Annotated in this window: 424 protein-coding genes, 21 tRNA genes, 6 rRNA genes, 4 pseudogenes and 1 riboswitch (1 of these 456 cut by a window edge); of the genes and pseudogenes, 321 read left to right on the top strand and 134 right to left on the bottom strand. The window is 43.0% G+C overall.

The window, feature by feature from the left end; all coding sequences use genetic code 11:
• The first annotated feature begins 9 nt into the window (after window positions 1-9).
• The 35 genes from MAR181_RS02335 (at window position 10) to MAR181_RS02500 (ending at window position 33,062) form a co-directional block, all read left to right on the top strand.
• Window positions 10-330: a MarR family EPS-associated transcriptional regulator gene (locus MAR181_RS02335; RefSeq protein WP_013795011.1), complete on the top strand. Its 321-nt coding sequence runs from the start codon at window positions 10-12 to the stop codon at window positions 328-330.
• 154 nt (window positions 331-484) lie between these two features.
• The gene (gene gmd, locus MAR181_RS02340; RefSeq protein ID WP_013795012.1) at window positions 485-1,612 is read left to right on the top strand and encodes a GDP-mannose 4,6-dehydratase; all 1,128 of its coding nucleotides are present in this window, start codon (window positions 485-487) and stop codon (window positions 1,610-1,612) included.
• The gene (fcl, locus tag MAR181_RS02345) at window positions 1,612-2,577 is read left to right on the top strand and encodes a GDP-L-fucose synthase (protein ID WP_013795013.1); all 966 of its coding nucleotides are present in this window, start codon (window positions 1,612-1,614) and stop codon (window positions 2,575-2,577) included. The genes gmd and fcl overlap by 1 nt, the downstream gene beginning before the upstream one ends.
• A complete protein-coding gene (locus MAR181_RS02350) occupies window positions 2,577-3,041 on the top strand; it encodes a GDP-mannose mannosyl hydrolase (protein WP_013795014.1) in 465 nt (154 codons plus the stop codon). The genes fcl and MAR181_RS02350 overlap by 1 nt, the downstream gene beginning before the upstream one ends.
• A 32-nt stretch (window positions 3,042-3,073) precedes the next feature.
• Window positions 3,074-4,051, top strand: coding sequence for a 2Fe-2S iron-sulfur cluster-binding protein (locus MAR181_RS02355; protein WP_041651546.1), 978 nt, complete (start codon window positions 3,074-3,076; stop codon window positions 4,049-4,051).
• Between the two features lie 17 nt (window positions 4,052-4,068).
• Window positions 4,069-4,842 (top strand): glucose-1-phosphate cytidylyltransferase, encoded by a 774-nt coding sequence (gene rfbF, locus MAR181_RS02360; protein ID WP_013795016.1) that lies wholly within the window; start codon window positions 4,069-4,071, stop codon window positions 4,840-4,842.
• A 2-nt stretch (window positions 4,843-4,844) separates the two neighbouring features.
• Complete coding sequence (gene rfbG / locus MAR181_RS02365; protein WP_013795017.1) at window positions 4,845-5,915, top strand: CDP-glucose 4,6-dehydratase; 1,071 nt, start codon at window positions 4,845-4,847, stop codon at window positions 5,913-5,915.
• The gene (gene rfbH, locus MAR181_RS02370; protein WP_013795018.1) at window positions 5,902-7,218 is read left to right on the top strand and encodes a lipopolysaccharide biosynthesis protein RfbH; all 1,317 of its coding nucleotides are present in this window, start codon (window positions 5,902-5,904) and stop codon (window positions 7,216-7,218) included. Before rfbG ends, rfbH begins: the two co-directional genes overlap by 14 nt.
• Window positions 7,218-8,144, top strand: coding sequence for an NAD-dependent epimerase/dehydratase family protein (locus tag MAR181_RS02375; RefSeq protein ID WP_013795019.1), 927 nt, complete (start codon window positions 7,218-7,220; stop codon window positions 8,142-8,144). Before rfbH ends, MAR181_RS02375 begins: the two co-directional genes overlap by 1 nt.
• Window positions 8,141-8,677 (top strand): dTDP-4-dehydrorhamnose 3,5-epimerase, encoded by a 537-nt coding sequence (gene rfbC / locus MAR181_RS02380; protein WP_013795020.1) that lies wholly within the window; start codon window positions 8,141-8,143, stop codon window positions 8,675-8,677. Before MAR181_RS02375 ends, rfbC (MAR181_RS02380) begins: the two co-directional genes overlap by 4 nt.
• 1 nt (window position 8,678) lies before the next feature.
• Window positions 8,679-9,386 carry a DUF5672 family protein gene (locus MAR181_RS02385; protein ID WP_013795021.1) on the top strand — a complete coding sequence of 236 codons (708 nt, stop codon included), beginning with the start codon at window positions 8,679-8,681 and terminating at the stop codon, window positions 9,384-9,386.
• A gap of 14 nt (window positions 9,387-9,400) precedes the next feature.
• Window positions 9,401-10,408 (top strand): glycosyltransferase family 17 protein, encoded by a 1,008-nt coding sequence (locus MAR181_RS02390; protein ID WP_013795022.1) that lies wholly within the window; start codon window positions 9,401-9,403, stop codon window positions 10,406-10,408.
• Window positions 10,405-10,581: a hypothetical protein gene (locus MAR181_RS18530; protein WP_013795023.1), complete on the top strand. Its 177-nt coding sequence runs from the start codon at window positions 10,405-10,407 to the stop codon at window positions 10,579-10,581. Before MAR181_RS02390 ends, MAR181_RS18530 begins: the two co-directional genes overlap by 4 nt.
• A gap of 17 nt (window positions 10,582-10,598) precedes the next feature.
• Complete coding sequence (locus tag MAR181_RS02395; RefSeq protein WP_041651116.1) at window positions 10,599-10,778, top strand: GDP-L-fucose synthase; 180 nt, start codon at window positions 10,599-10,601, stop codon at window positions 10,776-10,778.
• A 155-nt stretch (window positions 10,779-10,933) separates the two neighbouring features.
• The gene (locus MAR181_RS02400; RefSeq protein ID WP_013795024.1) at window positions 10,934-11,620 is read left to right on the top strand and encodes a DUF3431 domain-containing protein; all 687 of its coding nucleotides are present in this window, start codon (window positions 10,934-10,936) and stop codon (window positions 11,618-11,620) included.
• Window positions 11,621-11,640: 20 nt separating this feature from the next.
• Window positions 11,641-12,576: a glycosyltransferase family 17 protein gene (locus MAR181_RS02405; protein WP_013795025.1), complete on the top strand. Its 936-nt coding sequence runs from the start codon at window positions 11,641-11,643 to the stop codon at window positions 12,574-12,576.
• On the top strand, window positions 12,569-13,543 hold the full coding sequence (locus tag MAR181_RS02410; RefSeq protein WP_013795026.1) for an O-fucosyltransferase family protein: 975 nt from the start codon (window positions 12,569-12,571) through the stop codon (window positions 13,541-13,543). The genes MAR181_RS02405 and MAR181_RS02410 overlap by 8 nt, the downstream gene beginning before the upstream one ends.
• A gap of 9 nt (window positions 13,544-13,552) precedes the next feature.
• A complete protein-coding gene (locus MAR181_RS02415; protein ID WP_013795027.1) occupies window positions 13,553-14,809 on the top strand; it encodes an oligosaccharide flippase family protein in 1,257 nt (418 codons plus the stop codon).
• Between the two features lie 574 nt (window positions 14,810-15,383).
• On the top strand, window positions 15,384-15,986 hold the full coding sequence (locus MAR181_RS18310) for a hypothetical protein (protein ID WP_144011195.1): 603 nt from the start codon (window positions 15,384-15,386) through the stop codon (window positions 15,984-15,986).
• 9 nt (window positions 15,987-15,995) lie between these two features.
• Window positions 15,996-16,895 carry a glycosyltransferase family 2 protein gene (locus tag MAR181_RS02425; protein ID WP_013795029.1) on the top strand — a complete coding sequence of 300 codons (900 nt, stop codon included), beginning with the start codon at window positions 15,996-15,998 and terminating at the stop codon, window positions 16,893-16,895.
• Window positions 16,882-17,772: an alpha-1,2-fucosyltransferase gene (locus MAR181_RS02430; protein ID WP_013795030.1), complete on the top strand. Its 891-nt coding sequence runs from the start codon at window positions 16,882-16,884 to the stop codon at window positions 17,770-17,772. The genes MAR181_RS02425 and MAR181_RS02430 overlap by 14 nt, the downstream gene beginning before the upstream one ends.
• Window positions 17,769-18,587, top strand: coding sequence for a glycosyltransferase (locus MAR181_RS02435; protein ID WP_013795031.1), 819 nt, complete (start codon window positions 17,769-17,771; stop codon window positions 18,585-18,587). The genes MAR181_RS02430 and MAR181_RS02435 overlap by 4 nt, the downstream gene beginning before the upstream one ends.
• A gap of 10 nt (window positions 18,588-18,597) precedes the next feature.
• On the top strand, window positions 18,598-19,995 hold the full coding sequence (locus MAR181_RS02440) for a mannose-1-phosphate guanylyltransferase/mannose-6-phosphate isomerase (protein WP_013795032.1): 1,398 nt from the start codon (window positions 18,598-18,600) through the stop codon (window positions 19,993-19,995).
• A 106-nt stretch (window positions 19,996-20,101) separates the two neighbouring features.
• Complete coding sequence (locus MAR181_RS02445; RefSeq protein WP_013795033.1) at window positions 20,102-21,553, top strand: phosphomannomutase; 1,452 nt, start codon at window positions 20,102-20,104, stop codon at window positions 21,551-21,553.
• A gap of 108 nt (window positions 21,554-21,661) precedes the next feature.
• Complete coding sequence (locus MAR181_RS02450) at window positions 21,662-22,984, top strand: sugar transferase (RefSeq protein WP_013795034.1); 1,323 nt, start codon at window positions 21,662-21,664, stop codon at window positions 22,982-22,984.
• Between the two features lie 145 nt (window positions 22,985-23,129).
• Window positions 23,130-24,143 carry a UDP-glucose 4-epimerase GalE gene (gene galE / locus MAR181_RS02455; protein WP_013795035.1) on the top strand — a complete coding sequence of 338 codons (1,014 nt, stop codon included), beginning with the start codon at window positions 23,130-23,132 and terminating at the stop codon, window positions 24,141-24,143.
• 509 nt (window positions 24,144-24,652) lie between these two features.
• Window positions 24,653-25,906: a flippase gene (locus MAR181_RS02460; RefSeq protein WP_013795037.1), complete on the top strand. Its 1,254-nt coding sequence runs from the start codon at window positions 24,653-24,655 to the stop codon at window positions 25,904-25,906.
• The gene (locus MAR181_RS02465; protein ID WP_013795038.1) at window positions 25,899-26,756 is read left to right on the top strand and encodes a glycosyltransferase family 2 protein; all 858 of its coding nucleotides are present in this window, start codon (window positions 25,899-25,901) and stop codon (window positions 26,754-26,756) included. Before MAR181_RS02460 ends, MAR181_RS02465 begins: the two co-directional genes overlap by 8 nt.
• A gap of 21 nt (window positions 26,757-26,777) precedes the next feature.
• Window positions 26,778-27,863: an EpsG family protein gene (locus MAR181_RS02470; protein ID WP_013795039.1), complete on the top strand. Its 1,086-nt coding sequence runs from the start codon at window positions 26,778-26,780 to the stop codon at window positions 27,861-27,863.
• Between the two features lie 22 nt (window positions 27,864-27,885).
• Complete coding sequence (locus MAR181_RS02475) at window positions 27,886-28,713, top strand: glycosyltransferase family 2 protein (RefSeq protein WP_013795040.1); 828 nt, start codon at window positions 27,886-27,888, stop codon at window positions 28,711-28,713.
• Between the two features lie 30 nt (window positions 28,714-28,743).
• Complete coding sequence (gene rfbB, locus MAR181_RS02480; protein ID WP_013795041.1) at window positions 28,744-29,826, top strand: dTDP-glucose 4,6-dehydratase; 1,083 nt, start codon at window positions 28,744-28,746, stop codon at window positions 29,824-29,826.
• 9 nt (window positions 29,827-29,835) lie between these two features.
• A complete protein-coding gene (gene rfbA, locus MAR181_RS02485) occupies window positions 29,836-30,717 on the top strand; it encodes a glucose-1-phosphate thymidylyltransferase RfbA (protein ID WP_013795042.1) in 882 nt (293 codons plus the stop codon).
• An 11-nt stretch (window positions 30,718-30,728) separates the two neighbouring features.
• The gene (rfbC, locus tag MAR181_RS02490) at window positions 30,729-31,262 is read left to right on the top strand and encodes a dTDP-4-dehydrorhamnose 3,5-epimerase (protein WP_013795043.1); all 534 of its coding nucleotides are present in this window, start codon (window positions 30,729-30,731) and stop codon (window positions 31,260-31,262) included.
• Window positions 31,263-31,266: 4 nt separating this feature from the next.
• A complete protein-coding gene (gene rfbD, locus MAR181_RS02495; RefSeq protein WP_013795044.1) occupies window positions 31,267-32,142 on the top strand; it encodes a dTDP-4-dehydrorhamnose reductase in 876 nt (291 codons plus the stop codon).
• Window positions 32,139-33,062, top strand: a complete 924-nt coding sequence (locus MAR181_RS02500) for a glycosyltransferase family 2 protein (RefSeq protein ID WP_013795045.1) — start codon at window positions 32,139-32,141, stop codon at window positions 33,060-33,062. The genes rfbD and MAR181_RS02500 overlap by 4 nt, the downstream gene beginning before the upstream one ends.
• Before the next feature lie 10 nt (window positions 33,063-33,072).
• Here the strand turns inward: MAR181_RS02500 and MAR181_RS02505 are convergent, their stop codons facing one another.
• On the bottom strand, window positions 33,073-34,473 hold the full coding sequence (locus MAR181_RS02505) for an undecaprenyl-phosphate glucose phosphotransferase (RefSeq protein WP_013795046.1): 1,401 nt from the start codon (window positions 34,471-34,473) through the stop codon (window positions 33,073-33,075).
• A gap of 149 nt (window positions 34,474-34,622) precedes the next feature.
• Here MAR181_RS02505 and MAR181_RS02510 point away from each other — a divergent pair, with 149 nt between their 5' ends.
• A complete protein-coding gene (locus MAR181_RS02510; protein WP_013795047.1) occupies window positions 34,623-35,873 on the top strand; it encodes an O-antigen ligase family protein in 1,251 nt (416 codons plus the stop codon).
• Window positions 35,874-35,973: 100 nt separating this feature from the next.
• Here the strand turns inward: MAR181_RS02510 and bamJ are convergent, their stop codons facing one another.
• Together bamJ and MAR181_RS02520 are read right to left on the bottom strand one after the other, a co-directional pair.
• Window positions 35,974-36,681: a BamJ family beta-barrel-assembly machinery protein gene (bamJ, locus tag MAR181_RS02515; RefSeq protein ID WP_013795048.1), complete on the bottom strand. Its 708-nt coding sequence runs from the start codon at window positions 36,679-36,681 to the stop codon at window positions 35,974-35,976.
• Between the two features lie 513 nt (window positions 36,682-37,194).
• Window positions 37,195-38,109, bottom strand: coding sequence for a LysO family transporter (locus MAR181_RS02520; RefSeq protein WP_013795049.1), 915 nt, complete (start codon window positions 38,107-38,109; stop codon window positions 37,195-37,197).
• Window positions 38,110-38,264: 155 nt separating this feature from the next.
• On the opposite strand from MAR181_RS02520, the gene MAR181_RS02525 reads away from it, so the two are divergent.
• Genes MAR181_RS02525 through galE (MAR181_RS02530) form a run of 3 tightly spaced genes read left to right on the top strand, consistent with a single transcriptional unit; the run spans window position 38,265 to window position 40,706 of the window.
• Window positions 38,265-39,635, top strand: a complete 1,371-nt coding sequence (locus MAR181_RS02525) for an MATE family efflux transporter (protein ID WP_013795050.1) — start codon at window positions 38,265-38,267, stop codon at window positions 39,633-39,635.
• A 44-nt stretch (window positions 39,636-39,679) separates the two neighbouring features.
• Window positions 39,680-39,850, top strand: coding sequence for an NAD-dependent epimerase/dehydratase family protein (locus MAR181_RS18720; RefSeq protein WP_425357349.1), 171 nt, complete (start codon window positions 39,680-39,682; stop codon window positions 39,848-39,850).
• The gene (gene galE, locus MAR181_RS02530; RefSeq protein WP_425357350.1) at window positions 39,786-40,706 is read left to right on the top strand and encodes a UDP-glucose 4-epimerase GalE; all 921 of its coding nucleotides are present in this window, start codon (window positions 39,786-39,788) and stop codon (window positions 40,704-40,706) included. Before MAR181_RS18720 ends, galE (MAR181_RS02530) begins: the two co-directional genes overlap by 65 nt.
• 21 nt (window positions 40,707-40,727) lie before the next feature.
• Here galE (MAR181_RS02530) and MAR181_RS02535 read toward each other — a convergent pair whose 3' ends face one another.
• Entirely contained in the window at window positions 40,728-42,221 is a 1,494-nt protein-coding gene (locus MAR181_RS02535) for a cobyric acid synthase (RefSeq protein ID WP_013795051.1), read from the bottom strand.
• 77 nt (window positions 42,222-42,298) lie between these two features.
• Between MAR181_RS02535 and cbiB the strand changes: the two genes are divergently transcribed.
• The 5 genes from cbiB to MAR181_RS02560 all read left to right on the top strand — a co-directional run bounded on the left by cbiB (window position 42,299) and on the right by MAR181_RS02560 (window position 46,069).
• Window positions 42,299-43,258, top strand: coding sequence for an adenosylcobinamide-phosphate synthase CbiB (gene cbiB / locus MAR181_RS02540; RefSeq protein ID WP_013795052.1), 960 nt, complete (start codon window positions 42,299-42,301; stop codon window positions 43,256-43,258).
• Complete coding sequence (locus MAR181_RS02545; protein WP_013795053.1) at window positions 43,243-44,349, top strand: aminotransferase class I/II-fold pyridoxal phosphate-dependent enzyme; 1,107 nt, start codon at window positions 43,243-43,245, stop codon at window positions 44,347-44,349. Before cbiB ends, MAR181_RS02545 begins: the two co-directional genes overlap by 16 nt.
• Window positions 44,346-44,855 carry a bifunctional adenosylcobinamide kinase/adenosylcobinamide-phosphate guanylyltransferase gene (gene cobU / locus MAR181_RS02550; RefSeq protein WP_013795054.1) on the top strand — a complete coding sequence of 170 codons (510 nt, stop codon included), beginning with the start codon at window positions 44,346-44,348 and terminating at the stop codon, window positions 44,853-44,855. The genes MAR181_RS02545 and cobU overlap by 4 nt, the downstream gene beginning before the upstream one ends.
• Window positions 44,856-44,986: 131 nt before the next feature.
• On the top strand, window positions 44,987-45,484 hold the full coding sequence (gpt, locus tag MAR181_RS02555; RefSeq protein WP_013795055.1) for a xanthine phosphoribosyltransferase: 498 nt from the start codon (window positions 44,987-44,989) through the stop codon (window positions 45,482-45,484).
• Window positions 45,485-45,661: 177 nt separating this feature from the next.
• Window positions 45,662-46,069 carry a DUF2914 domain-containing protein gene (locus MAR181_RS02560; RefSeq protein ID WP_013795056.1) on the top strand — a complete coding sequence of 136 codons (408 nt, stop codon included), beginning with the start codon at window positions 45,662-45,664 and terminating at the stop codon, window positions 46,067-46,069.
• Between the two features lie 121 nt (window positions 46,070-46,190).
• On the opposite strand, the gene astB is transcribed toward MAR181_RS02560, so the two are convergent.
• From astB to MAR181_RS02580, 4 genes are read right to left on the bottom strand one after another with little or no spacing between them, the layout of a single operon-like run.
• Window positions 46,191-47,540: an N-succinylarginine dihydrolase gene (astB, locus tag MAR181_RS02565; protein WP_013795057.1), complete on the bottom strand. Its 1,350-nt coding sequence runs from the start codon at window positions 47,538-47,540 to the stop codon at window positions 46,191-46,193.
• A 43-nt stretch (window positions 47,541-47,583) separates the two neighbouring features.
• Window positions 47,584-49,068, bottom strand: coding sequence for a succinylglutamate-semialdehyde dehydrogenase (gene astD, locus MAR181_RS02570; RefSeq protein WP_013795058.1), 1,485 nt, complete (start codon window positions 49,066-49,068; stop codon window positions 47,584-47,586).
• 10 nt (window positions 49,069-49,078) lie between these two features.
• A complete protein-coding gene (gene astA, locus MAR181_RS02575) occupies window positions 49,079-50,131 on the bottom strand; it encodes an arginine N-succinyltransferase (RefSeq protein ID WP_013795059.1) in 1,053 nt (350 codons plus the stop codon).
• A gap of 28 nt (window positions 50,132-50,159) precedes the next feature.
• Entirely contained in the window at window positions 50,160-51,191 is a 1,032-nt protein-coding gene (locus MAR181_RS02580) for an arginine N-succinyltransferase (protein WP_013795060.1), read from the bottom strand.
• A gap of 147 nt (window positions 51,192-51,338) precedes the next feature.
• Here MAR181_RS02580 and MAR181_RS02585 point away from each other — a divergent pair, with 147 nt between their 5' ends.
• Complete coding sequence (locus MAR181_RS02585; protein ID WP_013795061.1) at window positions 51,339-51,563, top strand: DUF1653 domain-containing protein; 225 nt, start codon at window positions 51,339-51,341, stop codon at window positions 51,561-51,563.
• 15 nt (window positions 51,564-51,578) lie between these two features.
• On the opposite strand, the gene MAR181_RS02590 is transcribed toward MAR181_RS02585, so the two are convergent.
• The 4 genes from MAR181_RS02590 to MAR181_RS02605 form a co-directional block, all read right to left on the bottom strand.
• On the bottom strand, window positions 51,579-52,559 hold the full coding sequence (locus MAR181_RS02590; RefSeq protein WP_013795062.1) for a LysR family transcriptional regulator: 981 nt from the start codon (window positions 52,557-52,559) through the stop codon (window positions 51,579-51,581).
• 75 nt (window positions 52,560-52,634) lie between these two features.
• Window positions 52,635-55,724 (bottom strand): efflux RND transporter permease subunit, encoded by a 3,090-nt coding sequence (locus tag MAR181_RS02595; RefSeq protein ID WP_013795063.1) that lies wholly within the window; start codon window positions 55,722-55,724, stop codon window positions 52,635-52,637.
• Window positions 55,724-56,839 carry an efflux RND transporter periplasmic adaptor subunit gene (locus tag MAR181_RS02600; protein WP_013795064.1) on the bottom strand — a complete coding sequence of 372 codons (1,116 nt, stop codon included), beginning with the start codon at window positions 56,837-56,839 and terminating at the stop codon, window positions 55,724-55,726. Before MAR181_RS02600 ends, MAR181_RS02595 begins: the two co-directional genes overlap by 1 nt.
• A 152-nt stretch (window positions 56,840-56,991) precedes the next feature.
• Complete coding sequence (locus MAR181_RS02605) at window positions 56,992-57,900, bottom strand: LysR family transcriptional regulator (protein WP_013795065.1); 909 nt, start codon at window positions 57,898-57,900, stop codon at window positions 56,992-56,994.
• 177 nt (window positions 57,901-58,077) lie between these two features.
• On the opposite strand from MAR181_RS02605, the gene MAR181_RS02610 reads away from it, so the two are divergent.
• The 3 genes from MAR181_RS02610 (at window position 58,078) to MAR181_RS02620 (ending at window position 60,665) form a co-directional block, all read left to right on the top strand.
• Window positions 58,078-59,568: a CoA-acylating methylmalonate-semialdehyde dehydrogenase gene (locus MAR181_RS02610; RefSeq protein WP_013795066.1), complete on the top strand. Its 1,491-nt coding sequence runs from the start codon at window positions 58,078-58,080 to the stop codon at window positions 59,566-59,568.
• Between the two features lie 143 nt (window positions 59,569-59,711).
• Window positions 59,712-60,359: a COG3904 family protein gene (locus tag MAR181_RS02615; RefSeq protein ID WP_013795067.1), complete on the top strand. Its 648-nt coding sequence runs from the start codon at window positions 59,712-59,714 to the stop codon at window positions 60,357-60,359.
• Window positions 60,360-60,383: 24 nt separating this feature from the next.
• Window positions 60,384-60,665 (top strand): DUF1289 domain-containing protein, encoded by a 282-nt coding sequence (locus tag MAR181_RS02620; protein WP_013795068.1) that lies wholly within the window; start codon window positions 60,384-60,386, stop codon window positions 60,663-60,665.
• Window positions 60,666-60,750: 85 nt separating this feature from the next.
• On the opposite strand, the gene radA is transcribed toward MAR181_RS02620, so the two are convergent.
• From radA to glnK, 4 genes are all read right to left on the bottom strand, one after another.
• Window positions 60,751-62,136, bottom strand: coding sequence for a DNA repair protein RadA (gene radA, locus MAR181_RS02625; protein ID WP_041651123.1), 1,386 nt, complete (start codon window positions 62,134-62,136; stop codon window positions 60,751-60,753).
• A gap of 81 nt (window positions 62,137-62,217) precedes the next feature.
• Window positions 62,218-63,747, bottom strand: a complete 1,530-nt coding sequence (locus tag MAR181_RS02630) for a carbon-nitrogen hydrolase family protein (protein ID WP_013795070.1) — start codon at window positions 63,745-63,747, stop codon at window positions 62,218-62,220.
• A 439-nt stretch (window positions 63,748-64,186) separates the two neighbouring features.
• Entirely contained in the window at window positions 64,187-65,449 is a 1,263-nt protein-coding gene (locus tag MAR181_RS02635) for an ammonium transporter (RefSeq protein ID WP_013795071.1), read from the bottom strand.
• A gap of 37 nt (window positions 65,450-65,486) precedes the next feature.
• Window positions 65,487-65,825, bottom strand: a complete 339-nt coding sequence (glnK, locus tag MAR181_RS02640; RefSeq protein ID WP_013795072.1) for a P-II family nitrogen regulator — start codon at window positions 65,823-65,825, stop codon at window positions 65,487-65,489.
• Between the two features lie 477 nt (window positions 65,826-66,302).
• Between glnK and MAR181_RS02645 the strand changes: the two genes are divergently transcribed.
• A complete protein-coding gene (locus MAR181_RS02645; protein ID WP_013795073.1) occupies window positions 66,303-66,542 on the top strand; it encodes an accessory factor UbiK family protein in 240 nt (79 codons plus the stop codon).
• 2 nt (window positions 66,543-66,544) lie between these two features.
• Here the strand turns inward: MAR181_RS02645 and MAR181_RS02650 are convergent, their stop codons facing one another.
• Entirely contained in the window at window positions 66,545-66,766 is a 222-nt protein-coding gene (locus tag MAR181_RS02650) for a TIGR02450 family Trp-rich protein (RefSeq protein WP_013795074.1), read from the bottom strand.
• Between the two features lie 128 nt (window positions 66,767-66,894).
• Here MAR181_RS02650 and MAR181_RS02655 point away from each other — a divergent pair, with 128 nt between their 5' ends.
• From MAR181_RS02655 to MAR181_RS02665, 3 genes are all read left to right on the top strand, one after another.
• Window positions 66,895-68,412, top strand: a complete 1,518-nt coding sequence (locus tag MAR181_RS02655) for a YifB family Mg chelatase-like AAA ATPase (RefSeq protein WP_013795075.1) — start codon at window positions 66,895-66,897, stop codon at window positions 68,410-68,412.
• 72 nt (window positions 68,413-68,484) lie between these two features.
• On the top strand, window positions 68,485-69,255 hold the full coding sequence (locus tag MAR181_RS02660) for a hypothetical protein (protein ID WP_013795076.1): 771 nt from the start codon (window positions 68,485-68,487) through the stop codon (window positions 69,253-69,255).
• A gap of 438 nt (window positions 69,256-69,693) precedes the next feature.
• The gene (locus tag MAR181_RS02665; protein WP_013795077.1) at window positions 69,694-70,608 is read left to right on the top strand and encodes a bile acid:sodium symporter family protein; all 915 of its coding nucleotides are present in this window, start codon (window positions 69,694-69,696) and stop codon (window positions 70,606-70,608) included.
• Between the two features lie 53 nt (window positions 70,609-70,661).
• Here the strand turns inward: MAR181_RS02665 and MAR181_RS02670 are convergent, their stop codons facing one another.
• Window positions 70,662-71,855 carry a TsoY family (seleno)protein gene (locus tag MAR181_RS02670; RefSeq protein WP_013795078.1) on the bottom strand — a complete coding sequence of 398 codons (1,194 nt, stop codon included), beginning with the start codon at window positions 71,853-71,855 and terminating at the stop codon, window positions 70,662-70,664.
• Window positions 71,856-72,056: 201 nt separating this feature from the next.
• On the opposite strand from MAR181_RS02670, the gene rep reads away from it, so the two are divergent.
• A complete protein-coding gene (rep, locus tag MAR181_RS02675) occupies window positions 72,057-74,105 on the top strand; it encodes a DNA helicase Rep (protein WP_013795079.1) in 2,049 nt (682 codons plus the stop codon).
• Here the strand turns inward: rep and MAR181_RS02680 are convergent.
• On the bottom strand, window positions 74,102-74,455 hold the full coding sequence (locus tag MAR181_RS02680) for a c-type cytochrome (protein ID WP_013795080.1): 354 nt from the start codon (window positions 74,453-74,455) through the stop codon (window positions 74,102-74,104). The two genes, rep and MAR181_RS02680, sit on opposite strands and share 4 nt — an antisense overlap.
• Before the next feature lie 200 nt (window positions 74,456-74,655).
• Here MAR181_RS02680 and MAR181_RS02685 point away from each other — a divergent pair.
• Window positions 74,656-74,732, top strand: a tRNA-Arg gene (locus MAR181_RS02685).
• A gap of 57 nt (window positions 74,733-74,789) precedes the next feature.
• Window positions 74,790-75,449 (top strand): 4'-phosphopantetheinyl transferase family protein, encoded by a 660-nt coding sequence (locus MAR181_RS18020; RefSeq protein WP_049782693.1) that lies wholly within the window; start codon window positions 74,790-74,792, stop codon window positions 75,447-75,449.
• 92 nt (window positions 75,450-75,541) lie between these two features.
• Here MAR181_RS18020 and MAR181_RS02695 read toward each other — a convergent pair whose 3' ends face one another.
• The 18 genes from MAR181_RS02695 to MAR181_RS02780 all read right to left on the bottom strand — a co-directional run bounded on the left by MAR181_RS02695 (window position 75,542) and on the right by MAR181_RS02780 (window position 91,101).
• Complete coding sequence (locus MAR181_RS02695) at window positions 75,542-76,765, bottom strand: beta-ketoacyl-ACP synthase (RefSeq protein ID WP_013795082.1); 1,224 nt, start codon at window positions 76,763-76,765, stop codon at window positions 75,542-75,544.
• Window positions 76,765-77,490, bottom strand: coding sequence for a 3-oxoacyl-ACP reductase FabG (fabG, locus tag MAR181_RS02700; RefSeq protein ID WP_013795083.1), 726 nt, complete (start codon window positions 77,488-77,490; stop codon window positions 76,765-76,767). The genes MAR181_RS02695 and fabG overlap by 1 nt, the downstream gene beginning before the upstream one ends.
• Window position 77,491: 1 nt before the next feature.
• Window positions 77,492-77,935: a hotdog family protein gene (locus MAR181_RS02705; protein WP_013795084.1), complete on the bottom strand. Its 444-nt coding sequence runs from the start codon at window positions 77,933-77,935 to the stop codon at window positions 77,492-77,494.
• Window positions 77,935-79,101, bottom strand: coding sequence for a beta-ketoacyl-ACP synthase (locus MAR181_RS02710; protein ID WP_013795085.1), 1,167 nt, complete (start codon window positions 79,099-79,101; stop codon window positions 77,935-77,937). The genes MAR181_RS02705 and MAR181_RS02710 overlap by 1 nt, the downstream gene beginning before the upstream one ends.
• Window positions 79,098-79,625, bottom strand: coding sequence for a DUF3261 domain-containing protein (locus MAR181_RS02715; protein WP_013795086.1), 528 nt, complete (start codon window positions 79,623-79,625; stop codon window positions 79,098-79,100). The genes MAR181_RS02710 and MAR181_RS02715 overlap by 4 nt, the downstream gene beginning before the upstream one ends.
• A 17-nt stretch (window positions 79,626-79,642) precedes the next feature.
• Window positions 79,643-80,881: an NAD(P)/FAD-dependent oxidoreductase gene (locus MAR181_RS02720; protein ID WP_013795087.1), complete on the bottom strand. Its 1,239-nt coding sequence runs from the start codon at window positions 80,879-80,881 to the stop codon at window positions 79,643-79,645.
• Window positions 80,874-83,168 carry an MMPL family transporter gene (locus MAR181_RS02725; protein WP_013795088.1) on the bottom strand — a complete coding sequence of 765 codons (2,295 nt, stop codon included), beginning with the start codon at window positions 83,166-83,168 and terminating at the stop codon, window positions 80,874-80,876. The genes MAR181_RS02720 and MAR181_RS02725 overlap by 8 nt, the downstream gene beginning before the upstream one ends.
• A 2-nt stretch (window positions 83,169-83,170) precedes the next feature.
• Window positions 83,171-83,737, bottom strand: coding sequence for a LolA family protein (locus MAR181_RS02730; RefSeq protein WP_013795089.1), 567 nt, complete (start codon window positions 83,735-83,737; stop codon window positions 83,171-83,173).
• Entirely contained in the window at window positions 83,734-84,141 is a 408-nt protein-coding gene (locus MAR181_RS02735; RefSeq protein ID WP_013795090.1) for an acyl-CoA thioesterase, read from the bottom strand. The genes MAR181_RS02730 and MAR181_RS02735 overlap by 4 nt, the downstream gene beginning before the upstream one ends.
• A 2-nt stretch (window positions 84,142-84,143) precedes the next feature.
• Window positions 84,144-85,106, bottom strand: coding sequence for a lysophospholipid acyltransferase family protein (locus MAR181_RS02740; protein WP_041651128.1), 963 nt, complete (start codon window positions 85,104-85,106; stop codon window positions 84,144-84,146).
• Window positions 85,099-85,869 carry a glycosyltransferase family 2 protein gene (locus tag MAR181_RS02745; RefSeq protein ID WP_041651130.1) on the bottom strand — a complete coding sequence of 257 codons (771 nt, stop codon included), beginning with the start codon at window positions 85,867-85,869 and terminating at the stop codon, window positions 85,099-85,101. The genes MAR181_RS02740 and MAR181_RS02745 overlap by 8 nt, the downstream gene beginning before the upstream one ends.
• Window positions 85,847-87,292, bottom strand: coding sequence for an ApeI family dehydratase (locus tag MAR181_RS02750; RefSeq protein ID WP_144011197.1), 1,446 nt, complete (start codon window positions 87,290-87,292; stop codon window positions 85,847-85,849). Before MAR181_RS02750 ends, MAR181_RS02745 begins: the two co-directional genes overlap by 23 nt.
• Before the next feature lie 243 nt (window positions 87,293-87,535).
• Complete coding sequence (locus MAR181_RS02755; RefSeq protein ID WP_013795092.1) at window positions 87,536-88,075, bottom strand: COG4648 family protein; 540 nt, start codon at window positions 88,073-88,075, stop codon at window positions 87,536-87,538.
• Entirely contained in the window at window positions 88,075-88,320 is a 246-nt protein-coding gene (locus tag MAR181_RS02760; protein WP_013795093.1) for an acyl carrier protein, read from the bottom strand. The genes MAR181_RS02755 and MAR181_RS02760 overlap by 1 nt, the downstream gene beginning before the upstream one ends.
• Window positions 88,321-88,325: 5 nt before the next feature.
• Window positions 88,326-88,592: a phosphopantetheine-binding protein gene (locus tag MAR181_RS02765; RefSeq protein ID WP_013795094.1), complete on the bottom strand. Its 267-nt coding sequence runs from the start codon at window positions 88,590-88,592 to the stop codon at window positions 88,326-88,328.
• Window positions 88,585-89,352 (bottom strand): lysophospholipid acyltransferase family protein, encoded by a 768-nt coding sequence (locus MAR181_RS02770; protein WP_013795095.1) that lies wholly within the window; start codon window positions 89,350-89,352, stop codon window positions 88,585-88,587. The genes MAR181_RS02765 and MAR181_RS02770 overlap by 8 nt, the downstream gene beginning before the upstream one ends.
• A gap of 12 nt (window positions 89,353-89,364) precedes the next feature.
• Window positions 89,365-90,090, bottom strand: a complete 726-nt coding sequence (locus MAR181_RS02775) for a beta-ketoacyl synthase chain length factor (RefSeq protein ID WP_013795096.1) — start codon at window positions 90,088-90,090, stop codon at window positions 89,365-89,367.
• Window positions 90,091-90,420: 330 nt separating this feature from the next.
• The gene (locus MAR181_RS02780; protein ID WP_049782695.1) at window positions 90,421-91,101 is read right to left on the bottom strand and encodes a serine hydrolase; all 681 of its coding nucleotides are present in this window, start codon (window positions 91,099-91,101) and stop codon (window positions 90,421-90,423) included.
• A 26-nt stretch (window positions 91,102-91,127) separates the two neighbouring features.
• On the opposite strand from MAR181_RS02780, the pseudogene MAR181_RS18725 reads away from it, so the two are divergent.
• Window positions 91,128-91,220 (top strand): annotated as a pseudogene (locus MAR181_RS18725) (helix-turn-helix transcriptional regulator); the annotation flags it as partial.
• Window positions 91,221-91,326: 106 nt separating this feature from the next.
• On the opposite strand, the gene MAR181_RS02785 reads toward MAR181_RS18725, so the two are convergent.
• From MAR181_RS02785 to MAR181_RS02800, 4 genes are all read right to left on the bottom strand, one after another.
• Window positions 91,327-93,393, bottom strand: coding sequence for a TonB-dependent siderophore receptor (locus MAR181_RS02785; protein ID WP_013795097.1), 2,067 nt, complete (start codon window positions 93,391-93,393; stop codon window positions 91,327-91,329).
• Window positions 93,394-93,594: 201 nt separating this feature from the next.
• Complete coding sequence (locus tag MAR181_RS02790; RefSeq protein WP_013795098.1) at window positions 93,595-94,338, bottom strand: DUF6597 domain-containing transcriptional factor; 744 nt, start codon at window positions 94,336-94,338, stop codon at window positions 93,595-93,597.
• A gap of 202 nt (window positions 94,339-94,540) precedes the next feature.
• Entirely contained in the window at window positions 94,541-95,455 is a 915-nt protein-coding gene (locus MAR181_RS02795) for a response regulator transcription factor (RefSeq protein WP_013795099.1), read from the bottom strand.
• Window positions 95,452-98,832, bottom strand: a complete 3,381-nt coding sequence (locus MAR181_RS02800) for a hybrid sensor histidine kinase/response regulator (protein ID WP_013795100.1) — start codon at window positions 98,830-98,832, stop codon at window positions 95,452-95,454. Before MAR181_RS02800 ends, MAR181_RS02795 begins: the two co-directional genes overlap by 4 nt.
• 644 nt (window positions 98,833-99,476) lie before the next feature.
• Between MAR181_RS02800 and urtA the strand changes: the two genes are divergently transcribed.
• From urtA to ppnN, 10 genes are all read left to right on the top strand, one after another.
• On the top strand, window positions 99,477-100,763 hold the full coding sequence (gene urtA, locus MAR181_RS02805) for an urea ABC transporter substrate-binding protein (protein WP_013795101.1): 1,287 nt from the start codon (window positions 99,477-99,479) through the stop codon (window positions 100,761-100,763).
• Window positions 100,764-100,895: 132 nt separating this feature from the next.
• Window positions 100,896-101,819, top strand: a complete 924-nt coding sequence (gene urtB, locus MAR181_RS02810) for an urea ABC transporter permease subunit UrtB (RefSeq protein ID WP_013795102.1) — start codon at window positions 100,896-100,898, stop codon at window positions 101,817-101,819.
• 80 nt (window positions 101,820-101,899) lie between these two features.
• Window positions 101,900-103,048: an urea ABC transporter permease subunit UrtC gene (gene urtC / locus MAR181_RS02815; protein WP_013795103.1), complete on the top strand. Its 1,149-nt coding sequence runs from the start codon at window positions 101,900-101,902 to the stop codon at window positions 103,046-103,048.
• 82 nt (window positions 103,049-103,130) lie between these two features.
• Window positions 103,131-103,874: an urea ABC transporter ATP-binding protein UrtD gene (gene urtD / locus MAR181_RS02820; RefSeq protein ID WP_013795104.1), complete on the top strand. Its 744-nt coding sequence runs from the start codon at window positions 103,131-103,133 to the stop codon at window positions 103,872-103,874.
• 53 nt (window positions 103,875-103,927) lie between these two features.
• Window positions 103,928-104,617, top strand: a complete 690-nt coding sequence (gene urtE / locus MAR181_RS02825; RefSeq protein WP_013795105.1) for an urea ABC transporter ATP-binding subunit UrtE — start codon at window positions 103,928-103,930, stop codon at window positions 104,615-104,617.
• An 85-nt stretch (window positions 104,618-104,702) separates the two neighbouring features.
• Window positions 104,703-105,932, top strand: coding sequence for a formamidase (gene fmdA / locus MAR181_RS02830; protein ID WP_013795106.1), 1,230 nt, complete (start codon window positions 104,703-104,705; stop codon window positions 105,930-105,932).
• Between the two features lie 13 nt (window positions 105,933-105,945).
• Window positions 105,946-106,350: an FmdB family zinc ribbon protein gene (locus tag MAR181_RS02835; protein ID WP_013795107.1), complete on the top strand. Its 405-nt coding sequence runs from the start codon at window positions 105,946-105,948 to the stop codon at window positions 106,348-106,350.
• 123 nt (window positions 106,351-106,473) lie between these two features.
• Window positions 106,474-107,139, top strand: a complete 666-nt coding sequence (locus tag MAR181_RS02840) for a glutathione S-transferase (protein ID WP_013795108.1) — start codon at window positions 106,474-106,476, stop codon at window positions 107,137-107,139.
• Window positions 107,140-107,280: 141 nt separating this feature from the next.
• Window positions 107,281-108,501 carry an MFS transporter gene (locus MAR181_RS02845; RefSeq protein ID WP_013795109.1) on the top strand — a complete coding sequence of 407 codons (1,221 nt, stop codon included), beginning with the start codon at window positions 107,281-107,283 and terminating at the stop codon, window positions 108,499-108,501.
• A gap of 129 nt (window positions 108,502-108,630) precedes the next feature.
• Window positions 108,631-110,004 carry a nucleotide 5'-monophosphate nucleosidase PpnN gene (gene ppnN / locus MAR181_RS02850; protein ID WP_013795110.1) on the top strand — a complete coding sequence of 458 codons (1,374 nt, stop codon included), beginning with the start codon at window positions 108,631-108,633 and terminating at the stop codon, window positions 110,002-110,004.
• 100 nt (window positions 110,005-110,104) lie between these two features.
• Here ppnN and glsB read toward each other — a convergent pair whose 3' ends face one another.
• From glsB to MAR181_RS02870, 4 genes are all read right to left on the bottom strand, one after another.
• Window positions 110,105-111,016 (bottom strand): glutaminase B, encoded by a 912-nt coding sequence (gene glsB / locus MAR181_RS02855; RefSeq protein WP_013795111.1) that lies wholly within the window; start codon window positions 111,014-111,016, stop codon window positions 110,105-110,107.
• A gap of 96 nt (window positions 111,017-111,112) precedes the next feature.
• A complete protein-coding gene (nudC, locus tag MAR181_RS02860) occupies window positions 111,113-111,916 on the bottom strand; it encodes an NAD(+) diphosphatase (RefSeq protein ID WP_013795112.1) in 804 nt (267 codons plus the stop codon).
• Between the two features lie 71 nt (window positions 111,917-111,987).
• Window positions 111,988-113,013: an L-threonine 3-dehydrogenase gene (tdh, locus tag MAR181_RS02865; protein WP_013795113.1), complete on the bottom strand. Its 1,026-nt coding sequence runs from the start codon at window positions 113,011-113,013 to the stop codon at window positions 111,988-111,990.
• Window positions 113,010-114,221, bottom strand: coding sequence for a glycine C-acetyltransferase (locus MAR181_RS02870; protein ID WP_013795114.1), 1,212 nt, complete (start codon window positions 114,219-114,221; stop codon window positions 113,010-113,012). The genes tdh and MAR181_RS02870 overlap by 4 nt, the downstream gene beginning before the upstream one ends.
• A gap of 195 nt (window positions 114,222-114,416) precedes the next feature.
• Between MAR181_RS02870 and MAR181_RS02875 the strand changes: the two genes are divergently transcribed.
• The 10 genes from MAR181_RS02875 (at window position 114,417) to MAR181_RS18445 (ending at window position 116,701) form a co-directional block, all read left to right on the top strand.
• On the top strand, window positions 114,417-115,496 hold the full coding sequence (locus MAR181_RS02875) for a polysaccharide deacetylase family protein (RefSeq protein WP_013795115.1): 1,080 nt from the start codon (window positions 114,417-114,419) through the stop codon (window positions 115,494-115,496).
• A gap of 62 nt (window positions 115,497-115,558) precedes the next feature.
• Window positions 115,559-115,649 (top strand) — tRNA-Ser (locus tag MAR181_RS02880).
• A gap of 40 nt (window positions 115,650-115,689) precedes the next feature.
• Window positions 115,690-115,765 (top strand) — tRNA-Asn (locus MAR181_RS02885).
• A gap of 1 nt (window position 115,766) precedes the next feature.
• Window positions 115,767-115,843, top strand: a tRNA-Pro gene (locus MAR181_RS02890).
• A 24-nt stretch (window positions 115,844-115,867) separates the two neighbouring features.
• A tRNA-His gene (locus tag MAR181_RS02895) sits at window positions 115,868-115,943 on the top strand.
• A gap of 14 nt (window positions 115,944-115,957) precedes the next feature.
• A tRNA-Lys gene (locus MAR181_RS02900) sits at window positions 115,958-116,033 on the top strand.
• 39 nt (window positions 116,034-116,072) lie between these two features.
• Window positions 116,073-116,148: transfer RNA gene (locus tag MAR181_RS02905), tRNA-Asn, on the top strand.
• A gap of 1 nt (window position 116,149) precedes the next feature.
• A tRNA-Pro gene (locus MAR181_RS02910) sits at window positions 116,150-116,226 on the top strand.
• A 26-nt stretch (window positions 116,227-116,252) separates the two neighbouring features.
• A tRNA-Lys gene (locus MAR181_RS02915) sits at window positions 116,253-116,328 on the top strand.
• A gap of 82 nt (window positions 116,329-116,410) precedes the next feature.
• Window positions 116,411-116,701 (top strand): hypothetical protein, encoded by a 291-nt coding sequence (locus tag MAR181_RS18445; RefSeq protein WP_171810303.1) that lies wholly within the window; start codon window positions 116,411-116,413, stop codon window positions 116,699-116,701.
• Window positions 116,702-116,962: 261 nt separating this feature from the next.
• Here MAR181_RS18445 and MAR181_RS02920 read toward each other — a convergent pair.
• From MAR181_RS02920 to MAR181_RS02945, 6 genes are all read right to left on the bottom strand, one after another.
• Window positions 116,963-117,046, bottom strand: a tRNA-Tyr gene (locus tag MAR181_RS02920).
• A 51-nt stretch (window positions 117,047-117,097) separates the two neighbouring features.
• Entirely contained in the window at window positions 117,098-118,033 is a 936-nt protein-coding gene (locus MAR181_RS02925) for a ProQ/FINO family protein (RefSeq protein ID WP_013795116.1), read from the bottom strand.
• 184 nt (window positions 118,034-118,217) lie between these two features.
• Window positions 118,218-118,703, bottom strand: a complete 486-nt coding sequence (locus MAR181_RS02930) for a hypothetical protein (RefSeq protein ID WP_013795117.1) — start codon at window positions 118,701-118,703, stop codon at window positions 118,218-118,220.
• Window positions 118,700-118,930 (bottom strand): cell division protein ZapB, encoded by a 231-nt coding sequence (locus MAR181_RS02935; protein ID WP_013795118.1) that lies wholly within the window; start codon window positions 118,928-118,930, stop codon window positions 118,700-118,702. The genes MAR181_RS02930 and MAR181_RS02935 overlap by 4 nt, the downstream gene beginning before the upstream one ends.
• Window positions 118,931-118,990: 60 nt before the next feature.
• Window positions 118,991-120,184, bottom strand: coding sequence for a flagellar assembly protein T N-terminal domain-containing protein (locus MAR181_RS02940; RefSeq protein ID WP_013795119.1), 1,194 nt, complete (start codon window positions 120,182-120,184; stop codon window positions 118,991-118,993).
• Window positions 120,184-120,834, bottom strand: a complete 651-nt coding sequence (locus MAR181_RS02945) for an LPP20 family lipoprotein (protein ID WP_013795120.1) — start codon at window positions 120,832-120,834, stop codon at window positions 120,184-120,186. Before MAR181_RS02945 ends, MAR181_RS02940 begins: the two co-directional genes overlap by 1 nt.
• A gap of 400 nt (window positions 120,835-121,234) precedes the next feature.
• Between MAR181_RS02945 and dinB the strand changes: the two genes are divergently transcribed.
• From dinB to MAR181_RS03000, 10 genes are all read left to right on the top strand, one after another.
• Entirely contained in the window at window positions 121,235-122,296 is a 1,062-nt protein-coding gene (gene dinB, locus MAR181_RS02950; RefSeq protein WP_013795121.1) for a DNA polymerase IV, read from the top strand.
• A gap of 72 nt (window positions 122,297-122,368) precedes the next feature.
• Window positions 122,369-123,349, top strand: a complete 981-nt coding sequence (locus tag MAR181_RS02955; RefSeq protein ID WP_013795122.1) for a hypothetical protein — start codon at window positions 122,369-122,371, stop codon at window positions 123,347-123,349.
• A 139-nt stretch (window positions 123,350-123,488) separates the two neighbouring features.
• A complete protein-coding gene (locus MAR181_RS02960; protein WP_013795123.1) occupies window positions 123,489-124,157 on the top strand; it encodes an alpha/beta hydrolase in 669 nt (222 codons plus the stop codon).
• Between the two features lie 9 nt (window positions 124,158-124,166).
• Entirely contained in the window at window positions 124,167-124,967 is an 801-nt protein-coding gene (locus tag MAR181_RS02965) for an inositol monophosphatase family protein (RefSeq protein WP_013795124.1), read from the top strand.
• Between the two features lie 98 nt (window positions 124,968-125,065).
• Window positions 125,066-125,527 carry a DUF2489 domain-containing protein gene (locus MAR181_RS02970; RefSeq protein WP_013795125.1) on the top strand — a complete coding sequence of 154 codons (462 nt, stop codon included), beginning with the start codon at window positions 125,066-125,068 and terminating at the stop codon, window positions 125,525-125,527.
• Entirely contained in the window at window positions 125,524-125,895 is a 372-nt protein-coding gene (locus MAR181_RS02975; protein ID WP_013795126.1) for a hypothetical protein, read from the top strand. Before MAR181_RS02970 ends, MAR181_RS02975 begins: the two co-directional genes overlap by 4 nt.
• 29 nt (window positions 125,896-125,924) lie before the next feature.
• Window positions 125,925-126,755 carry a mechanosensitive ion channel family protein gene (locus tag MAR181_RS02980; protein ID WP_013795127.1) on the top strand — a complete coding sequence of 277 codons (831 nt, stop codon included), beginning with the start codon at window positions 125,925-125,927 and terminating at the stop codon, window positions 126,753-126,755.
• A 355-nt stretch (window positions 126,756-127,110) separates the two neighbouring features.
• On the top strand, window positions 127,111-127,620 hold the full coding sequence (greB, locus tag MAR181_RS02990) for a transcription elongation factor GreB (RefSeq protein ID WP_013795128.1): 510 nt from the start codon (window positions 127,111-127,113) through the stop codon (window positions 127,618-127,620).
• Window positions 127,617-128,480, top strand: coding sequence for a DUF72 domain-containing protein (locus MAR181_RS02995; protein ID WP_013795129.1), 864 nt, complete (start codon window positions 127,617-127,619; stop codon window positions 128,478-128,480). Before greB ends, MAR181_RS02995 begins: the two co-directional genes overlap by 4 nt.
• Before the next feature lie 70 nt (window positions 128,481-128,550).
• Window positions 128,551-128,859, top strand: a complete 309-nt coding sequence (locus MAR181_RS03000) for a YqfO family protein (RefSeq protein ID WP_013795130.1) — start codon at window positions 128,551-128,553, stop codon at window positions 128,857-128,859.
• Between the two features lie 9 nt (window positions 128,860-128,868).
• Here MAR181_RS03000 and MAR181_RS03005 read toward each other — a convergent pair whose 3' ends face one another.
• The 3 genes from MAR181_RS03005 to MAR181_RS03015 form a co-directional block, all read right to left on the bottom strand.
• Window positions 128,869-129,414: an NUDIX hydrolase gene (locus MAR181_RS03005; RefSeq protein WP_013795131.1), complete on the bottom strand. Its 546-nt coding sequence runs from the start codon at window positions 129,412-129,414 to the stop codon at window positions 128,869-128,871.
• Between the two features lie 10 nt (window positions 129,415-129,424).
• Entirely contained in the window at window positions 129,425-130,681 is a 1,257-nt protein-coding gene (locus tag MAR181_RS03010; RefSeq protein WP_013795132.1) for an HlyC/CorC family transporter, read from the bottom strand.
• Between the two features lie 83 nt (window positions 130,682-130,764).
• Window positions 130,765-131,532, bottom strand: coding sequence for a cytochrome C assembly family protein (locus tag MAR181_RS03015; protein WP_013795133.1), 768 nt, complete (start codon window positions 131,530-131,532; stop codon window positions 130,765-130,767).
• A gap of 129 nt (window positions 131,533-131,661) precedes the next feature.
• Here MAR181_RS03015 and ffh point away from each other — a divergent pair, with 129 nt between their 5' ends.
• From ffh to MAR181_RS03110, 19 genes are all read left to right on the top strand, one after another.
• Window positions 131,662-133,041 (top strand): signal recognition particle protein, encoded by a 1,380-nt coding sequence (ffh, locus tag MAR181_RS03020; protein WP_013795134.1) that lies wholly within the window; start codon window positions 131,662-131,664, stop codon window positions 133,039-133,041.
• Window positions 133,042-133,218: 177 nt separating this feature from the next.
• Window positions 133,219-133,467, top strand: a complete 249-nt coding sequence (rpsP, locus tag MAR181_RS03025) for a 30S ribosomal protein S16 (protein WP_013795135.1) — start codon at window positions 133,219-133,221, stop codon at window positions 133,465-133,467.
• A gap of 15 nt (window positions 133,468-133,482) precedes the next feature.
• On the top strand, window positions 133,483-134,028 hold the full coding sequence (rimM, locus tag MAR181_RS03030) for a ribosome maturation factor RimM (protein WP_013795136.1): 546 nt from the start codon (window positions 133,483-133,485) through the stop codon (window positions 134,026-134,028).
• A gap of 21 nt (window positions 134,029-134,049) precedes the next feature.
• Window positions 134,050-134,802, top strand: a complete 753-nt coding sequence (gene trmD / locus MAR181_RS03035; protein WP_013795137.1) for a tRNA (guanosine(37)-N1)-methyltransferase TrmD — start codon at window positions 134,050-134,052, stop codon at window positions 134,800-134,802.
• 69 nt (window positions 134,803-134,871) lie between these two features.
• Complete coding sequence (rplS, locus tag MAR181_RS03040; protein WP_013795138.1) at window positions 134,872-135,234, top strand: 50S ribosomal protein L19; 363 nt, start codon at window positions 134,872-134,874, stop codon at window positions 135,232-135,234.
• Window positions 135,235-135,334: 100 nt separating this feature from the next.
• Window positions 135,335-136,051, top strand: coding sequence for a thioredoxin fold domain-containing protein (locus MAR181_RS03045; protein WP_013795139.1), 717 nt, complete (start codon window positions 135,335-135,337; stop codon window positions 136,049-136,051).
• Window positions 136,052-136,190: 139 nt separating this feature from the next.
• On the top strand, window positions 136,191-137,492 hold the full coding sequence (locus MAR181_RS03050) for a homoserine dehydrogenase (RefSeq protein WP_013795140.1): 1,302 nt from the start codon (window positions 136,191-136,193) through the stop codon (window positions 137,490-137,492).
• Window positions 137,493-137,503: 11 nt separating this feature from the next.
• Entirely contained in the window at window positions 137,504-138,889 is a 1,386-nt protein-coding gene (gene thrC, locus MAR181_RS03055; RefSeq protein ID WP_013795141.1) for a threonine synthase, read from the top strand.
• A gap of 88 nt (window positions 138,890-138,977) precedes the next feature.
• Entirely contained in the window at window positions 138,978-139,697 is a 720-nt protein-coding gene (locus tag MAR181_RS03060; protein ID WP_013795142.1) for a 16S rRNA (uracil(1498)-N(3))-methyltransferase, read from the top strand.
• 153 nt (window positions 139,698-139,850) lie between these two features.
• A complete protein-coding gene (locus MAR181_RS03065) occupies window positions 139,851-140,948 on the top strand; it encodes a GGDEF domain-containing protein (protein WP_013795143.1) in 1,098 nt (365 codons plus the stop codon).
• Between the two features lie 72 nt (window positions 140,949-141,020).
• Window positions 141,021-142,745 (top strand): single-stranded-DNA-specific exonuclease RecJ, encoded by a 1,725-nt coding sequence (gene recJ, locus MAR181_RS03070; protein ID WP_013795144.1) that lies wholly within the window; start codon window positions 141,021-141,023, stop codon window positions 142,743-142,745.
• Window positions 142,746-142,854: 109 nt separating this feature from the next.
• Window positions 142,855-143,697, top strand: a complete 843-nt coding sequence (gene folD / locus MAR181_RS03075) for a bifunctional methylenetetrahydrofolate dehydrogenase/methenyltetrahydrofolate cyclohydrolase FolD (protein WP_013795145.1) — start codon at window positions 142,855-142,857, stop codon at window positions 143,695-143,697.
• 84 nt (window positions 143,698-143,781) lie between these two features.
• Window positions 143,782-144,372: a UPF0149 family protein gene (locus MAR181_RS03080; RefSeq protein ID WP_013795146.1), complete on the top strand. Its 591-nt coding sequence runs from the start codon at window positions 143,782-143,784 to the stop codon at window positions 144,370-144,372.
• Window positions 144,373-144,416: 44 nt separating this feature from the next.
• A complete protein-coding gene (locus MAR181_RS03085; protein ID WP_013795147.1) occupies window positions 144,417-145,733 on the top strand; it encodes an aminopeptidase P N-terminal domain-containing protein in 1,317 nt (438 codons plus the stop codon).
• A 14-nt stretch (window positions 145,734-145,747) separates the two neighbouring features.
• Complete coding sequence (locus MAR181_RS03090) at window positions 145,748-146,953, top strand: UbiH/UbiF/VisC/COQ6 family ubiquinone biosynthesis hydroxylase (RefSeq protein WP_013795148.1); 1,206 nt, start codon at window positions 145,748-145,750, stop codon at window positions 146,951-146,953.
• 116 nt (window positions 146,954-147,069) lie between these two features.
• Window positions 147,070-147,897, top strand: coding sequence for an HDOD domain-containing protein (locus MAR181_RS03095; protein WP_013795149.1), 828 nt, complete (start codon window positions 147,070-147,072; stop codon window positions 147,895-147,897).
• Between the two features lie 184 nt (window positions 147,898-148,081).
• The gene (locus tag MAR181_RS03100) at window positions 148,082-149,155 is read left to right on the top strand and encodes a Fe(3+) ABC transporter substrate-binding protein (RefSeq protein ID WP_013795150.1); all 1,074 of its coding nucleotides are present in this window, start codon (window positions 148,082-148,084) and stop codon (window positions 149,153-149,155) included.
• Between the two features lie 42 nt (window positions 149,156-149,197).
• Entirely contained in the window at window positions 149,198-150,844 is a 1,647-nt protein-coding gene (locus MAR181_RS03105; RefSeq protein ID WP_013795151.1) for an ABC transporter permease, read from the top strand.
• An 8-nt stretch (window positions 150,845-150,852) separates the two neighbouring features.
• Window positions 150,853-151,920, top strand: a complete 1,068-nt coding sequence (locus MAR181_RS03110; protein ID WP_013795152.1) for an ABC transporter ATP-binding protein — start codon at window positions 150,853-150,855, stop codon at window positions 151,918-151,920.
• A gap of 12 nt (window positions 151,921-151,932) precedes the next feature.
• Here the strand turns inward: MAR181_RS03110 and MAR181_RS03115 are convergent, their stop codons facing one another.
• The gene (locus MAR181_RS03115) at window positions 151,933-152,799 is read right to left on the bottom strand and encodes an HDOD domain-containing protein (protein ID WP_013795153.1); all 867 of its coding nucleotides are present in this window, start codon (window positions 152,797-152,799) and stop codon (window positions 151,933-151,935) included.
• Window positions 152,800-152,929: 130 nt separating this feature from the next.
• Here MAR181_RS03115 and MAR181_RS03120 point away from each other — a divergent pair, with 130 nt between their 5' ends.
• Window positions 152,930-154,126 (top strand): class I SAM-dependent rRNA methyltransferase, encoded by a 1,197-nt coding sequence (locus MAR181_RS03120; RefSeq protein WP_013795154.1) that lies wholly within the window; start codon window positions 152,930-152,932, stop codon window positions 154,124-154,126.
• Window positions 154,127-154,189: 63 nt separating this feature from the next.
• Here the strand turns inward: MAR181_RS03120 and MAR181_RS03125 are convergent, their stop codons facing one another.
• Window positions 154,190-154,846, bottom strand: coding sequence for a histidinol-phosphatase (locus MAR181_RS03125; RefSeq protein WP_013795155.1), 657 nt, complete (start codon window positions 154,844-154,846; stop codon window positions 154,190-154,192).
• Window positions 154,847-154,981: 135 nt separating this feature from the next.
• Here MAR181_RS03125 and MAR181_RS03130 point away from each other — a divergent pair, with 135 nt between their 5' ends.
• From MAR181_RS03130 to MAR181_RS03145, 4 genes are read left to right on the top strand one after another with little or no spacing between them, the layout of a single operon-like run.
• Entirely contained in the window at window positions 154,982-155,467 is a 486-nt protein-coding gene (locus MAR181_RS03130; RefSeq protein ID WP_013795156.1) for an RNA pyrophosphohydrolase, read from the top strand.
• A 47-nt stretch (window positions 155,468-155,514) separates the two neighbouring features.
• On the top strand, window positions 155,515-157,803 hold the full coding sequence (gene ptsP, locus MAR181_RS03135) for a phosphoenolpyruvate--protein phosphotransferase (RefSeq protein ID WP_013795157.1): 2,289 nt from the start codon (window positions 155,515-155,517) through the stop codon (window positions 157,801-157,803).
• 26 nt (window positions 157,804-157,829) lie between these two features.
• Complete coding sequence (lgt, locus tag MAR181_RS03140) at window positions 157,830-158,627, top strand: prolipoprotein diacylglyceryl transferase (RefSeq protein WP_013795158.1); 798 nt, start codon at window positions 157,830-157,832, stop codon at window positions 158,625-158,627.
• A gap of 24 nt (window positions 158,628-158,651) precedes the next feature.
• Complete coding sequence (locus MAR181_RS03145) at window positions 158,652-158,888, top strand: DUF2164 domain-containing protein (RefSeq protein ID WP_013795159.1); 237 nt, start codon at window positions 158,652-158,654, stop codon at window positions 158,886-158,888.
• Between the two features lie 65 nt (window positions 158,889-158,953).
• Here the strand turns inward: MAR181_RS03145 and MAR181_RS03150 are convergent, their stop codons facing one another.
• Complete coding sequence (locus tag MAR181_RS03150; protein ID WP_013795160.1) at window positions 158,954-159,805, bottom strand: thymidylate synthase; 852 nt, start codon at window positions 159,803-159,805, stop codon at window positions 158,954-158,956.
• 145 nt (window positions 159,806-159,950) lie between these two features.
• Here MAR181_RS03150 and folA point away from each other — a divergent pair, with 145 nt between their 5' ends.
• Together folA and MAR181_RS03160 are read left to right on the top strand one after the other, a co-directional pair.
• Window positions 159,951-160,460: a type 3 dihydrofolate reductase gene (gene folA, locus MAR181_RS03155; protein ID WP_013795161.1), complete on the top strand. Its 510-nt coding sequence runs from the start codon at window positions 159,951-159,953 to the stop codon at window positions 160,458-160,460.
• Between the two features lie 6 nt (window positions 160,461-160,466).
• Entirely contained in the window at window positions 160,467-160,889 is a 423-nt protein-coding gene (locus MAR181_RS03160; protein ID WP_013795162.1) for a secondary thiamine-phosphate synthase enzyme YjbQ, read from the top strand.
• Window positions 160,890-160,953: 64 nt separating this feature from the next.
• Here the strand turns inward: MAR181_RS03160 and MAR181_RS03165 are convergent, their stop codons facing one another.
• The 3 genes from MAR181_RS03165 to ilvD form a co-directional block, all read right to left on the bottom strand.
• The gene (locus MAR181_RS03165; RefSeq protein WP_013795163.1) at window positions 160,954-162,177 is read right to left on the bottom strand and encodes a sensor domain-containing diguanylate cyclase; all 1,224 of its coding nucleotides are present in this window, start codon (window positions 162,175-162,177) and stop codon (window positions 160,954-160,956) included.
• A gap of 27 nt (window positions 162,178-162,204) precedes the next feature.
• Window positions 162,205-163,047, bottom strand: a complete 843-nt coding sequence (locus MAR181_RS03170; RefSeq protein WP_013795164.1) for a 23S rRNA (adenine(2030)-N(6))-methyltransferase RlmJ — start codon at window positions 163,045-163,047, stop codon at window positions 162,205-162,207.
• Window positions 163,048-163,121: 74 nt separating this feature from the next.
• Complete coding sequence (ilvD, locus tag MAR181_RS03175) at window positions 163,122-164,966, bottom strand: dihydroxy-acid dehydratase (RefSeq protein WP_013795165.1); 1,845 nt, start codon at window positions 164,964-164,966, stop codon at window positions 163,122-163,124.
• Window positions 164,967-165,103: 137 nt separating this feature from the next.
• On the opposite strand from ilvD, the gene MAR181_RS03180 reads away from it, so the two are divergent.
• Window positions 165,104-166,324 (top strand): EAL and HDOD domain-containing protein, encoded by a 1,221-nt coding sequence (locus tag MAR181_RS03180; protein ID WP_013795166.1) that lies wholly within the window; start codon window positions 165,104-165,106, stop codon window positions 166,322-166,324.
• 580 nt (window positions 166,325-166,904) lie between these two features.
• Here the strand turns inward: MAR181_RS03180 and fdxA are convergent.
• Together fdxA and mutS are read right to left on the bottom strand one after the other, a co-directional pair.
• Complete coding sequence (gene fdxA / locus MAR181_RS03185) at window positions 166,905-167,228, bottom strand: ferredoxin FdxA (protein WP_013795167.1); 324 nt, start codon at window positions 167,226-167,228, stop codon at window positions 166,905-166,907.
• Window positions 167,229-167,357: 129 nt separating this feature from the next.
• Window positions 167,358-169,991, bottom strand: a complete 2,634-nt coding sequence (gene mutS, locus MAR181_RS03190) for a DNA mismatch repair protein MutS (RefSeq protein WP_013795168.1) — start codon at window positions 169,989-169,991, stop codon at window positions 167,358-167,360.
• Window positions 169,992-170,069: 78 nt separating this feature from the next.
• Here mutS and MAR181_RS03195 point away from each other — a divergent pair, with 78 nt between their 5' ends.
• From MAR181_RS03195 to MAR181_RS03225, 7 genes are all read left to right on the top strand, one after another.
• Window positions 170,070-170,567, top strand: a complete 498-nt coding sequence (locus MAR181_RS03195; RefSeq protein ID WP_013795169.1) for a CinA family protein — start codon at window positions 170,070-170,072, stop codon at window positions 170,565-170,567.
• A 100-nt stretch (window positions 170,568-170,667) separates the two neighbouring features.
• Window positions 170,668-171,723: a recombinase RecA gene (gene recA, locus MAR181_RS03200; protein ID WP_013795170.1), complete on the top strand. Its 1,056-nt coding sequence runs from the start codon at window positions 170,668-170,670 to the stop codon at window positions 171,721-171,723.
• Between the two features lie 473 nt (window positions 171,724-172,196).
• Window positions 172,197-173,465, top strand: a complete 1,269-nt coding sequence (locus tag MAR181_RS03205; RefSeq protein ID WP_013795171.1) for a CaiB/BaiF CoA transferase family protein — start codon at window positions 172,197-172,199, stop codon at window positions 173,463-173,465.
• A gap of 31 nt (window positions 173,466-173,496) precedes the next feature.
• Window positions 173,497-174,381 (top strand): enoyl-CoA hydratase, encoded by an 885-nt coding sequence (locus MAR181_RS03210; RefSeq protein ID WP_013795172.1) that lies wholly within the window; start codon window positions 173,497-173,499, stop codon window positions 174,379-174,381.
• Window positions 174,382-174,466: 85 nt separating this feature from the next.
• Window positions 174,467-175,627 (top strand): iron-containing alcohol dehydrogenase, encoded by a 1,161-nt coding sequence (locus MAR181_RS03215; protein ID WP_013795173.1) that lies wholly within the window; start codon window positions 174,467-174,469, stop codon window positions 175,625-175,627.
• 40 nt (window positions 175,628-175,667) lie between these two features.
• Entirely contained in the window at window positions 175,668-177,164 is a 1,497-nt protein-coding gene (locus MAR181_RS03220; RefSeq protein WP_013795174.1) for a CoA-acylating methylmalonate-semialdehyde dehydrogenase, read from the top strand.
• A gap of 126 nt (window positions 177,165-177,290) precedes the next feature.
• Complete coding sequence (locus MAR181_RS03225) at window positions 177,291-178,082, top strand: IclR family transcriptional regulator (RefSeq protein WP_245546200.1); 792 nt, start codon at window positions 177,291-177,293, stop codon at window positions 178,080-178,082.
• A 125-nt stretch (window positions 178,083-178,207) separates the two neighbouring features.
• Here MAR181_RS03225 and MAR181_RS18730 read toward each other — a convergent pair whose 3' ends face one another.
• From MAR181_RS18730 to MAR181_RS18025, 3 genes are read right to left on the bottom strand one after another with little or no spacing between them, the layout of a single operon-like run.
• Complete coding sequence (locus MAR181_RS18730) at window positions 178,208-178,372, bottom strand: IS3 family transposase (protein WP_144011200.1); 165 nt, start codon at window positions 178,370-178,372, stop codon at window positions 178,208-178,210.
• Between the two features lie 6 nt (window positions 178,373-178,378).
• Window positions 178,379-179,413 carry an HD domain-containing phosphohydrolase gene (locus MAR181_RS03230; protein WP_013795176.1) on the bottom strand — a complete coding sequence of 345 codons (1,035 nt, stop codon included), beginning with the start codon at window positions 179,411-179,413 and terminating at the stop codon, window positions 178,379-178,381.
• Between the two features lie 55 nt (window positions 179,414-179,468).
• Window positions 179,469-183,137, bottom strand: a complete 3,669-nt coding sequence (locus tag MAR181_RS18025) for a response regulator (protein WP_013795177.1) — start codon at window positions 183,135-183,137, stop codon at window positions 179,469-179,471.
• Window positions 183,138-183,386: 249 nt separating this feature from the next.
• Here MAR181_RS18025 and MAR181_RS03240 point away from each other — a divergent pair, with 249 nt between their 5' ends.
• The 27 genes from MAR181_RS03240 (at window position 183,387) to MAR181_RS03370 (ending at window position 217,383) form a co-directional block, all read left to right on the top strand.
• A complete protein-coding gene (locus MAR181_RS03240; RefSeq protein ID WP_013795178.1) occupies window positions 183,387-184,985 on the top strand; it encodes an ATP-binding response regulator in 1,599 nt (532 codons plus the stop codon).
• A gap of 356 nt (window positions 184,986-185,341) precedes the next feature.
• Entirely contained in the window at window positions 185,342-186,103 is a 762-nt protein-coding gene (locus tag MAR181_RS03245) for a hypothetical protein (RefSeq protein WP_245546201.1), read from the top strand.
• Complete coding sequence (locus tag MAR181_RS03250) at window positions 186,096-188,228, top strand: MFS transporter (RefSeq protein WP_013795180.1); 2,133 nt, start codon at window positions 186,096-186,098, stop codon at window positions 188,226-188,228. Before MAR181_RS03245 ends, MAR181_RS03250 begins: the two co-directional genes overlap by 8 nt.
• Entirely contained in the window at window positions 188,225-189,235 is a 1,011-nt protein-coding gene (locus tag MAR181_RS03255; protein ID WP_013795181.1) for an ABC transporter substrate-binding protein, read from the top strand. Before MAR181_RS03250 ends, MAR181_RS03255 begins: the two co-directional genes overlap by 4 nt.
• Window positions 189,236-189,276: 41 nt before the next feature.
• A complete protein-coding gene (locus MAR181_RS03260) occupies window positions 189,277-191,340 on the top strand; it encodes a type VI secretion system Vgr family protein (RefSeq protein WP_013795182.1) in 2,064 nt (687 codons plus the stop codon).
• Window positions 191,341-191,928, top strand: coding sequence for a DUF6931 family protein (locus tag MAR181_RS03265; protein WP_013795183.1), 588 nt, complete (start codon window positions 191,341-191,343; stop codon window positions 191,926-191,928).
• Window positions 191,928-192,227, top strand: coding sequence for a PAAR domain-containing protein (locus MAR181_RS03270; RefSeq protein ID WP_013795184.1), 300 nt, complete (start codon window positions 191,928-191,930; stop codon window positions 192,225-192,227). Before MAR181_RS03265 ends, MAR181_RS03270 begins: the two co-directional genes overlap by 1 nt.
• A gap of 26 nt (window positions 192,228-192,253) precedes the next feature.
• Window positions 192,254-193,375, top strand: a complete 1,122-nt coding sequence (locus MAR181_RS03275; RefSeq protein WP_013795185.1) for a hypothetical protein — start codon at window positions 192,254-192,256, stop codon at window positions 193,373-193,375.
• Between the two features lie 23 nt (window positions 193,376-193,398).
• Window positions 193,399-194,682 carry a type VI secretion system protein TssA gene (locus tag MAR181_RS03280; RefSeq protein ID WP_013795186.1) on the top strand — a complete coding sequence of 428 codons (1,284 nt, stop codon included), beginning with the start codon at window positions 193,399-193,401 and terminating at the stop codon, window positions 194,680-194,682.
• A 56-nt stretch (window positions 194,683-194,738) separates the two neighbouring features.
• Window positions 194,739-195,263 (top strand): type VI secretion system tube protein Hcp, encoded by a 525-nt coding sequence (locus MAR181_RS03285; RefSeq protein ID WP_013795187.1) that lies wholly within the window; start codon window positions 194,739-194,741, stop codon window positions 195,261-195,263.
• 28 nt (window positions 195,264-195,291) lie between these two features.
• Complete coding sequence (tssB, locus tag MAR181_RS03290) at window positions 195,292-195,795, top strand: type VI secretion system contractile sheath small subunit (protein ID WP_013795188.1); 504 nt, start codon at window positions 195,292-195,294, stop codon at window positions 195,793-195,795.
• Entirely contained in the window at window positions 195,795-197,273 is a 1,479-nt protein-coding gene (tssC, locus tag MAR181_RS03295; protein ID WP_013795189.1) for a type VI secretion system contractile sheath large subunit, read from the top strand. The genes tssB and tssC overlap by 1 nt, the downstream gene beginning before the upstream one ends.
• A 55-nt stretch (window positions 197,274-197,328) precedes the next feature.
• Window positions 197,329-198,750, top strand: coding sequence for a type VI secretion system contractile sheath domain-containing protein (locus MAR181_RS03300; protein ID WP_041651586.1), 1,422 nt, complete (start codon window positions 197,329-197,331; stop codon window positions 198,748-198,750).
• Window positions 198,747-199,169, top strand: coding sequence for a type VI secretion system baseplate subunit TssE (gene tssE / locus MAR181_RS03305; protein WP_013795191.1), 423 nt, complete (start codon window positions 198,747-198,749; stop codon window positions 199,167-199,169). Before MAR181_RS03300 ends, tssE begins: the two co-directional genes overlap by 4 nt.
• Complete coding sequence (tssF, locus tag MAR181_RS03310; RefSeq protein WP_013795192.1) at window positions 199,162-200,940, top strand: type VI secretion system baseplate subunit TssF; 1,779 nt, start codon at window positions 199,162-199,164, stop codon at window positions 200,938-200,940. The genes tssE and tssF overlap by 8 nt, the downstream gene beginning before the upstream one ends.
• Window positions 200,931-201,911 carry a type VI secretion system baseplate subunit TssG gene (locus MAR181_RS03315; RefSeq protein ID WP_013795193.1) on the top strand — a complete coding sequence of 327 codons (981 nt, stop codon included), beginning with the start codon at window positions 200,931-200,933 and terminating at the stop codon, window positions 201,909-201,911. The genes tssF and MAR181_RS03315 overlap by 10 nt, the downstream gene beginning before the upstream one ends.
• Complete coding sequence (tssH, locus tag MAR181_RS03320) at window positions 201,899-204,508, top strand: type VI secretion system ATPase TssH (RefSeq protein WP_013795194.1); 2,610 nt, start codon at window positions 201,899-201,901, stop codon at window positions 204,506-204,508. Before MAR181_RS03315 ends, tssH begins: the two co-directional genes overlap by 13 nt.
• A 59-nt stretch (window positions 204,509-204,567) precedes the next feature.
• A complete protein-coding gene (locus MAR181_RS03325) occupies window positions 204,568-205,233 on the top strand; it encodes a substrate-binding periplasmic protein (RefSeq protein ID WP_144011280.1) in 666 nt (221 codons plus the stop codon).
• A gap of 22 nt (window positions 205,234-205,255) precedes the next feature.
• The gene (locus MAR181_RS03330) at window positions 205,256-206,239 is read left to right on the top strand and encodes a type VI secretion system-associated FHA domain protein (RefSeq protein WP_013795196.1); all 984 of its coding nucleotides are present in this window, start codon (window positions 205,256-205,258) and stop codon (window positions 206,237-206,239) included.
• Window positions 206,236-206,739 carry a type VI secretion system lipoprotein TssJ gene (tssJ, locus tag MAR181_RS03335; RefSeq protein WP_013795197.1) on the top strand — a complete coding sequence of 168 codons (504 nt, stop codon included), beginning with the start codon at window positions 206,236-206,238 and terminating at the stop codon, window positions 206,737-206,739. Before MAR181_RS03330 ends, tssJ begins: the two co-directional genes overlap by 4 nt.
• A gap of 19 nt (window positions 206,740-206,758) precedes the next feature.
• A complete protein-coding gene (gene tssK / locus MAR181_RS03340; RefSeq protein ID WP_041651588.1) occupies window positions 206,759-208,084 on the top strand; it encodes a type VI secretion system baseplate subunit TssK in 1,326 nt (441 codons plus the stop codon).
• 4 nt (window positions 208,085-208,088) lie between these two features.
• Entirely contained in the window at window positions 208,089-209,354 is a 1,266-nt protein-coding gene (gene icmH, locus MAR181_RS03345) for a type IVB secretion system protein IcmH/DotU (RefSeq protein ID WP_013795199.1), read from the top strand.
• A gap of 2 nt (window positions 209,355-209,356) precedes the next feature.
• The gene (tssM, locus tag MAR181_RS03350) at window positions 209,357-212,731 is read left to right on the top strand and encodes a type VI secretion system membrane subunit TssM (RefSeq protein ID WP_013795200.1); all 3,375 of its coding nucleotides are present in this window, start codon (window positions 209,357-209,359) and stop codon (window positions 212,729-212,731) included.
• Window positions 212,731-213,477 (top strand): protein kinase domain-containing protein, encoded by a 747-nt coding sequence (locus MAR181_RS03355; protein WP_013795201.1) that lies wholly within the window; start codon window positions 212,731-212,733, stop codon window positions 213,475-213,477. Before tssM ends, MAR181_RS03355 begins: the two co-directional genes overlap by 1 nt.
• A 29-nt stretch (window positions 213,478-213,506) precedes the next feature.
• On the top strand, window positions 213,507-214,970 hold the full coding sequence (locus tag MAR181_RS03360; protein WP_049782699.1) for an ATP-binding protein: 1,464 nt from the start codon (window positions 213,507-213,509) through the stop codon (window positions 214,968-214,970).
• Between the two features lie 3 nt (window positions 214,971-214,973).
• Complete coding sequence (locus tag MAR181_RS03365) at window positions 214,974-215,669, top strand: response regulator (protein WP_013795203.1); 696 nt, start codon at window positions 214,974-214,976, stop codon at window positions 215,667-215,669.
• Between the two features lie 142 nt (window positions 215,670-215,811).
• On the top strand, window positions 215,812-217,383 hold the full coding sequence (locus MAR181_RS03370; RefSeq protein WP_013795204.1) for a coiled-coil domain-containing protein: 1,572 nt from the start codon (window positions 215,812-215,814) through the stop codon (window positions 217,381-217,383).
• Between the two features lie 40 nt (window positions 217,384-217,423).
• On the opposite strand, the gene MAR181_RS03375 is transcribed toward MAR181_RS03370, so the two are convergent.
• The gene (locus MAR181_RS03375) at window positions 217,424-217,882 is read right to left on the bottom strand and encodes a regulatory protein RecX (protein ID WP_013795205.1); all 459 of its coding nucleotides are present in this window, start codon (window positions 217,880-217,882) and stop codon (window positions 217,424-217,426) included.
• Between the two features lie 191 nt (window positions 217,883-218,073).
• Between MAR181_RS03375 and MAR181_RS03380 the strand changes: the two genes are divergently transcribed.
• From MAR181_RS03380 to MAR181_RS03420, 9 genes are all read left to right on the top strand, one after another.
• Complete coding sequence (locus tag MAR181_RS03380) at window positions 218,074-219,324, top strand: D-amino acid dehydrogenase (protein WP_013795206.1); 1,251 nt, start codon at window positions 218,074-218,076, stop codon at window positions 219,322-219,324.
• A gap of 15 nt (window positions 219,325-219,339) precedes the next feature.
• Window positions 219,340-220,440, top strand: a complete 1,101-nt coding sequence (alr, locus tag MAR181_RS03385; RefSeq protein WP_013795207.1) for an alanine racemase — start codon at window positions 219,340-219,342, stop codon at window positions 220,438-220,440.
• Window positions 220,441-220,653: 213 nt separating this feature from the next.
• Entirely contained in the window at window positions 220,654-223,269 is a 2,616-nt protein-coding gene (gene alaS, locus MAR181_RS03390; RefSeq protein ID WP_013795208.1) for an alanine--tRNA ligase, read from the top strand.
• 47 nt (window positions 223,270-223,316) lie between these two features.
• Entirely contained in the window at window positions 223,317-224,558 is a 1,242-nt protein-coding gene (locus tag MAR181_RS03395; RefSeq protein WP_013795209.1) for an aspartate kinase, read from the top strand.
• Window positions 224,559-224,704: 146 nt separating this feature from the next.
• Window positions 224,705-224,893, top strand: coding sequence for a carbon storage regulator CsrA (gene csrA, locus MAR181_RS03400; RefSeq protein ID WP_013795210.1), 189 nt, complete (start codon window positions 224,705-224,707; stop codon window positions 224,891-224,893).
• Between the two features lie 70 nt (window positions 224,894-224,963).
• Window positions 224,964-225,053: transfer RNA gene (locus tag MAR181_RS03405), tRNA-Ser, on the top strand.
• Window positions 225,054-225,113: 60 nt separating this feature from the next.
• A tRNA-Arg gene (locus MAR181_RS03410) sits at window positions 225,114-225,190 on the top strand.
• A gap of 54 nt (window positions 225,191-225,244) precedes the next feature.
• Window positions 225,245-225,321 (top strand) — tRNA-Arg (locus MAR181_RS03415).
• 23 nt (window positions 225,322-225,344) lie between these two features.
• A tRNA-Arg gene (locus tag MAR181_RS03420) sits at window positions 225,345-225,421 on the top strand.
• Between the two features lie 81 nt (window positions 225,422-225,502).
• Here the strand turns inward: MAR181_RS03420 and MAR181_RS03425 are convergent.
• The gene (locus MAR181_RS03425; protein WP_245546202.1) at window positions 225,503-226,510 is read right to left on the bottom strand and encodes a tRNA dihydrouridine synthase; all 1,008 of its coding nucleotides are present in this window, start codon (window positions 226,508-226,510) and stop codon (window positions 225,503-225,505) included.
• Between the two features lie 157 nt (window positions 226,511-226,667).
• Here MAR181_RS03425 and MAR181_RS03430 point away from each other — a divergent pair, with 157 nt between their 5' ends.
• From MAR181_RS03430 to MAR181_RS03480, 11 genes are all read left to right on the top strand, one after another.
• Window positions 226,668-226,913 (top strand): OadG family protein, encoded by a 246-nt coding sequence (locus MAR181_RS03430; protein ID WP_013795212.1) that lies wholly within the window; start codon window positions 226,668-226,670, stop codon window positions 226,911-226,913.
• Between the two features lie 37 nt (window positions 226,914-226,950).
• Entirely contained in the window at window positions 226,951-228,735 is a 1,785-nt protein-coding gene (oadA, locus tag MAR181_RS03435) for a sodium-extruding oxaloacetate decarboxylase subunit alpha (RefSeq protein WP_013795213.1), read from the top strand.
• A gap of 32 nt (window positions 228,736-228,767) precedes the next feature.
• A complete protein-coding gene (locus tag MAR181_RS03440; RefSeq protein ID WP_013795214.1) occupies window positions 228,768-229,940 on the top strand; it encodes a sodium ion-translocating decarboxylase subunit beta in 1,173 nt (390 codons plus the stop codon).
• 358 nt (window positions 229,941-230,298) lie between these two features.
• Window positions 230,299-231,838: ribosomal RNA gene (locus tag MAR181_RS03445) — 16S ribosomal RNA — on the top strand.
• Window positions 231,839-232,172: 334 nt separating this feature from the next.
• Window positions 232,173-235,062, top strand: a 23S ribosomal RNA gene (locus tag MAR181_RS03450).
• Window positions 235,063-235,246: 184 nt separating this feature from the next.
• Window positions 235,247-235,361, top strand: a 5S ribosomal RNA gene (rrf, locus tag MAR181_RS03455).
• The 16S, 23S and 5S rRNA genes sit together here, the layout of an rRNA operon.
• An 865-nt stretch (window positions 235,362-236,226) precedes the next feature.
• Window positions 236,227-236,436 carry a cold-shock protein gene (locus tag MAR181_RS03460; RefSeq protein WP_013795215.1) on the top strand — a complete coding sequence of 70 codons (210 nt, stop codon included), beginning with the start codon at window positions 236,227-236,229 and terminating at the stop codon, window positions 236,434-236,436.
• A 145-nt stretch (window positions 236,437-236,581) separates the two neighbouring features.
• Window positions 236,582-237,127 carry a DUF2058 domain-containing protein gene (locus MAR181_RS03465; RefSeq protein ID WP_013795216.1) on the top strand — a complete coding sequence of 182 codons (546 nt, stop codon included), beginning with the start codon at window positions 236,582-236,584 and terminating at the stop codon, window positions 237,125-237,127.
• A 366-nt stretch (window positions 237,128-237,493) separates the two neighbouring features.
• Complete coding sequence (locus tag MAR181_RS03470; RefSeq protein ID WP_041651139.1) at window positions 237,494-238,438, top strand: porin; 945 nt, start codon at window positions 237,494-237,496, stop codon at window positions 238,436-238,438.
• A gap of 257 nt (window positions 238,439-238,695) precedes the next feature.
• A complete protein-coding gene (locus tag MAR181_RS03475; RefSeq protein ID WP_041651141.1) occupies window positions 238,696-239,331 on the top strand; it encodes a cupin domain-containing protein in 636 nt (211 codons plus the stop codon).
• A gap of 19 nt (window positions 239,332-239,350) precedes the next feature.
• Entirely contained in the window at window positions 239,351-240,058 is a 708-nt protein-coding gene (locus MAR181_RS03480; protein WP_041651593.1) for a fumarylacetoacetate hydrolase family protein, read from the top strand.
• On the opposite strand, the gene MAR181_RS03485 is transcribed toward MAR181_RS03480, so the two are convergent.
• Window positions 240,048-240,506 carry a tRNA-uridine aminocarboxypropyltransferase gene (locus tag MAR181_RS03485; protein ID WP_013795220.1) on the bottom strand — a complete coding sequence of 153 codons (459 nt, stop codon included), beginning with the start codon at window positions 240,504-240,506 and terminating at the stop codon, window positions 240,048-240,050. The two genes, MAR181_RS03480 and MAR181_RS03485, sit on opposite strands and share 11 nt — an antisense overlap.
• A 110-nt stretch (window positions 240,507-240,616) precedes the next feature.
• The gene (locus tag MAR181_RS03490) at window positions 240,617-241,828 is read right to left on the bottom strand and encodes an ammonium transporter (RefSeq protein ID WP_013795221.1); all 1,212 of its coding nucleotides are present in this window, start codon (window positions 241,826-241,828) and stop codon (window positions 240,617-240,619) included.
• A gap of 439 nt (window positions 241,829-242,267) precedes the next feature.
• Here MAR181_RS03490 and MAR181_RS03495 point away from each other — a divergent pair, with 439 nt between their 5' ends.
• Window positions 242,268-242,480 (top strand): cold-shock protein, encoded by a 213-nt coding sequence (locus MAR181_RS03495; protein WP_013795222.1) that lies wholly within the window; start codon window positions 242,268-242,270, stop codon window positions 242,478-242,480.
• Window positions 242,481-242,588: 108 nt separating this feature from the next.
• Entirely contained in the window at window positions 242,589-243,266 is a 678-nt protein-coding gene (locus tag MAR181_RS03500) for a glutathione S-transferase (protein ID WP_041651142.1), read from the top strand.
• Between the two features lie 6 nt (window positions 243,267-243,272).
• Here the strand turns inward: MAR181_RS03500 and MAR181_RS03505 are convergent, their stop codons facing one another.
• Window positions 243,273-244,115 (bottom strand): outer membrane protein assembly factor BamD, encoded by an 843-nt coding sequence (locus MAR181_RS03505; protein ID WP_013795224.1) that lies wholly within the window; start codon window positions 244,113-244,115, stop codon window positions 243,273-243,275.
• A 160-nt stretch (window positions 244,116-244,275) separates the two neighbouring features.
• On the opposite strand from MAR181_RS03505, the gene rluD reads away from it, so the two are divergent.
• The 3 genes from rluD to clpB all read left to right on the top strand — a co-directional run bounded on the left by rluD (window position 244,276) and on the right by clpB (window position 248,754).
• Entirely contained in the window at window positions 244,276-245,259 is a 984-nt protein-coding gene (gene rluD / locus MAR181_RS03510) for a 23S rRNA pseudouridine(1911/1915/1917) synthase RluD (protein ID WP_013795225.1), read from the top strand.
• Between the two features lie 56 nt (window positions 245,260-245,315).
• The gene (gene pgeF / locus MAR181_RS03515) at window positions 245,316-246,053 is read left to right on the top strand and encodes a peptidoglycan editing factor PgeF (protein ID WP_013795226.1); all 738 of its coding nucleotides are present in this window, start codon (window positions 245,316-245,318) and stop codon (window positions 246,051-246,053) included.
• 121 nt (window positions 246,054-246,174) lie between these two features.
• Entirely contained in the window at window positions 246,175-248,754 is a 2,580-nt protein-coding gene (gene clpB / locus MAR181_RS03520) for an ATP-dependent chaperone ClpB (protein WP_013795227.1), read from the top strand.
• Window positions 248,755-248,859: 105 nt separating this feature from the next.
• On the opposite strand, the gene MAR181_RS03525 is transcribed toward clpB, so the two are convergent.
• The 13 genes from MAR181_RS03525 to MAR181_RS03585 all read right to left on the bottom strand — a co-directional run bounded on the left by MAR181_RS03525 (window position 248,860) and on the right by MAR181_RS03585 (window position 256,706).
• Entirely contained in the window at window positions 248,860-249,459 is a 600-nt protein-coding gene (locus MAR181_RS03525; protein ID WP_013795228.1) for a TIGR04219 family outer membrane beta-barrel protein, read from the bottom strand.
• Between the two features lie 113 nt (window positions 249,460-249,572).
• Window positions 249,573-249,647 (bottom strand) — tRNA-Gln (locus MAR181_RS03530).
• A gap of 17 nt (window positions 249,648-249,664) precedes the next feature.
• Window positions 249,665-249,741: transfer RNA gene (locus tag MAR181_RS03535), tRNA-Met, on the bottom strand.
• A 13-nt stretch (window positions 249,742-249,754) separates the two neighbouring features.
• Window positions 249,755-249,829, bottom strand: a tRNA-Gln gene (locus tag MAR181_RS03540).
• 16 nt (window positions 249,830-249,845) lie between these two features.
• Window positions 249,846-249,922, bottom strand: a tRNA-Met gene (locus tag MAR181_RS03545).
• 10 nt (window positions 249,923-249,932) lie between these two features.
• Window positions 249,933-250,007, bottom strand: a tRNA-Gln gene (locus MAR181_RS03550).
• Window positions 250,008-250,118: 111 nt separating this feature from the next.
• Entirely contained in the window at window positions 250,119-251,210 is a 1,092-nt protein-coding gene (gene ychF, locus MAR181_RS03555) for a redox-regulated ATPase YchF (protein WP_013795229.1), read from the bottom strand.
• A gap of 25 nt (window positions 251,211-251,235) precedes the next feature.
• Window positions 251,236-251,820: an aminoacyl-tRNA hydrolase gene (pth, locus tag MAR181_RS03560; RefSeq protein ID WP_013795230.1), complete on the bottom strand. Its 585-nt coding sequence runs from the start codon at window positions 251,818-251,820 to the stop codon at window positions 251,236-251,238.
• 17 nt (window positions 251,821-251,837) lie between these two features.
• On the bottom strand, window positions 251,838-252,416 hold the full coding sequence (locus tag MAR181_RS03565; RefSeq protein ID WP_013795231.1) for a 50S ribosomal protein L25/general stress protein Ctc: 579 nt from the start codon (window positions 252,414-252,416) through the stop codon (window positions 251,838-251,840).
• Window positions 252,417-252,486: 70 nt separating this feature from the next.
• Entirely contained in the window at window positions 252,487-253,434 is a 948-nt protein-coding gene (locus tag MAR181_RS03570) for a ribose-phosphate pyrophosphokinase (RefSeq protein ID WP_013795232.1), read from the bottom strand.
• A 55-nt stretch (window positions 253,435-253,489) separates the two neighbouring features.
• Window positions 253,490-254,347: a 4-(cytidine 5'-diphospho)-2-C-methyl-D-erythritol kinase gene (gene ispE / locus MAR181_RS03575; protein ID WP_013795233.1), complete on the bottom strand. Its 858-nt coding sequence runs from the start codon at window positions 254,345-254,347 to the stop codon at window positions 253,490-253,492.
• Window positions 254,348-254,352: 5 nt separating this feature from the next.
• Window positions 254,353-254,928, bottom strand: a complete 576-nt coding sequence (gene lolB, locus MAR181_RS03580) for a lipoprotein insertase outer membrane protein LolB (RefSeq protein WP_013795234.1) — start codon at window positions 254,926-254,928, stop codon at window positions 254,353-254,355.
• Window positions 254,925-256,706 (bottom strand): tetratricopeptide repeat protein, encoded by a 1,782-nt coding sequence (locus tag MAR181_RS03585; RefSeq protein WP_013795235.1) that lies wholly within the window; start codon window positions 256,704-256,706, stop codon window positions 254,925-254,927. The genes lolB and MAR181_RS03585 overlap by 4 nt, the downstream gene beginning before the upstream one ends.
• 238 nt (window positions 256,707-256,944) lie before the next feature.
• Between MAR181_RS03585 and hemA the strand changes: the two genes are divergently transcribed.
• From hemA to prmC, 3 genes are read left to right on the top strand one after another with little or no spacing between them, the layout of a single operon-like run.
• Window positions 256,945-258,213 (top strand): glutamyl-tRNA reductase, encoded by a 1,269-nt coding sequence (hemA, locus tag MAR181_RS03590; RefSeq protein WP_013795236.1) that lies wholly within the window; start codon window positions 256,945-256,947, stop codon window positions 258,211-258,213.
• 2 nt (window positions 258,214-258,215) lie between these two features.
• Entirely contained in the window at window positions 258,216-259,304 is a 1,089-nt protein-coding gene (gene prfA / locus MAR181_RS03595) for a peptide chain release factor 1 (protein WP_013795237.1), read from the top strand.
• 8 nt (window positions 259,305-259,312) lie between these two features.
• On the top strand, window positions 259,313-260,167 hold the full coding sequence (prmC, locus tag MAR181_RS03600; RefSeq protein WP_013795238.1) for a peptide chain release factor N(5)-glutamine methyltransferase: 855 nt from the start codon (window positions 259,313-259,315) through the stop codon (window positions 260,165-260,167).
• A 70-nt stretch (window positions 260,168-260,237) separates the two neighbouring features.
• Here prmC and yaaA read toward each other — a convergent pair whose 3' ends face one another.
• Window positions 260,238-261,020: a peroxide stress protein YaaA gene (yaaA, locus tag MAR181_RS03605; protein ID WP_013795239.1), complete on the bottom strand. Its 783-nt coding sequence runs from the start codon at window positions 261,018-261,020 to the stop codon at window positions 260,238-260,240.
• A gap of 91 nt (window positions 261,021-261,111) precedes the next feature.
• Here yaaA and MAR181_RS03610 point away from each other — a divergent pair, with 91 nt between their 5' ends.
• The 3 genes from MAR181_RS03610 to MAR181_RS03620 all read left to right on the top strand — a co-directional run bounded on the left by MAR181_RS03610 (window position 261,112) and on the right by MAR181_RS03620 (window position 263,889).
• Entirely contained in the window at window positions 261,112-261,297 is a 186-nt protein-coding gene (locus MAR181_RS03610; RefSeq protein ID WP_013795240.1) for a hypothetical protein, read from the top strand.
• Window positions 261,298-261,347: 50 nt separating this feature from the next.
• Complete coding sequence (locus MAR181_RS03615; RefSeq protein WP_013795241.1) at window positions 261,348-262,259, top strand: hypothetical protein; 912 nt, start codon at window positions 261,348-261,350, stop codon at window positions 262,257-262,259.
• An 82-nt stretch (window positions 262,260-262,341) separates the two neighbouring features.
• Window positions 262,342-263,889 carry a methyl-accepting chemotaxis protein gene (locus MAR181_RS03620; RefSeq protein WP_013795242.1) on the top strand — a complete coding sequence of 516 codons (1,548 nt, stop codon included), beginning with the start codon at window positions 262,342-262,344 and terminating at the stop codon, window positions 263,887-263,889.
• 68 nt (window positions 263,890-263,957) lie between these two features.
• On the opposite strand, the gene MAR181_RS03625 is transcribed toward MAR181_RS03620, so the two are convergent.
• From MAR181_RS03625 to hemC, 4 genes are read right to left on the bottom strand one after another with little or no spacing between them, the layout of a single operon-like run.
• Window positions 263,958-265,193, bottom strand: coding sequence for a heme biosynthesis HemY N-terminal domain-containing protein (locus MAR181_RS03625; RefSeq protein WP_013795243.1), 1,236 nt, complete (start codon window positions 265,191-265,193; stop codon window positions 263,958-263,960).
• Complete coding sequence (locus MAR181_RS03630) at window positions 265,190-266,488, bottom strand: uroporphyrinogen-III C-methyltransferase (protein WP_013795244.1); 1,299 nt, start codon at window positions 266,486-266,488, stop codon at window positions 265,190-265,192. Before MAR181_RS03630 ends, MAR181_RS03625 begins: the two co-directional genes overlap by 4 nt.
• A gap of 1 nt (window position 266,489) precedes the next feature.
• Complete coding sequence (locus MAR181_RS03635; protein WP_013795245.1) at window positions 266,490-267,242, bottom strand: uroporphyrinogen-III synthase; 753 nt, start codon at window positions 267,240-267,242, stop codon at window positions 266,490-266,492.
• A 17-nt stretch (window positions 267,243-267,259) separates the two neighbouring features.
• Complete coding sequence (hemC, locus tag MAR181_RS03640) at window positions 267,260-268,183, bottom strand: hydroxymethylbilane synthase (protein ID WP_013795246.1); 924 nt, start codon at window positions 268,181-268,183, stop codon at window positions 267,260-267,262.
• A 156-nt stretch (window positions 268,184-268,339) separates the two neighbouring features.
• Between hemC and argH the strand changes: the two genes are divergently transcribed.
• Complete coding sequence (gene argH, locus MAR181_RS03645; protein WP_013795247.1) at window positions 268,340-269,740, top strand: argininosuccinate lyase; 1,401 nt, start codon at window positions 268,340-268,342, stop codon at window positions 269,738-269,740.
• Between the two features lie 87 nt (window positions 269,741-269,827).
• On the opposite strand, the gene MAR181_RS03650 is transcribed toward argH, so the two are convergent.
• The gene (locus MAR181_RS03650) at window positions 269,828-270,508 is read right to left on the bottom strand and encodes a hypothetical protein (protein ID WP_144011201.1); all 681 of its coding nucleotides are present in this window, start codon (window positions 270,506-270,508) and stop codon (window positions 269,828-269,830) included.
• A gap of 184 nt (window positions 270,509-270,692) precedes the next feature.
• Here MAR181_RS03650 and lptM point away from each other — a divergent pair, with 184 nt between their 5' ends.
• The 6 genes from lptM (at window position 270,693) to trxA (ending at window position 274,729) form a co-directional block, all read left to right on the top strand.
• A complete protein-coding gene (gene lptM / locus MAR181_RS18735; RefSeq protein ID WP_144011202.1) occupies window positions 270,693-270,812 on the top strand; it encodes an LPS translocon maturation chaperone LptM in 120 nt (39 codons plus the stop codon).
• Between the two features lie 10 nt (window positions 270,813-270,822).
• Window positions 270,823-272,076, top strand: coding sequence for a diaminopimelate decarboxylase (lysA, locus tag MAR181_RS03655; RefSeq protein ID WP_013795249.1), 1,254 nt, complete (start codon window positions 270,823-270,825; stop codon window positions 272,074-272,076).
• Window positions 272,077-272,086: 10 nt separating this feature from the next.
• The gene (dapF, locus tag MAR181_RS03660; protein WP_013795250.1) at window positions 272,087-272,917 is read left to right on the top strand and encodes a diaminopimelate epimerase; all 831 of its coding nucleotides are present in this window, start codon (window positions 272,087-272,089) and stop codon (window positions 272,915-272,917) included.
• A 7-nt stretch (window positions 272,918-272,924) separates the two neighbouring features.
• On the top strand, window positions 272,925-273,590 hold the full coding sequence (locus MAR181_RS03665; protein WP_041651146.1) for a DUF484 family protein: 666 nt from the start codon (window positions 272,925-272,927) through the stop codon (window positions 273,588-273,590).
• Window positions 273,587-274,300: an HAD family hydrolase gene (locus tag MAR181_RS03670; RefSeq protein ID WP_013795252.1), complete on the top strand. Its 714-nt coding sequence runs from the start codon at window positions 273,587-273,589 to the stop codon at window positions 274,298-274,300. The genes MAR181_RS03665 and MAR181_RS03670 overlap by 4 nt, the downstream gene beginning before the upstream one ends.
• A gap of 102 nt (window positions 274,301-274,402) precedes the next feature.
• Entirely contained in the window at window positions 274,403-274,729 is a 327-nt protein-coding gene (trxA, locus tag MAR181_RS03675) for a thioredoxin TrxA (protein ID WP_013795253.1), read from the top strand.
• Between the two features lie 64 nt (window positions 274,730-274,793).
• Here trxA and MAR181_RS03680 read toward each other — a convergent pair whose 3' ends face one another.
• Window positions 274,794-276,194 carry a peptidoglycan DD-metalloendopeptidase family protein gene (locus MAR181_RS03680; protein ID WP_041651148.1) on the bottom strand — a complete coding sequence of 467 codons (1,401 nt, stop codon included), beginning with the start codon at window positions 276,192-276,194 and terminating at the stop codon, window positions 274,794-274,796.
• A gap of 105 nt (window positions 276,195-276,299) precedes the next feature.
• Between MAR181_RS03680 and tyrS the strand changes: the two genes are divergently transcribed.
• From tyrS to rrf (MAR181_RS03720), 8 genes are all read left to right on the top strand, one after another.
• Window positions 276,300-277,604: a tyrosine--tRNA ligase gene (gene tyrS / locus MAR181_RS03685; protein WP_013795255.1), complete on the top strand. Its 1,305-nt coding sequence runs from the start codon at window positions 276,300-276,302 to the stop codon at window positions 277,602-277,604.
• A 118-nt stretch (window positions 277,605-277,722) separates the two neighbouring features.
• Complete coding sequence (locus tag MAR181_RS03690) at window positions 277,723-278,742, top strand: AraC family transcriptional regulator (RefSeq protein WP_013795256.1); 1,020 nt, start codon at window positions 277,723-277,725, stop codon at window positions 278,740-278,742.
• Between the two features lie 131 nt (window positions 278,743-278,873).
• Entirely contained in the window at window positions 278,874-280,889 is a 2,016-nt protein-coding gene (locus MAR181_RS03695; protein ID WP_013795257.1) for an acyl-CoA dehydrogenase family protein, read from the top strand.
• A gap of 291 nt (window positions 280,890-281,180) precedes the next feature.
• Window positions 281,181-282,720: ribosomal RNA gene (locus tag MAR181_RS03700) — 16S ribosomal RNA — on the top strand.
• A gap of 189 nt (window positions 282,721-282,909) precedes the next feature.
• Window positions 282,910-282,986, top strand: a tRNA-Ile gene (locus tag MAR181_RS03705).
• Window positions 282,987-283,117: 131 nt separating this feature from the next.
• Window positions 283,118-283,193: transfer RNA gene (locus tag MAR181_RS03710), tRNA-Ala, on the top strand.
• Window positions 283,194-283,484: 291 nt separating this feature from the next.
• Window positions 283,485-286,373: ribosomal RNA gene (locus MAR181_RS03715) — 23S ribosomal RNA — on the top strand.
• A gap of 184 nt (window positions 286,374-286,557) precedes the next feature.
• Window positions 286,558-286,672: ribosomal RNA gene (gene rrf / locus MAR181_RS03720) — 5S ribosomal RNA — on the top strand.
• Window positions 286,673-286,798: 126 nt separating this feature from the next.
• Here rrf (MAR181_RS03720) and MAR181_RS03725 read toward each other — a convergent pair.
• Window positions 286,799-287,452 carry a GntR family transcriptional regulator gene (locus MAR181_RS03725; protein WP_041651597.1) on the bottom strand — a complete coding sequence of 218 codons (654 nt, stop codon included), beginning with the start codon at window positions 287,450-287,452 and terminating at the stop codon, window positions 286,799-286,801.
• A gap of 196 nt (window positions 287,453-287,648) precedes the next feature.
• On the opposite strand from MAR181_RS03725, the gene dctP reads away from it, so the two are divergent.
• From dctP to MAR181_RS03750, 5 genes are read left to right on the top strand one after another with little or no spacing between them, the layout of a single operon-like run.
• Window positions 287,649-288,635: a TRAP transporter substrate-binding protein DctP gene (gene dctP, locus MAR181_RS03730; protein WP_013795259.1), complete on the top strand. Its 987-nt coding sequence runs from the start codon at window positions 287,649-287,651 to the stop codon at window positions 288,633-288,635.
• Between the two features lie 10 nt (window positions 288,636-288,645).
• Window positions 288,646-289,197, top strand: coding sequence for a TRAP transporter small permease (locus MAR181_RS03735; protein ID WP_013795260.1), 552 nt, complete (start codon window positions 288,646-288,648; stop codon window positions 289,195-289,197).
• Window positions 289,197-290,513, top strand: a complete 1,317-nt coding sequence (locus tag MAR181_RS03740; protein WP_013795261.1) for a TRAP transporter large permease — start codon at window positions 289,197-289,199, stop codon at window positions 290,511-290,513. The genes MAR181_RS03735 and MAR181_RS03740 overlap by 1 nt, the downstream gene beginning before the upstream one ends.
• Window positions 290,510-291,775, top strand: a complete 1,266-nt coding sequence (locus MAR181_RS03745) for a malonyl-CoA decarboxylase (protein WP_013795262.1) — start codon at window positions 290,510-290,512, stop codon at window positions 291,773-291,775. The genes MAR181_RS03740 and MAR181_RS03745 overlap by 4 nt, the downstream gene beginning before the upstream one ends.
• Window positions 291,768-293,285: a malonate--CoA ligase gene (locus MAR181_RS03750; RefSeq protein ID WP_013795263.1), complete on the top strand. Its 1,518-nt coding sequence runs from the start codon at window positions 291,768-291,770 to the stop codon at window positions 293,283-293,285. The genes MAR181_RS03745 and MAR181_RS03750 overlap by 8 nt, the downstream gene beginning before the upstream one ends.
• Before the next feature lie 293 nt (window positions 293,286-293,578).
• Here MAR181_RS03750 and MAR181_RS03755 read toward each other — a convergent pair whose 3' ends face one another.
• The 4 genes from MAR181_RS03755 to MAR181_RS03770 all read right to left on the bottom strand — a co-directional run bounded on the left by MAR181_RS03755 (window position 293,579) and on the right by MAR181_RS03770 (window position 298,515).
• On the bottom strand, window positions 293,579-295,726 hold the full coding sequence (locus tag MAR181_RS03755) for a GumC family protein (RefSeq protein WP_013795264.1): 2,148 nt from the start codon (window positions 295,724-295,726) through the stop codon (window positions 293,579-293,581).
• Window position 295,727: 1 nt separating this feature from the next.
• Window positions 295,728-296,237, bottom strand: a complete 510-nt coding sequence (locus MAR181_RS03760) for a polysaccharide biosynthesis/export family protein (RefSeq protein WP_013795265.1) — start codon at window positions 296,235-296,237, stop codon at window positions 295,728-295,730.
• On the bottom strand, window positions 296,234-297,397 hold the full coding sequence (locus MAR181_RS03765) for a hypothetical protein (RefSeq protein WP_013795266.1): 1,164 nt from the start codon (window positions 297,395-297,397) through the stop codon (window positions 296,234-296,236). The genes MAR181_RS03760 and MAR181_RS03765 overlap by 4 nt, the downstream gene beginning before the upstream one ends.
• Window positions 297,398-297,816: 419 nt before the next feature.
• The gene (locus tag MAR181_RS03770; RefSeq protein ID WP_013795267.1) at window positions 297,817-298,515 is read right to left on the bottom strand and encodes a pirin family protein; all 699 of its coding nucleotides are present in this window, start codon (window positions 298,513-298,515) and stop codon (window positions 297,817-297,819) included.
• A gap of 128 nt (window positions 298,516-298,643) precedes the next feature.
• Between MAR181_RS03770 and MAR181_RS03775 the strand changes: the two genes are divergently transcribed.
• Both MAR181_RS03775 and MAR181_RS03780 read left to right on the top strand, forming a co-directional pair.
• The gene (locus tag MAR181_RS03775; protein ID WP_013795268.1) at window positions 298,644-299,576 is read left to right on the top strand and encodes a LysR family transcriptional regulator; all 933 of its coding nucleotides are present in this window, start codon (window positions 298,644-298,646) and stop codon (window positions 299,574-299,576) included.
• 10 nt (window positions 299,577-299,586) lie between these two features.
• The gene (locus MAR181_RS03780) at window positions 299,587-300,525 is read left to right on the top strand and encodes an AEC family transporter (RefSeq protein ID WP_013795269.1); all 939 of its coding nucleotides are present in this window, start codon (window positions 299,587-299,589) and stop codon (window positions 300,523-300,525) included.
• A gap of 65 nt (window positions 300,526-300,590) precedes the next feature.
• On the opposite strand, the gene galU is transcribed toward MAR181_RS03780, so the two are convergent.
• Both galU and MAR181_RS03790 read right to left on the bottom strand, forming a co-directional pair.
• Entirely contained in the window at window positions 300,591-301,427 is an 837-nt protein-coding gene (galU, locus tag MAR181_RS03785; RefSeq protein WP_013795270.1) for a UTP--glucose-1-phosphate uridylyltransferase GalU, read from the bottom strand.
• Between the two features lie 73 nt (window positions 301,428-301,500).
• Window positions 301,501-302,382 (bottom strand): ArgP/LysG family DNA-binding transcriptional regulator, encoded by an 882-nt coding sequence (locus MAR181_RS03790; protein WP_013795271.1) that lies wholly within the window; start codon window positions 302,380-302,382, stop codon window positions 301,501-301,503.
• An 87-nt stretch (window positions 302,383-302,469) separates the two neighbouring features.
• On the opposite strand from MAR181_RS03790, the gene MAR181_RS03795 reads away from it, so the two are divergent.
• A complete protein-coding gene (locus MAR181_RS03795; protein WP_013795272.1) occupies window positions 302,470-303,075 on the top strand; it encodes a LysE/ArgO family amino acid transporter in 606 nt (201 codons plus the stop codon).
• Window positions 303,076-303,102: 27 nt separating this feature from the next.
• On the opposite strand, the gene MAR181_RS03800 is transcribed toward MAR181_RS03795, so the two are convergent.
• The 5 genes from MAR181_RS03800 to betI form a co-directional block, all read right to left on the bottom strand.
• On the bottom strand, window positions 303,103-304,386 hold the full coding sequence (locus tag MAR181_RS03800) for an MFS transporter (protein WP_013795273.1): 1,284 nt from the start codon (window positions 304,384-304,386) through the stop codon (window positions 303,103-303,105).
• Window positions 304,387-304,596: 210 nt separating this feature from the next.
• Complete coding sequence (gene choV / locus MAR181_RS03805) at window positions 304,597-305,784, bottom strand: choline ABC transporter ATP-binding protein (protein ID WP_013795274.1); 1,188 nt, start codon at window positions 305,782-305,784, stop codon at window positions 304,597-304,599.
• 3 nt (window positions 305,785-305,787) lie between these two features.
• The gene (gene choW / locus MAR181_RS03810; protein WP_013795275.1) at window positions 305,788-306,633 is read right to left on the bottom strand and encodes a choline ABC transporter permease subunit; all 846 of its coding nucleotides are present in this window, start codon (window positions 306,631-306,633) and stop codon (window positions 305,788-305,790) included.
• A gap of 83 nt (window positions 306,634-306,716) precedes the next feature.
• On the bottom strand, window positions 306,717-307,652 hold the full coding sequence (locus tag MAR181_RS03815; RefSeq protein WP_013795276.1) for a choline ABC transporter substrate-binding protein: 936 nt from the start codon (window positions 307,650-307,652) through the stop codon (window positions 306,717-306,719).
• A 114-nt stretch (window positions 307,653-307,766) separates the two neighbouring features.
• Complete coding sequence (gene betI / locus MAR181_RS03820; protein WP_013795277.1) at window positions 307,767-308,366, bottom strand: transcriptional regulator BetI; 600 nt, start codon at window positions 308,364-308,366, stop codon at window positions 307,767-307,769.
• A gap of 380 nt (window positions 308,367-308,746) precedes the next feature.
• Here betI and MAR181_RS03825 point away from each other — a divergent pair, with 380 nt between their 5' ends.
• The 4 genes and pseudogenes from MAR181_RS03825 to MAR181_RS03840 all read left to right on the top strand — a co-directional run bounded on the left by MAR181_RS03825 (window position 308,747) and on the right by MAR181_RS03840 (window position 312,680).
• On the top strand, window positions 308,747-309,895 hold the full coding sequence (locus tag MAR181_RS03825) for a MalY/PatB family protein (protein ID WP_013795278.1): 1,149 nt from the start codon (window positions 308,747-308,749) through the stop codon (window positions 309,893-309,895).
• A 197-nt stretch (window positions 309,896-310,092) separates the two neighbouring features.
• Complete coding sequence (locus MAR181_RS03830; RefSeq protein ID WP_013795279.1) at window positions 310,093-310,884, top strand: sterol desaturase family protein; 792 nt, start codon at window positions 310,093-310,095, stop codon at window positions 310,882-310,884.
• A gap of 38 nt (window positions 310,885-310,922) precedes the next feature.
• Window positions 310,923-311,551: pseudogene (locus tag MAR181_RS03835) on the top strand (YceH family protein).
• 88 nt (window positions 311,552-311,639) lie between these two features.
• Complete coding sequence (locus MAR181_RS03840; protein WP_013795280.1) at window positions 311,640-312,680, top strand: Gfo/Idh/MocA family protein; 1,041 nt, start codon at window positions 311,640-311,642, stop codon at window positions 312,678-312,680.
• Window positions 312,681-312,760: 80 nt separating this feature from the next.
• On the opposite strand, the gene MAR181_RS03845 is transcribed toward MAR181_RS03840, so the two are convergent.
• A complete protein-coding gene (locus MAR181_RS03845) occupies window positions 312,761-313,549 on the bottom strand; it encodes an inositol monophosphatase family protein (protein WP_013795281.1) in 789 nt (262 codons plus the stop codon).
• A gap of 257 nt (window positions 313,550-313,806) precedes the next feature.
• On the opposite strand from MAR181_RS03845, the gene trmJ reads away from it, so the two are divergent.
• Complete coding sequence (trmJ, locus tag MAR181_RS03850; RefSeq protein ID WP_013795282.1) at window positions 313,807-314,529, top strand: tRNA (cytosine(32)/uridine(32)-2'-O)-methyltransferase TrmJ; 723 nt, start codon at window positions 313,807-313,809, stop codon at window positions 314,527-314,529.
• 87 nt (window positions 314,530-314,616) lie between these two features.
• Here the strand turns inward: trmJ and gndA are convergent, their stop codons facing one another.
• Window positions 314,617-316,140, bottom strand: a complete 1,524-nt coding sequence (gene gndA, locus MAR181_RS03855; RefSeq protein ID WP_013795283.1) for an NADP-dependent phosphogluconate dehydrogenase — start codon at window positions 316,138-316,140, stop codon at window positions 314,617-314,619.
• Between the two features lie 506 nt (window positions 316,141-316,646).
• Here gndA and MAR181_RS03860 point away from each other — a divergent pair.
• From MAR181_RS03860 to MAR181_RS03875, 4 genes are all read left to right on the top strand, one after another.
• Window positions 316,647-318,203, top strand: a complete 1,557-nt coding sequence (locus MAR181_RS03860; protein ID WP_013795284.1) for a phosphoenolpyruvate carboxykinase — start codon at window positions 316,647-316,649, stop codon at window positions 318,201-318,203.
• A gap of 110 nt (window positions 318,204-318,313) precedes the next feature.
• Entirely contained in the window at window positions 318,314-319,090 is a 777-nt protein-coding gene (locus MAR181_RS03865; protein WP_013795285.1) for a TatD family hydrolase, read from the top strand.
• Window positions 319,087-319,962: an SDR family oxidoreductase gene (locus MAR181_RS03870; protein WP_013795286.1), complete on the top strand. Its 876-nt coding sequence runs from the start codon at window positions 319,087-319,089 to the stop codon at window positions 319,960-319,962. The genes MAR181_RS03865 and MAR181_RS03870 overlap by 4 nt, the downstream gene beginning before the upstream one ends.
• Window positions 319,963-320,074: 112 nt before the next feature.
• Window positions 320,075-320,482, top strand: coding sequence for a hypothetical protein (locus MAR181_RS03875; protein ID WP_245546234.1), 408 nt, complete (start codon window positions 320,075-320,077; stop codon window positions 320,480-320,482).
• On the opposite strand, the gene MAR181_RS03880 is transcribed toward MAR181_RS03875, so the two are convergent.
• Window positions 320,479-321,342: a hypothetical protein gene (locus MAR181_RS03880; protein ID WP_013795288.1), complete on the bottom strand. Its 864-nt coding sequence runs from the start codon at window positions 321,340-321,342 to the stop codon at window positions 320,479-320,481. The genes MAR181_RS03875 and MAR181_RS03880 overlap by 4 nt on opposite strands.
• A gap of 19 nt (window positions 321,343-321,361) precedes the next feature.
• Complete coding sequence (locus tag MAR181_RS03885; RefSeq protein ID WP_013795289.1) at window positions 321,362-321,901, bottom strand: YceI family protein; 540 nt, start codon at window positions 321,899-321,901, stop codon at window positions 321,362-321,364.
• 139 nt (window positions 321,902-322,040) lie between these two features.
• Here MAR181_RS03885 and MAR181_RS03890 point away from each other — a divergent pair, with 139 nt between their 5' ends.
• Window positions 322,041-322,922, top strand: a complete 882-nt coding sequence (locus MAR181_RS03890) for a LysR family transcriptional regulator (protein WP_013795290.1) — start codon at window positions 322,041-322,043, stop codon at window positions 322,920-322,922.
• A gap of 61 nt (window positions 322,923-322,983) precedes the next feature.
• On the opposite strand, the gene MAR181_RS03895 is transcribed toward MAR181_RS03890, so the two are convergent.
• From MAR181_RS03895 to MAR181_RS03905, 3 genes are all read right to left on the bottom strand, one after another.
• Entirely contained in the window at window positions 322,984-324,900 is a 1,917-nt protein-coding gene (locus MAR181_RS03895; protein WP_013795291.1) for a beta-ketoacyl synthase, read from the bottom strand.
• Window positions 324,901-325,057: 157 nt separating this feature from the next.
• Complete coding sequence (locus MAR181_RS03900; protein WP_013795292.1) at window positions 325,058-325,909, bottom strand: glucosaminidase domain-containing protein; 852 nt, start codon at window positions 325,907-325,909, stop codon at window positions 325,058-325,060.
• A gap of 183 nt (window positions 325,910-326,092) precedes the next feature.
• Entirely contained in the window at window positions 326,093-327,067 is a 975-nt protein-coding gene (locus MAR181_RS03905; protein ID WP_013795293.1) for a glutathione S-transferase family protein, read from the bottom strand.
• A gap of 111 nt (window positions 327,068-327,178) precedes the next feature.
• Here MAR181_RS03905 and MAR181_RS03910 point away from each other — a divergent pair, with 111 nt between their 5' ends.
• The 3 genes from MAR181_RS03910 to MAR181_RS03920 all read left to right on the top strand — a co-directional run bounded on the left by MAR181_RS03910 (window position 327,179) and on the right by MAR181_RS03920 (window position 330,044).
• Window positions 327,179-328,330 (top strand): GGDEF domain-containing protein, encoded by a 1,152-nt coding sequence (locus MAR181_RS03910; RefSeq protein ID WP_013795294.1) that lies wholly within the window; start codon window positions 327,179-327,181, stop codon window positions 328,328-328,330.
• A gap of 446 nt (window positions 328,331-328,776) precedes the next feature.
• Complete coding sequence (locus tag MAR181_RS03915; protein WP_013795295.1) at window positions 328,777-329,424, top strand: TetR/AcrR family transcriptional regulator; 648 nt, start codon at window positions 328,777-328,779, stop codon at window positions 329,422-329,424.
• Complete coding sequence (locus MAR181_RS03920; protein ID WP_013795296.1) at window positions 329,421-330,044, top strand: LysE family translocator; 624 nt, start codon at window positions 329,421-329,423, stop codon at window positions 330,042-330,044. Before MAR181_RS03915 ends, MAR181_RS03920 begins: the two co-directional genes overlap by 4 nt.
• A gap of 68 nt (window positions 330,045-330,112) precedes the next feature.
• Here the strand turns inward: MAR181_RS03920 and upp are convergent, their stop codons facing one another.
• A complete protein-coding gene (gene upp / locus MAR181_RS03925) occupies window positions 330,113-330,769 on the bottom strand; it encodes a uracil phosphoribosyltransferase (protein ID WP_013795297.1) in 657 nt (218 codons plus the stop codon).
• Between the two features lie 242 nt (window positions 330,770-331,011).
• Between upp and lon the strand changes: the two genes are divergently transcribed.
• Together lon and MAR181_RS03935 are read left to right on the top strand one after the other, a co-directional pair.
• Window positions 331,012-333,447, top strand: a complete 2,436-nt coding sequence (lon, locus tag MAR181_RS03930) for an endopeptidase La (protein ID WP_013795298.1) — start codon at window positions 331,012-331,014, stop codon at window positions 333,445-333,447.
• A gap of 121 nt (window positions 333,448-333,568) precedes the next feature.
• The gene (locus tag MAR181_RS03935) at window positions 333,569-334,951 is read left to right on the top strand and encodes an MATE family efflux transporter (RefSeq protein ID WP_013795299.1); all 1,383 of its coding nucleotides are present in this window, start codon (window positions 333,569-333,571) and stop codon (window positions 334,949-334,951) included.
• A 10-nt stretch (window positions 334,952-334,961) separates the two neighbouring features.
• Here the strand turns inward: MAR181_RS03935 and MAR181_RS03940 are convergent, their stop codons facing one another.
• Window positions 334,962-335,723, bottom strand: a complete 762-nt coding sequence (locus MAR181_RS03940; RefSeq protein ID WP_013795300.1) for a TlyA family RNA methyltransferase — start codon at window positions 335,721-335,723, stop codon at window positions 334,962-334,964.
• A gap of 109 nt (window positions 335,724-335,832) precedes the next feature.
• Here MAR181_RS03940 and MAR181_RS03945 point away from each other — a divergent pair, with 109 nt between their 5' ends.
• From MAR181_RS03945 to MAR181_RS03970, 6 genes are all read left to right on the top strand, one after another.
• Window positions 335,833-336,672, top strand: a complete 840-nt coding sequence (locus tag MAR181_RS03945) for a sulfurtransferase (protein ID WP_013795301.1) — start codon at window positions 335,833-335,835, stop codon at window positions 336,670-336,672.
• Between the two features lie 110 nt (window positions 336,673-336,782).
• Window positions 336,783-337,952, top strand: a complete 1,170-nt coding sequence (locus MAR181_RS03950; protein ID WP_013795302.1) for a nucleotide sugar dehydrogenase — start codon at window positions 336,783-336,785, stop codon at window positions 337,950-337,952.
• A 2-nt stretch (window positions 337,953-337,954) separates the two neighbouring features.
• Complete coding sequence (locus MAR181_RS03955) at window positions 337,955-338,884, top strand: glycosyl transferase family 90 (RefSeq protein WP_013795303.1); 930 nt, start codon at window positions 337,955-337,957, stop codon at window positions 338,882-338,884.
• 11 nt (window positions 338,885-338,895) lie between these two features.
• On the top strand, window positions 338,896-339,660 hold the full coding sequence (locus tag MAR181_RS03960; protein ID WP_013795304.1) for a glycosyltransferase family 2 protein: 765 nt from the start codon (window positions 338,896-338,898) through the stop codon (window positions 339,658-339,660).
• The gene (locus tag MAR181_RS03965; RefSeq protein WP_013795305.1) at window positions 339,641-340,435 is read left to right on the top strand and encodes a glycosyltransferase family 2 protein; all 795 of its coding nucleotides are present in this window, start codon (window positions 339,641-339,643) and stop codon (window positions 340,433-340,435) included. Before MAR181_RS03960 ends, MAR181_RS03965 begins: the two co-directional genes overlap by 20 nt.
• Entirely contained in the window at window positions 340,432-341,319 is an 888-nt protein-coding gene (locus MAR181_RS03970) for a WaaS/CpsH family glycosyltransferase (protein WP_013795306.1), read from the top strand. Before MAR181_RS03965 ends, MAR181_RS03970 begins: the two co-directional genes overlap by 4 nt.
• Window positions 341,320-341,321: 2 nt before the next feature.
• Here the strand turns inward: MAR181_RS03970 and waaF are convergent, their stop codons facing one another.
• The 3 genes from waaF to MAR181_RS03985 are packed head-to-tail and all read right to left on the bottom strand — an operon-like array spanning window position 341,322 to window position 344,420.
• Entirely contained in the window at window positions 341,322-342,317 is a 996-nt protein-coding gene (gene waaF / locus MAR181_RS03975) for a lipopolysaccharide heptosyltransferase II (protein WP_013795307.1), read from the bottom strand.
• A complete protein-coding gene (gene rfaD, locus MAR181_RS03980) occupies window positions 342,310-343,257 on the bottom strand; it encodes an ADP-glyceromanno-heptose 6-epimerase (protein WP_013795308.1) in 948 nt (315 codons plus the stop codon). Before rfaD ends, waaF begins: the two co-directional genes overlap by 8 nt.
• Before the next feature lie 2 nt (window positions 343,258-343,259).
• Window positions 343,260-344,420 carry an AGE family epimerase/isomerase gene (locus tag MAR181_RS03985; protein ID WP_013795309.1) on the bottom strand — a complete coding sequence of 387 codons (1,161 nt, stop codon included), beginning with the start codon at window positions 344,418-344,420 and terminating at the stop codon, window positions 343,260-343,262.
• A 97-nt stretch (window positions 344,421-344,517) separates the two neighbouring features.
• Between MAR181_RS03985 and hldE the strand changes: the two genes are divergently transcribed.
• The 7 genes from hldE to MAR181_RS04020 all read left to right on the top strand — a co-directional run bounded on the left by hldE (window position 344,518) and on the right by MAR181_RS04020 (window position 353,388).
• Window positions 344,518-345,945 carry a bifunctional D-glycero-beta-D-manno-heptose-7-phosphate kinase/D-glycero-beta-D-manno-heptose 1-phosphate adenylyltransferase HldE gene (gene hldE / locus MAR181_RS03990; protein ID WP_049782748.1) on the top strand — a complete coding sequence of 476 codons (1,428 nt, stop codon included), beginning with the start codon at window positions 344,518-344,520 and terminating at the stop codon, window positions 345,943-345,945.
• Window positions 345,946-347,730: a lipid A export permease/ATP-binding protein MsbA gene (gene msbA / locus MAR181_RS03995; RefSeq protein ID WP_013795311.1), complete on the top strand. Its 1,785-nt coding sequence runs from the start codon at window positions 345,946-345,948 to the stop codon at window positions 347,728-347,730.
• A 1-nt stretch (window position 347,731) separates the two neighbouring features.
• Window positions 347,732-348,958: a 3-deoxy-D-manno-octulosonic acid transferase gene (locus tag MAR181_RS04000; protein WP_013795312.1), complete on the top strand. Its 1,227-nt coding sequence runs from the start codon at window positions 347,732-347,734 to the stop codon at window positions 348,956-348,958.
• A 22-nt stretch (window positions 348,959-348,980) separates the two neighbouring features.
• Window positions 348,981-349,096, top strand: a riboswitch (TPP riboswitch).
• 57 nt (window positions 349,097-349,153) lie between these two features.
• Complete coding sequence (gene thiB / locus MAR181_RS04005) at window positions 349,154-350,167, top strand: thiamine ABC transporter substrate binding subunit (protein ID WP_013795313.1); 1,014 nt, start codon at window positions 349,154-349,156, stop codon at window positions 350,165-350,167.
• A gap of 11 nt (window positions 350,168-350,178) precedes the next feature.
• A complete protein-coding gene (thiP, locus tag MAR181_RS04010; protein ID WP_245546203.1) occupies window positions 350,179-351,771 on the top strand; it encodes a thiamine/thiamine pyrophosphate ABC transporter permease in 1,593 nt (530 codons plus the stop codon).
• Entirely contained in the window at window positions 351,758-352,465 is a 708-nt protein-coding gene (locus MAR181_RS04015) for a thiamine ABC transporter ATP-binding protein (protein ID WP_013795315.1), read from the top strand. Before thiP ends, MAR181_RS04015 begins: the two co-directional genes overlap by 14 nt.
• Window positions 352,466-352,524: 59 nt before the next feature.
• Window positions 352,525-353,388, top strand: coding sequence for a DMT family transporter (locus MAR181_RS04020; protein ID WP_013795316.1), 864 nt, complete (start codon window positions 352,525-352,527; stop codon window positions 353,386-353,388).
• Here the strand turns inward: MAR181_RS04020 and MAR181_RS04025 are convergent.
• Genes MAR181_RS04025 through MAR181_RS04035 form a run of 3 tightly spaced genes read right to left on the bottom strand, consistent with a single transcriptional unit; the run spans window position 353,385 to window position 355,963 of the window.
• The gene (locus tag MAR181_RS04025; protein ID WP_013795317.1) at window positions 353,385-354,281 is read right to left on the bottom strand and encodes a DMT family transporter; all 897 of its coding nucleotides are present in this window, start codon (window positions 354,279-354,281) and stop codon (window positions 353,385-353,387) included. The two genes, MAR181_RS04020 and MAR181_RS04025, sit on opposite strands and share 4 nt — an antisense overlap.
• Before the next feature lie 21 nt (window positions 354,282-354,302).
• Window positions 354,303-355,199 carry a DMT family transporter gene (locus MAR181_RS04030; RefSeq protein WP_013795318.1) on the bottom strand — a complete coding sequence of 299 codons (897 nt, stop codon included), beginning with the start codon at window positions 355,197-355,199 and terminating at the stop codon, window positions 354,303-354,305.
• A 14-nt stretch (window positions 355,200-355,213) separates the two neighbouring features.
• Window positions 355,214-355,963, bottom strand: coding sequence for a MipA/OmpV family protein (locus MAR181_RS04035; RefSeq protein WP_013795319.1), 750 nt, complete (start codon window positions 355,961-355,963; stop codon window positions 355,214-355,216).
• 230 nt (window positions 355,964-356,193) lie between these two features.
• Between MAR181_RS04035 and rpsF the strand changes: the two genes are divergently transcribed.
• From rpsF to MAR181_RS04065, 6 genes are all read left to right on the top strand, one after another.
• Window positions 356,194-356,598, top strand: coding sequence for a 30S ribosomal protein S6 (gene rpsF / locus MAR181_RS04040; RefSeq protein ID WP_013795320.1), 405 nt, complete (start codon window positions 356,194-356,196; stop codon window positions 356,596-356,598).
• A gap of 23 nt (window positions 356,599-356,621) precedes the next feature.
• Window positions 356,622-356,852 carry a 30S ribosomal protein S18 gene (gene rpsR / locus MAR181_RS04045; protein ID WP_013662377.1) on the top strand — a complete coding sequence of 77 codons (231 nt, stop codon included), beginning with the start codon at window positions 356,622-356,624 and terminating at the stop codon, window positions 356,850-356,852.
• A gap of 18 nt (window positions 356,853-356,870) precedes the next feature.
• The gene (locus MAR181_RS04050) at window positions 356,871-357,734 is read left to right on the top strand and encodes a hypothetical protein (RefSeq protein WP_013795321.1); all 864 of its coding nucleotides are present in this window, start codon (window positions 356,871-356,873) and stop codon (window positions 357,732-357,734) included.
• Between the two features lie 19 nt (window positions 357,735-357,753).
• The gene (rplI, locus tag MAR181_RS04055; RefSeq protein ID WP_013795322.1) at window positions 357,754-358,197 is read left to right on the top strand and encodes a 50S ribosomal protein L9; all 444 of its coding nucleotides are present in this window, start codon (window positions 357,754-357,756) and stop codon (window positions 358,195-358,197) included.
• Between the two features lie 121 nt (window positions 358,198-358,318).
• Complete coding sequence (gene dnaB, locus MAR181_RS04060; RefSeq protein ID WP_013795323.1) at window positions 358,319-359,695, top strand: replicative DNA helicase; 1,377 nt, start codon at window positions 358,319-358,321, stop codon at window positions 359,693-359,695.
• A gap of 72 nt (window positions 359,696-359,767) precedes the next feature.
• A complete protein-coding gene (locus tag MAR181_RS04065; RefSeq protein ID WP_013795324.1) occupies window positions 359,768-361,330 on the top strand; it encodes a methyl-accepting chemotaxis protein in 1,563 nt (520 codons plus the stop codon).
• Between the two features lie 74 nt (window positions 361,331-361,404).
• On the opposite strand, the gene bioA is transcribed toward MAR181_RS04065, so the two are convergent.
• Window positions 361,405-362,691, bottom strand: a complete 1,287-nt coding sequence (bioA, locus tag MAR181_RS04070; protein WP_013795325.1) for an adenosylmethionine--8-amino-7-oxononanoate transaminase — start codon at window positions 362,689-362,691, stop codon at window positions 361,405-361,407.
• A 67-nt stretch (window positions 362,692-362,758) separates the two neighbouring features.
• Window positions 362,759-363,505, bottom strand: a complete 747-nt coding sequence (locus MAR181_RS04075) for a ComF family protein (protein ID WP_013795326.1) — start codon at window positions 363,503-363,505, stop codon at window positions 362,759-362,761.
• A 35-nt stretch (window positions 363,506-363,540) separates the two neighbouring features.
• Between MAR181_RS04075 and bioB the strand changes: the two genes are divergently transcribed.
• The 40 genes from bioB to MAR181_RS04275 all read left to right on the top strand — a co-directional run bounded on the left by bioB (window position 363,541) and on the right by MAR181_RS04275 (window position 403,696).
• On the top strand, window positions 363,541-364,611 hold the full coding sequence (gene bioB, locus MAR181_RS04080; RefSeq protein WP_013795327.1) for a biotin synthase BioB: 1,071 nt from the start codon (window positions 363,541-363,543) through the stop codon (window positions 364,609-364,611).
• Window positions 364,595-365,776, top strand: coding sequence for an 8-amino-7-oxononanoate synthase (bioF, locus tag MAR181_RS04085; protein ID WP_013795328.1), 1,182 nt, complete (start codon window positions 364,595-364,597; stop codon window positions 365,774-365,776). The genes bioB and bioF overlap by 17 nt, the downstream gene beginning before the upstream one ends.
• A 12-nt stretch (window positions 365,777-365,788) precedes the next feature.
• The gene (locus MAR181_RS04090) at window positions 365,789-366,592 is read left to right on the top strand and encodes an alpha/beta fold hydrolase (RefSeq protein ID WP_013795329.1); all 804 of its coding nucleotides are present in this window, start codon (window positions 365,789-365,791) and stop codon (window positions 366,590-366,592) included.
• The gene (gene bioC, locus MAR181_RS04095; RefSeq protein ID WP_013795330.1) at window positions 366,576-367,388 is read left to right on the top strand and encodes a malonyl-ACP O-methyltransferase BioC; all 813 of its coding nucleotides are present in this window, start codon (window positions 366,576-366,578) and stop codon (window positions 367,386-367,388) included. Before MAR181_RS04090 ends, bioC begins: the two co-directional genes overlap by 17 nt.
• Window positions 367,389-367,400: 12 nt before the next feature.
• Window positions 367,401-368,081, top strand: coding sequence for a dethiobiotin synthase (gene bioD / locus MAR181_RS04100; RefSeq protein ID WP_013795331.1), 681 nt, complete (start codon window positions 367,401-367,403; stop codon window positions 368,079-368,081).
• A 90-nt stretch (window positions 368,082-368,171) separates the two neighbouring features.
• Window positions 368,172-368,642, top strand: a complete 471-nt coding sequence (locus tag MAR181_RS04105; protein WP_041651153.1) for a helix-turn-helix domain-containing protein — start codon at window positions 368,172-368,174, stop codon at window positions 368,640-368,642.
• Window positions 368,642-369,796, top strand: a complete 1,155-nt coding sequence (locus tag MAR181_RS04110; protein WP_013795332.1) for a sensor histidine kinase — start codon at window positions 368,642-368,644, stop codon at window positions 369,794-369,796. The genes MAR181_RS04105 and MAR181_RS04110 overlap by 1 nt, the downstream gene beginning before the upstream one ends.
• Window position 369,797: 1 nt before the next feature.
• Window positions 369,798-371,147 (top strand): sigma-54-dependent transcriptional regulator, encoded by a 1,350-nt coding sequence (locus tag MAR181_RS04115; protein ID WP_013795333.1) that lies wholly within the window; start codon window positions 369,798-369,800, stop codon window positions 371,145-371,147.
• A 66-nt stretch (window positions 371,148-371,213) separates the two neighbouring features.
• Complete coding sequence (fliE, locus tag MAR181_RS04120; protein WP_013795334.1) at window positions 371,214-371,576, top strand: flagellar hook-basal body complex protein FliE; 363 nt, start codon at window positions 371,214-371,216, stop codon at window positions 371,574-371,576.
• Window positions 371,577-371,603: 27 nt separating this feature from the next.
• Window positions 371,604-373,277 (top strand): flagellar basal-body MS-ring/collar protein FliF, encoded by a 1,674-nt coding sequence (fliF, locus tag MAR181_RS04125; RefSeq protein ID WP_013795335.1) that lies wholly within the window; start codon window positions 371,604-371,606, stop codon window positions 373,275-373,277.
• Window positions 373,277-374,290: a flagellar motor switch protein FliG gene (gene fliG / locus MAR181_RS04130; protein WP_013795336.1), complete on the top strand. Its 1,014-nt coding sequence runs from the start codon at window positions 373,277-373,279 to the stop codon at window positions 374,288-374,290. The genes fliF and fliG overlap by 1 nt, the downstream gene beginning before the upstream one ends.
• 7 nt (window positions 374,291-374,297) lie before the next feature.
• Window positions 374,298-375,101: a FliH/SctL family protein gene (locus MAR181_RS04135; RefSeq protein WP_013795337.1), complete on the top strand. Its 804-nt coding sequence runs from the start codon at window positions 374,298-374,300 to the stop codon at window positions 375,099-375,101.
• 2 nt (window positions 375,102-375,103) lie between these two features.
• Complete coding sequence (gene fliI, locus MAR181_RS04140; RefSeq protein ID WP_013795338.1) at window positions 375,104-376,435, top strand: flagellar protein export ATPase FliI; 1,332 nt, start codon at window positions 375,104-375,106, stop codon at window positions 376,433-376,435.
• Between the two features lie 53 nt (window positions 376,436-376,488).
• Window positions 376,489-376,923 carry a flagellar export protein FliJ gene (fliJ, locus tag MAR181_RS04145; RefSeq protein ID WP_013795339.1) on the top strand — a complete coding sequence of 145 codons (435 nt, stop codon included), beginning with the start codon at window positions 376,489-376,491 and terminating at the stop codon, window positions 376,921-376,923.
• A 45-nt stretch (window positions 376,924-376,968) separates the two neighbouring features.
• Complete coding sequence (locus tag MAR181_RS04150; RefSeq protein ID WP_013795340.1) at window positions 376,969-378,870, top strand: hypothetical protein; 1,902 nt, start codon at window positions 376,969-376,971, stop codon at window positions 378,868-378,870.
• Window positions 378,871-378,879: 9 nt separating this feature from the next.
• A complete protein-coding gene (locus tag MAR181_RS04155; RefSeq protein WP_013795341.1) occupies window positions 378,880-380,757 on the top strand; it encodes a hypothetical protein in 1,878 nt (625 codons plus the stop codon).
• Window positions 380,758-380,787: 30 nt separating this feature from the next.
• A complete protein-coding gene (locus MAR181_RS04160) occupies window positions 380,788-381,090 on the top strand; it encodes an STAS domain-containing protein (protein ID WP_013795342.1) in 303 nt (100 codons plus the stop codon).
• Window positions 381,091-381,095: 5 nt separating this feature from the next.
• Window positions 381,096-382,805: a fused response regulator/phosphatase gene (locus MAR181_RS04165; RefSeq protein WP_013795343.1), complete on the top strand. Its 1,710-nt coding sequence runs from the start codon at window positions 381,096-381,098 to the stop codon at window positions 382,803-382,805.
• A gap of 45 nt (window positions 382,806-382,850) precedes the next feature.
• Window positions 382,851-384,791 (top strand): flagellar hook-length control protein FliK, encoded by a 1,941-nt coding sequence (locus tag MAR181_RS04170; protein ID WP_013795344.1) that lies wholly within the window; start codon window positions 382,851-382,853, stop codon window positions 384,789-384,791.
• Between the two features lie 129 nt (window positions 384,792-384,920).
• Entirely contained in the window at window positions 384,921-385,430 is a 510-nt protein-coding gene (locus MAR181_RS04175; RefSeq protein ID WP_013795345.1) for a flagellar basal body-associated FliL family protein, read from the top strand.
• A 6-nt stretch (window positions 385,431-385,436) separates the two neighbouring features.
• Window positions 385,437-386,414 (top strand): flagellar motor switch protein FliM, encoded by a 978-nt coding sequence (fliM, locus tag MAR181_RS04180; RefSeq protein WP_013795346.1) that lies wholly within the window; start codon window positions 385,437-385,439, stop codon window positions 386,412-386,414.
• Window position 386,415: 1 nt separating this feature from the next.
• On the top strand, window positions 386,416-386,883 hold the full coding sequence (fliN, locus tag MAR181_RS04185; RefSeq protein ID WP_013795347.1) for a flagellar motor switch protein FliN: 468 nt from the start codon (window positions 386,416-386,418) through the stop codon (window positions 386,881-386,883).
• A 22-nt stretch (window positions 386,884-386,905) separates the two neighbouring features.
• Complete coding sequence (gene fliO, locus MAR181_RS04190; protein ID WP_245546204.1) at window positions 386,906-387,310, top strand: flagellar biosynthetic protein FliO; 405 nt, start codon at window positions 386,906-386,908, stop codon at window positions 387,308-387,310.
• Entirely contained in the window at window positions 387,307-388,044 is a 738-nt protein-coding gene (gene fliP / locus MAR181_RS04195; protein ID WP_013795349.1) for a flagellar type III secretion system pore protein FliP, read from the top strand. The genes fliO and fliP overlap by 4 nt, the downstream gene beginning before the upstream one ends.
• 2 nt (window positions 388,045-388,046) lie before the next feature.
• Window positions 388,047-388,316: a flagellar biosynthesis protein FliQ gene (fliQ, locus tag MAR181_RS04200; protein ID WP_013795350.1), complete on the top strand. Its 270-nt coding sequence runs from the start codon at window positions 388,047-388,049 to the stop codon at window positions 388,314-388,316.
• Complete coding sequence (gene fliR, locus MAR181_RS04205) at window positions 388,316-389,098, top strand: flagellar biosynthetic protein FliR (protein WP_013795351.1); 783 nt, start codon at window positions 388,316-388,318, stop codon at window positions 389,096-389,098. The genes fliQ and fliR overlap by 1 nt, the downstream gene beginning before the upstream one ends.
• Entirely contained in the window at window positions 389,091-390,227 is a 1,137-nt protein-coding gene (gene flhB, locus MAR181_RS04210) for a flagellar biosynthesis protein FlhB (RefSeq protein ID WP_013795352.1), read from the top strand. The genes fliR and flhB overlap by 8 nt, the downstream gene beginning before the upstream one ends.
• 34 nt (window positions 390,228-390,261) lie before the next feature.
• Window positions 390,262-392,379 (top strand): flagellar biosynthesis protein FlhA, encoded by a 2,118-nt coding sequence (flhA, locus tag MAR181_RS04215; protein WP_013795353.1) that lies wholly within the window; start codon window positions 390,262-390,264, stop codon window positions 392,377-392,379.
• A gap of 101 nt (window positions 392,380-392,480) precedes the next feature.
• On the top strand, window positions 392,481-393,887 hold the full coding sequence (flhF, locus tag MAR181_RS04220; protein WP_013795354.1) for a flagellar biosynthesis GTPase FlhF: 1,407 nt from the start codon (window positions 392,481-392,483) through the stop codon (window positions 393,885-393,887).
• A 96-nt stretch (window positions 393,888-393,983) separates the two neighbouring features.
• The gene (locus tag MAR181_RS04225) at window positions 393,984-394,721 is read left to right on the top strand and encodes an RNA polymerase sigma factor FliA (RefSeq protein ID WP_013795355.1); all 738 of its coding nucleotides are present in this window, start codon (window positions 393,984-393,986) and stop codon (window positions 394,719-394,721) included.
• Between the two features lie 55 nt (window positions 394,722-394,776).
• On the top strand, window positions 394,777-395,157 hold the full coding sequence (locus MAR181_RS04230) for a chemotaxis response regulator CheY (protein WP_013795356.1): 381 nt from the start codon (window positions 394,777-394,779) through the stop codon (window positions 395,155-395,157).
• Between the two features lie 10 nt (window positions 395,158-395,167).
• Window positions 395,168-395,953, top strand: coding sequence for a protein phosphatase CheZ (locus tag MAR181_RS04235; protein WP_013795357.1), 786 nt, complete (start codon window positions 395,168-395,170; stop codon window positions 395,951-395,953).
• Window positions 395,954-395,965: 12 nt separating this feature from the next.
• The gene (locus tag MAR181_RS04240) at window positions 395,966-398,269 is read left to right on the top strand and encodes a chemotaxis protein CheA (protein ID WP_013795358.1); all 2,304 of its coding nucleotides are present in this window, start codon (window positions 395,966-395,968) and stop codon (window positions 398,267-398,269) included.
• Window positions 398,270-398,299: 30 nt separating this feature from the next.
• The gene (locus tag MAR181_RS04245) at window positions 398,300-399,364 is read left to right on the top strand and encodes a protein-glutamate methylesterase/protein-glutamine glutaminase (protein ID WP_013795359.1); all 1,065 of its coding nucleotides are present in this window, start codon (window positions 398,300-398,302) and stop codon (window positions 399,362-399,364) included.
• Window positions 399,364-400,101, top strand: coding sequence for a flagellar motor protein (locus tag MAR181_RS04250; protein WP_013795360.1), 738 nt, complete (start codon window positions 399,364-399,366; stop codon window positions 400,099-400,101). The genes MAR181_RS04245 and MAR181_RS04250 overlap by 1 nt, the downstream gene beginning before the upstream one ends.
• Window positions 400,094-400,909 (top strand): OmpA family protein, encoded by an 816-nt coding sequence (locus tag MAR181_RS04255; protein ID WP_013795361.1) that lies wholly within the window; start codon window positions 400,094-400,096, stop codon window positions 400,907-400,909. The genes MAR181_RS04250 and MAR181_RS04255 overlap by 8 nt, the downstream gene beginning before the upstream one ends.
• A gap of 71 nt (window positions 400,910-400,980) precedes the next feature.
• Complete coding sequence (locus MAR181_RS04260) at window positions 400,981-401,754, top strand: ParA family protein (protein ID WP_013795362.1); 774 nt, start codon at window positions 400,981-400,983, stop codon at window positions 401,752-401,754.
• Between the two features lie 9 nt (window positions 401,755-401,763).
• On the top strand, window positions 401,764-402,744 hold the full coding sequence (locus tag MAR181_RS04265; RefSeq protein WP_013795363.1) for a chemotaxis protein CheW: 981 nt from the start codon (window positions 401,764-401,766) through the stop codon (window positions 402,742-402,744).
• Window positions 402,745-402,780: 36 nt separating this feature from the next.
• Window positions 402,781-403,272 (top strand): chemotaxis protein CheW, encoded by a 492-nt coding sequence (locus MAR181_RS04270; protein ID WP_013795364.1) that lies wholly within the window; start codon window positions 402,781-402,783, stop codon window positions 403,270-403,272.
• 19 nt (window positions 403,273-403,291) lie between these two features.
• A complete protein-coding gene (locus MAR181_RS04275; RefSeq protein ID WP_013795365.1) occupies window positions 403,292-403,696 on the top strand; it encodes a DUF2802 domain-containing protein in 405 nt (134 codons plus the stop codon).
• Here MAR181_RS04275 and MAR181_RS04280 read toward each other — a convergent pair.
• Both MAR181_RS04280 and MAR181_RS04285 read right to left on the bottom strand, forming a co-directional pair.
• Window positions 403,687-403,935, bottom strand: a complete 249-nt coding sequence (locus MAR181_RS04280; protein ID WP_013795366.1) for an EscU/YscU/HrcU family type III secretion system export apparatus switch protein — start codon at window positions 403,933-403,935, stop codon at window positions 403,687-403,689. The genes MAR181_RS04275 and MAR181_RS04280 overlap by 10 nt on opposite strands.
• Window positions 403,935-405,857: a flagellar hook-length control protein FliK gene (locus MAR181_RS04285; protein ID WP_013795367.1), complete on the bottom strand. Its 1,923-nt coding sequence runs from the start codon at window positions 405,855-405,857 to the stop codon at window positions 403,935-403,937. The genes MAR181_RS04280 and MAR181_RS04285 overlap by 1 nt, the downstream gene beginning before the upstream one ends.
• Before the next feature lie 109 nt (window positions 405,858-405,966).
• Here MAR181_RS04285 and ccmA point away from each other — a divergent pair, with 109 nt between their 5' ends.
• From ccmA to MAR181_RS04345, 12 genes are all read left to right on the top strand, one after another.
• On the top strand, window positions 405,967-406,581 hold the full coding sequence (ccmA, locus tag MAR181_RS04290) for a cytochrome c biogenesis heme-transporting ATPase CcmA (protein WP_013795368.1): 615 nt from the start codon (window positions 405,967-405,969) through the stop codon (window positions 406,579-406,581).
• The gene (ccmB, locus tag MAR181_RS04295) at window positions 406,578-407,240 is read left to right on the top strand and encodes a heme exporter protein CcmB (RefSeq protein WP_013795369.1); all 663 of its coding nucleotides are present in this window, start codon (window positions 406,578-406,580) and stop codon (window positions 407,238-407,240) included. The genes ccmA and ccmB overlap by 4 nt, the downstream gene beginning before the upstream one ends.
• Complete coding sequence (locus MAR181_RS04300; RefSeq protein ID WP_013795370.1) at window positions 407,240-407,986, top strand: heme ABC transporter permease; 747 nt, start codon at window positions 407,240-407,242, stop codon at window positions 407,984-407,986. Before ccmB ends, MAR181_RS04300 begins: the two co-directional genes overlap by 1 nt.
• Window positions 407,976-408,146: a heme exporter protein CcmD gene (ccmD, locus tag MAR181_RS04305; RefSeq protein ID WP_013795371.1), complete on the top strand. Its 171-nt coding sequence runs from the start codon at window positions 407,976-407,978 to the stop codon at window positions 408,144-408,146. Before MAR181_RS04300 ends, ccmD begins: the two co-directional genes overlap by 11 nt.
• A 3-nt stretch (window positions 408,147-408,149) precedes the next feature.
• Window positions 408,150-408,596 carry a cytochrome c maturation protein CcmE gene (gene ccmE, locus MAR181_RS04310; protein WP_013795372.1) on the top strand — a complete coding sequence of 149 codons (447 nt, stop codon included), beginning with the start codon at window positions 408,150-408,152 and terminating at the stop codon, window positions 408,594-408,596.
• A 19-nt stretch (window positions 408,597-408,615) separates the two neighbouring features.
• Complete coding sequence (locus MAR181_RS04315; protein ID WP_041651157.1) at window positions 408,616-410,559, top strand: heme lyase CcmF/NrfE family subunit; 1,944 nt, start codon at window positions 408,616-408,618, stop codon at window positions 410,557-410,559.
• Window positions 410,556-411,062, top strand: coding sequence for a DsbE family thiol:disulfide interchange protein (locus MAR181_RS04320; protein WP_013795374.1), 507 nt, complete (start codon window positions 410,556-410,558; stop codon window positions 411,060-411,062). The genes MAR181_RS04315 and MAR181_RS04320 overlap by 4 nt, the downstream gene beginning before the upstream one ends.
• On the top strand, window positions 411,062-411,463 hold the full coding sequence (locus MAR181_RS04325; protein ID WP_013795375.1) for a cytochrome c-type biogenesis protein: 402 nt from the start codon (window positions 411,062-411,064) through the stop codon (window positions 411,461-411,463). Before MAR181_RS04320 ends, MAR181_RS04325 begins: the two co-directional genes overlap by 1 nt.
• Complete coding sequence (locus MAR181_RS04330; RefSeq protein ID WP_013795376.1) at window positions 411,460-412,638, top strand: tetratricopeptide repeat protein; 1,179 nt, start codon at window positions 411,460-411,462, stop codon at window positions 412,636-412,638. The genes MAR181_RS04325 and MAR181_RS04330 overlap by 4 nt, the downstream gene beginning before the upstream one ends.
• Window positions 412,639-412,704: 66 nt before the next feature.
• Window positions 412,705-413,739 (top strand): cell division protein ZipA, encoded by a 1,035-nt coding sequence (zipA, locus tag MAR181_RS04335; protein ID WP_013795377.1) that lies wholly within the window; start codon window positions 412,705-412,707, stop codon window positions 413,737-413,739.
• Window positions 413,740-413,825: 86 nt separating this feature from the next.
• Entirely contained in the window at window positions 413,826-415,847 is a 2,022-nt protein-coding gene (gene ligA / locus MAR181_RS04340; RefSeq protein WP_144011204.1) for an NAD-dependent DNA ligase LigA, read from the top strand.
• Window positions 415,848-416,084 (top strand): YheU family protein, encoded by a 237-nt coding sequence (locus tag MAR181_RS04345; protein WP_013795379.1) that lies wholly within the window; start codon window positions 415,848-415,850, stop codon window positions 416,082-416,084.
• A 36-nt stretch (window positions 416,085-416,120) separates the two neighbouring features.
• Here the strand turns inward: MAR181_RS04345 and cysE are convergent, their stop codons facing one another.
• On the bottom strand, window positions 416,121-416,945 hold the full coding sequence (cysE, locus tag MAR181_RS04350) for a serine O-acetyltransferase (RefSeq protein ID WP_013795380.1): 825 nt from the start codon (window positions 416,943-416,945) through the stop codon (window positions 416,121-416,123).
• 117 nt (window positions 416,946-417,062) lie between these two features.
• Between cysE and MAR181_RS04355 the strand changes: the two genes are divergently transcribed.
• Window positions 417,063-417,392, top strand: coding sequence for a hypothetical protein (locus MAR181_RS04355; protein ID WP_013795381.1), 330 nt, complete (start codon window positions 417,063-417,065; stop codon window positions 417,390-417,392).
• 109 nt (window positions 417,393-417,501) lie between these two features.
• Here MAR181_RS04355 and mnmC read toward each other — a convergent pair whose 3' ends face one another.
• Window positions 417,502-419,505, bottom strand: a complete 2,004-nt coding sequence (gene mnmC / locus MAR181_RS04360; RefSeq protein WP_013795382.1) for a bifunctional tRNA (5-methylaminomethyl-2-thiouridine)(34)-methyltransferase MnmC2/FAD-dependent 5-carboxymethylaminomethyl-2-thiouridine(34) oxidoreductase MnmC1 — start codon at window positions 419,503-419,505, stop codon at window positions 417,502-417,504.
• Complete coding sequence (locus MAR181_RS04365; protein ID WP_013795383.1) at window positions 419,495-420,046, bottom strand: peptidylprolyl isomerase A; 552 nt, start codon at window positions 420,044-420,046, stop codon at window positions 419,495-419,497. The genes mnmC and MAR181_RS04365 overlap by 11 nt, the downstream gene beginning before the upstream one ends.
• A gap of 82 nt (window positions 420,047-420,128) precedes the next feature.
• Here MAR181_RS04365 and MAR181_RS04370 point away from each other — a divergent pair, with 82 nt between their 5' ends.
• Complete coding sequence (locus MAR181_RS04370) at window positions 420,129-420,422, top strand: Rdx family protein (RefSeq protein ID WP_013795384.1); 294 nt, start codon at window positions 420,129-420,131, stop codon at window positions 420,420-420,422.
• 116 nt (window positions 420,423-420,538) lie between these two features.
• On the opposite strand, the gene MAR181_RS04375 is transcribed toward MAR181_RS04370, so the two are convergent.
• Together MAR181_RS04375 and MAR181_RS04380 are read right to left on the bottom strand one after the other, a co-directional pair.
• Entirely contained in the window at window positions 420,539-420,841 is a 303-nt protein-coding gene (locus MAR181_RS04375; RefSeq protein WP_013795385.1) for a YciI family protein, read from the bottom strand.
• A 2-nt stretch (window positions 420,842-420,843) separates the two neighbouring features.
• Window positions 420,844-421,380, bottom strand: coding sequence for a septation protein A (locus MAR181_RS04380; RefSeq protein ID WP_013795386.1), 537 nt, complete (start codon window positions 421,378-421,380; stop codon window positions 420,844-420,846).
• A gap of 65 nt (window positions 421,381-421,445) precedes the next feature.
• Between MAR181_RS04380 and MAR181_RS04385 the strand changes: the two genes are divergently transcribed.
• The 6 genes from MAR181_RS04385 (at window position 421,446) to MAR181_RS04410 (ending at window position 426,761) form a co-directional block, all read left to right on the top strand.
• The gene (locus MAR181_RS04385) at window positions 421,446-422,297 is read left to right on the top strand and encodes a PHP domain-containing protein (RefSeq protein WP_013795387.1); all 852 of its coding nucleotides are present in this window, start codon (window positions 421,446-421,448) and stop codon (window positions 422,295-422,297) included.
• A gap of 46 nt (window positions 422,298-422,343) precedes the next feature.
• Window positions 422,344-422,964: an L-threonylcarbamoyladenylate synthase gene (locus MAR181_RS04390; protein WP_013795388.1), complete on the top strand. Its 621-nt coding sequence runs from the start codon at window positions 422,344-422,346 to the stop codon at window positions 422,962-422,964.
• 114 nt (window positions 422,965-423,078) lie between these two features.
• A complete protein-coding gene (rluB, locus tag MAR181_RS04395; RefSeq protein WP_013795389.1) occupies window positions 423,079-423,975 on the top strand; it encodes a 23S rRNA pseudouridine(2605) synthase RluB in 897 nt (298 codons plus the stop codon).
• Between the two features lie 42 nt (window positions 423,976-424,017).
• Window positions 424,018-424,458, top strand: a complete 441-nt coding sequence (locus tag MAR181_RS04400) for a DUF1499 domain-containing protein (protein ID WP_245546235.1) — start codon at window positions 424,018-424,020, stop codon at window positions 424,456-424,458.
• 61 nt (window positions 424,459-424,519) lie between these two features.
• On the top strand, window positions 424,520-425,239 hold the full coding sequence (locus MAR181_RS04405) for a response regulator (RefSeq protein WP_013795391.1): 720 nt from the start codon (window positions 424,520-424,522) through the stop codon (window positions 425,237-425,239).
• Between the two features lie 7 nt (window positions 425,240-425,246).
• Window positions 425,247-426,761, top strand: a complete 1,515-nt coding sequence (locus MAR181_RS04410; protein ID WP_013795392.1) for an ATP-binding protein — start codon at window positions 425,247-425,249, stop codon at window positions 426,759-426,761.
• A 29-nt stretch (window positions 426,762-426,790) separates the two neighbouring features.
• Here the strand turns inward: MAR181_RS04410 and MAR181_RS04415 are convergent, their stop codons facing one another.
• Both MAR181_RS04415 and argF read right to left on the bottom strand, forming a co-directional pair.
• A complete protein-coding gene (locus MAR181_RS04415; protein WP_144011205.1) occupies window positions 426,791-427,717 on the bottom strand; it encodes a LysR family transcriptional regulator in 927 nt (308 codons plus the stop codon).
• Between the two features lie 89 nt (window positions 427,718-427,806).
• Complete coding sequence (gene argF / locus MAR181_RS04420) at window positions 427,807-428,712, bottom strand: ornithine carbamoyltransferase (protein WP_013795394.1); 906 nt, start codon at window positions 428,710-428,712, stop codon at window positions 427,807-427,809.
• A gap of 243 nt (window positions 428,713-428,955) precedes the next feature.
• On the opposite strand from argF, the gene grxD reads away from it, so the two are divergent.
• Both grxD and MAR181_RS04430 read left to right on the top strand, forming a co-directional pair.
• Entirely contained in the window at window positions 428,956-429,285 is a 330-nt protein-coding gene (gene grxD / locus MAR181_RS04425; RefSeq protein WP_013795395.1) for a Grx4 family monothiol glutaredoxin, read from the top strand.
• Between the two features lie 63 nt (window positions 429,286-429,348).
• The gene (locus tag MAR181_RS04430) at window positions 429,349-429,972 is read left to right on the top strand and encodes a peroxiredoxin (protein WP_013795396.1); all 624 of its coding nucleotides are present in this window, start codon (window positions 429,349-429,351) and stop codon (window positions 429,970-429,972) included.
• Window positions 429,973-430,052: 80 nt separating this feature from the next.
• Here the strand turns inward: MAR181_RS04430 and gloA2 are convergent, their stop codons facing one another.
• The 3 genes from gloA2 to MAR181_RS04445 are packed head-to-tail and all read right to left on the bottom strand — an operon-like array spanning window position 430,053 to window position 432,353.
• Entirely contained in the window at window positions 430,053-430,445 is a 393-nt protein-coding gene (gene gloA2 / locus MAR181_RS04435; RefSeq protein WP_013795397.1) for an SMU1112c/YaeR family gloxylase I-like metalloprotein, read from the bottom strand.
• Window positions 430,446-430,474: 29 nt separating this feature from the next.
• The gene (locus tag MAR181_RS04440) at window positions 430,475-431,431 is read right to left on the bottom strand and encodes a LysR family transcriptional regulator (RefSeq protein ID WP_013795398.1); all 957 of its coding nucleotides are present in this window, start codon (window positions 431,429-431,431) and stop codon (window positions 430,475-430,477) included.
• 31 nt (window positions 431,432-431,462) lie between these two features.
• Window positions 431,463-432,353, bottom strand: a complete 891-nt coding sequence (locus tag MAR181_RS04445) for a LysR substrate-binding domain-containing protein (protein WP_013795399.1) — start codon at window positions 432,351-432,353, stop codon at window positions 431,463-431,465.
• Between the two features lie 321 nt (window positions 432,354-432,674).
• Here MAR181_RS04445 and MAR181_RS04450 point away from each other — a divergent pair, with 321 nt between their 5' ends.
• From MAR181_RS04450 to MAR181_RS04520, 15 genes and pseudogenes are all read left to right on the top strand, one after another.
• Window positions 432,675-434,462 (top strand): GGDEF domain-containing response regulator, encoded by a 1,788-nt coding sequence (locus tag MAR181_RS04450; RefSeq protein WP_013795400.1) that lies wholly within the window; start codon window positions 432,675-432,677, stop codon window positions 434,460-434,462.
• A 325-nt stretch (window positions 434,463-434,787) separates the two neighbouring features.
• Window positions 434,788-437,514, top strand: a complete 2,727-nt coding sequence (locus MAR181_RS04455; protein WP_013795401.1) for a PAS domain-containing hybrid sensor histidine kinase/response regulator — start codon at window positions 434,788-434,790, stop codon at window positions 437,512-437,514.
• A gap of 117 nt (window positions 437,515-437,631) precedes the next feature.
• Window positions 437,632-439,386 carry an AAA family ATPase gene (locus tag MAR181_RS04460; protein WP_013795402.1) on the top strand — a complete coding sequence of 585 codons (1,755 nt, stop codon included), beginning with the start codon at window positions 437,632-437,634 and terminating at the stop codon, window positions 439,384-439,386.
• Entirely contained in the window at window positions 439,383-440,738 is a 1,356-nt protein-coding gene (locus MAR181_RS04465) for a cobyrinic acid a,c-diamide synthase CobB (protein WP_013795403.1), read from the top strand. The genes MAR181_RS04460 and MAR181_RS04465 overlap by 4 nt, the downstream gene beginning before the upstream one ends.
• Before the next feature lies 1 nt (window position 440,739).
• Complete coding sequence (locus tag MAR181_RS04470) at window positions 440,740-441,858, top strand: cobalt-precorrin-5B (C(1))-methyltransferase (RefSeq protein WP_013795404.1); 1,119 nt, start codon at window positions 440,740-440,742, stop codon at window positions 441,856-441,858.
• The gene (locus tag MAR181_RS04475; RefSeq protein ID WP_013795405.1) at window positions 441,855-442,601 is read left to right on the top strand and encodes a precorrin-6A/cobalt-precorrin-6A reductase; all 747 of its coding nucleotides are present in this window, start codon (window positions 441,855-441,857) and stop codon (window positions 442,599-442,601) included. The genes MAR181_RS04470 and MAR181_RS04475 overlap by 4 nt, the downstream gene beginning before the upstream one ends.
• 37 nt (window positions 442,602-442,638) lie before the next feature.
• A complete protein-coding gene (locus tag MAR181_RS04480; RefSeq protein WP_013795406.1) occupies window positions 442,639-443,316 on the top strand; it encodes a precorrin-8X methylmutase in 678 nt (225 codons plus the stop codon).
• Window positions 443,316-444,593, top strand: coding sequence for a bifunctional cobalt-precorrin-7 (C(5))-methyltransferase/cobalt-precorrin-6B (C(15))-methyltransferase (locus tag MAR181_RS04485; protein ID WP_013795407.1), 1,278 nt, complete (start codon window positions 443,316-443,318; stop codon window positions 444,591-444,593). Before MAR181_RS04480 ends, MAR181_RS04485 begins: the two co-directional genes overlap by 1 nt.
• Window position 444,594: 1 nt before the next feature.
• A complete protein-coding gene (gene cobI, locus MAR181_RS04490; RefSeq protein ID WP_013795408.1) occupies window positions 444,595-445,365 on the top strand; it encodes a precorrin-2 C(20)-methyltransferase in 771 nt (256 codons plus the stop codon).
• Complete coding sequence (locus MAR181_RS04495; protein ID WP_013795409.1) at window positions 445,362-446,126, top strand: cobalt-precorrin 5A hydrolase; 765 nt, start codon at window positions 445,362-445,364, stop codon at window positions 446,124-446,126. The genes cobI and MAR181_RS04495 overlap by 4 nt, the downstream gene beginning before the upstream one ends.
• Before the next feature lie 148 nt (window positions 446,127-446,274).
• Window positions 446,275-446,970, top strand: coding sequence for a transposase (locus MAR181_RS04500; protein WP_013795410.1), 696 nt, complete (start codon window positions 446,275-446,277; stop codon window positions 446,968-446,970).
• A 117-nt stretch (window positions 446,971-447,087) separates the two neighbouring features.
• Window positions 447,088-447,297, top strand: coding sequence for a hypothetical protein (locus tag MAR181_RS04505; RefSeq protein WP_013795411.1), 210 nt, complete (start codon window positions 447,088-447,090; stop codon window positions 447,295-447,297).
• A 2-nt stretch (window positions 447,298-447,299) separates the two neighbouring features.
• The gene (locus tag MAR181_RS04510) at window positions 447,300-447,557 is read left to right on the top strand and encodes a hypothetical protein (protein ID WP_013795412.1); all 258 of its coding nucleotides are present in this window, start codon (window positions 447,300-447,302) and stop codon (window positions 447,555-447,557) included.
• A gap of 211 nt (window positions 447,558-447,768) precedes the next feature.
• A pseudogene (locus MAR181_RS04515) lies at window positions 447,769-448,758 on the top strand (transposase).
• Window positions 448,759-449,113: 355 nt separating this feature from the next.
• A complete protein-coding gene (locus MAR181_RS04520; RefSeq protein ID WP_013795413.1) occupies window positions 449,114-449,428 on the top strand; it encodes a hypothetical protein in 315 nt (104 codons plus the stop codon).
• A gap of 754 nt (window positions 449,429-450,182) precedes the next feature.
• Here MAR181_RS04520 and MAR181_RS04535 read toward each other — a convergent pair.
• Window positions 450,183-450,389, bottom strand: coding sequence for a hypothetical protein (locus MAR181_RS04535; protein WP_041651166.1), 207 nt, complete (start codon window positions 450,387-450,389; stop codon window positions 450,183-450,185).
• A 678-nt stretch (window positions 450,390-451,067) separates the two neighbouring features.
• Between MAR181_RS04535 and rhtB the strand changes: the two genes are divergently transcribed.
• The 6 genes and pseudogenes from rhtB to MAR181_RS18340 form a co-directional block, all read left to right on the top strand.
• A complete protein-coding gene (rhtB, locus tag MAR181_RS04540; protein ID WP_013795415.1) occupies window positions 451,068-451,691 on the top strand; it encodes a homoserine/homoserine lactone efflux protein in 624 nt (207 codons plus the stop codon).
• Window positions 451,692-451,778: 87 nt separating this feature from the next.
• Window positions 451,779-452,615: an inositol monophosphatase family protein gene (locus MAR181_RS04545; protein ID WP_013795416.1), complete on the top strand. Its 837-nt coding sequence runs from the start codon at window positions 451,779-451,781 to the stop codon at window positions 452,613-452,615.
• A gap of 327 nt (window positions 452,616-452,942) precedes the next feature.
• Entirely contained in the window at window positions 452,943-453,845 is a 903-nt protein-coding gene (locus MAR181_RS04550) for an acetaldehyde dehydrogenase (acetylating) (RefSeq protein ID WP_013795417.1), read from the top strand.
• Window positions 453,842-454,852 carry a 4-hydroxy-2-oxovalerate aldolase gene (gene dmpG, locus MAR181_RS04555; RefSeq protein WP_013795418.1) on the top strand — a complete coding sequence of 337 codons (1,011 nt, stop codon included), beginning with the start codon at window positions 453,842-453,844 and terminating at the stop codon, window positions 454,850-454,852. Before MAR181_RS04550 ends, dmpG begins: the two co-directional genes overlap by 4 nt.
• A gap of 77 nt (window positions 454,853-454,929) precedes the next feature.
• Window positions 454,930-456,120: an amino acid aminotransferase gene (locus tag MAR181_RS04560; RefSeq protein ID WP_013795419.1), complete on the top strand. Its 1,191-nt coding sequence runs from the start codon at window positions 454,930-454,932 to the stop codon at window positions 456,118-456,120.
• A gap of 150 nt (window positions 456,121-456,270) precedes the next feature.
• Window positions 456,271-456,402 (top strand): annotated as a pseudogene (locus MAR181_RS18340) (IS30 family transposase); the annotation flags it as partial.
• Window positions 456,403-456,795: 393 nt separating this feature from the next.
• Here the strand turns inward: MAR181_RS18340 and MAR181_RS04565 are convergent.
• Window positions 456,796-457,818 carry an IS110 family RNA-guided transposase gene (locus MAR181_RS04565; protein ID WP_013795420.1) on the bottom strand — a complete coding sequence of 341 codons (1,023 nt, stop codon included), beginning with the start codon at window positions 457,816-457,818 and terminating at the stop codon, window positions 456,796-456,798.
• Between the two features lie 109 nt (window positions 457,819-457,927).
• Between MAR181_RS04565 and MAR181_RS04570 the strand changes: the two genes are divergently transcribed.
• The 3 genes from MAR181_RS04570 (at window position 457,928) to MAR181_RS18660 (ending at window position 460,576) form a co-directional block, all read left to right on the top strand.
• Entirely contained in the window at window positions 457,928-459,688 is a 1,761-nt protein-coding gene (locus MAR181_RS04570; RefSeq protein WP_013795421.1) for a hypothetical protein, read from the top strand.
• On the top strand, window positions 459,689-460,126 hold the full coding sequence (locus tag MAR181_RS04575; protein ID WP_013795422.1) for a hypothetical protein: 438 nt from the start codon (window positions 459,689-459,691) through the stop codon (window positions 460,124-460,126).
• A gap of 324 nt (window positions 460,127-460,450) precedes the next feature.
• On the top strand, window positions 460,451-460,576 hold the full coding sequence (locus tag MAR181_RS18660) for a hypothetical protein (RefSeq protein WP_281002890.1): 126 nt from the start codon (window positions 460,451-460,453) through the stop codon (window positions 460,574-460,576).
• Between the two features lie 353 nt (window positions 460,577-460,929).
• On the opposite strand, the gene MAR181_RS04585 is transcribed toward MAR181_RS18660, so the two are convergent.
• Window positions 460,930-461,373, bottom strand: the final stretch of a protein-coding gene (locus MAR181_RS04585) for a TauD/TfdA family dioxygenase (RefSeq protein WP_013795423.1). The gene runs 537 nt beyond the window's last position; the window shows 444 of its 981 coding nt (coding positions 538-981); the start codon falls outside the window, past its right edge; the stop codon is at window positions 460,930-460,932.

A 461,373-nucleotide genomic window follows, 5' to 3' on the forward strand; every position in this document is an offset into this window, starting at 1 on the left:
GGGTGCTTTGTGTCAATAGATGAGTATCGCTTAAAAATTTTAAAAGAACTTGAGCAAGATCCAGATATCAGTCAACGAGAGCTTGCTAAGCGTTTAGGTATTAGCTTAGGTAAAACAAACTTTTGCTTAAAAGCCCTAATAGAAAAAGGCTCGATAAAAGTAGACAACTTTAAAAACAGCGCAAACAAAACCAGTTACCTATACCTACTTACCCCAAAAGGGCTAGAAGAAAAAATAATTTTAACGCAACGCTTTTTACAAAGAAAAATTGTCGAATACGAGGCCTTGGAACAAGAAATAGAACAATTGCGCAAAGAAGTAAAAACATAGCTCGTAGGCCCGATGAATCGAGGAATGAATATGTAATCCGGAGTTGAAGGATGAACACATAAACGACACATTATCTGACAATCAGAAAGTTGTAATGATTAAAATATAGTTTGCTAATTGAATTGAAATATTAAATTAAAATGGAAACAAAATAATGAAGAAAAAAGCGCTTATCACCGGCGTAACCGGTCAAGACGGTTCTTACCTAGCCGAATTCTTGTTAGCAAAAGGTTACGAAGTGCATGGTATTAAACGTCGTGCGTCTTCTTTTAACACTCAGCGTGTGGATCACATTTATCAAGATCCGCATGTAGATAATGCGAGCTTTATTCTTCATTACGGCGATTTGACGGACTCTTCTAATTTGACGCGTATTCTGCAAGAAGTGAAGCCTGATGAAGTGTACAACTTAGGTGCTCAGTCTCATGTGGCCGTTTCGTTTGAATCCCCTGAATACACAGCGGATGTGGATGCCATGGGCACACTGCGTTTGTTGGAGGCGATTCGTTTGCTAGGATTAGAAAAGACAACCAAGTTTTATCAAGCGTCGACGTCTGAGCTTTACGGCCTTGTGCAAGAAACCCCACAAAAAGAAACCACGCCATTTTATCCTCGCTCTCCATACGCTGTAGCGAAAATGTATGCTTACTGGATCGTGGTGAACTACCGTGAATCTTATGGCATGTACGCGTGCAACGGTATTTTGTTTAACCATGAATCGCCACGTCGTGGTGAGACCTTTGTGACTCGTAAGATTACTCGTGGTTTGGCGAACATTGCGCAAGGTTTAGAGAAGTGCTTGCACATGGGTAATATGGATGCGCTGCGTGACTGGGGTCATGCGAAAGATTATGTGCGTATGCAGTGGATGATGTTGCAACAAGATCAACCGGAAGACTTTGTTATCGCAACGGGCGTGCAATATTCCGTGCGCCAGTTTATTGAATGGTCTGCAAAAGAGTTGGGTGTGACGTTAACATTCGAAGGTCAAGGCGTGGATGAAAAAGGTATCGTAACGGCTATCGAAGGCGACAAAGCGCCAGCCTTGAAAGTCGGCGATATCGTGGTGCAGATCGACCCACGTTATTTCCGCCCTGCGGAAGTAGAAACCCTATTGGGTGATCCTAGTAAGGCGAAACAGAAGTTAGGTTGGACACCGGAAATCACAGTGCAAGAAATGTGTGCTGAAATGGTGATGGAAGATCTAAAAGTGGCACAACGCCATGCCTTCTTAAAACTGCATGGTCATGATGTCTCGGTGTCGGTAGAGGAAGCGCGTTAATGGCTAAGGTACGTATATTTGTTGCTGGTCACAAGGGGATGGTGGGCAGTGCACTGGTTCGCCAACTGGCTCAAGACCCTAACAATGACGTTATTACCGCCGACCGCACAGAATTGGATTTGACGAGCCAGCAGGTGGTGCAGCGTTTTTTTGCTGAACAATCGATTGATCAGGTGTATTTGGCAGCGGCTAAAGTAGGTGGCATACACGCTAATAACACTTATCCTGCGGATTTTATCTATGAAAATCTAATGATTGAAGCCAACATTATTCATGCAGCACATAAGAATGATGTTCAAAAGCTATTATTTTTGGGTTCATCTTGTATTTATCCAAAGTTAGCGGAGCAGCCGATGAGAGAGGATGCTTTGCTAACGGCGACCTTAGAGCCAACGAACGAGCCGTATGCAATCGCTAAAATAGCGGGTATCAAGCTGTGTGAAAGTTATAACCGTCAATACGGTCGTGATTACCGCAGCGTCATGCCAACAAACCTTTATGGTGAAAACGATAATTTTCATCCAGAAAACAGCCATGTTATTCCGGCACTAATCCGCCGCTTCCATGAAGCAAAAGAAGCCAATGCACCAGTGGTAAAAGCATGGGGAACAGGGATGCCCATGCGTGAGTTTTTGTATGTTGACGATATGGCCGCGGCGTCTATCTTTGTGATGAATTTAGACGATTTAACTTATCAGAAACAAACACAGCCTATGTTGTCACACATTAACGTGGGCAGTGGAGTGGATTGTACGATCAAAGCGCTGACAGAAACCGTCGCAAAAGTGGTAGGTTATCAAGGGCAAATCGAGTGGGACACCAGTAAGCCGGATGGTGCGCCAAGAAAATTAATGGACGTATCACGTTTAGAGAGACTAGGTTGGACAGCGACGATTGGCTTGGAACAAGGTTTAACTAAAAGCTATGCGTGGTTTTTAGAAAATCAAACAGGTTTTAGACACTGATGCTATCGTCTGAAGATTTTAAATTAGTCGTTCAATCAGCACCGTTATTTTCAATAGATTTAATTGTATTGAACCAAAAAAAACAAATTTTGCTGGGGAAGCGTAAAAATGCTCCAGCCAAAGACTATTGGTTTGTACCTGGTGGTCGAGTGTTTAAAAATGAATCTCTGTCTGATGCATTTACGCGTATATCTAATAGTGAGTTAGGGCAGCCCTTTAATTATCGATCCGCCACTTTGCTCGGGTTATACGATCACTTTTACAATGACAGTGTTTTTAGTGAAAACATATCAACACATTATATTAATGCGTCTCACTTGATCAGAATATATTTGGATTCACTTTTATCTTTGCCAAGTGATCAACATCAAGATTACCGCTGGGCAGATATTGATACACTTAATCAAGATGACACAGTTCATAGCTACAGCAAGGTGTTTCTTAATAGACTATCCATTGCTTAGCTCAAGCTTGATTCATAATGAATGGTAACGAAATGTTAGTTAACACAACAGAAAGTAAGCAATTTGACGTGCAAGATGATCAATCGATACTAGACGCGGCATTGAAATCCGGTTTGGTGCTTGAGTATAGTTGCAAAAATGGTCAATGTGGTGTGTGTAAAGCCACCTTACTAAAAGGTGATGTTGTCGAGTTGCAAGCTCAACTGGCGCTGTCGGATCGAGAGAGAAACGACAAGAAGATTTTAACCTGTTGTTGTGCTGCTGTGACAGACATTGAGATAGACGCAGTTGATTTGAGCGCTTTGCACGGTATTGAAATCAAAACTTTACCAGCGCGTGTGAGTCAAGTTGCTTATCTTAGTGATAACATCGTGGAGGTTAAACTTCGCCTGCCACCTACTGCGAATTTTCAATTTATCGAAGGTCAGTATTTGGATGTTATTTGGAACTCTATTCGTCGCAGCTACTCCATTGCGAGCATAAGCTCAGAAAAAGAAATTACCTTGCTGATTAAACGTTTTGAAAATGGTCAGATGAGTGACTATTGGTTTAATAAAATACTAGCCAATGACTTATTAAGAATAGAAGGGCCAAAAGGCACTTTCTTTTTACGTGATGCTGATACCCCCTTGATTTTTTTGGCGACAGGTACTGGTATTGCGCCGATCAAATCGATATTACATCGTCTTGAGCATGATCCTGATTATCAGCAGATGCACCCTATTGCTGTGTACTGGGGGAGTCGATACTCTGAAGAGTTTGTCTGGCAAGCAAATTTCCATAAGTTAAAAGTGGATTTTTATCATGTGTTGTCAAAGCCTGTGGCCGATTGGGCCGGTGAAACAGGCTATGTGCAAGACAACGCGATAACCAATCAAGCCGATTTTAGTGCATCTGCGGTATACGCTTGTGGTTCAAATGCTATGATTCAGTCAGCGAAGCAAAAGTTCTTAGCCTCTGGATTGCCTGAAAATAGGTTTCATTCTGATGCCTTTGTGCAAAGTTTTTAATTAATAGGATATTTACTATGAAAGTAGTGATTTTGGCTGGTGGGTTAGGCACACGTCTTAGCGAAGAAACCAGTGCTCGCCCAAAACCTATGGTTGAGGTTGGCGGTAAGCCTATTCTTTGGCATATTATGAAGATGTACTCTGCGCACGGCATTAATGATTTTGTTATATGTTGTGGTTACAAGGGTTATGTGATTAAAGAGTATTTTGCTAACTATTTTCTTCATATGTCGGATGTCACTTTTAATATGAAAGACAACCGTATGGAAGTGCACGAAAAACGCGCTGAGCCATGGACAGTAACGCTTGTGGATACGGGCGATGAGTCGATGACGGGGGGGCGTTTAGGGCGAGTGGCCGAGTATGTAAAAGACGAAGATGATTTTTGTTTTACTTATGGTGATGGGGTCGGGGATATCGATATATCAGCATCTATCGCTTTTCATAGACAGCATGGTAAACAGGCGACATTAACGGCGACTTACCCACCTGGTCGCTTTGGTGCGTTGGATATTAAACAGGGCCAAGTAAAAAACTTTAAAGAAAAACCCAAAGGTGATGGCGCTATGATTAATGGTGGTTTCTTTGTGTTGTCTCCTGCCGTATTGTCTCGGATTACGAGTGATGACTGTATTTGGGAGCAAGAGCCTTTGATTGGATTGGCTCAAGATGGTCAATTGATGGCGTTTGAACACAAAGGTTTTTGGCAACCAATGGATACGCTACGCGATAAAGTACATCTTGAAGAATTATGGCAGTCTGGTAAGGCGCCTTGGAAAAGTTGGGAATAGCCATGGTAAATTCAGCATTTTGGCAAGGTAAAAGAGTTTACCTTACTGGGCATACGGGATTTAAAGGTAGTTGGTTATCACTGTGGTTGGCCAATATGGGGGCGGTGGTAAAAGGTTACGCTTTGGCGCCGCCAACGCAGCCAAGCTTGTTTGAAGTGGCGAATGTAGCCGATAAGATTGAATCAGAAATCGGTGATATTCGAGATCTTGCGCAAATTTCTGCGAGCATGGAGAGTTTCAACCCTGACATTGTTATTCATATGGCTGCGCAGCCTCTTGTGAGATTATCTTATCATGAGCCGCTTGAGACTTATGACGTGAACGTCATGGGTACTGCTAAGGTATTGGAATCAGCAAGATCATGTCGCAATATAAAAGCCATTGTCAGTGTGACAACCGATAAATGCTATGAGAATAAAGAGTGGGTATGGGGTTATCGTGAAGACGAAGCCATGGGCGGTTATGATCCATACAGTAGTTCAAAAGGCTGTGCGGAGCTTGTTACATCGGCTTACCGACGTTCTTTTATGCAAGAAACAGGCGTTGGGTTAGCATCTGCTCGCGCGGGTAATGTGATTGGTGGTGGGGATTGGGCGGCCGATCGTCTCATTCCAGATATACTAAGAGCTTTTGAAGAAGAAACTCCCGTGACTGTGCGTAACCCTGCCGCTACTCGTCCTTGGCAGCATGTTTTAGAACCGCTGGCAGGTTATTTAGTGTTAGCAGAACATCTCTATAACCAGCCTGCCGCATACGCCGAAGGATGGAATTTTGGTCCAGTAGAAAATGATGCCAAACCTGTAGATTGGATCCTCAATCAGATGGTATCAAAATGGCCTAATGCTTCGTGGCAATTGGATAACAACGCACATCCCCATGAAGCAGGTTACCTTAAACTGGATATTTCCAAAGCCAAAGCCAGATTACATTGGCAGCCAACATGGCACTTGGAACAAACCTTAAGCAAAATTATCACATGGCATAAAGCTTGGTTGAATGATGAAGACATGCAGCAAGCTTGCTTGAACGAAATAAACGATTATGTGAGAGATATGCACAATGCAAACCACTGAAACATTACGTACTGAAATCGCCGTATTGGTTGAGCAATATGCCAAGTTACAATACCAAGAGAAAATGTTTGTCGCTGGCGAAACGGTGATACCGCCCTCTGGCAAGGTGATAGGAGCAACAGAATTACAGTACATGGTTGAAGCGTCTTTAGATGGCTGGCTCACTACAGGGCGTTTTAATGAACAGTTTGAAAGAGAGCTGGCTGAGTTTATTGGTATTAAGCATCTTATCACCGTCAATTCTGGTTCTTCTGCGAACCTTGTGGCCTTTAGTACATTGACGTCTCCTAAACTTGGTGAACGTGCTATCAAAAAAGGGGATGAAGTAATTGGTGTGGCGGCTGGTTTCCCAACCACAGTTAATCCAATTGTACAGTTTGGTGCTGTCCCAGTATTTGTTGATGTTGATCTAACGACTCACAATATCAATGCCGATTTGATCGAAGCTGCGATCACACCTAAAACAAAAGCCATCATGCTTGCCCATACACTAGGTAATCCTTTTAATCTTGGTAAAGTTAAAGCCTTGTGTGAAAAGTACAACCTTTGGTTAGTGGAAGATTGCTGTGATGCATTGGGTGCAACATTTGAAGGAAAAATGGTTGGGACATGGGGTGATATTGCCACACTGAGTTTCTATCCTGCTCATCATATGACTATGGGTGAAGGCGGTGCGGTTTTTACCAACAACAGCCAACTCATTTCCATTGCTGAGTCGTTCCGAGATTGGGGGCGCGACTGTTACTGTAAACCTGGTTGTGACAACACTTGTGGTACGCGTTTCAACATGCAGTTAGGCTCCTTGCCACAAGGTTATGATCACAAATATACATATTCTCACCTAGGCTACAACCTGAAAATCACGGACATGCAAGCCGCGTGTGGTTTGGCGCAGTTGAAACGTCTGCCTGAATTTATTGAGAAGCGTAATGCGAATTTTGATTACTTAAAAGGTCGTCTTGCAACCGTAACAGACTTTATCGAACTGACGGAGCCTACTGAAAACTCAACTCCTTCTTGGTTTGGTTTTCCGATTACCCTTAAAACGACAGCAGGTGTTAATAGAGTTGATCTCACCAAATATCTAGATCAATGCAAAATTGGAACACGATTGCTATTTGCAGGAAGCCTCGTTCGTCAGCCTTACTTTGAAGGTGTAGATTATAGAATCGAGGGGGAATTAACCAACACTGATATCACAATGAATCAAACACTTTGGCTAGGTATCTATCCGGGGCTTGGTAAAGAGCATCTGGATTATATCGCAGAAAAAATAGAAGAATTTTTTGGTGTGAATTTCTAATGGCGAAGCCGACCATTTTAATAACGGGGGCAAATGGCTTTTTAGGAAGCCATTTGCTTGAGGCATTGCTCGGTCAGAAATATAAAGTAGTTGTATTAAAAAGATCTACATCGGATCTATGGCGTATTACACATTTGATGGACCAAGTGGTTAGTTACGATGTGGATTTAGTTCCAGTTAAAAATGTATTTGAGGCTGTTAAAATTGATATTATTGTGCATTTAGCCACTTTATATAAAAAAGTTGATGATTCCTCAAGTATTGAAGATATGATTGACGTAAATGTATCTTTTCCGTCCCAGCTTCTAGAGATAGGGGTCGCCAACGGTGTAAAAGCATTTGTTAATACAGGGACCTTTTTTGAGTACGATTGCAGTTACCTGCCAGTAGATGAAAGTGCTAAGCTTAAAGCATTTAATTATTATGCAAAAACAAAAATTGCTTTTGAATCAGTTTTGAAAACATATTCAGAGCAGATTTTAATAAATACATTTAAGCTTTTTTCTCCATTTGGTGAAAAAGATAACCCAAAATTGATTCCTCTCATTATACAGAAGGGGTTAAATGCTGAGCCGTTTAGTCTTAGTGAGGGATTACAGAAAATTGATTTGATTTACGTAAAAGATATAGTTGATGCATATATGAAATCAATTGATAGAATGGTTGATTTATCTTTTAAACCTGAATTTGAAATATATAATTTAGGTTCCGGTCACCCTTTGAGTATTCGAGATATTGTGTCGATTATTGAGGAAGAACTGGGTAGGCGTATAAATGTTAATTGGGGTGCCCGTGCCGATAATGAAAATTTGGTTTCCTATGCAGATGTTTCAAAAGCAAAAAAGCTTTTAAGTTGGGATCTTAATTACGGTGTGAGAACTGGTATTAAAAAAACGATTGAGTATTTCAAGATTAAAAATATATGAATATTATTGAAACAGAGCTAGAAGGTGTCTTTGAAATTAAAAACAAAAAGTTTGAGGATCAAAGAGGCGTTTTTATTAAAACATTTCACGAAGGTGTATTTAAAGAATATGGTCTTGAAGCCGATTTTAAAGAAAGTTTTTTTTCAATATCAAAAAAAGATGTTCTAAGGGGGATGCATTTTCAAATGCCACCGCATGATCATGAAAAGCTAGTTTATGTTACTTGTGGTGAAATATTAGATGTTGCTGTAGATATTAGAGAAGATTCACTTACATACGGTCAATATTTCTCGACGATATTGTCACAAGAAAATGCAAAATCTTTGTATATAGGTAAAGGCTATGCGCATGGATTCTTAACATTATCCGAAAATGCGACTGTTGTGTATTTAACATCAACAGTACATTCCCCTGAAAATGATACGGGGATACATTGGGATAGTTTTGGATTTGATTGGCATGTAAAGAAGCCTATAGTTTCAGAGAGAGATGCATCTTTCCAGAAAATATCATATGCAAAAATAGGCAGTTAGAGTGAGAAAAATATCAAATGTAACCCTGGTTTCTGTTGCAACTACAGAAGTTGAGGCAACAGTGAAGGCCATTGAATATAGTATAAAAGAACTATGTTTCGAGCGCGTTTTATTATTATCACATTATGACCCAAACCCAGGAAGTAATGTTTATGAACATGTGAAAATAAAGCCTTTTAACAATGTTGCTGAATGGGGGCGCTTTGTTGTTTTTGATTTGTATAAATATATAGATACAGATTACATTATACTAATTCATGCTGACGGATTTATAGTAAATCCAAGTGCATGGTGTGATGATTTTCTTGAATATGATTATATTGGTGCTCCATGGCCGTTACCAAAAGATAAATTTTCCTATCGAGATTATTATGGCAATATCATTAGGTGTGGCAATTCTGTTTCTCTTAGGAGTAAAAAAATGTTAAGCCTTCCTAGCGAGCTAAAATTAGATTGGGAGAGTGCAGAAGATGTTTTGTTTCATGAGGATGGTTTCTTGTGTGTAAAGAATAGACATATATTACAGTCTAACGGAGTAGAATTTGCTCCATTATCATTGGCTGTCTACTTTTCTAGGGAAAAAACTCTACCTGAAAATAAAAACATTGAACCGTTTCTGTTTCATCAATGGTCTGGAAAAAATAGTAAGTATCCATGCTTTGGCGGGAAGAAGAGTATTTTCTATAAACTAAATCGTTATCTAAAATAGGATATATAGAGAATATGCCCAAAATCATAGATTCTTTCTTGTTTTTTCAAGAATTAGATTTGCTTGAAATAAGACTTTCATATCTTTATGAATATGTTGATGCATTTTTAATTGTTGAAGCCTGTCAAACATTTACAGGAAAGCCAAAAGAGTTTGTGTTTGAAAAAAATAAGAAACGTTTTGAAAAATATTCATCAAAAATAATTTACTACAAAATAGAGGACTCTCATGATAATTATGCATCTATTGTTGAGTTTTTAACTAATAAAAATACTGATTCATCTTTGAGGGTTCTTTCAATACTTGAATCTCATCAGCATTATTCAAAAGATCAGATTCATTGGGTTTTAGATAGCTATCATAGAGAATGCCTCCATATTCCAATGGCAGACTTTGATGATGATGACATAATATTGGTTTCTGACTTAGATGAAATACCATCTATTAGCACTTTTTCGGATAGTCAAAAAGAAAAAGAAAAAATAAAACCGTATGTATATCAACAACATGAGTTTCGTTATTTTCTTGACTATTATAAAGCCACCGACTGGCTTGGTACGATCAGTTCACGATATTCTTTGATCAAAAATACATCATTCAATTTACTCAGAATGGACTCAAAAATAATAAGAAATTTAGTGTCAAAAGATAGTGTAAAAAACGCTGGTTATCATTTCACTTCTTGTGGCGGGATCGAAATGATCAAGGAAAAAATACAAAGTTGGGGGCATCAGGAGTTTAATAACCCCTTGATTTTGTCTAACCTTGAAAAAAATATTAATGAAGGAAGAGATATTTTTATGAGGGATAGTGGGACAAACCTTACTAGAGTTGCCTTAAATGACAAACATTTTTTTGATAGTGAAATTTCCATCATATTAGAAAGATATCAAGACTTAATATCTGTTCGAGATATAAATATTCAAACTGACAGCTATTTAAAGAGAATAACCCAAAAAACCACGTTAAACCTTTTTAAACTTATTTATAAAATCAAAATTTTACTAAAGAAGATAGTATGACAGTCAAAAACTTACAAATATTTTGGGTAATAAGTAATTTTAAACAAGATCCAACTGATATTATTGATGTTATTAAGCCGACTGGCGAATATGTCATATTTGATCAAGGTGATGGTGTTTTGGTTCCAGAAAAAGTTATTGGTAGTGGTTTTTATTCTCAATCAAAGCGCTGACAGAAACCGTCGCAAAAGTGGTAGGTTATCAAGGGCAAATCGAGTGGGACACCAGTAAGCCGGAAGGTGCGCCAAGAAAATTAATGGATATTTCTCGTCTTAATCTTCTTGGATGGCATGCGAAAGTGCCTTTAGAAGAAGGCTTATTCATGGCGTATCAGTGGTTTTTAAAAAATCAAGATGATTTTAGAAAATGACTTTATGTAGTCGATTTTGGTTTGTAAGTTAACAATTTGCTACTCGACTTTTAAACTTAAAAGTTATTTTTGAGAAATTTATTAATAATAATCGGAATTTCAAATGAGTTTTTTTAAAGTAAAGTATATAGCAACTCTAATTAAAAGGTATTTTTATGAAACTCAATATAGATGATATATTCTGGGTGATTACCAACTACAATACTAATCCCGAAGAGTTGATAGAAAATATAGGTGAGTCATATTGCATATATGATAAAGGCATACGCGGAGTTCCTGATTATCTACAGGCTAAAGGGAAATATAAAAAGACTAATAATACGGGTCATAATATAAGTGATTATTTAGATTATATAATTGAAAATTATCATTCTCTCCCCAACAGAGTAGGGTTTGTAAAAGGCAATATATTTCCTAGACACATATCGAAAGAAAATTTTTTTATAAGAATTAAGGAAGAGGGGTTTGTTCCCTTGTATCATGAGGAAAAGACTTTCCGCCCACAATTTCACCGTTTTTTTCGTTGGATTTTTGTTTCTCAACATATTGCCCCAGGCTACTATATGGAGTTAGCAAATAACTGGTATTGCAGGAAGTATAAAAGAGGGAGTTTTTTTCCTAATCTTGAAGGATTTATGGAGTATTTTTTGGGGATGAGAAAACCAAAATATATTACTTTCGTTCCTGGAGCTTGTATGATTGTGACTAAAGAAAATATATTAAGATGGCCAATTGAATTTTATAAAGAATTATATAGAGTTGTTACCTATGATTTTTTTCCAGTTGAAGCGTATCATGCTGAACGATGTATGTTGTATATATTTAATTACCCAAAAGAATAATTTAAGCGATAGGCCTGAATATGAGTGAAAAAAAATTAATTGATGTTTTTTTGTTTTATAATGAATTAGATTTATTGGAGTTGAGATTAAAGTCCTTATATGAATTTGTTGATTTTTTTGTAATAACAGAATGTGAGGAGACTTTTTCAGGAAAGAAAAAGGAATTGCTTTTCTTAAAAAATAGAGAAAGATTTTTAAAGTTTGAAGATAAGATAATTTATAATAGAGTTTCTAATAAAGACTTGGCGTTTTTACAGAGTGAAAGTGGTAAATTTAAAAAATATATAACTAACTTTGATGTGCCTCATAAGCATAAGCATTCGAACAGACCTGCTAATATTTTACATTCATCTCTTAAAAGGGAAATAACGCACAGAGATTCTGCTATATTGGGCTTAGTTAAAATTGCTAAATATGGCGATATTGTTTTTATAAGTGATGTTGATGAAATACCAAATCCTAATGTGGTGAAATCATTTCGAAATAAAAAAATTGAGTCACCTTCTTATTTTGAAATGAAATGGTATATGTATTGGGTTAATAATCAGGTCAGTAAATGTAATTGGTATGGAACGGTTGCGTTTGAGTATTCAATGCTTGAAGGAAAATCTCTAGATCTGCTTCGGTATTCATCATCAGATCATAAAAATGTGCCAGGTTTGATTATTAAGAATGCTGGTTGGCATTTTAGTTATTTAGGTGGTGCCGATGCGATTTCAAATAAGCTAGATGCTCTTCCCTATCAAGGTTTAAAAGCAGAAATATCTAAATTCTTAAATAAAATATCATTTGGAGGCTGGGATTCAAAGCTTAAGAGTAATAAAGATATTCTACTTCAGAACCGAAAGTTTAATGTTGTAGAAATAGATGAAAGTTTTCCTGAAGAAATATTTTTAATGCCTCTTTTTGATGAAGTATACTTTAAAAAAATTAACAGAGATGAAAAAAATGATTAAAACAGTGTTTCTTGATGGGCAGGGATTAGGGAATCAGCTCTGGGTATACGCTGCTGCTCAAGCCATTGCCAAACACACAGGCAGAGTACATGTTATTGACAATTTGGATAAATTTAAAGGGAAAGATTTTCTAACGTTAGATTATGAATTAGATCCTCATCCTGAATTAGCTGTTGATAATTTTAATGAAAGACTTTTTTATGACCCTGAAATAAAATATTTTTCTTCTACTTATGATTCAAGGGTTGAAAATTTTCCAAGTAGAGTGGCACTCTTTGGTTTATTCCAAAGTGAGAAGTATTTCTATGGTCAAGAAGATAAGTTAAAAGAATGGATAAAAGTTAGTGAGCATATTTCTAATCTCGAGAGAAACTATTCAGATGTATTGGTGCTAAACATTAGGGGCGGGGAATATAAAAGGCATAAGAAGTTAATTCTTCCTAAAAGTTATTGGGAAAAAGCAATTCTTAAAATGCGAGAGTTGAAGGGTAAACAAGAAATACTAATAGTTACAGATGATAATGAGTATGCAAATTCATTATTTCCTCAATATGAAGTTCTCAAAGGAGGGGTTGCAGAATGTTATTCTGCATTGCGTGGGGCAGGATCTATTGTTGTTTCTAATTCAAGTTTTTCATATTTTCCAATAAAGACTAGACTAGATAAGCCGATTGTTATTGCCCCTGAACATTGGGCTAGGTTTGGTGATGAAAAAAGAAAGTGGGCTATGCCTTCAAATATTTATAAAGACTGGAATTGGATGACACATGCTGGAGAGCTTAAAACTTATGAGGATTGTATTGGAGATGCAGAGTTGATTGCTAGTTTTTATGAGAGAGAATATTCTTTAAGTGTTCCATTATCAATGGGAATTGGGCTTCCTTGGACGAGGCACATTCCATTAGACCTAAAAAAACCGGTTAAGTTTTTTCTATCTAAGGCCTTTCCACGAAAATTTGGTAGGTAGAGTGAAACTGTGGTCAAATTAAAATCGTTCTTAATTAGAAATAATATTGTTGGTAATATTTTTGGTCTTGGCATTGTTAAGATGTTGAATATTATTATTACTTTTGCAACATTACCTTATCTTTTGCGAGTTATGGGCGCTGAAAAATGGGGGGAGGTTGTATTTGTTCAGCTGCTTATTAATTATATGGTTTGGTTTGTCAACTGGGGATTTTATTATGGTGCTACAAGGCGGATATCTCAAAAAAGGGACTCTTTGAAAGAGCGAACATTGCTATTTTCTGAAGCTTGGTTTGCTCAGCTAATTTTGTCTATATTTGTTTTGTTTTTTTTCTTGATGACAATTTTTTTTATGCCTTTGGACTTTGATATAAAAATTTTGTATTTTAGTTCAATCGGTTTAATTGTCGGCAACTTCTTAACTCCTCTATGGTATCTAAATGGCCTTGAATTGGTTAAAGAGTCGGAGTTTATGTTGTTTTTAAACAAATTATTAGTTTTGCCATTTATATATTTGTTTGTTTTAAGTGATCGAGATGCTTATCTATATTTATTGTTGAATAGTCTTTCATCTGTTATTGTTGGTATATATTGCATATATTGGCTAAAGAAAAGAGATTTATTTTCAATTGTGAATCCGAAATTGCAGCGAATTTATGGTGTTGTTTCTTCTGACTTTATTTTTTTTGCTAATGGTTTTTTGTATACATTAAATTCTTCTATAGTGCCTTTTTTCCTTGGCGCCAGCTCTAATATGTCAGAACTTGGATATTATAATTTAGCCGAAAGGGTAAGAGGTGTAGCAGGTACATGTCTGCAGCCTGTGACTCATGCTCTTTTCCCAAGAATGTGTTACTTGTTTTCAACAAATACAAAAGCCGCTCAAAAGATGTTAATTATATCTGGTGGAGGTATTTCTTGTTGTGCTCTACTTATCAGTTTGGTAATGTTTTGCTTTTCTAGTGAAATTGTTGTTTTGATGGGGGGAGGGGATTATAATGATAGTGTTTACGTGTTGAAGATTATGTCTTTTAGTGCATTTTTTGTGACGCTAAGTTCTTTCATAACTGATCAAGTTATTATTCCAAATAATTGGCAAAAAATAATCAGCTATGCAATTCTAATATCATCAGTGTTTATGTTTATACTTGTTTATCCTATTGTTAGTGATTTTGGCTCTTCAGGTGGTGCTTGGCTTTTTTTGCTTTCACAAGTTTTAGTTGTATTTATTATGCTTGTGTTTCTGTTTTTCAAAAATAAACGTTGAGTAATACATTTTAAATGTAAAATTAAATTTTTGAAAATACTGTTATTGAACAGTAGTTTTTAGTTTCTGGGTGGTCGCTTTGGTTAAGTTAAGAAATCATTATTTTATATTTGGTGCAGTTTTTTTGTATTTTCTCTCTCGTTTTTTTATAAACGAGACATTACTTCCTGACTATGAAGCATATAAAGCCATATATAATATGAGAGCGAGTAACTACGAGAGCACTGGTAGTGATCTTTTTTTTGTGTATTTTGTTAGGTTTTTTTATTATTTAAATTTTTCTTACGAAAGTTTTCGTTTTTTACTAGTTTTAATCTCATTGTTTCTTATAGTTTTTTCTAGCTTAATATTCGTTAAATATAAGAAATGGATGTTTATACAGGAGAAAACTAAACTAAGTGATTTTTTCATCTGTATTGTTCTGTTTTTTTCTACATATATGTTTTTATTTGAATTTTTCAGTATAAGGTTAAGGGGGGGGTTGTCTTTATCTTTTTTTTATGCGTTTTCAGTTTTTTTTATTGTTAGAAAAAAGTCCCTACTCTTTTATTTTTTTTCTATCCTGTTCTTGTATATGTCTTTTGGTACACATCTTTCTACAGCAATAACTTTATTTGGTTTTTTAACTGTCCCTACAATTCTTTTCTTGAATTTAAAGTTTTTCTCAAGAGTTATAGGGGTTAGATTGTATTTTTCGTTGGCTTTTTGGCTTAGCGTTTTATCAGGTTTTTCTATCGTTTTTGGAATGATATATTTTTCCTCTTTTAGAGGAGAACATTTGAATTCAAAATTAAACTTTGTACGCTTTTTATTTATGTCTGTTGTGCCTTTACTTATTTATTTTTTTGTTGATATGAAAAAAATAAATAATAGTATTCAATTATATAATTGTCTTCTTCTGGAAAAGAATAATAATAGAAAGTCATTGTCTGGATATTCGAAAGAAATTTGGATTTATTTTGTTACTAATGCATATGTAGGTTGTGCTATAGCCTTAATTTCCTTTTATAGTATAGGTATGTTATCAACTGCTGGAGAGGCCGCGATAAGAGTGTTTACTCTAAGTTCTGTTTCATCGTTATTGGTGCTTTCCTTGCAAAAAAATAAAATCAACTTTTTTTGGTTTTTTGTGATTTTCTCTAATTCAATGTTTTTTTTCAATACGGTTTTTTTATAAGGTATTAATGTGAATGATATAGTTTTAAGCATACTTCTTCCAGCTTATAATTACCCTGAAGGTATTCATAAAATTTTGAGTCAAATATCTGAGGCTAATGATGATGTAAAAGATAAGTTTGAGGTAGTAATTTATGATAATTCAAGTTTTGAGAGTGATGTAAAAAAGGAATTTGAGTATTACAAAAATAATATTAAGGAGATCACTTATAAACACTACTACCCAGAGCTTGGGCCTAGTGATAATTGGAATCAATTGATTGGTAACTCCAGAGGTAAATACTTTATACTTATTCATCATGATGAATTCCCTCTATCAGATGATTTTGTAGTAGAAGTTTTAAAAAAAATAGAGACTAATCCAGGTGTTGATTTGATTCTTTTGGATTGTTTCTTGATGAATAAATCAAAGAGATTGATTACAAGGCACATACCAACGTGGATTAGAATTTTTGTTATAAAATTTTTTCCTACATATTTATTTAGAAGGAATGTAGTTGGCCCAACTGCATCTTTGATTATTCGTAAAGACTTACAGCCAACTTTTGACAAAAATCTAAAATGGCTGTTAGATGTAGATGAGTATTTTGGTCTTTTTCGTAATAAAATAAAGTGGATTTTTTGTAAGGATATACAAATTTGCTCTTATGTTGATAGAGGTAATTCTCTTACAAGTTCATTGGGTGATGATATTGGATCCATTTGGAAAAAAGAATTGATTTACTTGGCTGAAAAGTATTCAATTAAGTCACCTTGGCTTTCTAAATGGCATGTTTTACACCTTGTAGATACTGTAGGCTGGTCTTTTATGAGGCTATTTACTAGAAATATTAGTTTCATTTTAAATCGATTCGGTTTCTACCCTATTTCAAAAGAAAAAGTAAAGAAGGCTTTTGATGATAATTGTTGATTTATCTGGTGGGCTAGGCAATCAAATGTTTCAATATGCATGTGCTAGATCATTATCTATTGAGTTAAATCTACCATTAAAAGTGGTGTATGGATCGTTAGCTAGCCAGACTGTTCACAATGGATATGAGCTAAATCGAGTCTTTGGATTGGACTTAGAGTTTGCAACAGAAAATGACATGCAAAAAAACTTAGGTTTCTTTCTTTCTAAACCAATACTGCGTAAAATTTTTTCTAAAAAACCATTAAATAATCTAAAATTTCAGAATTTTTTTCCGGAAAATAGTTTCAATTATAATTCATCTCTGTTTTCTTATATTAAAGATTCTGGTTTTCTTCAGGGATATTGGCAAACTGAGAAGTATTTTTTAAATCACAAATCTCAAATTTTGAAAGATTTTTGCTTTGTTAATATGGATGATGAAACCAATATTTCAATAGCAAATGATATTCAGAGTGGCCATTCCATTAGCATCCATGTTAGAAGAGGAGACTATCTCACTAATTTAAAGGCCAAAGCTATTCATGGTCACTGTTCACTTGATTATTATTTAAAGGCTATAGAATTTTTACAGGAGAAAATAGGCGAATCCAGATTATTTATTTTTTCAGATGATCCCGAATGGGTGAGTGAAAATATTGCGACAAGGTTTTCCGATGTTAGTGTGATTCAGCATAATCGCGGAGTAAAGAGTTTTAATGATATGAGATTAATGTCAATGTGTGATCATCATATTATTGCAAATAGTTCTTTTAGTTGGTGGGGGGCTTGGTTGAACCCTTCTCAGAATAAGAAAATCATTGCCCCCAAAAACTGGTTTGTTACTGATAAAATGAATACGATTGATCTTATCCCTTCTTCTTGGATATTAAAATGATCGATTTTACTGTTTTAATGTCTATATATAAAAATGAAAATCCTAATTTCTTCCATCGGGCAATGAAAAGTATTTGGAACGAACAAATATTAAAACCTAGTCAAATAGTGCTAGTGATTGATGGACCGGTTCCTTATGAATTGATTGATGCCATTGATGTTTGGAGGGGAGTCCTTAATGATGTATTGCTAGTTGTACCATTAAGCGTCAATGTTGGACTAGGCCAAGCTTTAAATAAAGGTCTTAAACTCTGTAAGTATGATATTGTTGCAAGGATGGATACAGATGACATATCTCTACCAGAAAGGTTCTTAAAACAAGTACCATTGTTAGACGCTTTAGGAGTTGATCTTGTAGGTAGCCACATATCAGAGTTTGTTGGTAATGAAAATAACACTGTATCATTTAGAAGGGTTCCACTGTTTCATCACGATATAGCTTGTTTTGCAAAAAAAAGATCACCAGTCAATCATCCTTCAGTAGTCTTTCGTAAGTCTAGTGTGATCGATTCTGGTGGGTATTTGCATATGCTCTGGTTAGAAGACTACTATTTATGGATTAGAATGCTTTCAACAGGGAAGAGGTTCCACAATGTTGATGAAGTTCTTGTTAATATGAGAGGTGGGACTGGCCTACTATCAAGGCGATCTGGAATCAAATATGCCTATAGTGAATTAAAATTTATTAATGCCATAAAAAAACTTGGTTTTATAAGTAATTTTGATTTTGTTAAACTTTTTTTTATGAGGGTTTTACCTAGGTTTTTACCTCTTGGCTTTTTCTCTTTAATCTATAAGTATTTTCTTCGAAGATAGGTTGTTTTATATGAAATTCTTTCCTGTCATTTTATCTGGTGGTGTTGGTAGTCGTCTTTGGCCTTTATCCCGTGAACACTTTCCTAAGCAATGTTTGAGTCTCACAAGTTCTTTGTCCTCTTTGTTGCAACAAACCCTAGCGAGAACGAATCATTTACATATTCAATCGCCGCTTGTGGTGTGTAATGACGATCATCGTTTTCTAATTGCACAGCAGCTTCAGGATATGGGAGTTGTAGGAGCCAAGGTGATGTTAGAGCCAGTAGGCCGAAACACCGCACCAGCAGTGGCATTAGCCGCATTTGAAGTAGTGCAATCAGATCACGAAGACGCCTTGATGTTGGTTCTTCCTGCCGATCATGTGATTCGTGATACGGCAGCGTTTGAAAAAGCCATTGAACACGCCAAGGTATTAGCAGAAGCTGGCGGGTTAGTGACCTTTGGTATTAAACCAACGCGCGCTGAAACTGGCTATGGCTACATCAAAGAGGGACAAGATGCTTGCGTAGAAAAATTTGTTGAAAAGCCAGACCTAGCAACAGCGCAATCTTATTTAGCAAGTGGGAACTATCTTTGGAACAGCGGTATGTTTCTGTTTAAAGCTAGTCAATACCTTGCTGAACTTAAACAGCACCGTCCAGCTATGTATGCGGCGGTAGAATCTGCTTATGGTGATCGTACCGAAGATTTGGATTTTATTCGTATTGGTACAGAGGCGTTTACCTCATGCTCAAGCGAATCCATTGACTATGCGGTTATGGAGCCAACACAAAACGCCAAAGTAGTGCTTTATGATGGCGATTGGAGCGACATTGGTGCCTGGGATGCTTTGCACGATTACAGCGAAAAAGACAGTAACCACAATGTGCTTGTTGGTGATGTCATGGCAGAATCGACTACACATTCCTTGATTCGTTCAGAATCTCGTTTGGTGGCGACCGTTGGTGTGAATAACCTAGTAGTGATTGAAACTGCCGATGCGGTGTTGATCATGGACAAAGACCAGTCACAAGATGTGAAAAAAATCGTTAGTCGTATCAAGGCTGAAGGACGCCAAGAACACATGCACCACACCACAGTGCATCGCCCTTGGGGCACTTATCAAACGGTTGATCTTGGTGATCGTCATCAGGTTAAACGTATTATGGTCAAACCCGGTGAGAAGTTAAGTGTGCAAATGCACCACCATCGTGCCGAACACTGGGTGGTCGTATCCGGTACAGCCAAAATACAGAACGGTGATAATGAAATATTATTAACTGAAAATGAATCAACCTATATTCCTGTTGGCGTGGTTCATGCTCTAGAAAACCCAGGTAAAATCCCACTAGAACTGATAGAGGTTCAATCTGGAAGCTATTTAGGGGAAGATGACATTGTGCGTTTTAGCGATCGTTATGGGCGCTAAGTCATTACGAATATGATTTTAAACAAAACGAGGTCTGTACCTCGTTTTTTGTTTTTTTTTGTTCTTTTTATTAAATATGTAAAGAGATAAATAGAGTGTATTGGTTATGACAACCCTGAAAGAACTCAGCACAGAACAAAACGTGGCTTTTGGTACCAGTGGTGTACGAGCGTTAGTTGAAAACCTAACACCTAAATTGTGCTATGCCTATGCGCAAGCGTTCTTGCAACAAATATGTTCAAACGCCACGCAGGTGGCTGTCGCTATCGATTTACGCCCCAGTAGCCCAGGCATTGCTTGCGCTATGATAAAAGCCGCCCAAGATTTAAATATAGATGTTGTTTATTGTGGTGCCTTACCTACCCCGGCATTGGCGTATTTTGCCATGCAAAACGCCATGCCAAGTATCATGATTACGGGGAGTCATATCCCCTTTGATCGTAACGGCTTTAAGTTTTACACCGAGACCGGTGAAATTACCAAAGCTGATGAGCTTAGCATTCAAAATGCGCCAGTAATCGAACGCAGTAGCGACTTTTGTTTGGATGCGTTGCCGCAAATAGATTTAGTCGCTAGTTTTTTATATCAAAAACGTTATACGGATTTGTTTTTATCTACTGTATTAAAGGGCAAGCGCATCGGTTTATATGAACACTCTGGTGTTGGTCGTAACCTTATTACGTCTATATTGAGACAACTGGGTGCAGAGGTAATTAGTCTGGATCGTACCGAGTCTTTTGTGCCGATTGATACGGAAGCCGTTTCAGAAGCCGATCAGCTAAAAGCCTATGTTTGGTCAAAAGAGTGGACGTTAGACGCCATTGTTTCAACCGATGGGGATGCGGATCGTCCTTTAATCAGCGACGAAAATGGCCTTTGGTTGCGAGGCGATGTCGTGGGTATTTTGGTTGCGCGCTTCTTACATGCTACCCATGTCGCTACACCCGTGAATGCTAATACCGCCTTGGAGCTGGCTAATCCTAATATGTTTACTCAACGAACGCGGATTGGCTCTCCTTATGTTATAGAAGCAATGCAAACGTTAGCGTTACAAGCTAGTGAGTCAACGGATAGCGCCAAGATTGTTGGCTACGAAGCCAACGGCGGTTTTTTAGTGGGTAATGATATGGCGTGTGGGCTAGGCATGCTAAATGCCTTGCCTACCCGTGATGCTGTACTACCTATTCTGGCTGTCCTTTGTCAGTCAGCCCATGATGGTTTAGCAATTAGCCAGTTGGTAGACGGTTTGCCTATTCGTTATACATACAGTGACCGTATTCAACAGGTACAAACCGAATTTAGTCAGGCGTTAATTAAACAGCTAAAGGAGGATAGTCAGAAGATGCAGTGCTTTGTAGAAGCAACTGGCGTTATGGCACCCATAATTGATAGCATTGATGAGACCGATGGTCTGCGTATTCACCTAAGCAACCATGAAATCGTCCATCTTAGACCCTCTGGCAATGCCCCAGAGTTACGCTGTTATGCAGAATCATCAGAAATGAACCGTTCTAAGCAGATTGTTAAGCTGGCTTTGAAATATGTTCAAGCAAGATAAAGTGTGAGCATTGTCTTTGAGGTATGTATTACTTACACTGGCACTTCGTTTTTAAATTCATATTTAATGTATAATTATTTATTTTCAAGAGTTCTAAGTAGGTTTGGTGTGACAGAAAAAGACATTCCCCGCTACAAGTCAATTCGTGTTCTATGGTCGTACCGACTTGTAGATTTATGTATTCCCTTCCTAATGTTATCGCTGGTGCATTTGTTCTTTGGTGTTCAACTATGGAACATGCAATATACTTGGCTTGGCATCATGGCAAGCTTATTTTTTCTTGTATTTACTCAATTGTTAGGTGGTTACAGTCGATACGTTGAACGGTCGATTGCCAAAAAGATTGAGATTGTCTTTAAAACATGGGCGTTTAGCGTCCTCTTGCTAACTGTCATTGCTTACCTGAACTTGACTGTCTTCAGCTATGCTCGTTCTGTGATACTGACTTGGATTTTTCTTACTCCTATGGTATTGCTTGCTATGAAGCTTTTTCTTAACAGTGTTATTCGAAGTAATTTAACGAATGTTGTCGTTTTGGGTAATGGTTACGAATTTACTAATTTCGAAAAAGCTAGGCTAGAGCGGCAGAATATCAGGCTGGAGAGTTTAGACTCAATCAATGCTGCTGATTTGAAGGAACAAATGTCAAGTCTGACTGCAGATTATCTACTCATGAATTTATCTAAGACCGCTGACTATAAGCTGATTCAAGAGCTAACCAATCTTGACCTTAAAGGCGTTAGATTAATCACCCTAAACCATTTCATGGAGACATTTCTTCGTAAATGTTACATCCCGTATGACTCGACTGATTTGGCTTATTTAGAGCGAATTAGTGCTTATAATCGATTAAATTATTTTTTGAAGAGAGTTTTTGATGTGAGTGCGGCACTGTCATTGGGTTTAATTACTCTTCCGGTTATGGTGTATGCAGCGATAAAAATCCGTCGAGAGTCACCTGGCCCAATTATTTTCTCACAAGCGAGAGTGGCGCGTTCAGGAAAAGAGCATGTCATCTACAAATTTCGTTCTATGCATGTAGACGCGGAAAAAGATGGTGCTCAATTTGCCCAAGAGGATGATCCTAGGGCTTATTATTTTGGTGCCTTCATGCGCAAAACACGTATTGATGAGCTACCGCAGTTATGGAGTGTCCTTAAAGGTGATTTGCATTTTGTTGGACCAAGACCAGAGCGTAAGATTTTCACCGATAAGCTTGAGGAGGAAATACCTTATTATAATGAGCGACACCTTGTAAGCCCCGGTATTACCGGTTGGGCACAGGTCTTGTACCCTTATGGTGCGAATACAGAGGACGCTCGTCAAAAACTAATGTATGACCTGTATTATATTAAACACTGGAGCATCTGGCTTGAAATCGAAACCCTTATTCGCACTGTATTGGTCGTGTTGGGACGAAAAGGGTTATAGGTAAGTTGGGCATCATACAACGCCTCGTGCCTCGATTTAATACCTCATCGCCGTATACCATCTTCTTTCCTCGATTTATCCGGCCAAAGGGTTTGTTTGTAGGGGATTTGATTATGTTTGGTTTTTTGTTTATAGGGAGTGTTGGATGTTTGTTTTAGTGACGGGTGGTGCGGGTTACATTGGTTCGCATACGTGTGTTGAGTTGATTAAGGCGGGTTTTGAGCCGGTTATCATCGATAATTTGTCGAACAGTAAGTTGGTTGTGTTAGACCGTATTGAGTCGATTACCGGCAAGCGTCCTGTGTTTATGGAAGGGGATATTCTGGATTCTGCTTTTTTGGATGGTGTGTTTAAGCAGTATTCTTTTGCGGCGGTGATGCATTTTGCTGGTTTGAAGGCGGTGGGTGAGTCGGTTCAGAAGCCGTTGTGGTATTACGAAAATAATGTCTCTGGTACGCTGAATTTGATTAAGGCGATGGAGCGTGTAGGCTTGCGCAATCTGATTTTTAGTTCGTCTGCGACTGTGTATGGTTTGCCTAAGTCTGTGCCAATTCGTGAGGATTTTCCGACGTCGACATCGAATCCTTATGGGGCGAGTAAGTTGATGGTGGAGAATATTCTGACGGATGTGGCTAAGGTGAATGCGCAGTGGAATATTGCGACTTTGCGCTATTTTAATCCGATTGGGGCCCATGAGTCGGGTTTGATTGGGGAAGATCCTAAAGGCATTCCGAACAATTTGTTGCCCTTTATTAGTCAAGTGGCGGTGGGTAAGTTGGCGTGTTTGAGTGTGTTTGGCGATGACTATGATACGGTCGATGGTACGGGCGTGCGTGATTATATTCACGTGGTGGATTTGGCGCGCGGTCATGTGTGTGCGCTAGATAAGGTATTGACTGGCGCAGGGCATTTCGTGGTGAATTTGGGGGCAGGGAGCGGTTATTCTGTCTTGGAAATGGTGAAAGCATTTGAAGCGGTGTCTCATCAAGCGATCGCGTATAAGGTGGTGGAGCGTCGTCCAGGGGACATTGCCACGTGTTATGCCGATCCGGAATACGCCAAAACGTTTTTGGGTTGGCAGGCGGAGTTTGATTTGACGCGTATGTGCGAAGATTCATGGCGTTGGCAGTCGAATAACCCCAATGGGTTTGACGTATAGCAGGCCTTGGATCATGCCTCAACTAATCTTTCATCGCCGGTTTGCATTATCGTACCTCGATTCATCCAGCCTACGATTTGATGTGAAAGTTTTTTGTGGTGAGATTTTTTGTCTTTCTGTTGCTTATGATCTGGAAAACTCAGCTGAACTATCTATGGATACTGCGAATAAGTCGTTTTCACACTTTGGTTATAATTCGATCTAACTGATATTTAATGAAATTATTTATCCATAGAAGATAAAAATATGTCTTTTTTACATATGCCATAGAAATCACCTAAGTGCAGTCTGACCGCTATTTAGGCGAAGATGACATAGTGCGATTCAGTGATCGTTATGGGCGTTAGATACATTTGTTTTGCGGGTTTACTGTCCAAAAGCCTATGGCCATGGTTATAATGCATGCTATTGTGCTTTTTAACCTCAACTTATCTGGTTGCTCTTCATTGCTTTGACTCCATTGCTTTGACTTGAAATATTCTAGAACTTTTTGATGAAATGCGGGCCGTATGTCTTTTGCGAAAACTGAAAATAAGACTTTTTTAGCAAACGCTTCCTTTCTTGCCCTAATGCAAGCTGTGAATTCCTTTCTTCCTCTGTTGACTGTGCCTTTTTTAGTTCGAGTGCTGGGGGTAGAGTTATTCGGAAAACTAGCCTTTGCAACCGCTTTAATGTATTACTTTTTTGTTTTGACCGATTATGGTTTTAATTTGACGGCGACAAGAGATATTTCAATTAATCGGTCTGATATTCATAGGGTGAAGGAAATATATACTTGTGTTTTTTTTATTAAAGCTGTTTTAATTGGTGTGAGTTTTTTGATTTTAATGGCTGTTTTCTTTTTTTTTCCTACTTATATTAAAAATTGGCCACTATACCTTTTCTCGTTTTTTGCCATTGTTTGGCAATCTTTTTTTCCTACCTGGTTTTTCCAGGGTATGGAAAAAATGAAATATATTACGTATTTAAGTGTTCTATCAAAAATATTATTTACTGTTGGTATTTTTGCTTTTGTTCAAGGGCCTGAGGATTATCTTTTAGTGCCTATTTTAACGGCTTTAGGGTTCTTTTTTTCTTCATCTTATGCTTTGTATTTAATTCACCATCAACATGGTGTATCGTTTGTGCTTGTTCCTTGGTCATTGGTTAGGAAAAATATCATTGATGGTTGGTACGTTTTTTTATCTCAGATGAAAATTACCCTGTTTAGTTCTACGAATGTTGTGATGTTGGGGGCTATGACTGGTCCTATTGCCGTTGGGTACTATGTTGCTGCTGAGAAAATTATGCGCGCTTTGGCGTTAGCACAGACACCTATAACGGGCGCATTATTTCCTTTAATTGCCAATAAAATGAAAAAAGACAAGGCACTGGCGATTAAAAAGTTAAAGAACATTGCTTACCTAGGCAGTACTTTTTATCTTTGCGTGTTTGGTATTGGTTATTTTTTATCGGATTATGTTATCGCTCTTTTGTATGGTGATGAGTTACAGGAAAGTGCTTGGGCGTTGAAAGTTATGTTGATTATTCCCTTGCTTATTTTTCTTAATAATATTTTTGGCACTCAGATCCTATTAAATACAGGTCGTGAAAAACTCTTTTTTTATGTTTTACTGCTTGCTGCGATATTGAGCTTGGTTTTGTGCTTTAGTTTGACGTATCTATATTCTTATCAAGGTACGGTAATAGCCCTATTGGTAACCGAAGTGTTTGTCGTTTTAGCTTTTTTTGTTCTAGTTTACAAGGACTGGGTGCATGCATAAACCCGATGGTGTCGTTGTTTTATATAATCCTGATAGCTCTGTGTGGGCTAATATCGCCTCGTATATCGATTATGTTGGTTTACTGTATGTTGTCGATAATTCAGAACAAAAAAATCTATTGCTTATTGATAAGATTAAAAACCATCCCAGCACTGTCTACATCGATAATAAATCGAATCTAGGGATCGCCTCAGCTCTGAATAGGGGGGCTAAGGAGGCAATAAGCCACCGCGCGTCATGGTTATTAACCATGGATCAAGATAGCCGTTTTGATGAAGCGTCATTGCAGACATTGGTCACTTTTGCGTATTCTCTACCAGAAGATCATAAAATAGGTGTCTTGTCACCTGTTCATAAAACCATTAATACTGCCGTCCCTGTCGTTAAAGGCGATATATTGACTATTGAAGTAGATAGTGTGATGACGTCGGGTAATTTAATTTACCTTGAGGCATTTCAGTCTGTCGGGGGGTTCTTAGAAAAATATTTTATAGACTGCGTTGATCACGAATATTGCCTGAGATTGAAGGTTAATGGTTTTAAGATAATTTTACATAAAGAAATTTTTTTAGAACATAATCTGGGTGATATCGAGTTTATATCTCTTTTTGGTAAAAAAGTTTACTATACCAATCACAGTGCCATGCGACGTTATTATATTTCAAGGAATCGGCTTGATCTTATTTTTAGATATGGCTCAAGGTTTCCTTTTTTTTGCTTTAAGGAGCTTTGGAAGTTATTGATTGAGGTTTTAAAGGTTATTCTATTTGAGACTGATAAGTTTAGAAAAGTTTTTTTTACTGTTAAGGGGGGGTGGCATTTCTTTTTTAACAGGTTTGGTCAGTTATAAATTTTAAGGTTATCTAATTTTATGGCATTTATTTTTTCTTTGTTTTCATATTTATATATGTTTTTTGCTGTGTATTTGTATTCATTAAATAGAATTAATAAGTTATTATTTATCTTTTTTGTTTGCTGTTTCTCTAGTGTTTTTTCAGCATATCTATCTCATGATTCATCTGCTTACCATAATATTTATGCTGATTATTCAGGAACTGGATTTGGTTCAGTTTTAAATGAAATGTTAGGTTACGAATTGTTTTTTTTAATGCTTTCGAAAATTGCTAGTCCTTTTAATGTTTTTTTCTTATTTTTTATTTACGCTTTCTTATCTTTTTCTATCAAGCTTGCTTTAATCGAAAGAGTTAGTAGAATGCCTGTGTTGTCGCTATCTTTGTTTTTCGCTTTTTTCTTTTTATACTTAGACGGTACCGTAATTCGCGTCAGTTTAGGTATCGCTGTTGCTTATTGGGGAATTTACTTGTTGTCTAAAAATCATTTTATTGGTTTTTTTACAGTAATATTGCTAAGCACACTGCTTTTTCATTATTCCTTAATTGTTCTTTTGATCATGCCGTTTTTTCGAAGTCATATTTCAATTTTATTTATAATAGCACTTACGTTTTTCTTTTTGGCACTTTTCTTTCTAGGTCATGGTATATTGGGCTTTTTATTAGTTGTTACCCAACATTTAGATTCTTCCTTCATCGGCGTGAACAAGCTTGTCTCTTATGTAAAATATTCTCAGATGAGTCATCCTTACTCTATTGTTTTTGGGACTCTTTTTTTTGCTTCTTTGGTTGGGTATTTCTTATTTAAAAAGAAGCTTAGCGAATTCGAATTGATTTCGTTTAATATGCTTTTTTTATCCTTTCTTTGTCTTGTCGCTTTATATGAGTCTCAAGCGTTGCAGAACCGGTTTAGTGAAATATTTCGCTATTCCCTAGTTTTTGTTGCTCCGATTTTTTATGAGACGTTAACGCGTTTTTCTGTGAAACCTCGTTTGGCATTAGGTATATATTGTGTTTTCCTCAGTGGTTACTTCTTTTATTATTACTATTTTAAGGGGATTATCAGTGATAGAAATCTTGGGCTTTTACACACTTACTTTTTCTAAATTCTTGTGAAATGAGACTTAAATGATTCAAATTCTATTGGCGACCTACAATGGTGCTAAGTACCTAGAAGCCCAACTCGACTCTTTGCTGGCTCAAACCTGTAGACGTTGGACATTAATTGCCCATGATGATGGTTCAAACGATCAGACGCTTGATATACTTCGTGCCTATCAGCTCAACCATCCAGATATTATTGAAATATTAGAAGATGGTTTAACTTTTGGGAACCCGTGTGATAACTTTACCCATTTGCTGGCGTCCTCCGTCGCTGAGTATGTGATGTTTTGTGATCAGGATGACGTCTGGTTACCTGACAAGATAGAAAAGTCTTTTAATAAGATGCAAGCGTTAGAAAGTAAGTATCCTAGTTCGCCGGTTGTGGTTCACACTGATCTGGAAGTGGTTGATGAGTCCTTATTTACCATTGCGCCGTCTATGTTTGAGTACCAGGGTTTAGACAAATCCATCAAGAGTTTGTTGCAGATATTGGCAAAGGGCTCTGTGACAGGTTGTACCATGATGATGAATCGGCAAGCTATTGCTGTGTCGCAGCCTATATTGCCCTTCGCAGTGATGCATGACTGGTGGATAGCGGCTATGGTGATTAAGCATCAAGGCGTTGTTGAGTTTATTGATGAGCCTTTAATTCAATATCGTCAGCACACTAGCAATTCTATTGGGGCGAAGAAAAATTCATTTTGTCATTTACTAAAGCGTTCTTTTAACTATTTATTATCTCCAGAGGCCTTTTTTAAGGCTTGGAATCAGGCAAAAGTGGTTCAGCCAAATTTAAATTTTTGTTATTTTTTGGGCAAAAAGATTCATATTATTTTAAAGAATTTATTTTAATAAGTATTTTATTGGTTATAGAGAGTGATTATGAAAATCTTAGTCACCGGTGGTGCCGGTTTTATTGGTAGTGCAGTGGTTCGTTATTTGCAGAGCCACACTCAGCATTATGTTGTTAACCTAGACAAACTAACCTATGCAGGTAATTTAGAGTCTATTCCTGAGTCGTTGCAGAATGAGCATTATTCTTTTGAACAGGTGGATATTTGCGATGCTGTTGCGTTGGATAAAGTGTTCAACATTCATCAGCCGGATGTGGTCATGCACCTAGCGGCGGAGAGTCATGTTGATCGTTCTATCGATGGCCCTGGTGATTTTATCCAGACCAATGTGGTGGGTACGTATACTTTATTGGAAGCGAGCCGCAAGTATTGGATGAGGCTGTCTGGCGATAAAAAATCTACATTTCGCTTTCATCATATTTCTACCGATGAAGTGTATGGGGATTTACCACATCCCGATGAGGTAGAAGATGAGTTGCCTCTGTTTACCGAAACCACGCCTTATGCACCGAGTTCGCCTTATTCTGCCAGTAAGGCTAGTTCAGACCATTTGGTTCGTGCTTGGTTACGTACTTATGGCCTGCCGACAGTTGTGACTAATTGCTCGAATAACTATGGCCCTTATCACTTTCCTGAAAAGCTCATTCCCCATGTGATTTTGAATGCTTTGTCGGGTAAGAATTTGCCTGTCTACGGTGACGGCTCGCAAATTCGTGATTGGTTGTATGTGGAAGACCACGCACGTGCTTTGGTGAAAGTGGCAACCGAGGGTAAAGTAGGCGAAACCTACAATATTGGCGGCCACAATGAGAAGCGTAATATCGAAGTGGTGAAGACGATTTGTGCTTTGCTGGAAGAGTTGGTGCCTGCAAAACCCCAGGGCGTCAATGCCTATGAAGATTTGATCACTTATGTGAAGGATCGGCCGGGCCATGACGTACGTTATGCCATTGATGCCAATAAAATTGCCCATGATCTAGGCTGGGAGCCAGAAGAAACCTTTGAGACTGGCATGCGCAAAACGGTACAATGGTATTTAGACAATCCAGAATGGTGGCAGCGCGTGTTAAGCGGTGACTATCAATTACATCGTATTGGCGAAAACGCATAAGGACTGGGTATGACAAAACGTAAAGGCATTATTTTAGCGGGCGGTAGCGGCACGCGCCTGCATCCGTTAACCTTGGCCACGTCAAAACAACTGATGCCCATTTATGATAAGCCAATGATCTATTATCCGCTGTCTGTGCTTATGTTGGCTGGTATTCGTGAGGTGTTGATCATTACGACACCCGAAGACCAAGCGAGTTTTCAGCATTTATTGGGTGATGGTCGCCAATTTGGGGTTGAGTTAACTTATGCTATTCAACCTTCACCAGATGGTTTGGCTCAAGCCTTTATTATAGGTGAAGATTTTATAGGTGATGACAATGTGGCACTGGTATTGGGTGATAATATTTTCTTCGGCCAACATTTTTCTGAAAAATTACAGCAAGTTTCATCTCTTGAGAAAGGTGCTACCGTGTTTGGGTACCATGTTTCTGATCCGGAGCGCTTTGGTGTGGTGGCCTTTGATGAGGCGGGCAAAGCCGTGAGCATTGAAGAAAAACCAGAAAATCCTAAGTCGCCCTATGCGGTGACAGGGTTGTATTTTTACGACAATGATGTGGTTGAGATTGCTAAGAAGATACATCCTTCGGTACGTGGCGAATTAGAAATTACCGATGTGAACTTGGCGTATCTGCATCGTGGTGATTTGCATGTGTCTTTACTGGGCCGAGGCTTTGCTTGGCTGGATACAGGAACACACGACTCTTTGCTGGAAGCTGGGCAGTTTGTTCAAACTGTAGAGCATCGTCAAGGCTTTAAAATTGCTTGCTTAGAAGAAATTGCCTATCGTCAAGAATGGATAACTCAAGAGCAACTGATCGAGTCTGGTAATGCATTAAAGAAAACAGGATATGGTCAATATCTGTTGAAAGTTGCTGATGGGGATTATTAAAGGTAGGCATGATGAATGTGATTAAAACAAACATTAATGATGTAATTATTATTGAACCAAAAGTGTTTGGTGATGAACGCGGTTTTTTCTTAGAGACTTTTCAAGCAGAACGCTACAAGGAAGAGGTCGGAATTGACCTTCCATTTGTACAGGATAATCATTCTCGCTCTGGTAGGAATGTGCTCCGTGGGCTGCATTTTCAAAAATCTAAGCCTCAAGGTAAATTAGTAAGGGTTGTTCGAGGTGAAGTGTTTGATGTAGCAGTAGATATACGAAAAGGCTCTGCCACTTTCGGTCAATGGGCTGGTGTATTGTTGAGTGAAGAAAATAAACGTCAGTTTTGGGTTCCGCCTGGTTTGGCACATGGTTTTGTCGTTTTGTCTGATGTTGCAGATTTTGAATATAAGTGTACGGATTATTACGACCCAGCAGACGAAGGGGCACTTATTTGGAATGATCCCGATGTGGCTATTGATTGGCCGGAAGGCATTGAGCCTATTTTATCTCATAAAGATGAACTTGCTTTAAGACTGAAAGACTTATAACAATATGCGAATTTTACTTACAGGTAAAAATGGGCAGCTTGGTCGTTGCTTCCAAGATGTCGTTCTTCCCACAAACCATGAGCTTTTTGCTTTTGCTTCGTCCGAGTTGGATATAACTAACATTGAAGAGGTTAGTGCGGTTGTTAGTGATATTCAACCAGACATTATCGTTAATGCAGCAGCTTATACAGGGGTTGATAAAGCAGAAATTGAATCTGAGCAAGTTTTTCTTGTTAATGCTACTGGGCCTGAAATATTGGCAAAGTATGCTGCTCGGTTAAATATACCTCTAATCCATGTGTCAACTGATTACGTGTTTGATGGAGCTGCAGTTGAGCCTTATCAAGTTTTTGATAAAACAAATCCGCAAGGGGTATATGGCGCTTCTAAGTTAGCTGGAGAGCAGGCTGTTGCTGTTGCGTGTGAAAAATACATTATTTTACGTACCGCTTGGGTGTTTAGTGAATATGGCAATAATTTTGTCCAAACCATGATGCGTTTAGCAAAAGAAAGAGATGAACTGAGTGTTGTGGCTGATCAGTATGGTTGTCCAACTTATGCTGGTGATTTGGCTCAAGCTATTTTGCAAATTTGCGAACAGTATAAGCAGGGTGAGCCATTTGCCTGGGGGCTTTACCATTATTGTGGAGATATACCGACCAGTTGGCATGGTTTTGCCCGTACCATCTTTGCTAAAGCTGAGGCGTTGGGTGTAATTGTTAAGCGCCCACAACTTAAAGCGATCAGTTCTGATCAGTATCCGACACCAGCTAAGCGCCCTGAGTATTCTGTGATGTCTACAAAAGCACTAAGTAGGTTTGGTGTACAGGCACCTTCGTGGAGCAGCAGCCTTAATTTTGTATTAGATAAGCTGAAATGATGAATGTCACAGTTGTAGTCCCTACTTATAATGGTGGAAAATTATGGGAAGAGTCTGCTCGTCGTCTTGCAGAGCAGCTGCCAACTAGCTTTAGAGTTAAGGTTATTGATTCGTCATCTACGGATAATTCTCGTGAGATTGCTTATAGCTTTTGTTTTGAGGTGGATCAGATTGATCAAAAAGACTTTGATCACGGTGGTACACGATCTTATTCATTAGAAGATATAGATACAGAATTCGTGGTGTTTTTAACTCAGGATGCTTTGTTAGAGGGAAGGAAGGCCGTTTCTAATTTACTTTCTGTTTTTGATATAGAGCCTGACGTTGTTTGTGCTTATGGCCGTCAGTTTCCTCATGTAGATGCTAATCCATTAGCGCAACATGCTCGATACAATAGCTATAGATCGAATGGTTATGTAACAAGTCTAGATAATGAATATCCAGTAGGTTTTCGAAAGACTTTTATGTCTAATTCTTTTGCTGCTTATCGTGTTGATTTCTTACGCTCAATTGGTGGTTTCCCTAAACATTTAATACTAGGTGAAGATGCTTATGTCGCTGCAAAAGCGTTGCTGGCGGATAAAAAAGTGGCATACGTAGCTGGCGCTGAAGTCAGACATTCTCATAATTATTCTGTTATAGAAGAGTTCCAACGATATTTTGATATTGGTGTTTTTCACTCAACACAGTCTTGGATGATAAAAGAGCTCGGCTCTGTCGAAGGTGAGGGAATCAAATTTGCTCTAGGGCAATTGAAGTTTATTTGTAGGCAGAAACATTACCGCTGGCTAATCGTGTCTATTTTCACTTCCTTTGCTAAGTTTATTGGTTATAAAATCGGAAAGAATCATCAATGCTTAGGTCTTTCTTTGTCGAAACGTTTGTCAATGTACAAAAGTTATTGGAATCGTACTGAGTAAGCGACGGACATTAAGCCGCATTCTTATGAATGAAGCCCTTCCAAAAGGTTAGGATAATGATCTTGATATCGAGCCAGATTGACCAGTTTTCTATATAGTAAAGGTCGTGTTCTACTCGTTTCTTTAAGTCTGTATCACCACGCCAACCATTCACCTGAGCCCATCCTGTTATACCTCCTTTTACTGTGTGCTTTTGCATATAGCCAGGTATTTCGTTTTTAAACTGTTCTACAAACATGGTGCGTTCAGGGCGTGGGCCCACAATAGACATATCGCCTTTTAGTACGTTTATAAATTGAGGTAGCTCGTCTAGGCTGGTTTTTCGAATGAAGGCGCCAAACTTTGTAACCGACATGGTTTGAGCTCCCCCCCATTGTACCCCATCTTTTTCACTGTCAACAGCCATAGAACGAAACTTGAGCATGTTGAAAGTTCGCCCATTCCAGCTTACACGTTCTTGGCGATAGAACACTGGGCCTGGGGAAGACAACTTTACCCCTATGGCCAATGTCAACAAGATAGGGCTAATCATTAAAATAATGATGGCTGATAACAGCTTGTCTTCTATTTCTTTTAGAAAGCGGTTTTTACCTTCAAGCATGTGCGAAGTAGATAAATTAATGACAGGCAAACCTGCCACTTCTGTAAGCGAATGGTTTAGTAGCTGAAAGCCAAAAATATCTGGTACCATGCGAATGGTCACAGCACTGGTCGCTAGGGCGGACTGAACTTTCTCCATTCGCTTTACTTCACTAAAGGGCAGTGCTATCCATACTTGGTCGGTTTGATGCTTGCTTACAATTCGGTCAATGTTTTCTATAGTGCCGAGAATAGGTAACTCTTTAACTAAAGCTTTTTTGTATTTATCTGGATTATCAGTAATAAAGCCCTGTATTTCCATACCAAGTTCTGGACTTAGCATTAATTTGCTAGCTACATCCTGCCCTAGCTCACCATCACCAATAATAATAACTCGGCGAATGTTAAAACCCTTTTTACGAAGTGCTCCCAAAGCTGCTCTTAAACTGAATCGATAACCCAGTATCATAACGGTGGAGGTGATCAACCATGTACCGACCCAAATACGCGAATATAAGACAGATGTTTGAGTTGCAAATGCACTGATAACAAGAAATAAGAAGGTGCCAAAAGTTGCGCTAATCACACATCGCATTTCAGATGATAAAGAGGCACCACGCCAAGCACGATAAGCACCTGCATACGTCAGTAAAATTAAGCCGACTAAAACTCCAAGTAGTAAAACGCTCTGGTAAGTGGAGTCTAGATGCAGATTTGAGAAGCGTAACCAATAACTAAAAAGTCCACTTGCAATAAGACAGAATAAATCTAGAGTACGAAGAGATAAGGCAATGGATGCGCTGTGTTCTTTTAAGGATAATCCTGTTTTCACTTACTACTCGCTTAAGTTGTTCGGTATAATGTAATGTTTATGACACATGTGTCGATTTTCAATTGCTGCAATCTTGGTTTTGGTGAAATGTTGTGTGTTTTTCTTCAAAAACAAAATCGATTATTACATTTTATTTAAGGTCTTTGTATATGCTAGATAAGCTTTTTCATTTTTGTGTTTGGTTCTTGGCTGCTTTGACTTTTGCCATTTCTCTTAGCTATCCATCGGGTTATAACATAGGCGCTACTTTAATCTTCTTACTAGGGATGATTTTCCTATTTGTGCGCGATCCAAAGTCAGACGTAGATAAAAGTGACGTACAACTGATATTTACATTTGCTGTTTATGGTTTGCTTATGTTCTTTTTTGTCTATTTAGACGGGTTTCATATACGTGAGCTGGATCGTCCTTCTCGCTTTATTCTGGTATTACCTATTGCGTTGTTATTAATGCGATTAAATGGTCCAAGGGAGTGGATGTTTTATGGGGTGGTTATAGGGGCGATAAGTGCCGCTATTCTCGGTGTGTATGAGCGCATGTACCTTGGGTTGGGTCGAGCTCATGGTAATGAGCATCCGATCATGTTTGGAAATATAGCGATGATGTTGGGCATGTTAAGTTTTGTTTGCGCTTTATATTTTTATAGTAAAAAGAGCATTGTCTGGACTGTTTTGTCATCGTTGGGGTGTGTTTGTGGTGTAGCGGCTTCGGTTATGTCGGCTTCAAGAGGAGGGTGGGTTGCACTTCCTTTAGTCGGGCTTTTTTTGCTTTGGAATAGTCGTTTTCTATTGGGAAAAAAACGACTTTTAAAAATTGCTTTGTCTATTTTAGTTGCGTTTTTTACAGTTTATTTTGTTCCTCAGACAGGTGTTGAAGGTCGTATTAACCAAGCATTGAATGATATTACTCGCTATGATCAAGGAATCGATAAAAACTCTTCAGTTGGCTTGAGATTTGAAATGTGGAAAGGGGCTATCAAAATGTTTGAGGCATCACCTATGGTTGGTGTCGGTGAATATGGGAGTTATTCTTTTAAGCAAGGCTTGATTCGAGATGGGGTTGTCTCAGAAAAGGTATTAATGTTTTCACATGCCCATAATGAATACCTAAATTCGTTAGGCTTAACAGGGATCTTAGGTTTTATTGCTTTGATGTTGGTGTATCTCGTCCCATTGAAATTGTTTTTAGGTAAAATGAAAGAGCATCAAGATGACTGGAATATTCGTTCTTATGCTATGGCTGGGGCCCTCGTTCCGATGTGTTATATGGATTTTGCCCTATCTCAATCTATGTTCAGTCATAGTATAGGTGTGATGATGTACGCTTTTCCTATTGTTTATTTCTGGGCAGCCTTGCGTTGGGCAGAGCGGGAAAGTTTAGCTAAAGCTTCTGTGGCTTAATTTTCTAGGTGTACTACATTTTGTATAAACAATAAAAAAAACGCTGATTGAATCAATCAGCGTTTTTTTATTCAAGTCACGTTATATTTGAAGAGACTTCTTATTCAGCCTTTTCAATACCATGCAATTCAACTACAAACTTAAGGGCAGCGTTTGGTGGAATGGGTCCTGTGCCACCTGGGCCGTAGGCTAGGTCAGCTGGGATGTATAGTTCGTATTTTGAACCAACCGGCATAAGCTGTAGACCTTCAGTCCAGCCAGGAATCACGCCGTTTAGTGGGAAAGTAATCGCTTCACCGCGTTGGTAAGAACTGTCAAAGACGGAACCATCCATTAGGGTGCCTTCATAATCTACTTTTACCGTATCTGTTGCCGCTGGTTTCTCACCCTCACCGGTGGTGATGACTTTATACAGTAAGCCAGATTCTGTTTTCTGTACGCTATCTTCCGCTTCTTTTTCTTTCAACCAAGCTTCTGATGCGGCTTTTGCCTCTTCTGCTACTTTTTGTTGAGCTAGCTGTGCTTTTTCCATTTCTTCTTGCTGATAGGCTTGGATGGTTTGGGTCACTTCTTCCATGGTCATTTGAAGCTCTTTGTCCGCCGTTGCATCTTCAAAACCCGCTACGAAGCTTTTGACATCTAAGTCAGAGAAATTTTGTGACATACGCGTACCAAGCATGGTGCCCAAGCTGTAGCCTAATTTTTGTTCTTTAGAATCTAAAGTAGCTGGGCTAGTGTCTTTATGGTCGTCTGCGTATGCAAAAGCAACAGAGGACATTATCAAGGTCGCGATTAGAGTTTTCTTCATAAAAAGTGTTCCATTGTTTAATTAATTATCACTGAGAGGAGTCAGTTTTTAAGACGGAGCTCAATTTTAATACTGTTTTTTTGTGCCAGTAGATTGACAAGTTGACGACAAAGCAGAAAGTGCAATATACGCCTTGTGCTTTGCAAAATCAGATCCGTCGCTCTTTTGTTACATAAGTGTTCTAACATAAGATTGACTACTTAAGCCAATTTTATGTGTTTCACTTTACCAAAGCGACCCCTTCACCTGCACACTTTGTTTGAGTCCCAAAAGACTGATTGGTTCCACAAAACACAAGACGCAGAGTGAGATTAATCCTCGTTCATATAGTGAAACAATCGCTTTTACAAAAGCATGACAGTGTTTGCGAAAGCCGGTTTCTTTACATTCTGCTCTTGACGGTTTTCTGACGCTTTATTTGGTCAACAGATAACGAAGCGGTGAGTTTCTTGAAAATTCAATTCACATCTCCGCTATTTGATTCGGTCCCACTATCTCATTCATACGTACTATTTAATTCATCCCAAGAAAAAGCGGAATCAATACGGGTACTAAAACGCTCATGATAAAGCCACTGGCAATGCACACAGGGACGATTTGTGAACCATGGAATTTGCCTAACATGGGTAGGGTGAAATCCATGGCTGTGGCGCCAGAATAGCCAACCGATAAATGACTGTTGATACGGGCTAAAAAGGGGATGAACATCAGAGCGACGATTTCGCGGCTTAAATCCAATAAGAAGGCCGTGGTGCCAAGCACCGGATCCCCTAATCCCGTGATGAGTATGCCTGATAAGCTGTACCAACCAAACCCTGATACAACTGCCAGTCCCTGATACCAGTTTAAGTCTAGAATAAAGCTGCTAAGCCAACCAGCGAATAAGGTCGTTACTATTGTGACTAGGGCGATGATCACCCCTTGGCTATTCAGAAAGAGTTTGCGTAATCGATAGTTGCCTTGTCGTAATTGGCAACCGATTAAAAACAACAGAAAGTACAGCAACCAAGTTACGTATTCGTCTATGTGTAATGTCCAGTTTTTCCCGACAATACCAAGCACCACTCCACCAATGACCCAGCTAATGGTTTTTAATGCGTCCATCAAGGCTTGTTTTAGACTGGCTGAAGCAATTTCTTCAGGGTTATTTTCAGTGTGTTTATTAAAGCATTTTCCGCTGACATAAAGCCCTAAAAGACTGAGGCTACTGACTAGCAAAATTAAGATGACAGCTTGATAACCCGCAATCAATAGCTTTTCAATGAGGTTATCAAGTGACCCAAGGCTGAAACCAATTAGCCCTAGGATCAAGTAAACAAGTTGTTCAAGCCATTTCGCGACACGTTCTGGTGTAAAAGGTTTGAGATGAATCCAATAGCCGAAAAGCAAAGTGATAAGAAGAGGACCTAATGTAGTGAGCATTGTCATACTGATGTCATCCAAGACAGAGGTAAATACAAAGAGGCGCTATTTTGTCGAGAATAGGCACAGAATTCAAGGCGGATGATGGTTGCTTTTGATGCAATGTCATGGGCTTGGTGTTAGATTAGCGGCTTTATTTTGGTTGTTTGGACTTTACACCTGTGGTGAAACGTTTTGCGGTATTAAAAGAAGTGTTGCACTTGCTGTTTCCAATGGTTCTGACGATGACGCTTGAGCTGTCGATCAGTGTCGTGGATACGATCATGCTGGGACATTACGATGCCTTGCATCTGGCCGCTGTCGGGCTTGCCTCGAGTTTGTGGATGCCCATTGGGTGTTTTTTGATTGGCGCGACGTTTGGTCTGACACCGCTGGTTACACGACATCTACATGGTCGTCAGCCAAAGCTGATTAACTTATACATGTCTCAAGCCGTTGGTTTATCAATCGCCTTAGGGGTTGTGGCGATTTTACTGACGGTTTTCCTGCTGCCACATTTTGCTCGTATGATGGCGACTGAGCCAGAAACCCGAGAGGTCTCGGTCACTTATCTGTACATCTTCGCACCTGCATTGCCTATGTTGGCATTGATGACAGCCTATAAAAACTTGTTCGAAGCGGCTGGCCGTCCTAGTTTCCCTTTGATGGTGGCAAGTGCGGGCTTATTATTGAATATTCTTTTTAACTATGTGCTGATTTTTGGGCGATTTGGTTTTCCTGAAATGGGGGCAAAAGGGGCGGCTATTGCTTCTTGTTTATCTCTGTACTTGGCGGTGTTCTTTTTTGTGGTGTATGACAAGTTCTTAAATAAGCAGCCTCTCTTTACGCGATTGGTATGGCGTTATGTTCGTCAGTTTGGCATCTTGCTGAATGTGGGAATGCCTGCCGGTTTTGCCTTTGCGTTTGAGGTTGGCTTGTTTTCCTCGATGACCTGGTTGATTTCGTCTTTTGGGGATTTGGCATTGGGTAGCGGTCAGATCGTCATGTCGTATACCTCATTTTTGTTTACGCCAGTGATGGCCATGAGCGCGGTAACTGCCATTGTGGTTGCAAAGGCCATGTCAAAAGAGGGCGTGGACGGAGTGATGAAACGTCTGCGAGTGATTGTATTGCTCGGTTTAGGCTATGTTGGCGGTTGCTTTGCTATTACGCAGACGTTTAACGAACAGATTCCCTACCTCTACAGCAGTAATGATGACGTTGTTGCACTGGCGGCCAGCATCTTATTGATTTCTTCTTGTTACCAGTTACCTGATATGCTGCAAGCGACATTTACGGGGGCTTTGCGTGGTTTCAGGGATACTCGTTCTTCGATGATTGCCTTTGGGGTATCCTTGTTTGGATTGAGCATACCACTTGGCTTTTGGCTATCGCATTATAGTCCTTGGTCAGAGACATTATCCCTGCGGGGGTTTTACATTGGTTTAGGCGCAGGCCTGATCTTGTTAGCGAGTATTTTAATATTACGTTTTCATTACGTTTTAAAACGTTACAAGGGCAAACGAATTTCATCGCCGCGGGAAGTGGCTTAGTCTTGTGATTTAAGTATTTTGATTTAAGTGCTAGGAAATATGGTATGAAACAGATTTTAGTTACAGGTGGTGCGGGGTTTATAGGTAGTCATACTTGTGTGGAATTGTTGCTGCAAGGGTATGAGGTCGTTGTAGTGGATAACCTATGTAATGCCAATCCTGAAGTCTTTAATCGTATCCAAACCATTACCAATCAATCGGTTATTTTTTTATGAAGCGGATCTGCTTGATCAGTCAGCCATTGACGCTATTTTTGAGCAACACAGTATCGATGCTGTTATTCATTTTGCCGGGCTAAAAGCGGTAGGGGAATCCACACAAATTCCAATCACCTATTACCACAATAATCTGACCAGCACCTTGCTGTTGTTAGAGGTGATGGTGAAACATCATGTCTTTAATCTTGTTTTCAGTTCTTCCGCTACGGTTTATGGTGAACATAACCCGATTCCTTATGTGGAGCATTTTCCTTTAAGCTCAACAAGTCCATATGGTCGTACCAAGGTGATGATTGAGCAATTTTTACAAGATGCTTTTGTCTCGGATCCAAGATGGAATGTGTCCTTGTTGCGCTATTTTAATCCTGTTGGTGCTCATCCAAGTGGTTTAATTGGTGAAGATCCAAATGGCATTCCAAATAATCTCATGCCTTTCATTGCTCAAGTTGCCGTCGGCAAGCGTGAAAAACTGAGTGTATTCGGTGGGGATTATCCGACTCACGACGGCACCGGCGTGCGAGATTACATCCATGTGGTGGATTTAGCATTGGGTCACATTAAAGCGCTTCAGAAGCTAGAGGAACAACAATCGGCGAGCATTGAAGCCTATAACTTGGGGGCTGGAAAAGGTGATAGTGTATTGGACGTGTTAAAGGCATTTGAAAAAGCTTCTGGTAAAGACATTGCTTATTCAATTGAAGCCAGACGAGCTGGCGATATCGCCGAGTTTTACGCGAATGCAGACAAAGCTAAAGCCGAATTGGGTTGGGAAGTCGAATTAACCTTAGAAGACATGTGCCGAGACGCATGGAGATGGCAAAGTCAAAACCCCAATGGTTTTGGTGACTCTTAACCTACCTTTAGTACGCTGACATTAGAGTGGGCAAGCTGATTGAATGTTGAACCTGCGACATTGCTCAATGAGTTGATCTATGTCCATATGTTGTTCAACGCGGTTGGCCAGTCGCTCAATTTCGCTCTCTCTGTGTTGGCGATAATCAAATGCTTTGCTTTGAGTGTGTCCGGCCCATTCTAACAAGGCGTTTAAGGCACCAGTATGATCAAACAAACCATGTAAGTAAGTACCGATGATTTGCCCATCGACAGATCGATAACCTTCCGCTTCGCCATTATCCAGTTCGATCAAGGGGTCATGAGCTTGGGTGAATTGAGAAACACCTGAGTGAATTTCATAGCCTGTGATCTGAGCTTGTCCCTGTATTAGCTTGCCTTGTTGTTGCTTAAGTTGTTTTTCCTCTTTTAAGACGGTTGTCATGGGGATGAAGCCAAAGCCATTGGTTTGTGTGCCCGGTGTTTGGTTTTCTAGCCCAAGGGGATCCGATAGGTGTTCTCCGAGCATTTGGAAGCCGCCGCAGATACCAATGACTTTACCGCCGTATCTAAGGTGTTTCTGCAAATAGTTTTCCCAGCCTTGTTGACGAAGAAAGGCCAGATCACTTTGTACGCTTTTGCTGCCGGGTAAAATCACTAGGTCAGCGGGAGGGATTGGCTCATTGGCACCCACTAATGTCACTTGTACCTCTGGGTGCAAGCGCAGGGCGTCCCAATCGGTATGATTACTAGTTCGAGGCATGACGGGAATGACCACTTGCAGTTTATCTGTCGAATGGTCCTTGATGGGGCTCTGAGCCACGGCGTCTTCCGACTCTAAATGAAAGCCTGTCAGATAAGGTAAGACCCCTAATACAGGTTTGCCAGTATGTTCTTTTAACCAGTCGAGCCCAGGCTGCAATAGGCTGATGTCGCCACGAAAACGGTTAATCACAAAACCAATCACCCTGTCTTGCTCACTTTGGCTAAGCAGGTCTAATGTGCCGACTAGATGCGCAAAGACACCGCCTTTGTCTATGTCGGCAATGATGATAACGGGGCAATCAATGCTTTCCGCAAAGCCCATGTTGGCAATATCACGAGCGCGTAGGTTGATCTCGGCTGGGCTGCCAGCCCCTTCTATTAATACCGCTTGATATTGTTCAGCAAGGCGATGGTAGGAATCCAAGGCGGCCTGTTTGGCGATGCTTTTGTATTGGTGATATCCGACCGCATTCATATTGCCCACGGCTTTGCCTTGAATGATGACTTGGGCGCCAGTGTCTGTGTTGGGCTTGAGCAGAATGGGGTTCATGTCCACATGGGGGGCCAAGTGAGCTGCCTGAGCTTGTACGGCTTGAGCTCGGCCGATTTCATGGCCATCTTGGGTGACTGCGCTGTTGAGTGCCATGTTTTGTGGTTTGAAAGGCACAACCGAGAGCTGGCGTTTTACCAAGAGTCGGCATAGCGCTGTCACTAGGGTGCTTTTTCCAGCATCAGAGGTTGTCCCTTGGACCATTAAGCTAAAGGCAGGCATGAAGTCATCACGTTTTAAATCAATAAGGTGTTAGAATTCTACCCAATGTTTCGATCACTGAAAAACGACCAATATTCATGATGACTTCAATTTTTGACTTTATATCGACGAATGCCCTTATTTTAATCATTGCTCTGCTGCTGGACCGATTAATTGGTGAGCCTAAATCATGGCACCCACTGGTTTGGTTCGGGCGATGGGTGGATCTTGTGCGCCAATATACTATGGCGCCTCAAACTGCTAAGGCTGGGCAACAGAAACGAGCGGGAGTATTTGCTTGGGGGTTGGCGGTGATACCTTGGTTATTGGTTTTATATGCCTTGTTTTGGCTGTTACCGACTTGGTTAGACCGCAGTCTTGCGGTGTTGATTGTGTATTTTGCTATTGGTTGGCAAAGTTTAAGAGAACATGCGTTTGCCATTGCTGAGCCATTGCAGAAAGCATCCCAAGGCGATTCGTCTGGGTTACAGCAAGCACGACAAGCGGTCGGTTATATTGTGAGTCGTGACACACAAAACCTAGGTGAAGAAGAGATTGCCAAAGCGGGTATTGAGTCTGTGTTAGAAAACGGTAGTGATGCCATTTTTGCGCCGATATTTTGGTTTGTGATTGCCGGTGTGCCGGGGATTTTGCTCTATCGACTTGCCAATACATTGGATGCTATGTGGGGTTACAAAAATAACACCTTTATTCACTTTGGTTGGTTTGCCGCGCGTTTCGATGATGTGTTGAATTATTTGCCAGCGCGATTGGTGGTTTTTACCTATGGAGCCTGTGGTGAATGGCATGCGGCGTTGCGTTCTGCTCGTCGCCCCTCCGCCAGTTGGAAAAGTCCTAATGCTGGCCCAGTAATGGCTTCAGGTGCGGGTGCGTTAGGTATCCAAGTTGGTGGAAGTGCGGCCTATTTTGGCAAAATGGAAGAGCGCCCGATTTTAGGGGAAGGGGAGCAAGCTCAACCCAAAGACCTGGTACGAGCCGTTGAGCTGGTGGACAGAAGCGTGTATTTGTGGGGATTTGTCATATGTCTGCTGTTTTAAATAAAGCCAATTTGGATGTGGCCAGTTTGCCGCATGGTGGGGATTTAGAGTGCTGGCAAAGACAAGAAGGTGATCAGGCTTTGTCTTGGTTGGATTTGTCTTCTGCTTGTAATCGCGAACCTTGGCCAATTCCTGATTTTCCCAAATCCCTTTGGATGGCGTTGCCAGATCAGGCGGCGTTAATGCAGTCGGCACGGTCGTATTATGGTGTTTGTCCCACTGTGATTGCGTCGGGTAGTCAACAAATAATCGAAGCCTTACCCATCTTGAAGCGTGAACAGCTTTCCTCAGAAAGTACCTTGTCCAATCGTGTCTTTGTCCCTAGAGTCGGTTACCAAGAACACGCTTTTGTCTGGCAAAAATGGGGATTTGAACTGGCTTATTATGACAATTTGAGTGAGTTACTCGAACAGACTTGGACGGTGGCTGTTTTAGTGAATCCAAATAACCCGACTGGGGAGTGGACGGATTCTGAATTGGCTTTGAAGGTACTAGCACACGCGCAAAAACAGCATGCTTGGTTTGTTGTTGATGAGGCGTTCATTGATGTTCAGCCTGAGTTCAGTCTACTAAGCCGATTGGATGAACAAATCGACGGTGAGCATGGTTTTGATTCTTTGTTTGTGTTGCGTTCAGTGGGTAAATTTTTTGGTTTAGCTGGTGCAAGAGTTGGCTTCGTTTTTTGTCATCCAGACTGGCAGCAAAGCTTGAATAACTTAATCGGGCCTTGGCCTGTGGCCAGTGCCAGTTTGCATCTAGTGGACTTGGCGTTGCAAGATCAAGCATGGCAGTTGGTAGCAAAGCGCAATTTACTGGCTCGTCAGACTTACTTTGTTGAAAAAGTGCTGCCTAAGTTCCATACCATATTCGACTCACAAGATTATACCTTGCATCCTTTGTTTGTGACTTGGCGACTGTCAGGTCAAGGTTATGCAGAACAGGTGTTTGCTATGTTGCATGAGGTGGGGGTGCACACGCGTTTAGGTGACGGTTGGATACGGGTAGCAATGCCTGCTATGTCTGAAATAGAGACATTAGATGCCTTGTTGATACAATTATTAAAAGGGGCAGGGGGGCGTGATTTAGCATGAAGCATTTGGTACTGGGAGGCGTTCGCAGTGGCAAAAGTGCCTTTGCCCAAGATTTGGTTGCTGAAACTGGCAAACCTGTTTGTTATGTGGCGACGTCTCAAGTTTGGGATGATGAAATGGCGCAACGGGTTGAGCGACATAAATTGAATCGTCCTGCACAATGGCAGCTGATTGAAGAACCGATTGCACTGGCAGAGACGCTCAACCGTCTCAATAATGTCCAGCAAGCCGTGATTGTGGAATGCTTTAGTCTGTGGCTAAGCAACCTTTTGTGCCTAGAGGACGATCAAGCGTTTGAGAGAGAGCGTCAATCACTATTAAACGCCGTAAAGCAATTTCAAGGGGATTTGGTGCTGGTATCCAGTGAAGTCGGTTTGGGCATCATGCCGATGAATGCATTGGCCAGACGCTTTGCGGATGAAGCAGGAATGCTGAACCAATCATTGGCTAAATTGACCGATCGGGTAACTTTTGTTGCAGCCGGGCTGCCAATGCCATTAAAATAGCATGCCTTCCAATACCTTAAAATCGATCTTTGAATGCTGTTTCTCTGTGCATACTGTTTATGTACAGGTTGTTTTCCTTAAGACGATTTATTAGTTTTTAATTACGATAGCTTGAAAGCATAGGAGCCTTGATGACCCCTTATTCAAAAGATTTTCCTGTTTCTTGGGAAGAGCTGCATAGAAATGCACGTGCTTTGTCTTGGCGTTTGCTTGAGCAAGGCCCTTGGAAAGGCATTATTGCGATTACTCGCGGTGGTTTAGTACCTGCGGCCATCTTGTGCCGTGAGATGGATATTCGCCTAATTGATACTATTTGTGTCGTTAGTTATGGTGCTGATGAAGATGGTGGTGCGGCGATGAAACAAGGTGACTTAAATGTGTTAAAAGGCGTGGAAGGAGATGGCGAAGGTTTCATTCTAATCGACGACCTAGTGGACACTGGTCGTACGGCGGCGAAGGTTCGTGAAATGTTACCTAAAGCACACTTTGCTACTATTTATGCCAAGCCAGCTGGTAAGCCATTAGTGGATACCTTCGTAACGGAAGTGAGTCAAGACACTTGGATTCGATTCCCTTGGGACATGGAATACACCTTCTCCACACCTCTGGCAGACCGTCAGCCAATATAAATTTATCTTCCTATCTTATTGAATTCATGAAATAAAAACGAGGGTTTATAAATTTACACAAATCTCTCGTTTTTCTTCTCGTTTTATAAGCTACCTTTAAAGTATGTTTTACAGAAAACATGACCGATGCAATCTGTCATTTCTGACCTGCTTTATAACTCTTATAGGATGTTGAAAATGAGTATTAGGTTAATCCGACTGGTGTTGGTTGCTATTTTTTCAGGCTTAGCGGCACTTCCTCTTTACGCGGAAGCCATTGTGGCTCGAGCGCAGTTCGCAACGGATGTTATAGACCGTGAGCCGATTGATGACATAGGCAAAGTCGTTAAAGTGGAATACGGTGCGATTCAACGCGTGTATTTTTTTACTGATCTACGAGACATGTCTGGTAGCAAGGTATCTCACCATTGGACACTAGATGGTGAAGACATGGCTGAAGTGTCTTTTGAAATCGGTGGAGATCGTTGGCGTGTTTGGTCTAGTAAACGTTTGATGCCGGGGTTTGATGGTAAATGGCGTGTCGACGTCGTGCAAGACGGTGAAGTGATCGAGAGTCATTCTTTTGATTATGTCGATGACGAATAGTGTAAACGAAGAATATCCCCATTTTGTTCCAGTGTTATTGGTCCTCAGGTTTCCCCATAAAGCCCATTCATGAAGACATGAATGGGCTTTATGCTTTCTCGTTATTATTAGTGGACAGACCTTAGATTTTCTGGAAAGGGTAAATGCTGCCCAAGTTCAATAATTGCGTCAATTCATCCAGTGCCGTGCGGCTTTCGATTAAGAGTTGTGGGTCGGCCAAGTCTGCTTCCACTAAACGATCACGGTAATGACGATCAACCCATTGATTCAGTTGAATGAACTGTTCGTCATTCATCCAAATTGCAGGATTGACTGCTTGGCGCTCAGCTTTGGTGAGCGCCACTCTTAGTCGTAAGCAAGCAGGGCCACCACCGTTACTCATACTTTGTTTAAGATCGAATACTTTCACTTCTTGAATTGGGGCGTTTGATTCAACTAATGATTGAAGATAGCGCCAGACATTTGGATTGGCTTGGCATTCACCAGGCACAATCAACACCATGTTATCGTCACCGCGACTGAGGAGCTGACTATTAAACAAATATGACTGAATGCAGTCTTGTACTGAAACGGCGTCGCTTGGTACTTCAATGAAGTGAAATGGACTGGTTCTGTCTCCCCAAGCAGTGAGCAAATCTTGTTTCATTTGCGCTGTATCAAGAAAGGCTTGCTGATGGTAAAAATGTGCATTGCGATTGCCGACCGCGATCACATCATTATGGAATACGCCGGCGTCAATAACATCTGGGTTTTGCTGTGCGTAAACCACTTGCTGAGGCGATAATCCATGCGCTCTTGCAACCGCTTGTGAGGCTTCCAAAGTTTGACGTGCGGGAAATGATGTTGGCCTCGGAGCGGCTTGATCGAAGGCCTTCGTACCATAGACAAAAAATTCAATGCCGGCTTCGTTGTAGTGCTCACAAAAACGTGTGTGATTGGCCGCCCCTTCGTCACCAAAATGCTCAACGCTGGGGAGAGCGTTGTGATGGGAAAAATACTGCGAGTCAGCAAAACTAGCTCGTAAAATGGCCGCAGTTGTTTCATGTTCGATAGAGCGATGAAACTTATTGACTAAGTTTGCTGTGGTGAAATGAACGCGTCCATCCTGCGTGTCGCCACTGGGTGAGACAGTCGCCGCATTGGCTGTCCACATACAAGAGGCCGAGCTGACAGCGGCAAGCAATTTTGGTGCTTGTTTTACTACTTTTTCCAGCACTTGCTGATCGCTCCCCGAAAAGCCTAATCGACGTAAGGTCGGTAGATGAGGGCGCTCGTGAGGCGCTAGAATACCTTGTGCGAAGCCCATGTCTGCTAGGGCTTTCATTTTCTCCAAACCTTGTTTTGCCGCGGCTTTGGGATTTGACCCTTGAGTGGCGTTTTTAAGGGAGGCGACGTTTCCAAAGGAAAGGCCGCTGTAGTTGTGTGTCGGGCCAACTAAACCGTCAAAATTGGCTTCGGTTGCTGAGTTCATGTTGACCTCTTTAGATACTGATTAAGCACTTTGGCTATTATGTTTATGAATTTGTTTGAAGCGTTAGGCCAGGAAGGAGCTTTTCTGGCACTGTAAGTTCGTCTACTTCAATGCTGGCGACAGGGTAAGCACAGTAGTCAGCGGCGTAGTATGCGCTGGCTCTATGGTTGCCACTGGCACCGGTACCGCCAAATGGGGCAGCACTAGAGGCGCCGGTTGTTTGGCGATTCCAATTAATAATGCCTGCTCGGCTATGTTGCAAAAAGTATTCATATTCGTCTCGCTCATCCGACAATAGTCCAGCCGAGAGGCCAAAACGCGTATTATTGGCAACGTTCATTGCTTGAGTCATTGAGTCATATCGAATGACGGTCAACAAAGGGCCAAAATACTCTTGATCAGGGAGTCGATCTTGGATCTTGGTCGCGTCGACAATACCAGGCGTTACAAAGCCTGTTTGTGGAGCACCTCTTGTCATCTCGAGCAAGGGTGTTGCTCCCATATCTAGTAAAGTATGAAATGCTTTAAGAACATGCTCTGCGGCATTGGCCGACACTAAAGGACCAATAAAAGGTTGAGGGTCGGCATCAAAACGATCAATGCCAATGGCTTTGGTTGCGTTCACTAGACGCGTGATAACCTGATCACCAAGTGGGCCTTTTGGCACCAGTAAACGGCGAGCACAGGTACAACGCTGGCCGGTTGAAATAAAGGCCGACTGAAGAATTTCATGTGTCACAGCGTTCAAATCTGATACTTTTTCAGACACAATCAAAGGGTTATTCCCCCCCATCTCTAAAGCTAAAATTTTACCCGGATGACCTGCAAAATCTTGATGCAGTAAGTGGCCGACTTCTGGACTGCCAGTAAAGAATAAACCGTCAATGTCTTGATGATTGGCAAGAGCAATACCCGTCTTCCGTTCTCCTTGTACTAGATTTAGCACGCCATCAGGGATACCGGCTTGTTGCCACAACTGGACAATTTTGTCCGAGGTTGCTGGGGCTTGTTCACTGGGCTTGAATACCAGTGTATTGCCTGCAATCAATGCAGGTACAATGTGACCATTAGGTAGGTGTCCAGGGAAGTTATAGGGGCCAAATACTGCTACGACACCATGAGGTCGATGACGTAAGACTGCTTTGGCTCCCGGCATTGAGGTTTCTTTGGTGCCGCTTCTATCGTGGTAAGCTTGCTGTGAAATTCCCACTTTGCCGATCATGGCAGCCACTTCTGTACGGGTTTCCCACAAGGGCTTGCCAGTTTCGCGACTGATTAGAATAGCGACCTCTTCAGAGTGAGTTTTTAATAATTCGACAAAGTGCTCGATGATGCTCAAACGTTCTTCTAGAGGTCGATTGGCCCAGTTAGGAAAGGCCTGACGAGCGACCTGAATAGCAAGGTTTACTTGTTGTTCTGTGGCACTGTTTGCTTGCCAAACCTTTGTTGCATCACTTGGGTCGATTGATTGAAACGGTTGCCCTTCGCCAATTTGCCATTGGCCATTGATAAAGTGTGCTTGTTTCATACTCTCTCTCCTAGACGTTGTTCGGTTGAGGATCTGATGACAGTTCTACTATGCGGATTTGATCTTCGTGGGTTAGGCAAAGTGCGTCAGCTTCTTGCTGAGTTAATTTAATGGACCCTTCACGAGAGACGTTTCGTTGAATCAAAAGACAACGGAACGCTTTGACCTTGGTATTTGAAACCAGAAACACAGTCGCTTGTGGTTCTTCTGGACACTCTGTTATCTCAACCTTCTTTAAACGGCTGTCTCGAACGGCGCGAATGTCTTGTACTCGAGCTTCTAAGCTTGGTCCGCCATCAAAAATGTCCACGTAGTTTTCGTAACGGAAACCTTCTTTTTCTAATAAGTGACGGGCCGGCGCGGTATTTTTATGAACTTCCCCTAATACCTCGCGAGCTTCTTTTGGTAGCAAATTGACATACACAGGGTTGTTTGGCATCAGTTCGGCAATGAACTGTTTATTACCTTGAGCGGTGAGCTCGTCAGCCTGTTTGAAGTCAATAGAGAAGAAGTGACGGCCTAGACTCTCCCAAAATGGCGATACGCCATTTTCATCACTGACCCCGCGCATTTCGGCAAAGATTTTTGGTGTAAAGCGTTGAGGAAATTGCGCCATAAACATAAAACGGGATTTGGACAATAACTGACCATTTTTAGAATGGCGGTAACTCTCTTCTAAGAAGAGGGTGCAAATTTCACTGCAGCCGGTGAAGTCATTATTTAGAATTAAAGTCGGAACCGCATTGTGTACATTGAGTTCGCGAGAGGCATGGGTGATGGTGCCAAGGTGATAGCTGTAAAAAGGTTCGTCTAAGCCGACCGTCGCGAGCATGCCACAGGTGCCAACAATTTGACCTGTGGTGGTGTCTTCTAACACCATTAAGTAGTCTTCATCGGTAGGCTGATTGATGTCTTCTCGAGCAAAAGATTTGACAGCTCGGTCGATTTTTTTTTGCAACATGGCTTCGTCAGTGACCAAGGAGGTAAAACCAATGCCGGTTAATTCGGTTAGGCGGTAAAGTGGCTTTAGATCGCCTTCTTGAATAGGGCGTATGACCATCATGACGGTGTCCTCGTGATTGTATTTTGCATTATTTATCTGTTGCTAAGGATAGTGCAGACCATTGGATTCGGCTGCCGACCTTTATGTCTAATTGCTCTAATGTGGCGTGGTCGACACCTAATCCTGCACTCTGGGGTTCGGCGGTGGACACAGTGACGTGGAAGTGTTCCAGATGTCCTGTGGCAATAAGATACTGCTTGGCTTGCTGAGTAGGATTGATACTCAGAGCTTTCCCTGTTTGTTGATTGACGATGGTATGCAGGCTGTGAGTTTGTGCTTCGACACTTGGTCCAGCATCGAAAATATCAACATAACCACGAAACTCGAATCCTTCATTTAGTAAGATATCCGCACTTTGACTAGAATCTTCGTGGATCACGCCGATCGTTTCCTGTGCATTCTCAGGCAAGGTTGGTACATAGATTGGGTATCTTGGCATGAGGTCTGCGATAAAGTGTTTATTACTGACGCCAGATAAATAGTCGGCTTTTTTAAAATCCATGCTGAAAAAATGTTTGCCCAGTGCATCCCAGAAAGGCGAGTGTCCTTGTTTGTCGCTTTCGCCTCTTAGTTCTGCAAACAGGCGTTTGGTGAAACGTTGTGGATAGCGCGCAATAAATAACAGGCGAGCTTTTGATAATAACGACACGGCAAGTGTATTTTGATGTGCTTTGTCGACCACTAAGGCAATTAATCGACTGGTACCGTTGTAATCATGACATAAGAACAATGCGGGAATGCGATTGTGTATTTGCAATTGTGGTGATGCGTGTACGACCTCATCAATACGGTAGCTGTAAAAAGGCGCATCGGTTCCTACCATGGCATCAATACCACAACAACCAACGACTTTATTATGTCTAGTATCCATTAACACAAACAAGTAGGATTCATCTCCAGGTTGGATGATGTCTGCTTGCAGAGAGCGTTTTGACGTCGCAATTTTGTCATTGAGTCGTTCACGGTTGGCCGGTAAGTTAGTGAACCCAATTCCGGCTTGCTTAGCGAGTCGCTCTAAGGCTGGTAAATCGGCAAAATCAGCGGGTCGAACGAGGTACATGTTGGATCCTAAAAGCTAAACTAAATAATAGAGTGATTATTGCTCACTTAGCTTAGCTTAGTAAGTTTGTTTTTTTCGTATTTGCGACCTGGTTTTCCATATTGTGGCTAAAATGGGTCGTTTTTTGGTAATAGTGAGGAATATTAAATGGTGAAATCAGGGGTATATCAGCATTATAAGGGAGCCGAATACTGGGTGGAGCGTGTGGTAAAACACAGCGAAACGGAAGAGGCATTGGTCATCTATCAGGCGCTTTACGGTGAATTTGGCTGGTGGGCTCGACCAAAAGAAATGTTTCAGGAAAGTGTGGAAGTCAATGGCGAAGAGATTCCGCGTTTTGAGTGGATTCGCAGCACTCGTAACGCGAAGTAGTTAACCTAATAGGCTTTATGTGGGTGAATGCATCCAAGGGGATTCACGCATGAAGGCGATGATTTTTTCACGCAGCCAGCGATGGGCTAGGTCATTATTAAATCGTTCGTGCCAACAAATATGGATGGGGTAACGACCATTGTATTCGTCCAGCTCAATGATCTCCTGTGGAATCTCCAGAAGCTTTACAGGGTAGAAGTTATTTTTCTCACGCATGAGTTGTAGAAATAAATCCCCAATGGAACGAGACGTGACCAGAGCCATACCTCGTTTTACGGCCTGCATGGCGACCATGAGACTGTCTGTTTCCAGTGTGGGTTGAATATTATGGCCTTGTTGTCGAAGTTTCTGCTCAGTTTTGCTGAAGGGCGTGCTGTGATTACTGCGCAAATGGTGAGTGACGACTTTATGGGCCAGCAGATCGGCAACAGAGACATCCGTTTGATTGAACAATGGGCTAGCTTCACTCAAAATAATGCACGCGCTCATGTAACCAACCAGCTTGCTGCGGACATTATTTGGTGTGTCACTGACACGCATAATACCAATGTCGGCGTTACCTGAAATGATCTCTTCAAAATGAGATTCGCCCCAAGAGCTAATGGATAATCGAACGTTGGGCGCTTGATATTGCATAGAGGCGAGTAAGGCTTCGATAAAATTCTCTAAATCCCCTTCGTCTACTCTCAGTTTGAAGCGCCGATCTAAGGTTTTAAGATCGAGTGAATTCGGGCTCATTAATTCTGATAACGAGCTGAGAATAGGTTGAATTGCATCGTGCAATTCTGAGGCCCTTGCCGTTGGAGTTAAGCCGTATGCCTGACGGGTAAACAAGGTGTCTTTAAACAAATCTCTTAGTCTTTGTAGGCTTTTGCTTAACGCTGGTTGAGTGACGCCCAATCTTTCTGCGGCTCGGGAAACGCTGCCTTCTTCCATAATGGTGACGAACGCGACGAGTAGCTTAATATCCAGTTTTAAGATTTCGTCTAAATGCATAATCTTCTCTATGATTAAGACGGAACAGCGTCCTGCGACAATCGCAAGACGCTTTTTCCGTAAGTGGATGCTCTACTAGAATTCCTTGTGAGAGCGGTATTTCACTCGGAACAACATAGCGTAGAACACAGGTACTGCGATCAAGGTCAAGATAGTGGCAAAGCCAAGACCGAAGGAAATCACCACCGCCATGCCTTCAAAGAAAGCATCAAATAGCAATGGAATCATACCCAGAATGGTCGTGATGGCAGCCATACACACTGGTCTTACACGGCTGACGGCTGAGTTGAAGATGGCTTCGTATTTCTCTGTGCCTTGCTCCAACTCATAGTTGATCTGATCAGCCAGTACGATACCGTTTTTCACCGTCATCCCTGATAGACTCAAGAACCCAAGTAACGCCATGAAGCTGAATGCTGAGTTCATCACCAACAAACCAGTCGACACACCAATTAACGCCAGTGGTACACAGAACCAGATCGTTAGCGGTACACGAATTGAGTTGAACAATAGAATCGTAATGATGAACATGAACAGATAGCCCATTGGCAAGGCACTGAAAATGTTCGCCTGTGCATCGCTACTGCTTTCGTATTCACCACCCCATTCTAATTCGTAGCCCGGTGGCAAATTGATTGCTTCGATTTTGTCCTTGGTACGATTAAAGATTGACATGGCGGTATCATCACCAAGTATCTTCGGATCGGCCATGACGGTGATAGTACGTTTACGATCGCGGCGCTCTATAATCGGATCTTCCCATACGGTTTCGAAGCCAGACACCAAGGTTGATAAGGTCACATAAGAGCCAGACGCTGGGCTGTAGATTTGCAGATCACTGATCTGGTCAATCGACATGCTTTCGTTTTCAGGCGCTTTACGAACGATGGGCAATAAGTCTGTGCCTTCACGGTATAGACCAATTTGCGATCCAGCGAAGTTGGTCAATAAGACCTCATCCAATTCGGTTTTACTGATGCCTAGGCGACGAGCTTGAGCATCATTAAAGATAGGACGTAATACCTTAACAGGCTGACGCCAATCATCTTTGATGCTTTCTAGCCCACCGTCTTCACGGTACACCTGTTGGATTTGAGCACTGAATTGACGCAGCATCTTAGGATCGGGACCGCTAATGCGGGTTTCCAGTTTCGCACCGCTCGCTGGCCCTAATTGTAAGCGTTGAAGTTTCACTTCCAATTCTGGGTATTCTTCCTGCATTTTGTAATACAGGTCTTTCAATAAGCCAGGAATGTCTTCTTTGGTTTTCGTGCGAATAATGAACTGCGCATAACTGGAGTTGGTTTGTTCCGCGTTATACGTGAGCATGAAACGCAAGGTACCTTGACCTGTGGTCGAAGTCACAAATTCAATACGGTCATCTTTTAGTAACTCTTTCTCAATCATACGTACTTTATCGTAGGTACTGTCGATATGAGTGCCTTCTGGCATTTGAACGTCCATATAGAACATTGGCGTGGTAGAAGGCGGAAAAAATTCTTGTTTGACAAACTGGAATGCCCAACCTGCAGTAAACAAGCTACTAATCAATAGAATGACAGTGATCCAGCGATAATGCATGGCTTTGTCGAGTAGCCATTTATAACCAATAAAGATAAAGCCCTTGTATGGGTCATTCGCTTCAGGTGAGTTGCTGTTGCCTTCTTGCTGAGCTTTTTGGATCTGTTCTTTGAAGAAAAGATCACAGAAAAAAGGCGTCAGCGTGATGGCGGTAATCCAGCTCAAGAACAGTGAAATAAGCAATACGTAGAATAATGACCCGACGAATTCACCCACTGAATCCGGTGATAAACCAATTGGTGCGAAAGCGATGATGGCAATAATCGTTGCGCCAAGTAGAGGCCATTTGGTCTGTTTTACCACGTCACTGGCGGCTTGTAGCTTGGTCTTGCCACGCTGCATACCAATCAGCACCCCTTCGGTGACCACAATGGCATTATCCACCAACATACCGAGTGCAATGATCAAGCCCCCTAGGGAAATTCGCTGTAAGTTGATCTGGAAATAATCCATCACAATAAAGGTGCCCAAAATGGTCAACAAGAGTACGATGCCGATGAGGATGCCTGAACGGATACCCATGAAGACCAAAAGGACTAAAATAACGATACCAACGGCTTCTACTAGATTTAGTAAGAAGTTAGCAACGGAACGATCGACTTCTTTTGACTGGAAATAAATCGGATCCATGCTGATACCAACCGGCTGCTGGTATTGTAATTCGTCAATGCGTTTTTCAAGGCGATTGCCGACCTTAACCACGTTAACATTGCTAGAGAAAGAGACACCGAGTAGTAAAGACTGTGCGCCATTGAAGTCAACAATGTGTGTTTTCGGTTCCACATATTCGCGTTTGATCGTCGCGATGTCTTTTAAACGAATCAGATTACCGTCAATTGGCGTACCGACGATTAGGTTTTCTAACTCAGATATGTCCTTGAATTCCCCAGTTGGACTGATACGAACATATTCACTTCCGACTTTTACTCGGCCAGCGTTAGAGACACTGTTTTGGTTGGATAAAAGCGTCTGTAATTGGCTAGGAGCAATGCCCATATTGGCCAGTTTAGAACGTGAAATCTCAATTGAAATTTGTTCGTCTTGCTCAGCTGCCACAGTGACTTTAGCCACACCGTCTACCAAGACTAACTCACGCTTTACATAATCTACGTAGTTTTCGAGGTCTTTATAGGGATAGCCTTCACCATGGATGGCCAGCATAACTCCGTAAACATCACCGAAATCATCTAATACGATAGGTGTGTTGACACCAGATGGAAAACTGCCAGTAATGTCACGAATTTTCTTACGAACTTCGTCCCATATTTGCTTTAGCTGTTCTGCACGATAAGTGTCTTTGATGGTTAATTGAACTTTTGAGTAACCCGCTTTAGAGGTAGACACGATTTTGTCCACATAAGGCAGGTTTTGCAACTCACGCTCAATTGGGTAGGTTACTTCCTCTTCCACTTGTTCTGGTGATGCTCCAGGGTAAGTGGTAATGATTAAAGAGTCCTTAATGGTGAATGCAGGATCTTCAAGCTGGCCTAAGTTGGTAAAGGCGATCACACCGCCAATTAACAAAATAAGCGTCACCATCCAGCTGGTGACTTTGCGTTTTATAAAATAAGCAGCAATATCCATTATAGGCCTCGCTCACGTGTCCAAGGGCGTACTTTCATGCCGTCGGTTAAGCTGTGAACGCCTGCAGCGACGACTTTCTCGCCAGAATTTAGACCCTCAATTATTTCAACCTGATTGCCTTCTAAAGCACCTAATGTGACGTCACGGGCTTCTACTTTGTGGCTTTCACTATTAAAGACCCAAACTGTGCTGTTGGCTTCACCTGTTTGCGTATTTTCATGACGTAATACCGCTTCAACTGGTACCGTAATATGATGTTTTGTGCCCAATAGGATACTCACATCAATGTCGACGTTGGCGGTCATACCAGGCAATAGGGTATGTTGATTTTCATCGTTGCGAATCAAGTGCATTGTGACTTCATATGCCATGGTGGTCGCATTTGGTGAGGTGTTGTGTTCTTTATACATAGCATGAAAGACTTCTTTTGGTGCCACATCAACAACAACACGAGGACGGTAGTCCGAATGTGTGCCCTTGATGCTAACGACCAAACTTTCTGGTACTTCAAAATCAACGTCCAGGTTTTCGATATCTTGCATGTGCATTAAGGTTTGTGCAGCACTGACATACTGGAAATTTTCTGTGTCTACATTTGAAATCACACCATTAAATGGCGCGTACACCTTGGTGTATTTAAGCTGGTTACGAGCGGATTGAAGTGCATTGTTTGCTTGATCTAACGTCGCCTTAGTTGAGTCATATTGCGATTTAGTCGTCGCATTTTGCTTCAACATGGTTTGGATACGCTTAAATTGTGCTTCCGCCAAACGTTGATTGGCTTCAGCTAATTCAACTTCAAGCTTAAAGTCAGTGGTGTCGAGAGAGGCGAGCAAATCCCCTTTTTTTACTGTCTGCCCAGCCACAATATTTAAGGTTTTTAACTGACCGCCAACACGAAAAGCAATGTCTGTTTCTTCACTTGCTTGTAATTCAGCTGGAAAACGTCGGATGTTGATCGCGTTCGTCGATTGGATTGTCAGTAATTTAACGGGTCGGATGATTTCTTTTACAACACTGGTTTCTTCAGGGTTATCGGATGAGCAAGCCGTCAGAAATAGCGAAGTCGCTAAGGTGACGCCCATCATCATATTTAGTCGCTTTGCGCGTGTCATTGGTTGCTCCGTCAATAAATTGAAAATAATTAGATGAATCTATTTTATATCTCTTGTATGACGATATAAATTTTTAAATATATATTAAAGATATACTATATTTGGAATACAACTAATAATTTTGCATTTATTAAGGACAGTGAAGAATCACTTTAAGCGGTTTTCTCTAATTCTTTCAAAAAGGTTTCGAGTACTAGGTTGGTTCTAGCGCCTTTACGAGTAATGGCTGAGAACTGAGTGTTGTAGCGGCATTCGTTCGGTAGGATAGAACGCATTCGTCCATCCCTTTCCCAATGTGCCGCCACGTGATCCGGTAAAAAACCAATATATCGTCCTGTTAATATCAGGAAGGCCACGCCTTCTCGGTCTGTGGCCGTGGCACTGGCTTGTAAAGGTTGATGTTGGGCTTTGATTTCAGGCGTCTGGGCATAAGCTGGCAACACGGCATCATAATTCTTCAATTTCGCTTTGCTAATTTTTTGATCATCCATATCGAATAAAGGGTGAGTGTTACTGCAATAGAGCTTGGATTCTTCTTCGTATAAATGATGGTATTCCAAGCCGCTAAGGATCTTTAAATCTGGCACTATGCCAACATGCAGTCCGCCATCTAATACCCCTCGTTCGACATCCGTTGGTGGAATCATCCGAATATTCACTGTGACTTGCGGACCTTTGTCTTTTAACCCTGCCAGCGAATGTGTAATGCGTGTATGAGGCAAAGTGACAAGGTTGTCGGTAATGCCAATGTTTAACTCACCTTTTAGATGTTGGTGAAGGGCATTAATGTGGGTGCGAAAGTCTTCAATTGATGACAATAATTGCAACGTGTGCTCATAAACCTGGCTGCCTTCATTGGTTAATGAAAAACCAGATCGCCCCCGCTGACAAAGTCGAAATCCTAAGCGCGTTTCCAAATCTGAAATGGCAATGCTGATGGCAGCTCGGCTGATATTAAGCACCACTTCTGCGGCCGAAAAACCGCCACACTCCACCACGGTTTTGTAAATTCGCAAAATCCTAAGGTCGGCATCACTGATTTGACTTTGGAAGGTTTTCATACATGACGGCTCTTTTTAGTGATCACTTGGTGAATTCTATTGTTAACCTAAAGCTTAACTAAGGGTTAATAAAATCGACTTTTTATAATCTATTACCATTGGCATAGTAGCGTCAATAGCGCACTTTTTGAAACATCAAATCCACAAGTAAATTTTACCCAAGGTTATGGAGTTGTTATGGAATTGATCGGACACCTTATTGGTGGAAAAGCCTCCTCTACGGCTGAGCGAAAGCAAGATGTGTTTAACCCAGCAACAGGAGAAGTCGCAAAACAAGTGGCGATTGCACCTCGTGGAACCGTAGAAGAAGCTATCGCGGTAGCGCAAGCCGCATATCCAGAGTGGCGAAATACGCCGGCTCTGAAGCGAGCTCGCATTATGTTTAATTACAAAGCCTTGCTGGAAAAACACGCCGATCGAATTTGCGAATTGATTGGCGCAGAGCATGGCAAGATTTGTCATGATGCTGCTGGTGAATTGCAACGTGGGATTGAAAATGTGGAATACGCTTGTGGTGCCCCAGAATTACTAAAAGGGGAGTTTAGCAAGAATGTTGGTCCAAACATCGATTCTTGGAGTGAATTTCAACCGCTGGGCGTCGTCGCGGGGATTACCCCTTTTAACTTTCCTGCCATGGTGCCTTTGTGGATGTTCCCGATGGCAATTGTGTGCGGAAACACTTTTGTTTTGAAGCCTTCTGAGCGTGATCCAAGTACGGCCTTGTTTATCGCTGAGTTATTGCATGAAGCGGGATTACCTGTGGGCGTCTTTAATGTCGTGAACGGTGATAAGGTGGCTGTTGATACTTTGTTGGAGGATCAACGTGTCAAAGCGGTGAGCTTCGTCGGCTCCACGCCGATTGCAGAATACATTTACAGTAAAGCCAGTGCCAATGGTAAGCGTTGTCAGGCATTGGGCGGTGCGAAAAACCACGCCATTGTCATGCCAGATGCGGATATGGATAACGTTGTCAGTCAGTTGTTGGGAGCGGCATTTGGTTCATCTGGTGAGCGTTGCATGGCCTTGTCGGTGGCCGTAGCGGTTGGTCAAGCGGCGGGCGATCAGTTAGTGGCGAAAATGAAAGAGGCCATGACTCCCTTAAAAGTGGGCGAATGCTCTGATAAAAGTAACGATTTTGGTCCAGTGATTACTCAGGAACACAAAGATAAAGTGGTTGGTTTTATTAACAGTGCTGAACAGCAAGGTGCGACTGTGGTTGTTGATGGTCGTAACCCGCAAGTAGCTGGTTATGAGAATGGCTTCTTCGTTGGTGCGACTTTAATTGATGGCGTGACTAAAGAAATGGATTCTTATCAGCAAGAAATTTTTGGGCCCGTCTTGCAGGTCGTTCGAGTCGATAGCATGGAAAACGCCATGACCTTGATTAATGATCATGAATACGGCAATGGTACTTGTATCTTTACCCGTGATGGAGAAGCCGCACGTTATTTCTCCGACCATATTGAAGTTGGCATGGTGGGAATTAATGTGCCTTTACCTGTGCCAGTGGCGTACCACAGTTTTGGTGGTTGGAAACGCTCTTTATTTGGTGATCTGCATGCATATGGTCCAGATGCCGTGCGCTTTTATACTAAGCGTAAAACCATTACACAGCGTTGGCCTTCTGCAGGTGTTCGTGAAGGGAAGAGCTTTTCGTTCCCTTCTTAGTCCCAGGACATTTCTAACTGATTCGATAGAAATGTGTTTGTTTGACCGCTTCCATAAGTAAGCGGTCTTTTTTTTATGAAAAATCTTCGATTTTCAGCAATATGGTGGTCATTCACTAGGAAGTGGTGTTTTTTTGAACTAGTATGATATTAGCTAGTTTAGATGTTGAGTTCATTGAGTACGCTATGAAAATCGAAAAGCCTTTATCGAATGTGCTGAAGTGGCTATCCCTTGTTGTTGTTCTTTCTTTATCCGCTTGCGCCGCCATAGACGATCAAAGTGAATTGGATGCGGACTCGTTATCCTTTGAAGTGGAAGACAATACGGCTTATTTATCTGGCGTGTTAGACAGCAGCTTGGTGTCGGAATTAACGGCATTGCTAACCGAAAATCCAAATGTAACGGATTTAGTGCTGGTTGATGTGCCAGGTTCAACAGATCAACAAGCGACGATGGACGGAGCACGTCTCATTCGACGTTTAGGATTAAACACTCATATTGCGCCAACAGGGTATGTGTTGTCAGGCGGAGTTGATTTATTCTTAGGTGGTGTTGAGAGAACCATAGGCGCTGGTGCTGGTGTTGGTATTCATGCATGGTCTGATGGTACTCGTATTAATGCTTCTAGTGCCAATGTGGCTGACCCGATCCACGCGACTTACGTAAACTTTTATTTGGAAATGGGCGTACCTGATCGGTTTTATTGGTTTTCTCTAACCGCCGCACCGGCAGATAGAGTGTATTTTCTGTCCCCAGAAGAAGTGTATGACCTTCAGTTAGCAACGCAATAAATCATAATGTTGAGTGGGGGCGATATGGAACAAATCGAGTTATTTGTCATCGAAAGCCCTTGCAAGGGTATTTGCGAAAACAGTGCTAAAGGTTTTTGTAAAGGCTGTTTGCGGAGTCGAGATGAACGCTTTCATTGGTTCTCTCTTTCTAATGAGGCAAGATTTCATATCCTGGAGCTTTGCAAACAACGCCGAGTACGCTTGTTAAAAGCCCGTCAAGAAAGGCTAGATGCCCAATCCGACAGAGCCCTTCCTTATGGTATGGAGGATGAGCCTGTCGAGGATTTGTTGTCTGGGTTGAACTGATTGTGTCTCAGCTGCTGGATTGCTCGCCTAAATAAAATGAAGCGTTTCATTCAGGCAATGACAGCACTAAACGATTTTCTTCTGATTAACCAAAAATGGCTTCCAAGGCTTGAGAGAGACGTTCCACTCCAATGACTTCCATTCCCTCAATGGGTTTCTTAGGGCAATTCGCTTTTGGTACCACGGCTTTGGTAAAACCGTGTTTCGCCGCTTCACTGATGCGTTCTTGGCCGGATGGGACTGGGCGAATCTCTCCCGAAAGTCCCACTTCCCCTAGTACAACGAGATCATGAGGCAGTATTTGATCTCGGAAACTGGAAACAACCGCGGCAATGGCGGCCAAATCGGCGCTGGTTTCTAATACTTTCACACCGCCTACGACATTTAGGTACACATCTTGATCAGAGGTTAGTAGGCCACCATGTTTGTGTAGAACGGCCAATAGCATGGCCAAGCGATTATGATCAAAGCCCACGGTAACGCGACGAGGGTTGCCAAGGGCAGAATCATCGACTAATGCTTGCAGTTCCACTAGTAAAGGACGCGTACCTTCCCACACCACCATCACTAAACTGCCAGCGGCAGGTTGATTGCTGCGGTTTAAAAAGATGGAACTGGGATTTTTGACTTCTTTTAAGCCGTTTTCCATCATCGCAAACACGCCTAACTCATTAATCGCGCCGAAACGGTTTTTCATGCCGCGTAAAGTACGAAAACGTGAATCTTCTGAGCCTTCGAGTAGCACGGAGCAATCGACCATATGCTCTAAGACTTTAGGGCCTGCTAGGGTACCATCTTTGGTAACGTGCCCAACTAATAAGACGGCAGTTTGAGTTTGTTTGGCAAAGCGAGTTAACACAGCGGCACTTTCGCGAACCTGTGACACACTGCCAGGAGCGGATTCAATACCATCAAGGTGCATGACTTGGATCGAGTCAATGACAATGACTTTAGGGTTAACCTGTTGTGCCACTGTCATAATGGCTTCAACATTGGTCTCCGACAGCATTTTAAGGTTTTGCGTTGGTAAACCAAGACGATTCGCTCGCATGGCGACTTGTTGCAAGGATTCTTCACCTGTGACATACAGAGCCGTTTGTTGTTGCGCAAGCCAGCACATAGTTTGTAGTAATAAGGTACTTTTCCCTGCGCCGGGATGACCGCCAATCAAGACCACACCACCAGGGACTAAGCCACCCCCTAAAACACGATCGAATTCACTGGCACCGGAACTAAAGCGTGGCACATCACCGAGATCAACATCGGATAAATTTTGAATGCCGGTAGTGGCTCCAGCATAACCCAATGTTCGTGCGTCTTGACTCGCGGCCACACGAGCGGAGGTTTTGCCGGAGGTTAAACGGATTTCAGAGAGTGAATTCCACGCGCCACACGCTTGGCATTGACCTTGCCATTTCGCATAATCTGCGCCGCATTCATTGCACACAAAGGCGGTTTTTGCTTTAGCCATTAGATTCTCTTTGTCATAAGTCAGCTGGGCGTATTTGCCCAGCTTATTGGAAATAACGTCCATGTTATCACAGCTGAAACCTTACTTAGTATGCTTCCAATTAAGTGAATAAAGGTCGGTTCGGCGGTCTTTTAAATTGTTCACAGAACCTTCGCTGCGTGTCAGTTTGAGTTTATCTAAGTCCAAATCTGAGAACATGATCATCTCTGTATTTGGGGTTGTTTCGGCCATCACAGCATCATGTGGATAAGAGAAGTCAGACGGTGAAAACACTGAACTTTGGGCGTATTGGATGTCTAGGTTTTCAACTTGAGGAAGGTTGCCACAGCTACCACAAATGACCACATAACATTCGTTTTCAATAGCGCGTGCTTGTGCGCAGCGGCGAACACGAAGATAGCCATTTTTAGTGTCGGTCCAGAAGGGGACGAACAGAATGTCCATGTCTTGAGACGCCAGTAAACGACCTAATTCAGGGAATTCCACATCGTAACAAATTAAAATACCCACTCGGCCTGCGTCGGTATCAAATACTTTGAGATCATGGCCGCCTTCAATGATCCAGTCGCGACGTTCATGAGGCGTGATGTGAATTTTCTTTTGCTCTTCGACGGTGCCATCACGACGACATAGATAGCTGACATTGTAGAGAGTGTCATCTTCCATTAAAGGCATAGAGCCTGTAATAACGTTGATGTTATAGCTCACTGCCAGCTGTGACATTTCATTTTTAAAGCGGTCTGTGTAGCTGGCGAGAAAGCGGATTGCTTCCGTTTGGTTACTTTGATCCGGGCTTAAACCAATTAAAGGGGCGTTGAAAAATTCCGGAAACAGAACAAAGTCACTTTTGTAATCGGATACCGCATCGACAAAATACTCTACTTGTGTGAGCAGTTCGTCGACACTTTCTACTTCGCGCATTTGCCATTGAATCGCACCGATTCGAACCTGTGTCTTTCTGGATTTAATGACGGTGGTTTCCGGTGAAAAAAAGATATTTTTCCATTCTAAAAGGGTGGCGTAACCTTGGGATTTTTCGTCTTCCGGCATATAGCGTTTTAATAAACGAGTGACCTGAAAATCGTTTGATAGCTGGAAGGTGAGAATTGGATCATAAATCTTACGCTCTCGCACGGCTTCCAGGTATTCGGCTGGTGTCATCTCGTGAGCGTGTTCGTGGTAATTTGGAATGCGACCACCGGCCAGAATGGCACGTAAGTTGTGCTGACGGCACAGCTCCTTTCGTGCTTCGTATAAACGACGACCGAGACGATAACCTCGGTATTCCGGTGCGATTAAAACATCTAGGCCGTACATGGCATCACCAAGGCGATCATTGAGGATGTTTTCTTTTTGGTCCACAAGATCATCGTAAGTATGCGGGTTACTGAAACGGTGGTAATTAACTTGGACTGACAGGGCAATGCCGACGATTTCACCGTGATCTTCCAGACAGATCTGACCTTCTGGAAAGTCTTTAATCAGTTTGTGAATAGTATGCTCAGGCCAAGCTCCACCAATGTCGTGGTACACCTTATCCATGAGGGTTTTTACTTGGGTGTAATCTTGGTTGGTGATGTTGCGAATTTTTAAGTGTAAATCTTCACGCATGTTGAGTGAGCCCCTTTGAGCTTTGGGGAGATGCGAACAAGTCCTCTGGCTTCAGCCTGTGGAAAGCTCTCTTCTATTCGAGGCAAGTTTCGTAGTCCAATATTGGCAAGAAGCTTAACAAAGAATAAAGAGAGTTTAATCCACGCCCTTTGGGTCTTTCAGAGAAAAGGTCTTTATTCTTAAGAGTGGTTGAAAGGTATTAACATTCTTGCCACTCATGCCTTGATAGAGTGCTTCTCTGATAAGACTGAAGTTCGGAAGACTTGATTACACCTTCCCTTATGTTCTCGATAAAATCTGATAATAACGTGTATTAAGTGATAAGGCGTTAAAATTTCTTTTCAATCCCTTGCTTATATCTTTTCCTAAAACAGAAAACCCCCGCCGAAGCGAGGGTTTGGATCTTACTCAGTTAAGTAAGAGATACTTGAAAGGTCTGTTATTTTTTGAATTCTGGGTATGCTTCCATACCACATTCAGATAAATCAACACCTTCGTATTCTTCTTCTTCGCTGACACGGACACCCATGATGGCTTTGATGATTAACCAAGCTACCAAGCTAGTGACGAATACCCAGACAAAGATAGTTAATGCACCTGCGATTTGACCGCTGAAGCTTGCACCGTCGTTTGTTAGTGGCACAGCAAGTAGGCCCCAAACACCAACCACACCGTGTACAGAGATGGCACCAACTGGATCATCAATTTTCAGCTTATCAAGCGTTAGGATAGACATTACAACGATCAGACCACCAACAACACCGATTAACGTAGCACCTAGAGCAGAAGGAGTAGAAGGTTCTGCCGTGATCGCAACCAGACCGGCTAGTGCACCGTTAAGTAGCATTGTAAGATCGGCTTTACCGAATAGGATACGAGCTAGAAGAAGGGCACCGATCGCGCCACCAGCTGCTGCTGCGTTCGTGTTTAGGAAGACCATAGCAACAGAGTTAGCGTTGGCAATGTCGCCCAGTTTCAATACAGAACCACCGTTGAAACCGAACCAACCCATCCAAAGGATGAATGTACCTAGTGTCGCTAGAGGTAGGTTAGCACCAGGAATGGCACGTACTTCACCGTTAGGACCGTATTTGCCTTTACGAGCACCTAGTACAAGGACACCAGCAAGGGCTGCTGCTGCACCCGCCATGTGAACGATACCAGAACCAGCAAAGTCAGAGAAACCTAAGTCACCTAGGTTGAACATACCGAATACATCGTTGCCGCCCCAAGTCCAAGAACCTTCCATTGGGTAGATGAACGCTGTCATTACCACCGCGAAGATTAGGAAAGACCATAGTTTCATACGCTCAGCAACTGCACCCGAAACGATAGACATAGCCGTTGCTACGAATACCACTTGGAAGAAGAAGTCAGAAGCGCCAGAGTAGATAGAACCGCCTTCAAAACCGCCATCACGGCCAGCAAAGTCAGTTAGAGTAGAAGCAACGTCTACATCTTGAATACCCGTTAGGAACCAAGTACCGCCGTACATGATTGAGTAACCACAAACTAGGTACATGATACAAGAGATCGCAAATAGCGCGACGTTCTTTGTTAGGATTTCAGTGGTGTTTTTAGCTCGTACTAAACCCGCTTCCAACATGGCAAATCCAGCTGCCATCCACATAACCAGTGCACCACACACCAAGAAGTAGAAGGTGTCCATGGCATATTGTAAGTGAAAAATTTGATCTTGCATGTTTCGCCCCCCTAAAGGCTAAAATATTCGAACCGTATTAAACGGCTTCTACGCCAGTTTCGCCGGTACGAATACGAACCGCTTGCTCAAGGTTAACGATAAAGATTTTACCGTCGCCGATTTTGCCAGTATTTGCAGCACCACTAATGGCTTCAACCACTTGGTCTGTCATATCGTCTGCAATGGCTAGCTCGATTTTTACCTTAGGTAGAAAGTCCACAACGTATTCCGCGCCGCGGTATAGTTCTGTGTGGCCTTTTTGACGTCCGAACCCTTTCACTTCTGTTACTGTGATGCCTTGAACACCGATTTCAGAAAGCGCTTCTCGAACATCATCGAGTTTAAATGGCTTGATGATGGCAGTAATAAGCTTCATACCCACTGTCTCCTTTAAAAGTCAGTTTTATTGTCGTATCGCAGGTAGATGTCTATATTCAATATGCGTGCCATCTCTTCAACAGTCCAAGCGGCAAGGGCTTTGTAAGGATTTTGTCGGCTTATTGAAATTAAAAAGGGCATGAAATGAATTGATTTAGTGCAGCATATTGGGGTGCACTAAACGTGTACTGCCTCAAATTGGTGCGAAAAATCATCCATAAAATGACATTATCACTTTTTGTCACTCTATCTACTTGCTCCCAATAAAGAAATAGAGGTTAGCGGGATCAACTAGCTGGGGGTGTATAATTCCTTTGAATGATAACTAAATGGTCAAAATCAATTTGTCATCGCACAAAAAGAAGGCGTGAATGAATTCATCACTGAGCTTGTTTGTACCTTTACTCGACCACTATACTAAGCAAATTATCGGTATTTAATTAACCAAGCCCTATTGGGGAGCAATGAGAGTAAAATGATTGATCAATTTATTAAACAATTAGGCACTGGTTTGGAGCAGGCAGTGGAAACCTTAGGTAAGTTGCCGAAAGAAGAAATTCAAGCCCAATTGCATCAAGTGGCGCAAACCACCTTAAGTAAAATGGACTTAGTGACCCGTGAAGAGTTTGAAGTACAGGCAGCGATGTTGGCCAAATACCGAGAGAAACTAACGGCTTTGGAAACGCGTTTGGCGGAATTGGAAAAAGATCAATAAGCTTACTTCCAGCCTTGTTGCCACCGTTCCGTTGAGCAAAGGGATTGCCAAGGTAATCTATATTGTTGGTGATTGATAACGGCCTCCAATACACATTCGATTACCTTGTCGTCTTCATCATGGATGAGTTTTGTCACAATAAAGTGCTTTTCTCTTTGTTGTGGTGAATTGGATGTCCATTTAGACAGTAATAATTTATTCGGGTTAATTTGATGCTTTGGCATGTTTCACCTTGTTAATCCGTTATTGTTAACTTGTTGTTCTAAAAGTAAGAACCACCTATTAGATATACGTGAAAAACGCTGAGTTAGATGACTTAGCGAGAACATTATCAAACGATCAAGGAGTGATCATGAGTTTAGCGACTATCTACAGTCGCGCCCGTGTTGGCGTGGCATCCCCTCTTGTTACTGTTGAAACTCACATTTCCAATGGTCTGCCTTCTCTTAATATTGTCGGCTTACCCGAAGCAGCTGTTCGAGAAGCCAAAGATAGAGTACGCAGTGCCATTATCAACAGTCATTTTGAATTTCCCACCCGTAGAGTAACCATTAACCTCGCCCCAGCCGATTTACCCAAAGAAGGTGGACGTTACGATTTAGCCATTGCCATCAGTGTATTGGTGGCATCCGGACAGCTTGGAGAGTTAAATTTAGGTAATATGGAATTTATTGGCGAGTTGGCTTTATCGGGAGATATTCGAGGTGTTTCTGGTTTATTACCGTCAGCGATTGCTTGTTATCAATCGAATCGGCAATTGATTCTTCCGGCAGACAATCAAGCTGAAGCCGCACTAGTAGAAGGTCACTCCATTTTTGCCAAGCATTTAACGCAAGTGACAGCGCATTTACTTAAACAAAGTGCACTACCTCTTTGTCAGGGGCGTCCTGAAATGGATCTTCCTTCACAACAAGCCTTTAATGACATGCGTGATGTGAAAGGGCAATATCAAGCAAGACGAGCGTTAGAAGTGGCGGCTGCTGGTGGTCATAATTTGTTGTTTATTGGTCCAGCAGGCACAGGTAAAACCATGTTGGCATCTCGGCTTCCCAGTATTATGCCGCAGATGACCGAAGCCGAAGCCTTGTCTGTGGCGTCTGTGCAATCCGTTGCAGGTCGTAAAATGGGGCAAGATTGGCATTGGTCAGAGCGACCTTTTCGTTCGCCTCACCATTCTTGCTCGGCTGCCGCCTTAGTCGGTGGTGGCTCAATACCAAAACCCGGTGAAGCGTCGCTAGCGCATTGTGGCGTGTTATTTTTAGATGAATTACCCGAGTTCGACCGCAAGGTGTTGGAAGTACTGAGAGAGCCTCTGGAAAATGGCGAAGTGCACATTTCACGAGCCCGTGGGCAGGTGACTTTTCCTGCCAGATTTCAATTAGTTGCCGCGATGAATGCCAGTAATGAAGCGTATCATGGGGAGCAAGAGTATTATCAATCTAAGGCCAGTCAAAAATATTTAAAAAAACTCTCAGCCCCTTTTTTGGACCGCATTGATTTGCATGTGGAAGTACCGCCATTACCGTCTGATGTGTTGGTGAATGTGCGGGAAGAGGGAGAGTCCAGTGACAGCATTCGTGTACGAGTGGAGCAAGCGGTGGCGAGACAAAGAGCTCGACAAGGTGTTCAAAATGCCTTGTTAAGTGGTCGTCAACTAGAAGCGATTTGCGCCTTGAGTGATGATGATAAACATTTTATGCAGCAAGCCTTGGATACGCTGAAACTATCAGCACGAGCTTATCATCGAGTGTTAAAAGTCGCCTTAACCTTGGCGGATTTGAATGACTCTGCTGTGACCAGAGCGCATTTAATGGAATCTCTTAGTTATCGTAAGATGGAGAAGACATTGGCATCCGTTTTGTCGAGCTGATGGTTTCATGGTCAGCTTGATATGGTCTATAGTGAGTACTGACAAGAAGCATTAAACAAACGAGACCTCATTATGATGAAGCTCAGTTTAACATTGCTAGGTATTTTAACGGGATCATCAGTGATAGCGAACGACCGAGGCTTTGATCTTGAACTGGGTCCCTATATGTCCTATATGGACTATAGTGAGCACGATGAGGTGAGCCAATATGGCGTTCTGACCGGCTTACACGCTCGTTACTCTTCCTATTACAGCTTTTCTGTTCTATTCATCGATGTGTCTTATGCCAGTGATCAAATTAGCCAAAAAGGCGCAGGTAAAATTGAGTCAGTGAAAAATGAGGTATATGACCTAAGAAGTATGATTGGTCGAGCTTTGTATGTGAATGACAGTTACCGAATTACGCCTTATTTGGGATTGGGTTACCGACGTTCTCTATTGGACTCCCGAGGACAAGTGTCTACTACGTTAATTGAAGGCTATAAGAGCCAACAAGTGTATTTTTACAACCCCATTGGTATCGAATTTCAAGAGTTGGTAAGTGAAGCAAGTTGGGTGTTAGGTGCGCGAATTGAGTACGATATCGTGCTGTTGGCGAGAAATGAAACACGACTCTCTGCATCTGAAGGGTATCGAGCAATAGAAACCGATTTATCAAATGCGCGTGGCTACCACTTTTATCTTCAGTTACAACGTTTCTTGAACCCAGATGGTGGTGCGATTGTGATTGAACCCTTTTACAAATATTGGCAAGCAAAAGATGCTGATGAAACCGGTTTAGCAGCGAATACTGCTGATCACTCTTCTAATGAATGGGGTGTGTCCCTGTTGTTGTCTTTTTAATCTTCGCTATTTTTCAGTTCCCTATTTTTCAACACAGCATTTGGTTACAATTTTGCCACCCGTTTTGCTTTCTCCTTTGCAGAACAATTACTTTTGTGTTCTGGAGACTCTTTCTTCCTAGGGAAGGTACGAACAAGTTCACTGGCTAGGGCAAGGTGCTCCTCGGCAACCGCTCCTGCGTACACCACATCCTTGTGGTTATGCGCTGCTCTAATCCCCTACATCCATATAGGGGTCAGCGTGGGAATAACTCTTTTTTATTCGAGGCAAGTTTGACCGTCCAATATCAGTATATTGGCAACAAGCTTAACAAAGAATAAAAAGAGCTTCGCACCTTCCCTAGAAATGGAATGGATTGAAAGGCATAAATTGGGAATCAATAATAATGAATGGCAGCCATGTGTTGGACATGATGTTGTCAAAATGGAGTTTAAATATATGGTGATTCAGTTATTTCCTCTTTGGGCTATTTTGCTTTCAGTATTGGCTTTTTTTCAACCAGAGATGTTCGTTGGTTTGAAGTCTCAAATTATTCCTCTTCTTACAGTGATCATGCTGGCAATGGGATTAACCCTTAGCCCGAGTGATTTTAAACAGGTGCTTAAAAACGTTAAAGCAGTGGCGGTTGGTGTATTGCTGCAGTTTTTAGTGATGCCAATAGCGGCTTTCGGGGTGGCGTTTGCGTTTGGATTTGGTAACGAACTGACGGTTGGCATGTTACTGGTTGGTAGCGTGGCTGGTGGTACCGCTTCAAACGTAATGTGCTACCTAGCGAAAGGTGACACGGCGCTGTCTATTTCCATGACGGCCATTTCGACTTTGCTAGGTGTGGTTTTAACGCCTTTACTGGTGTCTTTGATGATAGGCCAGAGTGTTGATGTTCCTGTCCTGTCCATGTTGTGGAGTCTGTTTAAAATTGTTTTGTTACCGGTAGCCGCTGGCGTTTTGATTAATACTTTCTTCGCTAAATATGTGCGCAAAGCTGAAGTTGCATTCCCTTATATTTCCATGTTCGTGATTGTGTTAATTATTGCAATTGTGGTGGCATTGAGTGCGTCAAAAATTGTTCAGGTAGGATTGATTGTCGCAGCGGCGGTGATTATTCATAACAGTATTGGTTTTTTATTAGGTTATTGGGTCACCAAAGCCTTGGGTTTTGATGCTCGTGTGTGTCGTACCATTGCGTTTGAAGTGGGTTTACAAAACTCTGGTTTGGCGGCGGCATTAGCGGTGAAATTCTTTACACCTATGGCGGCATTACCAGGCACGATTTTTAGCGTTTGGCATAATATTTCTGGTTCGTTGCTGGCCAGTTATTGGAGCCGTCGTTCGGTGGATAAAACCGAATCATAATTGCTATATTTCGGTTAGGAAAACGGGTAGCTTGGCTACCCGTTTTGTTCGTACTAAGCCTGCGCTATTGGTTGACCAATTGGATGGCGTAAGAGTTTTTTAGTGAGTTTAATAAGTGACATAATGGTAACGATTTGAATAATCAATAACGCCATAATGCCAAGCCAATATATCGGGCTAAATTGATCAATTATGCCCGTTTTCACCCAACCAATGTGCCACCAGAACATACCCATTACAAAGAGTGCGACACCAGGACAAATCAGACCAAAGCTCACCGGACTTTCCTTGTCGCCATATAAGTAAGACGTTAGGTAGCCATTTTTCTTCATGACCTTATAGCCCAAGGCTAGTACGCCAATTTGCAGTGTAAAAAGTAGGCTTAAAGGTACAAAGAGTTGTCCAGCATGACTTTCTATGCCGAAGTGATGGCTAAGTCCATGTGACAGTCTGACCCAAGTAATGGCTAGAAGAGTAAGGATTGGAATCAGCATCCAGATACTGGGAGAGGCTGGCTGCGCTAAACCATGTTGCATCATCGCGGTGATGCCTTTTACCAAGAAAAGGATGCCCAGCAAAATCGCAAAGGTCATAAATGCCAAGCTCAAGGTCGTTGCGATGGCAACAGTCGCGGCGACATGAGACATAGCTGCAGCCGCAGCAAAGCCAACAGCGAGCATGGCAAAGGTGAAGACACTGATGAGGCCAGATAAATGGTTATGCTCTTGGCTGCGATATCCACCATCACTGATCATATGACTCATATAACGGGTAAACTGTTGACTGGCGACATAAGCAATGATGGCAAAAGCGAATAATGCACCAGGAAATAGGAACTCAACCAGGCTCCATAGACCAGGTACAAACAAAGCCCCCAATATAAAAAAGACATTAACCGTCATCGCTAAGGTGAGTGGTATGGCCATTTTTTGCAATTCTGCAGGGGTATTGTCGAGTGCCTTTAACTCCGCTTTATGCTGGTAGCTTTCGATAATGTTCCAAATTAACAAAAGCAAATGCAGCAGGGCAAAAAGGAAGATGCCTATGAGGGCCAATAGAGTCATGACGGATAGCAGGTCTCCTTTGAGCAGCTGTGCATTCCAATCTGCATAGGTTGGTATCGGCGTTGCTTGATGGGGAATTAACCACATAAGATACATAAAAAAGCTGACTGAAGTACCGCCCGCGCCAAGTGCCGCTAGCCAGTAACTTGGATGATATTGAATGTTTGGGTTCTTGCGAATCATGATTCGCCTCCTAAGTAAATTATATTAGGTAAATCTAATATAATTTACTTTACTCTGATCTGCTCATTTAAAATGCCTATCTTTGACAAAGATCAATCAAATTAGATTTTACTAATATAGTGATCGATGTTGTGTTTGTATCGAACCTTGGCTCTTCTCTGGTGTAGAATGTAGCTTTTATCCGTTCAGCTGTGAGCCCATATGAGTGAATCCTTACCTTCTATATCACAACGCATGCGCAATCTAAATGATCGCCAACTCGAAGCAGTGAAGCAGATTGACGGGCCTTTGCTTGTGTTGGCCGGTGCGGGATCGGGTAAAACCAGCGTAATCACCACGAAAATTGCCTACCTGATTCAAACTTGCGGTTTTAAGGCCAGCAGCATTATCGCCGTCACCTTTACTAACAAAGCGGCACGAGAAATGAAAGAACGTGTGGTGGGAATGCTGAGCAAAGAAGAAAGCCGAGGTCTGAGTATTTCGACATTTCACAATTTGGGACTGCGTATTTTACGTCGAGAGTATCGTCGAGTTGGTTTAAAAGAAGGTTTTACTCTGTTTGATTCGCAAGACTCCCTGTCGTTGATTAAAGAAATTTTAGACAAAGAGTTTAATGGTCAAACGGATTCCGCTGCTCATTGTCAGCATACTATTTCCAATTGGAAGAATGATCTGACCACGCCGCAAGAGGCCATGACCAATGCGGACACAGAGGAATACCTTCTCGCAGCACAAGTGTACGTTCAATATCAGCGTTACCTTCGGGCTTACAATGCCGTGGATTTCGATGATTTGATTCTGTTGCCTGTTAGCCTCTTAATGTCGGATGAAGAGTTAAGAGATAAGTGGCAAAAGAAAGTACGTTACCTTCTGGTGGATGAGTGTCAGGATACCAATGCCAGTCAGTACGAGTTGATTCGTCTCTTGGCTGGCTTCCGTCGTTGTTTCACCTTAGTGGGGGACGATGACCAATCCATTTACGCATGGCGTGGTGCTCGACCAGAAAACCTAGAGCGCTTATCGGTAGACTATCCGAATTTGAAACTGGTCAAACTGGAGCAGAATTACCGTTCGACCAAAATCATACTGAAAGCCGCCAACACGTTAATAGCCAATAACCCACACGTGTACGATAAGTCTTTGTGGAGTGACTTGGGGTTAGGCGATCCGATTCGAGTTATGGTGACGCGCAATGAAGATGCCGAATCCGAACGTGTTGCAGCCGAAATCCAATCTCGTCACTTGCGTCACGACATACCCTATCGAGATTTTGCCATTCTCTATCGAGGCAACCATCAAGCACGATTACTGGAAATTAAACTGCAAGCCTATCGCATCCCTTACAAGATGAACGGTGGCACTTCCTTCTTCTCTCGTGCTGAGATTAAGGACCTGATGGGCTATTTACGCCTTTTGGTAAACCCTGCGGATGATAATGCGTTTTTGCGAGTGGTGAATTTACCGCGTCGAGAAATTGGTCCAGCGACCTTGGAAAAAGTAGGCAATCTTGCCAATGCGCGTCAAGTCAGCTTATTCGAAGCCTCTGGGTATAAAGAGCTGGAAGACACTGTGACGGGTCGCTCTCTAAAAAGTTTGCAAGATTTTGAGCGCTGGATGTCAACCTTACGCCAACGCTTGCAAGGGACTTCACCTGTTCCTGTGATAGAACAAATGATCCATGACATGGATTATTACGGCTGGATACAAGAACAAAGTTCCTCAACCAAAGCCGCCGAGCGACGCATTGAAAACGTACGTTTTTTACTGGATTCCATTCAGCGCATGATGGAATCCGCTTGGGAAGAAGACGACAGTGCGGAGCTGGATCAAGCCATCAGTAAGCTTCTGTTAATCGATATGTTAGAGCGACAAGAAGAAGAGGAAGACGAAGACAAGGTGCAATTGCTGACCTTACACGCTTCCAAAGGGTTGGAATATCCCCATGTCTTTTTGATTGGCTGTGAAGAAGAGTTACTGCCGCACCGTAATAGTATTGAAAACGATGACATTGAAGAAGAGCGCCGTCTTGCTTATGTGGGGATTACTCGAGCGAAGCGGAGCTTATGCATTACCTTGGCTGCAAAGCGCCGACAATACGGCGAAGAAATTGACTGTCTCCCAAGTCGTTTTTTGGATGAATTGCCAGAAGAGGATTTGGTGTGGGAAGGCCGTGGCGATGAAGGCGAAAGTGCGAGAAAAGAGCGCGGTCAAGCCTCGTTATCCGCATTGAAGGCCATGCTGAACGATTAACTATTGTCTAGCATGAATTGAATTGCGGCTTGAATTTCGTCATCACTGCAATTGGAACACATACCTCTTGGTGGCATGGCATTTAATCCTTCAATAGCATGCTTTAACAAGGTTGGCATGCCTTTCTCTCTTCTAGGTAGCCAATCCGCTGAGTTTCCCAGTTTTGGTGCCCCCGCAACACCTTGCATGTGACAAGCCACGCAAAACGTATTAAATAGCTTACCGCCCGATCGTGCGGTGGAACCACTTGCACTCAATGCCGCGGAACTCACTGTCATGCCAGTCATTATGATGAAGAGTATGGCGATCTGAGAAAAGACGGTATGGTGCTTAACGCTTTGATAAAGCATGAAGATTGGTTTCCTATAAAGTCCAGCGTAAGGGGATATGGATGAATTATCGGCCAGTTTTACGATTAGGTAAATGCAACGGATCAAGCTACTTGGATGAATCACCCATTTTTCTGTGATTAAGCACTGGCATCCTGCGTGATTTCCTTTAGAATACGCACTCCTATTTACTTCTGATCGGTCGATCAAAAGTGTCTAATGCGCCCGTAGCTCAGCTGGATAGAGCGTCGCCCTCCGGAGGCGAAGGTCGAAGGTTCAAATCCTTTCGGGCGTGCCATTTATATTAATAAAATTAAAATTTTATTTTTTTGTTTGATCTTCTATAGATTTTGGCATGATCAAATTTATGATTTCAAAAAGTTTTAATCTTTTGCTTGCTTCAAGGTTCCATAAATTTATGATTTCAATCTCATTATTAGACTTAAGTAAATGCAATCTAAATTCACCAGAGAATTGTGTTAATTATCTTATACCAAAACAATTAAATTATTTTAATAAAATAAAGTCTGAAAAACGGCGCATGGAATATCTTTGGAGTCGAATTTTAATAAATAAATTGATCTTATCGCTTAAATCAAAGGCGTTTTTACTTGATAGTTATAGAGATACTGAATATGGCCCTGTATTATTAAATTCTAAAGAGAATTTCTTTTTATCATTGTCTCATAGCAGTGATGCTATTGTTGTTGCTGTCTCTGATTTTCCTGTCGGAGTTGATGTTGAGTTGATGAAAAGAAGGGATAATTATAGGGATATGGCCAAACTTTTCATGACAAGTAGAGAATTGAAAGACTTTGATCATCAAAGTGTTGATCATCAAAAAAAGTATTTCTATAACCTTTGGGTTTCAAAGGAAGCGATATTTAAATCATTGCCTAAGCATGAACAGCCAGGTTTATCGTTAGCTAATATCGCTATAAACAGCTTCCAGGGGAGTGTGGTATTTTTTTCTTGTTTGAGTGGGGGATACGCAATGGCTATCGCGGTAAAGTAATAGAATTGAAGAGGCGTTTACTAGACTCTACAGTTCTATTACTAATAATTTATCAACAGATTAGACTAATTTTGTTAGGTCTAAAAATATTATTAGTACCTTTTTATAATAAGTGAGGTATTCACTCCACCAAAGGCAAAATTGTTGCTCATAATGTAATCTGTATGAATTGAGCGACCATCATGCATTATATAGTCGAGTTTACCACAAGCTTCATCAATATTATCTAGGTTGACAGTAGGGCAGAACCAGTTGTTGCGCATCATCTCAATAGACCACCATGCTTCTAATGCACCACAGGCACCTAACGTGTGTCCAATGTAGCTTTTTGTTGAACTAATAGGGGTGCCAGATCCCATTACAGTTTCGGTGGCATTACTTTCTGCTATGTCACCACGATCTGTGGCTGTACCATGGGCATTAATGTAACCAATCTGAGATTTATCTAATTGCGCATCGTCGAGTGCCATTTGAATGGCCTTTGCCATGGTCTCTGCGCTAGGTTGCGTGACATGGCTGCCATCTGAGTTTGTGCCAAAACCAACAATCTCAGCGTAGATTTCAGCTCCTCGTGCTTTGGCATGTTCATATTCTTCAAGAATCAACGCACCACAACCTTCACCAATAACTAACCCATCACGATCACGGTCAAATGGACGCGGTGTCAGTTCTGGGGTATCGTTTTTTGTGCTCGTTGCGTATAAAGTGTCAAATACTGCGGCTTCGGTAGCGCAAAGGCCTTCACTGCCTCCTGCAATCATTGCTGTTTGCATGCCATATTTGATGGCTTCGTAGGCGAGGCCAATACCTTGGCTACCCGATGTGCAAGCGCTTGATGTAGTTAGGACTCGTCCTTGTAAACCGAAGTACACACCAATGTTTACTGGTGTGGTATGGGACATCATTTTAATGTAAGAGTTAGCATTTAAGCCATCGACTGAGTTGTTGGTAAGCATATTACCAAAATCGATGAATGAAAGTGTATCACCTGCAGATGAGCCGAATGCCACGCCCATTTTTCCACTACCAACTAGCTCAGATCCAAGCAAGCCGGCATCTTGAAGGGCAAGCTCTGCACTGAAAACTGCCATTTGAGCGACACGTCCCATGCTTCGTAAATTTTTGCGGGTATAGTGCTTTGGCATAGAGAAGTCCATAACAGGACTTGCTAAACGCGTATTTAAGCCATCATACTTTTGCCAATCTTGTAGGTGCACAATCCCTGTTTTCTGGGAACGTAAGTTTTCTTCTATGGTTGGCCAGTCATTTCCAATTGGCGAGACCCCCGCCATTCCTGTTACTACCACTCTTTTCATTAGAACATACCACCATTTATTGAGATGACTTGACGTGTAATATAAGCTGCGTCTTCAGACATTAAAAAGCTAACTGCGCCTGCGACCTCGTTTGGTAAGCCAGCTCGTTGCATAGGAATCATTTTAAGCGCTTCTTCTACTAACAGGTCGTCAGTCATATCTGTTTCGATGAAACCTGGTGCGACACAGTTTACTGTGATTTTACGTTTGGCGAGTTCTACTGCTAGGGCTTTTGTTGCTCCAATAATACCCGCTTTTGCGGCACTATAATTCACTTGACCGCGATTTCCCATTTCTCCCGATACGGAAGACAATGTTACAATACGACCGGGTTGACGGCGGCGGATCATTGGCATAGATATAGGATGCAAAACATTATAGAAACCATCTAGGTTTGTGCGCAGTACTTCATCCCATTCATGTCCTGGAATAGCGGGAAAAGCATTATCACGGGCAATACCTGCGTTACAAACTACACCGTAGTATGCTCCATGTTTATCCATGTCTTGTTCCAATGTTTGGCTTGCTGATTCGCGATCGCTGATATCAAACTGAAGAACGCGTGCCTGCTGTCCTATTGTTTCGATTTGTTGTGCTACTTTTTCTGCCTCAGTTACATTGCTACGGCAATGCAAAACAATGTCATAACCATCTTTGGCTAAGCGAAGGGCAATAGCTTTGCCTATACCTCGGCTTGAACCCGTTACTAATACCATATTACTCACGTTAAACTTCCTTTAAAAATTCTTCGGCGTTGTCTGGTTGGAATACATTTAATCGAGCACTAGCGTTAATGCCATCAGTATACAGCTCACCATCAAATGTACTTAAACCGTTTTCGGCTTGCATATTTCGTGTGACTTTAAGGGTTAAAGTAGTGCCTAAGGGGAAGTATTCGCAGTTGCTTGTGTATTTTCGTGTGCCTAGTAAAAAGCCAATCTTAGGCGCTCCACCTTGGGTGCGTTCTTGATAACCAGCATAAGCGCCAATAGCTTGTGCAAGGTATTCTAAACCTACCCATGCAGGGACTCCATTAGATTCGGCGAAAGTAGCTGATTTATGGATATCAACTTCTGCGAATAATGTGTCTTCTTCAACTTGTATGACACGACTGAGTAAACTCATTCGCCCTGAGTGAGGCACTAGTTCATCAACACTGTAAATTTGCATTAGGAAATCCGTTCTAAAATGAGTGTAATGTTATTGCCGCCAAAGGCAAATGAATTGCTTAGGGCGAAACGCATAGGATGGTAAGAGCTAGCCGGAGCAAAATTTAGTATTGGGAGTTCTTGGTCATTTGAACCATCCCAAATGTGTTCTGGCTGGAAGTTTTGGCGTAGTGCCAGAACACAAATCGCTGCCTCCAAAGCTCCTGCTGCTCCTAATGTATGTCCAGTATAAGGTTTAGTAGAGCTACAAAGAGTGTTTTTCGAAAACAGTTCATTTACCGCGATTGATTCCATTTGATCGTTAAGTGGTGTTGCGGTGCCGTGCAAGTTGATGTAATCAATTGCAGTGGCTGTAATTCCCGCATCGTCTAATGCATTAGACATACTACGAATAGCACCTAAACCGGACGGATCTGGTGCTGAAATATGGTGCGCATCTGAGCTTTCACCTATTCCAGTTAAAGCAATATCACTAGCCTCGGCGGATACTAGAAATAGAGCTCCGCCTTCTCCAATATTAATACCGTTCCGGTTAGAACTGAATGGATTGCAAGGTTCTGTACTTACCGCTTCTAAGGATGAAAAACCTTGCACGGTTAAACGACAAATGGTGTCGACACCGCCTGCAATGACGACGTCACAAATACCTGCGCGAATTAAACGGCGTGCAGAAGCTAGAGCTTTGGCGCCTGAGGAACAGGCGGTAGAAATGCCGAAGGTGGGACCTGATATTCCGAAAGTTTGTGCGAGGAAATCTGCTGGAGCCCCCATTTCTTGTAAATGATAATGGTATTCCTCGGGCATAGTACCAATGTTTGCCATAGTTCTCATATGGCTTTCGCTTTCAGCAATACCTGAGGTAGAGGTGCCAATGACCACACCAATACGGTCTGCTCCAAACTTAGCAATAGCAGCTTCAATTTCAGGTTGAAATTGTTGAGCTATATGCCAAGTCAATTGGTTATTTCGACTTTTCCACTTTTTATCGTGTAAAGGAAGTGTGTTAAGAGATTGCTGAATAAGCCCCAGCGGAAGAGGGGGGCCATTATGATAGGCATTGCTGTAGGTTAGTTGTGGCTGACCATATTGCAGTTGCTTCAATGTAATATCAGTACCGTCACCTAAGGCGCTAATCATACCCATGGCATTCAGATAACATTGTTTCATTGGGCCAATCGCTCCTTTTCAAAAGTATTTATGGTTATTTGATAGTTAGCCATTTTGTGTTTTATCACGGTGTGCTCGTTCGTTTTTTCGACTACAAAATATGGATAATTATGATAGTAAGCCGTGCGAGTCTCACCATGTAATTCCAGTTTCCAGCCATCTTGTTCTCGATAACTTTGTTTTATTTGTGACTCTGGCCATAGAGCAAATTGCATCATGCTAAAAATTTCTTGCTCCGGTAATGCTTGGCCAGAAACGTTCTCGCTGGACCAAGCTTGACCATCAAAGTTTTGTGTCAGGAACGGTTGTCCTGACAAAGTTAACGCGACCAAACTGGTTTTTTTATGGGTTAAACGTAGTACTGCAATGAAACTATCTGATTGCTGAGGGCTATTCAGTATGAGGCTTTGTTTCAGCAACTCTTCTGGCATAGCTTTTGTTGGAGCAAGCAAAACAGGCTCAGGCCGCTGGGGTGCTGAACTGTGGAACAGGCTACAAGCTGTTAGGCCCAAATATATGGTCATGATAGTAATGCTTTTTGCTATTTTTGACATAATTGAGCCAGTACATGAAGGCGTTTTGGGTTTTTTACGTATGGGTTGCTGGTATCCCAAGCATAACCTGCAAGAACGGAACAGATCATTGCTTTGACAGCAGGGTTTTTATCTTTGGTAAAAATGACAGTTTGCAAGCTGCCATCGTACCAGCCTTCAACAAATTGACGGAAAGTGTCTATTCCTAATTTGAGTGGTTGTTCAAAATCATTTTTCCAGTTAACTTGCTCGCCTCTTAGTTGCTTGTCCAATGTCTCTGCGGCCAATATTGCGGATTTTAGGGCGATGGTCACTCCTGAAGAAAATACCGGGTCAAGGAACTCACCAGCATTGCCTAATAGGGCAAAATGCTTGCCTGACATTTGTGTTACATCTGAAGAGTAGCCTGCTAACTTTCCAACTGGCGTATCAAATACTGCTTCAGTTAAGCTTTCGGACATTTTTCCGGTTTGATAAATGAAGTACTTTAGGATGTCAGCGTCTTCTTGATGTTGATGCTGTTCATATATCGTGCGTGGTAACACCACTCCAACGGACGCGCGGCCATCACTAAATGGGATTAGCCAGTACCAAATTTCATTGTTTTCTGGATGCACTGAAATCAGAATTTTATTGCGGTCAAAATACTTAAGACCGATACGATCTTCAATGTGGGTAAACAGTGAAATTCGTGTTGAAAGCGTGGACTCTTTCTCAAGGTTTAGTAGCTTAGGTAACACGCGACCAAATCCACTCGCGTCAAGAACAAATTTGGCAGTAATGTCGTATTCGTTTTGTTGTTCGTCATAAACGTGCAGTTGTACCGAGTTGTCATCTATCTCAGTATAGCTTTCTACTGCATGACCATAGCGGATTTCAGCGCCATCTTTTGTCGCGCAGTCTGCGAGAATTTTGTCGAATTGAGCACGTTGTACTTGATAGGTTGTACCCCAGCCAGGAGAAAATTTTTCTCGAAAATCAAAAAAGTCATATAGTCCTTTATTAGCAAAGGCTGCACCATTTTTAAACTGGAAGCCAGCTTCAACTACAGCCTGAAGCATACCTGCTTGTTCTAGTAATTCCATGCTCTGTGGCAGTAAACTTTCCCCGATAGAAAAACGTGGAAAGTGCTGTTTTTCCAACACTAATACCTTGTGTCCATTACGAGCAAGTTGGGCTGCTGCAACTGCGCCTGAAGGGCCAGCACCTATAATTGCCACATCAAAATTTCCGTTTAAATTATTCATTTCGATTTTTTCCATAAGAAACGGGTTGAACAAAAGGCGTTAACACCCATACGACAAGTAAACCAGGTAGAACTATGATTCCGAATTGATATAGCACGGGGGTTTTACTTAAAATTAATAATCCAAAGGCTAATAAACTGGTTATAGTCGACAAGGTGACGGCTATCCAAGTGTGAATTGCTCCATTTGATTCTTTGATAAAAATGCCCATGTCTAGGCCGATACCAAATACCAAAATCAGTGCTGTAATGTTGAATAAGTTATAACCGCCATTGATTAATGTCGCGATAGCAAACGAGATGATAGAGGCGGCTAACGGAGGTAAAATAATCTTCCAGAGCTCTTTACGGTAACGAATGAATAATAACCCTGAAACTACTAAATAGGCGGCTAATAGGCATGTGGTCAGCTGTATACGATAGAGCTTAAGCGTATTACTTATGTCGGCAATTGGATCAATAAATTCGACTGAGCTTGATTCCGATGCGAATTGTTTCAAAATCTGCTTAGTAGAGTCACTGATTTTTCCCTGAAAACGCACTATGCTGGAAAAGTATCCATCATCATGATGAATAAGTTGGTTTGCCATTAATTGCCCTAATGGACTATTTTGCCAAACCTCAAAGGTTAGGATTGATTGGTTTTGATTAAAGAATTGCTGCGCTTGCTCAGTTACATCTGGAGAGACACCGATTTGAGACATCAATAAAGTTAGTTGGGAATCATAAAGTTTACTTACCAGCTCTAAGTTACGTTGTTGCTGAACGTAAGAGGGTAAAGACTGACTAACTGATTGATAATTATCAATTTTCCCTTGTTTTTTTAAGTGATTAAGAGCCAGGCGAGTTTGCTCTTCTTGTTGGATGAGTGCTTCAAGGTCTGGGGCTGTAATCAACAAAAAGGTACTTTGATAGGTATTGCCGATGGCCTTTTGTACAGCACGATCTTCATTGAGTAAGTCAGATGTCGAAGTTTGTAAGGATTTTAAGCCATCATTGGCTGGCGTAACGCAGATAATGTAGGCACCCAAAAATGATAAAACTAAAATAATGAGAGTAGCCAGTTTACGACGCTGTTGTGAGTAGGTTGGTGTTAGGCGTTGGCATATATTAAGTATATGCGAATGCAAAGTCATGTGAGTGAGGTCACTAGCCAGTGGTAACCATAAAATGACGGTTATCCAAGAAGATATTAAGCCTACACTAGAAAATACAGCTATTTGGCGTAGACCAGGGAATGGTGTTAAGGCAAGGCCCGCATAAGCTAATACGCTTGAAATTAATCCCAGCAACAAGCCGACTAATAAGGCCTTGGATAACCGGTTTTTTTTCTGTCCTGATTGGGCGCAGATATAATGCATCGAATAATCAACAGCGACACCAACTAAGCCTGCGCCAAAGGCAAAGGTAATCAAATGTACTCGAGGGAAAATGAGGGTCGTGATGGCCAACGAAATTAGAGTTCCGATACTGATCGGAAGCAATATATACAAAAGTGGTTTTAAACATCGGAAGGTTACTAAAATCAGTAATATAATACCAATTAATGACCCGATACCTATGGTCGAAATTTCTTGCTTTGCCTGTTTTGTACCGTGACTAGCATGGATCACCAAACCTGACATTTTGAGAGCAACTTTATTGGTCTTCTTATAATCAATAATACGCTCTAATAGCGGTTCTAACTGGCTTTGCGTGCTAAGTGAAAAAGCGTTATCAGATAAACGATAAAACAATGCAAAGGTAGGTTCCGATTGTGTTGTTAAGCGAAACAAGCCTTGTTGGATTTTGAATTGTCCAACGACAGGACTGTCTTGTAGGTAGCTGCTATATAAACTAAATGGATCCCTTATTAGGTCTATTGGAGCGCTGGCAACTGGATTAAAAAGTTGTCCTAAAGCGAAGGCTGACTGCTTATCGAATTGTTTATGTTTAAGGTTTTTATAGACATGGCTGCTTAATACGCTATAGCGATATTTAGCATTCATCGGCTGTTGTTGTAGGCTGCTCGGAGATTGTTCAATTAAAATGCTAGACTCTGAGAGTATGTTTCGAATCGTCTCGGTGGCTTGTTGCGCTTGTTGAACATTATGATGTTGTATTGTCAACGTGAGAAGCTGACCCATGGCTTCGGATTGTGAGCGTACTGCATCTTCTCTGTATTGGCTCTGCTCTGATTGCGGTAGTAAGGATGTAATGCTGGATTCAAAGTGCGGCTCTTTCAACCAAGCAACGTAACAAATGCCAATAACGAAGGTTAGCCAAATATATGCTGCGATCTTCTGCATGATTAATGAGAGCCCTTAGACACAAGGCTAGAGAAATAGATCGTTGTGGTGTTGCCATTTATTTCACTTAATTCAACATGCTGCAAAAGTTCCGTACCAGAAAGCGTTATTTGTATAATCACTTGTGCAATACTTGTGTCGATCGGTATTAGCTGAGCTTGCCATTGGCCCTGAGATAGAGTTACATCAATGGTAAAATACTCTTGTAATAATGCCCAGTTCGCCGTCATGACACCGAAAAATAGATCAGAGAAGATTTTCACAACAGGATTGTCCTGACCATCTATGATAGATATTCTTTGACCATTATGGGTACTAATAATCTGGTTTGGCGTTAGTGTGAGTGTATTCTCAATCGGATTTAAAGTGTGCCATGTGATTTCCGTGCCAGATTTATATGAGAATGTACCGGAAGATTTTAATGATGCATCGACTGCTGCCAGATATTTATTTTGGGTGAAATACCCTGTAAGTTGTTGAGGTGTTTGCATTAATTCTTTTAACTCTTGAACGGATGCAGCCCAGACAGAATTACCATATAGCATCGCTAATAAGATAATAACCCTCATTGAGTCGCTCCCAACTTATCAAATAAAATTTGCGGGGATGCGAACAGCATTTCACCGTTCTCAGCATCTACTGCCACTTGTACGGTATAGGCTTTAGTTAGACGTTGACCTGATTTACTGTCAAATAATGTGTAGGAGATTTTTAGACGATTTTCCCATTCAACCATTTTTGCCAATATACGAATCTTTTGCTTGAAGCGTAATGGTTTAGCATAACGAATGTTGAGTTCAATCACTGGCCACACATAGCCAGTTCGTTCCATTTCGTCACAGTTATAGTGGATGGATTCTAGTAATGCACAGCGAGCAATTTCAAGATATTTTACATAGTGACCGTGCCATGCGACATGCATTACATCGACATCATGAAATGGAATTTCAAGCTCAATCTCATGTTCCAACATGGTTAAGTCTGTCCTTTTTTAGTTGTGTTTAATTTGGTCTGAGATGAATCAATGTACCAAAAATCGTAAAAATTGAACCACTGTAATGGTTGCATTAAACAGTAGTGCTCCAGCCGTTTAGCATAGTCTTTAACAGTATTATCTAGCCGTTGCTCTCTTGTTTTTCGTGGCCCCATTAGTTGCTCAGAAAAGAGCTCAATATAAATGTGGTATTTGTTCTGTTGTTTTAAACAAAACATTAGGAATACAGGGCACTTTAAGAGGCCGGCTAAGATAAATGCGCCTTGTGGAAAAGACGCTGGATGCTGTAAAAACTGAACAACTGTTGTTCTAGCGGTGCCATGAACAGGTGTACGATCACCTGCAATAATAATATATTCGCCAGCTTCGACACGTTCGGATAGAGTCATTGCTGTTGCGGGTGACATATCGGTTACTTGCATCACGCTGATATTGGCGTTGGCATTTGTTTGTTTCAGCATGCGATTAAATTTTTGGGCGTGTTTTGTATGTACCAGCATAGTTACTTTGATGTTCGGCATTTGATGAGCGATCGCACTACATATTTCTGTGTTACCCAAATGAGAAACAACGATAATGCCGCCTTTGTTGCGCTCATTCATGTATTGCATGGATGCCTTATTGTGGAAAATTATGTCTTGTCGTTGGATGTGCCCCATCCAAACCAAAAATTTATCCAGTAGTAGTTCGCCAAATGTCCAGAAATGGCGGAATGGTGTTAGTGCTTTAGATTGTGGTTGGCATAATGGCTTGACTTTTTTTAGATAGGCTTGTGATGCTTGGCGTGCATGTTTATTCATTAAGTAGTAATAGCCAATGACCAGTAGTAAGGTGATACGAAATACATTGCGGCCAAATATACGATAGCAGGCCAGAAGGATTTTCATGCCTAGGATTGAGCCTGTTTCGCTAATTTTTGACCAATGTCTTGGTAGTTTAACCACAGAACTTACCTCGAAGTAACTTAGGTAAGCGTCTTAGCATTCCGAAGAAGAGGCGTGTATGCATGGTGGAGATCAGTATATTGTCTTTTAGTTTGTTAAAGTGAGACACTCCATCAATTGGGTAATGTACCTTTGTCGCTTGATTGACCACGGCATTACCTTCCCATACCCATCGAACTAAGATTTCGGTATCAAAATCCATACGATTGCCGCAACTATAGCGAGAAGTTAGTTCCCGGCAGGTTTCGGTAGGGTAAACACGAAAACCACACATTGAGTCTTTGATATTTAGAGATAAAGTGTTAATCCAAACCCAAGTATGGGTTAAGTAGCGAGCATAGAAACGATATTTAGGAACGCTCTCATCGTAAATCGGATAACCAGCAATTATCGCATGAGGGTGCTTTTCCGATTTAGCGATCATGCCTGGAATATCTGATAAATTATGTTGTCCATCGGCATCTATTTGCAATGCATGACTAAAGCCCTGATTAGATAATTCTGTGATGCCTGCTTTGACCGCACCACCTTTGCCTAAGTTAACCGGCAATTGAAGCAAACTAACATTTTGTGGGGCATGTTCTTGTGCTAGTTGTTTCAGAACTTGATTGCAAGTGGGTGAGCTACCATCGTCTACGAGTAGAACAGGGTAACCATAAAGCAGTACTTCTTTTAAAGTGATGCCAATGGCATGCTCATGATTATAAACCGGAATCAAGATGGCCGGTTTAAACTCAACGCTATGCGAAACAGATTCGGCCACTTGAATAAACTCCTTTGTCTGAAAAGTATCGGAAGGTTAGTTTTTGTGAGCTACTGTCGTAGCTTAGAGATAACGTTACTTCACTATCTGGTAATATTACTTGCTGAAACTTTACTACTTCTAAGCGGGTGAAACGTCCATTGATTGCAAAGTATTCATGAGCATAATGCTGTGCCCAATGGGTTTGGGTGATGCCGGGCAAAATCGGGTGTTGGTTGAAATGGCCTTCGAAATAAATCAGCTCTTTAGGGATGTAAAAAGTCAGCTGTACTTGATTCTCATGATTGGTTTGAAAAAGTTTAATCGGCCATTTGATATCTTGATTGTCAAATAGAGAAGTGAGACGGTCTATAGACAATTTTCCTTGTGCGTTATAAGGGAGCGATGACAAGAAACGCCAACGTCGGGGTAATAAAACGGTTTCAAAAGAAGAGCTTAATGCTTGCTTTAAACGTTTTGTCAGTTCTTTTTGTGATTCTTTGTTTTTTAACTGATAGCCTGCTTGTGTCAGTGTGGCGACAACGATAACTTCATCACGTAAACGATTTAATACTTGTACCTTAGCGGTTTGTACCCACGGCGTCTTCTCTATTTCGTTTTCCATTTTTGTCAGTGAAAGACGCTTACCCTCGACCTTTATAATTCTGTCTTTTCGCCCAAGTAAGTGAAAAACATTTTTGGAAGAAGTTTCGATATGGTCACTGAGAAGTTGGTATTGTGGCGCAATATGGGGACCTATAATGCGGGTCTGATCCTGATTTTGTTGCAATGAAAGTAAAGGTAATAATGTCCACAAGCCATTGTTATTGGCTTGTGTGCGCCATGCTATGGCACCGGTTTCAGAGCTGCCGTAGATTTCGTGAATAGGAGAACCAAAAAGCTTTGCAGCGAAATGGCTATCTTTGCGAGTTAGAGGTGCGGCAGATGATATGACTTGATGGCAGCGATCTGATACTTTTGACCACTCCAACTGATTGTTTAAACGCTTCAAGTGTGAAGGTGTCGTTATTAGGGTGTAGTTTTCGAGTTGCTGAGCTTGATGGAAAATGTCTTCAGTAAAAGTGCATGCCTTGGTTTGGAAGACGCGCTCTGTCAGTAAGGGCCAAAATAAACGAAAGGTTGAGCCAAAAAGGTGTTGGTGAGGTACTGTGGAAATTACTGTGGCATTCTCAGGTATTGACCATAATTGATCAATGGACACAATTTCATCCTCGATCATAGCAATGGTTTTTAGGATAGGTTTAGGAGTACCTGTTGAGCCAGAGGTATAGACTTGAATCGCTGCTTGCTCGCGTGTTAATGGTTGTAATGGTTGGTACGAGTTTGAATTGGTTGGAGGCGCGTTCCTAAAAGCCTTTACTGTTTCTGGAAATTCGCCAATAAATCCTGCTGTATCAGGAACCAATCTAGCGATGGTATTCATGCAGATATCACTCGGTAAGCAAGCTAAACAGTTGGATTGCCAGAGAGCAAAAAGAATGGAAAGAAACTCAAATGTATCTGGGTGGTAGACGACCCAGCGCTGACCAGATTCAAGTGGCAAATAGGTTTGCCAAGAATGAATTCGTGAAATTAAATCTGATTTTTTATAAGACTTGTTAGTTGAGCAAGCGACTATTTGATCTGGTTCAGAGGTTAGCCAGTCCGATAACGATAACACCAAAATTTATACCTTTGCCTTAACTTTCTTTCTAGTGAACCACTCTATGCCTGCAATTGCAGCGATCAGAATATAGGCTAGAAAACCATTATAAAATGTCCATATCTCTGTGCTGGCCCACTGAACTGTGCCTAATGAGATACTTCCGTTTAGCATAAAAAATGCGGCCCAAACTTTGGTTACATTTCGTGTATAACGAATGGCACTCGACGGTAAGCTTGGTTCTTGTATACGGGCCATGCGTTCGACGATAGATTGTTTAGTAAACAAACTGCCTGTAAATATGCAGAATAAGCTGATGTTGACAAGTACAGGGTACAGCTTGACACTTAATTCTGGCCCAAAGTAAATCAAGCTGAGTAGCATTGTAATTGTGATCAATAATATACCACTGCGTGTGCCTAAGCTTGAGGTCTGAACAAACCGCAATAATAAAACAACAGCTAAAATAGGAAGGATGAAAGCACTACCAATCGTTATATCAGCCCAATATACAAAAAAAGGGTAGGTGATGATCAATAGTAGCAATACAACCTTTAGTACCATTATTCTGCCATCAATTTTTCAACTTGAACGACAACATCTTGTACTGTTCTAACAGCCTTGAAGTCTTCTGGTTGAAGTTTTTTGCCAGTCATTTTTTTTAGCTCTACGATCAAATCAACGGCATCGATGCTATCGATGTCTAAGTCTTGGTAAAGGTTTGCTTCTGGCGTAATGTCATCCGCTAATAGTTCAAATAATTCTTGTAGAACTTCGGAAACGCGTTGATAAATTGCTTGTTGGTTCATGGTATTTACACGTTGTTTGTTTGGTGTGGTTGAACAAGTTTTACCAGGGCATTAATGCTGGCAAAGTGTGCTTTGGTTTCCTCTGAATCAGCTTTTAGCTTTATGCTGTAGCGTTGCTGCAATGCTAAGCCAATCTCAAGGGCGTCGATGGAGTCTAACCCCAGTCCTTCAATGAAAAGAGGCGCATCGTCTTCAATGTCATCTGTATCAATATCTTCCAGATCAAGTGCATCAATGATCATTTGTTTAAGTTCGGTATTAAGGTCAGACATTCGGTTTAAGTTCCTCGTTGAAAAATGTTGCTAAGTCCGATGACAGGCGGCGTGCAGCTATTGGTAAGCGTGTATTAGACAGATAAGGTTGAATAGAAATAACGGGTTTTACTTCCAAAGTGAAATGTACTCTGGTACTAGGAATTTGATACCAGCGGTCCTGTTTGGTAAGTGTTGATGGAATAGATTGAATGACAACAGGGGTAATGTCTGCAGGCACACGTAAGGCGATTTGAGATGCGCCACGTTTTAGCTCTACAGGTTGGTTAGGAATAGAACGGGTACCCTCTGGGAAAACAATCAAAGCGTCTTGTTGAGTGATGGCATTTCGCGCATTATTAATGACATGTTCATTTTCGTCATTAATAATGTAACCAGCCATTTTTATTGGCCCACGAGTAAAAATATTGCGAGTCAGCTTACCTTTCACAACACAGTTAGCATTTGGAATCAAGGCAATAAGAAATATTACATCGATTAAAGACGGGTGATTGGCAAGTACTAATGGCGCATTTTTTAGACGCTCTATATGTTTCACTTCATAGGTCAACACGCCGAGATAGCGCATCATTTTAATATAGAAGTTGAAGATGCTATGAATTATTCTTTTAGCATAGCTAGTTCGGCGAACTGTGGAAATCGGTAGGCAACGTAAAATTGGAAAGGCGACAATACCGAGAGCAATTCCTCCGATACCAAAAGCAAAAAAACTAAATGCTGTGGCAAACCAACGCCAACCAAATTCTAATTTTTTGAACATAAACTGATATGCCTATATACGTTGTATAGCCCAATGTGTAGAAGCTGAATGAGTCGGGAAAGTAGCATGCTGTTGTTTATCGAGCAACAGGGCTAAAAGTTGATAATAATCCAAAATTTCTTTGCTTTTTTCTATGCTTACATCTTTGGGTTGAGCTAAGCGCATAGGTGTACCATCGCTGCGTTTTAACAACATCGCAATAGCATAAGGTATTTCGCAGGATTCAGTGTAAGGCTTGTAGATATCAGGAATTGGTGTATCGCATATGAGGCATACGACTTGTTCGAAGTCCTGCAATTGTGTGATTGCCTCAAGAATAGCCAGAGGAATAATGTCACGACAGGCGGTAATTGAAGTTATTGTTGAGGTGTCTTTACGTGCAATTGACAATAAACCCGCAATGGCATTATGAACTGCTAGACTGAAGTTTGTAGGGGACAGATCTTGATCTTGCGCGATGTTTTGCAATAACGATAGGGTTAATTCTATGTCGCCATGTCGTGAAGCAAATACTAAAGGGGTATTCTCTGAGAGGTCAAGTTCATATAATGACGCTGCGGCTACTTTTCCCATTGGAGTAAAGCGTCTACGCAACATAGGGGAGATTTTTTTCACACTGAGTTTAATGTTCTCCTCAGTTGCTTGAATAAAGCCGCTTTCAAGCCATGTAATCCAATCCATTTCTGAGGTCAAACCAGGGGCCGTTGCATTCCATTTTGCCAACCTAAAATCCAACATATAACTTCGTTCCCTTAAATTCCCTGCTAAAGAATGTATGGATCATTCTTTCTTACTTCTTGCTAAAAATTTAATTTATTTTACATTGTATCTAATTTATTTTACATTGTATCTAATTTATTTTACATTGTATCTAATTTATTTTACATTGCATTTTGATTTATGCAAGAGCTCGTTCAGTAATCCTCTTTTTTAGCTGGCTAGAAAATCATAGACAAGCGTTTCAAGCAATAGAAATGTTTTTAACGATTGAGTGCCAGCGAAGGGAAGTAAGTGTGTCGCAAATATTCCTCTAATTCCTTTTCGGGTTTATCTAAAAATAGTTATTTGTCAGTCCTCTCCATGCAAGACTGCCTGTTGATTGGCCAGTCGGCGCTTAATCATAAAACCAAGTCTCCATGTCCCGATCAACATCGGGAAACATCTCAAAATCATTTGCGATATCAGGTAGGGCTGTTTCGATTTTTTCACCCGAAGAGGGCCAATAACATTTTGTGGCATCAGCTCGACCATTTCAGCGTTGAGCATCTTGCCAAACTTACCTTGTCCTTTGTTTAGTATCATTTGAATGAGTCGTGAGAAATCGCAACATGTGGAATAAAGCCCACCGCCTGCTTCTTCTATTTCGCCATTTTGTTCAGCAACATGATTGGTTGCAGAGATTTTCCCTTGTTCATTTCTAACATGAATATTGTTAAACCGCTTAGCCGTGTCATCCGTGATTTTAAAATCAGCATTGTGCATTCCAATAGGAATAAAAATAGGTTTTTGCAGGTAGTAAGCAAGCGAAATGTTAGTGACCGTCTCAATGAGCCTTCCAACCCAATCCGTCGAAATACCGTCTTCCCACATCGTTCCGGAATCTGCCGCTAAAGGCGTAAAAAACGCCTCTTTCTTTAAGGACTTGATCGGCTGTATAATTTTGTATTCTTGATATTTAAGTGTGTTCTTATTCGAAAAATCATAGGATAGGTCTGATGCATGAGTTAAACGTTTAGAACTTAAGAGCACTTGAACTATTAGTAAGCTCAGGCCTAACTATTACTGAAATTGCTTTCGCTTTGGGATTTAGTGAGTCTAGTGCGTTAACTCGAACATTTAAATGGTGTTTTGGTCTGACGCCAAGCTAGTATAGGGCTAAAGAACATGTGAGAAAGTCTGTTTTGTTGAGATAAAAAAGCCAGAACAGGGCTTGTTCTGGCTTAAAGGGGATGTGTTTTCGATTAAGGCTTGTGTTTACCAGGCATGGTTTACAGTCATGGTGATGTCACGACCTCGATTGTAAAAATCCGCGGTACCAGATCCAACGACGTGTTGCTCATCCAATAGGTTGCTGATGTTCATCGCAAGCTGCGTCGCTTGAGTAATGTCGTAGCTAAACGAGGCATCAAGGGTCACCGCCGCCTCACTTTTTTTGCTATTAGCAGCGTCAAAGTAGTATGAGCCAACATAGCGTGCGCCCAATCCGATGGACATATCTTGACGTGGTAAGATGTAATGTCCCCACAGGGAAGCGGAATGCTGCGGTGTGGTTGCGAAATCTTTGCCTTCATACGTGTCGTCTTCGGTGACTTCAGAATCCATGTAAGAATAGCCTCCAGAAAGACTCACGCTTTCTGTTAGTTCTGCTCTCACTTCCAGGTCAACGCCTTTGACTCGATTTTTGCCGATCACTTCACGGTCAATTGAACCATCGTCTTGCGCAACCGCGATGTTGACATTGCTTTTTTCAAGGTCATAAATTGCCACAGAAAAAATGGCATTTAGATCGCTTGTCGAAAATTTTGCGCCAATTTCAGTTTGATCTCCACGCACAATTTCTGTGCCTACTGAAGGGGGAGAAACGGATTCCACTTGACTGATGTAGGCTGAAACTTGGTCGCTGAATTTGTAGGTCAAGGCCGAACGGAAGGTGTTTTCAGAAAAGTTACTCTTGGTTTCAGTATCATTCTGATAGTCGTCTTCGAACACATCAATGTCATCGTGTCGAGCACCGATGGAAAGAATGTATTTGTCATCCCATGCCAAATTTTGTTGAAGGAAAGCCGCTTGCGTTTGATAGTCGGTTTTTTTATCGGCGTAGGGGGTTAAAACGCTTGGCGCGCCAGAATAGACGATATTATTGACATCGATACTGGTCGCAGTTCCCCAAGCACTGTTCTCAGTCTTGCTAGAATCTTGGTATTCAATACCAAATACCGTGCTGCTGTCGAGACGATCAAAACGAATGTCGTATTGTCCTAGTAAGTTACCACTAAACTCTTGTATTGCTGTGTCCGTTGCAATGAAACCACGACTTACTGTGTCGCCCACCCGACTGCTTGAGTCCGTGATATAAGTGTACCCATATCGGTTTGTCGAATCTGTGTATCTGAGGTTGGAAGACACTTTAAGGCCATTATCCAGGCTATGATTGATCTGTGCACTGATGTTGGTGCGTTCTACATCTTGATAATTAAAATCTGGTTCTCCAAAGAACGTGCTTCTGTCGTATTCTTTATCAAACGGTGCGCCGCTACTATTGGCACTGGCATCTGTATTTAAGTAATCAACAAGCAGTGTTGCACTGGTTTTGTTGTTAGGTTGCCAAGTTAAACCGCTCATAACAAACTGTGAATCGTCCTTGGAGTAGTCGTACTCTCGATCACTGTCTTTCACTTTAGCCGTTAAACGATAAGCCAGGGTGTCATTCTCATCCAAAGTATCGTTCATATCGATGCCAATCTCTTTATGGTCATGAGAACCATAGGTTAGATAGGCGCTGGAAAATTCATCAAATTTTGGTGTCTTACTGACGAAGTTGATGGAGCCGCCAGGTTCTGCTGGACCGAATAAGGTCGAATTCGCACCGCGGATCACTTCAACCCGTTCGTAAGCAAAGGGGTCTTCACGGACATCGAACAGAGAGCCAAGATATAAACCGTCACGATAAGTGGAAGCGTTAAAACCTCGAATTTGATAGAAATCGGTACGATCGTCTGCGCCATAGTAGCCTGTTACGGTTCCTGGCGTATATTGCAGAACTTCTTCTGTTGTTGAAGCTCCACGCTGCTGAATTTCTTTTTCTGTGATGACGGAGACCGACGCTGGAGTGTCTTGAATGCTGGTGGCGACTTTGCCACCGACCCAAAGCTCTGTCGCGACTACGGATTCGCTGTCGTCATCGGTTTCTTCGGCTTGGCCGTTGATGAGTATAGGCGAAAGACGAAAGACGTCTTCATTTGCTTCGGCTAAAGCGGCGCTGGGCAGTATGACTGAACAGCAGAATAGGGAGGTTGTATATGGGGTTAATTTTATTCTCATCGTTTTCTCCAGTCACGTTTCTCCCTGATTAATAAATCACAATGCTAGTGTTAATGATTATTAATAAATACAAGATCACTTCGTTACATCATAACACTTTAAAAAGGGAGGATGCGTACAGGGTAAAGGTGGTCGCTTTCATTCTTTATCTGAACGCATCTCGTTATATTTGATACAAGCAAAAAGATGATAGGGGGCTTCCTAAGAAGATAATTGTATAAATCGGTCACTTTTATCATGGGCCAATTGTTTTGGTGTCAGACTGGAATATTTTTTAGTCAGTTTGATGTAGTGTGATTGGTCATTAAACCCGTCTTCTGGATACAGTTCGCCTTCCTTCAGGGAGTCAAAACTGTGTCGGAAACGAAGAATGTCACAATAATTTTTAAGGGGTAACCCTAGCCATTTATTGAAATAGCGGTTGATCTGGCGGCAACTCCAATTGGCCGATTGAGCAATGTCACTGACGGTGATTGTGCCATTCGTTTGATAGATCAAATCAGACATGATGCGCTTTCGGGAGTCAATTGGTTGGTCCAGTTGGGAGGTAAAGTAGCGTTCCAGCTTTTTACAGAACCCATTAAAGTCGTGGACATCATTTTGCTCTATACCTGCGTAACCTGATGCTAGCGTAGCATTGTCATTGAGGATGTCTGCAACGGATCTTTTTAATAAGTATTCCACCGCAAGTAGATTAAGGCGAACGCCCATTAATACAGACCGTTTTGGCATAATGCCTTGCTGTTTCTGAGTTTCTAAGCCCACCAAAGAAACGAACAAGGGAAACTCATTGCTACTAAAAAAATAGACATCAATGCCACCGTCAGGAAACGTCACCAGTTCCTCATCTTGATCACTGGGGTTGCGTATCATCCAATAGCTTTCGATGAAGGGAGACAACGCGTCACTGGGGGCTAATGAGGTAACTTGAATGGTATCTTTCATTGTTGGAGTAGAATGATTCTATAATTTTATGAATGAGACTCATTCTACTTTCTGTGGAGGATAAGAGCCATAGCTACTTTTCGATATATGGACTTCCTTGACGTTACTAGACACTCATTATCTTCAGCCGCATTCATCTTAGCCCACAGTATATCGAGTTGTTCAATCGCCTGATAAAGTGACTATCACGTATTGGGATGGATTATAGCGTTGCTTTACGGATTTTGTTGATGGCGACAATGGCCGCGCTGGTGCGATTTTCTACATTGAGTTTTTTAAAAATTTGGGCCAAATGGGCATTAATGGTATTGGGGCTGACGCTTAGAATGAGGGCGATGTCTGCATTGCTTTTGCCCTTGGCAAGCCAGGTCAATACTTCTGCCTCTCGTACCGTGAGTTGGAATGCAGCCTGAAGTATCGGTTGTTCTTGGGTGAGTTCTAAGTCGATGATTCTAAATAAGTGATTGTTTTTGGTATCTTGTCCAATGTAAGCCAGTTCAATGGTCTTACTGCTTTGATGAATTTGAATGTTTTTGTCTTTGTTGAATCTCGAAGAAAAGAAGCCTTCTAGTGCTTCGCTGAGTTTTTCTTTGAGCCAGCTTTCGCTGAGATCAGCCTGATGAAGTAATTGGTAAGCCTGTGGCGTGGCCCATTTAAATTCTCCTGTTTGGTCTGTGGTGATGAGAAATTGACCCGAGGCATCGAGGGCCATTCGGGCACTTTGAGTGAGTCGTGCATTATTTAAATGTGCTTTAATTCTGGCAATGAGTTCGGAACTGTTCACCGGTTTTTGAACATAGTCGATGCCGCCAGCGTTAAAGCCTTTTATGATGCTTTCGGTATCACTGAGTCCTGTCATAAAAATGATGGGAGTGTGTTCCAAGTTCGCGTTAGATTTCAGATGGCGGCAGGTATCGAAGCCGTCCATTCCCGGCATAATTGCATCCATTAAGATAATGTCAGGCGTAATACTTTGCGTAATATTGAGGGCTTGAGCGCCTTCTAGAGCCACTAGAACGGTCAGTCCTGCTTCGTCCAGTGTGTCATTAATCATGCCTAAGGAGCCAGGCGAGTCGTCGACAACCAGAACGAGATCTTTTTGGGCGTGAGGCGTCATAGCATTTCCTCCAGTGTTTCAACTACTTTATCGAATTGAAAATCGTTTGCTTGCGCTAATATTTGCTCTGCGTTTGGAAACATCTTCATGGTGTGTATTTTCTGTCGAATGGCGTTCAGGTTACCTATGTTGGCGAGTTGAATCAGTTCTGTTAAATCGTTTTTTAGCACTCTATTTAAGGGCGTTTCTCGTTGTTCTAAGGATGTCTCTTGCGGTTTATGGGGGTCAATGAAATGCCATTGTATGTTGGTGACTTGCTGAATTTTGTTAAAGAGTTCGGTATGTCTTAGGGGTTTTAATAAATAACCATTGCTGGGGTTTCTATCCAGAGGCACATCGGTATTGGCATTGGCAGAGATCATGATAATGCTTGATTGTGGGTATTGGTCTCGAAGCTTTGCGGCAAGTTGCCAGCCATTCATGCCTGGCATGGTGACATCTAGTAGAAATAGATTGGGGGTAAAAGGGCAATGCATCAGCATGTCTAAACACTCTATGCCATTATTGGCGATGAAGACTTCAAAGCCTATTGGGGCTAGTAATTCAGACAGTAATGAACGCTGGCTTGGGTCATCATCGACAACGAATACGTACTGTTTTTCGCCATCATAACCAGAAGGGTGGGTTTCTGATTGGGCTTTGGGCTCGGTGTCTTCTTCAACACTGGAAAGCATGAAGGAAATACTGAATTCACTGCCTTTGTTGGGGGTACTGTTAACTTGCAAATCTCCTCCCATAATGTCCACCAATAAACGTGTAATGGTCAGGCCGAGGCCTGTGCCTGCGATGTAAGGTTTGTTGGCCCTGATTAGGCGTTTAAAGGGGAGAAAAATTTTATCAATAGAGGCTTTTTCGATGCCCACACCGGTATCAATGACGCTGAAATACATCACTTGATTGCGATAGCTTACCGAAAAGGTCACGCTGCCTTGGTGAGTGTACTTTATGGCATTAGATAAGAGGTTAATGAGCACCTGTCGCAAACGTTTCTGGTCAGCGTGAACGGTGGTGGGAAGCTTGGTTAATTGCTGGTAATGAAATTCGATGTTTTTGTTCTTGGCTTGCATGCTGAACATATTCACCAGTTGGTGAATCAATTCTTTTAACTGCACGTCATTTCTTTCGATATGTAATGTGCCCGCTTCTATACTGGATATGTCTAGTAAGCCTTCGATGATGTCTGCTAGATGTTCACTACTGTGTTTAATAGTGGTCAGGGCGCCTCGTCTAGTTTGAGGAATGTCTTGAGCGTTTTCCAAGAGTTGAGCGTAACCCATGATGGCGTTTAAAGGGGATCTCAATTCATGGCTAATGCCGGTTAAATAGCGGCTTTTGGCTAAGTTAGCCGCTTCGGCCAGTTCTTTGGCTTTTTGGAGTGCCAAATCGGTTTTACTGTGAGCTTCTATTTCGGCTTTGAGCCGCCGTGTTTGTCTTTCTGTTTCTTCATGAGCAATGTGTCTTGAGTCTCTGGCGAGGGAGAACATCCAGGCGACTACCCCGAATACAATGAGTAAAATGAGAAACACATTGATCAATGCAGAGGCAATCGATGTGTCAATAATAGCGTTGTTGTAGTGCTCTTTATCTAAGATGATTTGTCCGTAAACGAGCAGTAAAACACAGGCTATGACGAGGCTATTCAATAAAAAAAGCCAGAGAAAATGTCCCATTCTCGTATTGACCAGTTTGAGCCATGAAGCGGGCAGGATTTGGCTGAAGGCATCGACAAACTGTTCCGATAATCGAGACCTCGATTTACACATGTCGCCACATCGCACATCCAGCGAACAACACAAAGAACAAATTTTGCCTGAGTAGGCCGGGCAGTGGGTCATATCTTCTTTTTCGAAGTGATAGTGACACACACTGCACTGCAATTCTTCCTTTGAATGAAAGATGACTTCTGGACGGGCTATGTAGTATTTTCCCTTGGTCAGCCAAGCAATGAGTGGCGATAAAATGAAAGTCGTAAAGAGCGCGATAAAGGATGAAAGGGCTTGTGGCTCTTCGCCTAATAAACCAGCATGAAAAATAAAGCCAATAATGGAAGCGCCTAGCATTGAGCCTATGCCCACTGGGTTGATGTCATACAAATGGGCGCGTTTAAACTCAATTTTATTTGGCCGCAAACCAAGCGGTTTGTTAATGGTCAGGTCGGCCACAATAGAACCAATCCAAGACAGGGCGACAATGGCATAACCACCTAAAATGCCTTCCAGCACCCGATAGATACCTAATTCCATCAGTAAAATGGCAATGATCACATTAAACACTAACCAGACCACTCGCCCTGGGTGATTGTAGGTCAGGCGAGAAAAGAAGTTGGACCATGCAATTGAACCCGCATAGGCATTGGTAACATTGATCTTAAGTTGAGAAATGATGACGAAAACGCCTAATAGTAGCAAACTAAGCTGTTCAGAACTGGTGACATAGCTAAAGGCCAGCTTGTACATCTGGTTAGGATCTTCTGCGTCCTCTGCAGAGAAACCATATTGAAGACAAAGGACGGCGAGGAAAGAGCCAATCAGCATTTTAATGGCACCGATGATAATCCAACCTGGCCCAGCGCAAATGACGGCAAGCCACCAAGCTTTTTTATTGGATCGGTTTTGTTTGGGTAAGAAGCGTAAAAAATCAACTTGTTCGCCTATTTGAGCGATCAGTGAAAACAACACCGAAGCTGCTGCTCCGAACGCCAGAATAGAGAAACCAGCATAACTGGCGCTGGTATTGGGAGTGATAGTGGGTTCAAAGTTCACCCATAACTCAAACGCTTCTTCATATTGCAGAGCGATGCAGGCTAATGGCAGGCATTGCAGAATGAGCCATATGGGCTGACTCCAGACTTGAAAGCGGCTGATAAAGGTAATGCCATGGGTAACGATGGGGATGATAATGACGCTGCTCACTATGTAGCCAATGGAGACTTTTAGGCCCAATGTGAGTTCAAGGGCCAAAGCAAGCACACTGGCTTCCAAGGCGAAAAAAATAAAGGTAAAGGAAGCATAAATGAGAGAGGCAACGGTTGAGCCTATGTAGCCAAACCCCGCCCCTCGAGTCAGCAGGTCAATATCGATGCCATGTTTTGATGAGTAGTAAGCGATTGGCGCGCCGGTAAGGAAAATAATCACACTGACCACTAGGATGGCCGCGATGGCATTGGTAAAACCGTGACTTAAGGTAATGGCTCCGCCGATGGCTTCAAGAACCAAAAAAGAGATGGCACCTAAGGCGGTGATGGCGACTTTACTAATAGACCAACGTCGTGCAGATTTGGCAGTGAATCTTAGGGCGTAATCTTCAAGGGTTTGATTGGCGACCCATTGATTATAATGTCTTCGTACCAGAGAGATATCTTGTGGAGCGCTATTCATCAGTTCAACCTTTTAAGTGTCAATGTCTTGGGAAGGTACGAATAAGTCTTATGAGCTTCAGTCTTATCAGAGAAACAGCTTATTAAGGCGAGAGTGAGCAGGAATGTTAATACCTTTCAATCACTCTTAACGAAGATAGGCTGTTTCTCTGAAAGACCCAAAGGGCGTGGGCTAAGCTTTCTTTAATTCTTTGTTAACTTTCTTGCCAATATGCTCAATATTGGACAGCGAAACTTGCCTCGAATAAAGAAGAGTTATCCACACGCTGAAGCCAGTGGACTTGTTCATACCTTCCCTTGCTTTAAACAAGCCTTGTTTCTAAATCAAAGGTTATCCTTCACCGACTGCTTCCAAGCTGAGATAGGCAATGTCTTTTTAGAATGTCTCTCACGTTGAGATTTTTCTAAGGAGAAGGAAATCACGCAAGTTTTATGCCGTTGCTTTGTTTATTAAAAAAATACAATTTCCTCATAGAAGATCGTCAAGAAAGAAGTCTGCAAATGAAAGTCTTCCTTTTATATAACAAACTTTGATAGGTCGTCATATAGCGTAAATTAACTAGATGGGTCATGTGTTTCGTCAATGGTGGGCGTTTGGGGGTCGATGCAGAATGAAAGGCATCAATCAACCCAAGGAGTAATGTAATGAGTGCTTATTCATGCGTACCACCCAAATGCTCGACCGATCAGCTCACTCGTCAAACGACACGTCTGTTGCCGTCTATTTTCAGTAAGTTATTCACCTTACCTATCGCCTTGGTGTTGGCTGCGCAAGTGAGCCTTGCGTCTGCCGCAGAGGTCAATACCACAGGTCTAGCGGTCACTGATAATGACGTGACAGTCGGCATTCTGCATTCATTGACTGGCACCATGGCGATCAGTGAAACAGGAGCTCAACAAGCTGAAAAATTGGCAATTAAACAAATTAATGACATGGGGGGGATTTTAGGGCGTCAGATAAAAATCATCCAAGAAGATGGTGCCAGTGATTGGCCTACTTTTGCGGAAAAGAGTCGCAAACTGCTGGTGCAAGACAAAGTCGCTGCGGTATTTGGTGCTTGGACATCAGCCTCTCGAAAAGCCATTTTACCGGTTTTTGAAAAAGAAAATGGCCTGCTGTATTACCCCACTTTTTACGAAGGTTTAGAGCAATCTAAAAACGTGATTTACACAGGGCAAGAAGCCACACAACAAATTTTAGACGGTTTAAATTGGGTGGCGAAAGAGAAAAAAGCCAAAACCTTTTATTTAATCGGTTCTGATTATATCTGGCCTAGAACTTCGATGAAAATTGCTCGTAAACACATTGAAAAGGTGTTGGGTGGCAAGGTAGTCGGTGAAGAGTATAAGCCACTTGGTGATACCCAATTTGGCTCGGTCATTAATAAAATTCGCTTACGTAAACCAGATGTGATCTACGCCGCTGTTGTTGGTGGTAGTAATGTCGCTTGGTTTAAGCAGCTTAAAGCCGCTGGTATTACCTCTAAAAAACAAACCCTGTTAACGATTTCTGTCACAGAAGATGAGGTGTTGGGCATAGGTGGTGAAAACCTAGACGGTTTTTACTCCATCATGAAGTACTTCCAAAGTTTGGATAATGCCAACAACAAAGATTTTGTGGCCGCCTTTAAGCAAATGTGGGGTGAGGACAGTGTGATCGGTGATGTTACTCAAGCCGCTTATCTTGGCCCTTGGTTGTGGAAGGCTGCCGTCGAAAAAGCGGGCAGTTTTGATATTGACAAAGTGGTGGCGGCTTCTCAAAGCGGTGACATTGAATTGACGACGGCGCCTGAAGGCTACGTCAAACTTGATCCTAACCATCACCTGTGGAGTAAAGCTAGGGTGGGTCAATGGAAAAAAGATGGTCAAGCTACGGTCGTATATGAGTCTGAACTCATTCAACCCGATCCATTCCCTGAAGGTTATCAATAGATCCTGTTGCGTTATGTACGAGTACTTTTTCAAGCAATCCTTTGATGATGAATGATCATTGGATTGCGATGAAAAAGCGACGCTTAAAACAGTCGCATTTTACTTCAAGCAATCACACATTAGGGGCTTACTATGGGTGGATACAGCTACAGTGAACTCGGTGCCATCTTTGCGATGCAGGGTTTTTCCGGAATTAGTTTATTCAGTGTACTTCTTTTGATGGCCTTAGGCTTAGCCATTATTTTTGGACAAATGGGCGTCATTAATATGGCTCATGGTGAGTTTATGGCGGTGGGAGCCTATACAACCTATCTCATGTCTTCGGTAACGGAAAGTTTCTTTCCCGCCTTTTTGCCTTTTTATTTTGTTTTCTCGATCGTATTGGCCTTTTTAGTGGCCGGTGCCATGGGTTACCTGGCTGAGTATGTGTTGATTCGACATTTGTATTCGCGCCCTCTTGATACTTTGTTAGCGACCTGGGGACTTAGTCTGATCATGCAGCAGTCGTTTCGCTCCCTGTTTGGTGCCCGTGAAGTGAGCCCGACTTTGCCCGACTGGTTAATGGGGGCTTATCCGGTGACAGACCTTATTGATATCCCCATTAATGGTTTATTTGTACTTGCCTTAACCATTGCTGTCACATTGGGCGTGTTTTATCTGATGTTTAAATCGAGCTGGGGTTTACAAGTACGCGCCACAACGCAAAACCGTTCCATGAGTGGCGCTGTTGGTATTAATACCAAGAAAATTGATCGCTACACCTTTGCCCTTGGCTGCGGTATTGCGGGCATCGCTGGAGCGGCTTTTACCACCATAGCTTCGACCGGTCCGACCACAGGAACCTTGTATATTGTGGATACCTTTATGGTGGTTGTGTTTGGCGGGGCGGCCAGCTTGTTTGGCACGATTGCCTCGGCCTTTTCTATTGCTCAGGCGCAATCCATTCTCGAATTCTTCATTAGTGGCTCAATGGCCAAAGTTCTGACCTTACTTGTTTTGGTGGTGATCCTGATGTTTAAGCCTGAGGGGCTTTTTGCCAGCAAAGTACGCCGTTAGTGAGTGTGTATGTGTTGGTGTGCTGATAAGTAACGAAATCGATGGACAACATGACGACTTAAATAAGTCCGGAGTCTGATATGAGTTTTGTGTATGACAAATTGTTGGGTGGTAAATCCGGGGCGATGGGATTACTGGTTCTCTCTGTGTTGATACTGATTGTGTTTCCACTGTTCCTAGACAACTTTCGGTTAAACCTAGTGGGCAAGTATTTAACCTACGCCTTTGCGGCGATTAGTTTGGTGTTGTTATGGGGGTATGGAGGCACATTAAGTCTGGGCCAAGGGATATTTTTTGGTTTGGGTGGCTATGGAATGGCTATGTTCTTGAAGCTTGAGGCGTCCTCACCAGAGAACACTGCCATTCAATCGACGCCAGGTATTCCAGACTTTATGGACTGGAACCAGCTGACCGCCTTGCCTTGGTTTTGGGAGCCCTTTAATAGCTTTGCTTTTACGCTTGTAGCGATTTTAGTGTTGCCGGCTTTATTTGCTTACATCATTGGTGTGGCTATGTTTAAACGCCGAGTGGGTGGGGTGTATTTTGCCATTATTACGCAGGTTATCGCGGTCATTTTGACGGTGTTAATTGTTGGCCAGCAAGGCTACACAGGGGGCATTAACGGCATTACCGATTTGCGTACGTTGAATGGTTGGGACATGACCTCAGACGGCGCTAAAACCCTTTTCTATTACATTAACTGCGCCTTGTTAATCGGTGTGATTGTTTTGTCTCGCTATATTTTAAGCAGCAAATTTGGACGTCTTCTGTTGGCCATCCGCGATAAAGAAGATCGGGTGCGCTTTTCTGGTTATGACGTGGCGAATTTTAAGATTTTTATTTTCTGTTTTGCCGCTTTTGTGTCGGCCATTGGTGGCGCCATGTTTACCTTGCAGGTGGGCTTTATGTCGCCGTCTTTTGTGGGCATTGTGCCGTCTATTGAAATGGTTATTTTTGCCGCGGTCGGAGGACGTATGTCGCTCATAGGTGTGGTGTACGGAACCCTGCTGATTAATTTTGGTAAAACCGCTTTTTCTGAATCTTTTCCTGAACTGTGGCTGTTCTTAATGGGTGGAACCTTTATTGCCGTGGTGATGTTTTTTCCGAATGGTCTGGCTGGGTTATGGAGCCAATACAGCCCGGCATTATTACAGCGATTTCGTGCCACGCCAGACGAATCTAAGCAGGTCAAGATAGCCTCTTCTCTAGACATGAAGGAGTTCAACTAATGGCAATGTGGGCAGTCAATCTAGTGTTGTTGGACCTAGTCTTTTTGAACCGAGTATTGTTGAACAGAGAGGAAGGTGACCTATGACGAATACTGACTTTTCTTTAAGCATAGAAGATCTAACGGTTTCTTTTGATGGCTTTAAAGCTGTGGACGATTTAACCCTTTATATCGATAAAAATGAGCTTCATGTGGTCATTGGGCCAAATGGGGCTGGCAAGACCACAGTGCTGGATTTGATCTGCGGTAAAACCAAGTCTACCTCGGGCAGTATCAAGTTTTTAAATCAGGAACTTACTTCCTTATCAGAGCATGAAATTGTGCGTAAAGGTGTGGGGCGAAAGTTCCAGACGCCTTCCATTTACGAAAACTTATCTGTGTTTGAGAACCTTGAGGTCTCGTATCCCGAAGGTCGAGGCGTGTTTGGTTCGTTAGTGTTTAAACGCAGTGCCAAGGTGATGGCGAAGATTCATGAGGTCGCCCAGCAAATCATGCTGGAGGACGAAATAGAAACGGAAGCCGCCTTGTTGAGTCATGGACAAAAACAATGGCTGGAGATTGGCATGTTGTTAATTCAAGACCCTCAACTGCTGATGTTGGATGAACCTGTGGCAGGCATGAGTGTAAAAGAGCGGGAACAGACCGCGGAACTGCTGAACAAAATCAGTCAAGGCCGTTCTGTTTTGGTGATTGAACACGACATGGAATTTGTTGAGCGAATTGCTCATAGGGTAACGGTATTGCATCAGGGAAAAATACTGGCATCGGGAAAAATGGATGAAGTGCAAAAGGATCCTAAAGTGATCGAGGTGTATCTCGGTCACTAATGGTTTTGACATGGTTGTTAGGGTGATTTTGGCAACCTAAATGGGGGTGAAACATGTTGCACGTAGACAATTTAAAAGTGAGTTACGGACAGAGTGAAGTGATTCACGGGGTGACTTTTAGCGCTGAAAAAAATGAGACGCTTGCCATTATGGGGCGAAATGGCATGGGGAAAACCACTTTGTTTAAGTCGCTGATTGGCGTACTGCCCTTAAGCGCTGGGGGAATCCAAGTGGATGGTATGGATATCTCTAAAAGTGAAAGCTATCAAAGAGTGGCCAGAGGAGTGGCTTATGTTCCTCAAGGCAGAATGATTTTTCCCAATTTGACGGTGCAAGAAAACATAGAAACTGGTATGGGAGTGTCAAAACTTAAGAAAATCCCTGATGACATTTATGCCCTGTTTCCAGTGTTACAGGACATGCGCCATCGTAAAGGCGGCAATTTGTCCGGTGGTCAGCAGCAACAGTTGGCGATTGCTCGAGCCTTAGTGACAAACCCTAAAGTGCTATTACTGGATGAGCCAACCGAAGGCATTCAACCTTCCATCATTAAAGACATTGCCAATGTGCTCAATGAAATAAAGAAAATGCGTGACATCACCATCATTGTCTCGGAACAGGTGTTGAGTTTCACCATGGCAGTGGCAGATCGAATCATAGTGATAGACAAGGGGAACTTTATCCATGAAGACCACAGGAGTGAGGTGGATATCGAAAAAATCAAAGGCTATTTATCGGTTTAGTGGTAAGGAATGACCTTTAGCCATAAACCAGGCAAGCATTAATCAGATAAGCAACAACCTAATGTAATAACTGAGGAGCACCGAAATGGCAGAAACAATCATAAAAGTTAATTTAAAAGAATCGCCTTATGACAATGACATGATCCACAATCGATGGCACCCAGATATCCCTATGGCGTCCATGGTTAAGCCAGGTGATGACTTTATTATCGAGTGTGTCGATTGGACAGGTGGACAGATTCAGAATGATGACTCTGCGGACGATGTCCGCGATGTAGACTTGTCTCAGGTGCATTTTTTGTCCGGTCCAGTGGGCGTAGAAGGTGCGGAACCGGGTGATTTATTGGTGGTTGATATTCTGGATATTGGAACTTTTGATGACAGTCAATGGGGCTTTAATGGGTTCTTTTCCAAGCAAAATGGCGGCGGCTTTTTAACGGAACATTTTCCACAAGCGCAGAAATCTATTTGGGACTTTAAGGGCATGTTTACCAGCTCTCGCCATATTCCAGGCGTCGAGTTCGCGGGCCTGATTCATCCTGGCTTGATTGGCTGTTTGCCTTCTAAAGACATGTTAGAAGAGTGGAACACTCGAGAAAAAGCCCTTTACGATACAGAGCCTGATCGCACTCCAGAACTAGCCACTTTACCGTATGCAGAAACCGCCCACATGGGGCGCATGACGGGAGAGGCCAGAGACGTGGCTGCCGCGGAAGGCGCACGAACGGTTCCGCCACGTGAACATGGCGGGAACTGCGACATAAAAGACCTTTCACGAGGTTCAAAAGTATATTTTCCAGTGTATGTAAAAGGCGCAGGCTTAAGTGTGGGGGACTTGCACTTCAGCCAAGGTGACGGAGAAATTACCTTCTGTGGTGCCATTGAAATGGCCGGTTGGATTCATATGCGAGTGAGTCTAGTGAAAGAGGGAATGGAAAAATATGGTATTAAAAACCCAATTTTCAAACCCAGTCCCATTACGCCAAAATACGATGATTATTTGATATTTGAAGGTATTTCGGTCGATGAAGGCGGCAAACAGCATTATTTAGATGTTCATATTGCTTATCGACAGGCCTGTTTGAATGCGATCAAGTATCTGACAAAATTTGGTTACAGTGACGCTCAGGCTTACGCTATTTTAGGGTGTGCTCCTGTACAAGGACACATTAGTGGTGTGGTGGATATTCCGAATGCTTGTGCAACTTTATGGCTACCTACGGACATTTTTGAGTTTGATGTGCAACCAAACGCAGATGGGCCAGAGATTCATCTAGATGGCAGCGTTGATATACCACTTTCAGCAGATAAATAGTCCGGAGGAGTGTATGCCTATTTATGATTTTAAATGTGCAGAGCATGGTTTGTTTCACGAACTGGTGTCTATGGATAAGGCGGGAGAAGCGTTTCCTTGTCCTAAGTGCCAAGCGTCATGTGCGCCAGTGATTTTAGTTGCGCCGACCGCCTTGTCTATGTCACCTGCAGCACGTCAATCGGCTGAGACGAATGAAGCGGCAAGGCACCAACCGATCATATCGACTCAAGACTCCAGAGCGGAAGCGGAAGACAGGCATCAGTTTGCTTTATTAAGAGAAGGTCAAGGGCGTAAGGCTAGCCATTGTGGCTGCTCGGAGCATAGGCAAGAACAAAGTGCTTTAAAGCAGCAAGTTGTCCTGTTGCCAGATGGTAGTAAAGTATTCCCATCTCAAAGGCCATGGATGATTAGCCATTAAGGGAACATAAAAACCTCTATTAGGCTTCAAAAGTCCAATGAAGGCAGATTGCTTTATTGGGCTTTTTTATGACTTGCTATTTATCAAGGATAGGGATAGTTTGCCAAGATACAGGAGGTCATTATGATTCAAGTTCATCATTTAGAAAATTCCCGATCACAGCGTATTTTGTGGTTGCTCGAAGAGCTCAACTTATCCTATGAAATTATTGAATATAAGCGTGACCCAGATACGGCTTCAGCACCTGAATCCCTTAAGAAAATACACCCTTTAGGAAAAGCGCCGATTTTGACTGATGGTGATAATACCATTGTGGAGTCAGGCGCCATTATTGAGTATTTGCTGGATAAATACGATGAAGATAAAGGCTTGCGACCAAGCGAAGGGCAAGCTTTATTGGACTATCGGTTTTGGTTGCACTTTGCTGAAGGTTCTTTGATGCCTTTGTTGGTGATGAAATTGGTGATGACCAAAGTGCCAAAAAATCCCATGCCATTTTTTATAAAGCCGATTGCTAAAGCGCTGACGGATAAAGTGACGCAAAAATTCATTCAACCCCGTTTACAGCCACAACTCGATTTTATTGAAGCGACACTTGCGGACCGAATTTGGTTTACGGGTGAAACATTAACTGCGGCGGATATTCAAATGAGTTTTCCGTTACAGGCTTCCAGTACGCGAATGGATTTATCTTCTTATCCTAACATACGCCGATTTTTGTCTCAGGTGGAAAACCAAGTAGGTTATCAACAGGCCTTGGAAAAAGGTGGGGCTTTTACGACACTTTAAAATCGATTGTAAACATCAAGCCTTAGCATACACGCCCGACCAAGATTGTGGTTGGGCGTTTTTGTTTTTGCTTGCTCTAGTACCTTGAAAGCTCCTATGATGCTTTGCTTTATTTATCATGGAATTGACTGAGGAAAAAATATGTCCAGTCCCGTCCGTTTAGTCAGTGTCGCAATTGCTCTGATTTGCGTTTTATTAGCATTGAACTTTGGCTTACGCTCTTCAATGGGCTTTTTTATGGCCCCCATTTCTCAAGAATTCGGTTATGGTCGTGAGGTGTTTGCCTTTGCATTGGCGTTACAAAACCTATGCTGGGGGCTTTTTCAACCCTTGGCTGGCGCTTTTTCGGATCGTTTTGGCACCCTGAAAACCTTGTTTATAGGGGCTGCTTTGTATGCTTTAGGGCTATACGTCACCGCGGATGCGACTAGTATTACAGGGTTGAATTTGGGTGCTGGCGTGTTAATGGGAATGGGGATTGCCGCCACAGGTTTTGGCGTTGTATTGCCAGCGATGGCTCGTATGGTCGCACCTGAGAAACGCTCTTTTGCACTGGGTCTAGGCAGTGCAGCGGGTTCGGCAGGGCAATTATTTGTGATTCCAGTCGCACAGGGGTTCATCTCTGCTTATGGTTGGAGTAACGCGTTAATGTTGTTAGCGGGTTGTGCTCTGATGATGGTCTTTTTGTCTGGGCCATTTCGTCACGAAAAGACGGCCAAAGGAGGCCATGCTAACGTGGCTGAAAACACACAGACCATGTCTGAAGCGCTAAAAGAAGCGGGCGCCTATTCACATTATTGGTTGTTGGTGATTGGTTTTTTTGTGTGTGGTTTTCAGCTGGCATTTATTACGGTTCACATGCCTGCCTTTTTGTCAGATGAAGGTTTTTCCCCCGATTTAGCGGTGGTGAGTTTGTCGTTAATTGGCTTGTTTAATATTTTTGGTTGTTTGTTATCTGGCAGCTGGGCAGGCATTTATTCTAAGAAAAAATTACTGACCATTATTTACGTCTTACGGGCTGTCAGTATTGCGCTCTTCATGATTTATCCAATGACAACGTGGTCGGTTTATCTTTTCTCTATTGTCACGGGTTTACTGTGGCTTGCGACGGTTCCTCCGACATCGGGCTTAGTCGCACAAATGTTTGGTTTACGTTATATGGGCATGTTGTACGGCATTGTCTTTTTAGGGCATCAACTTGGTTCGTTTAGTGGCGTTTGGTTAGGCGGGTATTTATATGATCACACAGGCTCTTATGATGTTGTTTGGTGGACCGCTTGTATTATTGCCTTTATTACGGCCCTTATTCATATTGTGATTGATGAGCGTCCTGTGGCTCGCTTGCGGCTTCAAATGGGCTAATGAAGGCGCTAAATGATTGATTTAACAATAAGGATTTTTGTTAACTTTGTTAAGCGGGCTTGATAAACAAGGTGATCGTGACCAATATGTTTATAGACAGAAAAAAGATGATGAGAAGGAGGGCGATCCATGCCGAATGAAGATCGCGTTGATGCGTTAGTCGCACCTAAAGGTGCGTTAGAAATGTTGTCACAAGATGAAATTTCCCGATTGTCTGAAGAGTCGGGTCCGCTTCATGATTTATTTCATCGTTGTGCTCTGGCGATTTTAAATTGCGGCAGTGATTCAGATGATCCGCAAGCCGTGATGGAGGAATTTGCTGACTTTGATATTCAAATTATCCAACAAGAACGTGGTGTTAAACTTCAGTTAAAAAATGCCCCAAGCAGCGCCTTTGTTGATGGCAAAATGATTAGCAGCGTACGTGAAATGTTATTCAGTGTACTGCGTGACATTATTTTTACTCACCACGAATACGATTTAGCAAAAGGCTTAACCAACGCTAGTTCAGAAAAGCTGACGAATGTGGTGTTTGAATTGTTACGCAATGCAGATGTATTTCGACGGATTCAAAATCCCGACATGATTGTATGTTGGGGAGGCCATTCGATTGCTCGCCATGAATATGATTACACTAAGCGAGTCGGTCATGAACTTGGTCTAAGAGAGTTAAATATTTGTACAGGCTGTGGGCCTGGTGCCATGAAGGGACCGATGAAAGGGGCGGCCATTGCTCATGCAAAACAACGAATTAAAAATGGCATTTACTTAGGTTTAACCGAACCCGGTATTATTGCCGCAGAATCGCCAAACCCGATTGTCAATCAATTGGTGATCATGCCAGACATTGAGAAACGATTAGAGGCCTTTGTACGTGCTGGACATGGCATTGTTGTCTTCCCTGGTGGCGCCGGAACGGCAGAAGAAATTCTTTATATTTTGGGGATTTTATTACACCCTAAAAATGCCGATGTCCCTTTTCCTCTGGTCTTTACTGGGCCAAAAGAAAGTGCTGATTATTTTGAGCAAATCCATACTTTCATTGGGGAGGTACTGGGTAAGGAAGCGCAAAATAAATATCAAATCGTGATTGATGATGAGGTCACAGTTGCTCGTATCATGAAGCAAGGGATGGACGAAGTACGTCAATATCGAAAAGCTCATCAAGATGCGTTTTATTATAATTGGAAGTTGCACATACCCGAAGAGTTCCAGCATCCGTTTGAGCCGACACATGACAATGTTCGTCAGTTGAATTTGCATTTTGGACAAGAGACGCATTTGTTGGCAGCGGATCTACGCCGGGCATTTTCTTCTATTGTGGCTGGTAATGTGAAAGCTCAGGGCGTGGCGCACATTAAAGAGTTTGGTCCGTTTGAAATTCATGGAGATAAGGCTTTGCTGTCGAAGTTGGATGCATTGTTACAGGCGTTTGTTGATCAACAGCGAATGAAACTGCCAGGCAGTGCTTATGAACCATGCTACAAGGTCATTACCGATTAGTAACGAGTTATATATTTAACAAAAAAGCTCCTTAAGAACATTAGGGAGCTTTTTTATGTTTGTAATCGTTTCAAGTGTGATTATTTCAACCTAGGGCTTTTTAACCAAACACCGACCACCCTATGCTTTCCGATAGGGCTTCCAGTGCCGCCATACCCGCTAAAGAGTTACCGGATTTGTTCAATTCAGGGGACCAAACGCACATGGAAAATTGATTTGGCACAATGGCAATGATGCCACCACCGACACCACTTTTGCCTGGTAAACCAACACGATAGGCAAAGTTTCCAGCTTCATCATAAAGACCGCTGGTAGCCAATAAGCCATTCACTTGGGTGGTTTCTCTTGGACTTAGTATCTGTTCATTACTGTGTTGAGAGAAGCCTTTATTGGCTAGAAAACTGAAGGCTTTGGCCAGATCAATGCAGTTCATGCGCACCGCACAGTTATCGAAGTAGTTGTGAAGAACAGCTTCCACATCATTATCAAAATTGCCAAAGGCTTTCATTAAATACGCCATTGATGCGTTACGAGCTCGAAACTCGTACTCTGAATCGGACACTAATTTGTCTGATGTAATGTTTGGGTTATCGGCTAGACGTCGGATAAATTCCCGCATGGCATAATGTGGAGCAGCAAAGCGCGATTGGTTCATGTCACTAATGACCAAAGCACCAGCATTGATGAAAGGGTTTCGTGGGACGCCTGACTCGTATTCTAACTGCACAAGCGAGTTAAAAGGGTTGCCAGAAGGCTCTCGCCCCACCCGTTGCCACATGTCTTCGCCATAATGTTTTATGGCGAGGGTTAGGCTAAACACTTTCGAGATACTTTGTATGGAGAATTCAGTGTCCGCTTGGCCTGCTTGATATAGGGCACCATCGTTACTGTATATGGCGATACCAAACTGATTAGGATCCACTTGCGCTAATGCTGGAATGTAATCTGCGACTTTTCCTTGACCGATTAAGGGACGAACTTTCTTTTCAATGGACTGAAGTAAGGCTTCCACGTTTTTCTCAATCTTATTATTAGGGAGTAAACATATGACTAAAGGGAAGGCTAGTATAGGTATTTGGCACTGGAATACCAGTGCCATGTTGGCTGATTAATCTTGTTCCTTTATCCATTCCGTGTGTTGCAAGATAAGCTGACCCGAAATGGTGGCTTGGTTTGGAATCATAGGCAAATCCTCAATGGGCCACCAACCTGCTTCTTCAATCTCACCCGGTGCTGGGGTGAGCTCTCCACTGGCGTAATCCGCAAAGAATCCAGTCATTAATTGATGAGGAAACGACCATGGTTGACTGCTGACATAGCGAATGTTGGTCACTTCTATACCGACTTCTTCTCTTACTTCACGTATGACGGCTTGTTCTAAGGTTTCTCCAGCTTCAACAAAGCCCGCAATATTACTGTAACGGTCTTTTGGCGCTTGTGGTCCGCGAGCGAGCAGGATGTGATTGTCTTTACGAATAGAGACGATCACGCAAGGTGAAATGCGTGGATAGTGTCGAAGGTGACATTTAGGGCAAATTTTTGTGTGTTCTCGATCGTGCTTTTCCTGCAAGCCTGCGCCACAGCGACCACAAAACTGATGATCTCTATCCCAAGTGGATAATTGATGTGCGCGACTGAGTAAAATGTAGTGATCTTGATCCTGCTGGAACAATAGCTCGCGCAAGCCTATTTCTGAAAATCCCTTTGGCACAGTCTCAAAACGGCAAACGAAAACATCTTGTCCATGCCATTGACCACAATAAACTGCGCCCATATCCGAATTTGGCTGAAAGTGTGTGAATGGCGTTAAGAATTGCAGATCTGTTTCAACCAATACTTGGTTGCGATGTAATAAAATATACAGCGCATCTTGATGAGGACGAGGGTGTGCTTGGGTGCCGATTTCTAACATGTTACCGCTCTGTCTTGCGTTGAAAAGAATTACGCTAACGCGATCAAGTTTTTGACGCAAGTTTTAATCACTTAGCGCCAGTCTAGGATGACTTTTCCGGATTGACCCGAACTCATGGCGTCAAAACCTTGCTGGAAATCGTCAACATTGAATCGATGCGTAATAATTGGACTAATGTCTAAACCTGATTGCAGCATAGCCACCATTTTGTACCAGGTTTCATACATTTCGCGACCATAAATGCCCTTGATAATCAGGCCTTTGAAAATGACCTGATTCCAGTCGATGAGAGTGTCTTTGCCAGGAATACCGAGCATGGCGATTTTGCCCCCATGATTCATGTTTTCTAGCATAGAGCGAAATGCTTGATCATTGCCCGACATTTCTAGGCCCACATCAAAGCCTTCTCCCATACCCAATTCTGCCATCACATCCGATAAGGATTCTTGACTGACGTTAACCGTTCGGGTGGCACCCATTTTGAGAGCGAGTTCTAAACGGAAATTGTTCACGTCTGTGATCACTATATTACGAGCACCCACATGTTTGGCAATGGCTGCGGCCATGGCGCCAATTGGGCCAGCGCCAGTAATTAAAACGTCTTCGCCAATGAGATCAAATGATAAGGCGGTATGTGCGGCGTTGCCAAAAGGGTCAAAGATGGCGGCCATTTCATCGCTTATGTTGTCTGGGATTTTAAACGCGTTACTCGCTGGGATGGCCAAGTATTCAGCAAAGGCGCCTGTGCGGTTAACTCCGACACCTAGCGTCTTACGGCATAGATGGCGTCGACCTGCACGACAATTACGGCAATGGCCACAGGTGATATGGCCTTCGCCAGAGACTCGGTCACCCAGATTAAAGCCACTTACTTCAGGGCCAATTTCGACGATTTCGCCAACAAATTCATGGCCAATGATCATTGGGACGGGAATGGTATTTTGCGACCATTCATCCCAATGGTAAATGTGCATGTCCGTTCCGCATATCGCGGTTTTACGGATTTTTATAATCACATCATTATGACCGCATTCTGGTGGCTCACCATGGGTTAACCAAATGCCTTTTTCGGAGTGTAACTTGGCCAATGCTTTCATGCGTTTTCTCCCTTAATAATGCCCATTTCTCGACCCACTTTCGCGAAGGCTTGAATGGCTTGGTCGAGTTGTTCCTGTGTATGTGCTGCCGACATTTGAGTACGGATTCTAGCTTTGCCCATTGGTACGACCGGAAACGCAAAGCCCGTAACAAAGATCCCTTCTTTATATAACGCATTTGCCATGGCTTGTGCCAGCTTTGCGTCGCCTAACATGACTGGAATGATCGGATGGTCGCCTGCAACCAGCTCAAAGCCTAGTGCGGCCATTTTTGTTCTGAAATATTGGCTGTTGGTGTTTAACTGTTTGTGCGCTTGATCATTGTCTTGTAACTTTTCTAGAATGCTAAGGCTAGTGGCGGTAATCACAGGGGCTAGTGCGTTTGAGAATAGATAAGGGCGGGAACGTTGGCGTAACCACTCAACGATCTCTTTAGAAGCGCTAGTATAACCACCTGAAGCACCGCCTAAGGCTTTTCCTAGTGTCCCTGTGATAATGTCAATACGGCCCATAACATCACAGTATTCATGACTTCCTCGGCCATGCTCGCCAAGAAACCCTACTGCGTGCGAATCGTCTATCATTACTAACGCTTGGTATTGATCTGCGAGATCACAAATACTTCTTAGATCAGCAATGATACCGTCCATTGAAAACACGCCGTCGGTGACAATGAGTTTGGTTGTCGCACCATTTTTATTGGCGTCTTGTAAGGCTGCTTCAAGTTCGGCCATATCATTATTGGCATAGCGATAACGCTGTGCTTTACAGAGCCGAATGCCATCAATAATGCTGGCATGATTGAGTGCATCACTGATGATCGCATCGTCTTTATCTAAAAGTGTTTCAAATAAACCGCCATTCGCGTCAAAGCAAGATGAATAAAGTATGGTGTCTTCCATCCCCAAAAATTGGCTAAGACTTTGTTCAAGTTCTGTATGTATGCTTTGAGTGCCACAAATGAAGCGTACAGAGGCCATCCCATAACCAAATTGATCCAATGCCTGATGAGCGGCTTTCGTCACGTCAGAATCATTGGCCAACCCTAAATAGTTGTTAGCACATAGGTTAATCAGGGGCTGTTGATCCACTGTGGTAATTTGACTAGCCTGCGGGGTTATCATTGGACGCTCTTGCTTATATAAGCCTTGATCTTTTATTTGATCTAATTGCGTTGCGAGGTTTTGGTAGAAATTGGCTTTTGACATAACGCGCTCCAAAGTATCGTGTAACGGGGTCGAGATCATTTGAGTGTAGGATTCTGTCGAACAGAAAAGTAGATGCAGTGACATAGTAAAACGGCCATAACAGTTTGCTCACATCGGAAGTTCTGACCTGAGCTGGTCATTTTGCCTATGGGTCGCGTAGAATGGGCAAATATTAAACAAAGAGGAAGAAGTGGCATGTTGTCAAAGGTTCGCTATGGAGTGATGCGTTGTGGTTTGCTTGTCGGTGCGTTGGGAATGAGTATGATGGCGCAAGCGCAGGATTTTCTCCCCGTTTTGCAATACCACCATGTGAGCAGTACGTCACCGAAATCCACCTCAGTCACACCTGAGCAATTCACTGAGCATATGGACTATCTTCAAACCGCGGGTTTTAAGGTGATTGATCTTAAAACAGCGTTAGAGGATTTAAAGGCGAATAAGGCTTTACCTGAAAAAGCTGTTGCCATTACTTTTGATGATGCCTATCGCAACATCTATAAAGCGGGTTTTCCTATTTTAAAAGAGCGACACTTTCCCTTTACTGTGTTCATCAATACGGAACCAGTTGAGCGTAACAGTCGTAGCTTCTTAACATGGCAACAAATGAAAGAGATGGAAGAATTTGGTGGTGTGTTTGCTAATCATACTATCAGTCATCCTTATATGTTGCGTAAGCTTGAGGGTGAAACCGATGTCGCTTGGTCAACGCGAATGGAAACGGAAGTCGATACCGTTGAAGCTTTATTGAATGAACACCTAGGCCATTCTCCTAAAATGTTAGCTTACCCATATGGCGAGTCCAACCAAACCATTCGTTCCATGATGGCCGAAAAAGGCATCATGGCTTTTGGTCAGCAATCAGGTGTTGTGAGTGCGGATTCCGATTTTGAGAATTTACCGCGTTTTCCAGCGTCTGGTGCGTATTCCAAGTTGTCGACCTTGAAAACCAAGTTAAATTCACAGCCTATGCCGTTATTAACGGTTGATGCTGGTGGTGATTTTGCCGGCGTGGATCCTGTGTCAATTCGTTTGACCTTTAAAGAAGGTAAATATCGTTTCAAAGATTTAGCTTGTTATGTCTCCGGACAGGGGAAAGCGGCATTAGAGTGGGCTTCAGATCGTGAGGTGGTAGCGACAGCACCGAAAGCATTTGGTACCGGACGTGGTCGTATTAACTGTACCATGCCGGATAGAGCAGGGCGTAGTTACTACTGGTTTTCCAATGTTTGGATTCGTACAAAGGCGGATCAGCGCTATGTGAGTGAAAAAAGTTAAATTTTTTTCAAAAAAATGTTGCACTGAAATTTCAAATCAGTAATATACACCTCGCTCGCAACGGAGGGGTGGCAGAGCGGTTTAATGCACCAGTCTTGAAAACTGGCGTAGGTTAATAGCCTACCGAGAGTTCGAATCTCTCCTCCTCCGCCATCTTCTAAAGGTGTTAAGTTGCGGCAAAGATAAAATTAGTTCCTCGATAGCTCAGTTGGTAGAGCAAATGACTGTTAATCATTGGGTCACTGGTTCGAGTCCAGTTCGAGGAGCCATCGGAGTATAGCGCAGTCTGGTAGCGCGCCTGCTTTGGGAGCAGGATGTCGGGGGTTCGAATCCCTCTACTCCGACCAATTTTTATCTTTCATTTAGTAGTGGTGGGCGTAGCTCAGTTGGTAGAGCTATGGATTGTGATTCCATCGGTCGTGGGTTCGAGCCCCATCGTCCACCCCATTACTATGATAGTTGGGTCGTTAGCTCAGTTGGTAGAGCAGTTGACTTTTAATCAATTGGTCACTGGTTCGAATCCAGTACGACCCACCAACTATCTCTAATGCGATTTTCTGCACTAATCTGATTAATTCCTCGATAGCTCAGTTGGTAGAGCAAATGACTGTTAATCATTGGGTCACTGGTTCGAGTCCAGTTCGAGGAGCCATCGGAGTATAGCGCAGTCTGGTAGCGCGCCTGCTTTGGGAGCAGGATGTCGGGGGTTCGAATCCCTCTACTCCGACCATCAGAATACAGAATATCATTAAGAATGGGTCGTTAGCTCAGTTGGTAGAGCAGTTGACTTTTAATCAATTGGTCACTGGTTCGAATCCAGTACGACCCACCATTCTTACTCTTCTCTTTGTTTTAAATTCTAAGTGTCCCCTATTTCTGTGCTTTCTTCAGCTTTTTGCTTGATCTATTGAGGCTTGTGTTTTAGCTTTCCAGCTTTCCAGCTTTCCAGCTTTCCAGCTTTCCAGCTTTCCAGCTTTCCAGCTTTCCAGCTTTCCAGCTTTCCAGCTTTCCAGCTTTCCAGCTTTCCAGCTTTCCAGCTTTCCAGCTTTCCAGCTTTCCAGCTTTCCAGCTTTCCAGCTTTCCAGCTTTCCAGCTTTCCAGCTTTCCAGCTTTCCAGCTTTCCAGCTTTCCAGCTTTCCAGCTTTCCAGCTTTCCAGCTTTCCAGCTTTCCAGTTGTCTTTTCTTGGTTGTTTTGCTTGTATTAGGTTGTTGGTGGGGTTGTAGCCTTATCTGTAGGGGTAAGGGTTTGAAGTGTTGGGTGTGGGTGTTGTATCGCGTTCTGTGGTGTTTTAAGGTTGCTTTTGTTTCTATGTGCGGTGTATTTCTTTAATGAAGGTTTTTTTATGGTGGTCTTTGGGCTGAATTAGGTGTTTTAAGCGGATTGGTGTTGTTTCTTTTTGATTTTTTAAGAGTGTCGAGGAGATTTTTTATATAGGAAACAAGATATTATCTTGTGAATAGAGAAATGGTGGAGGGAGGTGGATTCGAACCACCGAAACTTTCGTGGCAGATTTACAATCTGCTCCCTTTGGCCACTCGGGAACCCCTCCACAGCAGCGCGGCATATAATATATACCGCGCTCAGGGATGTAAACTATTTTTTAAGATTTATTTAATAATTTTTCCAACTTGGCTTTCATTCGATCTTCTGGTGACAGATTATCGTACTGACTGTCTGTTTTTGGGGCGACTTTTTTGGTTTTCTTGTTTGTTTGGGGCTTGGTATTTGCTTTAGCCTTGTTCGGGCGTGGCGCTTTGTCTTTGGTTGGGCGATTGGTGGTCGCTTTTGGCTTGCGAGGCATCATAGATTCAGGCAGTGCCGGTTCGTCATTTACAGCAATCCCTTCCAAGTCAATGCGAGGCTGACCAGACAAAAGGCATTTTTTATATCTGTCTGAGCGTGTGTAGGCCGCTAAGGCACGTTTTTGCTTACTGGCATTGAAGTCGTCATCTAAAACCATGTCCTGGTCTATGCCCACTTTAAGAGGCTTAGGTTGGTTCCAATTGAAGGCTTTCGGGTAGCGGTCTTCCAACATCTTAATAAGACGACGGTTGTTTTTCTGATTGCGCTGACGTTTCCGTTGTTCTGCCGTCATAGTGGCTTCCTGTTGAGTAGGCATGTCACTTGGCGTCATATCAACATCAGTTTGTTTTTCTTCTTCCGCTAGCTTGCTAGGCTCTGGTTGTTGTGTAGTCATGTAATTCGTCTGTTCAGTTGTCGTGTTGGTGGTGTCAGGTTCAACACCTTCGTACAGTAAGTCAAAGTTGAGTTGATGCTCAACTGCTGGACTCGCTTTTTGTTGTGGGGTCGCTGCTATGTTTTTTGTTTCCAGAAGATCTAATGAGTCTGCTATATAAAATTGCAGTTGATCTTCAGTGGAGCGACTTTCCATTTGTGTCAGTAAGTCCATTGAGGCATTGTGCTCAGTGGTACTTGGTTTGCTATCCTTTAGCTGTTGTATCTCCTCGTTAGCATCTTCTAGCTGTTTTGTTAGCCAGTCAATCCTTGCTTCGAGTTGGGCAATTAAATGTTCCATAAACACGAGGCTCAGTTTTGTATTGGGCTTAATGGAATGCTTCGGGTGTTACTGGTTCCAAGCATTTCTTTCTTTTGTATCTCATTTGGCAAAGTGACAGTAATGCCTTCATTGCTTTGCCACCAAGCATAGGTTGTTGTAATTAAAAAGCCCGCAATGATAAATGGTGCAAATTTCATGTTATTTAAAAAGTTAATCCTGCGCCAACCATGATGTGTTTGTCGTAGGTTTCGTCATCACTGTTGAGTACTTTAATGAATATATCGATACGAGATGCATCAGAGGTGGCAATGCGAAAGCCGGCTTCTGGGTAGAAAACAACCTCATCTAAAAACGATACGCCGCCCCCTATGTAAGACCACATGGGCAATCCAGGAAAAATTTGTAATGCTGGGCTGGCGCTGTATAAGCGAGTGCCTAGGTGAATTGCGCTTTCAAAGCTTTCGCCTAGTACAAAGCTAAAGCCACCATGAAAAGAAATGTTTGCAGGTGTAGTGAATTCCATGCCGGCATTCAATATGGACGTAACATTGTCTTCTCCGTCTCTGCCATCTGGGCGAGCGGCCGCTGATTCAAAGGTGATTAAACTGGCAATTTGACCGCCTTGGTCAATAGCATAGGTATGAGCACTGACTAACATCAGTGCCGCTACTAGAAGTACTGATCTCATTGTTTGTTGTCCATTTGATTTAATCGGCTCAGCATTTGAGAAAGCGAGCTTTCCCAATTTGACTGCTGCTCTTTGGATTGGTTTAACGTGTTCTGTAGTTCTGATTTTTCTTCGTTTAATTCGTAATTTTGCATTTCTAAATCCGCAATGCGCTTACGCAGGGAACCTATTTCTTCAACTGCTTCGTTGATGCGTTGTTCTAAGTGATGTAGTAGTTCGTTGTTCATAATCAAATCCTAAAAATATAATCGCTGATGTTGAGCGTGTGTTTTAAAGTGTGTCAGTTTTTACCAAGCAATAACAACATCTTGTTGTTGAACGTTTAATATGTGTGAATCAACAACAAGTTCACCTACCGAGAAATTGGGCTGTACTTGTTTGATTGTAACACTGATGTTGGCATTGTTCAGCTGAGTCTGGGCGGACTGTAGCTGATTAAATACTTCGTAGCGACGGTAAACATTAAATTTGTCCCCTGGTTTAATGCCTGCAATGGAGCCAGCAGCAATGTGAACGCGGTTGCCTTCTGTACGAAATATATTGGCAATGAAGGGCTGGCAGCGCAACTGTTCGCTGGTGTCTAAGGCGCTTTGCTTTAGAGCTTGCTGAACCACTTTACCATAATTTATGGTCCAAAATTTTGTGCTGCCAAAGCCAACGCGCTTGTTGTCTGCAATATCCCAATTGCCTATTTCACTGTATCTGTGTTCAAACAGCAAGGCACCACTAAAGCCATCGTATAGATAGATATCGACCACAAAGTTCCTTTCTTTATTTTCGGCAGCTAAAGGAGTGGTATTGGTTTTGTTATTGGGTTGTCGTTGGTAAAGTTCACCGATGTCACGAATAACGCCACTGATAATATATTGAACGCCGAGTTGCTCGCTAATGCGAGTAACGTTGGTTAGGGAGCCATCGTAGTTGGTGGAAGAGGGGGCGTTGATTAAATCAGGGTAAATTGAAATATTCGTGGCAGTTAACGCTTTTAGATAACCTTGTTTATTGATTTCGTCCGCTAGGTTCTTGGGTAGTTCACGGGAGATGTTATTAATAGCACCAAGCTGGGCTTGTTGCGGTATTTGTAAATCAAAACCTGTCACACCAACGGTTTTTCGATAATAACTCGTTGGCCCTGTGCTGCATTGGGAGTCGGGGGTAACATCGATGCGAGCAACGACTTTTAAAAAGTTTCCTGTCTGTTCTTCTGAAATGATTTTGGCTCGTTGGACATGACTTGAGCTGCGAATGGCAATGCTTGAATTGACTTCGCCATTGGTCATTTCATCTTTCACATTCACTCGCGAGCCTGATTCGAGAACGGCTTGCTTTATAGCTTGTTCGGTCGCTCGATAGCGTGCATCCGCTATGTCGTTATCATAGATAACGGCTTCGCCAATTGCGTCAATAGTGACAGCAAGCGTCGCATTCGATAGGGTAAAAAGTATGGCGCTTAAAAGTAGTTTGATTCGTCGCAATGTCATCACTCAATGCTATAGAAATTAGTCGTAGGCGTTGAGCTTTGAACATTCACCGCACGATAGCCTGGTTGAACCTGGCAATTAGGGTCATTGGCAACACCTTGAGACGAGGTAATACATTGACGAAAATTTTCCTGCAAAGCCATTTCAACAACGGTCTCGAAAGTGCCATCTTCATGTTCCCTTTGAGAAACAACTTTGGCACCCACTAAATAAGCGTCAACATAAGTACGTAATTCGTCGTTTTGAATGACCATATTACTTAAAGAGCTTGAACCGTCAATTTTCAAACCGTAGACACGCTCAGAAAGGTTGCGATAAGCGTCCAGCATGGAGCTGCGCAATGTCATAATACGGGCTTGTGACTTAGTTAAACGTTTATTGGTTGTGAGAGCAGCGTAGCCGGTTGCAGTGACGATAATGGGTTCTTGTTTGATGACAGCAATAGTGTTGTTAGCATTGACTGCACCAACGGTACCAGTTTGGCCATAGTTCAAAGCGGTGTCAGTGGAGCCACCTACTTGATTGCCATTACATGGTGCCACGGAAGTACAGGTTCCTGTTCCAGCGGTGCTGGTTTGGTTTAGGTTTTGACAACCTACTAGTAGGATTGTCCCTGTTGCAATCAAAAGAATGCGAATTACGTGTGTCATGATGGTGCCCTTTGTGTGGTAGTCTCTACTTTTTCTTGTCGGCAAGAGTCTGTGTTGCTTAACTTTTTCACTTGTCTATTAGAAATGAATCCCTGCGTTCACAGTGACGAAGGCTCGCTTCCTATTCGAGACATTCTGTCCCATGAATAAAATGTAAACTATTTTACGTGTTAGCGTCCATTTTTACAGTCTCAAATCGATGATTTTCTTTGTTTTATATGGCAAAAATAACGTCTAAATAGATGGACGACCTTTTTTGACGGATTTGCTAGGTTATTTTTACCCGTATTGTTTTGATTTTATCAGGTCTAGTTGACCAGATCACAGAATTTACATTGTGTTGTTTAGGGTGGGTTTGCTGTATATACTGTTTATATGTACAGTATTGGCGCTTGCTATTATGACGTTTACAGAACGTAAAATTATACACATCGATGCCGATTGCTTTTATGCCGCCATTGAAATGCGTGATAATCCAGCTTTGAAGGGGTTGCCTTTGGCTATTGGCGGTTCATCTGAGCAGCGCAGTGTGTTATCCACTGCTAATTATCCCGCTCGCTCCTACGGTGTTCGATCAGCAATGCCAGTGGCGGTGGCCAAACGATTGTGCCCTGATTTACTGATCTTGCCTGGGCATATGGAAAAGTATCGTCTTGCCTCTCAGCAAATGCATGACATTTTTAGACAATATACTCATGTTATTGAGCCTTTGTCTTTGGATGAAGCTTATTTGGATGTGACTCACTCAACACAATGTCAGGGCAGTGCGACCCTAATGGCTGATCGTATTCGTCAGCAAATTTTATCGACGGTTGGGATCACGGTATCCGCTGGCGTTGCCACTAATAAATTTATTGCCAAAGTGGCCAGTGATTGGGATAAACCCGATGGTCTCACGCTTGTTACCCCTAAGCAGCAAGATGATTTTGTGGCGGCCATACCGGTTAAGTGCATTTCTGGGGTTGGTAAAGTCGCCCAGCAAAAATTGGCCGAACTTGGCGTGTTCTATTGTGCTGATTTGCAAAAGGTAGAGTTTGCGGTATTGCAAAAACGCTTTGGTAGCATGGCATTTCGTTTATCTCAATTTGCGCTAGGCATCGATGAGCGTCCGGTGCAAATGTCGAGAGATCGCAAAAGTGTTTCTGTGGAGCATACTTTTGCTGAGGACCTAATAGGGGTTGAGCCTTGTTTGAATGTCTTGCCAGAGCTTATTAAAGCGTTGAAAAAACGTATGGCGGGGCGAGGCTACGAAGCACGTTTGAGTAAATATTACTTAAAACTCAAGTTTGATGATTTTAAGCAAACAACGATAGAGCAACCGATCCAACGTAAATTATCTGAAACGGTTTTTTCTGAACTTTTGCAGCAAGCATACTCACGTGCGAAACGCCCAGTTCGTTTGATTGGTGTTGGCTATCGTCTATCTAATGCGATGTCATTGCAACTGTCTTTGCCTTTTTAGTTTGTGTAAAATTTGTACAGCTCTGTGTATCTCTGACTATACTTTAAGACCAACGGTATGGAGGTGTTTATTATGTTAGAGCGGCAGGTAAATTCTCATATGAATCATTCCAGCTTACCAGACCCTTTGTCTCAACGTTTAAGGTTTGAAGTGGAGCAAACGTTAAGTGCACTGTACGCCGATGCCTCATTAATTGATCAGCTTGATAGTTTGTATTTGCCTTTTGCAACTTGGTTGAGTAAGAAAGCGGGTCGTCGAGATGGGCCGCTGATACTAGGTTTGGGGGGCGCGCAAGGCTGCGGTAAAACGACCTTTGCGAGTGTTGTTAGTCGCATTTTGGTGAAGGGGTTTGATTTAAATGCGGTCGTGATCAGCTTGGACGATTTGTACAGTACTCGTCAGGATCGATTAATGTTTGCAGATAAGACTACGCCGTTATTTTCGGTGCGTGGTGTTCCTGGGACGCATGATGTCACTTTTGCCATGAACTTATTTCAGCGTGCAAGGCAATTAAAAGATGGTGAAGTGATGATGTTCCCATGTTTTGATAAGTCCATTGATGAGCGAAAAGCGGTGCATCTCTGGAAGGAAGTGCGAGGGCCAATTGATGTTGTTTTATTTGAAGGTTGGTGCGTCGGTTCGCCTGAAATAACAGGGGATTTGAGTTCTCCAATCAATGTTTTAGAGCGCGATAAAGACGCGCAAGGGGTTTGGCGACAGTCAGTGAATGAATTGTTAAAAAATGAATATCGTGAGTTGTTTTCCATGCTGGATTTGATGGTCTGGATGCAGGCGCCAAATTATGACATTGTTTACCAATGGCGCAACAAGCAAGAGCGTTTATTAGAAGCGCATTTACTCGACATTCATGGAGTACTTTTAGATACCCTGGATTTGAAGGTCATGTCGCCGGAAGAATTGAAAGACTTTATGCAATATTATGAGCGTCTTACTCGTCACATGTTGGCAGTGATGCCAGAGCGAGCAGACGTGCTGATGCGCTTGGATGAAGGTCAAAGTGTGCAAGAGGTTCGGTATCCTACTGAACATTAAATAATGTCTTAAGCAGCACGATAAGAGCATCAATATGATAGGCTATAGCGATTCGCAATAGCCTATTTTTTTGGCCCAGATGTTTGAGCCATTTTTAACGTTTAACGCTTTATGATGCTTTTTTGGGAGAGTTTAGAGAATGACAGATTTGCTGCCAGTAGTAGAAGTAGAAACCGCCGCTAAACCGGATGCAGCGGTAATTTGGTTACATGGATTGGGGGCTGATGGTCATGATTTTGAAGCCTTGGTACCCGCATTGTCCTTGCAAGATGGTTTGGCGGTACGATTTGTGTTTCCTCATGCGCCACAACGCCCTGTGACCATTAATGGTGGTATGCCAATGCGTGCTTGGTACGATATTTTGGAAATGACTCTGGAGCGTAAAGTCGATATGGCGAATATCCAAGAGTCTGCGCAGCAAATAGAAAATCTTATCGAAGATCAGATTGCCAAGGGAATTTCTCCTGACCGCATTATTTTAGCGGGTTTCTCTCAAGGTGGCGTCATTGCTTATCAAGTAGGGTTGCACACAGCTCATGTGCTAGGTGGCGTGATGGCTTTGTCCACCTATTTGGTGAATAGTGAGGAAATGGCTCAGGCCGAGTTTTGTCCTAATGGGAAAACCCCTTTTTTAATTCATCATGGTTCTCAGGATCCGGTTGTCGCTCCCGTATTAGGTGCCCAAGCGCAAGCCTATTTGACTTCTCAGGGGTATGACGTCACTTATCAAGTTTATGATATGCCGCATGCGGTTTGCCCTGAGCAGGTACAAGACATTTCCGCTTGGCTCAATGCGCAATTAGGATAAGGAGGCAGTATGTCGTCTGATTATGATCAATGGTTGAGTTTTGCCAAGCAGTTGGCTCAAGACGCAGGAGAACTGATTGTTGAGGCCCGTAAGACGGCGACATTTGACCGAAATTATAAGTTGCATCATGAATTGGTGACCTCAACAGACATTGCGGTGGATACCTTTATCTGTGAGAAAATTGCTGCGACTTTTCCACACCATAAAATTCTTTCGGAAGAGTCCTTTCCAGAGCTTGATGTTGATAGCTTGGTCGATGGTGTTCCTATTTGGGTGATTGATCCGATTGATGGTACGGTCAATTTTGCCCATGGTCACCATCATGTGGCGGTTTCGATTGGTCTGTTTATCGGTTCGACGCGTATCTTGGGAGTTGTGTATGCACCGTTTCTAGCCGAGTGTTATTCCGCTTTGCGAGGAAAAGGGGCCTATTGTAACGATCAAAAGCTGTTTGTTTCGGCTGCATCGGCTCTGCGTAATGCATTGGTGGCGACGGGGTTTCCTTATCAGAAAGCATCGCTACCAGACTTGATAGAGCGACTGAGTCGAGTGCTACATGCATGTCAGGACGTGCGTCGTAATGGCTCTGCGGCATTGGATTTGTGTTGGGTTGCAGCGGGGCGGTTAGATGCCTATTACGAGACGGTGAAGCCATGGGACATGGCGGCAGGTGCACTGATTGCGGAAGAGGCTGGTGCTAGGTTGGGGTATTTTCTAGCTCCCCAAGTGGCTTGGCCTGAAGCCGTCAATGGTGAAGGCTTGTTAGTATCTACGCCCGCTTTGTATGATGATTTAAAGGCCTTGCTTTGATCGTTAGGGTAATAATATTTGGTTGAATTGTATCCAGTTGTTATTTGATTGACACAATTGGGTGTTTTCTTTGTATAGATTATGTTTAAAGGTTCAGTATGTCTCTTTTCGTATTTTTCTTAGCGTTGCTGGCTTGTGTTGTTGTTATGGGGATTTCGCTTTGGTTTATTCGTCAGCAGTTAAAGGCCAGTCAATTAAGGGCTGAGCGTATTCAGGCGGGTGAGGCGCGTTATCGAGAAGAGCGTCAAAAAGCCGTGGATAGCATTCGAGTGTTGCTTAAAGTAGCGGGTACGGATGAAGTGAATTGGATTGAAGCGAGCATCCGAATTAAAAACTTGTTAGACAAACTGAGCCTAGATTTATCAGAACATAAGGAGATCTCAGTGTTTTATCTGGTGACTGAAAAAACCGAGCATATTCCGACACATGAACAATGGCGGTCTTTGCCGAAACAAGCCAAAAATAAGTTTCAAAAAGAAATGGACGGTTATGAAAAGGCGCATGTAGAAGATCTTAAAAAAGCCAAAGTGTCATTATTGGCGTTTGATTTCTCAGAATGATGTTTGAGCTACTGCTTTCTGCTTTTGTTTTTTTCATTTTATTGATGGGATTAATGGTCTTTTTTGTGCGTCATCAATCCAAAATGCCTTATTACAGACAAACTCAGGCGGACTGTGTCGCTATGCTAGAAAAAGCGTTGGCAGGAAGGCTGCCTGAGTTTGAATGGCATGCTTTTATTGGCTTAAGTATCCGTGATAATGAAAGCTTGGATGCCCTTAGGGAACGATGTTGTTGGATTGATGAATTCGGAACCAAAGGAACTCAGCTTGTAAAAGGCCGTCCTTGTGTGTCTTTTAGTAACGAAGGGCGGAAAGAATTAGAAAAGCTGTTGGATGAGTGGCAGCATAAAGCAGATTATTTGGTCTGATGTAATTTTTGAAGGATAGGGTTTGGATTATGAATGATATACAGGCGGTATTTGATCAAGGTGCCGAGTGGATGCCTTGGTTAATGGACAGTGCAATGAGCTTAGCCATTGGTTTGATTATTTTCTTTGTGGGTAAATTTATTGCGGCAAAGATTTCGGGTTGGTGTGAAAAGCGTTTATTGAAATCTTCCGTGGACAAAGCGGTAGCGGGTTTTGCCTCAAGCATTTTATATGCTTTGATGTTTGCTGGTGTTGTGTTGATGGCGTTGGGGCAAATTGGCGTTGAAACAACCTCTTTTATCGCCATTCTTGGTGCTGCAGGTCTTGCTGTTGGTTTGGCTTTGCAAGGTTCCTTGTCGAACTTTGCCTCTGGCGTGTTGATTATTTTGTTGCGTCCATTCCGTTCTGGCGATTTTGTGGATGCTGGTGGTCAAATGGGAACAGTAAATCGTATCGAGCTGTTTCATACGTATCTTATAACACCTGACAATCGAGTCATTATCGTACCTAATTCAGCGATAATGAACGGTGCTATTGTGAATTTTTCTCGTGAATCGACTCGTCGTTTGGATCTAGTGGTTGGTATTAGTTATGATGCGGACATTCGCTTGGCAAAGCAGATTATGGAAGAGATCGTAGAAGCTGATGAGCGTATTCTAAAAGACCCTGTCTGTGTGATTGCTGTCGCGGAACTGGCTGACAGCTCAGTGAACTTTAATCTACGTCCTTGGGTGGCATCGGCAGATTATTGGACAGTGCGTGCGGATTTGTTAGAAAAAATCAAATATGCTTTTGATGAGCGTGGTGTTGGTATTCCTTACCCACAAATGGACGTTCATTTGCACAAACAAGAATCTTAATTTTTTTACCAATTAAGATTAAAATGCCGCTAAGTACTTTTACTTAGCGGCATTTTTTATGGCTGTTGTTATGGTAGGTCCGAATAAGCCTTCTGAAAGACACGAAGGGCGCGGGCTAAGCTCTCTTTATTCTTTGTTAAGCTTGTTGCTAATATACTGATATTGGAGGGCGAAACTTGCCTCGAATAAAAGAGCGTTATTCCCACGCTGACCCCTACATGGATGTAGGGGATTAGAGCAACGCATAACCACAAGGATGTGGTGTAGTAGTGCAACCCAGGAGTGGTTGCCGAGGAGCACCTTGCCGTAGCCAGTGAACTTGTTCGTACCTTCCTTATCCATTTGAGGCTTTTATATGAGTCGTTATCGACCTCCTACTCCACCTAAATCAAATTATATTACCTATGAAGGTTCGCAAACATTATTAGCGGAGCTCAAGTACCTTTGGAAAGAAAAGCGTCCAGCAGTGACTGAGTCTGTTCGTGAGGCAGCAGCTCAAGGGGATAGGTCGGAAAATGCAGAATATATTTATGGAAAAAAACAGCTGCGTGAAATTGATCGTCGAGTGCGTTATCTGGAAAAGCGTTTAGATCATTGTACTGTGGTCGATAGAATTCCAGATAATCAAGATAGGGTCTTTTTTGGCGCTTGGGTGACCTTGGAAGATGACGAGGGTAAACAAGAATGTTTTCGTATTGTTGGGCCGGATGAACTGGACCACCACTCTGACTACATTAGTATGGATTCTCCTGTCGCTAAGGCTTTGCTAAAAAAACAGGAAGGGGATGAAGTGATGATTCGTCGTGCTGAGGGCGAAAAACTGTATTTGATTGATCAGGTAGAGTACCGGCCAGTTAAAATATGACTCTATATTATGGTATGGCGCAATGGCAGCATCCGGCTTGGGTGGATTGGCTGTATTCTTCTCAACTTCCATCAAGCGAGCGACTCGTTGAGTATTCTAACGTCTTTAACTCGGTAGAAGTTGGTAGTACCTTCTATGCGCCAGTTTCTGATCAGCAGTTAATGAGATGGTATCAACAAGTTGGTGACCACTTTCGTTTTAGTTTTAAAGTACCTCAGCAAATATCCCATCAGTTACATCAACGACCAATAGAAGATATTTTACGAGACTGGCAAGACTTTCAAACTAAATTGTCGCCACTGAAAAGCAAGTTAGGGGCTACCATGCTACAGCTGCCGGGGCGTTTAGATGCCAAGTATTTATCTAAGTTATTGATATTACTTAACGCGTGGCAGCTTGATGCCCCGTTGAGTGTTGAAGTTCGCCATTTGGATTTTTTTGATAAAGACAAGCATGAAACAGTGTTATTACAGGCCTTATTTGAGTGTCAGGTAAATAAAGTCGTCATGGACTCTCGACCAGTATTTTCGACTGATGCGTATAATGAGAGTCTACAAGAGGCCCAGCAGAAAAAGCCAAGAGTGCCTTGTCATCCCATTGCGACAGCAAGTCATCCTGTTGTGCGATACGTTGGTCATCCTGATTTAGAAACGAATCATTTTTGGTTGGATCAATGGGCGACTAAGTTGAAAGACTGGTTGGGGCAAGGGTTGCAGCCAAGTGTATTTGTGCATTCATCCGATAACATTGCGGCACCTACTTTAGCTTCTTGGTTGGATGATAAATTGGTGGCGAATGGTGCGGTGTCGACGAAACAAATTTTATTGCCTGAAAGTCACGAGCAGATGCCGCTTATTTGATGGCTGGATAGTCAAATAATTGATCAATAATGGTTAGATACGTAAAAGTAGTAAATACAAAGGGAGGGTTATGTATTCACTCGTATTCTATGTGCCCGCGAGTCATTTAGAGCAGGTAAAGTCAGCGGTGTTTGAGGCGGGCGCAGGTCGAGTTGGAGCCTATGAGGCTTGCTGCTGGCAAACCTTAGGGCAAGGGCAATTTCGACCTGTATCAGGCGCTCAGCCATTTATTGGTGAGGTTGGACAGGTTGAGCTAGTAGAAGAATATCGGGTGGAGATGGTCATGCTTTATGAATACAAAGAAGCAGTAGTGGCCGCTTTGCGTTTAGCGCATCCCTATGAAGAGGTGGCTTATCATTTGAATCGAATTGAATCTTGAGGCGTCTGTTTAATCTGGGACAGAGTTAAACAGTATGACGTCTTCGTGAAAACCGTATTGTCCTTTTTTGTGATCCTCAATAAAACATTCCAGTGTTTTCGTCACGCTGCTAAAAGCCAATTCCTCCCATGGAATGTCTTTTAAATCGAAGAGAGCCACTTCAGAGCTTTCTTCTGTTGGGTGGAAGTCGTCTTTTTCCAGTTCGGCAATATAGAAAAGATGCACCTGATTGATTCTGGGGATGCTGATCATGCTGAAGGCTTGCTGACATTTGGCCACAGACCCGGATTCTTCTAATGTCTCGCGAAGGGCGCCTTCACTGGTGGTTTCTTGATTTTCCATGAAGCCGGCTGGTAAGGTCCAAAATCCAAATTGTGGCTCAATGTTGCGACGGCATAGGAGAATTTTGCCTTGATAAAGAGGAATGGTGCCTGTGATCAGTCTCGGGTTGTCATAATCAATGTGAGCGCAATTCGGACAAACTGCTCGTGTGCGGTTATCACCTTGTGGGATGGCCATCTCAACTTGGTGACCACATTTGGGGCAGTATCTCATGACGTATCCTTTACCGCTTTAATTGAAGTTTGGCGAATTTCACAACCTTGTCTTCGATTTCTTGGATTTCAATTTGGTAATGGTCTACCCAAAGGCTGATAGGGTGCTCAGGGATAAACTCAAGTGTTTCTATGATCAAACCGTTTAGGGTTTTTGGTCCGTCTGTTGGTAAGTGCCACTCAAGCGCTTTATTGATCTCTCGAATGTGAGTGGAGCCTTCGATGCGGAATGATCCATCATCCAGTGTTTGAATTTCTTCTTCTTCGTCTTGAGTCGGTGGGGTGAACTCACCAACGATTTCTTCAAGAACGTCTTCTAATGCTGCTATACCTTGAACATCACCGTATTCGTCGACCACGATCCCCATCTGTTGATGGTCTTTCTGAAAGTTAAGTAGAACCGTGTTGAGCGAAGTGCTTTCTGGAATAAAGTAAGGTTCAACTGTGGCTTTTAGTAATGCGGCTTTGGATGGTGTTGGATCGCGTAAGAACATGGCTGCGTGGCGAGCATGCAGAATGCCAATGACCTTGTTAATTTCACCATTGTAGACGGGCATGCGAGTGTGACGGGTTTGACAGATTTGCTCAATGATCTCTTCAATAGAGTCTTCAATGTCGATGCCGACGACTTCATTGCGTGGAATCATGATGTCTTCTACAGAGACTTTTTCCAAATCTAGGATAGAGATCAGCATGTCTTGGTGAGCCGCTGGGATCAGGCCACTGGCTTCATTAACCACGGTTCTCAATTCTTCTGAGTCTAAGGTGTCTTGATTGCTATGATGAGCTTGCACACCGATGAGTCTAAGTAGGCCGTTTGACAACGCATTTACCAAGACTACTAATGGGTAAAGCGCTTTAAGTAAAATGCCAAGTACCCAAGAGGCAGGAAAGGCAATTTTTTCAGGGTGGATGGCGGCGAGGGTTTTTGGTGTGACCTCAGCAAAGATTAGTATAACAAGTGTTAATACTGCTGTGGCGATGGCAACACCAGCGTCTCCCCAAATGCGAACAGCAATAATGGTCGCAATAGCAGATGCCAATATGTTAACAAAGTTATTCCCAATCAGGATGACGCCAATGAGTCGATCTGGGCGTTCGAGTAGGGTTTGTACTTTTGTGGCTGAGCGATTCTTATTTTTGACCAGATGCTTGAGTCGATACTTATTAATCGACAGCATGCCTGTTTCAGAGCTGGAGAAGAATGCGGATAATAAAATTAGACAAAAAAGTATGCCACCAAGAACGCCTAAGGGTGCTTCGTTCAAAAAGGGATCGCCTCAATAATTTAGATTATGGAATTATTAGTTCTTACGAACCGACTGTCAAACATACTTTGTGAATTCAGCCATTATTGCAATAGGATTTGCAACGCGATACGACTACCAAAGTAACCAAGCATTAATAAGAAGAAGCCGCTAAGGGTTAGTTTGACGGCTAATTGCCCACGCCAGCCTGCTATATGTCGACCAAGTAGCAGTCCTGCGAATACAAACCAAGAGGCTATGGTAAAAAAGGTTTTATGTACTAGATGTTGGGCAAACATATCTTCTATAAAGTAGAAGCCAGTCAGTATGGTGATGGTCAGTAAAATAAAAGCGGCCCAAATGAATTCAAACATCAGGCTTTCTAATACCTGTAGTGGTGGGACCCGTAGCAGTTGTTTAAGTTTGTGGTGTTTAAGCTGATATTCTTGCATTGCCAGTAAAATGCCGACACCACAAGCCGTAGCGAATAGACTGTATGCGACAGAGGCGATGATGATGTGAGCGCTGGTACCCCATGAATTGCTGTGAAGTTGCTTCAAATCCCAAGGTTCGATGGCGTTGAGTGCTAAAATAATGGCACTAAGAGGGAATGCCGTCCCGATTAATAGAGACAAATCTTTGTCACGATTGCTAAACCACAGCAAGGTGTTGCCAATTAAGGCGATTAATAAACCAATGGTTAAAAAATTGAAGCCATCGCGGTTAAGCAATAATTGCATCAATGAGAAGGTGTGTGTCGCAACGGCAAGTGCGCCAATCAGCTGTGTGAAGCGGTTGTTTGGGCGAAAAAAGTAAACCGCACCAGCAATTAAGCAGGCAGTGCAAGCTAACCAAAGCGATATTTGAGTCATGAACTAGGATGTCCGCTTAGTAAAGGTATAGGGTGATAATCATTTATCCGTTATAATAAAACCAATTTCACCTTGGATAAACTGATAGTGTCAGTTTTTTTCCATTTTTGAGCCAAATTTGAGGGCAATATGTTCGACAATTTATCAGAACGCTTAACTTCCTCCCTTGACCGAATTCGAGGAAGAGCCAAATTAACCGAAGACAATATTAAAGATGTGTTGCGTGAAGTGCGCATGGCGTTGTTAGAAGCCGATGTGGCGCTTCCTGTTGTCAAAGACTTTATCGCGGCCGTAAAAGAGCGGGCCGTTGGTACGGAAGTCTCGAAAAGTTTGAGTCCTGGACAGGTTTTCTTAAAGATCGTTAAGCAGGAACTGGAAACGGTCATGGGTCAGGCCAATGATGGTTTGAACCTTCGTGTTGCTCGTCCTGCGGTGATTTTGATGGCGGGTTTGCAAGGGGCGGGTAAAACTACTTCGACTGCAAAACTGGCAAAGTATTTAAAGGAACGTGAGAAGAAATCAGTTTCTGTTGTCAGTGCCGACGTTTATCGCCCAGCGGCGATTAAACAGTTGGAAACTTTGGCAAGTGAAATCGATGTGGATTTTATCCCCAGTGATCTGACGCAAAAACCAATCGACATTGTGAATAATGCGATTGATTACGCTAAGAAAGCTCATAAAGACGTTGTCATTGTCGATACTGCAGGTCGTTTGGCGATTGATGAAGCCATGATGGCTGAGATTAAATCGCTCCATGAAGCGATCAATCCAATTGAGACCTTGTTTGTCGTGGATGCCATGACGGGTCAAGATGCCGCGAATACAGCTAAGGCATTTGGTGATGTATTACCACTGACTGGTGTCGTTCTGACGAAAACAGATGGTGATGCTCGTGGTGGTGCGGCTTTATCTGTGCGTCATATCACCGGCAAACCGATTAAGTTTTTGGGTGTGGGGGAAAAAACCGATGCCTTAGAGCCTTTCCATCCAGATCGTCTGGCATCTCGTATTCTAGGCATGGGCGACATGTTGTCCTTGATCGAGGAGGCTGAGCAGAAGATAGATAAAGACAAAGCCGAAAAACTTGCTGGAAAGTTAAAGAAAGGCAAAGGTTTTGATTTAGAAGACTTTAAAGAACAGCTTCAGCAAATGAAAAACATGGGCGGAATGAGTTCTATGTTGGATAAGCTACCGGGCATGGGGCAGTTGGGTAATATTCAAGATCAAGTGGACGACAAGATGTTTGTGCGTATGGAGGCATTAATCAATTCCATGACACCAGCGGAACGTCGTAATCCGGATGTGATAAATGGTTCCCGTAAGAAACGTATTTCTACTGGGGCTGGCTTGCAAATCCAAGATCTGAATCGATTATTGAAACAGCATAAACAGATGCAAAAAATGATGAAGAAATTCAGCAGCAAAGGCGGCATGAAAAAAATGATGCGCGGACTGGGTGGTATGATGCCTGGTGGCCTTCCTGGTGGCGGTGGATTTCCTAAGCTGTAGCACTATTTGGTTGTTTTTATTGGCATTAGCAAAAAAAGTGCCGATTTAATTGAAAGGGCGAGCAATTCGCCCTTTCGTTTTTCTAGTTTATCGACTAGAATATGCCGCCTTCTTGTAGTATGAGTCAAAAGTCGACTCGGCAAGAGGTGTTTCGTTAAGCAATAAGGAACCAATCATATGGTAACTATTCGTCTTTCTCGTGGTGGCTCTAAGAAGCGCCCATTCTATCACTTGAACGTGGCTGATAGCCGTCGTGCTCGTGATGGTCGTTATATCGAGCGCTTGGGTTTCTTTAATCCTGTTGCTCGTGGTCAAGAAGAACGTTTGCGCGTTGATTTAGATCGTGTAAATCACTGGGTTAGCCAAGGCGCTCAGCTATCTGACCGTGCTGCTCAGCTTGTTAAAGAAGCTAGCAAAAACGCTTAATACAGAGGTAGTGTTATGTCTAAATTAAAGCAAGCGGCCGCTCCTGAGCAAGCCCTTGTGGTTGGACGCATTACATCTGTTTATGGTGTTAAAGGGTGGGTGAAGTTGTATTCACACACCGAGCCAATGCAGGGAATCTTTGATTACAAGCATTGGTGGTTGAAAACCCCAAGTGGGTGGAAAACCGTAGAGTTAAGCCAAGGTCGCTTGCAAGGGCGAGGTTTGGTGGCATCGGTGAATGGCTATAACGACAGAGATCAAGTTAAAGATATTTGTGGTTTGGATATTTACATTGATGCGCAGGATCTTCCTGAGCTAGATGACGGTGATTATTACTGGAGTCAGCTAGAGGATCTGAGGGTAATTACCAAAGAGGGTGTCCTCTTAGGGAAGGTTTCTCAACTTATGGAAACCGGTGCGAATGATGTTGTGGTTGTCCGTGCGTGTGAAGGCAGTTTTGATCGTGAAGAACGCCTGATTCCTTACGTGCCAGAGACTTATGTTCTAAACATTGATTTGGAACAGAAGGAAATGGTCGTCGATTGGGATCCGGAATTTTAACTAATAAGCTGAGGTTATCACGTGAAGGTAAGCGTTATATCGCTCTTTCCGGAAATGTTTCAAGCCATTACCCAGTACGGTGTAACGGGCAGAGCCATTAAATCTGGGTTGGTTGAGGTGGATTACATTAATCCCCGCGATTTTACTCAGGATAAACATAAGACTGTGGATGACCGACCTTATGGTGGTGGTCCTGGGATGTTGATGAAAGTTCAACCTCTCAAAGATGCGATTGAGTGCGCTAAGCAAAAAGTGCCCAACGCAAAAGTTATTTTTTTATCCCCTCAAGGGCGTACACTGACGCAAGAAGGTGTGCAACAGCTTGCTAAACAAGCAGAATTTATTCTGGTAGCAGGTCGTTATGAAGGCGTCGATGAGCGTTTGATTCAATCTGAGATTGATGAAGAATGGTCGATCGGTGATTTTGTCCTAAGTGGTGGTGAGTTGCCGGCTATGGTGCTTATGGATTCTGTCTTTCGGATGGTGCCAGGAGTATTAGGAAAGCAGGCTTCAGCAGAAGAAGATTCGTTTGCTGATGGCTTGTTGGATTGTCCGCATTATACTCGCCCTGAAGTGCTTAACGGTGAGCCTGTGCCACCGGTACTACTTAGCGGCAACCATGAGGAGATAAGGCGCTGGCGATTAAAGCAGAAGCTCGGAAGAACTTGGCAACGCCGGCCAGACCTTTTGCAGAACCTTGAGTTGGACAAGGAACAGCAGAAGTTGTTAGAAGAGTTTATTCGCGAAACTGAAGATTCAACCTCGGCAGAGTAGGAATTGCGAGCTTATCAGATAGAAGAACCTTCGAACTGATAAGAAACCATATTATTAGGAGTCACATCCATGAGTAATAAAACTAAACTGATTCAGCAATTAGAAGCTGAACAGATGACAAAAGAAATCCCAGCATTTGGTCCTGGTGATACTGTTGTCGTTCAAGTTAAAGTTAAAGAAGGTTCACGCGAGCGTCTACAGGCCTATGAAGGTGTTGTAATCTCTAAGCGTAACCGTGGTCTAAACTCAGCATTTACTGTTCGTAAAATTTCGAGCGGTGTTGGTGTTGAGCGTGCTTTCCAAACTTACAGCCCATTGGTTGAGAGTGTTGAAGTGAAACGCCGCGGTGACGTGCGTCAAGCTAAGATCTACTACCTACGCGAGCGTTCTGGTAAATCTGCACGTATTAAAGAGAAGTTGGCTAAACGCTAATTTTTCTTCCTTAAAAAGGCGACGTAAGTCGCCTTTTTTGTGGAACTAACTCCCTTTCGTATGGCCTAATAGAGACTATTCATTTGTCTTTGAGGTTTTCATGAAACACATCTTTTCTTTCTTGGTCCGTACACTTTGTACGTTTGGACTAATGCTTCCTTTTACTTCATCTTTTGCCGACCAAGATCAAGTTCGTCAATCACTACAGACAGCGTTACCTCAATATACTATTGGCTCGATAGAGTGGCATGAACAAGCTGGAATGTATAAGGCGGAAGTAAAGGGTGGGCCAACGCTTTATGTCACTAAAAATGCTCAATATTTCGTTGTAGGTGATTTATATCGAGTGGCGGCTGATGGTTTAGTGAATGAGACTGAACAGGCCAAACTTGCTAAGTTGGAATCCTTGCCTGAGTCTGACATGGTGGTGTTTAAGGCAGATAATGAAAAAACTCATATTACTGTCTTTACGGATGTCGACTGTGGTTATTGCCGGATGCTGCATAACGATGTACCAATTTTAAATGAGATGGGAATTACGGTGCGTTATTTAGCCTACCCAAGAGCCGGTATTGGTTCTTTAGCTTATCGTAAAATGGTTAGTATCTGGTGTTCTGATGATCCTAAAAAGTGGATAACTGAAGCTAAAATGGGGGCAGAGGTGCCAGAGAATAAGTGTGTTAATCCGGTGGCTGAGCAATATCAACTTGGAGTGTCTTTGGGTGTACGAGGTACGCCGAGCATTATTTCGAAAGAAGGGGTGTTTATGCCAGGCTATCTGCCTCCGCAAGAGTTGGCCAGTAAGCTAGGGTTATAGGCATATTGCAAAATATTCCACTTAACATGAGACTACTTCAGCCTTTTCTTCGTTGGGTTTATGTGGTTCAGACGTTATAATAAAGCGTTTTTTAGTGACGAAATAACAAATAATTAAATCATCTCTGTGGGGTAACGTTTTGGAACCGGTAAAAGTCGGAATTTGTGGGCTGGGGACAGTAGGATCCGGTAGTTTTAATATTCTTCTGAAAAATGCAGAAGAAATCACACGACGCGTTGGACGTAGCATTGTTATTGAGCAAGTGGGTGCTCGTCGTGACAATGATACATGTGATACCGCAGGTATTAACGTGACCCGTGATATTTTCGACGTGGTTAACAATCCAGAGATTGATATTGTTCTTGAATTGATTGGTGGCACTGGTGTGGCAAAAGAGTTGGTCATGACGGCTCTTGAGAATGGCAAGCATGTGGTAACGGCCAACAAAGCCTTGATTGCAGAACACGGCAATGACATTTTTGCTAAAGCGCAGGAAAAAGGTGTCATTGTTGCTTTTGAAGCGGCTGTTGCAGGTGGTATTCCAATCATCAAAGCCGTGCGTGAAGGCCTTTCTGCAAATCGCATTGATTGGTTGGCTGGCATCATCAATGGGACTGGTAATTTCATTTTGACTGAAATGAGCGAGAAACAGCGCAACTTTGATGATGTTCTTGCGGAAGCTCAGGCGTTAGGTTACGCCGAAGCCGATCCTACTTTTGATGTAGAAGGCATCGATGCAGCCCATAAACTGACCATTTTGGCGTCCATTGCCTTTGGTATTCCATTGCAGTTTGAAAAGACTTATACCGAAGGTATTAGCCGAATCACTGCTGAAGATGTCGCTTTTGCGGATGAACTTGGGTATGCGGTTAAACATTTGGGCATTGCTCGCCGTACTAAACAGGGTATAGAGCTTCGAGTTCACCCAACCTTAATTGCTCATAAACACTTGTTGGCTAATGTGAATGGGGTGATGAATGCGATTATGGTGCAAGGCGATGCTGTTGGTCCGACATTGACATATGGAGCGGGTGCGGGAGCATTACCAACAGGGTCTTCCGTGGTGGCGGATGTCATTGATGTGGCGCGTACTCTGACGGCAGATCCTACCAATCGTGTACCGCATTTGGCGTTTCAGGCAGATGCTTTGTCAGATGTTGAGGTTTTACCTGTGGAAGAAATTGAATGTGGTTTCTTCCTAAATATGACGATTCAAGATCGTGCCGGTGTGCTGGCAAACATTACACAAATCTTGTCCAATAATGGCATTAGTATCGAATCCCTCATTCAGCGTGAGCGAGAAGGAAGCGATCTTGTACCTTTGGTCGTCATGACCCATGACGTTAAAGAACGCAATATGAATGCGGCCATTGCAGCCATTGAAGCCTTGCCGGATGTTGCTGGTGTTGTTCAGCGTATTCGTGTCGAAAACTTGGCGTAAGAGAGAATTTTATGAAATACATTTCAACTCGTGGAAAAGCACCAGCCCTTTCATTTGGTGATGTGCTATTAGCTGGTCTAGCAAATGATGGCGGTTTATATGTGCCAGAGACTTTGCCTCATTACAGTAAAGATGAAATTGCCTCTTGGGCTAGCCTCAGCTATCAGGAATTGGCTTTTAAAGTAATGTGGCCTTTTGTTGAGGGAGACATTCCTGCCGAGGAATTTAAGTCGATGATTGAAGAGGCTTACGCTGGTTTTAATCATGAATCCATTGCGCCTATGGTGCAGGTGGGGAATAACGAATGGGTGTTGGAGCTATTCCGTGGTCCAACCTTAGCCTTTAAAGACTTTGCATTACAGTTGCTAGGCCGCTTGATGGATTATGTATTGGCAAAGCGCAACGAAAAGCTGGTCATTATGGGTGCAACCTCTGGTGATACAGGTTCGGCAGCCATTGAAGGTTGTCGCCATTCAGAGCACTTAAGCATCTTTATCTTGCACCCATATCAGCGAGTATCAGAAGTTCAGCGTCGTCAAATGACGACCGTGATTGATGACAATGTTTTCAATGTGGCGGTTAAAGGGAATTTTGATGATTGTCAGGGGATGGTGAAATCCAGTTTTGCAGATCAATCCTTCTTGAAAGGCGCTAAACTCGGTGCTGTGAACTCCATCAACTGGGCGCGTATTATGGCTCAGATCGTTTACTACTTCTCTTCTGCTTTAGCGGTTGGTGGGCCTCATCGTAATGTCTCGTTTTCGGTCCCAACAGGTAACTTTGGGGACATTTTTGCCGGTTATCTGGCGAAGAAAATGGGCCTGCCAGTAGATCAACTAGTGGTCGCCACTAACCAAAATGATATTTTGCACCGTGTGATTGCCGAAAACGACATGAGTCGCCAAGCCTTGAATGTAACCTTGTCCCCTAGTATGGATATCATGGTTTCTAGTAATTTCGAGCGTTTGTTGTTTGATGCTCATGGACGTAATGGGGCTGAAATTGATGATCTAATGGCGCGTTTTAACAAAGGTGATGTGTCATTGAATGATCAAGCATGGTCTTTCGTGAAAGAGAATTTTGACAGTTATAAAGTGGACGATAAGCGAACTTGTGAGGTGATTACTGAGGTGCATGATAGTGCGCAATACTTGCTTGATCCTCATACAGCAATCGGACTTGAAGCGGCGCGTCAATGTTGGAAAGACAAGTCTGTTCCTATGATCACCTTGGCAACAGCGCATCCGGTGAAATTCCCAGAAGCCGTGGAAAAAGCAGGTTGTGACCTACCAAACTTGCCTGAGCACATGAAAGATTTGTTTGAACGTGAAGAGTCTTATTCGGTGTTAGACAATGAACTGACACAAGTGCAGTCTTTTGTTGCTGAGCGTATTTAATACGGGTCGTCTCATTTATGACATTGTCATCGCGGCCAAGTTTTGGCCGCGATCTTTCATCCTATCTCTTAGCCTTAACTTTTAGTATATGAATCTGATTTTAATAGAGCCTTCCTTAAGCTTGTCTGAAGGGCGTTATGCATTGACGGAACGTCAGCAATCACATATTAATCATGTGATTAAAGCAACATCGGGCGATATATTGCGAGTGGGTCTATTGGGCGGAAATTTGGGTGAAGGTGTGTTTCAAACCGCAAGTGCGGATCTCCCTGCCCATATTCATTCCTTGCAACTAACCCAAACGCCCCCTAAAGCGTTACCTATAGTATTGGTGATGGCGCTGCCTCGACCTAATATGCTGAAGCGTACTTTGCACAATATTACAGCCATGGGGGTTAAAGAACTGTATTTGATTCACTCTGCTAAAGTGGAAAAAAGTTATTGGCAAAGTCCTGTATTACAGCCAGAGTCGATTCATCAGACGTTACTAGAAGGGTTAGAGCAGGCGAAAGATACTATTATACCAAATTACACTATGGTGCCAAGATTTCGACCTTTTGTAGAAGATCAATTACCGGATATTTTGCGAGGAAAATTGGGCTTGTTGGCTCATCCTTATCAAGCCAAAGCATGCCCAATTGATTTGCAGGAGCCCTGTGTATTGGCTTTGGGGCCAGAAGGGGGGTGGAATGAATTTGAAGTCACCAAGTGGTTAGAAGCGGGGATGTCGAGTGTGCATTTGGGAGACCGAATTTTGAAAGTAGAAACCGTCGTGCCCGTTCTCTTGTCTCGCTTATATCCTGCTTAATCTCATAACTTCCATCAACATTCTACTTAACCCCGTTCAATTGTTGTTATTTGTAACTAAAGTGCTTTTTAAGAAGAGGTGTTTGTGCCTTTAGGGTAATATCTTTCTTAAATAACCTTAACAGGGTTAAGGGTAATAAGTCAGGGTTACGACATGCCAGAGAAAGATCCAACCGTTTTAGAGCGACCAACAGGTTTAAAGGCAAAACTTAATAGTATTACTCGCTTTTATGTAGGCGATGTGTCGGTGTTGTCATCGGATGATGTTCGTCGGGTGTTGATCATTAATCTGTTTGCTAGTGTTGGCATACTCTTTACTTGTCCCTTGGGCATCGCTTCGTTTTTTCAAGGTAAGTTACTGTTAGGTTCAGTATTGATAGGTGTTACCTTTTTGTATTCTGCGAACCATATTTATCTTAGGCGTACCCACCGTCACGTTGTGTCTGGTAACTTTGTTATTTATCCCCTATACGCCCTAATGCTCTACCTGATTTACACCGGAGGCGTGAATGGCACTGGGCATGTGTGGCTATATTGTGTACCGGCCGTTGCGTTGTTTTTGCATGGCTTAAAGAAGGGACTGATTGAACTGGCAATCTTTACCTTGCTGTTAAGTATTCTGATGTTTTATACCGATAATCACTTTTCCGAGTTTGGTTATCACCCCTCATTAAAATCACGAATCCTATTTTCCTTTGCTGTTGTGGTGTTTTTATCTGGTATTTATGAATTCTCTATGTCTCGCTTTAATGATGAATTAAAGACCACTTCGGCGAAGTTAAAGTTGGTTGCCTATACTGACATGTTGACGAATTTATTGAACCGTCGTGGTATTTATCAAAAGTTAGAGCAGCGGCAGCAGGCGCATTTATTGTTGGCGGATGTGGACTTTTTTAAGCGTGTGAACGATGAGTATGGTCATGATGCAGGGGATTATGCGCTGGAAAAAATTGCCCAAATAATGCGGGCTGGATTGCCTAAAGGCGCTTTATCGTCACGTTGGGGTGGTGAGGAGTTCCTTCTTGCCGTATTTGATTGCTCTCATCATGAAGCGTATGAAATCGCTGAGTCCGTCCGTAATCTAGTGGCAGACTATGAATTCAATTATCTAGATCAAAGTTTCCACGTTACTTTGAGCTTTGGTATCGCGAGCATGAATGATACGGTATCTTTGCGTGAAGCGATCACCTTAGCCGACAGTCATTTATACAATGCCAAGCGTGCTGGTCGAAACCAAACTCGTAGAGACTAATTGGACGGTCTTTGCCTGCCTTAAATTAATTCGTGTTATTCTTGCGCCTCTGTGATTTTCTTTGAGTGACTTATGCGTATCGAGCGTCGTCTAGTGCCGTCGGCACCTTGCCAATTTCCTACCAGTATGCCAGCCAGTTTACAGCGTATTTTTATGGCGAGAGAGGTCTTTAGTTCGGAGCAAATTGACTATCGCTTGCCTCATTTATTAAGACCAAATGCCTTGTTTGATTTGCCCAAAGCCGCCTCTATTTTAGCCGATGCTATTGTGGCAGGTGACAAAATTCTGATTGTCGGTGACTTTGATGCCGACGGTGCCACCAGTACCAGTTTGGGTATTTTGGCGTTGGAAGCCATGGGCGCGATTTCACCAACTTATTTGGTTCCAAATCGGTTTGAGTTTGGTTATGGACTAACGCCAGAAATTGTTGCTGTTGCGCAGCAACATTCTCCTGATGTACTGGTTACGGTTGATAATGGCATAGCCAGTATCGACGGTGTTTTAACGGCAAAATCTCATGGCATGAAAGTGGTGGTAACCGATCACCATTTGCCAGGTGATCAACTGCCAAACGCTGATGCAATCGTGAACCCGAATCACCCTAGTTGTCAGTTTTTAAGTAAAAATCTAGCTGGGGTCGGGGTGATTTTTTATGTTATGTCGGCATTGCGAGCAGAATTGAATCAACGAAATTGGTTTGTTGAGCAACATATTCCAGAACCTAAAATGGCCGATTTTTTAGATTTGGTGGCACTTGGCACGGTGGCGGATGTGGTGCCGTTGGATAACAATAATCGCATCTTAGTTCAGCAAGGCATTAAGCGAATTCAAGCCGGTTTAGCCCGTCCTGGTATTTTGGCTTTGTTGGAAGTTGGCCGTCGTGACTACCGCCAGCTAAAAGCATCTGATCTTGGTTTTGTGGTTGGGCCAAGGTTGAATGCGGCTGGTCGATTGGATGATATGTCGGTGGGCATTGAGTGCTTGTTGGCTACTCAATCTCATCAAGCACAACAGTATGCTCAGCAATTAGATCAATTTAATCGTGAGCGAAAAGCCATTGAGTCTGATATGAAAGAGCAGGCCGAGCTGTTGCTTGAATCATTATTAGACGACGAACAAAGCATGCCCCATGGCATGTGTTTCTACGATGCGGATTGGCATCAAGGCGTGATTGGTATTTTGGCGTCGCGCATGAAAGAGAAGTGTCACCGTCCCGTAATTGCTTTTGCCCGTGTCGGTGAGGATGAATTAAAGGGCTCGGCTCGTTCGATTCCAGGCGTCCATATCCGAGATGCCCTTGATCTTTTGGCGAAGCGTTATCCTCAGTTATTGAGCAAATTTGGTGGCCATGCGATGGCAGCAGGCATGTCTATTAAAGAGTCTCACTATGATGCTTTTCGACTGGCATTTGATGCCATCATTGCAGAATGGGTTACGGCTGATCAATTAGAGGCGCGGGTCATGACAGATGGTGAATTGGCCGCTGAGGATTTTAGTCTAAGTTTTGCTGAGTTAGTGAGACAGTCTGGTCCTTGGGGGCAAGCGTTTCCTGAGCCTTGTTTTGATGGGGTGTTTGATGTTTTACAACAGCGTATTGTCGGTGAAAAACATTTAAAACTCATGGTGCGAGAGCCAAACAGTGGCTTGCTTTTGGATGCGATTAGCTTCTTTGTCGATCTGGATAAATGGCCGAATGAAAAAGCCACTCAAGTGCGATTGGTATACAAGCTGGATATCAATGAGTTCCGTGGTCAGCGTAACTTGCAATTGCTAGTAGATTATCTTGAAGCGCTTTAGCGACACATAAATTTGCTCAACAAATCCAGCCATTGATTGCCCATCGAAAGCAAACTTGAGGTACAATGTGCCTCCCTCAAACATCACCTTATTAAACTGGAGTTCATTCATGACATCATTGGTTCTTGATGGCAAATTATGCGCCAAAGAAACCGAAACTCGCTTACAAGCTCAAGTGGCGGAGCTTAAAGAGCGTACTGGCGGCACCCCGATTTTGGCAACTATTCTTGTCGGTGCCGATCCTGCGTCAGCGACGTATGTAAAAATGAAAGGCAACGCTTGTCGTCGTGTTGGTATGGACTCAATGGCCATTGAACTTACTGAAACCACAACCACTGAGCAGCTGCTAAGCAAGATTAATGAATTGAATGATAATCCTGATGTGCACGGTATTTTGTTGCAACATCCGGTACCAGAACAAATTGATGAGCGTCTGTGTTTTGATGCGATTGCGGCACACAAAGACGTTGATGGTGTGACTTGTCTTGGTTTTGGTCGTATGGCGATGCAAGAGCCTGCTTATGGGGCTGCCACGCCAGCTGGCATTATGCGTCTTTTGGCTGAATACGATGTGAACTTAGAAGGTAAACATGTGGTCGTGGTTGGTCGCAGTCCCATTTTAGGTAAGCCTATGGCCATGATGATGTTGAATGCCAATGCAACGGTGACCATTTGTCACTCACGCACACAGAACCTTGCTGATTTCGTGAAGCAAGCAGACGTGATTGTAGGCGCGGTTGGTAAGCCAGAATTCATTAAAGCAGAATGGATTAAAGACGGTGCCGTTGTTGTTGATGCGGGTTATCACCCTGGCGGAGTCGGTGATATTGAGCTTGGCCCTCTTACGGACCGAGTATCTGCCTATACGCCTGTACCTGGTGGTGTGGGCCCAATGACAATTAACACGCTTATTTTACAAACGTTAGAGTCTGGTTTGAAACAACTGGCCTAAATACGGTAGATTGAATGACCAAGCCGCACTGTCATAGGTGCGGCTTCTTTTTTTAAACAAAGCAAAGACTATACGAGGCAGGCTATGTCTACAGAAATGTTAAAAGACGCATTGGACTTTGATCTGATTGCGGATGTGTTTGTGTCGGAGTCCATTACAGCGTCACCAGCGGAGTTGCATGGTCAACTATGCGGTTATTTAGCCTCTGGGGTGACCTTGCCATTAGAAGATTGGCTCACCATGGTGGTAGAGTTTTGTGATATTGATAGCTGGAAAGAAGAAGCCAGTCGAGTGGCCATTGTTGATTTGTACAATGCGACTTTAACCTTATTTCAAAACGGTGAGTATGCTCTTGTTCCTAGCATTGCCGATGATGATGCCGAGTTATGTGAGCGTGGTGTGACCTTATCCCAATGGGCTCATGGTTTCTTGGCAGGTTATGGTTTATCAGGTCAGAAAAAAGACTTGTCAGAGGAAACCAAACAGATATTACGAGACTTCGCTAACATCTCGGGAATGCAGTCTGAAATGCGCAGCCTTGAAGATGACAATGATAATGAAGCGGATTTGACCGAACTGGTTGAGTATGTTCGTTTGTCGGCCATGATGATGTACTCTGAACATCATGATATTAATCCGGATGCAGATCATTCGAAGCAAAACGCACTTCACTAATACCTAGTTAATGGACAACTTGATTTAAACGAAATGAGGTCACTATGAAAATCACCTTGCAAACCTATCAATTCCGTCGTGAACGTTTAATGGCAGCTTTGCCTGATAACAGTGTTGTGGTCATTCGAAATGGCGAGTTGGCGGTGCGCAATAATGATTGTGATTATGAATTTCGACCTGATAGTAGTTTTTATTATTTGACGGGGTTTTCAGAGCCCAGTGCGTACGCCATTATCTCGGGTCAAGGTGATTTGACTCTGGTCAGTCTGCCCAAAGACCCAGAAAAAGAGCAATGGGATGGTTTTCGTTATGGTGTTGAGGGGGCAATCCAAGAATTTGGCGCAACACAAGCCTTTGCCTTAGAGGCACTGGACGACACCCTATCGACTGCGCTGGATGGCGCGGACTGCCTGGTATATTGTTTTGCTGATCAAATGTTACGTGAGCAGCTAGCTGTGTGTCGTGATGGTTTGGCCGCGCGTGTTCGGTTAGGAGCGCAAGCGCCTGTGCAATTGCTGGACGTAACAAACTATGTGGCGGAAATGCGTTTGCGTAAGGATGCAGAAGAGATTGCGATCATGGAAGCCGCCGCTCAAATTAGTGTTGAAGCTCATAAGCAAGCGATGCGCTCTGTTAAACCTGGTCTGAAAGAATATCAGTTAGAAGCCGAACTTAATTATGTCTTCATGAAATCTGGCGCGCGCCAGCCTGCCTATAACAACATTGTTGCGTCTGGTTCAAATGCGTGTGTTTTACATTACATTAAAAATGACGAAGACATTAAAGACGGTGATCTGGTGTTAATCGATGCGGGTGCTGAGTTGTCATGTTATGCGTCAGATATCACACGAACGTTTCCGGCTAATGGTAAATTCAGTGAGCCGCAAGCGGCGCTATATCAGTTGGTGCTCGATGCTTATCAAGATGGTATGAAAGAACTGACGGTGGGTAACCCTTATGAAGCTTGTCATAATGCTGCTGTAAAGACGTTAACCACAGGCTTGGTTCAGCTAGGGTTATTATCAGGAGAGGTGGATACACTGATCGAGAGCAAAGCATACCGAGACTTTTACATGCACAATACGGGACACTGGTTAGGGTTAGATGTACATGATTTTGGCGTTTATAAACTGGCAGGCGAGTCACGAGCATTAGAAGAAGGTATGGTCTTGACCATAGAACCCGGCTTATACGTATCGGAAGACAATTTAAAGGTAGACCCAAAGTGGCGTGGTATTGGTATTCGTATTGAAGACGATGTGTTGATCACGGCATCTGGCCCTTATGTGTTGACCCATGGTTTAGCAAAAGAGATAAGTGAGATCGAAGCATTAATGGCTGAGGCTCATTCCATTCGTTAATTGGAGAAAGTGTGATGGCAAAATCCTATGATCTGATCCTTGTCGGTGCTGGCATGGTTGGTGCTTTATCCGCGGTATTACTAGCAAAGGCATCGTTGCGAATCGCGCTTGTGGATAAACACACTGGGTTATACACACTTTCAACACCGCCCGCTTACGATGCTCGAGTCAGTGCGATTTCCAGCCAATCTAAAGCATTATTGGAAGAGGCTGGGGTCTGGCAAAATATCCCTAAAAACCGAGTGGCCTCTTATGACAACATGGTGGTTTGGGATGGTGTAGGTGAAGGCATGGTCGATTTTAATGCTCATAATAGCGACATGCCGGAATTAGGTCATTTGGTTGAGAACGCCGTTTTAAACGACCAACTATTGGCTCGTCTTAAAGACGATGCCAGTGTCGATCTTTATCTTGATGATCAGCTAGATACCTATGAACTAAATGAAACTGGGGTGACGGCAAGTTTGGCTTCAGGCCATCAGTTGAATGCTCAGGCCATCATTGCGGCGGATGGGGCCTTGTCTAAGTTAAGACAAGATAATGACTTTGATACGGTCGAATGGGATTATGGTCATACTGCTATTGTTGCCACTATAGAGATTGCCCAAAGCCATCAAAATACCGCTTGGCAAAGTTTTGGAGAAGAGGGTATTTTGGCGTTTTTACCCATGCCAAGTGTGGATGGTAGAGAGTATGTTTCCATTGTTTGGTCCGTTCCTCCTAGCGATGCTGAAGCCTTAATGGCGCTATCGGATGAAGCGTTTTGCCAACGTTTACATTATGCCATTAGCCGAAAATTTGATGTTCTTTCGGTGACTCGAGAGCGCCAAGCGATTCCATTGCGTCAGCGTCATGCCAAACAGTATGTAAAGGCGGGTCTAGCATTGATCGGTGATGCAGCTCATACCATTCATCCCTTGGCTGGTCAGGGAGCCAACCTTGGTTTTGGTGATGTTAAGGCTTTAGTGGCGGTATTGTCCAACGCGCAACGTCGCGGCGAAGCGCTAGGGTCGTTAAGAGTATTAAGGCGTTATCAGCGTGCTCGCATGCTAGACAACATTGCCATGGCAGCTGGCATGGAAACCTTCAAGCGCTTGTTTGCAAGTCATCATCCTGCGGTGGTGGGGATTCGTAATATGGGAATGAAGCAGTTTAATCGAAGTCGAATGCTTAAAAACAAAGTTGTGGCGCGTGCTGCTGGTCTGTCTTCTTTTTCTTAACGTCGATCGAAATGGAATACGCGCTTTTCAAAACGCTACTTATTTCCAGTTGCAAAAACGCTTGGCTACCCTATCCTGCTTAACTGTGTTTTTTGATTATTGAAAGGGCGCCTTATATGCGTGTAGAAGAGCTTTTAAAACAAACCGATAAACTTCCTAATGTACCGGACGTGGTTCGTGAGCTCATTCAACTGCTTAATGACCCTGATGCTAATTATTCTGACATAAGCCAACGAGTGGCTCATGATCAAACCATTTCACTGAAAATTCTGCGCATGGTGAATTCTGCATACTTTGGGTTGTCTCGAAAGATATCTTCTATTGATGAAGCGACTGTCTTGCTTGGTATGTCAAAATTAAAAACCTTGGTCATTGCATCTGGTTTTTCAAGTTCGGTTGAGAAAGTTGAAGGCATTAGTTTACCCGCATTCTGGGCCGATTCTTTTCGAGTGGCTGAGTTGGCAAAGTGGGTCGCGAAAAGAACTGAATTGGTGAATGAAGACGAAGCTTTCACCGTAGGGATTGTCCATAATATTGGTCGTCTTTTACTGCACCTTACCCAGCCAGGCATTGCACTTGAAGTTCAGTCCTTAGTGAATAATCGCAAGGCCAGCCGTGTCAAAGCCGAGCAGGATCTCTTGGGGTTTACGACGCAAGATGCTGGCAAGGCGTTAATGGATATGTGGAAGTTTCCCGTTGCTATGGGCGATGCGGTACAGCAACATAAGCGTCCGTTTACGAATGATGAACCCCAAGCACTAGCTTGTGTACTCAACCTTGCTTGTTATTTAAATGCTTGTATTCGTAATGAGCGAGATTCTGATTTGGTTAGGGAAGGATTTCCTATGGCCGTAGCTAAGGGTGCAGGTTTGGGGGAAGGTGTCCTGTTTGAGTTGGACGATGCCTTGATTATAGATGATGGCTTAAACCAGCTTTTGGCGTAAATCTGCTTTTTTCATCGAAACAACACACACTCAATGGAATGAGAATCGCTAGTGTTTGTGCTGTGCTTGTGCTAATTTCTTTTTTCAATTTTTAGCAAGTCCACAAAGGCCTTATTTTCTTTGCTTTGATGCACGGAAGTATCTGAGATACGAGAAAATGTTTTCAAGTTTTGGAAGGTGAATAATGGCGATAATTTCTCAGCGCTCGATAAAGCGTATAAAGCTAGGTTCTTATATCAAACATGCGGGTTTAGTCCTGCTTTCATGTTCGTTTTTCATGCCTGTGGGTGTTCATGCTCAAGGTGAAGTGAATATCTATTCGGCTCGAAAAGAGTCACTCATTGCCCCCATTCTAGAGACTTTTTCTGAGCAGAATGATGTGGTTGTCAATTTGATTACAGGCTCGGCCGATGCTTTATTAAGTCGTCTAAGAGCTGAAGGTGATGCCAGCCCTGCGGATATTTTTATTACAGTGGATGCTGGCCGATTGCACCGAGCCAAAGCTGCGGGAGTGTTGCAGCCATTACAAAGCGATGTCCTTGCTGCCAATATTCCAAGTCACTTGAGAGATATAGACAACTATTGGTTTGGCTTGTCGCAACGTGCTCGCGTTATTTTTTACAACCCAGAAAGTGTATCGCCAAGCGAACTGAGTCGCTATGAAGACTTAGTCGATGCCAAATGGAAAGGTCGAATCTGTGTCCGTTCTTCGGCTAATATTTACAATCAGTCCCTTGTGGCATCTATGATCGAAGCGGATGGTGCTGAACAGACTCAGACCTGGATTAAAGGTCTCATGGCAAATCTGGCACGCCCTCCTTTTGGTGGTGATGTGGATCTATTAAAAGCGGTTGCGGCAGGAGTGTGTGATGTGACACTGGCAAACACTTACTACTATGGTCGATTAGGGCAAAGTGATTTGGCGAGTGATCGAGAAGTGTATGCCAAAGTAAAACCTTTCTGGCCGAATCAAGGCAAAGGTGAGCGTGGTGCTCATGTTAACGTGAGTGGCGCAGGACTTACGTCAGCGGCGACAAATATTGCAAATGCGAAACGTTTACTTGAGTTTTTAACCAGTCGAACAGCGCAAGAATGGTATGCTCATGTGAATAATGAATACCCTGTTGTAAAGGGTATTGGCGCACCTGAGATGTTAGCACCTTATGGTACTTTCCGTGCCGATACCTTGTCGTTAAGCAAATTGGGTGAGAATAATCGTCAAGCGGTTGAACTAATGGACATAGGCGGCTGGAAATAACGGCTTATTCGAACAGAATTCATCACAGGTTGTAACGAGTCATTGAACTGGTTTAAAACATTAAATTTTACTTTCTTACCTAGCGCGGCGGTGTTCATCGCCGCGCTGTTGTCTTTGCCTATCTTGGTGGTTTTGGTCAATGTGGTGATCGGTGATGGTCAGGTTTGGCATCATCTTTACCAAACGGTATTGATTGAATACGTTCATAATTCTTTGCTGTTGATGGTTGGCGTCGGGATAGGTGTGCTCTGTATCGGTGTGCCTGCCGCTTGGTTAACCAGCATGTGTCATTTTCCTGGGCGTAAGTTCTTGGCTTGGGCTTTACTACTGCCGATGGCATTTCCGGCCTACATCATTGCTTATACGTACACAGGTATATTGGACTTTGCGGGTCCGGTTCAAACCTTTATTCGAGAACTGACTGGTTGGCATTATGGGGACTATTGGTTTTTTGAAATACGCTCCCTAGGGGGCGCCATGATCATGCTGATTTTGGTCTTGTATCCTTATGTGTATTTGATGAGTCGCGCGGCGTTTTTGGAGCAATCTGCCAATACTTTAGAAGTAGCGCGCACCTTAGGCTATTCCAGTCCTCAAGCTTTTTTTAAGCTTGCTTTGCCACTGGCTCGCCCTGCGATTGTGACTGGACTAACCTTGGCTCTGATGGAAACGTTAGCCGACTATGGGACGGTACAGTATTTTAGTGTGAACACCTTTACCACTGGCATTCTAAGAACCTTTTATGGTTTTGGAGATGTCGCCGCTGCATCTCAGTTAGCGGGTGTCTTATTGTTGTTTGTGACGGTGTTAATTGTGCTGGAGCGGTATTCAAGACATCGTATTCGTTATCATAATTCAGGTATTAAAAAAGCCAGTAGTCGACGTATTCAACTTGGCCAATGGCAAGGCGTCTGTGCTTTGCTCTTTTGTCTCTTACCTATCTTGCTAGGGTTTTTGATGCCAGCCTTGGTGTTAGCTTATTGGACGGTGTTTAAGGCCGAGTTTATTGCCGATCGCTTCCTTCAATTAGCGTGGAATTCCTTCTATCTTGCCGCATTAGCGGCGTTAATTTTGGTCAGTTTGGCCTTAGTGCTAAGTTACGCAGGACGCTTGTACCGGCATCAAGCCGTTAATGCGTCAGTGGGTTTGTCTGGTTTGGGGTATGCTCTTCCAGGTACCATTATTGCCATTGGTACCTTAGTGCCACTGGCTTGGTTAGATCATCAGGTTATTGATTTAGTGAAACACTATACTGGGCAAAAAGTCGGCTTATTGTTGTCCGGAACCTTGTTTGCTCTTCTGTTTGCTTATACGGTGCGTTTTATGGCTGTGTCATTAGGGGCTGTTCAGAATGGTTTAGGGAAAATAAAACCCAGTATGGACATGTCGGCGCGAACCTTAGGCATGAACTCATGGAAGGTATTAACTCGAATTCATTTACCATTGCTTAAAGGGTCGATTTTGACGGCGATTTTAATCGTTTTTGTCGATGTGCTAAAAGAGCTTCCTGCCACTTTAGTTCTGCGTCCGTTTAACTTTAATACTCTGGCTGTACGAGCGTTTGAATTAGCCTCAGATGAGCGTTTGGTTGACGCCGCTCCAGCGTCTTTAATGATCGTCTTAGTCAGCCTCGTCCCTGTTATTTTATTAAGTCGTTCTATTTCATCTGATGTTGCATCTTCTAAGTAGGCCTTTATATGACTCAGCAATCTTCTTCAAACATGGCATCTGATCTAACGCTCTCAAATGTGACAGTGGGTTATGATGGCCAACAAGTCGTAGCGCAAACGAGTTTTCATTTAGCCGCTGGGGAAATTGGTTGTTTGTTGGGGCCAAGTGGCTGTGGTAAGTCGACCTTATTGCGTGCCATCGCAGGTTTTGAGCCATTAATGTCGGGGCAGATTGAAGTAGCCGGGCAAGTCATTTCGACAGCTGAAATCAATGTGCCGCCAGAACGTCGCCAAATAGGCATGGTGTTCCAAGACATTGCCCTGTTTCCACATCTAACGGTGGGTGAAAACATTGCTTTTGGTTTAACCTCTTGGTCTAAATCGCAAGCGTTGGAGAGGGTGGATGAATTATTAGCTCTGGTGGGGTTAGCGGGTTTTCAGTCTCGTTATCCTCATTCTCTTTCTGGAGGTCAGCAGCAGCGCGTGGCATTGGCCCGGGCAATGGCACCAAAACCCAAATTGTTGTTGCTGGACGAACCCTTTTCAGGGTTGGACGCTAAGCTGAGGGAAGAATTAGTACCCGATATTCGCAGTATTCTATTGCATGAAGAAATGAGTGCGATTTTGGTAACGCATGACCAAATGGAAGCCTTTGCCATGGCCGATCAAGTCTCAGTCATGTCCGATGGCGAGATCCATCAAACCGGCACCTGCTATGAGATTTATCATCGACCTGCAACTCGTTTTGTCGCCAGCTTTATTGGTCATGGGGATTTTTTACCTGCGACAGTATGTGGGCCTAATTGCGTTCATTCCGATTTAGGCAGAATTCAAGGGAATTTGCACCATGGGTTTGCTGATCAAGCAGAAGTGGATTTGCTGGTCAGACCAGATGACATTCTGCATGATGATGATAGTGAGTTTGTAGGGGTCATAGTGAGTAAATGGTTTCGAGGCTCACATTTTCTTTATCGTGTGAGTTTGGCCTCAGGCAAAGTGGTTTATTGCTTTGCTTCTTCGCATCACGATCATTCGGTAGGTCAAGCCATAGGTCTGACCATTCATCTTGATCATTTGGTCATGTTCAATCGCTGAGATTGCAGGATATTAATTCAAGCCCAGGCCTTGTTCATGACAGACTTCGACCAAACCATCGAAGTCATACTCGGTAAGTTCGAAATGATCTAAGGCATGATGTTTTATGCTGTTCCATTCATGATCTTCATTTGCACCACCAATATGCTGGTAGGCTGAGGCTATGTGTTCGGCCATTTTTAAGATTGCCGCGAAAGACAAATGCAGTTGATTGTCTGGTAGGCGGTTGCGGAATAAGATGTCTACTCTATGGTGTTCCGCGATCACCATGCAGCAGCTTTTCGATAAGCCCCAAGACTTTGCTAGATAATAGCCAATGACAGAGTGATTGGTTTTAAAGGTTTTGTTTTCGACATCGGTTAAGGCAAACTCGATGCTTTGGTAGGCTTTTTCAATCACTTTTTGATAATTTTCAAAACGCTTCATCATCAATGGCATGCCAGCATTATGGAAAAGACCTAGTGCGTAGCATTCATCTTGGTATTTAAAGTTGAGTTGGTTTGCTAGGCTGGAACTGATGGCGGCCACATCGGTGGCGGTGTCCCAAAAGCTGTGTAAGGATTGTATGGTGTCGTCAGATAATTCACTTTTAACGGCAAGCCCATTAACTAGGTTAGTAACACTGTCAGTGCCAAGTAAGACAACGGCCTGTTGAATCGAAGCGATTTTTTGATCTAAACCAAAAACGTTAGAGTTAACGAGTTTTAGAACGGCAGCCGAGATACTAACGTCTTGCGCAATGATATTTGCAATGCGCTCCATGTCCGGATATGGCATCGCTTGTTCCATGTGAAGGTCAACCATTACCTGAGGCTGGGGCGGAATGCTAATACCTCGAAGGATGCGACCTAGCTGGCTTTCATTAACAGATGATTTCATACGAATTTCTTTACAACGGTGTTATGTTGAGTAAAGCAAACGATTGGTGTTTATTCCATAGCAATTGTGTTTTTAGCCACTATAATAGCGCTTTTTAAAATAATCGTTTTAAACAACTTAGGTGAGCATTTTGAGTGTAATTCGACTAAAAGGTCAGGTAGACAGACGTATTAGAGCTGGGCATCAATGGATTTATAGTAATGAAGTAAATACATCGCAGACGCCATTAAAGCAATTTTCGCCTGGTGATCAAGTGGTTGTTGAATCGGCTCAAGGTAAACCTCTAGGGGTCGCAACGATTAACCCTAATACCCTTATTTGTGGACGTTTAATTAGTCGAAGTACTGATACGGTATTGAATAAATCCACGCTAGTCCACCGTCTTAAAATTGCCTTGTCATTGCGTGAAATGACCTATCCAGCGCCTTACTATCGTTTAGTATTTGGGGATTCTGATGGCTTGTCTGGTTTAGTGGTCGATCGTTTTGCTGATATTTTAGTCGTGCAAATTTCGACGGCAGGCATGGAACGGGTCAAGTCAGAAGTGATTGAAGCATTACAAGATGTGGTTAAGCCGACCGCAATTTTAGTAAAGAATGACGGCAAAATGCGCCAAATTGAAGGATTAGACTCTTACGTCGAAGAAGCTTTCGGAACGGTGCCAGAAGTGGTCTTCTTGCAAGAGAATGGTGTGTTGTTTCAAGCACCTGTTTGGGATGGTCAAAAAACCGGTTGGTTTTATGATCACCGAGAAAATCGTAAGACCATGCAAGGTTTTTGTGATGGCAAACGCGTATTGGATGTTTTTTCATACGTTGGTGGTTGGGGAGTGCAAGCCGCGTATGCTGGTGCCACGGATGTGACTTTTATTGATGCGTCTGAAAGTGCCTTAGGTCATGTGGATGCGAACCTCAAATTGAACCAATATGAAGGTGATGCTAACTTGATGCACGGCGATGCGTTTGAGGCTATGCAGTCTTTGATTGAAGACAAAGAGCGTTTTGATGTCGTGATTATGGACCCTCCAGCTTTTATTGCCCGTCGCAAAGACATTAAAGCCGGGGAAGGGGCGTACCATAGAGCAAATCAGTTGGCGATGCGTTTGGTAGCAAAAGGTGGGATTCTTGTGACAGGCTCTTGCTCAATGCATTTGGAAACCAATCGTCTGCATGACATTGTGCGCAGCAACAGTCGTCAATTAGAGCGTTTCTCACAGTTGATTTATCGTGGTACTCAGGCGCCAGACCATCCGGTTCACCCAGCCATTGCGGAAACAGAATATTTAAAAGCCTTGTTTTATCGCATTCACAATAATATGGGATTGTAATATCGTGTAAAAAAGCGCCTCAAGGGCGCTTTTTTATGGGGACAATTTTCATTTTTGAGCAGTTTAGTCACGTAAAGAAATGTGTGGCCAACCACGCTCTGCGGCAACTTTACTTAGGGTGTCATCGGCATCGACCGCCACTGGATGTGTCACCAACTCTAATAAGGGTAAATCATTTCGTGAGTCACTGTAAAAATAACTGCCTTCCATACTGTGACCTGTGTCCGCCAACCAATCATTAAGACGAGTGACTTTACCTTCTTGGAAGCTAGGCACACCTACAACCTTACCTGTGTAGCGGCCTTCTATTACTTCAGGTACAGGGGCGATGATGTGGTCCATCTCTAACGCCTCTGAAATTGGACCTGTGACAAACTGATTGGTTGCAGTAATCAAGAGTAAGAAATGTCCTTGTTGTTTGTGTTGTTTCAGCAATTCAGCGGCTTTCTGTTGCATCATTGGCTGTACTTTCTCAGCCATAAAGTCATGGTGTAATTGCGCTAACTCTTGTTCTGAGTAGTCAGTCAAAGGCGCCAGGCTAAAGGCTAAATACTCATGTATGTCGAGCGTGCCAGCTTGATATTGTTTGAAAAACTTGTCATTAGCGGCCTGATAGACTTGCGTATCTACTAAGCCTTTTTCAACTAAAAATTGTCCCCAAGAATAATCACTATCACCACTGAGTAGGGTGCCATCTAGATCAAAGATTGCGAGTGTCACGGTTGGTCCTTAATTGGTATGAAGTGCGGAAATTATAGCCTTAGAGACAATAAATAACATTAGTCTTAATTGTGCGAATGGGCGAATTATGGAACAATGAATCTAATTTATTCTTATATTAGAAGGTGATAGCTCGTGATTGATGCAGACGGATATAGGCCGAATGTGGGCATCATACTGATGAACGAGCGTGGCCAACTTCTTTGGGCGAGACGTGTAGGACAAAACGCGTGGCAGTTCCCCCAAGGCGGTATCAAATCTGATGAAACGCCTGAAGAAGCTTTGTATCGAGAACTGAAAGAAGAAGTAGGTCTCAATCCAGATCAGGTTGAAATTATTGGAAAAACAAGGGGTTGGTTACGTTATCGTCTCCCGAAACGCATGTTAAGACACAATAGTAAACCTTTGTGTATAGGGCAAAAACAGAAATGGTTTTTGCTCTCTATCCGATGCTCAGATGCGTCGGTATGTGTGGATGGAACAGAGTGTCCTGAGTTTGATGGCTGGCGCTGGGTAAGTTATTGGTACCCACTTGGACAAGTTGTCGCGTTTAAAAAAGATGTGTACAGACGGGCTCTAAAAGAGCTAAGTCAAAGTGCTCATCGACGATTAGATAAGTGATGATGTTCATCATTTAGAGGGGAGGTAATCAGCACAATGGGAGAGCTATGCTAGGTTTATTAAGACGTATCACACAAGAGGTGACGGCAGCACAATCTTTGTCTTCCGCATTGGATATTATTGTCCGTCGTGTTCGTCGTGCTATGCGTGCTGAAGTGTGTTCAATTTATCTAGTAGACAGCAATACCTCAGAATATGTCTTGATGGCAACCCGAGGATTGAACGCAGATATGGCCGGCAGTGTGAGCTTAAAATCAGATGAAGGTCTGGTCAGTTTAGTTGGCCGTCGCGCTGAGCCTGTCAATCTAGAAGACGCCCATATCCACCCTTCGTTTCATTATCTTAAGGGGACAGGAGAAGAGCGTTACCGCTCCTTTCTTGGTGTGCCCATTATTCATCATCGACAAGTGCTGGGCGTGCTGGTGGTTCAGCATGAAGAAAAGCGCCGTTTTGATGAAGGTGAAGAAGCTTTCTTAATCACTTTGTCAGCGCAATTAGCGGGTGTTATTGCTCATGCTGAGGCGACTGGTGCTATCACTAATCTGAATGCCAATGCTACGCCGCGTGGTGCGGATTTTCGTTATAAAGGCGTACCTGGTAGTTCGGGTGTTGCGATTGGTCGTGGTGTGGTGGTGTTCCCACCTGCCGATCTGGATGTGATTCCTGATCGTGAAACGACCAATCCAGAACAAGAAATTGACGATTTTTATCAGGCATTGGATGCGGTTAGACGTGATATCAGAGACGCCAGTAATCGCATTAGCCAGCATTTATCAGTGGATGAAAAAGCGTTATTCGATGTTTATCTAAAAATCTTAGATGACAATTCGATTGCCGGAGAAGTCGTTAAAAAGATCAAAGAAGGTCAGTGGGCACAAGGTGCATTGCGCCAAGTGATTAAAGCTCACATTCTACAATTTGATCGTATGGATGATCCTTATCTACGTGAACGGGCATCGGATCTACGGGATTTAGGCCGTCGAATTCTGTCCCATTTACAAGAAAAAGCCCCTAATATCGTTGAGCGTTTCAGTGAACCTGCCATTATTATTGGTGAAGAGTTGACGGCTTCTATGCTTGGTGAGATCCCCATTGATAAGATCAAAGGCTTAGTGTCGGTGATGGGGTCGGGTAACTCTCATGTGGCGATCTTAGCTCGTGCAATGGGCATACCAACAGTCATGGGTGCGTTAGACCTTCCCTATGCTCAATTAGATAAAGCAGACTTGATTGTCGATGGTTACCAAGGTCAGGTCTTTACCTACCCCTCTGAAGCATTAATTGATAATTATCAGCAAATTGTTGATGAAGAGCGTTTACTGGAAGAAGAGTATGAAAGTCTTAAGGATCTACCCTGTGAGACGTTAGACGGTCAGCGACTATCCTTGTTCGTGAATACTGGTTTATCAGCGGATGTGGCGCGCTCATTGGATCGTGGCGCCGAAGGCATCGGTTTGTATCGAACTGAAGTGCCTTTTATGGTGCGTGATCGTTTTCCGACCGAAGCAGAACAGGTCGTTATTTACCGCCAGCAGCTTGAAGGTTTTGCGCCTGCGCCTGTTACTGTTCGTACTTTGGATATTGGGGGGGATAAAGCTCTGCCTTATTTTCCAATTGCAGAGGCGAATCCTTTCTTAGGTTGGCGTGGTATTCGAGTAACACTCGATCATTTGGAAATTTTTATGGCACAAATTCGTGCCATGATTAAAGCCAGTGCAGAGTTGCATAACTTGAAAATTATGTTGCCGATGATTTCTAACGTGGCCGAAGTGGAAGAGGCCTTAGCGCTAATTCGTCGTGCTTATGCGGAAGTGAAAGAAGAAGGTTATGACGTTAAGATGCCGAAAGTCGGTGTCATGATTGAGATTCCCGCCGCTGTTTATCAAGCCAAATCCTTGGCGAAAATGGTGGATTTCCTATCGGTTGGTAGTAATGATTTAACTCAGTATTTATTGGCGGTTGATCGAAATAATCCTCGTGTTGCCGATTTATATAACTCTTTCCATCCATCGGTATTGCATGCTTTAGCCAGTATTGTCGATCAGGTGAAGGATGAAGGCGTTGGCTTAAGTGTTTGTGGTGAAATGGCGGGTGATCCAATGGGGGCGATTTTGCTTATGGCGATGGGTTATGACGTGCTGTCAATGAGCTCTACCAGTCTACCGAAGGTGAAAGCGGTGATTCGCAACCTTTCCCTGTCACAATCACAAGATATGTTAAACGAAGTCATGAGCTTGTCACATGCCGAAACTGTAGTGCAAACCATGACTCGCTTGATGCGTGAAGCGAATATTGAGCGTTTAATTCGACCATCTAAAACCACTCGAGTGGGCTAGTATTACCAGAGGTTTGGTACTTTTCTATGATTTCATATCCCAATATTGATCCTATCGCCATTTCGATTGGACCAATCTCCGTGCATTGGTACGGCATTATGTACCTGATTGGTTTTGCTGGAGCGTATGCATTTGGTTCATATCGCGCCAAACGCTCCAATGGTTTGTGGACCAAAGACATGGTTAGTGATGCAATATTTTATGGTGCGCTCGGGGTGATTTTAGGCGGCCGTATTGGTTACATTCTGTTCTACCAATTTCCAGCCTTTGTGGACAATCCGCTGATTATGGTACGTATTTGGGAAGGTGGCATGTCTTTCCATGGTGGCTTATTGGGTGTGATTGTGGCCATGTATGTGTTTGCTCGCAAATATCAGAAGCATCTTGTGGATGTGACGGACTTTTTAGCGCCTTTTGTGCCGATTGGTCTAGGTGCTGGGCGCATAGGTAATTTCATCGGTGGTGAGCTTTGGGGGAAACCGACCGATGTGTCATGGGCGATGATTTTTCCAAATGATCCATTGCAATTGGCTCGTCATCCTTCTCAGTTGTACCAGTTCGCATTAGAGGGTGTGGCGCTGTTTGCCATTCTCTGGTTCTTCTCGCAACGTTCCAAACCTCGTTACTGTGTATCAGGCCTGTTTTTGCTCTGCTATGGAGTATTCAGAATCTTAGTTGAGTTTGTTCGTGAGCCGGATGTGCAGATTGGATATCTTGCATGGGGCTGGTTGACGCAAGGTCAACTGTTGTCTTTGCCTATGGTCGTGTTGGGTGCCGTACTTTTGGTAGAGGGTTTCAAACGCAACCTTTATCCTCAAAAATAGACAAGCTGACATAAGGGAAGGGCGATGGAATTTACTCAGCAAGAGACGGATGTAATCGTCAGTAAAATTAAAAAATATTTTACTGACGAATTGGATTTAGACATTGGGGGTTTTGAAGCAGAGTTTTTGCTGGCGTTTTTTAGTAAAGAAATCGGCCCCTATTTTTATAACAAAGGGTTGGCCGATGCCAGTCAACTTCTGCTCGAAAAAACCGAAGAGATAGGTTATTTAATCCAAGAGTTAGAGCAGCCTGTAAACTGAATAATTAAAAACGGCGAGTAGATTACTCGCCGTTTTTAATTATGTAGATAGTGTACGGGGATGGCTTACACTGAGAAAGGGTAAGCGATAGGTTCATGGAATTGGTAACCTTCTACTTCAAAGTCGTCCATAGTGACCCAGCTTTCTATGTCTTTTAGAGATTGAATGTCTGGATTGATTTTTAATCTTGGTAATGGGTAAGGCTCACGCTTCAGTTGTACGTCACGCATTAATTCTAGCTGGTCTTCGTAGATGTGAGCGTTCACTATCTTATGAAAGGCTTGGCCTGGTTTTTTGCCTGTAATTTGCGCAACGATGGCAAGTAATACATAAACCTGAACCATGTTGAAATTTAAGCCAAGTGGCACATCACAACTGCGCTGGGTGCTGTTTAGATAAAGCGTATCGCCAAGCAATGAAAAGTGATGACTGTACATGCAAGGACGAAGGCAAGCCATGTGAAACGCGCCAGGGTGATAAAAGGTAAGAATTTCCCCTCGGTTATCCACACCACGGCTTAGATCATCAATAATTTGTTTTAATAGATCAATATGGCCACCGTCTGGCTTTGGGAAATGACGGCCAATGGCACCATAGCAAAGCCCCATGTCATCTTCACCTTTTCGATGAGGATTGTTTAGCCAAACTTGATTTTCGTTGGCATTAGCGTCCCATGTTTTAGTGCCCAACGCACGGAAGTCTGCCGCATTGTCATAGCCACGTAAGTAACCAATGATTTCTGCAATGGCCGATTTCCAGAAACTTTTCCGTGTGGTAACGAGTGGAAATTCGCCTTTGCTGACATCATAGGTAAGATCGGCATTAATAACGGTTAGGCAGCGCTTACCTGTACGTTCATTGTTGACCCACTCACCTTGATTGACGATGCGCTGGCACAGATCTAAATATTGCTTCATACCATGTACTCTCGTTAGTCTATGGCGGTGACTGGCAATGTATGAGGAACAATGCATTCTACGTCGCCATAGGTATAATGTTTGGCAAAGATTATATCAGGCTTGGATTGGACTATTCGAGCATAGATTGAGAAGGTATCCATTTATGTTGTCACTTATTGTTGCTATGTCTACGAACCGAACCATAGGTATTAATAATTCGCTGCCTTGGCATTTACCAAATGACCTTAAATACTTCAAGCAAGCGACCATGGGCAAGCCAATTGTGATGGGACGTAAGACCTTTGAATCGATTGGTAAGCCATTGCCGGGCCGTCGTAACATTGTGATTACTCGTGATGCGAATTATCAGGCAGATGGCATTGATGTGGTGTCCTCGTTAGAGCAAGCTATTTCACTTGGGGAAGACATTTGCCTGGTGGATGGTCAAGAGGAAGTCATGGTAATTGGTGGTGCGCAGATTTATGAATTGGCATTGCCGAAAGCCGATCGATTATACATCACTCATGTGGACGCCGAGGTGAATGGCGATGCTTTTTTCCCTGAAGTGGATTGGCCGTCTTTTACGGTCATGGCGGAAGAGTCTTTTGCAGCAGAAGGACCGAACCCGTACGATTATCGTTTCTCAGTGTATCAAAGAACCAGCGCAGAGTAGTTGATCATGTGGCAACAGATTGAAGTGCAATTACCTGCTCATCAACGTGGCTTTCATTTGATTACCCATCGTATTGAGCAAGCTTTGGCAAAGATGTCCGCTGTGTCTATTGGCCTTTTGCACATACAGTTATTGCATACTTCTGCATCATTGACGATCAATGAAAATGCAGACCCGTCGGTGCGCCGCGATATGGAAAGGCACTTTTCTCATATGGTGCCAGAAAATCAGCCATATTATGAGCACGTATACGAAGGTAGTGATGACATGCCAGCTCACATAAAAGCCAGTATGCTAGGATCCTCTTTGACTATCCCCGTCACCAATCAACAATTGCGTTTAGGGACTTGGCAAGGGATTTACCTCGGTGAGCATCGGGACTATGGTGGTGTTCGTCGAGTACTGTTGACCCTGCAAGGTGACGTTTAATAAGCGTAAGTAAATAATTTAAAACGTCACCAGTCGGTGACGTTTTTGTAGATGTTAGCCATGTTTAGTTAACGACAATTTGCGCGCATTTTTTCTGCCCTTCTTCCACCGCTTGATTGGCGCTTAAGGCTAGCTCTTCGATGCTTTCACCGTCTTCAGGGAAAGCGGCGATGCCGATGCAGAAGTCCGTAGGGTCAGAATTGCCTTCTGACAAAATCGCCTTTTCGTCTTCTTTAGGGTTAATCAGATTGGTTAATAAATTATTGGCATCTTTGACACTGGTATTTGGCAATAGTAGCAACAATTTATCGGCTTCAACACGCGCCAGTACGTCGGCCTCACGAATTTTTTTATAAATGTATCGTGCTGAGGTTTGGATGGCGATGTTACGAGATTCCATTGGCAAATGGCTTAGTCTGTCGTTGGCATCCAAATGAATTTTTGCCATGGTTAATGGGGTGTATTGACGTTTCGCTAAGCCAAGCTGCTTTTTAAAGTGCGTCAGTGCAGAGCTGCGGGTCAATAATCCGGTCAATTCATCAAACGTAGCTTGGTTTCGTAAGTGATCTTCTAAGGCTTTTTGATGGCTAATATCAACCACGAAGCCGATCACCTTCTTGATTTTACTACCTGGGGTTTTTGTGTAGGTTCGACCGCGCTCTTTGACCCAAATGTATTCTTGATCGCCATTTAAAATTCGGTATTCGGCTTCATAGTAATCTTGATTTAAAGCCACATGCTCATTGACCACAGCGTCCAATTGTTGGACATCATCAGGGTGAACCAGTTTATGCCAGTCAGCAGTGGAGCGCGGCGTGTCTTCCACACTGCACTTTAGCAGGTTGGCAATGGACTTTGAGCAAGAGACAAGGTCAGATTCGGTTTCCCAGATCCATAAGCCAGCAGACGACTCTGTCAGCGCAAATTTCAGCAGAGTGTTCTCGGCTGCAGATAAATCCATGTGGTCTGTATGATAGACGCAGGCTAACACTGACTCTTCTAAGTGTTGTAATTCAAGTTGAATATTGATGAGGTTATCACCGACACGAATGAATGTTTCACAACGCTCGATATTACCTTGCTGTATCTTATGGTTCAGAATCTGCCAATCTTCAACGGAATTAGCTTCTTCGCTTAAGTTTAACCAGGAATCTGGTGGTGTTGCATTCCAGTTTTCAAACAATACTTCGAAATTACGATTGTAAGAAATTAAGTTTCCCGTGCTGCTTTCGATGATAAAAGCTGGCGTCGGCATGTGCTTAAAAGCTTGTTCAAAAGAGTTGCTCATTGACGCTCTCCTTAATGCAAAATCAGTTTATTCAGGCGTTATCCATGTAATCTGGTAGTTCGCCTCTTGGTCTTCAGCCAGTGTTTTTTTCAAAAATGGCATAAACTCCTTAGCGTCTTGTTCTAGTGTCCAAGGTGGGTTCACAATGATCATGCCACTTCCAGCCATGCCGCGCTCTTTTTCTGTGTCTCGGACATTGAGTTCTAATAGCAAGACGTTTCGGATATTGGTTGTTTTCACTGACTTCAATAAATTATCAGCTTGCTGACGACCTAAGACAGGATACCAGATTGCAAAAGTACCCTGAGGGAAACGTTTATAGCCTTCTTCCAATGACTTCACAACATATTGGTAATCCTTTTTTACCTCATAAGGCGGGTCCATCAATACGAAACCACGTTTTTGTGGAGGAGGTAGCATGGCTTTTACCGCAGCAAAGCCATTCTCTTTTACCACATTGGCTTTTCGCTTCTGAGGAAACAAAGCCGCTAATAAAGGATAGTCGTTTGGGTGCAATTCACACAGGTGAAGTTTGTCTTTTTGTCGAGTGTAATAATCCACGACCTTTGGGCTGCCAGGGTAATATTCTAATTGATCCGTTGGGTTCATCTCTCGGACAATCTCAAGTAGTCCTTCGACGGCTTCTGGTACAGTCAGTTCAGACAATAATCGACTGATGCCAGAGTGAAATTCTTTGTTCTTCTGCGCTTGTTCTGAATTAAGCTCGTATTGGCCAATACCCGCGTGGGTGTCCAAGTAAAAGAAAGGCGTGTCTTTCTTAATGAAATGGCGACAAATCTGGCTCATGGTAATGTGCTTTAAAATGTCAGCATGGTTGCCCGCATGGTATATATGGCGATAACTCAGCATGTTGTTTCCTAATTGATTAAAAAAGGCCGCTGCCGTTAAGTTGGCAAAGCGGCCTTAGTAGAGTCGATGGACAACTAGTCTAGTTGACTCAGATCTCGAACCGCACCTTTGTCTGCGCTGGTCGCAAAATGTGCATAGACTTTCAACGCTGGCGATACTTTGCGCGGACGTTCTTGTGCTGGCTTCCAAGCCGCTGCACCTTTGGCTTCCATCGCCGCGCGACGAGTCGCTAGTTCATCATCGCTGAGTATCACATTGATGGTGCGATTTGGAATGTCGATGCGAATGATGTCGCCATTTTCAACCAGACCAATGGCTCCGCCAGCAGCTGCTTCTGGTGAAACGTGGCCGATTGATAAACCAGATGTACCGCCAGAAAAGCGTCCGTCTGTCAGCAGGGCGCAATCTTTTCCTAAGCCTTTAGATTTGATGTAAGACGTGGGGTAAAGCATTTCCTGCATACCAGGTCCGCCTTTTGGTCCTTCGTAGCGCACAATGACAACTTCACCGGCTTTTACCTTGTCATCAAGAATGTTTTTTACCGCTTCGTCTTGAGACTCTGTCATGTGGGCTGGGCCTTCAAAGACTAAGCATGACTCATCGACCCCAGCGCTTTTAACCACACAACCGTCTAGGGCGATGTTGCCATACAGCACGGCTAGGCCGCCTTCTAAAGAGAAAGCGTTTTCAAGTGAGCGAATGCAGCCGTTCTCACGGTCGCCATCTAATGTTGGCCAGCGAGTGGATTGACTGAACGCGGTTTGGGTTGGAATACCAGCCGGACCGGCTTTGAAAAACTCAACAACTTCTGGGGTAGGTGAACGCATAATATCCCAAGTTTGAAGCGCTTTTTCCATTGTCTCAGCATGCACAGTGTGACATTGGTTGTGCAATAAACCAGCGCGATCGATTTCACCTAACAGGCCAAAAATACCGCCCGCTCTGTGAACATCTTCAATATGATATTGGGGGGAGTTTGGAGCGACCTTACAAAGCTGAGGGACTCGACGAGATAAATGGTCAATGTCTTCCATGGTAAAGTCCACACCCGCTTCACGTGCAATGGCAAGTAAATGCAGAATGGTGTTAGTGGATCCGCCCATGGCGATGTCTAGTGTCATCGCGTTTTCAAAGGCTTCAAAATTGGCGATGGCACGAGGTGCCCAATGCAATTCGTCATTCTCGTAGTAGCGCTTGGTAATGTCGACAATGCGACGTCCTGCTTCAACGAACAGGCGATGACGATCTGAGTGGGTCGCCAAAGTGGTGCCGTTACCCGGCAGGCTCAAGCCTAGAGCTTCGGTCAAACAATTCATTGAGTTAGCGGTAAACATACCAGAACAGGAACCACAGGTAGGACAAGCAGAACGCTCGTATTCTGCTACCTTTTCATCAGAGGCAGAGGAATCGGCGGCAATGACCATGGCATCAACGAGATCCAATTTGTGCTCAGACAGTTTCGTTTTACCTGCTTCCATTGGACCGCCGGACACGAAAATAACTGGAATGTTAAGACGCATGGCGGCCATCAGCATTCCAGGGGTGATCTTGTCACAGTTAGAAATACAGACAAGCGCGTCGGCACAGTGAGCATTGACCATGTACTCAACAGAGTCTGCAATCAGGTCTCGTGATGGTAAACTGTATAGCATACCGTCATGGCCCATAGCGATGCCATCATCGACAGCAATGGTATTAAATTCTTTGGCGACGCCTCCGGCTTCTTCAATTTCTCGGCAGACCAATTGTCCTAGGTCTTTTAGATGTACATGACCGGGTACAAATTGTGTGAATGAATTGGCAACGGCGATGATAGGTTTTTGAAAGTCATCGTCTTTCATACCGGTTGCGCGCCAAAGAGCGCGAGCCCCTGCCATATTACGGCCAGAGGTGGTTGTTTTGGAGCGGTAGACTGGCATTATTTTCCCCACAGGATTTTTTTCTTTATATAGCCGACCATCTTACCAAGATTATTGTCTTCACCCAATGGCAATTTTGCGACAATATTGAGACACTGTAAGTTTACACTAGTTAATTTGAGACTGATGGATTAAGTATGGCAGAGCAGGAAACCTGTGTTCATTCTGATGTTGCTGTAGCACGACAGCCGATAGTAGACGAGCATTTAGCCGTCATGGGCTATGAGCTATTGTACCGTAAGAGTGTGCTCGCTCATCACGCTGATGTGGTGGATGAGGTAGGCGCGACAGCTCAAGTTCTTTCGGCCAGTATGTTTGAATTGGGTATGGAAAACTTAGTAGGCTGCAATAAAGCTTTTGTGAATTTTCCTCGTTCTTACTTATTAAGTGCCAATGGTATACCGACCAGTCGTGAAAACCTTGTGGTTGAAGTGCTTGAAACAGCTGGCTTTGATGCCAACCTGTTAGCAGCGCTAAGGCGTTGGAAAAGTGCGGGTTGTTTGCTGGCACTGGACGATTTTGTGTTTGAAAGTAAATTAACGCCTTTTGTCGAGTTGGCGGATTACGTCAAACTGGATATTTTATCTTTAGGTCATGGCGGCTTTCATAAGCAAGTTGAAGCATTAAGAGGCTTTGAGGTTAAGTTAATTGCGGAAAAAGTGGAGACCTGGGAAGACTATCAGTTTTGCCGTTTGCTGGGAGTGGAATACTTCCAAGGTTACTTTTTTGAAAAGCCTGAATTGATGACGGCTAAATCTTCTCGTGTGAACAGTATGACCTTGCTGAGGTTGATGTCTTCACTGTTGGATACAACGAATCTTGATGTAGATGATATTGAACAAATTGTCAGTCAAGATGCTGGGTTAGTACATAAATTGCTGCGCTATTTAAACTCACCGATGACAGGATTGATGGTATCGGTTGATTCTGTCCGTTTGGCCATTATGCTCATTGGTGTGGAGAAATTAAAAGCGCTTACCAACTTGCTCTTGATGTCAGAAATGATAGGTGAGCAACACGCCTTGCTTGAGCAGATTATTATTCGAGCCAAGCACGCAGAGCTGATGGCCATTTACCGCTCTTATGATAATCAAGATAAATATTTCTTAGCCGGTATGCTGTCTATGATGGACGTTTGTACAGGCATGCCTTTAGAAGAGGTCTTGGGCGAGCTACCCTTACCGAATGAGTTTATCAATGCCATTGTTCATCGAGTAGGGCGTGTAGGAGAGACGTTGGATTTGGTGGACAGATATTCCAATCAACGTAGCATTGAAAGTGGTCAGGATCTCGATGATCTGCAGGGTACGTATCTAGCGGCTTTGAAATGGTCAGACGAGTTTTTAACCCAAATTTAGTCCTTCCTTTCTATTTATCCATTCATCGCGTAGGAAAACCCTTACAAGCTTGTAGGGTTTTTCTTTTTATTCTGTATTGTAATGTAATGTTTCTTATCGGATTCAACCTAACTAATTGAATTTAATGTAAAAAAAATGTAATTCCTTCAAAATGTAAAAATTTGTAATCGATAAAATAAATGGTAAATTAGCTTTATCCAAACAAGGTTCAAGGATGACGAGCACATTGAGGTGCAAAATACCATTGATGGTGTTTAGGACGGGACTGGGATGTTCAGAGCAAAGGATGGTTCTAATGGATATTGTGGTTCAGGATCGCACCATGTGTTAAGGATTGTTTGGGTTTCATGATGAAACAGACAGTGATGTTTTACTCATCGGAAGAGTGGCTTAAATGGAATTAAGCATAAAAAGGGCAGCTGAGGCTGTCTTTTTTACGGCTGGGATGCCTAACAGGATGTTATCGATAAGGATTGACTCATAAGGACGGTTGGCCAATAGGGATTTGGCGAGACAGGATGTCAATAATAGGATATTAAAAAAGCGACCTTGGTCGCTTTTTTCTTTTTCTCATTCTGTTCTATCGTTCAAGATGTTCTAGTTTATCTTCCACGCCATCCCATTCAGTGGCATCACTTAAAGCGTCTTTTTTCTCTGTGATGTTTGGCCAGATCATTGCGAGATCTTTGTTTAGTTCAACAAACACTTCTTGTTCTTCAGGTAATTCATCTTCTGAGAAGATGGCATTGGCCGGACATTCAGGTTCGCAAAGAGCGCAATCAATGCACTCGTCTGGGTTGATGGCTAGGAAGTTTGGGCCTTCGTAGAAGCAATCTACAGGGCAGACTTCCACGCAGTCGGTGTATTTACAGCGAATGCAGTTATCAGTAACGATGAAAGCCATTCGACTTCTCCTCACAAGCTTTACAAAAAATATTGCCGCCTATTTTAGTGGTATAGGCTATTTGGCGGCAAGTCAGAATACCAAATAGCCTAAATTTATCTGGTATTAGCTTATGCCGCATTTCAATGCTCATAGCTCTGATTTTAGCTTATATAGCTGGTTCATGGCTTCGATTGGGGTCATATTGTCTAGATCCAAGGAGGCAATGCTGTCTTTCAAACTATCCTGCTCAGCTTGTACAAATAAATCGGCTTGCTGTGGTGAGTGGTGGGTCATGACCGATTGCTGTGAAGAAGCTGCCACTGTGGTTGATACTGTACTGTGTGTCGCATCGTCTAGTTCAATGCCAGTAACGGTCTCAAGTTCTTGAAGTTTATGTTTGGCTTGTTGAATAACGTTTTTAGGTACCCCTGCCAGCTGAGCAACCTGAAGTCCATATGATTGGCTTGCTGGGCCGCTATGAACTTTGTGGAGGAATACAATTTCATCTTCATATTCGGTGGCAGTGAGGTGAACGTTCTCAGCCGTGTCTAATTGCTCAGCAAGACCGGTTAATTCAAAATAGTGGGTTGCAAACAGTACGTAGCATTTTAGCGTTTGGGCTAAATGCTCAACGGCAGCCCAGGCCAACGACAAACCATCAAAGGTACTGGTACCACGTCCTACTTCATCCATTAGGACTAGGCTGTTTTGTGTCGCATTGTTCAAGATGTTGGCGGTTTCGGTCATTTCCACCATGAAGGTTGAGCGACCACCGGCTAAATCATCAGACGATCCCATGCGCGTAAAGATACGATCGACTACCGCAATAGAGGCTGCCTGTGCTGGCACGAAGCAACCAGTGTGTGCCAGTAAGGTGATTAAGGCAATCTGACGCATATAGGTGGATTTACCACCCATGTTTGGACCAGTGATCATTAATAAGGATCGCTGATCGTTTAAGGTTAAATCGTTAGGAACAAAAGGTTCTGAAATAACCGATTCGACCACAGGATGACGTCCGGCAGTGATATCAATACCACGTCCTGTATGGAGTTCTGGTTGTGTTAAATTGAGTTGATCAGCACGTTCTGCAAAGTTGTTTAGGACATCAAGCTGAGCAAGTGCTTGGCTGGCGGTTTGCAGTTCTCCTAAATGTTGGTTTAGCTGGTCTAATAAGGTTTCGTAAAGTTCTTTTTCGCGAGCAAGTGCTTTGGACTTGGCACTCAGAGCCTTATCTTCGAAAGTTTTTAGTTCAGGTGTGATAAAGCGCTCGGCATTTTTAAGCGTCTGGCGACGAATGTACTCCACTGGTGCTTGTTCTGAATGCAAACGGCTAATTTCTATATAATAACCGTGTACTCGATTGAAACCTACTTTGAGTGAGCTGATGCCAGTCCGCTCTTTTTCACTTCGTTCCATTTCGGCCAAGAAATCAGTAGCGTTGGTCGATAGAGACAGTAATTCGTCTAATTCTGGATCATAGCCAGTGGCAAAAATACCGCCATCTCTCACGACTGAAGGAGGGTTCTCAACTAAGGCTTTGGTCAGTGTCTCAGTGATCTCCGGCTGCGCTATAATGCGTTGATTCAATTGGCTCAGTCGAGCAGAGTTTACATTCCCTAGGTCTTGGTTAATAAGTGGAATCATCTCCAACGCAAATCTCAGACGTAAAAGGTCTCTCGGGCGAGCAGACCGAAGTGCAACGCGAGACAAAATACGTTCTAAATCTCCGACTTTTTTAAGTGAGCCGTTAAGTGGTTGGTAATAGAATTGGCTCTTTAGTTCAGCGACAGCACTTTGTCGAGATTGAATTTCATTTAAGTCCCTCACTGGCGTATGAAGCCAGCGTTTTAATAGTCGGCTGCCCATTGGTGTGGCGCATTGATCTAATACTTGGCTGAGGGTGTTGCTGGTGCCGCCAGTTAAATTGATATCGATTTCTAGATTGCGTCGTGTGGCCGCATCAATCAGAACCGAATCGTCTTTATGTTCAACCATGATGGCTTGTATGTGCGGCAAAGCTGAGCGCTGCGTGTCTTTTGCGTATTGTAATAGCGCGCCAGCGGAGGCAATGGCCGCCGTTAATGCCTCACAGCCGAAGCCGGATAGGTCTTTTGTATTGAATTGCTGAATAAGTTGACGGTAACTCGACTCATAATCAAAGTGCCATGGGCCGAGCTCAGCAATGCCTTTTTCTAGCTGCAGTGTTTTTCGGGCTGGAAAGTCTTCTGATATTAGGATTTCTCTTGGCGATAGTCGCTGCAATTCATTTGCTAAGGCTTCGTGCCCATCGACTTCAAAAAGACAAAAGCGGCCGCTGGCCATGTCGAGATAAGAAAAGCCAAAAATGTCTAACCCTTTACGAGATTGATGGGCAATCGACAGTAAGAGGTTTTCACGTTTTTCTTCTAGGAAGGCTTCGTCGCTGATAGTGCCAGGGGTGACAATGCGAGCGATTTGTCGCTCTACAGGTCCTTTGCTGGTGGCAGGGTCACCAGTTTGTTCGGCAACCACGACAGACTCCCCCATACGAACCAATCGAGCGATGTAGTTTTCTGCGGCATGGAAGGGAATGCCAGCCATTGGAATAGGCTGTCCGCCAGAGTGACCTCGAGCCGTTAAGGTGATATCAAGTAATTGAGCGGCACGTTTAGCATCATCGTAAAAGAGCTCATAGAAATCGCCCATGCGATAAAATAACAGCTGATTCGGATGTTGTGACTTGAGACCAAAGTATTGGCGCATCATGGGAGTGTGATTGTCGGCTAATGTTTTGCTCATTTAAACTGCTCAATTGTGATCCAAAAAATTGGGAGTTATTCTACGGGATAATTGTTGAGGTTTTAAGAGATAAGCATAATGAATCATGAGCAAGAAATGCTGAAAATAGCTCAGCAGGTGGCTGAATTATTAGTGCAAGATGGACGGATGCTAGTGACGGCTGAATCCTGTACGGGTGGTTTAATTGGGGCGACTTGTACTGAATTGTCTGGTAGTTCAGCTTGGTTTTTTGGGGGGGTCATTAGTTACGCGAATGAGGCTAAGCTGGAAGGGTTGTCTGTTTCAGCGGCTACGTTAGCAGAGCATGGTGCGGTATCCGAAGCAACTGTAAGGGAAATGTGCTCAGGCGCTTTACAGCTAGGAGGCGATGTGGCGGTTGCTGTCAGTGGTGTCGCAGGCCCTAGCGGCGGTTCACCAGAAAAACCGGTTGGTTGTGTCTATATTGGTTGGCAGCTTATGGGTAAGGAGGCCAAGATTGTACGCTTTCAATTTTCAGGAGATCGAAAAGAGATTCGACAGAAGGTGGTACTGGAGGCTTTGCAAGGGGTAAAAAATTGCATTTTGACGGAAAGATAATATTACTGTTTTTTTATACAGTATTTTCTTGAGGTTCGGAAAAAAAAGCGATAAAGTTACCAGCATTAAAGTTGAACATTCAGTCATTAAGGATTCCATTATGTCATCTATTGCAGATAACAAGAAAAAGGCGCTAGACGCTGCGCTGTCTCAAATTGAGCGTCAATTTGGTAAAGGTGCCATCATGAAAATGGGTGAAGGCACTAAGATGGATATAGAGACAGTGTCAACTGGGTCCTTAGGCTTGGATATTGCTTTGGGTGCTGGTGGTCTTCCTTTTGGTCGAATTTGTGAAATTTATGGTCCAGAGTCTTCAGGTAAGACCACATTAACTTTAAGTGTCATTGCCGAAGCACAAAAGCAAGGCAAAACCTGTGCCTTTATAGATGCTGAGCATGCTTTAGACCCGTCTTACGCTGAAAAACTGGGTGTTAATCTGGAAGACTTGTTGATTTCTCAGCCTGATACAGGCGAACAAGCTCTTGAAATCGTTGACATGTTAGTCCGTTCAAACAGCGTTGATGTCGTGATTGTGGACTCGGTTGCGGCTTTGGTGCCGAAATCTGAAATTGAAGGTGAAATGGGCAGTTCATCCGTTGGTGTTCAAGCGCGTCTATTGTCTCAAGCCATGCGTAAATTAACGGGTTCAATTAAAAACGCTAACTGTTTGGTGGTCTTTATTAACCAAATTCGTATGAAGATTGGTGTGATGTTTGGTTCACCTGAAACCACGACTGGTGGTAATGCACTGAAATTCTATTCCTCTGTGCGTTTGGATATCCGTCGTATTGGTTCTGTTAAGCAAGGTGACGAGGTCATTGGTAATGAAACCCGTGTGAAAGTGGTGAAAAATAAAATTGCACCGCCATTCAAGCAAACGGAATTTCAGATTATGTACGGTGCAGGTATTTACCGTATGGGCGAAGTCATTGACCTTGGTGTGAAGCAAGGTTTGGTTGATAAATCCGGTGCTTGGTATGCTTACGGCGGTAATAAAATCGGTCAAGGCAAAGCGAATGCAGCGCAGTATTTATCAGACAATCCTGAGGTAGCGGCTGAAATTGAAGCTAAGATTCGTGAGACATTGCTACCAAAGCGTACTAAAACAGACGATGCAGCCAGTGAAAAAGAAGAAGCGGAACAGCTCGATTTCTAATATGTAAAGAAGAAAAGTGTTAAAGAGAGCAGGCCCTAGTGCCTGCTTTTTTTATGTTGGCTGAATTTAAGGTATAGAAGGTGTTTCAATTATGAGCCCATTATGGAGGCGAGATCATATCGTTCGTTCCTCTGACCGCTAGTACTCATGCTTCATATTGTGGTTATTGTTACCAAACAAGCATTCATTCCTCAATCTAGATTCATTGTTTTACACATTAATCGCCTGATAAAAAGCCTAGAGAACAAGTCCAGTAAAGTCGCCATGTACATCAAGACCTGCAAAAGATTAAGGCTGCAACTCATCAAATTAGGTGTCGAATAACGTCTGAAAAATCCGGATTTTATCGTGACCTTCTTATACTAATGTCTATATTGATTCATTAATTTTCACAAGTTAACTTGGCTAATACGATACGTTATGTCTCATTATTAGGCATTCGTGGATTTTAATCTAGCATCGGATTAGTAATTATGAATCAAATAAGTGAAACAGATGAAAAAGCAGGCCCTTTATCGGGTATTACTGTGTTGGATTTCTCTCGAGTACTTGCAGGTCCGTATTGCACTATGGTTTTGGCTGACCTTGGTGCAAGGGTGATCAAAGTTGAAAGGTTTGGAACTGGCGACGACACTAGAGCGTTCGGGCCTTTTATAGGTGTAGATTCCGCTTATTTTATGTGCTTTAACCGAGGGAAGGAAAGTATCTCTCTTGATATTAAATCACCACGTGATAGAGAGCTTTTAGAGCGTCTGTTGGATAGTTGTGATGTTGTGGTTGAGAATTTTAGACCTGGTGTAATGGAACGCCTTGGTTACGGGCCTGAGCGTCTGGCAAAAACCCATCCCCATATTATTTATTCATCTATATCAGGTTTTGGTCACAGTGGTCCTTTTAGTGATTTACCGGGCTACGACATGGTGGTGCAGGCAATGGGCGGCGTAATGAGCTTAACGGGGTGGCCAGATGAAGAGCCAGCTCGTGTTGGCACAAGTTTTGGTGATTTAGGTGCGGCTCTTTTTGGTGCCATTGGTATTTTATCGGCACTTTATAGTCGAACTCGTGATGCCCAAGGCACGCGAGTGGATATCGGCATGCTAGATTGCCAAGCGGCGTTGATGGAAACAGCACTTGCACGATATGACGTCGAAGGCGTTGTGCCAACTCGAACGGGTGACAATCACCCATCGCTTGCACCCTTTGAAACCTTTACCGCAGGTGATGGTAAGTTTGTGATCTGTGCGGGCAACGATACGCTTTTCTTGTTAATGATGGATGCCTTGGGTTCGCCTCAACTCGCCTTAGCCCCGCAATACTTAACGAATGATTTACGTGTGCAAAACCGTAAAGAATTGGTGAAAGATGTTGAATCGATAACAGTGACTAAGCCAATGCAACATTGGATTGATGCACTCAACGAGGCGGGCGTGCCTTGTTCCCCTATCAATACGATCGATAAATTATTTATTCACCCACAACTACTCGCTCGCAACATGATCATTAAAGTAAAAGGGGAGAATGAAAGGCCAGTACGAACGGCTGGTAACCCGATTAAGATGAGCTCTGTCTCTGAAATAGACCCAGACGTGCCTCTTAAATCCCCAGAGCTTAATGAGCATCGAGAGGCAATATTAGCAGAATTAATGGCCAGTAATGGTGCCTATGCACCAACGCCTCCCCCTCAGGATAATTCGGATAATACCGAACTAGAGCAACACTCAGAAGTTACTTCAGATACTTAACCCTTAATGTTCCAGAAGAGAGAGTCGAATTATGAAAACCAAAACCAGTGTTAAATCTAACCCTGTTGATACAGAACAAAAAAGTGAAGAATTCAAAGATAATATCGAATCTATTACTGCCACTGACACACAAGCAAAGGTAGCGCCGATGGAAACCATATTGGTAGAACGCCGTGAAAGGGTCGGCATGATTACTCTACATAGGCCAAAAAGCCTAAATGCCTTGAGTAGACAGCTTGCAAGAGAAGTGGTTGATACGCTGAAGGCCTTCGATGCAGACAATAATATAGGTGCCATTGTTATTACGGGTAGTGCCCGAGCATTTGCTGCTGGAGCAGATATTGAGGAAATGGCTAATTTAAATTACTCCGAGTTTTATTGTGACGATATTTTTGCTCCTTGGGACGAATTACGTTCAATCAGCAAACCAATCATTGCTGCTGTGAGTGGTTATGCGCTAGGCGGTGGCTGTGAGCTAGCCTTGATGTGTGATTTTATCATTGCTTCTGAAGATGCCCAATTTGGGCAACCAGAAATTAAACTTGGTATTTTGCCGGGCATCGGTGGATCGCAACGTTTGACCAATGCTGTAGGTAAATCGCTAGCGATGGATCTTGTTTTAACTGGACGAACAATTGATGTTCAGGAAGCAAAAGCGGCTGGATTAGTCGCGCGAGTCGTGCCTGCTAAAGAGTTGTTACAAACTGCGTTGGAAGCAGCACATACTATTGCTGGATATAACAGCCCTGCCGTACGAATGGCCAAAGAAGCAGTAAACGTAGCCTTTGAGACCAGTCTTACTGAAGGGATGCGTCATGAGCGTCGTTTGTTCCAGGCGGCCTTTGCGACAGAGGGGCAAAAAGAAGGCATGCATGCGTTCATTGCTAAGCGAGCCCCTGTTTTTCGTCACCGTTAGAGAATGAAATGAATGGGGAATATTTATCTTTTGATGTTAAGAAAACCGCTTCCCCATATAAAAACAAAAATACATAGGAGTTGATATGTCTACTCAAATTATTCTGCCGCGTATTCTGCAGGTAGGTGAAGATGCTGCTTTGCAAATCCCCAATATTCTAGAAAGCCTTGGCTGCAATAGCCCCTTAATTATTACGGATAAGATGATGGTGACGCTGGGCTATGCTGGTCGTATTCAAGAGAGCTTAGATGAACATAATATTTCTGCTCATATCTTTGACGACACAGTGCCAGAACCTACGGTTAAATCGATTCAAGCGGGTGTCGAGAAGGCACGAGAGGGGAGTTACGATTGTATTATCGCGTTAGGTGGAGGCAGTCCAATCGATAGTGCTAAGGCGATTGCTATTCTGGCTAAACATGGTGGTGTCATGCAAGATTATCGTTTTCCTCGCATCGTTACGGAACAAGGTTTGCCAGTTATCGCAGTGCCGACCACAGCAGGAACAGGCTCTGAAGTTACTAAATTTACGATCATAACCGATGAAACGAACGACGAAAAAATGCTCTGTGTTGGCACCGGTTTTATGCCGATTGCCGCGTTGGTTGATTATAAATTAACAGTGAGCTTACCGCCACGAATCACGGCTGATACCGGTATTGATGCGTTAACCCATGCGATTGAGTCCTATGTTAGTAAAAAAGCTAATCCTTATAGTGAAGGTCAGGCGATTGCTGCAATGAAATTGATTGGGCCCAATCTGAGAAAAGCCTATCACAATGGTGAAGACAAAGACGCTCGTGAAGCCATGATGTTAGGTTCAACTTTGGCTGGTGTTGCATTCTCTAACGCATCGGTTGCCTTGGTACATGGCATGAGCCGTCCTATTGGTGCATTTTTTCATGTGCCTCATGGTCTTTCCAATGCCATGTTACTACCAAGCGTTACAGCCTATTCTATTCCTGCTGCGCCTGCACGATATGCTGATTGTGCACGAGCAATAGGGATAGCAACAGAACAAGACACTAATGATATTGCTAACCAAAAATTGTTGAAGGAACTTCGTGCACTAAATGATGAATTATCCGTACCAACGCCAGAAGAATTCGGCATTAAGCGAGAGGCGTTTTTTGGGGTTTGTCAAACTATGGCGGAACAGGCATTAGCATCAGGATCCCCCAGTAATAACCCTATTGAACCGTCTATTAGCGATATGGTCGCACTTTACCAAAGCTTATGGGACTGATTTACATCAATTACATTTTTTATAACGTTAGGAATTATTTATGAATATCATTGGACATTTAATTAACGGTGAAGTTTGTACAGATGCTGCACGTACTCAAGATGTGTTTAACCCTGCAACAGGACAAGTGGCTCGAAAAGTGGCACTTGCTTCAGTTGAAACCGTTGAGCAGGCTATAGCCAGTGCTCAAGCGGCATTTCCAGCATGGCGTAATACGCCTGCAATTAAACGTGCACGCGTCATGTTTCGTTTCAAAGAACTATTAGAGGCTAATGCTGACAAAATTTGCCAGATGATAGGAGAGGAGCATGGAAAAATATCCCATGATGCGGCTGGGGAATTACAACGTGGTATCGAGAATGTTGAATATGCGTGTGGGGTACCAGAATTATTAAAAGGCGAACACAGTAAAAACGTTGGTCCTAATATCGACTCTTGGAGCGAATTTCAACCCCTGGGTGTTGTTGCTGGCATTACACCATTTAATTTTCCTGCGATGGTGCCTTTGTGGATGTTCCCAATGGCGATTGCATGCGGTAACTGTTTTATTCTGAAACCGTCAGAGCGTGATCCAAGTTCAACATTGTTTATCGCTCAATTATTAAAAGAAGCGGGCTTACCTGATGGTGTCATGAATGTTGTTAATGGTGATAAAGTGGCGGTAGATGTGTTGCTATCTGACCAGCGTATTAAAGCGGTGAGCTTTGTTGGTTCAACGCCGATTGCCGAATACATCTATACAACAGCCAATGCCAATGGCAAACGTTGCCAAGCATTAGGTGGCGCTAAAAACCACGCTATCGTCATGCCTGATGCGGATATGGATAATGCTGTAAACCAGCTAGTTGGTGCGGCGTTTGGTTCTTCTGGCGAACGCTGCATGGCACTGTCTGTTGCGGTTGCGGTTGGTGATGCCGCTGGTGATGCATTGATTGCCAAAATGCAGGATGCTATGAAAAATCTGAGTGTTGGTGCTTATTCTGATTCAACAAATGACTTTGGCCCTGTCATCACCAAAGCACATCAGGAAAAAGTGATCGGCTACATTGATAGTGCTGAACAGCAAGGTTCAAAAATTGTCGTTGATGGTCGACAAACAACCGTTTCAGGTTATGAAAATGGCTTCTTTGTTGGTGCGACTCTAATCGATAACGTTAGTCCAGACATGATTAGCTACAAAGAAGAAATTTTTGGTCCAGTATTACAAGTAGTGCGAGTGGCAACAATGCAAGAAGCCATGGATCTAATCGATGCTCATGAATACGGTAATGGTACTTGTATCTTTACCCGTGATGGTGAAGCGGCTCGTTACTTCTCTGATAACATCCAAGTGGGCATGGTGGGTATTAACGTGCCTTTGCCTGTGCCTGTGGCGTACCATAGCTTTGGCGGTTGGAAGCGTTCATTGTTTGGTGACCTTCATGCTTATGGCCCAGATTCGGTACGTTTCTACACTAAACGTAAAACTGTGACGCAACGTTGGCCTTCTGCTGGTGTTCGTGAAGGCGCTGAATTTTCAATGCCAACGTTGAACTAATATATGCACAATTAAGGCTGTTTGATATACAAATATAGGTGTTTAAGGACAGCCTTTATTTAAGTGGAAGTGGTTTTTTTATCTGTTGTTAATTGCCTAGATATATTAGGCTTTTTGATAACGAGTGTGAAATTTTTGACGGGAGATAAAGTGATCGTTCAGCGAAGAGAAAAAGGTTCTTCTATTACTCGGGTTCTTGAAATTATTGAGGCCATTTCTCGCGCTGAGCGACCTATGTCACCTGCTGAATTGGCATTTTTACTGGACATTCCTAAACCCAGTGTTCATCGGTTGCTCCAACAGCTTGAAACAGATGATTTTGTAAAAACCAATATGCGTGGCTTGTTGGTTCCCGGTGATAGGATGCATAGCATTGCTCTAGGGGTGCTTCATAGTAGTCGTTTTAAGGCGCTGCGTCAGGCTATCTTAACGGAATTAACTGAAACCATTGGTGAAACTTGCGGTATCGCGATACCGGATGGCACTGAAATGATCTATTACGATCGTGTGCAAACTAATTGGCCGTTGCAGATTCATTTACCTGTAGGCTGCCATACACCTTCGTGGTGTACAGCCAGCGGTAAACTCTATTTAAGCTCACTGCCGACGAATCGACGACAGCGTATTATCGATAAATTGCCATTAGATAAACTGGCGCGTAATACTTTGACTGATCCTGAGTCGCTAGGAAGTGAACTGTTAAAGATTCAAGCGAATGAATTAGGAACGGATAACGAAGAATTTGTCGATGGAATGGTAGCCTGTTCAGTACCGATAAAAGATCAAGATGGTAAGTTGTTTGCCTGTCTATTCACACATGCTCCCGTCATCCGAAAAGATTTAAATGGCTTATTAAAATTTGAACCAGCACTACGTCAATCGGCTATGGAATTAGGTGATTTGCTCAAAGAGCAATAATAAACAAGTGGCCTAGATTTGCTGTGTCGCATTTATTATCAAAAATGATCAAATGCTTTTTCCACTTAACTTCTCTAAAACTTTTAGTAAGTTCGCTTTCTTCGACATGGACTTCCCCGAGTTTGCTAGACAGTGGTTATTTCGAAAAAATAGTGTTCTTCGAACTTTGCAGGTGACGCACCACCTGTATGCGAATGACGTTCTATCGGATTGTAGAACATCGCAATAAAATTAAATATCTCACCTTTCGCTTCTTCTCGTGTCGAGTAGACCTTTCGTTTTATTTTCAACGATTGTTAGTTCTCTTCGGGTTCAGAAAATTCTTGTTTAATAACGAGTATTTCTGGCAGGATTTTTTCAAATAGCTCTACCAGAGTTGGGTCAAAGTGCTTGCCTTTTTGTTCTACGATTAAATCCATGGTTTGCTCGACGCTCCATGCTTTCTTATAAGGTCTTTCACTGGTTAGGGCATCGAAGACATCGGCAAGGGCGACAATACGCCCTTCAATGGGGATGTCTTCTTCTGCTAAGCCGTTAGGATAACCGCTACCATCCCATTTTTCATGGTGCGTTGCGGCTACGGTTTTTGCCATTTTCAGAAGAGGAGCCCTTTGCTCTCCAATAATATCCACACCAAAGTTAACGTGCTGTTGCATCAATTCCCATTCGTCAGGATCCAACTTTCCAGGTTTGCCCAATACATTGTCTGGGATGCCAATTTTTCCAACATCATGCATAGGTGCCGCGGTAAATAATAATTCGGTCCAATCTTTAGGCATGTCTGCTGCCTGGGCTAATAAGCGAGAATAGTGGCTCATTCGCACGACATGCATGCCTGTTTCGTTGTCTTTGTACTCGGCAGCTCTACCGAGTATTTTGATGATTTCCAAACGACTTTCTTGTAGTTCTCGAGTTTTTTCATGAACCAGCCATGCTAAATGCTTGGCTTGATCATATAGAGCGAGATGAGTTTTAATTCGTTGTAAAACGATCGCTGGTTGGATGGGTTTGGAAATGTAGTCCACGCCACCAACTTCTAGCCCTAGTGTTTCATCTTCTACTTCTGTTTTAGCTGTGACGAAAATCACGGGGATTTTTTGGGTCGCTATATTTTGTTTAAGTTGACGACAAACTTCATAGCCATCCATTTCAGGCATCATCACGTCTAACAAAATCAAATCAGGTGGCGATGTGCTAGCAATGGATAATGCTTTTTTTCCACTGGTTGCAGCCTTCACCTTATAAAAGGGGCGTAGCAGGTTACTCAATACGTTAATGTTATCAGCAATATCGTCAACGACCATGATGGTATAAGTCTTTATTTCGGACATGATTTTCAGCTCTCATTTTCCGTTAATTTGAATGAAATGTAGATCATCAAATGTATTATGATTTCACCGCTTCAGAGAATTGACGCAAGTTCTCCAACGCCTTATCAAAATCATATTCATCTATATTGTTCGCCAATTCTTTAAGTATGCGTTTAGCTTTATCGTCGAACGGCGTATCCAGTAATGGTTCTAGTGTATCTGTCGCCGCTGTATCGTCATCTTTTAATTCCTGTTCTAATTGTTGCAATAGGGCAGCAAGCTCTGTCGCACTGATAGCTCTTTTAGAACTGGTGCTTCTTGTGTTTGTCATAGTATCTAGCTTTTGTAAGTCTGAGATAATCAATCCCAGTTCTGCTATAGATTCTGTAAAGCACGACTCCATTTTGATGTTCCATTGATGTGGACTGCCTTTTTCTAATATATCGGTTAGCGTTTGTAAGTGTTTCGCCCCGATATTACCGGCTAATCCTTTTAGCGTATGAGCCAATCGAGTCATTAGTTCTTTATCGTCTGCTGATTTGGCTTTTACAAATTCATTTTCAAACTGCTGCTGAGTGTTACGAAACTTAACTAAAATTTTGTGGTAGAGGTTTTTGTTCTGATTGGTTGTTTTCAAACCTAATGCGATATCAATCCCATACAAGGTGTCAGGCAGAATATTTGGAGTGTGTTCAGGTGTGTTTATTAATGACGAAAGTGATTTTTCTGCGATATTGCTTTCTGTCGTAGTGTCGGTTGTAACTAAGCTGTCAGAGTCGGTTTTCATCCAATGAGCTAATGTTTTATACATTTCTGCTACTTGGATCGGTTTCGTTAAATGTGCATTCATGCCGCTGTCTAATGCGGCATCAAGGTCTTCTTTCATGGCGTTGGCTGTCATGGCGATAATGGGGAGATTGCTGAATCTAGGCAGTTTACGAATTTCATGAGTTGCTGTGTAACCATCCATAATGGGCATTTGCACATCCATTAGTACACAATCAAATGCTTGTGAGCTATTTAATAGGTCTAGTGCCTCCTGTCCGTGGTTGGCCACAGTTACGTTTATTTTGACATCTGTTAATAGGTCAGATGCAAGCTCTTGGTTAATTTCGTTATCTTCAACCAGTAGGATGTGTTTTCCCGCAAGCTGTTGTGCAATCTGTCGTTCTGAGTCTCGCCTTTTGACTCTTCTACCTTTATAAGAAAGTTGATGACCGAATGCTGACATGACTAAATTTAGTAATATAGAGGCATTAACTGGTTTGGTTATCGCTCCATGTAAGTTCAAGTCTTTTATTTGATCGTCCAGTTCATCTTTACCGACAGCAGTAATAAGGATGGTTTTTGGTTGAATCGATAGAGGAATTGATTGAAAGGTTCTAATGCAATCCAAGCCATTCATAATGGGCATCTTCCAATCCATAAAGACTATTTGATAAGGGGCGTTCTGTTTATCGGCTTCCATTATTTTGGTCAGTGCTTCTTTGCCATTTTTAGCACTATCAGTAGATAGTCCAAAGCGTTGCAGTATAGACAGCAGAATTTCTCTAGCACTGTTTCTATCATCAACAACAAGGGCACGTTTACCTTGTAAAACACTGGCATTTTCGATGCTTTTTTCTGGTTCTTCTTGGTTAACCATTATATTTATAGTGAATTTAAAACAGCTGCCTGAACCTTGCTCTGACTCAACCCATATTTGGCCTTCCATTAGCTCTGTGAGGTTCTTTGAAATTGATAAACCGAGTCCAGTGCCCCCATATTTACGTGTTGTAGAGCTGTCTGCTTGGCTATAGGTTTTAAATAACCTTTGTTGCTGTTCTGGGGTCATACCTATTCCTGTGTCTTGCACAGAAAATTGCAGTTGAACCCATTCTTTATGTTCGTCGTCATTCCAACGCTTTAGTACCTTCGCATGAATGACAACTTCTCCTTCTTCTGTGAACTTTAAAGCATTGTTTCCTAAATTAGTTAAAATTTGCCCTAGGCGTATTGGGTCACCTATAAGTGTGAGTGGGACATCTTCTGCAATATCAAATAGTAGCTCAAGTTCTTGGTCTTCGGCTTTTAAGCTTAAAAGGTTGCTAAGGTGAATAAGCACGTCTTCCAAATTGAAATCGGTTTGCTCAAGCTCCATTTTACCTGCTTCAATTTTAGAAAAATCTAGGATGTCGTTAATAATGCCTAATAAGGACTCTGCCGAGCGATGTACTTTTTCGACATAGTTACGTTGCTTCCGATTGAGTTCTCCCTGAAGCGCAAGGTGACTCATACCCAATATCGCGTTCATTGGTGTACGTATCTCATGGGACATATTGGATAGGAAATCCGATTTCATTTTATTGGCCAGTTCGGCCTCTTGGCGAGCATGCTCTATATCGTTAGTTTGCTGATCGACTTGTTCCTGCATTTCATCTCGATAAGCAATGAGAGATAGGCTCATTTGCTGCATATTTCGGTTTAGTTCATACAGCTCTTTTGAATGGTCGTAGGGTAACTTATCCGTTGAGAGTTTACCTTCTGCTATTTCTTGTATCCTCAAGGCCAAAAGTTCAATAGGAATATAGATAATTCTGGAAACCAATATGCTCAAAAAGACAGTCACAATTGCGACAATGAATCCAGCGATGATCAGCATATAGTTAATGAGTTTTAAGTGACTGATGAGGGCTTCTTCAGGCGCAATAGCAACAATTTGCCATTCACCATATTCCTTATTTCCAAACGGGGTAAAACGGGTGATTCCGGTAATGTCTTTTTGACCATTTTTCGAATCAAAGTATCCTAGAAAAGAACGATCAGCCAGCACTACTTCATCTGGTTTTTTGAAATTCATGTCGTCCATGAAATCGGGTAGAATGAGCTTTGGTTTCTTCTCAAATTCATCTTGAGGCGTGGCACGAGAAGAAATGATCGATTTATAGGCTTCATACAAGGTTCCTAAAATGGAAAAAGCGCCTTCATGCATCAAGTTGCTAGATAACGCCATGGAGTCTTCAGTGTCTAATTTAACCTGATGTATATTTTCTAACTTTGGGTATAAGTCTGAACCAAAAAATACTTCTCCGATCTTTGCATCATGTTTTGATGCCAACATAACTCGATTATCATTGTCTAATAAGTAGATTTGTTTAGGCATGACTGATAGCTCATTGACAAGCTCAAGAATTGGCTGCATATGCAGCATGATCTGTACACCACGTTCAATATGTCCGCGTTCGTCACGAGTTAAACGTAAAATGTAATAAACCCCGCCAAGATCGTTTTCTTGATAGTGAGTATAAAGGTGTGGACCGGGGGTTATTGGTAAGTCAGAATCCAATAAAAGGCTTTGGCTGTCCGCTATTCTCATATTTGGCTGTGGTCTGATGGAATTTTTTAGAATTTCTCCATCTGCTCCAAAAGCGAGAATGCTCAGAATGTGAGGGTAATGTTTCAGTGCATCATCTATATCATGCTTTAAATACGTATTGTTGTTGACTCGACCATCCAATACATCATTAAGTTCTCCTAAAATATCTTCTAGTACTTTTATGCTGGTGTGACCAAAATCTGTACTCATTTGATTAATGAGGATCATTGGCTTTTCAAGTAGTTGTCTATGTCCCATGGTATAGCTGAGGACACTTTCTAAGACTCGGTTATTAATACTGAGAAATGCCGTTAGAGAAATGCTGATTAACAAAATACTAAAGAGCGTGATTTGTAACCGCATTGTCATTTTTTTTAGCAATTTTCTCATTTTATTGCTCTTCCTCATTCATTGTAAATATGATAAAAAACGATAAAATCTTTAAATGTGCACGAAATGAGCACTAAGATTTAGTGGTAGATAGCTCAGGCCAACAACAATACTTCTTGAATTTACTAGAATAATCAGGCTGCAACCTTATTCATTCTCTTCCTTTTCTCTGCTAAAGAAATAGATAGTCTATAATAAATTTCGACTGTGCAGATATTGTGCAGGTGAAGATGACAGGTACACACTAACATGACCACTAGTGAACAAAAACACTATCCAGTAAGTACTCAGATCTTAATTGTGGATCGATTTGAAACTATGCGAAAAGTAATCGCCCACCAATTAGCTAGTCTCGGGTGGGATCATGTGCTGATGGCAGAAAATGACAAAAAGGCACAGCATTTATTACAAACACAAAAGGTAGATTTAATTATATCGGGCTTACCTGGGGCTGAATTGTTAGAAAGTGTGCGTATGAGTGACAAGCTTAAGCACCTTGCTTTTCTGATGATAACAGCAGAAATAGATAGGACTCAGATTGTAAAATGCATTAACGCAGGTGTCAGTGATTTAATTGTTAAGCCATATACCTCTCAGCGCTTACTAAAAGGCATACAAAACGCCAGTGCATGGTGTAATCGACACAAAACCCCGTCGGTTATAACGACAGCTAACATTCCTTCTAGCCATATACTAGATACAGAAATTAGCAGCACTTACACGCCAAATATTCTTATAGTAGACGACATTCCTGCTAACCTCCATTTACTGTCTGAGATTTTTAAAGACGAATACAAGGTCAGGGTTGCCAAAGATGGTGCGAAAGCCCTTTCAATGTGCCGTTCTGATACTCCCCCTGATCTAGTGTTGTTGGATGTCATGATGCCTGATATGGATGGTTTTGAAGTTGCAAGGCGGATGCGAGACCACCCAAGCTCTGAAAATATCCCCATTATTTTTGTGACGGCGATAAATACCGATGAAGCCCAGCTTAAAGGCTTGCAGCTGGGGGCTGTTGATTTTATTAATAAGCCTGTGGATCCTGTGATAGTAAAACCCCGAGTGGCCAATTTCTTGCGTTATGTAAGGCTGCATAAGCAACTTCAAGCAGACTATGACGGCATGTTAGAAGCGGCCCAATTAAGAGAAGATGTTGAGCAGATTACCAGTCATGATTTCAAAACACCTCTTGATACTATTATTACGCTGGTTCATGCAATGCTAGGAGGTGAAAACGATTCGTTGGATCATAAGCAAGCATTGCAGCAAATAGAGCAATGTGCGCTGCAGGTGTTAGATAAGGTTAACCTGTCTTCAGAGCTTTATAATGTGGAAATGGGAAACTACACTTTGGTAAAACGTTCAGTTTCTATAGAAGAGATTCTAAAAAAGATAATGAGTTTTTGTTTAATAGAGTTCTCCACAAAATCACTCAATATCGTTTTAAAAAGTGCTCATTCCGATTCTTCGAATTATGCCATGACAGAGGTGTTGGGCGATCAAGGTCTTTGTTATACGATTTTTCAACATTTGATTAAAAATGCATGTGAAGCCGCGCCACCCAAAACCCCAATCATGATCTCTGTTTCGAATGGTAATCCAGTGAATATTACTATCCGAAACATGGGGGCTGTACCACAAAAAATCAGGAGTCGCTTTTTCGATAAATACATTACCTTTGGTAAGGCTGACGGTGAAGGCCTAGGGACTTATGCGGCTAAACGCCTTGTCGAGGTACAAAGTGGCAATATTGGTGTGAGTGTGTCTGATACCCCTACACCTCATGGGGTAACGTCGGTCATTGTAACCTTGCCAAGGTTTACTGCATTGGAGTCAACCACTCTTTAGTTTCAATGCGGCTTTTCATATGAAATTTTTTGTGCGTATTCGGTTCTTTAGCCTGCAGAGAGAGGAGAGCGAACGTTGCAATAGAATATGGCTATTTTTTCTTAAACTTTTTCTGCATATTGTGTGCATATTGTGTTCTTATAGTGCACATTCTGAAAGCTTGTGTTGATGGTTTCACATTTTGCATTGCAAATACTATCCGTGAGTGTTCAGGAGCTTTCGTGGTGTGAGGTGGGATTCCACCATGAAATAAAAGGAATGTTTCGTGAAGGATCTTCTATCAGCTGTTCTTGTTTGTACGCTAATAAAGGTATTTGTTAATGAAGGCATTTTTTGAAGTCCACTTAAGACTTGTTATGACTGTCTGGATGATTCTAGTGGCCGTTCTGAGCCTTTTATATCTGATGAACTTTATGAAATTCGACAGTTTAATGTCGAATGTCGTGTCGTCAAAATTAGATGTTATTTCCTCTTCCATCGAAACCTCGATTATGAAAGCTGAGCGTTTGGGTATTCCTCTTAAGTCTGCAACCAATGTGTTGGATTCAATGCAAAAAGCCAAATCTCGCGATGAAAATGTTACCGAGATTGAAGTGATTGATAATCAAGGCAAGATTGTATTTTCTACCGATAAGAAAGCGACTGGTTTTATTAATTCTGATATTTCGAGAAGAGCATTAAAGTCGACTGATAAAAACTGGAATTTGAGTACGGAAGAAAACTTATATAGTGGTATTCAAATATTTGATAGCTTTGGAAACCTCTCTGGTAGTGTTGTTATTGTTTATGATAAAGCCTCTTTTTACAGTGTGTACTTACTGGTTCGTCTACATCTACTGGAAATGACTATTGCAATATTTTTGTTTTTTGCTGCAGTTGTTTTTCTGGTTATTCGTTTTGGTTTTGCCGACATCACGAATGTCATTAAGTTAATTCAACAGCACTCTGAAGGGAAAGACAGTAGAAGCTTATCTGTTACAAAAGGCACCATATCTTATGAGTTTGCTAAGCAAATTAAGCAGAGTCAGGAAATGCAAACAAGGGTGGCAAAAGAATTGGATGATTTGCAGGATTTAGATAAGGGAAGTTCAGCAAAAAAGGTGATTGACCATGATTAAAGCAAAAAGTATGGCAAGCTTTATTAATCGTCGCTTAATTCTTGTTACTGTCATAAGTGCATTGTTGGCATCGGTGCTAAGTGCCTTATATACCTTGGTTGAATTTAATTTTTCCATTAAGCCTGAACTGCTTAAAAAGGCAGACGCCATTGTGCAGGTTGTGCATGATGATGTCGAATTGGCTATTGGGGCAGGTGTACCAATAGATCAGATTAGAGGGATGGATGACTATTTGTCCGATACTCTTCAAAAATACCCAGAATTGACTTTTATTGCTGTTGTCTCCAAAAACAATTCACCTTTATATACTGCAGGTGTCTTAACTGATTTGACGGAAACGAAGAATTTATTGGATGAAAATAAAACTGTTTCCTATTTTCAGGCCTCTTTTAAAGATCGTCTTATTTTGATTCAGCAAGAGCTGATTGGTTTGCTACCTTCGGTCGCCAATGATGAAGGTGGAGATGTCTATGATATGGATATCTTGCTGGATGAGAAGAAGGTTGGTGGTGTTTTTGTTGGTTTAAATTCGAGTTTTATTCGTACGCAGCTGGCTGATATTTTCTTTGATATCGCAATTGTTTTGATTGCCGTTCTTCTTGTTTGCTTTGAAGTGGTCATGGTTGTGGTCATGTTCTACGTTTCGGGTCCTCTTGAGGAATCCGAATCTATCTTAAAAAGACAGATGGATGGCAATTTTTCTGTGAAAGCATCTGTCGATGCTAAAGGAACAATTGGGCATTTTGTTGTGAAGCTGAACGAGGACTCAAAAGCCCTTCAAGGTAAGTTTTCCCGAGTTTTTTCAAAAATAGTCGGTGGAAATAAAGTCGAGAAAAAAGCAGGTGATGAGGTGCAGACTCGTTTGCAAATGCTGGCTGAGAAGTTTCACCTTCAAGGTCGCTTGTCGATGAGAAATGGCGATATTCTTGATGCCAGAATTCCCCTTTTTGTTTTTTCATTCGCAGAAGAGTTGCAAAAGTCTTTTATGCCGCTTTTTGTAGCGGAATATTATGAGCCGAATCAATGGGTCTCTCGTGATGTAATGCTTGGTTTGCCTATCTCTGTGTTTATGTTGGTCATCGCCGTTTCGACACCATTTGCAGCTAAATGGGTCGATCGTTGGGGTCAAAAACCTCTGTTTTTAATTGGTCTTATTCCGGCTATTGCAGGTTATCTTGGTTGTGCATTTGCTGAAAATAGTACGGAAATCGTGATTTCACGTGGTATCACTGCATTAGGATATGCCTTGATTACGATAAGTTGTCAGAGCTATATCGCTGCGGTTGTTTCTTCCGAGAATAGAGCGAAAGGGATGGCTATTTTTGTTGGTGTCTTAATGACGGCGACTATGTGTGGAACGGCCCTTGGAGCGATTATTGCGGATCGAATCGGCTATCAACCTGTGTTCTTTATTTCAGCTGTATTGGCTACTTTTGCAGGTTTTCTTGCCTGGAGGATGTTTTCGGGTTCTGTTGATGTATCCGAGAAAAAAGGTGGGGCTAATAACGGCGGCGGTAGTGTCATACTTTTGGCAAAAAATCTTAAATTTGTTGCCATTATTTTATGTTGCGCTATTCCAGCTAAGATAGTGTTGACAGGTTTTCTTTACTTTATGGTTCCTCTTTATCTTGTTTCATTGGATGCAAGCCAGTCTGAAATTGGTCGCATAATGATGATTTACTCTTTAACCATTATTCCACTAAGCCCAATCGCTTCTAGTATTGCTGATAAAACGAAAAAGATGAAAGAGCTGGTTGTATTGGGGACCGTTTTATCCGGTGCAATTCTAATTTCTCTCTATGGTGAGGCTTCTTTCTATAAGATTCTTTTAGCCGTTGCCCTGATGGGGATTGCGCACTCTATTTTGAAAGCGCCTTTGATTGCCTCTGCTTTGGAAGCGGCTGAGTCTACTCCAGAAGTTGGTCGTACGAGTGTGTTGGGTATTTTGAGAACCTCGGAACGAATCGGTAGTGTGCTAGGGCCTGTGGTTGTTGCGAGTCTCTTGGCATATTACGACTATGGTCAAACCATGGCGATTGTTGGTTTTGGTATCTTGGCTGCTGGATTGATGATGTTGATTTTCTTGAAACGCTCTGAAAAAGAGTTGGTTGGAGCAGAGGCATGAAAAAAATAGTGATTGCATTACTGACTTTTTTTGCCGCTTCGTTTGTTTCAAATGTTCAGGCAAACGAACAAGTTAAAACGATTTATATGGTTGTCTGGCGTGGATGTGAAGAAGCGTGTCAGGGGTTTAAAAGCTACTTTGAAGACAGTGGTTTACCAGTCAATATCATTGTTCGAAATGCAAATAGAAAGAAAAGTAAATTAGAAGGTTTTGTTGAAGAGGCAAAGTCATTGCACCCAGACCTTGTTGTTACTTGGGGAACTTCGGTCAGTAAAGAGGTGATTGGTACTATCAAAGATTTTGGTGAAGGAACTCGCCTTGGTGATATTCCTGCGATGTTTATGATTGTGGCGGATCCCATCGGGGCAGGCATTACCAATTCGGATGAGGTCAGTGGTCGAAGAAGCGTTACCGGTATTCGCAATAGAATCTCAGATGAAGTCCAGATTAGAGCAATGAGAGAGTATTTCCCAGTTAATAAAATTGGTGTTATCTATTCGGAGTCAGAACTTAATTCGGTGTTGAATACGGCGAATTTGCAAGTCATCTCTAAGGATATGGGCTTCACTTTATATAGAGAGGTTTATAAATTAGATGAAAAAGGTGTTCCATATCCAGATCAATTTGATCGTTTAGTCTCCACTCTAGCTAAAAAAGACGTTGATGTAATTTATGTCGGCTCGAGTTCATATAATCTTGATAATGCAGATAAATTTACGCAGGCGGCTTTGGTGCACAAGATTCCAGTAGCCAGTGCCTACGACATGATGGTTACGCACTCAAAAGCATTAATTTCGGTTTCTAATAAATATTATCGAGTAGGGCGTTTAGCAGGGAATCAAGCTAAAAAAGTCGTCTTTGAAGATAAAACGCCTGGAGAGTTAGAGATTGCCCAATTGAGCCAATTCTCTATCGCAATAAATATGGATGTGGCAAAGGAAATTGGTCTATTTCCACCGATACAGCTTATTCGCTTTGCGGATTTGGTTAGTTCAAAAAATAATTAAGATCGAACGATAAACATACTAATAGATGGTTTGAGGTAACAATGAGTCAGCTTGCAGATCCAGAGTACAGCAACCTAGTTGTGATCGATAGTGATGGCGATGAATACGTATGTACTTCATTGTCAGTGCGTGAATCGGTTAATGGTATCAGCGACATAAAAGCACTTGTTCAAGTCTCTTCAGGAACGCCTAATAGCTGGGTGGGTACGGCAGTCGAATGCGCTGTGTATTTAGAGCTAGGATCAGGTCGTTCAGCAAATAGACAATATAAAGGCTATGTTGTTTCTGCAAAAAGCCAATCTCAGGTGGCTGATTCTAGCTATTTCACTATGGAGTTGCACATTCAGCCTTGGTTGGGATTGCTTGCCTACGGGAAAAGTTGTCGCGTATTTCAGGAGCAAACTGTACAAGCTATAGTGACATCTATCTTCGATGAAATAGGTTTTAGTGGTGATTACAGCGTTAACAGTATGCCTTCTTCGATTCGGGAATATTGCATTCAGTTTAACGAGTCTGATTTGGATTTTGTGTTGCGACTGCTTGCTGAGGAAGGCGTTCATTTTTATTACGATAAAAATGATGGTTCTTCGACGTTGAAGCTACAGGATGCTTCTAAGCCATTTAGCAGTGATGAAGTCATTTCTTTGGATCATGTATCATCACCGGGTGGTGATAATGAAGTGGTGAAAGAGTGGGCTTATCAGAATCAATTTCATAGCGCTTCTTTGGAAATCGCAAATTTTGATTACACTCAGTCAAAATTAGTGACCAGTGGGGTTAAAAGTTCTCAATATTCTATTTCAGGAAACACCAAGTTAACCAATTACCGGTATCCTGTGGCTGCAGCAACAGGTGATTACTCCGATCTCTCTGGGACACAAATAACGATCCAAAGAGCCCAACTAGATTCAGGCTACAGTCGTGTTTACGGTGAAACTGAGTCTATGGATTTGGCTGTAGGCTTCTATTTAGAGATGGCATCTCATCCTGATAGTGCTCAGGAAGGAAAGCTCCTTGTTATTGAAGCGGAGCATGATTTTCAGTCTGCGCCAGGCTCTACCTTTACCCATAATACTCGCTTTGTTGGCATGCCAGAAGATGCTCTATTTTACCCAAGTCACCGCCCTAAACCTGTCGTACATGGGTTGCAATCTGCGCTAGTGTCTGGTCAAACCACTGGTGAGCCATCTTGCGATGAGTCAGGTCGACTCAGAATTAAATTCCATTGGGACGAAGAAACGGGTGATGAAACAAGCTGTTATGTGCGAGTAGCGCAACCTATGGCGGGCAGTGGTTATGGCTTTCAATTTTTGCCTCGTGCCGGGCATGAAGTGTTAGTGAGCTTTATTAATGGTGACCCGGATCAGCCTGTGATTGTCTCAAGTGTTTATAACAGCACTTATAAACCACCTTACGCCACGGCCAGTACTACGCAAAGTGGCATTAAAACGAAGTTGGCCGGTGAAGCTAATGAGTTAAGGTTTGATGACAAAAAGGACAATGAGTCTTTTTACATGCATGCCGCGAAAGATTTTCTGCATGAGGTGGTAAATGATCATACTGAGACCATTGCTGGTGAGAAAAAGACCACTGTAACTAAGAGTATTACCGAAGCGGTAACTGAGAAGTATACGCTGTCTTCCAAGGATAATATGGCCTTGTCTACGGACAAGGCTTATACCTTAAGCGCCACGGACTCTATATCAGAGGACAGTGAAAAGATTACCTTAACCGCTACAGACACATTGAAATTGGTCGTGGGCGATAGCTCTATAACGATTAAAAGTGACTCTATCGATATTAGCAGTAGCTCTATCACTTTAAATGGAGATTCGGATATTACCTTAAACGGAGGAGATATCAGCCAGTCTGGAGGTTCATTTAGTGTGGATTCAGATGGTTCTGCCAGTATAAGTTCAGGGAGTTCAATGAGCCTAAGTGCAGGAAGTTCTTTAACCGCAGAGGCATCCAGCAGTACATCAATATCAGGATTGAATGTAACTATTTCAGCGGATGTTAGTGCGACGGTATCAGGTAGTGCTTCGGCAGAGATATCTTCAGATGGGTCGACGACTGTTAGTGGCAGCATTGTGATGGTGAACTAGATGTTTAAGAAAATTCCTTATCAGGACAGCAGTGCCATTTTACGCCATGTAAAGCTTTCAGAAGAAGCTGCGAAACTGGTTGACGTAGGTGCCGCGCCTGCGGATGTGATTGATTTGTTGACAGACGCCGCACTCTATATTGATTTAACGCACTTCTTCTGTCACGCCTTGCCCATGAGAGAAGTGATTTGGTGGACTTGTAACTCGCTAGAGTTACGCAATGATGATTGGACGGTTGCCGAGCTAAGAACGATACAAGAATGCAAGCAATGGGTAAAAGAACCTCAAGAAGGGTTAAGACGTCGTATCGAGCAACAAATGCAAAAGATTAAAAATGATCGAGCTGTTCGTTGGTTAGCCCAAGCCGTTGTTTGGAACGGTAGTGGCAGTATCGTTCCGGTGGGGTTTCCTGTGGTGATGCCTGCAGAGTTTTTATATGCCAAAGCGGCTGCGGGAGCCATTAATACGGCAGCGGTTCTACCAGAATGGAAAGGTTATCAGAAGTTTTATCAGTCGACTTTTTCTATGGCTTTGGATTTAGCAAAAGGTGGGCCGGGTCTAATGAAAAATAGAATAGGAGATAAGTAATGCCATCTGCAGCACGTTTAACGGATATGCACACTTGTCCCATGCAAACACCGGGAACACCGCCAATTCCCCATGTAGGAGGACCGATTATTGGCCCAGGTGAGGCAACAGTACTAATCTGTAAGTTGCCTGCTGCCGTGATGGGGGATTCCATCACTTGCGTCGGCACGCCAGATAGCATTGTGAAAGGCAGTAGCTCAGTCCTGATAGGTAACACTCCGGCCGCGCGCATGGGCGACACTTCAAGCCATGGAGGCTCTATTGTAGTAGGCGCGCCAACCGTACAGATCGGTGGTTAATTAAAAAATTAAATAGGCAGGTATATATGGCACATTTACATCACTGGGATAATTTGATTTCTCAATCAACCTTTACATCAAGTGTTGATTATCGCAAACAGATTCTTGAACTCATTGAGCAGGCAAAGCTTGCTGAAGGTAAGCTTCATAAGTTCATGGCGGAGTTGAGTGCCAATATAAACAACGAATCGGGTAAGCCTATTACGTATACAAGAGCGCCTCTTAAAACAAAAGGTCGTATTGGGGAAAAGTGCGGTATTAAAGTGTGGAGTGATCCATCTAGAGATGTCACAGGCATGAAGACACCACTAGAAGTAAAGGATATTGCTAGAGCGACCATTGTATTTAGTACCGTCGCTCAGATGTTGGCTTTTCGGGACTATATTTATAACACCCCAGAATATCAGGCGGTATCTGGTCTAGACACCCCAGCCGTAAAAGATTTGTGGGCGAAAGGTGTGACGGATGAATATAAAGATGTGAAGTTCTTTTTACAGGTAAATATTGATTTTTCTTATGGCGGCAAGGCAAAACAAAAAGTTCCTCATATTGTCGAGTTGCAGTTGAATGTAGCACAAATGGACCGTGGTAAGAGCTATGGCCATGCTTTCTATAATATTTCTCGCGCTGCTGTGAGGGACGGTAAAGTGGGCTTTTTCCCTGCGGATAAGAACTGCAAAATTGTTATACCTGCTAATAAAAAAGGCCGGGTTGGTAACAAGTTACGTACAGCATTGTCGCAATGTAAAAGTATGGCCGGAAATGACTCGGAGATTAATCTAGCCATAAATATTATGAGGAAGATGTTGAAGAAAAAGTTCCAGACAGTAGAAGAAGCAAATAAAAAGCAGAAAAAAGCTGATGCGGCAAATACGGATGCTGGTGCTGGTGCTGGTGCTGCTTCATCGGTCGTTGCATATACCAATGCCAAGGGGAAGCCAGCAGACAAATATGACTTTGTTGATGATGGTAAACCTCTGGTTATCGTATGTGGTGTTTACAATCCTAAGAAAGAAGAAAAACAAGATACGGATGCGGCGCAAGCGTGGGCAATTGCGCGTCTGTCCAGCTTTATTTGGAGCAATTTCACTGCTTTTCAAAACAAACCCGGTGTAACGGGAATCGCTGCGAATATACATGAAGCTTAAGTCTTTATTAAGGAGTGAAAATCATGCTTGAAGAACTGGTCGTGCCTATTTCAGATGAAGCTCCCTGCGGTGAATATCTAAAGGATAATCGCTCTGTTTATCGAAGCTATCGTAACGCTTTTAATATGGCCCAATCTTCTTTTCGTCAATTGATTGAGGATCCAGATGCCTTAAATAACAATGAACTGGTTGAAGCCAATGCTGAAAACTGGGCTTTGCTTTCGAGTGAATGTGAAAATTGTTTAAAGACGGTTTCGAAGGATATTGAAATATTTTGCTGGCATGCGGTGTCTCAACTGTTTTCAAGGAAGCCGCTAGAGAATTTACAACATTCTTTAGAAACACTTGATTATTTAGTGACGAATGATTGGGCAAACCTCCAACCAATGTCTCCTGAAGAAAAGTTAAAAGCAGAGGACGACGCTGGAAAACAAAGGGAATGGGCTGAAGGTCGTGTTAAGCCTTTGGTTCAATTGGTTGGCGATACGGCAGAAAGTGGTTTGTTGTATATGCCGTTGCAGATGTTGACCTTGGTTGCTGATATCGATTACGGAAAGTTCTTTTTGGCTGAAAAATCAGGAACCCTAGCGGATTTGAAATCTCAGGCATTAGGTGCTCTATCTAGTGAACGAGCTGAGGTGACCGAGCGTATTTTATCGCTAGGTAAAATTTATGAAACTCTTGTTTCTATTGAGAAAAAAGTTGCTGAAGAGTGCAATCGTGTTGCTGCTCAAGGGATTAGTTTTCGCTTTGTAAAAGAAAGTGTCGATCGTTTATTGAAAACGTTGCGCTATCTAGTAGAAGAAGGCTTACCTCGTTGGCCTTTGGATCCTGAAGAAGTTGGGATTGAAGATAATCAACCTGAAGTGGAGACCCTTGCCTCATCCGAAGAGCCTATTACCAATGGCGAGAGTGTGCAAACAGCGTCAGGGGGAATGGCGATGACAGGAGTCGGTATTGTGGCTAGCCGTGAGCAAGCATTAGCAGAATTGCAAAAAATTGCTGAATATTTTTTGCAGGCAGAACCGCATAGCCCAATTTACATGCTGTTAAAACGAGCGATCAGATGGGGACATATGCCTCTTCCTGAATTATTAGAAGAACTTATTGGTGATAATGCCGTAGTGCAGTCACGCATTACTCAATTAGCCGGTTTAGAAAGCGCCGAACATACAGTGAATTTTAAAGCATCCCCGGAGGTGACGTATACGGCAACATCGACCCCCACTCCCGCGGCTGAAAAGGCAAAAGAACCAAGTGTAAGCCCCACGAATGATGTGGGAACGTTAACTGGTATTGAATGGTAATTTTTTAAAGCAGTCATCTTTGATGACAATTAAAACTAAAAAGTGAGGTAAAAGAAATGGCTTCTATTTATATGAGAATTGATGGTCTTGACGATATCAAAGGCGCTGCTACTGTTGGGGAAATCGGCGGTAAAAAAGGTTTTTTTGCTATCGATAATATGCATTGGGGTGCCAACCGTGGTGTGTCTGTTGATGTAGGTAATGCGAACAATGCTGATAAAGGTATGGTGTCTTTGGATGCCATTGGTATCTCTCGAGTATCTGATGGCGCTTCCCCTCACCTAACGACGTTTTTGTTTGCACCGGGTGCGGAAGGTAAGACAGTGGATATTTTGTTAACTAAACCTTCTCGTGATGGCGCTGGTGCAGACCCTTACCTTGTTATTACTTTAGAGAAAGCACGCCTTTCTAGCTACAATGTATCAGGTTCAGATGGCAATCTGCCGTCAGAAGACATGTCTTTGACTTATACCGCATTGACTTTGGTTTATTACAACGAAGGTGATGGCGGTAAGATTGAGAAGGGCGACACAGTTAAGTTTGATTGCACTACAGGCAAGCTTGAGTCTAAAGCAGGTTAATCATAAGTAACCATTTAGGAGGTTCATCGTGGCTTTGAATTCGCAACATAAGCGTGTAAGTAAAAACCGAGTCAGCATCACTTATGATGTTGAAACAAATGGAGCAGTAGAAAATAAAGAGTTGCCTTTCGTTGTAGGGGTACTTGGAGATTTTTCTGCTCACAGAGAAGATCGTGAAGATCTTGAAGATCGCACTTTTTATCAGATAGATAAGGATAACTTTGACACTGTAATGAAGCGCGTTGGTCCAGAGTTGAAACTTAAGGTAGATAACACCTTATCGGATGATGATAGCCAGTTTGAAGCTGCGTTGAAGTTCTCCTCTATGAAGGATTTTGAACCAGATGCTTTGATAGATCAGGTTGAGCCCCTTAGAAAACTGGCCGAAACACGCCAGCAATTGAAAACTTTGTTATCTAAAGCCGACAGATCTCGCGATCTTGAGAAGTTGCTGAAAGAAGTTCTGCAAAGTGCAGATACCATTAACGCGCTTTCAGGTGAGCTGGGAATTGAAGCTAAGGGAGACGAATAATGAGTGCTGAATTAGAAAATCAAGCCGCTGGTGAAGCTGAAGCTGGGACATTAAGTTTTCTTGATAGAGCCATTTCTGCGACCACTCAAACACCCGCTGATACTACTAAAGAGCTATTCTCTGTATTGGCTGAGCAAGCGTTAGGCGGTACCGTTGTTTGGGATAAAAATGTTACTAAGACGATTGAAAATGCTATTGCTGAAATTGATAAGCAAATGTCTCTTCAGATGTCTACTATCATGCAAAATGATGAGTTTCGTCGCTTAGAAGGCTCTTGGAGAGGTTTGGGTAAATTAGTTCGTGAAAGTGAGACTGGCCAAAGTTTGAAAATCAAATTGGTCGATTTTAACAAAGATGAATTATTGAGTCAGTTTGAAGACGCTCCAGCTGTGGATCGTAGCCCTCTGTTTGATGCTCTTTATCAAAAAGAATTTGGCACAGCGGGTGGTGAGCCTTATGGATTGTTAGTTGGTGACTATACCTTCTCTCATAAGGATGATGATGTTGCATTATTGCGTTATATGGGTGAGACGGCTGCAGCCAGTCACGCTCCTTTTATCGCCGCTGCTAATCCTGAGATGTTTGAGTTTGATTCCTTCGAGACTTTTAATGAAGGCAAGCCTGTTGCTTCAGGTTTTGATTCTCCTTCTTATGCTTCTTGGAATGCTTTCCGCGCTAGTGATGATGCTCGCTATGTTAGTTTGACATTACCTCAAACACTTGCTCGTCTTCCCTATGGTAAAAAGGGATTGGGTACGGATGCCTTTGATTATGAAGAGTTGAATGTAGACTCTGATGGCAACCCATTGCCAAGAGATAACTCGCAATTAGTATGGTCAAATGCCGCATTTGATTTGGGTCTTAAAATGACTCAAGCCCATACTGCTTTTGGTTGGTGTACTGCTATTCGTGGTTTGGATAACGGTGGTAAGGTTGAAAACCTACCCAACTTAACTTACAAGTCTTTAGCTGGTGATCTACAGCAACAATGTCCTATCGAAGTTAACTTAACGGATGAGCGTGAGAAAGAGTTAAGTGATTTAGGATTCTTGCCATTGGTTCACTATAAAAACACCAATTATGGTGTATTTATTGGTAGCCAAACCACTCAAAAACCGAAAGTCTTTGCTGATCCAGACGCAACAAGTAATGCCGCTATTTCTGCTCGCTTACCATATATCATGGCAAGTAGCCGTATTGCGCATTATTTGAAAGTAATGGGGCGCGACATGCTTGGTTCTAACTTGGAGGCAAATGACATTCAGAAGGATCTTCAAACCTGGATTGATCAATACACCAACTCTGGTGCGGTTGGTAATGCAGAGCGATCTAAAACACCACTTTGTGAGTCTCGTATTCAAGTTGTTGAGCAACCTGGCCGTCCTGGTGCTTATTCTGCCGTTGCGCACCTTCGCCCTTGGTTGCAACTTGAAGAATTGACGACGTCTGTACGCATGGTTACTAAGATTCCTGGTTAGTCTTTTAGCCAGTCGTAGTGCTCTAATACAAAGTAAGTGACAGGTGTGGATGCAAATGTTGTTGAGTTCGATACAGGATAGGTTAATTCAGTTAGATGAAGATCAAGGCGATTATTTAATAAGTGCTTTGACTTTATTGGCAGAATTGGATGACGAGATGCTATTAAGCAAAAGTGCTTTATTTGCGTCAGTAAGTCGTTTAATTGCTGAGATTGATGAAAACCTGTCTGCTCAGACTTCAGCAATATTGCACCACTCTGATTTTGAGGCGTTAGAATCCGTTTGGCTTGGTGTCGATTCACTGGTCAGGCTGCCTGTTAATAACCAGAAAGTGAAAGTACGTATTTTGGATCTATCTTGGGATGCAGTATCACAAGATGTTAATAACTCGATCTCCTTGCGCCGTTCAATGCTTTATAACCTGATTGGTAATAGAGAGCTAAATACGTCTGGTGGCCAACCGTTCGGCATGGTGGTGGTTGATCGTGGTATCTCGATGGATTTAGATCAAGATTACGATGATGTCTATACCCTTGAGCTACTTGGGCGTCTAGGTGATATATGTCTTTGCCCATTTATTTTCTCGTTGGCGGATGATTTTTTTGGTGAAAAAGGGGCCGATTGGATATCCGATATCGGACGTATCGAAAAAATCTTAGAAGGGCCCGAATTTACTACTTGGAGGCATTTAAGGTCTCTACCAGAAGCTCGTTTTATTGGTTTGGTTATGCCTCGTATTAAGCTTAGAGATTCTTATACTCAAGAGTCTTGTCGGCGTTTCATTTTTGATGAAACCTGTCGTAAACAGAGAGGTCTCTGGGGCCATTCTGCTTTTATGTTTGCCTCTATTGCGATGCGGGAATTTAACCGAATTAATTGGTTTGGTTTTATGAAGTCTCGCTGGCAGGACCAATACAGTGGAGCATTGGTTAATGTTCCTGAGAATGGTATTGGAAGTTTCAGTACCAAAAAACCAACACCGGATGTTCGCATTATTACAGAAATTGGCAGCTTTTATTCTGCGCAGGGCTTTGTTCCTTTGTGCCATAGCGTTATGACAGAAAAATATTTTTTCCGTGGTAATAGCTCTATCTGGAAGTCAGGAAAAGAGAGTGCCGAAGCTGTAATGGGGCAGTTGCAAACAACTTTGATGATATGTCGTATTGCCCATTATTTGAAAGTTCAAATTCGCGGCATGATAGGGAATTTTCAAACGGCAGAAGAGTGTGAGTTATATCTTAATAATTGGTTAGATCGCTACTCGAGTAATTTGTTTAGCGCCGATGAGGTGACATTAGCGAAATATCCTCTAAGCAAAGGTGTGGTGAAAGTAAGAGAAATACCAGGTCAACAGGGGCGTTATACCTGCGATGTGCTTGTTCAGCCACAGTATCAGTTTGATAATGTCTGCGGTGAAGTGTTGTTGTCGACAGATTTAGGTTCTGAAAGGGGTGCAAGCTCAGAGGCTTTAGCATGATATTTTGGAATACATTTCTAAAAGACGAGGGCTCAGTTGGCGATGAGATGTTGGAAGCTATACGTTATCAACTGACGGCTTTACTTAATTCTGAAGCACCAATGATGAATTTGCCAAAAGGCTTTAAGGAGATTGAAGCGTCTAATATGCGTTTTGGTCTTGATAGTGTTTACAGTATTAGTAGTCAGGTGGATAAAGATCAATTTGCTCGCTCTGTTGAGCATTGGGTGCGCGCTTTTGAACCACGTTTGGCTGAAGTGAGCGTCTTTATTGAAGAAAGTGACCCACAAAAGAATATGATTTGTTTCTCGTTGATGGCGAAAATAAAAACACCAAATGGTAATCATGTTTTTTTGTTTGATTCGAATATTAGTTTATCGAATCAGGTGGCTAAATTAGAGGGTCAAGAAGTTGTCTGATCAATTGATGCGCTATTTCGAAAGAGAATTAGCCTATGTTCGTAAGTCGTTGAATGAATTTTCTGGTGATTTTCCAGAACAAGCGAACAAACTTAAGTTAAATCAAAGTAGTAATGAAGACCCAAATATCAGTCGATTGATTGATGGGATGGCATTGCTAACTGCAAAAACGGAAAAAAAGATCGATGATCAATTTCCTGAAGTGCTGCAAGACTTATTTAATATTCTTTATCCAGGCTATCTTCAAATATCACCGAGTTACGCTCCAATTCAGCTAATAGAAGAGCCAGAAAAGCTGAGCGAATCTATTTTTTTACCTAAAGGTAATCGACTGTCGGTTAAGTTAAATAAAGAGCAAGAGTGTATTTTTACAACGGTCTCAGATCTCACGATAGACCCTTATTACATCCAAAATATTAAGGCGGAAGCGGCTCCATTTAATTTTTTGACGCCAGCGAATCTTAGGCACGCAGATTCTGTGATACAGATTGAGCTGTCTTGTTTGGACGATGATACTTTTTTTAGCCATTTCGACTTAAGTCATTTCGATTTTTATGTTCGTGGCTTTGAAAGTAACTCCAAAGGCTTAATTGACCTTCTACTATTGAATACCGAGATTATTTCTTTGTTGACGCCAGATGGAAAACTCATAGAAATAGATTCATCGCGTTTGCATTCACGTATAGCGGATACTGACTTTCAATGGCTGCCTCGGCATGGGAGCCATTTTGGCGGTTTTGATTTGCTTAGAGACTACTTCATTTATCCAGATAAAGCTGCTTATATGCGTATCGCGGAGTTGGGGCATGAGTTAAGTAAACTTAATTCGTCTAAGGTCACGATCAGCCTATTTACTAAACAATTGCCCCCTGAATTTCTAAGGTTGTTTAACAAGAAGGTCTTTTGCCTGAATACGGTCCCAGCTATCAATATTTTTGAGTGTCGAGGGGAGCCTATTAAATATGACTTTTCTAAGTTATCTGTGCCGGTTATCGCAGATTTGCATTCAGAGAATGAACAGACCGTTGTCTCAGTTAATACCGTTAAAGAAGTGCTTCCTACTGGTGAGTTTGAGCTGAGCCCTGTCTATGAGGGAGGGTATTGGCATGATGAATCTTCTCCACAATGGCAGAGTCGGCAGCATTGGGACGAAAAAGGGCGTAGGAAAGTGTCTCTCTCTATTAGTTACCCTTATAGCTCACAGAGTAAAAATAGCGTTGTTTTAGCGACGAATCTAAGTGTTTGCAATGGCCGATTGCCCTGTTTGATTGCTGCAAATCAACCGGTAGAACTCATGGCTTCGATTGAGTTACCAGGTGACCTGCGAGTGATGTCGACACCGACAGCGCCACAATACCCAAACCTTGATAACCAATTGAATTGGCGTTTCATGGCGCTTCTTAATGTCAATTTTTCAAGCCTAGTACAATCCGATGATACGGTGAAGATGCTGCAAGAATCGTTACGCATGTGTAGTCCAAATCAAACTTGCTCTCAGGCTGATGCGATTAAACAGCTTGAATATAAGCACTTAGTTGCCCCTATGAGTATCCGCCAGCAATCTGTGTTCGCGTCAGGTACGGAAGTGACGATTATGTTGGATGACGAAATGCTAGGAAATAATATTGCGATTTTAGGTGAAGTGTTAAATCAGTATTTTCAGCAATTTTGTAGTTTTGACCGCTTTATGCAGGTGAAAATTAAACGCTTTGGTAATGATGCAGAAAGCATTGAATACGACAAGGTTCATGGGAGCCAATTATGTCTGTAGTTCAATCCGTTATGCATAGGCCTGAGCGTTATGAATTCACACAGATAGTTCGGTTGTTACGACATCTATCGATGAAAAAAGACATAAAGTATCGACCAGATCCTATGCCAGTAGGCGACAACTCTGATGTTGTCGCTATTGAAAATTTGTCCGATCAGGTCAAGGTGACATTAGGGTTAGAAGCACTATCTGGTTGTCGAGGTATTATTCCTGATTATTTATACTACGAGTTGCTTCGTAGTCTGCATCAGGGAGAGTCATCCTTGCAGACTTTCTTAGATGTTTTTAATCATCGATATTTTGAACTTGCCGCCAACGCTGTGACGACTCGTAATTTATTATTGCGAGAGGAGCAAGAGTCTACTTTAGGGCGCATGCTTGTAAGAGTCAGCCAGAAAACAGCTTTGGCGCAACTGTCTGCATTGCCAAATAGTTTTATACATAGGTCTGATACAAGTTTACTGAGATTCAGTGTCTTGATGGGATTAAAAACGCGGACATTGAAAGGGTTAAATCAATTACTGAGTCAGTATTTTCAACTTGATGTGGAATCTTCTGTAATCGCTAGCATTTCATATCGTATGCCGTCTGGAAGTCTAAGTTATCTTGGCCAGCATTTAGGTCGAAATAATCGTTTAGGGCAAGGCCTACTGATAGGGAAAAAAGGTAACCAAGCTTATCAATCATTAGAGATTTTGATTAGACCCAAGAGTAAGAAAGAATTTCTAGGGCTCTCAATTAACGCACATTTTGCAAATACCTTGAGAGATTTGGTCGCGGTATATTTACGAGAACTCATTGAAGTCAAAATCTATTTGTTTGTTAAAAGAGCTTATATAGACGAACCAATTATTTCGGCTAATGGTTTGGGGGTTAGGTTAGGGGAAGCGAACTGTCTTTCTCCTCTCCGTAAATCCGATGAATATCGAAAAATTCTATTACAACCAGAGAGATTGCTATGTCATACGTAAAATTAGGAAATCTAGTCAGTAAATTAGAAGCCGATATCAAAGATGCTTTAGAGCAAGCGGCAGGTGATGCTATGTCGCAAACTGCTAGCTCGATTGAAATTGAGCATTGGATGATGCAAATTATTTCTCATCAAAATAACAGCTTGGTGTCTTTTTTAAAAAATCAAAATATTAATATTAATCAACTGGTTGGAGAGCTTACTCACCGTATAGAGCGTTTTCCTAAGGGAGCGACGGGCCAACCGACTATTAGCGGTGCTCTGAGTGAGTTAATGGAAGAGTCTTGGGTACAAGCATCGGTTAATTTTGGGCATACTAGTGTGCATGCTTTGCACCTTCTACTAACTATGCTTCAAACAGATTCTTTTGGGGTGAAAAAATTAAACCTTAAGTGTCTTGAATCTGTATCGCTTGAAGCACTGAGCAGTAAAATTTCTCAAATAAAGCAAACGACAGCGACATCATCAACAAAGACAGAGGACCTTGATGCGGCGCCTACAGCTGGTGGGGCACTAGATAAATATACGGTGAACCTTACCCAGCAAGCTCGCGATGGAAAGATAGATCCCATTTCTGGACGTAACGCTGAAGTGCGTTTAGCTATTGATATCTTGTGCCGTAAACGTCAGAACAATCCTATTTTGGTTGGCGAACCTGGTGTTGGTAAAACCGCAGTAGTGGAAGGCTTAGCATTGAGAATTGCTAGTGGTGAAGTGCCACCGGTTATTCAAGGTGTTGAAATACACTCTTTGGACTTAGGTTTATTACAAGCGGGAGCCAGTATCAAAGGTGAGTTTGAAAATCGCTTAAAAGATGTCATTAATGAGGTGAAGAGCTCAGAAACTCCTATTATTGTCTTTATTGATGAGGCACATACTTTGATTGGCGCTGGAGGTGCTGCGGGTCAAAATGATGCCGCGAATCTATTAAAGCCAGCTTTAGCACGAGGCGAATTTAAGTCAATTGCTGCCACAACTTGGGCTGAATATAAAAAATACTTTGAGAAAGACCCTGCATTAACCCGTCGCTTTCAAGTGGTTAAAGTAGAAGAGCCTAGCGCAGAAGATGCCATGCAAATGCTGCGTGGTGTTGCCGTTTCTCTAAAGAAACATCACAACGTTTTTATTCGCGAAGATGCATTAGATGCTGCGGTAAACCTTTCGATCCGTTACCTACCTTCTAGACAACTCCCAGATAAAGCCATTAGCCTTTTGGATACGGCGTGTGCTCGTATTGCTTTAACTCAAGGTGCGAAACCTGAACGGGTTGAGTTTCTAGAGCAAAAAATTCGCTACCTGAATAGTGAGTTAGAAGCTTACAAAGTTGAAGATGCTGTGTTAAGTGACCTTCCAGAAGATAGCCAAGTGTTGGTCGATGATGTCGCTAAAATGGAAGCTGAGCTAAGTGAACTGAATGTAAAATGGCAAAATGAGCTTGAGTTAGTTCAACAGGTTGTTGAACTAAGTGACGAAATACAATCACAATTTCAAGATGACGCCATTGAAGCCGATAAACAAGATAAATTACAAGGCTTACTTTCCCAATTGAAAGTGGTTCAAGGGGAAAGTCCATTGGTCTATCCAATGGTTAATGCTGAGGTAATCGCTTCTGTTATTTCCAGTTGGACAGGGATTCCTGCAGGGAGCATGGTAAAGGGTGAAGTTGCAGCTTTGCTGAGTTTGGAAAAAGCATTGCATAAGCGTGTTATTGGTCAGGAAACAGCGATCAGTGAATTGGCTAAGAGTATCCGAATTTCTCGTGCTGGTTTGACTGATAACCGAAAACCCGTTGGTGTTTTCTTAATGTGTGGACCAAGTGGTGTGGGTAAAACTGAAACAGCGATGGCATTGGCGGATCAGGTTTTTGGTGGTGGGGATAATTTAACCATCATTAACATGACGGAATTTAAAGAAGAACATAAAATTTCTATGCTGTTAGGTTCCCCTGCGGGTTATGTTGGTTTTGGTGAAGGTGGTGTCTTAACTGAAGCTATTCGTCGTAATCCATACTCAGTTTTATTATTGGATGAAATGGAAAAAGCTCATCCAGGTGTTCATGATTTGTTTTATCAAATATTTGATAAAGGTCATATTAAGGACAGTGAAGGTCGCACGGTCGATTTTAAAAACACCATTATTATCATGACCTCAAATGCAGCGGATCAAGCGATTTGTGATATTTGTGCTGAGACGAATGAGCGCCCAGTAAATGAAGTGCTAGTTGAGGAAATTCGTCCAGCATTACAAACTTACTTTAAACCTGCATTTTTGGGACGAACGACCATTGTGCCATATTACCCATTAAACGCGGAAGAATTAGGTCATATTGCTCAAATTAGCTTAAATCGAATTTCTAAAAAACTGGCAGAAAAATACAAAGCAAGTTTTAGCTGGGGTATTGAGTTTGTTGACTTTATTGTGTCGCGTAATACGGATCCAACAACAGGTGGTCGGGCGATTGAGCAAATGATTAACCGTGCTTTAATGCCCAAACTGGCAGAAGAGTGTATCCAGCGTTTAAGTGATGGGTTGCCCATATCATGTGTTAGTGTTGATGTCATTCCTCAAACTGGTGAAATTAAGCTTACAATCGAGTAATTATGAGAAACTGTGCGTATTGTTCTCTATTGAGACGTTATTTTGTTGGTGTTGTTTTAATGATACTAACAGGGACAACTTATGCTGCAATTGAACGCTTGTCACTTGCTACTCAGGTTTGGCCACCATACCAAACGGTTAATGAGAAAACAGGGGAGATTGGCGGTGTTGCAGTGGAAAGAGTTCAATGCGCATTGCGTTTAATGAATCAACCATATGAAATCGTTTTTATGGCTTGGGATCGTGCGCAGCTTATGGTGCAAACAGGCAAAATGGATGGCTATTTTGCTGGCTCTAAAAGCACAACGAGAGCAGCTTATGCTGTTCCTTCTGCTGCAGTAGTGACGGATGATTTATCTTGGTTTGTTTTACCGAATATAAGCTTTGATATCGATGATGAAACTCAGAAATACAATCTTCGTTATGGGGCAAAGTTTAATACCAATAAATGGCTGTCTTTAAAACAAGAAGGCTATAACGTCATCAAAAAGCCAAGAGATGCAGACTCTCTACTTCAAATGCTTTGGCAAGGAGAGATCGATGTTGCCCTTGAATACCGGTATATTTTTGAATACTCCATGGAAAAAGCAGGAATGCCATTGAGCAATTTTAAGCGCGTTTCTAGAGGGACCTTAGATCAAGTGGTGCATTTCTCAAAAGATTTTATTCGAGAAAATCCAACATTTTTGGATTCTTTTAATGCGTCTTTAACATCGTGTCGTTGAAAACAGTTAATAAAGGTAGATTATGAGTATCAGCTTACAGCTCGTCGAGTTGCCTGAAAATGAGCAAGTTACAAGTAGACAGATTTCTCTACCTGATTCTGGTGGAACAATTGGACGTTCGTTTGACTGTACTATTCAGCTACCAGATTTTAACCGTTCTTTGTCTAGGGTTCATGCCGAAATCGTTTTATCTCAGAAAGGCCGTTATCAGCTGATTGACAGAAGTACGAATGGAGTCTACGTCAATGGCCGCTTAATTGGTAAAGGCGCTAAGCACACTCTTGCTGATGGCGATAATATTAAGATGGGGGCTTACACTCTTTTGGTGAGCGATATGGAATCGCTATTTGTACAAGAGGATATTCCTGTTTTAGATGAGAGTCTGGATGATCCTAACTCTGCTGTATTTGACGTGAAAAATTTAGAAATGGATTCTCCTATTAAAGCCAATAATCCTATAGATCAAAAGAGCTACAACTCACTTTTTAATGAAGAGGAAGCTGATGTACCCTCTTTTTCAAAAAAAAATGTGATGGAGGAAGATTCCTTTGGTTATGATCCATTTGAATCGATGCAAGAAGATCTACAGATGCGGGATCCTAATGAGGTCACGGAAGTAGATGAAGATGCCGAGGTGATACAATTTAATGCGAACGACTTGGCGGTCAGTACATACAATGAAGCAAGGGACGAAGAGAAAAGAGCATTGCACAATAGTGTCATGCAGTTGAACAAAATTATTGAACAACAGCAAAATACGCTCTCGGGTTCAATTGCCCATGAACGGTTAATGTCCTGCTTGGAAGCTACTTTTGAGAAGTTCATTGCAGAATTAAGCCCTGTTAATCTTGAGGACGAGTTTAATAGTTACCTTTCTGGTTGGGGGGCTAAGGATAAAAAATATTGGTCTTTATATAAAAAGCAGTTTATTCGTAAGCAAGAACGTGGCGAGTATTACCGTCAGTTTTATGCCTTGCTTTTTGAAGAACTTAGAGAGAAACGATGAAATTGAAATGTTTTAAATCCGTACTTTGTTATATATGGATTGTGATATTGGTTGGCTGTAGTAGTTCGGGGAGTTCACCTACTTTTTTACCTCCTTTTAAAGTGGAAGTTAATATTATACCAGCAGAAGATATTAATGTTTATTCAGACGGAAGCCCTCACCCAGTGGCAATTAGAGTGTATCAACTTAGAGAAATTGGGGCCTTCACTAAAAGTGAGTTCTTAGAACTTTATAATCAAGACCGAAGTGTTTTAAACGAAGCGCTAGTGGATATGATTAATATATCACCTGTATTACCAGGGAAAACACAGAAATTGACTTTGGATATTCAACAAGAGGCGCGTTATTTAGCGGTTTTGGCTGAATTTGCTAACTATAGACAGCTTGTCACCAAATCCTATATTAGCCTTGCGGATGATCCTGATGAAAACCCAGTTTATATAAGAATTACTAGTACAGAAATTGATATTAAACAACCAGTTGATGATTCCTGGTGGTAACTATTTTGAGGAGTTTAAATTGAGACGACATCGTAAAGTTGTATGGAATGAGGGGATGTTTATAGCCCCTCAACATTTTCAGCAACAAGAGCGCTACTTGCATCACTATGTTGAACAATACACTGCTCAATTTACCGGTGGAAATCGCTATGGTATCTCTACGTTGGAGATTGATAGTCACCGATTAACTATAGGGAAATTAGTGATATCTGAATGTTGTGGGGTTTTTCCTGATGGGACTTATTTTGAGAGTTTCCGTGAATTAGTGCTAGATATTCCTGCTGCGACATTAGAAAAACGTGTGTTTCTTGCTTTACCAATGTCCGTTGAAGGTGAAAATGAATACGGAGAATTGAAGGATTTATGTCGATACTCAAAGGTTTCAATTAATTTATTTGACTCGAGTGACTCGAGCCAAAGCTCTATCGAAACAACACTTGCGGAACCTAATGTTCGCTTAGTGTTAGAAGGTGACGAAATAACTGGAATGACGTTAATACCAATTGCTCGCGTGTTAGAGAAGCGTGAGAGTGGGGAAGTAATTCTAGATAAAGGGTTTATTCCTGCTTGTCTTCAGTACGGAGCGTCTCAGATTTTAGTTGAAAGAATCAAGGAGTTATTTGCATTGACTCAAGCTCGTGCCCAGAGCATTGCGCAGAGAATAGGGGCAGGACAAAATAGGAAAAGTGAGCAAAGTCTAATGAAAGAGTATTTATGGCTACAGGCCTTAAATCGCTGGCTTCCTTGGCTACATTTAGCACTTAATAATTCCAATATGTTATTGGAAGAGCTCTATGAAGGTCTAGTTCGCTATTCTGCTGAGCTAAAAAGTTTTGAACCCAATGTTGCAGATTTACCTGAACCGTTAATAAAAGACGACTTGAAAGCTGTTTTTTCGAAAGTGTTTTCAGCATTACGTTCACAGCTATCCATGGTGCAAAGTGATAGTGTTGCCGAATTTAAATGGGATACAAATTTATTTGAAAAACGTAGATTATTGAGAACATCTGTACCAAATATTCACTTGATGGAAAATCGTCGATTTGTATTGGCAGTAGAATCTTCAATTGGAGCTTCGACATTAGCCCAAGTATTCCCTAGTGCTTGTACATTATCTGGTATTACGCAAATTGCAGAACTGGTCCGAAATGGCCTTTCTGGTATAGGGCTTAGTGTTCTTCCAATTGCGCCAAATGAGCTTAAAGCGCGTGCAGATATGTGTTATTTCGAAATAGATACAGGTCATGCTTTTTGGCAAGAGATTAAAAATAAACGTGAAGCAATTACTCTGCATGTTGATAGCCGAGTTCCTGATGTAGCCTTAATACTATACGCTTTGGGGTAAGTTGATGAACGATTTCTTAGATGAAGAAACGGTTGCGTTTAAGATTGAATCTGATGAAAAGAGTCAAATTAATGACGACGGATATGAGATTTTAGACAATGCTAACCCGTTAAAGAATGCCTCTAGATATGCTATCGATTTGCAAAAATATCAATTTTTCGATAACAAAATATTAAGTGCTAGCTCAGAACTTTTATCTATCGCAGTTTCAATTGCTCGTATACAGGCTCCTGAAGATATGTATCTTTTTAGAGCTGGGCTTAAAAGGGCGGTAGCTGATCTAAAAAACAAAGTTGCAGCATTAGATTATCCTCCTTCTGTAGCAGATAAAGTCTGCTTTCTATTTTGTATCATGCTTGATGAGCAGGTTTTACATAGTAGTTGGGGGGAAGAGTCTGGTTGGGAAAATCAAACTTTGGTCAGCGAGTTATTTGGGATGAAAAATGGTGGTGAGCAATTTTATTTGATTGCTGAAAGAGCTTTATCACAACCTATTTTATTAGTCGATTTAATTGAACTGATTTATATACTTCTTAAAATGGGCTTTAGGGGGCAATATCGAGTCAATAGTAACAATCAACTTGAAAGTCTATTAAAGCGTCTTGAAAATGCAATTTTTTCTCAATTGCATATTGTTGAAAAGAAAGATGGGTATGGGGTTGGCCTTTCTGAAGACATTAGTAAAGTTAAGTTTACAAAACCTAAGCCTCCCGTTAAATATTGGCGCCAGTTTTTATTGTTTATTTTGCTCATTATTTCTGTGCTGGTAGCAATATCATATTGGTATGAAGAAACACTATCGCAAAGAGGTAGAAGCTTTTATGGATTGGAGAGTTTTACGGAAGAATACTATAGGCCAAAAGGAGACGGTAAAGAATTTACTTATCTCAGTACACCAGAAGAAATGGCTTCTAATAAAAAAGTAACGCTTACTTCTAAATCCAATGAAACAGTGACAACAAATGACCTATCTACTAGCTTGAAATCAGAGCAAAAAACGGTCAGTTCGATTTCAGGGAGTAATAACGCTGATGGAACTGAATCTTGGATTGTTCAAATTGCAACTTATTCAACGCTTTTGGCAGCGAATAACTATGTGTTAAAAATTGATGCTGTTGTCAAAGATGCAAAAATTATTAAGTCGAATAAGTTGTTTAAGGTCGTAGTTGAAACGGATAATAAAAATACAGCAAATAATATCCTGAAAAAAGTGAAAGCATTTGGTGTTGATGATGCTTTTATCATTCATAGTACTAAAGTTAGGCAGTGAAAATGAGAAAAGAAAAAAATAAGGCCGTATTTTTTTTAGTGATAATGCTAGCTTTCTTAATCTTATCATCATGTGCGCTATGGTTTTTTGACTTGTTTTCTATGGAAATATATTGGGCTTTATTTTTAGAAATATTCGGAGTTATATTATTTAGTGCGCTTTTATCTTGGATTTGTATGCGCTTATTTCTAAAGGAAAAAGAAGATCAGGCTGATAAGAAAATAATTGAGTTCCATAAACGCCGCCTTAAGAAAGTGTTCAATCAAGCCTGGTATAAGCAGGCAAAGTCGAATAGCTCTCCATACCAATTCCCTTGGTATTTTTTTATAAGTGATAACAGTGAGAAGGAAGATGTTTTAATAGAAAAGATGGGTTTTGAAGCGATTGAAGGCGACGAGGCCGATGTTTCTAATTCACCTATTAAATTTTGGTTAAGTGATACTAGTGTCTTGGTATCATTTTCTCTTTCCTCTAAGGCCGATTCTTTCCAAGAACAAGTTGATTACTTAATTCAACTGATTGCGAAAAAACGTGAAAGACAAGCTATAAATGGCGTAATAACAGCCTTAAATGTTTCTGACTTATTATCTTTAGATGATATGGAGGTCAGTGACTGTAGTAAGCGTTATCGTAGTTTTATTAAAATGCTAAATAATAGGTTCGGATTATCACTTCCTATATATAGCCTTTTTACACATATGGCCGAGATTACGGACTTTTGCGAGGTATTTTCGACGCTAGATGAAAAGGCACGAGAGAAACCATTTGGTGCTTTAATGCCTGTCACTTCTTTAAAGGGCTTCGATAAGGAGTGGTTTGATAATAGTTTTGATACTATTCAAAAGGACCTTTCTAACAGTATTAGTCTTTTTTTAACCAAACAATTGAATTCAGAGTATAGGGAATCGTTGATCTCCGGATTATTTCAAATCAATGCATTAAGAACGGATCTTGAGGGGTTCTTAGAGCGTTTGTTTTATGAACATCACTATGATGATAAGCCTCTATATTTTCGAGGTTATTTTTTTGTGAATGCTGGACAAGAAAGTAGTCATACCGATCTTCTGAGTATGATGCATGCGTCAGATCTTGGTTATCAAAAGTTTTCAACATCAAATTCTAATGGCAGTAGCTTGAGTCTTTTTAATAAAGATTTAGTGCGAAAGTATATTGTTAGAGAGAGTAAAATAGTTGGAGTTAACAGAAGAAAAGAAACGGTATTTAGACTTACAAAGACGTTTGTTTATTCTGGTCTATTTTGTACTTTTATTGGCTTTTTGGTGTTAATAAAAGCAAATTTCGACTATCAACAAACTCTAGATCAAAATGCTAATATCCAATTAGATCAGTATAAAGAAAACTTGAAGTCTAACGTAATAATTTCTGATGATTTATCGTCTCCTGTTTTTAGTGTATATGAACTAAGAGAGATTTATTTATCATATCAAGCGGAAACACCTTGGTATGTGACAGATTACCTTCCTGATTCAAGTATAGAAAAAGTTGTAAAAAATGCATATTACTCAGAGCTTAAAGGTGTCTTACTTGATTTGATGAATGACTATTTAATGAAGGATATGTTTGTTTATAGTAAGTTGGATGATAAGGTGAAATCCCTTCAATTACTCAATATATATCAGATTCTTTTTGATCCGCACCGTGAAGATGTTGATGTTCTCGTTAATTATTATGTCAATGCTTTAACTGAGGAAGGCGAAGGTGAAGGCTTGTTGTTAAACCGATTTGCCGTTCTTGCAAAAGACCTTTTTGCAACCACAGCAATACCTGAAAGTAAAAATATAGCATTAGTTGAGCTTGTTAGATCTTCTTTGACATCCGAAGATATGAGTGAACTGCTGTACCAGCATATATTGCAACATCCCGATTTTAGAAAACGTATCGATTTAAGAAAAAAATTAGGACCGTCTTATCAAGATGTATTCAATTTTAAAGATGGCTATAGTGGCTATCTAATTCCTTACCTATTTACGGCTGAAGGTTTTAAGGATTTATATACATCCACAGGGTTTGAACTAGCAAGTGAAGCAATTCAATCTTATGAAGGTGTGATGGGGCGCTTAAATGGAGAAGCTGAAATAAATCGAATAAATCGACAACTCCGAGATCGTTATATTGAAGATTATATTCGTTACTGGAAAGACTTTGCGTCCAACGTAGAGTGGGTTCCAACACAAGGCTGGGGGGATTCTAAACAGCAATTATTGATAGCTTCGGATGCTATATTTTCACCCTTGACGTACTTTTATAAATTGATCGATGAAAATACCAGGTTGAAATTTTCTGATTCAGCAGGAGAAGATCCCAAAGCACTTGTGGATGAAATGCTGAAAGATCAAAAAGAAACGGCGAACCGTGTTGCATTGTCAATTCAAACACCTTTTGCGTTTATTAATAAACTTGTTAGTTCGGATGACACAGGGCAAAGCCAATTAGGTTTGGCATTATCTCAAATGAAGAAGACCCTCTCTTGGGTTGAGCAATATAAGGATGTTAAAAGCCGAGAGTTGTATTTTTTCGAACAGTTAAATGATGCGGATTCCAGTAACCCTTTATCTTTGTTATCCGAAATGTCTGTTGATTATCAGGATGAGATTTTACCTAAATTATTAGAAGGTCAAGCTTATAATATTAATAATTTAGCAATGAAAGAGGTCGAAAACAAATTGGACAAAGACTGGGGGGATGTTTTCTCATTTTATAATAAATATCTTAAGGGTCGTTATCCAGTTAGTAAAACGTCTTCGAAAGACATTAATATATCAGACTTTAAAGCTTTCTTTGGTGATACTGGGGTTGTGAATTCATTTCTTAATAAATATCAAAGTAACTTTGATCCATCTGAAAATGATGAGCTAGTGATAAACAGCTTTTTACCGAATCAATACATAGTGATTAGTGAAAGGTTTAAAAGCTTTGTAACATCTTGGAAAAATGTTAGGAGCACTTTGTTTGATAAGGGGGTTCCTAGCTTTACTTTTTATATGAAAGCAGAGTCTCTCTCTCCCGATCTGACCAAACTCACTGTTTCTGGTGAGGGGAGCTTATTCAGTTACTCTAATGGGCCTGCATTATGGAAGAAATTAGAGTGGCCTACCGCGGCGAACGTCACCTCAGAACTTATGGTTAAACTAGAAGATACTGAAGGTAATGCTTATGTGAATCGAGTTGATGGTGTTTGGAATTGGATGAGATTAATTGACCTAATGGGCGGAGCCAGGTTACCAGGTTCTGACGATGTGTCTTTGGTATATAAGAATAATAAGAGCAAGGCAATTTTACGAATTAAGTCAGACTCAGAATTTAGTGCTCTTATGCCAGACTTTTTTTCTGGGTTGCAAGTACCTGATATTTTGTAATGTTTGATTTAGATAGCTGGTTACAATCACAAAAGAGGTTTAGCTTAGACTATCTTCGTTTAGGTCACAAAGTCGCGAAAATAACGTGTCTTGAATCTGGTGATAGTTGCAGAATTAAATGGAGTAATTCTTCTTTAGAGTATCAGCTTTTACAGCAAGAATCTCTTTGGTTAAGACGTTTGTTTAGGAATCAAAAATATAACATTAAAAAAAATTTCCAAGGTAATTTTTTTTATATTTTTGATTTTTATGAAGGGGTTGATGTTTCTAAGTTGCTGGCGCTCGATTCTATGCAGGAACCTGAGCCTAATGCGTATGATTTTACGGAAATAGCGTGCTTGTTATTTGAAGAAATTATCCAGCTACATAGGTTTGGTATTGTTCATTCTGATTTAAAGCCGCAGAATATCTTATATTATAAAGGGAAGATTCGTATTATTGATTTTGGCAGTGCTGGTTGGCTTGGTAGTGCTATTTCTCTTAAGAAAGTGTTTTCCTATTCAAAATATTTTTCTTTGCCGAATGTGTTGTCTTATAAAGCGTATCATACGGATTTTGATTGGTATGCGTTTTTTCTAATTCTAAGTGTTCTTTTTGATCGTGAATTAGCCTCATTAAAACAAATGGCCCCAGCTGATTTTTCTGAAAAATGTATGTCTTTTCTAGATGAAATGAGTCTTCAGGCACAAGATAGGTTAATTTTAGAACGTGCACTCTCTTCAATCTCCAATAGCCTATTAAAGTAGAGTGCCATTATTTTTTGGTGGGTAATACTGTGAGCAATAAAATTTTCCCCAATAGTTTTACTATTTTTCATAAATTAATGACTACCTTTTTGATTCTATCGATCGTGCTATTAGCATCGACTTTGTTTCTTGCTAGATGGAGCTTCGAGAAAGGTTTTTTAGACTACCCTAATGCATTGGAGCAAGTTAGACTTCAAATAATTTCCAATGATTTGATTCTTGAGTTTGAAAGTGCAGGGCGTGATTGGCATAAAGTATCAAAAGTAAAAGTTAACGAAATATTGAAATCATTACCCCGGCCAAAACATAGAGATCCCTCAACTCCTATTTCATCTATACCTACAAATAATAATGATGGAAAGTCCATGCCACGTGTATTTGTGCTACCAGGGGGGAAAAGAAAAGGGCCTTCAACTGCTTTATTTGATGGAGATGGGGGGTTTTTAATAGGATCAGATTTATTATTGAATATAGAAGATAATCGAATAGTGTCTGTCCCTCTTATACAGAATGGAAAGGTTATCGCGATTTTAAAGAGTATACCCGTACACCATTTTAGTGAGACTATACCGACAGAATTTTCAAAAAGACAGCGGAATCTTAGTTTCTGGGTTGGTGGTGTTGGTCTAGTTCTCGCTATTGCTATTTCATGGTTTCTTGCTTTATTTCTATCTCAACCTCTAAAAAGTATTATGAGAGCAATTGCTAGTCTTTCCAATGGTGACTTTTCTATAAAGCTAGAGAGGCGTGGAAAAGATGAAATAGGTCAATTAATTGATAATGTAAATATTTTATCTAAAACACTAGAAAGTAGCAGAGAGTCACGACGTCATTGGTTAGCGAATATTTCTCATGATTTACGAACGCCGATTACTATTTTAGCTGGAGAAATTCAATCACTCAAAGATGGTGTTCGTAAATTTAGTCAAGAACGATTAGATTCTCTTGAACAAGAAGTTTTTCATTTGCGAAAATTAACCGATGATCTTTATCAATTGTCTATTTCTGATATTGGTGGACTTCGTTATGAATTTTTAAATGCACAGCTTAATGAGTTGATGGAAGCTATTGTGTCATCTTATGATAACACTGCAACTGATTATGGTCTCAAACTTTGTTACCAAGGAGAACCAGCAATCGCTTCAATTGATTTTGCACGCCTTTCTCAACTTTTTTCGAATATTCTTTCAAATAGTATTTCCTACACTGATGCCCCAGGAAATATTCAAGTTCGACTTTTTAAAGATAAATACTTCGCTATTATTAAGATTGAAGACAGTTATCCAAGTGTTTTAGACAAGAATTATGACAAATTATTTGATCCATTATTTCGACAAGATACCTCAAGAAATATGAGAAAAGAGGGGTCAGGTTTAGGGTTAGCAATTTGTAAGCAAATTGTTGAAGCACACCAGGGGCAGATTTCGGCAATGCCATCCCACTTGGGTGGGCTTAAATTGATAGTAAAAATTCCATTGGCAAAAGAGCAGTAGACTATGGGCACGAATGTTATTTATATAGTTGAGGATGAAGAGAAGATAGCAAACATCTTGTTTGACTACTTAAATAAAGATGGTTTTGAGCCACATATTATTCTTGATGGGACTCATGCAGCGGAGAGGATTATCCAGGATAAGCCTAATTTAGTTATATTGGATTTAATGTTAAGTGGCAAAAGTGGTTTCGATATATGTAGTGAAGTTCGTCAAGTTTCTAATGTGCCTATTATCATGCTGACTGCACGAATTGATGAGAAGGATCGTATTCTTGGTCTTAACATTGGAGCGGATGACTATGTATGTAAACCTTTTTTACCTGGTGAGGTGGTTGCAAGAGTTGAAGCTATCTTGCGAAGAGTAAATGGCGTTAAACACGAAGAAGTAAGTTCAAAACGCTTTTTGTCCTATCAAAATGTGACGCTTGATACGGAATCTTTATCTTGTCTTGTAGATGGTAGTAAGGTAGATCTTACGCCTATTGAGTTTAGGTTATTACAGGTTATGATGCAGAGGCCGAAACGCGTCTATTCGCGTGACAGTTTAATGGATATTTGTTACTTAGATGATCGTATTATTAATGATCGTACCATTGATAGTCATATGAGAAATCTTAGAAAAAAAATTAAAAACTTTTCAAGTCTTGATGATGATTTGATTCATACTGTATATGGAGTCGGTTACAAAGTTGAGTGATTGTATTTATTAGGTTCTAATGCCTGCTTTTTGGGCTTTTACGATAGAAGCGTTAAGAAATGTAGGTTTTATGGTGTCATGAGTCAGAAACTTCTATGATTAGTCATAGGGGTTATTGACTGATAAATAGGAAGATTGCGCTATGTTGGTTTGGCAGTGGGGATTAATTGCAACCAGTGTGATGTTGGCAGTGGTGTTTGTTGTGCTTGTGGTGCGTTATTTATCACTGAGAAAACAACTGAATGCCGATGAAGCAGATAATGATGAACATCATAATGAAGATAATGATGAGCCTCTAACAGATTCTGCTCAAACCTTTGAGAAAGAGCAGTGGTTGGTGTTGTTGAAGCAGCAAAAACTCATTTGTGGCGAGTTGTTAAATAAATTAGAAAAAGAGGATTTTCAAGGACGAGCTTCGTTATCTTGCTGGTCTATTTTTTTAGATGTTGAAATGAAAATTATCGAAGAAGGGCTTGACGATGTAGACGTGATTTCCTTGTTAAGTGCATTCAAGAACATTCTCGACAAAATAGATAAGGCACAAGAGATTGATGCTTTACTGAAATCCCTCAAAGTGAACCAATCAGTATTGCGCGAGCTGAATAAAATCATTCAGAAAACGGGCGATAAAATTTTCAATCAGGTCAATATTACAACAGATCTAAATACCCAGCTGGATAAGCTGCAGGCGCAACTCGCAAAAGAAGCTGAACTGGATGAATCCCTAGGTCTGTTGCGGTCTGAAATCGCTAGTATGTTTGAATTGGCTGAACGCCTCAAGCGGCACTTGGATGATGTGAAAAAGAGTGGCGTAGCGCCTGAGTATATCGAAGCACTTGAAGATTTTTTAGGTGGCGTAGACGAATCGGACTTTTTGAATTCTGTAGGTTCAGAAATGGATGATAAAGTGGCAGATCTTAAGCAGCTCGCCGCCAACCAGAAAGCCATTATTGAAGAGCTGAAAATGCAAATGCGTCAGCTTAAAGGTGATGGCAATGATCGTCATATTGGGGAATATGATATTTCCATTGCTCGTCTTGAGAAGTCTTTGTTGGAAAGTAGTCGAGTGATTAAGCGCTTAGAATCAAAGCTTGAGAATCTACATAATATTAAACATAACTTGAACATTGACCTTGTTAAGCGTGATGAAGCGCTGGCAGAAAAGACGGCTCAGTTGGCAAATAGTGATCCAACAGGTAATGACATTTATAGCGTGATTGATGAAGAGTTAAGTACCATGAGAAATATGGAAGATTTACTTTCTCAAGGGGGGTTAACGGAAGCGTCAGATGCGTTTGCAACAGAGCAAGCATCAAAAATCAAAGAGTTGCGTCAAATGGTAAATGATTCAGAACTTTATGTTGAGGTTTTGGAGCGTGATTTAGAGAAAGCACGAGTGCTTCGTGAAAGCCTTGAATATAAATTGAGTCATCCTGAGTCGCTGACGAATCCAGAATTTCAAGATAGTGATGTTTTATTGGAAAAAGAGTTGGATGAGCTTGAGAATCTTCGAGAAATAAACGATGAGCTTGAAGCGGAACGAAAGCGTTTAACCACTGAGTTGTATGATGGACAGGCACAAACAGAAGAGTTTTCTAAATTGCGTCATAAAGTGGATGAATTAGATAAGAAAATCGATTCTGTTCAGCAAAGCTATGTGGAGATGGAGGAAAAATATCTCAATGCCATGATGGCAGGGGAAGATGGTCTGTAGTCCTCCATTTTTGTGGTGAGTTTTATGTTGGGAAGGATAATTAGCTTTCTCTATCCGATTGTGAAAGAGCGTATTGAATTTGCTCATAATCAAAGCCTCTATATTGTAAATGGCGCATCTGCTTTGATTTTTCTTTATAGTCTTGGGTGGATTCCTCACCAAATTTGCGAATCTTTGCGTCTTTGGCTAATTCATACCAGTCGAACTCCGCTTCCTCTATGGCGTTCTTGGCGATGTCACTAGAGAGGCCTTTTTGCAGTAATTCTTGTTTAATTCGAGTAGGGCCAAGCGATCGATTGGCTTTGCTTCTCACATAAATCTCGGCAAATCGTTCATCATTTAAGTAGTTCAATTCTTTTAGTTGACGAATTGTGTTGTCAATATCCTCCTCAGAATGGCCCTTTTGTTTTAGTTTTACGGCAATTTCTGCACAAGCGTGCTCTCTTTGATTTAGTAGGAGTAAAGCGTGCTCATAGGTCGTCAATTGTGGTGTGTGCATAGTGCTATCTTCTGTGTTTTTGACATTGTGCCATTGTCATTAACTAAAATCACCAAATTGAATAGTTTGAAAACCTTTAAATTATAATATTTATGGTTTTTGTATCTAATAATCTATTTTAATTTGGTAGGTAAAACTGCTTTCTGTGTGTAAATATAGTCTAAATGACTTATTGAATTGTTGGAGGGCGTATGCAGGTCTGTGTATTGGGGGCTGGCGTTGTTGGTTTAACATCGGCTTACTATTTGGCTAAAAAAGGATTTGAGGTGACGGTATTAGATCGTCAGCCTAGTGTGGCTTTAGAGACAAGCTTTGCTAATGCTGGACAAATATCGCCAGGTTATTCAGCACCTTGGGCGGCTCCTGGTATTCCGTTAAAGGCCATTAAGTGGCTTATGCAGAAGCATGCTCCATTGAAGATTAGCCCTGAGCCAGAAATGAAAAAATTGCTGTGGATGGGGAAGATGCTTTCTCAATGCACGGAGGGTGCCTATAACATCAATAAATCCCGCATGATGGCATTGGCTGAGTATAGCCGAGATCAATTTATCGGTTTGCGAAAAGAGTTGGGAATTCAATATGATGATGGACAAGGTGGAACGCTGCAATTGTTCCGTAAAGATGAGCAGGTAGAAGCGGCTGCAAAAGACATTAAGGTGTTACGGGCACTGAATGTACCTCATCAAATGCTGACGCCTGAGCAGGTGGTTGTAGCGGAGCCCGGTTTGGCCTCTGTCATTGATAAATTTAAAGGTGGCTTAAAGCTCATAGGTGATGAGACGGGTGATTGTTATCTGTTCTGCCAATCTCTAAAAGCGGAGTGTGAGGCCTTGGGAGTGCAATTCCAGTTCAATACAGATATCCAGTCATTGTCGGTTGAGGCTGGCAAAGTCCGAGGGGTGTTTACTCAACATGGTTTGCAAGCGTTCGACACGGTTCTCGTGAGTTTAGGTAGTTACTCTAAAGAATTGTTAAAGGCCTGCGATATTGATATTCCGGTGTATCCGGTAAAGGGGTACTCCTTAACGGTGCCAATAACCAATGACGCCTATGCCCCTGTGTCTACTGTAATGGATGAGACCTATAAGGTCGCTGTGACTCGTCTTGGTAACCGAATTCGTGCCGCTGGTACGGCGGAGTTAGCGGGTTATAACCTAGATTTACCGAAATCCAGAACCGAAACGATCAGTCATGTTGTAGAGGATTTATTTGGCCAAGGTTGTCAATTGTCTGACGCTGAATATTGGACCGGACTTCGCCCAATGACGCCAGATGGCACGCCAGTGGTAGGGGCGACTGAGGTTAATGGATTGTATTTGAACACAGGTCATGGAACGCTCGGCTGGACAATGAGTTGTGGCTCTGCAGCAGTGATTGCGGATATCATGGCGGGCAATAATACAGAGGTCGATTCAACTGATCTCGCGGTAGCACGTTATTAGTAGTAAGGAATATGTATGGCTAGGCCTCTTGTTGCTAGCATCGATTTAGATGCAATTTTGTATAATTATCAGTTTGCCAAGAAGCTGCAACCGAGCTGTAAAGCTTTTGCCGTGGTGAAGAGTAATGCTTACGGTCATGGTGCTGTGGCGGTTTCTCGCCATCTTGATGAGCAAGTAGATGCTTTTGCGGTGGCAACGATAGAAGAAGCCATTGAATTGCGTGAAGCGGATGTGAAATCGCCAATTATGTTGCTGGAAGGGGTATTTGAACAGAGCGAATGGGCTTTGTGTGAGCAGTATGGTTTTTGGGCTGCAATTGAAAATGAGCAGCAATTATCTTGGCTGATCGAGTGTCAGGTAAATATAGAAAAAGTGTTTGTTAAGCTGGATTCAGGAATGCATCGTTTAGGTGTCGATAAAACGACGGTCAATGATTTTGTGGTGCGATTGCGTCAAAGTGGCTTGGTGGATCAAGTCTTGTTAATGACGCACTTTTCATGTGCCGATGACTTATCGGATATGACCACCATGGAGCAATTGGCTTATTTTGAAAGTGCACGACGCGATATTGGAGAGATTGATGCCAGTGTGGCAAATTCAGCGGCAATTATGAAATGGTCTGTTCCTGAGGGGGGGTGGATCCGCCCTGGTATCATGTTATATGGTATTTCCCCTTTTGCAGGGGTGCCTGGAGTGCAGTTGGGGTTGAAGCCAGCAATGACCTTGACCTCGAAAATCATTTCAGTTCGACATTTGCAAAAAGGTGATCAAGTTGGCTATGGCCGAACCTATCAAGCAGGGGAAGCTCATCAGCTCGCCACCGTCGCAGTGGGCTACGGTGATGGTTACCCGAGGGTGACGGAAAATGGTGCACCATTAAAAGTATCGGGTCAGTCTGCCCATCTTGCAGGACGGGTATCAATGGATATGATCACGGTACGTTTGACCCCCTCTAGCGATTTGGTTATGGAAGCGGGTCAAGAGGTTGTGTTGTGGGGCGGTGATGTGCCGGTTGAAGAGGTGGCGGATTATGCTGGCACCATAGGCTATGAGGTGGTGACTCGAATGACTTCTCGGCCTCATTACCATTACTTTTCGGCGAGTGAATCAGCCTAATCTTCTTGTTAAACCCCTCTTTTCAGTCTGAAAAGAGGGGTTTGTGTAGGATTTGCACAAAATAAGCTTAAAATTCCTGCGGTTTCTTTTGAAAATACCTATCCTTTGCGTGTACTATTTTGTGCTTTTCGTTGCATAGTAGCCGCATTCTTTTTATCGCGGCTAGCGCAGCCCTATTCGTCCAGAAATATAGAGATAGAGACTCACCCCATTATGAAGAGTTCTGAGTTACGCCAATCGTTCTTATCTTACTTCGAAAGTAAGCAACACCAGATAGTTGATTCTAGCTCCTTAGTACCAGGCAATGATCCAACTTTGCTGTTTACTAATGCTGGTATGGTGCAATTTAAAGATGTGTTTTTAGGCGATGATATTCGTCCTTATACTCGTGCAACCTCATCTCAACGTTGTGTTCGTGCTGGTGGTAAGCACAATGACTTGGAAAATGTTGGTTACACGGCGCGTCACCACACTTTCTTTGAAATGTTGGGTAACTTTAGTTTTGGGGACTACTTTAAGAAAGAGGCCATTGGCTTTGCTTGGGAGTTTTTAACTCAGGTATTAAAATTGCCAACTGAAAAATTGTTGGTGACAGTGTACGCAGACGACGACGAAGCGTTTGATATCTGGCACAAGCAAATTGGGTTGCCGACGGATAAGATAATTCGTATTGGTGATAATAAGGGTGGCCGATATCAATCTGATAATTTCTGGGCAATGGGAGACACAGGTCCTTGTGGTCCTTGCTCAGAAGTATTTTATGATCACGGTGAGCACATTTGGGGTGGGCCTCCAGGGTCAGCGGAAGAAGATGGTGATCGTTTTATTGAGATTTGGAACGTCGTCTTCATGCAATTCAATCGATCTGCAAACGGTGATATGTCACCACTTCCTAAGCCTTCAGTGGATACTGGTATGGGCTTGGAGCGTATCGCGGCGATTTTGCAAGGTGTACACAGTAACTACGAGATTGATTTGTTCCAAAATCTAATTAAGGCCTCTGCTGAAGTTGTAGGTACTGATGATTTGCAAGCGCAATCTCTACGCGTTATTGCTGACCATATCCGTTCTTGTTCTTTCATGATTGTGGATGGTGTTGTGCCGTCAAATGAAGGTCGTGGCTACGTTTTACGTCGTATCATTCGCCGTGCAGTACGTCATGGGAATAAATTAGGTCAGGCAAAACCTTTTTTCCATAAATTGGTTGCCGCACTGGATGCTGAAATGGGCGATGCGTACCCAGAATTGCGTAAGTTAAAAGAACGTGTGACAGCGATTTTATTGAAAGAAGAAGAGCAATTCGCAAAAACGCTTGATCAAGGGATGCGAATTTTAGAAGAAGCCATTGAAGGTTTGGCGGGCAGCAAAGTGTTGCCAGGTGAAGCGGTTTTTAAACTTTATGATACCTATGGTTTTCCAGCCGACTTGACCAATGACGTTGCGCGTGAAAATGGTTTGGAAATCGATGAAGAAGGTTTTGAGGCTGCGATGGAAGCTCAACGTGCTCGTGCTCGTTCAGCCAGTAACTTCACTATGGATATGTCCGGTAGCCTTGATTTGGACGTACAAACAGAGTTCACCGGCTATGATCAGTTAGAAGATCGGTGTGTGGTGGAAACTATCTTGCTTGATGGCGAGACGGTTGAGTTTGTTGAAGCGGGTCAGCAAGCGGTTGTGATATTGAAAAATACGCCTTTTTATGGCGAATCGGGTGGCCAGGTTGGCGATCAAGGTTGGCTGAGTGGCGGTGTGGCTTTCAAAGTTGCTAATACTACTAAACAGGGTAAAGCGCATTTGCATCATGGTGAGTTAAAAGAAGGGCGTTTGTCAGTAGGGGATAGTGTAACAGCGGAAGTAGATCGTTCTATGCGTCAAGCCACTGCTTTGAACCACTCGGCGACACATTTAATGCACGAGGCCTTACGCCGTGTATTAGGGGATCATGTGGTGCAAAAAGGGTCTTTGGTTGATTCTGAGCGTTTGCGTTTTGATTTCTCTCATTTTGAAGGCGCTACTGCGGCGGAGCTTGAGCAAATTGAAGACATGGTGAATGAGCAGATTCGTCTAAATCGCCCAGTTGAAACCGAGCTAATGGACATCGAGGCCGCGAAAGCAAAAGGCGCGATGGCCTTATTTGGTGAAAAATATGATAGTCAGGTTCGTGTTTTGACCATGGGGGCGGACTACTCTATTGAACTTTGTGGTGGTACTCACGTTAAGCGCACGGGCGATATTGGTCTGTTTAAAATTTTGACGGAGAGTGGTATTGCCGCTGGTGTTCGTCGTATCGAAGCGGTGACTGGTAAAGCGGCGGTAGAGGCTAGTCGCTCCATCGAGAGCGCGTTAAATCAGGTGGCGGGACTTGTCAAAGGCAATAAAGATACTGTACTTGAAAAAGTAACGGTACTAAATGACCAAGCTCGTGCTTTGCAAAAAGAGTTGGATGCCATTAAAGGTAAATTGGCTGCTATGGCTGGAGCTGATTTAGCGTCTCAGGCGGTAGATATTCGTGGCGGCAAACTGCTGGTTGCACAAGTTGAGGCGGATCCCAAAGCACTACGCGATATGCTAGATCAATTGAAGAGTAAGCTGGAATCCGCAGTGATTTTGTTGGCGTCAGTGAATGACGGTAAAGTGAGTTTGATTGCTGGTGTGACGAAAGAGCTGACTAAACAGGTAAAGGCAGGTGATCTTATTAAGATGGTTGCACCTTTAGTCGATGGCAAAGGTGGCGGTCGTCCTGACATGGCTCAAGCCGGTGGTAATAATCCAGATGCGCTACCAAGTGCTCTTGCCTCAGTGCCTGATTGGGTTGCTGAAAGAGTTTAAGATGTTTGGCCCGATGAGTCGGGCTCTTTTTAGGTAATGATAAGACTATGGCGTTGTTAGTTCAGAAATACGGTGGTACTTCAGTCGGTACGATAGAGCGTATCGAAGCGGTGGCTGATCGAGTGCAGAGGCATAAGCAGCAAGGTGATGACATTGTTGTGGCCGTGTCCGCGATGAGTGGCGAGACCAATCGCTTGATTGAATTGGCGAAAAGTGTTCAATCCACACCCGATGCACGCGAGATGGATGTGTTGCTGTCTACGGGGGAGCAGGTAACGATTGCTTTGTTATCTATGGCGTTGATGAAACGCGGGATTGATGCTCGTTCGTATACTGGTTCACAAGTACGTATTACGACTGACAATGCTCATGGTAAGGCTCGTATTCAAGAGATTGATACAGAGGCGATGAAAGCTGATCTTGCTCAGGGCCGAGTGTTGGTTGTGGCAGGTTTTCAAGGGGCGGATGAGTTTGGCAATATTACCACGCTTGGTCGAGGTGGGTCTGACACTACTGGTGTTGCTCTGGCTGCGGCATTAAATGCCGATGAGTGTCAGATTTATACCGATGTGGATGGTGTATACACAACAGATCCTCGTGTGGTGGACAGTGCCCGTCGATTAGAAAAAATTACCTTTGAAGAAATGCTAGAGATGGCCAGTCTCGGTTCTAAGGTGTTACAGATTCGATCTGTTGAATTTGCTGGTAAGTACCAAGTGCCGTTACGTGTACTGTCCAGTTTTAAAGATGGTGAAGGCACGCTAATTACAACTGATGGGGAACTTGATATGGAACAAGCTGCGGTTTCAGGAATTGCCTTTAATCGAGATGAGGCTAAGCTTACTTTGAAAGGTGTCCCAGATATTCCTGGTGTGGCATCAAGAATTCTTGGACCAATCAGTGATGCCAATGTTGAAGTGGATATGATTGTACAGAATGTGTCAGTAGACGGTACAACCGATTTTACTTTTACGGTACATCGTAATGAATATGAATTGGCTTTGAAGACATTAAATCAAATTGCTGAAGAGTTGGGCGCGAAATCCGTATTGTCTGACGCTAAGATTGCTAAAGTATCGATTGTTGGTGTGGGGATGCGGTCTCATGCTGGAGTGGCGAGTACTATGTTTAAAGCCTTGGCGGAAGAGTCCATCAATATTCAGCTAATTTCTACTTCAGAGATTAAAGTGTCGGTGATTATCGACGAGAAATACATGGAATTGGCGGTGCGAGCATTACATTCTGCTTTCAAATTGAGTGATTCTGAAGCAGGTGTTAGCGAAGCGTAACAAATGAATACATAATCCTTGTTTTTTGTGATGGTTTAATTTCTGTTGAGCGGCTAGAATACATCTTGTAGGAAATGGCCTACATGTTTGTAGGAAGTATCTATCAATAAAATTTTAGAATATAGCAATTACAGGGAGATATTCTTATGCTTATTTTGACTCGTCGTGTTGGTGAGACCTTGATGGTTGGTGACGAAGTGTCCGTTACTGTGTTGGGTGTAAAAGGGAATCAAGTGCGTATTGGTATCAATGCACCGAAAGATGTTTCTGTTCACCGTGAAGAAATTTATCTTCGAATTCAAAAAGAGCAAGATGGACAAGACTCTGAGGATTAATTTTTTTTAAAAAAAATCCAAAAAGTCTTTACATGGCGTAAGAGCAGTATATACTACGCCGCACTTGTTTGGAGAGTTGGCCGAGTGGCCGAAGGCGCTCCCCTGCTAAGGGAGTATGGGTTAACACTCATCGAGGGTTCGAATCCCTCACTCTCCGCCATTCAAGTCAACCTTTCAGAGACTATCCTTTCTGAGTTGTAAGGTTGAAAATTGTAGTTACGCATCCGTAGCTCAGCTGGATAGAGTACTCGGCTACGAACCGAGCGGTCAGAGGTTCGAATCCTCTCGGATGCGCCACTTCAATTTGAAATTTCTGTAAATGGTTTTACAATCATTCTAGACATTATATACGCATCCGTAGCTCAGCTGGATAGAGTACTCGGCTACGAACCGAGCGGTCAGAGGTTCGAATCCTCTCGGATGCGCCATTTAATGTCAAACAAGTAGTTACGCATCCGTAGCTCAGCTGGATAGAGTACTCGGCTACGAACCGAGCGGTCAGAGGTTCGAATCCTCTCGGATGCGCCATTACTACCTTTCTTATATTAACTCCCCATACACTAATTTTTTTACATTATTTTTTTTCGGTATTCTAAGCTCTAAAAGTCATTAAGCTTTTAAGATGTTTTGTATCTTTACGGTGAACTCTGCAACACTCTTGCTTTGACGCAATGCTGTTAAATTATGTTGGATGTCTGTGAATTCAAAGCGTAAATGGCCAACCCACTGCTTTAGTCGTCCTAGAGTGGCTACTTCATCATATTCGACTTGTAGTCTTTGTGTGTATTCAGCAAAGAGTAAAGCCAGTTGGGCTTGGTGGTGAGCACATCCCTCTTCGTATGAGGCGTTTCTAATATCCTGAAATATAAAGGGATTATTTAATGATCCTCGACCAATCATGAACTCTGTACAGCCAGTAATGGCTTTGCATCTTGTGAGCGAATCAAGGTTTGTGATGTCCCCATTGGCGATGACTCGCATTTGAGTTTTATCTTGTATTAAGCCTATTTTTTCCCATCTTGCTGGTGGTTTATAACCGTCTTTCTTGGTTCGGCCGTGTATTGTTAAGGCATTCGTACCAGCGCTTTCAATCGCTGCAACATTATCAAATAGCTTGTCTTCATCTTCGTAGCCCAGCCGGATTTTAGCGGACACAGGAATCTCTGATGGAATCTGTTTACGGATAGCATTCATGATATTGAACAGTGTGTTTGAGTCTTGCAGTAAGACTGAGCCGCCGCCGTGACCATTAACCCGTTTTGCTGGGCAGCCAAAATTGACATCAATGTGATTGGCCCCCGCCGCGATGGCATTTGCAGCGCTTTCGGCCATGAGTTCGGCGTTGCTGCCTAGTAGTTGGGTGTGAACAGGGTGGTGATAGTCTGTTTTTGCGCTATTTTTATTCTCAGGGATGAGCTTTTTGAAGCTAGACGCCGGAATGGGGTATTGAGTGATACGAACAAATTCCGAGACAAGGTAGTTCATCCCACCAATTTTCGAAAGTAAGGCGCGCATAGTGTGATCCATGACACCTTCCATTGGTGCAACGGCCAGTATTATGTTGCTATGCTCGGTTTCTGTGTGCAAATTTTGATTGTTTTCTAGGGAATTGTTCACGAAATAAGTCTAACTGTTATGCAAAAAAAATATGAAACTGTTCTGGTTTGTGGTAAAAAAAGAATTACCAAATTAAGAAGATCTGTTCAAAAAATGAATATGATCACATTCGCTGCCTCTAAACAAGGCAATAATTCGTGCACATAAGGGTAGGGTAATGAACGAATTGGTAAGTGAAGGTATTGGCCTGATGGTATTGGGGATGGGGTTTGTCTTCGTCTTTCTGGTAGTGCTTATTTTTGCTACTGGCTATATGTCGTCCATTATTAATAAATTCTTTCCAGAAGTCGTTGCGGTGGCTGAGTCTAATATAGCGATGTCAAATAGCGTAACCAGTACGGCGGTTGATCCACAGATAGCGGCTGCTATTACTGCGGCTATCCACCAACATCGTAATAAATAATTTCTTTTAATCGCAGAACATTGTAGAGGCTGAATCTATGAAAACAATTAAACAACCTCTTGGTATTACGGACGTCGTGTTGCGTGATGCCCATCAATCATTATTTGCAACTCGTCTCCGAATTGATGACATGTTGCCCATTGCTGAAAAGCTCGACAATGTCGGTTTTTGGTCGTTGGAATCTTGGGGTGGTGCCACCTTTGATTCTTGTATTCGTTTTATCGGTGAAGACCCTTGGGATCGAATTCGCGAATTGAAAAAAGCCATGCCTAAAACACCTCAACAAATGCTTTTACGTGGGCAAAATCTACTAGGGTATCGCCATTATGCAGACGATGTTGTTGCTAAGTTTGTGGAGCGAGCTGCAGCTAATGGTGTAGATGTGTTCCGTATTTTTGATGCGATGAACGATCCTCGAAACCTTGAGCAAGCCATTAAATCGGTTAAAGAAGTGGGTAAGCATGCGCAAGGTACTATTTCCTATACTAAAAGCCCCGTTCACACGACCAAGAATTGGGTGGATTATGCGAAAACCCTTGAAGATATGGGAGCAGATTCAATCGCCATTAAAGACATGTCTGGTATTTTGACGCCTTACGACGCTTATGATCTAGTGTCTTTGTTAAAGGAGCAGACAGATCTTGAGGTGCAATTGCATGCCCATGCGACTTCAGGTTTGTCTGACATGACCATTTTGAAGTCAATTGAAGCTGGAATCGATCGAGTGGATACGGCCATTTCATCTATGTCTATGACTTACGGGCATTCTTCAACTGAGTCGGTAGTGGCAGCATTGCAAGGAACCGATAGAGATACGGAGCTGGATTTGGAGGCGCTAGAAGACATTGCGGCGTACTTCCGAGAAGTTCGTAAGAAGTATGCGAAATTTGAAGGCTCGCTGCGTGGTACCGACTCTCGGATCCTGATTGCTCAAGTGCCAGGCGGTATGTTGACAAACATGGAAAGTCAACTGAAAGAGCAAGGCGCTGCGGATAAGTTTGATGATGTATTAAAAGAAATTCCCAAAGTACGTGAAGATCTTGGTTTGATTCCTTTGGTAACGCCGACATCTCAGATTGTAGGTACACAAGCTGTATTGAATGTGTTGACTGGTGAGCGTTATAAATCCATTTCAAAAGAAACAGCAGGTATCTTGAAAGGTGAGTATGGTGCTGCGCCAGCAGAATTTAATAAGGAATTGCAGCAAAGGGTGTTGGATGGTGCTGAGCCGATTACTTGTCGTCCTGCGGACTTACTTGAGCCTGAGGTCGAAAAGTTGACCCAAGAGTTGCAGGGGTTGGCTAAAGAAAAGCAAATTAATTTATCTGATGAATTAATTGATGATGTTTTGACGTATGCCCTGTTCCCACAGATCGGTTTGAAGTTTCTTGAGAATCGCGACAATCCTGATGCATTCGAGCCGGTTCCGACTGGACAGGAGTTGGTTGACGCTGCTAAACAAGAAACCGGCCCGGCGGTCTACACTGTCAGTGTGTCAGGGCAGAGTTATGTTGTTGAAGTGGCGGAAGGTGGTGACATTAGCCAAATTCAGCCTGTTGCTTCATCTGTTTCTGCACCAACTGCCGTTGTTCAAACTGCCCCTGCTGCTGGCGGCGAAGATGTACCGGCACCGTTAGCTGGAAACATTTTCAAAGTGCTTGTGAAGCCAGGGCAACAGGTTCAAGAAGGTGAAACCATTATGATTCTAGAGGCGATGAAAATGGAAACCGAAATTTCTGCTCCTAAAGCAGGTGTGGTTGGTTCTATTCATGTTAAGGAAGGTGATGCTGTACAAGTAGGTCAAGCATTGCTGTCACTTTAATTCATTTGCAAGAATAAAAAGGGTTTAGCTAAATGGAACAAAAATTATTAAATCTGTACCACGATACGGGCATATATCAGCTTGAGTTTGGGCAGGCTGTGATGATGTGTGTGGGGCTGTTGCTTATCTATCTTGCAATTAAGAAAGGTTTTGAGCCGCTGTTGTTGTTGCCTATTGGGGTTGGGGCAATTCTAGTGAATATTCCTGGTGCTGGTTTCATGGCAGCACCAGTTTATGATGCTGCTGGTCATATGGTGTCGCCTGGTGGGTTGCAGTACTACATCTATCATGGTGGCATTGAAACAGGGTTATTTCCGCTATTAATCTTTATGGGGGTCGGAGCGATGACGGACTTCGGTCCCATGTTGGCCAACCCAAAGACCTTGCTTCTAGGGGCGGCTGCTCAATTTGGCATCTTCGCAACTGTTATTGGTGCGGTGGTTCTGGGGGCGAGCGGGATAATGGACTTTACGTTAGCTGATGCGGCTGCGATTGGTATTATTGGTGGAGCGGATGGTCCAACGGCGATTTTCGTGGCGAGCCGATTGGCGCCAGATTTACTTGGGGCCATTGCGGTGGCGGCATACTCTTATATGGCGTTAGTGCCATTGATTCAGCCACCTATAATGAAAGCGCTAACCTCTCAAGAAGAGCGCGCGATTAAAATGGTGCAATTGAGACACGTAACGAAAACAGAAAAAATCGTCTTTCCAATTGTGGTGACTTTATTGGCGGCGGCGTTCTTGCCTTCTGCGGCGCCATTGTTGGGGATGTTTTGTTTTGGTAATTTGATGAAAGAGTCTGGTGTGGTTGATCGTCTTAGTGATACGGCTCAGAATGCTTTGATCAATACAGTGACTATCTTCCTCGGCTTGGGTGTGGGTTCTAAACTCAGTTCAGAAGCATTTTTGAATATAGAAACGCTAGGTATTTTGTCTCTTGGTTTAGTGGCTTTTGCAATCGGTACCGCAACCGGTGTACTGATGGCGAAAGTGTTAAATAAGGTGTCTGAGCACCCAATTAACCCATTGATTGGTGCGGCGGGTGTATCGGCTGTACCAATGGCGGCTCGTGTAGCAAACAAAGTGGGCTTGGAAGCAAACAAACAAAACTTCCTACTAATGCATGCTATGGGGCCAAATGTTGCAGGGGTGATCGGTTCTGCGGTAGCGGCTGGTGTCATGCTGAGTTATGTCGGCGGTTAATGTCGTTATTACGTTATAAAAAAGGCGCTCATGCGCCTTTTTTATTGTCTGGATTTGTGTCTTTATTTTGGCTGTTTTGTTACAGGGAAAAAGAAAAGCAAAAAAGAATTAAAAAGGGCTTGCTAAAAATCTGTAGATCCTTAATATACGCCCTCGCTGACACGGACAGGGCTTCACTCTCTAGTAGAGGTAAGCAGCTTAAGTGGCACGGCAACGCTCTTTAAAATAGATAATCAGATAATTTGTGTGGGCGCTCGCTAGGGCTTCAAAAAAAATTGAAGTCTTACGAGAGTCAAACACGTCAATTCGCTTTATTAAGTAATTGTTAGTGTTTCGAATTTTGAGTAAGCAAACTTTTTAACTGAAGAGTTTGATCATGGCTCAGATTGAACGCTGGCGGCAGGCTTAACACATGCAAGTCGAGCGGAAACGATGATAGCTTGCTATCAGGCGTCGAGCGGCGGACGGGTGAGTAACGCGTAGGAATCTGCCTAGTAGAGGGGGACAACATGTGGAAACGCATGCTAATACCGCATACGCCCTTTTGGGGAAAGGAGGGGATCTTCGGACCTTCCGCTATTAGATGAGCCTGCGTGAGATTAGCTAGTTGGTGGGGTAAAGGCCTACCAAGGCGACGATCTCTAACTGGTCTGAGAGGATGACCAGTCACACTGGGACTGAGACACGGCCCAGACTCCTACGGGAGGCAGCAGTGGGGAATATTGGACAATGGGCGCAAGCCTGATCCAGCCATGCCGCGTGTGTGAAGAAGGCCTTAGGGTTGTAAAGCACTTTCAGGAGTGAGGAAGGGTAGTTTGTTAATACCAAATTACTTTGACGTTAGCTCCAGAAGAAGCACCGGCTAACTCTGTGCCAGCAGCCGCGGTAATACAGAGGGTGCAAGCGTTAATCGGAATTACTGGGCGTAAAGCGCGCGTAGGTGGTTTGTTAAGTCTGATGTGAAATCCCAGGGCTCAACCTTGGAATGGCACCGGATACTGGCAGGCTAGAGTACGGTAGAGGGGTGTGGAATTTCCTGTGTAGCGGTGAAATGCGTAGATATAGGAAGGAACATCAGTGGCGAAGGCGACACCCTGGACTGATACTGACACTGAGGTGCGAAAGCGTGGGGAGCAAACAGGATTAGATACCCTGGTAGTCCACGCCGTAAACGATGTCTACTAGCCGTTGGGTTGTAATGACTTAGTGGCGCAGCTAACGCAATAAGTAGACCGCCTGGGGAGTACGGCCGCAAGGTTAAAACTCAAATGAATTGACGGGGGCCCGCACAAGCGGTGGAGCATGTGGTTTAATTCGAAGCAACGCGAAGAACCTTACCTACTCTTGACATCCAGAGAACTTAGCAGAGATGCTTTGGTGCCTTCGGGAACTCTGAGACAGGTGCTGCATGGCTGTCGTCAGCTCGTGTTGTGAAATGTTGGGTTAAGTCCCGTAACGAGCGCAACCCTTATCCTTACTTGCCAGCACTTCGGGTGGGAACTTTAAGGAGACTGCCGGTGACAAACCGGAGGAAGGTGGGGACGACGTCAAGTCATCATGGCCCTTACGAGTAGGGCTACACACGTGCTACAATGGCGTATACAAAGGGCAGCTAACTTGCGAGAGTGTGCAAATCCCATAAAGTACGTCGTAGTCCGGATTGGAGTCTGCAACTCGACTCCATGAAGTCGGAATCGCTAGTAATCGTGGATCAGAATGCCACGGTGAATACGTTCCCGGGCCTTGTACACACCGCCCGTCACACCATGGGAGTTGATTGCTCCAGAAGTAGCTAGCTTAACCTTTCGGGGATGGCGGTTACCACGGAGTGGTCAATGACTGGGGTGAAGTCGTAACAAGGTAGCCCTAGGGGAACCTGGGGCTGGATCACCTCCTTAAACGATATGAAGCACTGGTGAGCGTTCACACAAATTATCTGATGGCTATGAGTTCTCATAGCAACCTATCTTAAAAGCGTTTTAGACAAAGTGTTAAGCAAGACACTAATCACAACACATTGTGTTGGTTAGTTTCTGACTTAGTGCTTTGCACTAAACTTGCTCTTTAACAATTCGAATTTTGAAATAACGATGAATCAAGCGTTAAACCGGTGGAAAGCACTTTAACCTAGTGACTTTCTATTATCGTAAATCCAGAGAAGAGACAAAAGCTTCTTTGGTATGTGATTCTTAATATGACACTCTTCTGAGTGGAAACTATTTTGGGTTATATGGTCAAGTGACCAAGCGTGCACGGTGGATGCCTTGGCAGTCAGAGGCGATGAAGGACGTGGTAATCTGCGAAAAGCTCGGGGGAGTCGATAAACAGACTTTGATCCCGAGATGTCCGAATGGGGAAACCCACTCTACTTGTAGAGTATCCCACAGTGAATACATAGCTGTGTGGAGGCGAACCCGGGGAACTGAAACATCTAAGTACCCGGAGGAAAAGAAATCAACCGAGATTCCCTAAGTAGCGGCGAGCGAAAGGGGATTAGCCCTTAAGTTGATTTGGTGTTAGTAGAAGACTCTGGAAAGGGTCGCCGTAGAGGGTGATAGCCCCGTATACGAAAACGCCATTTTAATGAAAACGAGTAGGACGGGACACGTGTTATCCTGTCTGAACATGGGGGGACCATCCTCCAAGGCTAAATACTCCTGACTGACCGATAGTGAACCAGTACCGTGAGGGAAAGGCGAAAAGAACCCCTGTGAGGGGAGTGAAATAGATCCTGAAACCGTGTACGTACAAGCAGTGGGAGCCGATTTATTCGGTGACTGCGTACCTTTTGTATAATGGGTCAACGACTTATTTTCAGTAGCAAGGTTAAGCGAATAGTGGAGCCGTAGGGAAACCGAGTCTTAATAGGGCGTTTAGTTGCTGGGAATAGACCCGAAACCGGGCGATCTATCCATGAGCAGGTTGAAGGTTGGGTAACACTAACTGGAGGACCGAACCCACGTACGTTGAAAAGTCCGGGGATGACTTGTGGATAGGAGTGAAAGGCTAATCAAGCTCGGAGATAGCTGGTTCTCCTCGAAAGCTATTTAGGTAGCGCCTCGCGTATTGCCATTGGGGGTAGAGCACTGTTTGGGCTAGGGGGTCATCCCGACTTACCAACCCCATGCAAACTCCGAATACCAATGAGTATGAGCGCGGGAGACACACGGCGGGTGCTAACGTCCGTCGTGGAAAGGGAAACAACCCAGACCGTCAGCTAAGGTCCCAAAGTTACAGTTAAGTGGGAAACGATGTGGGAAGGCTCAGACAGCTAGGAGGTTGGCTTAGAAGCAGCCATCCTTTAAAGAAAGCGTAATAGCTCACTAGTCGAGTCGGCCTGCGCGGAAGATATAACGGGGCTCAAACTGTACACCGAAGCTACGGATTCAAGATTTATCTTGGATGGTAGAGGAGCGTTCTGTAGGCCGTTGAAGGGAAAGCTGTAAGGCATCCTGGAGGTATCAGAAGTGCGAATGTTGACATGAGTAACGATAAGGGGAGTGAAAAACTCCCCCGCCGGAAGACCAAGGTTTCCTGTCCCATGTTAATCAGGGCAGGGTGAGTCGGCCCCTAAGGCGAGGCAGAAATGCGTAGTCGATGGGAAACAGGTTAATATTCCTGTACTCGTGTATATTGCGATGGAGAGACGGAGAAGGCTAGGCCAGCGCGGCGATGGTTGTCCGCGTTTAAGGTTGTAGGCTGGGGTTTTAGGTAAATCCGGAACCCTTTAAGGCTGAGAATTGATGACGAGTCCTCTTTTGGACGAAGTGGTTGATGCCCTGCTTCCAGGAAAAACTTCTAAGCTTCAGATATACAGGAACCGTACCCCAAACCGACACAGGTGGTCAGGTAGAGAATACCAAGGCGCTTGAGAGAACTCGGGTGAAGGAACTAGGCAAAATGGTACCGTAACTTCGGGAGAAGGTACGCCGGCCGGTGTGAAGGACTTGCTCCGTAAGCACTAGTCGGTCGAAGATACCAGGTGGCTGCGACTGTTTATTAAAAACACAGCACTCTGCAAACACGAAAGTGGACGTATAGGGTGTGACGCCTGCCCGGTGCTTGAAGGTTAATTGATGGGGTTAGCGTAAGCGAAGCTCTTGATCGAAGCCCAAGTAAACGGCGGCCGTAACTATAACGGTCCTAAGGTAGCGAAATTCCTTGTCGGGTAAGTTCCGACCTGCACGAATGGCGTAACGATGGCCACACTGTCTCCACCCGAGACTCAGTGAAATTGAAATCGCAGTGAAGATGCTGTGTATCCGCGGCTAGACGGAAAGACCCCGTGAACCTTTACTATAGCTTCACAGTGAACTTTGAACCTACTTGTGTAGGATAGGTGGGAGGCTTTGAAGATAGGACGCCAGTTCTATTGGAGCCAATCTTGAAATACCACCCTGGTACGTTTGAGGTTCTAACTCAGGTCCCTTATCGGGATCGAGGACACTGTGTGGTGGGTAGTTTGACTGGGGCGGTCTCCTCCCAAAGAGTAACGGAGGAGCACGAAGGTGTGCTCAGCATGGTCGGAAATCATGCATAGAGTGTAAAGGCAAAAGCACGCTTAACTGCGAGACAGACACGTCGAGCAGGTACGAAAGTAGGTCTTAGTGATCCGGTGGTTCTGTATGGAAGGGCCATCGCTCAACGGATAAAAGGTACTCCGGGGATAACAGGCTGATACCGCCCAAGAGTTCACATCGACGGCGGTGTTTGGCACCTCGATGTCGGCTCATCACATCCTGGGGCTGAAGCCGGTCCCAAGGGTATGGCTGTTCGCCATTTAAAGTGGTACGCGAGCTGGGTTTAGAACGTCGTGAGACAGTTCGGTCCCTATCTGCCGTGGACGTTTGAGATTTGAGAGGAGCTGCTCCTAGTACGAGAGGACCGGAGTGGACGAACCTCTGGTGTTCCGGTTGTCACGCCAGTGGCATTGCCGGGTAGCTACGTTCGGACGGGATAACCGCTGAAAGCATCTAAGCGGGAAGCCTCCCTCAAGATAAGATCTCACTGGAACATAAGTTCCCTAAAGAGCCGTTGAAGACTACGACGTTGATAGGTTGGGTGTGTAAGTGCTGTGAGGCATTGAGCTAACCAATACTAATTGCTCGTGAGGCTTGACCATATAACACCAAAGTGGTTTTACTGTATAATGGAGTGATTCATTAACAGGCACATAGATTACGATCCGGTTTAATACTTGATCCACGTTATTTCAAAATGAATTGTTAAAGATCCAAGCAACGTATTCGCGTGTTTTGGTTGCAGAGTAGAAGAACTCGAACCGGAACGATACGCAAACCGAATTGCTTGACGATCATAGAGGCGTTGAACCACCTGATCCCATCCCGAACTCAGAAGTGAAAAGCGCCATCGCCGATGGTAGTGTGGGGGATCCCATGTGAGAGTAGGTCGTCGTCAAGCTTTAAATTAAGAAGCCCTGATAGGTTATCCTGTCAGGGCTTTTTTACGTCTGGAGAAAAATCACGATCCGAAACAGCGACGCCTTGTGTCACTGACGTCGTCAGCGGCTTACGCTGCTACGGATCTTGTACGATGTTAGCAAGATGATTTAGGGATGAAGTGAAGCTTCAGATCTGTGAGGTCGTCAGCGTCAATCAAGAAGCCCTGATAGGGTATCCTGTCAGGTTTTTTACGTCTGGAAGAAAGTCACGATCCAAAACAGCGACGCCTTGCGTTACTGATGTCGTCAGCGGCTTACGCTACTTCGGATCCTGTATGCCTCACAGACACTATGAGTTCTAAGTGATGTTTGTGGTGATATCTCCTTTTCACTACAGTTGTTAATAAGCGGCTATTCAGTAGTAGTATTCGTTCGCTATCGCTCATGCTATAAGGCCGTGAAGTGTGTGAGAGTGTTTGAGTTAGAGTGTCATGTGTATCACGGGGCTATAAAAAAATCCTGCAAGGAAGATAGTTACTTGGATCTCATATTTAACTCGATTATGGTTCCGATGAATGATTGAGTTACTATGAGGAAATGTTGGCAAGCCTTTTTTGATTAAAAGCTTATAATGGTGGGCTTTGCCTCAGAAAAGGGCAGTTGTTTTACAAATAGGTGCAAATTTGTTCAAAACTTGATTGACCCTGATGTTAAAAGAGGACTACAATCAAGTTCGTTTAAAAGAGTTGGCAATATTTATGTCCAGAGTTGCGAATACTACGTTAAGTATGTTCGATCCTGTTAAGTCATAAGTAATACCGAGTTTTTTTAGCACTTTAACGGAATGTTCCGTGTAAATTAACTTAACCTACAGGATAAACAGACATGTCTGACGTAGTAACTGGTACAGTAAAATTCTTCAACGAAACTAAAGGTTTCGGTTTCATCACTCAGGATCAAGGTCCTGATGTATTTGTTCATTTCTCTGCTATCAACAGTTCTGGTTTCAAAACTTTGGCTGAAGGCCAAAAAGTTGAATTCCAAGTAGCTCAAGGTAAAAAAGGCCCTGAAGCTCAAAACGTAACACCTTTATAGGGTAGCGTTTTAAGAGACTTGATCTAGTATTAGATTGACAAAAGCGACTCTCGAGTCGCTTTTTTTGTATCTGAATTTTGAGTTACCTATAGAATCAGAATAGCGAATCTGATGATGTATATGATTTTTTCTAAAGGAGGTTCTAATGGCCGCTAAATCATTACAAGAGCAGCTTTTAGGTGCTGGTATTGTTGATAAAAAGAAAGCCAAAAAAATTAAGGCTGAAAAGTTACAGCAGAAGCAAAAGGTAAAAAATGGCAAAGCTGTTGATGACGAAAAAGATAAGCGTCAGGCTGAATTAAAGCAACAAAGAGACGATAAGCTAGAAAAGGATCGTCAATTAAACTTGCAGCGCCAAAAAGACATTGAAAATAAAGCCATTCATGGGCAAATCAGACAGATGATTTTGCAGAATCGAATTGCTAAAGAAGATGGCGACATTGCTTATCATTTTACGGATAATAAAAAAGTTAAGCAGCTCTATATTAGTCAGAGCATGCACAACGACTTGAGTGGTGGCCGATTAGCAATTGCTAAGCTTGATGCGCAATATGAAATTATTCCTGAGCCTGCAGCAGTAAAAATCAGTGAGCGTGATGACAGTTATATTCTGGTTTGTAATAACAGAATTGAAGCGGTTGATGATGATCCTTACGCTGATTTCCAAATTCCTGATGATTTAATGTGGTAATTCGTACCAAGGTTTTGCTTAAGTAAGGCCTTGGTCGCCTATTTATGTACTTATTTTATTAAGATTTTACACTTATCTTTCGATCCTTTAATTCTCTTTCTTGTATTTTACTCCTTATTATCTCCATAATTTTTTGCTGTATTTTCATTAACAAACTGATTTTAAAGAATAATTTAGATATTCATTTTTCTATCTCCCTCCTTCTTTTGTAACAGATGTCATGAAGTATGTATGATTCGTGGATTGGTTATGCAATTAATGTGCGTGCTATTGTTAATTTCTGGAGAATGTTTAGATTGTTTTAGAGTTGCTTGCAAGTATCAAGCGCCTACAAGAAACTATGTACACATTAAAGGGAAAACGAGAATGAAAAAATCGATTATTGCTATTGCTGTATCTAGTGCAGCCCTTGCGTCTGTATCCGTTCACGCAGCTGAAGGTTCAACCGTTGACGTTTACGGTAACATCCAATATGCGTACACAGATACAGATGATGGTTCTGAGTTTGCTGACAATGGCTCAACTTTTGGTTTCAAAGGCGAAACCTTGATTAATGATGACCTAACAGCTTTCTTCAAATATGAGCTTGAAGCTGATGCAGACGAAAAAAATGGAGATGTCAGTGTTGGTCTTGACCAAGCTTTTGTTGGTCTAAAAGGTGGATTCGGTAAAGTGCAAGTAGGTACGTTTGACAGTATCTATAACAATGCTATTCAAGATTCTGTCGATCAGTTTGAGAACCTAGGCTTCACATCTAATCCTTTGACAACTGAAGGCGATACAATTGCGTACTTTTCACCATCTATGAATGGTTTTGAAGTTCAACTGTCTGCACAAGTTAAGGGTGATGCTGAAGAAGCTGAAACAGTAGAAATTAATGAAACTGACTTCACTATCGAAGACGGTACTGCTGTAACTGCAGTGATAAAATATAGTACAGACGCTTTAACATTAGCCGTTGGTTATGATGGATTAGATAATGTGGATGTGGATATTAACGGCACATATGGCTTGTCTGTTGGCTATCAAGCAACTTCTAATCTTAATTTAACGGCCAAGTTTGAGAGCACTGATGATCTTCAGGATACAGTAGGTCTAGCTGCACGCTACGGTTACGGTGCAGGTGATTTATATGCTTCTGTTCAATCTATCTCTCCAGAAACTGGTGATGATTTTAACGAATACGGTGCTGGTGTGACATACAGCCTTGCTTCGAACGTATATGTGTACGGTGAAGTGGGTAGCTTTGAAAATGCCTCTAACAGCGACACAGACACTCAAACAGCGGTTGGTGTTTATTACGGTTTCTAAAATCAGACATACTTGATTTTATTTACTCTAAGGCTTCTTCTAGGTGGTTTGAAGGTCGGAGCCTTATGTTAAGTACGATCATTCAAGGTTCCATATTTCTTCTCTTGTAGGCGGATTGTTGGAACATTTTTGGCACCAAGTGGCAACATTTGGTGCCTTTTTTTATTCCTAATAAGTTGATTCTTTTACGGATTTACTTGATTACAATTTAAGCTAACCGTTAAACTGAGTGTATTTTGTTCAGTTGGTTATTGCTTATGCTCAATATGGATTTTGCTCAAACTGTCTTTATAGATACGAATCAAGAGGAATGGATTGGTAGTCCTATGACAGGCGTGTTTAGAAAGCCTCTGGCGCGAGAAGAGGCAGAAAGAGGACATGCGACCAGCATAGTGCAATATCAACCCAAGTCGGTTTTCCGCCCTCATCCTCACCCTTTAGGAGAAGAAATTCTTGTTCTTAATGGTGTATTTTCTGATGAGTCAGGGGATTTTAAAGCGGGCAGCTATTTTCGTAACCCTCCTGGCACCAGTCATGCTCCTCATAGTGATGAGGGGTGTTTACTGCTTGTAAAATTGCACCAGTTTCATCCTTCAGATTTAAATCAGGTGACCTTGGATACCTCTAGCATTTGGTATCAACAGGAGTCCTCCATTTTACCTTTGTATCAATATGGTGAGGAAAGGGTGTATTTGGTGCGTATGACAGGTGAAAATACCTTAACCACCTTTGCTTTGTCTCAGGCGGTCGAGATCTTTGTCATATCTGGATTAGCGAACTATGGCGAGTACAAATTGCCTGCAGGCGCTTGGTTTCGAGAGCCTAGCTTTTCACCTGAAGAATGGCGAGTTGATGACGAGTGTTTTATCTGGCTTAAAACGGGCCATTTTTAATGAGTTTAAGGTGTGTAGTGTGAAATATATAGTGCCTGTTCAACAACAAATCAGTTTGCCTATTGAAGGCGATGATCGATTTTTTCCGGTTGGTCGAGTGTTTTGCGTTGGTCGAAATTATGCGGCTCATTCAAGAGAGATGGGCGATGACCCAGATCGTGATCCTCCTTTCTTCTTTAAAAAAGATGCTACTTGTGTAATTCCGGTAGGATTTTCAGAAGAGTCTTCGATCGTTTATCCGTTAGCCACTTCTCAATTTGAATACGAAGTAGAGCTTGTTGTGGCACTTGCTAAGGGAGGGAGTAAATTGTCTATCGAAGACGCAGAGGAGTCTATCTTAGGTTATGCCGTTGGTCTGGATATGACACGACGAGATCTTCAAGCACAAGCCAAAAAAAAAGGGCGCCCTTGGGAAGTCGGTAAGTCATTTGATGAGTCAGCTCCCATAAGTCCAATTGTGTTAAAAAGTGAAGAGTTGAGCGAAAAAGTACGAAAGGCCGAGATCGGATTAAAGGTAAACAGTGTTGTTAAACAGATGAGCTCTGTTGATCATTTAACCTGGTCTATTGAAGAAGTGATTTGCAAGTTATCGGAAGTATATGAATTGCGTCCAGGTGATCTCATTATGACGGGTACGCCCGAAAACGTAGGTCCAGTCATAGAAGGGGATGAAATGTTGGCTTGGGTTGAAGGTTTAGGTGACATTAGCATTCGAGTTACTGGTTAAAGTTAGTATAAGCTTGTTGTAGTTTTGAGGTGGCTGGGTGTTGGTATTCTGTTAGTAGATGAATGGCGACTTCAGCCGTACATAATCCTGTCTGTTTTTGGTTGCGACGTTTGCTGTACGTTGATTGGCTGTTCTGTATTTCATGGTGGGTGAAATCATGGAGATAGGGAGAGCGATTGTATATCTTTCGAGCTTGTTGCCATGTTCCATCAAGGATAATGAGATGTTTGATTGGGGTATAAAGTGAATGGCTGCTTTGTTTTTGAGTTTGATCAATGGGGTAGATTAATAAGGTGTCTTGCTTATTAAGTGCTAAGATAGCTGGGTGTGGATCGACTCTTGACCATTCTATGATTTCACAATCTTGTTGCAGTGCTTCCTTTACTAATTTCCCTGTTCCAGAGCTTTTCTTCAGTTCTTCTGAATGAGTTATGAGCCACAGTTTCATACAATCTACTCTCAAAAAGTTTAGTATAGCGAGCTTTGTTGGAGAGAGAAGTAAAAAGCCCAAATGAACTGGCTTTTTACTTCTTCATTATGTGTATTCAGTGTTTCATATTACTCTTTGCCAATAGAACCTATTTTATGAATGGCAAGGTCAGCTCCGTTAAATTCATCTTCCTCTGAAAGACGTAAACCACTGATGGATTTAATTGCGCCATATACGATTAGGCCACTGATCAAGGCAACTATGGCACCAATCACACTGCCTATGATTTGTGTATAAAAGCTTACGCCACCTAAACCACCGAATTGCTCAAGGCCGAAAATGCCAGCGGCGATGCCGCCCCAAAGTCCACATACACCGTGCAAAGGCCAAACTCCTAAGACATCGTCAGTATGTTTTAGTTTTTGTTGGATGAAGGTGAATAGGAAAGTGAAGATTGCACCAGCGACGACTCCAGTCGCCAGTGCTCCGATAGGGTGCATGATGTCGGAACCAGCACAAATGGCCACAAGACCTGCTAAAGGACCATTGTGTATAAAGCCTGGGTCATTTTTGCCAAAAATCATTGCAGCCAATGTCCCACCGACCATTGCCATTAGTGAGTTCACCGCCACTAAGCCGCTAATACCATCTAGCGTTTGTGCTGACATAACATTAAAACCAAACCAGCCTATACACAGAATCCAGGCTCCTAAAGCAAGGAAAGGGATATTAGATGGCGCAAAGGCGACCAATTTCCCTTGTTTGAAACGACCATTACGTGTACCTAATAATATAATTGCAGCTAGGGCCACCCAGCCACCAAAAGCATGAACTACCACAGATCCTGCAAAGTCATGGAAAGGGGCACCAAAAGACTGCTCAAGCCAAGCTTGAAAACCGTAGTTACCATTCCAGACTAACCCTTCAAAAAATGGATAAGCAATACCAACAATAAGAGCAGCAGAGATTAACATAGGATAAAACTTAGCACGCTCAGCGACTCCTCCTGAGATAATGGCGGGAATAGCAGCAGCGAAAGTCATTAAAAAGAAGAATTTCACTAGCGCGTAGCCATTGTTCTGAGATAAGACGCTGGCACTATCAAAAAAACTCACCCCGTAAGCAATTTGATAACCAACGAAAAAATAGACCAATGCGGATATGGCAAAGTCGGTCATGATTTTCACTAGAGCGTTTACTTGGTTTTTATGACGCACAGTTCCCACTTCTAAAAAAGCGAAGCCTGCGTGCATAGCAAACACCATAATGGCGCCGAGTAATATGAAAAGTGTATTCGAACTTGATATCAGAGTTTCAACTGCACTGTTTGAGGGTGTCACAAGTGGTCTCCTGTGTGTTTTTTTGCCCCAAAATGGGGTTCGTTGTTGTTGTTTTGCATTGTATTGAGGCTTTATGTGGCCGAAATAATAACAAATACTTGATTTAGGAAGTTTTTAAGCAATATTTGTTCCATTTTTGCATCTAATTGGTGCTTTCTTTTGTTTGCGCCCTAATGTGGGGGGTGTTTGTTTCTGCTTTGAAATGAGGTTTAAAGAAGGTGGTAGGTCTATTGGCGATGAATGTAAAGGAAGTTTACTTTTTTTAACAATACTTGTATTCGAATTGCTTTCTATTTTTTTTTGAACATCATACTATCTGTTGATTGTTACTTTTATTAAGATAATTATTATCTTATGTAAACTTAACATTAAGTTGTTTCTTAAAATTATGGAACAATCGTATTATTTAATGGATATTATTTATAATAACGAGGTTATTATGTCAGATCAGTTGGTTTCTGGTGTTGTTAAATGGTTTAACGACGAGAAAGGGTTTGGTTTTATTGAACGTGATGGTGGTGCTGATGTGTTTGTTCATTTCAGAGCAATCAATGGCACAGGCCGTAAAACTTTGCTTGAAGGACAACAAGTAACTTTTGAGGTAACTCAAGGTCAAAAAGGCCCTCAAGCAGAAAACGTTACGATTGTATAATTGACATAATTTGTCATTATAAAATACGAAACCATGTTGCCTAAGGTATTCTGATAGGATGCTTTAGACAACATGGTTTTTTTTTGACTAATTGGTGTATTTTTTTTGATGCCTATATTGTATTCCTTTAGACGTTGTCCCTATGCCATTAGGGCACGATATACGCTGGCCTTGCTTGACTGCGTAGTGTCTCTTCGTGAAGTCGACTTGAAATCGAAGCCCATGGCTTTAACGTCGTTAGGAGGAAGAGCGACTGTGCCTCAGATGTTGGACGAGCAAGGTAAGCGTTATCCTGAAAGTTTGGATATTATGTTTTGGGCTTTGAAACAGACCGATAAAAAAGAGCTTATTGAGTCACTTTGGCCAAGCTCAAGTGTAAAGCAGGCAAAAGTGAGTACTTGGATTTCCTATAACGATAATCGCTTTAAGCATTGGTTAGATCGTTATAAATATGCTGACCGTTACCCAGATGGAACAGAGTTTGATTATCGACAAAGGGCAGAAGTGTTTATTAAACGTTTGAACAAGCGGCTAAATCAACGTAAATATTTATTAGGGGATGATATGAGTCTTGCTGACATTGCCATTTTCCCTTTTATTAGGCAGTTTTCTAATGTCAATAAAGATTGGTTTGAAAATTCTGAATACGATAGTTTGAAATTATGGCTTGATTGCTTTGTGAGTGATGAATTTTTTACTGAGGTAATTATGAAAAAGCTAGCTTCTTGGCAAAATGGTCAGCTTGATATCCTGTTCCCATTTTGCCAAGAAGGCAAATTTGATTAATGTATATTAATCAATTAAACCAAATGAAACCCAGTACCAAAAGCCAGGATCTGCATCATTAGGTAGTTTAAAACGAATGAAGTTTCCTTGATCGTTTAAGTATTCAGAGTTAGGAAAGTTGGATTTTAAGATATTAAGGTTTAGTTTTGCTAACTTTTCTTGCGAAAGGTCTTGATAGGCTTGGATGGTAATGGCTAGGGCTTCTTCTACAGAGTTAGTGCTTGGATAATGTTGTAATACTTCTTGGGCACGACGTAAGGCGGAGATAGGTGCCTTACGCTTCATGTAATAATGCGCAACTTGCAATTCATGGCGGGAAACCATTTCTCTTAAGAAGTACATTCTGGCTTTAGCATCAGGCGCATATTGGCTTTCTGGGTAACGAGCAGAGAAATCAGCTAGTTCGTTAAAGGCTTTAGTGAGTTCTTTTGAGTCTCGTTCGCTAGGGTCCATACCTAAGTAGCGTGAAAGCAGACTTTCGGCTCCTTTGTACGTAGCCAAGGCTCTCATGTAATAGGCATAATCAATCGAATCATTATCCGGATGGTTTTTTATAAATCGTTCCGCCGTGGCATGAGCCGCAATAAATTCCCCTGCTTCTATTTGGGCATAGATTAAGTCCAACTCAGCGCGTGTGCTGAATTTGCCAAAAGGGTAGCGAGAATCCAAATCTTTTAGATGTTTAATGGCGGTAGAAGGGAGGTTTTCAGACAATGCTTGCTGTGCTTTATCATAATAAACGCGTTCTGGCAGGTCAGGTTCTTGTACTTTTTGGCTAGAGCAAGCAACAGTCAATAAAGAAAAACCGACTATTCCTGTGAATCGGAGTAATGAGTGGTAAAATCCCATGTATAATCAAAACCTTGATGTAGTTGATTGGCCTTGTTTGGCGTTCGTAGCGTTATATTGCGAAACCTAACTTGGTGCAAGGTGCTACACATTTTTATTCACTTTCAGACATCATATTTACATTGGGATGGACTGAAAACAATTAGTTAAAGTGTATTGTATGGCAGAGCGCATAGTAAAAGAAGCCCAAGTTCCGTTTGATTTGGGAGGAAGTCGATTTGATCAGATTGCCACGGATTTATTTAGTGACTATTCTCGTTCTCGTATTCAGGCTTGGATAAAAGAAGGGGTCATCCAAGTTGATGGTCAGCCAATGAAAGCAAAAGAGAAACTTTTCGGCGGCGAAACCATCAGTCTGAATGTTGAAATTGAAGCGCAAGAAGAGCATCAGGCACAAGAAATGGATCTTGATATTGTCTACGAAGACGAAGACATTATGATCATCAATAAGCCAGCAGGTTTGGTGGTTCATCCTGCGGTCGGCAATCGTGATGGCACTTTAATGAACGCCATACTTCATCATGCACCAGAAACAGCGCATGTTCCAAGGGCTGGAATTGTCCACCGTCTTGATAAAGAAACCACAGGTTTAATGGTCGTTGCTAAAACGCTTGTAGCGCAAACCGATTTGGTTGCTCAGCTGCAGGAGCGCAGTATGGGGCGAGAATATGAGGCCATTAGCATTGGTGTGATGACAGGTGGTGGGATTGTTGATGAGCCGATTGGTCGTCATCCTCATAACCGTCAAAAGCAAGCGGTTGAGCCAGTCAATGGCAAAGACGCTGTGACACATTACCGTCTCGTCAATCGTTATAAAAATCACACACATATTCGTTTGAAGCTGGAAACGGGTCGTACGCACCAAATTCGTGTACACATGGCTCACATCCAATATCCTTTAGTGGGTGACCCGCAATACGGTGGTCGTTTAAAAATGCCTAAGGCTTGCTCGCCTGAGTTGCAGGAAGCATTAAGAGATTTCCGTCGTCAGGCTCTACATGCAAAAAAACTAGAGTTGGCTCATCCTACTACGGGAGAATGGATGGAATGGGAAATTGATCTACCGGATGATATGCAGCACTTGCTGGATGCTCTAAAGCGTGACATGCAAGAGTCCGGCAGTGAGGACTCGGAATATTATTAAATTAAAATAAAGCAGCTTAGGCTGCTTTTTTATTATGACATGATGGGAGTTTTTCTATGTCAGGGGCTTCTTATATTTCGCCAAATTGGCCTGCGCCACCTTCTGTTAAAGGGTTTGTTTCCACTCGATTGGGAGGCGTGAGTCAGTCACCATTCAATACTTTAAATTTAGGGGCTCATGTTGGTGATGAACCACAAGCTGTGGTGACCAATCGAGGGCGGTTTGCTCAGCAAATAAATATGCCTGAGAGTGTTGTTTGGCTGAACCAAGTGCACGGCACTCAGGTAATTGCCTTACCGACAAATGAACAGATTGATGCCGCAGATGCGGCCTACTCTAACTCTATTGGGCAAGTGTGTGCTGTGTTAACGGCGGACTGTCTGCCTGTCTTTTTTTGTGATTCAAAAGGTCATCAGGTGGCCGTGGCACACGCCGGTTGGCGTGGTTTATGTGCTGGTATTTTGGAATCCACACTGGCTAAGTTTGATGATCCAGAGCAGGTAATGGCTTGGTTAGGGCCAGCTATTGGCCCAAGTGCTTTTGAAGTGGGACAAGAAGTATATGAGGCCTTTTGTTTGAAAGAAACCAGTGCTCATGTGGCGTTTAAGCCATCCGCAGAAGGAAAGTGGTTAGCGGATTTGTATACCTTGGCTCGACAGCGCCTGAAAGCGGTTGGGGTTGAGCATGTATACGGTGGCGATTATTGTACTTATACCGATGAAGAGCGATTTTTTTCTTATCGACGTGATGGTCAGACAGGACGAATGGCTTCTGTTGTGTGGATTGAGGCATAAAGATGGCACTTTATTGATAGGTGTCAAAAAAATGACACCCACATCTTGAAAAGTGTTTTTTGATAACCATTAAGTCCTTAAATGAACTATTTGACCTTATTTATTTGAAGGATGTCAGATTATGCGTATCGACCGATTAACAAGCAAATTACAGTTGGCTCTTTCTGACGCTCAATCTGTAGCGCTTGGGCAAGACCATTCTTATATTGAGCCTCTGCATTTAATGATCGCACTGATTGATCAGCAAGGCGGTGGTGTTCGTCCTATTTTGCAGCAGTCAGGGATTCCTGTTGTTAAGTTTCGTGAGGGGTTAACGGAGCTTCTTACTCGTTTGCCGAAAATACAAGATCATGATGGTAATGTGCAAATGTCATCTGAACTGGGTCGTTTATTGAACCTAGCGGATAAAGAGGCGCAGAAACGTAAAGATCAATATATCTCTTCAGAGCTTGTTTTGCTGGCCATGTTTGATGGCAAAGATGATTTAGCGAAAAGCCTTAACCATACGGGTGTGACTAAGGCGGATATTTTAAGCGTAATTGACAGTATTCGCGGCGGTGATTCAGTAAATGACCCTGATGCTGAGGAAAGTCGTCAGGCTCTAGATAAGTATACTGTTGATTTGACAGCAAGGGCGGCTGAAGGGCGTTTGGATCCGGTTATTGGCCGTGATGATGAAATTCGTCGCACGATACAGGTCTTGCAGCGCCGCCGTAAGAACAACCCCGTATTAATAGGTGAGCCAGGTGTGGGTAAAACCGCTATTGTAGAAGGTTTAGCTCAGCGTATTATCAATGGTGAAGTGCCAGAAGGACTAAAGAAAAAACGTGTGTTGTCTTTGGATATGGGGGCGTTAATCGCCGGAGCCAAATATCGAGGAGAGTTTGAGGAAAGGCTAAAAGCATTGTTGAATGAGCTGTCTAAGCAAGAAGGGCAAGTGATCTTATTCATTGATGAGATTCATACCATGGTTGGTACAGGTAAGTCTGAGGGGTCAATGGATGCAGGTAATATGTTGAAACCCGCTTTGGCGAGAGGTGAACTTCACTGTGTTGGTGCGACGACACTGGATGAATATCGTCAGTATATTGAGAAAGATGCCGCACTTGAAAGGCGTTTTCAAAAGGTATTAGTGGATGAGCCAAGTGTGCTGGATTCCATTGCGATTTTGCGTGGTTTAAAAGAGCGTTATGAAGTACACCATGGTGTTGATATTACGGATTCGGCCATCATAGCGTCGGCGAAATTGTCTCAACGTTATATTACGGATAGACAGCTGCCAGATAAGGCCATTGATTTGATCGATGAGGCCGCTAGCCGCATTCGTATGGAAATGGACTCTAAACCAGAAGACATGGATCGCTTAGAGCGCCGGCTTATTCAATTAAAAATTGAGAAAGAGGCGCTTAAAAAAGAAAAGGATAAAGCTTCTAAATTACGCTTGGATGAATTGGGCAGTGAGATAGATCGCTTGCAAAAAGAGTTTTCTGACTTGGACGAGATTTGGAATGCAGAGAAAGCAGCCGTACATGGTGCACAAAAGCTGAAAGAAGAGCTGGAAAGCGTTAGGCATGAAATGGAAGAGGCGCGCCGAAATGGTAATTTAGCGAAAATGTCTGAATTGCAATACGGTGTTATTCCAATGTTGGAAGCGGAAATTGAAAAGGCTGGTCAAGAGGAAGAAAACACGGAAACTCGCCTATTGAAGCGACATGTTTCTGAAGAAGAGATCGCTACTGTCGTCTCTCGCTGGACAGGGATTCCAGTGGATAAAATGCTGGAAGGTGAGCGCGATAAGCTATTGCGTATGGAGGAGGCATTGCATGAATCCGTGATGGGGCAAAATGAAGCGGTTTCTGCTGTCTCTAATGCGGTGAGGAGGTCTCGCTCTGGTTTGGCTGACCCTAACAAGCCAAATGGCTCTTTCCTCTTTTTAGGGCCCACAGGTGTTGGTAAAACCGAGTTATGTAAATCCTTAGCCAAGTTCTTGTTTGATACTGAGCAGGCGATGGTGCGAGTGGATATGTCGGAGTTCATGGAAAAGCATTCTGTTGCGCGTTTGATTGGTGCGCCGCCAGGGTATGTTGGTTATGAAGAGGGTGGATATCTAACCGAAGCCGTTAGACGACGTCCTTACTCTGTGTTGTTGCTTGATGAGGTCGAGAAGGCGCATCCGGATGTGTTTAATATTCTATTGCAGGTATTGGACGATGGACGCCTGACAGATGGGCAAGGTCGTACCGTGGACTTTAGAAATACGGTAATCGTGATGACGTCGAATCTGGGATCCGATCTGATTCAAGAGTATCAGTCTGATGATCAATACGATGAAATTAAAGCTAAGGTGATGTCAGTCGTCGGAACGCATTTCCGCCCTGAATTTATTAACCGTATTGATGAGACGGTTGTCTTCCATCCATTGATGCGTTCTCAAATTAAAGGGATCGCCGCCATTCAATTGGCTCATCTCAATAACAGGTTGGAAGAGATGGGGATGTCCCTCATTATGAGTGATGCTGCACAGGAGCGCTTGGCGGAAGTGGGTTATGATCCAGTGTATGGTGCGCGACCATTGAAGCGTGCTATTCAGCAATGGATCGAGAATCCATTGGCGAACGAGTTGCTTTCTGGGCAATTTGTTACGGGAGATAAAATTTTAGCGGATGTGAAGGGAAGTGAGATTGCTTTTGTCAAAGGCTGATTTTCCACCGTGTTAAAAAAATCCCCAGCATCTTTGATGTTGGGGATTTTTTTGTATCAACTTCACTATTGTCTATAGCGGTCTTGTTTAAGGTCGCCGCTGAGATTAGAAGTCGAGGAATGCGCCAATGAAGACACCAGTGAAATCGATGTCGAAAGCGGAGCCATCAATGTCATCAATGTCTTCTTCTACTTTACGGTAACCTGCTTCTAGGCCGCCAAAGTAAAGGGCTTGATATTTGATTTTAAAGGTTGTATCTGTGATGTCAGCGTCACTGCCGCCGCCTGTTTTGTACTCAGCGCCAACAGATAGGTTGGTACCAGGGAAAGTGACGTAAGCCGATGCATAACCTAGAGGGTATGAATCACTAACGTCGGTTGAGCCAATAGAGCCATCAATGCTGCGAAGCGTAATGCCTGCATCTAGGTCTAGCCAAAGTAGGCCATCTAGAAATTCATAATAAAACGTGTAGTCATTGTAAGACGTGTCTACTGTCGTGCTGCCGATATTGCCTTCAAGGCTTTGGCTTTGCAGACGGAAGTTTGGGATAACTGGAATTGGGTGTTCAATAGCTAGGCCAAAGTATGAGTTAAAGTCTTCACCGTCATTTGTAGCGTAAGAGCCAGCTTCGGCTGTTAGCCCTAGAACATCAGCATGTGCAGCACTTGCCAGCAAAGCGGTAGAAAGTAAAAGTGCAGATTTCATAATTAGTATCCATATCTCGTTAGACGGTTAGACCTAATTATAAATTTTAGTGAGGTAAAATCCAGTAAAAATGTTGCACTATTTAGTGCTGGAACGTTTTAGAGGAAGAAATGTGGCTGGGGTAGCTGGATTCGAACCAACGCATGACGGGATCAAAACCCGTTGCCTTACCGCTTGGCTATACCCCAATAGATTGTGTCTTTCGTGGTGGCTATGACTAGATTCGAACTAGTGACCCCATCATTATGAGTGATGTGCTCTAACCAACTGAGCTACATAGCCTTCGAAATAAGAGTGGCTGGGGTAGCTGGATTCGAACCAACGCATGACGGGATCAAAACCCGTTGCCTTACCGCTTGGCTATACCCCAATACTCTTTAAAAAGTTGGTGGCTATGACTAGATTCGAACTAGTGACCCCATCATTATGAGTGATGTGCTCTAACCAACTGAGCTACATAGCCGCTTGTCTGTTGGCTGGGGTAGCTGGATTCGAACCAACGCATGACGGGATCAAAACCCGTTGCCTTACCGCTTGGCTATACCCCAACAGACAACACAGAAACAAAACGTCTAAGAAGATACTCTGTCTCTGTGGCGCGATATTATTCATATAACCCATTCATGGGTCAAGTGTTTTCTTTAATGTTTTCCAATTAATCAAACATTAAAACGGAAATGCATCACATCGCCATCTTTTACGATGTAATCCTTTCCTTCTAAACGCCATTTACCCGCTTCTTTTGCGCCGCTTTCACCTTTGTACTGGATGAAGTCGTCATAGCCAACCACTTCTGCACGGATGAAACCTTTCTCAAAGTCCGTATGGATAACGCCAGCGGCTTGAGGGCCAGTTGCACCTTGTTTTACGGTCCAAGCTCGAACTTCCTTTACACCTGCTGTGAAGTAGGTCTGTAGGCCTAATAGTTCGTAACCTGCACGGATGACACGATCAAGTCCAGGTTCTTCCATGCCCATTTCATCAAGGAAGTCTTGCATTTCCTCGGCGTCGAGCTCAGAAATTTCAGCTTCTAACTGGTTGCAGATTGGCACTACCATAGCACCTTCTTCCGCTGCAATTTCTTTCACCACATTAAGGTGTGGATTGTTTTCAAAACCATCTTCGGCAACATTCGCAATGTACATGGTTGGTTTGGTCGTTAATAAATGAAGTTGCTTAATTTCTTTTGCCTGGTCATCACTCAGCTCCATAACGCGAACTGGTTTACCATCTTCTAGGTGTTGTTTTACGGATTCTAAAAAGGCTTTATGAGCAATGGCTTCTTTGTTGCCGCTTTTGGCATTTTTCGCTGTGCGAAGGATTTGCTTTTCGATCGATTCTAGGTCAGCGAAGATCAGTTCTAGATTGATGACTTCGATGTCGGCTTTTGGATTAACCTGATTGGCGACATGGATAACATTGTCGTCTTCGAAACAGCGAACAACATGGGCAATGGCATCCGTTTCGCGAATGTTTGCAAGAAACTTATTACCTAAGCCTTCCCCTTTAGAAGCGCCTTCTACTAGGCCGGCAATGTCCACAAACTCCATTGTCGTTGCCAATACTTTTTCCGGCTTCACGATCTCGGATAGAGCGTCAAGTCGAGGATCTGGCATGGCCACAACACCCGCATTGGGTTCAATGGTACAAAACGGAAAGTTTTCAGCGCCAATGCCCGCTTTGGTTAATGCATTGAATAGTGTGGATTTACCAACGTTAGGTAGACCTACGATGCCGCAGTTAAAGCCCATAATGAAATTCCTAATATATGTGTGTTTATGCTTTGAAGCTATGCAGCTGGTTCATAACGGCATTTAAATTGCCTGAAACAATGTCATTTACATAGCGCAATGATTCGTCAATGGTGTGTTCAATTTTAGCGTATTCTGTCGGTGCGGCTTTCTTTAACACGTAATTAGCTACTTGACTGGCATGACCAGGGTGACCGATACCGATTCTTAAACGCCCAAACTCTCGGTTATTACCCAGTTTTGCAATGATGTCTTTCAAACCATTATGGCCACCATGACCACCACCTTTTTTTAGCTTCGCTGAGCCGGGTGGAATGTCCAGTTCGTCATGAATGACTAAGACTTCTTCAGGAGGGATTTTATAAAATTGACAAACCGCTTGAACCGCTTTGCCGCTTAAATTCATATAGGTGGTGGGAATCAATAAATAACATTCTTCACCAGCTATAGAAACTTTTCCGAATTGACCAAAAAACTTCTTTTCTAAACGAAGAAGACACTGGCTCTGATGAGCCAGTGTCTCAATCCATTGAGCGCCAGCATTATGGCGAGTGTTCTCGTATTCGTTGCCAGGGTTCCCCAGGCCGACTAATAATTTGAAACCTGCCACAATACTGCCTTCAATGCTTAGCGTTTAGCTTTACCAATACGAGCGATTGGTTGGTCGTGATCTTCACCTTTCAACAAAGAAATCAACTCAACGCCTTCTGGAGCAATAACGTCAGATAGGTGGAAGATGTCACCAAGTTGACCTTTTGCAATATCCACTTCCAATACTTCTGGCAGATTTGCAGGTAGGCAACGAACTTCAGCAAGCTTAGCTTCGATAGTCAAACGACCACCTTGCTTAGAAACACCGTCACTTTGAGCGGCATTAATGAAGTTTAGTGGAACACGAGTTGTGATCACTGCATCTTCTTTTACACGCTGTAGGTCCATGTGCATAACATCGCCCGTTGCAGGGTGACGTTGCAATGCTTTAACAAGTACTTTTTGAGCGTTGCCATCAACGTTTACTTCAACAACCGCTGTCAAAAAGCCAGGTGTAGAAACCGCTTTAAGAAGTTCGTTGTCTTTGAAAGAAACTGAAGCTGGTTCAGCATCGCCGCCATAAATGACAGCAGGTACTAGACCTTGGTTACGAAGGCGGCGGCTCGCACCTTTACCTTCTTCAGAGCGTGCTACGGCATTAATAGATAATGACATGATATTTTCCTAATAATAATCAAAGTTTGTGCCCAAAACTGCGACCCGTTCCGAGCGTAAATGTTTGGTTTTAGGCCCCAAACATGGCACTGATTGACTCTTCGTTGCAAACGCGTCGAACAGCCTCCGCCATAATGTCAGACATCGACAATTGGCGAATTTGAGGGCAGTTAAGCGCCTCTTGTGTCAATGGAATGGTGTCTGTGACAACCAATTCATCAAGCACAGAACTCTTAATGTTTTCAATGGCTTTGCCGGATAAAACCGGATGGGTACAATAAGCCAATACTTTTGCGGCACCGTGCTCTTTTAGTGCTTTTGCTGCCGCACATAAGGTGCCACCGGTATCACACATGTCGTCAACTAGAACACATGTTTTGCCTTCAACGTCACCAATCAAATGCATGATTTGTGCTTCGTTGGCGCGCGGACGACGTTTGTCGATGATGGCCAAATCCGCGTCTTCTAATAGTTTGGCGAAGGCTCTTGCCCTTACCACGCCGCCCACATCAGGCGAAACCACAGTGATGTTTTCATGACCTTGACGTTGTAAATCGTCTAATAGTAGAGGGGTTGCGTAGACATTATCCACTGGAATGTCAAAAAAGCCCTGAATCTGGTCAGCATGTAAATCCACTGTTAGTACACGGTTAATGCCGACTGCAGAAATCATATCCGCGATCACTTTAGCTGTGATCGGAACTCGTGCAGAACGTACGCGACGATCTTGGCGAGCGTATCCAAAATATGGGATAACCGCGGTCACACGTGTAGCAGAGGCACGGCGCAAGGCGTCGGCCATTACAATCAGTTCCATGAGATTGTCATTACTAGGCGCACAAGTAGACTGAATAATAAAAACGTCTTTACCTCGTACATTTTCATTGATCTCAACCGTAATCTCGCCGTCACTAAACTTACCAACGGACGCATTACCGATGGGTAGTCCTAGGCGGCGTACCACCCTGCGAGCGAGTTCAGGGTTTGCATTACCGGTAAAAACCATCAACTTGGACACTGTGTATACCTTTGTTTTTCATAGCGATGTAATAGACTGGTCTGACAAAAAGTGATTATTTGTCTTTGTGTTGCTTAATCCACTGGTTTAGCGCTTCATGAGTAGGAGATTGATTACATCCTAGACAAACCCAAGCTTGCCATTTTGATGGTACTAATCGTTTTACTCGCTCTGCATCCTGCTGATTATCAAAGTCAATAAAAAGGCAAGCCCCTGTCCCCGTTAATTTCGCATCACCATGGTTTTTGAGCCATAAATACGCTTCATCGACTTCAGGATTGTGCTTTCTGACCACGTCCAAGCAATCATTGTGCCCACCCAGCTTCAAGGCGTGCGATATTTTGATGGGAGGGGTGTCTCTTGTCAAATGTTTATCGGTAAAAATTTGACCAGTTGTCACATGGCAATTGGGTTTTAAAAGTAAATAATAGGGTGTCGGTGGTTGAACCGCTTGCAGCTTCTCCCCAACTCCTTCTGCAAAGGCCGCAAACCCCATAACAAAAATTGGCACATCAGCACCTAGTGTTACACCAATGTCTGCTAGCCGCTGATAAGATAATCCACATTGCCATAATTCGTTGAGGGCCAATAAAGCCGTAGCGGCGTTAGAGCTACCGCCGCCAATACCGCCCCCCATGGGCAAGCATTTCTCAAGATGAATATCTGCGCCCCAGTTAGGGTTTTTGCGATAGGGTAGCAACTGTTGAGCAGCTTTATAAATTAAATTATCAAGGGTTGGCAATCCTGATATAGCTGGTGTGATTCGCACTTCATCGAGTTCATTGAGATGAAAAGTTAAGGTGTCACATAGATCGATGAACTGAAAAATAGTTTGCAGTTCATGGTAGCCATCTTCTCTTTGTCCTGTGATGTGTAAAAAGAGATTAAGTTTTGCGGGAGATGGTAATTGCATAGGGCTTACTGAATGGTCCATTGATTAATAATAAGATTGACCTTGAAGGGCGGTTTAGAGACTTGGATCTTTTGTGGTAGTTCTAAACCATCGACATCGGTGAAACGAGAGTAGTTCACTAGCCAGCCATCTTGTTTAATGGACTTTAGGCGTTGTTCGTCATCGAGTTCTATATTTGCGATCGTATTAGGCGATGCCAGTCCCCTGATCCAGTAAGTGACTTGCTGAACAGGGAAGTCCCATCCTAACTCTTTGAATAAGAGCTGGCTCGGATCCTGACCTGTGATGGTTTTATCTTCATAGGTCAAAGTAACCGTGTTGTCTTTATTTTGGCTGAGTTTGGTTGCGCCTTGTCCAAATGGACCAACAATATTTAAAGAAAAAGTGGTGGGGGTGTGGTGCCAATTGAAGTTACCTGAAATGGCATCATCAGGGGTGCGTATTCCGACTCGTCCTGAGGTTTCCCACTCTTTAATCACGCTTACGCTTTGTGGTGGTGGAACGATTGGCCCTTGTGGCTGGGTACTACAGGCTGCAAGAATAAGGCTTAAAGCCAAAAGGCTGGTCAATCGATACATCATGAATTTTCATCCTGTTGGTGGCTTTCAAGCAACGATGGCGAAAGGCGCTTGATAGTGTCTAATAAAATGGTCGCATTTGGCGATTGCTGTAAAGCGGTTTTCCATATAATAAGTGCTTGATCGTAATGGCGCTGTCGCCATAGGGATTCGCCATAGTGAGCGGCGATTTCAGCATCTTGTAAAATGGACCAGGCTTTTTCTAGATAGTAGGAAGATTGTTCGTATTCGCCTTTCAAAAACATCCCCCAACCAAGGCTATCTATGATAGCGGGATCATTGTCTGATAGTTCGTAGGCTCTTTCGATATAGACCATGGCCTCATCCAACTGATCGGTACGAGTCAGTAAGGTGTATCCTATCGCATTTAAATACTGAGCATTATCTGGGTGTTTTTCTAACAAGGTGTTCAGTTCTTTTAAAGTAATATCCCAATAGCCTAAATGTTCTGCAAATAAAGACTTTTGATAACGTAATTCGTCCGACTCTGGAAAAAGGTCGACCGCTTTGCTTAACAGGTCGTAAGCCAGCATAGGTTGACCTTCTTCTTGATGAAGCTGGCTGATTGTGGTGATTTGTTCAGGTAGGTATTCACGATTGGTTCGAGTAAGTACTAAGTCATTGATGTCTTTTTGTTTGCCTTGTTCATAAAGCCACAGTGCAATTTGGCTGGTGGCATTACTTTGTAAGGTGCCATGAACTAGGTTCATCTTCTCAATGGCCTCGTCTTGGCGCTTTAATTCATTCAGCGCAATTGCTTGCAAGTATTGTATTTGATTGCTGAAGCCTCTTTGCCGTTGAGGAAGACCGTTGAGTACACTGAGGGCAAAATCTGGTTGTTTGTATTCAAGCAAAGTGCGAGCAAAGTTGAGACAAGTTTGAAGTTTGTCATCTTCACTTAGTGTCGAACTGTCTAAAAGTTTGATTGCGGCGTGAGCTTGTTCATTCTCGACGAGCAGGCTTAATAACGGACTCAAAATGTTAGCGCTTTTAGGGTACTTCAGATTAGCTATTTTAAGGGTAGAGATGGCCTTTGTTAATTGGTTTTGGTTCTTTTCACTGTAAGCTAGGATCAGGTATAAGGCTTCGCTTTTTTCCGTGTTTGGGTCTTCTAAAAGGGTATTCCCAAGTTGACTGGCTTGTTCGTATTGGCCTGATAATAACCATAAGTGAGCTTGGCTCAAACGTATGAATTGATTTTTTTGAGTCAAGGGCGATGTCAGTGTGATGGCTTTTTCTAATGTACTAATCACCTGGCTGTTACGTACATTGTCTTCAAGGTATAAGGGGAAAAAGCGCAAGGGCACACGATTCTGTATGGCCATATCAAGTAGCTTAGCAATGTCGTTAGGTCGCTCTCCTTGAGCGTACACTTGAATGGCAAGAGAGTAGGCTTGTTCTGATGTGGGGGCAATCGAACGCCATAAATCGGCACTTTGTTCAATGTAGACCTTATTCCGAGAGGCAACCGCTATGCGAACAAGTCGCTCGATAAATTGAGGGTCTTTTGATTTTTGAGCAATTTTATAAAAGCTATCATAAGCTTTGTTTGGGCCTTCACGTTGTAAGGTGAATTCCGCCTTTAATAAATCGCTGATTTGGCTTTCTTCATAAGGTTGTGTGTGAGCATTTTTTTCCACCTGGAGTGTCGTGATTTCTGGCGAACGCGTTTGATTGCAGGCGAACAAAAAGGGCAAACATAAAGGCACTAGCCACCATTTAGCTCGAATGTACGATGTCGCAGAGCTGTGAGCTGATGATGGGGTAAAACCAAATAGCATGAAATTCCTTAACAATATCGTTTTAAGCTACGTATATTATCTATGGTGAGCTTGAATGTCAGTGGTCACCAGAGCAGTTGTGCTAACTATAAACTAATCCTATTACTTTTATTGACTTTTTGGGGTGCGAAAAAAAGCGAATTTCTCGTATAATGTGTCTTCTTTATGTAAAGAGTCATGTAGAGACGGTATTGTCCTGTCGTTATCTTAATATCTCGATTTTTGAGAAGAGTCCTGAATGCCGCTAATTACCGTAGGTGTCAATCATAAAACTGCTCCTGTTTCGATACGCGAGCGGGTGGCGTTTGCGCCGGAGAAAATGATTGAAGCGTTGTCTTCTCTGGTGGAAGAGAAGCGAGCGCAGGAAGCCGTTATTGTGTCGACCTGTAATCGTACCGAACTGTACTGTTCGGTTGAGGACTCAGGCAAAGCACAGGAGGTGGTGGATTGGTTAGGGCAATATCACAATATTGACTTGGCTGACCTGAAACAATATTGCTATACCCATGTGGCTGATGACAGTGTTCGTCATATTATGCGAGTGGCTTCGGGTTTGGATTCTCTGATACTGGGCGAGCCACAAATTCTTGGGCAGGTTAAATCGGCATACGCTGTTTCTCAAGAAGGTGAATGCATAGGCCCAGAACTTGAGTCCTTGTTTCAGCGTACCTTTTCGGTGGCAAAACGAGTCAGAACCGATACGGCTATTGGTGAAAATCCAGTATCGATCGCGTTTGCTGCCGTCAGTTTGGCGCAACGGATTTTTGCTGACATTCAACGCAGTACGGCCTTGCTGATTGGGGCAGGGCAAACCATCGAGTTAGTGGCGCGTCATTTGAAAGAGAATGGTGTGAAGCGAATCATTGTCGCCAATCGAACCTTGGCGAGAGCCGAAGCCCTTGCCAATGAATTGAATGCCGAAGCCATTATGCTGGGTGAACTAGGGGATTATTTGTCACAGGCCGACATTGTGATTTCCTCAACCGCCAGTCAATTGCCGATTATTGGTAAAGGCATGGTTGAACGAGCGACGGCAAAACGACGTCATTCGCCTATGTTACTGGTGGACATTGCGGTTCCTCGGGATATTGAGCCAGAAGTCGAAGATGTTAAAGACGCATATCTTTATACTGTCGATGACCTACATTCCGTTATCGAAGAAAATGTCAGAGCGCGGCAAGATGCAGCAAAAGCTGCGGAGGCTTTGATTGAACAAGGTGTCGAGTCTTATCGCAAAGCGTTGGATTCTAGAAAAGTATCGGACTTAATTGTCAGCTTTCGCCAATCCGCTGAAATGACCAAACAAGCCGAGTTAGAAAAAGCCTTAAAAAGCATAGAGAGTGGTCAATCCCCAGAGCAAGTCATGAATAAACTTGCTCATGGTTTGATGAACAAGCTGATTCATGCTCCGACCCGTTATTTGCGGGAGGCCGGTAGTGAGGCTGACCAAGAAGCATTAACCATTGCCGCAGATGTGCTCGGCATTAATGAAGAAAAAGATAATTAAAAATGAAAGAATCGATTAAGTTAAAACTAGAAAGCTTGGCTGAACGCTATGAAGAATTGGCGGCTCTGTTAAGTGAAGCTGACGTTATTATGGATCAAGATTTATTCCGTTCGTATTCAAAAGAATATGCGGAACTTGAACCCGTTGTGCAGTGCTTTAATGGGTATCAGCAAGTATTGGAAAATATTGAAGAAGCTGAACTGATGATGACAGATTCTGACCCAGACATTAAAGAAATGGGTGTGGAGGAAATGAAAGCAGGTCAAGAGCAGCAGGAAGCCTTACAGCTAACGTTACAGAAACTATTGTTGCCGAAAGACCCAAATGACTCTCGTAACGTTTTTCTTGAAGTTCGTGCTGGTACCGGCGGTGATGAAGCCTCTATTTTCTCTGGTGACTTATTTCGCATGTATTCCCGCTATGCTGAAACCCAGCGTTGGAAGGTGGAAATTGTCAGTGCCAGTGAAGGCGAGCATGGCGGCTATAAAGAAGTCATTGCTCGTATTGTTGGTGATGGTGCCTATTCTAAGCTGAAGTTTGAATCAGGGGCCCACCGTGTACAACGTGTACCTGCAACCGAATCTCAAGGACGTATTCACACATCCGCTTGTACGGTTGCCATCATGCCAGAAATGGATGAAGTGGAAGGCATTGATATCAACAAGGCTGATTTACGGGTGGACACCTTCCGTGCATCTGGCGCGGGTGGTCAGCACGTTAACAAAACCGATTCTGCGATTCGTATTACGCACATTCCAACCGGTGTTGTGGTGGAATGTCAGGATGAGCGTTCGCAACATAAGAACCGTGCTAAAGCCATGTCTTTATTGGCGTCTCGTTTGTTGGCTGCAGAGCAAGAAAAGGCCGCTAGTGAGCAATCTGAAGCGCGTAAATCTTTGGTGGGAAGTGGTGATCGCTCTGAGCGAATCCGAACTTACAACTATCCACAAGGTCGAGTGACAGACCATCGAATTAATTTAACCTTGTACAAGTTAGACGAAATTGTAACGGGGGATTTGGACGTTCTGATCAATCCTTTAGTGAATGAGTTCCAAGCAGAGCAACTTGCGACTCTAAGTGGTGATAATTGATTTCGCCTATGCGTATAGATGAATCCTTACAAGGCGCCTCTGAGCGCCTTCGTTTTATGTCAGACACAGCATTACTTGATGCTCAGTTGTTATTGGCGCAAGTGCTTAATGTCTCAACGTCTTATTTTTACTCTTGGCCTGAACGTGTTTTGACGAACGATGAGCTGTCTTCTTATGATGCTTTATTAACGCGCCGAGAGAAGGGGGAGCCGATTGCTTATATCTTAGGCAAGCAAGCGTTTTGGACCTTAGATCTAGAAGTCGCACCTTGTACTTTAATCCCTCGAGCGGATACGGAATGTTTAGTAGAGGCGGCACTGTCGATATTGCACGTCACCAAAGGGAAAAAAATATTGGATTTAGGCACAGGAACCGGTGCGATTGCCTTGGCGCTGGCGACTGAATGTCGCGATTCAAAAGTGCTTGGGGTGGATCTGATTGCAGACGCAGTGGCGTTGGCTAAGCGAAATGCCGCCAGCCATCAGATTAGCAATGCTCATTTTATGCAAAGTTGCTGGTTTGAGCAGTTATCGGAATTGGGTATGTTTGATTTGATTGTATCAAATCCGCCTTATATAGACCCTGAAGATCATCATTTGTCCGAAGGCGATGTGCGCTTTGAACCGAAGACCGCGCTGGTGGCAGAAAACCATGGGTTGGCTGATATTGAGCGCATCATTGAGCAAGCACCGAACTTTTTGAAGCAAGGCGGTTACCTGATGTTTGAGCATGGTTATGACCAAGCTGAAGCTGTTCGTCGTCTATTGACTCTGTCAGGGTTCAGTGAGGTTCGAAGTATCCAGGATTTCGGTGGCAATGACCGGGTGACAATGGGATGCTTGTCTAACTCAGATCATTTATAAACGACTCATCAGCGATACTAAGGTCATTTAACCATCCCTTAGTATCGCTGATGCCGTTTATTTTCTTTATTTACTTATTGGGCTGCGCGCTTTCAGGGCGGATAAACACAGGTGTGTCCGACGTTGAGCGATCAGCATCATAACGATAGCCAGCCAGATCAAAGGCTTTTAGCTCTTCTAATGTCTGGCAGCGGTTTTCGATAAGGTATCGAGCCATTAAACCTCGGGCTTTTTTGGCGTAGAAACTGATGACTTTAAAATGACCATTTTTCTCGTCTAAGAAATTTGGGCTAACCAGTGGTGATATCAACTTCTTTTTATTGACGGCTTTGAAATACTCATTAGATGCTAGGTTAACCAATAGCTCTCCTTCTTGCAGTTCTTGGTTAAGTTTGTCGACAATGATGTCTCCCCAAAACTGGTAAAGGTTAGAGCCGCGAGAATTGGCAAGTTTGGTGCCCATCTCAAGGCGGTAAGCTTGCATTAGATCAAGTGGTTTTAATAGGCCATATAGACCACTTAAAATCCTTAAGTTTTGTTGCGCATACTGCATGTTATCTTCGTTTAGGGAATACGCATCTAAGCCCGTATACACATCCCCCATAAAGGTATAGATAGCTTGTCGACTATTGTCACTGGTATGTTTCTCTTGCCACGCTTGGTAACGTGAGACATTAAGTGTTGCGAGTCTATCGCTAAGTTTCATTAAGCTAGCGATATCGGCAGGCGAATAGTTGGATAACGCCTTGATTAATAATTGAGATTCCTGTGTCAGTTGCGGCGCGCTGGAGAGAGTCAAGCTTGGCTCAGAGGTTAGGTCCAGTGTTTTTGCTGGGGAGATTAAAAATTTCATAATGTTCTCATCTACGTCGAGTTTGCGTTTTCTAAAGATTATCCATAGAGTGTCGATAGATATCCAGACAATGCATTAATAGAGATAATTTATGAGTGATAATCTGATACTATTCCCTAGAGTAAATCAGCGTTCTAATGAAAGTCGATGGCCGGTCGAAAAACGTGCTGAGTTGATTGCTCTGCGTGAAGAGTTTGATCGTGTTCGAGAAGACTGGCCATTAGAAATGGCTGAATTACCTGAAAATAATAAACGATATTGTGGCTCGGAAAAATAATCGCACTTACGGACGAATTTTATCTAGGGCTACCTAATTAAGGTGCCGTCATGTTGTCCTTCCTGGTTCGCCATTCTCTTCCTTTCATGTTTTTGTTTGCCTTAATGGGTTTTGTGTTCCCATCTATCTCTTTGACCGTCTTCCCCTATTTACCTTTGGTATTGTTTAGCTTAATGACGTTAACGCTGCTTGGCATGAAGCAGAGTGAATTGCTGAAGCGATTGAGCCAGGCTCGTGTTTGGCGATATGCCGCTTTACATGCGTTCTTTTTTATGGGGCTGGCGACAATATTAGCTTGGGTGTTCTCATTAACAGCGGACTTATTGTTGGCGATACTCGCTGTGGCGGCGACAGGGTCTTTGTTTGCCACACCCGCCATCGTCAAAGCATTGGGATTTGATAACATTGAGGCAATGGCGATGACCATTGCGACGACCTTGCTTTTGCCTATTACGGTAAGTGTGGCGTTATTGAGTGCCCCTTTGAACGAATTAGGGCTAGATTGGGGGAGTTACTTTGCTCGCCTCATTATTTTTATTTTTGGTCCTATGGTGTTCTCATTTTTGGTCCATGCTTATTGTCCCACCGCTCCCCTTAATCGTTTGTTATTAAAAATTTCCCCTTATACCATTTTACTGGTGTTTGCGTTTCCCTTGGGCTTGGTCGGAAGTTTCCGCTTGATGTTTGATGCAGATCCAATGATGGCACTAGGTTATTTTGTTATTGCAGTGGCGCTTTGTGTGGTGTTTTTTGTCACCACTTTTTTGGTGTTTCGTAAGCAGGGTATTGAAATCGCTTTAACGGCAGCGATTACATCTGGGAATCGAAATGTTCTGTTGACCTATAGTGTGGCTGGTGTGCTTTTAGGTCCCGCCTTTTTACCCTTAGCTGGGGCTTTACAAATCCCTACATATCTGTTGCCTGTCGTTACTCGCTGGTTACACAAAACCTTACTAAAGTAATAATTGAATTTGATATCCTCGCGTCGCCTTGGGAGGGCCCTAAGGTGAAGGAGATAATTATAATTTGATTGAGGATAAGGTTATGCGCAACAACACTCCGGTAACAGATCAAGAAAGAAGTTTTGATCCGAGTGTTAAGTTGGTTTCCACAACGGATCTAAAGGGTAAAATTCTTCATTGTAATGACGCTTTTATTCAGGTTAGTGGTTATGAGAAAGAAGAATTGATTGGAAGTCCTCATAATTTGGTTCGTCATCCAGACATGCCAGAAGAAGCTTTTGAAGTGATGTGGCAAACCCTTAAGCAAGGTAAGGCTTGGATGGGGTTGGTAAAAAATCGTTGTAAAAACGGCGATTTTTATTGGGTAGATGCCTATGTCACTCCAGTGACAGACAATGGCAAAGTTGTTGGTTACGAGTCTGTTCGAACGGTACCGAAACGTGACGATGTGGCTCGCGCAGAGAAACGGTATAAAGCGATACGCCAGGGAAAGCAGGTTATCCCTAAAAAATGGCAATCTTGGCCACTTCTTTTGCCCCTAGGTTTGGTGGCTGTGGCCATTTTTTCTACACTGCAAAACCTCTACCTTGGCTTGGGAATATTGTTGTTAGCAAGCCTACTGGGGAATGTTTTGTTTTGGCGTTACCAAGTCAATTTGATTCAACAACTTAAAAACCGATTTCCGGCTGCCTTTATGCATCCCCTAGCGGCCGTGACCTATTCAGATCAATCGTTGTCTATCGCCCAGTTGGAAGTGGGGGTGAAGAGCATGATGTCTCGTATTGATGCTGTGCTAACACGGTTTGAAGATGAGTCTTCTAAGGTATCTGAGCAGTCAAAAGTGGGACTTTCTTTTAGCATAGAAACCACCAATGGGATGACCAGTCAACAGCATGAGACGCAGGACGTGGCTGCGGCTATGCAAGAGATGACATCGACCATTAGCGATGTGGCACAACATGTTCAAGTTACAGCAGACAGTGCTAAATCTTCGCTTCATTCGGCTCAATCCGGTCAGGTGATCATTACCGAGGCGCAAGATTCGATTCAAGATCTCAGTGAAACAGTGAATGAGATTAGTTCGACCGTTCAGGATTTGGCTCAGCATTCTGAAAAAATTGCCGATGTGGCCCAAGTAATTGATCAAATTGCCGAGCAAACGAATTTATTGGCTCTTAATGCGGCGATTGAGGCGGCTCGTGCTGGAGAGCATGGTCGAGGTTTTGCGGTTGTAGCAGATGAGGTTCGTCAACTGGCGATGCGTACTCAAGGGTCGACTCAAGATATTCATAAGATTATCGAAACCTTAAGGATGGGTGCTAGCAGCTCAGTAAAAGTTGCTCATCAGGGCAAGTTAGATGCAGAGCAAGGTTTGCAAAAAATTGTTGCAATGGCGCGGGCTTTCGAGGAGATAGTGTCTTCTGTTTCGAATATTACCGACATGTCGATTCAAATGTCTGCAGCAGTAGAAGAACAGGCGCAAGTGTCGGAAGACATCAATCGTCAGGTCGTACGCATTTCTGATTTGGCTGAGCAAAGTTCTGAGAAGTCACAGCTCTCCAGTGACAGTATTCGTTTGTTGCAAACGGTGGCAAACGATATGCATGAGCTCGTGGTGCGATTTAAATAGTCACGACCAATATGATCTGAAGGAAAATGGTGAAACAAAAAAAGCTGCCCAAGGGCAGCTTTTTTTGTTTAATGTGAGGGTAAAGGCAAGGGTTTTAATTGATTGCTAGCTTGATTCAAGTTGATCATCATCAGATCTTGGCTGGCTTTACTGTCACCCATGGCTTCGAGTAAACGACTCAGTTCCGCCAAGGCCTCGCTTTGTCCATCAAGCGATAGGGCTTGCTCGTAATAGTCTTTCGCTTTTCCCCACAGCATCATAGCTTGGCTTAAACGGCCAGAGACTAGGTATAAGTTCGCACTGGCGGGCTCTTTTTTTAGCCAACCCTCACAATTTGTGAGGCGCTTTTTCAGATTGCCCTGCTGAATGTTAGCGTATTCGTAGATCAGTTTTTCTGACCATTTTTGATTCAAGCTCTGACGGATAAAATGTTCAGCCTTGGCGTCATCACCAAAGTGAATCAAGGTTTGTGCATAAAGCTGTCGCATACGATCATCTTGCGAGAGTGTGTCCAGTTTATTCCATAAGGACTCCACTTCGGCCACTAGCTCTTTACTGCTCTGTCCTAACTTATTGCGAAATTTGATTTTATCCAGCAAGGCTAAAAATGCATTACGCTCTAAGTCCAGCATATTATCTTCATCAAAAATGCCGTCTTTTTTTAGTGTAGGGGTTAACGCTAATAAGGCATCCCAGTCTTTCAGTTTGGTGTAGACAGCAACCAGCATTTTGACGACTTGTCGATGCTTGGGTTTCAGTTTGTGAAGTCGCAATAATGAGGCCAGCGCGCCTTCATAATGTTCTTGTTTAATTTGCAATTGGCTCTGCGCGAAACCAATTGCAAATTCCGCTTCTGGGGTTGATTTATGGGCTGAGCGGAGTAGAGATTTAGAGCGCTCATGTTCCTCTTGTTCACTCGCGGCGTAAGCCGCGCCAATGTAGTTAATAAGTGGGTAAGGTACGCGATCAGCACTGTTCGTCAGTAGTTTTTCAGCTCGATTCCAGTTGCCGCCGACCAGTTCTAATAGACCTCGAATGGCATTACGTGAGGCTCTTTTTTGAGCTAGGTTGTCAGTCACTTTAGCAATGGAGTTACTTGGTCTGAGTGTGATGAATAAAATGCGCTTCACCCAGCTCATCACGAATAAAGTGGCTATCATGGCGACCAGAAGCACCCAAAAGCTTGTTTCGATTGTGACACCATTGAATGCAATGAGAACATAGCCAGAGTCCTGACGCATGAGTAGGCCTAAGACACCGCCGGCTGCCATCATGATGACCAGTAGAAAGAGTAGCTTTCTCATGAATTTTCTCCTTGAGAGCGAGCATCGTCAGCGATTTCATTTTTCTCTTGTTCGCTGGCTTGTTCTTCACTGTTTTCAAGGCTGGCTGTATCTTCAGTGTTGCTCTGTTCAGCCTCGTTTTTGTTCGGTTGACGCTGGTTCCAATTTTTCATTAGGGTTTTCATGGCCAATAAAGATGATCTTGGCAAAGGTAAGGTTGGTGCTGGGTCGATTTGTTGCAATGCGGTCAAGCTGGCTAGGAAAGACGTGACAGGGCTTGACTGAGTGTCAAAATGTTCAGTGATGGCCGTGGCAACACGAGATAAAGCTTGTTGATAAATGACAGCCTCACCTTTCATTAAGGCAACTTGTGCTATGTCCAGCTGCAACTGTAGACCTGTTGTTAGCTCTTGATATTCCGCTGGCGGTAATAAGGCTTTGATCGGCTTGTGTTGATAGTTAATGACGACTAAAGATCGTAATGATTGCCAAAAACTCTTTAGCTCTGACTCGACTCTACTCGTCGTTGTCGAATCTTTGGTATTCGTATTTTGCTGAGTGTTTTGCCATTCTTTTGAGGGTTCTCTTTGGGGTAGTGTAACAATACTGTCGTACAAAGCAGTGAGTTGAAGATATTTACCCTCTAGATCAAATCGGCTGGTCGCACTTAAGGCTTGAATGTCTTTCGCCAAAGCCTTACGAGTATCAAAGGTAATTGGATCTTGCTGTTCTTTTAAAATGTCATCGGCATTGCTCAATAATGAGATAGCTCCTTTGGTGTCAGCTTCAAGCAATAATCGCTGGTTGGCAAGACGGATAAGGTATTCTGCCTCGGCCAGTTTCCAATCTTCTTTGGTGGTATTGTTTAAACGTTGTAATTTTGCTTCTAACGATTGTATTTTGTTACTTTGCTCAATCTGTTGTTGCACGAGCTTTAGCGTTTTCTGCTGAGTGGTTTGCTGAGCTTGGCTGACTTTTTTTGCTACTTGGTCGAATTGAGCTTTGTTGGTTTGGCTGGCCTGTAATTCAGTATTGAGAGTCTCTTGTTGTGCTTTAAGTTGTTGGATGTCTTGAGGAATTGGGCTAATGGTTGATTGGTAATAAAGCCAGCTGCTGGTGGCGATTGCAACCAACGAAGCGCATAGAGACGCAGATGTCAGGATCATGGCACGACGATTATTTGATCCGTTGTGATTGGTTTGAGCGACAGGGTCGGAATGAGTGACGTTATCAGCACTTTCGGCAGAGTGTTTGGTTTGCTTTGTGTCCTCTGTTTGGCTTGTGTCAATGGATTCGTGCTTGTTATTATCAGTCATTCTAAAGTCCTGTGTGAATTTCCGTCGCGTTGATTAGGCTTGTGTCATCCGCACCATGAGCGCATGACGCCTTTTTCCAACCTAATTCTAATGCCAATTGATTGACTCTTTCGCTGGGCGTAAAAATAGGCAGAGACAGCCATTCAGGTTTATGTTGCATCACATACTCTGAAAGGTGTGTTAACCCTTCTCCACTGGTGACCCATATTAAATTAATATCGGGCAGCATGAAGAATGTTTGAGCGTGATACAGCGGTTTTTTTCTTTCGTAAAGAGAAAGATAACTGACTTTTGCGCCCCTGTCTTCCAGTTGTTGTCCGAGTTCTGGTCGACCTCCATGTCCACGAACGATGAGGACTTTCTGGTCGCGCATTTTGACTGGCTTAAGCCAAGCCAATAACGCCTCTGTTGTGTGGCCTGGGTTGGCAATGGCCGGAACGCCTTCGTCTAATAATGTTTGAGTGGTGCCTTGGCCGATACCGATCCAATTTACACCAATTGGAAGCATGGGCCAGCATTGATCCAGCCATTCGCAGGCCAATCTGGCGGCATTTTTACTGACGAAAATGACGTAGTTAAACTCATCGATATTGAAAACTTGTGAACGAATTTGTGCGATCTTTTGGGGATCGTTAATCGCTTCTATGGCCAGCATTGGTAATGAGGCAGCGTGCCAGCCATGAGCAATGACTCGCTCACAGCTTAACTGGTTTTCAGGTTCTGGACGTGTAATCAGAATATGATGATTGGGCACGGCTAAAAGACCTTATTTTATTGGTAAATGGCATCAAGGATGGTATTGGCACCACGAGAAAGTAACTCTTCAGCCAGTGTTACTCCCAATTGTTTGGCGTTGTCTTTGTGTCCTCGTATGTCACTTTGGATCATGGTTTTGCCATCAGGACTTCCTACTAATCCTCGTAACCAAATTTCATCTTGTTGAAGAATCGCAAAGCAAGCGATTGGTGCTTGGCAACCACCATTTAATCGTTCGTTTAAAGCACGCTCAGCGGTCACGCGATAGGTGGTTTCTTCGTGCTGAAGTGGCACAAGTAATTCAAGCGTGGGTCGATCATCGGCACGGCATTCAATTCCCATGGCACCCTGTCCTCCCGCGGGAAGGCTCATCTCAGCTGGAATCTTTTGACGAATCCTGTCACGCATTTCAAGGCGAAGCAATCCGGCAGTCGCCAAGATGATGGCATCGTATTCCCCTTCGTCCATTTTTCTTAGACGGGTGTTAACGTTACCACGCAAATCCTTGATGATGAGGTCAGGGCGGTGCATTTTAAGCTGGCAAGAACGGCGCAAACTGGAGGTGCCGACAACCGCCCCAGCGGGAAGATCGTCTAAGCTTGAATACTGATTAGAAACGAAAGCATCACTAGGATCTTCGCGCTCGCAAATAACGGCAAGACCTAAGCCTTCTGGAAAGGCCATCGGTACGTCTTTCATGGAATGAACAGCGATGTCAGCTCGCCTATCTAGTAGTGCCGCTTCAAGCTCTTTGACAAATAGCCCTTTGCCACCGATTTTGGATAATGGGGAGTCTAAAATTTGATCGCCTTTGGTGGTCATGCCAAGGAGTTCCACGGTTAAATCTGGATACAGGCTTTCGAGTTGTGCTTTGACGTTGTTGGCTTGCCAAAGAGCGAGTTGGCTTTCTCGAGTTGCGATCACAATTTTATCTTTCACTGTGTCTCCTAGTGCGTTGCGGACCGATGAAAATCCTTAAAATTTGCTGCTCATGATACTCGTTAAGAGTCCCTTCGTCATCTTTCAATACTTTATAAGTGGAGGCGCATAAGGTACTCTTTGCAGCAAAATGAACCTAGTGTAGGAACTAACCGAATGACGGATACAAATAAAACCACAAACCAGCAATGGGGTGGTCGTTTTTCTGAGCCTGTTGATGCTTTTGTTGCGCGTTTTACGGCTTCTGTTGAGTTTGATCAAAGAATGGCGAAACAAGACATTCAGGGATCCATTGCCCATGGCAAAATGCTGGCCAGTGTTGGCGTGCTAACGGAAGATGAACGTGACCAGATTATTCAGGGATTGACTGAAATTGAAGGTGAAATTGCTCGCGGTGAGTTTGAGTGGTCAATAGAGTTAGAAGATGTTCATATGAACATTGAGGCGCGTCTGACTCAGAAAATTGGCATTACCGGTAAAAAACTGCACACAGGTCGCTCTCGTAATGACCAGGTCGCAACGGATATTCGTCTTTACATGCGTGACGAAGTGGACTTTTTATTGGAAGAAGTGACGCGTTTGCAACAAGGTATTTTAAGTCTAGCGGAAAAAGAAGCGGCGACTATCATGCCTGGCTTTACGCATTTACAAACCGCGCAACCTGTTACTTTCGGGCATCATCTAATGGCTTGGTATGAAATGATGCAACGTGATTACGAGCGTCTTGTTGATTGCCGTAAGCGTATTAACATCCTGCCTCTTGGTGCAGCGGCATTAGCAGGCACAACGTATCCAATAGACCGTAATATGACGGCAGAATTATTGGGCTTTGAACGTCCTACTTATAATTCCTTGGATTCGGTCAGTGATCGTGATTTCGCCATCGAATTTACCTCTACGGCGTCTATCATCATGATGCACATGTCTCGTTGGGCAGAAGAGTTGGTGATGTGGGCGTCGGCACAATTCAACTTTATCTATTTGCCAGATCGCTTCTGTACTGGTTCTTCGATTATGCCACAGAAGAAAAACCCAGATGTACCGGAATTGGTGCGGGGTAAAACCGGTCGAGTATACGGTCACTTAATGGGATTACTTACCTTAATGAAGTCACAGTGCTTGGCTTACAACAAGGACAATCAAGAAGACAAAGAGCCTCTGTTCGATACCGTTGATACGTTAAAAGGCTCTTTACGGGCGTTTGCTGACATGATTCCTGCCATAGTGTCTCGTAAAGAACCTATGTATGAAGCGGCTCGTCGAGGCTTTTCTACCGCAACAGACTTGGCTGATTACTTGGTTCGCCATGGCGTAGCATTCCGTGATGCCCATGAAATTGTCGGTAAAGCGGTGGGTTATGGTGTGCAAGAAGGCAAGGATTTGTCCGAGATGACCTTGGAAGAGCTGCAGTCGTTCGGTGATATGATTGAGCAGGATGTGTTTGATGTTCTGACATTAGAAGGGTCCGTTGCGGCTCGTGACCACATTGGTGGTACTGCTCCAGCACAAGTGTTAAATGCAGTAGAACGAGCAAAATCTGAGTTGGCCGCTCGATAATCGAATTGCATTGCTCACATTGTTACAGATAAAACGACGACTTTAGGTCGTCGTTTTTTTTTGGAAAAAAGAGTGCGAGTCAGTCGCTTACTCAGAAAGAGGGAAGGCAGCGTCAGGGCCTAAGAAGATGCTAGGGGCAATGTTTAATTCGAAATGGAAGGTTTCTTTTTGTCCATTACAGCCTGCAAAGACAATGGCCCAAGATTCATCGCTTCCTGGTTCAGGTATACGCCAACAAACTCCTTCAATATTGACATATTTTGTGCCATCTGCATCTTCAGTAATAGGGTATGCGGTTTCTTTTTGCTGCCCTTTTAAATACGCTTCTTGATCTTGTTTGGCTTTTTCTATTTTTGCTCTGAGTGTCGCGGAGAAAACAGCTTCTGTCTCGCTGTTGTCTTGGTCCGATGAGATGAAAGTGTCACTTAATTCTAGCAGTGGCGGTTTACTAGTGAAGTCATCGATAACATTAGGTAACGCTTCTGTCGAGAGATCTGTTTTGTCGGTTATGACTGTTTTATCTGATGATGTGTTGTTGAAATTGCTCAATGAGTTTTTTTGTTCATCGTTTGTAAATGTTTGCGGAGCCCTGTTTGTTGGTGTTAAAGACTGGAGCGACTCGTCTTTCTTTAGAATGAATAGTTTAGGGTGAATGGTGTTCGTCTGATCTTGCAACCAGCTTGCTGATGCCGACCATTCTAGTAACAGTAAGTGTAGAACAATGGCACAACCCAATGCCGCGCTCCAAGGGAGAATTTTGTTCTTCATTCTGCTTTGTAAACTAACCTCTGGTAAAAATGCCTGTCTATATCTTGGTGTTAATGTGCGCAAATTCAAGCTTTATCTGTTTTTCTTTAGGGTAAATAATATCCAGCTATTTCGTGCGCTAGGGTTGGGAAACCCATGATTGGCAAGGTATACTAGCCTGATCAAAAAATGAAGAGATATTACGATGTCTAAGTGGCTAGCAATTTTTATTTTGACCGGATTCATGGTTGCTTGTGGTAACAAAGGTTCCCTTTATTTACCCGAGACTAATCTGCCGTCACAACAAACATCGTCACAAAATTGAGGATTCCCCTTTGGATTTATTTGCTTATTCAAATCAGACTTTACATGCAGAAGGCGTTGCCTTGTCTGATGTTGCCGAACAATTTGGCACCCCTTGTTATATTTACTCACGTGCGATGTTCGAACGTCACTATATGGATTATGCCGAAGCATTTGCTGCTCACCCAACGCTGATTTGTTATGCCGTTAAAGCCTGTTCAAATATTGCGATTTTGAATGTCTTAGCACGTTTGGGGGCGGGGTTTGATATCGTGTCTCTTGGTGAGCTTGAACGGGTATTAAAAGCGGGAGGAGAGCCTTCTAAGGTCATGTTTTCTGGCTTGGGTAAGCAAGAAGTAGAAATGCGTCGCGCCTTGGAAGTGGGTATTCATTGTTTTAATGTTGAGTCGGAAGCAGAATTATACCGCTTGGACAAAGTGGCAAGTGAAATGGGTAAAAAAGCACCGGTTTCCTTGCGCGTCAATCCTGATGTGGATGCAAAAACCCATCCTTATATTTCCACTGGCCTGAAAGAAAATAAGTTTGGTATTGATATTAAAGAGGCGGTTCGCATTTATCAGATCGCTAATGAATTACCGAATCTTGACGTGATGGGCGTGGATTGCCATATAGGTTCACAATTAACTGAGCTGCAACCTTTCTTAGACACCTTTGATCGTTTAGTAGGCTTGCTGGATGAGTTGGCCGCAGTGGGCATTAAAATCAAACATTTAGATTTAGGTGGTGGTCTTGGTGTTCGTTACCGTGATGAAGTGCCGCCAAAACCAGCTGACTACGCTAAATTGCTACTAGAAAAAGTCAAAGGAATGGACGTGACGTTAGCGTTTGAACCCGGTCGCTCCATCGCAGCTAATGCTGGTGTGATGTTGACTCAGGTAGAATTTCTTAAGTGTAACGATCATAAAAATTTTGCCATCATTGATGGTGCGATGAACGATTTGATTCGTCCTTCTTTATACAGTGCTTGGATGGACATTGTTCCTGTTTCTCAGCAGCCGACGTCCGAAGGCAAGCGTGTTTACGACTTAGTGGGCCCAGTATGTGAAACAGGCGATTTTTTGGGTAAGGATCGTGAACTGGATATTCAAGCGGGTGACTTACTGGCTGTTCGCTCTGCTGGCGCTTATGGTTTTACCATGGCATCGAATTACAACAGTCGAAATCGTGCCGCCGAAGTGATGGTGGATGGAGATACGGCTTATTTGATACGCGCTCGTGAAACCATTGAGCATCAGTTGGCCGGCGAACAAGTTCTGCCAGACTGAGGAGGCCGTTGTGTTATTGAAGTTTACAAAGATGCACGGCCTCGGCAATGATTTTGTGGTGGTGGATGCGGTTTCTCGTAAGGTGTTTTTTAATAAATCACAGATCGAACGTTTAAGTGATCGTAACTGGGGAATTGGTTTTGATCAGCTGCTGGTCGTTGAGCCACCTTCTAATCCAGATATGGATTTTCGTTATCGCATTTATAATTCAGACGGCAGTGAAGTTGAACATTGCGGTAATGGCGCGCGTTGTTTCGCCAAGTTTGTGTTGGATCGAGAACTTACTCACAAGCGTGTTATTAATGTCGAAACTAAGCGTGGTGCGATCCAACTTAGAGTAATAGATAATGGTTTAGTGACCGTAGATATGGGAGCGCCTAGTTTCGTTCCGGCGGATCTGCCTTTTTCTGCAGAGCTTAACGACGGTTTGTATCCATTAATGGTTGATGGTGATGATTATCTGATTACGCCCGTTTCTGTCGGCAATCCTCATGCAGTACTAAAGGTAGATACTTTGCAGGATGAGCAGGTGCAGAATCTGGGGGCAAAAATTGAGTCTCACGAATGTTTTCCTAGTAAGGTCAATGTTGGTTTTATGCAGGTTGTTAATCCAGCTGAAATTAACTTGCGAGTGTTTGAGCGTGGTGTTGGTGAAACTCAAGCTTGTGGTACTGGAGCCTGTGCGGCCGTTGTGGCGGGAATTAAACAAGGTTGGTTAGCACCCAAAGTGACGGCGCATTTACGTGGTGGTGATTTACACATTGAGTGGGCTGGTGAAGGCGAACCGATTCTCATGACTGGTCCGGCTGCAAAAGTGTTTGAAGGTCAAATTTACCTATAGAGGCTGTATGAGCGAAGAGGAAATCATTCAATATTTGTCTAGTACACCAGATTTTTTTGTGCGCAATGCCGAGGTGTTGGATGGTCTTACGATTCCTCACCCAGTTAATGGCCGAGCGATCTCCTTACTGGAGTATCAAGTCAATCAGTTGAGGAAATCGACCGCTGAGTATCGCGGTCAGTTTGAGCGCTTAGTTGAGGTGGCTCGCGAAAATGAGTCGACCATGCAAAAAAGTCGGCGCTTGATCTTGGCTGGGTTGAATTGCCGTTCTTTAGATGACTTAGTTGTGGCGGTTGACGATATGGTGAGAGATGACTTTGAAGTTTCTTTTCATACGTTGATTTTGTTTGGTGATCATCAAGACAGTTCAATCAAAGGTCATAACTTAGAGGTTGATAAAGGCTTAATGCCTTTTACTATGAACTTGGATGATTGTTTTTGCGGTATTTTACCTGAAAACGAAATGTCTTATTTATTTGCTGAAAACGCTGGAAAAGTTAATTCTGTCGCTGTACTTCCGCTTTTATCTCGTGCTGGTGGGGATATTGAAAAGCGTGGTTTGCTGATATTAGGGTCGGACAAAACCACAGCCTTTGATCAAGCCAAAGGTACCTTCTTTTTACAGCATTTAGCGGATCTATTAAGTGCGATTCTATTAAGGCTCACCCCATGACGGTACTTATCACCTTTGATTTGGATAACACACTGTGGGACGTCTCGCCTGTTATTGTTCGTGCTGAGTATGCGATGGAATCTTGGTTTGAAGAGCGTTTTCCTGGCTTCTACTTGCAGTTTGGGGGCGATGCTCAACAGGCAATGCGACAAACAATTTTAGAGCAGGATCCAGCTTTAATCGCAGATTTAACCCGTTTGCGACTGTCTATTTACCAGCGAGCATTAAAAGCATTTGGATTGCCAACAGAAGAAGCCAATATGGTTGCTCAATCGGCTTTGGCGCATTTTTGTGAGTGGCGTCAAAAGGTGGATTTGTTTCCTCATGTGAGTGATGTGCTGGCTGAATTGCATCAAGATTATCGTCTGGCGGTTATTACTAATGGTAATGCTGATGTATTTCATCCTTATGTAGGTTTAGGTCACTATTTTGAGTTTGCGGTACGTGCGGATCAGTATGGTGTGGCTAAGCCCGCTCCTGATCTTTTTCAGCATGCCGCCAATCAGGCTGGTGTGGCGGCGGAAAGCTTGATACATGTTGGTGATCATCCGATTGATGATGTGCTTGGAGCAGCCAATGCGGGGGCTCGAAGCATCTGGTTTAATCGCCATGGTGCCCGTCGTTGGGGAGAGGATTGGGGCACACGTTCCCACGCGGAAATTCATTCTTTATTAGAATTACCTTCCGCAATTCAAGCCCTTACACAATAGTGTTTTTCTATTATGTAATTAAAGAGAATCGATTTTTACCCTAATGATTTAGTGGTACACTAGCTTCATTCATTGAACAATATAGATTTTAAGGAATTTTTTATGAGTGAAAATATTAGCCAAATTACGGATGCTCAATTTGCTGAAGAAGTATTGAGTTCAGATGTGCCTGTTCTTGTTGATTTTTGGGCACCTTGGTGTGGTCCATGTAAAATGATTGCGCCAGTTTTGGAAGACGTGGCTGATGAGTTTGCAGGTAAGTTGAAAGTGGTTAAGTTGAATGTCGACGAAAACACTGAAACGGCTCCTAAGTACAATGTACGTGGTATTCCAACCCTGATCATTGTAAAAGGTGGTGAAGTCGCAGCAACTAAAGTTGGTGCTGTTTCTAAGTCTCAACTGATTGAATTCGTCAACAGCGTGTTTTAATGGCTCGTTTCGATAAGACATAAAAAAAGCAGCCTAGGCTGCTTTTTTTATGTCTTGATTTTCGTTATCGCTTTAACGCCGCTAGCTTGCGAGCAAAAGCTGGTGAGTGAGAGCGGGTTAGCGTGGTAACAACTTGCTGTGCGTAAGGTAAGTACTTCTTCAAATCATTTTTCGGCATAGGGTCGTCGTTTGGCAGTTTCACTGTAACAGGGTTCTTGTGGACGCCATTAATGCGGAATTCATAATGTAAGTGCGGTCCTGTTGCCCAACCGGTTTGACCAACATAGGCAATGATCTTTCCTTGTTTGACGCGAGCGCCACGTTTTGTGCCTCGAGCAAAACCACGCAGATGAGCATAAAGGGTTTGATAGCCTCGCCCATGATCTATGATCACTACATTCCCGTAGCCATTTTGTTTGCCAGCAAAGGAAATCTTACCATCTCCCGCTGCTTTTACAGGGGTGCCGCTGGAGGCTGCATAATCAACACCTCGGTGCGGGCGGCTGGTTTTGAATATTGGGTGCAGTCGGTTAGGGTTAAATTTTGACGAAATTCGTGAAAAGTCTACCGGGGTGCGGATGAAGGCTTTTCGCATTGCTAGCCCATCAGGGGTGTAATAGTGAGCGCCTTTTTTGGTTTGAAAGCGAATGGCTTGAAAGGTACGTCCATTGTTGATGAATTGTGCTGCAATGATGTTGCCGTTGCCGATTTTTTCTCCGTCTAAGAATTTCTCTTCATAAAGTACGCTCAAGCTGTCGCCTTTACGAATGTCTAAGGCAAAGTCGATGTCCCAGCCAAAGATGTTGGCAATTTCAATGATTAGAGGTTGGCTAATGCCGGCTTTTAGGCCATCAACAAATAAAGAATTGTTAATCTCTGCTTCTTTGTAGGTTTGAACGATTTCAGGGATTCTGGATGTGGCTGTACGAGTAAATTGGTCCTCTTCTCTTACGAATTTAACACTGTCTAGACGGTTTTGAATGAGTGTCAGTTTGGTTAATTCGCCACTTTTCTCATTGGTGGTAAAATTTAATATTTGGCCAGGCAACATTCTGACTAATGATTTTTGCTTTTTATCAGCTTGTGAGACTTTGTAGATATCTTGTGGTGAGATGCCTTTAGCAGAAAGAACTTTTGATAAAGAATCGCCAGATTTAACCGTGATTGAATGTTCTTTAAAGGTAGGAGCACTGTTCTTTCTAACGAGATTGTCAGGTGTTGGCACATCGTAACCAGAAACAATCCCAGACGTTGAGATAGACGGCATAATATGGCTTTTGGGGGTTAATTCTTGCAACTGATTTAGTGTGACTTGCGATTGATCTACCAACTGTAAATTGGCATGGATAGAAATCGGTGTATCGTCAGTGGCCTCGTCTGCAGGGACTGCAATCAGGACGATGGCTAGCATGACACATACCGCAGCAATAAGAAGTAAGTGCTTTGTTGGTATAAGTTTAATCAAAGTGCGTACCTAAAAATCTTTAATAAAGCCCTATAATCGTACCAATATTACTTTTATAATTGAATGCTTAAACGAAATTAACTATTCAGTAAGTGGATCTAAATAATGACAGTAAGCAGTAACGACCTTTTATCGGACTTGCAAGCCCGTGGCTTGATCGCGCAGATGACCTCTGAAGAAGAGCTAAAATCTCACCTGGCGAATGGAAGTCGTACGCTTTATTGTGGTTTCGATCCGACTGCCGATAGCTTACATCTAGGTCACCTTGTGCCTTTATTGGTGTTGAAGCGCTTTCAGGATGCTGGTCATAACCCAATTGCTTTGGTTGGTGGTGCGACTGGGTTAATCGGCGACCCTAGTTTTAAAGCAGCTGAGCGTCAACTCAACACGTCTGATGTTGTGGCTGGTTGGGCTGAGAAAATTCGTGGGCAAGTTAGCCAGTTTGTGAAGTTTGATGATGTTTCGAATCCTGCGCGCGTGGTGAACAACCTTGATTGGGCTGGAAATATGAATGTGCTCGACTTCCTGCGTGATATCGGTAAACACTTTTCTGTAAACGCCATGATCAACAAAGAGTCAGTGCAGCAGCGTTTGAATCGTGAAGGGGCTGGTATTTCATTTACGGAGTTTTCTTATGCTCTTCTTCAGGGAATGGACTTTGCAGAATTAAACCGTGAATACGACTGTACGATTCAAATTGGTGGTAGCGATCAGTGGGGTAATATTGTTGGTGGTATTGATCTTTCTCGTCGTCAGAATAAGTCTCAAGCATTTGGTATGACCGTGCCTTTGGTGACGAAATCAGATGGTACAAAATTTGGTAAAACTGAATCGGGTGCAGTCTGGCTGGATCCTAAGAAAACATCGCAATACGCTTTCTACCAATTTTGGATGAACACAGCGGATGCGGATGTTTATAAATTTCTTAAGTACTTTACTTTCCTTAGCATGGAAGAAATTGATGCGATCGAGCAAACGGATAAAGATAGTACTGGTAAACCACAGGCGCAGTCTATTTTGGCTCGCGAAGCCACGCGTCTAGTTCACGGTGAAGAAGGTTTGGTGGCCGCTGAACGTATTACACAAGCTTTATTCAGTGGTGAAGCTGATCAGTTAAGCGAACAGGATCTAGAGCAAATTCAATTAGATGGTTTGCCAAGCAGTTCCCTTGCTGAGGCGAATCTTGCGGAAACGCCTTTGACCAGCTTGTTGGCAGAAGCCGGCTTAGCCGCTTCTGGTAAGCAGGTAAAAGACGCATTGCAACGCAATTCTGTGTTTGTAAATGGCGAAGCAAAAGGCATGGACGATAACATGTCAGCAGCGGAAATTTTTTCGTCTGATAAAGGTTACTATGGTAAATTTTTCCTAGTGAAACTGGGTAAGAAAAAACACCATTTGTTTACCCTGTAATAGGGCTTAGTTTATTATGTTAAAAAGGCGCTACGGCGCCTTTTTTTGTTCTGTTAATGCTCGTTCTGGATGAATGCTGTATATAGAGTATTGAATTGATTGCGACACAGGAAGCACTATGTCACACGATAGACAAACCTTAACCACACCAAATCATTATATAGGACGTTTATATCGGTTGGCACTGGAGAAGGGGTTGGACGCGGACTCTCTATTTAAGCATGCAGATTTAGATCCAAGTGTCATCGAAGACCCGTGTGTTGAAATTGAAATTGAAATTGAAAAGCTTGCTGGCATAGTGGAAGGTATTTGGGATTTGCTGCAAGACGAAGCCATGGGATTGGCCAGTTCACCTTTACCTGTCGGTGCTTTTTATATGATGGGACGTGTTACAGTGCATGAGGCAACATTGGGTAAGGTTTTGCAACTGGCCTGTCGTTTCTACAATATGGTGTCTGATGCTTATGAGATGACACTGAGTGAGGTTGATAATACAGCTGTATTAGCGTTTAGGTTGGCGGATGCGAGTTTAGATACGTCTCACTTATTTTCGGATATGACCTTGTTGGCTTGGCACAGTTATGCTTCTTGGTTGATTCAAGAGCGTATCCCTTTAGAGGCTGTGCATTTTCCATATGCGGAACCGCAGCAACATGATTATGCAAAGCTTTATCCTTGCAAGCGTGTCTTCAAACAAGAGGCGTTGAGATTGGTTTTTAGCCAGTCTTATTTAGCTCGACAAAATGCTCAAAGCTTAGATGCATTAAAAGCCTACATGAAGCGTTGTCCTATTGAGTTGTTTTTGAAGCAGCCTGGGGATATTAGCGTGGCAAGTGATTTACGAGCCTTGCTTAATCGTGCATTTGCTACTGGTTTTCCCGATATTAATGAGTCGGCTAAGAGCTTGCATATGTCTCGACGAACTTTGATTCGTAAGTTAGAAAAAGAGGGAACATCTTTTCAGAAAATTAAAGATTTTATGCGTCAAGACCGAGCGAGTTACTGGTTGGCGCAAGAAGGTATTTCTGTTGCGGTGGTAGCTGAAAAAGTGGGCTTCTCAGATGCGGCGGTGTTTGCTCGAGCCTTTCGGCGTTGGACTGGGCTGAGTCCAACCGACTATAGAAAGCTACATAGATAGGTTTAGTCTTGTATTTATATGCATAACTTAACATGTTGGCACTATTTGCATTAATTTTCGGCATCTTGAGCCATTCCTCAAAGTCCTTTCCTCGCGTACCTTTTCCTTAATAACCTATTGAGGAATATTGTATGTCTGATGAATCACCTACCTCGATTTCTGCGCAAGCCTTAAAAGCCGCGGGCGATCTTGCTCAAGCAGAAGACGTTGCGGTTTTAGAGCAAGCTGCAGACGCTGCTAGTCGTCACCTTGCGACCACTCGATCGAGTTTAATTGAACGTATGATTTACGGCCCTAAGCCTGCGATAAAAGAGCTGCTTTCAGGTGTCGATAACATGAAACAATCCGTTACCTCCGAAGCCTCCTCTATATTGCAGGCCGGGTTGTCCTGTTTGCAACAGGGTGAGGCTTTTGGTGAGGATGAGAAAATCACATCTGTATTACGTAACGCAGTAGCCAAAGAAGGGGCTTATGGTTTTACTGTCCCAACTCAATATGGTGGGCAAGGCAAACGTTACAGTGAGTTTGCTTGTTTAATGGAAAACTTTGCTGCTAATGGTTTGGGGGCTTTATCGGTTGAAATTTCAGGGCAATTAACCATAGGTTCTAGTGCATTGCTTGGTTATGGCACAGAGGCGCAAAAAAGCAAATATTTACCAGTCATTAGTGGTGGGCAACTAATTGCATTTGCTTTAACCGAAGTGGGTGTGGGCGTGAATGCTAAGCGCGTCAAAGCTTATGTTGAAGATGACAAAGAAAATGCTTGTTGGCGGCTTTTTGCAGAAGGTGAATGTAATAAACTCTACATTACTAGTGCCACTCATGGTGGTCTTATGGCAATCGTGGCTAGGAAGGGCAAAGACAGTAAAGAGCTGGCACTGTTTGTTACTGAGTTACCGGAAGAAGACATCGATGGTGAGTTTTCATTTTATTGTCAAAGTTCCAACGTGACCGCTTTTCAGCAGAATATTAACTCAAGAATTCATTTTAAAAACTTCCCCATTCCTTATGAGCAGGAAATTTTAGGTAATGGTGTTGAGGTATTGTTTTATTGTTTAAGAATGGGGCGTTGTATGTTGGCTGCGCAAGCTGCAGGTTTCCAACGAATGATGGCGGCTGATGCTGTGAATTATGCGGCCCAAAGAGAAGGTGTTGGCGGTAAGGTTATCAAGCATGAATTGCCTCGCTTAGCGTTGGCCAAAATTCTGGGGGGCGCGCTTACGGCACAAGCGTTATCGCATCTAGCTTTAGCTCAAGATCAAAATAAAGTAGATCTGGCTGGATTAAGAGATGTCACCAAATCGGCCAGTGCTCATTATTTGTTGGGTTCTTTAATTGCCTGTGAACGGGTTATGGGGGGGCGCAGTTTGGATAAAGGTTCTCGTATTTCAGATATTAGGGCGACAGCGCATGCCTTTGGTATTGTTGAGGGCGAAGATGATCTGATTCGGCTGGGAATGGTAAGGGATTTAACTAAGTCGTTTACTGAAAGCTACATGGCTGGGCTGTTAGCGCTTTTACAGCGGGCAAACACGGATAAAAATGGTCGGTCGGTTGCTAAGGAAAAACGTATTTTAAAGCTGTCCCTAGGTCACTTTTTTAAGTCGCCAATAAGAATGTCTAACCTTCTGTTATCACTGGTAATGAGTGCCGGGTTTTGGCGGCTTTTAGGTTGGATAACTCGTAATTCGGCATTGAGCCTTATTGATCGTTGTGCACAATGGCTTCCTAGCAGGTTGATTAAAAGGTACAGCAGTATCCCGTCACCATTAAAGCCACATCTAAGATTTGCGGAATACCAACTTCGACAATGTCGTTGGCATTATTTTAAAATTAGTGCAGCCTATCAATTGGAGCTGACGCAAGCGCAATTACCATTGCAACAGCTAGGTAAGCGCATAGAAACACTGGTGTGTATTGCAGCGCTCTGTGCTCATGCCAGTCAACTTGATGAATCAACACAAAGAATTGCATTAGCGAAAATTGAAATTTTGCGTTCGGAGTTGGAGGGAAATTCTATGTCGGTAAAGCGTATGGAGTCAGTGCGTAGTTCAGTCAAAGAGGTTGCGGAGGATATATTGAAAGAAGAATGCAGTTTAATTCAATCGATAAAAGCGCAACCTTTTGCCCATCCTTGGGGGGAGTAAATGGGTCAAAGAAACGGTTAACAAGTATTTTTCAAAAAAGAATTAAAAAGGGCTTGCTAAAAATCTGTAGATCCTTAATATACGCCCTCGCTGACACGGACAGGGCTTCACTCTCTAGTAGAGGTAAGCAGCTTAAGTGGCACGGCAACGCTCTTTAAAATAGATAATCAGATAATTTGTGTGGGCGCTCGCTGGGGCTTCAAAAAAATTGAAGTCTTACGAGAGTCAAACACGTCAATTCGCTTTATTAAGTAATTGTTAGTGTTTCGAATTTTGAGTAAGCAAACTTTTTAACTGAAGAGTTTGATCATGGCTCAGATTGAACGCTGGCGGCAGGCTTAACACATGCAAGTCGAGCGGAAACGATGATAGCTTGCTATCAGGCGTCGAGCGGCGGACGGGTGAGTAACGCGTAGGAATCTGCCTAGTAGAGGGGGACAACATGTGGAAACGCATGCTAATACCGCATACGCCCTTTTGGGGAAAGGAGGGGATCTTCGGACCTTCCGCTATTAGATGAGCCTGCGTGAGATTAGCTAGTTGGTGGGGTAAAGGCCTACCAAGGCGACGATCTCTAACTGGTCTGAGAGGATGACCAGTCACACTGGGACTGAGACACGGCCCAGACTCCTACGGGAGGCAGCAGTGGGGAATATTGGACAATGGGCGCAAGCCTGATCCAGCCATGCCGCGTGTGTGAAGAAGGCCTTAGGGTTGTAAAGCACTTTCAGGAGTGAGGAAGGGTAGTTTGCTAATACCAAATTACTTTGACGTTAGCTCCAGAAGAAGCACCGGCTAACTCTGTGCCAGCAGCCGCGGTAATACAGAGGGTGCAAGCGTTAATCGGAATTACTGGGCGTAAAGCGCGCGTAGGTGGTTTGTTAAGTCTGATGTGAAATCCCAGGGCTCAACCTTGGAATGGCACCGGATACTGGCAGGCTAGAGTACGGTAGAGGGGTGTGGAATTTCCTGTGTAGCGGTGAAATGCGTAGATATAGGAAGGAACATCAGTGGCGAAGGCGACACCCTGGACTGATACTGACACTGAGGTGCGAAAGCGTGGGGAGCAAACAGGATTAGATACCCTGGTAGTCCACGCCGTAAACGATGTCTACTAGCCGTTGGGTTGTAATGACTTAGTGGCGCAGCTAACGCAATAAGTAGACCGCCTGGGGAGTACGGCCGCAAGGTTAAAACTCAAATGAATTGACGGGGGCCCGCACAAGCGGTGGAGCATGTGGTTTAATTCGAAGCAACGCGAAGAACCTTACCTACTCTTGACATCCAGAGAACTTAGCAGAGATGCTTTGGTGCCTTCGGGAACTCTGAGACAGGTGCTGCATGGCTGTCGTCAGCTCGTGTTGTGAAATGTTGGGTTAAGTCCCGTAACGAGCGCAACCCTTATCCTTACTTGCCAGCACTTCGGGTGGGAACTTTAAGGAGACTGCCGGTGACAAACCGGAGGAAGGTGGGGACGACGTCAAGTCATCATGGCCCTTACGAGTAGGGCTACACACGTGCTACAATGGCGTATACAAAGGGCAGCTAACTTGCGAGAGTGTGCAAATCCCATAAAGTACGTCGTAGTCCGGATTGGAGTCTGCAACTCGACTCCATGAAGTCGGAATCGCTAGTAATCGTGGATCAGAATGCCACGGTGAATACGTTCCCGGGCCTTGTACACACCGCCCGTCACACCATGGGAGTTGATTGCTCCAGAAGTAGCTAGCTTAACCTTTCGGGGATGGCGGTTACCACGGAGTGGTCAATGACTGGGGTGAAGTCGTAACAAGGTAGCCCTAGGGGAACCTGGGGCTGGATCACCTCCTTAAACGATATGAAGCACTGGTGAGCGTTCACACAAATTATCTGATATCTGTAGTTTAGAGTGTCGTAGTCTGAATCGATTTGATTTAGCACAGATTGGATTAGTTGATCAGTTGGTTAGAACGCACCCCCTTTACTAAGGTAGAGAGCAGGGTGAGGTCACAGCCGACTAGGTTGAGAATCTAGTAAGTATGGGTCTGTAGCTCAGTTGGTTAGAGCGCACCCCTGATAAGGGTGAGGTCGGCCGTTCAAATCGGCCCAGACCCACCAAAATCTCAATAACGGCGTTATTCAAGTTCTCGTTTAGCAGGCTAAACGTCATACTTAAAAGCCTTGTTGTTGAAATTTTGGTGGATACTTTAATGTTTAATCATTGAAGTCGGTTACAAAGACGAAAAAATGGGGCTATAGCTCAGCTGGGAGAGCGCCTGCTTTGCACGCAGGAGGTCTGCGGTTCGATCCCGCATAGCTCCACCATTTCTTGGAAAACATACACGACACAATCAAAGCCTTAAGCAAGATACTACTAACCCTGCATGATTCGTTATGCGGAGGTGATTTATAGTCTCTGACTTAGTGCTTTGCACTAAACTTGCTCTTTAACAATTCGAATTTTGAAATAACGATGAATCAAGCGTTAAACCGGTGGAAAGCACTTTAACCTAAGTGACTTTCTATTATCGTAAATCCAGAGAAGAGACAAAAGCTTCTTTGGTATGTGATTCTTAATATGACACTCTTCTGAGTGGAAACTATTTTGGGTTATATGGTCAAGTGACCAAGCGTGCACGGTGGATGCCTTGGCAGTCAGAGGCGATGAAGGACGTGGTAATCTGCGAAAAGCTCGGGGGAGTCGATAAACAGACTTTGATCCCGAGATGTCCGAATGGGGAAACCCACTCTACTTGTAGAGTATCCCACAGTGAATACATAGCTGTGTGGAGGCGAACCCGGGGAACTGAAACATCTAAGTACCCGGAGGAAAAGAAATCAACCGAGATTCCCTAAGTAGCGGCGAGCGAAAGGGGATTAGCCCTTAAGTTGATTTGGTGTTAGTAGAAGACTCTGGAAAGGGTCGCCGTAGAGGGTGATAGCCCCGTATACGAAAACGCCATTTTAATGAAAACGAGTAGGACGGGACACGTGTTATCCTGTCTGAACATGGGGGGACCATCCTCCAAGGCTAAATACTCCTGACTGACCGATAGTGAACCAGTACCGTGAGGGAAAGGCGAAAAGAACCCCTGTGAGGGGAGTGAAATAGATCCTGAAACCGTGTACGTACAAGCAGTGGGAGCCGATTTATTCGGTGACTGCGTACCTTTTGTATAATGGGTCAACGACTTATTTTCAGTAGCAAGGTTAAGCGAATAGTGGAGCCGTAGGGAAACCGAGTCTTAATAGGGCGTTTAGTTGCTGGGAATAGACCCGAAACCGGGCGATCTATCCATGAGCAGGTTGAAGGTTGGGTAACACTAACTGGAGGACCGAACCCACGTACGTTGAAAAGTCCGGGGATGACTTGTGGATAGGAGTGAAAGGCTAATCAAGCTCGGAGATAGCTGGTTCTCCTCGAAAGCTATTTAGGTAGCGCCTCGCGTATTGCCATTGGGGGTAGAGCACTGTTTGGGCTAGGGGGTCATCCCGACTTACCAACCCCATGCAAACTCCGAATACCAATGAGTATGAGCGCGGGAGACACACGGCGGGTGCTAACGTCCGTCGTGGAAAGGGAAACAACCCAGACCGTCAGCTAAGGTCCCAAAGTTACAGTTAAGTGGGAAACGATGTGGGAAGGCTCAGACAGCTAGGAGGTTGGCTTAGAAGCAGCCATCCTTTAAAGAAAGCGTAATAGCTCACTAGTCGAGTCGGCCTGCGCGGAAGATATAACGGGGCTCAAACTGTACACCGAAGCTACGGATTCAAGATTTATCTTGGATGGTAGAGGAGCGTTCTGTAGGCCGTTGAAGGGAAAGCTGTAAGGCATCCTGGAGGTATCAGAAGTGCGAATGTTGACATGAGTAACGATAAGGGGAGTGAAAAACTCCCCCGCCGGAAGACCAAGGTTTCCTGTCCCATGTTAATCAGGGCAGGGTGAGTCGGCCCCTAAGGCGAGGCAGAAATGCGTAGTCGATGGGAAACAGGTTAATATTCCTGTACTCGTGTATATTGCGATGGAGAGACGGAGAAGGCTAGGCCAGCGCGGCGATGGTTGTCCGCGTTTAAGGTTGTAGGCTGGGGTTTTAGGTAAATCCGGAACCCTTTAAGGCTGAGAATTGATGACGAGTCCTCTTTTGGACGAAGTGGTTGATGCCCTGCTTCCAGGAAAACTTCTAAGCTTCAGATATACAGGAACCGTACCCCAAACCGACACAGGTGGTCAGGTAGAGAATACCAAGGCGCTTGAGAGAACTCGGGTGAAGGAACTAGGCAAAATGGTACCGTAACTTCGGGAGAAGGTACGCCGGCCGGTGTGAAGGACTTGCTCCGTAAGCACTAGTCGGTCGAAGATACCAGGTGGCTGCGACTGTTTATTAAAAACACAGCACTCTGCAAACACGAAAGTGGACGTATAGGGTGTGACGCCTGCCCGGTGCTTGAAGGTTAATTGATGGGGTTAGCGTAAGCGAAGCTCTTGATCGAAGCCCAAGTAAACGGCGGCCGTAACTATAACGGTCCTAAGGTAGCGAAATTCCTTGTCGGGTAAGTTCCGACCTGCACGAATGGCGTAACGATGGCCACACTGTCTCCACCCGAGACTCAGTGAAATTGAAATCGCAGTGAAGATGCTGTGTATCCGCGGCTAGACGGAAAGACCCCGTGAACCTTTACTATAGCTTCACAGTGAACTTTGAACCTACTTGTGTAGGATAGGTGGGAGGCTTTGAAGATAGGACGCCAGTTCTATTGGAGCCAATCTTGAAATACCACCCTGGTACGTTTGAGGTTCTAACTCAGGTCCCTTATCGGGATCGAGGACACTGTGTGGTGGGTAGTTTGACTGGGGCGGTCTCCTCCCAAAGAGTAACGGAGGAGCACGAAGGTGTGCTCAGCATGGTCGGAAATCATGCATAGAGTGTAAAGGCAAAAGCACGCTTAACTGCGAGACAGACACGTCGAGCAGGTACGAAAGTAGGTCTTAGTGATCCGGTGGTTCTGTATGGAAGGGCCATCGCTCAACGGATAAAAGGTACTCCGGGGATAACAGGCTGATACCGCCCAAGAGTTCACATCGACGGCGGTGTTTGGCACCTCGATGTCGGCTCATCACATCCTGGGGCTGAAGCCGGTCCCAAGGGTATGGCTGTTCGCCATTTAAAGTGGTACGCGAGCTGGGTTTAGAACGTCGTGAGACAGTTCGGTCCCTATCTGCCGTGGACGTTTGAGATTTGAGAGGAGCTGCTCCTAGTACGAGAGGACCGGAGTGGACGAACCTCTGGTGTTCCGGTTGTCACGCCAGTGGCATTGCCGGGTAGCTACGTTCGGACGGGATAACCGCTGAAAGCATCTAAGCGGGAAGCCTCCCTCAAGATAAGATCTCACTGGAACATAAGTTCCCTAAAGAGCCGTTGAAGACTACGACGTTGATAGGTTGGGTGTGTAAGTGCTGTGAGGCATTGAGCTAACCAATACTAATTGCTCGTGAGGCTTGACCATATAACACCAAAGTGGTTTTACTGTATAATGGAGTGATTCATTAACAGGCACATAGATTACGATCCGGTTTAATACTTGATCCACGTTATTTCAAAATGAATTGTTAAAGATCCAAGCAACGTATTCGCGTGTTTTGGTTGCAGAGTAGAAGAACTCGAACCGAAACGATACGCAAACCGAATTGCTTGACGATCATAGAGGCGTTGAACCACCTGATCCCATCCCGAACTCAGAAGTGAAAAGCGCCATCGCCGATGGTAGTGTGGGGGATCCCATGTGAGAGTAGGTCGTCGTCAAGCTTTATATTAAGAAGCCCTGATAGGTTATCCTGTCAGGGCTTTTTTACGTCTGGAGGAAATGAATCGCCTATCCTGATAAAAGATTCAGATCACTCCGATTCTTGTGCGAGGCTTTTATAAAACAGCTTAGGCTTTATTTATGCTTTCAAAGCTCGACATTAAGTGGCGAAATTTCTCGCCTTGAATAGCCACGTGACCCCGTAGTAATTGAGCGGATTGATCAGCGTCTGCTAATGTGAGAGCGTTTACGATTTGTTCATGCTCAGACATGGATTGTGGCATACGACCTCTGACATGGAGCTGAAGGCGACGGTAAGGCTTTAATCTTTGATGAAGGCGCTTTGTTTCCTGTTCTAAAATGCTATTACCTGATTGCTCATAAATGATCATATGAAACACTTCATTCGCATAATAGTAGGTGTCGGCTTCTCCTGCGAGCATAGCCGCCTTGCATTTGTTATTGGCTTCTTTTAATTGCGTTAACGCTTCGTCAGATATTCTTAAAGCCGCCAGTCTCCCACAGGCCGCTTCCAGTTCAGCCATGACTTCAAAGAGTTCAATCAATTCTACTGGGCTGTGTCTGCGAACGAATACACCTCTTCTGTGGATTTGTTCCACAAGGCCTGATTTACTCAGTTTTTGTAGGGCTTCACGAATGGGCGTTCGAGATACCCCAAACTGCGTTGCGAGATTAACTTCATTGAGCCTTTCTCCCACTTGGTAATCCCCACGTAGGATAGATTCTTCTAATGCACTGGCAATGATGTCTGAATTTTTCATGGAATTAAGTGTATCACAATGATTAAGGATACGAATAAATTGTATACAAGAATGCATTTTTGTGTATTCTTATAACTTATCTGTATTATAAATGAACAGTGGGGGCTTATGATGTTTGCGCATTCACCCACTCTTCAAACATATAATGTAGTGGGCAATTCTCTAAAATAAAAATAAAACAGTTGGAGAGAAAATAATGAAAACAATCCTTTCAAAAAGCCTTATTGCTATGACCATTCTAGGCAGTAGTGCTCTCGCCAGTGCTGAAGAGTTAAGACTCTCTCATCAGTGGTCAAATAAAGATATTCGCCATCAGGTAGCACAGATGGTTGCTGATGAGGTGAAAGCCGCTAATGTGGATTTGAGCATTAAAATTTTCGGCTCAAAATCTTTATTTAAACCTCGCGAACAATATCGTCCTGTTAGTCGTGGACAATTAGATATGACCTTGGTTCCTCTTAGTTATGCCGGTGGTCAACAACCCTCTTATAATCTGACATTAATGCCTGGCTTAGTAAAAAATCATGATCATGCTGCCCGTTTGAGTCGTTCGCTCTTTATGAAAGAGATTGAGAAAAAAATGGCCGAAGACGATGTCATGGTGCTGGTTCATGGTTATTTGGCTGGGGGCTTTGTTGGCAAAGACAGATGTATTACCAAACCCGCTGATGTGAAAGGTTTGCAAATGCGGGCGGCGGGCAAGTCGTTTGAGCAAATGTTAGCAGGGGCCGGCGCTTCTATTGCGTCTATGGCGTCGTCTGAAATATATAATGCTATGCAAACTGGTGTTCTTAATGGTGCGAATACTTCTTCCTCTTCGTTCGTCTCGTATCGAATATATGAACAAGCCAAGTGCTATACACCTGCAGCAGAGGTTGCACTTTGGTTTATGTATCAACCCCTATTAATGAACAAAACCACATTTGAAGATTTAGACAGTGATCAACAAGCGGCTTTATTGGCGGCATCGGAAAAAGCTCAAGATTTTTATTTGCTTGAAGCGAAAAAACAAGATGCAGTTTCGGCTGAAGTCTTTCGCGAAGCAGGAGTGGAAGTCGTTGAAATGACGCCCGAAGATTTCACCGAGTGGCGAGAGCTTGCAAAAGGAACATCGTACAAAAAGTTTGCTGAGGATGTTCCAGGTGGCCAAGCATTACTTGATTTAGCATTGGCTGTTGAGTAGGGATTAAAACATGACGGGATTAAATCGACAGACTATTGGTAGTCAAGGGATACAGCATAAATTTATTTATATTGTATCTTGGCTCTCTACTTTATCTGGTTGGTTAGCGGCGCTGATGATAGTGAGCGCTGTCGGGATTACTTGTCAGATGATTTATGTACGAGCCGTGCTTAACCTTTCCACTATTTGGCAAACAGAAGCGGTTGTCTATCTGATGATATCGGCTACTTTGATGGGGTTGTCTTATGTGCAGAGGCTTCGAGGGCATGTGAATGTCGATCTAATCCCTATTCTGTTATCGGTTAGGATGCGAAAATACTTGTATTTTTTTACCCTTCTACTGTCAATCATGATAGTGCTTATTATGGTTGTTTATGCGTTTGAGCATTGGCATCTAGCCTATGAACGTAACTGGCGATCGGATAGTGTTTGGGGCGTTCGACTATGGATTCCTTATTTGGCATTGCCGGTTGGTTTTTTTCTATTGTTTCTTCAATTGTTCGCAGATTTTTTAGCGGTTGTTGTTGGTGAAGATACGCCTTTTGGCTTGGAGGATAAATAATGGATCCTCTAGCCTTAGGTGCAATTGTGGCTGTATTAACGATTTTAACATTATTTTCAGGTGTTTCTGTGGCCGTGGGCCTATTGATCGTGTCTGGAGGGTTCTTGCTGGTGTTTGATGGCATGCGTTCTTTAGAACTTCTGCCTGAAATATTTTTTGGTAAGCTGGATAGTTTCGCACTGTTGTCCATTCCTATGTTTATCATTATGGGCTCTTCGATTGCCTCTACTCGGGCAGGCGCTGATTTATATGAAGCGCTAGAGCGTTGGCTAACTCGCGTACCTGGTGGTTTGGTCATCTCAAACTTGGGGGCTTGTGCTTTATTTGCTGCCATGTCAGGTTCTTCTCCTGCAACCTGTGCGGCAATTGGTAAGATGGGCATTCCCGAAATGCGCAAACGAGGTTATCCAGATGGTGTTGCTGCGGGGTCCATCGCTGCAGGAGGGACCCTAGGTATTCTGATTCCTCCTTCTGTGACTATGATTGTTTATGGTATTGCGACAGAGACATCCATTGGACGACTATTCCTCGCTGGGGTTATGCCTGGTTTGATGTTGGTTGTTTTGTTTATGGTGTGGTCTTTGTATTCAACGTGGAAGTTTGGCAATAAAGAGTTACTCGCGACAGGGAGTTATAGCTGGCGCGAACGTTTTGAAATTTTACCCCGTGTTGTGCCATTTCTAGCGATTATCGCTGGGGTGTTGTATGCCATGTATGGTGGGGTGGCTACGCCGTCTGAAACGGCCGCTGTTGGTGCTTTATTATGCCTGCTTGTTGCGATGATAATTTATCGCTTATGGCATCCAAAGGCGCTATGGGTTGTGCTTCGAGATAGTACCCGTGAAAGTGTGATGATTTTATTTATCATTGCAGCGGCAGGTGTTTTTAGCTACATGCTTTCTAGCCTGTTTATTACCCAGTCAATTGCAGAGTGGATAGGAACGTTAGAGGTCAATCGTTGGGTATTGATGATTGCGGTCAACATCTTTCTATTAATTGCTGGTTTCTTCCTGCCACCTGTTGCGGTTATTTTAATGTCCGCACCCATTTTGTTACCGATTATCACGTCTGCTGGTTTTGATCCTATTTGGTTTGCTGTTGTGTTGACCATTAATATGGAAATAGGCCTGATTAGTCCGCCTGTGGGATTGAACTTGTATGTTATAAATGGGATTGCCCCTGATATTTCTTTAAAAACAATTCTGTTGGGTTCTTTGCCTTATGTCGCCTGTATGGTGATCGCGATTGTTCTTTTGTGTTTGTTTCCTAGTATTGCGACTTGGTTGCCAGATATGGTGATGGGAGCACGTATATGAGCATGATGATGGAGTTGTTAAGCCATATTTTTGATCGACGTTATCGACCTCTCGCAAAAAATAAGACAGAGAGTGATAGCTCTATTATTGTTTTGGCGGATAATTTAATCGGCACGGCAGGTGAATCGTCAGGACTCACACTGGCCACGCAAATTCTTGATCGCTTTGAGACGCTAGAAGATGAAGATAAACTCTCCTTTTTTAATCATTTATCTAGCAACATGGATATTAACCCTGTTGATGTTGAAGGCGCGCTTGCGGATTACAAAGAGCAGCCATCTAAAAAAACCTACCTTCGTTATATGGAGTCCGTTGAGCCTAGACGACAAGAGTTGATTCGGCGTCTAAATCAAGTTGCAGGGGCGACGGGGAAGTTAGTAAATATGCGAGCCGACTTACTAAGATTGAAGGGGAAATCCGATGCGCTTGCCGCATTAGACTTGGATTTCCGTCATTTGTTTGTTTCATGGTTCAATCGTGGCTTTTTGGTATTGCGTCCGATTAATTGGGAAACCCCCGCTCATATACTAGAAAAGATCATTGCTTATGAGGCGGTTCACGCCATAGACAGTTGGGATGATTTGCGTCGGCGTATGCAGCCAGAAGATCGTTGCTGCTTTGCTTTTTTTCATTTATCTATGCCTGATGAACCGTTGATTTTCGTGGAAGTTGCTTTAACACATGGCATTGCAAATTCTGTTCAATCCGTTTTATCTGAAGATCGTGAAGAGATATTGATTAGTGAAGCAGATACGGCGGTTTTCTATTCTATTTCTAATTGTCAGCGAGGACTGAATAGTATTTCGTTTGGTAACTCTCTAATTAAACAGGTAGTGACTGACCTGTCTTCAAGATTTAGTAACCTGAAAAACTTTGTCACCTTATCGCCTATCCCTAGTTTGATGACATGGGCTCAGCAACAGAGCATTGATACAACATCTGAACCCTTTAATGACATGAAGTCGTTGGCAGCCCATTATTTGCTTAATGAGAAAGGACAAAGTGGCAAGCCTCTCGACCCTGTTGCACGTTTCCATTTGGGTAATGGGGCCAAAATACATGCCATTCATAACGATGCTGATTTATCTGATAAAGGTATCAGGCAATCAGGAGGAGCCATGGTGAACTACCTTTATGAATTGAAAAATGTGTCAGAAAACCATGAGAAATTTGCCGCAACGGGATACATCTCGGCGATTCAAGATATTCATAAACTATGCGAGAACTTGTCTCCACTGTTAAGAGAAAAAAACAATGTCTAATCCACTTTATGATGGCTTATTTGCTGCCCATGAAGGAAAGCAAACGACCTTTATCTTCGATTCTTTAACGAAATCAGAAGTGTCTTATGATGCTTTTTTAAAGCAGGCATCACAATATGCCAATGCAATTACCCAACAAGGACTGCAGCCGGGTGATCGTCTCGCTGCACAAGTAGGTAAATCGGTTTCAACACTCGCCTTGTATGCTGCGTGTGTTCAGGCTGGTGTGGTTTATTTGCCATTGAATACTGCTTATACACTAGCGGAAATCGATTATTTCGTAAAAGATTCGGGCGCGAAACTCTTAGTTTGTAAGCCTGAGTTGGCGGCGAGTATGGCGAATATGGCCAAGCAATATAACGCCATATTAATGACGCAGTCTGATGATGGGTTATCCGGTAGTCTGCCAGATGCCGCTCGGAGCTTACCAATAGAATTTACCACAGTAGATCGTGTTAATGATGATATAGCGTCGTTTCTTTATACCTCTGGTACGACTGGGCGCTCTAAAGGCGCTATGTTAACTCAAAATAACCTGTTATCGAATAGTGAGACCTTGAAGGAAGCATGGGAATTTACAGAAGAAGATGTGTTGCTGCATGCTTTGCCGATATTCCATATTCATGGACTGTTTGTGGCAGTCAATGTGGCGTTAAAATCTGGCGCAAAAATCATTCTCGAACCTAGCTTTAATCTTGATCGAGTTATTGAGTTATTGCCTAACGTGACTAGCTTGATGGGGGTACCAACTTTTTATACGCGACTGTTGAATGATGAACGCTTTAATCGTGCGTTGACACAGCATATGCGTTTATTTATCTCCGGATCTGCTCCCTTATTGTCTGAGACGCATGTACAGTTTGAACAACGTACTGGCCACCGTATTTTAGAACGGTATGGCATGACAGAAACCAACATGAATACCTCTAACCCTTATCGTGGTGAGCGCCGTGCTGGAACGGTTGGCTTCCCTTTGCCCAATGTGGAGTTAAAGATTACCGATCCTGTTACGGGAGATACTTTGCCAACGGGAGAGATAGGGCAAATTGAAGTCCGTGGTCCCAATGTTTTTAAAGGCTATTGGAATATGCCAGAAAAAACGGCCGAAGAATTACGTTCGAACGGATACTTTATTACCGGGGATCTGGGTACGATTGATGAAGAGGGTTATGTCAGTATCGTGGGGCGAAATAAGGATCTTATTATATCGGGCGGTTATAATATTTACCCCAAAGAGATTGAGCTCATACTGGATGAGCAGCCAGGGGTCGTCGAGAGTGCCATTATTGGTGTTCCTCATCCAGACTTTGGAGAAACTGTGGTTGGTGTGTTGGTGGCCGATGAAAAACTTGTGGATCTTGATAAGATTCAGCTTGCGGTGAAGGATGCCCTAGCAAGGTTTAAACACCCTCGTCAGCTTGTTGTTATTGATGCTTTACCAAGAAATACCATGGGGAAAGTTCAAAAAAATATATTGCGTGAAACATACAAAGGACTTTTTACCCATTGATACTCTTTGTCTTATGAGTTTGATTGGATTCTGTGTAGAAAGTGTCTGTGTAGAAAGTGTCTGTGTGGGAAAAATGTAGAATCTAACTTTGCTCCGATACACTAAAAAAAAGATACACTCATTGGCTGAACAAACCATTGATTGGGATCTCATATCAGGGGGGGGATGATACGCTGGATGAGGTGTTAACCCTGATAATATTCAGGTACTTTGTGGTGTTAAAGTGTGTAACAATTTAATATTAAGGCAAGCCCCTTGGTTTGCATTTTTAATGGTTTAGACTCGATGAGAATCTAAGCTATTTTTTCTTGAATGTATTTATTGTAGTGTTTTTTCTGAGATGAAAAATTTATCTTAGTTAAAATAGTCCCCAATATATCCACTTTAAGCATTTCAAAATTATTGATTATTTCAATTAATTCTTTCTTTCTAGTATGACCCGATTTCACGATAATAATTAACCCATCGGATAGTTTTGATACACTTTCTGCATCGGAAAAAATTTGAGCGGGAGGTGTTTCGATAATGATTCTGTCATAGTATTTACTGAGATGATCTAAGGACTGTTTCATCATTGGCGATGAAAGTAAGTAATTTGGATGGTCTAAAAAGTTTCCAACGCCTAATACATCAAATCCCTCTTTATAGTTTTTCGTGATCGCTTGAGAAAATTTAGACTTTTTCATAATGATGTCAGATAGGCCTGGTTTACCTTTAGGGATGTTGAGAATGCTTGTAATAGATTGTCTTCTAAAATCAATATCAATAAGCAGTGTCTTTTCGACCTCAGATAAAGCTTTAGCGAGGTGTAAAGCCGTTGTTGACTTTCCTTCTTTTGCATTGGTAGACGCAATGGATATGATTTTTTTATCTTTATGAATAGACCTAAGCTGAGTTCTTAGTCGATATAGAGATTCTAAATAGATTTTATCTGTTGAAAACTGAAAAGAGTCGGAAGTATTGAGTGAAGACGGGGTTTTCGGTAATGCTGTTAATACAGCAAGATTTGTTATATTTTCTAAGGATGATTTATTATAGATTTTTTGATCTAGTAGCCCTAATAAAAGACTAAAGAATAAACTGATAATTCCCCCGACTAATAGAGTTAACATTGATTTAATATATCGATTATTGTTCTTTTTGACGTCTATTAGTAAAGCGTAATCAAGCACTCTGGCGACTTCACTTTTTATTTTGCTGATGCTTTGACTTTCTTGGAATCGCTTTAACGTCATGTTGTAAAGGTTACGATAGCTTTCGACTTCTCTTAGTTTATCAAGATAAATGTCTTCTGATTGGTTTAGTTTTTTTAATTCTAGTTTTATTTCAGTTAGTGATTGTTGTAACGTTTTTAGTTTTTTCTTTTCAACCTCAAATATTGATTTTTTTATATTTAACTGATTTTCTATTTGGGTTTTTAGTTTATTTTTTTCATTTTCTAGATTTTTATTAAGAATTTTGTAGTTAGGGTGCTTTGGACCATATTTAAAACTTGCTTCGAGTAGTTTGGTTTCAGAAGATGAAATTAACCCTTTGGTTCTTTCTATTTCATTTGTTGTATTAATTAACGGAGAGTCTAAAATGATATTGGTATCTTTTGTTTCTTTTATTTTTTTAAAATAGACTTCTTCAATATTTAATTTTTCTTTTAGTCTTTTTATGTCATGAGACAATGTGTTAAGTTCATCTTCTTTCAATCCCATCATTATTTTTATGTTTGGAGAGTCATTACTTCCTGATAAGCTTTTAAGTTCGCTCTCTGAGCGTAATATGTCATTTTTTATATTTCTCAGTTCGCCAGATAGCCAATTTAGAGTTTTTTCTTCACTTAGATCAACTTCCCTATCCTTATACTGAATATAGGTGTTGGCTATCGTGTTTACAATATTTTTTGATAGCTCGGCATTATAAGAAGTGATTGAAATCGTAATGAATCCCCCAGACTCTGAATAGGAAATGGAGAGCATGCCTTGGAGTTTTTTTGTCGTACGTATTTCAATATAGTCTTCTTTTATCTCATTGATACTAATTGATTTATTGAATTTTGATAAAACTGAATTAATACTTGAAAGCGTTGTTTTAATGTAATCTGGAATGTGGTTTTTTTGCTTTTCTTCCAGAATGTCTTTGTTCAATTTTAATACATCAACAACATTAGACAGTAAGTTTCGAGATTTTATGAGTTCCAGTTCAGAACCGAAACTATTGGATCGACCTACACCAAAAGAAAGTTCATCAAGAATCGAACCTCCATTTTTTTTGTTTAGATTGACTTGAATATTAACTGAAGATGTGTAGGTTTCAGGTGTCTCATAATATATGTATGAGGAAATGAATGATGTTATAAGGATAAGGATGAAGAACATCCATTTTTTATTATTTATGATAGAGAAGATTTCTAATAAATTAATCTCATCATTGTTTATGCCTTGTTCTCTCATATTAAAAAAAACTTCTCTCTATGATTAATATATCCCCGGGGTATATGTAACTTTCACCTGTGACCTTAGTTTTTTCTCCACCAGGTTTTTTTATATACCAGTCAGAATTAGACGCTCTATCAGTCAGGCCCCCAGCAAGTGCAATACTCATCGACACTGTGATGTTAGGTTGGTAGGGAAAGCCTCCAGGTTTTTTAACTTGACCATTAATATAAAAAGGCCTGTATTCGATGATGGAAACATGAACTTCAGGATTGATGAAATACCCATCTTTCAATTTTTCTGTTATCAGATTTTCTATTTCTTTAGTGGTTTTTTTTGATACATTAACATCGCCAATGAAAGGAAAATTTACTGTCTCAGAAGTGTCAATTTTGGCTGTAACATTGACCTCTTTGTCATCGTAAAGATGTATTTTAATGATATCACCAGCTTTAATGAGATATTCATCTTTAGCAATAATATGACTGCTTGATATAAGTATAAGTAAAGAAATATAAATCTTAATCATAGGGTTTTCTCAAAATTATAACCTATTGAAAGATAGAGTGCCCATTCCTTACTTGAAGAAGAAAATTCTTTGATCTCATAATTAGCCGAAAGTTTGTACTTTCTATATTTGTTACTAACATTCAATAGAGTTATTTTTTCTGTATCTTTAATTTTGTTAATAATGCTTTTTTTTATGGATTTTTGAGCAGATAGGGATATTGTATGGTTTGGGGTTCTAATGTAATTCCACTCGACTGTTAACCCACTTTCTTTATTTTGTGTTTGATTTACTTTTGTGTTTGGTTTTTGAGAGATGGCTGATTTAATCGTAAAATGGCTGTGTGGAAGAGGAGACCATGTTAGCACACCATTCCAGTAACTTGTTGTTAGACTGGAATGGTTTAGGTCAAGTTTTTTATTTTCTTTTCCATAAGTTATGGATAGATCCGTAATAAAAGAAATAGGCCAGGTTATTCCCAATGCTGAGATAGTACTTTTACTATTTTTTGATCGGTCAATGACATCAGGGTATTCTTGTTTTACCTTTTCGTATTTATAGTAGATTTTTTTATCTTCTAACCATTGGTAGCCTAAGTCTAATGAACGTGTTTGTTCATTTAGGTTCGCATTAAGCGCTAGATTGGTGTCTGATTTATAGTGCTTTTTATCAAAGGCATAACCCGCTAAAAAATATAGGCTCTTTTGTCCTGACTGAGAAAATACATATCTTGCATTTGCACTATGATCTTCAAAAGAATTAAGTTCATCGTTAATGTTTTCTAGATCAGAGGTAAGGCCAGTGCCGCGTTGCTCATCTTCTTGTTTTACATTGCTATTTAAAAAAAAGGTATTTGACGATGTAGGAGACCAAAAAGAACTCATTTTTAGCGTTTGACTTTGGGCTTCGTCTGCTTTGTCTTCGGGGGAGTATAAGCTGTATCCGTATAGCCCTTGAAGGCCATATGTGCCTCCGAGAATAGTACTTTGTAGGTTAAGACTAGGTTGATAATAAAGACTAGAATTCTGGTAGGAAGAGGCTTTATGACCTGCCTGTAAATCCGCTTCGATACTGGAGCTTCCCAATGTATAGCCTAAACTTTCAGCATAAACAGAAGGTGGGTTAAGGGCCATTTTTGACACTAGACCAATTATGGTGATGCGTCCCAGCTGTAACATCATGGTGTATTTTCCTGCTTAAAGTTTGCTGCATGTCCATCGAAAGTAAATGCAGATACATATGGTTACAAAAAGATACAATCAATATATTTTTTTTTTGTCAGTAATGCAAACTTTTAGTCAGTCTGTCATATTAGTTTAGGTCATTTGTTGTATATGATATTGCTGCCTTATTTCATGCACGATGATTTTTATTTACATAAAATCAAAAGCTTATTAACTTCTATACGTTCAGTTATGAGCTTAAATCGCAGATAATTTATCTTTCATGGATTTTGCTAGTGAGTAAATGTGTGTTTAGCGATAATTTAGGGTTCTACAGGAAAGCTAAGTAAAAAGCAGTGTGTCGGTATGTGTATTTATCTTTGGTAATAGCCTTAACTTATGTTTTTAAGTAAAGCTATTACCCATTATCAATTAACTTATGCGAGATCAAATAGCAGCGCTTTACAGCGTGATTGACTTAATTTTGTGAAGGTTATTTGTTTAATATCTTGAATTTTTGCACCGTCTCCTGACTTCATCGTGATGTCAGTGGCTAAACTCAGTTCACCCTCAATTAAGTGAATGTAATAGTGTCGTTTAGCGTCGGCCTGCCAAGTCAATTGCGTTTGTTCTGCCATGATGAGTTGATGTAAACGCATGTCTTGCTTGATAGCTAAGGTACCATCTTGACCATTCGGCGTGATAATGTTGGTTAAACCTTCCGCTTCGCCGAAAGCTTTTTGTTGGTAGCCAGGATCGCCGCCTAAACGATTGGGTTGAATCCAAATCTGCAAAAATTTCAGTGTTTCATTGTCTGAGGCATTGAATTCGCTGTGATAGATTCCTGTACCGGCCGACATTAGTTGGTATTCGCCCGCTGGTAGCGTTTCAACATTCCCTGTACTGTCTTTGTGTGCGATGGTGCCTTGCAATACTAGACTGAGAATTTCCATGTCTTTGTGACCATGTGTTTCAAAGCCGGCACTTGGCCTGACGGTGTCATCGTTGATGACTCTAAGGTGAGAGAATCCCATATGTTGTGGGTCGAAATAGCTACCAAAGGAAAAGCTGTGATAGCTGTTGAGCCAGCCAAAATTAGCGTGGCCGCGATCATTTGCCGAGCGTAACTGAATCATAATCTGTCTCCTATTTATTTTGTAAAATGTCCTCTACGAGAATAGGGTCAGTTTAGAAGAGGGCTATAAGAAAGAAAATCGGAAGCTTTTGAGTTAGTATTTCAAAAAATTTGAAGAAAGGTTTGGCGATGGCACATGCAGTGACTTTGGAAGCGTTAAGGGTTTTGGATGCTATTCATCAATTCGGCAGCTTTACAGCGGCGGCTGAGGCTTTGTTTAAGGTACCGTCTGCTTTGACTTATACGGTAAAAAAACTAGAAGATGATCTTGGGGTTTCTTTGTTCGATCGTACAAGACAAAAGGCGATTCTGACACCAGCGGGTTTGCTGGTATTAGAGCAAGGGCAAAGCATTTTAGATGCGGCAACGCGTTTGGAAGATTCCATTAAGCAACTGGAGTCTGGTTGGGAGCCAAAGTTAAGAATAGCAAGGGATACGGCGTTATTAGAGAGGCCTTTAATGACCGTTGTTGGAGAGTTTTTGAAGCATAATCGTCCGCTTGAACTGACGTTGTCAGAAGAGGCAATGGGGGGCGCGTGGGATGCTTTGCAAGATGATCGAGCCGATTTGGTGATTGGTGCGACAGGAGAATTGCCAAAAGGTCATGTTCATACGCGAGCACTGGGTGAATTAGAGTTTGTGTTTGCTGTCGCACCAACACATCCGTTAGCCTTGCTGGAAGGTGCCATCACGGCGATGCAATTACGGCAATACCCCGCAATTGTCGTGGCCGATAGTTCAAAAATCTTGCCTGCGAGAAATAGCGGCATTTTTGAGGCACGCCAAGTGATTCGAGTGGACTCCATGCGCAGTAAGATTCAAGCTCAATGCCTTGGTTTAGGAGTAGGTTATTTGCCTAAGCATCGCATTCTTGATGAGTTGAAGACTGGGCGTTTAGTGTTGAGGCAGTGTGAATTGCCGAGACCAAATCAAATGGCCTATTTAGCATGGCGAAAAGAGCAACCAGGCCGGGGGTTAACTTGGTTCGTTGAACAGCTAATGCGACAAGATTGGCAATTAGTGTCTGTATTAAGCGTAAAGAACGGTGTCGATTTACACTAAAGGAGTGTGTGTGTTTAGTATTTCGTTATCTATTTTACCTGTCTTTGTCTTGCTCATGGCTGGAGCTTTGTGCCAGCGCTTACGCTTTCCTGCTGATGGCTTCTGGGGGAGTGTTGATAAATTAACCTATTGGTTACTGTTCCCTGCTTTATTGTTTGCTAACACCTCTCAAATCGATTTTTCTAATGGCATGTTAGCGAGTTATGCATTGATCTTGTTGCTGGCTCTGGTGGTCACAGCGGTGTTTGTTTTTTTGCTCACTTGGTTGTTGAAGATTGAAGCGCCAACCGCTTCTTCAATGCTGCAAGCAGGCGTTAGGTTTAACACCTTTATTGTGTTGGCTATAGCCGGCAGTGTGTATGGTGACGAAGGTTTGGTGTTAGCGATACTGGGAGGGGCTATCTTGGTGCCGTCGATCAATGTGTTTATGGTGATTTCCATGGTGATTATGCATGGCTCATCGTCTAGTAAAAGTCACAGCTTACCTAGGTTGTTAAGTGGCGCCTTAATTCGTAATCCACTGATCATTTCCATTGCTTTGGGTGTCAGCTTGAATTTATTGGGATTAACACCGATTTTGGTGGTATCTGATGTGGCGAATATGCTGGCGAAATCCGCTTTGCCTATGGTGCTGTTGGCGGTTGGTGCCAGTGTAAGAATTGACGCTATTCGTTCAGTCGGAGCTACTTTTTGGTTGTCTGCTACCGCGCGATTTTTAGTCTTCCCTGCGACCATTATTTTGGCTTGCTGGTGGTTGGATGTGACAGGGTTGCCTGCCCTTGTGGCCGTTTTGTTTGGCTTTGTACCAACCGCAACATCGGCATACGCGTTGGCCAGACAGCTAGGAGGAGACGCGGATAAAATGGCGGCCTATATTACCTTGCAAACTCTGATGTCGATTTTAATTCTGCCTATCTGTATTTGGTTGAGTCAGTTGGTGATTCAATAGCAGCGAGAACAAATAAGCCAGCGCACCCTTTTAGGGCGAACTGGCTTATTTAAGATGGTTAATCTTTAAGATTCAGTTGGATCTTTATAGATGTTTTTGTAGCAGAAATTCGTCGCGTCAACAAAACCATCGACACTACCACAATCAAAGCGCTTACCTTTGAATTTATAAGCCAAAACACACCCTTCTTTTGCTTGCTGCATGATGGCATCTGTAATTTGTACTTCACCATTTCGACCAGGCGGTGTATTGCGAATTTTGTCAAAGATATCTGGCGTAAGAATATAGCGACCAATAATAGCAAGGTTGGATGGCGCGTCTTCTTTGGATGGTTTCTCAACCATGTCAGTCACTCGGAAAAGTCCTTCCATCATGGATTCACCTTTAATCACGCCATACTTATGTACTTCGTCTTCAGGTACTTCTTCAATGGCCACAATAGTACAACGAAATTGGTTGTAGAGTTTTACCATTTGCGCCATGACACCGTCGTCTTCACCGAAACAAAGGTCGTCCGCTAAGACGACGCCAAAGGCTTCGTCACCGATTAAAGGTTCGCCGGTCAAAATGGCATGACCTAGACCTAACATGTTGTTTTGACGAGTAAAAGAAAAGTTTACATGGTCGATAAGGTGACGAATGCCTTCAAGATATTTTTCTTTACTGGAGCCTGAGATCTGGTGTTCCAGTTCGTAGCTAATATCAAAGTGATCTGCAATGGCTCGTTTGCCTCGTCCTGTTACAAAAGTAACATTGTTAAGACCTGCGGCTGTTGCCTCTTCGACACCATATTGCACAAGTGGTTTGTTAACGATTGGAAGCATTTCTTTGGGCATGGACTTAGTGGCTGGCAAAAAACGGGTGCCGTAGCCTGCAACAGGGAATAGACATTTGCGTATCATAGTTTTTCCTTAAAATGGCTGTGTAAAATGGCTGTCCAAACATGGGCATAGCCAGCCTGTTTCATTGATGCCATTAGTATAAGGCATCTTTTGTGACAGTTAATATCACCTTAGTTAAGCGATCCAATATTGGGGCGTTAAGTTTGTACCAATGCCAATAAAGTGGCAAGGCGATTTTGTCATCTGGAAACAGGGAAATTAGCTGCCCGTTTTCAATTTGCTGTTTTACTTGGACACTAGGAACTAAAGCACAGACTGTGCCACCCATGACGAGCTCGACAAACCCATGAGAAGATGGATACCAGTGGCTGTTATTTGCATCGGCTTTTATTTTAAGGCATTCGTTCTGGTATCTTTCCCACAGCTCATCGTTTTCGTTATAGACTAGAGAAGGGGAGTTGGCGACGGACTGGACACTGATGTCACCCATTAAATAGTGATCAATAAAAGATTGGGTTGCGACCAACTCGTAACTCATATCGCCCAAAAAAACCACATCTCCACCCGCGACAGGCGTACCAATCTGGCTTAAACAAGCCACTACTTGCCCACTCTGCAGCATGCTGCGAGTTTGTAACTGGTCAGCAGCTTTGATGTGCAGTTTAGTGGTGCTGATGCTAGCGAATGCTTTCATAACTTGAATAAACCAGGTGGCAAGCACGTCATTGTTGGTCGCAATATTAAGTGGCTGATGGCTGACTTCCCCATGAATGCTTTCCTGTAATCCCTCTTCTAACAAACTTATCTTGTTTAAGTGAGCAAGAAGCTTTTCTCCTAGTGAGGTTGCTATTACGGGTCTGGCGCGAATCAGTAACGGACGACCGTATTCCAGCTCTAAGCGTTTGATGCTTTGCGATACCGCTGATTGAGTGATGTGAAGTGCCGTTGCAGCCTTGTCAAAGCTTTGGTATTTAACCACTGCTTGTAAGCTGATAAGTGCTTTATAATCAAACATAAATTTTACTAATGTAGTTTTAATTTAATTAATTTTAATTTAGTTCTCCCATTGCATAAGATCAAGCCAATTATGAGGAGATGAGCTATGTTGGCTTTAATGAGTGGTGCGATCACCAGTGGTGGTTTGATTATTGCGGTGGGCGCGCAGAATAGCTTTTTATTAGAGCAAGCGTTAAAACGCCATTACGCGTTTCCTTTGGCATTATTGTTTATTGTGAGCGATGCAATCTCCATGATGTTAGGCGCATTTGGACTTGGGATGCTATTGCAAACACATGATTGGTTACTGATGACATCTCGTTGGGGCGGTGTCGCATTTTTGACTTGGTTTGCTTACGGCAAATGGCGAGCGTCCTTTCTAGAGGAGCATTTAATTTTGGAGCTTTATACCAAAAAACTCACTCTTTGGCCTTTGTTGATGATGGCCTTGGCTGTGACTTGGTTGAACCCGCATTTTTATTTAGACACCATGATTTTAATTGGCAGTTTGGCCAATCAATGGCAAGAAGATAAATGGCAGTTTGTCATGGGTGGCATACTGGCATCCATTATGTGGTTTCTATCCTTAGCGTTTGTTGGACGATTATGTGCAGCCCTGCTGGAAAAAACGGCATTTTGGCGTTGGTTTAATCGTATCAATGCACTGTTGATCTGGTTTATTGCCTTTCAAATTGCCACCCAGCCTTTCTAAGGAGGGTGGCTTGAAATAACGGAGTGGTTAGAGCTTGATTTCCACCTCATGGCTTTTTTCTTCGGTTTGAATAGAAGAGTCGGCCTCGACTAGCATTTCTGCGGTGGCAACAGACGAAACGGTCAGTGCTACTGGAATTTGATCCCCTTGTTCTTCGATAACCATCGCTGGTTGCGCATTAATACGGTACAAGGCCACTAGAATGACAAAAATGTTCATGAAAGACACGAACCAGAAAAGCGCGTTTAGGCTGATCCAGTCCATCAAAATGGCTGCCACTAGAGGGCCAATCATCCCGCCGACGCCATTGAGCAAGATAATACCGCTACTGGCGGATAAAATTTGCTCCGGTCTAAGCTGATCATTAATGTGTGACGATGCCAGTGAATACATGGGAAAGATAAAGGCTCCAATCATAAACATCCCTACCATCATGATGATCTGGTTATCCATCTTGTAGCCAAAAGGCACAATGAGAGCCGTTACACCGCCAACGATGGCCACCCACAGAATGGTTACTCGTCTATCTTGTCGGTCTGATAACAAGCCAATCGGCCATTGTAATAACATGCCGCCGATGTAACTGGCACCTGTAAATAGGGATATTTGGATGATGTTCATACCGATGCTTTTGGCATACAAGGCCCCTAAGCTGAGCATAGCACCTGATGTAATACCAGCAATGGTGACGCCTGTCACACCAAGTGGCGCGGTTCGAACTAAGCCCATGATGTTGAGCTTTTCCGGAATATCAATGGTCGGTGATGGGGTTCTGACCAATAATAATGGTACCAAGGCCAAAGAAATCAGTACGGACGTTAAAATGAAGAGTCCGTAACCTCCTGGCGAGGCAATATTTAGAAGAGCCTGACCAAACGTCTGGCAAGCCCAAATTTCAATAATATAAATGGAGAATAAACGGCCACGTGTGGTATTGGTGGAAATTTCATTTAGCCAACTTTCGGTGACAATAAACAAGGCGGCGTAGCATAATCCGGTACACATACGCATAAAGATCCAAAACCAAGGATTAACCAACACTGACTGCATTAGGATGGTGATAGAGGCTAGGGAAGCCACCGCCGCAAAGACTCGAATATGGCCAACGTTCTTGATCCAGTTTGGTACAATCAAGGAACCCACAATGAAACCTAAATAATAGGCCGACATGATTAACCCTGTGGCGGACGTATTGAACTCTTCAATGGACGCGCGGATACCAATTAGCGAGCTTTGAAGGGCGCTGGCTATGGTTAAAATCGCAATGCCAAAGAGCAAGCTCCAGATAGGCAACAGGGTTTGCTTTAACATGTCATGTCCTTGTTCATTTCACTGGAAAATCTGAAAAAAGCAGTTGGTTAATATTTCGGCAGACTATACCGATAGATTTACTGAATGCAATGCTTATTCTCCGGTAGGGAAAGGTTTTTTGTCTCGATTGAAAAAGCACTTTGAACGTGAGGATAACGCTAAGAAACAGTACAAAAAAGCGAACCAAATTGGTTCGCTTTTTTGTGGAAATTAGAGGCTTTCGTCTCGGCCGAAATGCTTGCCTAATAAGGCATGGTAGAAGTTATGATCCTGCAACACCCCTAGACATTGATCACCTTCCATGAGAATCATAAATTGCTCAGCGTGATAACGTATTTCAACCGCTTCACGCATAGCAATGTTAGCCGGAACAAGGAATACAGCGTCTTTTGGTGAATTGGCTAAGTTGGTTTCAGGCGACCAATCCACGGTTACCATTTCTCCCTTACTATTATAAACTTTTATTAGCTTGCCGTTATCCAGTTCTAGCCAAGTATTATCATTGATCATGATGTGACCATCTCTTTCGACCAGTTGATCAATCGGCGTCATTAAAGAGCTGCCACATAGTACATTGAGTGGGTTTGTGTGGGCGACAAATTTCTCAACGTATTCTGTTGCTGGATTCAACACGATTTGTTCCGGTGCATCTTCTTGAATAATGCGAGCCGATTCCATGATGGCAATTTTTGTACCGATCTTAAGGGCTTCGTCTAGGTCGTGGCTGACAAAGATAATGGTTTTATTTAAACGTTTCTGAAGTTCGATTAATTCGTCTTGTAATTGAGAACGGATTAATGGGTCTAGTGCTGAGAAAGGCTCATCCATTAATAGTACGTCTGTGTCCATGACAAAAGCACGAGCCAAGCCAACGCGTTGGCGCATACCACCCGACAGTTCGTCTGGTTTTTTGTCAGCCCACTGATCCAAACTGACCATTTTGAGCTGTTCTCGTGCTTTTTGGAGACGTTCTTCTTTTGGCATGCCTTGCATTTCTAGTCCGAAAGCAACGTTCTCTAGCACGGTTAGCCAAGGCATAAGGGCGAAGCTTTGGAAGACCATAGACACACGGTGAGTTCGCATATGGCGTAGAGTGCTGTCATCACACTTTGCCATATCAATCATCTTGTCGCCGTCTCTGACAAGGCAGCGACCACGGGCAATTTTATTTAAGCCATTAACCGCTCGAAGAAGGGTAGATTTACCTGAGCCTGACAAGCCCATCAACACACAGATTTCACCTTCATTAACTTCGATATTGGCATTTTGCACACCAACTACATCGCCAGACATTCCAAGGATTTCATCACGGCTGTGGCCTTTGTCCATTAAGGGTAAGGTTTGATTTTGATTGTCGCCGAAAACAATGTCGACATTTTCAATTGATACAACAGCCATGAATTAAACCTCGTTCTTAACGGATGGGGTTTTGCAAATACGGTCAAGAATGATGGCCACTAATACGATGGCAACACCGGCTTCAAAACCTTGAGATATATTTACGGTATTAAGTGCACGAACGACGGGTTTACCGAGTCCGTCAGCGCCGACCAAGGCGGCAATCACCACCATAGAAAGGGACAGCATGATACATTGAGTCACCCCAGCCATAATACTTGGCATAGCAGCAGGCAGTTCGACTTTATAAAGCAGTTTGGATTTCGTGCAGCCAAATGCTAAGCCGGCTTCTAGTAACTCATTTGGTACCTTGCTGACGCCCAGGTAAGTCAAACGAATAGGTGCGGCAATAGCAAAAATAATGGTTGAAATCAGACCTGGTACATAACCTAAGCCAAACAGAATGAGGGTTGGGATTAGATAAACAAAGGTTGGAATCGTTTGCATTAAATCCAATATGGGGCGCAGAAAAGTATAAAGCCAAGGTCTATGAGCTGCCGCGATGCCAATTGGCACACCAATCATGACGCTTATTGCTGTTGCTGAAACAACAAGTACTAAGGTTTGAATGGTTTCAACCCAATAGCCCATGTTAATAATTAACAACAGAGCTGCTGCGATAAAAACCAGCAGGCCGATACTGCGATGAAGGAACCAAGCACCTGCTAATACGACGCCAATAACCACTAATGGGTGAAGCCACTCAATGGCATCTACCATAGAGATAATCATGGTTTCTAATGTGATTGAAACAAGATCGAAAAAAACGGAAGCTGCATCAACTAGCCAATCGACAAAGTTTTCCATCCAGGCGCCAAGAGGAATTTTATTATCCGTCAGCCAATTCATATAAGTGTTCTCCCGAAGATTAAATAAGACATGCTATGCAGCAAACTGACTGCATAGCATGTTGAGGTATTACAAAGAGGATATTAAAGTCCTAAGTGTGCTTTAACGGCATTTAGGCCATTGCCACCGGAAGTGGTTTTGACACCTTCTAACCAAGCATCAAGCACACCTGGGTTAGCTTTTAACCAGTCACGAGCGGCTAAATTAGGCTTTTTGCCTTCATCTAGGATGGCACCCATGACTTCATTTTCCATTGGCAAAGAGAATTTCAAGTTGGTAAGTAGCTTGCCAACATTTGGACATTCAGCAATGTAGCCTTTACGGATGTTAGTATGGACGTTTGCGCCACCATAGTTTGGACCGAAGTAGTCATCGCCACCGGCCAGATATTCCATGTCGAAGTTGGCGTTCATTGGGTGCGGTGCCCAACCTAGAAAGACAATCCATTTACCACGACGAGTGTTACGGCTGACCTGTGAAAGCATGCCTGCTTCACTTGACTCTACTAATTGGAAATTACCAAGGCCAAAAGCATTGGAATCGATCATGTCTTGAATGATGCGGTTACCGTCGTTACCAGGTTCAATACCATAGATACGGCCAGAGAAGTCTTTGCGGTGTTTTGCAATAGCGGCAAAATCTGTTACGCCAGCTTCATAAGCATTTTTGCTAACCGCTAGTGTGTATTTTGCGCCCATTAGGTTTGGACCAAGGTCTTCAACCGTACCGGCTTTTAGGTAGGGTTCGATATCCGCTTGCATAGTTGGCATCCAGTTACCTAAGAAAACGTCGATATCGCCGTTTGCAAGTGAAGTATAGGTTACTGGAACAGAAAGCAATTGAGTTTTGGATTTGTATCCTAAGCCTTCTACCACTTCGCTAGTAATGGCCGTTGTTGCTGTGATATCAGTCCAACCCACGTCAGAAAAACGTACTGTTGAGCAGCTTGCTGCCATTGTGAAACCTGACACACTAGCCAAACTAATGGCGATCGCGGTTTTTGTTGCTTTATTTAACATACCTTACCCTCTCTTTTGTGATAATCAAAAATTGATTAGTGCCATTTTATTATTGCAATATAAAGCTTCCTACCTTGCTCCATGGTGTATTATTCGACCATTTTTTACTTTTACTTAATGTGGACGATAGCCTCTATCAGGCATGACCAGATCTAAGTAATCTTGTATGAGTTTAGCCGATGTTTCTTTGTGGATGCCGCCAGCCAAAGACCCTTGCAACCACATGCCATCAATCATGGCTGCCACAGTGAAGGCCACATCGCGTGCCTGTGCCACTGGAAATTCGGTTTTTAATACATGTACCAAAGCGCTTTGGAGACGCTTGGAATAAACGCGCTGTAAACGAAACAGCGATGGTGTATGCATGGCTGACGCCCAAAATCCCATCCAAGCTTTGACTACTTGGGGATGAGTTTGAGATTGGCTGAAACCAGCTTTAACTATAGCCATCACCTTATCTTTAGCGGGTTTATCTTTCGATTTCATGACTTCATCGGATAAAACTTCAAAAAATTCATGAATCAAGCTTTTCATGGTCTCTTCGAAAAGACCGTCTTTGCCGCCAAAGTAATGGTTAATAATGGCGGGTGAAACGCCTGCTTTTTTGCCAATAACACTCACAGTAGCACCTGAAAAACCATATTTATCAATGGCTTTAATAGCGGCCTCGATGAGCTGAGGCTTACGTATTTCGGGCATTCCTACTTTGGGCATTGATGAACCTTTTTATTAAACAACTGTTTAACGAAAACTATACTAGGCTGATTGTGCAATTTAGGTCAACCCTTGACAATTCTAAATATTAGTTCTCTAAGCAATTTAACTTAATGATTTAATTAATAAAAATGTAATTTTAATTTTTTTCCGGGTCTTTTTTGTGAAGTCTTATGTCGGTTTGGGATAAAAATTAAGCAAGTATTTTTATTTTGTGGCCAAGTTTTTCTGATTAATGTGTTATTTGGTTTGAATTTTTAAGCTTGTGGCTTGTTTTAATAGTGGTATTAGAAGACGGTGATGCAATGCTTGCAAGTTCTCGTGATTTTTCTATGAACTGGGTATGATGAAAGTTAAATTGATGATTGGAGCCTTGCTTAATGGATGTATCTTCTTCTGTGTTTGATCGTGTTATTGATCGTTCTGAAATGAGTAGTGACAAGTGGGCAAAATACCCCGAACAGGTTATTCCAATGTGGGTGGCTGATATGGACTTTGATGCGCCTGAGTGCATCAAAACCGCTCTTAAAGAGAGAGTTGAGCAAGGCGTATTTGGCTACACTCATACTCCGAAAGCCTTGGTGTTAGCCATCCAGAACCATCTTAAGAGCCGTTACGATTGGTCAGTTTCAGGTGGCGATTTAGTACATTTACCGGGATTAGTTTGTGCACTACATTTAAGTGTTCAAATCTTTTCTGAAAAGGGCGATGGCATCGTTGTGCCAGGGCCGGTCTATTATCATTTGACCAAAGCGCCAGAGCTTGCTGGCCGCGAATTACATAAGGTCGACATGGTTTTGCAGAATGATCGTTGGTTGCCTGACATGCAAGCCTTTGAAGCGGCATGTGCTAAACAAAACAGTAAAATGGTACTGTTATGTAATCCTCACAACCCTGGTGGGACCGTGTTTCGCCGTAAAGAGCTACTTGCTATTCACTCGATTGCTGAGAAGTACGATTTATTGGTAGTCAGTGATGAGATTCATTGTGATCTTATCTTAGAAAATTTACCTCATGTTCCTTTTGCTAGCTTAAATGAGGATGTGGCTCAACGTACGATTACCTTAATGGCGCCAAGCAAAACCTTTAATATCGCTGGGTTAGGCTATGCATTTGCAGTGATAGAAAATGCCAAGTTACGACAAACATTTAAGCAAGCCCGAGCTGGCTTAGTGGCCTCTCCGAACATGTTGGGCCTAACGGCCGCTATATCAGCCTATGAAGATGGACAGCAATGGCATCAGAGTTTGTTGGAATACTTACGTCAAAATCGAGACTATTTAGCTCAGCGATTGGCTAACACACCACTGAAGATGAGTTCTTTAGAAGGAACTTATCTTGCTTGGATCGATGCCTCTGCCTTATCCGTTGAAGATCCATATGAATTTTTCTTAAACGCTGGTGTAGGTGTTTCATCGGGTAAGGATTTCGGCAATGCTTCGTTCGTTAGACTAAACTTTGGTTGTCCTAAGAGTGTTCTCGAACAAGCCTTGAATCGTATTGAGGCAGCATTAAAGAATGTGGTTTGATGAATGAAGATGGATCTCGTGTTATCAGATATGCAATTGCCTTGTGATGATAACGTCGTCATGTCTCTCTTAAGGAACTTATAACGCGAGTGTCAGTCATATTTTGCTGTGAATCGCAGGGGGCTATTCACTTATTTATGAGGGTATTTGGCATAGAAGGATACGTTGCTTTAAGTATCAATTTATTTGTGTACTAAATGATTGATTTTTCGGTTCGTTTTGGTGTTTTTGCAATCTTTTTTGTTTTCCTAATTGCTTGGCAATGGTGGCAACCAAGAAGTATCTTATTATTGTGGCGAAAACGTTGGCCACATAACTTATCCTTGTTATTTATTGGGGCCATTTGTGTGCGCCTCATCCAGCCTCTTCTATTGTCCTTTATTGCTATGTTGGGTGATGACGTTGGTTTATTTTCTCAATTGGCTTGGCCAACTTGGCTAACCGTTTTATTAAGTGTTGTTTGCTTGGACTGTTTGATCTACTGGCAACATAGACTTTTTCATCGAATTCCTTGGCTATGGCGGATTCATCGAGTTCACCATTCAGATCCTGAGTTGGACGTGAGCTCGGCAGTACGTTTCCACCCTATTGAAATCATTTTGTCTTTGGTGATTAAAGCGCTGGCGATTTATTTGTTGGGTATTCCTATTATCGCGGTCTTGCTATTCGATATTTTATTGAACGCTTCTGCCATGTTTAATCACACTAATGCTCGCTTACCGCGTCAAGTGGAATCCATCGTGCAGCGGGTCCTAGTGACGCCAGACATGCATCGGATTCATCATTCTCGTCGAGACCTGGAAGCGAACCGTAATTTTGGTTTTTTTCTGAGTATTTGGGACGGGTTATTTGCCACTAAATGTCAGCAGGCGCTTGGAGGGGATGCGGCAATCCGCATTGGCTTACCTAATACTAAAACATACCAACCTAATTCGTTTAAAGCGTTATTAATCATGCCCTTTAAATTGGTTATTCGTAAACAAAAGTAGGAAATATTATGAGCTACCATGAAATTAATTTCATCGAAATGCGTGTGATTGGTTGCCTCATCGAGAAAGCAATTACGACTCCAGAATATTATCCGTTGAGTCTTAATTCATTACAAACCGCTTGTAACCAGAAATCCAATCGTGAGCCTGTGATGAATTTGTCAGAGCAAGAGGTTCAGGACGCAGTGATTCCCTGGTTGAACGTGGATTGATCTCCGAAGTGGCTGGTGGCCATAGTCGTGTGAGCAAATATCAACATCGATTCTGTAATACTGAATTTTCGGACCTGAAATTCAATGCAGGGCAAACTGCGGTGATTTGCCTGCTATTTTTACGAGGGCCACAAACTCCGGGTGAACTGCGTTCTCGAAGTGGGCGTTTACATGATTTTGACTCGAGAGAGGAGGTGGAAGCCGCTTTGGAGGCGTTGAAAAGTATGGTAGGTGGTCCTTATGTTGAGGCCTTACCTAAGCAAGCGGGCAAACGGGAAGCTCGTTTTCAAGAGTGCTTTTGCATGGGGGTTGAACGAGTCGTCACTGTCTTGTCTAATGAGGATTCATATCCGTTGAGTGATGCTTCACTTGAAACCAGAGTAAATGAATTGGAGTCTCAGGTATCGAGTTTAATTGATCGAATTCAAGCGTTAGAAAATGCCAGTGGACTATAATGACCTTTAAGGTCAAACTTAGGGCATTTTTTACAGCTCGGTTGTTTCGTTTGAAATAACCGCATTTGGTTAGGTTGAGGGGGAAGCGATGAAGACGTTACGCTGGGGAATTATCGGTACGGGGCAAATCGCCAATGCATTCGCGAGTGATTTCCGTTATGTGAAGTCGGGAGAGCTTAGAGCTGTCGCTTCCAGAAATAAAGCGTCCGCTGATGCCTTTTCTGCAAAATTTGATATTGAGCTCGCGTTTGTGGACTACTTCTCCTTGATTAACAGTCATGAAGTGGATGTGATCTACATTGCCACCCCACATGTACATCACTATGACTTAGCAAAAGCCTGTATCTTAGCGGGAAAAGCGGTATTGTGTGAGAAACCTTTTACCCTTAATGAAGCCCAAGCGAGTGAGCTTTATGAGTTGGCAGAGCGTCATGAAGTCTTTGTAATGGAAGCCATGTGGACACGTTTTAATCCTGTTATTGAGCAAGTATTAGAATGGGTTGAAGAGGGTGAAATCGGCCATTTACAAAGCATTCAGGCGAGTTTTAATTTTGTTGCTCCGACTGACCCGAATCACAGATTAATGAATCTTGAACTGGGTGGTGGAGCTTTATTGGATGTGGGTATCTACCCTGTGTTCTTAGCTCAGCTGTTTTTTGGTAAGCCGGATTTTGTTCAAAACCAAGCTGTCATTGGTGACACGGATGTGGATGTGTTTGAGCAAATTTTGTTGGGTTGGGAAAACGGACAGCTGGCTTCATTAGAAGCATCTTTGATTTCTTGTCATCCGAATCGAGCGATTCTATCAGGTACAAAAGGCTATATCGAAATTGACTCTGAATGGTTCTGTGCAAGGTCATGTCGCATAGTCGATGAGGCTAACAATGAACGTGCGGTTGAATTTGATTTTCCTGGTATGGGCTATCAATTCGAAGTCGATGAAGTAAACCGTTGTCTCGAAGAAGGTCTATTGCAAAGTCCAAATCACAGTTGGCAAGATAGTCTGGCATTAATGGCGACATTGGATGAAGTGCGCCAGGATATGGGCTTGTATTATCCAGGAGAAGAGCAACCGTCTCATGAAGACCTAGATCACCATCATCATGAGCACAGCCATCATAAGCACTAAACAGGCTGACCCAGATAATAAAAAGCCTCATTGCCAAAGTTTGGGAATGAGGCTTTTTTTGTTTTTCGGTAAAGAAAAGCTTAGTTAAGGTGTTTGTTTAACACAGGCAATAATACTTTAAACAAACGCGGCGCTGCACATAGAACGTCACCTGTCTCCAAGCTTGGAGAGCCATCAAAAGCGGCAATTAAAGCACCGGCTTCTTTAGCGATAAACAGAGGCGCTTGCATTTCCCATTCTTGTAACTTAATGCCCCAAGCACCGTCTAAACGACCTGCTGCAACGTTGGCTAGCATCAGTGCTGGCGCATCCTGCATAACAACGCGGGCGCCTTGTTGAGCGACATCAGAAAGTACCGCCAATTGGCCTTCAAGGTAGGTTGATGTGCGATCTGTTGCAGGGAATTGCGCTGCTAAGCTGGTATTTTCTATCGCACGAGCAGAGCTACTGCGAATTCGAGAGTTGTTTAAGTAAGCGCCTCGGCCTTTACTTGCGTAGAATTCATCACGAGTATGAGGGTTAAGCACAAGGGCGTGCTCTACTTTACCGGCAACAACATAACTGATGGTAATCACATGACCAGCTAACCCACGAGAGAACAAATGTTGTCCTTGAATCGCATCAATAATCCATTCGCCTTCTTCTCCAGTTTGTACTGAACCTTGTAAACGAGTGGTGATGGTATCCGCAGGGTAAGCTTTTTCTAGATGGTAAACAATGCTGCGTTCAGCACCAGAACAAACGGCAGCGTAAACTTCCGCAGCAGATTTGCCTTGTTCCTTATCAAATAATAATTTCTCTTGAGAATGAACTATGTATTCTGCAGCGGCACGGGCTGCTTTTATTGCGACATTGATTCTAGGTTGCATAATTTACCATCATTAATTCGTCATTAAATATGTACTACCCGCCCTTTGTAAGGGAGCAGCAGTTGCCAGATAAAGTGTTAAAGAGCGGGCGTGCCAGATACGAGATCTGGGAGCCAAAATTTGAGCGCGAATTCTAGCTTAATAATCCTATATTGGCTAGAGAAATATTGGCGAAAAACTAACCAATTAAATGAATGCCAAAAAATATCTGTTAAGATACGTGGATTTACATTATTTCTTAGCTGGTATCTATCATCATGCAAAATAAAGTTCGCATCGTTCTGGTGAATACGTCTCATCCTGGCAACATAGGGGGCGCTGCTCGAGCGATGAAAAATATGGGCTTGGCAGACCTTTATCTGGTGGCGCCAAGGGACTACCCAAGTCAAGAAGCGGTGAGTCGAGCTTCTGGTGCAACCGATCTTTTAGAAAGCGCAGTGGTCGTGGAAACCCTAGAAGAAGCATTAGCTGATTGTCAGTTAGTGATTGGTACCAGTGCTCGTGAACGCACCATACCTTGGCCATTGGTGGATCCTCGAGAGTCCGCTGATTTGGTTTTCAATGAAGGATTAGAAACGGCTTTTGTATTCGGTCGAGAGGACAGAGGGCTGACGAATGAAGAACTTCAGCGTTGTCATTATCATGTGCATATTCCCTCTGTGGCTTCTTTTAGCTCATTGAATCTTGGGGCGGCCGTGCAGGTGATTGCTTATGAATTGCGCATGAAGTTTCTTGCCTCCCAAGATGCTCCTGCTGTGCAGAATAAATGGGATGTTCCGGCGGCGACAGTTGAGCAAGTGGATTACTTGTTGGCACATTTAGAAAAGGTCTTGGTCGACATTGAGTTTCTCGACCCAGATATGCCAATGCAAGTGATGCCAAGGTTTAGACGCTTATTTCAACGTTCTCGACTCGACCAACAAGAATATGGCATGTTGCGTGGCATGTTGACCTCGATGGAAAAGCAAGCCAGGTCTTAATGCTTTGATATTAAAATTGATAAATCCAGAAATAAAAAAACCACGATTTCTAATATTGAAGTCGTGGTTTTTTATCGTTTAAAGGCTCTAGGCTTTGCGTTCAGGACGACCTTTTTCTTGCCAGAAGGTATGGTACTTCTGGCCTGCTTCACCATCGACTCGCTCATAAGTATGAGCGCCGAAATAATCTCGTTGCGCTTGCAATAAGTTGGCCGGCAAAACTTCAGAGCGATAGCCATCAAAATAGGCTAATGCTGAGAAGAATGATGGTGTTGGAATGCCTGATTGTGCGGCGAGAACAACGGCTTTGCGAAGCCCTTTCTGTTTAGAAGCCATAGCATCAGCAAAGTAATCGCTGAGCAATAGGTTCTCAAGTTCTGGGTTTGTGGTAAAAGCGTCCGCAATTTTTTGTAGGAATGAAGCTCGAATGATGCAGCCACCACGCCATATTTTCGCGATATCACTGAAGTTTAACGTCCAGTTATACTCGGTTTGTGCGGCACGCATAAGTTGGAAACCTTGTGCGTAGGCGCAAATTTTGGCGCAATACAAGGCTTCTTCAATCGCCGCTTCGACGTCACTGGCTTCAATCTCACCACTTTCTACTTCAGCGACCAGTTTGGCGGCTGCGTACTCTCGCTCAGTAGTCAATGTGCTGAGTGCTCGTGCATAAACAGACTCGCTGATAATGCCCGCAGGTACGCCCATTTGAGTGGCGCTAATTGAGGTCCAGCGACCTGTGCCTTTTTGGCCAGCGCTGTCCAAAATCATGTCAACTAATGGGGCGCCAGTTTGGTGATCGTATTGCTGAAGAATGTCCGCTGAGATTTCGACTAAGTAACTGTTTAGAACACCTTGGTTCCACTTTTCGAACAACTTGCCGATCTCTTCGGGTTCGTAACCTAATAGAGAACGCAGTAAATGGTAGGCCTCACAAATTAACTGCATGTCAGCGTATTCAATGCCATTGTGAACCATTTTAACATAGTGGCCTGCGCCATCTGGTCCAAGGTAAGCCGTACAAGGCTCTCCTTCAGTGACCGGTTTGCCAGGAGTATTGCTGACAATAGGGTTACCGTCTTTGTCTACCTTGGCTGCAACCGCTTCCCACATAGGTTGTAAATATTTCCATGAATCGGCATCGCCACCAGGCATTAAAGAAGGCCCGAAGCGTGCGCCAACTTCACCACCGGATACGGCGGTGCCAAAGAACTTGAACTGCTTCTTGTATTCCGCTTCGCGACGAATGGTGTCTGTCCATTGGCTGTTACCGCAATCAACGACAATGTCATCTGCTTCTAAACCGGCTTTGATTAGGTTTTGGCAAACGGCATCAACAGGTTTGCCTGCTGGCACCAAAACGACAATAACGCGGGGTTTAACTAAATTGGATAGCATTTCTTCCATGCTGCCGCAGCCGATAATTCGAGCTGGAGCCGAAGGGTCAGGACGTTCGGCGGCTTCTGTTGCCAAAACATCTTGTACTTTATGTGTGTCAAGATCAAAACCTGCAACTCGGTAGCCATGATCAGCTAAGTTTAAGGCCAAGTTTTTTCCCATGACACCCAGGCCGACAAATCCAATATTGCAGTTCTGATTCGTTTCTAACATAAATATCGATCAACCTTTTGAACAATTGGGGGAATTGAGGAAATTATCTTACCATGAAGAAACAAACATCAGGAGGTAATAAGGGACAGAAAAATTCAAAAAAATAGGTTTTTTTATGCTTTTTTTTCAGAGTCCCTAGTCTTTATAGGGGTTTTCGTCGATAAAATCGCCCAATTATGACCCTATCTTTTGTGGGGTATTTTTTTGGTAAGCAATTTTCGGCTTAGTAGAAAGACTACTAAAAAGAAAGAAAACTACAAAAAAATTGTTCAAATATTCAGCAAAATAGCGTTTCTGGCTTTTTAGAGTGTCATATTTTTATTTATTATTATATTTATCAATTGGTTACATTATATAGTTGGCTTTCAAAATGGTAATAAAATAACAGTTTGTTATAACAATATGTTTTCTTAGAATGATTTGTTACTATCGATTTCACAGAATAAATTCAGTTCATAATTATAAAAAATATCAGTCAACCCTTATCGTACAGAGGATTTAGCGTAATGAACTCCGCATCGGAAGTAACTAGAATTCATAAGAACCTAACGACACCTCAGTTGGTGGAGAAGGCATTGCAAAATGGCGAAGGGGTTCTAGCCGATAATGGCGCACTTGTTGTTGAAACAGGTGCTCGTACAGGTCGTTCTCCAATGGATCGTTTCATAGTAGAAGAGGCCTCAAGTAAAGATAGTATTCATTGGGGGCCGGTTAACCGAGCTTTTCCAGAAGATAAGTTTGCGCCATTGTGGGATCGCGTAACCACTTATTTGGATAATCAAGAATCTTTTGTCTCTAATATTCATGTCGGTGCGGGCGATGAATATTATCTACCTGTCATCATGCGAACAGAAACGGCTTGGCATCATTTGTTTGGACGTAATTTGTTTATTCGTCCAGAAACATACAACCCGACTTCTAAAGGTGAGTGGCAGATTTTAAATGCCCCTAACTTTGTTTGTGAGCCTGAGCGTGATGGTACTAACTCTGACGGCTGTGTGATTTTAAACTTTGCTGAACGTAAAGTTTTGATTGCTGGCATGCGTTACGCAGGCGAAATGAAAAAAGCTATGTTCTCTGTACAAAACTACTTGTTGCCAGCGCACGATGTATTGCCAATGCATTGTGCTGCGAATGTTGGAACAGAGGATGACGTGACCTTGTTTTTTGGCCTGTCTGGAACGGGTAAAACAACCTTGTCAGCCGATCCTGAGCGCTTCTTAATTGGCGATGATGAACACGGTTGGGGTAAAGATACGGTATTTAATATCGAAGGTGGCTGTTACGCAAAAACCATTGATTTGTCGAAAAAGAATGAGCCTATTATTTGGGATGCGATTAAGTTTGGTACGATTGTTGAAAACGTTGTGCTTGATCCGCAAACACGAGTTGCCGATTATGCAGACACGTCTTTGACGCAAAATGGCCGTGCGGGTTACCCTCGTGAACATATCGAAAAGCGCGCGCCTGAAAATCGTGCGGGTGAGCCAAATGCCATTATTTTCTTAACCTGTGACTTGACTGGCGTGCTTCCACCTGTGTCTATTTTGACCAAAGAAGCGGCAGCTTATCATTTCTTAAGTGGTTATACTGCTTTGGTTGGTTCGACAGAGATGGGAGCTGGCAGTGGTATTAAATCGACATTTTCAACCTGTTTTGGCGCGCCTTTCTTCCCTCGTTCCGCAGATGTGTATGCGGATCTTCTGATTAAGCGCATTGAAGAGTTTGGTAGTAAGGTGTACCTAGTCAATACTGGTTGGACGGGTGGTGCCCATGGCCAGGGTGGTAAGCGCTTTAGTATTCCTACGACTCGTGCTGTGATCTCGGCTATTCAGTCAGGTGCTTTGATTGATGTGGAAACAGAGCATCTTGCGGATGTTAATCTAGACGTTCCAACTCAAGTGCCTGGTGTTGATAGTGTGTTGCTGAACCCTCGTAAGACTTGGTCTGACCAGGTGGCCTATGAAACGCAAGCGAAGAACTTGATTGCACAATTTGTAGAGAACTTTAAGAAGTTTGATACTGTTTCTGAGGCGATTATAAAGGCTGGTCCAGCTCTCTAATTGCTTTTTTACCTAAGTTTTTTAAAAGCCGTGACTCTGTCACGGCTTTTTTGTTTCTGGCTAAAATTTAAACTGGCCATTTGCGTAATAAATAATGTAATCTTTTGTATATGTATATAGATACTCATTGTCATCTTGATTTTGATGTGTTCGACGAACAGCGTGAAGAGTTGATGGCTCGTTGTTTGGGAGCTGGCATAAAACACTTTTTAGTGCCAGCAACGGTATCGTCTCGTTGGGGGCGTTTGCTTGAGTTGTCAAAGCAATATCCTGAGTGGCGTATTGCTTACGGTTTGCATCCTTACTTTCTTAAGGGGGCTGAATTGTCTGAGCTAGATAATTTGGCGACTCAATGTGAGGATGGGGCCATCGCGATAGGTGAGATTGGCTTAGATAATTGGCCTGGTTCATTGTCGTTAGAGGTGCAGAGAGAGTTTTTTATTCGTCAATTGGTTATTGCTAAATCACTGGCGTTACCAGTCGTGATACATGCTAGGAAAAGTTATGACTTGGTATATCAATGTCTTCGTCAGGTGGGCTTGAAAACAGGTGGTACCATCCACGCTTTTAATGGCAGTTACGAACAAGCACAGCGGTTTGTTGAGTTGGGGTTTGTTTTAGGCATTGGTGGTACGGTGACGTATCCAAGGGCTAAGAAAGCGCAGCGTGTATTACAGGCTTTGGATCGACAATCTTATGTACTGGAAACGGATTCCCCTGATATGCCTTTGTATGGATTTCAAGGGCAGATGAATACTCCCTTGTCTATTCTTGAAGTGGCGAAGAGTGTTGCCATTATTAGGAATGAAGAAGTAGAGCAGATTGCTGTTGATAGCTATGATAATCTACTACGAGTTTTTCCTAAGTGGCATGAGGGCTTACTTTGAATAATAAACAAGACATTAATGCGCCGATCCGTATTTTGCTGCTGGGTTCGGGAACAGAAGTGGGAGCGGCTTTTTTAAACCTAACCCAAGATAAACCAGAATTTGAATGGTTGTGTCCAGACGAAGCGCTGTTGCTGGATGCAACTCGACGTGATGAGTTAAAAGCCATGACCTTTGATGTGGTCATCGATGCACTGAGTTTACGTCATGCTTTGCAATCTGATTATGACAAGTTTTTAGGAGTATTGACGTTTTTAAGCCAAGAGGCATTTGCACCTCTGATTATGTTGAGCAGTGCTCGTGTGTTTTCGGGTGATAAAGGCTTGGCTTATTCGGAAAAAGATGTGCCAGATGGCAACAGTGCATATGCTAAAGCGTTAATTCAGGCGGAATTGGAAGTGTTAAATCACCCACAAAATATTGTGCTGCGAACGGGTTGGTTGTTTAGTGGTCAGGGTGATGATTTTGTTTGTCGTACTCTGGAGTCGATTCAGGGTGGCGTTAATCTTGCTTATAAAGATGACCTGATTGGTAGTCCGACGCCAGTTTCTGACTTAGTTAGAGTGGTGTTGTCGATGGTTAATCAGAGTCATTATGGCGCAGAGAGTAAAGGGATTTATCACTATTGCTGTGCTGAGGAAATTAGTTGGATTGGATTGGTTGAAGCGATTTTAGCTGCGGCGGCTCAGTATGATTCAAGAGCGCAAGTCGATGTTGAAGCACCATCGGATAGTGTAGAAGGTGTATCGCAAGTCGCAATGAAGCGACAATCTCTGTCTTGTCGAAAAGTGTTTAATCACTTTGGTATCAAGCAGCGACCTTGGCGATCAAAACTAAGAAGTCTGGTAAAGGAATTATATCAAGTTAGTTGATGAAGACATGAACGGTTGAAGGCTCGTTTGGGATCTAACACTCGCTCATGTCTTTTCAAGGTCAATGGTTGACCTTTGATATGCAGATAGAGCAGGAGTTGACGTGCATAAAATGAATCTTAAAGCGGTAATGGTCGTGTTTGTCTTCCAAGTGTTGGTAGGCGTTCTTTGGTATGCATCAACCCCAACGCAATTTTTAGGTCGTTTTGTATTGCATGACGCAGCAGAACTTCCAAGCTGGGATGTGCTGGTGATATTTCTGATTTCAAGTTTCGTGTATTTGTGGTTCACAGCTTGGTTAATGTTAAGAGTCAGAAATTTAACACGTATTGGACAATTCTTTCTGGCCATTTTTATTTGGATTTTGATTGTGTTGCCAAACTTTTTGATTGTGTCATTGCATTTAGAGTTGGGTTATGACGATTCGCTCTATTTGTTGTCTTACAGTGCTGTCAATTGCGCCATAATGGCATTCATTCTACCATTATGGCGTCCTTCACGTTCTATTTTTAAAGACTAGTAGAGGCTACTTTCAGGCCATACTAACCATAAGCAAAAGCCACTAATGAGGATGCTCAGAATGGCTTGGCTGATAATGGTTGGTATGGCCTTTTGCGTTAAGTTACGGACAATCGGTGTCACGAAGCAAGAGGCAGCTATTAAGATCATGACGTGTAGAGGAATGTCTGCTAAAACATGGCTTTGACTGATTAAGCCTGCCAGTATAATTACGGCAGGAGCGCTACTAAAAGCTTGTCTATTTGATGTAATAAGGCTCACCAATAGATAGCCAGCACTGGCGGCGGCAAAAGCGCCAAGTAACTGGCCAATTAATAAACTGCCTCCAATCGAAATAACAGGAGCAGCGCTGCCGGCGACGATCATCAAGCCGATCATGGGAGTGTGAGGTTCTAACTTTTCGAATCCTTTGGATTCAGTATTGTTACTATTATTAGTTTGGTGGCTTAGCAAAATATACGCAAGCGTAGAGATGGTACAAGCAACAGACCATATGATGCTCATGTGAATCCCTGAATGTTGGAGCACAGGGTTAAGTAAGAAGTAGAAGGATGTCCCGATTAATAGGGCGCAAATTCCATATTTTAACGCCGTTGAGCTTTTGCTGAGGTATAGACTGACAAAGGCTAAAATACCGATAATGACACTGATACTATAATAATCCATCGCTTGTTTTGGTGGAAAGCTCAGTCCTGAATGGATCAGACTGAGCCCTACAATAAAACCACCGAGATAGCCTAAAAAAGACGATGAACGCAGTAATTTGCCAGTAATAAAACTGACTATTAGCGCGGCGATAAAGGGGTAAATGGCCGTATGCAATAGCATGATTAAATTTGAGTTACTGGCTTCTTCGTACATGTCTTTTCCTTAAACTGTCTTATTGGCGAATGCCTTCCACGTATACTTCGATTTCTGTCGTATCGGTGACACCTGGGATGAAATAAGTGATGCCAAAATCACTGCGGTTAATGGTTGTTGTGGCTTCAAAACCAGAACGGTAACCACCCCATGGATCTTTACCTTCACCAACTTTTTCAACATCAAATGTGACGGCTTTAGTAACGCCATGTAATGTTAGATCACCTGTCAGTGTGTCACCGTCAAATTGGCTGCTGGTGAATGTTAAGGTTGGGAACTGTTTAACGTCTAGGAAGTCTGGACTGCGTAAGTGTTTGTCACGAGCATCGTGATTGGTGTCAACGCTGTCAGCTTGGATAGTTAGTGTCGCTGAGCCAGATTTGCCATCATCAGCGAATGAGAAGTCACCGCTGAACTCGTCAAAACGCCCTACTGTGGTGCTCACACCCAAGTGGCCGATTTTGAAAATGACTGCAGAGTGAGCTGTATCGACTTTGTAGTCTGCTGCGAAAGAAAGGCTAGAGGCTAAAGCCAAAGCGCTAATTGCTATTGCTTTCATGTATGTTCTCCTTATTTAGATTTATGTATCCGCACAGTTTAGTATCTTTTTTTTAATAAATAATCTGCTAAAAAAACAATTCAATATTAACTATAATGAAATAATAAAATGGGAACTTTTTTGATTTTAGGTGAGTGAAATGGATAAGTTACAAGCAATGAAGGTGTTTTGCCGAGTGTATGAGGTGGAGAGCTTTAAGTTGGCCAGTGATTCGCTTGCTATCTCAAGACCTATGGTAACTCGTTATATTAACTTTATTGAAGATGAGTTGGGAACCAAGTTATTGCAAAGGAATACCCGCAACATCAGTGTGACCCATGCTGGCCAAAAATATTATCAACATTGTGTGTCTATCTTAGATGCACTAGAAGAGGCTGAAAGTGAAATAGGGGACTTAGCACAAAAGCCAAAAGGGTTATTAAAAGTCAGTGTGCCAATGGATTTTGGTTTGACGCATTTAGTGCCTTTGCTCGACAGTTTTACTCGTTTATATCCACAGATTGAATTGGAGGTGGATTTTAACGATAAACGTGTCGACATGACGGAGTCCGGCGTAGACCTAGCGATTCGCGGTGGTCAATTGGGGGGCGATCAATTTGTTGCTCGTAAGCTTTGTACTGCCGGGTCTTATGTATGTGCTTCTCCGGAGTATCTTGAGCGATATGGTGCGGTTAGGTCTTTAGAAGATTTGCAACGCCATAATTGTTTGCTTTATACCAATACCATGACATCTGATCACTGGCACTTTACGGACGCTAAAGGTGAGCGTCAATCGATTGTGGTGTCTGGGAATTGTCGGGCCAATAATGGTGGAGCGTTGGCACGATTGGCTCTAGAAGGTGTTGGTGTCATTTATCAGCCGGAATTTTTGGTATCGAAATACCTAGAGTCAGGTGCATTGGTCAATGTTTTGCCACAATGGAAAGGGTATGAAATCAGTTTTCACGCGATTTATCCACAGCGTAAATTGATGTCCCAGAAAACACGATTGTTACTCGAATTCTTACAGGAAAATTTGTAGATTAGAGTGCTGCTTGAAAGACGTTTAGAACGTATTCAAGCAGCAGCGCAATGCTTTAAGATTAGGTCAAATCGTCAAAGTCGTTATTGATGTGAAGATCAACTGGAAGGTCGTAGCCAGGCAGTTTGATATGCTGGTTGGTGATGTCCAATTCCTCTCCTCCAAGCACATTAAAGCCGAACTTGTAGGTTGGTAAGACTTCACCACGAATGGCGGCTTGATTGTATTCGGCCGCATTTTCAACCACAGTGGCTTTCTTCTGTTGATAATCTGCTAATTGCTCCGCTGAATAACGTTTTGCTAACATTTTCATTACTTGCTGAGGAGACAGCAGTATTGCGGTTGCATTGTTGCCGCCAAAGCCTTTTGAGTTTAGCAAGGCGGCGTCAAAATACTCAGCACCGTAGTGTTCGTGCTTCAATTGGAATTTCAAACCGTCTTGATACACATCATCGGCAATGGCATTAGAGGTGGTGATGCCAGGTAAAATACCATCCTGCCAAACGCCGAGCGAAAGGTGTAATTGATCGCCACCGGCAGTGCCTTGCGAATGACCTAAAAACGCTTTCATAGCAACGACTGGTATGTCTGTTGCACCAAAGCTGGTGGCCGCTTTGCTCAATACATGTGATTCGGTAATGCGGTTTTGTGGCGTGCTGGTACCGTGAGCTTGAATAAAGGTGCGTTTAGTTAAGCCTTCGTTGCCGACGATGTTTTCTAAATACGCCATGGCTTTACTCATGGTTAGATAGTTACCAACACCCGGTGCCGAAATGGATTTTTTGTGGCCATCTGCATGGGAATACACCGCTGGAATGGCGCCAAATATTTGAGCACCGAGCTCAATAGCAAGCTCATCATCCATTAACAGTGTCCATTGACTTGATTCTCCAATGGTGAAACCACAGTTTTCTGCAAAAGGGCGACAGCTGCGAGTGTGATCTGGCTCATCGTGCTGGCTTAATTTATCCAAAGCTAGCAATGAAACGTCTTCAGCCAATGCCCCCATGGTTCGGAAGCCTTCAATGATTTCAGGAGTGATAGGTGCATCACTTCCTCCAACCATGGCCACACGGAATTTGCCGGATTTTATGCCATCTACCGCGCGTTCTAAATTGAAGAAATAGGTCGCACAAGCACCAATCGCTGTTCCCACATTACCAACACTTCCAAGTAAGTAAGCGCTGACAAAGTCGGCTGGCATTTGTGCATAGCCAAGAGGCAAATGTTTTGAAGTGGTACGTTTGCCCATAAGGGCCGATTTCAACATACCACCGAAGCCTAAATCGTCCATTTGGCCAATGGAATTGGCGGCATACACGGCCATTTTGTCAGGGGAGACTTTACTGCGAATGAGCTCCCAATCAATTCCACTGCTCTTAATCGCATCGGATGCGCCGTAAACCGTCATTTGCAAACCACGAGGGTGGTTACGGCTCTGGTAGAGCTTACCAGCATCAAATCCTGTTGGTAGTTGTCCTGCAGATTTTACGGCCAATGGTTTAGTGTCTTTTACGAAGGCTTCTAAGTTACCATCAACGGTAATTTCACTGATGGTGTCGGACACAGAGGTGACCTTCCAGTTTGAAGGTCTGTTTTTTGGTAAAGAGCGAGTTTTCGCTCTAAAGCTAAATTTCTCTTCATTGGAAACTGCTTGTAAGGACGTCGCTTTATGGATGGTGACATGATCAACATCAAAAAGACTTGGATGAATACGGCGAATGAGCGTTTTAGCTAGGAGTTCTTCACCAATGCTGTCCACTAATGCTTCTGCATTGAGTGTCTCACCAGTGTCAGTTTGCCAAAGCCCATTTTTGTGCTCCGCCATATTGGTTAGCGTTGCAAGATCCAATAACACATCCTGCTGGATTGAGTTTGGTAGAAGATCAAATACGATTCGGCGATAAGCTTGATGTGATGAAGTACGACCAGCCGAATTAATTCCGCCAAAGCCAACAATAACAGGTAAACGGGCCAATTGAATTTCCTCGTTTTAGGGATGAGTAAAATATTACGGTATTGTAATGAAGGGGATGGCGCTTAGCCACCCCAGACACAGTAATTTAGTAACGTAAACTTGCATTTTATTACATTTTTTCTATCTTGGATTCGGAAAAAAGTGCAATAAAAGATGGTTACTCATTATTTGCTTGTATGCGGTTAAAGCGCCATAGCTTGTTGTAGTTAATCAAGCCAATGATTTCCTTAACGTAAGCATGGCCACGCTGGGAATAATGCTCTAAGCCTTGAGCCAATGCTAAGCCTGTAATGACTTCGTCTTGTTGCCTAAGGTTAGCACGGGTGTTTCGAAGTTTTTTATAGGCTGAGTTGGTGTTGAGGTTATCTATATATGCGAATACAGATTCACGAGCATCGTGGAATTTTCGGACTTCATGATCGGCATCATTATCACGAGAAACAGGTACTAGGCCGCAGCCTTTGCGAAAACACCATTGTCCGAAATAATTGTTGCCTTGAGTGGCGAAGCGAGAAGTGCCCCATGCCGATTCGTTGGCCGCTTGTGCAAGTACCAATGACGTAGGAATGATATCAAGGCGCGTCAATAGTGTTTGAAGTTCTTGTGTCGAGTACTGGTCACGCACTTTGAGCTTGTTGTCTTTACGTAGTTTTGATATCCAAGCAATCTCTTTGTTAGACAGTGTATTTGACTTTTTAAGTATAGTATTTAGGCGTTCTCGATCGGCTAGGATCAAATCATTCTTTTCTTTGGCAAAAGGAGATAAGTATTCGAAGAAGGCTTTTTTACGAGCCTTAACATCTGTTATCGCTTGGAAGTCGGGCGCTTTGGTTTGGATGGGGTGAGATTTGAAGTAATCCTTCTCGTCTTGTGTTGCTTCACCAGCTGAACTGACTTTTTCTGTCGTGTCTGCATCCGTTACGTCCTCTTCATCCTGAAATGGGCCGGTTTTAATCCATAAAACTAAAATTAGTATTATTGTGATAACCCAGAGTATTTTCTTTTCCATAAACAGCTACAACTCTCAACTATAACATAGGGATTTGCTTTATTTCGCTCAATGTCGAGGCGCTATCAAAAAGCAAAAGAGGCACCATTATCCTTAAAATGCGTTCAATTTAACAGTCTTTAGAATATTCGCAGACGATATGATGACGTTTTCGGGCGCCATCATTCGTATACCTTATCAAGACTAAGCTAAAAATAATTGGCTTGGGCCAACGGGAACAACCTGAGTCGGGTTGATGTTTTTGTGGCTGTAGTAATAGTGCCGCTTTATATGATCAAAGTTGACCGTTTCAGCGATTCCTTGATATTCATACAAAGTTCGTAAGTAGCGATTGATATTTGGGTAGTCGAGAATGCGTTTTAGATTGCATTTGAAGTGACCAAAGTACACGGCATCAAAACGAATTAAGGTGGTAAATAAGCGCCAGTCAGCCTCAGTTTGTTGGTTACCCATTAAATAGTGTCGATCTTGTAATCTATCGTCTAGATAATCCAGTGTTTCAAACAATGGTGTTAAAGCTTCCTCATAAGCCACTTGAGTGGTGGCAAAGCCGCATTTATACACGCCATTGTTCAGTGTGTGATAAACCTTATCATTTATCTCATCAATCTCTGGGGCAAGTTCGTCTGGGTAAAAATCTAAGGTGTTTCCAGTGAGCTTATTAAAGGCACTATTAAACATGCGAATGATATCTGCGGACTCATTTGAAACAATAGTGTTCGTTTTTTTGTCCCATAAAATGGGTACGGTGACTCGTCCGCTGTAATCTTGTTTGGCCTTGGTATAAATTTGGTGAGCAAATTGAAATTGATGTAATGGATCACCATTGGCGACATGTCCATCTTGGAAATTGGTATCTGCCTTGAATTCCCAGCCATTTTCTAACATGTCTGGGTGAACACAGCTGACGCTGATGATGTCTTCTAATTGTTTCAGATGTCGGAATATCAAAGTACGGTGCGCCCAAGGACATGCCAAAGAAACGTACAAATGATAGCGTCCAACTTCGGCTGGGAAATGATCGTCTTGATTGGCATCGTACTGATCGCTTGAATAAATCCAGTTTCGAAAGACGGCTTCGCTACGGATGAACTTACCTTGTGACTTTTTGGTGTCGTACCATTGGTCGACCCATTCGCCATCTACTAATAATCCCATTGTCTTTTCCTTATCTTTTATATTTCTGCATATTATTAATGAAACAGAACGCGTTTCGGGGCAATATATTGGTCGTATTTAATCGAATGATTCGATGGGTTTGGTTGTCCTATGTCTGAGCGTTTTGGTTCTTTGTTCGCACCATGTTGTATCTTGCTCCTAAGTGTCTATGCGAGCTTATATGTTGGCTTACTGCCGCCCGTTTGGGTCAGTATTTTGCCGTTGATGCCTTTGATTCTAGCAGGTGTCGCCATTTTACTTGCTTGGCATTTTAATAAGGGCCGTGTTTTTATTCTGGTGTTGCTGCTGTTGATCCCCAAATTGTATGGGGGCTCGAATCAAACAGCTTCCATAACCGCGTATTTGGTGGTGTCTTGTTTTTGTGTAGCGTTGTTGGCGTTTGTTAAGGAGAGAGGTTTTTTTAATCGCTTTGCTGTCAATCGCTTACTGTTTGTCGCCATGCTAGTGTGTTGGTGTTATGCGGTTGAACGTCACTGGGTGTCTTTTGCATTTCTTGATCAAGCGGTTTTCCAACTGCCTTTCACTTGGTCTGATTTATTGCTTTGGTTTGGCCTTGTCGTCAGTATCATGCTTATGGCCATGGCATGGTGGTTAAGTAATGATGCTTTTCATGCCAGTGGTTTGATTAGTATTTTGAGTCTGATCATCATTTCTCGCTTTAGTGTCTCAGGTGTGCAATACGACACCTTGCTGTCGGCGCAATGTCTGTTGTGGATCTGGTTCCTATTGATGGAAAGTTATCGTATGGCGTATTTGGACGACATGACGCGCTTACCAGGACGTCGTGCCTTGAATGAGCAGTTGGTTGGCTTGTCCAAGAATTATGCCATCGCCATGGTCGATGTGGATCATTTTAAAAAGTTCAATGACACCTATGGCCACGATATGGGAGATAAGGTGTTAAAGAGCGTTGCCCAGCAATTAAAGTTGTTTTCTGCTCCAGGTCGAGCTTTTCGCTATGGTGGTGAAGAGTTTACGTTGGTTTTTCGGCGAGCTCAGGTGAAAGAGGTCGAGGCGGTTTTAGAGACAGTGCGTGAAAGTATTGAGGACGCTCAAGTTGAAGTCCTTGATCCTAAAAAGAAAAAGGACATTGAGGTGAATGTGACGGCGAGTATTGGTGTGGCATTTGCGTCCGCTGGTGAGATACCAACCAATGTGCTCAAACGAGCGGATGAGGCTCTGTATCAATCGAAGGAGAAGGGCCGTAACCGAGTTTCTAAGTCACTCCCTGCGAAAATTTAAATCGAAAAATAAAAAAATTGACCGTTTGTTTAGTTTTTTTGGTTCAAACTATTGCACTGTTACATCAGCTGTCTATAATTAATCTCAGAATTCAAGAACATTAAGGTACATGTCATTTATATGGGCCTTAATCACAGCGCCAACGTGGTGTAACAGTTAGCTTAAATAATGAATGCCTATAGTTATTTGAGTCTCTGTTACGAGGGGAAATGGGGAGCTTCGGCTCCCTTTTTTTATGCCTGCATTTCATACCTGCCTTCTCTTTATTGTGATCTTTTTGCTGGTCTTTTTTTATTTCCTTAGTGTGTTGAGTGAATTTAGGATCTGGCATATTTTGTATTCGGCTACCTTCGTGACAGCGTCAAAGAGTGTTATTCTTATACTCTCTCTGAATAGGATAATCAGAGTTTCCCCTACTATTGACTAGAAAGCAGCGAGGCTAGACTTTGAGCGACGCAAAACGACCTAAAGATCAGCTGAAAGCACACATTAGAGCGCAAAATCAAACTCTTATATTGGAAACATCGGAGCGAGTGTTTGCTCGTCAAGGGTTGGCAAAGACCACAACCCAAATGATTGCTGATGAGGCTGGCTTACCTAAAGCTAATGTGCATTATTATTACCGATCGAAAAAAGATTTATTGGAAGCTGTGTTAGAGCGTATTTTGGAAATGTGGCTTCACTCTGTCAGCGAATTTAATGTCGAGGAAGGTCCAAAGCGGAATCTAACTCGATACATAAGTGAGAAGATTGATCAGTCTCGTGATAATAAAAATGCCTCTAAGGTATTTGCTATGGCGTTAATCGGTGAAGAGCCCTTTGTGCTGGATTACTTACGTCGCTTGTTTGTTTCTGAATTGAGTCGTGAAAAAGCCACGATTGAAACATGGGTCAATGAGGAGTTAATGGACCCTGTGCCAGTAGAGCATTTGTTTATCAGTATTTGGGCCATGACACAGACCTACGCAGATTTTGATGCACAGGTGCGCATTATGTTGCAAAAAGAATGTTTGGGTGAAAGTGATTATGATGAGGCAAAAGTCTTTATCACGCGAATGGTGTTAGCAGGTTGTGGTGTGAAGGAGTTGCTATGACTGTCGAAAGTAGTCTTACTTTTTTTGTCGCTATTTTTATCTTCGGTATAACGCCGGGGCCAGGTGTATTTGCCATCATTGCAAGAAGCATGACTCAAGGTGCTCGTGCCAGTGTGACTTTGTGTGTTGGTATGACGGCGGCTGATATCCTGTATTTGGTTATGGCTTGTTTGGGGTTGGCAGTGATTGCGCAAACTATGGAAGGGCTGTTTTTGGCCATTCGGTATCTTGGTGCTGCGTATCTGATCTACTTAGGTTGGAAAATGTGGAAAGCGCCTTTGGTAAGTCACATGGAGGAAGTGCCAGTGGCAAAGTCGTCTAAGCAAGAAATGGCCAGTTTGGCACAAGGTTTTATGATCTCCGCATCAAACCCGAAAGTCATTTTGTTTTACATCGCATTTTTACCGACCTTCATGGATTTGACCATTTTGACCACTTGGGACATCGCGTTGGCATCGGTGTTGGCCTTTGTTGCGCTTATGCTGGGGTTAACCTTGGTGTCAGTGAGTGTGTCACAAGCGCGTCGCATGATGAAATCTAGCTCGGCGATGAAAGCCCTTAATCGAGTGGCTGGTAGTATTATGATCAGTGCAGGCGGATATTTGGCTTTAAGAAGTTAGGTTTTAGGTTCGTACCACAAGCCGCCACAGCATAATGCTTTTTGGCGGCTTTTTTATGACTTTTATGATTAGCGCGTGCCGTAAATGCGGTCACCCGCGTCACCAACTCCTGGGCGGATATAAGCATGTTCGTCTAAACCGCGATCAATAGTGCCAATGTACATGGCCACATCTGGGTGTGCTTCTTTGAAAGCTTGAATGCCTTCCGGTGCCGCAAAAAGACAAATGAATCGAATGTCTGAAGCGCCCATTTTTTTCATCTTATCAATCGCCATGATGGCAGAATTACCGGTTGCCAGCATTGGGTCTACTACAATAATGGTTCGTTCATTTACTGAATGTGGCATTTTTAAATAGTATTCAACAGGCTGCTTGGTTTCTGGGTCGCGGTACAGTCCCACATGACCAACACGAGCAGAAGGTGATAGTTTCAAAACACCTTCGGCCAAACCATTACCAGCACGCATGATGGTGACAATGCAAAGTTTTTTTCCTTTTAAGACTGGGCACATGGCTGTCTCAAGCGGGGTTTCAATTTCAATATCAATGGTATCTAAATCGCGAGTCGCTTCGTAACCAATTAAGGTGCCGAGTTCTTCAACCAGCATTCGGAATTCACGAGTGCTGGTGTTTTTGTCGCGCAAACTGGTTAGCTTGTGTTTTACGAAAGGGTGGTTGATGACAAAAATATCGTCATATTTTGTGAGTAGTTGTTCGCGGGTCATACGCTTTTCCTTTTCGTTTGGCGAGCTGAGGGCGTTGCAATAGTGGTGACGCAATATTTGTGCTGATGATACCACTAACTCACTTTTGGCTGAACATTTAATCTTGTCCTCCTAGTTAGCAGCTTGTCATAACTGATTAGGGGAACTTGTTTTTGGCAAGATCGTCATTACATAAGAAATAACTCAATACATTTAGACAACGACTTTGTTTTCGTAAACAGAGCCAAAGAAAGAGATTAGCAATGACTGATGATGAGCATTACATTGATCAACATGACGATGACATTTTGTCCGAAGAGGAAAGTGTGGTCATAAGTGATCCGAAAGCGTTAGCCCTTCCTGACGATGTATTACCAGATACCCTTTACATCCTGCCAATTTCCAGCCGTCCGTTTTTTCCTGCACAGGTACAGCCTGTGATGGTAGATGCAGAGCAATGGGAAGATACTTTGGAGCGTATTGCTGAACATCCACAGGCTGCAGTTGGTTTAGTTTACGCTGAAAAAGTAGGCAAGGGGGCTCCACCTGTTGACATGCTTCGATCCATCGGTTGTGTTGCACGTGTACACAAAGCCGAGAAACAAAACGATAAACTGACTTTCTTAGCGCAAGGTGTGAAACGCTTTGAAGTAATAGAATGGCTGAGTGAAACGGCGCCCTATCTAGCGAGAGTTCGCTATATCAATGATGCTAAGGCTAATGACGATGAAGCAAAGGCCTATTCCATAGCGATTTTGGATGCGATTAAAGAGCTGATTCGACTCAATCCATTATTCAGTGAAGATTTACGTCAATACCTCGGTCGTTTTTCGTTTAATGAGTCCGGTTTGTTGGCGGATTTTGCCGCCTCCATTACGTCTGCGGACGCGGAAGACTTGTACGATGTGTTGGCAACCATCCCTGTTCAAACGCGCATGCACTTATCATTAACCTTGTTGCGTAAGGAGCTTGAAATTGCTCGTTTACAAAATGAGATCAGTGCAGAAGTGAATGATAAAATAGGTAAGCATCAACGAGACTTTTTTTTAAAAGAACAGCTTAAAGTCATCCAAAAAGAGTTGGGAATTTCGAAAGACGATCGTACGTCAGACATTGAGAGTTTTGAAGAACGCTTGCAAGGTAAAACGCTTTCTAAAACGGTTTCAGATAAAATCGACGAAGAGCTGCATAAACTGAGTATTTTAGAGACAGGTTCTCCAGAATATGGCGTGACGCGTAATTATTTAGATTGGGCAACGTCTTTGCCTTGGGGGGTGCACTCTGACGACAATTTGGACATTAAAGCGGCGCGAGAGGTGTTAGAGTCTCATCATGCTGGATTAAGTGACATCAAAGATCGCATTGTCGAGTTTTTGGCCCTTGGTGCGCACCGTGGTGAAATGGGGGGCTCAATTTTATTGTTGGTTGGTCCACCAGGTGTGGGTAAAACTTCCATTGGTAAATCCATTGCAGAATCACTAAATCGAAAATTTTATCGGTTTAGTCTTGGTGGCATGCGTGATGAAGCAGAAATAAAAGGTCATAGACGAACATACATTGGTGCCTTGCCAGGTAAGTTTGTTCAGGCGCTAAAAGATGTGCAAGTAGAGAACCCTGTGATCATGCTAGATGAGATCGACAAGATTGGTTCATCTTTTCAGGGCGATCCGGCCTCTTCTTTATTAGAGGCGCTTGATCCTGAGCAAAACAGTGAGTTTTTGGATCATTATTTGGACATGCGCATTGATTTGTCGAAAGCTTTGTTTATTTGTACTGCCAATCAGTTGGATACGATTCCATCACCTTTGTTGGATCGAATGGATGTGATTCGCTTATCTGGTTACATTGCTGATGAAAAGTTGGCGATTGCTAAGCAGCATCTATGGCCGAAGTTGCTTAAGAAAAACAAACTACTTAAAAAGCAGTTAAATATCACTGATGCGGCATTGCGACATGTGATTGAGCATTATGCGCGAGAAGCTGGCGTGCGAGGTATGGATAAGTTACTGCAAAAAATACTGCGTAAATGTGTCGTAGAACTCATGACAGGTGAGAAGCACCATATCAATGTTGGTATTAAAGACGTCGAAACATTACTTGGCATGCCTTATTTCCGTCCAGAAAAGACACTTCAAGGTGTTGGCGTTGTGACTGGCTTGGCTTGGACTTCTATGGGGGGCGCTACTTTACCAATTGAGGCCACTAAAGTGCATGAGCTGACTCGTGGACTGAAGTTAACAGGTAAACTGGGCGATGTGATGAAAGAGTCTGCCGACATCGCGTACTCTTACGTGTTTTCTCATACCAAGAGTTATCAACGAGCGCCGGAGTTTTTTGATAAAAGCATGATCCATTTACATGTGCCAGAAGGGGCAACGCCAAAAGATGGTCCAAGTGCGGGCGTTACTATGGCAACGGCTTTAATGTCATTGGCAAAAGGTGAGCCGATTCGTCGTGGTTTGGCGATGACGGGGGAGTTGACCTTGACAGGTCAAGTACTGGCTGTTGGTGGCATTCGTGAAAAAATTATCGCGGCCAAGCGTAGTAAAATTAATGAAGTAATTTTGCCTGAACCAAATCGACGAGACTTTGATGAGTTACCTGAGTCCGTTAAAGACGGTATGACGGTGCATTTTGCAGAACGTTTTGCGGATGTTGAAAAGGTGGTTTTTGGCCGTCATGTTAGTAACCTTCATTGATGTTCACTAATTTGTCCACAAACTAGGCATTCTCATCATGCTCTAGTCATGAGAAAATGAATCAACCGGGTAGGCTCAGGCTTGCCCGGTTTTTTTATAGTTAGGTTATTAGGGGAAATGAATGCCCAGTTCGGCAAAACTCACACAAGGCTCAACGTTTAAACACGTGGTAACCATGTCGGTTACCAGTGCGTTAGGGTTAATGTGCATGTTTTTGGTGGATTTAGTCGATATGCTGTTTCTCTCCATGTTGGGAGAAAAAGAAGCCGTAGCGGCAGTGGGTTATGCCAGCACTATTATGTTTTTTACGGTCTCGCTGAGTATCGCCATTTCCATCGCAGCGACCGCTTTGGTTTCTCGTGCGATTGGGGAGCGCAACCTTGAGTTAGCAAAACGTAGAGCTGTCAATGTACTGGCATTTGGTATTCTATTTTCCTCCCTAGTTGTTTGGTTTTTATGGCCAAAAATTCCGCATATTTTATTTTTCATTGGTGCCACTGGACGGGCTCTAGATCTGGCAACCGGTTATTTGCAGATTCTGATATTGGGCATGCCTGCTGTGATGATAGGTATGATTGGTTCCGGGATTATGCGTGCCTTGGGCGATGCCAAGCGTGCAATGTACGCGACTATGATTGGTGGCTTGGTGAATGCCGTTCTAGATCCTATCTTTATTTTTGCCTTTGGTCTTGGAGTAGACGGTGCCGCCATTGCGTCTTTGCTGGCTCGTTTCTCTATGGTGGCTGTGTCTTATTATGGTGTGGTTCACGTCCATAAAATGTTAGGCGAATTTGATCTGATGGACTTTTTTAAAGACGTTCGATGTATTGCGGTGATTGCTGTTCCTGCCATGCTGACGAACATGTCTTCGCCTCTAGCAAATGCTATTGTGATGGAACATACCGCTTCTTTTGGCGATGACGCGGTGGCTGCGGTGGCCATTATTGGTCGTATTATACCGGTTATCTTTGGTGGCTTATTTGCATTATCGGGAGCTGTTGGCCCTATATTGGGGCAAAACTACGGAGCGGGTCGTTTTGACCGGATGCATCAAACCATTTCAAGTGCGGTGATTTATGCCTTGGGATACTGTTTTTTGTTGTGTTGGGCCTTGTATGCATTGCAGGATTGGCTGGTGGTGGTGTTCAATGCGTCTCCGGCCAGTGCGGATCTCATCCGTTTTTTTGCGACCTTTGTCTCTTTCAGTTTTTTCTTCCAGAGTTTGTTGTTTATCGCCATTGCGACTTTTAATAACCTTGGTCGTCCTCTTCACAGTACCTTGTTAAATTTTGGTCGAGCTACGATAGGGACTTGGCCATTAATTATTGTTTTTTCTTGGTTTATGGGGGCGGAAGGGATTTTGTTCGGTCAGGCAGTTGGTTCGGTTATTTTTGGCGTGTTAGGCTTGTATATGGCAAGAAACTACATCGTTGAATTGGAAGAAAAAGAAGCCAAAGAAATACTGCCTTCTGGCTCTGCTACTGGCTTTGATGAAATGATTTAAGGGGGGTTGATCATGACGTTTTGATTGCCCACAGTAAGAATTCACGATTACCATCGCCACCTTTGATTGGGCTCTCAATGTAACATTGCACTTGAAGTCCTAAATCAGCGACAAAGGCTTTGATGTCATTGGCTAATACCATGACTCTTTTTTGATCTTTTACTATCCCGCCTTTACCCACAAATTCTTTGCCCACTTCAAACTGAGGTTTTACTAGAGTAATGAGGTGACCGCCTTCTTTAAGTAGAGGTGGAATTTGCGGTAAGATTTTCGTTTGTGAAATAAAAGAGACATCCATCACTGTCAGATCGAAACCAGCTTCAGGTAAATGGTTTTGCAAGTCTTCTTTAGATAAATGCCGTGCATTTATTCCTTCCAAGCAAACAATCTGTGGATGATTGATTAAGCTTGAATCCAGCTGGCCGTGACCTACCTCAATGCCTACGACCTGCTTTGCGCCATGTTGAATGGCGCAATCGCTAAAGCCTCCAGTAGATTGGCCGATATCTAATACTTGAAAGTGAGTAATGTCCAATTTTGTATGGGATAAAGCCCCTTCAAGTTTTAGCGCCCCACGTGACACATATTTGTCTGTGTCTTTTTGAGTGACATTTAACTCGGTATCGGTTGGTAGTTTTAAGCTGGCTTTGGTAATAGTGTTCCATTGATCGTTTGATAAATAAGACACTCTGCCTTCGTGGATAAAGCTTTGCGCTTGTGAGCGTGACTTGGCGAGACCTTGTTCGGTAAGCAGAAGATCAATGCGTAACATAATGAAACCGTTAATGACAATATTAGCTGCTATATTATCAAAATTAGACCAAGCAAAATAGCTTAATGGGTAAGTGAATAGCGCTGTACCATCCATCTGAGGAGAGCCTGTGATACCGACGACCTTGATCACAACAGAAGAATTAGAGTCACTTCTAGATTCACCAAATTTAGTATTATTGGACTGTCGCTTTTATTTGACGGATTTAGCTAAAGGGAATTTGCTGTATCAAGAAGGACATTTACCCAATGCTATTTTTGTTGATGTACATCATCAGTTAGCGGCTGCTGAAAGTGAGACTTCTGGACGACATCCTTTGCCATCAGAGCAGATATTCTCTAATCAACTGCAGTTATGGGGCATTGATAAGCAAAGTGATGTAGTCATATACGATGATATGGGCGGTGCTATTGCTGCTCGAGCTTGGTGGATGATGGTTCAGCAAGGCCTCAAGGTTCGAGTGTTGGATGGTGGTTATCCTGCTTGGTTAAGGGAAGATAAAGAGGTTTCATGTCAGCAATTTACCGGTACTAAAACCAATGAAGTGATTGATGTTGTATTTCCTTGGGCAGTGGACGAGCAAAGTATTGTTGAGAATTTTGAGACGAATCAATTTCAATTGGTGGATGCAAGAGCGGCTGATCGTTTTGAGGGTGAAAATGAGACCATGGACCCTGTTGCAGGACATATTCCGGGGGCAATCAATCGTCCCTTTATGGATAACCTTGATGAGCTAGGCTATTTCAAACCAGCAGAGCAGTTGCATGTTGAGTGGCAGGATTGGATTTCTCAAGAGGAAGAAGCCCATGTTTATTATTGCGGTTCAGGGGTAACAGCTTGCCATAATGTACTGGCATTAAACTATTCGGGGATTGAAGCGCAGCGAGTATATGTGGGGTCTTGGAGTCAATGGGCAAAACGGATGTTACGTTTGACTAAGGCACACTGATTTTTATTTAAAAGCGAATAAAAGTTAAATTAGGCATTCTTAATTCACTCTCAAACTGTAAAATAGGGACATATTTTAGGATGTAACAAATTGGTTTAAGGTAGAGTTTGATGAAAATTGCGGTGGCTGGAACTGGCTATGTTGGCATTTCGAATGCTTTGTTGTTGGCTAAGCATAACCAAGTGGTTGCGCTGGATATTATTCCTGAAAAAGTAGCCATGCTGAATGCCAAACAATCTCCAATAGAGGATGATGATATTGAGCGCAGTCTTGCTCAAGATGAATTGAACTTTAAGGCCACTCTGGACAAAGAAGAGGCTTATGTAGGGGCGGATTACATCATCATTGCAACGCCCACAGATTATGATCCAGAAACCAACTATTTTAATACCCGCCACGTTGAGTCTGTCATTGCCGATGTATGTCGTTTAAATCCAAATGCAGTGATGGTGATTAAGTCGACTGTTCCGGTTGGTTTTACTCAGTCTGCGAGACAGCAGTTCGCAACGAACAACTTAATATTTTCCCCTGAGTTCTTGCGTGAAGGAAAAGCTTTGCATGATAACTTATACCCTTCTCGTATCATTGTTGGGGAGGAGTCTAAACGAGCTCGTGTTTTTGCCGACTTGCTTGTGCAAGGGGCACTAAAAGCAGAAGTGGATGTATTGCTCACAGGCTCAACAGAAGCGGAGGCAATTAAGTTATTCGCCAATACCTATTTAGCCATGCGTGTTGCTTTTTTCAATGAGTTAGACAGCTATGCTGAATCCCATCAATTGGACAGTCGACAAATTATAGAAGGGGTGGGATTGGATCCCAGGATTGGTAAACATTATAATAATCCATCCTTTGGTTATGGTGGCTATTGCTTGCCAAAAGACACTAAACAGCTTTTAGCCAATTATGATCAGGTGCCCAATAATCTCATTCGAGCGATTGTGGATGCCAATGTGACTCGAAAAGACTTCATTGCAGAATCCATCCTAAAACACTCGCCTAAAGTCGTTGGTATTTATCGCTTAGTAATGAAGTCGGGTTCGGACAATTTTCGAGCCTCGGCTATACAAGGTGTCATGAAGCGTATTAAAGCCAAAGGCGTGGAGGTCGTGGTGTATGAACCCGCTTTAGACGAACCTCAGTTCTTTAACTCTCGTGTCATTAATGATTTGGCAGAATTCAAGCGCTTGTCAGACGTCATTGTTGCAAACCGCTTAACGGATGATGTAACGGATGTTGAAGAAAAGGTGTACACCCGAGACCTCTTTGGTGGGGATGCTTGAGAATGAAAAAAAAGGATTGGCAATATTATAAAAATAGACTCGCAAAAATTCGATACTATATTGGGGAGTCATTTGCTTTAAAGCTTCCTGTTACAAGTGCGGATGACATCATTGCATCTGCTAATGTGACGGATGAGATAATGAATAGGGTTAATTATTATTGTAAATTATCAAAGTCTTTTAGGAGATCATCTCAAGCTGTCTCAGTGGGGGGGTTTAAAAAGACGAAGAGCTTCACATACTATGCAGATACAAAAAGAGTTATTCGTCGTTTTTCAAAAAATAACTTTTTCGACTTTATCTTTGGTGATGTTATACATATACCTGATACGCCGACTTTTGTTAAAAGTCGACCAATATCAGATGATAATGAGAACTCAGTTTTACTTAAATTGAATGCTGTCCGGCATTATCAATTTATTAATGATGACACTCCATTTGAAGACAAAAAGCCTCAGGCTGTATGGCGTGGAATGGTGCATCATCAACATAGAAAAGATTTTGTTGATCTATACTATGGATGCGTTTCAGCCAATATTGGACATAATGATCATACCAAAGAAGGCTTCAAGGGATTTCTATCAATCAAAGATCAGTTACGTTATAAGTATATCGTGAGTATAGAAGGGAAAGATGTAGCAACAAATTTAAAATGGGCAATGAATTCAAACTCTTTAGTTATGATGAGGAAGCCTAGATTTGAAACATGGTTTATGGAGGGTCTGTTAAAGCCAGACTTTCACTATGTCAAGCTTAAGGATGATTTCTCAGACTTAAAAGAAAAAATAGATTATTACAATGAAAATCCAAATGAAGCTAAAGATATAATTAAAAATGCAAAGCAATATGTAAAACAGTTTTTAAATAAAGATAATGAAGATTTGATTTCTGTTTTGGTGGCTAGTAAATATTTTGATCTAATGGATAGTTGAGTTTCTGAATTATGTCATCAATTGGTGTTTTATTAATTGTTAAGAATGAAGAGAAGTGTCTTGATCGATGCTTAAAATCTGTTGCTGATTGGGCTGATCAGATTGTTATAGTCGACTCTGGCAGTGTAGATGGTACGCTAGACATTTCGAAAAAATATACGAATGATGTTTATATTCATAGCCAGTGGGAAGGGTTTGGGAGGCAGAGACAAATAGCTCAAGGGTACTTAAAGACTGATTGGGTTTTTGTGATTGATGCAGATGAGGAAGTTTCCCCTGAATTGAAGCGTGATATAATATTAACAGTTGGTGAAAATAGTAAAAAATTATACCTTGTGAATAGGTTAAGTTCTGCTTTTGGAAAGAGAATTAATTACTCTGGTTGGAGTCCTGATTGGATTGTAAGGTTATATCCCCGTGAATTGGCAGGGTATAATGATGCTTTGGTGCATGAAAAAGTTATTTCGGATTCATCGATTGATAAGGGCAAGTTACGAGGGTATTTATTTCATGATACCTATTCTAGCCTTAATCATTATTCATTAAAAACGACCAAGTATCTCAAAGCTTGGGCTGATGAAAGAGAAGGCAAGAAAAGCTCCTCGATCTCAAAGTCTTTGCTGCATGCCTTTTCGTGTTTTATCAAAATGTACTTTATTAAACTAGGTTTTTTGGATGGCCGACATGGTTTTATTCTTGCTTGGTTAGCTGCACATTCAACATTTTATAAATATATAGATCTCTGGTTGAGAGAGTATGAAAAAAATGAAAGTTAGTCTGATCGTAACTACTTATAACTGGAAAGAGGCTCTTTCTGTAACGTTGGAAAGTGTTAAGCGTCAATCAGTGCTCCCTTTTGAAGTTATTGTCGCTGACGATGGCTCTAGGGAGGATACAGAGATATTGATACAAGAGTTACAAGAAAAATATCCTGTTCCATTATTACATTCTTGGCAAGAGGATATAGGATTTCGTTTAGCGGCAAGCCGTAATAAGGCAATAGCAAAGTCTAGTGGAGATTATTTAATTATAGTTGATGGTGATTTATTTTTACCGAAAAAGTTTATTGAATCTCATCTGGAGGCAGCTACTCAAGGGGCTTTTGTTCAGGGAGGAAGGGTTCTTTTAGGTGAAAAAATCAGTTTTAAAGTGTTAAATAAAAAAATTATACCAAGTTTTTTTTCGAGTGATATTCGAAATCGCCATAATATGATTGATTCAAAAATTTTAAGTAAGTTGGCAACTCGTATTAGAAATAATGATAAGTCAACTCGTGGTTGTAATTTTGCTCTTTGGAAAAAGGATGCTCTTAATGTTAATGGTTATAATGAGGATTTTGAAGGGTGGGGGCGTGAAGATAGTGAAATGGTTATTCGGTTATTAAACTCAGGCCTTAATAGAATTTACTTGAAGTTTAAGGCTGTTGGTTATCACATTTATCATAAAGAGAATGATAGAGAAATGCTAGATAAAAATGACGAAATATATAAATGTTCTATTTTTGAAAAAAAAGTTTTTTGTGAAAATGGAGTTGATCAATATATAAAATGAATACTAAAATAGTATTTAAAGAAAGTGAGATGTCACATTTTTTTTCAAAGGAAGTTGATTCTTCTGATTTTGATGTGCTTTATGAAAAAAATATATATCAAAGTAAAGGCTTGAAGTTTTTTTCTAGATTGTTTGCTTTTTTTTCAAAACCTAAAAGCTCTAAGGAACGAGTTTTTATTTTTTCGATTGAAAATATTCTTGTCATTGATTTAGTTTTTAGAAAGATTGGTTGTCCAGTTGTTTGGTTGTGGAATCCTATCGCTTCAATGAGTTTTAAAAATAAAATTCTCTTTCTTCTTTATGTTAAGGTCAAGTCAATTGAGGTGTGGACCTTTGATAAGAGTGATTCTATAAAATATAATTTCAATTATCATCCACAAATTCATTCATCTAAACTGATTTCTTTAGCTTCAAGAAATCAAAGAAATTCTAAAGCATTCTTTTCTGGTGTTGACAAAGGTAGATTGTCGCTCCTTAAAAAAATTAAAAAAGATTTAGGTGAGGTTGAAGTCGACTTTCACATAGTAAAGGATAAAAAAAGACGTTATTCGGATGAAGATATTAGTTTTTTAACTAAGGATTATATATCTTTTTCTGATTATCTAAATAGGGTTTTTGATTCGAGTATTCTGGTTGATGTTTCTCAAAATCAACAAAGCGGTGTGACGTTACGAGTGATAGAAGCTTTTTTACTGGATAAAAAACTCATTACTACAAATGCTGAAGTGATGGATTTAGTCGGTTATAGAAAAGAAAATGTTTACATTTATGGTCAAGATTCTAGAAGTCTTTCTTCTTTTTTAAAAGAAGATTACATCCCACTTTTAAAAGATGAAAAGTCAATATACACATTTTCTCGGCTAATTAGAGTAGTGTTTCCTTAAGTTTATATGTCTCTTGATATCTGGCTGGGTTTTATGAGCTTGAGGCAATTGGTATGTTCTAAAGGACAAGAGCGTTTAAAGCAAGGTGAACAGTCTAGATTGAGGTTATGTATGACCTTGTTGTTTGTTAATGGCGGAGTGAATAATTCGCTCGTTGAACCATAAATTCCGTGTACTTTTATGCCAACCGCTGCTGCAACGTGCATGAGTCCTGAATCATTACTTACAGCAACCTCTGCAGCATTCAGTAAATCAATTGCATCAATCAGCTGAGTTTTTCCACATAAGTTTATGCTGTACTCTCCAAGCTCTTGAGTGATCTTATCTCCATCATCTTGGTCTTTTGGCCCACCCAGAACCCAGACCTGGTAACCTTTTTCTATGAGTTTTTTAGCTAATTCGCGAAAATGTGAAATTGGCCACTGCTTAGAGGGGCCAAATTCAGCTCCAGGCATAAGAGCGACGGCAGGTCGGTTTGATAAGCCATGTGTCTTAAATTGCTCTGCTTGATTTGCTTTATCAACGATGAGTTTTGGTTGAGGTAGTGTTCTTGGTGGATAAGCCTCGTCACTTTTAGTACCTAATGAAACAAAGCGCTTTACGGTTTGATTTAAAATGGTTTTATCGAGTTTGCGTCGCTCGTTCAACAACACATATCTTTGCTCTCCTTTGAAGCCCACACGATGAGGAATCTGAGCAAAAAATGGTATTAAAGCTGATTTCCATGAGCGAGGTATTACAATGGCTTTGTTGTAGTTTTCACTGCGTAAATCTTTACCAATTTTGAATCGTGTCTTTATTCCCCATTCACCGTGATTAGTAGGTAACACAATTGCATTACGAATTTCTGGCATCCTAGCCAGAATCGGGACAGACCAGTTGGGACCAATGACATCAATAATGGCATCGGGTTCTTGCTGTTTGATAGTTATAAAGAGGCTTTGTGCCATCACCATGTCGCCTACCCATGATGGACCAACAATTAAATATTTAGCCATGGTTATCCAGCCAGTTTAGATAATCTTTAACGCCTTCGGCTAAGCCTCTAAATGAACCTGTATATCCAGATTTTCTTAGCTTTGTAATATCTGCCTGAGTAAAGCTTTGGTAGACACCTTTTAAATGCTCTGGGAAAGGAATGTATTCAATTTCCCCCTTGCTATAATGCTCGATAACGGTCTCCGCAATCGTTCTAAAAGGTTCAGCTTTACCTGTGCCAAGGTTGAAAATACCAGATTTGTTAGGGTTGTCTAAAAACCAAAGTTTAGTGTTGACGAGATCTTCGACATAAATGAAATCACGGCTTTGTCCGCCAGCTTCATAGCCATCATAAGCGCCAAACAATTTCGGATTTTCATCAGCCAATATTTGATTGCGTAAATGGAAAGCGACACTTGCCATACTGCCTTTATGTTGTTCCCTTGGGCCATATACATTGAAGTAACGAAAGCCTACGATTTGATGTGTGGTAGTTGGTAGAAGTGATCGAACGTATTGATCAAATTGAAATTTAGAGTAAGCATACATGTTAAGCGGTTTTTCATGCTGCCTTGTTTCTTCAAATACGGGTCCTGAACCATAAACAGAAGCAGAGGATGCATAAGAAAATGGAATGTTGTGTTGTGAGCAAAATGCAAGAACGGCCTTGGAGTATTGATAGTTAACATCCATGACATATTTGCCATTCCATTCTGTTGTTGCTGAGCATGCGCCTTCGTGGAAAACTGCCGTAACATTCATCTCTAAAGAGTCTTGCTTGATCGCCTCTAAAAAGTCATACATGTCCATGTAGTCAGCAATATCAAGATCGGACAGGTTGAGACACTTTTTACCATCTGTTAAGTCATCTACTAACAAAATGTTAGTGATACCTCGATTATTTAAGGCTTTAATGATGTTGCTGCCAATAAAGCCCGCGCCGCCAGTAACGATAAACATATTTAGTCCAATTCGTGATGAGAGTTGTTTAATTTAAACCATGTTAACACTTCTGTAATGCCCAGAAAAATGTGATAGCTGGTTGTGCCCGATAGAGGGGATTTTTTGGGAGTGTTTTCTTGGTCAAGGTATTCATTCCAGCCTCCAGTGGCCAGAAAGTAATTTTGTAGCATGAATTCACAAGCTTGAGTTAGCCTTAGAGCTTTCTCTTCCAAGCCAATTGGCATAACCGTGATGGCTTTTAGGTATTCGGTAATCGGCCAAATACGCTTTTCTTTATCTGTGGCTAACAGTGTGTTGCCATCAATTTGATTGAAGATACCGCCATTATTATCGATGCCATGTCTTGTGGCGGTTAGCCAGAGTTGTTGAGCGAGATCTGTGTATTTTGCGTTGGGTATAATTTGGTTCGCTTTGTATATAAGCCAGACCCATTCAAAATGATGTCCAGGTTCTACTTGATGACCCAGCTCAGGATGCCATTGCCAATCGTAGGTAAAAAACTCTCTAAGTGTTTTATTTTTTTTATCAAGGAAGTGTTTTTCAACAAGAGACAAGAGCATTGTAATCATGCTTTTGTATTCATTCTTTTGAGTTGCTTCGAAAGCTGCTATGTAGCCTTCCAGAAGATGCATGTGCGGGTTTTGTCGACGTGTTTGTTCTTTGTGGATTGGAAAAGTTTCAAAAAAACCACCGGTTGAAGAGGTCATCTTCTCAAACAAAAAATGGTGTGTTTTAGCAATGTACTCAATGGCTCTTTCGTCTTTAGATGCTTGATAATAAAAGCTAAAAGACAGTAAGACGAAAGCTAGAGCGTAGGCGTCTGAGTCGGTATTTTGTACGCTCAAATCGTCGTTTAAAGAAAAAATCCAACGCTCTTCTTGATAGTACCGATCTAAAATAAAGTTAAACAATGGCTTGAGCTTAGGTTGGAAATTATTTTGAAGATCTAGCTGATCATCAATAAGGCAAGCATGACTAAAGGTGTAAAGTTGACGGCATTGAGTTAATAGGCGAATTCGGCCAACAGGATTGATTGTCCAATCTTGGTTTAGGCTTTCATAACTGAAGCCTAATGAATCATCTAAGCCATGCTGGGCCCAGTTAGGAAGAAGTTTTGAAAAAACAAAAGTTTGGCAGTCTAAAATGGCTGACTTAAGCATGCTAATAATAGCCTTATTTTTAATGAAATTCGCGTGTCCAACTTGCAGGGGGACTATGATAAGATGTCGGCTTTGAAAAATCGATGATTAAATGGCTATGAATTCTTCTTACTTAAATTTTAAGGATAAGCACATCCTAGTTGTTGGGGATGTAATGTTGGATAGATACTGGCATGGAGGCACTTCAAGAATTTCTCCAGAAGCGCCAGTTCAGGTAGTCAAGGTATCAAATATAGAGGATCGTCCTGGTGGTGCCGCGAACGTTGCATTGGGCTTGGCTAAACTAGGTGTGGCTGTCACTTTAGTTGGCGTGGTTGGACAAGACGAGAATGCGCAAGTTTTGCAAAAATGTCTTGAACAAGAAGGTGTTCGATGCCGCTTTGTTCAATCAGAAAAATTGCCAACTATAACTAAGCTCAGAGTTATGAGTCGTCATCAGCAGTTAATTCGACTCGACTTTGAGGAAAGAATTGATAGCTTGTCACAAAATGAAGCGCTTGCAGAAGTTGTAAAACAGGCTTTGCCAGAAGCGGATGCCGTCATTTTCTCAGATTATGCCAAAGGCTGCTTAGCGGATGTTTCGAATTTAATTCAATTAGCAAATAAGGCCAATGTGCCTAGCTTAGTTGATCCAAAAGGAAATGATTTTTCAATCTATCAAGGCGCCACACTAGTTAAACCAAATTTACTTGAATTTGAGACTATCGTTGGGGCATGTGACACAACCAAAGAGCTAGAAATCAAAGCCAAAGAATTAAAAGCCAAATTTGGTTGGGATGCTTTACTGGTGACTCGTGGAGAAGATGGTTTAGTTTTGTTGGACAGAGATAAAGCCCCTTTTTATCTGGCAACAGCGGCTCGAGAAGTGTTTGATGTAACCGGCGCAGGAGATACAGTGATTGCTGTACTAACGGCAATCTTTGTTACCAGTAAACGTTTTGTGGATGCTGTGGAATACGCTAATCAGGCTGCAGGTTATGTTGTAGGGAAACTAGGGACTGCTTTTATTACAGCAGATCAGCTTGAAACCATCATGTTTCAACGTACACATTCCAAAAATTTTGGCGTATTAGCCCCGGAAGCACTCCTACAACAGATCAAGTTGGCTCAAGTAAATGGCGAAAAAGTGGTGTTCACCAATGGTTGTTTCGATATCTTGCATCCAGGTCATGTAGCATACATGAAACAGGCAAAAGCACTTGGTGATCGTCTGGTTGTTGCTGTGAATACAGATGCCTCTGTCAAACGTTTAAAGGGGGAAAAACGCCCCATTAACAGTTTAGAGCACCGAATGGCTGTACTCGAGGCCGTTGGAGCGATTGATTGGGTGACTTGGTTTGATGAGAATACCCCCAAAAATATCATCGAGCTTTTATCCCCCGATGTTTTGGTTAAAGGAGGAGATTACTCCATTGATACAATTGTGGGTGCCGAGCATGTCTTGTCAAACGGGGGAGAAGTGAAAGTACTTACTTTTCTAGATGGCTATTCAACAACGTCCATAATCGATAAAGCGAATTTGTGAATGCAAAAAGAGCAAGCAATAGAAGTGAAAGAGCAGACGGTGACAACCACAGGTTTTAGTACTTATCTGAGGTTATTGGGCTACGTTAGAGCCTCGTGGGTCTATATGATGCTCAGTGTGATTGGTTTTATTCTGTATGCAGGAATGGAGCCTGCTCTTGCTGCTTTGTTAAAGCATATTGTAGATACCGTTTCAGAAGGTAAGGTACTTGAGAATAGACTTGTTATTCCTCTAGCAATCTTGGCCATTTTTATTGCCCGTGGTATTGGTACTTTTTTAGGCGGCTACTTTATGGCGCAAGTTGCGAATAAGGTTGTTTTTGACCTGAGAACCAGCATGTTCAATAAAATGGTCAAAATGTCTTCTAGTTACTATCACTCTATTCCAACAGGACGTCTACTGGCTAAACTAACTTATGATACCGAACAGGTAATTGGAGCTGTTACTCAGGCAATTCGAGTTGTTTTAAGAGAAGGTTTTACCGTTGTTGGCCTGTTGGGTTATATGATCTACATGAATTGGAAGCTGACCTTACTCTTCTTGCTAGTGGTTCCTCTGATTGGGTTGATTGTGTCTTATGCGTCAAAGCGTTTTCGTCGTTTAAGTAAGCGTATTCAAAATGCCATGGGCGGCGTAACCGATGTGGCGTCAGAAGCCATTAAAGGTCATGAGGTTGTTAAGATCTTCGGGGGCAGTGAGTATGAGGTCGAACGTTTCCGTCAAGCGGCGCAAGAGAATCGTCGTTCTCAATTGAAAATGGAAAAAACTCGCTCTCTAAATATTCCAATTGTGCAATTTATCTTGGCATTTGCCATGGCTACTTTGATTTGGTTTGCGCTCAGTCCGGATTTGAGTCAGCACATGACGCCAGGGGACTTCATCGCGTTCTTGACCGCTGCTGGCATGTTGGGTAAGCCGATTCGTCAATTAACCGATGTGAACAGTGTTTTACAAAAAGGCATTGCAGCTTCGCAAAGCATTTTTGAATTTTTGGATATGTCGGTTGAACCTGATGATGGCAAAATTCTCGCACAATCCTTAAAGGGTGATATTGAATGGAAAGACATGTCTTTCTCTTACCCAAATGCAGATAAGCAGGCTCTTAAGAAGATTACGTTATCCTTGCCCGCAGGGAAAACCCTAGCATTGGTCGGCCGCTCTGGGAGTGGTAAGTCGACTATGGCCAATTTGATTCCACGTTTTTATAACTTGGATGAAGGTGAGTTAAACATTGATGGCGTTTCCATTTCAGATTATCAATTAGATTCTCTAAGAACCAGCATTGCTTTGGTGAACCAGCAGGTTGTTTTATTTAATGGCACCATACGTGAAAACATTGCTTACGGACATTTGCGTGATGCCAGTGATGAGCAAGTGATTGAGGCGGCAAAAGCGGCCAATGCATGGGGCTTCATTCAAGAGCTGGATCAAGGTTTGGAGACTATGGTTGGTGAGAATGGTGTCTTGCTTTCCGGTGGTCAACGCCAGCGAATCGCCATCGCACGAGCCATTTTGAAAAATGCGCCTATTCTTATCCTGGACGAAGCAACTTCGGCACTGGATACAGAGTCTGAGCGAGCCATTCAAATGGCCTTGGATGGATTGATGGAAAACCGTACCACGATTGCCATCGCTCACAGACTCTCGACCATTGAAAATGCTGATATTATTGCGGTGGTTGATCATGGTGAAATCATTGAGCAAGGTTCTCATACTGAACTATTGGCGATGAATGGCGCTTATGCTCAGTTACATAACCAGCAATTCAGTGAGACGGCTGACTAATATGTGGTTGTATCGTTTCCTTCTGGCTTTACTGACTCCTATCATCTGCTTGAAGGTTCGACGTTTTAAAAAAAATTATCCAGCCTATCGAGCCAAAGAAGCCTTTGGTCGTTGGGGAAAGGTGGAAGCGGACTTGTGGATTCATTGTGCTTCCGTCGGAGAGGTGTTGGCCGCTCGACCCCTTGTGACACAGTGGCGAAAAAAATACCCGAATCAAACCTTATTAGTAACCACCATGACACCAACTGGTGCGGCGCAAGTAGCACAGGTGTTTCCATTTGCTTTGCATCGTTATTTGCCGATGGATTGGCGTTTGGCGGTGAGACTAGCATTGCGTCATTTAACCTGTCCTCGATTGTTAATCATTGAAACCGAGCTATGGCCAAACTTGCTTGAACAAGCTAAATCACAGGGGCTGCGTATTAGCATTGTGAATGCCCGAATGAGTGAACGTTCGTATCAGCGTTATCAAAAGTTCTCAGCTATTTCTCGTCACCTTTTTACTTTGCCTGATCAGTTTCTAGCCCATGCGCAAGCAGATGCTCAGCGCTTTAAGGGGCTAGGAGCGAAAAAAGTTTATGTCACCGGTAGTATTAAATTTGATTTGAACGTACCAGAGGAAGTAATGCAGCATCAGTGGCGCGATGACTTTGATAAAGACTTTGTCTGGGTTGCAGCCAGTACACATCAAGGTGAAGATGAGCTTATGTTGCAAACACATCAAGCTTTGTTAGAGAAGCAGCCGAAAGCATTGTTGATCCTTGTGCCGCGACACCCAGAGCGTTTCGAGTCTGTGTTTGCTTTGGCGCAAGCTTCATTTTCTCGTGTAGGGTTGCGAAGCCAAGTGGCTTTCAATAAGTGGTCTGAATACGATGTGATCATTGGCGATTCAATGGGAGAGCTGATGCAGTATTATCAAACTGCGGATTTGGCTTTCGTGGGTGGCAGTTTGGTGAAGCGAGGTGGACATAATCCAGTTGAACCTGCGTTATTAGCTAAAGCGATCATTGTGGGCCCTCATGTGTTTAATTTCAAAGACATTACGGATCAGCTCCTACTAGAAAAAGGAGCATTGCAGTGCCAAGACGAAACGCAATTAACAGAGTTTGTGTTGGCGTTAGCGTCACAAGCCTCACAACGTTTACGGATAGGCCAATCGGCGCAGCGTTTTGCAGAAAAAAGCCAAGGTGCCGTGACTAGGGTTTTGAATGAAATAGACTTTCATTAGGGGACTCTTTACAATAATTGCTCATTATCTCATGGGGTGCTTGGTTGATAAAAAACCAAAGCTGAGAAGCGAAGGCTCGCTAACCCATTGAACCTGATCCAGATTATGCTGGCGTAGGAATTGAGATAGCAAGTCTGTCAATCATACCTTGCCGTTTCACCTATACGCCGCTCACTTATTATTAGGAGCGACACCTTGAAAACACTTTCTTTTCGTACTTATTCTAGTATTGCTTTGGCCACCTTTACGCTGTCTTTTTCTGCTCTTTCGTCAGCGGCTCAAACACTTAATGTTTATACCTATGATTCCTTTGCATCCGACTGGGGGCCTGGTCCGAAGATTAAAGAAAACTTCGAGAAGCTGTGTGACTGTGAGGTTAACTTTGTCGCTTTGGATTCTTCCGTTGGTATTCTGTCTCGTGTGCAATTAGAGGGGAAATCTTCATCTGCTGATGTGTTATTAGGTCTGGATTTGAACTTGATGGAGGCCGCTAAAAAAACAGGCTTGTTGGCTGAGCATGGGGTTGATACCTCAGTGGTAAATCTGGAGGGGGGGTGGTCTGATAAAGACTTTGTTCCTTTTGATCATGGGCATTTCGCGTTTATTTACAATGCGGAAACACTAGAGAACCCTCCCAAAAGTTTGGCGGACATTGTTGAAAACCAAGAATTAAAAGTCATCTATCAAGACCCTAGAACTAGTACGCCAGGTTTGGGGTTATTGCTTTGGATGAAGTCAGTGTATGGTGAGAAAGCAGCGTCTGCATGGTCTACTTTAGCCTCTCATACGGTAACGGTGACTAAGGGCTGGTCTGATGCGTATGGTTTATTTTTGAAAGGTGAGGCCGATTTGGTGTTGAGTTATACCACCTCACCTGCTTATCACATAGAGGCGGAAGGTGAGACCAAATACCAAGCGGTTGAAACGACAGAAGGTCGTTATCCTCAAGTTGAAGTGGCGGCGATGATGAAATCGGCACCGAATAAAGTCTTAGCAGAGCGTTTTATGTCATTCATTTTGACACACGACTTTCAGTCGACGATTGCTACAGGCAATTGGATGTTACCTGTGGTTGATCTTGATCAGCCTTTACCAGAGGCTTTTGCAGCGGCGATGAAGCCAGTGACTAGCTTGATGTTACCGGCGGACCAAGTGGCCGAGGAGCGTAAGGCCTGGGTGAATGAATGGTTGAATGCGACCACTGAATAAGCTGAATTAGTTTGAATCGATTGATTGGAATATCAAGCCTGCTTCCCGCGATGTTGGGGGTGGGCTTGTTTGTTTGTATTGGTGTTTTTAGCTTGATGGCTTTATTACGCTACAGCGATGTGGCTGAGTGGTCGTCCTTTTTGTCTCAGCCTTATCTGTGGCGTTTGATTCGCTTTTCTTTATGGCAAGCTTTATTAAGCAGTTTGCTTAGTCTTGTTATTGCTGTGCCAGTGGCGTCCTGCTTATTTCATCGTTCTTTTTGGGGGCGATCTTTTTTGTTGCAGTTATTTTCCGTGTCTATGGTGGTGCCTAGCATTGTTGCCATTCTAGGGATCGTTGTGGTGTATGGTCGAACGGGTTGGTTGGCACAGATTTCTGGTATTGAGCTTCCATTATATGGTTTGACCGGTATTTTGTTGGCGCACGTATTTTTTAATATGCCATTGGCGGTTAGGTTGCTATTACAGGTCTATGCTTTAATTCCAACTGGTCAGTGGCGTCAAGCTTACCAGTTAGGTTTTGATCGATGGTCTGCTTTTCGTTTTATAGAATGGAGTTACTTACGCAAAGCTTTACCTGGCGCATTTGTATTGATTTTTATGCTTTGTTTTTCCAGTTTTGCTGTGGTGCTCAGCTTAGGAGGTGGTCCTAAGTCGAGCACCCTTGAGGTAGCCATATATCAAGCATTAAGGTTTGACTTTGATTTGAATAAAGCCAGCTTTTTAGCACTATTACAGGTGCTGATTTGTACAGTGATTGCCCTTTTTGTGTACAAGCTGGCGCCTGTGAATCATCAGGACTCAAGTTTGTTAGCGCAATCCCGTTTTTCTATTCGAGATTCCTATGGTGCCAAAGCCTTAGATGTGATCGCATTTCTGTGTGTATTGGTATTTGTGTTGCCGCCTTTTATTGCCATTTTGGATCCGATGTTTTCCACGCAATTCCTTCAAACACTTAGCTCCTTGAGGCTTTGGCAGGCGGTTTTAGTGTCACTCAAGATTGCTTTTCCTGCCGCCTTTATAAGCTTACTGCTGGGGCTGAGTTTTTGTGTGCTGGCGCGTTATTGTATGGGAAGGGGAAAACTCGATATCTGGTCAACAAAGTTAGAACAGTTAGGTAATCTAATTTTAATGGTTCCTGGTTTGGTCATCGCGACAGGCTTATTCTTATGGTTGAGAGATTTGGGGCTGAGTTTTTCATCCAGTTATTGGATTGTGGTTTGGGTTAATGCGGTGATGGCTTTGCCATTTGTATTACGTTGTATGATGCCCTGTTTTTATCAGCAAGAGCGTCGCTTTCGGCATCTGTATTCCAGTTTAGGGCTTCAGGCTTGGTCTCGCTGTAAAATAGAATGGCCTTTGGTGCGAAGTTCTGTTGCACAGGCATTTGCGTTTGCTTTGCTACTATCTTTGGGAGATATGGGTGTGATCGCGTTATTTGGTAGTCAAGGCATGGTCTCGTTGCCGCTGTATTTATTTCAATTGATCGGTGCTTATCGCCTAGAAGAGGGAGCCTGTGTTGCCGTGGTGTTGATTTTGTTGTGCTTGGGATTGTATGTGTTGTTTTCTCGTATTGTTGGGGGAAGGTGGCATGCTCAAGGTTGATTTAAAGTACGACTGGGAGCGTTTTCACGCGCATTATCAAGTTCAGATCGATCAAGGTATCACGACTTTACTGGGAGCGAGTGGTGAAGGTAAAAGTACCTTACTGCATTTACTTGGCGGCTTTTTGCAAGGTCATGGTGTATTGGATTATCAGGCTCAATCTTTGTTGGCTTTGCCCGCTTACAAGCGTCCCATTTCGACCTTGTTTCAAAGTGATAATTTATTTCCGCAATTGACGGTTTGGCAGAATGTGGCGATTGGACTGTCACCGCATCTTCGTTTGAGTTCAGAGCAATGCGAAAGAGTGACTTGGGCATTAGAGCAAATACAGTTAGCTTCCAAAGCGGATGTTTATCCTCAGGCACTGTCGGGTGGACAGGCGCAGCGTATCGCCATTGCCAGAGTGCTGGTGAGAAAAAAGCCTATCCTATTGTTAGATGAGCCGTTCAGTGCTCTTGATCCAGTGCTCAGAGAGGAAATGCTGTTTTTAGTGAAGCAGGTGACGGAAAGCTTTTCGTTAACCACCTTGATGGTTTCTCATTTGCCCAGTGAGGCATCGTTGGTTGGTGGGGGTGTTATTCTGATAGAGCAAGGTCGAGTGGTTGCTCATGAAGCGGCGGACGTTTTAGCCAGTAAACAGACTCCCAACGCGTTTACGCAGTATTTGGGGGAGTCGAAAAGCTCGACAAGCTAGATGGATTAAGTTACATATTGCTTAACGATCTAGTGAATTGAAGTGGGCGCTTAGTCTTAATGGACGATAGAGAGTTAATCAAAAAGGGCATTTTTGCGACAATTGCTTATGCCTTTGTTATGTCTTTGACGGCCATAGCAGCCAAGCAAGCGCAAACAGTTATTGCTGTGTCTACACTGGTTTTTTGGCAAAGTCTTTTTTGTGTATTGGTTCTTCTGCCACAAATGCGTGGGCGTTGGCAAAAGCGCCCATGGTCGGTTTGGCGTATCCATTTTTTGCGTAGTTTTGGTGGCTTTATCGGCTTTCTGTTTTATTACTGGGCGCTGAATCATATTCCACTTGTTGAAGCCTCTTTATTGCGAACTTGTGCGCCTTTGTGTGTGCCTTTTATTGTTTTGGCATTACATGGTATTCGTATTCCTAAAGCCAGATGGTTGCCCTTATTGATCGGCTTTGCAGGGGTTGCGTTCGTTATTCAGCCGACCCCAAGCCATTTAAATCCTTGGCATCTGGTTGGGTTTGTTTCTGCAATCGGTTTGGCCTTGTCTATGGTGACGACGCGCATGTTGTCGCATCAGGTATCAGGTCAAGAAACCTTGTTAGTATACTTTGCTGTCTCTTGTTTGTTATCCATACCCTTGATGCTTTGGCAGGGGGATGGGGTGGTGGTGCCCTTAGATGTTTGGCCTCTTGTTGGCGTGGTCGTCACGACACTCTATATTGGCATGTTCTTGTATAACAAGGCATATACTTATGCTCCCGCCAGTATTGTTTCACCTGTCAGTTATATCGGTGTGGCTTTTAGTGGCTTCTGGGGGCTTGTGATCTGGCACCATGTGCCAGATATTTACGCTGTTTTGGGAGTAGTGCTGATTTTTATGAGTATCTTAATCAGTACCAGAATCGCGCGGAATAGAGGTTAGTCTGTGGTGTTTTGTCTCTTGTTGTTTAAAATGGTTGCCACAAAAATGCCAGTAAAAATCAAAAATATACCCATGTAATGGAAGCTAAATAACCGCTCGCCCAGAAATATCACCGATAGACCAATACTAAAGACAGGTAGAAGATGAATGAAGTGTCCTGCTGTTGCGGCGCCGAGTTTCTGAATGCCAATGTTCCAGCACAAAAATGCGCCAATCGAAGCAAAAATCCCCATATATATAATGCTTCCCCAGTTGGCGCTAGTTAGTTCACTCAATGAGGTTTCAGCGAAAAGTAAGAATAGTGGTGCTTGGATGCCGGTGCCGATGAGAGCGGTGCTAGTAAAGAAGCCAATTAATGACATGTCTTTTGGGCGGCGAATTATCATCACTGAGTAAATGGCCCAACTAACGGCCGCAGTTAAGATCCATAGGTCACCTTTTGATATGGTGAGATGCAAAAAAGTGTCTAAACTACCGCGGCTAACTATGATGATAGCACCGATAGTTGAGATGATAATGCCAGTGTTTTGCCGCCAGTTTGTTCTATTACCTAATAAAATGCGGGCAGTGATGAGAATCATCACCGGCATGATGGAATTCAATAAGACGGCATTGGTGACGGTTGTTGATGTTAAACCAATATACAAAAATAAGTTGTAATTACAGATGCCTAACCAACCAAAAAGGATTAGCAAGGGCCAGTGTTGGCGTATGATGTGTCTTTCTTGGCAAAGCTTTTTGTAAGCAAAGGGTAAGAGAATCAGACAAGCTAAACTCCAGCGCAGAAATGAAATTGTGTAAGGATCAATGCCGGTCGATACTGTCATGCGACCTAAGACATAGTTACCAGACCAAAAGAGTATGGGCAGTAGCAAATAAACAAATGCTGGCATTGGTGCTTCCTTTTATTATTTTTAAGATGGCTTTCTTTTAGACCAGTTTTGTACAAAGAGGCCGAGCAAAATACAGCTAAGACCTACTAGTGTCGAGGCTAAAATGGGCTCGTTAGCAAGTTGTGTAAGCCAAACAATAGACAGTAATGGTGCTAAGAAAATCAGGTTGGCAACTTGGCTGGCATTGGTGGTGAGCTTCAGAGCTCGATTCCATAAAACAAAACTGATCCCCATCTCAAATAAGCCGATATAAACCGCTCCCCAAATACCTTCAGGTTGCCAATGTGTTAGCTCACCTGTTGCCGCAGCAAAGGTCAGGATAATAGGCAAGGCAAAAGCAAAATTGAGTGTCAGTCCAATTAGACTTGGTCGATCGTCTTTTGTGTTTAACAGCCAATAAAGCGCCCAGATGATGGTGCTTAGTATTGCGAACCCTACGCCAATGATATTAGAAAACGCCAATGTGGTGATTTCGCCTCGGGTGGAAATATACAAAACACCAAAATAACAACTGGCGGCGGCTATATAATCGGCTAGCGTCAGTCGTTGTTTTAAAATAGGAACAGCCATAAAACTGAGCATAATGGCCCAAGTGTAATTAATGGCTTGTGCTTCCTGTGCCGGCAATAAGTCATAAGCCTGCAGTAAAATGAGGTAATACAAGAAAGGGTTGATAACGCCATAGAATAAAGAAGCTTTCCAGGACTGTGTGGCATGATATTTAAGCTGGTTGAGCTGACCTTTATAGCCAAGTAAGGCGAGTAAAAAAATCAGTGAAACCGCGCAGGCAATCAGCAAAAGCTGCGTCGGAGACAGACTTTTTAATGATAGTGAAAATGCCGTGGCGACCGTTGACCAGAGAACAACGGCGCCCAAGCCAAAGGCCATGGCTTTTGTATTATTTGAAAAAGAAGGCATGGTTTTTTATGGCCTTAAAAGTTGTAGATAATGCCGACAATAACAGAATTAAAACGCTTTTGGTCGATAATGGGACTGTCTAATACATTATCGCTGTATTGGTTGTGTTTAAGCGCAAGCATGAAATTCGTACTCGGTGTGAGTTTATAAATGCTTCTTAAACCAATGCTGGAGACAGATGTGGCATCTGCATTATAAGCGGCAATGCCTCCTGAGGTGCGGTCTGATTCTGTCTGTGACACACCATATAAATGTTGACTCATTTTACGACTCGTATATTGGTGACTAATAGAAGGGATAAATACCCAGTTACCATTTGGTATGGGTAAGCCGATTGAAAAGCGGACATAATAACCATCGTGTGTACCACTGATATCCTGAGCTACTTTGGTGGATAACAAGCCAAAACGATATTGGGCAAAGGCCATAACACTGTCATCACGGTCATTAAGTTGTTGGATATCGCTATTGTCTGAGTCGTCAGGATCAAAGTCTGCTGTTTGATAGGATAATCCTGCAGACAGAGCTTGCAGTTTAGTTTGTGGAATCAGGTGATACCCTATGTCTGGAAAGGTTGCATAAAAACGTTCGCCCTTAACCGAAAGATTAGGGATGAGTCGAGTGTCGGTTTCCATGTCTTTGTAGATGGACTCAGAAAGCGCGCCTAAAACACCAATACTACCCTTGGCTTTCACTGTTGTGGTTGTTAACGAAAGAGTAATGAAGACTGATATCAGGCAGTATTTAAAAAAGTATGGAGTCATGTTTTTTGTTCCATCATAAAACGCGGTAAGATGGCGTGATTCTATGACCTTTTAGACAGGCTGTAAAACAAGCCTGTGATGACTGAGTGAAAGCATCGAAAATGTTTCTTAATGCGTTTACTTAATGGCCAACTTTGCTATATAATTCGCGTCCCTGTAAATCAATACTCCTTGTCTCACAGCTTTTTAACAGGGGAAGCGTGGAGACTAAGAACCCATAAGGAGCTTAAATGCGTCATTATGAAATCGTCTTTCTGGTTCACCCAGATCAAAGCGAGCAAGTACCAGCAATGGTTGAGCGTTACACTAACCTAATCACAGAAGATGGTGGTCAAGTACACCGTTTCGAAGATTGGGGTCGTCGTCAACTTGCTTACCCAATCAACAAAATTCACAAAGCACACTATGTTCTTATGAACGTTGAGTGTTCTGATAGTGTTTTGTCTGAACTAAACGAAACGTTCCGCTACAACGATGCCATCATCCGTAACTTGGTGGTCCGTCGTAAAGATGCGGTAACAGAAGTTTCTCCTATCAAAGCATCTGAAGGTCGTGAAGAGCGTCGTTCTGCACCACAGCGTGAAGAGCGTAACGTTGAAGCGTCTACAGAAACTACTGAAGAATCTGAAGATTAATCTATTTGAATTAGGAGATACTCATGGCTCGTTTTTTCCGTCGTCGTAAGTTCTGCCGTTTCACAGCAGAAGGCGTTAAAGAGATCGATTACAAAGATCTAGACACACTAAAAGGTTACATCACTGAAACTGGTAAAATCGTACCTAGCCGTATTACTGGCACTAAGGCTCGTTACCAGCGTCAGCTAGCGACTGCAATCAAACGCGCTCGCTACATTGCTTTACTTCCTTACACTGATAGCCACTTTAATTAATAGGCAAGAAGTACCCTAATGAGTGGTTTAGCCAAATGGATAATGGAAAAACGCCGTAACGCCATCATAGGTGTCATGGTGTTTGGTTTGATCCCCGTTATGTTTTGGCTGGCTGCGGCCATTTTAGGCTTAGTGGTACTTCGTAAAGGTGTAAAAGAAGGAATACCTGTTTTTGCTTGGGGCTGTTTACCAGGTCTTGTTATCTGGATGCTTCAGGGTGATGCAACTGCGTTACTGGTTATGTTAGATGTGGCTTTGTTGGCTTATTTATTAAGAGAAACAAGGTCATGGAGTTGGGTGTTATTAGCCGGTAGTTTATTGGCGTCATTTAATACCTTGATTCAACCTCTGCTCATGTCAGATGTCTTGAACTTTGCAGTTGACTTGGTTCAGACTGTTTTGCAACGAGAGGCGGTTGAAGTACCTGAAAGATCTATGATCTTTTCCCAAGCGGTGATGGCGGTGTCCATTTTCCAAGTGGTGATTGCGGTTTTCGCGCTTTTATTGGCGAGAAAGTGGCAAGCAGGGCTCTATAATCCGGGTGGGTTACGTAGCGAATTTCATCAATTAAGATTGCCTGTGGCATTCAGTCTGGTGCTTGGCACTATGATATTGATTGGTGAGAGTGTGGGAGGGGCGCTTTCTGTGCTTTCTCAAGCCGCCGTACCCGCTTTGATATTGCCAGGATTAGCATTAGTACACGGTATTTTAGCAAAAAAAGAAATTGGGGTTGTTGGACTGATCGCATTTTATCTGGTGGGATTTTTTATCCTGAATGTTTATTTTGCGAACCTTTTGATCGCGCTATGCGTGATTGATAGTTTTGTGGATATACGTTCCAAGATCCAAGGTAAGGCGTCCAACTCAAGTGATAGCGAATGATTAATTAGAGGTGATCGAGATGGAAGTTATTCTACTCGACAAAGTAAACAAGCTAGGCGGTATTGGTGACGTTGCAGTTGTTAAACCAGGCTACGCTCGTAACTTTTTGATTCCAAACAAAAAAGCTGTAATGGCTACGAAAGCTAACTTGGCTAGCTTTGAAGAGCGTCGTGCTGAGCTTGAAGCTCAAGCTGCTGAGCGTAAAGCGGAAGCTGAAACACGTGCTCAATCACTAGAAGGTAAAACTTTCACAATCGCTGCGAATGCTGGTGATGAAGGTAAGCTTTTTGGTTCTATCGGTACTCGCGACATCGCTGAAGCCATTTCTGCAGAAGTAGAAGTGTCTAAAGCAGAAGTTCGTCTACCTGAAGGTACTATCCGCCACACAGGTTCTTTCGAGATCGATCTTCAGCTTCACTCTGAAGTTGTTGTTGCTGTGACATTGGTTGTGACGGCTGAATAATTTATTTCGATAAATTATTTGCTAAAAAAAGGGTGTCTTGCTGATTGCAAGATGCCCTTTTTTTGTGGCCATGATAAGCTAATCCAACTGTTTTTTGACCTTTATAAATGGATATTGTTGCGTGCAATTAGATGATTCTGAAGTGGCTTCTATTAAGTTGCCTCCCTATTCGGTAGAAGCTGAACGTTCTGTCGTTGGCGGTTTGATGTTGGACCCGCAGGCTTGGGAAAAAGTGTCCGAGCTGGTTATTGCTGATGATTTTTATCGACCTGAGCATAAGTTAATCTTCGCGGTAATTGCTCGGTTGGCTGATGAGTCTGAGCCGGTCGATGTCGTGACCATTGGTGAGCGCCTAGACAAGCGAGGTGATTTGGAATCAATTGGTGGAATGGCTTATCTGATTGAGGTAGCCGAAGCGACCCCCAGTGCGTCCAACATTGCCTCATATGCGGACATTGTGCGTGAGCGTTCGATCTTACGCCGTTTGATTTCAACCACCAATGACATTTCCTCTCGTGCTTTTCATCCTGAAGGGATGACAGCAGCAGAAGTATTGGATGAAGCGGAACGTAAGATTTTTCAAATTGCCGAAGGCGGTGAAAAGAAAGGTGGACCAAGAATTGCTTCTGATATCTTGAGTGCGACTGTTGATAAAATCGATGAGCTTTATCATCAAGATGGTGCGATTACAGGGTTGAGTACAGGGTTTACCGATTTGGATGCCATGACCGCAGGATTACAACCAGCTGATTTGGTTATTGTGGCGGGTCGTCCCTCTATGGGTAAAACCACCTTCGCAATGAATTTGGTCGAAAATGCCGCGATGATCAGTGACCTTCCTGTAATTGTTTTCAGTTTGGAGATGCCTTCAGAGTCGTTGATGATGCGTATGTTGTCATCGCTGGGGCGAATTGATCAAACGCGCATGCGTTCGGGCCAATTGATCCAAGAAGATTGGGACAAATTGATGTCAGCGGTGAAGATGCTGAAGGATCGGAAGTTATTCATTGATGATACGGGTGGCATTAGCCCGACTGAAATGCGATCACGGGTTCGCCGTATTGCCCGAGAGCATGGTGGTGTGGCCCTTATCATGGTCGATTACCTTCAATTGATGCAGATTCCTGGCTTTACTGAAGGTCGAACGAACGAGATTTCTGAAATATCACGATCCCTTAAGGCCATTGCGAAAGAAATGGACTGTCCTATGGTGGCATTGTCCCAGCTAAACCGTAGTTTGGAGAACCGACCCAATAAGCGCCCAGTCAACTCGGACTTGCGTGAATCCGGAGCGATTGAGCAGGATGCGGATGTGATCTCCTTTGTATACCGTGACGAAGTGTACCACGAAGATACGCCACATAAAGGGATTGCAGAAATCATTATTGGTAAGCAGCGTAATGGTCCGATAGGTACTTGTCGTTTGGCTTTTGTGGGTAAATATACTCGTTTTGAAGATTTGGCGCCGGATGCTTACCGTGATTTTGATGACGAATAATGTGTGACTAAAAATGAGTTCGGGTGCGATGGCTGCATCTTAATATAATAACGATAAGATCGAGGATGATATATGCGTAAGATGCCTGTAACTGGAAAGGAAAATGATTTCCCTGAAAGCGATGTTTTAGTATCCAGCACGGATGTGAAAGGGCGAATTACCTTTGTTAATGATGCGTTTTGTGAGGTCGCAGGTTATCAACAAGCGAGCCTTATTGGCGCGCCTCATAACTTGATTCGACATCCTGATGTGCCGTCTGCTGTGTTTGCGGATATGTGGGCCAACTTAAAGCAAGGTCGTAGTTGGATGGGGATAGTGAAAAACCGTTGTGAAAATGGCGATCATTATTGGGTGAGTGCACACGTAAGTCCCTTGTTGGATGGCAGTAAAGTTATTGGTTATGAGTCCGTGCGTCGTAAAGCTACGACGGCTGAAAAGCAGCACGCTCAATCCATTTATGATCGAATTAATGCAGGAAAAAGTCTCTTGCCTTGGTCTATTAAGGCGACGTCTCATTTGGCAAATGCGAGTTGGCCTGTTCTCTTGTGTTTTGTGTTGTTGGCTTGCACGGGGGTGTTGTCTGGAAACCTGTTTTATCAGGTGTTAGCACCACTGTTGGCTTTATTGGGTGCAGGGCTAGTTTATCTTCAAGGTCAGTCTGTTAATAAGTTGGTCGCTTTATTGTCTGAAGAGTCGAATAATCCGATTGGCCAGTATCTGTATTGTCGTTCTGTGGGGGCAAAAGCCGCCATTCGCTTCGATAAAATCCATCAAGAAGCGGCCGGTCATACGTTTCGCTATCGTCTAAAAGAAGGGGCGAATCAATTAAGTAAGCGAGCTTCGGACGCGAAAGGCAGCGTGACCACCAACTTGACGAACTTTAATAAACAGCGCGGTACGTTCCAAGATGTGGTCGCAGCAAGTTCGCAATTGCTTTCCAGTGTGACTCAGGTGTCGTCTCATATTCAGGTGGCAGTTGAGGCGACAGAGGCGGTTGGCAGTTTAACAATAGAAAGTCGTCATCTTGCTCAACAAACGGGCACGACCATAGGTCAGGTTTATCAAGAGGTGGCAGAGGCAAAACAAGTGGTCTCTGTGTTATCTGAGCAAAGTGATAAAATCAATGAGTTGGTTCACTCAATTAGTGACATTGCCGAGCAGACAAACCTGTTGGCATTGAATGCTGCGATTGAGTCAGCTCGTGCCGGTGAGGCTGGTCGAGGTTTTGCTGTGGTGGCGGATGAGGTGCGAGCCTTGGCCATTCGTACGCAAAATGCGACACAAAGTATTCATAGCATGACGGAGGAGTTGAAAAAGAAAACCTCTGATGTCACGTCTACCATAGATAAAGGTGCTTTGGTGGCTCAGCAAGGAGTTGAAAGTGTGAATCAGGTCGCTGAAAAAATGAGTGAAATAGAGGCGTCTATTCAGCGTGTGGTGGAAATGACTGCGCAAATTAATGTTTCCTCTGAAGAGCAGGCAGGGGTTGCTCGCAACTTGAACGACAAAATGGAAGTGGTCGATGAGTTAAGTGTAAACAGTATCGAACGTGCTGAAAATATTGTGTTAAATATTACTCATATTGAAGAAGAGGCTTATGAGCAAGGTAACCTTGCTGAGCGCATGAAGCAGTAGGTTTGTAACACAGGTTCCAGTTTAAATGATAAAAAGCCCTTTGTTGAAGTGATTTGCAAAGGGCTTTTTTAGATCTATTGATTAAGAATGGTATAGATGGCTTGCCCCAATTTTTGAACGTCTTGTTGGCTGATGACATAGGGTGGCATCAGATAGATGAGTTTTCCAAATGGGCGAATCCAAACACCAAGTTCAACAAACTTTGGTTGTATTTCGTTTAGGTCGATTGGCTCATTAAGTTCGACGACGCCAATGGCGCCTAGGCAACGTACATCTTTGACGGGTTCTAATGACAAACAAGGTGAGAGAGCTTGAGTAAGCCAGTCTTCAAGTTGAGCAACGGTTTGGGTTATGTCGCTAGAGCCTAGTAAAGATAAACTGGCGTTTGCGGCGGCGCAGGCTAAAGGATTGGCCATAAAAGTTGGTCCATGCATGAATACCCCATCCTTTTCGCTAATGCCAAGGGCCACTTTATTGTTCGTTAGCGTGGCTGCTAAGGTCATGTAACCCCCCGTTAAGGCTTTACCAACACACATAATGTCAGGGCAAATGTTACTGTGTTCGGTGGCAAAGAGTTTTCCGGTTCGGCCAAAGCCAGTGGCAATTTCATCAAAAATCAGCAGGATGTCGAATTCGTCACAGAGTGAGCGAATGTGATTAAGATAGTCTGGGTTGTAAAAGCGCATGCCGCCAGCGTTTTGTACAACAGGTTCGATGATGAATCCAGCAATGTTCTGATGGTTCTCTGTTAATACGTGGCGAATTTCAGCAAGGTATTCTGGGTCGACTGGTGTATCGATTCCTGTTGGTGGTGGGGAGATAAAATATTGTTGGGTTAGCGCGCCTGTGAAGAGGTTGTGCATGCCATTTTCAGGGTCGCAAACTGACATGGCTGCGAAAGTATCGCCATGATAGCCGCTTCTTGGGGTGACAAAATATTGCTTATCGGCTTTGTCTTGAGTGTGCCAGTACTGTATGGCCATTTTTAGAGCCACTTCCACTGAGACAGAACCGGAATCTGAGAAGAAGACTCGTTGTAATGGCTCTGGAGTCATTTCGATCAGTTGTTTGGCGAGATGGATGGCTGGTTTGTGTGTTAAGCCACCAAACATAACATGAGAAAACTGGTTTAACTGTGTCTGTATGGCTTGGTTCATGGCGGGGTGATTGTAGCCATGAATGACACTCCACCAGGAAGACATGCCGTCAATTAGGGTCTTGCCATTGCTTAAGGTAATCTCACAGCCTTGGGCGCTGTCGACCAAAAACTGTGGGCTTGGGTGGCTCATGGAGGTGTAAGGGTGCCAGAGTAGTTGTTTGTCTAGCGCTAAATAATCTTGTTGTGATAGCTCATCTTGCATAATGTGACACCTTTATAGATTCTGCGGGCATACTAAACAAAGCCAATATAAATGACCAGAGGGTAGGTTAATGGGTTTTGTCTGGTGTTCTGGCAATGACCCAAACATCAATGCGTTTGGCGCCTGCTTTTAATAGTTGCTTGCAGCAGGCCTCGATTGTGCTGCCTGTTGTCATGACGTCATCAAATAGAGCCACATGTTCCGCAATCTGGCCTTGTATCTGGTAATTTTTGTTGGGGGCTGTTAGTCGCGCTTTACGAGGCAGAGTATGTTGTGCTTGGCTGTACTGAACCTTGAGGATTGGGTTTGTCTTGGGAAAGTCAGGCGTTTCTTTTCCAAGTATGGCTTGAAGCTGTTTATGTAGCTGCTTGGCCATAAGTTGAGTTTGACAGAAGCCTCGTTGTCGAATGCGCTTGGGGTGGCTCGGGACAAAGAGCAGTTGTTGTGGCCAGGAGCGAGATTGATATTCGGACACTAAATTTTGGCATATGCATTCTGTTAGTGGGCGAATAAAATGCCCGCCATGGTTAAATTTAATCTGATGGATGAGGGTTCTCATGGTGCCATTAAATAAGTAGGGGGCAATGCATACTTGATAGCTTGGCTTGTTGCTTTGGCATTGTCCACAGATTGATTGTGGCTGATTGCTTGGACGTTTGCATTGCTGGCAGCAAATTAGGTTTGGGTTAAGCCCTTGTTGGCAGTGATGGCAAAAGATTTGTTTGCTGGGGGATTGGCATAAATAGCATTGTCTAAAAAACAACCTGTAGTAAATCTCTCTGATTTTTTGGGTTGACAGCAATTTCCAGTCCATTAGTATTGCTCCATTATTTCATGTTCGAGGGTATTATGTCTGTTTCAAGCGCTGCTTCAATGAATTCTACTGGTCCACGTTTTGATTGGACTCATGCAGAGATAAAAGCTTTATTTGATCTTCCTTTCATGGATTTGATGTTTCGTGCACAGACTGTCCATAGAGAAAATTTCGCGCCCAATGAAGTTCAAGTAAGTACCCTTTTATCCATTAAAACAGGCGCTTGTCCAGAAGACTGTAAATACTGCCCACAAAGTGGCCACTATAATACAGAGCTTGAAAAAGAAAAATTGATGGAAGTGAGAAAGGTGTTGGAAGAAGCGGCCCTTGCAAAAGAAAAGGGCGCTAGTCGTTTCTGTATGGGGGCGGCGTGGAAGCATCCTTCTGAAAAAGATTTTCCTTATGTGTTGGAAATGATCAAAGGGGTTAAGTCGCTTGGTTTAGAGTCTTGTGTCACTTTAGGTACATTGAATGATGATCAGGCCAAACGTCTTTCAGATGCCGGTTTGGATTATTATAATCATAACTTGGACACCTCAGCGGAATACTACGATAGCATTATCACTACTCGTAGCTATCAAGATCGATTGGATACCCTTTCTCGTGTCCGTGATTCGGGCATTAAGTTATGTTGTGGTGGCATCATGGGAATGGGCGAAGAGCAAAAGGACCGCGTTGGCTTGTTGCGTCAATTGTCACAAATGCAACCACATCCAGAAAGTGTGCCAATCAATATGCTGGTAAAGGTAGAAGGCACGCCACTTGAAAATGTGGATGACTTAGATACTTTTGAATTCATTCGTACCATAGCGGTTGCTCGAATCATTATGCCTAAATCTCATGTGCGTTTATCGGCTGGCCGACAAGGGATGAATGAACAGACGCAAGCTTTATGTTTCATGGCTGGCGCAAACTCCATTTTTTACGGAGAGAAATTACTAACGACTGGTAACCCTGAAGCGGACAAAGATATGGCGTTGTTTGCTAAATTAGGTATCAACCCTGAGAAACGTGAAGAACATTCTGACGAGGCGGTTGCCGAAGCCATTGCCGCTCAAGTTGTCAAACAAGAAGACGCTAAGTTTTTCTATGAAGCCAGCGTTTAATACGCCTTCATGGATGCTGGCGGCGCTTGATGAAAGGCGTCGTCAGGACCTTATGCGTCATACGGTGACCTTAGATAGTCCTCAAGTGCCTCATACTCAAATTAATGGTCAGCGTTATACCGCGTTTTGCTCAAACGATTATTTAGGGTTGGCAAATCATCCTTCGTTAATCCGAGCTATGCAGCAAAGTGCCGATGAATATGGCGTTGGCGGCGGTTCCTCGCATTTGGTAGCAGGGCATCTTACTCCCCACCATAGATTGGAAGAGGCGTTGGCCGAATGGCTTGGGTATGAGCGTGTTTTGTTATTTAGCACAGGTTACATGGCCAATCTCGGGGTGATCTCCGCTTTAGCGAATAAACAGCGCCCCGTCATTCAGGATAAACTAAATCACGCTTCTTTAATTGATGGTGCGCAATTGGCGCAGGCCCCCATGCGTCGCTATCTTCACGCCACCCCTTTGAGTGCTAAAAAGCTGATGATGAAGTCCGAACAAAGTGGATTATTGGTGACGGACGGCGTTTTTAGTATGGACGGAGACATAGCGCCTTTGTCAGAGTTATCGGATTTGGCCTCTCAGTATGATTGGACTTTTATGGTAGATGATGCTCATGGATTAGGGTGCTTGGGTGAAAAAGGGCGTGGCAGTTTGGCGCTATCCGATTTGGCGATGGCACAAGTTCCTTTATTAATGGGAACGTTTGGTAAAGCATTTGGAACGTCAGGGGCTTTTGTCGCAACGACGCGCGATTTCGCGGACTATTTGACTCAGTTCGCCCGTCCATATGTGTATACCACGTCAATGTCCCCAGCTATGGCTGGTGCCAGTTTAGCTGCACTTGAGTTGATTTGTTCTCAAGAAGGAGAAGATCGAAGAGTGAGGCTGGCCGAGCACATTGCTTACTTTAGGCAGAGAGTGGCGAGTTTGCCAGTAGAGTTGATGGTGTCTAAAACGGCTATTCAGCCTATTGTGATTGGCGATAGTTCGACAGCCTTGGCGGTGAGTGAACAACTTAAAGCGTTCGGTATTTGGTGTACTGCGATTCGACCACCGACTGTTCCAAAGGGTAAAGCAAGATTGAGAATTACCCTGAGTGCTGGACACTCAAAGCAAGATTTAGTGTTATTATGTGATGCACTTGAGCAAGTATTAACAGCTAAATAATTGAGGGGCAGCATGCGTACACCTATTGAAACGGAAGCTTTCGGCGACGAGTCTAAACAAGCTATATTTATGGTGTCTGGTTGGGCCATGCCAAAAGAGGTTATGGCCAATTTTGCGCGACGTTTGAGTGAGCGTTTCTATGTTGTGGTAGCGAATTTGCCGGGTGTTTCTCTTGATGAACAGTGGATCTCTCGAACTCGTATTGGGCCAAATTACGATATCGATGCCTTGACTGAGCAGCTGATTGATTTAGCACCGGGCAATGCTTGGTGGTTGGGTTGGTCTTTGGGTGGGATGATCTCAACCTATGTAGCGGCTCGCCGTTCCAGTTGCGTTATGGGGCTTATTACCTTTTCCAGTTCCCCTAGTTTTGTGCAGCGAGAGGGGTGGTCTGATGCTATGTCAGAAATCGATTTTGATGCCTTTGTTGCTTTGGTTGATCAACAGCCAGAACAAGGTCTTAAGCGTTTTGTGATGTTGCAGGCCAAAGGGGCACAGAGCGACCGTCAATTGGTTAAGCAATTGCAGTCCTTATTGCCTGTTGCTACCTTGAATCAAGCCGCTTTGATTGGCGGTTTGCGCATGCTTAAGTCGCTTGATGTGCGCCGTGAGCTGTCATTATTGGATAGGCCAAACTTACACGTATTTGGTGGCAAGGATGCGCTAGTGTCTGCGCAATGTTTAGAGCAGCAGACGGACGTAAACCCTCTACAAGAGATTTTGATCATGCCAAATTGTGCTCATCAAGCGTTTTTGGAAGAAGAAGAGGCTTGTGTGCAAGCGGTTGAAAACTTCATAGATGCTAATAACTCCTAACCTTTCTTCAGCAAGCGCCTATAAACGGCAGCTTGCAAAGCGTTTTGATCGTGCTGCTTCGTCTTATGATGCTTATGCTCAGTTTCAATTGGATGTTCTCAACAGGTTGCTACTTTGTTTACCTGACTCTCCAACCCATACCATCATGGATCTGGGGACTGGAACTGGGTTAGCTTTACCCTCGTTAATGACTAAATGTACGCCGAATCATTGTGTTGCTCTCGATTTATCTCCGGCTATGTTGGCTGTGTCGCGTGCTCGTATGTCTGATGATTTTCCAATTCATTATGTCTGTGCTGATGCGGAAACCTTCCCTTTTGCAGGGAGCTGCTTTGATGTGATTTTTTCCAGTTTGGCGATTCAGTGGTGTTTGCAGCCAGAAAGTTTATTTCGCTCTTTGTTTGCGGCTAGCTGTCACGAGGGGTATTTGGTTTTTTCTACGTTATTAGTAGGTTCTATGCCAGAGTTATCGACAGCTTGGTTAGGCGTGGATGGACGTGAACACGTTCATCAGTACATCACTGAAGAAGCGTTAAAAAATCAGCTCTTGGCCGCATCGTGGCAAATTGAGTCATTATCCGTCGAGCAGGTAGAGATGTGGTTTGATTCGCCTGAAGCTGCGGTGGCGTCTTTGAAGAAGGTGGGTGCTAGTCTGATTTCAACGGAAAAACAGCAGGCGATATCGCCTTCAACCTGGAAAGCTTTTTTGCAGCAATATGAAAAACAGCGTCAAGTGAAGGGGATTCCTTTGAGTTATCAGGTGGCGTTTGTTGTCGCCCGTAAACATGTTAGTTAGATCGAGGCAGTTGTGAAAAAACGATTTTTTGTCACCGGAACAGATACTGATGCTGGAAAAACCTACTTTACCGTAGGTTTGTTAATGGCTGCTCAGAGAGCAGGGCAGAAGACTATTGGTTTGAAGCCTGTGGCGGCTGGGGCCGAGTTGATCGATGGCGTAAAGCGAAATAATGACGCTTGGGAAATTCAACAGGCCAGCAGTGTTTCCTTAGCTTACGAACAGGTTAACCCGGTTTTATTAGAGGACGCCATAGCGCCTCATATTGCTGCTCAACAAGAAGGGCGACTCGTCACTTCTTCACGGTTAGAAGGCTTTATTAAAGGAGCTTTGTTAACACCACATGATTTAGCCTTGATTGAAGGTGCTGGTGGCTGGCGTGTGCCGTTAAACGATAGAGAGCTTTTGTCTGATCTGGCTAAATCTCTGGGGTTTCCAGTGATTCTAGTGGTTAACATGAAGCTCGGCTGTATTAATCACGCCCTGTTAACGGCGGAATCCATTGTTCGAGATGGGTTGACTCTAGTAGGATGGGTTGCTAACACCGCTGGGCAAGATAAGATGTCCTGTTATGATGAGAACTTGGCGACGCTAAGGGCTATGTTATCGGCACCTTTATTGGGAGCCCTTTCCTGGTGTGAAAATGATCAAATAGCACAGGCTGAATTTGATAACCTGCTCTCAGCACTATAAATTTCCCTTCAAAGCTTGAAAGTCTGGGATAAACACGCATTAATACAAACTATATTAATGCGAAGATACAGTAAAGGTTGAGGTGGTAAGGTGAAAGCTTGGTTATGTGGTTTAGATGACGACGAAATTTCCAGTGTTTCCAGTATACTCACTTTTATCGGTATTGAGCACAGTACCTCTCTAACGGCATTTCAATTACCTGATTTCGTTGTTCTCGGGGGCCAAATTCAGTCATTTGAATTGGATGAAATGGTGCCAATTATTTCATTGAGTCATTCTTTAATATCGCCGGATGGTGAGAACTTATGGTTGTGTCCTTTGCCTTGGCGATCTCAAGCCTTGTCTTCTATATTAAAAGAAATTAAGCAGTTACATACTTTTCCGCAAGCATCGGGCGTCAATTTAAATCTGCATGTTCGACACTTAGAGGCGTTGTTAATTCGTCAGGCTTTGGTGTCTACTCAAGGTGTGGTCTCTAAAGCTGCGCAGAATCTACAAATACAGCGTACTACTCTAATCGAAAAAATGCGTCGCTATAATATTGATAAGTCGGAGTTTTAGTGACTAAAGATGAAGAGATAGCGGAGCTTAAGGCCGCTTTTAAAGCGTTTTCTGAGTCTTCAGATGTATTGGCAAAATCCTATTTGGATCTTCAGCAAGACGTGGTGCGTTTGCAAGAGCAATTGCAGAAGTCGGAGCAAGATAAGCGCCAAGAACAAGACAAAAACCGAGTCTTAGTCCTTCAGTTTCAGCAGTTGTTTGAGTCAATGCCGGTAGGGGTTTTGCTATTGAATGAAGAGGGCGTGATTGTGATGGCGAATCCAGTGGCTGAGCGATTATTTAATTTGTCCTTGATTGGTCAGGCTTGGGGAGAAGTCGTTCCGCGCAGCTTTCGACCACAAGAAGATGACGGTCATGATGTCACTATGGTGACGGGGCGCCGGGTTCGAGTTGAGACGGCTTCATTGGGGAATGTGCCGGGGCAGTTGGTTATCCTAGTGGATTTGACAGAAGCTTACTTTTTACAGAAAAAACTCAGTCATCATGAACGTTTGTCAAATATGGGCAAAATGGTGGCGGCATTAGCACACCAAATCCGAACGCCTTTGTCGTCAGCGTCTCTTTATGCCGGGCATTTGCAGAAAGCCGATTTAGCGCCTGTGATGCGACAGACTTTCGCAAATAAACTGGCGGATCGATTGGGAAATATTGAGAAACAGATCCGTGATATGCTGATTTTCTCTCGCAGCGAAATTAAATTAGATGAAACCATTTTATTGAATGACTTCACCGCAGATTTGGTGTCTCAATGTGAAGAGGTGTGTGAACAAAAAAATGTGACCTTGGATTTGTCTGGTCCTGAATTTGCTACGAACGAAGTAATTCAGTGTAATAAAGAAACTCTACTGGGCGCTTTATTGAACCTGTTGAATAATGCCATCGATTCGCAGCATCCGGGTAGTACGGTTCGACTGTCTTGGCGCACGGTGGGAGCAAGCGCTGTATTTGTGTTTAAAGATCGTGGTGTTGGCATGTCGAAAGAACACTTAGAGCATGTTCAAGAAGGTTTTGTTACCACTAAGCAACATGGTACTGGGTTAGGATTGATGGTGGTAAAAGCCATTGCTAGAGCGCACCATGGGCAGTTTGAAATTGATAGTATTGAAGGGGCTGGGACAACGGCCAGTTTAACCATTCCTCTCGTAAGGGTATAGCATGTCGGATGTGAAATTATTAATAGTCGAAGATGACAAGGGATTGGCAGAAGCGTTAGAAGACACGCTCATGCTAGCAAGTTACCAATGTAAAATGGTCTACAGCGCAGAAGAAGCCGTGATCGCGTTAAAACACGGTCAGTTTGATATGGTGGTGTCGGACGTCAATTTACCTGGTATGGATGGTTACGGACTGCTGCACCATGTGGTGGATGCCTACCCTGAGCTACCTATTATGCTGATGACAGCTTATGGTGATATCGCCCATGCGGTTGAAGCCATGCGTGATGGGGCGGTGGATTATCTTCTCAAACCATTTCAAGAAGAAGAGTTGTTAAATGCCATCGCCAAATACACGGTTAAGTTGGCTTCATCAACGGCCAGCCAGCCAATCGCAAAAGATTCGGCGAGTTTGGCATTGCTCGACTTGGCAAAGCGCGTAGCAGTGACAGACTCTACCGTACTAGTGTGCGGTGAAAGCGGCACGGGTAAAGAAGTGTTAGCTCACTATATTCATAATCAGTCTGGCCGTCGAAATGCACCTTTTGTGGCCATTAATTGTGCCGCCATTCCGGAAAATATGCTGGAAGCCATTTTGTTTGGTTATGAAAAAGGGGCCTATACTGGTGCGGTTTCTTCTCAAGCGGGTAAGTTTGAGCAAGCCAACGGCGGCACGTTGTTGCTGGATGAAATCACCGAAATGGATGTGGGCTTGCAAGCCAAGCTATTGAGGGTGCTGCAAGAGCAGGAAGTTGAACGACTTGGCGGTAAAAAATCGATCCCGCTTGATGTGCGCATTATTGCCACCACCAACCGAGATCTAGCTGAGTATGTAAAAGAAGGGGGCTTCAGAGAGGATTTGTATTATCGTTTGAATGTTTTCCCGTTACGCTGGTTGCCAATTCGAGAACGTAAAGGGGATATTTTACCGATCGCTGAGCATTTATTGCATAAACATGCCGCCAAAATGCGTATCCCTGCCGCTATTTTGAAGCCTTCGGCACAGAGTAAATTAGATGCTCACCCTTGGCCCGGTAATGTTCGAGAGCTTGATAATGTTATTCAAAGGGCGTTGATTTTAAGTCCTAATGGACAGATTCATGACGAACACATTGCTTTTGATATGATGGGAGGCGCACCTGCTCCAAGCGAACCGGTTGTCGAAGAGGAAGAAAGTGCAGCGTCTATTTTAGGGAAAGGTGTTCAGCAACATGAATTTAGGATTATTGCTCAAGCTTTGATTGATGCAAATGGCAAACGTAAAGAGGTTGCGGATAAATTGGGTATTAGCCCTAGAACATTGCGATATAAAATCGCTAAAATGCGAGAAAGTGGTATAGACGTTGATTGATTTTTGTATCTTGTTTTAATTAGCTTTATGCTAAGCTTATGAAATGTGATTTTTTAGGTGAAGAGCATGATTTCGGGTCGACCGGATATTAATCAAGTGTTATCCCAAATGAGGGATCTCCGCTCGCAGGTTCAGGCACCTGGCTCAGCGGTATCTGAGGTTGCAAAGCCTGGCGGCAATGTGGAAGCTGGTCAGGCGGTGGAACGTGCCGATTTTGCTGAAATGTTGAAAAGTGCCGTTGATAATGTAAATTCGTTACAACAAGATGCGACGCAATTAGCCCAATCTTATGAGCGCGGTGACGAAGGGGTGGATTTGCCTCAAGTCATGATTGGTCTACAAAAGTCCAGTGTCTCTTTTGAGGCAATGACCCAAGTACGAAACAAACTTGTAGACGCGTACGAAAAAATCATGAACATGCCGATTTAGGCTAGATAAACCGCTTGGCGCTTTTTAATGGATAATGTCCCTGCAGAACAATCGGAGCGTAAGCTCTATTTAGAATTAGTCACAGGCTTTAACAAGCTAACGGTGATACGTCAGTTGGCCTTAATGGTCGGCTTAGCTGCCTCTATAGCAATTGGCTTGGCCGCCGTTTTATGGACAAACGGCCCAGACTATAAACCTGTCTTAAGTAGCATTACGGATTATAACGCCGATCAGATCGTTGAAATCCTCAGTGTGAACAATATTCCCTTCAAGTTAGATGAAAATACGGGCGCATTATTAGTGGAAGCGGACTACTATCATCAGGCTCGTTTAAAATTAGCGGGTTCGGGAATAGTGTCAGATAATATCGTTGGTCTGGAAATCATGGACCAAGAACAAGGTCTGGGGACTTCTCAGTTTGTTGAGACGACTCGTTATCGTCGTGGTTTAGAAGGTGAGTTGAGTCGGACCATTTCCAGTTTACAAAGTATTAAATCAGCACGAGTTCATTTGGCCATACCGAAAGAATCTGTCTTTGTGCGTGATACGAGAAAGCCTTCCGCCTCCGTGTTTCTTGAATTGTACCCAGGTAGACGTTTAGATCGTAGTCAAGTCGATGCGATTGTGAATTTGGTGGCGTCGAGTATTTCACAGCTGAGTGATAAAGATGTCACTGTGGTGGATCAGCGTGGTACCTTGTTGACTGAGAAAGATTCTAATTCAGAATTATCGGTTGCTGGTAAGCAATTCGACTACGCTCGTAAAGTAGAAGATGTGCTGTTACAGCGCGTTAATAACATCCTTGGCCCGGTTGTTGGACAAGGGCGTTTTAAAGCGGAAGTTTCGGCCGATGTGGACTTTACCGCTATTGAGAAGACGGATGAACAATACAACCCAGATTTGTTGGCATTGCGAAGCGAGCAAACACTAAAGGAAAATCGTAGTGCGGGGGCTTCAGCCAGTGGCATTCCTGGCGCTTTAACAAATCAACCACCAGGGGCGGTAACGGCACCTGAAGCTGTTGACGAGAATGGTGCCCCGATTGGTGGTAACTCAGCAGCGGGTAATGGTCAATCTCGCGAAGAAACGACTCGTAATTTTGAGCTTGATCGAAGCATTAGTTATACCAAGCGTCAACAAGGCACAGTTCGACGTTTGTCGGTAGCTGTGGTTGTCGACGATTTGGCCAGTTTAGATGCGGATACATCAACAATAGTACGAACGCCTTGGAGCGATGATGAGCTTGGTCGTTTGACCCTATTGGTTCGGGATGCGGTAGGTTATGATCCGTCGCGTGGGGACAGTGTTAGTGTGATCAATTCGCCTTTCGCGTTACCTGATCCAGAAGAGCCTGTGATAGAGCCGCCATTCTATAAACAGACTTGGTTCTTGAATCTACTACAACCTACTTTGGTTGGTGTGTTTGTGTTGATTCTCTTGCTCATTGTGGTTCGACCTATACTGAAAACTCTTAGTGAGCAAAACAAAATTGCGGTTGCAGAGGACACGGAAGCCGCTATATTCTCAGATGAGACGGATGAAATTTCAGACGATCAAGTGTCTCTCGTGAGTGCTGAGGATATTCTCGTGCCAGGTTCCCCTGAGAAAATTGATCGTCAACTTAATGCGATACGCGGTTTGATTGCTGAAGAGCCTGAACGTGTAGCGCAAGTTGTTAAACAGTGGGTAATGGAAAGTTAATGAGTGATACAGGTCAAGGCGCAGATTTAACCTCAGTTCAAAAAGCCGCAGTGCTATTAATGTCGCTGGGGGAATCTGATGCTGCTCAGGTCCTAAAGCACATGGGCCCAAAAGAAGTCCAGAAAATTGGTCAGACGATGGCGCAGTTGGCCAACGTTCAGCGTCATCAAGTTGAAAAAGTCTTAGACGACTTCTTGGTGCTGGTTGGTGATCAAACTGGTTTAGGGCTTGGGTCGGATGGCTATATTCGTAATATGCTTCGTGAAGCCTTGGGTGAAGAAAAAGCGGGTAGTTTAATTGATCGCATCTTACTGGGTGGGAGTACTACTGGTTTAGATACTTTAAAATGGATGGAATCTAGAGCCGTAGCGGATGTGATTCGCTATGAGCACCCGCAGATTCAAGCCATCGTTATTTCCTATCTTGATCCTGACCAAGCCGCTGATATTTTGGCCAATTTTGATGAACGGGTTCGTTTGGATATTGTGCTGCGTGTGGCCGCTCTTGAGACGGTTCAGCCTGCGGCTTTGCAAGAGTTAAACAACATTCTAGAGCGTCAATTCTCAGGTAATAATTCAACACAATCGACCACTATTGGTGGGGTTCGAACCGCGGCGAATATTATGAACTTCATTGACAGCTCCGTTGAGACAGAGTTAATGGAATCTATCCGTGATGTGGATGAAGATCTGGCCAATACCATCCAGGATTTGATGTTTGTGTTTGATAACCTATTGGAAGTCGATGACCGTGGTATTCAGGTTATCTTACGCGAAGTGGAATCAGAGACATTGATTCTGGCTTTGAAAGGGGCGGATCCAGATATGCAAGAAAAGATCTTCAAAAATATGTCCTCCCGAGCCGCGGATATGCTGAAAGACGACTTGGAAGCCAAAGGCCCTGTTCGTGTGAGCGAAGTGGAAGTAGCACAGAAAGAGATTCTGGCCGTTGCTAGACGCCTTGCTGATAACGGTGAAATCGTTCTCGGTGGCGGTGGCGAGCAGATGGTTTAATTAGAGTATGTCTGATAAGGATAATAAAGAAGAGCGTAAGCTAACGGCTTATGAGCGTTGGGAGCTTCCGCATCTAGAAAGCAACGACGTTAAGGAAACAACAGGCCCCGCCATACTGGTTCAAAAAAATACTGTGATCACCTCGGAAGAGGTGGATCAAGACTCATTGGTTTACGAACCTTTAACCGCCTCTCAACTAGAAGAAATTCGGTCTGCCGCTTATGACGAAGGTTTTATACAAGGCGAAGAAGAAGGTCATAAGCAAGGTTATGAGGGCGGGTTCTCAAAAGGTGAAGTAGATGGTTATGAGAAAGGCCAAGCCGATGGATTAGCCGCTGGTATGGAAGAAGGCCGACAGCAGGCTCAAGAGGCTGCGAAAAATCAATTCGCTCAAGTAGAGCAGTTACTCGAAGCTGTGGTTGCTGAGATAGCACAACCTCTGGAAGCGAGTCGAACAGCGGCTGAAAATTTACTGTATCAAACTATGGTTCGAATGGTCGAAAATGTTTGCCTAAGTAAGATGCAAGAAGATGGTCGAGTGTCCTTAAAAGAACAGTTGCTCAGAGTGTTTGATGAAATTGGCGAATACGAAGGCCGTATTCGTATTCGCTTAAATTCGGAAGATGTCGCCGTGTTAGATGCGATAGGAGTGAAGGATAGGCTCACAATACAAATAGAAGAAGACGATGCCATGGTCAGTGGTGGTTTTGTTCTAGATTCGAAATCCTTTCATATTGACGGACGTGTTGAACAACGCCTAGTAGCGGTTTACGAAGAGCTTCGTCAGCTTACTTCGACTGAGCAGGATTAATCGTGCCCACACTTGAAGAAAGACTCGCCAAATTAAATAACGCATTCACTTCACCTTACCAGCCTCAGTTGGAAGGTAAGGTAACGCGCATGGTTGGTTTAACCATGGAAGCGGTTGGCTGTGTGGTGGCGTTGGGGGATCGTTGTGCGGTTCAGGTAGGAAAAGAGCGTTGGGTGGAATCCGAGGTGGTTGGTTTCACCGGAGATCTCACCTATTTGATGCCAACTGAAGCCATTGAAGGTATCTCGCCTGGAGCACGTGTTCGCCCCCTATTAGATGAAAGTAAAATGCCTGTTGGAGACGAATTACTAGGACGAGTCGTGAACGGCTTAGGTAAGCCTTTGGATGGTAAGGGACCGATTAATACCCAAGATTCTGTTGGTCTTCATGGGGGTATTATTAATCCTTTACAGCGCAAGCCCATAACTGAAACCTTAGATGTGGGCATTAAGGCTATCAATAGCTTGTTAACTGTTGGTAAGGGTCAACGGCTTGGGTTATTTGCTGGTAGTGGTGTAGGTAAGAGTATTTTACTCGGTATGATGACGCGTTTTACCGAAGCTGACATTACCATTGTGGGCTTGATTGGTGAGCGTGGGCGAGAAGTTAAAGAGTTTATTGAGCAAATTCTTGGTGAAGAAGGGTTAGCACGCTCTGTGGTAGTCGCTTCACCAGCTGATGATTCCGCTTTGATGCGGCTTCGAGCCGCTATGCTGGCGACTCGTATTGCTGAATATTATCGTGATCAGGGGAAGAATGTTCTTTTGTTGATGGACTCTCTGACGCGTTATGCACAAGCACAGAGGGAAATCGCCTTATCTGTAGGGGAGCCGCCAGCGACTAAGGGTTACCCGCCGTCAGTTTTTTCGAAATTGCCGCAGTTGGTTGAGCGTGCTGGTAATGGTCATGAGGGCAGTGGTTCGGTGACAGCCTTTTATACTGTACTGACCGAGGGTGATGATCAGCAAGACCCCATTGCGGATGCTTCAAGAGCGATTTTAGATGGCCATATTGTGTTGTCGAGACGTCTTGCGGAAGAAGGTCATTATCCAGCGATTGATATTGAGGCATCGATCTCTCGAGCGATGCCTCAAATCGTTAGCGAAGATCATTTATATGGTGCCATGCGAGTAAAGCAGTTGTATTCTAAGTTCCAGCAGAATCAAGATATCATCTCAGTTGGTGCTTATGCTCAGGGCAGTGATCCTGATTTGGATCAAGCTATTGTGCAAATGCCTGAAATACGCAGTTTCTTGCAGCAAGCGTTAGGGGAAAGCTTTACCATAGATCAAAGTTTAGAGGCTTTAGTGACGGCGATGACCAAAGGGCAGTAGACGTAAGCTTACAAAAGCGTCTACTATTTATTGAGTGAATAAATAGGTTGCTCATGAAAAAATCTCATCGGATGCAAATATTGGTCGACCTTGCCAAGCGTAAAGAAGACTCTGTGGCGCAGCAATTGGCAAGAGATAAAGCCAAAGTGCTGCACGACGTGCAGAAACTGGCAGAACTTAAAGAATATGCTCAGCAATATGAGTCTGAGCGGAATTTGCTAGGCCTAAGCCCGTACCTAACAACCAATTATCAGCACTTTGTGGATCGGGTTCAGCAGGCCATTGCGCAGCAAGAGGCGGCGGTTGGACGGGCGGAGCAACAAGCAGACATGAGTATGCGACTGTGGCTGCAAGCTCGATCTAAAACAAAGAGTATGGATGTGCTAAAAGAAAAAAATATAAAAATTGAGCAAAGCATCGAAGAGAAAAAAGAGCAGCGTCAAAGTGATGAATTCGCCATGCGGCGTTTTTTTGATGCAAACCGATAGCGAAAAACCGGTCTGAGGGGATTATGACAATGGTTAGGACTTGCTATGTCAGAACGTGATTTAGGGAAAGTAGATGCTTCCTTCCCTATGGTTGACATTGAAAGTGCTGTTGTAAGTTATGCCATCACACCTCGCTCTTCTTTATTGTCTTTGCAGTTGGCTTTGGAAGCTTTTGCTTTGAATGTAACAGACATTAATCTGCCTGTATTTCATCAGCGTCTTACCTCTCTTCAGTGCCTAGTGGCGCAACTAATCACTTCAGGTTCTCCTTATCGATTTGATTGTCAGCAGGTTATGTTGACGGCAAGCGATGCCTTATTTCAACTTACTATGGCCATGCCATTAGGCCGGGATTATTTACAAGCCCAGAGTCGTGTATTGTCTGAACATAACCCTTGTTGGCAACAACTTAATAATCTTCTATCTCAAGTTGAATTAGTTGCTGAAAAATATCGATTTGAAGGGCGAATAACGTCTTCGTCACAAACGGCGATAGAGCCATTGCTACGAGCTTTGTCGGAGTTTGGTCAGGTGGCTTTTCAGGTGGAGAGGATGGAAGCGGAAGGTTTGATTGGCGTGTTTTATTTGGAATCCATTCAAACGATAGAGGGATTGAATGAACGATTCCCGCAATTAATCTGGCGACGACTTGAATCTTATCATGTTGAAAAGCCTGAAGCCCCTTCTTCAGCCTTGGTAAACGACTCTTTGTCTCGTATTGATGGGCAGGCGAAGCAATTAATGATGTCTGGTTTTCTGTCTTGGTTTCAGCCAAAAAAATTGTCTTATGCAGAGCGTGATCGACTTTTAAATCGTTATGAAATCAGCATGAAAGAGGCTTTTTATCAGCCTTTTGCGAATTGTTTTGATGTTGATGGGGGGCATTATGACGACATCAAAGAGGCGCATAGATTTGTTCCCTTTGAGAGTGGCGAGAAAGCGACTTTGTCCGATGGTGGGCAAGCGTATCCGCTTCGTCTTCTAGGTCGATATTATGCTGTGGTCTCAGACTCGAGTGATGAGCAGTCGCAAGCGCCTTATATTAGTTCATGCATGGGAGACGATGTATTACCAAGTTCACTTTATCAAATTGACTATTTATCGCATTTCTACGTGTTTGACCAGCAAGAAAGTTTTCTACACAAAGTAGATTGGCATGAATTGGTGTGGCGTGATGGTGTCGCGTATGTTGAGTTTGCAGTGAATCAAGAAGCTAGATTGGTCTTATCCTTGAAGGTATTTTCTAAGCCACCAGAAGAGGCCTGTTTGGTATTTGATCAGGTAGAGAAACAGGATGTTCTCATTGTTACTGTGGCGGGGAGGCATGTCGCGATTCCTTTTTGCTCTGTTCGTCGCCTAGAGGCGTTTCCTTTGTTGGTTAATCATGAGATTCAGGGTGTAAAAAATATTTGGCAGGATAAATTTGGTCAATTATTACTTGAACCTTGGTTAAATGCTTTTGAGATCAATCAGAAAAAGTTGCAAAAAATAAGGACCGAAGCGGTTTCGGGTACTGTTAAGAAGGGGTATTATTTGGGAAGAAGCCAAAAGGCTTGCCTAATAGTATCAGCAGAGCTGGTGGCGGATGTGATTGCAAATCAAACGCCGACTTCCTTCTTCTTTGTTGATGATTTAGGGCGAGAAGAACGGTCTTTTTTGTCGAATCAGAATCAATGCATTGAACTGATTACCATGAATGCATTAGAGTCAGGGTTTAGAGAAACAAACTCTCGTCTCGATTTTTCTGTTATTCTTGAAGCTGACGGCTTATCAGTTGCATTGCAGTTTGCTTCTTTCGACTGGTACGAAGAGCCGCCATCACTTGAGCTAAGGAGTGGCCGCGAGCTTAGTAACGACCTAGAACATGAAGATCTTGTTGTACTAGATAAAAAAAACTATTTGTCTTTTGTCGCTGATCATTTGTCATCAGCGACAGCTTGTAAGTGATTATTAACTATGAATACATTGCATTCACCGTTTGGCGCACCGCGAAAAGAATTAATTAATGGGCTGCATAAAACAGTTGTTATTTTACTGTTTTTTTTGCTGTTGGCTTTTGCTGGTCTGTATTATTTGGTGAATACCAATTTACAGCAACAAAATGCAAAGCAAGAGCAGCTGACTGAATTGTTAGGGTTAGTGCACAGTGCTGAAGAGCATTGGTTAGAGTGGTTGTTAGTAGAAGATCTTAAAGCCATTGATGGCAATTTGAATACCTCGCCTGCAAGTCATTTCCATCAAATATTGACTAGTGAATATAAACTAATTCAAGACCAGCTTGTTGGTTTTGACGATGTTCAAGAGGCTGATATATCTGGTGCAATGGCGTTGTTAATCGCGTTTTCAGGTCGAGAATTAGACACTTATCCTCTATCCAACCAAGAGCGTATTCAGGCTTATCAAGAATTTGAAAAATTAGAGTCGTTGGGTGATCGCTTAATGCAAATCAGTGTGGCACTCGATTATCAGCGTGAATTGTTTGTTGGTCGAATGGTTTGGGCTCCTGTTGGTTTGTTTGTGGTGATCGTGCTTGTGGTGATCGTACTCGCGGCTCGTTTAAATCGTCAGCTGACATCTGGCTTTGCGACCATTCATCATGTCATAGATCACAGAAAACATGGTCATGCTTCTGTGTTACCAGAACGCCCACTGGTTGATGAATTAACGGATTTAAGCCATTTAATTGATCATGAAATTTCTTCCCGTGATATGGATATTCGTCAGCAGCTAGGTCGCTTGTCATTAATTGATGAGGCGATGTCTGTCATTGAATTGCCATTTTTTATGGTGAATGAAGAGCGAGACATTGTTTGGCAAACTCAGGGCGCTGAGCGACTATGGAATAAAAACTCTCAGTTTTTTGAGTCTATGTTTGGCATCGATCCGGGATTGGATTCACCTGTTGGAGAACAGGTGTCGGAATCCATTTTATTGTCTGATGAAGCGTTAAGGCTGTCTCTGTCCGATGGCGTATACGAATTGACGGTAAGGCAATTTAAAGTACAAGGTGAAGAGTCTAGTATGCGTTATCTGATACAGGTTCAACACAAATCTGAAACGGCTGAGTTTGATGTTTTGTACAATAGTTTGAAGCTCATGTCGAAGGATGTATGGGATGCGCCGATCCGTCTCTTGCGTGAGAATTCACCTTATGCGATTTTTGCGCATTCACTTGAAGAGATTCGGGTGAAAGTAGCAGATGTTATTCGTGCAAGTAATAAGTTCGTGATGACTACAGATCAGGCCGGAAAGATTACTAAATTACAACAAATAGCATCCCTTATTGACGCAAAAACAGACCACAATGATTCTGAGGTAGAAAGGCCTTTGCCTGTTGTATCTGTACCCGTACCAGAGTTAAGTGTTCACCAAGTGATGGATCTTTCGGATCAAATTCAAGATTCTCTGCTGTTAGGGTATGAGATGGTTATCCAGCGTTTATTGTTGGTTGAAAAGGATTTGTCATCAAATGTTATTCTTTTGGAGAGTGTGAGTCGTTGTCTGAATGAAGTCAGAGCGGGCGTATTATCCAGTCTGGCGGCTACCGAAGGGGAGAGTGACGCAATTCGTCACCGTTTTGCAGTTGACCTTGACCATGACATAAGTGAGGTTCAGGGGCAGGTGCAAGAAATGTCCTCTTTGATTGGAACTACTTTATCTTTGCTCGAATCAGATCGAAGTGTTGGAAACGCCAGACTAATGAGAGTTCGGGAAACAGTTGAAGACATAGTTAAGCGAATTGAAATAATAACGACCGAAACATCGGCTGAATTGGAAGATAAAAGCCAAAAGTCAGTCGATGATGATTTAGATGAAGAATGGGAAGAATGGTAGTGCTTTTCATTGCGGCTTGTGAGGTGTTCAGTGGTTGAGAGCTCTTTTGATGATAAAACAGAATGCCTGACGATTTCTATCGATGGACGTTTTGATTATAGCTGTCACAAGCTGTTCAAAGAGGCTTTTGTTTCAGTAAATAAGGCTGTTGCATACGAGATTGATTTGTCTCGTGTCACCTATTTGGACAGCTCTGCTTTAGGGATGCTGTTACTGCTAAGAGATCACGCTGGTGGTGAAAAAGCGAATGTACATTTAAAGAAGCCGAATGGCGCAGTATTGGATATTCTTAAAATTGCTAACTTCCATCGACTTTTTGAAATCGAAGAGTAGATTGTATGGAACAAATCCTGAATATCCTTATCGCGGATGATAACCCATCTGACCGAATCTTATTGAAAGCGATTCTGAGTCAGTTTGGTCACAATGTTATTTCAGCTGTCGATGGTCAGGATGCAGTAGAAAAGTTTGACCCTGACACCATTCAATTAGTTTGTCTGGATGTTAAAATGCCGCGCAAAGATGGTTGGGAGGCGGCTTTGGAAATTCAGCGTGCAGCTGGAGATCTGTTTGTTCCTATTATTTTCCTTTCTGGTGTGGCGGATCCTATCGCTTTGTCCAACTGCTTGCGCATCGGTGGCACTGATTTCATCTCTAAACCCTACAGTCCTGCGTTAATTACGGCAAAGTTAAATGCCATTGTGCGCCTTCTAGTGATGCAAAAAACATTGGAAGAGCAAAGGGATGCTATGTCCCTTTATAATGAACAGTTGGTGCATGATCAGAATGTCGCTAAAGTTGTTTATGAAAACATTACTCACTCCAATTGTTTAAAAGATCCTGCCCTATCAACTGTTCACTATGGCACTCACACATTTAATGGTGATGTTATTTTGGCTGCTTATAAGCCAAATGGTGGAATGCATTTGCTATTGGGAGATTTTACAGGGCATGGTTTGTCGGCGGCGATTGGTGCCTTGCCATTGGCGGATATCTTCTTTGATTGGACTAAAAAAGGCTTTTTGATGCGGCAAATTATTCCTGAAATTAATGCCAGATTAAAAAGTATCTTGCCAGCAAATATGTTTTGTAGTGCGGCGTTTATTGATATTAAAGTTAATAATAAAAGCATTGATATTTGGAACGGCGGCTTGCCTGATTTGTTATTTTTTTCTCAACAATCCAAAGTGCCAGTGCGTTTTGAATCAAAAAATTTACCTCTTGGTATCTTGCCTCCAGATGTTTTTGAGTGCCAAATTGATCCTGTGACCTTTGTGCCAGGTAACCGTCTTGTGGTGTTTTCCGATGGTGTTTATGAGGCGCAAGATAAGTCTGGCGCTATGTTTTGTCATTCCGTTTTGAATCCTTTGTATGAGGGTGAGATAGCAGATGATCAAGCATTAGATTGGATGGTTGAGCAGCTGACTCAAGAGGGGGTGCTTGAAAACCCACATGATGATATTTCGTGTTTGTCAATTCGTTTGGATAGCAATATTGGCATTGAGTCCCATGATCATGGCGTGCCTACCAGTCATCATGAAGCACCGGCAGACTTTTCATTTGAATATGTACTTAATGCTGATTCATTGCGTAATACGGATCCTTTACCGTACGTGTTGCAAATTATCACGACAGTACCTGGGTTGAGTAGTTTTTCCAGTCAAGTTTTTATGATCTTATCTGAGCTGTATTCCAATGCGCTAGAGCATGGTGTGCTCGGTCTTAAATCGGATAAGAAGAGTTCCAGCGATGGTTTTTCTCAATATTACGATGAGCGAGAGCAAAGGCTGGCTGCACTTAAAGACGGTTTTGTTAAAATTTCTGTGAAGGTTACCTCTAGCGATAATGAACGGGTGTTGGCTTTGTACGTTGAAGATAGCGGCTCTGGGTTTGATTATCAGAATGTTAACTTTGACATGTCGAGCAGTGAACTTCTTTATAATCGGGGTTTGGCGCTATTGGATCAGTTGTGCCATAAGCTTGAGTTTTGTAAAGGCGGGCGTGGTGTAACAGCCTATTATCACTGGCAAGTAGGTCAAGACGACTAGGTTGGCCTTGCAATTGCATAGCCCTTCATATCTTTGGAGGATATTATGCGAACAGATTCTAATACCCTATTACCGATTGCTTCCGCTTCAACGGCCAAAAAATCGTCGATGGTCAGAGCGCCAGAAAAACAAGGTGCGGCTTTTTCGGAGGATTTTAACCGGGCAAAAGACGTTATATCGAGTAACAAACGCGACGACAAGCCCAGAGTCGTCAGCACTGATGAACCGCGTCAATCCTCCGCAATATCAGATAAATCAAGTCATCCCAGTACAAAAGATGACAGCATTAATCCGTCTGAAAAAGAATCTACCGTTGCTTCGAAAACGGTTCCGTCTCCTGTTCAGAGTAAGGCAGATGAGACGCATTCGGTTCATTCAAAATCAGATAATGCAGAGGCTGAAAAAGGGGCGCAGTCGGTTGTATCTAATTCAAATCAAGTTGATGAAAGCGGCAAAAAATTGCAGTTGAGTGGCGAAGCTTCTCCTGAATCAAGTGATCTTGCCAATGGTGATAAGGCTATGTTGCTTGGTGGGCAGGTTGTTACAGCAAGTGCTGCGGTTGAAGCGTTGCAGAAATCACCAGAGCTTAATCAAAAGATGACTTTGTCAAATGATGGTGAGGTGGCTTCGGAGGTTGGTGCGAGCAAGACAGAGTTGCTAGAGACGGACGTTTCTTTAGATGATGTGGTTGTGGGAGATGAGCATGCATTGGCCAACAGTGTGCCCCGTCAGCAAGGCTTGATGGATGCCGGTCAAGTGGAAGGCTCATTATTAGATCCCTCGTCTGTTGTTCAGCCATCTGACGTTCAGTCTCTGCCTGGAATTAGCGCTTCTGCACATCAAGAACTTGGTCAAGCCGCTATTCAAGTTGATGGTTTGCCTATTGAAGGTTTGCCTAGTGGCCAAGTTGGTGGTGTATCTATTGAAGGTTTGCCTAGTGGCCAAGTTGATGCTGTGCCTAATAGTCTGGTTAATGGTCAGGTTGCGGAAGCCTCGAAGCTTGACGGAATCGACTTAAAGAAAGTAAATGAGACAGGTGTTATTGCAATGGCCCCTGTCGCTGCGGCGGTTGCGACTGGAGTAAATCAGGCTGTGACTCAGGGGCAAGAGGTTGCAGGAAGTGATGAAGAATTATCTTGGGTACTTGATCAAATGAGTTCGACCCCGAGAAAAACATCAACTGATGGAGTCGTTACAGGCTTGTTGGCAGAGGCGCCGGAAGTTGAGCTGGTTAAGTCGGCTTCTCTTGCTGGTGCGGGTGCTGGATTGGCACTTGGGGTTACTGGTAAATTAAATGCGGATTCTACAGGTGGTTCAGCAACAGACTTATTGCAAGGAGCAGAGCTAACGACAGATGATGTGATTGGAAATGAACCTATAGAACTTAGAAAGAAAGAGCATGAAGCCATGTTAGGTCGTATGGCTGGTAATGTGGATGCGAAGCTGGATGAGGTTGGTGGATTGAGCTCATCGTTCAATCAACAAATGGGCCGGGCGGCAGCTTCGTTGGGAGTCGCAGGTCAAGTGGTCAGTGCAAATCAGCCGTTGAATATGGCAATGAATGTACCGCCAGGGCATCCAAACTGGGCGGCTGAGATGGGGCAGAAAGTGGCTTGGGTGGCTAGAGAGGGTGGTCATACAGCACGCATTCGCTTGGATCCACCTGAGCTTGGGAGTTTGACAGTAAAAGTATCGGTGGATAGTGATTCTAATACACAGATAAACTTTGTCGCGGCAACAACACAGGCACGAGATTTATTAGAAGGGCAAATGGGGCGCTTGCGTGATATGTTAGCGCAACAGGGCATAGATTTAAGCCGTGCCGAAGTGGATGTGTCTCAACAAGACACTTCTGGTACTCAGAGAGATGCCCGTCAGACTGGGGTAGTGAATAATTCCGATGCCAGTGTGGAAGAAGAAACGGATGACGTTATGCCTGGAGTCATGTCTTATGTCTCTGCTACAGGGGTGGATTTTTATGCCTAATTCTCTAATGTTGATTGATAAATGATTAAGAAATAGATGGTGCTCTGTATTATTCTTTGTAGAATATAGAGTTAGTTGTTTGGCGTTGGTATCCGTTAAAAATATTGATTGCACCTAAGGTTTAGGAATATGGCTGAAGAAGACGGTTTAGATGTTGGCTCCGAGGAAGGGAAGTCAGGCGGTAAAAAGAAACTTATTATCATCATTGCTTTAGTGGTTTTGTTATTGGGTGGCGGTGCAGCTGCCTATTTTTTGATGTTTAGTGGTTCTGATTCGCCAGTGGATCCTGCTGAGGCAGAAGCGGCAGCTTTAGCCAATGAACCATCGATTTATTTGACGCTGGAGCCGGCTTTTACGATTGATATGATGGTGAATGATCGACAGCGCTATGTGCAATTAAACATGACAATTAAGTCGAAGAATGAAGAACAAATGGAAGCGGTGACATCCCATATGCCATTGATTCGAAACAGCTTGGTATTGCTTTTTTCCAGTCAATCGTTTGATGAATTAAAGACGACGGAAGGTAAAGAGGCATTGAAGCTTGCGGCGTTGGATTCCATTAATGGTATCCTTGAGCAAGAAACTGGACAGGGCGGCATTGATGGCGTTTTGTTTACTAATTTTGTGATGCAGTAAAAGATTATGTCAGCTCAAGATTTATTATCCCAGGACGAGATTGATGCGCTCTTACATGGCGCGGATGAGAAGCCGGCTGACGATGATAATGCAGATGCAAATGGTGTCGCGTCCTATGATATAACCAGTCAAGAGCGCATCGTTCGTGGGCGAATGCCGACGTTGGAAATGATAAATGAGCGATTTGCGCGTTACACGCGGATCAGCTTGTTTAATATGTTGCGACGTACGGCCGATGTGTCTTCTGGTGGTTTGCAAGTAATGAAATTTGGTGAGTATGTGCATACTTTGTACGTTCCAACAAGCTTGAATTTGGTGAAATTTCGCCCGTTACGCAGCACCGCTTTGTTTATATTAGATGCCAAGCTCGTTTTTAAGCTGGTGGATAATTTTTTTGGTGGTGATGGTCGTCACGCCAAAATTGAAGGTCGTGAGTTTACGCCTACTGAAATTCGTATTGTCCAGTTGATGTTAGAACAAGTGTTTGTGGATCTCACTGAAGCATGGGCACCGGTTCTTAAGCTGGAGCTTGAATACATAAGTTCGGAAGTGAATCCGGCGATGGCAAACATTGTTAGCCCGAGTGAAGTGGTTGTGGTATCAACATTCCATATCGAATTGGATGGTGGTGGTGGTGAACTGCACATTACCTTGCCTTATTCGATGATTGAGCCTGTTCGAGAGCTGCTAGATGCTGGTGTGCAAAGTGATGTCGATGAAAAAGACGATCGTTGGGGTAAATCTCTAGAGCAGGATGTTCAAGATATTGGTGTTAAACTCTCAGTGAATGTCACCAATAAAAAGGCTACACTGAGAGAAATTTTGAAATACAAAGCGGGCGATATTATCCCTGTGGAAATGCCTGAATACATTACGGTTCGTGCTAATGGTGTACCGAGCTTTAAAGGGAAATTGGGCGTCAGTAATGAACGCTATTCGATTCAGGTGACAGAAAATATTAAATCGAACAAGGTAACGAAATAGCATGGCAGAAGAGCAATCTCCAGATCAAGAAGGAATGGACGAGAACTTGGCGGATGAGTGGGCAGCCGCTATGACCGAAGCGGGTGAGACTGGCGATTCGGATGAAGGTGCTGTGGACGATGAATGGGCCGCTGCCATGAATGAGCAGGAAGCGGAACCTGTTAAATTGGAAACCTTGACGGCACCAAATGTGCCGGAAGGTGGCATCGGGTCTGATCTAGACCTTATTATGGATATTCCAGTTGTATTGTCGATGGAGTTGGGTAATACAGACATTGCCATTCGCAATTTGATGCAGCTAACGCAAGGTTCGGTTGTTGAGTTAGATCGCTTTGCTGGTGAGCCGTTGGATGTGTTAGTTAATGGCACCCTAATCGCTCATGGAGAGGTGGTTGTGGTGAATGACAAATATGGTATTCGTCTGACGGATGTTGTGAGTCCTTCGGAGCGTATTAAACGCCTTAAGTAAGTAGTCTACTTTGATTTTATCAATGTTCAATAAAGTTATGTTGGCCAGTAGTATCATTCTGTATGCTGCTGGCGTTTCTGCATCTGGCGTACAGGAAATGTCTGTCGCTTCCTCTATGTGGAAAGTGGTTGCTTCTTTGGTGTTTATTGTTGCTTTCATTCCAGCCTGTTTATGGTTGGTGAAGCGGTTTCAGTTGACCCAGATGAAGTTGGGCCGCCAATCGGACATTAAAATACTAAGCGTTCAGTCTTTAGGTGCCAAGGAAAAAATCATGCTGCTTGAAGTTGAGCATGAAAAAGTTTTGATTGGGGTAACTGGTCACACTATTTCACATCTTAAAAGTTTTCCGGCCAGAGGCGCTTCCTTCACCAATGAATTGGCTGAGGCTCAACAGCAATCCGCCTCGGCGGAGGAAAAAGGTAAATGATTCGCCTGCTGTTATTGTCTTTGCTACTGCTGCCATGTTTGTCTTGGGCTGAAGTCGGGTTGCCAGCCGTTAAGCTTGTAACCAATCCTGATGGTAGTCAGGAATATTCAGTTTCTCTGCAAATTCTTTTCATTATGACAGCCTTGACGCTGTTGCCCGCTGCCTTAATGATGATGACGTCGTTTACTCGTATCGTTGTGGTGTTGGCCATTCTGCGTCAGGCTATTGGTTTGCAGCAAACGCCGTCTAATCAGATTATGATTGGAATGGCCTTGTTTCTAACCTTGTTTATTATGACGCCAACATTGGATCGAGTGAATCAAGTAGCGTTGCAGCCGTATCTAAATGAAGAGATGACGTCGGTGCAAGCGGTTGAAGCCGCGTCAGGTCCAATTCGAGATTTCATGCTGGCTCAGACTCGGGAAGATGATATCAATCTTTTTGTGAAGTTAGCGGGGCGAGAAGGCAGTATTGATTCTTTGGATAGTTTGCCATTTACCATTCTAATGCCTGCCTTTGTGACGAGTGAGTTAAAGACCGCATTTCAAATTGGATTCATGATTTTTATTCCCTTTTTGATTGTTGATATGGTGGTGGCCAGTGTGTTGATGGCCATGGGTATGATGATGTTGTCTCCAGTCATTATCTCATTGCCATTCAAAATTATGCTCTTTGTCATGGTGGATGGTTGGGCTATGATTATGGGGACATTAGCAGCGAGCTTTGGGATTTAGTTATGAACCCGCAGGTGGTATTGGATCTATACGGACAAGGCTTTTATCTCATTGTCTTGATTGTTGGCGTGGTGATGATGCCAAGTTTGCTGGTGGGTTTGATGGTCAGTGTGTTTCAAGCGGCAACACAGATAAATGAGCAGACCTTGTCGTTTTTGCCAAGGTTGATCGTGACGATTTTAGTGATTATGCAGCTTGGTCCTTGGATTTTAACGAAATTGATGGATTTCACTACTAACCTGTTTATTAATATCCCAATGATAATCGGCTAATGCTTGAGCTTAATACTGAACAGCTACTCGAATTAACCATCAGTTTTCTATTGCCTTTCTTTCGTATCGGCGCCTTTTTTATGGCTTTACCATTGTTTGGTAGTCGATTGGTCAGCCCACCCGTTCGAATTTCTTTTGCATTTATTGTGTCTATCATTATCACGCCAGTGATTAATGTGCCGCCATATGATCCTATTTCGCCCGGCTATATTCTGTTAATAGCGGAGCAGTTGGTGATTGGTTTCGTGCTTGGGTTTGTGGTGACGATTTTATTCCAGTTGTTTTCCTTGGCAGGTCAGCTCGCAGCTATGAAGGCGGGCTTAGGTTTTGCTATGTCAAATGATCCGGCTAACGGTATTTCGGTAGCCACGTTAGGACAGTATTATCTTTCTATGGTAGCACTGGCTTTTTTGGGAACAAATGGCCATTTGGTTATGATTGAATATTTGGCGGAAAGTTTTACCTATTGGCCAATTGGTGGTGGTTTTGATAGTCAGCGATATTGGCAGTTAGTGTTGCTTGGTGGTTGGATGTTTGAGAAGGCGTTGTTGATCGTATTGCCTTTGGCGATAGCCGTTCTTATTATTAACTTGGCGTTTGGGGTGGTGGCAAAAGCATCGCCACAGTTAAACATCTTTGCGCTTGGTTTTCCGATTATTATGCTGTTTTCCCTGTTTTTCTTTTGGATTATGTTGGAAGAGTTTTTGCGCATCTATACTTTATTCTTTGAAGAGATGACAAACTGGCTTAAGGTCACGTGGGGGATTCAAGTCAATGGCTGAAAACGAAGATGGTAGCGAAAAAACGGAAAGTGCCAGTAGTAAGAAGCTTCAAGATGCTCGTAACAAGGGTAATATTCCTCGTTCTAAGGATTTGAGTACGGCGCTCTTATTGATTGTGGCGGCTGTGACTTTATATGGTACCGGTACTTTACTGGTTAGAGATTTAGTAATCTTGTTTGACTTTAACTTCTTGGTAGATCGAGCCGATTTGTTTGACCTGAATCGCATGGTGTTCCACCTTTATGAGTCGGTGGTAGCCATGATGGATTCAATGGTGTTGTTGATGTCTGTACTCGCGGTAGCGGGCGTTATTGGTAGTATTGCGTTAGGAGGCTTGAACTTTTCATGGGAGCCTTTAACGCCAAAACTGAGTAAAATGAATCCTATTGCTGGACTCAAGCGGATGTTCTCTGTGCAGTCTCTTGTTGAGTTATTAAAATCCATTGCTAAGGTGAGTTTGGTAACGCTTATTTCAGTCTTGGTCGTGCTGCATTTTTTGCCCGAAACCATTGGCTTGACGTTTCAAAATATAGAGCTGGCGATGGAACATGGCATTGATATTATTATTTGGTCATTTATTTTTGTGACTTTGGCTTTGGTCTTTATTGCGGCGATTGATGTGCCGTTTCAGGTTTGGTCTCATAAGGAAAAATTGAAAATGACCAAGCAAGAAGTGAAAGACGAATTTAAACAGCAGGAAGGCGACCCCTTGGTACGAGGTCGTATTCGCCAATTACAGCGTCAGGCAGCGATGAGTCGAATGATGTCTGATGTTCCTGAGGCGGATGTTATTATTACCAACCCGACACACTTTTCGGTGGCGCTAAAATACGATCAAGTGAGTGGCGAAGCCCCTGTTTTGCTAGCAAAGGGTGGGGATTTTATCGCGTTGAAGATTCGTGAAGTGGGCAATCATTATGATATCCCTGTGATACAATCACCTGCTTTGGCTCGTGCGGTTTATCACCATACGGAAATTGGCGAGGAAATACCGCAAGGCTTGTTTAAGGTTGTTGCTCAGTTGTTGGCATATGTCTACCAGTTGCGTAATGCTCGGACTGGTGCGCCAATGCCAGATGTTATGCCCAATTTAGATGTGCCTGATGAATTTCAATGGGATGGTAATTGATCATGTTTTTAATTTTAACTGCTAGGAATATTGTGTGAATTTCGACCGGAGCCGTGTTGCTGGACAAGTTCAGAGTATTTTTAGCGGGAACTTAGGAATACCTGTTTTATTGTTGTCGCTTCTGGCGATGATGATCCTGCCTATCCCAGCTTTTTTGCTGGATGTATTATTTACTTTCAATATTGCTTTGGCCATCGTTGTGTTGTTGGTGGCCATTTATTCAATGCGTCCTTTAGATTTTGCTGTATTTCCGACCGTTTTATTGGTTTCCACCCTGATGCGATTGGCTTTGAATGTCGCGTCTACTCGAGTTGTGTTGCTAAATGGTCATGAAGGCGGTGATGCGGCTGGAAAGGTGATTCAGGCATTTGGCGAGGTTGTGATTGGTGGCAATTATGTTGTTGGTTTTGTTGTTTTTGCTATCTTGATGATTATTAACTTCGCGGTTGTCACTAAGGGTGCGGGTCGTATCTCGGAAGTGAGTGCACGTTTCACCTTAGACGCTATGCCAGGTAAGCAAATGGCCATTGATGCGGATTTAAATGCGGGCATGATTGATGCGGATCAGGCCAAGCAGCGCCGTACTGAGATAGCATCTGAGGCAGAGTTCTATGGTTCTATGGATGGTGCCTCTAAGTTTGTAAAAGGTGATGCGATTGCCGGGCTGCTGATTCTTGGGATTAACATTATTGGTGGTTTGTCCATTGGCATGGCGCAGCATGATTTGTCTTTTACCGAAGCAATAGAGCGATACTCTTTGTTGACTATTGGGGATGGTCTGGTTGCACAGTTGCCTTCCCTTATGTTGTCTACTGCAGCGGCTATTATGGTTACCCGAGTCAATGAAACGGGTGATATGGGGTCGCAAGTTGTTAAGCAGATGTTCGGTTCTTCTAAAGCGCTTTATATTGCTGCGGGTGTGATGACCATAATGGGAATTGTGCCTGGTATGCCGCATTTTGCGTTTCTTTCTTTGGCTTCATGTTTGGGCGGTTTGGCGTATTTCCTTGAGTATCGTAAGAAGCAAAAAGCCAAAGAAGGTCAAAAACCGTCTGCGTCCGCTTCTGGTGATGCTCCAATGCCAGCTGAAGCAAAGGACTTGAGTTGGGATGATGTGGCGCCCGTTGACATGTTGGGATTGGAAGTAGGTTATCGTCTGATTCCTTTGGTTGATAAAACCCAAGGTGGTGAGCTGTTGGCGCGTATCAAAGGAGTGCGTCGTAAGTTGTCTCAAGATTTGGGATTCTTAGTACCAAGTGTGCATATTCGAGATAACTTAGATCTGATGCCAAATGCGTATCGTGTGACCTTGATGGGCGTCAGTTTGGCTGAGGCTGAGGTGCACCCAGATAAAGATTTGGCGATTGATCCAGGTCAGGTGTTTGGTACCATTGATGGAGTGCCGGGGAAAGACCCTTCTTTTGGTTTGGATGCGGTCTGGATTGACCCTAAAAAGCGTGACCAAGCTCAAACTTATGGTTATACCGTGGTGGATGTGAGTACGGTTGTTGCCACGCATGTTAATCAAATTATGCATAAACATGCCTATGAGTTAATTGGTCATGATGAAGTTCAGCAGCTTCTTAGTCTGTTAAAACAATATAATCCTAAGTTGGCTGAGGAATTGGTGCCTAATACGGTCCCTTTGAGTGTTTTGTTGAAAGTTCTGCAAAACTTATTGATTGAAGGGGTGCCGCTTCGAGATATGAGAACCATTGCGGAGGCTATAATGGGCGTGCAGCCGAAAACGCAGGACCCAATGATTTTGACCGCCGCTGTTCGAACCGCCTTGTCACGTTTAATTATTCAAACTTTAGCGGATGGTATTGAAGAAATACCTGTGTTGACGCTTGAGCCTCAGTTGGAAAAAATGCTGATGCAAACGGTGCAACAGAGTCAGCAATCGGGTATTAAGAATGAAGAAGCCTTGATTTTAGAGCCGCAGATGGCGGAGCAATTGCAAACCTCATTGCGTCAGTCTGCTGAGCAGCAAGAGGCAATGGGGAATACGCCAATTTTGATAGTGTCTGCTCCAATTAGGCCTATGCTAGCACGCTTTATGCGTTATGGTATGGTGAATATGGCGGTGCTATCTTATCAGGAAGTGCCAGATCATAAGCGCATTACTGTGGTTGGTGTAATTGGTCAATAAAATTTGCCTATTAATGGTAAATATTGTGGCTATATTTATCTGAGTCTTTCGGGTAAGCTATGGATTTGTAAGAAAAATAAGCTGGAAGGATTAGGTTATTCATGCAAATTAGGCGGTTTCGAGCACCTGACATGCGGCAAGCGATACGGAAAGTCCGTGACGCCGTAGGTCCAGACGCGGTGATTTTATCAAATCAGCGTCTCCCCACTGGGGAAATAGAAATTGTAGCGGCTCTCGATTATGATGGCTCTTTGCCGACGTCTATGTCAAAAAAAGCGTCAACGACTCGCTCTGAATATGCTCGCCAAGCACCAGTTGAAGATCCTTCCACGAAGTTAGATGCAGTACAAAATCCAAGTGCAGATTACTTAGAGCGTATTGAACGTGCGAAACAACAAAATATTCCTAATCCACAGTCGCTCCAAGGTAGCTCAGCATCGGTTCGTTCAGAATATGTGAATGATGCGCAAGCAATCTCATCATCGCATCATTCGGCCTCAGCCTCATTGCATCGCAATCAACCTGCATCAACGCAGTTTGATATGCCGGCTACAGATGATGGTGAGCAGCCTGAAGTTGAAGAGGCTTTGTCTATTCTGCATTCAGACAGCACGCAGCAACTCAGGGAAATGGAAAAAGAGTTACAAAGCGTTCGTGCTATGCTTGAACAGCGTCAAAAAGAAGATTCGTCAAACAAGGGTAAGCGTGATAGCTTGGAAATGAAGGCGCGTCAGAAGCTAAAAAGCTTGGGCTTGTCCGATTTAGTCGCGTCACGTTTAATGGATGATATTGACCTTAAGGGTAGAGAAGACGACTGGAATCGTTTGTTGGCTCATTTAGCCGATTATATTCCAGTGCGTTCCAATGCTTCTGAATTAAGTGGTTGTATTGCCTTTATGGGACCAACAGGCGTTGGTAAGACCACTTCTATTGGTAAGATTGCAGCTCAGCATGTGCTAAAGCATGGTTCGGATGGCGTGGTACTGATTACCACAGATACTTACCGTATTGCCGCCCATGAACAACTGCGCACGTTTGGGCGTATCTTAAATGTGCCAGTTGAAGTGGTAAATGAATATTCGGACTTAAATGAAGTGTTGGCAAAATATGCCCATTATTCTTTAGTTTTGGTCGACACGGCGGGAATGAATCCGCGAGATTCGAATTTGGAACGTCAGTTATTAATGATGAAACGCGCCCGGGCAGGCCTTAAAAAATTGTTGGTGTTGCCTTGTACTAGTCAAAGGCAAGTGTTGAAAACCGTTGTTGATGTTTACTCTCAAGTTCAACTTGATGGTTGTGTGTTAAGCAAACTTGATGAGTCGGCTTCCTTAGGGGAGGCAATAAGTGTGGTGATTGAAGAAGGTTTGCCTGTAGTATATTTGGCAGATGGTCAACGTATACCTGATGATATTGAGCCAGCTCGAGCACATAATTTAATTAGTCGAGCGGTATACACGGCAGAGCACTATAGCCAGCTTTTTGGGTCACTAAAGTATGGTAGTTAGTAAAATTATGTTATTTCTGAAAGCGTTGCGCCAAACTATGTAGTACAGTTTGATTGCGCAACTAACTTAAATGTAAAAGGTTGCTCAAACGATTTTATGCAAACCAAAAGCGGATATAACACCTATTCAAAGAAGGCAACGTTATCGATTGATGCGATTGTTGAGCAGTATGGGTATTTGGTAAAAAAAATTGCCTATCATCTTTTAGCTCGTTTACCGGATAGTGTGGATATAGATGATTTAACTCAAGCTGGCATGATGGGGCTGATAGAAGCCTATAAGCGGTTTGAGTCAAGTAAAGGTGCCAGCTTCGAAACCTATGCCGGTATTCGTATTCGTGGTTCCATTATGGATGAGGTGCGAAAGTCTGATTGGGCACCGAGATCTGTTCGACGTAATGGTCGAGCTGTTACCAATGCTATTAAAGAATTAGAAGCAAAGTTAGGAAGAGATGTGTCCGATATGGAAGTGGCAGCCCATATGGGAATTGGAATGGATGAATATCATGAAATGTTGCATTCATCCATGTCCACTCAGCTGTTTAGCTACGAAGAGATGCTAGACTCTGATACAAACAATTTCGATGGGGCGGAAACAGATAGTGAGAATGCCCCATATTCTTTGGTAGAAGAAAACGGTTTTCAAGGTCAATTGGCCAGCGAAATCGAAAACTTACCAGAGAGAGAAAAGTTAGTTTTATCCTTGTATTACAATGATGAGCTAAACTTAAAGGAGATTGGCGCCGTGTTAGGTGTCAGTGAATCAAGAGTCAGTCAGATCCATAGCCAGGCGGCTATGAGATTACGGTCAAGACTAAGCGATTGGCGAGATTAAATTATGAGTTGTGGAAATATACCTTTGGGGTGTGGAGGTTGCATTGGATAAAAACATGAAGATCCTGATTGTTGATGATTTCTCGACAATGAGACGAATCATTAAAAACTTGTTACGGGATTTAGGGTTTACCAATACAGTTGAAGCGGATGATGGAACGACTGCGTTGCCTATACTTCAAGCTGGTACGATTGATTTCTTAGTAACGGATTGGAATATGCCTGGAATGACGGGTATTGAGCTTTTACGCGCTGTCCGTGCTGATGAAAAATTAAAAAGTATTCCTGTATTGATGGTAACGGCGGAAGCCAAACGTGATCAGATTATTTCGGCCGCACAGGCTGGGGTAAATGGTTATGTTGTGAAGCCCTTCACCGCAGTGGCACTGAAAGAAAAAATTGAAAAGATATTCGAACGAATCGATGCTGCCAAGTAGGGATGTTTAGATGTCAAATGTATTGGGATCTGGAATAGTGGATTTTGAAAAACTTGTAAAAGATGGCGCAGTGGACCTTTTAAACCATATTGAAGTCGGTGATTTCAGTAGTGCGATTAAAATAATCCAGGAATTAAGTGAAGCTCGTCACAACAGCTTTTATAACGAAGTTGGTTATCTGACGCGAAGTTTGCATGATGCTATTCGTGATTTTCAAGTAGACTCTATGGACTTAGCGGCCGGTGAAGGTGCAGATTCTGCTACCAAAATCACTGATGCGTCTGACCGACTAACTTATGTCATCGAAACGACTAGTTCAGCGGCCAATAAAACCATGGATATGGTGGATAGCAGTGTGCCTGTGGCGAGTGAGTTACAGACACAGGCAAGAGAGCTACGCAAAGATTGGGGACGCTTGATACAACGAGACCTCACCCCGCAAGAATTTCGTGATTTGTATAAAAGAATCGATGTGTTTTTAACTTATGCAGATGAAAGTGCGACCACCTTGCATTCTAATTTAAATTCAATCCTTCTTGAGCAAGGCTACCAAGACTTAACTGGTCAGGTAATCTCAAGGGTGAATGAACTGATCCGTGATGTAGAAGAAAAACTTGTGCATCTGGTTGCTGTCGCTGGACGTGTTGACAGTATCTCTGGCATTGAGCATCAAGAGAAAGAGTCTGAACAGGATGATACACGTGGTCATGGCCCGTCTATTAATAAACAAAACAACCCTGAAGTACTGAATAGTCAAGACGAAGTAGACGACTTGCTATCAAGTCTTGGTTTCTAGAAGGAGCTGAGGATGAGTTTCGAAGTCGATGAAGAAATTCTACAGGATTTTTTGGTAGAGGCTGGAGAAATCCTTGAGCAGCTTTCCGAACAATTAGTAGATCTAGAGCAAAATCCAGATGACAAGCCTCTATTGAATGCAATATTTCGAGGTTTTCACACTGTTAAAGGTGGTGCGGGGTTCTTACAGTTAACTGCTTTGGTTGACTGCTGTCACTATGCGGAGAACGTCTTTGACATTCTGAGGAATGGGCAACGTCAGATTGACTCTGAATTGATGGATACGGTATTGCAAGCACTGGATGCTGTTAATGAAATGTTTGATGTTGTTCGTGCTGGCGGAGAGCCTGAGCCTGCAGATCCTGAATTGATTGCTACTTTGAGTACCTATGCGACACCGCCGACGGAAGAAGAGTTGGCTGGCGAAGTAGAGGAAGAAGCTGAAGTGGTAGAGGAATCTGTGCCAGAAGAAGCTGAGGTGGAAACACCTTCATCTGACGATAAACAAGAAAGCGATGCATCTGTTGATATTTCTGATGATGAATTTGAAAACTTATTAGATGCATTAGGCGATGATTCCGCTCCCGAACAAGCCGCTTCTGAAAGTGCTCCAGCAAGTGATGACGACATCACTGAAGACGAATTTGATGCTCTACTTGATCAACTTCATGGTGGTAGTGCGCCAGGTGTAAACGAAGAGGCAAAAGACACAGCTCCACAAGGTAATGATTCAGCACCAGAGTCTGACGAAATTACAGAAGATGAATTTGAGCAACTGCTGGACACTCTTCATGGTGAAAGCGCACCAGGATCTCCGGATGCGGAAGGGGCAGCTGAAAAGCCTGCTGCAGATGCAAAAGATTCGAAGGCAGCACCTAAAGCGGATGGTGCTCCTGCCAACGGGGAATCTGACCTAATTACAGAAGATGAATTTGAGTCTTTATTGGACAGTTTGCAAGCAAAAGAAAGTGAGCAAAAAGCCCAACCAAAGGCTGCAGAAAGCAGTACATCTAAACCTAAGGTTGAGCCTAAAAAGGCTGAGCCAGCGAAACCAAAAGCGGCGCCTAAGCCAAAAGTAGCGGAAGCACCGCCTAAGACAAAAGCAGCGGAAGCACCGCCTAAAGATAAAACAGCCAATGCTCCAGTAACACAAGAAGCCACTGTTCGAGTAGACACCAAGCGTCTTGATGACATCATGAACATGGTGGGTGAGCTGGTGTTGGTTCGTAATCGATTGGTGCGTTTGGGACTGCAAAGTGAAGATGAGTCCATGGGCAAGGCCGTGGCGAATCTGGATGTTGTGACGGGTGATTTGCAAAACGCTGTCATGAAGACCCGTATGCAGCCGATCAAAAAGGTTTTCGGACGTTTTCCTCGAGTGGTACGAGATCTTGCTCGTAACATGAAAAAAGAAGTGAACTTGGTTCTTAAAGGTGAAGAGACAGACTTAGATAAGAATCTAGTAGAAGCCCTTGCTGATCCACTGGTTCACTTGGTGCGTAACTCGGTTGACCATGGTGTTGAATCACCTGAAAAGCGTGAAGCGAATGGCAAACCTAGAATGGGGACTGTTATTCTTTCTGCAGAGCAGGAAGGTGATCATATTCTGTTGTCCATTGAAGACGATGGCGCCGGTATGGATGCAGATGTGCTGCGTAAGAAAGCCGTTGAAAAAGGCTTAATGGATACGGATGCAGCAGAGCGTTTATCTGATGATGAAGCTTTTAATTTGATCTTTGCGCCTGGTTTTTCTACTAAAGTTGAAATTACTGATGTATCAGGTCGTGGTGTGGGAATGGATGTGGTGAAAACCAAAATTTCCCAGCTTAACGGCACACTGGATATTAAATCGGTATTAGGCCAAGGTTCTCGTTTCATTATTAAAGTGCCTTTGACTTTGGCGATTATGCCAACCTTGATGGTAACTTTGTCTAATCAAGCGTTTGCTTTCCCATTGGTTAGCGTTAATGAAATTTTCCACTTGGATTTAAAGAAAACCAATATAGTGGATGGTCAGCAAGTTGTGGTGATTCGTGGTAAAACTTTACCAATATTTCACCTGAAGAGCTGGCTAGTGAAAGGCTCAAAAACGGATGAAAATCCTTCTGAAGCTCACGTTGTTGTAGTTCAGGTAGGGATGAGTGAAGTTGGCTTTGTTGTGGATCAACTGGTCGGACAGGAAGAAGTTGTTATTAAACCATTAGGGAAAATGTTGCAAGGTACTGCAGGTATGGCAGGAGCAACAATTACCGGCGACGGCCGTATTGCATTGATTCTGGATGTGCCAAGTATGCTAAAAAGTTATGCATCAAGGTAACAACTAAGTTTTTCATTTTGGAGATGTAATATGCCGGTGAAAGTACTGGTTGTTGATGACTCAGGCTTTTTTAGACGTCGATTGGTAGAGATATTCGAAGCAGACCCTAGGCTATCGGTGGTTGGGACAGCGAATAATGGTAAGGAAGCGATTGATAAAGTTCAGTCACTTTCTCCTGACGTTGTTACCATGGATTATGAAATGCCGGTGATGGATGGCATTGCTGCTGTGTCAAACATTATGGACATTAAGCCGACACCTGTGCTGATGTTTTCATCTCTGACACACGAAGGTGCGAAAGTCACCCTCGATGCTCTAGAAGCCGGTGCTGTGGATTTTATGCCGAAGAATTTCGAGGACATATCTCGTGACTCTGCGGTGGTAAAAAAAGCCTTGGTTGATAGGGTGCTTGCCGTTGCACGTACTCGCCTTTCAGGCGCTGCTGTGAATCTTGAGCCTTTGGCGCCTCGACAAGACCATAAACCGATTGTAACGGAACGAGGCGTTATTATTCCTCGTGCCCGTAAACGAGTGAGCCTTGTAGCGATTGGTACGTCAACAGGTGGTCCGATGGCACTTCAAGCGGTATTGAGTAAAATACCGGCTGATTTTTCAGCACCTTTGGTGTTAGTGCAGCACATGCCAGCGGCCTTTACGGGAGCGTTTGCAGAGCGTTTGAATAATATTTGCCAGATCAAAGTCAAAGAAGCACAAGACGGTGACCGATTAGAGCCTGGTTTGGCTTTGCTTGCACCGGGTGGTAAGCAAATGATGATTGATCCTCGAAATGGTGGTTGTGTTCGTATTTTAGATGGCGATGAGCGTTTAAACTACAAGCCATCAGTGGATGTAACATTTGGTTCAGCGTCTAAATGCTACCCAGGTAAAGTGTTATCCGTAGTTATGACTGGCATGGGTGTCGACGGCCGAGAAGGGGCTCGTATGTTGAAAAGTTCGGGTTCTAAAGTGTGGATCCAGAGCGAAGATACATGTGTCATTTACGGTATGCCAATGGCGGTTGAAAAAGCCAATTTGGCTGACGAGACAATTGATTTAAATCATATTGGTGAACGAATCGTACGCGAGGTTGGTTAGTGGATTTTGTCACGTTAGCAGGCCTATTAATCGCGTTCAGTTCGGTCTTTCTTGCTAATTGGTTAGGCGGCGGAGAAGTTTTTCTGCTGCTTAATTTACCATCCGCTATCATTGTGATTGTTGGTAGTATCGGGGCAACATTAATCCAAAGCAGTATTCAGGATGCAATACGTGCTTTGGCATTAATGAAATGGAGTTTGTTTCCACCTATTTATGATTTTAATTCCGCACGTTCTTCCATTAATAATTTAGCCCATAAAGCTCGTCGTTTATCGCTCCTTGCCTTGGAGTCAGATGTGAACGCGATCAATAACCCCTTTTCGACTCGTGCTTTGCAAATGGCGATTGATGGTACAGATCCTAATATTTTGTCTGATCGTCTTCATGATGATGCCGTGCGCATTCATGAAAGGCGGATGAAAAGCGTTAACTTCCTAGAATCTATTGGAGGTTATGCGCCAACTTTAGGCATTATGGGGTCCGTACTAGGCTTAATTCAAGCAATGGCTAATCTTGATAGCCCTGAGGCATTGGGTCATGGTATTGCTGTGGCGTTTGTTTCAACGCTTTACGGTCAAGGTTTTGCGAATTTAGTGATCTTTCCTATTGCGAAAAAACTCTCTACTTATGTCGATAAAGAGTTGCTTTACCATCAGCTATTAATTGATGGTATTTGTGGTATTGCCATTGGTAAACACCCTTATCGACTTGAACTTGAGCTGGCGACTTATGAATGATGCCGAGTCTCGTGCCTCAAAACGTCGTAAGCTGGTTAAGTCAGTTTCTTCGAGTGCGCCGGGAAAAGATCGTTGGATCTTATCCTACGCCGATTTTATAACCTTATTGTTCGCTTTCTTTGTGGCACTTTACTCTCTTTCGTTAAAAAACGCGGATGACGAAGAGCGTCTTAAAGAAAGTTTGCAAGGTGTGTTTAATGCGGTGCAAAAGTCGGTTAAACCAATCAATATCGGCGATCCTATTGTGGGTGAGCCGGAAGATTCTGAATTGATTGAAAGCATTCCAATCCCTGAGAGCACCCCCATTGTTGAGGAAGATCAATCGTCAGCAGTTTATGCTTTATTAAGTCAATTAGTGGAGCAGCAATTTTCAGGTCTGCATAAAACAGGGCAAATTGAAGTCTCTGAGTCAGCCGATTGGGTAAGTCTGGAAATGAAATCGGCTTTGTTATTTGGGCAAGGTGAATACGAGCTTACGAATGAGGCGGTTGCCTTATTGATCATGGTTACGAACCTTCTTAAGGCCTATCCATCTGCTGTCATAGTGGAAGGACACACAGATAATTTACCGATTAATTCCCAGCGACTTGGTAATAACTGGAATTTATCCAGTTTAAGAGCTTCTTCTGTCGTGGATGAACTGGTTTATCGTGGGCTCAATTCAGAACTGATTGCCCCAATGGGGTTTGCCAGTGAGCACCCTAAAGTGAGAAATACCAATGACTTTGCTCGTCAGCAAAATCGTCGGGTTATTATACGAATTAGTAAGCGAAGAGCTGATAATCTCTATGATTACTTGTTTAAGTAGTCAATTACTGTATATGATTGATTACAAAGAATTCGTAAGCATAGAAATAGTTTGGATAGCGGAGAGTCAGAGTGCACATTTGGGCAGTGGCGAATCAAAAAGGTGGTGTAGGAAAGACAACAACGGTGGTGTCTTTGGCGGGGTTATTAGCGGATGCGGGACACCGTGTATTGATGATTGATTTGGATCCCCATGGATCTTTAACCAGCTATTTTCGTTTTGACCCAGACTCTATTGAAAACAGTGCTTACAATCTCTTTCAAGTCTCTGGAAAAATTCCTGAAGATTTACCGCCATCGTTAATATTAGAAACAGGCCATCCAAATCTTTCTTTGCTGCCGTCTTCAACTGCCTTAGCAACGTTAGAACGTCATGCGCAGGCGCAAGGTGGGATGGGACTCGTCATGTCAAAAACGTTGGCGATTTTGTGGGATGATTATGATTATGTGTTAATTGATAGTCCGCCAGTATTGGGTGTGCTGATGATTAACGCTTTAGCAGCATGTCAGCAATTAGTGATTCCGGTTCAGACGGAGTTTTTGGCGATTAAAGGATTGGAGCGAATGGTTCGAACCTTGACTATGATTAATCGAGCAAGAAAGCGCCCCGTGCCGTATGTTATAGTGCCGACCTTGTTTGATCGTCGTACTCAGGCATCGAATAAGAGCCTGCGAAATTTAAAAGATCTTTATGAAGAGCTGGTGTGGCACTCAGTTATACCTGTTGATACAAAATTGCGGGATGCCAGTACCGCTGGTATAGCACCATCGGCGTTGGATCCAAACGCCAGAGGAATAAAAGCATACGCCAGTCTGATGGATTCTTTGTTGAATCCAGCGGGATAGTAAGAATTTATGAAAGACACGAAAAGTAAAGAAGATGCCTTAATTGGACCTCAGGCTGCGGTTCAGCGCTATTTGGATGATTTGCTGCAAGAAGCAACGTCAGATGTTTATGTGTCTGAGGATGATTCAAAAAACACTGAAACTGACCTTGTTGCAGAGGACGCCGTTGAGTTTTCAGAGGTGTCTGAGGACGACAGTATAGAAAATGAATCTCTGAGCTCAGAAGAAGAGATTCATTTAGATGATGGGGAATTATCGGAAGCGGACTGGTCTTCAGTGGACGCTTCCTTTAAGGACTTCGAAGATGCGGTTGCTGAGCATGTAGAAAGTTTGCCGGAAACGCAAACCGAAGAAAATCTTGTCGAGCCAGAGCCAGAGCCAGAGCCAGAGCCAGAGCCAGAGCCAGAGCCAGAGCCAGAGCCCGCTCTGTTAATGGAAACCGCGCCAGAAGAAGAACAGACCCTTGAGGTTGAGCAGGCTGTTGAGTCGACACCAACACCTAAAGTCGCAAAAACCGATCCTTTACCTTGGGCAAAAGGTCGTTTTGAATGTTTGCTGTTCTATGTTGGTGGCCTAAAAATGGCCGTACCTTTAGTGGAGTTAGGCGGTATTTTTCAGAGTGGAGAGGAAAAAATCACCTCGATATTCGGCCAACCGGATTGGTTTATTGGTGTTGCTAATGTTGGTGAGTTTAACCTCAGAACAGTCGACACTGCTCGCTGGGTAATGCCAAATCATTATCAAGGCGAACTCAAGGAGCATTTTAAATTTGTCATTCAGTTAGATCGTTCAAACTGGGGTGTTGCTTGTGAGAAAGTAGCAGAAGCCATTACCTTAGAACCTTCTCAAGTGAAATGGCGAAATGATAGAAGTAAGCGACCTTGGCTTGCTGGTACGGTAATTGATCACATGTGTGCCATACTGGATGTACAAGGTTTTATTGAATTATTAGATGACCCTCAAAATGGCTTTAAGGGTTCGTTAAAGTAAAGCTAATGATCACTGTGTGATCTTGGGAGATGAATAATGTCTACGAGTATCGCGCTAAAGAGCGCCAATCAATCAGAAGATCCAATGTTGCAATGGGTGACCTTTCGTTTAGAAAACGAAATTTATGGCGTCAATGTGATGCAAGTAAAAGAGGTGCTGAGGTATTCTGAAATCGCACCCGTACCGGGCGCACCAGCGTTTGTATTAGGTATTATTCATTTGCGCGGCACGGTCGTGACAGTGGTTGATAGTTGTCAGCGTTTTGGTTTGCCATCTGGCGAAATCACCGATGCCACTCGGATCATGATTTTGGAAGTGGATGGGCATGTTATTGGCATTTTGGTCGATGCAGTTTCTGAGGTGGTGTATCTTCGCCAATCAGAAATTGAAGTAACACCCAGTGTGGGAAATGATGAATCTTCCAAGTTTATTCAAGGGGTTTGCCATAAAAATGACACCTTGTTGATATTGGTTGACCTAGATAAGCTGTTATCAGAAGATGAGTGGTCTGAAGTCTCTTCAATGTAAATTAGGGTAGTTGTTTTTGATGGAATCTCAATGGTTGTTTAACCTTCTTCTTGTTCTGCAGTTTGTTATGCTGCTGGTTTTGGTGACTTGGGCATTTCGTATGTCTAAACGAATTAAGCAGCTGAAAGTGCAACAAATGGAAGCAGGTGTCGACCATAAGAAGCAGGTGCAGGTGTTAGCATCCGGTTCGATTGGTATGGGAAGACGGTTAGTTGCCATTGAGAAGAAATTGAATTTGGCGGTTGAGAAGCAATCTGAAATCTTATCAAAAGAGGGCAGTGTTTCTTACAACCGTGCGATGGAACTATTAGAAATGGGGGCCACTATCGATGATTTGGTGTCTAAGTGCGGTTTAATACGTGCTGAAGCCGAGTTGATTAGCTTGCTGAAAAAAGAGTCTCGTAAAAACTCTGATTACCATTGATGATCTTTAATTTGGTGAGCAAAGGCTATAATCTCTGCCACCGCTAAATATAACGCCTCTGGAATTTCTTCTCCTAGCTCTAGCGTACTGAGCATTTCAACCAGCTCAGGGCTTTGGTGCAACATGACACCATTTTCTTCTGCTACTTCCATGATCTTTTCGGCCAATAAACCACTGCCTTTTGCTGCGACAGTCGGTGCGTTATTGTAATCATATTTCAGAGCCACGGCTTTTTGCATCATGTCCTCACATCGATTAAAGAAGGCTGATTGGTGTGTTTGGTTTTCTCTGCCTTTTTAAGGTTGGCTTGAAAGGCGTCTAATCGATCAATTTCAATGTCTTTTTGACTGAGTTTGTCTTTTAAATTGGGCATGTTTCTTTGTAGCTTTTGTACCGTATCTAAGCTTTCAGCAGCAAATAAAATGCCTACTTTATTACCTTGAATACTGGTTCTTGCGTCAAAGCGGCCGGTTTCTTCAAAATCAAATTGCAGCTTCACTAACCAGCGTCGGTCATGATCAGTGACGTCGGATTGGCTGGGGTCCTTATCTATCTCAACTTGAATCAGTCTATGCTGTTGATGTTCCTTGATGGGGATCTCAATCTGTAATGGGTAGATCTGTGTGTTAATCTGCCCGGGCTCGGCTAAATGACGTAGTTGATTGGTGGTGATCCTTTCAATGGCGTTTGCAATTTGCTCGGTGGGTAAGGATGTTGTATTGCGTTGAGTGGGTAGTACTTCTTGAGTGTCTTTGAGCCTTTCAAGATTGAGTTTTAGGTCGGCTGGAATTTGTGATTTCTGATCGTTTAATAATAAAGATTCTGAGAATAAGCCGCTGACTTGCATGGCTTGTTTCATAGAATCTGCCCCTGAGGTAATTTGTGAAAGACTTGGAAGGTGCTGAATCAGTTGCTTAAGGGCTTCTTGAGTTCGGGCTGGCATTTCTCCATCCGGTGAATCTGCAAGTGATTGCAACTGGTTGATGAGTCGTGTCATATCGGCGGCGGGCAATTGTTTGGGTAAACTTTGCCTTAAGGCTTGAGTTTGAATCGGCAGTGTCGAGTTTTGTTCTTTTGCTGGTAAGGTTTGCAGCTGATGATTCGCATCAACAAAGACACGTATGATATCGCCTTTTTTGAGCGGTGTTTGACTGATGATTTGAAATTCAGTTTTGCCGTCGCTGACTCTTACGGCTTGAGCTTGATTTGATGTTGTGGATGATTGAGTAAATGTTTGTTGGCTGCTGAGCGATGAAGTCGTTTGAGAATACTGCGTTGGTACCTTGCTTGTATCAATGGCTTTGCTTGCATCACTGCTTGTCTGTCCGAGTCGTGTTTTAGGCCCAATTGTCTGATTCTGAGTCGCTTGGTTCTGAGCCGTTTGGTTCTGCGGTAATGGCCCTTGTGTTGATGGTCCTTGTATCGGCGGAACTTGTGAAGAGGTTGTTTGTACTGTCGTCGCGTAGCGGTTTGGTATTGGATTTGGCTGACTCGATGGCATGGTTGAGCTTGATGTCTGATTGTTTGACTGAGGTATTGCTGGTGTTGTAGTCGTATTGGTTTGGTTTGTGGTTGTTACCCTTGTACTGCTCGTATTGGCGGCTGATGTAGTTTGTGTTTGGTTCGTGGTTGCCGTTGTGCCATTTGTGCTGGTGGTCGGTGGGGTAATGGTGGGCGCTTGATTTGCTGTCACCGCAGTTGAGCCAGTAGATATTTGGCTGGCGACTGAGTTTGATAAATTAGATACCACTGTTAGCTGAATAACTTGCGATGCAATATTCAGATTGTGTGTGCGACTCGGTGTTCCAATAGCTGGTTGATTGCTGAGTTTGGTTGCAGATTGGTTGGCGGGGAGCTCAAGAGTAGCTTGATTCGAGCCAATTTTGTTGAGTTTGACATTGTTCAAGTCAGTGATGTCGATTGGCGAGCCATGATTGATTAAGGTAAAGGGTTGATGTTGGCTCGAAGCATGCAGTAGTTGGACAGGCTTGCCTTGAAATAAGGTGGTCTCGCTGCCTTGGAATTTAATCAAACTCAGGTTTTCGATCAATTTCATTTCATTGCTTAATTTTGCAATGGTGCCTAGATTGCTGACATTGACCGACCCATTGTCAGAAGAAGAGGGTCGGCCAGTGATTAAGGATTTTATGTCAGAGATCATCTTGACTGCCTATTAGATCGTTATTTTAGAAAGATTCTCATATAATGAGTCTAAGCTATTTTAGTGTAATTTGTGTTATTCCCTTTATCGGCAAAAATGGATAAATCTTTTGCAGTCTTATGTATCTTTAACATTGTCGAACATTTCGATTGAGCGTGGAGAGCGTGATCTATGCAAGGGGTTGTCAGTGGTTGCGAAGTTTGGTCGTTTGTATCGAATTGTTGGGGAAAATGGCGCTGGTAAAACCTCTTTATTAAAAGTCATCGCAGGATTGTTGATGCCCGTAGAGGGAGAAATCTATCTGGATGATAGGGCTATCGCCGCACAGGTTAATCCATGGTCGCGAGATTGTCTTTATCTTGGTCATCAACATGGTGTTAAAAAACTATTAACGGTCGAAGAAAATATTCGGTGTTATTGTCCAAATGCTTCTGCTGAAAATATTCATAAGGTACTGACTCAGTTAGGCCTGCTGCCTTATCAAGATACTTCAGTGAAACAGCTATCCGCAGGACAAGCTAAGCGTGTGGCTTTGTCTCGTTTGTGGTTATCCAATCAAGCCATTTGGCTATTAGATGAGCCGTTTAGTTCTCTCGATATGAAGGGGAGTGCCTTGCTGGAAGAGAAGCTAGAGCAACATCTTGGGCATGGAGGTCTCGTCATTTTAACGACACATCAAGCTTTATTGAGAGTCGATGCCCAGTTGATTGAATTAACCTTATGACTTATGTTTCTTTTCTCCGGGCAGAATGTCACCTAGTGTGGCGACGCAAGCAAAACGTGATCAACAGTGTGTTGTTTTTTCTCTTAGTGATTGTGCTGTTTCCACTCGGCATTGATGCCACGCCGATGTTTTTATCAAAAGCCGCGAGTGGCATTATTTGGTGTGCGGCCGCATTGGCCATTTTGACGTCTGTTGAAAGTCTGTTTAAAGAAGATTATCACGACGGTTCGTTAGAACAATGGCTTGTCAGTGGCTTGTCTGTTCCTATCTTGGTGTTAATCAAGATGACCCTGCATTGGTTGTTTATTGCTTTACCATTGTTGCTGCTTTTGCCTGTTTTGAGTGAAGTTTTATACTTGCCTGATAACAGTTTTTGGCCTTTATTTATCAGCATTGTGTTGGCCACACCCAGTTTGTTTTTATTGGGGGGAATCGGTTCTGCGGTAACGGTGTCTTTGCGTCAAGGGGGAGTGTTGATGATATTGATTATCTTGCCTTTGTATTTACCGATTATCATCTTTGCGACTTCTGTCACCAAGGCCGCTCAAGTGGGTTTACCTTATGATGCGCCTTTGGCCATTTTAGCCGCGATTTTTTTAGTCAGTTTGGTGGTGTCGCCGTTAATGACGGCTATTAGTATTAAAGCGAGTGTGAATTAATGAGTTGGGCTTGGTTTCATCGGTTAGGGTCGCCAAAGTGGTTTTATGGTCGTTTTAAAGCTTGGCCAAAGCCTTTATTTTGCTTGGCTTGTCTGTGCTTAATGGTGGCTATGGTATGGGGATTGGCCATTGCGCCACCGGATTATCAACAAGGCAACAGCTTTCGTATTATCTATATGCATGTCCCCTCAGCCATCTTAGCTCAGTCTTGTTACTTTTTTATGGGAGTGGCTGGGTTGGTGTATCTGGTGTGGCAAATAAAAATGTCACCCATATTCTTAAAGGCAGTCGCGCCTTTTGGCGCATTAATGGCGTTTATCGCCTTACTAACGGGCTCAATTTGGGGCAAACCTACTTGGGGCACTTGGTGGGTTTGGGATGCTAGGTTAACGTCTGTTTTGGTTTTGCTGTTCTTATACATGGGGATTATTGCGGTTCAGTCGGCGCTGGAAGAAAGATCCTTGGCGGATAAAGCGGCAGCGGTGGTCAGTGTGGTGGGATTACTGAACTTACCCGTTATTAAATATTCAGTAGAGTGGTGGAACACGCTACATCAAGGGGCAACATTTTCGATTACGGAACCGCCTAGTATGCCAATGGCAATGTGGTTACCTTTATTGTTTGCTGTGATTGGAATGTATTTATTGGCTGCTGCGGTGATTATGTGGCGGATGCAAACCGAGATTATGCGGCGTGAAGCGAAAACTCATTGGTTAAAGCAAGAGGTGCTAAGCGATGGCGTTTGATAGTGCCGCAGACTTTTTCGCCATGGGAAAGCATGGGCTGTATGTATGGTCTGCTTACGGAATAAGTGGTTCGGTGCTGGTGGGGTTCATCCTACTTAGTTTACGCGAGCGTCGTAAAGTTCGACGTCAGTTGCATAAACGTTTTTTGAGAGATCAATAAATTATGCATGCGGTACGTCGTAAGCGTTTGCTGTTTATCATGTTAATTGTCTCTTTGCTGGCTTCAGCTTTGGGGTTGGTGTTGTATGCGTTACAACAAAATATCAACCTCTTTTATTCGCCAACTCAGATCGCCGCCAGTGAGGCTCCGCTAGAGACGACGATCCGTGCTGGTGGAATGGTAGTGAAAGGGAGTCTGGCTCGCCAGCCTGATAATCTCACTCTGGCATTTGATGTGACGGATTTTCAACACTCATTACGTATTGAATATACTGGTATTTTGCCTGATTTGTTTCGCGAAGGTCAGGGTATTGTTGCGCTTGGAAAGCTTAGGGCGGATGGTGTCTTTGAGGCTTCTGAAGTATTAGCGAAACACGATGAAAAATACATGCCACCTGAAGTGACAGATGCGTTAAAGTCTCGCCAAATGACTTCAGAATCATTTTATTAAGGACATTGTGACGCGATTTATGTTTCCCGAAATAGGTCAGTTTTCTCTTATTCTTGCTCTGTTTTTTGCCATCGCATTGGCGACCTTGCCTATGCTCGGCTATTTCCGTCAAAGTCTGCTATTGCTCAATACGGCTCGTCCTCTGACTCATATTATGGCGTTGTTGATTGTGATTGCGTTTTTGCTGTTAGCCTGGGCGTTCATCACGGATGACTTTTCCGTCTTATACGTTAGCCAAAATTCCAATGTAGACTTACCGTTTCGCTACAAATTTAGTGCGGTTTGGGGAGGGCATGAAGGCTCATTGTTATTATGGGTTTTGATTCTGGCCTTGTGGTGTCTGGCGGTGGCACTGAGATTGGATACTTTGCCTCAGACGATTGGTCCGCTGGTTTTATCTGTGCTGGGTTGGGTAGCGAGTGGCTTTTTAGCGTTTCTGTTGTTTACCTCTTCACCTTTTGTTCGGATTTTGCCAGATGTGCCTGTCAGTGGAGGCGATTTAAACCCCTTATTGCAAGATATTGGCCTGATTCTTCACCCTCCTATTTTATACATGGGCTATGTCGGCTTCTCCGTGGCGTTCGCCTTTGCTGTGGTTGCTTTGATAACAGGTAATTTAAATGCTTACTGGGCCCGTTGGGCTCGCCCTTGGACGGCCGCCGCTTGGGCTTCACTCACCTTAGGGATTACATTAGGAAGCTGGTGGGCATATTACGAACTTGGTTGGGGTGGCTGGTGGTTTTGGGATCCAGTCGAAAATGCTTCCTTTATGCCTTGGTTGGCTGGTACGGCCTTACTGCATTCGTTAGTAGTAACGGAGAAGCGCGGGGTGTTTAAGAGTTGGACAGTGTTACTCGCCATTTTCACCTTTAGCCTATCGTTGCTTGGGACTTTTCTTGTTCGCTCTGGTGTGTTGACTTCTGTTCATGCCTTTGCGGCTGACCCCACTCGGGGCGTATTTATTCTGGCGCTATTAATTGCTTTAGTCGGGGGGAGTTTATTGCTTTATGCCCTGCGAGCTGGACAAGTGCGTTCACTGGTCAGCTTTGGTTTCAGTGGTCGAGAAGCCTGGTTATTGTTGAATAATATTTTATTGAGCGTACTGACTTTAACTGTACTGCTGGGCACCTTGTACCCACTTTTGTTTGATGCTTTGGGCATGGGACGAATTTCAGTGGGGGCGCCTTATTTTAATGCCGTGTTTGGTCCTATCGCTTTATGTCTGATGGTGTTTATGGCGATCGGACCTTTCTCTAAATGGCATCAAACAAAGCTTGCTGCCTGGTGGAAGCCCATGTTGGGAGCCGCACTGCTATCAACAGGCTTGGCGGCTGCGATTGCACTTCGGCAAGAATATGATTGGCTTACTTGGTGCAGTTTAGCGGTGGCATTCTGGGTGATGTTTATGACCTTGCTGGACTGGTTTAACAAGCAATTTGTAACAAAAAGGCAAAAAATTCAGCCGTGGCGCGCCTTGCCAAGTCGTTATTACGCTATGGTGATTGCTCATTTGGGTATGGCGATCAGTTTGGTTGGCGTCATTATGGTGAGCGTGAACAGTCATGAAGCCATGTTGAAAATGTCGCCAGGTAGTCAAGCTGAAGTCGGTGGCTATGTGTTTGTATTTGATTCTATGGAATTGATAAAAGGCCCTAATTATCTTTCTGATCGTGGCCATTTTCAGGTCTATCAGCAAGGTCAGTTGGTAGCGGATTTACATCCCGAAAAACGTTTTTTTACGACCCGACAACAAGTCATGACGGAAGCCGCATTAGGTGCAGGTTTCACCCGTGATTTATACCTGTCATTAGGTGAGAAACTGGAAGACGGTGCTTGGGGCGTACGCATTCATATTAAATCCTTTGTTCGTTGGATCTGGTTCGGTGGTTTACTAATGGTGCTGGGCGGGATGTTGGCGGCTTTCGACAAAGGTTATCGACAGAAAAAGGAGAAGACACAATGAAGCGCATTTTATTGTTTATGCCTTTTCTGGTGTTCTTAGTTTTGGGCGTTGTGTTCTATTTTCTACTGGGTAAAGATACCCAATATATGCCATCTGCTTTGATTGGTCAGTCTGTTCCTCCGTTTCAGTTGGTAACGTTGAAGGGAGAGAAACTTAAACAGACGGACGACTTGCCCAAAGGCTCATATTTAATTAATTTTTGGGGAACCTGGTGTCCGTCTTGTCATGTTGAGCACCCTTACTTAATGACCTTGGCTGAACAAGGAGTCACCATTATTGGCATCGATTATAAAGACCAACAGACGGCGGCTAAGCAATGGTTGCGAGACAAAGGTGATCCGTATGCTTTGGTGCTGATGGATGAATTAGGTCAGTTTGGTTTGGATATGGGAGTGACAGGCGCACCAGAAACCTTTGTTGTCAATGCTGAAGGGAAAATTGCTTATCGATTGCAGGGAGTTTTGAATGCGCAAAGTTGGCAAATGATCAAGGCGTATTTGTGATGATAAAACAACTCCTGATGTGTCTGACTTTATTCGCTCTAGTAAATACTGCGTTAGCTGAAGAGCTACTGACGTTCCGTTCTGAATTGAATCAAGTGCGCTATCAAAGCTTGATTAAAGAACTGCGTTGTCCAAAGTGTCAAAATCAAAATCTTGCTGACTCTAACTCGGGTATCTCAGTAGACTTAAGACAGCAAGTACATAACATGATTGAAGCAGGTAAAACCGATCAAGAAATTATTGACTACATGGTCACACGTTACGGTACCTTTGTGCTTTACCGACCACAAAATACGCCAGCCACTTTTTTGCTCTGGTATGGTCCCTTTATTTTGCTATTGGGTGGCGTCGTATTGTTTGTGGTGGTACTAATGAAAAGTCGTCGTAGGAGAAGAAAATGATGGTGGCGAGTCTCCTCATAGTGACCTTGTTAATAAGCTGCTTTGGTTATTTTTTCTGGTATTTAGGTCGGCAACAAACATTAAATGATCGAACTCATGAGATTTTTTTCGACATTCGTCGAACTGAAATTGCAGACGAAAAGCAATCGGGACAGCTTTCAGTGGAGGAATCCAAACAGTTAACTGCGGACTTAGCGTTTGAGCAGAGGGCGAGTCAAACAAAGTCGAGTTTTAGTTCAGCATCGTATAGTCGATTCGCTCAATGGAGTGTGTTGCTGTTTTTCATCCTATCAGTTATCGGTAGCATTAGCCTTTATCAAGGCTTGGGTTATGCAAAAGACGTTCAGTTTCATCAAGCCATGAGGTCGGAATCATTAACCCCGCAACAAATTTCGACTTTCTTACAATATCGCAGTCGGCGCTATGATCGTGCTGAAGATTGGTATTATGAGGCGGTTGATGAAGTGCAAGCTGGTCAGTATTCCAAGGCCGTGCAGGCATTTGAAAAAGCCTTAGCCAGATTGCCGGAAGAAAGTCAGGACAGGTTAAACTTGTTAGTTGAATACGCTCAAGCGGTTTTTTATGCGAACAAGAATCAAAGCTCAGAGAGGTTGGAAAGGGTTCTACAGCGTATCTTTGCTATCGCGCCAAATCAGCCCAACGCATTAGGTTTAAAGGGCGTGATTGAGTTTGATCAGGCTAATTATCTGGGCGCAGTTTTAGCTTGGCAAGAGGCCATTCGCTATAACCCTAATTCTGCAGAACGTATGGCCTTATTGACGGCCATTAACAAAGCCAGACAGATTGGCCATATTAGTTATCAAACGTTAGCACCAATCATTACCGACCAAATTACCGTGCAATTAACATGGCAAGCCTCTGATATACAATGGCAGCCAAATGATGTGCTTTTAGTGTATGCTCAAGTGCCTGGGCAAAAAATGCCTGTGGCCATACAGAGAGTTTTACCAAAGGATTTAGCAAGTCCAATCTTATTAACAAACCTTGATGCTTTAATGCCAACCGCAAATTTAGCTGAGGTGGAACAGGTTGATCTTGTTGTGAAATTAGCCAATTTGCAGGAGGCAGATTTGACCACAGGTCAAATTATCGGCACAAAACGAGGCGTGGTTACAAATCGTAAAAAGATTTTTACGATCAAGTTGGCCTTATAATTGAATACTGATGCGCTTCGTCTGATAATATATCCTACTTTCACTTAATGTATTTCGGAATGAGTAATGGAATTTAGCTTGCGTGAGTGGCTAATCTTAATTGGTGTCGTCATTATTGTCGTCATCCTAATAGATGGTTTTCGTCGTTATAAAAAGGGCCATGAGGCAAACTCAACGGGTCAAAGTTCATCTCGTTCTTCGGACGAGATCGTATTACGTCATCGGTCCTCTGTGGAGTTTGATGAGAGCGAATTTGAAGAGCCTGACATATCTCATAAAGATCCCATTTCGAGTGCCTTCGAAACAGCACGTAAAACATCCAAAGCGCCTTTGACGGATGTGCCTCATAAAGTCGATTCTGGTCCCGAGCTACAACGTTCGGAAGAACTGCATTTAGACGAATTAGCCTCTTTAGTACCGGAGCGTGACTTTGGTGATTCGGCAATTTCTGAACAAAACTATTCGGATGATGGCTTTTATGAACAGGATGAGTTGGATCTTGGTCACCCTGAGGTTGCTGATACTGACGAACAAAGAACCATTTTTCATACCGAAGACTATGAGCGCAGTTATTCCGAAGTCGATATTGATCAAGTGACACCACAAGGTGTGTTGGATGATATGGACGAAGATGAGATCGAAGACGACGAGGCCAGTATGGCTGAAATCGAAGAAGTCATCGTGATTAATATTTTTGCGCCTGAAGAACAGAATTTTGCCGGCATGGAATTGCTGCAGCTGATTTTAAATTGCGGTATGCGTTATGGTGAAATGGACATTTTTCATCGTCATGAAGACGGCTTTGATCGCGGTCGAGTGCAGTTTAGTATGGCCAATGCCATTGAACCAGGTACCTTTGACTTAGACACAATGGGTGAAAGTGATTGCCCAGGTGTTAGTTTCTTTATGGGCTTGCCTGGTCCTAAAAACAGCATGAAGGCATTTGATTTTATGCTGGAAACGGCTCAAACCCTAGTACGTAATTTAGGGGGTGAGTTGAGAGATGAAAGACGCTCGCCAATGAGTGACCAAACCATCGCTCACTGTCGACAGCGGATTCGAGACTTTGAACGCCGTCGACTAATGCGTAACAAGCAATAAACAGGATTCAGACGACAAGGCCCTAACGGGCCTTGATTGTTTTTAGACGTTATATTTTGAGTGGATTTATGAGTCAAGAGAACACAATGAGCCATGAACAAATGCTGGCTTTGATTGAGCAGTTGAATGATTACAGCTACGCCTATCATGTTAAAGATGTGCCCATGGTGCCAGATGCTGAATACGACCGTCAGTATCGCTTACTACAAGCCGTGGAAGCGGAACGTCCAGACTGGGTTCAAGCGGATTCGCCAACCCAACGTGTTGGTGAAAAGCCTGATAATGGTTTTGCTAATGTGGCGCATACGGTACCAATGTTGTCCCTTGATAATGCGTTTGATGATGAATCATTACAAGACTTTGATCAGCGTGTGACTAAGCTGCTTGATACTGAGCAAGAGATTGGGTATTGCTGCGAGCCTAAATTAGACGGTTTGGCCATTAGTATACGGTATGAAGATGGTCGCTTGGTACGAGGTGTCACTCGTGGTGATGGTTTGTCAGGTGAAGACATCACCTCCAACATCAAAACCTTGTATTCTGTGCCGCTTAAATTAAGAACTGAGACTCCGCCTGCGGTGTTGGAAGTGCGCGGCGAAATTTATATGCCAAAAGACGGCTTTGATAAGCTTAACCAACAAGCGGCTGAACAAGGTGAGAAAACCTTTGTTAACCCTCGTAATGCGGCGGCTGGTAGCTTACGACAGTTGGATCCTAAAGTGACCGCATCGCGTCCTCTGGTGATGTGTGCTTACGCCATTGGTTATGTGGAAGGTTGGCAGCAGCCAGACAGTCATTATGAGGGTTTGCTACAACTGAGCGAGTGGGGCTTTCGTACCAATGACCTGATGACGCGAGTCGAAGGTGCTCAAGGCTGCATTGAATATTATGACATGCTGAGTGAAAAACGAGCCGGCCTGTCTTATGACATTGATGGCATTGTTTACAAAGTAGATGACATTGGCTTGCAGAATCAGTTGGGGTTCATTGCTCGTGCACCTCGTTGGGCAATTGCGCGTAAGTTCCCAGCGCAAGAAGAAATGACCCAGGTGCTGGGTATTGATTTTCAAGTGGGGCGAACCGGTGCCATTACTCCCGTTGCCCGTTTAGAACCGGTCTTTGTGGGCGGTGTAACCGTATCGAATGCGACCTTACACAATAAAGATGAAATTGCGCGCTTGGGGGTTCAAGTAAAAGACTATGTGGTGATTCGTCGTGCTGGCGATGTGATTCCACAAGTCGTACAAGTCCTGCAAGAGAAGCGTCCTGAAGATTCAGCCTCAGTGGTATTTCCATCGGCTTGTCCGGTTTGTGGATCGGATGTGGAGCAAGTGGAAGGCGAAGCCGTGGTACGTTGTACGGGAGGGCTGGTGTGTGGTGCTCAATTAAAGGAGTCTTTAAAGCATTTCGTGTCTCGTAAAGCCATGGACATTGATGGTTTAGGGGATAAGCTGATTGAGCAACTGGTCGATCAGGAGCTGGTTAAAACGCCGGTGGATATTTTTCGTTTAGCGGATCAAAAAACGTCATTACTGGCTATGGAACGCATGGGACAAAAATCGGTTGATAATTTGTTGGCTTCCATCGAAGCGGCCAAACAAACTCAATTTAATCGCTTTATTTATGCGTTAGGTATTCGTGAAGTGGGCGAAGCGACCGCCCGTGCTTTGACCAACTATTTTACCGAGTTAGAAACTTTGATGAATGCGGACCAAGAGGCCTTAGTTGAAGTCGAAGATGTCGGTCCGATTGTGGCGCAGCATGTTCGATTATTCTTTGACCAAGAAGTTAATCGCACCACGATTCAAGGTTTGTTGGAAGCGGGTGTGGTATGGCAAACAAAACAAGCCGTTGATCAAGGTGAGTTGCCTTTAGTCGGTAAAACCTATGTGGTAACGGGTTCTTTGAGCCAGTTTAGTCGTGATCAAGTGAAAGAAAAACTACAGGCACTGGGCGCGAAAGTCAGTGGTTCTGTGTCAGCAAAAACCGATTGCTTAGTGGCGGGCGAAAAAGCCGGTTCGAAGCTAACCAAAGCGCAATCTTTGGATGTGCCTGTTATTGATGAGGCTGGAGTCATTGCTTTGTTTGAAGAATATGGAGCCATCTAAATGGACACACTCATTCCCTATGATTCACTGACCAAAGAAACACTGGAAAATATTCTGGATGATATTGTGTCTAGAGAGGGCACCGATTACGGAAATTATGAGTTATCGGCACTTCAGAAGCGTGAGCAAGCTTTGCGGGTATTGCAGACGGGTGAAGCGGTGTTGTTGTTTGATACTGAAAGTGAAACCATCACTATGGTGTCTAAGTCTGCACTGGATAATAACGACCTCATGTGAGGTCGTTATTATGTTTAATTGTGGTTTCGTAAAACCTTACGACGTTGTTTTGTCGTAATCTCGCAAGCAATGGTTGATGTTATGATCCATCACCAAGGCTGGTTCTTCCTCAGTGTTTCGACCTACCACTTTTGCTGGAACGCCAGCTACTGTGGTGTGGTGTTCAACCGGCTCTAGCACTACGCTACCAGCACCAACTTTCGCGCCTTCACCCACTTCGATGTTGCCAAGAATTTTCGCCCCAGCACCAATCAGCACGCCTGAGCGTATTTTCGGATGGCGGTCGCCATGCTCTTTGCCGGTGCCACCCAGAGTAACCGATTGCAGAATGGACACATTGTCCTCAATGACACAGGTTTCACCTACGACCAAGCCTGTGGCATGGTCAAGCATGACACCGCAGCCGATGGTGGCTGCAGGATGAATGTCGACACTGAATGCCATTGACATTTGACCTTGTAGATATAATGCCAAGCTTCTTCTATTATTTTTCCATAGCCAGTTTGCTACTCGATAGGTTTGTAGAGCATGGAAGCCTTTGAAAAATAATAGGGGCGTGGTGAAACCATCGCAAGCGGCATCGCGCTCGTTAATCGCCAAAATGTCTTGCTCGATGCAGCGGACAATGCCAGAGTGAGTATCAGCCATGGCTTCTTCGAAGACTTCTCGTAACACCATCGCAGGGATGGAAATGCTGTCTAACTTGCTGGCGAGTAGAAAGCTTAATGCAGAACACAAAGAGTCATGACGTAATATGGTGGTATTAAAGTAACTGGCCAGAATAGGCTCATCTTGGGCTAGCTTTTTTGCTTCTGCCTGTAAAGATTGCCATAAATTGTCAGATGTCACTGCATGACTCATTGATACGCTCAAGGGGTATTCACCTATGTTAATTCAAGTTTAGAATGTAGGTTATAAGGTTAGGGTTAAACATTACAAGGGGCAAGTGTTAGATTGCTCAATAAAGTTGGAGTTAATATGACTAAAAAAAATGTTGCTGATGCATTGCATATCTTTTATGAACTAAATGCCTGTTTTTCAGATGCTTATTGGGAAACCAACGACATTAATCAAAAAGATCGCTTCTTTGCGATGAAATCCATTCTACAAGATGAACTTGATGAGTTGCATAAGCTTAGTCTGCAAGATCACGAATATCCTTATGAGCCAATGAGCCCAAATTTACAACAGCTGAGTAAAACGTTGCAAACCTTGCTGCCAAATCTCAATCAAGCGGTTATACGACCACAAACGGCGAGTCGTTTTGTGGATTTAATCCCCAGTGCTTGCGAATTATTTGAATCCTAATACCTTTGTCGCTCAAAAGATAACTGTATAGAAAAAAGCCCAATGAGATGACTCATCTAGAGCAGATCATGGGGCTTTTTTATTGTGCTTTATAAGTTTCTATAAGGGGTTATTTACTGCGCTTTAACTCACGAATGAGAAAACGACTTGGGTGCAAAATGTGGCTGACTTTTTGCTCTAATGGCGAAGGTGTCCCTAGGATTAGACTCGCCAGGTATTGACCACTTATTGGCGTGGAGACTAAACCTCGAGAGCCGTGACCTATGTTTAAATACAATTGACTGGCTTCTTCCGCAATCTCGTTGCATTGCCATTTCGCATTTCGACTCAGCTGACCATAACGTTCTCGGTGAACTTGCGGAGATTGAATGGGACCTATGATAGGAGTGTAATCTGGTACCGCACAGCGAAACGAGACCCGTCCCTCGCAGTCCTCCGGGTTGAAAGTGTGACTGGGTAAGTTCAGTAAACTCTCTAATATTTTTATATTTCGCTCATGTCCTTCAAGGCGAACGGTTTGGTCTTGATCATTCAAATCGTATGTTGAGCCAAAATGAACTTTGTTGTTCAGTGGTGGCGAAACATAGCCAAATTCACACAGCACTTTATCTAGCTTTAGCGCATCGTCACTTTGGGTTGTTTGCAAACAGCTTTGTTGCGCTTTGGGCAGCGTCATGTTGGCGACCTGTCCTCGAATAGAATAAGCCGGTGTAGGGGGAATGGCAGCGATTTTGTTCGTGTCATTCGCAGTACACACGACCACATGAGAAAAGGTTTCATGATCTTGCCTATTCTTTGCGATCCAGCGTTCACCTCGGTCACGTTTGGTTTTCTCACTCACCGCAACCAGTTCTTCTAAATGAGTGTTTAGTTGAACTGTGATATTTGGGTGATCGAGTAAAGTTTGGCACAAAGGGTTTGGTGCTACCCAACCGGATAGAGGTAGATAAAGGCTATCGTTTCTGTCTTTAGAGGCTTGTAGTACTGACTCTGGGTAAAGTTTGCCGTCTAGCAGTTTCTTAAAACGTTGCTTTTCTTGGTCGTTTTTTGGGATTTGCGTTAACCCACAATCCCCCCAAAATGCCTTCTTTTGATCCAGCTGTTGGTAGTGTCGTGTAGCGTGTAAAAAAGCACTGAGATAAAAGCGATTCACCGGCGTATCTTGGGAAGCCAGCTTGGGATAAAGCATGCCTTGAGGGTTACCTGAAGCACCATTGGCCACCTGGCTATCTTGCTCCCATACGATTACCTTTACACCTTGTTCAGCTAAGGCATAGGCGGTATTTGCTCCTGCTAACCCAGACCCCACCACTAAGACCTTGGTAATGTTACTTGGCATTGTAGGTCTAACATTAAACCAAGCTTGGCCTTGTGACATACGCTCTGGTAGTGGTATTGAATGGGGGAGTTGGCCAATAGCCATTTCTCTTTTTTGGCCAAAGCCTTTCACTTTATTCACCTCAAATCCCACTTTCTGTAAGCCACGGCGAACAATGCCAGCCGCCGTAAAGGTGGCGAAAGTGGTGTCTTGATGACTCAGTCGATGAATGTGATGAAACAGCTTATCGCTCCACATTTCAGGGTTTTTACTCGGCGCGAAACCATCTAAAAACCAGGCGTCCACATCAGCATCAAGCGTGGCGAAACCGTCTTCGGCTTCACCAAACCATAAGGTGAGTTGGATCCGACCTTGCGCAAGTTGTATACGGTGTAAGCCCTGACAAAGTTCCGGATAAACGGCGATTAGCTCATCGCTGTAGGTCTGCAACGACGGCCACATTTTGAGCGCGGAGCGCAATGCGTCTTTGCTCATGGGAAACTTTTCTACCGAGATAAAATGCAATTGTCTATCATCAGGAGCATGTTCGATAAAGCTTTGCCAAGCACACAAAAAATTCAGTCCTGTGCCAAAGCCAGTTTCTGCAATCACAAAATGGCGTTGTTCCATTGTCGACCAACGCTCGAGTAAACGATTGTGTTTTAAAAAAACGTAACGGGTTTCTTCTAAACCTGACTCTTGATCGAAATATACATCATCAAACTCACTGGAAATGGGAGCACCTTCTGCACTCCAATCCAGTTTTGGGGAATCAAGGCGATAACTATTCAACACGTTTGATACTCTCGATCATAACCGGTGTGCTAGGAACATTTTCGTAAGGACCTACTTTGTGAGTGTTGCTTGCTGCGATCTCATCAACAACTTCCATACCGGCTAACACAGTGCCAAAAACTGTGTAGCCTGGGCCGCCACGTGCGCCATGATTAAGAAAATGGTTGTCCACTTGATTAATAAAGAATTGTGAGGTGGCACTGTTTGGATCTTGTGTTCTCGCCATGGCCAAAGTACCACGATTATTGGCGAGACCATTATCGCCTTCATACGCCACGGCTTTGTGTGTGGATTTGCGTCCCATGTCTTGGGTAAAACCACCGCCTTGAATCATGAAACCGCGCATAACTCGATGGAAGATGGTGTCCTTGTAAAAACCTTCATCTACATAGCGCAAAAAATTGGCCACGGTTTTGGGGGCGGCTTGTTCATTTAAATCTACTCGAATGGTGCCCTGAGACGTTACAATATCCACTTGTGTCGCTTGAGCTTGGGCGTTGAAAGCCAATAAGGTGAGGGCAGTCAAAATAAGGTGACGCATGAAACGGTTTCCTTTTAGGTTTGGCCTCCAAAAATGAGGCGTTTGTCTATATGGCCATTTATTTACTTGTTGGAGAAAGCAAATGCGAACGGCAGTGGTTGAAATCGAATATTGTACTTTATGTCGTTGGATGTTGCGCGCGGCTTGGTTAGCGCAAGAGCTGCTGACAACCTTTGATGATGATATCAAAAGTGTGACCTTATTGCCGAGCCAAGGAGGCATTTTTAAAGTCAGAGTGAACGGTGAAGAAATCTGGTGCCGTAAAGCCGAAGAGGGTTTTCCAGAAGCTAAAGTACTCAAGCAAAGGTTACGCGACGTGATTGATCCGGAGAGAGATCTCGGTCACTCAGACGTGAAAGATAAGAAAACGTCTTAACTTTCAGTCTCAGACACAAAAAAGCGAAGAACTTTCAGTCTCAGACACAAAAAAGCGAAGATGGGGATCTTCGCTTTTGCGGTTTAAGTTGGGCTCGTTAATATGTCAGAGTGAAATCAATTAGGAAAAACCTGCTTAAAGGGCTTAACCTCAACGGCTTCATATACGCCAGCATCAACATAAGGATCCGCTTCGGCCCAGGCTTTTGCTGCTTCAAAATCAGTAAATTCAGCGATAATGATACTGCCTGTAAAACCGGCTTCTCCTGGATTACCTGATTCAATCGCGGGGTTAGGGCCTGCCAGTACTAAGCGACCTTCTTTTTGTAACGCTTCCAAACGCTCAAGATGAGCAGGACGCACAGATTGACGTGCGTTCAGGCTGTTTGCTACGTCCTGTCCAACAATGGAGTACAGCATGGTTATTCCTTATTCTGTAAGTGTGAAGACAAGTAAATGCCTTGCAAGATAATAAATACCAAGGTCATACCTAGAAGACCGAAGAGTTTAAAGTCTACCCAGATGTCTTCACTGAAATTGAAGGCCACATAGAGGTTGGTCACACCGGATACAATAAAGAAGCCCACCCAAGCTAGGTTTAAGGTACGCCAAACCTTAAAGGGTAAATCTAATTTGTCCCCCATCATACGTTGGATGATGTTTTTGTTGCTAATAAACTGGCTGCCAAAAAACACAATAGCAAATAATCCATTCACAATAGTGGGTTTCCACTTAATAAAGTTACCATCGCCCATGAGCACGGTGGCGCCACCAAGAAGCACCACTAGGATAAGTGACACAAGGTGCATTTTTTCCACTGTTTTGTGTTTTAACCAGGTGTAGCCAACTTGCAACAAGGTTGCTGGAATCAAGACTGCGGTTGCTAAAATAATGTCGCCTGTCGTTTTGTAGACAACAAAGAAGATAACAATGGGAAGAAAATCGAATAGTAATTTCATATAAAAACCAATTTATGTATGCTGGCTTATAATAACCATCATTCCTTTTAAAGAACAGTCTGTCTATGCCCGAAGCTGCGAGTTATCGAAAAGTTGATTTACATACCCATTCCACACGTTCTGATGGCAAACTTTCACCGACGCAATTAATTGATCTCGCCGCTGAGCAAAAAGTGAGCTTGTTTGCGTTAACCGATCATGACACCTTAGATGGTTTAAATGAAGCACGGCAACGGGCAATAGAGCATGGTCTAAGCTTTATTAATGGTGTGGAATTGTCGACTCAGTGGAATGGCATTCCTTTGCACATGGTGGCCTTGAATTTTAGTGACGATAATGTGGCGTTGCAGTCCATTGTCAAACAGAATCAAGCGATCCGTTTAGATAGAGCAAGGCGCATTGCCGATTTATTGGTAAAGCAAGGCTTGCCTGATTTATTCGATGAAGCCATTGCGCTTGCAGGGGAAAGTCAGTTGGGGCGACCGCATTTTGCTCAGTTGTTGGTCGAAAAAGGGTTTGTAAAAGACGCGAATAAGGCTTTTGATCGCTATTTGGGTAATAAGCGCTTGGGCAAATTAAGGGATGTTTGGCCAGAACTTGAGGATGTGTTGGGGGCTTTGGCAGAACAAGGCATTGAGTTAATACTTGCTCATCCAAAGCGTTATCCATTAACGGTCACCAAGTTACGACGTTTATTGGACGATTTTAGTAAGTGGGGTGGGACAGGCATTGAAGTCGCCTCTGGTAATGAGCGTCCAGACCATGTACGTCTATTGGAATCCTTATCCACAACCTTTGGTTTAAAAGCTTCTGCTGGCAGTGATTATCACGGTCCTTTTGGTCCTTGGATGCAAGTCGGTAAGTTTACTCAAATTCATGAGAGTCAGGTGGATTTAGTTTGGCAAAATTGGCATTGAACATTATCAGGGCAGAGCAACCTCTTCATTGAGGTGGAGAAGTAGTATGAGTCAGTTTTTTCAAATACACCCAGAGAACCCTCAGACACGCTTGATAAAACAAGCGGCGGAAGTGATTCGTCAAGGCGGTGTCATTGCCTATCCGACAGACTGTGGTTATTCCTTAGGGTGTCATTTGGGGGATAAATCGGCATTGGACAGAATACGTGCCATTCGGCGTTTAGACGACAAACATAATTTTACCTTGGTATGTCGAGATTTGTCTGAAATTTCGACATACGCGCGTTTTGATAATCGCTTATACCGACTGTTAAAAAGTAACACACCAGGCCCGTATACTTTTATTTTTGGGGCGACGTCCGAAGTGCCAAGACGTTTATTGCACCCAAAACGCAAAACCATTGGCATTCGCGTGCCAAATAATCGCATTGTGTCCGCCTTATTGGAGGAACTGGGTGAACCGATTATGAGTGTATCTTTGATCTTGCCAGGTGAAACTGATCCAATGACGGATCCGTATGATATTCGCGATAGCTTGGAACATGCTCTAGATTTAGTGATTGATGGTGGTTTTTGTGGTTTTCAACCAACCACTGTAGTAGCAATGGACGCGGATAGTGTTAATGTCATTCGAGTGGGGGCTGGTGATCCAGCGCCATTTGCGTAAATTGTTGTATTTTCAGCTGTTAGCCCCAGTTTGTCTGGCTTATAATACAGCGTATTAAGTATTGAATTTTATTGATATAGGTTGCTGAGAAGCATTCCCCAAAAGAGGTTCGTAATGGACGAAAAGTTACAGAAAGTATTAGCGCGTGCAGGACAAGGTTCTCGACGTGAAATGGAAAACCGTATTCGTGAGGGCCGAGTGTTGGTCAATGGCGAGGTTGCCACCTTAGGTGATCGCGTGAGTATAACGGATTCTATTACCATTGATGGATATGCCATCGTAGCGACGGAAGCGGGCGCGAATCGCCGAGTCATCATCTACAACAAGCCAGAAGGCGAAGTCTGTACTCGCAAGGACCCAGAAGGTCGTACGACGGTATTTGAAAAACTGCCTAAATTACGTGGTGAGCGCTGGATTGCTGTCGGCCGATTGGATATTAATACCTCCGGACTATTGTTGTTTACAACCGACGGTGAGCTGGCCAACCGTCTAATGCACCCTTCTACCGAAATCGACCGAGAGTATTTGGTTCGTGTGATGGGAGAAGTGACGGATGAGAATTTAGACAGTCTTAAAAAAGGTGTGAACCTTGAAGATGGTCCAGCAAAATTCACTGACATCGTCGATGGTGGTGGTGAAGGCATTAACCATTGGTTTTATGTTTGCTTAATGGAAGGTCGTAACCGAGAGGTTCGCCGCCTTTGGGAGTCTCAAGGAGTGAAAGTCAACCGTTTGAAGCGTGTTCGTTTTGGACCGGTTTTCTTACCTTCGAAAGCGAAGGTTGGTCGTTGGGTTGAGATGGAAGGTGATGAAGTAAACGCATTATGCGATCTAGTCGATCTACAATCTACGGCAACTCAGCCTAAGACTCAGCAGCAAAAACTAGACATGAAGCGTAATAAGAATAAGGCGACCGCAGGTGGTGCGCGTCGTGCCAAAGGCTTTGATTGGCAATCAAGTGAAAAACCGGAATTTAAGCCGAAAAAGCCTGGCAAAAGATCCTTTCGATAAATATGGACTAAGGTTGGAGATAGAATAAGCATGGTTCGCTGGATGATTGTGTTGATAGTAGTATTGCTCGCAGGCTTTTTTGTTTACGTCAAGATGAATAATCAAATGCCAGAAGGATTAGGCGTGACTGATGGACAGTTGAAGCCTTGCTCCAGCGCTCCAAATTGTGTTTCTACTCAGGCTGATCAAACCGATGACGTTCATTATGCCGATCCTGTGGTGTATTCCGGAGGTCGTCAAGATATGCAACTAAGAATCGAAGCCTATATGCTGCGACAAGGGGCCAAATTAGTTGATAATTCACTAGGTTATGCGCATTTTGAGGTAGAAAGTGACATTGTCGGCTATATTGATGATATCGAGTTTTATTTACCGGAAAGTGACAGTGTTGTGCATATTCGCTCGTCGTCGCGTATCGGTTATTCCGATTTTGGCGTAAATCGTGACAGAGTTAGACAAATTCAAAATCTTCTAGTAGATTGAAGTTAAGTTCGTTGATTTATAAGTAATTAAAACTAAAGCAGAAATTGGACGAGGACTGCCCATGAGTGTGAATGAAGACCAAACAATTTTGATTGTTGAGGATGATGAGCGCTTGGCCTCGCTCACCCAAGAATATTTACAAAAAAATGGTTTTAATGTGAGCGTTGAGCCTGATGGACGCAAAGCCATCAGCCGAATTGTGAATGAACAACCTTCTCTGGTTATTTTGGATTTAATGCTACCGGGTGCAGATGGTTTTACTGTGTGCCGTAGTGTTCGTAATGACTACAAAGGCCCAATTCTGATGCTGACCGCTCGCAGTGACGATGTGGATCAGATTCTTGGCCTAGAAATTGGTGCGGATGATTATGTATCCAAACCGGCGAAACCACGAGTCTTGCTAGCACGAGTACAATCATTACTTCGTCGAAGTACTCAAGATGTCGATTTAACCATCGATGCATCGAAAGAAGAGCAAAATCTGGTTTTTGGCCCGTTGAAAATTGATAACTCTCGCCGTGAGGCTTGGTTGTCGAACGAAGAAGTGGAACTCACCAGTGCGGAATTTGATTTGCTTTGGCTATTGGCGAGCAGTGCTGGCCGCATTCTTAGTCGTGAGGAAATCTTCGGTGAATTGCGTGGCATTGAATACGATGGTCAAGATCGCTCGGTTGATGTTCGTATTTCCCGTATTCGTTCAAAAATTGGTGATGACCCGATTCATCCCCGCCGAATAAAGACCATTCGTAGTAAAGGTTATTTGTTCGTAAAAGAAGTATAAGGCTATTATGCGTGAAGAAATGTGGCGACTCTATCGACACCTAATTATTGGTGGTGTTTTGGTCGTAGCAGCTTGCTATGCTGTCATGGAATTCACGCAGATCCGATACGACACGTCGCGGACTGAGCAGCTGCTTTCTGTCGATGCTGAACTCAGTGCGGCTTTGTTTCTGTCCGGTGTGAGTCGAGACTTACCCAGTTCTCGCTTTAACTGGACAGTACGTCCTTCCGATACCTTCAGTGTGGACGAAATCTCCTCTCTGCTTAAAAATAAAAGTTGGTTGAAACTACCGGACGGTCGTTATCAGATTGCGCTTGGTCCTATTGAACGACCTCTTTTGATTGGCCGCACCAACGCTGAACAATTGATTTTTAGAATTGAGCCCTTGCTTGACCAGTTTATTTTTGCGGATCAATTCTCTTATCAAGATAAAAAAATTCTACTCGAAAGCATGTCCAGTGTTTCCATGGTGCCCTCTACACAGCAGGTAACGGCTGAGCTTACGGGGGTTGCAAGGGTTCATGGCATTTACAGTGAATATGGTTTTATCTGGAAGGATGCTGAAGCGTCTGAAGCTGTTTATTTATCGGCGGCGGACAGAGATTATGTGTCTTTAACCTTTACGGTTGTGGCGGTTTCTAGCATAGGTATGGCCATTATGTTGGTGCTGATTTGGCGCGAATTATTGACCCTAGATTTCAAGCGGAAAACCTTTGAAAGTATCACACGACAAATTGCTCGTGGCCGCAGTGGTTTACCTAAAGGCATTCCAGATAGTAGTGGTACGCTAAAAGAGTTAGCTTATTCCTTTGACTCTATGTCCTCTCACATTCAGCGCCTATTAAAAGTACAGCGTGAAATGATTAATGCGATTTCCCATGAGTTAAGAACGCCAATCGCTCGTCTTCGCTTTGGTTTAGAGGTAATGAAAGACGAAGTGGATGAGGAGGTTGCAACCACAGTTGAAGCCTTGGAAGGTGATGTAGAAGAGCTGAACACACTGGTTGATGAGGTGTTGACCTATGGTAAGTTGGAAGACGGCTCATTGGCATTGAATTTTAATGATATCTCAATGGCAGATCTTATTGATGGTATTTTGCAGCATAACAATCCATTGCTGAAACACTTGGAAGTGGAAGTCCGAATGGATGAAAATGACCTTGTGGTGGCGGATGAACATCATTTGAATCGAGCGCTACAAAACTTAATCTTGAATGCAGCCAAGTACGCTGCCGGTAAGATCACCATTACCTTTTCTCAAGACTCTGAACGTTGGCAAGTGGACATTGAAGACGATGGCCCAGGGATAGCATTTGAAGACAGAGACAAAGTCTTTATTCCCTTTCAGCGATTGGACAATAGCCGTACTCGCGCCTCAGGGGGTTATGGACTCGGTTTGGCCATTGTTCAGCGTATTGCATTTTGGCATGGTGGTGCGGTATTGATCGATGCCAGCGAATCTGGCGGCGCAAAATTCAGTTTGATATGGTCTCGCAGTCAGCATCAAACGACCTTGTCTTAATGCTGACTCTTTGCTTGTCGTTCGGACGATTATAGATCCGGTGCTAAAATGCCTTTCAAATTCTTAAAGCATGTCTTAGAAGCCGTATTAATTAAATCTTCCATATAAGCATTTTCTCTTTGATCTTTACGGATCGCCAGATAGAGCTTACACCAGACACCTTCTTCGCCCAGTGATTTAGTGATCACGTACTGACGATTGGTGTATTCGGTTAGGGCCCAATTCGGTAAACAACAGACGCCACGACCACTGGCCACTAATTGCATCATCATTAAGGTTAATTCGCTGTGGCGGATTTTTGCTGGCGCGATCCCTGCTGGATTGAGAAAATGTTTAAAAATATCTAATCGCTCTGCTTCAACGGGATAGCTGATTAGCGTTTCTTTGGTAAAGTCTTCTGGCATCAGAAAGTCTTTTTTGGCTAACGCATGATGACGTGATAACGCCACTTGTGATTCATATTGAAACAAAGGGATGTATTCAATATTCGGCAAGTCTTGTGGGTCAGATGTCACTACCAAATCCAGATCGCCACGGGCCAGAGCGGGTAAAGGCATAAAACCAAAAGCCGTGGATAAATCGAGTTCTACGTCAGGCCAGTGCTCTCGGAAATGGTCAATGGTTGGCATCAACCATTCGTAACAACTGTGGCATTCGATCGCAATGTGCAAACGACCACTTTCCCCTTCTGCGAAGCGTTGAATGTCTCTTTGTGCTGAGCGGAAAGACACCAGAACATCATCGGCTAGTTGTAACAGGCGCAGACCAGCGCTGGTAAAGCGAACCGGTTTGGTTTTTCGAATAAAGAGTTGGCATCCAAGCTTTTCTTCTAGGTCTTTTAATTGATGTGAGAGGGCGGATTGAGTTAAATGAACTCGCTCTGCGGCTTCCACTAAGCTGCCAGTTTCTCTCAATGCGGTGAGTGTTTTTAAATGCCTAACTTCAATGATGCTCATGGTCATTCACTATAGATGAGTTTTTTTCAATACTTGAAATATAAAAAAGCTCGTTCACAACGTGAGTATGAACGAGCTTGTCTATTGTCTTAGTGACGGATCAAAAATTCAAGTAATGCTTTTTGAGCGTGCAGTCGATTTTCGGCTTCGTCCCATACCACTGAGTCTGGGTGATCCAATACTTCCGCAGACACTTCTTCGCCTCTGTGAGCCGGTAAGCAATGCATGAAGAGGGCATCTGGGTTCGCTTTTGACATCAAGTCTGCGTTGACCTGAAAACCGTCGAAATCTTGCAAGCGTTGCTCTTGTTCGTCTTCTTGCCCCATTGAAGCAAAGACATCGGTAACAATTAAATCGGCACCCGTCGCAGCTTGGTGTGCGTCATGAAGAATGGTGACGCGATCTTGATGCTCCGCAGCCAGTTCAGGACTGGGTTCGTAACCTTTAGGGCAAGCAATAACCAATTGAAAATCCAACAAAGCCGCAGCATTAATATAGGAATTACACATATTATTGCCATCGCCTACCCAAACGACTTTCTTACCTTCAATCGAGCCTCGATGTTCTTGGTAGGTTTGCATGTCGGCCAATAGCTGGCAAGGATGATAGTCATCTGTCAACGCGTTGATCACAGGCACAGAGGAGTATTTGGCAAAGGTTTCTACTGTTTTATGATCGAATGTACGAATCATTACGGCATCAACCATGCTGGAAATAACACGCGCGCTGTCTTCTACTGGTTCGCCACGGCCCAATTGGGTATCTCTTGATGATAAGAACAGAGCGTGGCCACCAAATTGCGCCATACCGGCTTCAAAAGATACTCGTGTACGAGTCGATGATTTCTCAAAGATCATTGCCAATACACGGTTTTTTAAAGGTTGGAATAAAGTGCCTTCACGATGAATTTTCTTAAGCTCAGAAGCTCGTAATAGTAATTGTTTTAACTCATTAGAGGATAAATCCTTCAGAGTAAGAAAATGTCTTGGCGACACGTGATGACTCCTTAATTGTCTTTTGAAAAGGGAATCGACCAATTTAATACACTAGACTATGTGAGTAAAGGGGCTTTGATGGAATAATGTGTATCGAAAGCGAGCTTATGGGGTTGTAAATTGCCCACTAGACCTCATAAACTGATGCAACTTTAAAGAACAATCGACAACGACTTTTTAGTGGCCGCTTCCTTCAGCCAAACAGAGTCCAGATTGGTATAGCAAAAAAGCGAGGTTTTTAGCGTGAGTAATACAATCGAAACAATTAAAGAGCAGATTAGCAATAACGATATTTTGTTGTACATGAAGGGGAACCCTCGTGCGCCACAGTGTGGTTTTTCCTCTCAAGCGGTTCAAGCCTTGATGTCTTGCGGCGAGCGCTTTGCTTTCGTGAACATTTTAGAAAACCCAGACATTCGTGCTGAGTTGCCAAAATTCGCAAATTGGCCAACGTTTCCTCAATTATGGGTGAAAGGCGAGTTGGTTGGTGGTTGTGACATTATCGTTGAGATGGCCGGTAATGGTGAGCTACAAGAAGTAATCAAAAACGCGGTTGGTGACTCTGAAGAATAAGTACCAGTATTCTGAGAGTATCCAAAAAGATTCAAACTAAGCAAATAAAAGGAGACGCTTAACATGTCTATTTTAGTCGGAAAAAAAGCACCAGATTTTACTGTTCCAGCCGTACTTGCGGATGGTCAGATCGTTGATTCTTTCAACTTGGCAGAAACCATCAAGGGTAAATACGCGATTGTATTCTTCTACCCATTGGATTTCACATTCGTTTGCCCGTCTGAAATCATCGCTATGTCTCATCGTATGGACAAGTTCCGTGAGATGGGTGTAGAAGTAATTGGTGTGTCTATCGATTCACATTTCACTCACAACGCTTGGCGTAACACGCCTGTTGATCAAGGCGGTATCGGCGCTGTTGAGTACACGCTTGCAGCGGATATGGATCACGAAATTGCAAAAGCATATGGCATTGAATCTGAAGGTGGTGACTCTTACTACCCAGCAGGCGTTGCCATGCGTGCGTCTTTCGTTATTGACCAAAAAGGCATCGTACGTTCACAAGTCGTTAATGATGAACCGATCGGTCGTAACATGGACGAACTTGTTCGTATCGTTGATGCGCTACAATTCTTCGAAGAAAATGGTCAAGTTTGCCCAGCGGGTTGGAATAAAGGCGATAAAGGCATGGAAACATCACCAGAAGGTGTGGCTTCTTACCTAGCTGAGAGTGCTAAATCTCTATAAGATTTTGCTTTGCAGAAAGCACTAATCTAAAAAAGCGCACATCGTTTTGATGTGCGCTTTTTTATGGCCTGACGCTTAGCTTAGATCGCTTCATAGAGTTCAAGTGGTAGGTCGTCGGGGTCTGCAAAAAACGTAAAGCGCTTACCGGTAAGTTCATCGATTCGAATCGCTTCTGTGGCCACGCCTTGTTGATGCAAGTAATGAATACTGTCGTCTAAATTGTCCACGGCAAAAGCTAAATGACGTAAGCCTTGAGCTTCTGGCCGAGAGGGGCGAGTTGGTGGATTGGGAAACGAGAAGAGTTCGATTTGCGAACTGGCATTAATCGCTAGATCCAGTTTGTAAGATTGGCGATTCTCACGATAGGTTTCACGAATAATCTTCAAGCCTAAGACTTTATGATAAAAGTGCTTAGAAGCAGCATAATCTGAGCAGATGATTGCAACGTGATGAATGTGAGATAATTTAAGCATAGGACACCTTAAGTATCATACTCCGATGTCTATTTGTTACTGGCTTGAGCGTTAAATTCATTAGCTACATCAATGACTTGTCGTCTAAACCAGATGTGACTGGCGTCGTGATGCAATAACGGGCTCCATATCATTTTCAGCTCAATTTTGGGAATGTCGAAGGGGGGTTCTAAGATCACCAAGTCAGGGTTCTTTTTGTTGACCATGGCGACCTTTTTCGGCAGCGTAGCGATCAAATCTTGTTCTAATGCAAGGTGCATTGCGGTGTGATAACTGCGAGTAAAGACACGAATGCTGCGTTTGCGCTCAATGGCTTGCAAGGCTTCGTCAACCCAACCTAATTTTTGCACATCGGTTGGGTCCATGCCGACGCCAATGCCAAAACCGGTTTTACTCACCCAGATGTGCTGGGCTTTTAAGTAAGCATCCAAATCGAACTGGTCTTTAATTGGGTTATCAGCACTCATCATACAAACGAAGGTGTCGAGCCAAACGCTCTTTTGGTGGAAGGATTGCGGCAATTCTTCAAAGCGGTTAATGGCCATGTCGATTTTACCTGCTTCCACGTCGTGGAAGGTAACATCACTGGGCGTCATGATATCGAGTGTAATGCCTGGCGCGTATTCACGCAGGCGATTTAATAACCGAGGGATAACGGTAGAGGCTGCATAGTCACTTGCCATGATGCGAAAGACACGGGTACTGGTACTCTCGTTAAAGTCAGCTTCGGGCTGTAATGCTTCTTCTAGGTCCAGTAGAACTTTCCGGACAATGGGTTGAAGTCGTAAGGCCTTTTCGGTTGGCTTCATGCCTTCACTGGTGCGTACCAATAACGGATCATTTAATAAATCACGCAGACGTTTTAGGCCATTACTCATGGCGGGCTGGGTAATATTGAGCTTGTTGGCAGACCTTGTTACATTGCATTCACGTAATAGTACATCGAGGTAAATAAGCAGGTTCAGGTCAATCTTATTAATATTCATAGGTGTCTAATTACTTAATCCGTTGTCATGGCTACGACACATTTGTTAACGCTGGAATAGCGCGACAAAGGTCAATAAAACGCTGCGCATTTTGTGTTAACGCGGTGTTCCTTGGGGTAACAATCAATAAATTGCGGTTCAGCTTCAAAGGGGTTTGATACAGTCTAATTAATCCCGCGTTTAATTCTTGGGAAATGGCCATACGAGACAAACAACCTAATCCCATCTGATGAATAACGGCCTGTTTTACTGCTTCCATGTGTGCCAAAGATAACACCACATTTAATTGTGGGATTTCGGCTCCGGTGGCTTGTTCTAGAATATTTCGAGTGCCGGAACCTGATTCACGCATGACCCAGTTTGCGGCTTTTAAATCGTCCCAAGATAAATGCTCCGATCTATCTTCTTTGGTGGAACCAAACACCACAAGTTCGTCTTGTAACCAAACTTGTGTCATTAACTCAGCGTGCTGGCAATAACCTTCGATAAATCCTACTTCGGCTTTACCGGTTAAGAGTTGTTGGATGACGCTTTGGGTATTGCCTATGTCGAGATTAAAACGAATGTTTGGGTGTTGGTGTTTAAAATTAGACATTTGCTTGGGTAATAAATAGTTGCCCACACTGACGCTAGCCGCCAGATGAAGAGAGCCGCTTAATTCATCTTCATTGCCCATGCTTTCAATTTGTTCTATCTGACTCAATACTGATCTGGCTTGTGGTAACAGGTGTCGAGCTTGAGGGGTGATCTGTAAGCGCTTGCCATGACGACGAAATAACGGTCGACCAAGTAGGGCTTCTAATTCTCTCAAAGCTTGGCTGGCCGCCGGCTGACTGATTGATACCATATCCGCTGCAGCAGTTACTGAGCCAGTGTGGACAACGGCTTCAAAAATTTGTAGCTGTCTCAGTGTGATTCTCATTCGTTAAGGGTTACCTTGTGTTTGTTGCATTCAGTAGAACGAAAGAAGTGAAAACGTGGCCTTACATCGGCTTCCTTAGCTTTTATTCCTATTCCTAATCATAAACTGAAATCATACTCTGTGCGTATGGGTGTTTTGAGTAAATGGTGAATTAATTTGCAATTTCATTAATAGAGCAAGGTATTGGTATTTTCTTTATATTTTTATGCAATGCTATTTTCATGTATAGATTAGTAAATTCTATGGATATTGAGCTTTGAACAGGAGTACTATCTATTTTTGAATTGTTGGTTTTTTAGACAAAGTAGGTGGCGTCTTTGTATGGATGACTCTGTTCCGACGGTTTTGATTGTAGATGATGTGCCGGAAAATTTACGCATATTAAAAGACGTCATTTCTTCATTGGATTGCCAGTTGTTAGTGGCAAATTCAGGAGAAAGGGCGCTTGAATTACTGGAGAGGACTCAACCTTGTCTGGTGTTATTGGATGTCATGATGGGCGGAATCGATGGCTTTGAAACCTGCCGACGAATTCGAACACTGCCCAATGGTAAAGACCTTCCCGTGATATTCGTAACAGCCTTAGCAGATGAGATTAATCGAGGTTTTGAAGCTGGCGGTCATGATTACATCAGCAAGCCATTTCGATTAGAAGAGGTTCGTGCGCGAGTTTGTCATCAGTTAGAAAGGTTTCAGCTGGTCAATGAGCTAAAAGATTTAACCGTTAGTCTGGAAGATAAAGTCCGTGAACGTACCGCGGATTTGAACTTGTTGAATCGGAACTTGCGTAAAGAAATCAATGAGCGCCGTTATATGCAGGATCGGCTAAAGTATCTGGCTCAACATGATTTTGTGACTCAGCTTTATAATCGCGATGCACTGGACGAGCATGTGTCACTGCTGATCTCAATAGTGCAATCTAATCAAGCCACCCAAGTACCGTATTTTGTTCTGATTGATGTGAATGAATTTCGCTTGATAAACGACTCTTGTGGTTGCATTGCTGGTGATGAATTGTTGCATCAAATAGCGGAATTGATCACTGAATTAATGGACCCTAAAAACGATTTTGGCGCACGTTTGAGTGGCGATAAGTTTGTCATAGTGTTGCGTGATGGCGGTGTGTCGGCGGTGGAGTCTTTTTTTCGTGCGTTTAATCAGTTACTAGAAGACTTTTTATTCAATTGGGATGATCGTCAGTTCCGAATGAGTGTGACACAGGTTGCTATGCCCATAACGGAAGACATGGTGTCTTTTGAGCAAGTGGTGATGCTGGCAGATGAAGTGTGTTACTCCAGCAAAAAAGCCGGTGTTCACTCTCGGATCATCCGTAATGCGCAGGATCTGGCTTACGAGGAACACAGAGGCAATTTGAATTGGGGGCTGCGCATTATTGATGGCCTTGAAAAAGATTTATTCGAAGTACATTTCCAGCAAGTGTGTTCGTTAGTACAGCAAGAGCCTAAGAAGAAAATCGAAATTCTTGTGCGCTTAAAAGATGAATCGAGTGGTGGCTTAATTTATCCGAATGAGTTTATTCGCGCCGCTGAACGCTTTGGCATCATTTCCAAGATTGATCGTTGGGTCATTCGTCATACTATGGCTGAGTTGTCGGAACGTACCGAGCTTTGGCAAGAAGTCGATCAAGTGGCGCTTAATGTGTCCGCATTGTCTGTTCGTCAGGCCGATTTTTCTGACTTTATACTTGAACAGTTAGAATATAATCAATTAGACGGGAGTAAATTTTGTTTTGAGGTCACGGAAACGGAAGCCTTAAATAACTTTACCGATACTCGTCAATTTATGTCCAAATTGCATGAACAGGGTTGCAGCATCGCCTTAGATGATTTTGGCACAGGCTTTTCTTCTTTCGCGTACTTGATGGATTTACCCTTTGATCTGATCAAAATAGACGGCATGTTCATTAAGGATATGCACGTCAATGAAATTCATTTTGGTATGGTGGACTCCATCGTCAAACTGGCCAAAATGATGAACAAGCCTGTGGTGGCCGAGTTTGTTGAAAACCAAGAGATTGTTGATCAACTCAAGCGACTTGGCGTGGAATGGGGGCAAGGCTATCATTTCCATAAACCTGAAAAGCTATAAGAAGTTTGAAACCATAAAAGCTTAAGGAAGGTGCGAATAAGTCTTCTGAACGTCAGTTTTATCAGAGAAACGGTCTATCAAGGCAAGAGTGAGCAGGAAGGTTAATACCTTTCAATCACTCTTAACACAGAGCGGCCGTTTCTCTGAAAGACCCGAAGGGCGTGGGCTAAGCTCTCTTTATTCGTTGTTAAGCTTGTTGCCAATAAACTTATATTGGACGGCGAAACTTGCCTCGAATAAAAGAGCGTTATTCCCACGCTGACGCCAGTGAACTTGTTCGTACCTTCCTTAACCTAGTTGTTTACATCAGGAGACAAAACTCGCCATGGCGTTACCAAGAATATTTTATGTGCTGGTGGCTTTGTTTGTGGTCACGTTTTGTCTACTAATGATTTTTCAGCTGATTTCTCTGCTGCGTTTCAAACATCTGCAACGACGCTATTCTAGAGCGATACTGGCGACCAAGGGTGGCGTTTGGGAGTGGTTTCCGGCCTCTAACCGACTTTACATGTCATCGGAATTCTTCTTGCAGCTTGGTTTTGAAGAGAATCAAACCCCTAAAAAACTCACAGACTGGCTTGCTCTTCTGTCAAGTCAAGATCAGATCGCGTTCAAAGAATGGCAAAAAAAACTTCTTAATCAAGGTGTGAAAAGCGATGATTGGAGCACCCTAAGGCTAAGGCTGAAAAATCCTCAAGGAACCTTTTATTGGGTGGAAATACGTGGCAGTGTGGTGCGGCGAGATGCGCGTCAAGGGGTAAAAAGTGCGGCTGGTATTATGGAAGACATTGGTTATTGGGTGGACACAGAGAATGAGCTGATCGCAGCGCGAGAACAAGCACAGCAACGAGAGCTTACTTTATCTACTCTATTAAATAATATGCCCGACGTGGTTTGGTACAAGGATGAAGCGGGCCGTTACTTAAATTGTAATCAAGTCTTTTTCGATTTCCACCGCTTAAAGGTTGAAGCCGTTCAGGGTAAAACTGATGTTGAACTTAATCTTGACGGCCTTGGTGAGATTTATCATCAGCGTGATCAATCGGCTTTGCTGACTGGTCAAACGGTTCAAGATCAGTCTTGGGGGTATTCAGAAACCTTACAAGAAGATAGGTTATTTGAAATTCATCGCGTGCCGGTAATTGAATCCTCAATTTATTTTCGCGGTACATTGAGTATTGCTCGAGACATCACTGAGCGCCAGGACCTTATTAATCAACTCAAATTATTTAAAAGCTTTGCCGATAATTCCGCGCAAGGCTTTGCTATGGGAAGTTTGACTGGGGAAGTAAGCTATTTAAACAAGTCCATTCGTGCTTTGTTGGGCATTGCCGAAGACACCAAAGACAAAGAGCTGGCCCAATATCGTCACTTAGATTTTTACCCGCAATCGATGCATGAGTTTATCAAAATGACGGTGATTCCTTATGTTAGAGAGCATGGTGTTTGGCAAGGAGAGTTGCAGGCGAAAAGCTTGGACGGTTATGTTTTCCCAACCTATGAAACCTATTTTATTCTGAAAGACGAGACGGATAAGCCGACTTCGGTCGGCAATATCATGAGTGATATCACAGATCAAAAACAAGTTTCACAACAACTTGAACAAGCGAAAGAGGCCGCAGAACAGGCCAACCAAGCGAAAAGTCATTTTTTAGCGAATATGAGTCATGAGATTCGAACGCCATTGAATGCCATCATTGGATATGCACAGTTAATTGGCGAGGAGAACACTCTTACCGGCGTTGCGCGAAATCGTTTTATGGCGATTGCCTCAGCGGGGGAGCGTTTATTGAGTCTCATTAATGACATTTTGGACATTGCACGAATTGAGTCGGGTCGTCTTGTATTGCATGAGCAAAAGATGGACTTGTGCAAAGAAGTAAAGCAAGTTGGAAAGTTATTACAAGGCCAAGCCGAGTCGAAAGGCTTGATATTCCAGGTAACATGCGATTTACAAGAACGCCAAATGGTTCGCTCAGATCCGGTTAAGTTCCATCAGATATTGACGAATTTAGTGGGTAATGCAGTGAAGTTTACTCAGCAAGGCTATGTGAAGGTCATTGTCAGTATCTCCCATGAACGCATTCACATTCGAATAGAAGATACTGGCCCAGGTATTGAATCGGAATTAATGGAGCACCTTTTTACACCGTTTGTGCAAGGTAAGGCTGGCGAGTTATCTGGTGGTACTGGACTTGGGTTAGCATTATCAACGACCTTGGTGAAACTGATGGAAGGTAAGCTCAGTGTGAAAAGCAGCCTAGGAGTTGGTACGCAAATATTAGTTGATTTGCCGTTGTTGGCAGTGGAAGACACACTTGAAGATGGGGTCCAAACTGACGATTTCTCAATGGGGATGAGGCTGAATGATCCGATTAGCGTATTGGTTGTCGAGGACGATGCTTGGTCACGTGATATTTTGGTGTCTTTGCTTGAAAAAGCAGGCTGTCAGATTGTGGAAGCGAAAGATGGTGAAGAGGCGATTCAGGCATTTCAGTTGCAACGACCTGATATTGTGATGACAGACATTCGCATGCCCAAAAAATCGGGTGTGGACCTATTGCATTTGATTCGGCAAGAAGAGGGTGCAGAAGCCATTCCCGTGATTGCCGTCACGGCATCAACATTAGAACATGAACAGCAGGCTTTGTTAGAGCAAGGTTTCTGGGAAGTCGTGGCCAAACCTTATCAAATTGAAGACATCTATCGTACGCTTACTCGGTATTTGGATGTGCAGTTTGTCCCACAATTGGATGGTCATCTTACGGATTTTGATAAAACGGTTAGTAAAGAACCCGCTTATGCTGAAGCATCAGAAGTACTTGGCATGACATCGGATAAATCTCTGGATGCAGATGCATTACCACAGATTGATTGGCAACCTTTATTAATGGCGGCGCAAAGTGGTGACGTAGAGGCTGTCGAGCAGGCGTTTGCTGCGTTAAAAGATCAACTAGCCGAGGAGGATTATCAGCCTCTCAAACAAGCCATTGAATCCTTTGATTTTGGTTTTGTTGAGCAACGGATCGTGAATGACCAGAATGATCAATAAAATCGGTTTAAATGTAGAATTTTCACCCATTACTGAACGCTTTGCGTTTGACAGAAATTGACCCTGCGGATAAGGTCAACCAAGATAACGATTCAGTACTAGGCCACGGACCATTTAATGATACCAAATACCACACCTGACTTTCCTTTTACCGCCATTGCGGGGCAGGAATTGCTTAAGCTTGCACTGACCTTAAACGCCGTTAATCCTTTGATTGGTGGTGTGTTAATTAGCGGTCCTCGTGGTTCGGCGAAGTCCACTTTAGCGCGAGGTTTAGCTGGGGTTATGCCAGCCTTGTTAAGTGACGCTCCGGTGCCATTTGCGACCTTGCCGCTTGGCACCAGTGAAGACCGTTTGTTGGGTGCATTGGATTTGGAGCAAGTATTGCAAGATAAGCAGGTAGCCTTTAAACCTGGTTTATTAAGTCAGGCCCATGGTGGTGTGTTGTATGTGGATGAAGTCAATTTGCTGGCCGATCACTTGGTGGATCAATTGTTGGATGTGGCAGCCAGTGGCATCAATCGAATAGAGCGTGATGGCGTTAGCCATCAACATGAGTCGAAATTTCTTCTTGTGGGAACCATGAACCCTGACGAAGGTGAGCTCCGGCCACAGCTAAAGGATCGATTTGGCTTTATGGTCACTTTGACGAATCAGTATAGTTTAGAAGAGCGCGTGCAAATTGTGCGCTTGCGAGATGAATTTGACTTAGATCCCAGTGCTTTTTGTGATGCCTTTAAGTACAAACAGCGCAACCTTAAAAACAGCATTCGTTTAGCGCGGCAAAAACTCACCCAGGTACGTTGTTCGGATGCTATGCGCATGGCCATTGCTGAGCATTGTCAGCAGGCCAATATAGATGGTGTACGAGGGGATATTGTTTGGGTCAGAGCCGCTATGGCTCATGCCGCATGGCGTGGCGATGAGCAAGTCTCATTGGAAGATGTGACTGTGGTGGCTGAGTTAGTACTGGCGCATCGCCGTCATCTATCTTCCCCGAATCCACCGGCTTCCCAACCGCCAGGGGCTCAACCTCCTGAACCATCGAGACGTCCTGATTCATCGAAATCACCAGCAGAGTTAGACGCTGAGCAGTCTGCTTCACCACAAGAGGGGGATTGGGGAGCGATGACACCCGAGTCAATGCGCAGTGAATCATCGATTCAATTGAATCTAGCTGGCCAACTTTCGTCTCCCGTTGATGCACCTAAAAAAAGTCTGAGAGAGGTGACGCCGGGAAAGCATAAAGGTCAGCAACAGGGCGGTTATCGCCTTGATGCGAGTGTCAGTGGTGAAGGTATTGATTGGTTTCGCAGTCTCCTTAGTCAGCCACAGCAATGGCCGCCACAAGAGTTAAAATCGAAAGCGGCGCAGACTGGACAACCCATGTTGCATTTAATTTTATTGGATACGTCTGCCTCGACGTTAGAGCAAGCTATGTTCGCAAAAGCCAAAGGCGTCATTTTAGACATCGCACAACAGGCGTATATAGCCAGAGAACAAATAGCGATTCTAGGCTTTGGACAACAGGGGGTGTCGTCTATCTTGCCAAAAGTCCGAGCGCCAAAAGACATTTTAGCCGTGTTGGATGATATTCCTGCGGGTGGCGGTACACCATTTCGACAAGTGTTGGAAAAGGCGCAAGCCTATTTACAACAACAGCATCAATTAACCTCTGGCCTGCGCAGTCAGACGTATTTATTAACCGATGGCCGTACTCAGGCCAATGTGTCAGATTTAATATTGGCTGGCGATGTGGCTTTGATTGATACAGAAAGCTCGGCCATCAAGCGTGGTCGAGGCAAAGTCATTGCCCAAGCGATAAACGCGCAGTATGTGCCTTTGAATACCCTGTTTGAGACTTCTTTATGACTACTCCTGTCGCTTATTGTCCAGCTTTATTTTTAACCGCACCAGCCTCGAATCAGGGGAAAACGACGATCACGGCGGCCTTAGCTCGTTATTTTACGCAACAAGGTAAACTGGTGCGGGTGTTTAAAACGGGCCCAGATTACTTAGACCCTCAGATCTTAGCGCAAGCATCACAGCAACCGGTTGAACCCTTGGATATTTGGATGGCCGGCGTAGAGTATTGCCAAGACAAACTCTATCAGGCAGCACGGGAAGCGGACTTGATTCTCGTTGAAGGGGCCATGGGGATGTTTGATGGTGAGCCGTCCAGTGCTGACTTGGCCGCTCGGTTTGGCTTGCCAATGGTGATTGTCATGGATGTAAAAGGCATGGCTCAAACCGCTGCCGCAGTGGTCAGCGGCCTAGCGAATTTTCGGGACGATGTTGAGGTCAGTGGTTTTATTGCCAACCGATGTGGCAGTGAACGACATGCTCAGTTGATACGCGATGCTTTGCCGGAGGGATTGCCTTTATTAGCGACCTTAAAACGGGATGAAGAGGTCGTTTTACCGGAACGTCACCTTGGTTTGGTGCAAGCGAATGAAGTGCGAGACGAATTGGAAGTACGTTTTAATTCGGCGGTTGAGTGGCTAAACTCTTCGCCAGACAAAGGGCTATTAACCTTGCCCAAAGCGGTTGCCTTCTACCCTGCAACGAGTTATTCAGCAGCCACTTCAGAACCGATAACGCAGAGTTTAGCCGGAAAAACCATAGGCATTGCCAAAGACGCGGCGTTTAGCTTTATTTACGATGCAAACTTAGTGACTTTGCAGTCGTTAGGCGCCAAGTTGGTATTTTTTTCGCCGTTAAAGGATCATCATTTACCAGACGTCGACGCATTATGGCTGCCGGGTGGTTATCCTGAACTGTACACACAAGCGCTGTCAGAAAATACTCTGATGCGAGAGGCTATTCGGGCTTTTTATCAATCTGGGAAAAGCATCTTGGCGGAATGTGGTGGCATGTTGTACAGCCTAGAAACACTGACCGATTTAGAAGAGAAAACTTATCCAATGTTGGGGATTTTAACGGGGCAGGGAGCCATGCGTGGCAAGCGAGGTTGCCAAGGTATGCAAACCGCTGTGCTACCGCAAGGAGAAATACGCGCCCATGCCCATCATAGGTCACGCAGTGCCAATACACCCACACCGGTGGCTTATGGTCGTCGTCAACGACACCCAGCACCGGGTGAGGCGATTTATCAAACTCGCGGGCTTACTGCCAGCTATTTGCATTTATTCTTTCCATCAAACCCAGAAGCCATAGCACAAGTCTTTTTAGGGAACAGGGTAAGCATGGACGAGGCCAGCTAAAGTGTGGCCGGAAAGCGGTGAAGAGAAGGCGCCACTGCGTACTGGCCTGACGACAGGCAGTTGTGCCACAGCTTGTTGTGTGGCGGCGGCACAATATCTGTTCGCTCAGCGTCAAGACGACAAGGTTAGTATCTTGTTGCCCAAGGGCAAACGTGTCGATCTTGTGATTGAGTCTTATCAAGCCATTGCGCAAGGCGTGTGTACGAGCACGATCAAGGATGCAGGAGATGATCCAGATGTCACTCACGGTGCGAGAATTTTTGTGGAACTGAGCTTATGCGCAGATCCGGGTGTGTTTTTTCATGCGGCAGAAGGGGTTGGGACAGTGACGCGAACCGGTTTGGTGTTGGCGGTCGGTGAACCCGCGATTAATCCAGTACCTCGCCAAATGATGACAGAGCATTTGCTCGGTTTTGCTGAAACGTATCTGTATCAAGGCGGCTTCAATGTGGCTGTTGGCATTGAAAATGGTGCAGTCATTGCGCAGAAAACCATGAATCCGCGTTTGGGCATTCAGGGAGGATTGTCCATTTTGGGAACCACTGGCATAGTGCGGCCTTTTTCCTGCGCCGCTTACATTGCTTCCATTCATCAAGGAATTGATGTGGCTCGAGCCAATGGTTTGTCGCACATGGCGGCGACTACCGGCAATGCCAGTGAAACAGCAATAAAAGATCATTACGGCTTAGACGACATGGCGTTATTGGAAATGGGAGATTTTGTCGGTGCTGTATTGAAGCACATCCGTAAGGTGGAAGTTCAAGGGGCAACACAGCTAACCAAACTGAGTGTGTGTGGCGGTTTTGGTAAAATCAGCAAATTGGCTCAAGGTCACATGGATTTGAATAGCCGAGTTTCCAGTATTGATTTAGCCGCTTTGGCGGAATTAGCCGCTACTTTAGGTGCTAGTGATGCTTTGCAAAAACGCATGCAAGCCGCGAACACCAGCGTCCAAGCAATGGGGTTTGCTCAACAGGAAAACCTTCTTTTAGCCGATGCGGTGTGTGCTCAAGCTGTGACCTTTGCGCGTCGCTATATTCCTGATCATATGGCATTGGAAGTGTGGGCCATCGATCGCCAAGGTCAGTTTGTTGGTTTTGCTAAGGACGGGACCTCATGAAGCGCATTTTATTACTGGGTGGTACCGCCGATGCGCGACGTTTAGCCGATGCTTTGCATCAATCTGGCTTCCATGTGATCTACAGTTTGGCCGGTTTAGTACGCGTTCCCAAAGTCGACTGTGAGCTGGTGGTCGGTGGTTTCACTCAGTTTGGTGGCCTTGCGAGGTATTTACAGCAGCAGTCGATTCAAGTTGTGTTGGATGTGACGCATCCTTATGCTAAAAACATGAGTCAAAAAGCCGTGTTAGCCGCTAAACAGCTTGGCATTCCGTGCTGGCGTTTTCATCGACCAAGTTGGCAAAAACAACAAGGTGATGACTGGTATGATTATCAAGATGACGCGGCACTGTTAAAACAGCTTGCAACTTATCGACGTCCATTATTGAGTGCGGGTCAGATGTCGGAAGCGACCTTGTTACAGCTGGTAAATCTAGGGCAAATTGAGTCCTTGGTTTGGCGAACAGCGGTTGCTCCTAAGTTTGCTTTACCCTCCTTAGTGACTTGGTTAAAAGCCATTGGGCCTTTTGCTTTCGAAGACGAAAAAACACTACTGGAACAGCATCAGATTGATGTGATTGTGAGTAAAAATAGTGGTGGAAAGGCGACGTATGCGAAGCTTTACGCCGCCCGAGAAATGAAAATTCCGGTTCTAATGCAGGCTCGTCCTGTTTTACCGTCAGCCGATCGTGAATTCATGGATTTAGAGGATTGCCAACAAGCTTGTCTAGCTGCATGGCGATGAAGATAACATCGAATATTCAATCAAAGACACAGAAAATATGCCCCAAACATCCGATCAAAAACTTGCAGCGTCTAGCCCATTTCAATATGAGCATAATCCACAAACTATTGAAGCTGACAGTTTTCGTCAGATCCGAGCGTTGACGTCACTGGAGGAGTTTAATCAGGATCAGCAGCAAGTGGTGATGCGCATTGTGCATAGCTTGGGCTTGCCCGATGTGGCAGAACAGGTTCGTTTTAGCGCAAATGCCACTCAAGCCGGTCGACAAGCATTGTCTAACAATGGTCACATTCTATGTGATGTGGAAATGGTGAAACAAGGTGTCACCAAACGTATGATTCATCAAGAACCTTTGTGTTTCTTAAATCACTCAAAAACCGCTGAGTTGGCCAAGCAAAAAAGCGAGACACGTTCTATGGCAGCCTTGTCTCTTTGGCAAGATCATCTTGCTGGCAGTGTGGTCTTGATTGGTAATGCGCCGACGGCTTTGTTTCGCCTTTTAGAGATGATTGCACAAGGCGCACCAAAACCTGCTTTAATCATCGGCATGCCGGTTGGCTTTGTCGGCGCGGCAGAATCCAAAGACGCCTTGTGGCAAGCACATCAAGCCCTAGGGGTTGAATGCATTACCTTGCTTGGGCGCATGGGCGGCAGTGCCGTTACGTCGGCAAGCTGTAATGCGTTATTGCGTTGTAATCTAGGCGAGTATTACTGATGCAAATTCATGTGATTGGTTTAGGGGTTAATGAGCTGGCCAATTTGGACGCCAAGGCTCAATCTGCTTTTGCATCTTTGGGCGAGCAAGATGTGATACTCGGCTCCCCAAGACAACACCAAACCGTCGCGAATTACATACAAGGAGGGCAAGTGAACCTTTTGCCCAAGTTGTCTCAATTGTCCGCCGAGTTTGATCAATGGCAGTCTCAAGGGGCAAATAAGGTCATTGTATTAGCATCGGGAGACCCGCTTTTTTTTGGCATTGGCTCTTGGCTAGTGAAACAGTTTGGTGCGAGTAATGTGACCTTTTACCCTAATGTGTCCAGTGTGCAGGTGGCGTGTCACCGTTTGGCTATTTCACTGCAAGACGCTCAGGTTGTCAGCTTACATGGTCGACCTTTGCCATCTTTGCGTCGTTATTTACAGGCGAATAAAAAACTGATTTTGTTGACCGATGGGCAAAGTCATCCGGCGGCCATTGCTCAAGAATGCGTTATGGCAGGTTTGGATAAAACCAAAGTAACTGTATGTGAAGCCTTGGGTTATCCTCACGAAAACATCACGGCCTTTGACGCTGCGGAACTAAGTCAATCGCAACAAGAGTTTGATCCACTCAATGTGGTGGCGTTGGAAACCTCTTCTCAAGCCAGTCTATATCCTTCTTCTGTTGGGATTGCCGATGAGCTATTCGTGACAGACAAGGGTGAGGGCAAAGGCATGATAACGAAGCGCGAAGTGCGCTTGATGATTTTATCTTACATGCAATTGGCCGCAAAGGAGGTGGTTTGGGACATTGGTGCGGGCTGTGGTGGGGTGAGTGTGGAGTTGGCCTACTGGCATCCAGACGCAGATATTTATGCGGTGGAGCATCATGAAGGCCGTTGGGAGTGCTTGCAAGCCAATCAGCAAAAGTTTGGTGTCATGCAAAATTTGCATCTCATTAAGGGTCGTGCACCAGAGGTACTTGATGATTTGCCTAAACCTAATAAAGTCTTTATCGGCGGCAGTGACGGAGCACTGGTGCAGTTGATGGCGCAAACCTGGTCACTTTTACCAATTGGCGGCATTTTATTAGTCAGTGCTGTGACAGAAGACACTAGACTGCAAGTTGCGACCTTTGCAAATCAACGAAAGCAGGCTCAAGACACCATAGAAACAAGCTTGCAGATTGCCATTTCGAAAGCTGAGTTGCTAGCAGGGCAAACTTTATATCGCCCTAATTTGCCAGTGACGTTATATCAATTTATTAAACAGCATGACGCTGAGACCGTTTAACATGACAAGCAATAACTTTAGTGTAGTGAAAGCTGAAAACAGACAAAAAGACGGTTTGAAAGGCCGTTTTATTGGGGTCGGTGTTGGTCCAGGTGATCCAGAGTTAATTACCTTAAAAGCCTTACGATTGATTCAACGAGCCTCTGTTGTGAGTTATCTAGCCAATGATCAAGGCGCGTCTCAGGCCAAAAGCATTGCTTCTGAAGCCTTTGCGAATGTTTCGCAGGAGCAAGATGAAATTGCTATTCACATGCCCATGTCAACAGATCGAGCATTAGCCAATCAAGCTTATGATTTAGGAACGAAAGACATTACTAAGGCGCTAGAACAAGGTCTGGACGTGGTATTTCTTTGTGAAGGGGATCCACTATTTTTTGGTTCATTTGCTTATTTATTAGAGCGGATTGCGCCTTTTTATGAATGTCAGGTTGTGCCTGGTGTATCATCCATCAATGCCGCTTCATCCGCACTCAATCATCCTTTAACCGTGTTAAAGGAGTCCTTTGCTGTGGTCAGTGGACGCCATTCAGCTGAGCAAATTGATACGGCCTTAGCGCAACATGATACTGTGGTGATTATGAAAGCGGGAAGAGCCCGTCCGAGAATCCTGGCAGCATTACGTAAGACACAGCGTTTACATGAAGCCAAATACCTAGAATACATTGGTCGTGATAATGAGCGTATCTTGCACGATGTAAGTGAGTTAGAAGACAAAGCTGGGCCATACTTTTCTTTGTTTGTGGTGACAAGAACTGAGCGAGGCACAAATTGATCCGCATTTTTGCTTTAACGCCTACGGGACGAACGCTTGCGGAGAGGTTGTGTGGCCTCTATCCAGAAGCTCAGTTCGAATATAAGCCAAAACCTTTTGCCGACAAGGTGCAGCAAGCCTTTATTCAACAAGATCAGTTGTTGTTTATCTGTGCGACAGGCATTGTCATGCGTACTCTCGCGCCAGTACTGCAAGACAAGCATCAAGATCCCCCGGTGTTGGTGCTGGACGAGGCTGGTCAGTTCGTTATTCCATTATTGTCAGGACATGAAGGTGGCGCTAACAATTGGGCCGCACAGGTGGCGGAAATGCTAGGTGCGCAATTGGTGATGACCACAGCTAAGCCTTATGTTAATCCAACTTATACCTTAGGCATGGGGTGTGAACGACATTGCCCATTATCCTATTTAGAGTCCCTTATGCTGGAAACATTGCAGCAACAAGGGCTGACCCCGCAAGATATCCATTCTTTGAACAGCATTGATGTGAAAGCCGATGAAACGCAACTGATTGCGTTAGCGGAAAAATATCAGTGGCCTTTCCAAACCTACTCGGCCGAACAATTGATGCCAATGGAACCTCTATTAAGCACTCGTTCTGAATATGTTTTTAATACGGTTGGGGTTTACGGTGTGGCCGAATCCGCGGCTTTACTCGCGGCACAAAAAGCGACTGATTCTGAGCCTGAATTGGTGGTGAATAAAATCAAAAATGCCAAAGCCACTTGTGCACTGTCGCGTGGTTTTGGGCAAACAAAGTAGTGGTATCATTCATCATGCTATTTTCAGCATCAAGTGATCACGTTCTAAATGCGTTCTAAATGGGGTCAGAGTAAAATTAAATTTACTCTCTAGAGAATCCTTCTTCGTGCTATCTTTTTATCTCAAAGTATGAGAGAAAGGAGTCTCCATGCCACGTCGTCCGAGAGTTTCTATTCCAGGTTATGCCGAGCACATTATTCAGCGAGGTAATAACCGCCAGCCCATTTTTGTCAGCGATGAAGACATTAAAGCTTATGCTTTTTGGCTTGGTGAATACGCTAAAAAGTTTGAAGTATCGATACACGCTTGGGTGTTTATGACCAACCATGTTCATTTATTGTGTACACCCAGTAACACGACTTGCGTTTCAAAAATGATGCAGTCGCTGGGCAGACAATACGTTCGATATTTTAATTATACCTATCAGCGCACAGGTACTTTATGGGAAGGGCGTTTTAAGTCTTGTTTGGTACAAGACCAAAGTTACCTTTTTCATTTGTACCCTTATATTGAGCTGAACCCAGTTAGGGCGGATATGGTGAAAGATCCTGCTGATTATTCTTGGTCTAGCTACCAATGTAATGGTTTGGGTGCTAGTAGTGATTTACTGACACCGCATCAACTCTACCAGTCACTGGGAAGAACAAAAGAAGAGCGATGTAATGTGTATCGAGATATGTTTCAGTATCAGGTAGATGGTAAATTATTAGAAGATATTCGTTTAACTGCCAATAAAGGGTTAGCGTTAGGAAATGATAAATTCAAAGAGCAAATAGAGTTACTAACTGGTCAACGGCAAACTGAAGTAAAGCGTGGAAGAAAAGAAGGTTGGCGTAGAAAATAACGGTGTTGATGATCGTATTGGTTTAATTTTACTCTGACCCCAATTATTCCACCTTTGAATAACGCTGGAGTAACAAAGGCAGGAAAGGCGCTAGATAAACATGCTAGGAATCAGAGAATGGGTTCCAGTGAAAGTGTGTTCCCTGGACTTAAAGGAAATAACCAGCAGAGAGCACAGCAAGCACAAAAACTTTTGGATGATATTCTTAATAACCCCAATTCAACAGTTATAAAACTAGGCAGAGAGGGAATAAAGGTCGAGCACCCGAATGGCATGCAAGCGTTGTTTAACAAAGATGGTTCATTTTCAGGATTTCAGGAGAGATAGATATGAAGCTTGATGAATTTTCTGATTTTGAAATATTTTTTTTTAGCGATGTCAACTATGAGCAGATGACCGCTCAAGTTGAATATAAGTCTGAGCAAGTCTTTCAAATAACAATGGACGAAGGAGTAAAGAATATGAAAGTGATATTTTTTACTGAATTTATAGATACAGCGTTTAAACCTGAATATAAAATGGATGGTTTGATGGCTATTTTAAATACTGCATCTACGTTGCTATCAGAATACTGGAGAGATGAGTAGCCAACTTTTAGGAAGGAGAAAAACTATCAACATACTTATTAGGACAGGCACCTTAAGAACTCTCCAGCCCTAGCTCAATGGCTGTATGGCAGCAGTGATCCAAATGATCTGACCGCCGATCTAACTTAATAAGACACCCATCGAAACTTGACGATTTTTCTACATGCTGTATATTTAACCAGTATACTTCTTATGGAAGAGAGGTTTTGTTATGCCAAGAGCCAGAAGTCAGCAAGTTAGTTTACAAGATACGCCTTACTATCACTGTGTTTCACGCTGTGTTCGTAGGGCGTTTTTGTGTGGAGAAGATCCAGTATCTGGTGCAAGCTTTGAGCACCGCCGTGGTTGGGTCGAAGGACGTCTGTTATTTTTAGCCAGTGTCTTTGCTCTCGATGTTTGTGCCTATGCGGTAATGAGTAACCATCTTCATGTGGTGTTGCATATCAATGCAGAAAAAGCCGCGAAGTGGTCTACATTAGAGGTTCTGCAAAGGTGGCATAAGCTACATAAAGGCACCGTGTTTACTCAGCAATTCGTGCGAGGCGAGTCATTACCTGATTATGCTATGGCGTTGGTGGAATCGTCTGTCGAAACCTTTAGAAATCGCCTTACAGACATGAGTTGGTTCATACCCTAAAGGGCACACGTGACCGAACTTAATGAACCCATCGCCCGAAGAGCGAATTTTGAAGACCAATGTACAGGTCGGTTCTGGGAAGGACGTTTTAAGTCCCAAGCCTTGCTGGATGAAGCTGCATTAGCGGCTTGTATGGCCTACGTTGATCTTAATCCATTGAGAGCAAAAATAAGCCACACACCAGAAACCTCAGATTTCACCAGCGTTAAAAAACGTATCGACACCGCAAAGCATCAAAAACAACCGACACGGCTGTATCCTTTTATCGGGAATCCACGAGAAAGCATGCCTGATGGGTTACCATTTAAACTGACTGATTATCTTGAGCTTGTCGATATGACAGGACGAATCATCCGTGAAGATAAACGAGTTTCGATAGACGCTTCTTTGTTACCGATTCTTCAACGACTCAACATATCCTCAGAAAATTGGCTGTGTATCGCGACAGAATTTGGCGCAAGAACGGGGAGTGTCGTGGGTGCTGAGCAATCTATTGCTCATTATTGTGATGCAAACAAACTAAATAGAAAACCAAGATTCAGTCATAATCGACTACTCGCCTAGCTTCATTCCACCATTCATAGCCTTTCTTTATTTACTAATCATGTATTAGTAAATTCACTCGCCTAAAATACAATAGTCAGCCTTTTTAGCAGTTAATTAGCCATTAACGAAACGATAAAAGATGATTTTTATCTGAATACTTTCTGTTATGAAGTTGATTTTGTATGATGGAAATGATGTTTAACATGGGGGGCTCATAAAACCGTGTCGATGCTACTCTTAGCACCCTTCCTAAACCATTAGTTGTACCGGTAATAAGCTCAGTAGTAGAAGGTGCAATCATTGGTGTGGGAGAAAAAGCGTCGCCAACTGAACAAGATATTGAGAATATTATTGAAAAAATTAAAGGTTTTTAATGATGATTATAGCTGGAGTGCTGCTTTTCGTTATCCATTTTTATCTATGTATTGTTAGTTTTAGAATTACTTGGTACTTTGGTACATTACAAGCTAAATACGCTCAGAATATTGTTCTTAATATATTTTTTTATATAGTGTGTTTTGCATCAATTCCTATATATTTTATTCTTATTATAATTGGACCTTTTTACATTAATGAAAAGTTAGGTTTTGTCTTTTTTGACCATGGTAAAACAGATCCATTAGTATGGTATATAGGTGTGATTATTGGATTAACTAGTTGGTTTGGTTTTAAAAAAAGTAATACCTGATTCCGAAAACCTTCGCAGGACACCCATCTTAATATTTTCAATAAGTTAGGATGTTTAACATGGGTGTCTCATAAAACCCACTTATGATCGATCTGAATTAGTCGATGCTTTAGGAGCATTGTTCAAGGGGTCATCTAATGATTTGGGAGCTTTCACTGACATAGAAATAGAAGTTGAAAGTGCACCTCCTCTTCAAGATCTTGTGCCACAGGCTCGTACAGGTGCATATATATGGGGTGAACTTATAGGAGATCACGGTAAAATGGATAGTAGTAACTCTTGGTCTGATATAAATAGGGAAGTAAATGGTGAATAATTTATATATTTTAAAAATATGGTTTTTTTCTTTATTTTTTTCTGCACAGATTTATTTGAGTTGGCTTCATTATTTTCATCACGAAGGAGAGGAGCGTTATAGTTCATTTTTTTTTATAATTCTGCTTAATCTACTTATCGCGTTATCTTCTTTCATTACATTTCTTTTTTCGTGGAAACACATTAAAAATAATTTTGGTTTATTAATAATAGTGTTTTTATCAATTTATGCAGGCTCTGATACTGATTCGAATCGATTTAAAATAAGTTGTTTATTGATGGATATAATTTTATTTATACAAATTTCTTATTGGTATTCAGTTGCAAGAACACTGTCTCATCCAGATGTCCATTAGAGGAATAATTGAGGTCAAAGCCTGAGGTATCCCCACGAATTTAAACCATAAAGCCTTCTCCCTTGAATAGTTGTTCGGCGAATTTACGAATTCATTCTCGCCATAGTTTGAGGGTGATTTTTAAATTCGTAGAAAGTGCTCTTTTGCCCAGAAAAAAAGTGAGAGAGTACTCTGCGTTTTCGAATGCTAGAAGATTGAAAACGATAAGCCAATCCAGCCAGTTCAACAACTTTTCCTAACAAGATAAACACCATAGCGGTCAGTGTTGTCAGTAACACCAGCAACGTCATTCTGGCTAATGTTTTAGTGTGGTTATGCTCAAAACCTAAGCACAAATTTTGTGCTTTTCATGTCTCTAAAGCTTTCTTCTATTTGCATTCGTGTCTGATAAACCTTCACGCTTTTCTTGGTGAATGAGCTATTTTTTGGCAGCGATGACACTAACAGCCACGGTTCCTATGCTCCACGGGCGGCGGTTAATGAGGTTTTTGATGCTTTCGTGGAGCCGTCTTGGTTTAAAGCATGCCGACCTTTTGGCTTTCCTTTGTAATAATTGGGGTCAGAGTTAAATTAAATTTACTCTCTCATACTCTCTAGCAATTTAACAAGACATCCACCTTAAGTTCTTAACCTTTTCAATAAGTTAGAATCCTTTACTTCTTCCAAAAAGAATTTAATAAGACACACACCTTAAGTTCTTAATATTTTCAATAAGTTAGGACCCTTTAACTTCTTCCAAGGCTCAATCCTGTGATTGAGCTTTTTTGTTTGCCCAGCGAAGCTGGCAAACCCATCAGGTTGAAAGAAACCTGTCTAATAATTGCATAAATCAACAGATGCTAAAGTCATCATCCTGAAGCTGTTCTTCTTTTTCAGAGATAACAAAGTTAGTCATAAAGTTGTAGTCAAATTTTGATATATTCAATGCTGTGAGTTATTACTAAAAATTTACATGGATGGATAAAATTATGGATATGAATGTGTTGCTTGCTTTTTTAACAGCATCATTCCTTGTTAGTATGTCCCCTGGCGCAGGTGCTGTAAACACAATGAACAGTGTAGTCAATCATGGTTTTCGCTCTACAATACCAACCATTTTAGGCTTAGAAGTTGGGTATGGTATACAAATACTTGTTGTAGCAGTGGGCTTGGGTGCTATTCTTGCCTCTTCGAATGTTCTATTTTCTGTTATTAAATGGATTGGGGTCGGGTACTTAATTTGGTTGGGTATCCAAAAATGGATTTCAAATCCTACTTTTAATCCCGAGCATGAATATAGTAGCTCAAATATGAAACTATTTTGGCAATCAGCTCTTGTTAATCTCACCAATCCTAAAGCTACGGTTTTTCTTGTTGCCCTACTACCTCAATTTTTATCTAGCGATACATCAACCCATCCGACACAGCTATTAATCATGGGAACAACCCTTTTAGTAGTCGATGTTATCGTAATGCTTTGCTATGCATCTCTTGCAAGTAAATTTCAGAGGTTTATTACCTCAGACAAACGTATGAGAATAACAAACCGGATATTTGGATCTTTTTTTATACTAGCCGCACTGTTACTTTCCAGTTTCAAAAAAGCTACATAAGAATTCAATAGCTTTAGAAGTTCTATAATTATTGAGTTAACTTTACATAAATTGTTATTAATCTTAGTAATATTGGAGTACTGAACAATGTCTTCTGCACCAGATACTAAAAAGACAAACGAACAACCAGAAGATTTACTCCTTCTATTAGAAACAATAAAAGAAGCCGCTTTATTGGCAGGAGAACTCCTTAGAAATGGCTACCCTAAAATTGAACGCATTCGATTCGATCATAAGGGAGCTTCCGATTTTGTCACTGAATATGATAAAGGTGCAGAAGCGCTGATTATCAAACACATAATGTCCAAATACCCTAAAATTGGGTTTGTTGCAGAAGAGTCAGGCATAGTCTTTTCTAAAGATTCTGAATACAAAGTAATAATTGATCCGTTAGATGGAACTAATAATTTTGTGCATGGCATTCCTCACTTCTCTGTCTCAATTGCTGTAGCAAAAAATACTGAGCTTGTTTGTGGTGTTGTATACCAGCCCCTGCTTGATGAAATGCTATCTGCTGCAAAAGGGTTAGGTGCACGTTTAAATGATGTGCTATTAGAAATTAAAGATGCTCGTCCATTCTCTGAAATGTTGCTAAGCACCTGTCTCCCATATAACAACAAGGGAAACCATAAAATTGCAATTTCTCAAATCAATACACTGATGCCATTGGTGGCTGGAATTAGATGCCCTGGATCAGCGGCATTAGAGATCGCATATATTGCACTTGGTCGATTTGATGCTTTTTGGTCTCATGGTGCACAACTTGATCTATGGGATATAGCTGCTGGAATAGTTATTGCCCGTGAAGCTGGTTATTTGGTTACGGACTTAGATGGAAATATTACCCCTGAGGAATGGTCAAGCTTACTCGTATCACATCCAAATAGGCATACACAACTTCTGACGCTCCTAGAAAAAAAATAGAACACTAAATACTTATAAAAAATTAGTCTTTCTCCAAAATAAATCATACTCCCACTCACTTTTCTGTTTTATTTTTATTTTAACTCTTATCTAAGGGCTATCAATTCTATTTCTAATAGCCGTTTAATTTATGAATTTTTCATGTCATATTTATTTCAAACACCTAAAAAACATTATAACAAATTGTTTTATATATATTTTTTATAAAACAATAGTTATTTAAAACATAATCAGATTGTAACACTAAATTCATTAATGACGAATATTGTTTAGTGGCTTAGGTTAATAAGCTTTTCTAAAAATACGACTAAGTAAAAGGATAGAATTATGTCAAATAGAGTAGCAATAATTGGAACCGGTAGTATTGGTATTGATTTAATGTACAAAGTACTCAAATCGAAACAACTGGATTTACGTTATGTAGTTGGTAGAAGGAACGAGAGTCCTGGCATGCGTGAAGCAATGAAACAAAACATAACTGTGTCGAGCAATGGTATTGATTTCTTGGAAGAGAATATTGATGGATTTGATATTGTTTTTGATGCAACGTCAGCAAACTCCCATATTAGTAATGATAAAATATTCGCTCGTAATAACAAATTTGCGATTGATCTCACCCCTGCAAAAATTGGAGACCTTTGTGTTCCAGTAATTAATATGGAGACTTTGGTAAATAATAGAAACATCAACTTAATTACATGCGGTGGTCAAGCATGCCTCCCATTGGCTTATGCGATCAAAAGGTCATGTGAAGAAGTTGAATACATTGAAGTAATTTCAAGCATTTCATCAGATAGTGCGGGGCTAGCAACCAGAGAAAATCTTGATGAATATGTAACAACAACTGAATTTGCCTTAAAAGAGTTTACAAATGCCAAACTTTCTAAAGCAATTCTTAATATCAATCCAGCAACACCACAAGTGTGTATGCAAACAACCTTGTATGCAAAATGTTCTGGAATTAAAAAAGAAGCTCTTAAATTAGAAATACATGATGTGGTCAAAAGAGTAAGAAATTATGTTCCAGGATATAATTTGATCTTAGAACCGATTATTGATGAAAATCAAATCACGTTAGCAGTTCAAGTCTTTGGTGCTGGTGATTATCTACCTGCATATGCGGGAAATCTCGATATTATAAACTCTGCAGCCATATCCATTGCTGAATTCCGATCTCAAATTCCCTCAGAATTAAAAGCAAAATCCTTTATGGAGGAAGAACTAGCATGAATACTAGACACATTACTATAAGTGACTGTTCTCTAAGAGATGGGAACCATGCTCTTAAACATCAGCTCACAAAAGAGCAAATATCCGAATATTGTGAAAAAGCCGATCATGCAGGAATAGATATAATTGAGGTTGGTCACGGTTATGGGCTAGGAGCCTCATCAACTGCATTTGGATTAGCTAAAGTAGATGATGAAACGATGTTATCCATTGCCAGAGAGAAATGCGTAAATTCGAAACTTGGTATCCATTTTGTTCCAGGTGTGGGTAAGCATTCTGAGCTTGAAATGGCAATGGAAATTGGTGTTGATATTTTTAGAATTGCTAGTCATTGTACTGAAGGAAATATTACCCATCGCTCTATTGAGCACATCAAAAAGAGTGGAAAAAAAGTTTTCGGTGTCCTCATCATGTCACATATGGCGGATGCCAAAAGGTTGTTAAAAGAAGCAACAGGAATGAAAAGTGCGGGAGCAGATGGCATAGTCTTAATGGATAGTGCCGGTTATTCCACTCCTGATTTAGTTAGAGAAAAAATATCAACTCTGGTAGATAATTTAGGTATTACGATTGGTTATCATGCTCATAACAATTTGGGGCTTGCAGTTGCAAACTCAATTGAAGCAGTTGAATCAGGAGCATCAATGATTGATGCCACAATCAAGGGATTTGGTGCGGGTTCTGGTAACACTCAGTTAGAGGCCATTGTTGCCGTTCTTGAAAGATATGGATTTTTGATGAATACGAAATTTAAAAATCTCATTGATCTATCAATATATGCAGAACAAAACATCATAAGCAGAGTACCTGACATCAAAGCTATAAATATAATGACAGGAATGCATGGTTTATTTACTGGCTATGGCACCTACATACAAAAAATTTCTTCTGATTTTAATGTTGACATTTTTGAGTTATGTGAACGATTAGCGTCAAGAAAATTGGTAGCTAGCCAAGAAGATATTATCTTGGAAGAAGCTAATAAGCTTGCAAAGAAAATAATATAAAATGATTTGAGTTTTTGTACCAAAATTTGAAAAATCAAATTGTGGTACATTTCATGAAAAAATGGAAGAGGTTCAATATGTTCGAAAGATTAGAGATGATTCCTCCTGATCCAATCCTTACTTTAAATCAAATTTTCAACCAAGATAATCACCCTCATAAAATAGATTTAGGAATTGGCCTATATAAGAACGATTCTGGTACCACACCAATAATGGAATGTGTAAAACTTGCTGAAAAACACGTAGTTCACTCCTCAAAAGATAAGATCTATAAAGGATCGAATGGGTTAGATAGTTTTTGTGAAAACCTAATCGAAATGCTTTTTCAAACTAATATAGATTTAAAAGAAAGTGGAAGAGTATCTGCATTTCAAACTATTGGCGGAACTGGTGCCGTTAGACTCTCCGCAGAAATAGTCCATAGAATCAATATCAACACTGAAATTTGGATAAGTAATCCTTCTTGGGATAATCACAAAGACATTTTTGAACATGTAGGTCTTAAGGTTAATTTTTATCCTTACAAAAGCTCATTTGGTGATTTCAACTATCAGAACATGATTGAATGTATAAGAAAAATACCTCAGGGAAGTATCATAATTCTTCATGGATGCGGACATAATCCAACTGGGTTTGACCTTACGCATGACCAATGGATAGAAGTTATTACACTAATTAAAGAACTAAACTTACTCCCTATTATTGATATGGCTTATCATGGTTTAGCAAAGGGTATTGCTGAGGACAGGAAAGTTATTGATATTTTAGTCAATTTTGTCGATGAATTCTTTGTTACTTATTCTTGCTCAAAAAACTTTGGCCTATACAGAGACAGAGTCGGCGCGCTTATAATTTTTTGCAAAGACAGAAAAAGCACAGCAAAGATAAAATCACAACTGTCTAGGTTAACTCGGCTAAATATTTCAACACCAGCAGCACATGGAGCTTTGATTGTAAATCAAATTTTATCCTCAAAGGAACTGAAAAGTCTTTGGGAAGATGAAATTACACACATGAATACTAGGATCAAGGCTACGAGATGCATGTTAATTGAGGCTGGCAAAAAGCATAATACTCAATACATCTTCGATAACATTTATAATGGAGTTGGCTTATTTTCTATGCTTGAACTAACTCCTGTAGATGTTGAGTTATTACGAAATGAATTTGGAATCTATTTGCTTGAGTCAGGGAGAATTAACGTTTCTGGGTTAAATCATGACAATGTCACTTACTTTGTCTCTTCAATAAAATCATTGAAAAAATAAATAAAGATTAAAATATTTTAAATAATCTTGAAACACATGAAAACATTAATGCTCCTATACAGGGAAAATGGATTTAGTAAATCTTAGTTTCAGATAATAAGTGCGACACTCATAGGTGAATTGAGGTGAGAGGCCAACCATTGATAGTGGTACGTCATAAAAGACAAGGCTAAAGGTGGCAAATTATTTGAACACTTGCGTCAAGGGCACAAAAAATATCGTCGAGGTAAGAACGGTAAACGAGAGACCATCAAAAATGCTGTATCCATAGATGAACGTCCACAATTTAACAGGCCATATATGGACGCTCCGGCTAGGTCAAGCCGCACTTAACCGAATCACTCTTTTCAGGGTGATTTTTTTACTTTCTTATTAACCGATCTTGATCTTTTCTAGCCAATCATCATGAATCAAGGGTCGTACTGACATTTTTCCTTTAGATAAGCTGGCCTATTTATGAAAACATCTTTTGGTTTGTTTTCTGGCCCTAATGAGATGCGTACTTAGCTGTCTGCTCTTTATTTCAAAAGAAACCCACGCGGTTTTAAAAACCTTGTCCTAACCAGACTATTGCTAAGTGCGGACTCTTATTCGAGGTACGCCGCTTTTACATCATGCTTTCATCGACATGGGTAAATCATTTTCAGTTTATCAACGCTTTTTTGCTGATTATCATTAAGCTGGGATCGCTCGATAATCTTCATTTCTCTGAAGCAGTATCCAAGCTAATCGAGCAAGTCGATTAGCAATGGCGACGACGGCTTTGTTTTTTCCTCGACGCTCAACAATCTGTTGAATCCATACAGACAGTTTATCGGTTTTACCTTTTGTTCGGTGCAACAAGGTACGAGCACCGTGAATCAGTTGTTTTCGCAAATACCGATTCCCTCGTTTCGTGATACCTCCAGTCTTCGATTTTTCTCCACTGGCATATTGCTTAGGTGTGATACCAAGCCAAACAGACAATTCTCTTGGAGTGCTGAACTGACACGCGTTGCCTATGGCGGCAAACAAGGCTGTCGCATTGAGAACACCAATACCAGGTAGCGTCATTAATCGTTGGCACAAAGGATGATCTTGTGCGTAGTTTTTTAGTTCTTTTTCAATGGATAAACTTCGTCGACTCAGACTATCAAACTCCTCTTTAGCTTCCGCTAACTGTAATTTCATACGAGACGTTAAACGTGGCTCAGAGGGGTCAAGTAACTGGGAAGCATGCTGCTTAAATCCCGCTAATCCCATCGGAATAATGACGCCGTATTCGCTTAATAAGCCGCGTATCTGATTAACAACACTCGTACGACGAGCAATCAACTTATCTCGAATGCGATGTAAGGCTTGAATATCTTGTTGTTCGACCGTTTTTAGAGGAACGTATTTTAGATTAGGTCGCCACGAGGCTTCGGCAATCGCTAATGCATCATTACGATCATTTTTGTTACCTCGTACAAAAGGTTTTACGTGTTGAGCTGGAATAAGGCGAACTTTATGGCCCATGTCAGAAAAAACACGTGCCCAGTAATGACTAGAATAACAGGCCTCCATCGCCACAATAGACGTTTCTTGATTGGATAATAGACTGGATAATTTGGCTCGTGAGACTTGTTTATTCTGAATAACGATTCGATCAGGAGATAAAATGCACACCTGAAAAACATTTTTTGCTAGATCAATGGCAATGGAATTAAACTTGTTCATCTGGACGCTCCTTACTTAACTGTTGTTTTGAACTTTCAGTTTGGCGCATTGACGCCGTAATGAGGAGCGTCCATCTCATCACACACCTTAAGTTCCAAGGCCATCGGTAGTGGCATTAGGCCATTTAGCGCAGAACAAATTTGGCTTAGAACTGAGTGACATCAACCTCTATGACGGTAAAGAAACCACCAGTAGTTCCTTAGCCGATACGCTGCTTAGCGACGTCAAAGGTGGTGTCGTTGTCGATACAGACAGTAGCGAAGCGGGCAAGATGTATCTTGACGTGAACGGAGAAAGTAAAACCAGCCAAATTGACACCTTGGGTCATGAAGTGCTGGAAACACAAGATTTTCAGGGTAAAGGCAACGGCATCCTCTTTAGCAATAGCGAAGATACTCAGGAAGCTTTGGGTGATGCCTTTGGTAACCAACTGGCTGATCGCATTAACCAAGCCGCGGGTGGGGACTTAGATAGCACCGGAGGCAGTGACTTCAATCAACGACAAGTGGCCAGCTACAGCGTTCAGCAAGGCACCAATAATGCGAATAAAGTTGGCAATGCCGAAGTTGATCACAGGCAGCTTTATGTCGCGGAAGCGCAAGCGATCATAAAAGCAGCGCCTGCTTATGCTAAACAGCGTGGTATCAGTGAAAACAAAGCGAAGACCGAACTTACTCAGCAAGCGTTAAGGCAAGTCGATCAAACTTGGTCAGAGCAGATTGAAGAAAACCCTGAAGCTCGTGAAATGTTGGCCGATATTGCGCTAGAAATTGGGCAAGTTTCTGAAAGTGCATTAGGGCGTGGAAGTCTAGATATTGGTTTTGATACTGAAAGTAGCGAAGCTTTCCAGGCTAAGGACCAAGAAACATTTAATGATACCAATATCAATGCTAGAGAAATTGGCTTGATAGAAAAAGGATGGGGCGGTGAAGCGAACTTCATCGAAAAATATGGCACCAAGAATGGTGAAAAGGCTGTTGATGTTGGATTAGGTGACGCGGCTGAGGAAGCCATTGATTCGGTTCGTGACTTTTCGACTGCTGCGGTTGAGGGCATACAACAAGATCCACTTGGCGTAGCAAAAAATGCAGCAGAAACGGTTGTTAACGGTGTTGTTGATGCCGTTACTTCCCCATTAGATACTTTTGTATTTGAGGACAGTAAAGGCAGTGCTGCAGATAGACAACTGGTTGCTGAACTTCAAGGTAACGCTGAAACAGCCACTAAAGAAGCAGGATCAAATTTAATTGATTCCGTATCTGAACTAATGCCACCGGGTGTTGGGAAAGCAGCCAAAGGGACAACAATCGTTGTCGCAAAAGAAGCCGTTGAGCAAGCTTCGAAAAAAATAGATTATGTTGATACTGACAGCGAAATGATAGGGTTGGATCAACCTACTTATAGCTCAGTTGTACACAAAACCATCGACTCCAATCAGGTTAATCGTGAGATGGAAGTCGCCGGAAATGATGCTGCTTGGATTCCGGATGATGTTGTAAAAACAGAAACCCTACTACCGGGTTACGAACTTGAAATGATTGTTACAGAAGGGCAGTTAACTGCCATTGGTGAGGGAAAATCCGCAATAGGAGGTTGGGCGAGTAAAGATGCTTTATCTGATACTATACAAGAGGCACGAGACTTTACTGCTGTACAAAAAAAATGGAAGAATGAAGATTATAGTCCTCTATACAAAATTACTTTAGAGGTAAAAGAGCCGATTACTGGGCAATCAGGTACTGCGGATGAAATGTACGATACCTTATTGGATAGAACTCTTCCAGGTGGCGTTGAACAGTTTAATTTTGATGATAACAAAGATGCATTTAATAAATTAGATGTAACAGATGCAAAATTATTGGAGCCATAAATGATTACTGATACTGAATCCTTAAATGTTGATGGAAAAGCAGTTAGACGTAATAAAATAGGAATTACTCAAGAAAAAATTTATGGTGCTAGTTGGTTATGTCAAGATAGCTACTATAAGCTAATGTTTAACGAGCCAACCTTTATAAGTTTTGCAGAGGAAGATGAGCTTGTTTTAGTTATGTCTGAAAATAAAAAAGGGATATATTCTGGTATTTTTTTCTATAGTGGTCTTGGTAAGTTTATAAAAGAACTTTCCATCAGCTCTATACCAAAAGAAGATGGAATAGATGGAGATATTACTACCCTGTTAGCTTTGGTAAATAGAGAAAAGCATTTGTATGGCTTTATTTATACCATTGGAAAACGCGACTTTTCTATTGACTTTGATGCTGATAAATTAGAATTTGGATCTGATCTTAAAAGGACTCGCCTTTAAAGGGAAGTGCTAATTCAACTCCGAAGTTCACCACTCCCCAAACAATACTGATTAGGACATCCACCTTAAGTTCTTAACCTTTTCAATAAGTTAGAATCCTTTAACTTCTTCTAAGGCTCAATTCAGCGATTGAGCCTTTTTTGTTTCTCCTGAAAGAGACTAAATTACCAAGGCCATCGGTAGTGGCATTAGGCCATTTGGCGCAGGACAAATTTGGCTTAGAACTGTAATAATTGGGGTCAGAGTAAAATCAAATTTACTCTCTAGCGAATCTTTATTAGTGCTATCCTTTTTTATCTTGAAGTATGAGAGAAAGGAGTTTCCATGCCACGTCGTCCGAGAGTATCTATTCCAGGCTATGCCGAGCACATTATTCAGCGTGATAATAAACGCCAGCCCATTTTTGCCAGCGATGAAAACATTAAGGCTTATGGCTTTTTGGCTTGGTGAATACGCTAAAAAGTTTGAAGTATCGATACACGCTTGGGTGTTTATGACCAACCCTGTTCATTTACTGTGTACACCCAGTAACACAACTTGCGTTTCAAAAATGAAGCCGTTGCTGGGTAGACAATACGTTCGATATTTTAATTATACGCTATCAGCGTACTGGCAACTTATGGGAAGGGCGTTTTCGATCTTGCTTAGTACACGCCCTTCGGGTCTTCCAGAGAAACGGTCTCTCTGTGTTAAGAGTGATTGAAAGGTATTAACATTTCTGCTCACTCTTGCCTTGATAGACAGTTTCTCTGATAAGACAGACGTTCAGAAGACTAATTCGCACCTTCCCTAGGTAAATTCGCTTATTTGAAAGAGATAGATGCCAAGATGCGGCGTTCACCTTCAAACGGTTGACGAGCATGCAATACCGTATGGTTATTGATCCATAGTACGTCGCCTGGCTGCCACTTAAAGTTCACACACAACTCGTCCATGGCTTTTACTAGCTGCTCAAGGGCATTCGCGTCCATTGGCTCACCATTTGCTGTAGTGACAGCTTTTTCCCCTTGATTGCGGGAATCATTCCAGCCAGTGAATACTGCCACAATGGAGTTAAAGAAGGTTTTTTGCTGGGTTTCGTCATCAAAACGAATGCCCGGTAACACACGAGTCTCTGTGCGCACATCACCATTTTCTAGCCATTCCCAATCCATACCGGCTTCGCGCATTTTTTCTTCTGCTTCCGCACGTGTGGAAACGTGGAAGGTATCTTTCCAAGAACGGCCAATGGCAGAAGTGTTGTCAGT

Origin of the sequence: Marinomonas posidonica IVIA-Po-181 (assembly GCF_000214215.1) — a bacterium.
GTDB lineage: Bacteria > Pseudomonadota > Gammaproteobacteria > Pseudomonadales > Marinomonadaceae > Marinomonas > Marinomonas posidonica.

What these genes read in the sequence shown, in the direction of transcription:
- MAR181_RS02440 (WP_013795032.1), top strand. Translation starts at nt 18,598, where the DNA reads ATGAAATTCTTTCCTGTCATTTTATCTGGTGGTGTTGGTAGTCGTCTT.
- MAR181_RS03240 (WP_013795178.1), top strand. Translation starts at nt 183,387, where the DNA reads ATGACCACTAGTGAACAAAAACACTATCCAGTAAGTACTCAGATCTTA.
- MAR181_RS03375 (WP_013795205.1), bottom strand. Translation starts at nt 217,882, where the DNA reads ATGCACACACCACAATTGACGACCTATGAGCACGCTTTACTCCTACTA.
- tssC (WP_013795189.1), top strand. Translation starts at nt 195,795, where the DNA reads ATGAGTGCTGAATTAGAAAATCAAGCCGCTGGTGAAGCTGAAGCTGGG.
- ccmD (WP_013795371.1), top strand. Translation starts at nt 407,976, where the DNA reads ATGGCGTTTGATAGTGCCGCAGACTTTTTCGCCATGGGAAAGCATGGG.
- MAR181_RS03965 (WP_013795305.1), top strand. Translation starts at nt 339,641, where the DNA reads ATGAAAAAAATGAAAGTTAGTCTGATCGTAACTACTTATAACTGGAAA.
- MAR181_RS02845 (WP_013795109.1), top strand. Translation starts at nt 107,281, where the DNA reads ATGTCCAGTCCCGTCCGTTTAGTCAGTGTCGCAATTGCTCTGATTTGC.
- MAR181_RS02605 (WP_013795065.1), bottom strand. Translation starts at nt 57,900, where the DNA reads ATGAAAACCTTCCAAAGTCAAATCAGTGATGCCGACCTTAGGATTTTG.
- MAR181_RS04240 (WP_013795358.1), top strand. Translation starts at nt 395,966, where the DNA reads ATGAGTTTCGAAGTCGATGAAGAAATTCTACAGGATTTTTTGGTAGAG.
- MAR181_RS03935 (WP_013795299.1), top strand. Translation starts at nt 333,569, where the DNA reads ATGCCCAGTTCGGCAAAACTCACACAAGGCTCAACGTTTAAACACGTG.
- MAR181_RS04380 (WP_013795386.1), bottom strand. Translation starts at nt 421,380, where the DNA reads ATGAAATTACTATTCGATTTTCTTCCCATTGTTATCTTCTTTGTTGTC.
- MAR181_RS02725 (WP_013795088.1), bottom strand. Translation starts at nt 83,168, where the DNA reads ATGCAGAAGATCGCAGCATATATTTGGCTAACCTTCGTTATTGGCATT.
- MAR181_RS02870 (WP_013795114.1), bottom strand. Translation starts at nt 114,221, where the DNA reads ATGTCAAAAGCCAATTTCTACCAAAACCTCGCAACGCAATTAGATCAA.
- MAR181_RS04300 (WP_013795370.1), top strand. Translation starts at nt 407,240, where the DNA reads ATGAGTTGGGCTTGGTTTCATCGGTTAGGGTCGCCAAAGTGGTTTTAT.
- rfbH (WP_013795018.1), top strand. Translation starts at nt 5,902, where the DNA reads ATGCAAACCACTGAAACATTACGTACTGAAATCGCCGTATTGGTTGAG.
- MAR181_RS03505 (WP_013795224.1), bottom strand. Translation starts at nt 244,115, where the DNA reads ATGGGATTTTACCACTCATTACTCCGATTCACAGGAATAGTCGGTTTT.
- MAR181_RS02695 (WP_013795082.1), bottom strand. Translation starts at nt 76,765, where the DNA reads ATGAAAAGAGTGGTAGTAACAGGAATGGCGGGGGTCTCGCCAATTGGA.
- MAR181_RS03260 (WP_013795182.1), top strand. Translation starts at nt 189,277, where the DNA reads ATGAGTCAGCTTGCAGATCCAGAGTACAGCAACCTAGTTGTGATCGAT.
- MAR181_RS03095 (WP_013795149.1), top strand. Translation starts at nt 147,070, where the DNA reads ATGCGTGTAGAAGAGCTTTTAAAACAAACCGATAAACTTCCTAATGTA.
- MAR181_RS04230 (WP_013795356.1), top strand. Translation starts at nt 394,777, where the DNA reads ATGAAGATCCTGATTGTTGATGATTTCTCGACAATGAGACGAATCATT.
- MAR181_RS03830 (WP_013795279.1), top strand. Translation starts at nt 310,093, where the DNA reads ATGATTGATTTTTCGGTTCGTTTTGGTGTTTTTGCAATCTTTTTTGTT.
- MAR181_RS02590 (WP_013795062.1), bottom strand. Translation starts at nt 52,559, where the DNA reads ATGCATTTAGACGAAATCTTAAAACTGGATATTAAGCTACTCGTCGCG.
- MAR181_RS03955 (WP_013795303.1), top strand. Translation starts at nt 337,955, where the DNA reads ATGAAAAAAAAGGATTGGCAATATTATAAAAATAGACTCGCAAAAATT.
- MAR181_RS02660 (WP_013795076.1), top strand. Translation starts at nt 68,485, where the DNA reads ATGATGAAGCTCAGTTTAACATTGCTAGGTATTTTAACGGGATCATCA.
- msbA (WP_013795311.1), top strand. Translation starts at nt 345,946, where the DNA reads ATGCAAAAAGAGCAAGCAATAGAAGTGAAAGAGCAGACGGTGACAACC.
- MAR181_RS02795 (WP_013795099.1), bottom strand. Translation starts at nt 95,455, where the DNA reads ATGACGCCTCACGCCCAAAAAGATCTCGTTCTGGTTGTCGACGACTCG.
- dmpG (WP_013795418.1), top strand. Translation starts at nt 453,842, where the DNA reads ATGAATACTAGACACATTACTATAAGTGACTGTTCTCTAAGAGATGGG.
- MAR181_RS03465 (WP_013795216.1), top strand. Translation starts at nt 236,582, where the DNA reads ATGGCCGCTAAATCATTACAAGAGCAGCTTTTAGGTGCTGGTATTGTT.
- cobI (WP_013795408.1), top strand. Translation starts at nt 444,595, where the DNA reads ATGACAAGCAATAACTTTAGTGTAGTGAAAGCTGAAAACAGACAAAAA.
- MAR181_RS04445 (WP_013795399.1), bottom strand. Translation starts at nt 432,353, where the DNA reads ATGAGAATCACACTGAGACAGCTACAAATTTTTGAAGCCGTTGTCCAC.
- MAR181_RS18020 (WP_049782693.1), top strand. Translation starts at nt 74,790, where the DNA reads ATGATCAAATTTATGATTTCAAAAAGTTTTAATCTTTTGCTTGCTTCA.
- tssJ (WP_013795197.1), top strand. Translation starts at nt 206,236, where the DNA reads ATGAAATTGAAATGTTTTAAATCCGTACTTTGTTATATATGGATTGTG.
- MAR181_RS04150 (WP_013795340.1), top strand. Translation starts at nt 376,969, where the DNA reads ATGTCAGAACGTGATTTAGGGAAAGTAGATGCTTCCTTCCCTATGGTT.
- MAR181_RS04565 (WP_013795420.1), bottom strand. Translation starts at nt 457,818, where the DNA reads ATGAACAAGTTTAATTCCATTGCCATTGATCTAGCAAAAAATGTTTTT.
- recJ (WP_013795144.1), top strand. Translation starts at nt 141,021, where the DNA reads ATGCGTATCGAGCGTCGTCTAGTGCCGTCGGCACCTTGCCAATTTCCT.
- MAR181_RS04075 (WP_013795326.1), bottom strand. Translation starts at nt 363,505, where the DNA reads ATGGACTGGAAATTGCTGTCAACCCAAAAAATCAGAGAGATTTACTAC.
- gpt (WP_013795055.1), top strand. Translation starts at nt 44,987, where the DNA reads ATGACCCCTTATTCAAAAGATTTTCCTGTTTCTTGGGAAGAGCTGCAT.
- MAR181_RS18530 (WP_013795023.1), top strand. Translation starts at nt 10,405, where the DNA reads ATGACAGTCAAAAACTTACAAATATTTTGGGTAATAAGTAATTTTAAA.
- MAR181_RS02775 (WP_013795096.1), bottom strand. Translation starts at nt 90,090, where the DNA reads ATGTTGGATTTTAGGTTGGCAAAATGGAATGCAACGGCCCCTGGTTTG.
- MAR181_RS03885 (WP_013795289.1), bottom strand. Translation starts at nt 321,901, where the DNA reads ATGAAAGCAATAGCAATTAGCGCTTTGGCTTTAGCCTCTAGCCTTTCT.
- MAR181_RS03250 (WP_013795180.1), top strand. Translation starts at nt 186,096, where the DNA reads ATGATTAAAGCAAAAAGTATGGCAAGCTTTATTAATCGTCGCTTAATT.
- MAR181_RS02435 (WP_013795031.1), top strand. Translation starts at nt 17,769, where the DNA reads ATGATCGATTTTACTGTTTTAATGTCTATATATAAAAATGAAAATCCT.
- MAR181_RS04270 (WP_013795364.1), top strand. Translation starts at nt 402,781, where the DNA reads ATGTCTACGAGTATCGCGCTAAAGAGCGCCAATCAATCAGAAGATCCA.
- MAR181_RS03395 (WP_013795209.1), top strand. Translation starts at nt 223,317, where the DNA reads ATGGCGTTGTTAGTTCAGAAATACGGTGGTACTTCAGTCGGTACGATA.
- MAR181_RS02730 (WP_013795089.1), bottom strand. Translation starts at nt 83,737, where the DNA reads ATGAGGGTTATTATCTTATTAGCGATGCTATATGGTAATTCTGTCTGG.
- cysE (WP_013795380.1), bottom strand. Translation starts at nt 416,945, where the DNA reads ATGAGTCATGCAGTGACATCTGACAATTTATGGCAATCTTTACAGGCA.
- MAR181_RS03485 (WP_013795220.1), bottom strand. Translation starts at nt 240,506, where the DNA reads ATGAAACTGTGGCTCATAACTCATTCAGAAGAACTGAAGAAAAGCTCT.
- tssE (WP_013795191.1), top strand. Translation starts at nt 198,747, where the DNA reads ATGATATTTTGGAATACATTTCTAAAAGACGAGGGCTCAGTTGGCGAT.
- thrC (WP_013795141.1), top strand. Translation starts at nt 137,504, where the DNA reads ATGAAATACATTTCAACTCGTGGAAAAGCACCAGCCCTTTCATTTGGT.
- MAR181_RS04025 (WP_013795317.1), bottom strand. Translation starts at nt 354,281, where the DNA reads ATGCCAGCATTTGTTTATTTGCTACTGCCCATACTCTTTTGGTCTGGT.
- rluD (WP_013795225.1), top strand. Translation starts at nt 244,276, where the DNA reads ATGGCAGAGCGCATAGTAAAAGAAGCCCAAGTTCCGTTTGATTTGGGA.
- alaS (WP_013795208.1), top strand. Translation starts at nt 220,654, where the DNA reads ATGAAGAGTTCTGAGTTACGCCAATCGTTCTTATCTTACTTCGAAAGT.
- yaaA (WP_013795239.1), bottom strand. Translation starts at nt 261,020, where the DNA reads ATGAAATTTTTAATCTCCCCAGCAAAAACACTGGACCTAACCTCTGAG.
- MAR181_RS03950 (WP_013795302.1), top strand. Translation starts at nt 336,783, where the DNA reads ATGAAAATTGCGGTGGCTGGAACTGGCTATGTTGGCATTTCGAATGCT.
- MAR181_RS02770 (WP_013795095.1), bottom strand. Translation starts at nt 89,352, where the DNA reads ATGTTCAAAAAATTAGAATTTGGTTGGCGTTGGTTTGCCACAGCATTT.
- astB (WP_013795057.1), bottom strand. Translation starts at nt 47,540, where the DNA reads ATGAACTCAGCAACCGAAGCCAATTTTGACGGTTTAGTTGGCCCGACA.
- rfbD (WP_013795044.1), top strand. Translation starts at nt 31,267, where the DNA reads ATGCGAATTTTACTTACAGGTAAAAATGGGCAGCTTGGTCGTTGCTTC.
- MAR181_RS03215 (WP_013795173.1), top strand. Translation starts at nt 174,467, where the DNA reads ATGTCTACTCAAATTATTCTGCCGCGTATTCTGCAGGTAGGTGAAGAT.
- MAR181_RS03765 (WP_013795266.1), bottom strand. Translation starts at nt 297,397, where the DNA reads ATGATGTTACAGCTGGGACGCATCACCATAATTGGTCTAGTGTCAAAA.
- gmd (WP_013795012.1), top strand. Translation starts at nt 485, where the DNA reads ATGAAGAAAAAAGCGCTTATCACCGGCGTAACCGGTCAAGACGGTTCT.
- MAR181_RS04475 (WP_013795405.1), top strand. Translation starts at nt 441,855, where the DNA reads ATGAAGCGCATTTTATTACTGGGTGGTACCGCCGATGCGCGACGTTTA.
- bioA (WP_013795325.1), bottom strand. Translation starts at nt 362,691, where the DNA reads ATGCAAGATGAGCTATCACAACAAGATTATTTAGCGCTAGACAAACAA.
- rep (WP_013795079.1), top strand. Translation starts at nt 72,057, where the DNA reads ATGAGTGAATCCTTACCTTCTATATCACAACGCATGCGCAATCTAAAT.
- MAR181_RS03060 (WP_013795142.1), top strand. Translation starts at nt 138,978, where the DNA reads ATGAATCTGATTTTAATAGAGCCTTCCTTAAGCTTGTCTGAAGGGCGT.
- argH (WP_013795247.1), top strand. Translation starts at nt 268,340, where the DNA reads ATGACGGATACAAATAAAACCACAAACCAGCAATGGGGTGGTCGTTTT.
- MAR181_RS04415 (WP_144011205.1), bottom strand. Translation starts at nt 427,717, where the DNA reads ATGAGCATCATTGAAGTTAGGCATTTAAAAACACTCACCGCATTGAGA.
- fliM (WP_013795346.1), top strand. Translation starts at nt 385,437, where the DNA reads ATGTCAGCTCAAGATTTATTATCCCAGGACGAGATTGATGCGCTCTTA.
- MAR181_RS03300 (WP_041651586.1), top strand. Translation starts at nt 197,329, where the DNA reads ATGTTGTTGAGTTCGATACAGGATAGGTTAATTCAGTTAGATGAAGAT.
- MAR181_RS04320 (WP_013795374.1), top strand. Translation starts at nt 410,556, where the DNA reads ATGAAGCGCATTTTATTGTTTATGCCTTTTCTGGTGTTCTTAGTTTTG.
- MAR181_RS02535 (WP_013795051.1), bottom strand. Translation starts at nt 42,221, where the DNA reads ATGCCTGCCTTTAGCTTAATGGTCCAAGGGACAACCTCTGATGCTGGA.
- rimM (WP_013795136.1), top strand. Translation starts at nt 133,483, where the DNA reads ATGTCTAAATTAAAGCAAGCGGCCGCTCCTGAGCAAGCCCTTGTGGTT.
- MAR181_RS03840 (WP_013795280.1), top strand. Translation starts at nt 311,640, where the DNA reads ATGAAGACGTTACGCTGGGGAATTATCGGTACGGGGCAAATCGCCAAT.
- cbiB (WP_013795052.1), top strand. Translation starts at nt 42,299, where the DNA reads ATGATGACTTCAATTTTTGACTTTATATCGACGAATGCCCTTATTTTA.
- rfbC (WP_013795020.1), top strand. Translation starts at nt 8,141, where the DNA reads ATGAATATTATTGAAACAGAGCTAGAAGGTGTCTTTGAAATTAAAAAC.
- ilvD (WP_013795165.1), bottom strand. Translation starts at nt 164,966, where the DNA reads ATGCCAGTCTACCGCTCCAAAACAACCACCTCTGGCCGTAATATGGCA.
- MAR181_RS02400 (WP_013795024.1), top strand. Translation starts at nt 10,934, where the DNA reads ATGAAACTCAATATAGATGATATATTCTGGGTGATTACCAACTACAAT.
- MAR181_RS04560 (WP_013795419.1), top strand. Translation starts at nt 454,930, where the DNA reads ATGTTCGAAAGATTAGAGATGATTCCTCCTGATCCAATCCTTACTTTA.
- ccmE (WP_013795372.1), top strand. Translation starts at nt 408,150, where the DNA reads ATGCATGCGGTACGTCGTAAGCGTTTGCTGTTTATCATGTTAATTGTC.
- MAR181_RS04500 (WP_013795410.1), top strand. Translation starts at nt 446,275, where the DNA reads ATGCCACGTCGTCCGAGAGTTTCTATTCCAGGTTATGCCGAGCACATT.
- MAR181_RS03180 (WP_013795166.1), top strand. Translation starts at nt 165,104, where the DNA reads ATGGCAGAGCAGGAAACCTGTGTTCATTCTGATGTTGCTGTAGCACGA.
- MAR181_RS18720 (WP_425357349.1), top strand. Translation starts at nt 39,680, where the DNA reads ATGAAACAGATTTTAGTTACAGGTGGTGCGGGGTTTATAGGTAGTCAT.
- MAR181_RS02710 (WP_013795085.1), bottom strand. Translation starts at nt 79,101, where the DNA reads ATGAAACAATGTTATCTGAATGCCATGGGTATGATTAGCGCCTTAGGT.
- MAR181_RS03100 (WP_013795150.1), top strand. Translation starts at nt 148,082, where the DNA reads ATGGCGATAATTTCTCAGCGCTCGATAAAGCGTATAAAGCTAGGTTCT.
- MAR181_RS03460 (WP_013795215.1), top strand. Translation starts at nt 236,227, where the DNA reads ATGTCTGACGTAGTAACTGGTACAGTAAAATTCTTCAACGAAACTAAA.
- trxA (WP_013795253.1), top strand. Translation starts at nt 274,403, where the DNA reads ATGAGTGAAAATATTAGCCAAATTACGGATGCTCAATTTGCTGAAGAA.
- MAR181_RS02875 (WP_013795115.1), top strand. Translation starts at nt 114,417, where the DNA reads ATGTTGTCAAAGGTTCGCTATGGAGTGATGCGTTGTGGTTTGCTTGTC.
- MAR181_RS03150 (WP_013795160.1), bottom strand. Translation starts at nt 159,805, where the DNA reads ATGAAGCAATATTTAGATCTGTGCCAGCGCATCGTCAATCAAGGTGAG.
- MAR181_RS02925 (WP_013795116.1), bottom strand. Translation starts at nt 118,033, where the DNA reads ATGGAACATTTAATTGCCCAACTCGAAGCAAGGATTGACTGGCTAACA.
- rfbC (WP_013795043.1), top strand. Translation starts at nt 30,729, where the DNA reads ATGAATGTGATTAAAACAAACATTAATGATGTAATTATTATTGAACCA.
- fliP (WP_013795349.1), top strand. Translation starts at nt 387,307, where the DNA reads ATGATTCGCCTGCTGTTATTGTCTTTGCTACTGCTGCCATGTTTGTCT.
- betI (WP_013795277.1), bottom strand. Translation starts at nt 308,366, where the DNA reads ATGCCCAAAGTAGGAATGCCCGAAATACGTAAGCCTCAGCTCATCGAG.
- csrA (WP_013795210.1), top strand. Translation starts at nt 224,705, where the DNA reads ATGCTTATTTTGACTCGTCGTGTTGGTGAGACCTTGATGGTTGGTGAC.
- MAR181_RS04225 (WP_013795355.1), top strand. Translation starts at nt 393,984, where the DNA reads ATGCAAACCAAAAGCGGATATAACACCTATTCAAAGAAGGCAACGTTA.
- bioB (WP_013795327.1), top strand. Translation starts at nt 363,541, where the DNA reads ATGTCTGTTTCAAGCGCTGCTTCAATGAATTCTACTGGTCCACGTTTT.
- MAR181_RS02715 (WP_013795086.1), bottom strand. Translation starts at nt 79,625, where the DNA reads ATGACCATATATTTGGGCCTAACAGCTTGTAGCCTGTTCCACAGTTCA.
- MAR181_RS02790 (WP_013795098.1), bottom strand. Translation starts at nt 94,338, where the DNA reads ATGAAAGATACCATTCAAGTTACCTCATTAGCCCCCAGTGACGCGTTG.
- urtE (WP_013795105.1), top strand. Translation starts at nt 103,928, where the DNA reads ATGTTGCACGTAGACAATTTAAAAGTGAGTTACGGACAGAGTGAAGTG.
- MAR181_RS03065 (WP_013795143.1), top strand. Translation starts at nt 139,851, where the DNA reads ATGCCAGAGAAAGATCCAACCGTTTTAGAGCGACCAACAGGTTTAAAG.
- MAR181_RS02585 (WP_013795061.1), top strand. Translation starts at nt 51,339, where the DNA reads ATGGTGAAATCAGGGGTATATCAGCATTATAAGGGAGCCGAATACTGG.
- MAR181_RS03755 (WP_013795264.1), bottom strand. Translation starts at nt 295,726, where the DNA reads ATGAGAGAACAAGGCATAAACAATGATGAGATTAATTTATTAGAAATC.
- clpB (WP_013795227.1), top strand. Translation starts at nt 246,175, where the DNA reads ATGCGTATCGACCGATTAACAAGCAAATTACAGTTGGCTCTTTCTGAC.
- MAR181_RS03430 (WP_013795212.1), top strand. Translation starts at nt 226,668, where the DNA reads ATGAACGAATTGGTAAGTGAAGGTATTGGCCTGATGGTATTGGGGATG.
- MAR181_RS04465 (WP_013795403.1), top strand. Translation starts at nt 439,383, where the DNA reads ATGACTACTCCTGTCGCTTATTGTCCAGCTTTATTTTTAACCGCACCA.
- MAR181_RS04235 (WP_013795357.1), top strand. Translation starts at nt 395,168, where the DNA reads ATGTCAAATGTATTGGGATCTGGAATAGTGGATTTTGAAAAACTTGTA.
- MAR181_RS03970 (WP_013795306.1), top strand. Translation starts at nt 340,432, where the DNA reads ATGAATACTAAAATAGTATTTAAAGAAAGTGAGATGTCACATTTTTTT.
- ispE (WP_013795233.1), bottom strand. Translation starts at nt 254,347, where the DNA reads ATGCAATTACCATCTCCCGCAAAACTTAATCTCTTTTTACACATCACA.
- MAR181_RS03735 (WP_013795260.1), top strand. Translation starts at nt 288,646, where the DNA reads ATGACGGGATTAAATCGACAGACTATTGGTAGTCAAGGGATACAGCAT.
- MAR181_RS03695 (WP_013795257.1), top strand. Translation starts at nt 278,874, where the DNA reads ATGTCTGATGAATCACCTACCTCGATTTCTGCGCAAGCCTTAAAAGCC.
- urtB (WP_013795102.1), top strand. Translation starts at nt 100,896, where the DNA reads ATGGGTGGATACAGCTACAGTGAACTCGGTGCCATCTTTGCGATGCAG.
- MAR181_RS04245 (WP_013795359.1), top strand. Translation starts at nt 398,300, where the DNA reads ATGCCGGTGAAAGTACTGGTTGTTGATGACTCAGGCTTTTTTAGACGT.
- MAR181_RS03725 (WP_041651597.1), bottom strand. Translation starts at nt 287,452, where the DNA reads ATGAAAAATTCAGACATCATTGCCAGTGCATTAGAAGAATCTATCCTA.
- MAR181_RS03565 (WP_013795231.1), bottom strand. Translation starts at nt 252,416, where the DNA reads ATGTCATTATCTATTAATGCCGTAGCACGCTCTGAAGAAGGTAAAGGT.
- prfA (WP_013795237.1), top strand. Translation starts at nt 258,216, where the DNA reads ATGAAAGAATCGATTAAGTTAAAACTAGAAAGCTTGGCTGAACGCTAT.
- MAR181_RS02465 (WP_013795038.1), top strand. Translation starts at nt 25,899, where the DNA reads ATGCATAAACCCGATGGTGTCGTTGTTTTATATAATCCTGATAGCTCT.
- MAR181_RS02750 (WP_144011197.1), bottom strand. Translation starts at nt 87,292, where the DNA reads ATGAATACCATCGCTAGATTGGTTCCTGATACAGCAGGATTTATTGGC.
- MAR181_RS04545 (WP_013795416.1), top strand. Translation starts at nt 451,779, where the DNA reads ATGTCTTCTGCACCAGATACTAAAAAGACAAACGAACAACCAGAAGAT.
- urtC (WP_013795103.1), top strand. Translation starts at nt 101,900, where the DNA reads ATGAGTTTTGTGTATGACAAATTGTTGGGTGGTAAATCCGGGGCGATG.
- galU (WP_013795270.1), bottom strand. Translation starts at nt 301,427, where the DNA reads ATGATACGCAAATGTCTATTCCCTGTTGCAGGCTACGGCACCCGTTTT.
- MAR181_RS03775 (WP_013795268.1), top strand. Translation starts at nt 298,644, where the DNA reads ATGGCACATGCAGTGACTTTGGAAGCGTTAAGGGTTTTGGATGCTATT.
- lgt (WP_013795158.1), top strand. Translation starts at nt 157,830, where the DNA reads ATGATTTCATATCCCAATATTGATCCTATCGCCATTTCGATTGGACCA.
- MAR181_RS02650 (WP_013795074.1), bottom strand. Translation starts at nt 66,766, where the DNA reads ATGCCAAAGCATCAAATTAACCCGAATAAATTATTACTGTCTAAATGG.
- folD (WP_013795145.1), top strand. Translation starts at nt 142,855, where the DNA reads ATGACATCATTGGTTCTTGATGGCAAATTATGCGCCAAAGAAACCGAA.
- MAR181_RS03625 (WP_013795243.1), bottom strand. Translation starts at nt 265,193, where the DNA reads ATGAGAAAGCTACTCTTTCTACTGGTCATCATGATGGCAGCCGGCGGT.
- MAR181_RS02975 (WP_013795126.1), top strand. Translation starts at nt 125,524, where the DNA reads ATGATGTTTGAGCTACTGCTTTCTGCTTTTGTTTTTTTCATTTTATTG.
- MAR181_RS02705 (WP_013795084.1), bottom strand. Translation starts at nt 77,935, where the DNA reads ATGCAAATTTACAGTGTTGATGAACTAGTGCCTCACTCAGGGCGAATG.
- MAR181_RS03115 (WP_013795153.1), bottom strand. Translation starts at nt 152,799, where the DNA reads ATGAAATCATCTGTTAATGAAAGCCAGCTAGGTCGCATCCTTCGAGGT.
- fliJ (WP_013795339.1), top strand. Translation starts at nt 376,489, where the DNA reads ATGAAAAAATCTCATCGGATGCAAATATTGGTCGACCTTGCCAAGCGT.
- MAR181_RS02785 (WP_013795097.1), bottom strand. Translation starts at nt 93,393, where the DNA reads ATGAGAATAAAATTAACCCCATATACAACCTCCCTATTCTGCTGTTCA.
- fliN (WP_013795347.1), top strand. Translation starts at nt 386,416, where the DNA reads ATGGCAGAAGAGCAATCTCCAGATCAAGAAGGAATGGACGAGAACTTG.
- fmdA (WP_013795106.1), top strand. Translation starts at nt 104,703, where the DNA reads ATGGCAGAAACAATCATAAAAGTTAATTTAAAAGAATCGCCTTATGAC.
- MAR181_RS04510 (WP_013795412.1), top strand. Translation starts at nt 447,300, where the DNA reads ATGAAGCTTGATGAATTTTCTGATTTTGAAATATTTTTTTTTAGCGAT.
- MAR181_RS03495 (WP_013795222.1), top strand. Translation starts at nt 242,268, where the DNA reads ATGTCAGATCAGTTGGTTTCTGGTGTTGTTAAATGGTTTAACGACGAG.
- MAR181_RS04405 (WP_013795391.1), top strand. Translation starts at nt 424,520, where the DNA reads ATGAGTGTGAATGAAGACCAAACAATTTTGATTGTTGAGGATGATGAG.
- radA (WP_041651123.1), bottom strand. Translation starts at nt 62,136, where the DNA reads ATGGCTAAAGCAAAAACCGCCTTTGTGTGCAATGAATGCGGCGCAGAT.
- MAR181_RS03145 (WP_013795159.1), top strand. Translation starts at nt 158,652, where the DNA reads ATGGAATTTACTCAGCAAGAGACGGATGTAATCGTCAGTAAAATTAAA.
- ychF (WP_013795229.1), bottom strand. Translation starts at nt 251,210, where the DNA reads ATGGGCTTTAACTGCGGCATCGTAGGTCTACCTAACGTTGGTAAATCC.
- MAR181_RS04265 (WP_013795363.1), top strand. Translation starts at nt 401,764, where the DNA reads ATGAAAGACACGAAAAGTAAAGAAGATGCCTTAATTGGACCTCAGGCT.
- galE (WP_425357350.1), top strand. Translation starts at nt 39,786, where the DNA reads ATGCCAATCCTGAAGTCTTTAATCGTATCCAAACCATTACCAATCAAT.
- MAR181_RS02765 (WP_013795094.1), bottom strand. Translation starts at nt 88,592, where the DNA reads ATGTCTGACCTTAATACCGAACTTAAACAAATGATCATTGATGCACTT.
- MAR181_RS03985 (WP_013795309.1), bottom strand. Translation starts at nt 344,420, where the DNA reads ATGCTTAAGTCAGCCATTTTAGACTGCCAAACTTTTGTTTTTTCAAAA.
- MAR181_RS04390 (WP_013795388.1), top strand. Translation starts at nt 422,344, where the DNA reads ATGAGTCAGTTTTTTCAAATACACCCAGAGAACCCTCAGACACGCTTG.
- MAR181_RS03015 (WP_013795133.1), bottom strand. Translation starts at nt 131,532, where the DNA reads ATGACTCAAATATCGCTTTGGTTAGCTTGCACTGCCTGCTTAATTGCT.
- pgeF (WP_013795226.1), top strand. Translation starts at nt 245,316, where the DNA reads ATGTCAGGGGCTTCTTATATTTCGCCAAATTGGCCTGCGCCACCTTCT.
- MAR181_RS04365 (WP_013795383.1), bottom strand. Translation starts at nt 420,046, where the DNA reads ATGCGTCACCTTATTTTGACTGCCCTCACCTTATTGGCTTTCAACGCC.
- flhF (WP_013795354.1), top strand. Translation starts at nt 392,481, where the DNA reads ATGCAAATTAGGCGGTTTCGAGCACCTGACATGCGGCAAGCGATACGG.
- MAR181_RS03825 (WP_013795278.1), top strand. Translation starts at nt 308,747, where the DNA reads ATGGATGTATCTTCTTCTGTGTTTGATCGTGTTATTGATCGTTCTGAA.
- MAR181_RS03370 (WP_013795204.1), top strand. Translation starts at nt 215,812, where the DNA reads ATGTTGGTTTGGCAGTGGGGATTAATTGCAACCAGTGTGATGTTGGCA.
- MAR181_RS02935 (WP_013795118.1), bottom strand. Translation starts at nt 118,930, where the DNA reads ATGAACAACGAACTACTACATCACTTAGAACAACGCATCAACGAAGCA.
- hldE (WP_049782748.1), top strand. Translation starts at nt 344,518, where the DNA reads ATGAATTCTTCTTACTTAAATTTTAAGGATAAGCACATCCTAGTTGTT.
- MAR181_RS02970 (WP_013795125.1), top strand. Translation starts at nt 125,066, where the DNA reads ATGTCTCTTTTCGTATTTTTCTTAGCGTTGCTGGCTTGTGTTGTTGTT.
- fliO (WP_245546204.1), top strand. Translation starts at nt 386,906, where the DNA reads ATGTTCAATAAAGTTATGTTGGCCAGTAGTATCATTCTGTATGCTGCT.
- MAR181_RS04400 (WP_245546235.1), top strand. Translation starts at nt 424,018, where the DNA reads ATGATTGTGTTGATAGTAGTATTGCTCGCAGGCTTTTTTGTTTACGTC.
- MAR181_RS03315 (WP_013795193.1), top strand. Translation starts at nt 200,931, where the DNA reads ATGTCTGTAGTTCAATCCGTTATGCATAGGCCTGAGCGTTATGAATTC.
- MAR181_RS03475 (WP_041651141.1), top strand. Translation starts at nt 238,696, where the DNA reads ATGCTCAATATGGATTTTGCTCAAACTGTCTTTATAGATACGAATCAA.
- MAR181_RS04480 (WP_013795406.1), top strand. Translation starts at nt 442,639, where the DNA reads ATGCCCCAAACATCCGATCAAAAACTTGCAGCGTCTAGCCCATTTCAA.
- MAR181_RS03630 (WP_013795244.1), bottom strand. Translation starts at nt 266,488, where the DNA reads ATGACTGATAATAACAAGCACGAATCCATTGACACAAGCCAAACAGAG.
- nudC (WP_013795112.1), bottom strand. Translation starts at nt 111,916, where the DNA reads ATGTTAGAAATCGGCACCCAAGCACACCCTCGTCCTCATCAAGATGCG.
- MAR181_RS04460 (WP_013795402.1), top strand. Translation starts at nt 437,632, where the DNA reads ATGATACCAAATACCACACCTGACTTTCCTTTTACCGCCATTGCGGGG.
- MAR181_RS03795 (WP_013795272.1), top strand. Translation starts at nt 302,470, where the DNA reads ATGTTGGCTTTAATGAGTGGTGCGATCACCAGTGGTGGTTTGATTATT.
- gndA (WP_013795283.1), bottom strand. Translation starts at nt 316,140, where the DNA reads ATGTTAGAAACGAATCAGAACTGCAATATTGGATTTGTCGGCCTGGGT.
- MAR181_RS04385 (WP_013795387.1), top strand. Translation starts at nt 421,446, where the DNA reads ATGCCCGAAGCTGCGAGTTATCGAAAAGTTGATTTACATACCCATTCC.
- MAR181_RS03910 (WP_013795294.1), top strand. Translation starts at nt 327,179, where the DNA reads ATGTCTGAGCGTTTTGGTTCTTTGTTCGCACCATGTTGTATCTTGCTC.
- MAR181_RS03280 (WP_013795186.1), top strand. Translation starts at nt 193,399, where the DNA reads ATGCTTGAAGAACTGGTCGTGCCTATTTCAGATGAAGCTCCCTGCGGT.
- MAR181_RS04575 (WP_013795422.1), top strand. Translation starts at nt 459,689, where the DNA reads ATGATTACTGATACTGAATCCTTAAATGTTGATGGAAAAGCAGTTAGA.
- MAR181_RS02545 (WP_013795053.1), top strand. Translation starts at nt 43,243, where the DNA reads ATGTCTGCTGTTTTAAATAAAGCCAATTTGGATGTGGCCAGTTTGCCG.
- MAR181_RS03500 (WP_041651142.1), top strand. Translation starts at nt 242,589, where the DNA reads ATGCCTATATTGTATTCCTTTAGACGTTGTCCCTATGCCATTAGGGCA.
- MAR181_RS04165 (WP_013795343.1), top strand. Translation starts at nt 381,096, where the DNA reads ATGGAACAAATCCTGAATATCCTTATCGCGGATGATAACCCATCTGAC.
- MAR181_RS18025 (WP_013795177.1), bottom strand. Translation starts at nt 183,137, where the DNA reads ATGAGAAAATTGCTAAAAAAAATGACAATGCGGTTACAAATCACGCTC.
- rfbG (WP_013795017.1), top strand. Translation starts at nt 4,845, where the DNA reads ATGGTAAATTCAGCATTTTGGCAAGGTAAAAGAGTTTACCTTACTGGG.
- MAR181_RS04535 (WP_041651166.1), bottom strand. Translation starts at nt 450,389, where the DNA reads ATGACGTTGCTGGTGTTACTGACAACACTGACCGCTATGGTGTTTATC.
- MAR181_RS03615 (WP_013795241.1), top strand. Translation starts at nt 261,348, where the DNA reads ATGTTGTCCTTCCTGGTTCGCCATTCTCTTCCTTTCATGTTTTTGTTT.
- MAR181_RS03745 (WP_013795262.1), top strand. Translation starts at nt 290,510, where the DNA reads ATGAGCATGATGATGGAGTTGTTAAGCCATATTTTTGATCGACGTTAT.
- MAR181_RS04410 (WP_013795392.1), top strand. Translation starts at nt 425,247, where the DNA reads ATGCGTGAAGAAATGTGGCGACTCTATCGACACCTAATTATTGGTGGT.
- MAR181_RS02580 (WP_013795060.1), bottom strand. Translation starts at nt 51,191, where the DNA reads ATGTACCTCGTTCGACCCGCTGATTTTGCCGATTTACCAGCCTTAGAG.
- upp (WP_013795297.1), bottom strand. Translation starts at nt 330,769, where the DNA reads ATGACCCGCGAACAACTACTCACAAAATATGACGATATTTTTGTCATC.
- prmC (WP_013795238.1), top strand. Translation starts at nt 259,313, where the DNA reads ATGCGTATAGATGAATCCTTACAAGGCGCCTCTGAGCGCCTTCGTTTT.
- rpsP (WP_013795135.1), top strand. Translation starts at nt 133,219, where the DNA reads ATGGTAACTATTCGTCTTTCTCGTGGTGGCTCTAAGAAGCGCCCATTC.
- MAR181_RS03740 (WP_013795261.1), top strand. Translation starts at nt 289,197, where the DNA reads ATGGATCCTCTAGCCTTAGGTGCAATTGTGGCTGTATTAACGATTTTA.
- fliF (WP_013795335.1), top strand. Translation starts at nt 371,604, where the DNA reads ATGGATAATGTCCCTGCAGAACAATCGGAGCGTAAGCTCTATTTAGAA.
- MAR181_RS04345 (WP_013795379.1), top strand. Translation starts at nt 415,848, where the DNA reads ATGGACACACTCATTCCCTATGATTCACTGACCAAAGAAACACTGGAA.
- MAR181_RS04455 (WP_013795401.1), top strand. Translation starts at nt 434,788, where the DNA reads ATGGCGTTACCAAGAATATTTTATGTGCTGGTGGCTTTGTTTGTGGTC.
- glnK (WP_013795072.1), bottom strand. Translation starts at nt 65,825, where the DNA reads ATGAAGCTTATTACTGCCATCATCAAGCCATTTAAACTCGATGATGTT.
- lptM (WP_144011202.1), top strand. Translation starts at nt 270,693, where the DNA reads ATGTCTAAGTGGCTAGCAATTTTTATTTTGACCGGATTCATGGTTGCT.
- MAR181_RS18660 (WP_281002890.1), top strand. Translation starts at nt 460,451, where the DNA reads ATGCCACGTCGTCCGAGAGTATCTATTCCAGGCTATGCCGAGCACATT.
- MAR181_RS03045 (WP_013795139.1), top strand. Translation starts at nt 135,335, where the DNA reads ATGAAACACATCTTTTCTTTCTTGGTCCGTACACTTTGTACGTTTGGA.
- MAR181_RS03090 (WP_013795148.1), top strand. Translation starts at nt 145,748, where the DNA reads ATGGCAAAATCCTATGATCTGATCCTTGTCGGTGCTGGCATGGTTGGT.
- dinB (WP_013795121.1), top strand. Translation starts at nt 121,235, where the DNA reads ATGACGTTTACAGAACGTAAAATTATACACATCGATGCCGATTGCTTT.
- MAR181_RS02430 (WP_013795030.1), top strand. Translation starts at nt 16,882, where the DNA reads ATGATAATTGTTGATTTATCTGGTGGGCTAGGCAATCAAATGTTTCAA.
- lolB (WP_013795234.1), bottom strand. Translation starts at nt 254,928, where the DNA reads ATGATGTATCGATTGACCAGCCTTTTGGCTTTAAGCCTTATTCTTGCA.
- rfbB (WP_013795041.1), top strand. Translation starts at nt 28,744, where the DNA reads ATGAAAATCTTAGTCACCGGTGGTGCCGGTTTTATTGGTAGTGCAGTG.
- bamJ (WP_013795048.1), bottom strand. Translation starts at nt 36,681, where the DNA reads ATGAAGAAAACTCTAATCGCGACCTTGATAATGTCCTCTGTTGCTTTT.
- MAR181_RS02460 (WP_013795037.1), top strand. Translation starts at nt 24,653, where the DNA reads ATGTCTTTTGCGAAAACTGAAAATAAGACTTTTTTAGCAAACGCTTCC.
- MAR181_RS02445 (WP_013795033.1), top strand. Translation starts at nt 20,102, where the DNA reads ATGACAACCCTGAAAGAACTCAGCACAGAACAAAACGTGGCTTTTGGT.
- MAR181_RS03170 (WP_013795164.1), bottom strand. Translation starts at nt 163,047, where the DNA reads ATGCTGAGTTATCGCCATATATACCATGCGGGCAACCATGCTGACATT.
- MAR181_RS03770 (WP_013795267.1), bottom strand. Translation starts at nt 298,515, where the DNA reads ATGATTCAGTTACGCTCGGCAAATGATCGCGGCCACGCTAATTTTGGC.
- MAR181_RS03875 (WP_245546234.1), top strand. Translation starts at nt 320,075, where the DNA reads ATGAATCTTAAAGCGGTAATGGTCGTGTTTGTCTTCCAAGTGTTGGTA.
- MAR181_RS03665 (WP_041651146.1), top strand. Translation starts at nt 272,925, where the DNA reads ATGAGCGAAGAGGAAATCATTCAATATTTGTCTAGTACACCAGATTTT.
- ptsP (WP_013795157.1), top strand. Translation starts at nt 155,515, where the DNA reads ATGCTAGGTTTATTAAGACGTATCACACAAGAGGTGACGGCAGCACAA.
- galE (WP_013795035.1), top strand. Translation starts at nt 23,130, where the DNA reads ATGTTTGTTTTAGTGACGGGTGGTGCGGGTTACATTGGTTCGCATACG.
- trmJ (WP_013795282.1), top strand. Translation starts at nt 313,807, where the DNA reads ATGCAAAATAAAGTTCGCATCGTTCTGGTGAATACGTCTCATCCTGGC.
- MAR181_RS02680 (WP_013795080.1), bottom strand. Translation starts at nt 74,455, where the DNA reads ATGCTTTATCAAAGCGTTAAGCACCATACCGTCTTTTCTCAGATCGCC.
- MAR181_RS03380 (WP_013795206.1), top strand. Translation starts at nt 218,074, where the DNA reads ATGCAGGTCTGTGTATTGGGGGCTGGCGTTGTTGGTTTAACATCGGCT.
- MAR181_RS02635 (WP_013795071.1), bottom strand. Translation starts at nt 65,449, where the DNA reads ATGCAAGATCAAATTTTTCACTTACAATATGCCATGGACACCTTCTAC.
- MAR181_RS03110 (WP_013795152.1), top strand. Translation starts at nt 150,853, where the DNA reads ATGACTCAGCAATCTTCTTCAAACATGGCATCTGATCTAACGCTCTCA.
- MAR181_RS03230 (WP_013795176.1), bottom strand. Translation starts at nt 179,413, where the DNA reads ATGTCCGAAATAAAGACTTATACCATCATGGTCGTTGACGATATTGCT.
- rfbA (WP_013795042.1), top strand. Translation starts at nt 29,836, where the DNA reads ATGACAAAACGTAAAGGCATTATTTTAGCGGGCGGTAGCGGCACGCGC.
- MAR181_RS04450 (WP_013795400.1), top strand. Translation starts at nt 432,675, where the DNA reads ATGGATGACTCTGTTCCGACGGTTTTGATTGTAGATGATGTGCCGGAA.
- MAR181_RS02665 (WP_013795077.1), top strand. Translation starts at nt 69,694, where the DNA reads ATGGTGATTCAGTTATTTCCTCTTTGGGCTATTTTGCTTTCAGTATTG.
- MAR181_RS02655 (WP_013795075.1), top strand. Translation starts at nt 66,895, where the DNA reads ATGAGTTTAGCGACTATCTACAGTCGCGCCCGTGTTGGCGTGGCATCC.
- rluB (WP_013795389.1), top strand. Translation starts at nt 423,079, where the DNA reads ATGGACGAAAAGTTACAGAAAGTATTAGCGCGTGCAGGACAAGGTTCT.
- MAR181_RS04255 (WP_013795361.1), top strand. Translation starts at nt 400,094, where the DNA reads ATGAATGATGCCGAGTCTCGTGCCTCAAAACGTCGTAAGCTGGTTAAG.
- MAR181_RS04050 (WP_013795321.1), top strand. Translation starts at nt 356,871, where the DNA reads ATGAGTGGTTTAGCCAAATGGATAATGGAAAAACGCCGTAACGCCATC.
- MAR181_RS02615 (WP_013795067.1), top strand. Translation starts at nt 59,712, where the DNA reads ATGATATTAGCTAGTTTAGATGTTGAGTTCATTGAGTACGCTATGAAA.
- MAR181_RS04155 (WP_013795341.1), top strand. Translation starts at nt 378,880, where the DNA reads ATGAATACATTGCATTCACCGTTTGGCGCACCGCGAAAAGAATTAATT.
- fliG (WP_013795336.1), top strand. Translation starts at nt 373,277, where the DNA reads ATGAGTGATACAGGTCAAGGCGCAGATTTAACCTCAGTTCAAAAAGCC.
- MAR181_RS03920 (WP_013795296.1), top strand. Translation starts at nt 329,421, where the DNA reads ATGACTGTCGAAAGTAGTCTTACTTTTTTTGTCGCTATTTTTATCTTC.
- MAR181_RS02670 (WP_013795078.1), bottom strand. Translation starts at nt 71,855, where the DNA reads ATGATTCGCAAGAACCCAAACATTCAATATCATCCAAGTTACTGGCTA.
- MAR181_RS03205 (WP_013795171.1), top strand. Translation starts at nt 172,197, where the DNA reads ATGAATCAAATAAGTGAAACAGATGAAAAAGCAGGCCCTTTATCGGGT.
- fliE (WP_013795334.1), top strand. Translation starts at nt 371,214, where the DNA reads ATGATTTCGGGTCGACCGGATATTAATCAAGTGTTATCCCAAATGAGG.
- fliQ (WP_013795350.1), top strand. Translation starts at nt 388,047, where the DNA reads ATGAACCCGCAGGTGGTATTGGATCTATACGGACAAGGCTTTTATCTC.
- MAR181_RS02560 (WP_013795056.1), top strand. Translation starts at nt 45,662, where the DNA reads ATGAGTATTAGGTTAATCCGACTGGTGTTGGTTGCTATTTTTTCAGGC.
- MAR181_RS04275 (WP_013795365.1), top strand. Translation starts at nt 403,292, where the DNA reads ATGGAATCTCAATGGTTGTTTAACCTTCTTCTTGTTCTGCAGTTTGTT.
- MAR181_RS04175 (WP_013795345.1), top strand. Translation starts at nt 384,921, where the DNA reads ATGGCTGAAGAAGACGGTTTAGATGTTGGCTCCGAGGAAGGGAAGTCA.
- MAR181_RS03165 (WP_013795163.1), bottom strand. Translation starts at nt 162,177, where the DNA reads ATGAGCAACTCTTTTGAACAAGCTTTTAAGCACATGCCGACGCCAGCT.
- urtD (WP_013795104.1), top strand. Translation starts at nt 103,131, where the DNA reads ATGACGAATACTGACTTTTCTTTAAGCATAGAAGATCTAACGGTTTCT.
- waaF (WP_013795307.1), bottom strand. Translation starts at nt 342,317, where the DNA reads ATGGCTAAATATTTAATTGTTGGTCCATCATGGGTAGGCGACATGGTG.
- MAR181_RS04505 (WP_013795411.1), top strand. Translation starts at nt 447,088, where the DNA reads ATGGGTTCCAGTGAAAGTGTGTTCCCTGGACTTAAAGGAAATAACCAG.
- MAR181_RS03750 (WP_013795263.1), top strand. Translation starts at nt 291,768, where the DNA reads ATGTCTAATCCACTTTATGATGGCTTATTTGCTGCCCATGAAGGAAAG.
- MAR181_RS02620 (WP_013795068.1), top strand. Translation starts at nt 60,384, where the DNA reads ATGGAACAAATCGAGTTATTTGTCATCGAAAGCCCTTGCAAGGGTATT.
- MAR181_RS03890 (WP_013795290.1), top strand. Translation starts at nt 322,041, where the DNA reads ATGGATAAGTTACAAGCAATGAAGGTGTTTTGCCGAGTGTATGAGGTG.
- fliR (WP_013795351.1), top strand. Translation starts at nt 388,316, where the DNA reads ATGCTTGAGCTTAATACTGAACAGCTACTCGAATTAACCATCAGTTTT.
- MAR181_RS04325 (WP_013795375.1), top strand. Translation starts at nt 411,062, where the DNA reads ATGATAAAACAACTCCTGATGTGTCTGACTTTATTCGCTCTAGTAAAT.
- MAR181_RS02840 (WP_013795108.1), top strand. Translation starts at nt 106,474, where the DNA reads ATGATTCAAGTTCATCATTTAGAAAATTCCCGATCACAGCGTATTTTG.
- MAR181_RS03845 (WP_013795281.1), bottom strand. Translation starts at nt 313,549, where the DNA reads ATGCAACCTAGAATCAATGTCGCAATAAAAGCAGCCCGTGCCGCTGCA.
- MAR181_RS04550 (WP_013795417.1), top strand. Translation starts at nt 452,943, where the DNA reads ATGTCAAATAGAGTAGCAATAATTGGAACCGGTAGTATTGGTATTGAT.
- MAR181_RS03470 (WP_041651139.1), top strand. Translation starts at nt 237,494, where the DNA reads ATGAAAAAATCGATTATTGCTATTGCTGTATCTAGTGCAGCCCTTGCG.
- ligA (WP_144011204.1), top strand. Translation starts at nt 413,826, where the DNA reads ATGAGCCATGAACAAATGCTGGCTTTGATTGAGCAGTTGAATGATTAC.
- MAR181_RS03005 (WP_013795131.1), bottom strand. Translation starts at nt 129,414, where the DNA reads ATGAGATACTGCCCCAAATGTGGTCACCAAGTTGAGATGGCCATCCCA.
- MAR181_RS04285 (WP_013795367.1), bottom strand. Translation starts at nt 405,857, where the DNA reads ATGATCTCTGACATAAAATCCTTAATCACTGGCCGACCCTCTTCTTCT.
- greB (WP_013795128.1), top strand. Translation starts at nt 127,111, where the DNA reads ATGAGTCGTTATCGACCTCCTACTCCACCTAAATCAAATTATATTACC.
- choV (WP_013795274.1), bottom strand. Translation starts at nt 305,784, where the DNA reads ATGGCTGTTGTATCAATTGAAAATGTCGACATTGTTTTCGGCGACAAT.
- rpsR (WP_013662377.1), top strand. Translation starts at nt 356,622, where the DNA reads ATGGCTCGTTTTTTCCGTCGTCGTAAGTTCTGCCGTTTCACAGCAGAA.
- MAR181_RS02610 (WP_013795066.1), top strand. Translation starts at nt 58,078, where the DNA reads ATGGAATTGATCGGACACCTTATTGGTGGAAAAGCCTCCTCTACGGCT.
- MAR181_RS03440 (WP_013795214.1), top strand. Translation starts at nt 228,768, where the DNA reads ATGGAACAAAAATTATTAAATCTGTACCACGATACGGGCATATATCAG.
- MAR181_RS03275 (WP_013795185.1), top strand. Translation starts at nt 192,254, where the DNA reads ATGGCACATTTACATCACTGGGATAATTTGATTTCTCAATCAACCTTT.
- MAR181_RS02600 (WP_013795064.1), bottom strand. Translation starts at nt 56,839, where the DNA reads ATGACACGCGCAAAGCGACTAAATATGATGATGGGCGTCACCTTAGCG.
- MAR181_RS18310 (WP_144011195.1), top strand. Translation starts at nt 15,384, where the DNA reads ATGTCTTTTGGTACACATCTTTCTACAGCAATAACTTTATTTGGTTTT.
- MAR181_RS03905 (WP_013795293.1), bottom strand. Translation starts at nt 327,067, where the DNA reads ATGGGATTATTAGTAGATGGCGAATGGGTCGACCAATGGTACGACACC.
- astA (WP_013795059.1), bottom strand. Translation starts at nt 50,131, where the DNA reads ATGATGGTCATACGCCCTATTCAAGAAGGCGATCTAAAGCCACTTTAC.
- hemA (WP_013795236.1), top strand. Translation starts at nt 256,945, where the DNA reads ATGCCGCTAATTACCGTAGGTGTCAATCATAAAACTGCTCCTGTTTCG.
- rfaD (WP_013795308.1), bottom strand. Translation starts at nt 343,257, where the DNA reads ATGTTTATCGTTACTGGCGGCGCGGGCTTTATTGGCAGCAACATCATT.
- urtA (WP_013795101.1), top strand. Translation starts at nt 99,477, where the DNA reads ATGAGTGCTTATTCATGCGTACCACCCAAATGCTCGACCGATCAGCTC.
- tdh (WP_013795113.1), bottom strand. Translation starts at nt 113,013, where the DNA reads ATGAAAGCATTGGCCAAGTTACACTCCGAAAAAGGCATTTGGTTAACC.
- tyrS (WP_013795255.1), top strand. Translation starts at nt 276,300, where the DNA reads ATGACAGTAAGCAGTAACGACCTTTTATCGGACTTGCAAGCCCGTGGC.
- MAR181_RS02475 (WP_013795040.1), top strand. Translation starts at nt 27,886, where the DNA reads ATGATTCAAATTCTATTGGCGACCTACAATGGTGCTAAGTACCTAGAA.
- mutS (WP_013795168.1), bottom strand. Translation starts at nt 169,991, where the DNA reads ATGAGCAAAACATTAGCCGACAATCACACTCCCATGATGCGCCAATAC.
- rpsF (WP_013795320.1), top strand. Translation starts at nt 356,194, where the DNA reads ATGCGTCATTATGAAATCGTCTTTCTGGTTCACCCAGATCAAAGCGAG.
- MAR181_RS02470 (WP_013795039.1), top strand. Translation starts at nt 26,778, where the DNA reads ATGGCATTTATTTTTTCTTTGTTTTCATATTTATATATGTTTTTTGCT.
- MAR181_RS03585 (WP_013795235.1), bottom strand. Translation starts at nt 256,706, where the DNA reads ATGCTATTTGGTTTTACCCCATCATCAGCTCACAGCTCTGCGACATCG.
- MAR181_RS03160 (WP_013795162.1), top strand. Translation starts at nt 160,467, where the DNA reads ATGTGGCAACAGATTGAAGTGCAATTACCTGCTCATCAACGTGGCTTT.
- MAR181_RS03670 (WP_013795252.1), top strand. Translation starts at nt 273,587, where the DNA reads ATGACGGTACTTATCACCTTTGATTTGGATAACACACTGTGGGACGTC.
- tssM (WP_013795200.1), top strand. Translation starts at nt 209,357, where the DNA reads ATGAGAAAAGAAAAAAATAAGGCCGTATTTTTTTTAGTGATAATGCTA.
- choW (WP_013795275.1), bottom strand. Translation starts at nt 306,633, where the DNA reads ATGAATTGGCTGACGGATAATAAAATTCCTCTTGGCGCCTGGATGGAA.
- MAR181_RS04520 (WP_013795413.1), top strand. Translation starts at nt 449,114, where the DNA reads ATGATGATTATAGCTGGAGTGCTGCTTTTCGTTATCCATTTTTATCTA.
- MAR181_RS03620 (WP_013795242.1), top strand. Translation starts at nt 262,342, where the DNA reads ATGCGCAACAACACTCCGGTAACAGATCAAGAAAGAAGTTTTGATCCG.
- MAR181_RS03270 (WP_013795184.1), top strand. Translation starts at nt 191,928, where the DNA reads ATGCCATCTGCAGCACGTTTAACGGATATGCACACTTGTCCCATGCAA.
- MAR181_RS02630 (WP_013795070.1), bottom strand. Translation starts at nt 63,747, where the DNA reads ATGCGTGAAGATTTACACTTAAAAATTCGCAACATCACCAACCAAGAT.
- MAR181_RS02500 (WP_013795045.1), top strand. Translation starts at nt 32,139, where the DNA reads ATGATGAATGTCACAGTTGTAGTCCCTACTTATAATGGTGGAAAATTA.
- MAR181_RS03000 (WP_013795130.1), top strand. Translation starts at nt 128,551, where the DNA reads ATGTATTCACTCGTATTCTATGTGCCCGCGAGTCATTTAGAGCAGGTA.
- MAR181_RS04015 (WP_013795315.1), top strand. Translation starts at nt 351,758, where the DNA reads ATGCTCAAGGTTGATTTAAAGTACGACTGGGAGCGTTTTCACGCGCAT.
- MAR181_RS02735 (WP_013795090.1), bottom strand. Translation starts at nt 84,141, where the DNA reads ATGTTGGAACATGAGATTGAGCTTGAAATTCCATTTCATGATGTCGAT.
- MAR181_RS02355 (WP_041651546.1), top strand. Translation starts at nt 3,074, where the DNA reads ATGTTAGTTAACACAACAGAAAGTAAGCAATTTGACGTGCAAGATGAT.
- MAR181_RS03800 (WP_013795273.1), bottom strand. Translation starts at nt 304,386, where the DNA reads ATGTTAAAGCAAACCCTGTTGCCTATCTGGAGCTTGCTCTTTGGCATT.
- MAR181_RS02980 (WP_013795127.1), top strand. Translation starts at nt 125,925, where the DNA reads ATGAATGATATACAGGCGGTATTTGATCAAGGTGCCGAGTGGATGCCT.
- MAR181_RS03330 (WP_013795196.1), top strand. Translation starts at nt 205,256, where the DNA reads ATGAGTATCAGCTTACAGCTCGTCGAGTTGCCTGAAAATGAGCAAGTT.
- MAR181_RS02520 (WP_013795049.1), bottom strand. Translation starts at nt 38,109, where the DNA reads ATGACAATGCTCACTACATTAGGTCCTCTTCTTATCACTTTGCTTTTC.
- oadA (WP_013795213.1), top strand. Translation starts at nt 226,951, where the DNA reads ATGAAAACAATTAAACAACCTCTTGGTATTACGGACGTCGTGTTGCGT.
- MAR181_RS02965 (WP_013795124.1), top strand. Translation starts at nt 124,167, where the DNA reads ATGTCGTCTGATTATGATCAATGGTTGAGTTTTGCCAAGCAGTTGGCT.
- ppnN (WP_013795110.1), top strand. Translation starts at nt 108,631, where the DNA reads ATGCCGAATGAAGATCGCGTTGATGCGTTAGTCGCACCTAAAGGTGCG.
- MAR181_RS02405 (WP_013795025.1), top strand. Translation starts at nt 11,641, where the DNA reads ATGAGTGAAAAAAAATTAATTGATGTTTTTTTGTTTTATAATGAATTA.
- MAR181_RS04440 (WP_013795398.1), bottom strand. Translation starts at nt 431,431, where the DNA reads ATGAATATTAATAAGATTGACCTGAACCTGCTTATTTACCTCGATGTA.
- MAR181_RS03610 (WP_013795240.1), top strand. Translation starts at nt 261,112, where the DNA reads ATGAGTGATAATCTGATACTATTCCCTAGAGTAAATCAGCGTTCTAAT.
- MAR181_RS03865 (WP_013795285.1), top strand. Translation starts at nt 318,314, where the DNA reads ATGTATATAGATACTCATTGTCATCTTGATTTTGATGTGTTCGACGAA.
- lon (WP_013795298.1), top strand. Translation starts at nt 331,012, where the DNA reads ATGACTGATGATGAGCATTACATTGATCAACATGACGATGACATTTTG.
- MAR181_RS03355 (WP_013795201.1), top strand. Translation starts at nt 212,731, where the DNA reads ATGTTTGATTTAGATAGCTGGTTACAATCACAAAAGAGGTTTAGCTTA.
- MAR181_RS02410 (WP_013795026.1), top strand. Translation starts at nt 12,569, where the DNA reads ATGATTAAAACAGTGTTTCTTGATGGGCAGGGATTAGGGAATCAGCTC.
- recA (WP_013795170.1), top strand. Translation starts at nt 170,668, where the DNA reads ATGTCATCTATTGCAGATAACAAGAAAAAGGCGCTAGACGCTGCGCTG.
- MAR181_RS03220 (WP_013795174.1), top strand. Translation starts at nt 175,668, where the DNA reads ATGAATATCATTGGACATTTAATTAACGGTGAAGTTTGTACAGATGCT.
- MAR181_RS03880 (WP_013795288.1), bottom strand. Translation starts at nt 321,342, where the DNA reads ATGTACGAAGAAGCCAGTAACTCAAATTTAATCATGCTATTGCATACG.
- MAR181_RS04170 (WP_013795344.1), top strand. Translation starts at nt 382,851, where the DNA reads ATGCGAACAGATTCTAATACCCTATTACCGATTGCTTCCGCTTCAACG.
- MAR181_RS02955 (WP_013795122.1), top strand. Translation starts at nt 122,369, where the DNA reads ATGTTAGAGCGGCAGGTAAATTCTCATATGAATCATTCCAGCTTACCA.
- folA (WP_013795161.1), top strand. Translation starts at nt 159,951, where the DNA reads ATGTTGTCACTTATTGTTGCTATGTCTACGAACCGAACCATAGGTATT.
- MAR181_RS03085 (WP_013795147.1), top strand. Translation starts at nt 144,417, where the DNA reads ATGAAAATCACCTTGCAAACCTATCAATTCCGTCGTGAACGTTTAATG.
- MAR181_RS02930 (WP_013795117.1), bottom strand. Translation starts at nt 118,703, where the DNA reads ATGAGATCAGTACTTCTAGTAGCGGCACTGATGTTAGTCAGTGCTCAT.
- MAR181_RS04355 (WP_013795381.1), top strand. Translation starts at nt 417,063, where the DNA reads ATGACTAAAAAAAATGTTGCTGATGCATTGCATATCTTTTATGAACTA.
- MAR181_RS03255 (WP_013795181.1), top strand. Translation starts at nt 188,225, where the DNA reads ATGAAAAAAATAGTGATTGCATTACTGACTTTTTTTGCCGCTTCGTTT.
- MAR181_RS02960 (WP_013795123.1), top strand. Translation starts at nt 123,489, where the DNA reads ATGACAGATTTGCTGCCAGTAGTAGAAGTAGAAACCGCCGCTAAACCG.
- rplS (WP_013795138.1), top strand. Translation starts at nt 134,872, where the DNA reads ATGAGTAATAAAACTAAACTGATTCAGCAATTAGAAGCTGAACAGATG.
- MAR181_RS03940 (WP_013795300.1), bottom strand. Translation starts at nt 335,723, where the DNA reads ATGTTACGCATTGATCTTCTGCTTACCGAACAAGGTCTCGCCAAGTCA.
- MAR181_RS02995 (WP_013795129.1), top strand. Translation starts at nt 127,617, where the DNA reads ATGACTCTATATTATGGTATGGCGCAATGGCAGCATCCGGCTTGGGTG.
- astD (WP_013795058.1), bottom strand. Translation starts at nt 49,068, where the DNA reads ATGAAACAAGCACACTTTATCAATGGCCAATGGCAAATTGGCGAAGGG.
- MAR181_RS02390 (WP_013795022.1), top strand. Translation starts at nt 9,401, where the DNA reads ATGCCCAAAATCATAGATTCTTTCTTGTTTTTTCAAGAATTAGATTTG.
- MAR181_RS04280 (WP_013795366.1), bottom strand. Translation starts at nt 403,935, where the DNA reads ATGCAAAAAGCCGTGGCTCTGAAATATGATTACAATAACGCACCGACT.
- MAR181_RS04000 (WP_013795312.1), top strand. Translation starts at nt 347,732, where the DNA reads ATGTGGTTGTATCGTTTCCTTCTGGCTTTACTGACTCCTATCATCTGC.
- MAR181_RS04035 (WP_013795319.1), bottom strand. Translation starts at nt 355,963, where the DNA reads ATGACTCCATACTTTTTTAAATACTGCCTGATATCAGTCTTCATTACT.
- MAR181_RS04315 (WP_041651157.1), top strand. Translation starts at nt 408,616, where the DNA reads ATGTTTCCCGAAATAGGTCAGTTTTCTCTTATTCTTGCTCTGTTTTTT.
- MAR181_RS04115 (WP_013795333.1), top strand. Translation starts at nt 369,798, where the DNA reads ATGTCGGATGTGAAATTATTAATAGTCGAAGATGACAAGGGATTGGCA.
- MAR181_RS03210 (WP_013795172.1), top strand. Translation starts at nt 173,497, where the DNA reads ATGAAAACCAAAACCAGTGTTAAATCTAACCCTGTTGATACAGAACAA.
- MAR181_RS04020 (WP_013795316.1), top strand. Translation starts at nt 352,525, where the DNA reads ATGGACGATAGAGAGTTAATCAAAAAGGGCATTTTTGCGACAATTGCT.
- MAR181_RS03790 (WP_013795271.1), bottom strand. Translation starts at nt 302,382, where the DNA reads ATGTTTGATTATAAAGCACTTATCAGCTTACAAGCAGTGGTTAAATAC.
- MAR181_RS02350 (WP_013795014.1), top strand. Translation starts at nt 2,577, where the DNA reads ATGCTATCGTCTGAAGATTTTAAATTAGTCGTTCAATCAGCACCGTTA.
- MAR181_RS02510 (WP_013795047.1), top strand. Translation starts at nt 34,623, where the DNA reads ATGCTAGATAAGCTTTTTCATTTTTGTGTTTGGTTCTTGGCTGCTTTG.
- MAR181_RS03245 (WP_245546201.1), top strand. Translation starts at nt 185,342, where the DNA reads ATGACTGTCTGGATGATTCTAGTGGCCGTTCTGAGCCTTTTATATCTG.
- MAR181_RS04485 (WP_013795407.1), top strand. Translation starts at nt 443,316, where the DNA reads ATGCAAATTCATGTGATTGGTTTAGGGGTTAATGAGCTGGCCAATTTG.
- MAR181_RS02720 (WP_013795087.1), bottom strand. Translation starts at nt 80,881, where the DNA reads ATGAATAATTTAAACGGAAATTTTGATGTGGCAATTATAGGTGCTGGC.
- MAR181_RS02940 (WP_013795119.1), bottom strand. Translation starts at nt 120,184, where the DNA reads ATGACATTGCGACGAATCAAACTACTTTTAAGCGCCATACTTTTTACC.
- MAR181_RS03525 (WP_013795228.1), bottom strand. Translation starts at nt 249,459, where the DNA reads ATGAAATCTGCACTTTTACTTTCTACCGCTTTGCTGGCAAGTGCTGCA.
- MAR181_RS04375 (WP_013795385.1), bottom strand. Translation starts at nt 420,841, where the DNA reads ATGCTGTACTCCATTGTTGGACAGGACGTAGCAAACAGCCTGAACGCA.
- gloA2 (WP_013795397.1), bottom strand. Translation starts at nt 430,445, where the DNA reads ATGCTTAAATTATCTCACATTCATCACGTTGCAATCATCTGCTCAGAT.
- tssH (WP_013795194.1), top strand. Translation starts at nt 201,899, where the DNA reads ATGTCATACGTAAAATTAGGAAATCTAGTCAGTAAATTAGAAGCCGAT.
- MAR181_RS03195 (WP_013795169.1), top strand. Translation starts at nt 170,070, where the DNA reads ATGAATCATGAGCAAGAAATGCTGAAAATAGCTCAGCAGGTGGCTGAA.
- MAR181_RS02760 (WP_013795093.1), bottom strand. Translation starts at nt 88,320, where the DNA reads ATGAACCAACAAGCAATTTATCAACGCGTTTCCGAAGTTCTACAAGAA.
- bioF (WP_013795328.1), top strand. Translation starts at nt 364,595, where the DNA reads ATGAAGCCAGCGTTTAATACGCCTTCATGGATGCTGGCGGCGCTTGAT.
- MAR181_RS03285 (WP_013795187.1), top strand. Translation starts at nt 194,739, where the DNA reads ATGGCTTCTATTTATATGAGAATTGATGGTCTTGACGATATCAAAGGC.
- fdxA (WP_013795167.1), bottom strand. Translation starts at nt 167,228, where the DNA reads ATGGCTTTCATCGTTACTGATAACTGCATTCGCTGTAAATACACCGAC.
- MAR181_RS03365 (WP_013795203.1), top strand. Translation starts at nt 214,974, where the DNA reads ATGGGCACGAATGTTATTTATATAGTTGAGGATGAAGAGAAGATAGCA.
- MAR181_RS02375 (WP_013795019.1), top strand. Translation starts at nt 7,218, where the DNA reads ATGGCGAAGCCGACCATTTTAATAACGGGGGCAAATGGCTTTTTAGGA.
- MAR181_RS03860 (WP_013795284.1), top strand. Translation starts at nt 316,647, where the DNA reads ATGAACTCCGCATCGGAAGTAACTAGAATTCATAAGAACCTAACGACA.
- MAR181_RS03650 (WP_144011201.1), bottom strand. Translation starts at nt 270,508, where the DNA reads ATGAAGAACAAAATTCTCCCTTGGAGCGCGGCATTGGGTTGTGCCATT.
- MAR181_RS04370 (WP_013795384.1), top strand. Translation starts at nt 420,129, where the DNA reads ATGCGAACGGCAGTGGTTGAAATCGAATATTGTACTTTATGTCGTTGG.
- MAR181_RS02595 (WP_013795063.1), bottom strand. Translation starts at nt 55,724, where the DNA reads ATGGATATTGCTGCTTATTTTATAAAACGCAAAGTCACCAGCTGGATG.
- MAR181_RS03325 (WP_144011280.1), top strand. Translation starts at nt 204,568, where the DNA reads ATGATACTAACAGGGACAACTTATGCTGCAATTGAACGCTTGTCACTT.
- MAR181_RS02755 (WP_013795092.1), bottom strand. Translation starts at nt 88,075, where the DNA reads ATGGTACTAAAGGTTGTATTGCTACTATTGATCATCACCTACCCTTTT.
- bioC (WP_013795330.1), top strand. Translation starts at nt 366,576, where the DNA reads ATGCTAATAACTCCTAACCTTTCTTCAGCAAGCGCCTATAAACGGCAG.
- MAR181_RS03690 (WP_013795256.1), top strand. Translation starts at nt 277,723, where the DNA reads ATGTCACACGATAGACAAACCTTAACCACACCAAATCATTATATAGGA.
- cobU (WP_013795054.1), top strand. Translation starts at nt 44,346, where the DNA reads ATGAAGCATTTGGTACTGGGAGGCGTTCGCAGTGGCAAAAGTGCCTTT.
- MAR181_RS03900 (WP_013795292.1), bottom strand. Translation starts at nt 325,909, where the DNA reads ATGGAAAAGAAAATACTCTGGGTTATCACAATAATACTAATTTTAGTT.
- MAR181_RS02645 (WP_013795073.1), top strand. Translation starts at nt 66,303, where the DNA reads ATGATTGATCAATTTATTAAACAATTAGGCACTGGTTTGGAGCAGGCA.
- MAR181_RS03960 (WP_013795304.1), top strand. Translation starts at nt 338,896, where the DNA reads ATGTCATCAATTGGTGTTTTATTAATTGTTAAGAATGAAGAGAAGTGT.
- ccmB (WP_013795369.1), top strand. Translation starts at nt 406,578, where the DNA reads ATGACTTATGTTTCTTTTCTCCGGGCAGAATGTCACCTAGTGTGGCGA.
- dctP (WP_013795259.1), top strand. Translation starts at nt 287,649, where the DNA reads ATGAAAACAATCCTTTCAAAAAGCCTTATTGCTATGACCATTCTAGGC.
- fcl (WP_013795013.1), top strand. Translation starts at nt 1,612, where the DNA reads ATGGCTAAGGTACGTATATTTGTTGCTGGTCACAAGGGGATGGTGGGC.
- rhtB (WP_013795415.1), top strand. Translation starts at nt 451,068, where the DNA reads ATGGATATGAATGTGTTGCTTGCTTTTTTAACAGCATCATTCCTTGTT.
- MAR181_RS02800 (WP_013795100.1), bottom strand. Translation starts at nt 98,832, where the DNA reads ATGAATAGCGCTCCACAAGATATCTCTCTGGTACGAAGACATTATAAT.
- MAR181_RS03760 (WP_013795265.1), bottom strand. Translation starts at nt 296,237, where the DNA reads ATGATTAAGATTTATATTTCTTTACTTATACTTATATCAAGCAGTCAT.
- MAR181_RS04330 (WP_013795376.1), top strand. Translation starts at nt 411,460, where the DNA reads ATGATGGTGGCGAGTCTCCTCATAGTGACCTTGTTAATAAGCTGCTTT.
- alr (WP_013795207.1), top strand. Translation starts at nt 219,340, where the DNA reads ATGGCTAGGCCTCTTGTTGCTAGCATCGATTTAGATGCAATTTTGTAT.
- MAR181_RS04135 (WP_013795337.1), top strand. Translation starts at nt 374,298, where the DNA reads ATGTCTGATAAGGATAATAAAGAAGAGCGTAAGCTAACGGCTTATGAG.
- MAR181_RS04065 (WP_013795324.1), top strand. Translation starts at nt 359,768, where the DNA reads ATGCGTAAGATGCCTGTAACTGGAAAGGAAAATGATTTCCCTGAAAGC.
- MAR181_RS02945 (WP_013795120.1), bottom strand. Translation starts at nt 120,834, where the DNA reads ATGACACACGTAATTCGCATTCTTTTGATTGCAACAGGGACAATCCTA.
- rplI (WP_013795322.1), top strand. Translation starts at nt 357,754, where the DNA reads ATGGAAGTTATTCTACTCGACAAAGTAAACAAGCTAGGCGGTATTGGT.
- MAR181_RS03265 (WP_013795183.1), top strand. Translation starts at nt 191,341, where the DNA reads ATGTTTAAGAAAATTCCTTATCAGGACAGCAGTGCCATTTTACGCCAT.
- icmH (WP_013795199.1), top strand. Translation starts at nt 208,089, where the DNA reads ATGAACGATTTCTTAGATGAAGAAACGGTTGCGTTTAAGATTGAATCT.
- MAR181_RS03815 (WP_013795276.1), bottom strand. Translation starts at nt 307,652, where the DNA reads ATGTTAAATAAAGCAACAAAAACCGCGATCGCCATTAGTTTGGCTAGT.
- MAR181_RS04030 (WP_013795318.1), bottom strand. Translation starts at nt 355,199, where the DNA reads ATGCCTTCTTTTTCAAATAATACAAAAGCCATGGCCTTTGGCTTGGGC.
- rfbF (WP_013795016.1), top strand. Translation starts at nt 4,069, where the DNA reads ATGAAAGTAGTGATTTTGGCTGGTGGGTTAGGCACACGTCTTAGCGAA.
- ffh (WP_013795134.1), top strand. Translation starts at nt 131,662, where the DNA reads ATGTTCGACAATTTATCAGAACGCTTAACTTCCTCCCTTGACCGAATT.
- flhB (WP_013795352.1), top strand. Translation starts at nt 389,091, where the DNA reads ATGGCTGAAAACGAAGATGGTAGCGAAAAAACGGAAAGTGCCAGTAGT.
- zipA (WP_013795377.1), top strand. Translation starts at nt 412,705, where the DNA reads ATGGAATTTAGCTTGCGTGAGTGGCTAATCTTAATTGGTGTCGTCATT.
- MAR181_RS04430 (WP_013795396.1), top strand. Translation starts at nt 429,349, where the DNA reads ATGTCTATTTTAGTCGGAAAAAAAGCACCAGATTTTACTGTTCCAGCC.
- MAR181_RS04090 (WP_013795329.1), top strand. Translation starts at nt 365,789, where the DNA reads ATGCGTACACCTATTGAAACGGAAGCTTTCGGCGACGAGTCTAAACAA.
- MAR181_RS02835 (WP_013795107.1), top strand. Translation starts at nt 105,946, where the DNA reads ATGCCTATTTATGATTTTAAATGTGCAGAGCATGGTTTGTTTCACGAA.
- MAR181_RS03080 (WP_013795146.1), top strand. Translation starts at nt 143,782, where the DNA reads ATGTCTACAGAAATGTTAAAAGACGCATTGGACTTTGATCTGATTGCG.